This is a genomic window from Nocardioides sp. HB32 (assembly GCF_054058995.1).
The window spans coordinates 1,893,503-2,341,583 of record NZ_JBSSBS010000001.1 but is presented as its reverse complement, the minus strand read 5'-3'; the positions used below and the strand labels follow the sequence as shown (position 1 = coordinate 2,341,583).

Below are 448,081 nucleotides of genomic sequence, written 5' to 3'. Positions count from 1 at the left end.
CGCCGGTCACCGGCGAGCGTCCCTTGCGGGCCGTCGCCACAGGGGTGTCGGCGGTGCGGAGTGCCTGGAGGGCCCGGTCGATGCCCGCCTGGTCGAGGTGGACGTCGGCCTGCAGGGACCGCCAGAACCGCTCGAACGCCTGCAGCCGCTCGACGAGGACCGCCGGCGCGAACGGCTTGAGCACGTAGTTCACCGCTCCCCTGGCGATGGCCGCCCGGACCGTGGCGGCGTCCTCGGCGGCGCTCACCACGATGACGGCGGCGTCGATCCGCCACAGCACGCTGGTCCCGAGCGCGTCGGGAAGGTACTCGTCGAGCAGGACGAGGTCGGGGGCGACCTCGCCGGCCAGCCGCACCGCGTCAGCAGCGTCGTGGGCGATCCCCACGACCTCGAAGCCCGGGACCGAGGCGACGTACGCCGCATGCAGCTGCGCCACCCGGAAGTCGTCGTCCACCACGAGCACCCTGATCACCGGCTACCTCCGGGTTCGTCGGCCGTGCCCACCCCGAGGCGGGCGACCAGCGCGCGCGCGATCCGGGCCTCGAACACGGCGCCGTGGTCGGCGCCGCCGGGGTCGGCGAGCCGGACGTCGCCACCGGTCCCACGGGCGACGTGGCGGGCGAGCGCCAGGCCGAGGCCGTGGCCGGCCGCGTCGTCCTTGGTCGTGAAGCCGTGGGCGAAGACCCGGTCCCCTGCCTCGGCGGGCACGCCGGCTCCGCTGTCGGCGACCTGCACCACCAGGTCGTCCCCGTCGCTCACCAGCGTCACCTCGACCAGCGCCGGCCGCCGGGCGCCGTCCGCGGCGGCGCGCACCGCGTTGTCGAGCAGGTTGGCGAGGACCGTCACGGTGTCCAGGGGCTGGGTGAGCCGCCCCTCGACCCAGGACGTGTCCGTGACCTCGAGCCGCACCCCGGCCTCCGTCGCCGCCGCCGACTTCGCGGCCAGGAGCCCGGCCAGGTAGGGATCGTCCACGCCCGTGACCCAGGTCTGGCTCTCGCTGAGCGAGGCCAGGTAGCGCCCGGCCTCCTCGACGTCACCGTGGTGCAGCATCCCGGTCAGGACGTGCAGCCGGTTGCTGTGCTCATGGGCCTGGGCGCGCAGCGCGTCGGTGAGGGCGCGCGTCGACTCCAGCTCGCGCGCCAGCTGGTCGAGGTCGGAGCGGTCGCGGAGGATCAGCACGGTCCCGAGGTCGCGCTGGTCCCGTTGGACCGGCACCCGGGTGACCAGCACGGCGCGCCCGCCGACGAGCCGGAGCGCACCGGCCGGCGCGGGCTCCTCGATCAGGAGCATGCGCACGTCGTCCCCCACCCCGGTCTCCGCGAGCGGGACCCCGCGCGGCAGGGGACAGCCGACGAGCCGGGCGGCCTCGGCGTTGCTGACGCTCACGCGCCCGCGCGGGTCGACCGCGAGCACGCCGTCGCGCACGCCTCCGAGGACGGCGGCGTGCTCGCGCACCAGGTCGGCCATCTCCTCCGGCTCCAGGCCCAGCGTGCTGCGCCGCAGCCGGCGCGACAGCAGTACGGCCCCGACCAGGCCGAGGGCCAGCGGGGCCAGGGCGACGAAGGCCAGCAGGGTCGCCAGCCTGTGGGACGCCGCGTCGATCTCGGCGATGTCGATGCCGACGCTGACCTCACCGACGACGTCGCCGGTGTCGTCGCGCAGCGGCACCTTGCCCCGTGCCGAGCGTCCGAGCGTGCCCTGCTCCACGGTGACCACTTCACGACCGGACAGCGCGGCATCGGGGCTGGTGCTGACCCGCTGGCCGATCTCACCGGGCGTCGGGTGGCTGTAGCGGATGCCGCGGTCGTCGGTCACCACGACGTACAGCGCCCCGGTGGCGCGACGTACCCGTTCGGCGTCCCGCTGGACGGGCCCTGAGGCGCGGGGCTGCGACCGGGCGACCTGCTGGGCCAGGCCCGGCTCGGCGGCCACGCTCCGCGCGATCGCGAGCGCGCGCTGCTCGTACTCGGACTCGAGGTCCCGCCGGAGCACCGCGGCGGTCGCCGCCCAGGCGGCGACGAGGACCAGCACCAGCAGCACCCCGAACGCCACCAGCGCCTGGGTGCTCAGCGCCAGGCGACGTCCCGGCAACGGCGTTCGCACCCGGAGAGAGTACGGCGCGGTGGCTTCCGGAGCGCCGTGAGAAGAATGCGCAGAACGTTGTTTGTGTCGGGTTCGACGACAACGATCGCAAGGCTGGTGACGGCCGTCACGCGACGCCTACGGTCCCCGGCCATGACCGACATCACATCTCGCCGCGATCCCCACGCCCCCGGCGTCCCGGGCGTCCCGGCGATCTCATTGCGCGGGGCGACCAAGCGCTTCGCCACCAAGGACGGCAGCGCGTTCACCGCCATCCGGGACGTGACACTCGACGTGGCCCCGGGCGAGTTCGTCGCCGTCGTCGGGCCCACCGGGTGCGGCAAGTCCACGACCCTGTCCCTCGTCTCCGGCCTCGAGCCGGCCTCGGTCGGCACCGTCGAGGTCGCGGGGCAGCCGGTCGAGGGGATCCCGGACGGCGTGGGCTACATGTTCCAGGCAGACGCGGTGCTGCCGTGGAAGAACGTGCTCGACAACGTCGCGCTCGGCCTGCGGTACCGCGGCCTGCGACGTGCCGACGCCGAGGCCCGCGCCCGTGACTGGATCAACCGCGTCGGGCTCGGCGGCTTCGAGGACCGCTACCCGCACCAGCTCTCCGGCGGGATGCGGAAGCGGGTCGCGATGGCGCAGACCCTCATCACGGAGCCGACCGTGCTGCTGCTCGACGAGCCGTTCGGGGCGCTCGACGTCCAGACCCGCGAGCTCATGCAGGACGAGCTCCTCACCCTCTGGTCGGGGTCCGGCGCCGCGTGCGTGTTCGTGACCCACGACCTGACCGAGGCCATCAGCCTCGCGGACCGCGTGGTCGTGATGACCGCCGGGCCGGCGACCGTCAAGGACGTCGTGACCGTCGACCTCCCCCGTCCGCGCCGGGTCGAGGAGATCCGGCTCACCCCCGAGTTCATCCAGCTCTACAAGCGCATCTGGGACAGCTTGCGCGAGGAAGTGGAGATCACCCGTGCGAGAGGAGCCTCCCGTGTCGCTTGACACCCAGACCCGACCAACAGCCGAGCCCCAGCAGGTGCCGGCGCCGAGCCCGACCTTCCGACTCTTCCGCAGCCGCGCGTCGCGGCGCCGGTCGACGGTGGCGCTCGTGCGGGTGCTGCTCATCGTCGTGTGGCTCGCCTCGTGGGAGCTCGCGGCTCGCACGGTGATCGACCCGTTCTACTACTCGATGCCGAGCCAGATCTGGGACCGCCTGGTCGACTGGTTCACCGAGGGCACCTCGATGGGCTCGATCTGGTCGAACATGGCGGTCACCCTCGAGGAGGCGGTGCTCGGCTTCGTGATCGGCACGTTCGCCGGCGTCGTCCTGGGCATCGTCCTCGGCCGGGCGCGCTTCCTCTCCGACGTGCTCGCGCCGTTCATCAAGGGTGCCAACGCCATCCCACGCATCGTGCTGGCGTCGCTGTTCGTCATCTGGTTCGGCCTCGGCATGAGCTCGAAGGTCGCGACGGCGTTCGTGCTGGTCTTCTTCGCGGTGTTCTTCAACTCGTTCCAGGGAGCGCGCGAGGTCGACAAGGTGCTCGTCGACAACGCCCGGATCCTGGGCGCGAGCCGCTGGGCGATGATGCGCACCGTCATCCTGCCGAGCGCGACCTCCTGGATCCTCGCCAGCATGCACGTCGCCTTCGGCTTCGCGCTGATCGGCGCGATCGTCGGCGAGTTCACCGGGGCCGACCAGGGCCTCGGCCTCCTCATCAACCACGCGCAGGGCAACTTCGACGCCGCAGGCATCTACGCCGGCATGTTGATCGTCACCGTCCTCGCCCTCGGCGCCGAGTGGCTCATCACCCGCCTCGAGCAGCGCCTCACCTCGTGGCGCCCGCCGTCCGGCTCCGAGCTCGCCCGCGACCTCTGACCTCACCCCATTTCCGTCCCACCCCAAGGAGTACTCCCATGCCCACCACCCCTCGCCGCGTCCTCGCCGCCTCGATCGCCACCGCCTCGGTCGCGGCCGCCCTGACGGGCTGTCGCGGCGCCGCGGCCGACGACGACGCGGCGGCCACCCCGAACGTCTCGATCATGGTCGGCGGCATCGACAAGGTGATCTACCTGCCGGCCATGCTCACCGAGCGGCTCGGCTACTTCGACGACGCCGGCGTCGACGTCGACCTCAAGACCGAGCCCTCGGGCGCGAGCGCCGAGAACGTCATGCTCGCCGGCAAGGTGGACGGCGTCGTCGGCTTCTACGACCACACGATCGCCCTCCAGGCGCAGGACAAGTGCGTGGAGAGCGTGGTCCAGCTGGCCAAGGTGCCCGGCGAGGCGGAGGTGGTCGCCACCTCGTCCGACAGCGTCGGGAGCGCCGCCGACTTCGGAGGCAAGAAGCTCGGCGTGACGTCCCCGGGCTCGTCCACCGACTACCTGACGCAGTACCTCGCCACGAAGAACGGCGTGGACACGTCGGACTACTCGACCGTCACCGCCGGCGCCGGCTCGACGTTCATCGCCGCACTCCAGAACGGCGGGATCGACGCGGGCATGACCACGGACCCGACCATCGCGACCGCGGTCGACAAGGGCCTCGGCAAGGTCCTCATCGACATGCGCACGGAGGAGGGCACCAAGGCCGCGCTCGGCGGGCTCTATCCCGCGGCGTCGCTCTACATGACCTGCGACTACGTCGAGCAGAACCCGAAGACCGTGCAGAAGCTGGCCGACGCGTTCGTGCGGACCATGCAGTGGATCAGCACCCACGACGCCGCCGAGATCGCCGCCGAGATGCCGGCGGACTACGCCGGCGGCGACCCGGAGCTCTACGTGCAGTCGATCAAGGACTCCTCGCCGATGTTCACGACCGACGGCCGGATGCCCGAGGGCGGACCGGAGACCGTCCTCGACGTCCTCGGCACGTTCTCCGACACGGTGAAGGCCAAGAAGGACGACATCGACCTGTCGAAGACCTACACCACGGAGTTCGTCGACAACGCCGGCTGACCCGGAACGCGGCCGAGTCGGCGCAGTCTCAGCTGAGACTGCGCCGACTCGGCGTTCACGGCAGGGCGACCACGCCGAGCTCGGCGGGCGAGGCCAGGAGATCGTTGCGCGGGATGACGCGGACCGTGTAGCCGAACGAGCCGGAGTGGTCGAGGACGTGCTCGCCGTCGAACCGGTGCCGCCCGCCCTCGTAGGACTCGGCGACGTGGAGCGACTCGATCGCGGCGTCGAGCAGGTCGTCATCGCCGTTGCTGCGGCCGTGGACGAGCTGCACCTCCACGTCGTCGGGCGACAGGGAGCCGAGCGCGACGAACGCGCGGACGCTCATGATGTCGCCGACCTCGGGGGCGTCGCCGACGCCGCTGCTCTCGACGTGCTCGACGCGGACACCCGGCCAGCCCGAGCGCACCTTCTTCTTCCAGGCCGCGAGCTCGGTGGCGCCGGCGTAGTCGGAGTTGAGGCGGTGCGCGGTGGTCGCAGCCGGGGCGTAGAGCTTCCGCACGTAGTCGCGGACCATGCGGGTCGCGAGCACCTTCGGGCCGAGCGACTTCAGCGTGTGCCGGGTCATCTCCAGCCAGCGGGTAGGTACGCCGTCGGCGTCGAGGTCGTAGAAGCGCGGGGCGACGTCGTTCTCGATCAGGTCGTAGAGCGCGTGCGCCTCGAGGTCGTCACGGTGGTCGGCGTCCTCGACGCCGTCGGCGGTGGGGATCGCCCAGCCGTTGTCCCCGTCGTACCACTCGTCCCACCAGCCGTCGAGCACCGACAGGTTCAGGCCGCCGTTCAGCGCGGCCTTCATGCCCGACGTGCCGCAGGCCTCGTACGGCCGCAGCGGGTTGTTGAGCCACACGTCGCAGCCGGGGTAGAGCGGCTGCGCCATCGCGATGTCGTAGTTGGGCAGGAAGACGATGCGGTGCCGGATCTCGGGGTCGTCGGAGAGCCGCACGATGTCCTGGATCAGCTTCTTGCCGCCGTCGTCGGCCGGGTGCGCCTTGCCGGCGATCACCAGCTGGATCGGGCGCTCGGGGTGCAGCAGCAGGCTCTTGAGCCGCGCCGGGTCGCGCATCATCAGCGTCAGTCGCTTGTACGACGCGGCCCGTCGCGCGAAGCCGATCGTGAGCACGTCGGGGTCGAGCGCGTTGTCGGTCCACGCGAGCTCGGCCGTGGCCGCGCCGCGCTCCTCCCACGAGCGGCGCAGCCGCTTCCGCGCGTCGGCGACGAGGCGCCCGCGCAGCACCCGCTTGGTCGCCCACACCTGGTCGCCCGGGACCTTGTCCACGGCCGCCCAGAACGCGTCGACGTCGTCGGAGTCGCGCTCGGCACCCTGGCCGGCCGCGAGGTCGAACATCTCGCGTGCCACCCAGGTCGGGGCGTGCACGCCGTTCGTGATCGACCCGATCGGCACCTCGGCCTCGTCGAAGGCCGGCCACAGGCCGCTGAACATGCCGCGGCTGACGTGGCCGTGCAGCCGGGAGACGCCGTTCGCACGCTGGGCGAGCCGGAAGCCCATCACCGCCATGTTGAAGACCGAGGTGTCACCGCCCTCGTAGTCCTCGGCGCCGAGGGCGAGGATCCGCTCCACGGGTACGCCGGGCACCGGTCCCGCGTCGCTGAAGTACTGCTCGACCAGGGTCCGCGGGAACCGGTCGATGCCGGCCGGCACCGGGGTGTGCGTGGTGAAGACGGTCGACGCGCGGCCGACCTCGAGCGCGGTGTCGAGGTCGAGCTTCGGGCCGCCCTCGGCGACCGTCAGCTCGCGGATCCGCTCCAGCCCGAGGAAGCCGGCGTGGCCCTCGTTGGTGTGGAACACCTCCGGCGCAGGGTGGCCGGTGATCCGGCAGTACGCGCGGATCGCCCGCACCCCGCCGATGCCGAGCAGCAGCTCCTGGCGCAGCCGGTGCTCGCTGGTGCCGCCGTAGAGCCGGTCGGTCACCTCGCGGTAGTGGTCGGGGTTGGCCTCGACGTCGGTGTCGAGCATCAGCAGCGGGACCCGCCCGACGCTGGCGACCCAGATCCGCGCCTGCAGGTCGGGGCCGCCCGGGAGCGCCAGCGAGATCATCGCCCGCTCGCCGTTCTCCTCGCGGAGCAGCGAGATCGGCAGCCCGTCGGGGTCCAGGACCGGATAGGTCTCCTGCTGCCAGCCCTCGCGGGAGAGCGCCTGCTTGAAGTAGCCGTGCCGGTAGAGCAGACCGACGCCGAGGATCGGTACGCCGAGGTCGCTGGCCGCCTTCAGATGGTCACCGGCCAGGATGCCGAGGCCGCCGGAGTACTGCGGCAGCACCGCGGTGATGCCGAATTCCGGCGAGAAGTAGGCGATCGCGCGCGGCACGTCCTCGCCGGCCGCCTGGCGGCGCTGGTACCAGCGCTCGCCGGTCAGGTAGCGGCTCAGGCTGTCGCGCGCGGCAGCGAGCATCGACAGGAACTCCTCGGACCGGGCCAGGTCGTTGAGCCGCTGGGGGCCGACCGCGCCGAGGAGCCGCACCGGGTCACGCCCGGTGGACTCCCACAGGTCGGGGTCGACGTACTCGAACACGTCCTGCGACTCGGGGTGCCACGACCAGCGCAGGTTGCCGGCGAGATCGCCCAGCGCGGCGAGCGCCGGGGGCAGGACGGGACGGACGGTGAATCGACGAATGGCACGCACGGAGCGGACGCTACCCCGCTTGCCTTGGAACGATCAAAGTGTGGGCCGCGGAGCGGTTCACATAACGAACCCCCCTGTCCGGCGTTGCCCCGGGCATGACCCGCTACCGCGTCGCCGCGCTGGGCCTCCTGACCGTCACCCTGGTCCCGGGCCTCGCGCAGCTCCCCGCCGCCCTCGCCACGAGCGCCACCGCCGCCACCGCCGCCACCGCCACCCAACAGACCCACGCGACCCCCCGGCCACTGGGGAGCCTCGCCGACCCGGTCGCCGGCCTCACCGACCTCGACGCGCGCGGCACCGTCCTTCCGACGGCGACCCAGCGCTCCGCCGCCGCGGCGCTCGGCGCCGTTGACCTGCGGTGGAACCAGTTCGGCACGCCGGCCTCGATCCTCCCTGCCGACGGCGTGCTCGCCCGCGCGACGTCCGCCGACCCGGTCGCCGCGGCGCGCGCCTGGCTGCACGACAACGCGGCCGTGTTCGGCCTCACCGCCGCGCAGGCGGACGGGCTCGAGCTCGTCAACAGCCAGCAGCTCGCGCAGAGCCCCGCCCGCGCGGTGCTGTTCCGCCAGCGGTTCGGCGATCTGACGCCCGCCCTCGACAGCATGGTCAACGTCGGCGTCGCGCACGGGGAGATCGCCTATGCCTCCTCGTCGATCGCCAAGGCGGACGGCGCTCCCCCGGCGGCCACGCTGACCCCGGTGCAGGCCTTCGTGAAGGCAGCCGCGAACGTCGGCCGCGACCTCGACGCCGGCACCATCGCCGACATCACCAGCAAGGTCACCGGGGGCTGGACCCGGCTGACCGTCCCGGGCTTCGCCCAGCAGCAGCTGGTCCGTGAGCGCGCGCTCGCGATGGCGGACGGCACCGTGCGCCCGGTGTTCGAGACCGACGTGCTGGACGTCGCCAGGGGCTCCGCCTTCGCCTACACCCTGATGGTCGACGGCGTCACCGGCGCGATCCTGCACCGGCAGAACCAGGCCGAGAGCAACAACGACGTCTACCCGTTCCAGGGCGAGGTGACCGCGACCGAGTGCGGACCCAAGCACGAGTTCGAGCTCACCGACGACAACACCAGGCAGATCGTCGCGGTCGCGGCGATGGCGAACACTGCCGACGACATCGAGGTCAAGATCTTCTCCCCCGGCGGCGACCTGCTCGTCTCCGGCGACCTGGGCACCAGCCCCGAGACCGCGACGTACGCCGCGGACTCGATCCCGAAGGGCATCTACACGATGCAGGTGTGCCCCTTCGCCGACCCGACGGTGCCCTTCCTGCCGCCGGGCAACTACGTCGCGAGCGTCACCTCGAGCGACACGGCGGGCCCGTCGACCGGCGACACCGGGTTCGACCCGAAGTGGCGCTACTTCACCGCCAACCCGACCCTCGACTACTCCCCCGACACCACGCCGAAGAACACCGTCATCGGCTGCTGGGTCCCCGGTGGCGGCTGCACCACGCCCACCGGCCCGTTCCGCAACGTCGCCGCGCCCGGGCCGTGGGACACCCTCGCCGGCAGCGGGATCGGCACCATGACCACGGTCGGCAACAACGCCGACACCCACGAGGCCTGGGCGAATCCCCTCGCCCCGGGCGGGACCGCGCAGGCGCCGGTCTCTCCGACCCGTGAGTACACGACCGAGTTCACGGACGCCTGGAACAACTCCCGGTGCGACCCCACCCAGCTGCACCCCGGCGGCAACGACATCGACGCCACCGTGACGAACCTGTTCGTCGCGCACAACCGGATGCACGACTTCTCGTACTACCTCGGCTTCACGGAGGCGAACTACAACCTCCAGGCCAGCAACCTCGGCCGGGGTGGCGTCGAGGGCGACCAGGAGACCGGCAACGCCCAGGCCGGCGCGCTCACCGGCGGCACCCCGTCGTACCTCGGCCGGGACAACGCGAACCAGATCACGCTGCAGGACGGCGTGCCCGGCATCACGAACCAGTACCTCTTCCAGCCGATCGCCGGCGCGTTCTACGCCCCCTGCGTCGACGGCGCCCTCGACATGGGCATCGTCGGCCACGAGTACACCCATGCGATCAGCAACCGGATGATCGGCGGCCCCGACGAGAGCATCACGTCCGCCCAGGGCGGCGCGATGGGCGAGTCGTGGGGCGACCTGACCGCCGGCGAGTACATGTTCAGCCACGGCTACCGCAACGGCGGCAACCCCTGGGCCGTCGGCGTCTACGCCACCGGCAACAAGTCGGTCGCCATCCGCGACTACGCCATCAATCACAACCCGCTGAACTACTCCGACGTCGGCTACGACGTCACGGGCGACGAGGTGCACGCGGACGGCGAGATCTGGAACGGCACCAACTGGACCGTCCGCCAGGCCCTGGTCAAGAAGTACGACGCGAGGTTCCCGTACGACGACCGGGCGCTCCAGCTCCGCTGCGCCCAGGCCAAGGCGGACCAGACGCCGCTGCCCGCCAACCAGTGCCCGGGCAACCGCCGCTGGATCCAGCTGGTCTTCGATGCGTTCCTGCTCCAGCAGGGCGCGACCTCGATGCTGGACGCCCGTGACGCCATGATCGCGGCCGACCAGATGCGCTTCGGCGGCAAGGACAAGAAGGTCCTCTGGGATGCATTCGCCCGGCGCGGCATGGGCAAGGGCGCCTCGACGCCGACCGCCGACTCGGGCAACACGAACCCGAGCTTCAGGTCGCCGACGTCGACGAACGCCGTCGTGAGGTTCGCCGGCAACCGGGCCGGGAAGATCTACGTCGGCCACTTCGAGGCCCGCGCGACGCCGGTCGCCGACACCTCGGCGAAGACCAGGAAGCTGGGCAACACGCTGACCCTCGCTCCGGGCCGCTACGAGATGCTCGCCGTCTCGAAGTCGCGGGGCTTCAAGCGGTTCCACCTCACGGTGAGGGCCGGCCAGCACAGGACCATCCACCTGAGGACGCCGAGGAACCTGGCCTCGCAGAAGAACGGAGCCGAGGTCCTCGGCACCACCGACGGCTCGCTCAACGCCGGGTCGCTCATCGACGGCACCGAGCGCACCGCCTGGGGCGGCGTCACCGCCGACAACGTGGACGCGACGCACCCGTACGTCGCGGTCGACCTGGCCGGCGGTGTCCACACGGTCCGCCGGGTGCAGGTCAGCGCGATGCTCACCCCGGCCCCGGCAGACGGCACGGAGGTGCCGCTCGCGAAGGACCCCGACCCCGACTCGGGCTCACGGTTCACGGCGCTGCGGAAGTTCGCGCTCGAGGCCTGCGTCAAGAGCTGCGGTGGCGCGCACGCGACGTGGAAGCGGTTCTACGTCTCCCCCGGCAACGCGTTCCCTGCGGTCCGGCCGCGGCCGGTCGCCCCGAACCTGACCCTCCGCTCGTTCGCCGTCCCGGCGACGAGGGCGGCCGCGATCCGGTTCGTGGTGCTCGAGAACCAGTGCACGGGGTTCGCCGGGTACGCCGGTGAACAGGACAACGACCCGACCGCCCCGACCGACTGCAAGGCCGGGTCGGACCGCGGCACGATCGTGCACGCAGCCGAGCTGCAGGTGTTCTGAGCTGCCTTCGTCGCCCGAGCGTGCTCGGGCGACGAAGTGCCAGCAGCAGGTCGAGTAGCCGCGCGACCGACGAAGGAGGTCGCGACCGGCGTATCGAGACCGCGACAGGTGACGGGGGTCGAGTAGCCGCGCGACCGACGAAGGAGGTCGCGACCGGCGTATCGAGACCGCGACAGGTGACGGGGGTCGAGTAGCCGCGCGACCGACGAAGGAGGTCGCGACCGGCGTATCGAGACCGCGACAGGTGACGGGGGTCTCGATACGCCGCCTCGTCCCTCGGCGGCTACTCGACCACCGACCGTGCCGCCGCGCGACCGACGAAGGAGGTCGCGACCGGCGTATCGAGACCGCGACAGGTGACGGGGGCCTCGATACGCCGCCTCGTCCCTCGGCGGCTACTCGACCACCGACCGTGCCGCCGCGCGACCGACGAAGGAGGTCGCGACCGGCGTATCGAGACCGCGACAGGTGACGGGGGTCTCGATACGCCGCCTCGTCCCTCGGCGGCCACTCGACCACCGATCACCGTCCGCACGCAGACCGCCGCCTCGTCCCTCGGCGGCCACTCGACCACCGACCGGGCTGCCGCCGCGTCCCCCGGGGCTCGACCACCGATCACCAGTCGGACAGACCGGTTTCCGACCAGCGCCGACGGGTACGCGGTACCCGTTGCCCACGCACGCTCGCTAGGTTGGAGATCATGGTCGGACGCATCCCCATCATGAACGTCGCGCCGTTGGTGGACCTGGGGCGACAGCCCGCGAAGGCGACCGTCGGCGAGCCGTTCCCGGTGACCGCGACGGTGTTCCGCGAGGGCCACGACTTGCTCGGCGCCGAGGTCGTGCTCATCGGCCCCGGCGGGCAACGTCGCCCCCCGGTGCGGATGACCAAGCACGCCGAGGTCCCGGACCTGTACGAGGCCTGGGTGACGCCCGACGCCGAGGGCCCGTGGACCTTCGAGGTCGTCGCCTGGTCCGACCCGCTGTCCACCTGGCAGCACCACGCGGCGCTCAAGGTGCCCGCCGGCGTGGACGTCGAGCTGATGTTCCTCGAGGGCACGCTGCTGCTCGATCGGGTGCTCGCCTCGCTGGACCCGCGCGACCCGTCCTCGGCCGACGCCGCCCAGGTCCTGCAGGGCGCGATCGACGCGGCCCGGGACACCGAGCGGCCGGCCGCGGCCCGGCTCGCGGTCCTCGAGTCGCCCGAGGTGACCGGCATCCTGCGCACCCACCCGATCCGGGAGCTCCTGACCGTCGAGGGCCCGTACCCGGCGTACGCCGACCGGGCGCGCGCGCTGTTCAGCAGCTGGTACGAGTTCTTCCCCCGCTCCGAGGGCGCCGTCAAGGACCCGAAGACAGGGGCGGTCACCAGCGGCAGCTTCCAGACCGCCGCCAAGCGCCTCGACGCGGTCGCCTCGATGGGCTTCGACGTCATCTACCTCCCGCCGATCCACCCGATCGGCGAGGTGAACCGGAAGGGCCGCAACAACACTCTTCATCCCGAGCCCCAGGACACCGGCTCGCCGTGGGCGATCGGCTCGAAGGATGGCGGTCACGACGCGATCCACCCCGACCTCGGGACCTTCGAGGACTTCGACGCCTTCGTCGCCCGGGCCCGCGACCTCGGCCTGGAGGTGGCGATCGACCTGGCGCTCCAGGCCGCGCCGGACCACCCCTGGGTGACCAGCCACCCCGAGTGGTTCACCACCCGGGCGGACGGCACCATCGCGTACGCCGAGAACCCGCCCAAGAAGTACCAGGACATCTACCCGGTCAACTTCGACAACGACCCCAGCGGCATCTGCCAGGAGGTGCTGAGGATCGTCCGGCTCTGGATGTCGCACGGCGTCCGGATCTTCCGCGTCGACAACCCGCACACGAAGCCGGTGGCGTTCTGGGAGTGGTTGCTGAAGGAGGTCCGGCGCACCGACCCCGACGTGCTCTTCCTGTCCGAGGCCTTCACCCGGCCGGCGATGATGCGGGCGCTCGGGGCGGTCGGCTTCCACCAGAGCTACACCTACTTCACCTGGCGGACCGCGAAGTGGGAGCTCGAGGAGTACCTCCGCGAGGTGTCCCACGAGTCCGACCACCTGATGCGGCCGAACTTCTTCGTCAACACCCCGGACATCCTCCACGCGTTCCTGCAGTACGGCGGGCCGGCCGCGTTCAAGATCCGCGCCACGATCGCCGCGACGGGGTCACCGAGCTGGGGCGTGTACGCCGGCTACGAGCTGTACGAGCACGTGGCGGTCCGGCCGGGGAGCGAGGAGTACCTCGACTCGGAGAAGTACCAGATCCGGATCCGCGACTGGGACGCGGCTGACCGCGAGGGTCGCACGCTCGCGCCGTACCTCACCCGGCTCAACGAGATCCGCCGCGCCCACCCGGCGCTCCAGCTGCTGCGCAACGTCAGCATCCACTGGAGCGACGACGAGAACGTGCTGGTGTTCTCGAAGCGACACACGCTGCCCGGCGGGGCGGACGACGTCGTCATCGTGGTGGTGAACGTCGACCCGCACGCCACCCGCGAGACGACGGTGCACCTGGACATGACCGCGCTCGGCCTGACCGAGCACGAGTCGTTCATCGCGCACGACGAGATCACCGGCAGCGAGTGGAACTGGGGCGCGCACAACTACGTGCGCCTCGACCCGTTCCACGAGCCGGCCCACATCCTCAGCGTGAGGAGGCCCCGATGACCGGAGCGGACACGGTGAAGCCCCTGAACAGCACGCCGGAGTGGTTCAAGACCGCGGTCTTCTACGAGGTCCTGGTCCGTGCGTTCCGCGACTCGAACGCCGACGGCACCGGCGACTTCCGCGGGCTGGTCGAGAAGCTCGACTACCTGGAGTGGCTCGGCGTCGACTGCCTCTGGATCCCGCCGTTCTTCCCGAGCCCGCTGCGCGACGACGGGTACGACGTCGCGGACTTCACCGGCGTGCACCCGGAGATCGGGACCATCGACGACTTCCGCTACTTCCTGGGCGAGGCGCACAAGCGCGGCATCCGGGTGATCATCGACTTCGTCATGAACCACACGAGCGACCAGCACGAGTGGTTCCAGCAGTCGCGGTCGGACCCGGAGGGGCCGTACGGCGACTTCTACGTCTGGTCCGACACCGACGAGCTCTACCAGGAGGCGCGGATCATCTTCGTCGACACCGAGCCGTCGAACTGGACGTGGGACCCGGTCCGCCAGCAGTACTTCTGGCACCGGTTCTTCTCCCACCAGCCCGACCTCAACTTCGACAACCCGAAGGTGCACGAGGCGATCCTCGACGCGATCCGCTTCTGGCTCGACATGGGCATGGACGGGTTCCGGCTCGACGCGGTGCCGTACCTCTACGAGCGGCCGGGCACCAACGGCGAGAACCTCCCCGAGACCCACGACTTCCTGCGCAAGGTGCGCAAGGTCGTCGACGACGAGTACCCCGGCCGGGTCCTGCTCTGCGAGGCCAACCAGTGGCCCGAGGACGTCGTGGAGTACTTCGGCGACTTCGAGGCCGGCGGTGACGAGTGCCACATGGCCTTCCACTTCCCGGTGATGCCGCGCATCTTCATGTCGGTGCGGCGGGAGTCGCGGTTCCCGATCTCGGAGATCCTCGAGCAGACACCGCCGATCCCCGACTCCTGCCAGTGGGGCATCTTCCTGCGCAACCACGACGAGCTCACCCTCGAGATGGTGACCGACGAGGACCGCGACTACATGTGGGGCGAGTACGCCAAGGACCCGCGCATGAAGGCCAACATCGGCATCCGCCGGCGGCTCGCCCCGCTGCTGGACAACGACATGAACCAGATGGAGCTCTTCAACGCGCTCCTGCTCTCGCTGCCCGGGTCACCGGTCCTCTACTACGGCGACGAGATCGGGATGGGCGACAACATCTGGCTCGGTGACCGCGACGGCGTGCGCACCCCGATGCAGTGGACGGCCGACCGCAACGCCGGCTTCTCGTCCGCGACCCCGGGCAAGCTGGACCGACCAGTGATCCAGGACCCGGTTTTCGGGTACCAGTCGGTCAATGTCGAGGCCCAGCTGGAGAACTCCTCGTCGCTCCTGCACTGGACGCGGCGGATGATCCACACGCGCCGCAACCACCCAGCCTTCGGCCTGGGCGAGTTCCACGACCTCGGCGGGTCGAACCCGTCGGTCCTGTCCTACGTGCGCGAGCACGTCACCGAGGACGGCCAGGAGGACCTCATCCTCTGCGTCAACAACCTGTCCCGGTTCCCGCAGCCGGTCGAGCTCGACCTGCGCAGGTACGAGGGGCGGCGCCCGGTCGAGCTCCTCGGCGGCGTGCCGTTCCCCGAGATCGGCGAGCTGCCGTACCTCCTGACCCTGGCCGGCTACGGGTTCTACTGGTTCCGGCTGACCGCCGCTCCTGCGACCACCGAAGAGGGGCTGCTGCTGTGACGGCACAGACGGTCAGGCCCGACCCCGACGTGTTCGAGCGATACCTGGAGCGCACGCGCTGGTTCGGCGGCAAGGGCCGACCGTTCCGGATCGCCGGCGTACGCCGCATCGGCGAGGTGCCGTGCGCGGGCGAGAAGGACCCGAGCGTGGTCATCGACCTGGTCGAGGTCGCCTACGAGGACGCGGAGGGCGGCTCGGAGGTCTACCAGGTCCCGATCGCGTTCTACGAGAACCCCGAGACCCGCCTGGACCATGCGTTCATCGGCTGGTGGGAGGAGCCGTCGTACGGCTGGGTGCACGCCTACGACGCGCTCCACGACCGCGAGGCGATGGGCTGCTGGCTGCGTTCGTTCGCCCAGGCCGCCGGCGAGCCCGGTGGCAACCTGAACGACGAGAGCGGCCTGCGGTTCCACCGGCTGCCCGGCTACGAGCTCGACCTCGAGACGCACTCGACGCTCTTCTCCGGCGAGCAGTCCAACTCCTCGGTGGCGTACGGCGACGACGCCCTGATGAAGGTGTTCCGCAAGATCACCCCGGGCGTGAACCCGGACATCAGCGTCCACGAGGTGCTGACCCGAGCCGGCTCCGACCACATCGCCGCGCTCTACGGCTGGCTGGACTGGGTCGACGGGGACCCGACGAGCCAGGGCGCGGGCGGCTCCGGCACCACCGTGCAGCTCGCGATGCTGCAGCAGTTCCTCCGCACCGCCAGCGACGGGTGGGACCTGGCGCTGGCCAGCGCCCGCAACCTGTTCGCCGAGGGCGACCTGCACGCCAACGAGGCCGGCGGCGACTTCGCCGCCGAGGCCGAGCGGCTCGGCGTCGCGCTGCGCGAGGTGCACACGGTGCTCGCCGAGCACTTCCCGGTCGAGCGCCTGGACGCCGCCGCCGTCGGCGAGCTCGCCGACGGCATGGACGCGCGGCTCGACAACGCCCTCACCGTCGTGGCGGGGCTCGCGCCGTACGAAGCGGGGCTGCGCGCGGCGTACTCCCGGCTCCGCGAGATCGACGGCATGGAGGTCCAGCAGATCCACGGGGACCTGCACCTCGGCCAGACCCTGCGCACCAGCCTCGGCTGGAAGATCGTCGACTTCGAGGGCGAGCCCGCGAAGCCGCTCGCCGAGCGGCTGCGGCCCGACTCCACGTGGCGCGACGTCGCCGGGATGCTGCGCTCCTTCGACTACGTGCCGCACGTGGTGGAGCGGCAGTTCGCCGAGGACCAGCCCGAGGGCGTCGACCAGCGCGCCTACCGGGCCGAGGAGTGGGCGCACCGCAACCGCAACCACTTCCTCACGGCGTACGCCGAGGGCGGGCTGGACGACGAGGAGCGCGTGCTCCTCGACGCCTACGTCGCCGACAAGGCCGTGTACGAGACCGTGTACGAGACCCGCAACCGTCCGACCTGGGTGGGCATCCCGCTCGAGGCCGTGGCGAGGATCGGAGCCTGATGACCGCGAAGCTCCTGGACGTGTCCCCAGCCGAGCTCACGCAGGTGGTGCGCGGCGAGCACGGCAACCCGCACGGAGTCCTCGGCCCGCACCCGCACGACGGCGGGGTGACGGTCCGGGTGCTCAGGCCGCTCGCCTCCCGGGTCGTGGTGCGCTGGGACGGCGGAGAGGCGGAGCTGACCCACGAGCACGAAGGCATCTGGTCCGGCGTGCTGCCGGTCCCGGACGTGCCGGACTACCGGCTCGCGGTCAGCTACGGACCCGACGAGCACGTCACCGACGACCCGTACCGCTTCCTCCCGACCCTCGGCGAGGTGGACCTGCACCTGATCAACGAGGGCCGGCACGAGCAGCTGTGGGACGTCCTCGGCGCCCGCGTGCACCACTACCCCGGGGCCCTCGAGCCGGTGACCGGCACGTCGTTCGCCGTCTGGGCGCCGAACGCCCGGGCGATCCGGCTCAAGGCCGACTTCAACAGCTGGGACGGCCGCGAGCACCCGATGCGCCAGCTCGGCACCTCCGGGGTGTGGGAGCTCTTCGTGCCGGGCGTCGGCACCGGTGCGGCGTACAAGTACGTCATCCTCGGCCCCGACGGCGAGTGGCGCGAGAAGGCCGACCCGATGGCGTTCTGGGCCGAGCAGCCCGCCGACACCGCGTCCAGGATCTTCGAGTCCTCCTACTCCTGGGGCGACGACGCGTGGCTGCGCGAGCGTGCGTCGAGGCAGCCGGTCGCCGAGCCGATGAGCGTCTACGAGATGCACCTCGGGTCCTGGAAGAAGCACCCCGACGGCCGCTACTGGTCGTGGGCCGAGCTCGCCGACGACCTCCCGGCGTACGTCGCCGGCCTGGGCTTCACCCACGTCGAGCTGATGCCGGTGATGCAGCACCCGTTCGGCGGGTCGTGGGGCTATCACGTGACGTCGTACTTCGCGCCGGACTCGCGGTTCGGCGACCCCGACGGCTTCCGGCTCCTCGTCGACCGCCTGCACCAGGCCGGGGTCGGCGTGATCCTGGACTGGGTGCCCGGCCACTTCGCGACCGACGAGTGGGCGCTGGCCCGGTTCGACGGCACGCCGCTCTACGAGGACCCGAACCCGCAGCGCGGCTGGCACAAGGAGTGGGGCTCGCACATCTTCAACTTCGGCCGGCCCGAGGTGCGCAACTTCCTGTACGCCAACGCGCTCTACTGGCTCGAGGAGTTCCACGCGGACGGGCTCCGGGTCGACGGCGTCGCGTCGATGCTCTACCTGGACTACGCGCGGGAGGAGGGCGAGTGGTCGCCGAACATCCACGGGGGCCACGAGAACCTCGAGGCCGTGCAGTTCCTCCAGGAGATGAACGCGACCGTCTACAAGCGGGTCCCCGGCGTCACCACCATCGCCGAGGAGTCGACGTCCTGGCCGGGCGTCACCCGCTCGACCGACAGCGACGGCCTCGGCTTCGGCTTCAAGTGGAACATGGGCTGGATGCACGACTCGCTGGACTACCTGTCGCACGAGCCGATCTACCGCGCCTATCACCACGGCGAGCTGACGTTCTCGCTGGTCTACGCATTCTCCGAGAACTTCGTGCTCCCGCTCAGCCACGACGAGGTCGTGCACGGGAAGGGCTCGCTGCTGCGCAAGATGCCCGGTGACCGCTGGCAGCAGCTCGCGAACGTGCGCGCCTACCTGGCCTACATGTGGGCGCACCCGGGCAAGCAGCTGACGTTCATGGGCATCGAGCTCGGCCAGGAGTCCGAGTGGGCGGAGTCGCGCGAGCTCGACTGGTGGCTGCTGGACCACCCCGAGCACCGCGGCGTGCAGTCGCTCGTGCGCGACCTGAACGCGGCGTACGTCGCCTCCCCGGCGCTGTGGAGCCGGGACGGTGACCCCGGCGGCTTCCAGTGGATCGACGCCAACGACGCCGGGCGGAACCTCTTCACCTGGGTGCGCCACGGCCGCGACGGGGAGCCCGACGTGGCGTGCGTCGCGAACTTCGCCGCGGTGCCGCACGACGACTACCGGCTCGGCCTGCCCGCGGCCGGCGAGTGGGAGGAGATCGTGAACACCGACGCCGAGGCGTACTCCGGCTCGGGCGTCGGCAACTTCGGCGCGATCACGGCCGTCCCCGGCGAGTGGTCCGGCCAGCCCGCACACGCGACCATCGTCGTACCCCCGCTGGCGACGGTGTGGTTCCGGCGGCGGGTGTGAACGCGGCGGGTTTCTCCGGCTGACCGGAGAAACCCGCTCGACACGCCGGCACCGTACGGCGTGTCGGTCGGGTTTCGGCGGACAACCCCGAGCCGGACAGGCTCGGCCGGCCGAGCCGCGATCGTTAGAGTTCTGTCCGTGACCCAGCCGACCACCACCGTGACGACCGTCGCGGAGGGAATCGCCCGGATCAGCTGGACCGCCGACGACCCGGTCGACGTCGTACGCCACGAGGTCGCAGCCGCGCTCGTCGACCACGCGCGCGTCGAGGCCCTGGTCGATCCGGAGGACGAGGCCGCGCAGCGCACCGCCACCTGGTCGGGCCTGCGCCGCGAGGGCGTGATGCGCGGCGTCACGGTCGCGGGCGAGACGGTGGACCGGATCGTGTACGCGCGGCTGGCCACCGACGTACCGGTGCACGAGCCGGAGGGGTTCCGGGCGCTGCTGAACTCGTTCCTCCCGCGCAAGCGCGCGATCAGCCAGCTGCTGCTTCGCACGCCGGACGCCCGGGTGCTGCTCTGCCAGCTCACCTACAAGCAAGACTGGGACCTCCCCGGCGGCGTCGTCGAGGTCGGCGAGTCCCCCCACGTCGCCGTCGCCCGCGAGGTCGAGGAGGAGCTGGGACTGACCCTGCCCGCCGGACGCCTGCTGCTCACCGACTGGCTGCCGCCGTGGAGCGGCTGGGACGACGCGCTGTGCCTGGTCTTCGACGGCGGCGTCCACGACCCCGCTCTCCTGGACTCCGTGGTGCGGCAGACCCGCGAGATCCGGTCCGCGGAGTTCTGCACCGCCGAGCAGGTCGCCGAGCGGTGCGCGGACTTCACCGCGCGACGGGTCGCGGCCGCCATGGCGAACGTCGACGGCGCCGGCCCGGCGTACACGGAGTCCGGCCGCCCCTGACGCCGAGTCGGCGCAATCTCAGTGCCGAGTCGGCGCAATCTCAGCTGAGACAGCGCCGACTCGGCATGGACTTGACCCCGCGTGCAACGATGATTACATGATTACTGAAGAGATGAAGGAGCGCGTGACGGGCTGGTTCGCCGGCCGGCTCCCGGCGGACTGGCAGCCCGCCGACGTCATGGTCGACCGTGAGGAGATCACGGTCGTGCTGACGATCGCCGACGCCGAGCCCCAGGGCTCGGACGCGGCACTGGCCGAGGCGCGCTCGGGTCGCGCGTCGGCGTTCCGGGAGGACACCCGCGAGCAGCGGATGGAGATCGCACAGGAGGCGCAGCACCGGTTCGAGCGCAAGGTCTCGTGGGGCGTGGCCGTCGGCGAGCACCGCGAGCTGTGGACCCACGTCTCCGCACCGGTGATGACCCGGCTGCGCCAGCCCCAGCGACTGGTGCTCGACACCCTGGTCGACGCCGGGGTGGCGCGGTCACGCTCCGATGCGCTCGCCTGGTGCGTCCGGCTCGTCGGGCAGCACGAGGGCGACTGGCTGGCCGAGCTCCGGCAGGCCATGGGCGCCGTCGCCGACGTCCGCGCCAAGGGGCCGGCGGCCTAGCCCCCACCGACGAGGCCGCATCGCGACGAGCACGCCGGCGACCAGCACCAGGCCGCCGGCGAGCTCGGCGCCGTTCGGCCGCTGGTCGAGCAGCGTCCAGGCCGAGGCCATCGCGACGACCGGGGCCAGCAGCACCCACGGCACCACCGAGGACGACGGGTTGCGCGACAGCAGCGTGTTGAACACGCCGTACCCGACCAGCGAGGCGAGCCCGGCGGTGTAGAGCGTCGAGAGGGCGGCCTGCCAGGAGAACGACGCCAGCGCGTCGCCCACCGCCGCCGGCCCGTCGACCGCGAGCGAGAGCGCGAGCAGCGGAACCGGCACCACGACCGCCGACCAGACGGTCAGCGACAGCCCTCCGCGTACGCCGGAAGAGCGGCTGATCACGTTGCCGATCCCCCACGACAGCGCGGCGAGCACGCAGAGCGCGAGGGCGGTCGCGGTGATGTTCCCGCCCCGCCCGACCGCGACGACGGCGAGGCCGACCGTGCCGATCAGCACACCGGCGACCTGCGCGGGGGTCGGCAGCTCGCGCAGCACCCCAGCGGCGATGAGGATCGTGAAGATCACCTGGGCCTGGAGCACCAGCGCGGCCAGGCCGGGCGGCATGCCGGCGTCCATCGAGACGTACAGGAAGCCGAACTGGCCCAGCGACATGAACACCCCGACCGCGGCGACCACCCGCCACGGGGCGTCCGGTCGCGCGACGAAGAAGACGGCCGGCACGACCACGAACGTGAACCGGATCGCCGCGAACAGCAGCGGCGGGATGCCCGCCATGCCCCAGTCGATCACGACGAAGTTGAAGCCCCAGATCGAGGCGACCAGAGCGGCCAGGAGGGAGTCGCGGCGGTTCACGGGTCCACGGTGCCGGGAACGACCGTGAAGCACCAGCGAATGATCCTGCACGGATCGATGTAGCATCGCTGCATGATCGACCTCGCGGCCCTGGCCAGCCTCCGGGCCGTCGACACCCACGGCTCGGTCGTCGCGGCGGCCGACGCGCTCGGCTTCACGCCCAGCGCGGTATCGCAGCAGGTGAAGCGGCTGGAGAAGCAGACCGGCGTCCCGTTGCTGGAGCGGGTGGGCCGCGGCGTGATGCTCACCGACCACGGTCGCCATCTCGTCGACGCCGGCGGCCGGCTGCTCGCCGATCTCGAGGAGGTCGAGTCGACGCTGCACCGGCGAGCCGGCGCCGTGGCCGGCCGGCTGCGGCTGACGGCGTTCTCGACCGCGATGCGCGGGCTGGTCGCACCCGTCGTGCGCGCGCTGCGCGATGCCCACCCCGACCTCGCCCTGTCGCTGACCGAGCGGGAGCCCTGGGACACCGTCGACCTGGTCGGGTCCGGCCAGAGCGACCTCGGCGTCGTGCACCGATGGGGAGACGTGCCGATCGCGATCCCCGACCACCTGCTGGCGACCGTGGTCGCCCGCGACGTCGCGGACGTGGTCGTGCACCGCACCCACCGACTGGCCGACCGGTCGTCGGTGACCCCGCACGACCTCGTCGACGAGGACTGGATCGCCACCCCGGAGGGCACGATCTGCCGCCAGTGGCTGACCCGGATGTACGCCGGCACCGGCCGGCTCCCCCGCATCGCCCACACCGCGATGGAGTTCGACTCCCACCTCGCGCTCGTGCGCGCGGGGCTCGGCATCGCACTGGTGCCCCGGCTGGGCCGCCAGCCGCTCGGCGTCGAGCTGGTCGGCGTACCGGCGCACGACCCCGAGCCGACCCGCGACGTGATCGCCGTCCACCGGCGCAGCATGGCGGACTCCCCCGCGGTGCTCGCCGTGCTCGACGCCCTCAGAAGAGAGCAGACGCCAGGTTCTGCCGGCCCTTGAGCACCCGCGGGTCGTCGTTCCCGACGGCCGCGAACAGCCCGAGCAGGTGCTCACGCGCCCTGTCCCGGTCGTCGCCGGCGGTACGACGGACCAGCCCGACCAGCCGGTCGAACGCGTCCTCGACGTGGCCGCCGAGCAGGTCCAGGTCCGCGACCATCGTCTGGGCGTCGACGTCGTCGGGGCTCGCGGCCGCGGCCTCCCGTGCGGCGTCGAGGTCGACGCCCTGGGTGCGCTGCAGCACCTTCGCCATCGCCAGGCCGGCGGCGGCCTCGGCGTCGGCCGGGTTGGCGTCCACGAGCTTCTGGTACTCCGCGACCGCCCGGTCGACGTCACCGTCGCCGAGCGCGTCCTGCGCCGCGGCGTACCGCGGGTCGACCAGCTCCTCGCCGTCGTCGCCCGCGGCGCCGCCGACGTGCCGCGGCTGGTGCCGGCCGGCGACGCCGTTGACCGTGAGCTGCTGCATCACCTGGGTGAGCTGGGCCCGCAGCTGGTCGAGCGGCAGCACCTCCTGGAACAGCGGCGCCGGACGGCCGTCGAGGACCGCGACGACCAGCGGGATCGACGGGATCTGCATGGCCTGGGCGATCTGCGGGGTCTCGTCGATGTCCACGCGGCCGACGAGGAAGCGGCCCTCGAACTCGCCGGACAGCGTCTCCAGGTCGCGCGCGAGGTCGGCGCTCTCGGCCATCCGCGTCGGCGAGTAGAACACCAGGAACACCGGCGCCGTCGTGGAGGCCTCGATCGTCGACTGGAAGTTCTCCTCCGTCACGACGACGGCGTACGACGAGCCCGCGGAGGCCGCGGCGGGCGCGGCGCCCGGCGCGGCGCCGGACAGGCCCGAGAGGTCGACGGCGCCGGGGCGGGAGAACGGCTGCTGGCTCATGCGACCAATCCTAGGGAGGTCCGGTCGGGTCCTCACATCAGACCCAGCGCCACGGCCTCCTCGCGCAGCTCCTCGCGGACGCTGGGGTGGGCGGCATGCTCGATGAGCTGCCTGGCCTGCTCCCGCTGGTCGCGGCCGTAGAGCTCGGCCACCCCCTGCTCGGTGACCACTGCCGTCATCTGGAACGACGTCACGGGCTCGTCGACCAGCGGCACGATCGTCGAGCAGTCGGCCTTGGGGTGCCACGAGCGCATCGCGATGAAGGCCTGTCCGCCCTCGCTGTGCATCGCGCCGACGAAGAAGTCGGTCTGACCCCCGAAGCCGGAGTGGATCCGAGCGCTGATCCGGGAGGCGTTGGCCTGGCCGAAGAGGTCCACCTGGAGGGCGGTGTTGACGCTGACCATGCGCTGGTTCCGGGCGATCCTGGCCGGGCTGTTGGTGACCTCCGTGCGGCGCATCAGGATCCGCTCGTTGTCGTCCGCCCACGCCAGCAGCTCGGGTGAGCCGAAGAGGAAGGACGCCGCGATCGGCACGGTCCGGTCCAGGGCGCCGACCTTCTCGAGCGCGAGGACGCTGTCGGAGAACATCTCGGTCCAGACCCGTAGCCCGCTGCGGCTGGTCAGTCCGTGCAACGTCGCGTCGGGTACGGCGCCGATACCGGCCTGCAGCGTCGACCCGTCACTCACGCGTTCGGCGACCAGGGCGCCGATGCGGGCGGAGTGCTCGTCGATGACGCTCGCCGGCGCGCTCGGGAGTGGGGCGTCCGCCTCCACCAGCACGTCGACGAGGTCGAGGTCGAGCAGCGCATCGCCGTACGTCCACGGCATCTGGTCGTTCACCTGGGCGACCACCAGTCCGCCCCTCCGCCTGGCGGCCTCGATCGCGGCCGGCAGCACGTTCACCTCCACCCCGAGCGACACCTGGCCGTCGCGCGGCCGGCTGGTGTGCAGCACGACCAGGTCCGGAGGGAGCGCGGTGCCGAACAGCTTCGGCACCATCGAGAGCCGGGATGGCAGGTACGACAGCCGCTCGCTGCGGCGCTGGCCCGGCCCGACGAACGACGTCTCGAGCACCACGCCGTCGCGGTCGGGCAGGCCGGGCTGCCCGTTGAGCGCCCAGAGCCGGTAGGAGTCGAGGGCCTCGTCGACGAGACCGAGGGTGTGCCACGGGGTCGCGTGGTTCCCGGTCACGACCACTCGGGGGTCGGCGGGCAGGGCGGCCAGGGCGTGCGCGAGGTCCACGCCCCGATTCCACCAGACCCGCCGTCAGCCGGTCATGGGCCGGAAGTCCCCATCACGGTGACCTTCACCGTGCTCCCGGACTCGACCGGGGCACCGAGCGCGGGCTGGACCTCCAGCAGCGAGCCCGGGGCGAGGTCGGCGACGTCGCCGTTCGGGTCCGGGTCCAGGACCTGGACCTCGACCTCGAGCCCGGCCGCCTCGATCGCCCTCCGCAGGTCGCGGACCACCGTGGGCTCCGCGCCCCAGGTCGGCGTCCAGCCGCCGGCGCCGCCGATCGCGAGCGGGACGGTCGTGACGCGGTCAGGCAGGGCGCGCGCCGAGTCGCGGATCTCCTCGAAGTCGCCGTCCCCCTCCTCGTCGATCGTCACCGCGAAGACGGCGTCCGAGCCCGGGACGGCGAACATCCGCCGGCAGACGCCCCGGAACCACTCCTGGCAGCTGCCGTCGAGGTCGTCCTCGTCGATCCCGCCGTCGTGGTGGAGCACGGCGAGGCTGGACACCTCGTCGACGGTGGCGTCGTAGTCGGGGTCGGCGCAGTCGACGACCGCACCGGAGTCGAAGTAGACGGTGTCCTCGACCGGCGCGCCGCACGTCGTCTCACCGGTCGTCCACCAGTCGGGTACGGCGACGACCGCGCCGTCGTACCCCACCCAGCGCGTGCCGTCGGGAGGGGACGACCACCAGTCACCGTCGTCGGTGCAGGCGGTCAGTGACAGCAGGAGCACGAGCGTCAGCAGGAACCTCATGCCACATGGACGTGCTCAGAAGCGCGCCGGCTCCCGGTACTCGCCCCACTCGGCGCGCAGCGCGTCGCAGATCTCGCCGAGGGTGGCCTCGGCCCGGCAGGCGTCCAGCATGCTCTCGATCATGTTCTCGTCGGCCCTGGCCGCGTCGACCATCCGGCCGATCGCGGACCGGACGGCGGCCTCGTCGCGACCCTGCCGGCGGGCGGACAGGGCTCGGACCTGCTCGACCTCGACCTCGTGCGAGACGCGCAGGATCTCGAGGTCGTGGGTGACGGACTCCTCGTGGCAGTTCACGCCGACGATCCGCTTCTCGCCCTTCTCGAGCGCGACCTGGTACTGGAACGCCGCCTCGGCGATCTCGGACATGAACCAGCCCTCCTCGATGCCGCGCAGCAGGCCGCGGGTGACGACCCAGTCGCCGTTCCGGACCGCCTCGGCGATCTTCTCGGGCTGGGCGGAGGTGAGCGTCGAGCCGCCCATCGCGAGGATCTTGTCGAAGATCGCGGTCGCCTCGGCCTCGATCCGGTCGGTGAGCGCCTCGACGTACCACGACCCACCGAGCGGGTCCGCGACGTTCACGACGCCGGTCTCCTCCATGATCACCTGCTGGGTCCGCAGGGCGATCTCGGCGGCCTGCTCGGACGGCAGCGCGAGCGTCTCGTCGAGCGCGTTGGTGTGCAGCGAGTTCGTGCCGCCGAGCACGGCCGAGAGCGCCTCGATGCCGGTGCGGACCACGTTGTTGTACGGCTGCTGGGCGGTCAGCGAGACACCCGCGGTCTGGGTGTGGAACCGCAGCCACTGCGCCTTCTCGCTCTTGGCGCCGTAGACGTCACGCATCCAGCGCGCCCAGATCCGGCGGGCGGCGCGGAACTTCGCGATCTCCTCGAAGAAGTCCACGTGCGCGTCGAAGAAGAAGGACAGGCCCGGGGCGAACACGTCGACGTCGAGGCCGCGCGAGAGACCCAGCTCGACGTACCCGAAGCCGTCGGCCAGCGTGAACGCCAGCTCCTGCGCGGCGGTCGAGCCGGCCTCGCGGATGTGGTACCCGGAGACCGACAGCGGCTTGTACGCCGGGATGTTCGCCGCGCAGTACTCCATCAGGTCGCCGATCAGCCGCAGGTGCGGCTCGGGCGTGAAGAGCCACTCCTTCTGCGCGATGTACTCCTTGAAGATGTCGGTCTGGAGCGTGCCGTTGAGGGTCCCGGTGTCGACACCGGCGCGCTCCGCGGCGACCAGCATCATGCAGAACACGGGAACGGCGGGGCCGCTGATCGTCATCGAGGTCGTGACGTCGCCGAGGTCGATGCCGTCGAAGAGGATCTCCATGTCCGCGACGGAGTCGATCGCGACACCGCAGTGGCCGACCTCGCCGAGCGACTTCGGGTCGTCGGAGTCGCGGCCCATCAGCGTCGGCATGTCGAACGCGACCGAGAGCCCGCCCCCACCGCGGCCGAGGATCATCCGGTACCGCTCGTTGGTCTGCTGGGCGTTGCCGAAGCCGGCGAACTGCCGGATCGTCCAGGTCCGCCCGCGGTAGCCGGTCGGGTAGAGCCCCCGCGTGAACGGGAACTCGCCGGGCCACTCCGAGTCCTCGGCGCCGTACGCCGGCTCGACGGGGACTCCGCTCAGGGTGGTGAAGTCGGCCTCCCGGACGCGGGACTTCTCGTAGCGGGCCTGCCAGCGGTCGCGTGCGCTCATGAGAGAAATAGTAGGACATCCAACTATCCGTTCCACACGGCCAGGTCGACGTAGGGTGCTCGCGGCTGCAGGTGTTAGCCACATCACGTAAACGGGAGGCATCTCGATGAGAACACGTAGATCCCTGGCGGTGGCGGCTTCGGTCGCTGTCGTCTGCGGACTCACCCTGCTGAACCCGGCCGAAGGGTCGGCGCCGCCGGACGCGCGTCCCACGGCCAACGGGTTCGGCAAGTCGGTCGACCGCTCGCTCGGCAACGGGCTCGGGCGGTTGGTCGCCAGCAGTGGCTCGGGCAAGGCACGGGTAGGTAGCAGCGGCCTTCGGGTCGACCAGGGCTCGCTGTCCATCCGGGACGACCAGGGCCGGGTCATGGTCAACCTGACCCCGCAGGCCGGGACGGACCGCGCGGTGTTCCGCAACCAGGCCGAGAAGCTCGGCCTCGTGGTCACCTCGACCAACAAGCAGGTCGGCACCCTCGAGGGCTTCGCGCCGCTGTCGGCGATGAAGGCCCTCGCGGCGCTCGACGACACCGGCACCCTGGTCCAGGAGCTGAGGCCGATCACCCATGTGGGCTCGACGACCTCGCAGGGCGTGAAGTTCCAGCGCATCGACAAGGTGCTGGCCAAGGGCGTGCGCGGCCAGGGCATGACGGTCGGTGTGCTCTCGGACTCCTACGACAGCGCGAACAACGACGTCTTCGGTGACCCGCTGACGATCCACGCGGACGACGACATCGCGTCGGGCGACCTGCCCGGCACCGGGAACCCGCAGAACTCGCAGCCCGTCGTCGTCATCCAGGACGGCGACAGCCCCGACACCGACACCGACGAGGGTCGCGGCATGCTGCAGATCGTCCACGACGTCGCGCCGGACGCGAAGCTCTGCTTCGCCACGGCCTTCAGCGGGGACCAGGGCTTCGCGGACAACATCCGCGCACTCGCCGATCCGGCCGGCCCGTGTGGGGCCGACGTGATCGTCGACGACGTCAGCTACTTCGACGAGCCGTTCTTCTCAGACGGCCTGATCGGCGACGCTGTCGACGACGTCGCGGCGCAGGGCGTCAGCTACTTCTCGTCCTCGGGCAACGCGGGCGACCACGGTGCGTGGGACGGCAAGGTCAACCTGGTCTCCAAGGCCAAGGGCCTCAAGAACACCAACCTGGACTTCAGCGGCGTCGACCCGGCCCTGTACGCCGGCGGCCTCCAGGACATGGACCCCGGCGCCGGCACGGACATCGCGCAGGACTTCGCCCTCGGTGCGGCCGGCGGCCTGTACGACCTCCAGTGGAACGACCCGGTCGACGCCGACGGCGCGGACCTGGGCGATCCCTACTTCGAGGGCACCGGCGAGCTGACCTCGCCCGACGACGTCGAGGTGTTCCACTTCACCCCGACCGCCGACCAGCTCGGCAAGCAGGTGCTGGTCACGACCGACGCCATCCCGTCGGGCACCACCGACCTGATCCTCGACCTGGTCAAGCCGGACGGCACCGAGGTGGGCCCGATCGACACCGGCTCGTCGCCCGAGAAGCTGTCGACGACGCTGGACCAGGCCGGCGAGTACACGATCAAGATCTCCGGGTTCAGCGGCGACGAGGGCGACTTCACCGTCAAGGTGCAGCCGATCCTGGCCCCGTCGAACGTGACGACCGACTTCAACGTCCTCGCCTTCGCGCCCGACGGCACCTACTACGGCGTGCTCGGCGACGACAACACGCTCACCGGGCAGCCGGCCGAGGTGCTGCCGATCAGCGGCGTCCCGGACCTCCAGCTCGTGATCGCCGACGCGACCCCGGGCCCGGCCCAGGTGTCGCACCTGCGCCTGATCCTGAACGGCGACATCTATGTGTCGGAGTACTTCGACCCGTCCGCTCCGGCGACCTTCGGCCACCCGACGGCGGCCGGCGCGATCGGCGTGGGCGCCTATGACCCGTTCAAGGCGTTCCTGCCCGAGCCGTACACCTCGCCCGGCGGCAAGCTGAAGATGTACTTCGACTCGCAGGGCAACCGGTACGACACCCCGAAGACGCGGACGAAGCCGGAGATCTCGGCGACCGACCGAGGCAACACGACGTTCTTCGTGGCCGACGACGCACGGGACAGCGACGCCTTCCCGAACTTCGGCGGCACGAGCGCCTCGGCCCCGCACGCGGCTGCCATCGCGGCGCTGATGATCCAGAAGGCCGGTGGTCCGGGGTCGATGACCCCCGACCAGGTCCGGAACCGCCTGGAGCGCAGCACGTTCGGCCACGACCTCGACCCGTTCCGGTCGAGCGGCTCCGCGCACGGCCTGAAGATCATGGCCGTCGGCAGCTCCAGTGACGAACGGAACGCGACGCCCGGCTCACTGGCCGACCGGAACTTCTTCCGGGTCAGCTACTCGGGCAAGCAGCCGATCGCGTCGATCCGGTTCCTCGGCGAGACGGCCAGCCCGACCTCGCTCAAGGGCATCGTGTTCGACCCGCGGCACCTCGGCCAGCCGGAGCTGTTCCGGGACGGCGGCTTCCCGTTCACGGTCGGTCAGGCACACGGCATCCAGCGGGGCAGCATCAAGGCCTCGTTCTCGGGCCGGTTCAAGGGCCTGACCAAGGGCGTCTTCCAGAACATGACGGTCAAGTTCGGGAAGCAGCTCAGGAAGGGCCAGTCCTTCGGCTTCGGCGTCGACCGTGACGCCGCGCTGTGGGCGCCGGACCTGCCGGCGATCGAGGGCAACAACGCCGACGAGCTGGGCGGCGCGTTCTCGATCCCGAGCGGCAAGAAGGAGACCCGCGGCATGGTCTTCAAGGTGACGCTCGTGAACGGCAAGACCTTCACGGGCCGGTTCGTGAACAAGCTCGGTCAGGGCTGGTCCGCCGTCGACGGCTACGGGGTGGTCAACGCCCAGGAGGCCGTCCTCGGTCACTGACCGAACCAGCGGTACACCTGTCCCTCCCGGACCTCGGTCCGGGAGGGCGGGCGCGGGACGGGGTGCTCGCGCAGATGCGCGAGCACCTTCGTCCTGCCGCGCAGGACGACGTCTCCGTCCGCGAAGTGCAGGTACGGATGGAGCAGCTCGCGCAGCCCGCCCCAGTCGCCCGAGTCCATCGCGTTCCACGCGGCCGCCGTCGGCGGTGACATCTCGGGCAGGTCGTGGAGCATCTTCGGCGTGCACATCCGCCACGCGTCGGTGACCAGCTCGCGCATCTCCTCGGCGTGCAGGCGGTCCAGGTGGGCGCACACCCACTGGTAGCGCAGGTCGCGCGCCGGCGGCAGGAAGAACGTCTCGGGGTCGGACGCGACCAGCCCGTCGCGGGCGTCCTTCGGGTAGCCGAACCCCATGTCGGCCTCGTCCTGGGAGAACCCGACGAACACGATCTGGCGGACCTTGAGCTTGGCGCGGCCGCCGGTGAAGAACTCGTAGGTCCGGGGCAGGGCGAGGCCGACCCGGCGTACGTCGTCGGCGGTGGTCACGGCTAGTAGTCCCCGGCGGCCTTGCGGATGGGGCGGAGCAGGTCGGAGAGCGACCGGAGGTCGCGGTCGGTCAGCGAGCCGAGGGCGAAGTCGGCGGCGACCAGGTCCTTCGTCGCCGCCTCCACCAGCTCGCGGCCGCGGTCGGTGATCTCGGCGAGCACCGCGCGGCCGTCGTCGGGGTGCGCCCGCCGCTCGACCAGCCCGGCGGCCTCGAGGCGCCGGATGATCGAGGTGATCGACGTGGGGTGCACCTGCAGCCGCTCCCCCATCTTCCCGAGCGGCAACGACCCGCGCGACGAGAAGACCAGCAGCACCAGCGCCTCGTAGCGCGCGAACGTCAGGCCATGCGGCCTGAGGATCGCATCGAGGCGGCCGATGACGAGCTGCTGCACGCGCATGAGCGACGTGACGGCGTGCATGGCCGGCACCCGGTCCCAGTGGGTGCCCCACTGACGTGCGGCTTCGTCGATGGGGTCGAACGGCAGGGTCACGTCAGGAGGCTAGCCGTCCACGCCGACGTCTCGTCCCAGAGCTTCGCGGCGACGGCGGCGTCCTGCGCGTCAGCGGACGGCTCGGCCGGGGCCTCGCGCCGGTGGTATCCCCCGGGCCGCGCGTCCGGCGACGTGGCGCAGAAGACCGTGGTGCGGGCTCCGACCTCCGGAGTGAGCAGGGTGCGGCGCTCGATCGGAGCCGCGAGCCTGCGCAGCCTCCCCAGCACCGGCGCGGTCTCGAGGCCACGGTCCGCGATCCGGGTGTAGACCGAGCCGGGATGCAGCGAGTAGCCATGCACCCCGACACCGCCGTACCTCCGCTCGATCTCGGCGGCCTCGTGGACGAGCGCGAGCTTGGAGGTGCCGTACGCCGCCCACGAGTCGTACGGCGCCACCGGGGCGACCAGCCACTCGTTGCGGCCGCGGTCGTGCAGCTGAGAGACCACGTTGACGACCCGCGCGTCGCCGGACTCGAGGAGGTTGTCGAGGAGCAGGCGGGTGAGCTGGGCGGTGCCGAGGTAGTTGGTGCGCCAGTGCACCTCGTGGCCGTCGACGAGCTGGGGCTCGGTCCACCTCGAGCGCAGGTCGAGGTGGATGCCCGCGTTGTTGACCAGGAGGTCCAGCCGCTCGGGGACCCAGGCGGCGAGCCGTGCCACGGACCCGGCGTCGGCCAGGTCGAGCGGGTGGTGGTCGGCCGTGATCGGGCAGGAGCGGGTGGTGGTAAGGACGCGGAACCCGCGGGCCCGCAGCGCGCCTGCGGTCGCGGCGCCGATCGAGCGGTCGCCGGCTCCGGTGACCAGCGCGACCTTCACCCGGCGCTCCTGATCGCGTCGTAGAACGCCCGCATCTGCGTGCCGATCCGGGCCAGCTCGACGTACGGCGCCCCGCCGGCGGAGCCGTCGACGTACGCGAACTCGATCTCGCCGTCCAACATCGAGCCGCGCATCAGCACCGGGACGCCCGCGGCGTCGGCGGCCGCGCACGCGGCCGGGACGTCGTCGACCTCGAAGCAGACGTGGTGCAGGCCGGGGCCGTGGGCGTCGAGGAACTCACGGTGGATGCCGGGCCCGCTGACCGGCTGGATCAGCTCGAGCTGGAGGTCACCGGCGTACCCGAGCGACACGTGCAGCACCATCTCGACGGGCTCCCCCCGCAGCGTCGTGGTGTCCGGCCCGAAGACGACGTCCGGGACCCGGGTCCATGCGCCGACCCCGAACTGCTCCGAGAGCAGCCGCTCGGTCGCGTGGAGGTCGTCGGTCACCCACGCGACCTGGCTGATCGGACCGCTGGCGATGCCCATCCCCGAAGACTAGGGACAAACCGGCCAGCAGACCTCCGTCACGTGGTTGATGAGATCATCCTCGTCGCCGAGCGGCAGGTACCGCTCCACGACCGGCCCGTCCGCGGACAGCGCCTCCTCGGTCACCCTGCGACCGACCGCGGAGTACGCGCCGTCGAGGTCCACCATCGGTCCGTCGTACGTCGCCACGGCGTACCGTCCTGCCGGCCTCCGGATCGCCTCCACCCGCCCGGGCAGCGGCGGCACGGAGGCGACCGGGACGAACGCGACCAGCTCGGAGACGCCGTCGGTGAAGAACTCCGTCGGGAAGGTCGCGCCGTCCGGGCCGGTCCGCCCCACGCCCGACGCGCGCAGCAGCCGATGCAGCTCGGTGAACGCCTCCATCCACCAGGTGATGACCGTGCCCCCGTCGACGTGGCCGCGGATCGCGAGCACCGTCGTCGCCGACTCGTCGCGGTAGGAGACGGGGATCTCGTCGTCCGCGGACAGCATCCGGCGAAGCGAGTCGACGGTGTCCTGGGTCTCGCGCAGCTGGCGGCTCATCCGGTCCAGGTGGGCGACGATCACCGCGTTCCGCGAGGTCTCGTCGGGCGCCGCGAGCACCAGGCGCACGTCGTCGACGGGCAGGTCGAGGTCGCGCAGCCGACGGATCAGCCGGGCCGGCGCGACCTGCTCGGCCCGGTAGAAGCGGTAGCCGGTGTGCGCATCGATCCGCGCGGGCTCGAGCAGCCCTACGTCGTGGTAGTGGCGCAGCGCCTTCACGGTCAGGAACGTCATCCGCGAGAAGTCGCCGATGCTCAGCAGGCCGTCCATGGCGGACAGCCTGCACCCTCCCCCCGGGGGAGAGTCCAGCGCTTGACCCTCCCGCTACGGGAGGCCGGAGAACGGTCCCATGACTGACACCGCATTCCGGCGCGGGCCGCTCGCCGTCCTGCTGACCGGCACCTTCCTGATCGTCCTCGACTTCTTCGTCGTGAACGTCGCGCTTCCGTCGGTGCAGCGTGACCTGCACGCCGACAACACGGCCCTCGAGTGGCTGGTCGCCGGCTACGGACTCACCTTCGGCGGCCTCCTGCTGGTCGCGAGCCGGGTCGCCGACCGCTGGGGACGCCGGCGGATGTTCGTGCTCGGCGTCGCGCTCTTCGTCGCCAGCTCGGCGCTCTGCGGGTTCGCCCCGGACGCGACCACGCTGCTCGTCGCCCGCCTCGTGCAGGGTGCCGCGGCCGCCGCCATCGGCCCGGCCGTCCTCTCCCTGATCGGCGACGTGTACGCCGGCCCGCAGCGGGTCCGCGCGCTCGGCGCGTACGCGACCGTGATGGGGGTGGCGGCCGCGTCCGGGCAGCTGGTCGGCGGCCTGCTGATCCACCTCGACGTCGCCGGCAGCGGCTGGCGCTCGATCTTCCTGGTCAACGTCCCGATCGGGCTGGCCGCCCTGGCGGCCGCGCCCCGGCTGCTCCCGGACACCCGCGTGGCCGGCAGTGCTCGGGTCGACCCGCTGGAGGCGGCGCTGGTCGTCGGCGCGCTGACGGCGCTCGTGCTGCCGCTGGTCGAGGGGCAGCGCCACGGCTGGCCTCTGTGGACCTGGGCTCTCCTCGCGGCAGCGGTGGCGCTGGGCGACCTGGCCTGGCTGCGCGGACGACTCCTGCGCCGCCGCGGTGTCCCGCCGCTGGTCGATCCCTACCCGCTGCGGAGCCGGCCGGTGGGCGTCGGGATCCTCGGCCAGGCGCTGCTGTTCAGCGGCATGGCGGCGTACTTCCTGGTGCTCGCGCTGTACCTGCAGGACGGTCGCGGCCTCGGACCACTCGCCTCCGGCGCCGTGTTCACGGTCGTCGCGGCGCCGTACATGATCGGCACCCGTCGGGCGGCTGCGCTGCTCGGCCGGTACGGCGCCCGCGCCACCGTCGCCGGAGGCGCGCTCGCCTTCGGAGCGGGCCACCTCCTGCTGTTCGCAGCCGTCGAGCAGGCCGGCGTCGCGGGCAGCTGGCTGTGGCTGGCTCCCGGGCTGGCCGTGGGCGGGCTCGGGATGGGCGTCGTGCTCTCGGCCTCGGTCGGCACCGTGATGGGCTCGGTCGAGTCCCGGCACGCCGGCACCGTCTCCGGAACCTCCTCGACGGTGCAGCAGGTCGGCAACGCCCTCGGCGTGGCGCTGGTCGGCATCGTGTTCTTCGGCCGGGTCGACGAGGGCATGGTCGACGCCTTCGGCGCCAGCCTGCTCTACCTGGCCGCGACCACCGTCGCTGTCGCAGCGGCCGCGGCATTCCTGCCCGGCCGCCCGCGACCGGCTCAGTCGGTGAACGTCGCCAGCAGCTCGTCGGCCGCGGCGTAGGGATCGGTCCGGCCCGCCACCACGGCCGTTGCGAGCTCGTCCAGTTCGGAGCGGCCGTGGACGTCGCCCCACCGCGACCGCAGGGCGGTCACGGCGATCGCCTCGATCTCGTCGCGGGCCCGGCGGCTGCGCCGGCGCGCGAGCTCGCCGCTGGAGTCGAGCCAGGACCGGTGGTCGTCGATCGCTGCGACGACCTCGGGCAGCCCCTCGCCCTTCTGGGCGACGGTCATCAGGATCGGCGGCCTCCAGGCGCCCTCGGGCCGCTCGGCGAGGGCGAGCATCGAGCGGAGGTCGCGGCGCACCTGCTCCGCGCCGTCCCGGTCCGCCTTGTTCACGACGTAGAGGTCGCCGATCTCGAGGATGCCCGCCTTCGCGGCCTGGATGCCGTCACCCATGCCGGGTGCCAGCAGCACCATCGTGGTGTCGGCCAGCCCGGCGATCTCGACCTCGCTCTGCCCCACGCCGACCGTCTCGACGAGGATGACGTCGCAGCCCGCGGCGTCGAGGACCCGCAGCGCCTGCGGCGTCGTCCACGCCAGGCCGCCGAGGTGGCCGCGCGAGGCCATCGACCGGATGTAGACGTCGCGGTCCAGCGCGTGGTCCTGCATCCGCACCCGGTCGCCGAGCAGCGCACCTCCGGAGAACGGGGACGACGGGTCCACGGCCAGCACGCCGACCCGCTTGCCGCTCGCGCGCAGCTCGCTCACGAGCGCGTTGGTCGACGTCGACTTGCCGACGCCGGGCGAGCCGGTGATGCCGATGACCTGGGCGTTGCCCGTGTGCGGCGCGAGCGCCGCCATCACCTCGCGCAGCAGCGGCGACTCGTCCTCGACGAGCGAGATCAGACGAGCGACGGCCCGGGCCTCACCGGCGCGGGCGCGCTCGACGAGACCCGGGACGTCCTGCTCAGCCCTTCGGGACACGCACGATCAGGGCATCGCCCTGGCCACCGCCGCCGCACAGCGCGGCGGCACCGACGCCGCCGCCCCGGCGCTTGAGCTCGAGCGCGAGATGCAGCACCACGCGCGCGCCGGACATCCCCACCGGGTGGCCCAGCGCGATGGCGCCGCCGTTCACGTTGACCTTCGCGTTGTCCAGGCCCAGCTCGCGGGCCGACGAGATGCCGACGGCGGCGAACGCCTCGTTGAACTCGACGAGGTCGAGGTCGGTCGGCGCGATGCCCTCCTTGTCACAGGCCTTCGCGGTCGCGGCCGCGGGCTGGAGCTGGAGCGTCGAGTCGGGCCCGGCGACCTGGGCGTGGGCACCGATCTCGGCGAGCCACTCGAGGCCGAGCTCCTCGGCCTTCTCCTTGCTCATCACGACGACGGCCGCGGCGCCGTCGGAGATCTGCGAGGACGAGCCGGCGGTGATGGTCCCCTCCTTCGAGAACGCGGGGCGCAGCTTGCCGAGCGACTCGGCGGTGGTGTCGCCGCGGACGCCCTCGTCGGTGGTGAACTGGATCGGGTCGCCCTTGCGCTGCGGGATCTCGACCGGGACGACCTCGTCGTCGAACACACCGTTCTTCCAGGCGACCGCGGCCTTCTGGTGCGACTGGGCGGCGAACTCGTCCTGCTCCTCGCGGGTCAGGTTCGCGGCCGCGGCGTTGCACTCCTCGGTGAGCAGGCCCATCGCCTGGGAGGTGAACTGGTCGTACAGCGCGTCGTACGACATCGAGTCCACGAGCTTCACGTCACCGAACTTGATGCCCTCGCGGGACTTCGGCAGGAAGTGGGGGGCGTTGGTCATCGACTCCATGCCACCGGCGACGACGATGTCGACCTCGCCGGCGCGGATCAGCTGGTCCGCTAGCGCGATCGCGTTCAGCCCCGACAGACACACCTTGTTGATGGTGATCGACGGGACGTTCATGGGCACTCCGCCCTTGACCGCCGCCGTGCGGGCGGGGTTCTGGCCGGCGCCGGCCAGGATCACCTGGCCCATGATCACGTAGTCGACCTGGTCGCCCGAGACGCCTGCCTTCGCCAGGGCGCCCTGGATCGCGACACCGCCCAGGTCCGCGGCGGAGAAGTCCTTGAGGCTGCCGGACAGGCGGCCGATCGGGGTGCGCGCACCGGCGACGATGACGGACGTACCGGACATGGGGTGGCCTCCAGAGACTCGTGAGTGGTTCTGCTGTCGACCCTACCCACGCGTCCGGGACGCGGCGAGGGTGGAACATGTCACACCCCCTCGCCGCGCCCCCGTCGTCGTACGACGATGTGCCGCATGAGCTCGCCGAACGACATCGCCGCCGCCAGCCACCTGTTCACCGCGATCGACCACGTCGGCATCGCCGTCCCCGACCTCGACGCCGCGATCGCCTTCTACGAGGAGGCGTACGGCATGCGCCTCGCGCACCAGGAGGTCAACGAGGAGCAGGGCGTCCGCGAGGCGATGATGGCCGTCGGCGACTCCGGCTCCCACATCCAGCTGCTCGCCCCGCTGAACGAGCACTCCACGATCGCGAAGTTCCTCGGCAGCAAGGGCCCGGGCATCCAGCAGCTGGCCTACCGGGTGACCGACGTGGCTGCGGTCAGCGCGATCCTGCGCGAGCGCGGCCTGCGGCTGCTGTACGACGAGCCGCGCCGCGGTACGTCGGACTCGCGCGTGAACTTCATCCACCCGAAGGACGCCGGCGGGGTGCTCGTGGAGCTGGTGCAGCCCGCCACCGCCTCCGCGACGTAGGTCACACCGGGGTGTCAGCCCCGGTTACCGATGGGTAATGTCCCGTCCAGACGACCGACCCCGACAGCAGGAGCCGACGTGCAGCACATCCTCGACGCGATCATGGCCAGCCAGCAAGACTCGCGGAGCACCACGGCCGAGGACTTCGCGAACCTGGCGATCCCGGACCACTACCGCGCGGCGACCGTCCACAAGGACGAGGTCGACATGTTCGAGGGCATCGCCAGCAAGGACAAGGACCCGCGCAAGTCGATCCACGTCGAGGACGTCGCGCTGCCCGAGCTCGGCCCCGGCGAGGCACTGGTCGCCGTGATGGCCTCGGCCATCAACTACAACACCGTGTGGACCTCGATCTTCGAGCCGGTCTCGACGTTCGGCTTCCTGGAGCGGTACGGCCGGCTCTCGCCGCTCACCGCCCGCCACGACCTGCCGTACCACGTCGTCGGCTCGGACCTGGCCGGAGTCGTGCTGCGCACCGGCCCTGGCGTCACCAAGTGGAAGCCCGGCACCGAGGTCGTCGCGCACTGCCTCTCGGTCGAGCTCGAGGACCCCGACGGCCACGACGACACGATGCTCGACCCGCAGCAGCGGATCTGGGGCTTCGAGACCAACTTCGGCGGCCTGGCGCACGTCGCGCTGGTCAAGGCGAACCAGCTGATGCCCAAGCCCGCCCACCTGACCTGGGAGGAGGCCGCCTCCCCCGGCCTGGTCAACTGCACGGCGTACCGCCAGCTGGTGTCGAAGAACGGCGGCGACATGAAGCAGGGCGACAACGTCCTGATCTGGGGCGCCTCGGGCGGTCTGGGCGGATTCGCGACGCAGTACGCGCTCAACGGCGGGGCCACCCCCGTGTGCGTGGTCTCCAACGAGGAGAAGGCGAACATCGCGCGGTCCATGGGCGCGGAGCTCATCATCAACCGGTCCGAGGAGGGCTACCGGTTCTGGAAGGACGAGCACACCCAGGACCCGAAGGAGTGGAAGCGCTTCGGGGCCAAGATCCGCGAGCTGACCGGCGGCGAGGACATCGACATCGTCTTCGAGCACCCCGGTCGCGAGACGTTCGGGGCGTCGGTCTACGTCACCCGGAAGGGCGGCACGATCACCACGTGCGCCTCCACCAGCGGCTACATGCACGAGTACGACAACCGCTACCTCTGGATGAACCTCAAGCGGATCATCTCCTCGCACTTCGCGAACTACCGCGAGTCGTGGGAGGCCAACCGGCTGATCGCCAAGGGCAAGATCCACCCGACCCTGTCTCGCACCTACTCGCTCGACGACGTCGGACAGGCCGCGCTCGACGTCCACCAGAACGCCCACCAGGGCAAGGTGGGCGTGCTCTGCCTGGCTCCCGAGGAAGGTCTCGGCGTCCGCGACGAGGAGATGCGGAGCACGCATCTCGACGCGATCAACCGGTTCCGCGGGGTGTAGCAGCAACCGGACGCAAATTGTCGCGGCCCGGGCTGGGATCGCCCGACCCGATCGGCAAGACTGGCCCTGCACTGCAACCTGCCGAGAAGGGGTACGCCGCCGTGACGAGCGACCAGGGACTGTCCATCTTCGACGACAACGAGCCGGAGGAGGACGCGACCGGGGCCGCCCCCGACGAGGCGACCCAGGTGCTGCCGACGGTGCCCGCGCGCGAGCCCCGGGCCAAGGCGCCGGCGCAGCCGCGCGCGGAGCAGACCCAGCAGGCGCCGGCGGTGCCGCGCGAACAGCCGTCGCGCCCCGTCGTACCGCCGGCGGCCCCCCGCGCGGCCGGGGGCCCGACCACCTCGCCCGGCGGTTTCCCGGTCGTGCGCCGCGGTGGCTACGACAAGGACGCCGTCGACGCACGCGTGCGCCAGCTGGCGAGCGAGAAGTCGGGGCTGAGCGCGAGCCTGTCCGAGTCCGAGCGCCGGGTGCTGGAGCTCGAGGATCAGGTCGGGCAGCTGCGGGAGCAGGTCAAGGAGAGCGAGACGCCGTCGTACGCCGGCCTCGGCGGGCGCGCGAGCGCCATGCTGCGCCTGGCCGAGGAGGAGGCGGCGGAGGTCCGGGAGACCGCGCAGCGCGACGCGGCCGAGATCCGCGAGCAGGCGACCCGCGACGCCAAGGCGGTCCGCGCCGACGCCTCGCGGGAGGCCGAGGACATGCGCCTGGTGCAGCTCAAGGAGCTCGACGAGCACCGGAGCCGGCTGATGGCCGACGCCGAGCAGGAGCGCGCGCTGGCGAAGGCCGAGGCCGAGGACCTGGTGGCGTCCGCCCAGCGCCAGGCCGACCAGATCCGGCTCGCCGCCGAGCAGGAGACCAACGAGCAGCGCACCGCTGCCAAGCGCGAGGCCGAGCAGGCCCGGGCCGCCGCGGACCGGGAGGTGCAGGAGGCCCGCCGGACGCTCGCTGTCGAGAAGGAGCGGCTCGCCCGGGAGGCGACCGACCACCACGCCAGCGCGACCGCCGAGACCAAGCGCCTCGTCGAGGAGGCCGAGTCCCGCGCCGCGGCCGCCGAGGAGCGCGCCCGGGCAGCGCTCGCGCAGGCGACCGAGAACCGCGCCCAGGCCGCCACCGAGGCCGAAGCGCTGCTCTCCCGCGCCCGGCGGGAGGCCGAGCAGATCGTCAGCTCGGCCCGCACCCAGGCCGAGTCGATCGCCGCCACCGGCACCGCCGATGCCGAGCGCGAGCTCGCCGTCGTCCGCGCCGAGGTGGAGCGGATCAGCAAGCGCCGCGACGCGATCACCGCGCAGCTGGCGTCGCTGCACGACGTCGTCGCCGGCTTCGGCAAGGACGAGGAGTGACCGACACTTCCCAGCCCGCGGAGGCCACCGACGAGGAGGACTCCGCGGGCGTCCCGGTCGAGCACGAGGACCTCGGCGTACCAGGCCCTCCGCTCGACCACCGGGCGCCGTTCTACGTCGGCTTCATCGGCGGGCTCGGCGCCCTGCTCGCGCTGTGGCTGGCGCTGAACGTGCAGGCCATCGGCTCCACGCTGATGCTGGTGGTCGTCTCCCTCTTCCTCGCCGCCGGGCTCAACCCCGCGGTCGAGTTCTTCGAGCGCCACGGGATGCGCCGCTCGTACGCCGTCCTGACGGTGATCCTGCTGTTCCTGCTCGCGCTCGCGCTCTTCCTCGTCGCGATCGTGCCGGTGATCGCCGACCAGGTCCACGCACTGACGAACAACGTGCCGCAGTGGTTGGACGACGTCCAGCGCAACCGGCAGGTCCAGCGGCTCGACGAGGAGTACGACATCGTCGAGAAGGTCCAGAAGTACGTCACCGACGGCAGCTTCGTCGGCGCGCTCTTCGGTGGGGCCGTCGGGATCGGGCTCGCGGTACTCGGGGCGCTGTTCAACGGCTTCATCGTGGTCGTGCTGACGCTGTACTTCCTCGCGTCCCTGGAGAACACCAGGAGCGCGATCTACCGGCTCGCGCCGGCGTCCCGCCGGGACCGGGTCTCGAAGCTCGGGGACCGGATCGTGCGCAGCGTCGGGGGCTACGTCTCCGGGGCGTTCATCGTCGCGATGTGCGCCGGCATCTCGTCGCTGGTATTCCTGTTCGTCGCGGGTCTCGGGCAGTACGCCGTGGCGCTTGCCTTCGTGGTCGCCCTGCTCGACGTGATCCCGATGATCGGCGCGACCATCGGCGCCGTGATCGTGACCGCGATCGCCTTCGCGACCGACTGGAAGATCGGCGTCGCGTGCGTGGTCTTCTACATCGTCTACCAGCAGGTCGAGAACTACGTGATCTACCCGCGGGTGATGTCGAAGTCCGTCGACGTACCCGGCGCGGTCACCGTCATCGCGGCGCTCATCGGCGCCGCCCTGTTCGGGGTGATCGGGGCACTGCTCGCGATCCCGACCGCGGCGTCGATCCTGATGCTGGTGCGCGAGGTGTGGGTCAGGCGGCAGGACGAGCGCTAGCGTCGGCGGTGTCCTTCTCGCCGAGCTTCACGAACACCACGCCGGCGAGGATCAGCAGGCCGCCCGCGAGCTGCACGGGGCGCGGCAGCTCGTCGAGGAGCAGCCACGCGAACAGGACCCCCGCGAGGACCTCGGTGAGCGCCACGAACGACGCCAGCCGCGACCCCAGCCGCCGGCTCGCCGCGATCCCGCTGGTGTACGGGACGGCAGCCGTCACCACGCCCAGCACGAGCAGCGGCACCCACCACGCGACCGTCGTACCGGCGTACGTGACGGCGGCGGACGACGCGTGCATGGGCAGCAGCCCGACCAGGCCGAGCACCGCGAGGGCCACCGCCCCGGCGACGAGGCCGCCGGACGCCAGCACCATCGGGGGCAGGCCGTTGCCCTCGTCGGCCGCGACCACGAAGTACGTCGCCGCGCCGACCATCGCGCCGAGCGCCCACAGCACGCCCGGCAGGCTGATGGCCGCGCCGGACAGCAGGTCGAGCACCAGCACCAGTCCGAGGGCGGCCAGTCCGGCGCCGACCAGCGTGACCGGACCCGGCCGTTGGCCGTGCCGCAGCCAGAGCCAGACCACGACGGTCGCCGGCGCGGTGTACTCGATGAGCAGCGCCGGCCCCACCTGCATGTGCGCCACGGCCGAGAAGTAGCAGAACTGCGCGCCGGCGACCGCGATGAGGCCGAAGACCGCGATCAGGCGGGCGTTGCGGCGGACCAGGTGCCACCGGCCACGCAGTGACACCAGGCCGAACGGCAGCACCACCAGGGCGGCGATGCTCACCCGGATCAGCACGATCGCGCCCGCGCTCCAGCCCGCGCCGAGCAGCTGCCGGGCGAGCGCTCCGGCCATGCCGAAGGAGGCCGCCGAGAGCAGCGCGAAGCCGAGACCGCTCGCCAGCCGGGAGCCGGAGGCCACCATCGCGTCGTCATCGGTCAATGCGGTCATGGCACATGACGCTACGCCGGCATTGTGTAACCTGTCAACGTGGTATTCGCACATGACACCGAGGTGGCGCTGCAGTCCGCGGTGACCCTCGCCAACTCCGCCCTCGAGCCGGACACGCTCCAGACGATCGAGCAGCTCGACGCGTTCTTCGCGGAGTTCGAGTACACCGGCCGCCGGGACCACGACCGCGCCGAGCTCGCGGCGGTGCGGGCGATCCGTCCGCAGCTCCTCACCCTGCTCACCGCCGAACGCGACGAGGCGGTCGCGCTCGTGAACGAGATGCTCGCGTCCGCCGGCGCGGTCCCCCAGCTGGTCCGCCACGACGTCTGGGACTGGCACCTCCACGCGGTCGGCCCGGAGCGCGACCTGCCGACCCGCATCCTCGTCGAGACCGCGATGGCGATGATCGACGTGATCCGCTCCGACGAGATGTCCCGGCTCGGTCGCTGCGCCGACCCCGAGTGCGGCGGCGTGGTCCTCGACCTCTCCCGCAACCGCTCGAAGCGCTTCTGCTCGACCACCTGCGGCAACCGCAACGCCGTCGCGGCGTACCGCGCCCGCCGCGCCGCCGACCGTTGAGTCGGGAGTTCCGACTCAAGTGGCGGCGAGGAACTGCCGGAGCACGTCGGTGAACACCTCGGGTTGCTCGGAGTGCACCCAGTGGCCGGCGCCCTTGATCGTCACCCTGCGGTTGCGCGGGAACCAGCGGTCCATCTCGGCGGCGTACTCGTCCCCGACGTAGGCGGACTTCGCGCCCGCGATCCACAGCGTCCGTCCCTGGTACGGCGGGTGGCCCGCGAGTGCCTCCTCCGGCCAGCCGCCGAGGGTGGCGAGGTCGCGGCCGAGCAGCTCGAGGTTCGGCTGCCAGGACCAGCCGTCGTCGTCGCGCCGCAGGTTCTGGAGCAGGAAGCTGCGCACCGTCGGGTTCGGCACCGCGTCGACGAGCGCGGCGTCGGCGTCGCGACGGTGCCGGAGCGTCCCGAGGTCGAGCGCCTGCATCGCCGCGATGTAGCCGGCGAACTCGCTGCCCGACTCATAGTCCACCGGGGAGACGTCGACGACGCAGAGCCGATCGACGAGCTCGGGGTGCCGCAGCGCGAGGACCATCGCGGCCTTGCCGCCCATCGAGTGGCCGACCAGCGCGACCGGGTCGTCGGCGGAGAACAACGACGCGACCCGGTCCGCGGTGTCGACGTAGTCGAAGCGGTCGGTCCACTGCGAACGGCCGTGGTTGGGCATGTCGACCAGCAGCACCCGGTGGTCCTCGGCGACCGCCTTCGCGATCGTCCTCCAGTTCTTGCCCTGCCCGAACAACCCGTGGCAGAACGCCACCAGCGGGCCGCTCTCCCCCAGCGTCGTCGTGTGCAGCCCGTCCACGTGCCTCAGCACCACTCGTGCACCCCTCCCGGTGTCAGGTCCCGGTCGCGGAGCACGACCGCGAGCCGGTCACCGACGTGCCGGCAGGTCCACCGGAAGTCCGGGCGCCGGTACTCGATGGCCAGCACGCGGTCGCCGTACACGTGGGTGTAGGCGCTGCACTCCCGGTATCGGCCACACTCCTCCGCGATCGCGAAGTCGTAGCCGATGGTGGTGCCGTCAAAGCCGGCGAGGTTCTTCTGGCCGGCCTCGAGGCCGGCGTCGTGGGCACGCCCGACCAGCAGCGCGGCGAACGCCACGGCCTGCCGACGGCTGAGCAGGTGGTGGCTGCGGGTGAACGAGTCGAGGTTGTCGTACTCGACGGCGTCGAAGCCGTCGTCCGCGCACCCCTGCGTCCACCGGCCGACGATCCGCGCCAGCGCCGCGCGCTTCGCGGGCGTGCGTACGTCGAGCAGCCACTCGCCCCACGCCTCGTCGGTGACCGGCCGGCCACCGTCCTTCAGCACCAGGCGCCAGTGCTCACGCCAGAAGGGGCGCTGGTCCGGCTGGGCCTGGAAGCCGTTGACGTAGCAGACGTTGTACGTGCCCTCCAGCGGCTGCGCGGCGCGGTCCCGGACCACGATGCCGACGTGGTCGGGCACGTCGGCGGCGCCGCCGAGCTGGTAGTCGACGTCGGTGCCCGTGGGCAGCGCGGCCAGCAGGACGGGGAGCAGGAGCGCGTAACCCCACGCGGCAGGACCGCGTTGTTTCGGCACCGCTGCTCTCCACCTTGATGCTCGAGATCGGATCATCCATGCCATCCTCCCGCACCCGGCTGCTCGCACTCACCGGCGCCCTCGCCGTGACGTTCTCGCTGGCCGGTGCCACCCGGGCCGCGGCCACGCCCCAGGCGCCGGTCGTCTCCGGTGTCCATGCCGGTCTCGACCGGTTGCTCGCCGACGGGACTCCCGACCACCGGGCGATCGTCCGGTTCGATGACGTGCCCGACACCACGCAGGTCGCCGCGCTCTCCGCACTCGGGCTCACGGTCCAGCCGATGAAGCACCTCCCGCTGGCGCTCGTCCAGGGCCCGGTCGGCGCGATGGTCGCCGCGGTCTCAAGCGGCATCGGCCTCGACGTCTACCCCGACGAGCACCTCGGGCTCCTCGACACCGCGTCCAGCGACGCGATGTCGTCCTCGCCGTCCGCGGCCAGGGCCCTGCGTGCGCGCGGGCTCACCGGCAAGGGCGTGACCGTCGGCATCGTCGACTCCGGCTGCGACGCGACGCACGCCGACCTCGCGGACCGGGTCGTCCACAACGTCAAGCTCTACAGCCCGGAGTACGCCAACGCGGGCACCCAACCCACCCTCGTCGTCCCGGTCGACCAGGGCCCGGTCAGCAACACCGACCTCGGCAGCGGCCACGGCACGCACGTCGCCGGCATCATCGCCGCCGACTCGAAGTCCGTCGACGACGGGAGTCGCTTCGGCGTCGCGCCGGACGCGGACCTGGCCTGCTTCTCGATCGGCGAGGTGTTGTTCACGACGGCCGTCGTCACCGCCTACGACTACATCCTCGACCAGCCCGGCCTGATGGGCATCGACGTCATCAACAACTCGTGGGGCAACAGCTACCGCCAGTTCGACCCGAACGACCCGGTCGCCGTCGCGACCAAGGCCGTCGTGGACAAGGGCGTCACGGTCGTGTTCGCTGCCGGCAACTCCGGAGCCGGGGACGTCCCGATGAGCCTGAACCCGTTCTCGCAGTCCCCGTGGGTGATCTCGGTGGCGGCCGGCACCATCGACCGGGTCCGGGGCGACTTCTCGTCCAACGGACTGGTGAACGACAACTCCCGGGCGACCCCGATCGGTGCGCACGACCACACGTCGTACGCCGGCGACCGGATCGGCCTCGTGCACCCCGACGTGACCGCGCCCGGCGTCGACATCAGCTCGACGTGCGACAGCGCCGGCACCCTGATCGGCCCCTGTGGCCCGAACGAGAACGCCAGCGCCTCCGGCACCTCGATGGCCTCACCGCACATCGCCGGCGCGGCCGCCGTCCTCCTGCAGGCACAGCCGCGGCTCACCCCCGACCAGGTGCGACTGGCGCTCCAGGCGACGGCCACCGCCGTGAAGGCCACGGGCGGCACGGGCTCGGCACCCTTCTGGGAGGTCGGCTACGGGTTCGTGAACCTCGACCGGGCCGTGCACCTGGTCACCGGCAAGGGCTGGGCCGGACACCTGGCCGCGGCCGCGGCCAGGGCCGACCGTCGGGTCCGGGCCGCGGACGGCGTCCGCGTGCTGCGCTCGGACTTCTTCGTGCACGCCGCACCGCCGGGGACCGCAGGCGGCAGCGACGCGGCGTCGTACGACGTGAAGGTGGGCAGCGCGACGCGCACGCTGGCCGTCAGCCTGGCGTTCCCGTCCGGCGGCGCCGTCGGCGCGAGCCTGTTCAGCTACACCGTCACGGTGCTCGACCCGGCCGGGGAGACGATCGCGACCACGACGACGGACCCGGTCGCCGGCTCCGGCACCGCGCTGGCGACGGTGCCGGTGAGGAAGGCGGGGACCTACACGTTCCAGGTCTCCGGCGACTACGCGGCCTCCGACCCGGACACCATCGACAGCGACTCGGCGCTCGGCCGGTTCGTCACGCTGCACGTGGCCCAGCTGCGGAGGGGCTGAGCGAGAGCGCACGGCGGGCGGCGAAACGGCAGCGGATCGCTCGCCACCCGCGGCGCGGACGCACGCATCGCGCGGCGCCCGTCCTCGAGGAGCCCGGTGACGAACTCCATGACTCCAGCGTACGTCGGGCTCAAACGGCGGTCCGCTGCTCCGTGTCCTCCGCGGTGAGCGGCTTGGCGATGCTCTCCAGCGACCGGCCCTCGGCGTGCACGCCGAGGAACGCCTCGACGATCCCGGCACCGATCATCAGCACCGCGCCGATGAAGTAGCCGATGGCGATGCCCGTGATGTCCTTGTCCGCGGAGGCCTGGTCGATCAGGTAGCCGAACAGCAGCGGACCGCTGATCCCGCCGGCGGCCGTGCCGATGGCGTAGAAGAACGCGATGCACAGCGCGCGGGTCTCCATCGGGAACACCTCGCTCGCGGTGAGGTACGCCGCGCTGGCGCCGGCCGAGGCGAAGAAGAAGATGATCACGCCGAGGAGCGTGAGCGAGAACGCCGTCACGCTGCCGAGGAGGAGGCCGGTCACGCCGAGAAGGGCACCGGAGAAGACATAGGTGAAGGTGATCATCCGGACCCGGCCGATCTTGTCGAACAGCGGCCCCAGGATCAGGGCGCCGGCGAAGTTGCTGACCGCGAACACGGCGAGGTACCAGCCGGTCTGCTTCACCCCGAGGAACGTCGTGAGCGTGTCGCCGTAGGTGAAGAAGAACGCGTTGTAGAGGAATGCCTGACCGACGAACAGCGAGAAGCAGACGACGGTGCGCTTCGGGTACATGGTGAAGACGGTCTTGGCGATCAGCGTGAGCGGGATCGTCGTGCGCTGGCGCACCGTGATCGTCTCGTCGACCTGCTCGAGCTCGCCGGCCGTCTCGTCGGAGACGGTCCGCTCGATGTCCGTGACGATCCGCTCCGCCTCCTGCTCGCGGCCGTGGATGAAGAGCCAGCGCGGGCTCTCCGGCACGTTGCGGCGGACGAGAAGGATGCCCACGGCGAGGATGGCACCGAGGCCGAACGCCAGCCGCCAGCCCCACTCGGGGTTGATGACGGTCGGGTCGAGCAGCGGGATCGTCAGCAGCGAGCCCAGCGCGGCGCCGACCCAGAACGAGCCGTTGATCGAGACGTCGACGCGACCGCGGTACTTGGCCGGGATCAGCTCGTCGATGGCGGAGTTGATCGCGGCGTACTCGCCACCGATGCCGAACCCGGTGAAGAACCGGGCGGCGAAGTACCAGGCCGGCGTCATCGAGAACGCCGTCGCGACCGTCGCGAGCATGTAGACGGCCAGCGTCAGGAGGAACAGCTTCTTCCGGCCGAACCGGTCGGTGAGCTGGCCGAAGAACAGCGCGCCGACGCAGGCGCCCGCGACGTAGATCGCACCGGCGAAGCCGATGTCGGAGCTGGTCATGCCGAGCCCCGTGGTCGGGTCCTTCAGCGCGTCGGACATCGACCCGACGATCGTGACCTCGAGCCCGTCGAGGATCCAGACGGTGCCCAGCCCGATGACGACCAGCCAGTGCCACTTGGCCCACGGCAGCCGGTCCAGTCGTGCGGGGATGTCGGTGGTGATGCGCCCGGTCTCAACTCCCATGACCGGGCGGGTACCCCATCAGCGCGAGCTGTAGTCCCGGAAGCCGCGCTTGGTCTTGCGGCCCAGGTAGCCGGCCGTCACCAGGTGCTCCAGCAGCGGTGCCGGGGCGAAGCCCGGCTCGCGGAACTCGAGGTAGAGCTCGCGCTGGATCGCCAGAGACACGTCGTTGCCGACCACGTCGAGGAGCTCGAAGGGCCCCATCGGCAGCGCACAGCCCTGCTTCATGGCCAGGTCGATGTCGTCGGCGGTCGCGTAGTGCGCCTCGAGCATCCGCACCGCGTCGTTCAGGTACGGGAACAGCAGCGCGTTGACGATGAAGCCCGCCCGGTCACCGCAGGACACCGCGACCTTGCCGATCCGGTCGCACAGCGCACGGGTGGTCTCGGTGACGTCCTCGGACGTGACGACCGTCGAGACGACCTCGACCAGCTTCATGACCGGCGCCGGGTTGAAGAAGTGCATCCCGATGACGTCCTGCGGCCGCGACGTCGCCTGGGCGCAGGCGATGATCGGCAGGCTCGAGGTGGTCGTCGCCAGGATCGCGCCGGGCTTGCAGATCTCGTCCAGGTTCTCGAACAGCGTGGTCTTGATCGCGAGGTCCTCGGCGATCGCCTCCACCACGATGTCCGCCGCTGCGAGGTCGTCGAGCGACGTGCTGCCCGTGATCCGGGCCAGCACCTCGGCCTTCGCCTCCTCGGTCGCACGGCCGCGCTGGATCTGCTTGTCGAAGTTGCGGGTGACGGTCGCGACGACCCCGTCGACCTTGTCCTGGCCGCGGCCGACCACCAGCACGTCGTACCCGCTCCTCGCGAACACCTCGACGATGCCGCTCGCCATGGTGCCGGTGCCCACGACGCCGACCTGCTTGATGTCGTGCCGCAGCTCGGGCCTCGCGTCGGCGGACGGCGTCCGGTCGTCCGCGACGACGACCGGGCTGTCCGGCGCCTCGTAGGTGTAGAAGCCGCGACCGGTCTTCCGGCCGAGCCAGCCGGCGGTGACCATCTGCTTGAGGATCGGGGACGGCGCGTGCAGTCGGTCGCGGCCCTGGCGGTACATCGTCTCGAGGATCTCGTACGCCGTGTCGAGCCCGATCAGGTCGAGCAGCGCCAGCGGGCCCATCGGGTAGCCGCAGCCGAACCGCATCGCAGCGTCGATGTCCTCGCGGCTGGCGTAGCGGCCCTCGTACATCGACACCGCGTGGTTGAGGTAGCCGAACAGCAGCGTGTTCGCGATGAAGCCGGCCTTGTCGCCGCAGACGACCGGGTTCTTGCCGAGCGCCTCCACGAGCGCCTTGGTGTCGGCCAGCACCTGGTCCTCGGTGACGACCGTGCGCACGATCTCGACCAGGTCCTGCACCGGCGCCGGGTTGAAGAAGTGCACGCCGATTACCCGGCCCGGGCGCGAGTTGGCGGTCGAGATCTCGGTGACCGAGAGGCTCGAGGTGTTGGTGGCGAGGACGGCCTCCTGCGAGACGATCGCGTCGAGGTCGCGGAAGAGTGCCTTCTTGGTCTCCAGGGACTCCACGACCGCCTCGACCACCAGGTCGGCGTCGGTGAGGTCCTTGAGCGAGGTGGTGAACGTGATCCGCCCGAGCAGCTCGGCCTGCTCGGCCTCGGTCATCTTCTCCCGCTTCACGGCGCGGGCCGTGGAGTGCTCGAGGTACTGGCGACCGCGGGCGAGGCCCTCGTCGTCCTTCTCGACCCCGACGACGGCGTACCCGTTGCGGGCGAACACCTCGGCGATGCCGGCGCCCATGGTGCCGAGGCCGATGACGCCGATGGTCGAGAAGGAGCGCGCTTCCGGGGCCTGAGAGGTCATGCCGCGCATGGTTGCACGGGGCAACCCGCTGTGGCAGTGGCGTAGTTCACTCGCGAGTAACTTGGAACGTTCATGTTGCTGTGGGAGCGCTCATCACGAGGCGACGGCCGTACGCCGGGAGGCCGAGCAGCTCCTCCTTCTCCTGCATCGCCCGGTGCACCGGGGTCAGCACGGTGACCTCCTCGAAGCCGAGCGACCGATAGAACGGCGCGTTCCACGGCACGTCGGCGAACGTGCAGAGCGAGAGGGCGTCGTACCCGCGCCGGCCGGCCTCGGCGAGCGAGGCGCGGACCAGGGCGCCGCCGGTGCCGTGCCGCTGGTGGCCCGGGCGTACGGCGAGCTGCTCGAGGTGGGCGATGCCCTCGAGCTCCAGGACGTGCGCGAACCCGACCGGCGGCTCGCCCGCGACCCGGAGGAAGCCGGCCACGCCGTACCGCCAGGTGCCGGGCGTCGGCCGCCACGGCAGGGGCCCGAGCAGCGGGACGAACAGCTGGTCCGCCTCGCACTCGATCTCGGTGAGCGCGTCGAGGTCCTCGCGCGTGGCGGCCCTGATCTCCAGCACGGAGGCCACTGTAGATTCGTCGCCCGTGAGACTCGTCGTAGCCAGGTGCCAGGTCGACTACGCGGGGCGCCTGACCGCCCATCTCCCGATGGCGACCCGGGTGCTGATGATCAAGGCGGACGGATCCGTGCTCGTGCACGCCGACGGCGGCTCGTACAAGCCGCTGAACTGGATGTCGCCGCCGTGCTCGTTCCGGGAGGGCACCACCGAGGACGGCCAGGTCGAGTGGACCGTGACCAACCCCAAGAGCGACGACACCCTGCGGATCCTCATCGAGGAGGTCCTCCACGAGTCGACCCACGAGCTCGGGATCGACCCGGGCCTGCAGAAGGACGGGGTCGAGAAGCACCTCCAGGAGCTGCTGGCCGACCACCCCGCGACCCTCTCCCCCGGCCTCACGCTGGTCCGTCGGGAGTACCCCACCGCCATCGGCCCGGTCGACCTGATGTGCCGCGACTCCGACGGGCACTCCGTCGCGGTCGAGATCAAGCGCCGTGGCGAGATCGACGGCGTCGAGCAGCTCACGCGCTACCTCGAGCTCCTCAACCGCGACCCTCTCATCTCCCCCGTGCGGGGCATCTTCGCCGCGCAGGAGATCAAGCCGCAGGCGCGCGTCCTCGCATCGGACCGCGGCATCGCCTGCGCGGTCGTCGACTACGACGCCCTGCGCGGCCTGGACGACCCCTCCCACCGGCTGTTCTGACCGGGTCGTCCGCCTCTCGCGCGGTCATACGCCGCCCTCGGGCGGACGACCCGAAACTCGGTCGCGCCCCAGCGGTCACCCGACCACGATGGCCGGATGCGTGAGAACCACTTCGACACCGAGATCGCCGAGCGGTACGACGAGGGCTCGGCCGAGATGTTCGCCCCCGAGGTGCTCGGGCCGACCGTCGACCTGCTGGCCGAGCTCGCCGGCGGCCGGCCGGCGCTGGAGCTGGCGGTCGGCACCGGCCGGGTCGCGATCCCGCTGGCGCAGCGTGGCGTCCACGTGCACGGCATCGAGCTGTCGGAGGCGATGGTCGCGCAACTGCGGGCGAAGCCCGGCGGCGACCTGATCGACGTGACGATCGGTGACATGACCGAGGCGACCGCCGAGGGCCGCTTCCGGCTCGCGTACCTGGTCTTCAACACGATCGGGAACGTCACCACGCAGGACGACCAGGTCGCGGTGTTCGAGAACGCCGCGCGGCACCTCGAGCCCGGCGGCTGCTTCGTGGTCGAGAACGGCGTGCCGATCCTCCGGCGGCTGCCGCGCGGCGAGCGCTTCGCGGTCTTCGACCACACCGACGGCCACGTCGGGATCGACGAGTACGACACCGCCACCCAGCTGATGTGGTCGCACCACTACTCGTCCACGGACGGCACGACGTACCGCCGCAGCAGCGTGCCCTTCCGGTACGTCTGGCCCGCCGAGCTCGACCTGATGGCCCGGATCGCCGGGATGCGGCTCGTGCACCGGTGGGCCGACTGGGACCGCTCGGAGTTCACCGGAGCGTCGACCAGGCACGTCAGCGTGTGGCGGAAGGGCTGAGGTCGCAGCCCAGCGCCTGCATCCCGGCGCGGCCGGCGTCGGTGAGGCGGAGCGCGCGGGAGTCGGCGGAGCGGCGCACGAACCACCCGCGCTCCACCAGTCCGTCGGTGATCCCGGCGGCGAGCGACCCCGCCAGGTGCGGGCGGCGCTCGGTCCAGTCCAGGCACGGCCTCGCGAACGAACGGCGCCGAGCACGGGCCGCGCCGACGTCCACACCCCAGCCGGCCAGTCCGGCGTGGCCGGCCGGCGTGACGTCGTACGCGCGGGGTCAGCCAGCCGCGGTCGATCATCGCGTCGTGCAGTGCCACGCCGCAGGCCCCGGCGAGGTGGTCGTAGCAGGTGCGCGCGAAGCCGAGCGCCTGGGCGTGGCCGGACTGGCGCAGCGACCGGACCGGCTGGGCCGGGGCGACCTGCGACAGCGCCTCGAGGGCGGCGCCGACGTCAGGCCCCGCGATCCGGTAGTACCGGTGCCGGCCCTGGGCCACGACCTCGACCAGGCCGCCGTCCCGGAGCCGGCCGAGGTGCTCGCTCGCGGTCGAGGCGCCGACGCCGGCGATCCGCGCGAGCTCCCCGGCCGCGAGTGCGCGACCGCCCATCAGCGCGTCGAGCATCCGGGCCCGGCTCGGGTCCCCGATCAGCGCGCCGGTCGCGGCGAGGTCGGTGTCGTGCACCCCGCGAGGCTACGCCGCGCACGCTTCGTCCCCGACCGAAGCGTCCGGGCCCTACGGTCGCCGGCATGGAGAACCCCGGGACGCAGGTCGAGGACGCCGTCGAGCACTGCCTGGAGGTGGCGGCGACCTGGCTCGCCTGGGACGGCCGGCCAGCGGTGAGCGAGGACGGCGACCGGGTCTACACGCCGCACAAGGCCGTCCGCCGGATCGCCGACCACCTGATCGACCACCTCGCCGAGGTCGAGGCGCTGCTGGCCGGCGTCCCGACCGAGCCGGACCACTGGCACGCCAGCCTGGTGACCGTCGAGGCGGACTGGGCGCGGTTCACCGAGATCGACCTCGACGAGGCGCGCCAGCGGCTGCGGCGGCTCGGCCGCACCTTCGCGCTGCGCATCGCCGCCGCGGGCCCGGCCGAGTGGGACGCTCCCCGCGGCGACAGCTGGACGCTGCGCGAGATCGCCGTGCACCTCACCGGCATCCGCTGGTACGCCGACCAGGTCGGCGTACTGAGACGATGAGCGCATGCGGATCTTCCACATCGCGACGCGTGCCGACTGGGAGCAGGCGCAGCGCGAGGGCGCCTACACGACCTCGACCCGCGGCGTGACGCTCGCGGAGGAGGGCTACATCCACGCGAGCCGCGCCGACCAGTGGGAGGGCGTGCGCGCGGCGTTCTACGCCGACGTCACCGAGCCGCTGGTGCTGCTCGAGATCGAGACCGACCGGCTCGGCGTACCCGTCCTGGAGGAGCCGCCGGCGCCCGGCGTGGACGAGACCTTCCCGCACGTGTACGGCGCCATCTCCCCCCGCGCGGTCGTCGGGGTCGCCGACATCTAGGACGTGGCGGCCCGGACGTTCAGCCGTCGGCGGGCCGCTCGCGGGGGATCGACACACGCACGACCGTGCCGACGCCGACCTCGCTCTCGACGTCGACGGTGCCGTCGTGCGCCTCGACGATCGCGCGCACGATCGGCAGGCCCAGGCCCGCACCCTGCACCTGCCCGCGGATCGCGGAGGGCGCCCGGTAGAGCCGATCGAACACCTTCTCCTTCTCCTCCGCGCTGACGCCGACGCCGGTGTCCCGCACCTCGAGGACCCCCATCGGCCCGTCGTTCCGCACGGCCACGTCGATCCGGCCGCCGGGCGCGGTGAACTTCAGGGCGTTGGTGAGCAGGTTCTCCAGCACCTGCACGAGGCGGTAGAAGTCGCCGTAGGCCTGGACGGAGTCGGCCGCGACCAGCGTGAGCTCGAGGCCGCGCTCGCGGGCGCGGAGGTTCGCGTCGCCGGCGACCTGGCGGGCGAGCGGGACCAGGTCGATGGCACGCCGGTCGATGCGGAGCCGGTTGTCGTCCAGGTAGGCCATCGTGAGCAGGTCGTCGACGAGCTGCAGCTCGCGCTCGGCGTTCCGCTCGATCACGCCCAGCAGCTTGCGGGCGCGGCGGCTGAGGTCGCCGTCGTCGAGGTCTCCCATCAGCTCGGAGTAGCCGATGATCGAGGTGAGCGGGGTGCGCAGCTCGTGCGACACGGTCGCGATCAGCTCGTCGCGCAGCTGCTGCGACTCGACCTCGAGCCGGCGGCGCTCGGACACGTCGCGCACCGCGATCGACACGAGGACGCCCTCGTCGGTGTGCAGCGGCGACAGGCCGATCTCCACCGGCACCTCGTGCCCGGCGTGGTGCAGGATCCGGAACTCCTGCGTGTACCCCATCGGCACCAGGTCGGGCTCGACGAGGTAGCGGCCGATGCGCTCGCGCACCTCGGCCGGCCCCGGTGTGGAGGCGAGGATGTCGACCGGCCGGCCGACCAGCTCGGCCCGCGGGTAGCCGAACACGTCCTGCATCTGGTTGTTGGCCAGCACGATCGTCGCGTCGCGGTCCACGATCACCGTCGGGTCGGGCGCCGCCTCGAGCAGGCTGCGGAACCGCTCCTCGTCCCGGACCCGGGCGGTGACGTCACGGACGATCGCCGAGACGTACGACGTGCCGTCGACCTGGATGGGCGCGAGCGAGATCTCGGCCGAGAACTCCGTCCCGTCCGCACGGCGTGCCGGCAGGCGGACCAGCCCCGTGGAGCGCAACGGCTCCGGGACCAGCACCTCGATCGGCTCACCGATGAGCGCGGCGGCATCACGACCGAACACCGCACCGCACCGCGCGTTGGCGAGCACGATGGCGCCGTTCCCGTCGACGACGACGACGGCGTCCGGGACGGCTTCGAACACCCCCCGGAGCAGTGCCTCCGGGTGCGGCTCCTCCACCCGCCGACCCTAGCCGCTGGGACGAGCACTCGCCGGGCGACGCTCCACGAGCGCGACCACCTCGTCCGCGACACCCCAGCTGAGGGTGACTCCCGCGCCACCGTGCCCGTAGCAGTGCACGACGTCCCCGGCCCGCTCCAGGCGCACCGCCGGCCGCACCGGTCGCAGCCCGACCTTGTGCCGCAGCACCCGGGCGCCGCGCACCGCCGGCACCAGGCGCGCCGCCCGCTCCAGGATGTCCTCGGTCGCCACCGGGTCCGGCGTCCGGCTCCACTCGCCCTCGACGTCGCTGCTGCCGACGACGACGTCGTGCGCGCGGGGGACGACGTACGTCGGGCCCGCCTCGTCGAGCCACCACCGGTCGAGGCCGAACTGCTCGACGTGCACGACCTGGCCGCGCACCGGAACGACCGTGCGGTCGGACCCGAGCAGCCGGGCGCCCAGGCCCGAGCAGTTCAGGACCAGTCCCTCCGTCGGCAGGCCGCCGAGGTTGAGCCGGGTGATCGTGCCTCCGGCCGCTTCCACCCGCCCCGCCAGCCAGTCGAGGTAGCGGCTGGTGTCGGCGACCGGCGTGGTGAACCGCAGCCCCTCGCCCCAACCCGCCGGCACGTCGCGGGTCCGCTCGAGCGCCGGCACCGCCCCCGCCCACCAGGGCTCCGGCGCGGCCCCCGCGAACACCTGGGTCCCCGGCACCATGCGCACGCCGGACTCCGGGTCCGTGTCGGCGATCGCGTCGAACACGGCGTACGACGTGGCGGCCCAGGCGGTGACCCGGTCCTGCGGGAGTGCGCGGTACGGGTACCAGAAGGCCGCTCCCACGGCGGAGGAAGTCTCCCGCGGCAGGTCCCGGGCCACGACGTCGACGCGGTGACCGGCCTCGAGCAGGCGCACCGCGCAGGTCAGCCCCACCACGCCCGCACCGACCACGAGGACTCGTCCCGCCATGGATGCAGTCTGGCGCGAACAACATCACATTTCGCCCCGGCCGCCTATTGACGTAGGTTCAACAGCGTGAGGCCGACCCTTCTCGGAGTCCTGACCGCCCTCGTCGCCACGCTGCTCGCGGCCCCGGCCGCGACCGCCGCCTCCCCGCAGGTGGAGTCGCGCGTGGGGTCGCGGGGAGTGGTCTTCGACGTCGAGAACACCAACGCCACCTCGGTCCTCTGTGCACCGGACAACCGGTCGTACCACCTGCGCGGCCGACTCGTCGGTCCCGCGCAGGACCTCGACGGCATCGGCGGTGCGCTGCGGGTCAACGTGCTGGTGCACGACTTCGGCACCGGCGGCTGGTTCTGGAACCTGGCCGGCCACCCGGCGTACGACTACGCGACCCGGCTCGCCGAGCACGGCGAGACGTCGCTGGTCCTCGACCGGCTCGGGTACGGCACCAGCCGGCTCCCCGATGGCGACGCGACCTGCCTCGGCGCCCAGGCCGACATGCTGCACCAGGTCGTCCAGCACCTGGCCTCCGGCCAGTACCGGTTCACCAACCCCGACCTCGGTTCGACGCCCGCCGCCGCGCACGTCGTCACCCAGGGCCACGGCGTCGGCGCGGCGATCGCCCAGGTCGAGGCCGGGACGTTCAACGACGTGGACGGGCTGGTGCTGATGTCGTGGACCGACCGGGGTGCGACCGCGCTCGCCACCCGGACCGCGGCCCGGCAGAGCCGGGACTGCGCCGGCACCGACTACGCGCCGTTCGCGGCCACCAGGGCGGACTTCCGGAGCCTGATGTTCGCGACCGCCCCGGCCGCGGTGCAGCGTGCCGCCGCCAGTCGCCGGAGCGAGGACCCGTGCGGCGACGTCGGCAGCCTCAGCCCGTTCCTGCTCGCGTCGAACCTCGCGGCGGGCAAGGTCGACGCACCGGTCCTCCTGCTGTACGGCGGCCACGACAAGCTCAACCGCGCGTCGGCACGCGACGCCCAGGCGTCGTCGTACCCGGCGAAGGTGACGACGAAGATCTTCCGCGGCGCCGGCAGCGCGCTGCCGCTGGAGAGGTCCGCCGACCGGGTGCGGGCCGCCGTGCTGCGCTGGCTGGGTTGACGTAACCCGGGTCACACCGGCCTCGTTGGGGCGGCATGTCCCGACGCGCCCTCGCCCTCGTGGTCCTGATGCTCTCGGTGGCCTGGGCCGCTCCCGCCGCCGCCCACGAGGAGCGGCCCGCCCAGTTCCCCGACGGCACCGGGCACCGGCCCCACTTCCTCGGCTGGGACAACACCCGGCAGCGCGTGGTCTGCCACGGCGACAGCGCCGCTGCGGTCGCTGCGCTCCCCGCCGGCGCCGCGAAGCAGCGCAGCGAGCGGCTGCTCCGGGCCTGCCGGTTCCACTCCATCCAGGACGCCGTGACCTCGATCAGGCACCGCAGGACGTCGATCTACGTGTTGCCGGGCGTCTACCACGAGTCGAAGTACGCCGACGCGAAGCGCAGCTACTACTGCTCGCACCTCAAGACGGAGTCCACCTCGCCGCTGCTGTCCTCGGAGTACATCGGCAGCATCTCCTCCCCCGACCCCGGCGCCGAGAAGGAGGCCGCGGCCTCCGGGGAGACCAACCCGATCGCCCTGTCGTACGCCGACCAGCGCACGTGCGCCCACAACCTCAACCTGATCGCCCTGTTCGGCGACCGGACGCCGAACGACGACAGCATCCGCTGCAACAGCAGGTTCTGCGGCACCCAGCTGATCGGCACCGGCGCGAAGCCGACCGACGTCATCGTCGACAACCGGTTCACGAAGCTGAACGCGATCCGCGCCGACCGGATGGGGGGCTTCTACCTGAGCAACATGACCTTCCAGCAGTCGGAGTTCAACTCGATCTACGTGATGGAGACCGACGGGTTCGTGCTCGACCGGGTCGTCGCGCGGGGCAACGACGAGTACGGCGTCCTCGCCTTCGCCAGCGACCACGGCCTGATCCAGGACTCGGAGGCCTACTACAACGGCGACTCCGGCTTCTACCCCGGCTCCGGCTCGGACCTCAACGCCGACAACCCCGACTTCAAGGCCACCCGTTACGCCATCGAGATCCGTGGCAACTCCAGCCACGACAACACGCTCGGCTACTCGGGGACGGCCGGCAACTCGATCTGGGCGCACGACAACCAGTTCTTCGACAACGCCACCGGCATCGCCACCGACTCGCTGTTCCCCGGCCACCCCGGCCTGCCGCAGGACCACGCCCGCTGGAGCCACAACGACATCCACTCCAACAACTCGAACTGGTACGCCAGGTTCGTCGACACCGGCGTCTGCGCGGAGCCGATGGAGGACCGCGACTACCTCCACGGCACGGTGTGCCCGGTCGTCCCGACCCCCGTCGGCACCGGTGTCCTGATCGCCGGCGGCAACTTCGACTCCACCGACCACAACTGGATCTACGACAACTGGCGGTACGGCACCATGCAGTTCTGGGTCCCTGCCGTGCTGCGGGACGACTACGACCCGTCACACCTCTACGACACCTCGAACGACAACCACACCTTCGAGAACCAGATGGGCATCGACCCCCACGGCGCCGAGCGGCCCAACGGCATGGACCACTGGTGGGACGACCAGGGCACCGGCAACTGCTGGGAGGACAACCACTACGGCTCGGCCGGCCGGACCGACAACTTCACCGTCGACCCGGCCTCGTGTGCCGACGGGGGCTCGGTGTTCCTGCCCGGTGCGGCGGTCAAGGACGCGGGGTTCCTCAGCTGCAGCCAGTACGACCGCAACGACCCCACCTGGAACCACCCCGCGGGCTGCACGTGGTTCGACGACCCGGCCAGGCCCGGCGCCCGCCCGGCCGACCGGCCCGACTCGTCGGCGGTCCTGGTCGCACCTCTGGCGCTGACCGGCGCGGCGCTGGCGCTGGGGATCGGCGTCGTACGCCGGCGGTGGACCCGTGCTGCGTAGGTTCGCCCTGGTCGGCGTCCTGCTGCTGCTGGTGCTCGCCGGCGGCGGTGTCGCGCTGGCGCGCACGTCACCGTCGCTGACGGCATCCGGGCCGACGTCGGTGTCCGGCACCGAGGCGTCCGCCGTGTTCACCATCGCCGACCGCACCGTCCGTCAGGTCCGGTACGCCGACGGCGGGACGCTGCGCTACACGTTCCGGCTCAGGAACGACGAGCGGGTGCCGGTCGAGGTGCGCGGGCTGTCCGACCAGCAGCCGCCGTCCCGCCTGTTCCACCCGACCGGCCTCACGCCGGTCCAGCTCGGCCCGGGCGAGTCCGCGGACGTCACGCTCGCGCTGCACATGAGCGGCTGCGAGACGCTGTCCGCGCGGGCGGGCGCGTTCGTGACCGAGGTGTTGCTGCGCGTCGAGCGCGGCGGCGTGCTGACCGACGACGTGACGGTCTCGCTCCCCGAGGAGCTGCACACCGGCTCGCCGCGCGAGGCGTTCTGCCCGAACTCCACGGCGACCTCGCGGCCGCCGGGCTGAGCGGATCCGCTGGTGGTGGGCGGGCGAGCCGCGTGCCGACGTACGGTCAGGCGCCGGCCTGGCGCGGCGCGGTCGGGTCGGTGCCCTCCACGCCCTGCTCGCGCGCGACGTACTCCTCGATGTCCTCGATGTCGTCGCGGTTGCGGGTGGTGACCGCGAGCAGGTCGCTCATCGTCGCGACCTCCTCGACCTGCTCCTTGATGAACCACTGCATGAACTGCTCGGAGGCGAAGTCGCCCTCCTCGCGGGCGACCCGCAGCAGCCCGTTGACCTGCTCGGTGACCCGCTTCTCCTGGTCGAGTGCCAGGTTCACGGGTGCGACGACGTCGTCGAACGCGCTCACCGGCGCCGGGACGGCCGGGATCACGACCTCGCTGTCGGTGTCGAGGAGGTACTGGATCATCATCGCGGCGTGCGCTCGCTCCTCGAGAGCCTGGCCGTAGAAGAACGCCGCCATCCGCGGCATCGTCAGGGCGTCGAAGTAGACGGCGCAGGCGAGGTACTGGTTGTGCGCAGCCAGCTCGTTGCCGATCTGGACGTTCAGCTGGTCCGCGAAGCGGGCAGCGACCACGGGGGCTCCTCGGGTGGGGGTCAGGCGGCCTTGGCGAGCTTCTTCTTGGAGACCTTCTTGCCGTCCAGACGGACCAGCTCGCGCTTCCTGACCGTATACCCCTCGGGCAGCGTGCCGTTCTTGAGCATGCGCAGCGGGCAGCGTCCGCACTTCGACGCGGAGACGCAGCACTTCGTCTTGGGCAGCTTCGCCTTCTTCGCCCGGGACTTCTTCGCCACGGACGAGATCGTAACACGCGAACTTAGGCGAGGCTAACCTCGCACGGACGGCTGATACCCGGGGGTTGCCGGGGGAAACCCGACGACACGCCGGGCCTGCGTCGGCGTGTCCGCGGGTTTCTCCGGTCAGCCGGAGAAACCCGCCCCCCGCCGCCGCACCCTCAGTCCAGCCCGTGCGCCCGGCGGATCACGTCGACGATGCCGTCCATGATCTCGGTCAGGCCGAAGTCCTTGGGGGTGTAGACGGCGGCGACGCCCAGCTCGAGCAGCCGGCGACCGTCGGAGTCGGGGATGATCCCGCCGACGATCACCGGCACGTCGCGGAGGCCGGCCGCCTCGAGGCCGTCGAGCACGGCGGGCACCAGCTCCATGTGCGAGCCCGAGAGGATCGACAGGCCGACGCAGTGCACGTCCTCGGCGACCGCGCCGGCGACGATCTGCTCGGGGGTGAGCCGGATGCCCTGGTAGACGACCTCGAAGCCCGCGTCGCGGGCGCGTACGGCGACCTGCTCGGCGCCGTTCGAGTGACCGTCGAGCCCGGGCTTGCCGACCAGCAGCCGGAGCCGGCCGCCCCTGCCGCCGCTCAGCTCGTCGCCGGTCTCCTTCACCCGGGCGCGTACGGCGGCGAGCTCGTCGCCCCCGTCGGAGACGCCGATCGCGCCGCTGACGCCGGTCGGCCCGCGGTACTCGCCGAACACCTCGCGCAGCGTCCCGGCCCACTCCCCCGTGGTCGCGCCCGCGCGTGCCGCCACCAGGGTCGGCCCCATCAGGTTCGTCTCGGTCTTGGCGGCCCCGGCGAGCGCGGCGAGCGCGGCGGCGACCGCGGCCTCGTCGCGCTGCGCCTTCCACTCCTCGACACTGGCCAGCGCGGCCTTCTCGGCATCCGGGTCCGCGGCCATGATCGCGGCGTCGAGGTCGGCGGTCAGCGGCGAGGGCTCGGTCGTCTCGAACCTGTTGACGCCGACGATGACCTCCTCACCGGACTCGATCCGGGCTCGCCGGACCGCGTGCGAGGAGACCAGCTCCTGCTTCATGTACTCGACCGCGGCGATCGCGCCGCCCATCGCCTGGACGCGGTCGATCTCGGCGCGCGCGCCCTCGACCAGCTCCGCGACCTTGGCCTCGATGACGTGCGAGCCCTCGAAGATGTCGTCGTACTCGAGCAGGTCGGACTCGAAGGCGAGCACCTGCTGCAACCGCAGCGACCACTGTTGGTCCCAGGGTCGCGGCAGGCCGAGCGCCTCGTTCCACGCCGGCAGCTGGAGCGCCCGGGCGCGCGCGTCCTTGGAGAGCGTCACACCGAGCATCTCCAGCACGATCCGCTGGACGTTGTTCTCGGGCTGGGCCTCGGTGAGGCCGAGCGAGTTGACCTGCACGCCGTACCGGAACCGGCGCATCTTGGCGTCCTGCACGCCGTACCGCTCACGCGTGATGTCGTCCCAGAGCCGTCCGAAGGCCCGCATCTTGCAGGTCTCCTCGATGAACCGGACGCCGGCGTTGACGAAGAACGAGATCCGGCCGACGACCTTCTCGAAGTCGTCGGCGTCGACCTGGCCGGCGTCCTTCACCGTGTCGAGGACCGCGATCGCCGTGCACAGCGCGTACGCCAGCTCCTGCGTCGGCGTGGCCCCGGCCTCCTGCAGGTGGTAGCTGCAGATGTTGATCGGGTTCCACTTCGGGATCTGGTGGACGGTGTAGGCGATCATGTCGGCGATGAGCCGCATCGAGGCCTCGGGCGGGAACGCGTAGGTCCCGCGGGAGAGGTACTCCTTGATGATGTCGTTCTGCGTGGTGCCGGCCAGCTGGGCGGCGACGTCCTCGGGCGACAGCTCGGGGTTCTGCTCCTCGGCGACCACCTGGTACATCGCGAGCATCCACATCGCGACCGCGTTGATGGTCATCGACGTGTTCATCCCCGTGAGCGGGATGTCCGCGAACAGCCGGCGCATCTCACCGAGGTGCGGGACCGGTACGCCGACCTTGCCGACCTCGCCGCGCGCGAGCGGCGAGTCGGGGTCGTACCCGGTCTGGGTCGGGAGGTCGAAGGCGACCGACAGGCCGGTCTGGCCCTTGGCGAGGTTGGTCCGGTACAGCGCGTTGGACGCGGCGGCCGTCGAGTGCCCGGCGTAGGTCCGCATCACCCACGGCCGGTCCTTCTCGGGCCTGTCCTTCTCGGTCATGGCACCGAGGGTAGGACGGCAGCTACCGATTGGTAACCGCGTGTGGGGTATCCGACACGACGGTGGCGACCGTGGCGTGGCTCACGCGGTCGCGGCGGCCCGCTCCACTGCCACGAAGCGGCTGAGCCGGGACAGGTGCAGCATCCTGCGGACCGCGGAGTTGCAGCCTCTCAGCGTGAGGTGGTGGCCCCTGCGGGTGGCCTGGCGGGTGGCGACCGCGAGCACCTTGAGCGCGGTCATGTCGATGGTGGTCACGCCGGTGAGGTCGACGACGACGTCCTGGTCGTGGCCCTCGAGAAGGTCGTAGATCGCGGTGCGGACCTCCCACGTGCTGCGCACGTCGAAGTCGCCGTCGAGCAGGAGGATCGGTCCGTCGGTGATGATCTCCATGGCTGCTGCCCCCGTCCTCCGGGGCCCTGAGACGCCCCGGTCGCTCCATCTGCCGATGGTTGCCTGTCAACCACTATGACGCCGTGGACCTCCGATCGGTTGCGTCGCCCGATCGGGAAATCCGCCGTGTCGCGTCCGGTGGCGCCGGCGTACCCGCCGGGATGGGCGGTCCGGACCCGGCTACGCTCCCGTCATGGTCAACCTCACCCGGATCTACACGCGCACCGGCGACGGCGGGGAGACCCGGCTGGGCGACATGAGCGTGACCCGCAAGACCGACCTGCGGCTCGCGGCGTACGCCGACGTCGACGAGGCGAACGCGCAGATCGGGCTGGCGCTGGCGAGCGGCGGGCTGGCCGAGGACGTGGTGCGGGTGCTCACCACCGTGCAGAACGACCTGTTCGACGTCGGCGCCGACTTCTGCACCCCGGTCGCCCCCGACCCGGAGTACCCGCCCCTGCGGATCGAGCAGGCGTACGTCGACCGGCTCGAGGGCTGGTGCGACGAGTACAACGAGCACCTGCCGACGCTGCGCTCCTTCATCCTCAACGGGGGTACGCCGGGCGCCGCCCTGCTGCACGTCGCGCGCACGGTCGTCCGGCGGGCCGAGCGCTCGGCCTGGGCGGCCTTCGAGGTGTACGGGTCCTCGATGAACCCCCTGGCGATCACCTACCTGAACCGGCTCTCCGACCTGCTCTTCATCCTGGCCCGGCACGCGAATCGCGAGAACGGCGACGTGCTGTGGGTGCCGGGAGGCGAACGCTAGGAGCGGACCACGGCCCTCAGCGGGACACTCGCTGCCGCTCCCGCGCCGCGAAGACGGTGACCGCGGCGGGGACCATCAGGGCGGCGATGACCAGCAGGGTCCGCAGTGTCCCGACGTGGTCGGCGAGCAGACCGAGGAAGGGCGGGCCGGCGAGGAACGCCGAGTAGCCGATCGTGGACACCACGCTGACCCGTCGGGCCGCGCGGAGCGGGTCGTCGGCGGCGGCGCTCATGCCGACCGGGAAGCCCAGGGACGCCCCCAGGCCCCACACGACGATGCCGATCGCGACCGGGACCACGGCGCCGCCGAAGACGACGAGCAGGATGCCCGCGAAGGCCGCGGCCGAGCAGCCCCACAGCACCGGTGCCCGGCCGAACCGGTCGAGCACGACCGGCCCGTAGAGCCGGCCGGCCATCATCGAGCTGACGAACAGCGCGAAGCCGGCGACGCCGACCCAGTGGCGTACGTCGTACCCGTCGATGAGCGCGAGCGAGAGCCAGTCGTTGGCGGCTCCCTCCGAGAGCGCGAACGCGAGCACCATGACGCCGATGGCCAGCGTGCGGGGCTCCCGCCACGGGGAGCACGCGACGGCCTGCCGCTCCTCGTGGGTGGCGACCGGCGGGAGATAGGTGCCGGCAGCCCGCCAGGTCGCGGCCGCGGCGAGCACCGCGAACGCCGGGATGTGGAGGAGCAGCGGGGCGTGCACGGCAGCCATCGGCACGCCGATCGCCGCGCCGGTGAACGTGCCGAGGCTCCAGCCCGCGTGGAACCGCGGCATGATCGTGCGCCCCAGCTGCCGCTCGACCTCCGCGGCCTCGACGTTCATCGACACATCCCAGACGGCCGTGCCCACACCGTCGACGAGCAAACCGAGCGCGGTGAGCAGCACGAGGTCGCTGACGACGCCGACGGCCGCGACCGTCAGCCCGCCCGCGACCAGGATCGCGCCGAGGCGGGTCACCGCGGTCGCACCGAGCCGGTCGATGAGCCGCCCGCTCAGGGGCAGCGCGACGACGGAGCCGAGGGAGATCGAGAGCAGGAGCAGGCCGAGGGCGCCGTTGTCGAGGTCCAGGCCGCTGCGGATGTCGGGCAGCCGGGAGACCAGGGTGGCGAAGCAGAACCCGTTCAGCGCGAAGCTCGCGGCAACGGCGTTGCGGGTGTGGAGCAGGGACGGCACCGCCCCAGCCTCGCCGATCACGGGCCTCCCTCCAAACCCGCTCTTGACCGGTCCAGATGGTGGGCCCGGACCTAGAAGCCGTGCTCCTCGCGCAGGCCCCGGAGCCACGCCGCCACGAGCGGGACGTCCCACGCGTCGGCGAGCGCGAGCGCGTCCTCGGCGTGCTTCGCCGCGAGCTCGCGCTCCCCCGTCGCGGCCGCGGCCAGGGCCAGGTAGGAGTCCACCGGACCCAGGGCGAGCGAGGAGCCGGCGCAGGTGTTGAGTCCCGCGAGGGGGGCGAGCCTCGCGTACGCCCCCGCGGCGAGGGCGGGATCGCCGAGGTAGAGCGACAGCTCCGCAGCGTGCGCCCACGCGAGCAGCGAGATGTCGTTGTCGTGGTCGAGGGGCGCACCGCGCTCGGCGTACACCTGGCGTGCGTTGTCGTGCTCACCGGCCCGCCAGAGGTACACCGCGACGCTCGCGCCGAAGGGGTACGGCGTGGCGTCGAACCCGTCCAGCACCGGCACCATCTCGCCGGGTCGGCCCTGCCACAGCCGGATCGCGAGCAGGGCGGCGGCCATGCTCTCGTCGACGTTGTGGTGCGAGAGCCGGCTGCCCAGCTCCTTCAGCTCACCGAGCAACCGCTCGCACTCCTCGAACCGGCCGGCCATCGCGTGCCACGGGATCTCCAGCCCACCGAGGACCAGCTCGCCGAACGCGATCCGCTGCTGCTGCGCCGCCGACCGGGCCTCCTCGATCGCCCGCCACATCTCCTCGGTCCGCCCGACCTCGCTGAGCACGGCGGCGTGCAGGGTCGCACAGACGACGTACGCGCGCTCGTTCCGCGTCGACCGGGCCAGGTCCCGGGCCTCCCGGACCAGCGCGACGCGCTCGACCGCGGTGTCGGCCGTCCACAGCGCGACGAACACGACCTGGCAGGCGAACATCAGGAGCAGCGGGTCGTCGAGGCGTCGGGCCATCGCCAGGCCCTCGTCGCAGAGCGCGCGGCGCTCCTCCCAGGAGACCGTGTCGTAGAGCTCGTTGGCCAGCGCCAGCATGGTGCGACAGCGCAGGTCGCTGTCGTCCGCGGGCAGCCGGTCCAGGCTGCCGCGCAGGGCGCCGACGACCTCCTCGTTGACGTCGCCCGGCGGACCGGAGCGCCACAGCACGCCCTCGGTCGTCGCGATCGCGGCACGGGCGACGGCCTCGGGGTCGCGCAGCTGCTTGCCGACCTCGATCGCCTGCTCCACCGTCGCGACCAGGTCGGGCAGCTGCGCCGCCCAGCGGTACGCCTCGATCAGCGCCATCAGCACGTCGTACCGGTCGCGCAGGGTCGCCTGCCCGTCGGTGTCCAGCGACACGAGCGCGCCCTCCAGCAGCTCGGCCGCCTGGTCGTAGGCGTAGAACCGGCGCGCCACCGCTGCGGCCTCCACGGCGGAGCGCCAGGCCCGGTCGCCGTACGACGGGCCGGCCTCGTGCCAGTGCCGCGCCACCTCGGTCTCGCGACCCGGCACGCCGGTGAGCGCGTCGGCGACCCGGGCGTGCAACCGGGCGCGACGACTCGCGCTCATCCCGGAGCGGAGGGTGTCGCGGACCAGGGCGTGCGCGAACAGGTACCGGTCGATGCCGTCCTCGCGCACCAGCCCCGCGGCCTGGGCGGGCTCGATCACGTCCAGCAGGTCGTCCTCGTCGATGCCGGTGACGGTCGCCAGGGTCGGGGTGTCGAACTGCCGGCCGATGACCGCCGCAGCCCGGAGCGCAGCCACGGTCTGCTCCGGCAGCCGCAGCAATCGGCGGTTGATCACGTCGGCGACCGCGGTCGGCAGCTCGTCGCCGGGCGCTCCCCGCTCCGCCGCCAGCCGGGCCAGCTCGACCAGGAAGAACGGGTTGCCGTCGGTACGGTCGCGCAGCGCGGCAGCCTCGGCGGCGTCGAGCCCACGGCTCGTGACACTCTCGAAGACCGACGCCGCGTCGGTCGGCGGCAGGCCCGAGAGCTGGAGCCGCAGCGCGTGCATCCGGGCCAGCGTCTCGGCTACGTCCGCGAGCGCGCCGGACGGCTCGGGGTGCGCGCGCCACGTGGTCACCAGCATCAGGCGGGCCTGGTCGGTGGTCTCCACGAGCAGCCGGAGGACGCGCAGCGACGAGGTCTCGGCCCAGTGCAGGTCGTCGAGGACGACCACCGTGGGCTGCTCCTGCGCGGCGGCACGGATCGTGTCCGCGATCCGCTCCCAGGCGCGGAACTGGCCACCCTCGCCCTCGTCGGCCGGCGCCTCGTCGAGCAGGCTCGCGCCGAGCCCGTCGAGCACCGTCTTCCAGGGCCACAGCGGCGGGGCGCCGTCGTCCTGGGAGCAGCGTCCGACCAGCACGCGGAGTCCCCGGTGCCGGGCGCGGACCACCAGCTCGGCCGCCAGCCGTGACTTGCCGATGCCCGGGTCGCCGGTGATGACGGCGTACGCCGGCGCGCCCCGCTCGGCCGCCCCGACCAGCTCGAGGAGGGACGCCAGCTCGGCGTCCCGGCCGAGCATCGGCCACGGCGCGACCTGCTCGGCCGCGGGGTGGACGGCCGGGGCGGGCGCCGCGGGAACGGCCACCGTCGGCGTGCTGCCGGCGTCGGGCGCCACCCAGTCGAGACCGGGGTCCTGGCGCAGCACCGCTGTCTGGAGATCGCGCAGCTCGGCCGACAGTTCCAGGCCGAGCTCCTCGTCGAGCACCTCGCGCACCCGGCGCAGCACGTCCAGCGCGTCGGCCTGCCTGCCCGAGCGGGTCAGGGCGAGGGCCCGGAGCGCCCACAGCCGCTCCCGCAGCGGATGCGCGGCGGTCAGCGCCTCGAGCTCCGCGGCGACGGTGGCGTGGCGGCCGAGGGCAAGCCCGCCCACGGCCCGGTCCTCCAGGCCGATCAGGCGCAGCTCCTCGAGCCGCGCCCGCTCGGCCACCGCGCTGTCGGCGTCCCCGAGCTCGCCGTACGGCGTGCCCCGCCAGCTCGCCAGCGCCTCGTCGAGGGCAGCGACCACCGCGGTCAGCCGTCCCTCGTCGAGCGGCGAGCGGCCCCACCCGAGCGGCTGGAGGGTGCGGTGCGCGGTGGTCACGGCCTGCTCGAAGCGGTGGGCGTCGACGCTCTCGTCGGGCACACGCAGCGCATACCCGGGAGCCACGGTGACCAGCACGGTCGCGGGCGCCCGCCGCTGCCGGTCCGGCTCGAGCACGCGGCGCAGCTGGGACACGTAGGCCTGCAGCGTCGCCGTCACCCCCGGTGGCGGCGAGTCGTCCCACAGCAGGTCCACGATCGCGTCGACCGACACCGGCCACCCCCGCGACAGCGCGAGCGCGGCGACCAGCGCCCGCTGCTTCGGCGTACCGAGATCGACGGGCGCTCCCGCCAGGCTGACCTCGATCGGACCGAGGACGGACACCTCCACGGGCACAGCGTAGGGAGCCGCGGCCTCCTCCGCTCCCGAACCGGCTCCAAGTCGGCTCGAAGCCGACTCCAAGTCGTGACCTGCATGGTCATCCCACCGACCAGACCCAACGAGTCACACCGAACCAGGAGTCACCACATGACCATCGACCTCGACACCCAGAGGACCGCCACCGCCGCCGACACCTTCCGCGGCCTGCTCGACGGCCGCGTGCACGTCCCCGGCGACCCCGGCTACGACGCCGCTCGCGTCGCGTGGAACTTCGCGGTCGACCAGCGCCCGGCCGCCGTCGCGGTTCCGCGCACCGCCGCCGAGGTCGCCACCGTCGTCCGCCTCGCCGCCGAGTGCGGCCTCCGGGTCGCCCCGCAGAGCACCGGCCACAACGCCGGCCCGCTGGCCGCCCAGGGCCTCGCCGACGTGGTCATCGTGCGCACGAGCGAGATGTCCTCCGCCATCGCCGACCCGGTCCGCGGCATCGTGCGGGTCGAGGGCGGCACCATCTGGGAGCCCGCCGTCGACGCGGCCGCCGCCCACGGACGCGCCGTCCTGCACGGCTCCTCCCCCGACGTCGGCATCGCCGGCTACTCGCTCGGCGGCGGCATCGGCTGGTACGCCCGCCGGCTCGGCCTGGCCACCAACAGCCTGACCGCGGTCGAGATCGTGATCGCCGACGGCACCCTGGTCCGCGCGGACGCCGAGAACAACCGCGAGCTGTTCTGGGCGGTCCGTGGCGGCGGCGGAAACTTCGGGGTCGTCACGGCTCTCGAGTTCAAGATGTTCGACATCCAGACGGCGTACGCCGGCATGCTGATGTGGAACCTGAAGGACATCGAGCCGGTGCTGCGCGAGTGGGCCGCCTGGGCGCCAGGCGCGCCGGACGAGGTCACCACCTCCTTCCGCGCGATGCGGCTCCCGGAGATGCCGGACCTGCCGGAGTTCCTGCGCGGCCAGGAGCTGGTCGTCATCGACGGCGCGGTGCTCGGCTCGGACGAGCGCGGCGAGGAGCTGCTCGCCGGCCTGCGTGCACTGCACCCGTTCATGGACACCTTCGCCCGGGTGCCCGCCAAGTCGCTGGTCCGGCTGCACATGGACCCGGAGCGCGGGGCGCCGTTCGCCTCGGACTCGGTCATGCTCGGGTCCTTCCCGGACGCCGCCGTGGACGCGTTCATCGGCGCCGTCGGCCCGGACGCGACCACCTCGCTGCTGATGGCCGAGCTGCGCCAGCTCGGTGGGGCGCTCGGCCGTCCCCACGAGGGTGGCGGCGTGCTGAACCGGCTCGACGCGCAGTTCCTCAGCTTCGGCGGCGGCATCGCGGCCACCCCGGAGATGGGCGCCCAGGCGCACGCCGACGCGGTGCGGCTGAGCGAGGCGCTCGCGCCGTTCGACAACGGCCGCCAGTACGCCAACTTCGCCGAGAACCCGGTCGACGCCCGGTCGATCTACGGCGCGGACGTGTGGACCCAGCTCACCGGGATCCGCAGCGCCGTCGACCCGCACGGCCTCTTCGCGGCGAACCACCGGGTCCCCCGGCTCCACGAGGACGGCGCGACCACTGCCTGACGCGTGCCCCGACGCCGAGTCGGCGCAGTCTCAGCTGAGACTGCGCCGACTCGGCGTCAGCGGGGGCCGCGGGTCCAGTCGGTCCCGGGCGGCCCGGCCTCGAGCCACGACTGGAAGCCCATCAGCGACCCCTCCGACATGGCCAGCTCCACGGGACCGGCCGGCGTCGTGCACGAGATGACGACGTGGTCGGGGTAGAGCGACATCTGCTCCGGCCCCTCGGGGTCCCGGCGTCCGGCGAACGTCAGCCGCGAGCGCTGCAGCACCCGCTTCGGCCGCGGCCAGAGCGAGAAGTAGCGGAACCACTCCAGGGACTCCCCGGAGTAGCGGCCGAGGCCGAGAAGCCAACCGCGCCCGGTCTTGACAGACCGGACGCGGTAGCTGAGCTCGAAGGTGCCGCCGTGGCGGGACAGCAGGCGGCGGCGGACGATCAGGCCCAGGCCGAAGAGCAGGACGACACCGAGCAGCACGCCGGCCGCGTCGAGCAGCCACTGCCACACCGGCATCCATGCCTCCATCCAGCCCGGGGTGCACACCTTAGCGGCACCCCGGCGCCGGACGGACGACGGGTCAGCGGTGGATCAGCGGCGGATCAGCGGTGGATCAGGACGCGCGCTCGACCGCCCGGATCCGGGCGTCGGCGCGCCGGGCGCGGACCGCGGCGTCCTCGTCGTCGGAGTCGGACCCGGCCGACTCCAGCTCCGAGCGCGCTGCGTCGACGTCGATCTCCGCGGAGAGGACCGCGTGCTGCGACAGCACCGAGACGCGGTTGTGCGCGACCGACAGGAAGCCGCCGTCGACGGCGGCGAACAGCTTGTCGCCGTCGACCGGCGTGATCTCGACGACCCCGTCGACGAGCAGGGAGAGCACCGGCATGTGGTTGCGCAGTACGCCGATGTCACCGTCCGCCGTCTTGGCGACGACCATCGTGGCCTGACCGGACCACACGGTCCGGTCGGCCGCGACGAGCTCGACCTGCAGCTGGTCGTTGTCAGCCATCAGAGGGTCTTCTGGATCTCGGCCCACTTCTTCTCGACGTCGTCCAGACCGCCGCACATGAAGAAGGCCTGCTCGGCCACGTGGTCGTAGTCGCCGTCCGCGATCTTGTTGAACGCCTCGATCGTGTCGCCGACGGGGACCGTCGAGCCCTCGATGCCGGTGAACTGCTTGGCGACGTAGGTGTTCTGCGACAGGAACCGCTGGATGCGGCGAGCGCGGGACACGATGATCTTGTCCTCTTCGGAGAGCTCGTCGACACCGAGGATCGCGATGATGTCCTGGAGCTCCTTGTTGCGCTGCAGGATCTGCTTGATCCGGATCGCGCAGTCGTAGTGCGCCTGGCCGATGTACTCGGCCGACAGGATCCGCGACGTCGAGGTCAGCGGGTCCACGGCCGGGTAGATGCCGAGCGACGCGATCTCGCGCGAGAGCTCGGTGGTCGCGTCCAGGTGCGCGAACGTGGTCGCCGGCGCCGGGTCGGTGTAGTCGTCGGCGGGCACGTAGATCGCCTGCATCGAGGTGATCGAGTGGCCGCGCGTCGACGTGATCCGCTCCTGGAGCGTGCCCATCTCGTCGGCGAGGTTGGGCTGGTAGCCCACCGCGGACGGCATCCGGCCGAGCAGCGTGGAGACCTCGGAGCCGGCCTGGGTGAACCGGAAGATGTTGTCGATGAACAGCAGCACGTCCTGGCTCTGCACGTCACGGAAGTACTCCGCCATCGTCAGGGCGGACAGCGCGACCCGCAGGCGGGTGCCCGGCGGCTCGTCCATCTGGCCGAAGACGAGGGCGGTCTGGCCGATGACGCCGGCCTCCTCCATCTCGACGATCAGGTCGTTGCCCTCACGGGTGCGCTCGCCGACACCGGCGAACACCGACACACCACCGTGGTCCTTCGCGACGCGCGCGATCATCTCCTGGATGAGCACGGTCTTGCCGACGCCGGCACCACCGAACAGGCCGATCTTGCCGCCCTGCACGTACGGCGTCAGCAGGTCGATGACCTTGATGCCGGTCTCGAACATCTGCGTCTTCGACTCGAGCTGGTCGAACGCCGGCGCCTTGCGGTGGATGCCCCACCGCTCCTTGACGTCGAGCGTCTCGCCCTCCTCGAGGTTGAGGCAGTCGCCGAGGGTGTTGAACACGTGGCCGAGCGTCGCGTCGCCGACCGGCACGGTGATCGGGCCACCGGTGTCGGTCACCTGCGCGCCGCGGACCAGGCCGTCGGTCGGGCGCAGCGAGATGGCGCGGACCATGCCGTCGCCGATGTGCTGCGCGACCTCGAGGGCCAGGACGGACTTCTCGCCGCCCAGCTCCAGCTCGGTCTCGAGCTTGTTGTACATCTCCGGCATCGAGTCCAGGGGGAACTCGATGTCGACGACCGGGCCGATGACCCGGGCGATCCGGCCGACTCCAGCCGCGCCGGTCTCCGTGGTCTCTTCAACAGTGGCAGTCATGTCTCTCACTCATTCCCGGCGTTGGCGTCGGCCAGCGCGTTGACGCCACCGACGATCTCGCTGATTTCCTGGGTAATGCCGGCCTGGCGGGCCTGGTTGGCAATACGGGTGTACTTCTTGATGAGCTCGTCGGCGTTGTCCGTGGCGGACTTCATCGCCTTCTGACGGGCGGCGAGCTCGGAGGCCGCGGCCTGCAGCAGCGCGAAGAAGATCCGGCTCTGGACGTACTGCGGGAGCAGCCCGTCCAGGACCGCCTCCGGCGACGGCTCGAACTCGTAGAGCGGCAGCACCTCGGCCGAGTCGGGTCGCTCCTCGCCCTCCACGACCTCCAGCGGCAGCAGCCGCACGTCGGTCGGCTCCTGCACCAGCATGGAGCGGAAGCGCGTGAAGACGACGTGGACCTCGTCCACCGCGTGCTCGCCGTCCTCGGCGAGGAACGCCTCGATCAGGGCCTTGCCGATCTCGTGGGCCGCGTCGTACGACGGCTGGTCGGAGAACCCGGTCCACGTCTGCACGACGGGGCGACCACGGAACTTGTAGTACGCCTCGCCCTTGCGGCCGCAGATGTAGGTGTCGATCTCCTTGCCCTCGCTCCGGAGCTTCTCCGCGAGCCGCTCCGCCTCCTTGAGCACGCTCGAGGAGTAGGCGCCGGCCAGGCCGCGGTCGCTGGTCACGATGAGCACGGCGGCCCGCTTGGGGTCCTCCGGCTCCCGCGTCAGCGGGTGGTCGACGTTGGAGTACGTCGCCACGGCCGAGACCGCACGGGTCAGCTCGCGGGCGTACGGCGCTGCCGACTGCGCCCGCTGCTGCGCCTTGATGATCCGGGACGCGGCGATGAGCTCCATGGCACGGGTGATCTTCTTCATCGACTCCGTCGACCTGATCCGCGCCCGGTACTCGCGCACCGAGAGAGCCATGGTTCAGGACCTCTTCTGCTTGACGATCTGCTCCTGCTCGACGTCCTCGTCCTCCAGCGCCTCGGCCTGGGGCTCGTTGCCGACCTTGATCGAGCCACCCTCGGAGGTCTCGAACTGGTCGAGGAAGGAGTCGTAGGCACCCGCGAGCGACTGCTCCGTGTCGTCCTCGAACTTCTGGGACTCGCGGATCGTCGAGAGGATGCCGTCGTGGGAGCGGCGCAGGTAGTCGAGGAACTCGCGCTCGAACCGCAGCACGTCCTCGGTCGGCACGCGGTCGAGCCGGCCGCTGGTGCCGATCCAGAGCGAGACGGTCATCTCCTCGAGCGGGTACGGCGAGTACGCCGGCTGCTTCAGCAGCGCCATCAGGCGCTGGCCGCGGTCCAGCTGCTGGCGCGAGGCGGCGTCGAGGTCGGACGCGAACATCGCGAAGGCCTCCATCGCGCGGTACTGCGCGAGGTCGACCTTGAGCGAGCCGGTCACGGCCTTCATCGCCTTGGTCATCGCCGCACCACCCACGCGGGACACCGACACACCGACGTCGATCGCCGGGCGCTGGTTGGCCGCGAACAGGTCCGACTGCAGGAAGATCTGGCCGTCGGTGATCGAGATGACGTTGGTCGGGATGTACGCCGACACGTCGTTCGCCTTGGTCTCGATGATCGGCAGGCCGGTCATCGAACCCGCACCGAGGGCGTCGGAGAGCTTCGCGCAGCGCTCGAGCAGCCGGCTGTGCAGGTAGAAGACGTCGCCCGGGTAGGCCTCGCGGCCCGGCGGGCGGCGCAGCAGCAGCGACACGGCGCGGTAGGCCTCGGCCTGCTTGGTCAGGTCGTCGAAGATGATCAGGACGTGCTTGCCGTCGTACATCCACTGCTGGCCGATGGCCGAGCCGGTGTACGGCGCGAGGTACTTGAAGCCCGCGCTGTCCGACGCCGGCGAGGCGACGATGGTGGTGTACTCGAGCGCGCCGGCCTCCTCGAGGGCGCCACGCACCGAGGCGATGGTCGAGCCCTTCTGACCGATCGCGACGTAGATGCAGCGGACCTGCTTGGTCGGGTCGCCCGACTCCCAGTTCTGCTTCTGGTTGATGATCGTGTCGATGGCGATCGTGGTCTTGCCGGTCGCACGGTCACCGATGATCAGCTGGCGCTGGCCGCGGCCGATCGGGGTCATCGAGTCGATCGCCTTGATGCCGGTCGCGAGCGGCTCGTGCACCGACTTGCGCTGCATCACCGTCGGAGCCTGGATCTCCAGGGCACGACGGGTGTCGGACTGGATCTCGCCGAGGCCGTCGATCGGGGTCCCGAGCGGGTCGATGACGCGACCCATGAAGTTGTCACCCACGGGGACCGAGAGGATCTCGCCGGTACGGCGGACCGCCTGGCCCTCCTCGATCTTGTCGAAGTCGCCGAGGACGACGACACCGATCTCGCGGGTGTCGAGGTTCAGGGCGATGCCGAGCGTGCCGTCCTCGAACTCCAGGAGCTCGTTGGCCATCGCCGACGGCAGGCCACTGACGCGCGCGATGCCGTCCGCCGTCTGGGCGACGGTGCCGACCTCTTCCTTGCTGGCCGCCTCGGGCTGGTAGTCCGCGACGTACTTCTGGAGTGCGTCGCGGATCTCCTCCGGACGGATCGAAAGCTCCGTCATCGTTGTCCCTACTCTCTTGTCTCTTCTGAAGTCTGAATCGGTGGTCGAGCTCGTCGGGACCGCGGTCAGCCGACCAGCTTGCGCCGGGCGTCGTCGAGGCGGCTGGACACGGTGCCGTCGATCACGTCGTCACCGATCTCGACGCGGATGCCGCCGAGGACCGTCGGGTCGACGATCTCGTTGACGTGGATCTCGCGGCCGTACTGCTGGCCGAGCGCCCGGGTCAGGCGCTTGCGGTCGTCGTCGCTGAGCGGGGCGACGACGCGCACCGTGGCGACGTACTCGCCCTTGGCGTCCGCCGCCACCTTGCGGTAGTTCTCGAGCGCCGCGGTCACGGTCCGGTAGGTGCCGGCCAGCGACTGCTTCGCCAGCGCGAGCGTCGCCGGGAGGACCTTGCCGCCGAGCACGTCGTCGAGCAGCGCCTCCTTGTCCGCTCGGTCGCGGGCCGGGTTCGAGAGCGCGTCGCGCAGCTCGGGGTGGCCCGTGACCATGCCGCTGAGGGCGAAGATCTCGTCGGCGAGCTTGTCGGCGTCGCTGCCGACCGACATGACGACCGTCAGCTCGCCGAGGCGCTCCAGGGCGTCCGCGAGATCCCGGCTCGAGGTCCACCGCAGGCCGGCCGCCTTCACGACCACTCCCAGGGTGAGAGCGTCGACCTTGCCGTCGAGGACCTGGGTGACCAGGCCCTGCTTGGGCTCCGCCGGCAGCGAGGCGTCGCTGGCGACGCGGCGCAGCGCCGGCTCGTCGCGCAGCAGCTGGGCGACGGTGAACAGCTCACCGGCCACCTGGTCCGCGTGCGAACCCGCCCGGAGGGCGCTGTCGAGCTCGGTGCTGAGCTCCCGGAGGGAGTCGGCCGATGCTCCTCGCAGATCCATCAGCTGGCGCCTTCCAGCTCCGTCAGGAACCGGTCGACCACCCGGGTCTGGCGGACGTCGTCGTCGAGGGACTCCCCGACGATCCGGCCGGCGAGCGTGGTCGCGAGCATGCCGACCTCGCTGCGCAGCTGCGCCATCGCGGCCTTGCGGTCCGCCTCGATCTGCGCGTGGGCGTGCTCGACGATCCGAGCGGCCTCGGTGTTCGCCTGCTCCCGCATCTCCGCGATGATCTGGGCGCCCTGCTCGCGCGCCTCCTCGCGGATCCGCGCGGCCTCGTGGCGCGCGTCGGCGATCTGCGACTTGAACTCCTCCTCGGCCGCGTGGGCCTCGGACTTGGCCTCGTCGAGCTCGGCGAACTCTGCGCGGATCGCCTCCTGGCGAGCCGTCATCGCGCGGTTGATCGGCGGGATGACGTACTTGGCCAGCAGGAACAGCAGCAGCAAGAACGCCGCCAGCTCCACGAAGAACGTGGCGTTCGGTACGAGGAAGTTGCTCTCCATGGGAGTGATCGCAACGCTTGCCATCGTTGGGTTCCTTTGTTTCTTCGTAACGGACGGGGCGGGGGCCCCAGGTCAGCCGAGGACGAAGACGAAGAGCGCCATGAACGCGAGGTTGATGAAGAACATCGCCTCGACCAGACCCACCGTCAGGAAGAAGATCGTCTGCAGGCGGCCCTGGGCCTCCGGCTGACGGGCGACACCCTCGATGTACGACGAACCGGCCAGGCCGTCACCGATACCGGCACCGATCGCGCCACCGGCGAGGGCGATGCCACCACCGATGAAGGCACCGGCGAGGGTGATGTCGGATCCCTGAACTGCTGCCATTGAACTTCTCTCCTTGATTTCGCGCCGGGGAGTGGCGCATCGGTTACCTCTGTGAACGCCCGACCACCTGGGTCAGTGCGCTGGTGCGGGGGCGGCCTCGCGGGCCTGCTTCTCGCGCTGCTCGTCCTCGTACTTCTCGTGGATCTCGTGCTCCTCGTGGCCGGCACCGGCCATCGCGAAGTAGAGCACGGTCAGGAGCGCGAAGATGAAGGCCTGGATGACGCCGATGACGCCGTCGAACGCCTTCCAGAGCAGGTTCGGCGCCCAGAGCGCGTAGATCGGGATCAGGCCGATCAGCGCGAGCATGATGCCGCCGGCGAAGATGTTGCCGAAGAGCCGGAGCGCGAGGGTGATCGGCTTGATCAGCTCCTCGAGGATGTTGAGCGGCAGCAGCACGGGGAACGGCTCGGCGAAGTGCCGGAAGTAGCCCTTCCAGCCCTTCTGGCGGATGCCGTAGGTCCACACGCTGAGCATCGTGACCGCGGCGAGGGCGTAGGTCAGGTTCGTGTCCGCGGTCGGTGCCGGGAGCAGGTGCGTGTCGTGGTTGAGCTCGGTCGGGAGCAGCTCGAGCCAGTTCGCGAACAGGATGAAGAAGAACAGCGAGATCGCGAGCGGTGCGACGAACGGGTGCACCTTGCCGAGGTTGTCCTCGACCTGCTTGTTCACCTCGCCGACGACCGCCTCCCACAGCATCTGGGTCTTGGTGGGGACGTGGTCCTCGGTGGTCCTCTTCATCTGCCGGACCACCCAGAAGCCGAGCAGCAGCACGAGGCCGCCCGCCACGAGCGTCGAGATGATCGTGTCGATGTTGAACGTCATCCCGAGCCACACGACGGTCTTGTGCTCGCCGATCGTGATGTCCGACGACGACAGCGGCAGCAGGCCGGTCATGGATTCTTCAGCTCCTTCAGCAGCGGGATCGTGGTCATCACCAGGGCGATGAGCCGGAAGATGGCGAGGCCGAGCAGCAGGCCGATGCCGTCGGGCCAGAACACCACGGCGACGCCGACGGCGACCACCGTGAGGACCGTCAGCCGGACCACCGTGGACATCACCATCTGGTTGCGCGTGGGCTGCTCACCGGACGTGATCGTCTTCAGCAGCCAGTACTCGGTGGCCAGGTGGTTGACCAGGCCGAAGAGGACGCCGCCGGCGATGCAGCCGGCCAGCCGCCACTCGCCGAGCTGGCCGACGATCCAGAAGCTGGCGACCATCAGGCCGACTGCGACGCCACCGATCTTGCGCTGGTCCCTGACCACGCGCCAGACCGACGCCGTGCCCGGCTGGGTGGGCTCGCTCATCTCGGTGCTCATCTCGGTGCTCGTCTCCGTGCTCGTCTCGATCGTGCTCACCGGGGCTCACCCCCGAAGGGCGGCACGGACCTTGACGACGAAGCCGGCGCAGCCGGCGAGGATGCCCAGGCCGATGCCGACCAGGACGAAGACGGGCGAGGTGCCGGCCGCCTGGTCGACGAGGTAGCCGATGACGAGACCGGCGATGACGGCACCGGCGAGCAGGCCCCCGAGGCCGACGAGGTCACGGCCTCGCAGACCGGCATCGGAGCGCTCATCGGCCATCCACCCAGGTCCCATTCTTCGGAAGCGTCATCGGCACATTTGTTGGCAGGGAAGAACACGCCGGGGAGGCGGGCACGGGAAGTGGCCCACCTGTCGTCAACCGGCGACTGCGCGAAACTACCACAGCCCGACGCGCCCCTGACCAGGGGCGGGACCGGGGTCCGGATCGTCGCGGTCGTCATGGTCGGCGGCCGTTCTGTCGTCGTGTCGGGCGGTGCTTGTGAAAGTTAGCACAAGCGTTCGGGACCCTCGAAACCGGGGTGTGCTCACTCCTCCGCGAGCGCCGCCCTCGGACGGTGCAGCTTGGGCAGCAGGAACGTCGCGCCGATGGTGAGCGCGGCGAGCACCGCCAGCGCGAGCCACATCGACGCCTCGTCGCTGTAGAGACTGATCAGCACCGTTCCGAAGGCGACCAGGGCGGCCCACATCCACATGATCAGCACGGCGCGGCGATGGGAGTGGCCGATCTCGAGGAGCCGGTGGTGCAGGTGCTGCTTGTCCGGGGCGAACGGCGAGCGGCCGGCCCGGGTGCGGCGCACGACCGCGAGCATCAGGTCGAGGATCGGGACGACGAGGATCGAGATCGGCAGCAGCAGAGGCAGCAGCGTGGGCAGCAGGCTCGCCTGGGAGCCTGCCGCGCCCTCGGTGATCTGGCTCGGCGAGAACTGGCCGGTGAGCGTGACCGAGCTGGCCGAGAGCACCAGGCCGATCAGCATCGACCCGCTGTCCCCCATGAACAACCGCGCTTGATGGAAGTTGTGGGGCAGGAAGCCCGCGCACGCGCCGGCGAGCGCTGCGCTCAGCAGGGCTCCGGTGGTCGCCAGGGAGAGGTTGTTGAAGCTGGAGAGCTGGTAGCAGTAGACGAAGAACGCCGCGGCGCCGATGCCGACCACGCCGGCCGCCAGGCCGTCGAGCCCGTCGACGAAGTTCACGGCGTTCACGGTCGCCACGACGATGAAGCCGGTGAGCAGCGCGCGCTGCGCCGGGTCGATCGTGTACTGCACGTCGCCGGGGCCGGGGAAGAAGTAGTACTGGATGCCGAAGGCGATGAGGAAGCCCGCGGCCAGCACCTGGCCCCCGAGCTTGGTGAACGCGTCCAGCTCGAAGAGGTCGTCGAGCACCCCGACCGCACAGATCAGCGCACCGGCCACGAGCACGATCCCGGCGTCGCGGAAGACCAGGGGGCCGCTCTGGGACAGGAACGGCAGCTGCCGGGCGACGACGTACGCCGCGACCAGGCCGCCGAGCATGGCCAGTCCGCCGAGGTAGGGGATCGGCACCGCGTGGACGTCGCGGTCGCGCACCTTCGCCACCGCGCCGGTGCGCAGCGCGATCTCCCGCGCGATCACCGTGAGCAGGTAGGTCGCCGCTGCGGCGACGAGGAAGACGAGGAGGTACTCCCGCAACGCCTCAGCCCTCGTCCGTGAGGGCGGCGCCCAGCGGCTCGAGCACCACGTTCAGCTGCTCGAGGGACAGCGCACCGCGGCGGAGGACCCGGCCCTCGGTGCCGGTGCAGTCGACGATGGTGGAGGCCTGGCCGCCCGCGGACTCCCCGGCGTCGACGATGACCGCGACCGAGTCACCGAGCATCTCCTCGGCCTGGTCGGCGTCGGTGGCGGCCGGCATGCCGGTCCGGTTCGCGGAGCTCACCGCCAGCGGGCCGGTGCGCTCGAGGATCTCGCGGGCGACCTCGTGGTCGGGCATCCGGACGGCGACGGTGCCGCGGGTGTCCCCGAGGTCCCACTGCAGCGAGGTCTGCTGGTGGCACACGACGGTGAGCGGACCGGGCCAGAACGCCTCGACCAGGGCGCGGGCGTAGCCCGGCACCCGGGTGGCGAGGGCGTCGAGCGTGGTGACCGCGCTGACCAGCACCGGCGGCGGCATCTCGCGGCCGCGCCCCTTGGCCGCCAGCAGGCCCCGAACGGCGGCCGGGTCGAAGGCGTCGGCACCGATGCCGTACACGGTGTCGGTCGGGAGCACCACGAGATCGCCGCGCTGCACGGCGAGGCTGGCGGCCTCGACGGCCTCCTCGCGCTCCTCCGCGGTGCCGGTGGGGTATCGGTCACTCACAGAGGTCATCGTGCCAGTCGCGCGGTCGTGTGGCGTGGCCGACCTGCCAGGTCGCGGTGGTCGCGTACGTCGACCCACCGGCCGCTCCCGGCGAACACCGCCGGGGCGGACTCGCCCTGCACGTCGGCGTGCTCGAAGCCGACCACTCCCCCGGGCCTCAGCAGCACCCCGGCCCGGTGCTCGAGGACCCGGATCGCGTCGAGGCCGTCGGCGCCGGAGAACAGGGCGAGGTGCGGGTCGTGGTCGCGCGCCTCGGGCGCCACCGACTCCCACGCCTCGAGGGGGACGTACGGCGGGTTGCAGGTGATCACGTCCACCGTGCCGGCCAGGTCGTCGAACGCCGTCGCGAAGTCGCCCTGGCGCAGGTCGACGCCGGTGCCGGCCAGGTTGCGCTCGGCCCAGGCGTACGCCGACTCGTCCAGCTCGACCGCGTGGACCTCGGCGCCCGGCACCTCGTCCTTCACCGCCTTCGCGATCGCACCGGAGCCGGTGCAGAGGTCCACGACGACCGACCCCTCGGCCGCCCGCTCGATCGCCCACCCTGCCAGCAGCTCGGTCTCCGGCCGGGGCACGAACACCCCGGGACCGACCGCGAGCTCGACGTGGCGGAACCAGGCGACCCCGGTCAGGTGCTGGAGCGGCTCCCGGCGCGCGCGGCGGTCCACCAGGACGGCGTACTCCTCCGCGGTCGAGGGCGCGACGACGTCGACCAGCGCCAGGTGGCCGCGGCTGGTGCCGAGCACGTGCGCGAGCAGCTCCGCCGCGTCGTGCTCGGGGCTCGCGACCCCGGCCGCTCGCAGCTGCGCAGTGGCGGCGGCGAGCAGCTCGCGGCGCTCGGTCACTGCTCGAGGGCGCCGAGCCGGGCAGCCAGGTCGGCCTCGACGCACGAGTCGAGCACCGGCTGGAGGTCGCCGTCCAGGACCTGGTCGAGGTTGTAGGCCTTGTAGCCGGTCCGGTGGTCGGAGATCCGGTTCTCGGGGAAGTTGTAGGTGCGGATCCGCTCGGACCGGTCGACGGTGCGAACCTGGCTGCGGCGGGCCTCGCCGGCCTCGGCGTCGGCGGTCTCCTGGGCTGCCTGGAGCAGCCGTGAGCGCAGGATCCGGAGTGCCTGCTCCTTGTTCTGCAGCTGCGACTTCTCGTTCTGGCAGCTCACGACGATGCCGGTCGGCAGGTGCGTGATCCGAACCGCGGAGTCCGTCGTGTTGACGCTCTGACCGCCGGGGCCGCTGGAGCGGAAGACGTCGATCCGGAGGTCGTTCTCGTCGAGCTGGACGTCGACCTGCTCGGCCTCGGGCAGCACGAGCACGCCGGCGGCGCTGGTGTGCACCCGGCCCTGCGACTCGGTGACCGGCACCCGCTGCACGCGGTGCACGCCGCCCTCGAACTTGAGCAGTGCGTACGGCGCCTCGCCGGGCGGCGGGGTGCCCTTGGCCTTCACCGCGACGGTGACCGACTTGTAGCCGCCCAGGTCGGACTCCGCGGCGTCCAAGATCTCCACCTTCCAGCCGCGCGCCTCGGCGTACCGGGTGTACATGCGCAGCAGGTCGCCCGCGAACAGCGCGGACTCCTCCCCGCCCTCCCCGGACTTCACCTCGAGGATCGCGTCCTTGTCGTCGGTCGGGTCGCGCGGGACCAGCAGCCGGCGCAAGCGCTCCTCGGCGCCGTGACGGCGCCGCTCCAGCGCCTCCGCCTCGTCGGCGAACGACGGGTCCTCGGCGGCGAGCTCGCGGGCCGCCTCGGCGTCGTCGACCAGCCCGGTCAGCTCGCGCCAAGCGCCGATGATCGACGAGAGCGCGGCGTACCGCTGGTTCAGCTGCTTGGCCAGCCGGGCGTCCGCGTGCGTCTCGGGAGCGCCGAGGCGCTGCTCGAGCTCGGCGTGCTCGACGAGCATGCCCTCGACGGCTTCGAACATCGAGACCCTCCTGCTGGCGACTGCGGACAGAAGACGAGCGCCGGCCCTGCCCCGTGGGCAGGAACCGGCGCTCGGAGACAGCTACTTCTTGGCGTCAGCAGCCTTCTTGGCGTAGCGGGCCTCGAAGCGGGCGACGCGGCCGCCGGTGTCGAGGATCTTCTGCTTGCCGGTGTAGAACGGGTGGCACTGCGAGCAGACGTCGGCGTGGATCGAGCCCGACGTGGCCGTGCTGCGGGTGGTGAACTGAGCGCCGCAGGTGCAGGTCACCTGGGTCTCGACGTACTCCGGGTGGATGTCCTTCTTCATGCTGTCCTCTCCTCGGCCGCCGGGTCGCCCCTCCCTACGAGGTGGCGTGAACCGGAGCCAGCACACGATTGTGTCATGGGTGAGAACGCCGGGGTAATCGGCGTTGTTCCTCGGGCCCGGTCGGTGGGGTGCGCTCCGGGGTCGGTGGCTCCGCGCAGCCACTTCAGCCACTCTTGCCACAGGTTCACCATGGTCCGTGGGCGAGCCTGCACTCCCCACGGTGTGCACGCCCGGGGAAGTGACGGCTTTCCTGCATCCCCTGGTGGACCAGCGGCACCCGACAACGACGGTCACGCCCGGAGGCGGGTCAGACCCGGCGCGTGAACGCCGGCACGATCCGCGGCACGGAGGGGTCGATCTCGGGCTCGGGAGCGTGCGCGGCGGCGGCCGCGGCCTCCTCGGCGGCGAGCAGCTCGTGCGGCAGCGGGGCGGGCATCCGGTCGGGGTGCAGGGTGAGGCGTACCGCGACGGTGGTCCCCTGGCCCTCCACGGAGTCGATGACGACGTCCCCGTCGTGCTTGTCGATGATCGTCTGCATGATGCGCAGGCCCAGGCCGGTGCCGGCGATCTCGTTGAAGACGGCGTTCGAGGCGCGGAAGAAGCGGGTGCCCAGCCGGTCGATCTCGGCGGCCGGGATGCCGATCCCGTGGTCGGCGATGGTCACCTCGACGGTCGCGCCGGAGCGCTGCAGCCCCACCTCGACGGTGCCGCCGTCGTGGCTGAACTTCACCGCGTTGGTGAGCAGGTTGAGGAACGCCCGGTGCAGCATCGCGCGGTCGGCCAGCACCGGTACGACGTCCTCGGGGGTGTCCACGTCGACGTGGATGTTGCGCCGGGCCGCGGTGATCCGGATGTCGGTGACGACCTCGCGCACCAGCAGCGCCAGGTCGACGGGCTCCATCTCGGAGGCTCGACCCTCGGCGCGAGAGAGCGCGAGCAGGTCGTCGATGAGGGTCTTGAGGCGGGTGACGTTGCGGCGGGTGGCCTCGAGCATCCGCTCGTGACGCGGCTGCAGGTCGTCCTCGAACTCCTCGGCGACCAGCTCCAGGTAGCCGGCGATGGTGGTGAGCGGCGTGCGCAGCTCGTGCGACACGTTCGAGACGAAGTCGTCCCGCGCGGTGTCCAGGCTGCGCAGCTCGCTCTGGATCCGTCCCTCGACGGCTCGAGCCCGACCCTGCGCGTCGGCGAACTCGTTGAGCGCGGACGCGACCGCCTGCACCTCCTTCGGCCCGGCCAGCCGGGCCCGCACCTCGTGGTCGTGCTTCGCCATCTGCTGCACGACCTTCTCGAGGTCCAGCAGCGGCTGCGACAGCTCGGACATCAGCTTCCGTCGCGACCGCGAGAGCAGCCACCAGGCGACAGCCGCCAGCAGCACCACCGCCAGGATCGTGCCCTTCAGGCGGTACGACGCCGCGGTGCTCGACTCCCGGACCCGGCTGTCGAAGGCCTCGGTCGTGGCCTGGTGCGCGCTGCGGATCGAGTCGAACAGCTGGCTCCCGGTCTTCACCTGCTGGGGCGGGGCGGCCTCCCCTCCGTCGGTCTTCATCCGCGGGGCGGCGTACGTCGAGATCCACTCCTCCGCGGCCCGCTCCTGGCGCACCATCAGCAGCTCCAGCTCGCTGTCGCCCTGGGCGAACCGCCGCGCCGCCTGCTCGTCCGCCGGCAGCCGGACCAGCGCCTGCTCGTAGTCGTCGGCGGCGGCCCTGGTGCCGGTGCCGCCCCACGACTCGACGGCGGCCGACATGTCGGTGAGGTCCTGGTAGACGCTCTGGTTCGCCGCGGCGGCCGGCTGGAGCTCCCGGGTCAGGTCGTCGACCGCGGTCGTCGACAGCACGACTCCGAGCACGGCGATGAGGGCCATCACCGCCGCCATCGCCCCCAGACGGACGATGACGGGCGAGACCAGCCGCGCGACCGGACGCCCTCCACCCATGACGCCATACCCCCCTCAGCGGCAGGGTACCGCCGGAGGACTCCCCGGATCTCGGGAATGCGCCAGTCGCTCAGCCGGACCGGGTGAGCAGTGCCTGCACCCGCGAGGCGAGCTCGCGGGGGCTGAACGGCTTGGTGATGTAGTCGTCCGCACCGGAGTCGAAGCCCGTCTCCACGTCGGACTCCTGGGCCCGGGCGGTGAGCAGGATGACGGGGAGGTCGGCCAGCGCCGGGTCCGCCCGGATCGCGCGGATCGCATCGAGCCCGGACACACCCGGCATCATGACGTCCAGCACCGCGAGGTCGGGCCGCTCGGCCTGGCAGGCGTCGATCGCCGCCGCCCCGTCGGACACCGCCACGACGTCGTGCCCGAGCGTGGACAGCTTGAACTCCACGAGCTCGCGGATGTCGACGTCGTCGTCCGCGACCAGGATCCGGGCCACTCGTCCCCCTTCGATCGGTGTGCGTCGCAGCCTAGCCCCGATCGGCTCCCCGCGAAGCAGAAGGGCCGCTCCCCCGGGGAACGGCCCTTCCGGCGTATCTGTCAGTCCTCGCGCCCACCGCTCGGGGTCGGCGTGGTCTTCTGCACCTGCATGAGGAACTCGATGTTGGTCTGCGACTTCTTCAGGCGCTCGAGCAGCAGCTCGAGCGCCTGCTGCCCGTCGAGCCCGGAGAGCACCCGGCGCAGCTTCCAGACGATCTGGAGCTCCTCCTTGCTCATCAGCAGCTCCTCGCGCCGGGTACCGGACTGGACGGCGTCGATCGCCGGGAACAGCCGCTTGTCGGCGAAGTCGCGCCGCAGCCGGATCTCCATGTTCCCGGTGCCCTTGAACTCCTCGAAGATCACCTCGTCCATCTTCGAGCCGCTCTCGATCAGCGCGGTCGCGAGGATGGTCAGGGAGCCGCCGTTCTCGATGTTGCGGGCCGCACCGAAGAACTTCTTCGGTGGGTAGAGCGCCGCGGAGTCGACGCCGCCCGACAGGATCCGCCCGCTCGCGGGCGCCGCCAGGTTGTAGGCCCGACCGAGGCGGGTGATGCCGTCGAGCAGCACGACCACGTCGTGGCCGAGCTCGACCAGCCGCTTCGCGCGCTCGATGGCGAGCTCGGCGACCATCGTGTGGTCGCTCGCCGGGCGGTCGAAGGTCGAGGAGATGACCTCTCCCTTGACCGAGCGCTCGAAGTCGGTGACCTCCTCGGGGCGCTCGTCGACGAGCACCACCATCAGGTGGACCTCGGGGTTGTTCGTCGTGATCGAGTTCGCGATCGACTGCATGATGATCGTCTTGCCGGCCTTGGCGGGCGACACGATCAGGCCGCGCTGGCCCTTGCCGATGGGGGCGGCGATGTCGATGACCCGCCCGATCAGGTTGTCCGGCGTCGTCTCGAGGCGCAGCCGGTCCGAGGGGTACAGCGGGACCAGCTTGGCGAAGTCCACGCGGTTCTTCGCCGCCTCCGGGTCCGCGCCGTTGACGCTGTCGATGCGGACCATCGGGTTGAACTTCTCCTTGCGCTCGCCCTCGCGGGGCTGACGCACCTGGCCGACCAGCGCGTCACCGCGGCGCAGGCCGTACTTGCGGACCATCGAGAGCGAGACGTAGACGTCATCGCTGCCGGGCAGGTAGCCGCTGGTGCGCACGAACGCGTAGTTGTCGAGCACGTCGAGAATGCCCGCGGCCGGCACCAGGACGTCGTCGTCGAGGATCGTGGTGTCGGGCTCGTTGCGCCCGCTCCCCGCCGGCCGCTCCCGGTCGCGGCCCCGGCGCCGTCGGTTCCGGCGGCTGCCCTGGCCGTCCTCGCCGAGGTCGGCCTGGCCCTGGCCGCCCTGGTCCTGGTTCCGGTCCTGGTTCCGGTCCTGGTTCCGGTCCTGGTTGCGGTCCTGGTTCCGGTCCTGGCCGCTACGGTCCTGGCCGCCGCGGTCCTGGCTGCGGTCCTGGCCCCCGCGGTCCTGGCTGCGGTCCTGGTTCCGGCCCTGCTGACCGCCACGGTCCTGGCTGCGGTCCTGGCCGCGGTCCTGGCCGCGGTCCTGGCTGCGGTCCTGGCTGCGGGCCTGCTGGCCGCCCTGGTTCTTCTCCTGCTGGTCCTGCTTGTCCGGCCGCCGGTCCTGCTGGGACCGGTCCTGCAGGGGCGCCTCCTGCTTCTGGCGGTCGCGCTGGTCCTGCCGCTGGTCCTGCCGGGGCTCGGACGTCGGCTCGGACTCCGGCTCGGACCTCGGCCGGCGCTGCCGGTCCTGCTTCGCCTCCGGGCGCTGCTCGGACTTCGGCTCGCGCTCCTGCTCGGAGGGCCGGCCGCCCCCCGACTGGTGGGCCTTGATCGCCTCGACCAGCTGGGCCTTCTTCATCGATCCCGCACCGGGGATCCCCATGCCTCCGGCCATCGACTTGAGGTCGGCCAGCAGCATGGAGTTGAGCCCCCCACCGCGCTTCTTCGCCGGCTTCTCGTCGCCGGGGGCGGTGGTGGATTCGACGGTCTCCGTCACGTGAGGTCCTTCCCACGTATCTCGCCGTCCCGGCTCCGGGGCGGCGGCATCGGTCGCTGCCTCCACATCCGCCGGGCTGCGATCAGAAGGCAGTCGCGGGTGCGCGACAGCGAGGTCGCACGTGGACGAGGAGGAGGTCGCACCGAGAGCTCGGGCGCTCCACCAAGATACACCGGGCCGGCCGCGACGCCGGTATCAACCCAGCCGCGCGCCGTCCCGGTCGATCCGCAGGTGGTGCGCCGCCCAGCCGTCTGGACAGCGCGCCAGCAGCCTCGGGGCGCCGCCCGCGTCGGTGAACGCCAGCACCGTGGGTCCGGCCCCCGACACGATGGCCGGTACGCCGTCCGCCCGGAGCGCGTCGACCAGGGCCAGCGACTCCGGCATCGCGGGGCGGCGGTGGTCCTGGTGCAGGTAGTCGCGGGTCCCGCGCAACAGGTGCTCCGGCTGGCCGGCGAGCGCCGCGACGAGCAGCGCCGCGCGGCCCGCGTCGGCCGCGGCATCCGCGTGCGGCACCTCGGCGGGCAGCAGGCCGCGGGCGACCTCGGTCGAGACCGGGGTCGGGGGGACCAGGACGACCGCCTCGATCCGCGGGTCGACGGATGAGCGGACCGCGTAGAAGTCTCCGTCGGCCAGCCCGTCCCGGCCGGAGATGACGAAGCCGCCGTACAGCGCCGGTGCCACGTTGTCGGGATGACCCTCGAGGGTGGCGGCGAGCCGGAACAGCGCGTCGTCGTCCACGAGCAGCGACCCGCCCGCGACGAGCCCGCGCGCGAGCACGACGCCCGCGACGATCGCGGCCGACGAGGATCCCAGGCCGCGCGCGTGGGGGATCACGTTCGTGCAGGACAGCCGCAGCCCCGGCGGCTGCACGCCGGCCAGGTCGAACGCCGCCCGCATCGACCGCACCACGAGGTGCGACTCGTCCAACGGGACGTCGCCCGCTCCCGTGCCGGACACGGTGACCTCGAGCCCGGAGCCCGTCACCTCGGCCTCGAGGTCGTCGCGCAGGTCGAGCGCGAGCCCGAGGGAGTCGAAGCCGGGACCGAGGTTGGCGGACGTCGCCGGGACCGAGACGCGGACCGGGCCCTCGAGGAACCTGGTCATCCTCACGCCAGCCCGGCGGCCTCGGCCGCGGCGGCCACGTCGACGTCGACGACCGTGTCGACGATGGTGCCGCCGCTCTCGGTGAAGCCCTCGAGGGCCGTGGCGGTGTCCTTGAGGCCGTGCCCGGTGACGGTGATCGCGACCGTCGCGCCCCGGTAGGACTCGCCACCGGCCAGCTCCTGGAGCAGGCCCGCGACGCCGGCCGCGGACGCCGGCTCGACGAAGACGCCGTCGTGCGCGGCGAGCTCGCGCTGCGCCGCGAGGATCTGCCCGTCGCTGACGGCCGCGAACCGGCCGCCGGACTCGTCCCGGGCGGCCTCGGCGAGCTTCCAGGACGCCGGGTTGCCGATCCGGATCGCGGTCGCCCGGGTCTCCGGGTCCGGGAACGGCTCGCCGGTCACCAGCGGGGCCGCGCCCTCGGCCTGGAAGCCGCGCATCACGGGGGTCCTGGTGGCCAGGCCGGCGCCGGCGTACTGCGTGTAGCCGAGCCAGTACGCCGAGATGTTGCCGGCGTTCCCGACCGGGAGCAGGTGGTAGTCGGGTGCGTCACCGAGGAAGTCGACGATCTCGAAGGCAGCCGTCTTCTGGCCCTCGAGCCGGATCGGGTTGACCGAGTTCACGAGCGCGACCGGGTAGTCCCACGCCAGCCCCTTGGCCATCGCCAGGCAGTCGTCGAAGTTGCCGCGGACCATGATCACCTGGGCGCCGTGCAGGATCGCCTGCGCCATCTTGCCGGCGGCGATCTTGCCCTCGGGCACCAGCACGAGCGGCTTGAGCCCGGCCTTCGCGGCGTACGCCGCCATCGAGGCCGAGGTGTTGCCCGTCGAAGCGCACACGACCGCGGCGGCGCCGTCGTGCCTGGCGACCGAGATCGCCGCGGTCATGCCGCGGTCCTTGAACGAGCCGGTCGGGTTGTCGCCCTCGACCTTGAGCCAGACCTCGGCGCCGGTCAGGCCGGACAGCCACTCCGAGAACACCAGCGGCGTGCCGCCCTCGCGGAGCGTGACCGCCGTGGTGCCCTCGGGGATCTGGAGGAGGTCGCGGTACTCCTCGATGACCCCGCGCCACTGGTGGGTCCGACTCATTCCGATGCTCCTTCGACCCGCATCACCGAGGTGACCTCCCGGACGATGTCCATGCTGCGCAGGTGCTCGACGGTCGCGCCGAGCTGCGCGTCGGTCGACTCGTGCGAGACCACGACGAGCTGGGCGTCCAGGCCGCGGCCCTCCTGGCGCACCGTCTGGATCGAGACGCCGTTCTCGGCGAAGGCGGTCGCGACCGCGGCCAGCACGCCCGCGCGGTCGTCGACGTCGATCGCGACGTGGTAGCGGGTGATCGTCTCCCCCATCGGCAGCACCGCCCGGTCGGCGTACGCCGACTCGCCGGCGCCGCGAGTGCCCGCGAGGCGGTTGCGGGCGATCGTGACGAGGTCGCCGAGGACCGCCGAGGCGGTCGGCGCGCCACCGGCGCCCGGGCCGTAGAACATCAGCTGGCCGGCCGCCTCGGACTCCACGAAGACCGCGTTGTACGCCTCGCGCACCGACGCGAGCGGGTGCGACCTCGGGATCATCGCCGGGTGCACGCGGACGGCGACCGCGTCCTCTCCCCCGGACCCGGCCCGGAGCTCCGCGATCGCGAGCAGCTTGACCACGCTGTTCATCTCCACGGCCGACTGCACGTCGGCGGCCGTGACCTCCGTGATGCCCTCGCGGTAGACGTCCGCGGCGGTGACGCGCGAGTGGAACGCCAGCGACGCGAGGATCGCGGCCTTGGCGGCGGCGTCGAACCCCTCGACGTCGGCGGTCGGGTCGGCCTCGGCGTAGCCGAGGTCCTGGGCCTCCTCGAGCGCCTCCGCGAAGCCGGCCCCCGAGGAGTCCATCTTGTCGAGGATGAAGTTGGTGGTGCCGTTGACGATGCCGAGCACGCGGGTCACGCGGTCACCGGCCAGGGACTCCCGCAACGGACGCAGGATCGGGATCGCGCCGGCGACGGCGGCCTCGTAGTAGAGGTCGCGGCCGGCCTTCTCCGCGGCCTCGAACAGCGTCGGGCCGTCCTCGGCGAGCAGCGCCTTGTTGGCCGTGACGACCGAGGCCCCGCTCTCCAGCGCGGCGAGGATCAGGGACCGGGCCGGCTCGATGCCGCCGATCACCTCGACGACCAGGTCGACGTCCTCGCGCGTGACGAGGCCGATCGCGTCCGTGGTCAGCAGGCCCTCGGGGACCTCGACGTCGCGGGCGGCGTCCAGCCGCCGTACGGCGACGCCGACCAGCTCGACCGGGGCGCCGACGCGCGCGGCGAGGTCGCCCGCCTGCTCGCCGAGCAGCCGCACCACCTGGGAGCCGACCGAGCCACAGCCCAGCACGGCCACCTTGAGCGGCTTGTCACTCTCCTTCACGACGCATCACCCATGTCCGTTGCCAACAGGTCGTCCTCAGTCTCGCGGCGGACCACGACGCGCGCGACCCCGTCCCGCACCGCGACCACCGGCGGCCGCAGGGCGTGGTTGTAGTTGGAGGCCATCGAGCGGCAGTACGCCCCGGTGCCCGGCACCGCCAGCAGGTCGCCCGGCGCGAGGTCGCCGGGGAGGAACTCGTCCTTCACCACGACGTCACCCGCCTCGCAGTGCTTGCCGACCACCCTCGACAGCACCGGCGGCGCGTCCGACACCCGGTTGACGAGCGTGCAGGAGTAGTCGGCGTCGTACAGCGCGGTGCGGATGTTGTCGCTCATCCCGCCGTCGACGGAGACATAGCTGCGGACGGCGCCGCCGTCGAGCTGCACCGCCTTGACCGTGCCGATGGTGTAGACGGTGCACATCGCCGGGCCGACGATCGCCCGGCCGGGCTCGACGGAGAGCCGCGGCTCGGGGATGCCCAGCGCCCGGCATTCGTGCTCGACGATCTTGGTCATCTCGGTCGCGAGCTGCGCCGGGTCGGAGGGGTCGTCCTGGGTGGTGTACGCGATGCCGAAGCCGCCGCCGAGGTCCAGCTCGGGCAGCGTGACCCCGAGCTCGTCGGAGATGCGCGCCTGGAGCGCGAGCACGCGCCGGGCGGCGACCTCGAAGCCGGAGGAGTCGAAGATCTGGCTGCCGATGTGCGAGTGCAGGCCGAGCAGCTCGATGCCCGGCGCGGCCTCGACCCGTCGTACCGCCTCGAGGGCATCTCCCGAGGTGATCGAGAAGCCGAACTTCTGGTCCTCGTGCGCGGTCGCGATGTACTCGTGGGTGTGCGCCTCGACGCCGGCCGTCACGCGGACCATGACGCGAGCGGTCATCCCAGCCTCGGCGGTGATCGTCTCGAGCCGGGAGATCTCGTCGAACGAGTCGACGACGATCCGGCCGACGCCGGCGGCGACCGCGCGGCGCAGCTCCACCAGCGACTTGTTGTTGCCGTGGTAGCCGATCCGAGCCGGGTCGAAGCCCGCCCGCAGCGCCACCGTGAGCTCGCCGTCCGAGCACACGTCCAGGCTGAGTCCCTCCTCCTGCACCCACTGCGCGACCGCGGTGCAGAGGAACGCCTTGCCTGCGTAGAAGACGTCGTACGCCGCGAACGCGTCGCGGAAGGCCCGCGCCCTGGCGCGGAAGTCAGCCTCGTCGAGGACGTACGCCGGGGTGTTGACGTTCGCGACGAGCTCGGGGACCGACAGCCCACCGACGTGCAGCTCGCCGCCGGCCTTGTGCGCGGTCATCGACCAGAGCTGCGGGACCAGCGCGTTGGGGTCGACGGGCTGGCGCAGCCAGGCCGGGCCGCGCAGGGCTCCGGACGCGTGCGCCCAACCGGCCTCGTGGGTCGTGCTCATGCGGTTCTCACATCCGCTCGGGCGCGGAGACCCCGAGCAGGCCCAGCCCGTTGGCGAGCACCGTCCGGGTGGCGGCGACCAGGACCAGGCGGGCCCGGTGCAGGTCGCTCGTCTCCTCGTCGCCCATCGGCAGCACCCGGCAGTTGTCGTAGAACCGGTGGTAGACCCCCGCCATGTCCTCGAGGTACCGCGCGACCCGATGCGGCTCGCGCAGCTCCGCGGCAGCCGAGACGACCCGCGGGAACTCGGCCAGCGACCGCAGCAGGTCGCCCTCGCGCTCGTGCGAGAGGAGGCTCGGGTCGAAGTCGGCCGTGGACCAGGCGATGCCGAGGTCGCCGGCGTTGCGCAGGATCCCCGACACCCGGGCGTGGGCGTACTGCACGTAGAACACCGGGTTGTCGTTCGACGCCTTCGCCCAGAGGTCGAGGTCGATGTCGATGTTGGAGTCGCTGCTGTAACGCGCCATCGCGTACCGGGTCGCATCGACGCCGATCGCGCCGACGATGTCGTCGATGCTGATCACGTTGCCGGCGCGCTTCGACATCCGCAGCGGCTCACCGTCGCGGACCAGGTTGACCAGCTGGCCGATCAGGATCTCGAGGTTCACGTGGGGGGTATCGCCGAACGCGGCGCACATCGCCATCATCCGGCCGACGTAGCCGTGGTGGTCCGCGCCGAGCATGATGAAGCAGCGGTCGAAGCCGCGCTCCCGCTTGTCCAGGTAGTACGCCAGGTCTCCGGACAGGTAGGCGCCCTGCCCGTCGGACTTGATGATCACCCGGTCCTTGTCGTCACCGAACTTCTCGGTCGCGAGCCAGAGGGCGCCGTCCTTCTCGTAGGTGTTGCCGAGCTCGGTCAGCCGGTCCACGGCCCGATGCACGGCCCCGCTCCGGTGCAGGTCGTCCTCGTGGAAGTAGACGTCGAAGTCCACACCGAAGTCGTGGAGGCTCTGCTTCACCTCGGCGAACATCATCTCGACGCCCTCGGCCCGGAACACCTCCTGGGCCTGGTCGTCCGGCAGGTCCTTGACCTCGGGGCGCTTGGCGACCACGGCGTTCGCGATCTCGTGGATGTAGTCGCCGCCGTACCCGTCCTCGGGTGCCGGCTCCCCCTTGGCGCTGGCCAGCAGCGACCGGCTGAACCGGTCGATCTGCGCGCCGTGGTCGTTGAAGTAGTACTCCCGGGTCACGTCCGCCCCGGCCATCTCGAAGACCCGGCCGAGGGCGTCGCCCACCGCGGCCCACCGCACCCCGCCGAGGTGCAGTGGACCGGTGGGGTTCGCGGACACGAACTCGAGGTTGATCTTCTCCCCCGCGAGGAGGTCGCTCGCGCCGTACGACGCGCCGGCGTCGACGATCTGCGCCGCCACGATGCCCTGGGCGCCGGCCGCGACGGTGATGTTGAGGAAGCCCGGGCCGGCGATGTCGACCCCGGCGATCCCGTCGGTCCGCTCCAGGCGCTCCCGGACCAGGGCCGCGAGGTCGCGCGGGTTCATGCCCGCCCGCTTGCCGAGCTGGAGGGCGACGTTGGTGGCGTAGTCGCCGTGTCCCTTCTGTCGCGGCCGCTCCACCGTCACGCTCGTCAGGGCGCCGTCCGGCAGGGTGATGGCACCCTCGTCGGACAGCGTCGTCAGCACGTCGGCGATCGCGGTGGAGAGCTGCTCGGGAGTCACCGGCCAAGGGTATCGGCGCACCGGCCGCGGACCCGCACCGATATCGGCGGTGGGACGAGCGGCAACGGGCTCTCGGTCCGATGCAGACCCGATGGCAGATCCGATTGCAGCGTGGCCGCGGGTCGGCTGTAGGGTTCTGCCAGTCCCGCACCGCGGGGCGATGCCTCCGTAGCTCAGGGGATAGAGCACTGGTTTCCGGTACCAGGTGCCGCAGGTTCGAATCCTGCCGGGGGCGCCCTTCATCTCCACCTGGAACACGTTCCAGAATTCAGGGAAAACGCCTGTTCAGACCGGAAGTTACGCCGGTCCGAGAAATGGGCATCAGCGGTCAAGACCGGCTCGGGTTTTCTCGGGCCCACCTCTCCCCAAACCGCCGGTTCGATGCCCACAATCGACGCCAGCATGGGATCCAGCAGCAGCCGCAGCTGACGGGGAGGGACGCAGCGGCTCCGGCATCTGAGAGAGCAGGAAACCGCCTTGAACACCTCGCCCCTCCGCAGGGCTGTCGCGACCGTCTCGGTCTGCGCCGCCGGCTTCGCCGGTGCCCTTGCCACCACTCCGGCCGCCGACGCGGCGCACCACACCGGCCGCCACGCGGAGCGTGGTGCCGGCACCCCGGTGAAGACCGACCTCGGCTACAAGGGCACCGTCTACGGCACCAAGCTGCTGCTCGACGGTGTCGAGGTCCGCAACGCCAAGACCGCGTTCGCCCAGCAGCGCTGCACCCGGTACGCCGGCCGCGAGGTCACCAAGGGCGCCGAGATCAGCGACCTGGGGATCCCGCTGGTCGCGGGCGGCCTGTCGACGTCGTACACCCAGACCTACCGCAAGGACGGGGTGCACGGCGTCCGCGGTGTCAGCACCATCGGCGACCTCTCGCTCGGCGGAGAGTTCCAGGGCCAGCAGACCCCGACGCTCGACCTCACGGGCCTCGTCTCGACCGCGGACGCGTTCCAGAAGGCCGACGGCACCTTCGGGCACACCGAGGCCTTCTCGTTCGGCGGGCTCTCCATCGGCAACCTGCCCGACCAGGTCCCGCAGGAGCTCCAGGACCTCCTCGACGTCCTCGGCCAGACCACCGGTGACATCGTCGGCCAGGTGATCGACGTGCTCCACCAGGCCGGCGACACCATCGACATCCCCGGCCTGGGCAGCATCGGCCTGGCCGGCGTGAAGTCCGGCAAGACCACCGACCACTCCGCGTCCTCGCAGAGCTACGCGCTGCGGCTCACCGTCACCGCCACCGGCCACCCGACCGAGATCACCCTCGGCCGCGCGCGCACCGCGATCTACGAGCCGGTGCCGGCGGGTGTCTTCCAGTCCCGTGCGATGGGCCTCGCCCTGCTGGGCAGCAACGACCTGGTCAGCCTCGGCGGGCTCGAGGAGCAGTCGCTCCCCTGCTCGGGCAGCAACGGCAAGGTGCAGAAGCACAGCATCGCCGACGTCCGTGTGCTCGGCGGCCTGGTCGGCATGACCGGCGTCCAGTACGACCTGATGGGCGACCAGAGCCCGAACGGCGCCGCCCGCGGCTTCGTGCGGACCACGATCGGCTCGCTGAACGTGCCGAGCATCGGCCTGGTCATCGACGGCATCACCTCGAAGGTCAACCTCCGCAAGGCCGCGGACACCACCAAGGTCCAGCGCACCGTCCAGACCTCGATCGCGAAGATCACGCTGAACGGCGAGGAGATCGCGGTCCCGACCCGGGCCGGGCAGATCGTCGACCTCGGCAGCGGGAACTTCCTGGAGTACCGCGTGATCAGCCGCAACAGCTGGACCGGCGTCGAGACGCGGGCGCTCACGCTGACCCTGCCCGACCTGATCCCCGACGGGGCGATCCTCGACCTCGCCTGGGCGGGCGCGCACATCAGCCCGAACTGAACTCGGGTCACCACCAGCAGCAACCGCGACGATCGGGCACCGCCGCCCTCGGACAGCTCCGGGTCAGCAGTGCTCGATCGTCGCGTCGGTGCGCGCCTCGTCGCCGAGCCGGCGCGCCATGTCGGTGGACGGCAGCACGACGCTGGCCCCGCCGATGTCGCCGATGCCGCCCTGGACCACGCAGCTGGTGATCTTCCGCGGCTCCACCTGCGCCATCGCCTCGGCGAGCCTGAACAGCTCGGCGGGCGGCAGGTTCGTGTAGAGGTGCGCCATCACCGACAGCACGCCCTTCTCGATGAAGCCGGGGACGTCGGCCTTCGCGCGCACCTTCGCCTGGATGCCGCGCAGCACGCGCTGCTGGTTGGCGGACCGGTCGAAGTCGCCGCGGAGCAGGTTGTGCCGGATGCGGGAGAACGCCATCGCGTCGTACCCACCGAGGTGGATCCGGCCCTTCGGGAAGCCCTGCGGCTTGAGGTAGGTGTCGTCGAAGGCGATCGGATTGTCGACGTCGATGCCGCCGATGTCCTTGATCATCGCCTGGAAGAACTTGAACCGGGTGATGAAGACGTAGTCGGGCTGGATGCCGACCAGGTTGCCGACCGTCTGGCCGAGCAGCTGCGCACCGCCGTAGTAGAGGGACGCGTTGATCTTGTCGAAGCCGTGGCCCGGGATCTCGACCCACGAGTCGCGGGGGACGCCGATGGCCGTGGCCGCGCCGGTCCTCGTGTCCATGCCGACCAGCTGGAGCGCATCACCGCGGGTGTGCGTCATGTCCTCGCCGGGGCGGGCGTCCGAGCCGACCGCCAGGATCCAGATGACGTCGGGGCTGAGGTCGACGCCGTTCGCCTGGTCGACCTTCACCAGGGCGACCTCGGTGGTCTTCACCGCGGAGTCCGGCACGACGAGCGCCGCGATCGCCAGCACCAGCCCGACCGTGACCAGCCGGAGCGTCCTCCGCCAGCGGCTCATCACACCGCCCCCTTCGTCATGTCGTAGCCGAAGACCCGCCAGCCGTCGTCGGTGTGCGTGAGGAACAGTCGCCCCTTGACCCGCACCTCCCGCTCGAGGTCACCCGTGGTGCCGAAGCCGAGGAACACGTGGGCGGTCACGCCGACGGGGTGCTGCTTCACGGCGAGCACGTCGATGCGGACCACGCTCCGGTGCGGCGTGACGCCGTCGATCCGGTCGCCGATGTCCTCGTTGCTCATCAGCGCCCGGTCGCCGTGCGCCTCCTCCTGTGCGCCGAGCGTGAACCCCGGCCATGCGTCGGCGAAGTCCCGGCGGGGGTAGCCGCCCCCGAGGTACGCCGCCTCGGTCCAGCCGTCGACCACGTCGCCGACCTGCTGCGCGAGGCGCTGCCGGACCTCGGGCGTGAGCCTCCCGGTGATCGTCCCGAACGACACCTGGGAGTCGACGGCGTGGTCGACCGACGCGCCCGGGGACCCGGGAGCGCCGGTGAAGCCGCCGTCGTCGTCGGAGCCGGCGCTGCAGCCCGTGGCCCCGAGGGTGAGGATGAGCGCCGCCACGGTCGCGCGGCCGGCTCGTCGTACTGGTCTCGTCATGCTCCGGGACTCCCCTGTTCGAGCGCTCTTCCGGTGGGTCTGCCCGGCAGTGTGAGCGACGCGGATGTGGCTCGGGGCACACCACGCCGAAATGCCACCCCGGCAGTCTGCATTTGCTGGGGCGGGGGTCTAGCCTTGACGACTGAACTACCCCCGTGCACGTTCCGGAAGAGGCGAATCAAACCGTGCCGCAGTCCCCAGGCAACAAGTCCGCCGTCCCCAGCCATTTCGAGGGGGCCGACTTCGGCGCCAACGAGTGGCTCGTGGAGGAGATGTACGACCAGTACCAGCGGGACCCCGGCAGCGTCGATCCCACGTGGGTGAAGTACTTCCAGGGCAACGGCAAGCCTGGCGCGCCGTCCAACGGCACGTCGCACGCGGCCCCGGCCGCGAAGCCGGCACCGGCCTCGACCTCGACCTCGACCTCGACCTCGTCCTCTGCGCCGGCCCCGACCAAGGCTCCGGAGCCGAAGCAGGTCGAGCACAAGGACCCGACCCCGACCCCCGCCCCGGTCGCGAAGCCGCGCCCGCAGACCAAGGCCGCCGAGCCGGCCAAGGGCACCTCGAACCCGGTCCCGAAGGAGTCCCGTCCCCCGGCCCCGCCGGCGGCCAGCGACGAGCCGACGTACACCGTCCTCCGCGGTGCCCCGGCCCGCACGGTGCAGAACATGGACGCCTCGCTCTCGGTCCCGACCGCGACCTCGGTCCGCTCGGTGCCGGTCAAGCTGCTCTGGGACAACCGCACCGTCATCAACAACCACCTGGCCCGGGCCCGCGGCGGCAAGGTGTCCTTCACGCACCTGATCGGCTACGCGCTGGTCAAGGCGCTGACGTCGATGCCGGAGATGAACGTCGGCTTCGACGTCGTCGACGGCAAGCCGAACCTGATCACGCCCGCGCACATCAACCTCGGCCTCGCGATCGACGTGAAGAAGCCGGACGGCACGCGCCAGCTCCTCGTCCCGAGCATCAAGGCCGCCGAGTCGATGGACTTCGCGGCGTTCTGGACGGCGTACGAGGAGATCGTGCGCGAGACCCGGGACAGCAAGCTGACGATCGAGGACTTCCAGGGCACGACGATCTCGCTGACCAACCCGGGCGGCATCGGCACGGTGCACTCGGTGCCGCGCCTGATGAAGGGCCAGGGCGCGATCATCGGCGTCGGCGCGATGGAGTACCCCCCCGAGTGGCAGGGCGCGTCCGAGGACGCGATCGCCCGCAACGCGATCAGCAAGGTCATGACGCTGACCTCGACGTACGACCACCGGGTCATCCAGGGCGCGCAGTCGGGTGAGTTCCTCAAGCGGATGCACCAGCTGCTGCTGGGCCAGGACGAGTTCTACGACGAGATCTTCCGCTCGCTGCGGATCCCGTACGAGCCGATCCGCTGGGCCAACGACATCTCGACGTCCCACGACGACGAGATCAGCAAGCAGGCCCGGATCCTCGAGCTGATCCACGCCTACCGGGTGCGCGGCCACATGATGGCCGACACCGACCCCCTCGAGTACCGGCAGCGCAGCCACCCCGACCTCGAGGTGGAGTCGCACGGCCTGACCCTGTGGGACCTCGACCGCGAGTTCGCCACCGGGTCGTTCGGCGGCGAGGGCCGGCGGTTCATGAAGCTGCGCCACATCCTGGGCATCCTGCGCGACTCGTACTGCCGCACCACGGGCATCGAGTACATGCACATCATGGACCCCGAGCAGCGTCGCTGGATCCAGGAGCGGGTCGAGCAGCCGCACACCAAGCCGCCCCGCGAGGAGCAGCTGCGGATCCTGCTCAAGCTGAACCAGGCCGAGGCCTTCGAGACCTTCCTCCAGACCAAGTTCGTCGGCCAGAAGCGGTTCTCCCTCGAGGGCGGCGAGACGACGGTCCCGGTCCTCGACGAGATCTGCGAGGCGGCGGCCGAGGCCGGGCTCGACGAGGTCACGATGGGCATGGCGCACCGTGGCCGGCTGAACGTGCTCGCGAACATCGTCGGCAAGAAGTACAGCCAGATCTTCCGCGAGTTCGAGGGCAACATCGACCCGCGCACCGTCCAGGGCTCCGGCGACGTGAAGTACCACCTCGGCGCCGAGGGCGAGTTCGTCGCCGGCTCCGGTGCCGAGATCAAGGTCTCGGTCGCCGCGAACCCCTCGCACCTCGAGGCCGTCGACCCGGTGCTCGAGGGCATCGCCCGAGCCAAGCAGGACGTGCTCGACCGTGGCCGGGAGTACCCCGTCCTGCCGCTGCTCGTGCACGGCGACGCGGCGTTCGCCGGCCAGGGCGTGGTCGCGGAGACGCTGAACCTCTCGCAGCTGCGCGGCTACCGCACCGGCGGCACCATCCACGTGGTCGTCAACAACCAGGTCGGCTTCACCACCTCCCCCGGCTCATCGCGCTCGTCGCTGTACTGCACCGACGTCGCGCGGATGGTCCAGGCGCCGATCTTCCACGTGAACGGCGACGACCCGGAGGCGTGCATCCGGGTCGCGCGGCTGGCGTTCGAGTACCGCCAGGCGTTCAACAAGGACGTCGTCATCGACCTGGTCTGCTACCGGCGGCGGGGTCACAACGAGGGCGACGACCCGTCGTACACCCAGCCGCTGATGTACGACCTGATCGAGCAGAAGCGCTCGGTCCGCAAGCTCTACACCGAGTCCCTCATCGGTCGTGGCGACATCACGATCGAGGAGGCCGAGCAGGTCCTGCGCGACTACCAGCAGCAGCTGGAGCGGGTCTTCACCGAGGTGCGCGAGGCGAGCAGCCAGCCCGCGGAGTGGACGACGGTGCCGGACTACCCGGACAAGCCGAGCGGCGAGACCCGGACCGCGGTCTCCACCGAGGTGATGAAGCGGATCGCGGACGCCTACGTGACGCCGCCGGACGGCTTCACCGTGCACCCGAAGGTGATGCCGCAGCTCCAGCGCCGCTCGGCCGCGATCGCGGCCGGCCCGATCGACTGGGGCACCGGCGAGATCCTGGCGCTCGGCTCGCTGCTGATGGACGGCCGCCCGGTCCGCCTGGCCGGCCAGGACTCGCGCCGCGGCACCTTCGTCTCCCGGTTCGCGACGATCATCGACCGCCACAACGCCGACGAGTGGACGCCGCTGGCCAACCTCACCGAGGACCAGGCCAAGTTCTACATCTACGACTCGCTGCTCTCGGAGTACGCCGCGCTCGGGTTCGAGTACGGCTACTCGGTCGCCCGTCCCGAGGCACTCGTGCTCTGGGAGGCCCAGTTCGGCGACTTCGTCAACGGCGCCCAGACGGTGATCGACGAGTTCATCACCTCAGGTGAGACCAAGTGGCGCCAGCAGTCGGGCGTCGTGCTGCTGCTGCCGCACGGCTACGAGGGCCAGGGACCGGACCACTCGTCCGCGCGGATCGAGCGGTTCATGACCATGGCCGCCGACGACGCGTTCGTGATCGCCCAGCCGTCGACGCCCGCGTCGTACTTCCACCTGCTGCGCAAGCACTCGCTCGGTGAGGACCACCAGCCGCTGATCGTCTTCACGCCCAAGTCGATGCTGAAGCGCAAGGAGGCGGCCTCCACCCCGGACGAGTTCACGACCGGCACCTTCCGGCCGTTCATCACCGACGCGCAGGCCGACCCCGACCAGGTCGACACGCTGCTGCTGTGCTCGGGCCGGGTCACCTGGGACCTGATGGTCGAGCGCGCCAAGCGCGAGGACGCCGGCCGGTTCGCGATCGCCCGGGTGGAGCAGCTCTACCCGCGGCCCGAGGCCGAGATCCGCGACGAGATCGCGCGCTTCCCGAAGCTCAAGGCCGTGCGCTGGGTGCAGGACGAGCCCGCCAACATGGGCGCGTGGCCGCACTACGCGCTCAACGTCTGGGCGCACGTCGATGCCCAGGTCGAGCTCGTCTCGCGCACCGAGTCCTCCTCCCCCTCCGTCGGCACCGTGAAGCGGCACGCCGAGGAGCAGAAGGACCTCGTCGCCCGCGCGTTCAGCTGACGAGGGTCACCGTGGTTTGTCGTCGAGTGACGCGAACTGGCTGTCTTTCGGCCCGATTCGCAGCCACTTCGCGTCACTCGACGGTCCCGGCCCCGGCCGGGGAGGCCTGATGTACTTCACCGACCGCGGCATCGAGGAGCTCGAGAAGCGCCGGGGTGACGAGGAGGTCACCCTGGCCTGGCTCGCCGAGCGGCTCCAGGAGTTCACCGACACGCACCCGGAGTTCGAGACCGCCGTCGAGCGGTTCGCGACGTGGCTCGCGCGGCTGGACGACCCGGAGGACTGAACGGGGCGGGTTTCTCCGGCTGACCGGAGAAACCCGACCGACACGCCGCAGGAGGACCGGCGTGTCGTCGGGTTTCACACGACAACCCCTAGCTCGGGGCCAGGTCGGGGAGGTCAGCCAGGTGTCGAAGAACCGGGTGGGGTTCATCCCGGCCAGCTGCTCGACGAACGCCTGGAAGCCGGCCCGGTCGACGTTGCCTTGGATCCCCCGAGACGTGGCGAGCACCGATTCTCACACGAGCGCATCGAATCCCCGGTCGACGAGCCTGCCGAGGTCACCACCGTCGCGGAGCCAGGCCGCGGTGGCCGCGCGGAAGACGGCGATGCCCACCCCCGCGAGGGTCTCGGCGTCCGCCTCGCCACGCGCGACCAGCGCCGCGGCCAGGGCGTGCTCCCACGAGGCGAAGGTGTCGAAGAGCCGACCCCGCAGCGCCGGCGACGTCGCGGCCGCCCGCTGGCGCAGCGCGACCCGCTCCCGGTCGTCGCCGAAGCCGTCGGCGACCCGTACGACGGCCGCGCGGACCACCGCCAGGCCGCGACCCTCGGCACCGGCGACCAGCTCGCGCAGCTCGGCCTGCCGCTCGGTGCGGCCCATGTCGAGGACCTCGTCCTTGCCGGCGAAGTAGCGGAAGAAGGTGCGCGCCGAGACACCGGCGTCCGCCGCGATCGCCTCGACCGAGGTGGCGTCGTACCCGTCCGCCGCGAAGCGGCGCAGCGCGGCGTCCTCGAGTGCTCGCCGGGTGTCGGCCTTGTGCTGCTCGCGGCGGCCCGCCGACGGCTCAGTCACTCGCGACGGCCGCCTTCAGCTCGGTGCCGCGCTCGGGCCGGGCGTCCGGCCGGCCGCTGCGGAGCTCCACGCGGTCGAGGACGCCGCTGAACGTGAACGGCGGCCGGTAGTCGCGGCTCACCGCGACGCCGCGATCGCGGCCGACCAGCAGGCCGGCCCCGGCGGTCGAGAGGTTCGGGAAGAACATCAGGCCGGGCAGCGGCGCCTCCGCGACGTCGGCGCCGTCGACGGCGAGCACCACCTGCGCCGAGCGGCCCGGCTCGTAGCGCAGCTCCAGCACGTGCGCTCCCGGAGCGAGCGGGTCGGTCGCCGCGACCCGCACCGGGCCGTCGAGGAGAGCGAACGTCGCGGTCGGACGGCCGTTGAGCAGGTAGCACGCCCAGCCGCCGTGGCGGTCCCCGAGCGCGGCGACGATCCCTTCCCCGCCGGTGGCCGGGACCTCGAGGTACGCCGTCAGCACGAAGCCGCCCATCGCGGCCGGGAGCTGGCTCTCCTGGACCGGGCCGCCGCCCGGGCGGTACGTCGCGGACTCCGGCGGCGGGAACTCGCCGGGGTGCAGGTGGGCCATCGAGGCCGGGAACTCGAACAGCGGGAGCACCTGGTTGCGGCCGGCCTCGGCCCACCACAGCCCCTCCAGGCGGCGTACGACGTCCGGGTGCTCGTCGGCGACGTCCGCGGACTCTGAGAAGTCCTCGGAGAGCCGGTACAGCGACCAGCGGTCGGTGTCGAAGTCGTGGCTGCCGATCACGTGCTCGCGCTCGCCGAACTGGTTCGCGACGTGGTCGGTCACGGCCTTCCAGCCGTCGTGGTAGATGCCGCGCGAGCCCATCATCTCGAAGTACTGGAGCCGACGGTGCTCGGCCGCGTCCGGGTCGGCGAAGCTCGCGAGCATCGACGCGCCGTCGATCGGCTGCTGGGTGACGCCGTCGACCGTCTCGGGCATCTCGACGCCGGCCGCGTCGAGCACGGTGGCGTACAGGTCGACGGCGTGGCAGAACTGCGGCCGCACTCCCCCGCGCTCGGCCAGCCGGTCGCCCCACCGCACGACGAGCGGCGTCCGCACGCCGCCGAGCCAGGCGTACCGCTTCCAGAGGCGCAGCGGCGCGTTGCCCGCCCACGCCCAGCCCCACGGGTAGTGGTTGTTCGCGTCGGGCCCGCCGATCTCGTCGATGTGCTCGAGCGCAGTGCCGACGTCCTCGGTGAGCCCGAGCCAGCCGGCCGCCTCGTTCAAGGTGCCGGTGGGGCCGCCCTCGGCGCTCGCGCCGTTGTCCGACAGCACCATCACCAGCGTCTCGTCCGCGATGCCCTGCTCGTCGAGGAAGTCGAAGAGCCGCCCGAGGTGGTGGTCGGTGTGGGTCACGAACCCGGCGAACACCTCCATGTAGCGCGCGAACAGCCGACGCTCCTCGGCCGGGAGGCTCTCCCACTCCGGCACCCACGGCGGGCGCTCGGTCAGCACGGTGTCCGGCGGTACGACGCCCTCGGCGACCTGCCGGTCGTAGGCGCGCTGCCGCCAGGCCTCCCAGCCGTCGTCGAACTGGCCCCGGTACGGCGCCACCCACTCCTCGGTCACCTGGTGCGGCGCGTGCGCGGCGCCGGTGGCGAGGTAGCAGAGGAACGGCTTGCGGGCGGCGGCCTGCTGCTGGTCCCGGATCATCCGGATCGTCTGGTCGACCAGGTCCTCGGTGAGGTGATAGCCCTCCTCGGGTGTCCGGGGCGGCTCGATGTGGGTGTTGTCGCGGACCAGCTCGGGCGCCCACTGGTTCGTCTCCGCGCCCAGGAACCCGTAGTAGCGCTCGAAGCCCAGTCCCAGCGGCCAGCGCTCGAACGGGCCGGCGGCGGAGTACTCGCCCTTCGGTGTCAGGTGCCACTTGCCGACCGCCATCGTGTTGTAGCCGTGGTCGCGCAGCACCCGCGCCATCGTGGCGGCGCTCGGCGGGATCCGTCCGTGGTAGCCGGGGAAGCCCAGTGCGGCCTCCTGGGTGACGCCCATGCCGACCGCGTGGTGGTTGCGACCGGTGAGCAGCGCGGCCCGGCTCGCCGAGCAGACCGCGGTGACGTGGAACCGGTTGTACCGGAGACCCTGCGCCGCCACCCGGTCGATGTTCGGCGTCCGGAAGCCGGCTCCGAAGCAGCCGAGCTGCGCGAAGCCGATGTCGTCGAGCACGACGATCAGCACGTTCGGGGCATCCGGCGCGGGTGCCGGGTACCCGACGAAGCGTGGCTCGGAGCTGTCGACGCGGGTGGTGATGCGTGGGGTCTGCACCGGGCAATTCTGTCACTCGACTGACACTTTTGTCGCGGGTCCGGGTGCGGCAGGATGCGGGCATGGCCGAGCAGACGAGCGAGCACACCTCCGACTCCCCGACCGCCTACCCGCCGGCGCCGTGGCGGATGGTCGGCCAGCTCTGGCTCTCGCTGTTCAGGCTCGGTGAGGACGTCGACGACCTCCGGCCCGCCGGCGTGTACGGCGCGGCGTTCGTCAGCTACGAGCCCGGGTCGCCGCTGACCTACTCCGAGCTGCTGGTCGCGCGGCCGGTCCCGGTCGAGGGCCAGCGTGGCCGCCGGGTGTCGATCACCGACATCTGGGTGGACTCCCCCGCCTCGGTCGCCGGCGGCCGCGAGCTGTGGGCGATCCCCAAGGGGCTGTGCGACTTCGAGCTCGACACCGAGCACCGCGGACCGCTCTCGACCGCGGACTGGTCGGCTTCGTTCGGTCGCCGGCCGATCGCGTCCGCGACGTTCTCCGACGTGTCCCGGGCGATGGTCCGAGTGCCGTTCAGGGGCAGCACGTGGCAGCCCGGCATCGAGGACACCGACGGCGAGGAGCGCTCGGCGGTCCTGCAGGGGTCGTCGAAGGCGCTGCCCTGCCGGGGCCACTGGGACTTCGCTGCGGACGGGCCGCTGGGCTGGCTGCGGCCCGCGCGGCAGCTGGGGTCCTTCCGGATGGCTGACTTCCGGATGTCGTTCGGCTGAGGTGGTCGCCAGGATCGAGCCCGCCGAGGACGTCGTCCTCCGGCTCCGGACGGTTGCGATGTCGCTGCCCGAGGCCCGCGAGGAGGACGCCTGGACCGGCGTCCGCTGGCGCATCAGGACGACGACGTTCGCCCACGTGATGGTCGCGCAGCCGGGGTTCGAGTCGGCGTACCGCGAGATCACCGGCGACGACTCGACCAGGACCGTCCTGACCTTCCGGGCCACCGGCGACGAGCTGCTCGCCCTCACCCACGCCGGGCTGCCGTTCTACAAGCCGCCCTGGTCGCCGACGATCGTGGGCATGGTGCTCGACGACGACACCGACTGGGCCGAGGTCGCGGAGCTGGTCACCGAGTCGTACCGCTGCTGCGCGCCGCAGAAGCTGGTGCGGATCCTCGACGCCCCCGGACCCGCCGCGGGGACGGACGGCGGGCGCGGTCCAGCCGGACGCCCGGGGGGTACGCTCCACTGACCAACCATCCGCGGGGGAGGCCCTCATGGTCGTCTGGATCGTCATCGCCGCCGTCGTGGTCGCGCTCGCCGTGTTCGCGTTCTGGCCGCGGCAGCGCGGCATCGTGGACGACGACGTCCGCCGCCTCAAGCGCGACGCCGCCGCGGGTGGGCAGAACGGGAGCAACCGCTCGAACCCGCAGTTCAACGGTCCGCTCTAGGAGCCCGGGATGCTCTGGATCGTCGTCGCCGTCGTCGTGGTCGCGCTCGCGGCGTTCGCGTTCTGGCCGCGCGCGTCACGCGGCTACTCCGACAAGAGCGTCCGCGACGCCAAGGGCAGGGGCGACACCGACCTGTACGACGGACGCTGACCGGCTACCGGTCGTTGCTGCCGGGCAGCTCGTGCTCCGCGGCCGCCCGGCGGGCGGAGTCGCGGATCTCGAAGATCTCGGTCGCGAAGCCACCGATCGCCCCGGCGATGTCGCGGACGGCGCCGGTGAGGATCGTGGCCACCTGGCCGACCATCCCGGCGGCGGCCTCGACCGAGTCCTGAACGGCGTCCTTGCGGATCTCGTTGCGACTGAGGTGGTCCTTCATGTGGCCATCCTCAGGCGGCGACGGGCTCGGCCACAACGTGCTCCTGCCCACGCGGCCGGCCCGGCAGCGCCATCCGGCAGATCTTCCGCGCCACGCTCCCGAGCTGCCGGTGCAACGGACCGGTGTGGTAGGGCAGGCCGTACCGCTCGCAGATGTCGCGGATCTCGGCCGCGATCTCGGGGTACCGGCGGGCCGGCAGGTCCGGGAACAGGTGGTGCTCGATCTGGTGCGACAGGTTGCCGGTCAGCACGTGGAAGAGCTTGCCGCCGGTGATGTTCGCGGAGCCGAGCAGCTGCCGGTAGTACCACTGGCCCCGCGTCTCGTCCTCGCACTCCTCCTGGCTGAAGGTGGCGACGCCGGCCGGGAAGTGGCCGCAGAAGATGATGTTGAACGCCCAGATGTTGCGCACCAGGTTGGCGGTCGCGTTGCCGGCCAGCGTGAGCGGGAACAGCGGCCCCGTGAAGGCCGGGAACAGCACGTAGTCCTTGAGCGCCTGGCGCTTCACCTTGCGCATGATCCCGGCGTGCAGGGCCTTGTTCTCCGACATCTTCCGACGCCCGGCGACGATGTTCTCGACCTCGAGGTCGTGCATCGCGACACCCCACTCGAAGAAGACCATCAGCAGGAACGCGTACAGCGGGTTGCCCAGGTAGTAGGGGTGCCAGGGCTGGTCCTCGTCCATCCGCAGGATGCCGTACCCGATGTCGCGGTCCTTCCCGAGAATGTTGGTGTAGGTGTGGTGGATGTAGTTGTGGCTGTACTTCCACTGCTCGCTCGGGCAGACGTTGTCCCACTCGTACATCCGCGAGCTCAGCGCGGGGTCGCCCATCCAGTCGTACTGGCCGTGCATCACGTTGTGCCCGATCTCCATGTTGTCGAGGATCTTGGAGACCGAGAGGGCCGCGACCGCGAGCGGCCAGGCCGGCGGCAGGTAGAACAGGGCGCGACCGGCGACCTCGAGGCCGCGCTGGGTCTTGACGACGTTGCGGATGTACGCCGCGTCCTCCTCACCGAGGTCGTCGAGGATGCGGCGGCGTACGGCGTCGAGCTCCTCGCCGAACGCGTCGAGCTCGTCCTTGGTCAGCTTCGGCTCGGTCATGGCTGTCCTCCTCAGAGGTCGACGACGCAGTCGCCGACGGGGGCGTTCACACAGATCTGGATGTCCTCGTCGGGCAGCGAGGACTCGACACCGGTGAGCACGTTGCGCACGGTGCCCTCGGTCTTGCGGGTGGTGCACGACAGGCAGATGCCCATCCGGCAGCCGGACTCCGGCGTGAGGCCCGCGGCCTCGGCCTGCTCGAGCAGCGGTGCGCCCGATCCGGCGACGGTCCGCCCGGACCGCTCGAACACGACGTCGCCGCCCTCGGCGCCGGCGCGCACCCGCGGCGGGCGGAAGTACTCGACCCGGAGCGCGTCCGACCCGTCGTACGCCGCCCGGACGGCCTCGATCATCGGCGCCGGACCGCAGGCCCAGGTGGGCACCTCGCGGTATCCCGGGACGAGGCGCTCGAGGTAGGCCGGCGACAGGTTCGGGTCACCGAGCTCGGGGTGCAGGAGGCGGACGTCGATGCCGTGGCCGGACCGCCGTACCTCGTCGAGCTCGGCCGCGAAGATCTGGTGGTCGGGGCTCTGTGCGTAGTGCAGGAACGTGATCCGGCCCCGGTGCGTGCGGCGCTGCAGGGTGCGCAGCATCGACATCAGCGGGGTGATGCCGGAGCCGCCGCTGATCATCAGCACGTGCTCGGGGACCCGGGCCGGCAGCACGAACTCGCCCCGCGCCTGCGAGAGGTGCACCATCGTGCCCGCCGCCGCGCGCTCGACCAGGTAGCGGCTCACCACCCCGCCGGGGTTGGCGCGAACGGTGATCGTGAACCGGTCGCCCGGTCCGGACTCGGGGCTGGAGATCGAGAACACCCGCGTCGTACGGCGGGCGCCGTCGACCTCGACGCCGACCTGCACGTGCTGGCCGGCGCGGTGTCCCGCCCAGGTCGAGGTGGGCTGGAGGGTGACCGTGGCGACGGGCGGGTGACCAGGGACGTCGACCTCGCGGTGGACGGAGACGATCCGGGCACGCACCTCGTGCGCGGCCCACATCGGGTTCAGCTGCTCGAGGTAGCGGTCCACGCCGTGCGGCGACGTGAGGGCCGCCAGCGCCCGGGACCGGAGGATCCGGTTCACGTCCGCTCCTTCCTCTCAGTGAACATCCGTACACTGAAAGTGTCGGCGCATACCGCGAGTACGGTCAAGGGCCGCGGCGGTGACCCCCGCCACGCCGCCCCGAGCGGGAGCACGGGCGTGCACCGGGGTCTAGCCTGAGCGCATGACCGAGCCGGTCTCCCGGGTGGAGCGCAAGGAGCGCACGCGGCGCGCGATCCTCGACGCGGCGCTGGAGCTCTCCGACGAGAGCACCCTCGCGGCCATCTCGCTGCGCCAGGTGGCCAAGCAGGTCGGCATCGTGCCCACCGCGTTCTACCGGCACTTCGACTCGATCGACGCGCTCGGCCTGGCGCTCGTCGACGAGGCGTTCGCCTCGCTGCGCACGATGATGCGCGACATCCGTCGCGGTGACCCGGCGCTGGCGGACATCGTGGACCGCTCGGTGTCGGTGCTGGTCGACCACGTGCACGGCCACCGGGCGCACTTCCTGTTCATCGCCCGCGAGCGGGCAGCCGGGCCGCCCGGCGTCCGCGACGAGATCCGGCACCAGATCGAGCTCTTCGAGCGCGAGCTCTCCACCGACCTGGCCAGGTTGCCGGGCACCGACACCTGGTCCCCCGAGGACCTCGGGGTGCTGTCGAACCTGATCGTCACCGCGATGGTGTCCACCGCCGAGTCCATCCTCAGCGCTGCCGGCCGTCCCGACGTCGAGAAGCAGCTGGTCGAGCAGGCCCGCACCCAGCTCCGGATGGTGCTCGTCGGCGCCCTGAACTGGCGCTCGAAGCCCTGACGGCGCCGTAGTCCCTGGCGAAAATGCTCTCCGGACGGCGTGTCGAGAGCATTTTCGTCAGGGACTACCCCGGACGGACGGTGAGGTCGGGGATGGTCGCGTCGCGGGGCAGGTCGAGCACGTGCAGGATGGCGTCGGCGACGGTCTCGGGCCGGATCCACGCGCCCGCGTCGTACTCCTTGCCCTCCTGGCGGTGCACCTCCTCCTGCATCGGCGTCGCGGTCCGGCCCGGGTAGACCGTCGACACCCGCAGGTCCGGCTCCTCGCCCCGCAGCGCGTCGGCGAGCGCGCGCAGGCCGTGCTTGGAGGCGGCGTACGCCGACCAGCCGGGGTGCGCGGCGAGGCCGGCGCCGGAGTTCACGAAGACGACGGTGCCGCGGGCCGCGCGGAGTGCCGGGAGCGCGACCCGGGTGAGCGCGGCCGGCGCGACCAGGTTGACCCGCAGCTGCGTGGCCCAGTCGTCGACGGAGAGCTCGCCGACCGGACCGAGCTCGACGACCCCGGCGGCGTGCACCACCGAGTCGAGCCGGTCCGGGAGCCGCAGCGACTCGACCGTCTCCGGCCAGGCGAGGTCGGCGACCTGCACGTCGGCGCCGTCGTACGACGAGCGCAGCTCCTCGGCCCGCTCCTCCGAGCGGGCGACCAGCACGAGCGCGTCGCCACGCTCGAGCAGCCGGCGCGCGAGGACCGCGCCGATACCGGAGCCCGCTCCGGTGACGAGGTGCGTCATCGGGTGAACACGATCTTGCCGAACTGCTCCCCGTCGAGCATGGCGGCGAACCCCTCGCGCGCCTCGACCATCGGCAGCACCCGGTCGATCAGTGGCCGCGCGCCCGTCGCGTCGAGCATCGAGACCAGGGATGCCAGCTCGTCGCGGGTCCCCATCGTCGAGCCGATGACGCTGAGCTGGAGGAAGAAGATGCGGGTCAGCTCGGCGTCGTCGAGGTCCGGCCCGGACGTCGTGCCGGAGGTGACGATCCGGCCGCCGGGGCGCAGCGAGCGGATGGAGTGCGACCAGGTCGCCCGGCCGACGGTCTCCATCACCGCGTCGACCTTCATCGGCAGCCGCGCGCCGGACTCGAACACCTCGTGCGCGCCGAGGTCCGCCGCCCGCTGCCGCTTCGCCTCGTCGCGGCTGGTCGCGACGACCCGCAGCCCGGCCGCGCGCGCGAGCGTGATGACGGCCGTGGCGACCCCGCCGCCGGCACCCTGCACCAGCACGGTCTCGCCGGCCCTCAGCTGACCGCGCGTGAACAGCATCCGGTACGCCGTGAGCCACGCCGTCGGGAGGCAGGCGGCCTCCTCGAAGGACAGCGACGCCGGCTTCGGCACCACGTTGCGCCGCGGCACCGCGACCTTGTCGGCGAGGGCGCCCTGGTAGCGCTCGGAGAGCAGCGACCGCTTCGGGTCGAAGGTCTCGTCGCCGGTCCACGACGGGTCGCTGATGACCGCGTGCACGACGACCTCGTTGCCCTCCTCGTCGTATCCGGCGGCGTCACAGCCGAGGATCATCGGCAGCGCCTCCTCGCGGAGGCCGACGCCGCGCAGCGAGAACAGGTCGTGGTGGTTGAGCGAGGCGGCCTTGACGGTCACCGTGGTCCACCCGTCGGGGACCTCCGGGTCCGGCCGCTCCCCCACCTGCAGTGCCGAGATCGGGTCGTCCTTCGAGAACTTGTCGGCGTAGACGGCGAACATGCTCCCAACCTATCGAGGGCTCGCCTACCGGCGCGCCACGCCGTCCCGCCGTGCGGCGGCCGCCACGGCCGTCGCGACCGCAGGCCCGACCCGCGGGTCGAAGGGCGACGGGATCACGTAGTCCTCGGCGCGCCCGTCGCCGACGAGGTCGGCGAGCGCCTGTGCGGCCGCGAGCTTCATGCCCTCGGTGATCGCGGTGGCGTGCACGTCGAAGGCGCCCCGGAAGATGCCGGGGAACGCCAGCACGTTGTTGATCTGGTTCGGGAAGTCCGATCGACCGGTGGCGACCACGCGAGCGTGCCGGTGGGCGACGTCGGGGTGGACCTCGGGGTTGGGGTTCGCCATCGCGAAGATGATCGAGTCCGCGGCCATCCGCGCGACGTCCTCCTCGGGCACGGTGCCGCCGGAGACGCCGAGGTAGACGTCGGCGCCGTCCAGCGCCTCGGCGAGGGTGCCGGTGCGGCCGGTCTTGTCGGCGGTCATCTCGGCGAGCTCCCGCTTGACCGGCGTCAGGTCGCTGCGCCCGGAGTGCACGACCCCCTTCCGGTCGGTGACCGCGAGGTCCTTGATGCCGGCCTCGAGCAGGATCTTCGCGATCGCGACGCCCGCGGCGCCCGCGCCCGAGATCACCACCCGCGTGGTCGCCGCGTCACGACCGGTCAGCGTCAGCGCGTTCCACAGGGCGGCCAGCGCGACCACCGCCGTACCGTGCTGGTCGTCGTGGAAGACCGGGATGTCCAGCATGGCCTTGAGCCGCGTCTCGATCTCGAAGCACCGCGGCGCCGAGATGTCCTCGAGGTTGATGCCCCCGAAGCTCGGCGCCAGCCGCGCGACCGTCTCGATGATCTCCTCGACATCCGTGGTGTCCAGGCAGATCGGTACGCCGTCGACGTTCCCGAACTGCTTGAACAGCACCGCCTTGCCCTCCATCACCGGCATGGCCGCGGCCGGTCCGATGTCGCCGAGACCGAGCACGGCGGTGCCGTCGGTGACGACCGCGACGGTGTTGGGCACCCAGGTGTAGTGCTGGGTCAGCGACGGGTCGCCCGCGATCGCCTCGCAGACGCGGGCGACGCCGGGCGTGTAGGCCAGCGACAGGTCGTCGCGACCCTCGAGCGGGACCGTGGCGCGGACCGCCATCTTGCCGCCGACGTGCAGGTCGAAGACCGGGTCGCCGGCGTGCGGGTGCGGAGCAGACATGGGGATGCTTTCCGTCGGGACGTGCGGACGCTCTCTGAGGAGGTGGCGGCTCGACGCGCGAGGGGTGGTGCGCGGAACCGTCGGACCTCGGGGTTCTCCCGCTCAGCAGTCTGGCACAGCGTCAGAACCGCCGTGGCCGGGGCCAGATCCTGGCGACGGTGACAGCGATCACGTCCGGGTCGGGCACCGGCCCCCGGTGTCGCGAGTCGACGCCTTCGGCGGGGTTGTCCGACAGCAGCCACCAGGCCGGCTCGCCCGACGCGGTGACCCGTCGTCCGACCGCGCGCTTGACCGCGATCGTCCCGTCGGCGAGGCGGGCCACGACGAGGTCGCCCGCGTGGACGGGGCGCCGGTAGGACACCAGCAACCGGTCCCCGGGCCGGAGCGCCGGCAGCATCGACCGGCCCCTGACCACCGCGAAGCCCCACGTCCACACGCGGAGTAGTGTCGCAGCGTTAGACCAGGACAACCGAAGACGAGAGGACCCGCATGTTTGCGCGACTGTTCGCCCCCACCCTCGAGGTTTCCGCCCACTGCGACCTTCCCTGCGGTGTCTACGACCCCGCGCAGGCCCGCATCGAGGCGGAGTCGATCAAGGCCATCATCGCCAAGGTCGCGGACAACGACGACCCGGACTTCCGCACCCGCGCCATCCTGATCAAGGAGCAGCGCTCCGAGCTGGTCAAGCACCACCTCTGGGTGCTGTGGACCGACTACTTCAAGCCGCCGCACTTCGAGAAGTACCCCCAGCTGCACACCCTCGTGAACGAGGCCACCAAGCTCGCGGGTGCCGCCGGCACCAAGGGTGAGCTGGACGCCGGCAAGGCCGACGAGCTGCTCGCGAAGATCGACGAGATCGCCGAGATCTTCTGGGAGACCAAGAAGGCTTGAGCTTCGCTCAAGCCTTCTTGGTCTCAAGCGCGACTGAGCGAAGCGAAGTCTCGACCGTCGACGGTGACCACAGCGGACGTGGAAGGAAGGCCTGAGCCTGCGAAGGCCTTCCGCTCCCGAGGCTCGACCGGGCGGAGCGAAGTCGCGACCGTCCACCGTCACCACAGCGGACGGTCCCGAGGCTCGACCGCTGGTGACTCAGCCAGAGCTCCGTCACCGCGAGCTCCAGGACGCCCCTCTAGTTAGCGGGGACCGCGCCCCGGGTACGACACCCGGGGGACGGTCCCCGCTACTCTTCGCGGCAGGGGCTCGGCCCTCCCACCCCACGACCACAGGCCCGGAGGGCGACATGGCTTCGATCGGCGCAAGGACCGCGACGACCGGGCAGGCGGGCCGACGGGCCGACGTCGAGCTGCGACTGCCCGCGGACAGTGCGTTCGCGTCCGTGCTCCGGACCACCACGGCCGGGCTCGCGGCCCGGCTGGACTTCCCGATCGACGACATCGAGGACCTGCGGATCGCCGTCGGCGAGGCGAGCGCGATGGTGCTCCCGCAGGCCGGGATCGGCTCGGACCTCACCTGCCGCTTCTACATGGCACCCGGCGAGCTCACGGTGAGCATCGCGGTGGGCGCCGACGGTCCCGTCTCGCCCGACTACGACAGCTTCGCGTGGCAGGTGCTCACCACCCTCGCCTCGCACGCGACCGCCCACAACGAGGGCGACACGTTCGTCATCACGCTCACCATGGAGTCGGGCCACCCCGAGATCGGGTCGTGATGACAACGCCCGCCGGTTCGGTCGCCCCGGACCCCGATGCGACGACGGGTGTGGAGGTCACCCGGAGGCGCAGCGCGGAGCTGTTCCTGGTCTTCCGGGACGAGGACGCCTCCCCGGCGACCCGGGACGCCGCGCGCGACGCGCTGGTGCACCTGCACCTGCCGTTGGTCGAGCACTGTGCCCGCCGGTTCCGCAACCGCGGCGAGCCGCTGGAGGACCTGGTCCAGGTCGGGACGATCGGGCTGATCAAGTCCATCGACCGCTTCGACTCCGACCGGGGCGTCGAGTTCTCGACGTACGCGACCCCGACGATCATCGGTGAGATCAAGCGGTACTTCCGCGACAAGGGCTGGGCGATCCGGGTGCCCCGCCGGCTCCAGGAGCTGCGCATGCAGATCGGCGCCGCCACCGCCGAGCTCACCCAGAGCCTGGGCCGGTCCCCGACACCGCGCGAGCTCGCGGAGGCGATCGGCTGCACGGTCGAGGAGATCGTCGAGGGCATCGAGTCGAGCAACGCCTACTCGACCCTCTCACTGGACGCCAGCGACGACAGCGACGACGGCGCCGCGACCATGCTCGACGCGATCGGCGTCGACGACGAGGGCCTCGAGCACGTCGAGATCCGCGAGTCGATCAAGCCGCTGCTGGACCGGCTCGAGCCGCGGGAGAAGAAGATCCTCCTGCTGCGGTTCTTCAGGAACATGACGCAGTCGCAGATCGCCGACGAGATCGGCGTCTCCCAGATGCACGTGTCCCGGCTGTTGAACCGCACGCTGGAGCAGCTGCGGACCTCCCTGGAGGAGTCGAGCTAGTCCTCGCTGTCGGCGAGCGCGTCGATGCTGCTGGGGAGCAGCAGCCCGAGGAGCACGATGACGGCCACGACGGCCATCGCGACCGCGGCCACCGTGGTGTCACCACCCCGGAAGCTCCAGGCCACGCCGAGCTGGATCAGCTGGGCCAGCACGATCGGGCTCCGGGCCCAGGAGCGCCCGTGGGTGATCGCCCACGCGGCCGCCAGCAGCAGCCCGCCGTACGCCGCGAAGAACACCGCGGTGGTCAGCGCGACCGCGGCCCGGTCCGAGGAGATGCTGGCCAGCTCCAGCACGGCGTACCCGAGCAGGAACAGGCCCTCGATCGCCACCAGGGAGGCCGCGACGACGAGCGGTGCCGGGTTGGGGGCGCTGCGTAGACTCACACCCGGAGCCTAGAAGAACCCTGTTCCGCCCCGGAAACACGGGCGTGACGGCTGTGACGAAACGAACCACCCGCAGGGGTTGTTTAACGGTCCAACAGTTGCCAGTCTTGTGGGTGCGCTCGTGAATGCGTTCACTTCGCCGTGCCCCGAGGGCACCCGCAGGTCTTGTCCGCTCCTGACCTGCACGCTGAGCTTAGGAAAGAGGGATCCCCCAGCCATGGATTGGCGCCACCGTTCCGCCTGCCTCGACGAGGACCCTGAGCTGTTCTTCCCGATCGGCAACACCGGTCCGGCCATCCTCCAGATCGAGGAGGCCAAGCAGGTGTGCCGACGCTGCGAGGTGCGCGAGCAGTGCCTCGCGTGGGCGCTCGAGGCCGGCCAGGATCACGGCGTCTGGGGCGGCCTGAGCGAGGACGAGCGTCGCGCGCTCAAGCGCCGCAGCGCCCGGTCCCGGGTGCGCACGGCCTGATCACCGGCTGATCACTCCAGGGGTACGTCGAGCGCCGCGCGGGTGCCCGTCCCTTCGGGCCGCGGACCCAGCGTCAGCTGACCGCCGAGCTCGGACTCGACGAGCGTCCGCACGATCGACAGCCCCAGGCTCGTCGACCCGTCCAGGTCGAACCCCTCGGGGAGTCCGCGGCCGTCGTCGTCAACGGTGACGTGCAGCCGGCCGACCAGCCGGCCCGCGGTGAGCACGATCTCCCCGGCGGTGTCCGGCGCGTCCGGGTCGTACCCGTGCTCGACGGCGTTCTGCAGCACCTCCGTGAGCACCATCGCCAGGGCGGTCGCCGACTCCGACGAGAGCACGCCGAAGCTCCCCTCGCGCCGGACCCGGACCCGGCTGCCGACCGCGCTGACCTCGGTCACCATCCGCGCCAGCGGGTCCACGAGGTCGTCGAAGTCGACCTGCTCCTCGACCGCCTGGCTGAGCGTCTCGTGCACGATCGCGATCGACCCGACCCGGCGCACCGCCTCCTCCAGCGCCAGCCGCGCCGACTCGGAGTCCATCCGGCGCGCCTGGAGCCGCAGCAGCGCAGCGACGGTCTGGAGGTTGTTCTTCACCCGGTGGTGGATCTCGCGGATCGTCGCGTCCTTGGTCACCAGCTCGCGGTCCCGGCGGCGCAGGTCGGTGACGTCGCGGACCAGCACCAGCGCGCCGATGTGGTCGCCCTGCGGCCGCAGCGGGATCGAGCGCACGATCAGCGCGACGCCCTCGGTGCCGATCTCGGTGTCCCGGTGCGCCCGGCCGCCCAGCACGGCGCTCAACGTCTCCTCGTCCGGCCGGCGCCGTGGCGGCACCAGGTCGCGCGTGGTCTCGGCCAGGGACAGCCCGGTCAGGTCGCCCGAGAGGCCCAGCCGGCGGAACACCGACAGCGCGTTCGGGCTCGCGTAGACGACCTTGCCGGCCGCGTCCACCCGCAGGAACCCGTCGCCCACCCGCGGGGTGTCGGCGTGGTCGCTGCGCTGCCCGGCGGCCGGGAAGTACCCGTTCGCGATCATCTGCGTCAGGTCCGCCGCCGCCTGGAGGTAGGACAACTCGAGCCGGCTCGGCGTGCGGACGCCGAGCAGGTTGGTGTTCCGGGCGACGACGGCGATCACCCGGCCGGCCCTGCGCACCGGGATGGTCTCGACCCGCACCGGCACGTCGTCGCGCCACTCGGGGTCGCCCTCGCGGACCAGCCGCCCCTGTCCGTACGCCGCGTCGATGAGCGGCCGGCGGCCCACCGGGACGAACGTGCCGATCACGTCGTCGACGTACGCCGTCGGGCCGGTCGTCGGCCGCATCTGGCCGGCCGCCCAGAAGCCCTTGCCCTCCCGGTCGGGCAGCCACAGCACCAGGTCGGCGAACGACAGGTCGGCGATGATCTGCCAGTCCGCCTGCAGCAGCTGCAGCCACGCGACGTCGTCGACGTCGAGATCCGTGTGGCTGCGCACCAGCTCGGTGAGGGACGGCACGCTGGCAAGGGTAGGGGCGCCGCGGAAGGTTCCGGCATCGGGTGGACCCCCGCTGGACGTCTGGACCACCTCTGCGAAGATGGCTCCCATGTCGGGGTCGTACTGGAAGCAGGTTCACGCGACCGGCCTGGCGGTCCCGCAGGACCGGCCGCTGGACGACCTCACGGCCGAGCTGACCCGGATGCTCGGCGACCCGGACCCGGCTCTGCGCGACGGCACGGCCTACCCGACGCTGACCACGTGGGTCGACCGCGGCGTGTACGACGACCTGCTCGGCGGCCTCGGCGACGGGATGGCGATCGGTCTGCGGGTGGGGCTGGGCGAGCAGGACACCGACAGCGTGTTCCGGCGCAGCTTCTCGGCGCTCGTCCTGGGCGAGTGCATCGCCCGCGACAACCAGCGCCCGCTGCTGCCCGGCGGCAAGATCCTCGAGTGGGGCGACCGGATCGCGGCCTGGCTGCTGCGCGAACGCGACCTGCGCGCCTTCGTCCCCGGCAAGGGGTGGGCGCACGCCGTCGCGCACGGCGCGGACACGCTCGCGACCCTCGCCAACTCGCCGCACCTCGCGCAGCCCGAGCTCACCGTGCTGCTCGACGTGATCGCGGACCGGGTGCTGCTGCCCGTGGAGCGCCTGTTCACCAACGGCGAGCCGGACCGGCTGGCGTTCGCGACCATGAACGTCCTGCGCCGCAACGTGGTGCCGCTGCGCGTTCTCGAGCCGTGGATCCGCCGGCTCGCGATCGCGGCCGGCACCCGGGCGTCGTACGACGGGCGCGACCCGTACCTGCTCGGCGGCAACGCCGAGGCGTTCCTCCGGGCGCTGTACCTGCAGCTCGCGATGGGCACCCGCCCGCCCCAGGTGCGCTCCGACCTGCTGCTCGTCGTGGTCGACGCGCTGAAGGCGACGAACTCGGCGTTCCTCTCTGCTACGGGTGAGTAACATTCGGGCATGCCCACGGAACTGACCGGCCACGCGGGCGAGCTCGCGGTGGCCGTCGCCCAGGCGCACGGCGTCGAGACCATGTTCACGCTGTCCGGGGCGCACGTCTTCCCGCTGTACGACGGCGCCGTGAAGTCCGCCTCCCCGCTCCGGCTCCTCGACGTGCGGCACGAGCAGACCGCGGCGTTCGCGGCGGAGGCGACCGGCAAGCTGACCCGGGTGCCCGGCCTCGCCGTGCTGACCGCCGGGCCGGGTGTCACGAACGGCCTCAGCGCGGTCGCGCAGGCCCAGTTCGCGGGCTCGCCGATGGTCGTCGTCGGCGGTCGCGCGCCGCAGGGTCGCTGGGGCACCGGCGCGCTGCAGGAGCTCGACCAGCCGCCGATCTTCGCGCCGGTCTCGAAGCTGGCGCGCACCATCCCGACCGCCGCCGACGTGGCGGACGGCATCCACGACGCGTTCCTCACCGCCGGCTCACCGCACCGCGGCCCCGTGTTCGTGGACGTGCCGATGGACGAGCTCTTCAACAGCGCCACCTGCGAGCTGCCCGACCTCACCGCTCCGCGTGGCGCCGTGCCGGACCCGGAGGCCCTCACGGAGGTCGCGGAGCTGCTGGCCGGTGCCACCCGGCCGGTGCTGATCGTCGGCACGGACGTGTGGGCCGATCGCGCCGAGGAGGCCGCGCTTCGGTTCGTCGAGAGCGCCGGCGTACCGGCGATCACCAACGGCATGGGCCGCGGCGTCGTCCCCGGCGGCCACCCGCTGCTGGTCACCAAGGCGCGGAGCCAGGCGCTCAAGGGCGCCGACCTCGTGGTCGTCGTCGGCACTCCCCTGGACTTCCGGCTCGGGTACGGCGTCTTCGGCGACGCCCAGGTCGTGCACGTCGCGGACTCCCCCGGCCAGGTGTCCGGCCACGCCCCGCTCGCGGCGTCGGTCTCCGGCGACCTGACCACGGTGTTCGACGGGCTGCTGGCCGAGCTGGAGCAGGTCGTCCGGCGGCCCGACTGGTCCGCGTGGGTCGCGGACCTGCAGGCCGGTGTCGCCGCCGGGGTCGAGCGGGACGCCGCCCTGCTCGGCGCCGAGGCCGACCCGATCCACCCGGCGCGCATCTATGGCGAGCTGGTGCCGCGGTTGGCCGACGACGCGGTCGTCATCGGCGACGGCGGCGACTTCGTCAGCTTCGCCGGCAAGTTCGTCGAACCGAAGCGGCCCGGCGGGTGGCTCGACCCCGGCCCCTACGGCTGCCTCGGTGCCGGCCTCGGCGCGGCGATCGCCGCCCGGCTGGCGCGGCCGTCGGCGCAGGTGGTGCTGCTGCTCGGCGACGGGGCCGCGGGCTTCTCGCTCATGGACGTCGACACGCTGGTGCGCCACGGCCTGCCGGTCGTGATGGTGATGGGCAACAACTCCGCCTGGGGCCTGGAGAAGGGCCCGATGCAGATGCTCTACGGGTACGACGTGATCGCCGACCTCGCCCCGCGCACGGCGTACGACCAGGTGGTCCGCGCCCTCGGCGGCGCCGGCGAGACCGTCACCGATCCGCGGGAGGTCGGCCCCGCGATCGACCGCGCGTTCGCCTCCGGCGTGCCGTACCTGGTCAACGTGATCACGGACGTGGCCGCGACCTACCCGAGGACCAGCTTCGGTGTCTGATCTCGTCGTCCGCCGGGCGCACCCCGAGGACCTCGCGGCGGCGGGCGAGGTGACCGTCGCGGCGTACGCCGAGTTCACCGAGGGCCCCGACGACCACTACATCGCCCTGTTGCGGGACGCGGCGAAGCGCGACCGCGAGGCCGAGCTGTGGGTCGCCGAGCGCGACGGCGACGTGCTGGGGACCGTGACGATCGCGCTGCCCGGGTCGCCGTGGCGCGAGATCGGCGCCGAGGACGAGGGCGAGTTCCGGATGCTCGCGGTGTCGCCGACCGCGCGCCGGCAGGGTGTCGGCGAGGTGCTGACCCGGCTGGTGATGGAGCGGTTCCGCGAGCTGGGCTTCCGCGGGGTGGTGCTGTCCAGCCTCGCCGAGATGACCTCGGCGCACCGGGTCTACGAGCGGCACGGCTTCCGGCGCGCGCCCGATCGGGACTGGTCACCGATGCCGGGCGTGGACCTGATCGCGTTCGTGGCCGACCTCTGATGGACGCCACGCTCAGCTTCACCGTCACCGACGCGGACACCGCCGCCGCCGTCGGCTCCGGCAGCCTCCCCGTCCTCGGCACGCCCCGGCTGCTCGCCTGGTGCGAGGCCGCGACCTGCGCGGCGATCGACCCGACGCTCGCCCCGGGCGAGACCAGCGTCGGCACCCGCGTCGAGCTGGAGCACCTGGGCGCGAGCGCGGTCGGCCAGCGGGTCGAGGTGAGCGCGTCCGCGTCGTACGTCGACGGTCGGCTGCACCGCTTCACCGTCGCCGCGCGCCACGTCGGAGGCTCCGCGGTCGGCAAGGTCGTGGGCACCGGCGAGATCACCCGCGTCGTCGTCGACGCGGAGCGGTTCCTGGGCCGGCTCTGACGATTCGTCCGAACGCAGAGGTGACCGGCCGCAGGACCCGATTTCGCGCTCGCGCGCGAGTTTGAGAGACTGGACGTCGGCCCTCGGGCCAGACACGTCCGATCAGGAGGAACATCATGGGCAAGACCGGCCGCAAGCGCCGCGCTCGCAAGAAGAAGGGCGCGAACCACGGCAAGCGCCCCAACGCCTGAGCGCGAAAGAGACAGAACCCCCGAGCCTTCCGGTTCGGGGGTTCTCGTTCGTCCGGGGGTCGGTCAGGGGGTCTCGCGGATCTCCACCTGGACCTGGCGGATCCGCAGCAGCACCCGCTGGCGCAGCTCGTCGGGCGCGGCCTCCGCGCAGGAGCGGGCCACGACCGACTTCACGGTCCGCTGGAGGTCGTACTTCTCCAGGCACGGGTTGCACTGGTCGAGGTGGATACGCACGGCCGAGCAGTCGGCCGCGTCCAACTCGTTGTCGAGGAAGTAGACGATCTGCTCGAGGAAGTCGGCGCACTCGGCGAGCGAGGGGTCCGAGCCCATGTGGTGATCGGCCTCGTGGGTCATGACGCGCCTCCGTCCCGGCCGACCGTGAGCAGGTCGTTGTCGCGCACGTAGTCCGAGAGCATGTCGCGCAGCTGGCGCCGGCCCCGGTGCAACCGGGACATGACCGTGCCGATCGGGGTGTCCATGATCTCGGCGATCTCCTTGTAGGCGAAGCCCTCGACGTCGGCGAGGTACACCGCGAGCCGGAACTCCTCCGGAAGGCGCTGGAGCGCGTCCTTCACCTGGGAGTCGGGCAGGTGCTCGAGCGCCTCCATCTCGGCCGACCGTAGCCCGCTCGAGGAGTGCGACTCCGCGCGGTGCAGCTGCCAGTCCTCGACGTCCTCGGACATCGACTGCTGCGGCTGGCGCTGCTTCTTGCGGTAGGTGTTGATGAAGGTGTTCGTCAGGATGCGGTACAGCCACGCCTTGAGGTTGGTGCCCGGCCGGAACTGGTGGAAGGAGGAGTACGCCTTGGCGAAGGTCTCCTGCACCAGGTCCTCGGCGTCCGCGGGGTTGCGCGTCATCCGCATCGCGGCGGAGTAGAGCTGGTCCAGGAACGGCAGCGCGTCGCGCTCGAAGCGCGCGGTGCGCTCCGCCTCCGACTCGGTGGCGACGTCGACATCCTCGGGGGTGGGGTCAGTGGGGTCTGTCATCGTCTCCCAGACTAGCCCGGTCGTGGGGCGTTCGAGCACTGCCAGCATGTTCACGGAACGCCTCAGACCGGGCGCTCATTCCCCGCGACCTCGCGGATCACCCACTCGAGCGTGGACTCCACGATGATCTCGAGGGCCTCCGCCTGGGAGCAGTCGCCGCTCCTCGGCACCCGGAACGAGTGGTCCGCGCCCGGTACGACGGCGAGGTCGATCTCCGGCGGGAACTCGTCGGGCCGGCCCATGGTGTCCCGCTCGCCCTGGATCACCAGCGTCGGCACCCGGGCCCCGAGGAGCTCGGGGAGCCGGGACTTCTCCGACTTCCCGGGCGGATGGAGCGGGAAGGCGAGCGCGAGGCACCCGCTCGCCCCCAGGCTCCGTGCACACCGAGCCGCGGACCGGGCGCCGGCGCTCCGGCCGCCGACCACCAGGGGCGTCCGGGTGCGCAGGTGGTCGGCCGCCGCGGTCAGTCCGGCGTCGAGCGTCGGCGGCGGGGTGGCGACCTTGCGGCCGGCGACCCGCCACGGCTGCTCCAGGCGGACGACGGTGATGCCGTTGCGAGGGAGGTTGGTCGCGAGCGCCTCGAGGTCCGCGGTGTCGATGCCGACGCCGGCCCCGTGGCTGAGCAGCAGGGTCGCGTACGGCGTCCGCGCCCGGTCGGTCACCAGGCGGGCCTCGCCGTGCGGCGTGTCGATCCGGCGCTCGGTCATGGCGCGGTCACGACCCCTCCAGCGGGAGCGGCTCGAGCAGCTCGGGACCGTTGTTCCGGACGTTGCTGACGAGCGGGGAGACCGGGTAGGCCTCCAGCGCCCCGGGCGCGGCCGGGACCAGCAGGTCCAGCAGTCCGTCCTTCGGCCGCCGCGGGTCGAGCCAGTCCGACCAGCGGTCCCGCTCCACCATGAGCGGCATCCGGTCGTGGATGTGGCCGAGGTCGTCCTCGGCGTCGGTCGTGATCACCGTGCAGGTCCAGCGGAACCGGTCCTCGGCGTCGTCCGCCTTCGTCGGGTCGCGCCAGATCTCGTACAGCCCCGCCATCGCGAGCACGCCGTGGTCCTTGGGACGGATGAAGAACGGCTGCTTGCGAGGCTTGCCGGCCGGGGTCAGCTCCTCGGTGGGGTACCACTCGAAGTAGCCGTCCGCGGGCAGCAGGCAGCGCCGGGCCGCGAACGCCCGCTTGTACGCCGGCTTCTCGGCGACGGTCTCCATCCGGGCGTTGATCATCCGGTTGCCGATCGAGGGGTCCTTCGCCCAAGAGGGGACGAGCCCCCAGGTCAGCACCCGCAGCTGGCGGGCCGGCGGCTCCTCGGACTCCTTCGACGGCGGCCGCTCGACGACCGCGTAGACCTCCTTGGTCGGCGCGACGTTGTAGTCGGCCTCCAACGGGGCGGGGATCCGCACGTCGGCGATGTCGAACTCCTCGACGAGGTCCTCGGGGCGCCGGCTGGACGCGTAGCGACCGCACATACCCGCAACCCTAGAGGGCGGGACCGTCAGGCGCGGGTGAGCTCGTCCAGGAGCCGGCCCGCCGCCGCGTCGGAAGCGGGGAGGCCCTCGATCCAGACCCGGGTGCGCGGGACCGAGCCGCTGTCGAGCATCTGGCGGAGCAGGCCGACCCGGCGGGCGATCCGGTCGTCGCGATCGGCGAGCACGACGACCCGCCCGGGGCCGACGTGGCCGATGGTCTCGGGCCCGCGGAAGACGGTGCGCGCCGTGTCGCCGAGCTGGGCGACATGCATGGCCCGGGCCAACACGTCGTCACGGCCGGACGCGGCCTCCGGGTACGGCGGCGCCGCGACGACCACCAGCGCGTGGTCCCCGTCGTGATCCGCGCGGTAGACGTCGGAGATCCGGCTGCGCAGGTGGGCCAGCGTCGAGAGGCCGGTCAGCGGGTCGTTGCAGGACAGGTCGTTGAGGTAGCCGAGCATCGCGTCGCTCCAGGCCACCGCGAGCGCCCGTGTGTACGCGTGCGCCGGCTCGGCGCCGAGCACGAGGCGGGTGGTGGTGGCGAGGCCGTCGAGGGACTCCGCCAGAGAGACGCCGTCCCGGGCGAGGGCGGCCCCGGCGACCTCGCAGGCGACCGTGCCCGACCCCGAAGCAAGAGCCTCCCCGACCGCACCGAAGCGGGGCGGCAGGGCCGCGCGTCGCTCCGATGACAGTTCCCGCTCCGCTTCGGGGTCGCCCGTGGCCCCACGTCGCCAGTGCGTCGTGAACCTTCCCACGGTGGCTCCCCCTCGTTTGGTCTGCCGCGGATGAAACGGGCCCGCTCCGGGTCCATGACGCGAAAGCCGAAAGATTTCCGTGATCTTTCGGCGGCTCGCGCGTTGTAGGTACGTGGCCAGCCACCTCGTGACCGTCGACGGTCCTCCGAGCGACGGTGAGTTGATCTCGCTGGTGCGCGCCGGGGAGACCGACGCGTACGGCGAGCTCTTCTCGCGCCACGTGCTCGCCGCACGCCGGCTCGCACGCCAGCTCGTGTCCGCGGGCGAGGTCGACGACCTGGTCTCCGAGGCGTTCGCGAAGGTGTTGGTGGTCCTCCAGCGCGGCGGCGGACCGGACCTCGCGTTCCGCGCCTACCTCCTCACCGCCGTACGCCGCCTGCACGTCGACCGGATCCGGGTCGGCGCGCGCCTGCACACGACCGCGGACCTCACGCCCTTCGATCCCGGCGTGCCGTTCCGCGACACGGCGGTCGAGGGGTTCGAGAACGCCGCGGCCGCCCGGGCGTTCGGGTCGCTCCCCGAGCGCTGGCAGCTCGTGCTCTGGCACACCGAGGTCGAGGGGCAGAAGCCGGCCGAGGTGGCGACCCTGCTCGGCATGTCGCCGAACTCCGTCTCGGCGCTCGCCTACCGGGCCCGCGAGGGCCTCCGCCAGGCCTATCTCTCCATGCACGCCCAAGACGTCGACGACGACGCCTGCGCGCGGACCAGGGCGAACCTCGGCGCCTACGTCCGCGGCGGCCTCTCCCGCCGCGACTCGGCGCGGGTCGAGGAGCACCTCGAGGAGTGCCGCCAGTGCGCTGCGATCTACCTGGAGCTCACCGAGGTGAACTCCCGCCTCGGCGCCCTGCTCGCGCCGCTGCTGCTGGGCGCCGCCGCGAGCGCGTACGTCGCCTCGGCCGCCGGTGGTGGCACGGCCGTGGCCGGCGGCGGCGTGGTGGCCCTGCTGGACCGGGCCCGGGACGCCGTGATGGCGCACGGGCCGACCGCGGCGATCGCCGGCGCCGCGGCCTCGGCCGTGGCAGCCGGGCTCCTGCTCACCCTGCACCAGGGCGCCGGGAACGTGCCGGCCGCCGAGGACCTGCCCTCGGCGCAGGCGTCGCCGTCGCTGGGCGCCTCCACCGCGCCGGTCCACCGCGACCGGTCCGGTCCCGGCCCAGCCGGCTCCCAGGACCGCTCCGTCACTGCCGACGAGCCGGGTCCGGGGGCGGGCTACGCCGCTCTCACGGCTGGGCCGAGCGGTCCCCCGACCGCTCCCCCGACGGCGCCGCCCTCCGGCTCGCCCAGCGCTCCGCCGCCGACGTCGCCGCCGCCCACGCACCCGCCGTCAGCGCCACCGCAGTCGCCGCTGGTCCAGCTCGACGTGGACGTCTCGGTCGGCCCGGGTGGGATCGGCGCCTCGGTCGGCGGTGGGGTGCTCGGCCAGCAGCTGCCCACGATCGGGGCGACGGTCCCCGTCCCCTGACCGCCGTGCGACTGCCGTCAGGGGCGTCGGGGTACACAGGAGACCATGACCGTCAGCAGACTGATCGCCCGCCCGATGCTCGCGTCCATCTTCCTGGTCGGCGCCGCTGGCGCCCTGAGGAACAGCTCAGCACCCGCCGCGAAGGCCGACGCGGTCACCTCCCGGCTGGTGCCCCTGGCGCGTAAGGCCGGCATCCCGCTGCCGGAGGACCCCGAGACGCTCGTGAAGCTGAACGCCGGTGTCCAGATCGGCGCGGCGCTCGCACTCGCCATGGGCCGTGCGCCGCGGCTCTCGTCCGCGGTCCTCGCCGGCTCGCTGATACCGACCACCGCCGCCGGCCACCGGTACTGGGAGGCCGACGACAACGCGACGCGCAGCCAGCAGCAGCTGCACTTCTTCAAGAACGTCGCGATCATCGGCGGCCTGATCATCGCCGCCGGCGACACCGAGGGCCGGCCCGGCGTGGCCTGGCGGACCCGGCACGCCGCGAAGGACGCCCGTCGCGAGGCCAAGCTCCTCAAGGCGAAGGTCACCTCCTGACGCCTCGGTAGGCTGCGGCTCGTGACCGAGCCCTGGCCCGCACCCCGCGCCCGACACCCCGTCGACGCGGTCGTCACGCTGCCCGGGAGCAAGTCGCTCACCAACCGCGCGCTGGTGCTGGCCGCGATCGCCGACGGCCCGTCGGTCGTCCGCCGGGCGCTGCGCTCGCGCGACACCACCCTGATGGCGACCGCGCTGACCTCGCTCGGCGCGGAGGTCGACACCTCGGGCGTGGACTGGCGCGTGACGCCCCGCGCCCTCACCACCGACGCGGCCGTCGACTGCGGGCTGGCCGGGACCGTGATGCGGTTCGTGCCACCGGTGGCGGGGCTCTCGACCGGCACCGTCTCCTTCGACGGCGACGAGCACATGCGGCAGCGACCCGTGGGCGAGATCCTCGGCGCGCTGCGCACCCTGGGCGTCGACGCACGCGGGGAGTCGCTGCCGTTCACTGTGCACGGGACCGGGTCGGTGCGCGGCGGCACGGTCGTGGTGGACGCGTCCGCGTCGTCGCAGTTCATCTCCGCGCTGCTGCTGGCGGGCGCGCGGTACGACGAGGGCGTCGACGTGCGCCACGACGGCAAGCCCGTGCCGTCGCTCCCCCACATCGACATGACCGTCGCGATGCTGCGCGAGCACGGCGTCGAGGTTGACGACGCCGACGCTAACCGCTGGCGGGTCGCGCCGGGCCCGGTCCGAGCCGTCGACCACGTGATCGAGCCGGACCTCTCGAACGCCGCCCCGTTCCTCGCCCTCGCGGCCGTGTCCGGCGGCACGGTCGTGGTGCGCGACTGGCCGCGGCAGACGACCCAGGCCGGCGACGCGCTCCGGGACATCCTCACGGCGATGGGCTGTGAGGTGTCGTTCGTCGACGAGGGGCTCCGGGTCACCGGCAGCGGCACGCTGCTCGGCATCGACGTCGACCTGCACGACGTCGGCGAGCTCACCCCCGCCGTCGCGGCCCTGTGCGCGCTCGCGGAGGCGCCGTCCCACCTGCGCGGCATCGGGCATATCCGCGGCCACGAGACCGACCGCCTCGCGGCGCTCGCGACCGAGCTCGGCGGACTGGGCGCCGCCGTCACCGAGCACCCGGACGGGCTCAGCATCGAGCCCGCCCCCCTGCACGGCGGGGTGTTCCACACCTATGCCGACCACCGGATGGCGCACGCCGGCGTGATCGTCGGTGCGGCGGTCGAGGACGTGCTGGTCGAGGACATCGCGACGACCGGCAAGACGTTCCCGGACTTCGCGGACCTCTGGTCGGGGCTGATCCCCGCATGACGGGGCGCTACTCCGACCAGGACGTCGAGCACTACGACCGCCCGCGTCGGCACACGCGCCCCCGCACCAAGGAGCGACCGACGTACGACGACGCGGTGGACGGCGTCGTCGTGACCGTCGACCGCGGCCGGTTCACGCTGCTCGTCGACGACCACGTCGTGCTGGCGATGAAGGCTCGGCCGCTGGGTCGCAAGGGCGTGGTCGTCGGCGACCGGGTCCGGGTCGTCGGCGACACCTCCGGGCAGGACGGCAGCCTGGCGCGGATCGTGGAGGTCGTGGAGCGCACCACCGTGCTCCGGCGCACGGCGGACGACGACGACCCGGTCGAGCGGGTGATCGTCGCGAACGCCGACCAGCTCGTCGTGGTGACCGCGCTCGCCGACCCCGACCCGCAGCCGCGGCTGATCGACCGGGCGCTGGTCGCGGCGTACGACGCGCGGATGCAGCCGCTGCTGTGCCTGACCAAGTCCGACCTGGCCGACCCCGAGACCCTGCTCGTCACGTACCGCTCGCTCGGGGTCCCCTGGGTCGTCACCCGGCGCGGCGGCGACCTGGCCGAGCTGCGCGACCGGCTGCGCGGGCGGACCAGCGTGCTCATCGGCTCCAGCGGGGTCGGCAAGTCCACGCTGGTGAACGCGCTGGTGCCGGACGCCGGGCGCGACGTCGGCCACGTGAACGCCGTGACCGGGCGCGGCCGCCACACCTCGACCTCGGCGTACCTCCTGGAGCTGCCCGGCGGGGCCGGATGGATCGTGGACACGCCGGGCATCCGGTCCTTCGGCCTCGCGCACGTGCAGCCCGAGCACCTCATCGAGGCGTTCCCGGACCTCGACGAGATGACCGAGGACTGCCCACGCGGGTGCACGCACGGCACCGACGAGCCCGAGTGCGGGCTGGACGAGGCCGTGCGGAACGGCACCGCCGACCCGGTCCGGGTGGAGTCGTTCCGCCGGCTGCTGGCCGCGCGGAGCGAGCCGGCGTACTAGCCGGATCGGCCCCACACGGCTCGGGCGCCCGCCTCCCCGGTGAGGAAGACCCAGACCAGCAGCGCGACCGCGGCCACGGCGAGCAGCACGTCGAGGACGACGCGCGGCGCCCCGCTGCGGGCGTGCACGGAGCCCGCGGCGATCGCGACGGCGCCGAACCCGAGGCTCACCCGGAGCAGCTGCCGGCCGCGGTGCTCGTGCACCGCGACCTGCGGGCTGGACCGCAGCTCCGGCTTGCTGTCCAGGAAGGTGCCGCCGGTGAGGTACGCCACCACGATGGCGCCGGTGGCGACGCCCGCGAGCGCGAGCATCGGCCACCACAGCCGGTCCCGCCAGCGGGGCACCGCGACGTACAGCCCGGCCGCGACCGCGGCGAGGGGTCCGAACACGACGGCCGCGTGCACGACGAGCGGGTGCAGCGGGAGTCCGTTGATCTCCATGCCGGGCCACACGGTCCACCACCCCGGGGCGTTCAGTCACTAGTGTGAGGAGGTGCCCAAGACGGACTACACCGACGACCTGCGCCTCGCGCACGTCCTGGCCGATGACGCCGACTCGATCACCGAGAGCCGGTTCCGGGCGCTCGACCTCCACGTGATGAGCAAGCCGGACCTGTCGCCCGTCACCGACGCCGACCAGGCCGTCGAGGAGTCGATCCGGCGCACGCTCTCGCGGGTCCGCTCGCGGGACGCGGTCACCGGCGAGGAGCACGGGTCCACGGGCCACAGCCAACGCCGCTGGGTGATCGACCCGATCGACGGCACCAAGAACTTCGTCCGCGGCGTGCCGGTCTGGGCGACCCTGATCTCGCTGGTGGTCGACGAGGAGGTCGTGCTCGGCGTGGTGTCCGCGCCGCTGCTCCAGCGCCGCTGGTGGGCCTCGAACGGCAACGGCGCCTGGACCGGGCGGTCGCTGCTCAAGGCGATCCGCTGCCAGGTGTCCGACGTCCGGCGGCTCGAGGACGCCTCGCTCTCCTTCGCCTCCCTGTCCGGGTGGGACGAGCGGGACCGCCTCGACGACTTCCTGTCGCTGATGCGGCGGTGCTGGCGGACCCGGGCGTACGGCGACTTCTGGTCCTACATGCTGCTCGCGGAGGGCGCGGTCGACATCGCCGCGGAACCCGAGCTCGAGGTCTACGACATGGCGGCCCTGGACGTCATCGTCCGCGAGGCGGGCGGCCGGTTCACCTCGCTGGACGGGAGCGACGGCCCGTTCGGCGGCAACGCGCTGGCCACGAACGGCCACCTGCACGAGGCCGCGCTGTCGTTCCTGGGCACGTTGCCCGACGACGACGACGACCCCGACGTGCGCCGGACCGGGCCCGGCTCGGTCTCCGACCTGCGTGACCGCCGCCGCGACTGAGGGGTGACGCCGACCGTCCGGGGGGACTACCGTCGAGGCATGCGCATCGGCGACGTTCTCCAGGCCAAGCCCAGTCGCGAGGTCGTCACGATCCGGCCGGACACCGGCGTGCGCGAGCTCCTCGCCCAGCTCGCCGAGCACAACATCGGAGCCCTGATCGTCAGCTCCGACGGCACCTCGGTCGAGGGCATCGTGAGCGAGCGGGACGTCGTGCGTCACCTGCACAGCGACGGCACCGTCATCAACAACACCGTCCGCGCGATCATGACCGACGTCGTCGAGACCTGCGACGAGGACACCCCCGTCGACGAGCTGATGAAGGTGATGACCGATCGCCGGATCCGGCACGTCCCGGTGGTGCACGACGGCCGGCTGACGGGGATCATCAGCATCGGCGACGTGGTGAAGCACCGCATCGTCCAGCTGGAGTTCGAGCGCGACCAGCTGGACAGCTACGTCCACCAGACCTGACCCAGCAGGCTAGTGGGACTCGCTCTCGGCGAGGACCAGGGCGAGGTCGTCGTTCATCTTGTTGCCGGCGTACGCCAGCAGGTGCTCGACGAGGCGGTCCAGCGCCTCCTCGACGGTGCCCTCGCCGATCTCGGGGGCGTAGTCGTCGAGCGGGAAGAACTCACCAGACTTGTCCCGAGCCTCGACCAGGCCGTCGGTGTAGAAGAGCATCCGCGCGCCGGCGGGCCACGGGTGCTCGGTGAGGCCCGGGTCGGAGCCCATGCCGAGCGGTACGGTCGGCTCGCCGGTGTCGACCTCGGAGACCTGCTCGTCGTGGACCAGCAGCGGCGGGTGGTGGCCGCAGTTGGCCAGCGTGACCATGTTGCCGTGGAACTCGCCCACGATCGCGGTCACGAACTCCTCCTCGCCCACGAAGCGGGTGAGCGTCTCGTCGATGTTGCGCGCCAGCGCCGCCAGGTCCGGCTCGGTGAACGCCGCCGCGCGGAAGGCACCGAGCACCGCGGCCGCGGTCTGCACGGCGGCCAGGCCCTTGCCGCGCACGTCGCCGACGATCACACGCACGCCGTACGGCGTCGCAGCGACCTCGTAGAGGTCTCCGCCGACCAGCGCCTCGGCGGTCGCCGAGACGTAGCGGGCGGACAGGCCGACCGAGCCGATCGCGGTGGGGATGGAGCGCAGCACCGCGCGCTGGGCGGTCTCCGCGATGACGGTCATCCGCTCGAGGCGGCCCTCCCGGCGCTCGCGCAGGGCCGCGCCCTGGATCCCGACCAGGCCGAGCAGGGCGCACAGGAACACCCGGGCGAGCCAGTCGACGATGCCCGTGTCGTCGTGCCACAGGTGGGCGAGCAGTCCGCAGACGACCGCGGCGCCCGCGACGTACGCCGTCCGCCGCGCCGTCGTCATCAGGCTGGCCACGATGGCGCCGCTCGCGAAGACGGCGATCAGCTGCACCGGCGTGGTCATCGACAGCGCCACCAGGACCGCCAGCACACCGAAGCCCGCCACGAGCCCGGGGTCGAGGCGTCTCCAGATCGCGCGCACGGAGGTCACCCGCGCATGATGTCAGGCTCCGTCCGCCCCCGATGTCGAACACGACGAGATCCGACCGGAAGGATCCGGAATTCACCCGTCCGGGTCACGTCCTAGGCTGGGGTCATGGACAAGCCCGAGATCGACTTCCCCGACTTCGACCCGCCGACCGACCTGGTCGTCACCGAGATCAGCGAGGGCAGCGGCGCGGAGGCGTCCGCCGGTTCGACCGTGTCGGTCCACTACGTCGGCGTCGCGCACTCGACCGGTGAGGAGTTCGACGCGTCGTACAACCGCGGCGAGCCGCTGAGCTTCCGGCTCGGTGTCGGTCAGGTCATCTCCGGCTGGGACCAGGGCGTGCAGGGCATGAAGGTCGGCGGTCGCCGCCAGCTCGTGATCCCGCCGCACCTCGGGTACGGCGACCGTGGCGCCGGGGCCGTGATCAAGCCCGGGGAGACGCTGATCTTCGTGGTGGACCTGCTCGACGTCCGCTGACCGGCCCGCCGGTCACCAGGGCAGGTTGTCGGTCGCCTCGCCGTCGGACACCCGTGCCGACTGGGCGGCCAGCGACACCACGTCACCCTTGACGAGCTGACGACCCCGCCGCGTCTCCACCTCGTCGTTGACGCGCACCATCCCGGCCGCGATCAGCGGCTTCGCCTCCGACCCGCTCTCGACCAGGTTCGCCAGCTTCAGGAACTGCCCGAGCCGGATCGACTCGTCGCTGATCGGGACGTCGTACGGCTCGGCCATGGGTCCAGTGTCTCAGCATCCGGGTGCGCTCGGCGCTCGAGGCCCCGGAGCGCCGTTCCACCAGGGGATGCAGGGAAGCCTCCAACATCCCCCGCCGTGCAGACCATGGGAAGTGCCGGTTCGACCGGAGACCATGGTGAACCTGCGACCGGTGGGACGAGGGCCAGCACCGGCACCGGGACCGTCAGCGGAGGACCACCGACACCGCGTGGATGAGGACGCCGACGAGGCCGCCGACGATGGTGCCGTTGATGCGGATGAACTGGAGGTCGCGGCCGACGTGCAGCTCGATCCGGCGGGCGGCCTCCTTGCCGTCCCAGCGCTCGATGGTGTGCGTGATGACCGTGGTGACCTCGGCGCCGTACCGGTCGACGGCGAAGACCGCGGCGTCGGCGGCGAGGGTGTCGAGGCGGGCACGGAACACGTCGTCGGTGAGCAGCCGGGAGGAGAACGACGAGACCTCGGCCAGCAGCCGGGCGCGCACCGCGCCGGACGGGTCCTGGAGCGAGGCGAGCAGCGAGCGGCGCAGGGCGTTCCAGAGCGAGACGGACGAGGCGAGCACCTGGGGGTGGTCGAGGATGCGCTCCTTCAGCCGCTCGGTGCGCTCTTGGGCCGACGGGTCGTGCTGCAGGTCCTCGGCGAGCTGGGCCAGCATCGAGTCCAGCGCCTGGCGGGCGTGGTGGCGCGGGTCGTCGCGGATGTCGCCGACCCAGCGGACCAGCTCGCGGTGGACGCGAGAGGTGACCGCCTCGTTCAGCCGGGTCGGTGCCCACCAGGGCGCGCGCTCGCCGAGCACCTCCGCGACCGTGTCCGGGTTCGCGACCAGCCACCGGTGCAGCTCGTCGAACCCGAGGTCGACCAGGCCGTGGTGCAGGTCGTCGCGGATCGTCTCCTCCAGGAGCGAGCCGAGCAGCGGCGCGATCGGCTCCTCGCGGAACCGCGGGACCAGCGCGTCGCGGAACAGCTCCTCGATGTGCGAGTCCTGCACCCGGTTCAGGGCGATCACGGCGAGGTCGGCCACCTCGTCGACCGCGCGCCTCGCGTTCGCGGGCTCCGAGAGCCACCGGCCCAGGCGCAGCGAGACCGTCGCCGCGGCCACCCGCTCGCGGATGATCCCCTCCTGGAGGAAGTTCTCCCCCACGAACTCCTCGAGACCGCGGCCGAGCTCGTCCTTGCGCTTCGGGATCAGCGCCGTGTGCGGGATCGGGAGCCCGAGCGGGTGCTTGAACAGCGCGGTGACCGCGAACCAGTCCGCGATCGCGCCGACCATGGACGCCTCGGCGCCGGCGTTCACGAAGCCCGGGAAGCCGTCCTGGTCGAGCGTGGCGACGTAGACGACGGCCGCGAGCAGCAGCAGCGACACGGCGAGCGTGCGCATCCGGCGCAACCCCTGGCGGCGTACGGCGTCGGCGGCGGGGTTCGGGGTGATCATCGCGATGGAGGTCATTGCCCGCCATCCTCGCGCACCGGCCCACATGCCAGAATGCGCCGCATGCCTCGCACGGTCATCACCTTCGGCACGTTCGACGTCTTCCACGTCGGGCACTTGCGGGTCATCGAGCGCGCCGCCGCGCTCGGCGACCGGCTGGTCGTCGGGGTCTCCGCCGACGAGCTCAACCTGCGCAAGAAGGGCCGCGAGCCGGTCTTCAGCGAGGCCGAGCGGCTCGCGATCGTCGCCGCGCTCAAGCCGGTCGACGAGGTCTTCGTCGAGGAGAGCCTCGAGCTCAAGCGCGAGTACATCCAGAAGTACGGCGCCGACGTGCTCGTGATGGGTGACGACTGGGCCGGGAGGTTCGACGAGTTCGAGGACATCTGCGAGGTCGTCTACCTGCCCCGCACGCCCGCCATCTCGACGACGGCCCTCATCGAGAAGATCTCCGGCGGCAGCTGACCCGCGCGGCGGGTTTGCCCGTGGCCACCTGTCGGGCAGGCTCGTAGGGCCGTAGCCACCTTTCGTTCTCGAGGAGAAAGATGCGTCGACCGATCGTCGCCGTCGCCGTCGCGATGGGCCTGCTGGTCACCGTTCCCGCACCGGCGCCGGCCGGCGCCCCGGAGCCGGGCCCGACCTCGGCCCAGCAGGCGCTCGCCACGGTCCAGCACCTGCTCGACCCGGCCACCTCGCTCGCCCGCCGTTCCGCGACCGGCCGGCCCGAGGTGTCCCTGGCGATGCGGGACCTGTTCGCGGCGCTGCCGCGGCTCGACGCCGGCGACCGGCGTACGGCGCACGGCCTGTTCGCCCGCCCGACGGACGGCGCCTCAGACCGGCTCGGCGACGGGTACACCGTCGCCGCACACAGGAAGTGCCGCAATCACCTGTGCATCCACTGGGTGCCCACCACCGCCGACGCACCGCCGAGCAAGGCGTGGGTCGACACGAACCTGACGTTCATGAACAAGGTCTGGCGCACCGAGATCCGCAAACTCGGCTACCGCAAGCCGATCCCGGACAAGCACCGCGGCGGCAACGCCAAGTTCGACGTCTACCTCAAGGAGCTCGGCTCCCGCGGGATCTACGGGTACTGCACTCCCGAGCGCCGGGCCCCGGGTCAGAAGTGGCTGGCCTCCGGGTACTGCGTGCTCGACAATGACTTCGCCGAGGCCCAGTACGGCGCCCCGCCGAAGCAGAGCCTGCGGGTGACCGCCGCCCACGAGTTCTTCCACGCGATCCAGTTCGCCTACGACTACGGCGAGGACCCGTGGCTGATGGAGAGCACCGCGACGTGGATGGAGGAGCGGGTCGCCGACGACGTCAACGACAACCGCCAGTACCTGCCCTACGGCCAGGTCGGCGCGCCCGGCCGGCCGCTGGACCTGTTCAACCGGCAGGGCTTCAACCAGTACGGCAACTGGACCTTCTTCGAGTACCTCAGCACCCGCTTCGGAACCGGTGTCGTGAAGCAGGTCTGGACCCGGGCCGGCGCCTATCCCGGCGCCGGCCACCAGTACTCCACGACCGCGGTCAAGGGCATCCTCGAGCACCACGGCGGGTTCGAGAGCGTCTACCGCAGCTTCGCGGCCGCGAACACCACGCCCGGCCACGTCTACCCCGAGGGCAACGCGTGGCCGACCGCCCCGGTCGCCGCGACCTGGACGCTCACCAAGGACGCCCCGCGCCAGGAAAGCCGGATCGCCATCGACCACCTGTCGTCGCGCAACATCGAGGTGAAGCCGGACCCCGGCCTCCAGGACAAGCGCTGGAAGCTGCGCGTGGTCGTCGACGGGCCGCGCGGCCGGACCGAGCCCGCGGCGTACGTCGTGTCGAGGACGAAGCACGGCGTCGACCACACCCCGGTGCGGTTGAACCGGGAGGGCGAGGGCCGCGCGCTGGTGGGCTTCAGCACCAGGCGGGTCTCCTGGACGAAGGTGGTGCTGGTGAACGCGTCGACCCGCTTCTCGTGCTGGCACCGGACCTCGTGGTCGTGCCAGGGCCGGGCGCGCGACGACGACCAGAAGTTCGCCCTGACTGTCGTGGCGGTGCGGCCGAAGTAGGGAGCCGGCCCGGGGCCGATTGGCCCTGACAGGCTGCGCGGTATTGGCACTGCGTCGGGACCTTTCCCACCCCTAGATTGAGCGCGTGACGCGCGCCCTGACCCCTGATCCGATCCCCGCCGACGACCCGGTCGCGGCCGGCGGGCTCGGCGTACCCCAGGGCGCGGCCCTCACGCTCGGCGCGGTGCTCGGCACCGGCGTCATCTCGTTGCCCGCCCTGGCGGTGTACGAGGCCGGACCCGCCTCGCTCGTCGCGTGGCTCGCCCTGGTCCTGCTGTCGGTCCCGCTCGCGACCACGTTCGCCGCCCTCGGCGCGCGGTACCCGGACGGCGGCGGCGTGTCGACGTACGCCCGCCGGGCGTTCGGGGCCCGGGTCGCCACCGTGATCGGCTGGTGCTTCTACTTCGCGATCCCGCTCGGCGCGCCCGCCGCCGCCGGGTTCGCCGGCGCGTACGTCGCGGACAGCACCGGCGGTGGCCGACCCACCCAGCTGCTGTCGGCCGGCGTGCTCATCGGCGTGGTCGCAGTGATGAACTGGTTCGGCATCCGGGTCTCCGGCCGGGTCCAGCTCGTGATCGCCGGCGCCCTGGCGGTGCTGCTGATGGTCGCCACGCTGGTGTCCCTGCCGCACGCGAGCACCGCGAACCTGACGCCGTTCGCACCGCACGGGTACGCCGCGATCGGCACCGCCGCGGCGCTGCTGATCTGGGCGTTCGCGGGCTGGGAGGTCGTGACCTCGTTGTCCTCGGAGTACCGCGACCCGGCCCGCGACATCGGGCGGGCGACGGTGATCGCCCTGGTCGTCATGGGCGTGATGTACCTCGGCGTCGCATTCGCCACCGTCGCCGTGCTCGGCCCGAACCCCGGGAAGGCGCCGCTGTCCGACATGCTCGTGCTCGGCTTCGGCGAGCCGGCCCGCCCCGTCACGACGGTCGTCGCGGTCCTGCTCTCGGTCGGCGCGATGAACGCCTACTTCGCCGGCAGCGCCCGGCTCGGCGGCGCACTCGGGCGGGACGGCTCGCTGCCGGCGTGGTTCGCGCAGGGCTCGACGGTCGGACAGGTGCCCCGCCGCTCGCTGGCCGTGGTGACGATCGGGGCGCTCGGCACGCTGCTCGCCGTCGCGATCTCCGGCGTGGCCGTGGAGCGGACCATGCTGCTGGTGACCGGCGCGTTCTCGATCGTCTACCTGGTCGGCACCGCGGCCGCGATCCGGCTGCTCCCGCGCGGCACCTGGGTGTGGCGCGGCAGCGTCGTCGCGTTCGTCTCGTCGCTCGGGCTGCTCGGCCTGACCGGCCGGTACCTGCTCCCGCAGGTCATCGTCGGGCTCGCAGCGGTCGTGTGGCTGGCCCGGTCGAGAGCAGCCGTGCCAGCCGCTCCAGACCCGGTGTGACCGCCTGCGTCGCGGTCGCGCCGTAGCCGAAGACCAGCCCCGAGACCGGGGCGCTGACCGCGTACGAGGAGAGCGCCTCCACGGCGATGCCGTGCTCGAGGGCGGTGGCCGCGACCGCCGCGTCGTCCGCGGGCGTGGTGAACAGCGCGGCCACGTGCAACCCGGCCGCGGACGGCACCACCTCGAGCTGCGGCAGCAGCCGGGCGATCCCGTCGAGCACGAGCTCGCGGCGCTCGGCGTACGCCCTGAGGGCACGGCGCAGGTGTCGGCCGAGCATCCCGTCGGCGACGAACCGGGCGAGCGCCACCTGCTCGGCCGGGGCGCCGTACCCGTCGGCGAGCTGGCGGGCGCCGAGCAGGGCGTCCCGCAGGCTGCGCGGCGCGACCAGGTACCCGGACCGCAGCGCCGGGATCAGCGACTTCGAGAACGTGCCGACGTAGACCACCCGGCCGTGCCGGTCCAGGGCGTGCAGGGTCTCCATCGGTCGCTCGGTGAACCGGAACTCGCTGTCGTAGTCGTCCTCGACGACCGCGACCCGGTGCCGGTTCGCGAACTCCAGCAGCGCCTGGCGGCGCGCGAGCGAGAGCGGCGGCCCGGTCGGGAACTGGTGCGAGGGCGTCGTGAAGACCAGCCGCGCACGGTCCGGCACCGCGTCGACGACGAGCCCGTCGCCGTCCACGGGGACCGGCACCACGCGGGCGCCGTACGACGCGAACAGCTCCCGGGCGAACGGGTATCCGGGGTCCTCGACCGCCACGACGTCGCCGGGCTCGATGAGCACCCGCGCGATCAGGTCGAGCGCCTGCTGGGTGCCGTGGGTCACCAGCACGTCGTCGGGCTCCGCCGCGACGCCGCGGCCCAGCGAGAGGTAGCGCGCGATGGCGCCGCGCAGCTGGGGGTGGCCGGCGGGGTGCGCGTACGTGCCGGGATGGTGCGCCCCACCACGGAGCTCGGCGGCGACCAGCCGCCGCCAGGTGTCGAACGGGAAGAGGCTCGCGTCCGGGATGCCGACGCGGAAGTCGTACGGCGGCGGCTCGGTCTCGCCGCTCACCGGCAGCGGGCGGAACGTCCATCCCGGGCGTGGGTCGAGGGCGCCGGGGTGGCGCGGCGCGGGCGCGGGCGCCGCCAGCTCGGCGACGTAGGTGCCGTCGCCCACGCGCGCCTCGAGGAAGCCCTCCGCGACCAGCCGCTCGTACGCCGTGGCGACGGTGTTGCGGGCGACGGCGAGGTCGCGGGCGAGCGACCGGCTCGGTGGCAGGCGGTCGCCCACAGCGAGCCGGCCGGAGCGGATCGCGCCGAGCAGGGCCCGGTAGATCGCGCCGGTCCGGTCACCGCGCGCGTCGAGGTCGACCGGGAGGTCCATGCCGACAGACTAGGGACGTGGACCCCCGCAGCCTGCGACCGCTCGCCCGGGCGACGCTGGTCGCGGTCCTGTCGACGGGACTGCTGGTGGTCGCCGTCGGCGCGGGCTGGCTCGGGCCGGACGTGGGGCGCGGCGACAACTTCTGTGAGGCCGCGCGGGACGCGTGGGTGAAGCAGCCGGCCAACACGTTCTCGAACCTCGGGTTCGTGCTCGCGGGCCTCGCCATCGCCTGGCACGCCGGGAAGGTCGCCCTGGGCGGCCTCGCGACGCCGTACGCCTGCCTGGTGGCGTTCCTCGGGCCGGCGAGCGCCGCGATGCACGCCACCCAGTCGTCGCTCGGCGGCCGCCTCGACCTGCTGAGCATGTACCTCGTGGCCTCGTTCGCGGCGGCGTACGCCCTGATGCGGTGGGTGCGCCAGGGCGCGACGTTCTTCTGGCAGCTGTTCCTGCTCCTCGTCGCGGCCTGCGAGCTCGTCGGCCTGTACGACGGGGAGGTGCCGGTCGTGACCTACAGCGGGAACGTCGCGTTCGCGGCGCTGCTGCTCGTGGCGATCACGACCGAGGTGCGGCTGTGGCGGCGCGCGGCGTCGTCGGGCGGCCCGCGCACCGACCTGCGGTGGGGTGCCGGTGCGGTGGGCGCGATCCTGGTGGCGTTCGCGATCTGGAACGCCACCAGGTCGGCCTGGTGCGACCCGCACTCGCTGCTGCAGGGCCACGCCGCGTGGCACCTGCTGGACGCGGTGTCGGCGTACCTGCTGTTCCGGCTCTGGATGTCGGAGGTCGCTGGACGCGAGCGGTGAGCTGGCGCTCGACGGTGCCCCGGAGCTACCCCGCGTCGCTCAGCAGCGTGTGCCCGCCGCGGGCCTTGGTGGCGAGGTAGCGCGCGTTGGCCGAGGACAGGTGGACCGCGGTGGGGACCAGGTCGACGTCGAGTCCGCGCGCCGCCAGCTGGGAGGCCTTGTCGGGGTTGTTGCTCAGCAGCGACAGCCGGGACACACCGAGCGCCGAGAGCATCTGGGCGGCGGCGGTGTAGTCGCGGGCGTCGGCGGCGTACCCGAGGGCGAGGTTGGCCTCGTAGGTGTCGAGGCCGCCGTCCTGGAGCGCGTAGGCGTCGAGCTTGGCGTAGAGACCGATGCCGCGGCCCTCCTGACGCAGGTACAGGAGGTACCCGCCGGAGGCGGAGACGCGGCGGACGGCCTCGTGCAGCTGCGGCCCGCAGTCGCAGCGCTCCGAGCCGAGCACGTCGCCGGTGAGGCACTCGCTGTGCACGCGGACCAGGGGTACGGCGCCGGGCGAGCCCAGCCGGATCGCGAGGTGCTCGCCGCCGTCGGCCAGCCCGTCGAAGGTGTGGACCTCGGCGATTCCGCTCCACCCGCAGAGCCGGAGCGGGAGCGTCAGGGAGGTGCGGACCGTGGTGCTCATGCGGACTCCTCGAAGCGCTCCGAGAGCGCGTAGCGCAGCAGGACGACCTCGCCGATGCGACGGACCTCGGCGAGCGTGGCCGGACGGCCGGGGCGGAACGGGAACGGGCCGTCGCCGACGAAGCGCCGGGCCCGCGAGTCGCCGACGAAGAACGGGGCGACGACCAGCTGGAGCTCGTCGGCGGCGTCCTCGGCGAGGAACTGGGTGTGGATGGTGCCGCCGCCCTCGACCATCAGCCGTTCGACGCCCCGCGCGGCCAGGTCAGTGGCGACGGCGGTCATCGAGACCCGCGGCCCACCGTCGACGACGGTCGCGCTGGCCCCCAGCCGGGAGCGGGCGCGGGCGAGCACCGGCGTCGGGCAGTACACGAGCTTCTCCGCCTCCCCGGTGGTGAAGAACCGCGACGCCGGGTCGAGATCGGCACCGCAGGTGACGGTGACCTTGACCGGCGACGGCTCCAGCCCGCGGGTGACCCGGTGGAGCCGCCGCTCGGGGCAGCGCACCAGCAGCCGCGGATTGTCGTTGCGGACCGTGGTCGCCCCGACGAGGATGGCGTCGCAGCCGGCCCGCACCTCGTCGACACGGTCGAGGTCGGCGTCGTTCGAGAGCATCAGCCGCTCGTCGCCGGAGCTGTCGAGGTAGCCGTCGATCGACATGCCACAGCTGAGCAGGGTGTACGGACGGTCAGCCACGGACCACTCCCCTCGTCAGCAGTACGGCGCCGGGCAGCGTGGCCACCAGCGCGAGGACGCCGTAGAGCACCGCGACCGTCGCGCCCTGCCCCGCACCGAGCCCGGCGGCCGCGAACGCCCACGCCGCCACGCCCTCCCGCGGTCCCCAGCCCGCGACGTTGAGCGGGATCGCGGCCGCGAGCATCACCAGCAACGCGAGCGGCAGCAGGTCGGCGAGGGACGCCGAGGTGCCCGCCGCGTCCGCCGCCACCAGGAACACGACGACGTGCCCGGCAGCCGAGACCAGCGAGGTCGCGACGACGGCAGGCCAGCGGACCAGCGCCACGACCACCACGACGGCGAGCAGCGCGGATGCCCAGGGCGCGGGCCCGACCAGCAGCACGGCACCGGCCGCGACCACCTGCACGACCTGGCCGGCCCCGCGGTCGGCGACCACCGGCAGGGCGCCGTGCCGCACCGCGCGGTGCACGTCACCGACCAGGCCGCCCGGCAGGGTCGCGTTCAGGAACTGCGAGCGGTAGTAGGCGCCGACCGCCTCGCGCAGGGGCACCTCGACCCCGAGGCCGCGGGCGAGTACCTGCCACCGGACCGCGCACGCGAGGGTGGTCACGGCGGTGATCCCCAGCGCGACCACCAGCGCGACGGGGCCCGCCGAACGGAGCGCGTCCACGAACGGCTGCGGACCGACCCGCCACCCGACGACCGCGAGGATGGCCGCGCCCCCGAGGACCTTGACCCACCGCGTCATCCGACCGCCTCCAACGCCGCGCGCACCAGGTCCGCGGTGTGGTCCCACCCCGTCAGCTCGGCGCGCCGGGCGCGCGCGGCCGCCCGCAGCGACTCCCGGTGCGGGGCCGACGTCAGCCAGGTCCGCAACGCGTCCGCCAGCGCGTCCGCGTCTCCGGGCGGCACCAGCACGCCACCGTCGCCCAGCGCCTCGCGCACCCCGCCGACATCGGAGGCAACCACCGGCACACCGCGCGCGAGGGCCTCGGTGACGACCATGCCGTACGTCTCGGCGCGGGAGGCGAGCACCAGCAGGTCGGCCTCGGCGTACGTCGCGTCCAGCTCGGCGCGGGTCATCGCGCCGGTCAGCCGCACGGTCGGCGGCAGCGCGGCGGCGAACTCCGGCTCGATCGCCGTCGACCCGACCCCGCGGCAGGACCACTCGAGGCCGGCGATCCTCCGCAGGGCGGCGGCCAGCACGTCGTACCCCTTGAGCGGCGTCACCGCGCCGACGCTGAGCAGGGCGCCGCCGGACGGGGAGCCTGGGGCGACCGGGGCAGGGTCGACGCCGGGCTCGGCCACGAAGACGCGGCCGAGGCCGTACCGCTCGACGAGCCGGTCCCGGGTCCACCGGCTCGTGGTGACCACGCCCGCGGCCGCCTCGAGCACCGGGCCCTCCCACCACGTCCAGCGCGGCGTGTGCACCAGGACGACGAAGCGGACGCGCGCGGACTCCGGCACCAGGGCCGGCGAGGCGAGCAGCCCGTCGACGAGCGCCAGCTCGCCGGACGGCACGGTGGCGACGGACGTGTGCTCGACGGCTCCGAGGGCGGAGGCGATGCGCCGGTCGTAGACGTTCCCGCCCGACGGCCGCTCCGGGTCGTCGACGCCCACGGGGCGCACCAGGTGGATCACAGCTGCCTCTCGTAGCTCGCCCAGGCGACGTGCGACTCGTGCAGTGTCACCACCAGACGGGCCACCGGCCCCCACCCGTCGACCAGCCCGCCGGCCGCCTCGGCGAGCCGGTCGGCGACGACCCGGGCGAGCACCTCGGTCGAGGTGTTCGTGCCCGCGAACGACGGCTCGTCGTCCAGGTTGCGGTAGGTCAGCCCGCCGAGCACCTCGTGCAGCAAAACGGTCGCGGCGCCGATGTCGAGGAGGATCCCGTCCGGCCCGAGCTCGGGCCCGGAGAACGCCGCGTCCACGACGTACGTCGCGCCGTGCAGGCGCTGGGCCGGCCCGAAGACCTCGCCGCGGAAGCTGTGGGCGATCATCATGTGGTCGCGCACGGTCACCGTGTACACGGGTCCTCCGGGTAGGCGATCGTGTGGCACAGGGCGGCCAGCCGCCCGGCCTCGAGCCGGGCCATCACGTCCGGCAGGTCGGCGAACGGCGACTCCCCGGTCAGGAGGACGTCGAACGCGGGGTCGCGCAGCAGCCGGAGGGCGAGCGCGAGCCGGTCGGCGTGGGTGCGCCGCGAGCGGCCCGCGACGACGCCCACCTGGCTGGCCCGGATGCCGAGCCGCTGCGAGTGGAACGCGCCGCCGAGCGAGAGGTGCACGCGCTGGTCGCCGTACCAGCTGAGGTCGAGGACGGTGCCCTCGGGCGCGAGCAGGTCGAGCGCGAGCTGGAGACCGGACGCCGTCGCGCTGGTGTGCACGACGGCGTCCCGCCGGCCGACCGCGTCCTCGGGGGTGGCGAACGCGACGCCCAGCCGCTCCGCGACGCCGGCCCGCCCGGGGTCGACGTCGACGAGGGTGACGTCGGCCTCGGGGATGCCGGCCAGCAGCCGGGCGACGCAGCACCCGACCATGCCGGCGCCCACGACCGTGACGCGGTCGCCCACCAGCGGCCGAAGGTCCCACAGCGCGTTGAGGGCGGTCTCGACCGTGCCGGCGAGCACGGCCCGCCGCGCGGGGACGTCCTCGGGGACGGGGACCACCGACGACGCGGGGACGACGTACGCCGTCTGGTGCGGGTGAAGGCAGAAGACCGTCCGGCCGACCAGGCCGGCGGGACCCTGCGCGACGACGCCGACGTTCAGGTAGCCGTACTTGACCGGGCCCGGGAACGCGCCGTCCTGGAACGGCGCTCGCATCTCCTCCCGCTGGCTCTCGGGGACGCCGCCGCGGAACACCAGCGTCTCGGTGCCGCGGCTGACCCCCGAGTGCAGCGTGCGCACCAGGACCTCGCCGGGGCCCGGCTCGGCGATCGCGACGGGGCGGATCTCCCCGTGCCCAGGCTCGCGGACCCAGAACGCTGAGGCCGTGAACCCCGACGGCGCCGTCTCCGTACGACTGGTCACACCTCACACACGGAGGCATTGTGCCCCTGGTTCAACGTCGGGCAGGACGACCCGCCCATGTCGTCACCGGCGTCCGCGCCGCCCTCGCGCTCACGGTCGCGGTCCTCGGACCCCACGGCTGGGGGCTCCTGCTCGTGGTGGTGGCGCTCGCGCTCGACTGGGTCGACGGGCAGGTCGCCCGGCGCACCGGCACCACGTCCCGCTTCGGCGCGCGCTTCGACATGGAGACCGACGCGTTCCTGATCCTCGTGCTCAGCGCGTACGCCGCTCCGGCGTACGGCTGGTGGGTGCTGCTGATCGGTGCCGCGCGCTACCTGCTCTGGCTCGCCGAGCGCGGCCTTCCCTGGCTGCGCCGCCCGGTGCCACCACGCCACTGGCGCAAGACGGTCGCCGCCATCCAGGGCATCGTGCTCGCCGTCGCGGTGTCCGGCCTCCTCCCCGACGCGCTCACCGAGGCGCTGCTGCTGGTCGCGCTGGCGCTGCTGGCCGAGTCGTTCGGCCGCGACGTGTGGTGGCTGTGGCGGACCCGCCACGCGGACGCGCCGTACCCCACCGGCGGCGGGCTCACCCTGGTGGCCATCGGTGCGGTGTGGGTCGCGCTCGTGCTGCCCGACCACCCCGGTGACCTGGTGCGGCTGCCCGCCGAGGCGCTGCTGGTGGTGGCGGTCGCGCTGCTCCCCTGGCGGCGGGTACGCCGCACCGCCGCGGTCGTCGTGGGCCTGGTGCTCGCCGCGCTGGTGGTGTTCAAGGCGTTCGACCTCGGCTTCGAGAAGATCCTCGACCGGCCGTTCGACCCGACCATCGACTGGGTGTACCTCGGTCCCGGCGTCGGCGTGCTCGGCGACTCGATCGGCGTGACCGCCGCCCGCGCGACCGCTGTCGCCGCCGTCGTCCTGGTCGTCGCCGTCCTGGTCGCGATCCCGCTCGCGACCCTGCGGGTCGCCGGCACGGTCGCGGGCCACCGCCGGGCGGCCGTCGGTGTCGCCGCCGTCGCCGTGCTCGCCTCGCTGGCGCAGGTCGGGTCGACCAACGCCTCCGTGCTGGCCTACGACGAGGTCGTGCAGGTGCGCGCCGACCTCGCGGACCGGCAGACGTTCGGCCGCGAGATCGACGCCGACGCGTACGCCGCGACGCCGGGACCCCACTTGCTGAAGGGCCTGCGCGGCAAGGACGTGCTGGTCGTGTTCGTCGAGTCGTACGGCCGGGTGGCCGTGCAGGACACCACTTTCTCCCCCGGCGTCGACGCGGTGCTCGACGACGGCAGCCGGCGCCTGGAGGCGGCCGGCTACCGGTCGCGGAGCGCCTTCCTGACCTCGCCGACGTTCGGCGCCGCGAGCTGGCTGGCACACTCGACCCTCCAGTCGGGCCTCTGGGTCGACAGCCAGCGCCGCTACGAGCAGCTGCTGGGCGCGGACCGGCTGACGCTCACCTCCGCGTTCGAGAAGGCCGGCTGGCGCACCGTCTTCGACGTACCCGCGGACACCAGGGACTGGCCCGAGGGCGAGGACTTCTACGGCTTCGACCAGATCTACGACTCGCGCAACGTGGGCTACCAGGGGCCACAGTTCGGCTACGCCCCGATGCCCGACCAGTTCAACCTCAAGCGGTTCCAGGAGCTCGAGCTCGACCCCACCGACCGGGATCCGGTCATGGGCGAGATCGACCTCGTCTCCAGCCACCACCCGTGGGCGCCGTCACCGCTGCGGGTGCCGTGGGACCAGGTCGGCGACGGCTCGGTCTTCGACGACGCGCCCACCCAGCCGGGCTCCTCGGACGTGCAGACGCTCTACGGCCAGTCGATCGAGTACACGATGGGCACCCTCGTCTCCTGGCTCGAGCAGCACCCGGACCCGAACCTCGTGCTGCTCGTGCTCGGCGACCACCAGCCGCACTCGTACGTCACCGGCCCCGACCCGGGTCACGACGTCCCGGTCTCGGTGATCGCCCAGGACCCGTCCGTCGTGCGCCGGATCGCGAGCTGGGACTGGCAGCCGGGCATCCACCCGTCGCCGGACGCGCCGGTGTGGCCGATGAGCACGGTGCGGGACCGGTTCCTGCAGGCTTTCAGCTCGTGAGCTCCAGCAGGGTGTCCCCCGCGGCGTCCTGCACCTCGACGGTCCGGATCTGGTCGGTCGTCAGCGCGGTCGCGCCGGTGACGTGCATGGTCCGGCCGGGCAGGCCGTTCCACGTCGCGACCTGCTCGGTGCCGCCGTCCCTCGTGTGCACGACGAGCGCGTAGGTGTGCCCGCCGTCCGGGTAGGCGCTGGCCGGCTCCTCGTAGCTGCAGGTCAGGTCCAAGCGGGTCCCCCAGAGGACCGACGTCAGCGCCACCTTGCCCCACACGCCCGTCTGGTCGACCTGCTCCATCTGGTGGGCGGTGGCGAGCGTCGACACGGCCTGCGGCGGGGCGCCGTCGTCACCGTTGGTCACGGCGAGCACGGTGCCGGCCCCGAGGACGAGCACCGCGGCGGCCGCGACCAGTCCTCCCACCCAGCGCCGGCGGTGCTGCGAGCGGCGTACCTCCCGGACCAGGTTGGGCAGGAGGGAGCTCGGGAGCGGCTCCGGCTCCTGAGGGGACTCGACCACCTCCGGCGAGACCTGGGCGAGCAGCCCCGGCAGTCCGGCGACGTCCCGGACCGCGGCGGAGCAGGTCGGGCAGGTCGCAAGGTGCCGCTCGAAGACCAGCCGCTCGTCGGGCGTGAGCGCGCCGAGGACGTAGGCGGCGTCGTTCTGTGCGAGCTCGCAGCTCATGCGACCACCCCCATCTCCTCGAGTGCCAGCCGGAGCGCGCGCAGCGCGTAGTGGGTGCGGGACTTGACGGTGCCCTCGGGCACGCCGAGCCTGCGGGACGCCTCCGCCACGGACTGCCCGCGGTAGTAGCACTCCAGCAGCACCGCCCGGTGCTCCGGCGACAGCCGGGTGAGCGCGTCGGACACCACCCAGGACAGCAGCAGCTGGTCGGTGCGGTCCGCGTCGACGGGGGCCTCGGGCACGTCGGCGACGGTCAGCTCGCTCTGCGAGCGCTTCGTGCGCCACTCGTCGATCACGATGTTCCGCGCGACCGTGAACAGCCAGGCCCGCACCGAGCCGGACGCGGGGTCCAGGCTGGGGAAGCTGCGCCACGCGCGCAGCATCGTCTCCTGCACCACGTCCTGCGCACGCGCGTGGTCATTGCCTGTCAGGCGCAGGCAGTAGCCCCACAGCGCGGCGGCATGCTCGTCGTGCAGCTGGGTCATCAACGCGACCGGGCTCTCGGCCATCACACCTCCAACCCCTGTCACGGGCTGCGGGCCCGCGCGGTTCAATCGGCCGGTCCGGTCGCGAGCCGGCGTGCCCGGCTGCCTACGCGGCCTTCTCCTCCAGCGCCCGGGTGAGCAGCGCGACCAGGGCCTCGAGCTGGATGTCGACCGACGAGCCGACCTCCTCGTCGGACCCGTCGAGTGCGACCGCAGCCAGGCCGGCCTTGCTGTCGATGAGCTCGGCGATCCTGGTGTCGATCGTCTGCGAGGCGATGATCCGCCAGGCGGTGACGGGCTCCTCCTGGCCGATGCGGTGCACCCGGTCGATCGCCTGGGTCTGCTCGGCGTCGGTCCAGGAGAGCTCGGCGAGCACGACGTTGGAGGCGACCTGGAGGTTCACGCCGACGCCGGCCGCGGTGAGCGAGCAGACGATGACCTGGACCTCGGGGTCGTTGACGAAGGCGTCGATGTTCCGCTGCCGGACGGTGGTGGTCTGGTCGCCGCGGATCGAGGAGTACTTCATGCCGCGGGACGCGAACGTCTCCTCGGCGGCGTCCATGACCTCGATGTGCTTGGCGAAGAACACGACCTTGCCGACGCTGCGGGCCAGCTGGGCGGCGTAGTCGGAGGCGAGCCCGGCCTTCGCCTTGCCGATCCGGCGCATCATGCTGAACACGTTCTCGCCGGTCGAAGTGTCCATGTCCTCGCGCTCCCACGTCGCGACGCGCCGGACCAGCTCGTGGTCGATGCCCTCGACGGTGCTGCCGGACTTGCGGGTGGCGAGCGCGACCTCGTAGCGCTCGACCAGCCGGCGGGCCAGCTCGCGCTCGGCCTCGCGGATCGAGCGGCCGGCCTCGTCGTCCAGCTCGACCGGCAGGTCCGCGATCCGGCGGGCCGGGATGTCGGCGGCGACGTCGATCTTGCGGCGGCGCACGATGCCCATGTCGACGACGGCGCGGCGCGCGTTGGGGTAGAAGCCCGGGTCCGCCGGCGTGAGCCCGGTGTCCTCGAGGGCGTCCATGAGGGCGCCGAGAGGCTTCTTCTCGTCGATCCAGCCGAGGAACTCCCAGATCGCCTGGAAGTCCTCGATGTCGTTGATCAGCGGCGTCCCGGTCAGCGCCATCAGCAGCGGCCGGCCGTACCGCGACCGGATCCGATCGGAGAGGTGCAGCACGTGCTGCGAGCGCTGCGAGGACTTGTTCTTGATGAAGTGGGCCTCGTCCACGACCATGCCGCGCATGCCGTGGGTGCCGAGCCAGCCGACGTGGCGGTCGAGGATCTCGTAGTTGACCACGAAGATGTCGGCGTACCCGTCGACGTCGGCGCCGTCGCCGTGGATGACCGTCACGGTCCTCTCCGGCGTCCAGAGACCGACCTCGCGGGCCCAGTTCATCTTGACGACGTTCGGGACGACGACCAGGAGCGGGTAGGAGTCCGTGGCCTGCGCGGCGAGCAGCGCCTGTGCCGTCTTCCCGAGGCCGGGCTCGTCGGCGAGGAGGAAGGTGCGGTGGCCGTCCGCGGCCGCCGCCACCAGCTGTGCCTGGTGTCGCATCAGCTCGCGACCGTCGGGCACCCGGACGTTCGCCGGCTCCGGCAGGGGCATGCAGGAGACGCCGTTGCTGGCGTACTCGAAGGAGCGGAACAGCGGGCCGAGCAGCTCCCAGCCGGCCAGCCGGCGGGCCTGGCCGCTGCTCTGCACGGCGGAGAAGTCAGGCACGAGGAACGGGTTGGCCAGCTGCCGGGAGATGACCGACTGCGGGACGACCCGGCGGCTCGTGACCGCCGGCGTCTCGTTCGGACCGGGCTCGATGGCCTCCTCCTCGGGCACCTCGAGCCCGGCCTGCTGGAGCATCCGGCGGCGCAGGTCGCGGGCGTCGCCGGACACCTCGCTGTCCTCGGCCAGGAGCGCGAGCAGCGAGGGGTGCACCGCTGCGGTCTTGGCGAGGATCGTCGCGATCCCGTCGAGCCGCTTCAGCTGGTCGGCGCGATGCGCCTCGGTGGCCTCGGTGTCCCCCTTCAGGCTGGCCCGCTCCTCACGGACGAGCAGGGCGACGACCTGGAACTTGGTGCGCGTCGAGCCGTTGACGGCGCCGCGCTGGACCGCGGTCTCCACCTCGCGCACGGCGCGGGCGAGCACCGGGATGATGCCCTCGTTGTCGAGAGCACGACCCCGGCGCTGGTTGCGCGCCGGTGTACGACGGTTCGCCGACTGGCGTTGGCCCTGTCGAGCCAAGGACCCCTCCTCCGGAGTGCCCGGGAAAACAGGAACTGCCCTCGAAGGGTCGGCCCGGGCAAGCCACCCTCGAGCGATCGAACGGGACGACCGGTCAGACGGTCGGTCCTGGTGTGTCACACCGCACCGGCGTTCACATCGTGAACGTCGGCGCGCCGCCATGCTACCAGCAGGGCGGCCGTCGGTGAGCATCCTTACGGTGTCGGCATGACCGACTCCTCGCCTGCATCCTCCCCCACGTCCCCTCCCACCGCCCATCCGATCGTGCTGGTGCCCGGCTGGTGGCTCGGCGCCTGGGCCTGGGACACGGTGGCCGACGCCCTCCGTCAGGAGGGCCTCGACGTGACCGCGCTGACCCTGCCGGGTCTGGAGCCCGACCACCCCGACCGCGGGGCGGTGTCACTCTCCGACCAGGCCGACGCCATCGTCGCCGCGATCGAGGCCCACGACCGGCCGGTGGTGCTCGCCGTGCACAGCGGCGCCAGCCAACCGGGCTACGTCGCCACCGACCGCGTGCCCGACCGGATCGCGACGATGGTCTACGTCGACACCGCGCCGGGGACGGGTCCCATCAAGGACGACGCGACCGGGCCGGAGTTCCCGCTCCCGGCGACCTGGGAGGAGCTGGGCGAGAACCTCGACGGCATCCCCGAGGAGCGGCTCGCGGAGTTCCGCGCCCGCGCGGTCCCGGAGCCCGTGGGACCCATGCGCGACGCGCCCGAGCTCTCCGACGACGCCCGCCTGGACGTGTCGTCCCTGGTCATCGCCACGGCGTTCCCGGCGTCGGAGTACCAGGAGGCGGCGGCCGCGGGGGCGCCGTGGCTCGCGGGGCTCACCGAGCTACGCGACGTTCGGTACACCGACCTGCCGACCTCCCACTGGCCGATGTGGTCGCGTCCGGCGGAGCTCGCGCGACTGATCGCGGACGTGGCGCAGGACACAGCGCGTTCCCACACGACGGGTTAGTTGCTCCCGGCAAGCATATGTAAGATGCACGCGTGGCTACCTCCCCCCGCTCCGCGACCGGCGCCGTCACCGGGAATCCGCTCCTCGCGGTCGTCGTCCTCTGCTTCGGCGGGCTGTGCGCCGCGCTGACCCAGACCCTCGTCATCCCGATCCAGAGCGAGCTGCCGACGCTGCTCGGCACCTCGGCCGCCAACGCCGCCTGGGTCGTCACGGTGACGCTGCTGGCCGGCGCCGTCGCGATGCCGGTGGCGGGCCGGCTGGCCGACCTGTTCGGCAAGCAGCGCGTCCTGGTGGTCAGCTCGCTGATCCTGCTGGCCGGCTCGCTGGTCTGTGCGCTGTCCAGCTCCCTGGTGCCGGTGCTCGCCGGCCGCGCGCTGCAGGGCCTGGCGATGGGCTTCATCCCGGTCGGCATCTCGCTGATGCGCGAGATCACGCCGCCGAGCCTCACCTCGACGGGCATCGCCGCGATGAGCGCGACCCTGGGCGTCGGCGGTGCGATCGGTCTCCCGCTCTCGGCGTGGATCGTCGAGGCCGGCGACTGGCACGCGCTGTTCTGGGTGGCCACCGGGCTCTCGGCGGTCGTGGCGCTGCTGACCTGGTTCGCGGTGCCGCACGTGCACGACGCACAGCCCGGCCGGCTCGACGTGGTCGGCGGCATCGGCCTGGCCGTCGGCCTGGTCGCGGTGCTCGTCGGCATCTCGAAGGCGACCACCTGGGGCTGGGGCGACGCCCGGACCCTGGGCACGATCGCGTTCGGAGTGGTGGTGCTCCTCGCCTGGGGCGCCTTCGAGCTGCGGCAGGCCGACCCCCTCGTCGACCTGCGCACCTCTGGCCAGCGGCCGGTGCTGATGACCAACGTCACCGCGATCGCGATCGGCTTCGGGATGATGGCCCAGTCGATCGTCGTGCCCCAGCTCCTCCAGCTGCCCGAGGCGACCGGCTACGGCCTCGGCCAGTCGATCCTGCACGCCGGCCTCTGGCTCGCTCCCGGCGGCCTGATGATGCTCGTCTTCGCACCGGTGTCGAGCCGGCTCATCGGCAGCGTCGGAGCCCGGATCACGCTGATGATCGGTGCGGCCGTCCTCGGCGGCGGCTACCTGGTCGCGCTGTTCCTGATGGACGCACCGTGGCAGCTGCTGGTGGCGTCCTGCGTCGCCTGCGCGGGCGTCGGCATCGGGTACGCCGCGATGCCCACGCTGATCCTGGACGCGGTGCCGATGCGCGAGGCGGCCTCCGCGGTCGGCCTGAACGCCTTGATGCGCTCCGTCGGCACGACCCTGGCGGCCGCGGTGATGGGCACCCTGCTCACCAGCCGCACCCGGTCCGTCGGCGGTCTCGAGATCCCGACCCTGGGTGCCTTCCAGCTCTGCTTCGTCGCCGGCGCGGTCGCGGCCTTCCTCGGCGTCGCCATCACGGCGGCCATCCCGCGTCGTCAGGTCGTCGAGCCGGAGCCCGAGCTGTCGGAGGCGCGCACCGCGGCGTGAGCCCGGTCCAGGGCCTCGTTCAGCTCGTGCAGCGAGGCGACCAGGTCGGCGCCCCGGTCCGGGCCGAGCTCGGCGACCGCGCGGCTCCACACCTCGCCGCGGAGCCGGCCGTCGTGGAGGTACGCCTCCCGCCCCGCACCGGTCGCGCGCACGAGTCGCGGCGAGCCGCCGTACCGCTCGACGAGGCCGTGGGTCACCGCCGCGCTGACCTGCCGGCTGATCGTCGACTGCTCGAGCTGCAGCTCGTCGGCGAGCTCACGCAGCGACCGCGGCCCCTCCTCGACCAGCACCAGCAGGATGCGGAACGCCGAGTCCTCGAGCACCGAACCGGGGTACGACGTCGCCCGCCTCCGGGTGAGCCGCATGACCTCGGCGCCGAGCGCGCGCATCCGGGCCTCGTCCACGCGGCGGACTCTACTGTCCGGCGGGCAGGAACACGGTCGCGGTCATCCGGTCCGGGTCGTGCCGGCAGGGCAGGTCGACGTGCATCCCGAAGCGCCGGTGCTCGCCGCGGCAGCACAGCCGCAGCTGCCCGCCCGCGGACTCCACCAGAGACCGGACGATGGCCAGGCCGAGACCGGAGCCCGGCCGCGAGCGTGCGTCGTCCGCACGGGCGAACCGGTCGGTGGCCCGGTCCAGCATCGCGGCGTCCATGCCCGGGCCGCCGTCCTCGACGGTGAGGAGGTGCCACTCGCCGGCTCGGACCAGGTCGACCCGGACCGGTGGCCCGCCGTGCAGGTGCGCGTTCGCGACCAGGTTCGCGGTGATCCGGTCCAGGGGGTCCTCGGTCACCTCGGGGCGCAGCTCGAGGAGCTGCTCGGCGAGCCGGGCCAGCCGCTCCACGTCCACGAGCAGCTCACCGAGGATCTCCTCGTGCTCCTCGACGGTGCGGGTCCGGCGCTGCGCGGCGGCCTGCACCCGGCTCTTGAGCACCGTCAGTGGTGTGCGCAGCTCGTGGCTCGCGTCGTCGACGAAGTGCCGCTCGGCGTCCATGGCCCGCTCCAGCGCGGTGAGCATGTCGTTGAGGGTGTTGCCGAGCCGGACCACCTCGTCGTCCCCCGAGTCCGGCACGTCGAGGCGGACACCGGTGGCGCCCGCCGAGATCTCCTCCGCCTGGCGCCGGTAGGCCTCGACGGGTCGCAACGCGGAACGGGCGAGCACGTAGCCGACCGCTGAGGTGACCACCAGCGCACCGACGACAGCGATGCCGAGCTGGAGCACCAGCTCACGCAGGGCCTCGTCGCGGTGGTCGCGCCGCACCCCGACCACGAGGTACGCCGGCGCGCCGTCGACCCGCGTCGGCGTGACCAGTACCCGGAGCGGCCGGTCGGAGATCGGCAGCAGCCGCCCGATGTCGAACGTCTCCGCGTGGTCCAGCCCGTCCGGATCGATGATCGGCTGCGCTCCGGCCGAGGCGCTGTGGGCGAGGACCTCGCCGTCGTCGTCGAGCAGCTGGTAGACCGCCCCGGTGGCGGTGACCGCGCCGTCGTCCTCGATCGCGCCGTCCGGCGCGACCTCCTGCTGGAGTGCCGTCGTGGCCCGGTCCAGGTCACCGTCGAGGCCCCGGTCGAGTGCGTACTCGACCCGCCAGTACACGAACACCGCCGTGGCGATGAGCACGACCAGCATCGCCGCGGAGAAGCCCGCGACCAGGCGCACCCGGATCGGCCAGCGGGTCACGTGCGGTCGACCCGATAGCCGGCGCCTCGCAAGGTGGTGATCGTGGAGGTACCGAACGGCCTGTCGATCTTCGCGCGGATCGAGGCGAGGTAGACGTCGATGACGTTGCTGCGCAGGTCGGTCTCCCCGTCCCACACCTCGTCGAGGATCGTGAACCGGGACACCGCCTCGCCGGCGCGGGAGACGAGCAGCTCGAGGATGTCGAACTCGCGGGCGGTCAGCTCGATCTCGGTGCCGCCGCGGGTGACCCGGCGCGCGGCGGCGTCGACGACGAGGCTCCCGACCGTGATCGGACCGGACCCGGACGCCCTCCGCCGGGTCAGCGCCCGCAGCCGGGCCAGCAGCTCGTCGACGTCGAACGGCTTGGGCAGGTAGTCGTCCGCGCCCGCGTCGAGGCCTTCGATCCGCGCCGCGACCTGGCCGCGCGCGGTGAGCATCAGCACCGGGACCTCGACGCCGGCGGCCCGCAGTCGACGGCACACCGAGACACCGTCGAGACCGGGCAGCATCACGTCCAGCAGCACGACGTCGTACCCGCCCCCGAGAGCCGCGCCGAACCCGGTACGTCCGTCGGATGCCTCGTCGACCTCCCAACCCGCCTCGGCGAGCGTGGCCGACAGGAGTGCCCGCAGCCGGTCGTCGTCCTCGACGATCAGGGTGCGCATCACCCGAATGTAACGGGCAGCACCACCGCCGAGCTCGGCCGCCCGACGCCATGGGCCTTGTGCACGGGGAGCGAGACGTCCTTCGCGCCGTGCGGGACGGGGGTCGGGAACGACAGTGCGCCGGTCGCCTCCTCCACCAGGTCGAAGGGGACGCTGCCGAGGGTCTTCCCGCCGGCCGTCGCCACGACGGTGCCGGCGCAGCCCTCCGCTCCGGTCCCCGAATCCCAGGCCCACCCCCACGGTCCCGTCCCGCTTCGGCGTCAGCGTCGTGCTGGTGACCGACAGCAGGGAGAAGGGACGATGAAGCTACCTGAACGACCTCAGCCGCAGGCTGTTGGCGACCACGAACACCGAGGAGAACGCCATCGCGGCGCCCGCGATCATCGGGTTGAGCAGGCCTGCCGCGGCCAGCGGCAGCGCGGCGACGTTGTACCCGAACGCCCAGACCAGGTTGCCCTGGATGGTCCGCAGGGTGCGTCGGGACAGCCGGATCGCGGCCGCCGCGACCCGCAGGTCACCGCGCACGAGCGTCAGGTCGCTGGCCTCGATCGCCACGTCGGTGCCCGTGCCCATGGCGATCCCGAGGTCGGCCTGCGCGAGCGCGGCCGCGTCGTTCACCCCGTCACCGACCATGGCGACCGCGCGGCCCTCGGCCTGCAGCCGTTTCACGACCGCGACCTTGTCGGCAGGCAGCACGTCGGCGACCACCTCGTCGATGCCGACCTCGTCGGCCACGGCGCGCGCCACGGTGGCGTGGTCGCCGGTCAGCAGGATCGGACGCAGCCCGAGGTCCCGGAGCATCCGGACCGCCTCGGCGGAGGTGGGCTTGACCGAGTCGGCGACACGCAACCAGCCGCGGACGACGCCGTCCCACTCCACCTGCACACCATCGGGCGAGCGTCCGACGCCCACGGCGTGCCCGTCGACCGTGCCCTCGACCCCGTGGCCGGCGGTGGCGTGGAATCCGGTGACGGCCGGCAGGTCGCCGTACCGCTCGCGCGCCGCGGCCGCGACCGCGCGGCCGATCGGGTGCTCGGACGCGTCCTCGACGGCGCCCGCCAGTCGCAGCACCGTGTCCTGGTCCTCGCCCTCGGCGACGACCACGTCGACCAGCGACATCCGGCCGGTGGTGACCGTGCCGGTCTTGTCGAGCACGATCGTGTCCACCCGGCGGGTCTGCTCGAGCACCTCGGGACCCTTGATCAGGATGCCGAGCTGCGCACCCCGCCCGGTGCCGACCATGAGCGCCGTCGGCGTGGCCAGGCCGAGGGCGCACGGGCAGGCGATGATCAGCACCGCGACGGCGGCGGTGAAGGCCGCCGACGGACCGGCGCCGGTGCCGAGCCAGAAGCCGAGCGTGCCGACGGCCAGCGCGATCACGATCGGCACGAAGACGCCGGAGATCCGGTCGGCCAGGCGCTGTGCGGAGGCCTTGCCGTTCTGGGCCTCCTCGACCAGCCGCGCCATCTGGGCGAGCTGGGTCTCGGCCCCCACCCGGGTGGCGCGGACGACCAGGCGGCCGCCGGCGTTCACGGTCGCGCCGGCCACGGTGTCGCCCGGGCCGACCTCGACCGGCACCGACTCGCCGGTCAGCATCGAGGCGTCGACCGCCGACGACCCGTCCTCGACGACCCCGTCGGTCGCGACCTTCTCACCGGGCCGGACGACGAACAGGTCGCCGACCGCGAGCTGGTCGACGGGCATCCGGCGCTCGACGCCGTCGCTCAGCACGGCCACGTCGCGAGCCCCGAGGTCCAGCAGCGCGCGCAGGGCGGCGCCGGCCCTGCGCTTCGATCGGGCCTCGAAGAAGCGGCCGGCCAGGATGAACGTCGTGACGCCCGCCGCGGCCTCGAGGTAGATGTTGCCGGCGCCGCTGGTCCGCTCGATGGTCAGCTCGAACGCATGCGTCATCCCGGGCTGCCCGGCATCCCCGAGGAACAGGGCGTAGAGCGACCAGCCGAAGGCCGCGAGCACGCCCATCGACACCAGCGTGTCCATCGTCGAGGTGGCGTGCCGGAAGTTGGTCCAGGCTGCCCGGTGGAAGGGGTACGCGCCCCAGACCACGACCGGTGCGGCCAGCGTCAGCGAGGCCCACTGCCAGTACGTGAACTGCCACGCGGGGACCATCGCCAGGACGACGACCGGCACCGACAGCACGGCGGAGACCAGCAGCCGCTGGCGCAGTGAGCGGACCTCGGGGTCCTCGCCCTCCGCCGCCTCCGGAGGGCCGGTCGCGGGCAGCCGTGCGCCGTACCCGGCGGCCTCGACCGCGGCGATCAGGTCGTCGGTGCTGACCGGCCCCTCGAACCTGACCTTCGCCTTCTCGGTCGCGTAGTTGACAGTCGCGCTGACTCCCTCGACCCTGTTGAGCTTGCGCTCGATCCGGTTCGCGCACGACGCGCACGTCATGCCCGTGAGCAGCAGCTCGGTCTCGCCGCTCATGACGCCGCCAGGAGGAACTGCGCCGTCCGCACCACGCCGCCGACCTTGAAGTCGAGGTACAGGTAGTAGCGCCCGGGACTGGGGACCTCCGCGCCGAACTCCAGGCCGTCGGCCCCGGGGTGGACGTGGAGGTAGGCGAGGTCGCCCTCGCGCAGCGCCACCAGGTGGCCCGCGGCACCGAGGTAGGGCTGCAGGTCCGTGACCGGCCGCCCGTCCTGCGAGACCGCCATCGTGAGCATCGAGTGCTCGCCTGCGACGAGGTCACCGTCGACGGTCACGGTGTAGCCGTCCACGGTGTCGGTGCGCGTGACCGGGAGCGCGGGCGGCGCGTCGACGTTGCCCGGCACCAGCAGGTCACTGCCGAGGGTCAGGTCCTCCCCGCCGCTCGGCACGAAGTCCGCGAGCACCCGCCAGCCGCCCGGTGTCAGGCGCGCGTCGGTCGTCCACTCGCCCGTCTCCTCGTCGAGGACGGGGTGGAGGTGCTGGTAGCCCTCGAAGTCACGGCGCACGAGGATGAGGTGCAGCTGCTTCTCGTGCTCGACGTCGTACGCCGTGACCGGCAGTCCGTCGGGGCCGAGGACGGAGAACGTGAGCCGGCGCGTGCCGGGCGCCAGCACCTCCTCGGCGAGGACCAGTCGATAGCCGTCCTGCGCGACCGCGAGCCCGCCGGGCAGGTGCTCCCCGGACCCGTGGCTCCCGTCCGCACCGTGGACCATCGGCTCCGGCTCGTCGACGACGGGTCCGACGGCGGCGCCCGCCGCCCAGGCGACACCCAGCACGACGGCCAGGCCGGCGGCGAAGCCCGAGACCTTCAGCGCGGCATTCATGCCAGCTGGTAACCGGCCTCGTCGACAGCAGCGCGCACGGCGCCGTCGTCGATCGGCCGGCTGCTCGTGATCGCCAGCGCCCCGCTGGCCAGGTCCACGCTCACGTCGGTGACGCCGGGGATCTCGCGCACCTCCTCGGTGACGGACGCGACGCAGTGGGCGCAGGTCATGCCGGTGACGGTGTAGGAAGCGGTGTGGAGGTCGGACATGGTTCGTACCATACCCCCCTAGGGTATCTAGGCCAAGGCCTCGGCGACCGCCACCACCAAGCCGCCGAGCAGGAACGCGACGATCACCGCGACCAGCGAGCCGGTCGGGATCGACGGTACCCACGGCCGCGCCGGTGGCCCACCGTGGTCGTAGTGGTGCTCGTGGGTCAGCGCGTGCCCCTTCCCCCGCCGCAGCAGGGCTCTGTTGACCGGGTACGCCGCGGCGAACGCGACGACCAGCGAGATCATCAGGCTCACCCAGAACACGACGTTGACGAGCCCGGCGTCGATCGCGCCCGGGATGACCAGCATCACGAGGTTGTCGACCACCTCCATCGTGAGGATCGAGAGCGTGTCGGCGGCGAGCACCAGCCGGAGCGCACCGCCGACCGGCATCCCGCTGCGCAGCAACGGCAGCGTCGACAGCGAGTAGCCGAAGCAGAAGGCCAGCACGATCGAGATCGCCACGGTGGCGCCGTTCGCCAGCCCGGCGGCGGTGCCGACGAGCATGCCGACGATCTCTCCGATGGCGCAGCCGGTCAGGCAGTGCAGCGTCGCGCTGACCGCCATCCGGTCGAGCGTCACCGCCACCCGAGCTCCGGGGCGAGGTGGCGCAGCACGCTGTCGAGCACATGGACGTTGTAGTCGACGCCGAGCTGGTTGGGGATCGTCAGCAGCAGCGTGTCCGCGGCGGCGACCGCCTCGTCCTCCGCGAGGTCCTTGACCAGCTGGTCTGGCTCGCCGGCGTACGTCTTGCCGAAGCGCGCGATGCCGCCGTCGATGTGGCCGACCTGGTCCTGGCTGCGCGACTCGCCGCCGAAGTAGGCACGGTCCGTGTCGCTGACGACCGGGAAGATGCTGCGGCTGACCGACACCCGCGGCTCACGCTCGTGTCCGGCGGCCTGCCACGCGTCGCGGAAGCGCTGGATCTGCTCGGCCTGGAGCTGGTGGAACGGGACGCCGGTGTCCTCGGTGAGCAAGGTCGAGCTCATCAGGTTCAGGCCCTGCTCGGCCGTCCACTCCGCCGTGGCGCGGGTGCCGGCACCCCACCAGATCCGGTCGCGGAGGCCCTCGGAGTACGGCTCGATCGGGAGCAGGCCGGGCGGGTTGGGGAACATCGGCCGCGGGTTGGGCTGGGCGAAGCCCTTGCCCTGGATCACCTCGAGGAAGACCCGCGCGTGCTCGCGTGCCATCTGGCCGTGGTCCTCACCCTCGGCCGGCTCGTAGCCGAAGTAGCGGAACCCGTCGACCACCTGCTCCGGTGAGCCGCGGCTGATGCCGAGCTGGAGTCGGCCGCCCGCGATCAGGTCGGCCGCACCGGCGTCCTCGGCCATGTAGAGCGGGTTCTCGTAGCGCATGTCGATCACGCCCGTGCCGATCTCGATCCGGCTGGTGCGGGCGCCGACCGCCGCGAGCAGCGGGAACGGCGAGGCGAGCTGCCGGGCGAAGTGGTGGACGCGGTAGTACGCGCCGTCGACGCCGATCTCCTCGGCCGCGACGGCGAGGTCGATCGACTGGAGCAGCGCATCGGACGCGGTCCGGGTCTGCGACTGCGGCGAGGGCGTCCAGTGCCCGAACGAGAGGAACCCGATCTTCTTCATGTCTCCCCCAACGCGGTTGAAGGGTCAATCATGCCCCGGATCGAGGTGGAAGACGTGCCAGTCGCCGACGACCGTGCGCAGCTCGTAGCGGCGGTCGAGGACGGGCTGGGCGGCCGCCTCGTCGACACCCCAGGTGGCGAGGGTCGCGCCGTCCACCACGACCCAGGTCGGCCGGTCGGGGCCGGCCAGGAGGCGGGCGAGCTGCGTGAGCTGCGGGTCGCGCACCCGGACCGGCAGGCTCCACAGCAGCGGGTACGGGCTGCTCAGGCCGGCGCCCTGCAGGATGGCCGGGTCCCCGAACGCGACCACGCCGGTGTCGCCGGGCTGCTCGTGCCCGGTCAGGTACTGCTCGACCGCGACGTCGCTCGACGACCTGGGGCCGGTCACGGCGAGGGCCACAACGGCCGCGGCGGCTGTGACGCCGGCGTACCCGAGGACGGCGGCGGTCCAGCGCCACCGCTGCGGGCGGTAGCGCACCGTCACGATCACCAGGAGGACCAGGCCGGGCACGGTCGCGAGCAGGTAGTGCAGCCAGTAGCTCCCGCCGGCCAGCACGACCATGACCTCCCACGCCAGCACGGCCCCGGCCAGGAGGCGTACGTCGACCGGCGCGGCCGTGGCCGGACGGTGCCGACGGCGCCCGGGCACGAGCGCCACCAGGAGCAGGCCGGCGGCGCCGCTGACCACGAACGACGTGGCCACGCCGTGCGCACGCTGGTCGGTCGCCTCGGACGCCGAGGAGGAGATCACCTCCGCGGCCTGGCCGCGGAAGGTCACGACGGCGTCCCAGAGGCCGGCCGGGTCGGTGCCGTGGACCGCGGCCCACCAGAGCACCAGGGCCAGGGCGGAGACGGCGCCGGCCGAGAACGCGGCAACGGCGCGCAGGCAGTCCGCGGGCCGCCGCTGCCAGAGCAGCTGCGCCGCGACGACGAGCGCTGCGACGACCACGTCGGCCTCGCTCTGCTTCACGGCCGCGGCGGCGACGGCCAGGACGCCGGCCGGCCACCACCAGCCGCGGACGAGCGCGACCAGTCCGGCGAGCACGAACGGGACGGCGAGCAGCTCGCCGTCGACCTCGGTGGTGCCGAAGAACGGCGTCGCGAGGAACACCGCAGCGGTGGCCGCCGCCGCAACCGGCGCACTCCGCTGTCCCGGTGCGAGCAGGCGGCCGAGCGACGCGGCGAGCAGCACCGACGCCACGGCAGCCACGATCCCGAGGAGGCGCAGCGGCACGGCTCCGCCGGCGAGGTCGGCGATCTGGAAGAGCGTGATCAGCAGCGGCGGCCGGTCCACCCAGTAGTCGCCGTACAGGGAGGAGCCGGGAGCCCACTGCCCGGCGACCATGAGGAAGCCGCCCTCGTCGGGGCTCAGCGGCAGCGTCAGGAACGGCAGCCAGGCCGCGGCCACACCAGCAGCGAGCGCCCCGACGGCGACTGCGCGCCCGGCCCCGAGGTGCGACGACTTCCGTGCGGCGTCCAGCACACGATCGACGCTAGTCGCGGCACCTGAAAGGACGATGAAGCGCGGCTTACGGGAAGGACGGGCAGGACGTGCCGCGGGGGAGCTTGTACGGCGCCGCGATCCGGTACGTCCCCGCCGCGGGCGCGTGCAGCACCAGCCAGTCGTCGCGTGGCCCCGCGGTCCCGTCGTCCGGGTGCTCGGCGTCGAGGTGGGTCAGGCAGGCCGGACCGCCGGCGCCGAGCGCCTGGGCCCCGTCGGTGACGTCCGGGTCCGGAAGCGGGTTCCCGTCGGCGTCGACCAGGCTGAGCCAGGGCGAGTCGGCGATCCGGATCACGATGCGACCGGCCACCGGCGTGGTGATGGTGAGCTCGGCGGCGTCGTACGCGACCACCTTCGCCGGCGGCGAGACCAGGGGCGTGGGGTGCCGGACCTCGTAGAGCGCCCACTGGTCGTCGGACCAGACCCGGTCCAGGTACGGAAGCCCACCGGCGACCAGCCGGGCCTCGTCGGCGGCGGCCGGGTCGGGCTCGGCGGCCGTCGAGAGCACCACGAAGCGGACCGCCCAGCGGCGCAGCCAGCGCTCGTAGGCGTCGGGGCGGAGCTCGTGCTCGCGGTAGAAGACCGGGTTCCGGTCCGCGTCGGCCTGCCGGTTCCAGCCACGGGCGAGCGGGACGTGCGGGGCGATCGCCGCGGCCTCGCGGTGGCTCTTGGTCGGGACCACCTCGACCCGGCCGAGGTCCGCCTGGCGCGCCTCGAGCTGGCGCAGCAGCGGGTCGATGTCAGAGGTGAACGAAGCGGGCGGCGTCGAGCCGACCGCGTCCCGCACGGCGTACGCGACCTGCCAGATGGTCGAGGTGATCAGCCCCATCGCGAGGAGCACGGCAGCGGCGCGGGCGCCGTACCGTCGTCCGATGATCGAGGTCCGCCAAGGACCGATGGCGATGGTCGCGACGAGCACCACGCCGCCGAACAGCAGCCCGAGCCGCGAGACGTTGGTGCCGACCGGCGACGGGATCAACCACGCACCGATCACGGAGAGCACGTAGAGGACGGCGCCGGCCCGCACCAGCCGCCAGCTCCGCGGGGTCAGGATCACCACCGCGACGCCGATCGCGACCGGCAGGATCATGGAGTACCACGCCATCGGCTGCCGGCCCGAGAACGGGAACAGCGCCGCGGACAACGCGACGACGAGGATCGGCGGGATGCCGAGGGCGTACGCCGCGGACCGGCGGTGACGCACCCACAGCGCGACCGCGACGAGTCCGAGGAACGCCCCGGCCACGGGGCTGGACGCGGTCGCGAGCGCGCTGGCCAGCACGGCCAGGACGCCCCGCACGACCTGCTCGACGCGGCTGCCGGACCGCACCGGCCAGGCGAACACGACGCAGAGCGCGGCCAGCGCGAACAGCGTGCCGAGCGCGAAGGTCACGCGGCCCGAGACGGCATTGCCGGCGAGCGCGACCGCGCCGTACAGGGCGACCTGCCAGCGCCCGGGCCCCTCCCGGTGACCGACGGCCAGCCAGGCCAGCAGGCCCGCAGAGAGCGTGCCCGCCAGCATCATCGTCGGGCGTACGCCGATCGCCGCCATGATGTACGGCGACACGACGCTGTACGAGACCGGGTGCATGCCGCCGTACCAGCCGAGGTTGTAGGCGCTGCCCGGATGCAGGCGGGCGAACTCGGCCCACGCGTCCTGCGCCGCGATGTCGCCGCCGGACGTGGCGACGAACTGCCACCAGAGCAGGTGCAGCACCCCCGCCACGAGCACCGCGGCCAGCACCGGTGGTATCGACCTGGCCCGGTCAGGCACCACCATCGCGGGACGGTCGACGAGCGTCATCCCTCGTCCCGGAAGTCCAACCGTGGCCAGTGGACGGTCAGGCGGGCGAGGGTCACCGCGGCGAGGGCGATCACCACCCCGGCCACGTCGTCGATGACGAAGTGCATGCCGAAGTAGATCGTCGCGACCATCACGAGGACGAGGTAGACGGCCATCACGATGCTCAGCAGGCGCATCCGCAGGTACAGCGCGACCAGCAGGATCACGCACGTGAACGCGGTGTGCAGGCTGGCGAACGCCGAGATGCTCGCGAACGCGTCCGGCGAGCCCGGGCTGGCGAGCAGGTGTGCACGGTCGACGAGGTACTCGGCCTGCGACGCGGTGACGCCGGTCGCGCGCAGCTTCACGAACTCTTGGGGCGCCGAGGCGAACGGGCCGAGGCTCGGCACCAGGTAGTACGACGCGACGCCGAGGATCCAGACCCAGACACCGGCGAACAGCATCACGTAGAAGTCCTTGACCCGGGGCAGCAGCGCGACGGAGCCGACGACCGCCGCGACCACGACGTACACGAACGACTCGTAGCAGGACGCGAGCACGCTGGCGGCGCCGCCGGTGCCGAGGAGGGAGTGCAGCAGCTCGGCGGGGCTGTGCCCGAGGAAGAGCGTGCGGTCGAAGTCGAGCAGCTGCCGGTCGCGGTCGGTGTTGAACGCGTCCCAGCTCTTGAGGTTGCGGTAGCAGACGTACACGACGTGGTAGCCGACCAGCCCCGAGACCGCGAGCGCCGTACGCCGCAGGGTCCACCGCTCGCGCAGGGTGCGCAGCGCCCCCGGGAAGAAGCCCCGGGCCGTACGGTCGCGCCACAGCGTGCGGACGACGGCGTCGGCCGCGACCAGCGCGAGCCCGAGGAGGAACGCGCTCTGGAGGCGGCCGCTGAACATCCGGCCGTCCGGGTCGCGCAACGGGATGTCGACCTGCTGGGACCGTGCGAAGGTGATCAGGGCGAAGACCGCCGCGATCGACCACAGCACGACGGTGAGCCGCACGGCATCGCGGCGCGACAGCTCCTCGGACGGGGTACGCCGTACGCCCGTCCGATCCTGCCGCTCCGGGAAGGGGCGGACCTGCTCGTCCGCGCTCATGCCGCCCGACCTGCCATTGCCACGCTGTGACTTTACCGTTACCAACCGGCCGACCCCGCATCAGTGATGGCGGTAGGTTCGAAGCCGTGATCGAGCTGACCCGCGACCAGGAGCTGGCCCTCGCGACCGAGGACGGCGCGCCCGTCACCCGGATCCGGATGGGCCTGGGATGGGACAAGTCCCGGACCGCCGGTGCGGCCGGCAGCGGGCTGCCGGACATCGATCTGGACGCCTCGGCGGTCCAGTTCGCCGGAGACCAGCTGTTCGACCTGGCGTTCTACAACAACCTGACGACGCGGGACGGGTCGGTCGTGCACCTCGGAGACAACCAGACCGGCCGCGGCGAGGGCGACGACGAGGCGATCACCGTCGACCTCGCCCGCGTGCACGGCCCGGTCGACACCGTGTTCTTCATGGTGAGCAGCTACCAGGGCCACACCCTGGAGTGGATCCACCGTGCCTACTGCCGGATCGTGGACGAGGAGCGCGACGTGGAGCTGGCCCGGTTCACGATCACCAACGGGGTGCCGGAGACCGGGCTGGCGATGGCCAAGCTGGTCCGCGACGGGTCCGGCTGGAAGCTCGTCACCATCGGCCGGGGCATCGCGGTCAAGGTCCCCTCCGAGTCGACGGCGAAGCTGCGGCCGTTCCTCTGACCGCTCGCGCGGGGAAGGAACGGGGCGCCCCCACGACGTTGAGTCAGAACTCCCGCTTCGACGTGGGGGTGGGGGTGCATCATGCGGGCGGGGAGGGGTACTTCGGAGGTATGGCGTCCCCGTCCCCCGACCCCATGGCGGACCGGACCAGCTTCGTGCTCGTGGTCGTGGTCATCGGCACGCTGCTCGTGTGGGCGACCACCGCGAACGTCCTGGGCGGCGCGATCGGGTTCACGACCGCCGTGCTGGTCGGAGCCGGGACCGCGTGCTGCGTCTGGCACGACCGGATCAGCTACGACCTGGTCTCCAACGTGGCCCTGGTCGGCATCCCGGTCCTCGTGGTGGGGCTGTCACTGTCCTGACCGGCGCTGCGCCTGGGCGATCGTCTCCTCGACGACCTGGTTGACCCGCGAGCCGCTGGGCCAGCCGGCGTAGTGGCAGAGCAGGATGACGATCTCCCGGAGCTGCTGCTCGTCGAGCTCGCCGGCGGCGTACGCCGCGGGGATCTGGATGGTCAGTACGTCGTGCTGGTTCGACCCGGTGAGCAGCCCGATCAGCAGCAGCCGGCGGTCCCTGTCGGTGAGCCCGGGCCGGTTCCAGATGTCGGCGAAGAGGTGGTCCGCGGTGTACCGGAAGAAGTCGCCGGCGCCGTCGGTCATCTCGAAGCCGTACACCTCCTCCATCCGCTCGAGGCCGCGGCGGCGGACCTCCGGGAGGTCGTCGAACCTGCCCTTCCCTGGATCGCTCACAGTCCCAGTCCCTTCCCGAGGCGCGGCAGTGCCTCGCGTGCCAGAGGTACGTCGACGCCCAGCTCGTCGGCGAGCGCGATCGCGAACGCCAGGTCCTTCTCCCCCAGCGCTTGCACGTGCCCGAACACGTCGTACCAGAAGTCGTCCGGGGCGATCGGCGCCGTGGTGTCGCGGTACATGATCGCGCCGGGGCCGCCGGTGATCGCGTCGGTGTGCCGCACCACCTCGCCCAGCGCCATCAGGTCGAGGCCGGCGGCCTCGGCGAGCCGCTGGGCCTCGGTGACGGCGGTGAACGCGATGAAGTGGATCAGGTTCCGGGCCAGCTTCATCCGGGTGCCGGCGCCGAGCGACCCGGCGTGCACCACCTTCGAGCCCATCGCCTCCAGGGCGGGCCGGGCGGCGGAGAACGCCTCGTCGGACCCGCCCACCATGATCGCCAGCGAGCCGTCGGCGGCACCCATCGGCCCGCCGCTGACCGGGGCGTCGAGCACGGTCAGTCCCTGCGCCTCGAGCTCCGCCGGGGTGCCCGGCCCGACGGTGGAGTGGATGACCAGCACCGTGCCGGGACCGACGGCACCGGCGACCGCGCGGACCTGGTCGTCGTCGCGCACCATGACGCAGATGACGTCGGCGTCGATGTCCTCGACGCTCCAGGCCGCCGTCGCCCCCGCGGCGAGCAGCTCCGCGACCGGCTCCGCCACCACGTCGTACACCGTGAGGTCGATGCCGTCCGCCGCCGCGAGGCGCAGCGCCATCGGCCTCCCGATGTTGCCGAGCCCGACGAACCCGACCCTCATGGCCGGAACGTCTGTCCGCCGTCGACGGCGATGATCTGCCCGGTCACCCACGAGGACTCGTCGGAGAGCAGGAACAGGCAGGCGCCGACCATGTCCTCCGGCTGGCCCATCCGCTTGAGCGCGAGACCCTTCACCAGCTCCTTGGCGGCGTCGCCGGCCTGCGTGCGGGTGGCGGCGGTGTCGGTCGGGCCGGGCGCGATCGCGTTGACACGGATCCGCATCCCACCGAGCTCGTGCGCGAGCTGCTGGGTCAGCCCGTTCACGCCGACCTTGGCGAGGCCGTAGAAGCCGGAGTAGAGGTACGCAGCGGTGCTCGACTGGTTGACGATCGAGCCGCCCCCGCGCTTCTGCAGCTCGGGGTGGACCGCCCGGGTCATCACCAGCGCGCCGTCCATGTTCACCGACATGAACCTGCGGTAGTAGTCCCAGTCGACCGAGATCAGCAGGTCGAACTGCATCTCGCCGTAGATCGCCGCGTTGTTGACCAACCCGTCGATGCCGCCGTAGCGGTCGACGGTCGCCTCGACCAGCGCCGCGGCCGACTCGTGCGAGGACACGTCGGTGCGCACGAACAGGCCGCCGATGTCCCCGGCCACCTGCTCCCCCGCCTCGGCGTTGAGGTCGGCCACGACGACCGACGCGCCCTCGGCCGCCAGCGCACGCGCGTACGCCTCGCCGATGCCCTGCGCCGCGCCCGTGACGACGACGACCTTGTCCTGGAAACGCATCTCGCTCCTCATGCCGGCTCTGCGACGGTCTTGGTCTCCAGGTACTCCTCGAAGCCCGCGACACCCATCTCCCGGCCGATGCCGGACTGCTTGTAGCCACCGAACGGCGCGTCCGGGCTGAACCACACGCCGCCGTTGACCGCGACCGTGCCCGTGCGGATCCGCGCTGCCACCGCCTTCGCCCGCACCAGGTCGCCGGACTCGACCGAGCCGGAGAGGCCGTACGCCGAGTCGTTGGCGATCCGCACCGCGTCGTCGTCGCCGTCGTGCGGGATGACGACCAGCACCGGCCCGAAGATCTCCTCCTGCGCCAGCCGGCTGGAGTTGTCCAGGCCGGCCACGACCGTCGGCTCGATCCAGTAGCCGTCCCGCTCGATCACGTGGCCGCCGGTGGCGAACGTGCCGCCGTCCTCCTCGGCGAGCCGGAGGTACTCCTCGACCCGGTCGCGCTGCGCCCGGGAGATCACCGGGCCGCAGATCGCGGCCGGGTCGGCCGGGTCCTTCGCGCCGATCGACTCCATGGTCGCGGCGGCGACCCGCACGGCCTCGTCGTACCTCTCGCGGGGTACGACGAGGCGCGTGGTGATCGCGCAGCCCTGGCCGGCGTGGATGCACGCCGTGAACGCCGTGGCCCCGGCGGCGGACGCGATGTCGGCGTCGTCGAGCACGATCGCCGCGGACTTGCCGCCGAGCTCGAGGAACACCTTCTTCAGCGTCGGCGCGGCCGCGGCCATGATCGCCCTGCCGGTCGCGGTCGAGCCGGTGAACGAGACCATGTCGACGCGCGGATCGGTGGTGAGCTGCGCGGCGACCTCGTTCGCGCGCGGGGTGACCACGTTGAGCACGCCGGGCGGGATGTCGGTGTGCTCGGCGACCAGCCGGCCGAGCTCGCAGCCGACCCACGGGGTGTCCGGCGCGGGCTTGAGCACGACCGTGCAGCCGGCCGCCAGCGCCGGGCCGACCTTCGCCAGGTTGATCTGGGTCGGCACGTTCCACGGCGTGATCGCCGCGACCACACCCACGGGCTCGCGACGCACCGTCCGCCGCGACGGGATGCCCATCGGCCTCGCGATGCCGAGATCGGTCTCGAACTCGTAGTTCTCCAGCAGGTCCGTGACCCACGTGAGCCCCTCGACGGGCACGTCGAACCCGGCCGCGCCCATCATGAAGCCGGGCATGCCTACTTCGACGGTGGTCAGCTCCTTGAACACGTCCGCCTCCTCGAGCAGGGCGGCGTGCAGCTGGCGCAGGCAGCGCACGCGCAGCCCGACGTCCGTCGACCAGTCGGTCTCGTCGAACGCCCGCCGGGCGGCGGCGATCGCGGCGTCGACGTCGGCCGCCGTGCCGTCCGGCGCCACGCCGATCTCCTGGCCCGTGGCGGGGTTGAGGATCGGGTACGACGTGGCCGCACCCACCAGCTTGCCGTCGATGAGCTGCTGAGCAGCGGGAGGAAGTGTCACTGCGCAGGCTCCTGGGTGAGGTGCTCGCCGCGCTCGACCGGCGGCGGCCACACGGTCGAGGGCAGGTCCTCGGGGCGGTAGTGGCCCGGCACCTCGAGGCCGAAGACCTTCAGCCGCTCCATCAGCGTGTCCGGCGCCTTGCCCGACTTCACGACGCGACCCATGGTGTGGGCCATCGCGCCGAAGTCGAACCAGTCCCGCTGCCAGGCGAACCTCAGCTCGCCGTCGGCCTGCCGCTCGACGCCGAACCAGGAGCCCCCGAGGCCGGGGATCTCGAACTCGCGACCGGTTGCGTCGTCGACGATGCCGGCGCGCTGCTTCCAGAAGCCGACGACCATGCCGTTCTTCTCGTCGATGACCGTCGCCTGGTAGTCGTAGTGCCAGCCGTCGAACCCGTCCATCTCGATGCCGATGGCCCAGTCCCGGATCTGGTCGCGCCCCACCGCCATGAAGTGCTCGTCGGGCGTCAGCATCCAGCCGTACGTCGCGTCCTCGGCGTACCAGTCCGCCATCTGCCGCCAGTCCCCCGACTGCTCGGCCTGCCGGTTGATGTCGAGCCAGGTCTCCCAGAACGCCTCGATCTCGGCGCGGGTCGGTGCAGTCACGTCATTCCTCCTCGAGGGCCAGCGCCATCGCTGGGCAGTACTGGACGGCGGCCTTCACGTCGCGCCGCCGGGACTCGTCGGGGTGCTCGTCGAGCACGACCACCCGATCGGTGGCGTCGTCGAAGCCGAAGACGTCGGGCGCCTCGCCCTGGCACATCTGGTGCGCCTGGCAGAGGCCGAGGTCGGCGCTCACCCGCACCGCGTCCCCCGGTTGTCGAGTAGCGGGCGCCCGCGCGCGTACCGAGACATCATGTCTGCCGCCTCCGGTAGCGGACCCGGCACGGCTGCGCGAGCTGGATCACCATCTTCGAGACGTCGTCGCGGTAGGTCTCCGGGGGCTGCGCCATCTCGAACTCGTAGTCGCGCAGGATCACCGAGAAGATCGCCTTCATCTGCATCATCGCGAACGCATTTCCGACGCAGCGGTGCTTGCCGGCGCCGAACGGGATCCACGTCCAGCGGTTCTGGAGGTCCTCCTGGCGCGGGTCGAGGTACCGGCCGGGGTCGAACAGGTCGGGTTCCGGGAAGTCCTCGGCGATCCGGTTCGACACGCGCGGCGACGCGGCGACGACCGTGCCGGGCTGGACCCGGTGGCCCGCCAGCTCGATCTCCTCCTGCACGACGCGCATCAGGATGATCAGCGGCGGGTGGAGGCGCAGCGTCTCCTTGAGCGCCGCCTCCAGCCGCGGGATGGAGCGCAGCGCCTGGAACGAGACCTCCGATCCGTCCGCGTACAGGTCGTCGAGCTCGGCGACGACGTCCTTCATCACGTCCGGGTTCCGCATCAGCTCGATCAGCGCCCACGACGCCGTGCCGGACGAGGTGTGGTGGCCCGCGAACATCATCGAGATGAAGATGCCGGTGATGTGGTCGGCGGTCATGTCGATGGAGATCAGCACGTCGAGCAGGTCGCGGTCCTCGCGCGCGACCGGTCCCCGCTGCTGGCGGCGCTCGATGATCCCCTGCACCAGGCCGACCAGCTTCTCCCGGGCCGCGTCGCGGATCCGGAACGACTCGATGTCGGCGTACGGGTCGACGTACGCGATCGCGTCGGTGCCCCGCTCGAGCTCGTGGTAGTGCCGGGCGAACGACGAGTCGAGCTCCTCGCGGAACGGCTTCCCGATCAGGCAGGCGGAGGTCGTGTAGATCGTCAGCTCGGCGAACCAGTCGAGCAGGTCGATCTCGCCCTCGTCGCCCCAGTCCGCGACCATCCGGCGGATCTCGGCCTCGATCGTCGAGGCGTGCCCGCGCATCAGGTCGCCGCGCAGCGCCTGGTTCTTCAGCATCTGCTGGCGCTCCTCCGGCGAGGCGTCGAAGACCACGCCCTTGCCGAAGATCGGCGTCATGAAGGGGTACGCCGCCGCTTGGTCGAGCGTCGACTCCGGAGCCCGGAAGAACTGCTCCTGGGCGTCGGCGCCGTAGACGAGGACGACGTCCTTGCCGGCCAGCCGGAAGCGGCCGATGTCGCCGCACTCGTCGTACACCCGCTGGAAGAGGCCGATCGGGTCGACGCGCATCTCGGCGAGGTGGCCCCAGTCGTGCGCGGGGTCCTCGTCCGGGACGGCATAGGAGACTTCGCGGATCTGCTCGGTCATCGGTCCTCCAGGGGGGCCTCGGGGTTCACCTCGATGAGGCTGAGGTGCACGCCACGCGGCGCGCTGACGACGGTGGTGATCGCATCGGCGATCGCCGCGGGCTTGAGGAAGTGGGGGTGCCGGGCCTGCCCGAACCGCACCCACTGGTTGAGCACGAACGCCGCCTCGTCCACGTCCCAGTCGGAGCCCATCTCGCTCCACGTCGGGCCGGGTCGGACGATCGACGCGCGGACGCCGGTGCCCTCGAGCTCCATCTGCATCGCGTGCGCCAGGCCCTCGAGCCCCCACTTGCCGGCGGCGTACGACGACATGAAGGGCCGCGCCCGCACGGCGACGTCGGAGGAGATGAAGACGACGTCGCCGCGGCGGCGCTCGACCAGGCCGGGGACGAAGGCTCGGACCAGTCGGTGGGCGCCGACGATGTTGAGGTCCAGCTCCCGCGCGAACCGCTCGCTGTCGACCTCGTGGACGGTGCCGGGCGCGACCGCGCCGGCGTTCGAGACCACGACCTCGATCTCGCCCAGGTCGGCGACGACCTTCTCGGCGAACGTCCCCACCGAGGTCTCGTCGGTGAGGTCGAGCGCGTGCACGACGGCCTCGCCTCCGGCCTCGCGGACCTGCGCCGCGACGTCCTCGCAGCGGTCGGTACGCCGGGCGCCGAGCGCGACCGGGAAGCCGGCCGCCGCGAGAGCGAGCGCGGTCGCGGCGCCGATCCCCGAGGAGGCGCCGGTGACGACCGCCGGCCGGCGGGAGGGCTGCTCGTACCTGCTCATCGCGGCACCACCGTCATGGGCGCGACCGCGAACCCGCGGACGTTGACCGAGTGCACGCGGCGACAGGCTTCGTGGTCGACCTCGATGGATCCGGCTCGCTCGACGAGCGCGGTCAGGGCCACCCGGGCCTCGAGACGGGCGAGGTTGGCGCCCAGGCAGAAGTGCCGGCCGCTGCCGAAGGAGAGGATCCTGGCCAGCTCGTCCGCGTCGCGGGTGATGTCGTACTCGTCCGGTCGGCCGAACACCGCCTCGTCGCGGTTGGCCGAGCCCAGGCAGAGCAGCAGCTTGGCGCCCTGCGGCGCGACCCGGCCGTGGAGCTCGACGTCCCGGAGCAGGTAGCGGGCGAGGAGCTGGCTGGAGGTGTCGTACCGCAGCGTCTCCTCCACCCAGGGCGCCACCAGGTCGGTGTCCCCCGCGCCGCCGAAGACCAGGTCGTGCTGGTCAGGGTGCCGGGTGAGGTGGAAGGCCGCGTGGCCCAGCAGCTTCGTCGTCGTCTCGTTGCCGGCGACGACCATGAGGAACAGGAAGGCGATCACGTCGTCGTCGGTCAGCCGCTCACCGTCGATCTCCGCCTCGATGAGGGCACTGGTCAGGTCGTCGGTGGGCTTGCGCCGCCGCTCGGCGACCATGTCCAGGTAGTAACCGACCAGCCAGAGCGAGGCCTCGGCGCCGGCCGGCGGCACGTCGTACACCCCGTCCTCGCGGTGCACGACGACGTCGGCCTGGCGACGGACCTCGGCGCGGTCCTCCTCCGGGACGCCCATCATCTCGGAGATGACGTCCATGGGGAGCCGCCCTGCGAAGTCGGCGATCCAGTCGAAGCTGCCCATCTCGAGGCACTCGCCGAGGTAGCGGTCGGTGAGCTCCTGGATGCGTGGGAGGAGGTCGTGGACGCGTCGGGGGGTGAAGCCGCGCGACACCAGCGAGCGCAGGCGCTTCTGGCGAGGCGGGTCCATCCCGAGGATCGACATCACCTTGTGGGCTTCCGGACCCCAGGCACTCCGCTCGATCGCGACACCGTAGGAGTTGGAGTAGGTGCCCTCCGTGCGGAGCGCCTCCGCGATGTCCGCGTGCCGGGTCAGCGCCCACAGGTCCAGGACCGGGTTGTGGTGCAGCGGCTCGTTCGCGCGCAGCCAGGCGTAGACCGGATAGGGGTCGTCCTGGAACCCGTAGTCGTACGGGTCGAGGACCGGGCTGTCCTGCACCACGCTCATGCGTTGCCCCTCATGATCACTCCGACGACGGCGTCCAGCCGCTCGCCCATCTCCGTGTAGGACATCAGCCCCATGCCCGCCTGCAGCAGCGCGCCGGAGAACGCCAGGCCGAGCGCCTCGACCAGTGCCTCGACCATGGCCGGGTCGCCGTCGCCGACGGCCGTGCGGAACCGCCGGACCAGCTCGGCGCCGATCCGCAGCCGCAGCTCGTCCACCTCGGGGTCGGTGCCGAGGAGCGCGGGCGTCACGGCCGCGGCCAGCTCGGGCGCGGAGGCCAGCCGGTGCGAGAGGTTCCTCGTCACGGAGCGGACCCGCTCGACCGGCTCAACCCCCTCCGGCGCGCGGTCGGAGTCCTCGACGAGGAAGCGCCAGAACAGCTCGGCGTACAGCCGGTTCTTGGACGCCAGGTAGGTGTACGCCGTCGCCGACGAGACGCCCGCGCGCTGGGCCACCGTCCGGATCGTCAGGGCCTCCGGGCCGACGGCGCGCAGCTCCTCACGGCCGGCGGCGAGCAGGTGCTCGGCGGTGGAACTGGACACCTGTCCAAACTAGAACGTGTTGCGCTTTCCTGCAATCCCCCACCCGGTGCACACTTTCTGCCATCCTGCGACACAACCCGGACCCGTCCGTCCCCCGTCGAGGAGGCTGTTCATGCTCAAGCGGCACACCCTGGTGGCAGCGACCACCCTGCTCACCGCCCTGGTCCTCGCGGGCTGCGGCAGCTCCGACGGCGGCGGCGCCGACGCGGACGCTCCGGCGGCCGGCAGCGGCCTCTGCGGCGAGGGCACCCCGGACGGCCTGCTCAAGGAGGTCTGCGACAAGGGCACGATCACGGTGTCGACGGACCCGGCGTACCCGCCGCAGTCCTCGCTGGACCCGAAGACGAACACCTACGTCGGCTTCGACATCGACGTGGCGACCGAGATCGCTCACCGGCTGGGCGTGAAGATCGGCTGGGAGACACCCTCGTGGGACGTCATCACCGCGGGCGGCTGGAACGACCGCTGGCAGATGAGCGTCGGCTCGATGACCCCGACGAACGCCCGCCAGAAGGTCCTCGACTTCACCCAGCCGTACTACTACACGCCGGCCGTGGTGGCCGTGAACACCGACAACACCACGATCTCGGACGTCTCCACGGACCTGGACGGCAAGAAGATCGGCGTCTGCTCCGGCTGCACGTACGAGGCCTTCCTCGACAAGACCCTGGCGATCAACGGCTTCACCTTCGACTTCGTCATCGACGACGCCGACATCCACGGCTACGACACCGACACGACCGCCCTGCAGGACCTGGCGCTCGGTGACGGCACCCGCCTGGACGCGGTGATCACCTCGCTCACCACGGCGCAGGGCTACGCCGACGCCGGCAACCCGGTCAAGATCGTGGGCGACCCGGTGTTCTACGAGCCGCTCGCGGTCGCCATCGACAAGTCCGCGGAGCAGGACCCGACGAGCCTGGCCGAGGCGATCGACAAGATCGTCGGCGAGATGCACGACGACGGCACCCTGACCGAGCTCTCCAAGAAGTGGTACGACGGCGTCGACCTCTCCGTGTCGCAGCAGTGACCGATCCCGCCGCCCCCGCAGAGTCGCGGATCGAGCGGCTCGCGCTCGCCAGTGCGCGCGTCCCGTTCCGGCTGAAGGTGGCCGCCGTCTGGGTGGTCATCTTCGTGCTGCTCGCGCTGTTCGTGCTCGCTGCCGGCTTCGATCGTGACTGGATCCGCGACAACATCCGGTACATCGCGGGCGGCCTGCGCTACACGCTCATCATGGCGGTCGGCGGCATCGGCATCGCGATCGTGCTGGCCACGTTCGGGGCGCTCGCCCGGCTGTCGCGGAACCCGATCGCGTACGGCGTGGCGGGGTTCTACGTCTCGTTCTTCCGGGGCACGCCGCTGATCGTGCAGATGTTCCTGATCTACCTCGCGCTACCGCCGGTCGGCCGCAACCTGGCCGATCGCTACACCTGGCTGCCCCCGGACTTCGACTCCGTGTTCGTGCTGTCCGCGGCGATGGCCGGCACGTTGGCCCTCGGCCTCAACTACGGCGCGTACATGACCGAGATCTTCCGGGCCGGCATCCAGGCGGTCGCGCTCGGCCAGTCCGAGGCGGCCGACGCGCTCGGCATGACGCACGCCCAGAAGATGCGCAAGGTGATCCTGCCGCAGGCGTTCCGCGTGATCATCCCCCCGACCGGCAACGAGTTCATCGCGATGATGAAGGACACGGCCCTGGTCTCGTTCCTCGGTGTGACGATCGCCAGCGCGGAGATCTTCCGGCGGGCCCAGCTGCTCGGGAAGGCCGACTTCAAGAACCTCGAGGCCTACCTGGCAGCGGCGATCATCTACTGGGCACTCACGGGCATCTTCTCGTTCTTCCAGCGCCGCCTGGAGTCCCGGCTGGCGCGCGGCTACGTGCGCACGCCGATGAAGGCGATCCCCGTCCAGCCGCACGGCGGCGGAGGAGGAGTCGTATGACCGACCCGATCGTCCGCATCGAAGGGCTGCACAAGCGCTTCGGCCACCTCGAGGTCGTCCGGGGCGTGGACCTGGAGGTCCAGCGCGGCGAGGTCGTGGTCATCTTCGGCCGGTCCGGGTCGGGCAAGTCCACGCTGCTGCGCTGCGTGAACATGATCGAGGACCCGACCGAGGGCACGATCGAGGTGTCCGGGGTCCGTCTCTCCGGCGGCCACCGGACCCGTCGCAAGCGCCGGCAGATCCGGCAGCTGCGGCTGAAGACCGGGATGGTGTTCCAGCAGTTCAACCTGTTCCCGAACATGACGGTCCTCGACAACGTGATGTGCGGGCCGGTGAGCGCCGGGCACGGCAAGGACGCGGTGATCAAGCAGCGGGCCCTGGAGCTGCTCGACCGGGTCGGCCTGGCCGACAAGGCGGGCGAGCACCCGATCCGGCTGTCGGGCGGGCAGCAGCAGCGGGTCGCGATCGCCCGGGCGCTCGCGATGCAGCCGGACGTGATGCTCTTCGACGAGCCGACGTCCTCGCTCGACCCGGAGCTGACCGGCGAGGTGCTGGCGGTGATGACCTCGCTGGCCACCGACCTGCACATGACGATGATGGTCGTGACCCACGAGATGGGCTTCGCCCGCGAGGTCGCGGACCGGATGTGCTTCTTCCACGAGGGCCGGATCCTCGAGGAGGGGCCGCCGTCGCAGATCGTCTCGACGCCGACCTGCCCGGAGACGAAGACGTTCCTGGACGCCGTGCTCTGACCTCTGAATATGCTGGCCCACCGGGCCCAGGGAGGGAACCCATGATCAGGACGACGCCGTTCCATGCGCGGCTCAGCGAGCTCAACGACCAACAGCTCTACACGCACTGGCAGGGCACGCTCTCGCCGATGCGCTACAGCCACGCGCCGAAGCACGAGTACTTCGCGGTCCGCAACAGCGTGGGCGTCTTCGACACCTCGCCGCTGTACAAGTACGCCGTGACCGGTCCGGACGCGGAGCGGCTGCTCTCGGGTGCGCTGGTCCGCGACATCCGGACCTGCCGGCCGGGGCAGGCGCAGTACACCGCCTGGTGCGATGACCGCGGCTTCGTCATGCACGACGGCGTGGCGTTCCGGCACTCGACGGACGACTTCCTGCTCACGGCCGGCCGACCCGCGCTCTCGTGGTTCCAGGAGCTCGCGGCCGGTCTCCGCGTCGAGCTCGAGGACGTCACCGACGACTACGGGATGCTCGCCGTGCAGGGGCCGCGCTCGCGCGCCGTACTGGCCGAGCTGATGCCCGAGGCGGAGAAGCTCGGCTACTTCGATCACGTGCCAGCGAAGGTCGCGGATGCCGGTGTCACGCTCTCGCGCACCGGCTACACCGGCGACCTCGGCTTCGAGATCACCGTCCCCGCCGACGACGCGCTCGCCGTGCTGGACGCGGTGCTGGAGGCCGGCCGGCCGCACAGCATCCGACCGTTCGGCGAGGAGGCGCTGATGACGCTGCGCATCGAGGCCGGGCTGCCTCTCGTGGACGTCGAGTGGCACGACGCGCGGCTCGCCTTCAGCGACGCCGACTGCGTGACCCCCAAGGAGCTCGGCTTCGGGTGGATGCTCCGCGGAGTCCGCGACGGCTCCCGCCGGTTCGTCGGGTCGGACGCGATCCGCCGCGAGCTCGTCGACGGCACCTCGCGCTGGGCGACGACCGGCATCGTCGTCGACCCCGAGGACTGGGACCGGCTGTACCGGGAGGCGGACCTGTTCCCGCCGAAGTCCGAGCACCCGTGGCCGTACGAGTCCATGGTCCTCGACGAGGACCGGGTGGAGGTCGGCTACTGCACGAGCTTCGTCTACTCCCCCGTGCTCCAGCGCCACATCGGGATCGCCCGGGTCCGGCCCGACCTCGCCGCCGCCGGCACCGCCCTGCGGCTCGAGCTCGCCATCAACCACCACAACACCACGGTGCGGGTCACGACGACCTCGATGTCGTTCTTCGACCCCGAGAGGAAGAAGGCATGAGCCACGAGTACGACGCGATCGTCGTCGGCGGAGGCCACAACGGGCTCACCCACCGCGGCGTACCTCGCCAAGGCGGGGCTGCGCACGCTGGTGCTCGAGAAGAACGACCTCGTGGGCGGTGCGGCCATCACCGAGGAGCTGCTGCCGGGGTTCAACTTCACGACGTTCTCGTACGCGCTGAGCCTGCTCCGCCCGGAGATCATCCACGAGCTCAACCTGGTCGAGCACGGGTTCCTCCCGCTGATGATGCCGTCGTCGTTCCACCCGACCGGCGACGGCGACTACCTGCTCTTCGGCGACGACCACGCCCAGAACCTCCAGGAGGTACGCCGGCACTCGCCGCGCGACGCGGACGCCTACGAGCGCTACCACCGCGACCTGGACCGGGTCTGCCAGGCGATCCGGCCGCTCTTCGACAACGCACCGCCGAACGTCTTCGGCAACGACCCCGACGACGCGGCCGACGTGAAGTGGCTGATGGACCACCTCGGCGGCATCGACCGCAAGACGATGCACGACGTCGTGCGGCTGCTGACCGGCAGCGCCAAGGACTGGCTCGACGACTACTTCGAGCACGAGGCGATCAAGGGCTACCACGCCTCCTCGTCGATCATCGGCTCGAAGGTCGGCCCGATGTCGCCGGGCTCCGGCCTGGTGCTGCTGTTCCACAAGATGGGCGAGCACGACGGCCACCTCGGCTCGTGGGCGTTCCACAAGGGTGGCAACGGCGGCTTCACGCAGGTGCTGGCCCGCGCGGCGCAGGCGTACGGCGCCGAGATCCGGCTGGGCGCGCCCGTGACGTCCGTGCTCACCGACGGCGGCCGCGCCGTCGGCGTCGCGCTCGAGGACGGCACCGAGTTCCGCGCTCAGGTCGTCGTGTCCGCGCTCGACCCCCGGCGTACCTTCCTGGAGCTCGTCGAGCCCCGCGAGCTGCCGCTCGACCTCGTCGACAACATCCGCCGGATGAAGTTCCGCGGGGTGTCGGCGAAGGTGAACTTCGCCCTCGACGGGCTGCCGGTCTTCCCGGCCCTGCCGGACACGGTCGACCACTACGGCGGGTTCCTGAACATCGGCCCGACGATCGAGTACGTCGAGCGGGCCTTCGACGCCGCGAAGTACGGCTGGTACAGCGAGCAGCCGTTCATCGACGCCGCGATCCAGTCCGTCGTCGACCCGGACATGGCGCCGCCGGGCAAGCACGTGATGTCCTGCTTCGTCCAGTACGCGCCGTACGAGCTGCGCGGCAGCGACTGGGAGACCGAGCGGCAGGCCTTCGGCGACAAGGCACAGGCCGTGCTCGAGTCGCACTTCCCCGGCTTCGGTGACCTGGTGCTGCACCGGGAGGTCGTGACGCCGGTCGACATCGAGACCCGCACCGGCCTGACCGAGGGCAACATCTTCGCCGGCGAGTTCCTCGCCCCGCAGATGTACTTCTTCCGGCCGGCACCCGGCTGGAGCCAGTACGCCACGCCGATCGAGGGCTACTACCAGTGCGGCTCCGGCACCCACCCGGGCGGCTGCGTCATCGGCTCGCCCGGCAGGCTCGCGAGCGCGCGCGTCCTGAAGGACCTCAAGCGGTGACCAACCACGAGGCCCGACCGATCCGGGTGGCCCTGTCCAACGACTACGAGATCGCGCTGCTGGGGATCGCGCAGATGCTCGCGCGGCACCCCAGCCAGGTCCAGGTCGTCGACCTGACCACGAACACCGAGATGCAGCACCGCCCCGACGTGATCCTGTTCGACACGTTCGGCCGGCTGCCCGACGACGACCGCAAGCTGCGCGCCGTCATCGACCAGAACCCCGCGAAGGTGGTCGTCTACAGCTGGGACGACTACCCCGAGGAGGCGGCCCGCCGGGCCGGTGCGGCGGGGTATGTCAGCAAGCGGCTGAGCGCGAACGAGCTGGTCGCCGCCATCGCCGCGATCCACGACCGGACGACGGTGGAATCCGTCGAGCCGGACGGCGAACCCGTCATCACCTGGCCGGGGCAGGTGATCGGGCTCTCGCAGCGAGAGTCGGAGATGCTGGGCTTCATCACGCGCGGCCTCACGAACGCCGAGATCGCCCGCCGGGCCTACCTCAGCATCAACACCGTGAAGACCTACATCCGCACCGCCTACGCCAAGATCGGCGCGCGCAACCGCGCGGAGGCGGTCGCGTGGGGGATCCGCAACGGCTTCGAGTCCACGGACGACACGGGCATCTGAGGCGGTGTCCGTGGCTTTCTGGCCGCGGGTGGTGGCGACCGAAAGGCAGCAAACGGAACGGCGGGCGGGTGGTCGTCGCCGGTTCCCGGCTTGCGGATCCGAGGGCCGCACTGCGTGTGGAAACGCGCTCGGAATCGTAACCTGTTCGTGACCCAGAACCCTGTGGAACAACGGGTTCTGGGCCTCTCGATGTCGGTGGCCGGTGCTTGAGTAGCACCATGACAGCGATGGCCACACCCAGGCACCGGGTCTCGGTCGCGGTCGCGCAGATGCGCGACCTGGCCGGCTCGGTGACCGATGCGTCGGTGTGGTCCATGGACGCCGCCGAGACCACCGCGACCCTCGTGGAGATCACCCGGCTGAAGGCGCAGGTCGCCGAGCTCGAGGCCCGGGTCGCCGAGCACGCCGACGACGAGACCGTCGACGCCTGGGCGCACCGGACCCGGCAGACCAAGCCCGCGGTGCTGGGCCAGGTCAAGCTCGGCCAGGCCCTGGTCACCCGGGGCCATGTCCGCGACGCGCTGGCGGCCGGTGACCTGGTGGTCGAGCAGGCGCGGGTGATCGTCACCGCGCTGGACCAGTTGCCCGGCGACCTCGACACCGCCCTGGTCGACCGGGCGGAGCGGCACCTGGTCGCCGCCGGACGCGAGCACACCGCCCCGACCCTGCGGATCCTGGGCAAGCGACTGATGGACGTGGTCGCCCCCGACCTGGCCGACGCCTACGAGGCCCGCCAGCTCGCCCGCGAAGAAGCCGACGCGCTACTGGCCACCACGTTCACGATGGTCGACGACGGCCACGGCAAGTGCCTCGGGAAGTTCACCGTCCCGTCCTTGCACGGTGCCGCGCTGAAGAAGATGCTGCTCGCGATCGCCGCGCCCAAGCACCGCACCGCCACCGACGGCCCCGCCGCCCCCGGCGCCGGGGTGGTGCCCCGGCCCGGCCGGGAACGCCTGGGGCGGGCGTTCTGCGAGCTGATCGAGCGCTACCCCGCCCACCTCCTCCCCCAGACCGGCGGGGTGTCCGCGACGATCGTGGTGACGATGACCCTGGAGGCCCTCGAGGGCCGGCTCAAGCAGGCCGCCCTGCTGGACACCGGGGAGAAGATCACCGCGGAGACGGCCCGCCGGCTGGCCTGCGAGGCCGGGATCATCCCCGCCGTGCTCGGCGGCAACTCCGAGGTCCTCGACCTCGGCCGGACCCGCCGGTTCCACACCAAGGCCCAACGGACCGCGATCGGGATCCGGGACCAGGGCTGCACCGAACCCGGGTGCGATTGGCCGCCGGCGATGTGTCACGTCCATCACGACATCCCGTGGAGCCGCGGCGGACCCACCGACGTGCAACACGGCAGGCTCCTCTGCCCGAAACACCACACCAGATTCCACCGACGAACCTAGGCCGACGCTGACGAGGCCGCGCTCGGTCACGATTGCGCATCCATCGGCGAACGGTTCCGCACCAGTTCCCCGCCGGGACGTGTGCTGCCTACGTCTGGCGGATAAGAAGAAAGGGTCGCCCCGCCTCGACTGACCGCCGGCTGCTGTGGGACGGGCGACGCCGAACGTGCACGGTGGTCGCAGGACGAGGGCCGGTGCCGTGTGCACCGCGCCCTGGTCGGTGCCTGCGCGCGCGCAGGCCGTACGAGCGTGACCTTCTTCCAGGAGTTGGCCCATGAGTCTTCGCAAGCGCATGGTCGCGGTAGGTGCCGCGGCCGCCCTCGCAGCCGGCCTCGCCGCATGTGGCGGCGGTGGCTCCAGCGGCAACAACGGTTCCCCCCAGTCCGACAAGTCCGGCGGGGACCTCCTCTACTACATCTACACGCCGATCGAGCACCTCGATCCCCAGCGCGTGTACGTCGGTCGCGACATCTCCAACCTGACCCGGACCGTCTACCGCTCGCTCGTGGCGTTCCCCGTCTCCGAGGACCCGGACGTGGCCAACAAGCCGGTCCCCGACCTCGCAACCGACACCGGCACGTCCACCGCGGGCGGCAAGGTCTGGTCGTTCACGGTCAAGGACGGGGTGACGTGGGAGGACGGGCAGCCCATCACCTGCGAGGACTTCAAGTACGGCGCCTCCCGGGTGTTCGCGACCGACGTGATCACCGGTGGCCCCAACTACCTGCTCAGCTACCTGGACATCCCGACCGACCCGAAGACCGGGCTGCCGGCGTACGACGGTCCCTACAAGAAGGACGGCCAGCAGTACTTCGACAAGGCCGTCACGTGCGACGGCAACACCATCACCTACCACTTCAACAAGCCGTGGCCGGACTTCCCGCTGGCGATCGCTGGCCTGCACATGATGGACCCGTACCGGCAGGACAAGGACCAGGGCGAGCGCTCGAACTACCAGATCTTCTCCAACGGCCCGTACAAGCTCGAGGGCACCTGGAGCAAGAACAAGGGCGGCACGCTGGTACGCAACACCAACTACGACCCGTCCACGGACACGCCGGACCTGCGCAAGGCCCTGCCGGACTCGATCGAGTTCCAGGTCGGTCTGACGGCGGAGAACCAGTACGACCGGCTGATCGCCGACACCGACCCCAATGCGGTCACGGGAACGTCCGCGCCACCGGCGTACTACAGCCAGATCGAGGGCGCGGTCGCAGACCGCTCGGTGCTGGTCGACTCGCCGTACGTCTACTACCTGGTGCCGTACTTCCGCAGCGCCGAGATGAAGAACCTCAAGGTGCGTCAGGCGCTCGCGCTCGCGACGAACGCCGACGCGTACAACGTGGCACTCGGGGGCGACAAGGCCGGCAAGGTGGCCGAGTCGGTCGTGAACCCCTCCGTGGTCGGCTACCAGGCGAACCCCGCTTTCGACGGGTCGAACTCGGGTGACACCGCGGCCGCGAAGAAGCTGCTCGAGCAGGCCGGCGTCCCGATGCCGGTGCCGATCAAGTTCACCTATCCCTCCAGCGAGACCGCCGACAAGTGGGCGGCCGCGCTGAAGGACACGTGGGACCAGGCCGGCTTCGACACGACGCTCGACGGCCTCGGTGACACCTATTACGACGTCATCCAGAAGCCCGACAAGGACTCCGACGTGATGTGGGGCGGCTGGGGCGCCGACTGGCCCTCGGCGATCACGGTGACGCCTCCCCTGTTCGACAGCCGCCCGAACCTGACATCGGCCTCCGACGGACAGGACTACGGCGCCTACGACAGCCCGGCGTTCAACAAGCTGGTCGACGAGGCCCAGCACGCGGCCGACCTGGACACGCAGACCGCCGCCCTGCAGAAGGCCGACATCCAGCTCGGCAAGGACGTCGCCTACATCCCGCTCAGCGTCGCGCGGTTCTACATGCTGCACGGCTCCAAGGTGACGAACTTCGTCGCCACCCCGGCGTCGAACGGCTATCCCGACCTCGGCGCCATCGGCGTCCAGAGCTGACCGCCCCCGACGGACAGCTGCCTCCGGTCCCCCCGGGTCGTCGCCTCCCGACCGTGATCGGGAGGCGGCGACCTGTGCGGGCGATCGCGTCGCCAGAGGCTGCGCGGGTCGCGGTCGCCCGGTCATCGGCGCCACCGCAGCGACTGGACGAGGACGCCGGCCACGACCAGGGCGCAGCCGAGCACCTGGAGCACCGTCGGCACCTGGTCCAGCAGGACGACCGACAGCAGCAGCGCTCCTACCGGCGTGAGCAGCAGCAGGGCCGCCGCGTGGGCCGTCGTGAGCCGGGGAGAGCCCACGGCGACCAGCGCCCAACCCGGCGCCTGGCCGACGGCGGCCACCAGCACCAGCCAACCGAACGCCGTCCACCCCGGGCTCAGGGTCAAGCCACCCGCGAGCGCCCCGACGGCCGCGGACACCACGGCAGCCGTGACCAGGGTGTCCCGGTAGCTGCGCAGCGCGGTCTGGTTCCCCAGTCGGCGCAGCAGGAACAGGAATCCCGAGTACGCGCCCGCGGCCAGCAGTGCGTGGAGTGTCCCGATGCCCGCCTGTGAGCCGGCACTCGCACCTCCGGCCAGGCCGCCCGCCAGCACCACCCCGCACGCCATCACCGGAAGTGCGACGAGGTACCGACCCGGCGGTCGCTCCCGGTCGACGGCCCACGCCAGGCCGGGCACGATGACGATCTGGGCGTTGACCAGGACCGTCGACAGTCCCGCGCCGAGCTCCGCGATCGACTGCGCCCACCAGATCATGTCTCCGGCGAAGAGGGCCCCGCACAGCGAAGCCAGCGCGATCCGTCGGCCAGGTGAGCGAGCCGCGTCCGCCGTGCGTGGCTCCCAGCGTGCCGCCAGCGCGACGAACGGCGCCGCCAGCAGGCAGCGCCAGACCGACGACGTGGCCGACGACGCACCCGAGAGATCGATGAAGATCGCCGTCGTCGACACGGCCAAGGCGCCGACGGCGACGGCAACCGCCGCCGACCGGTTCGACCGCCGGAGGTGGCGCAGCGGGCCGGCGTACTCGAGACCAGGTCGAGCCGTGCCGGGAGAGCTGGCCATCTAACGACTGAAACCGCTTTGACCCGTTACTGTCAAGGTGTGGAAACGGCACCGGTGCTCGGCTTCGCCGACGGCGGCTCGCTGCAGGCGACCGCCAACCACCCGGCACTCGAGCTGCTCAACACCGTGGCCTGGCGCCTCGACCGCGACCGGACGGTCGACCGTATCGAGGAGGCGTCCGAGCTGGTGCGGTGGGCGGCCTTCGTCGGCATCCTCGACCCGGGGCAGCGGGAATGGTTCACCGCCGAGGCGCACCAGGACCGCGCGGGCGCCCGCGAGGTGGTCACCCGCTGCCGGGACCTGCGCGATGCTCTGTACGCCGTCGTACAGCCGCTGGCGACGGACGGACGATCCGACCCGGCGCCGCGAGCCCGCCTGGTGGCCCGCCTCCTGCGGGACCTCGGCCACAGCGAGATCGTGACCGTGATGCCGTTGCGATGGGACAGCCGCCCGCGAGGACTGCGCGACCTGCCGGAGGCGCTCGGCATCCACGCCTGGGACCTGCTCGCCCACGAGGACCCCACCCGGCTCCGGCAGTGCCGGGACGACGCCTGCGGCTGGCTCTTCCTCGACCGCTCGAGGAACGGGTCGCGGAGGTGGTGCAGCTCTGCCGACTGCGGCAACAGGAGCCGCGCCCGGCGACACCGGTCCAGGACCAGCGCGACGACCGCGCCCCGGACCCCGAGCTGAAGAACCAAGCCACGTACCGCACAGGAGGCTCGAATCCGCCGAACCTTGCGGTCAGGGCCGGTGGGGTGGTGGGGCGTCGTCGCCCGCGGTGGCCTCGAACGTGCCGTCGATGACCTGTTGGGCCAGGAGGCGCACCTTGATGTTGCGGGTCTGGGAGTTCCGGGTCAGGAACGCGAACGCCTGGTGGCGGTCGATGCGGTAGCGCTCCATCAGGATCCCGATGGCGGTGCCGATGTCGGTGCGGGTGTGGAGCGCCTCGCTCAGCTGCTCCACCTGGGAGGCGTAGCCGAGCAGCGCGCCGGCCTGGGTGGCGAAGAGCTCGGCGATCTGGACGGTGTCACGGTCGAAGGCCCCGGCGTGCCTGGCGTACAGGTTGAGGGCTGCCGTCTCTCCGTCGTGGAGCAGCTGGATGGCTGCCTGCGCACCGATGCCCAGGTCCACCGCCCTGGGGCCGTAGCGCGGGAACTCGCTGGTGGCGGCCATGTCGTTGACCAGCACGAACCGGTCGTCGGTGACCGCGGCGTAACAGGGACCTTCGTGAAGGTCGTACTGCACGTGGTCGGCCTTCTCGGCCACGGGGTCAGTGGCACTCAGGGTGCGCAGTGGTTCGTTCCCGCTGCGCACCGTGACGCTCACGAAGTCGGCGCCCGGAATGTTACGGGCAGCCGACTGGGCCAGGGACTCCAGCGCGACATGGCGTGCGGGCGGCACTGGTCCGTCCCGCCGGACGTCGCTGGCGCGACCCCGTGTCTCCCTTGTGCCGTCCATGACATCCCTCCCCGGATCGCATGTTGCCGAGCTCCCCGCCTGGTCAGCCCACCGAGCTCAGAGCGTGGTGCGGTGCTGTCGGATGATCCGCTGCGCGATGTGGAGGATCGTCTGTTCGTCGTCCAGGGCTGCTCGTCGCAGCAGGCCGGCGGCCTGCTCAGCGCTCACCGTCTGGCTTGCCATGAGCAGCCCCGTGGCAACGCTGATGTCGGCCTGGTCGTCGGCGTCCCGCTGGGCTTGCTCCACAACGCCGCGGGCAGCCGCGAACTCCGGAGAGCGGCTCACAGCGATCGTGACCTGCGTGGCCAGCACAGCAGCCACGGCCTCCGCCGTCTCGTCGAAGACGCCACTGCGACTGTAGAGGTTGAGCGTGGCGACGGGCTCCTCGCCCCAGATCGCCGGGGTCGACAGGACACTGGTGACGCCCAGCTTGCGCGCGGCGACGGCGAAGTGCGGCAGCACCTCCTCCAGGCCCACCAGGTCCAGCCGCAGCCCTTCCATGGTTCGGAAGGTCTTCAGGCAGGGTCCGTCATGGAGGTCGTACTGCACCATGTCGAGCTCGAGAGCCACCCGTGCAGTCGCCGACGCCGTCGTCGGACGACCGTTGACCGCCAGCGCGACGCTGGCCGCGTCGCAGCGGGGCACCGAGGTGGTGGCCAGTTCGGCGATGTCGGCCAGCACGCCCCCCAGGGTGCCCCGGGTCTGGATCACCTCGGCGAGCTCACCCAATGAGGAGAGAAGATCATCACTGATCGCCGGACGGCTCCCACGCTGATCAGCGCACATGTGCGTCTCCTCAATCCCCGGGTCGTGACGACATCCGCTGTTGCTCAGGGGACCCGAGCGAGCCCTGTCAGGATACTGGACCGCTCCTGCTCGAGGCAGAGACCGGGACGCCGCCGATCGGGTACCCGGTCGTCGAGATGTCCATGCCGCTCGAGGCCATCTTCCCAGGCATGCCCGCCCCGAGCAGAGGGAACCGGATCGCGTCAGCACACGACGAGGAGGATCATCATGGCCACCGGCGAAACCGGCTTCGACGACGTCACCTACGACCTGATCTCGGTGCAGTACCACTCCCTCAAGGCAGGCCACGACTACGGCCAGTACGTCCGGGACGCAGAGAACGCCGGCCAGGCCGACATCGCCGCGTTCTTCCGGCAGGTCATGGAGGAGGACTCCACCCGCGCCCATCGCTGCCACGAGTTCCTGCGGAACCTGGGCGGTACCGACAACACCAGCCCACAGCAAGGTACCGAGTGACGCCGCGGGACCCGGCCCGTCTCCGAGCGTGAGGGGGTGACGATGTCCGACGACACTCTGTCGCTGCTCAGGGACCCGTACGGGTTCATCGGCCGGCGCGCTCGGCTCACCGGCCGAGACGCCTTCGAGACCCGCCTCCTGGGCAGGCGAGCGGTGTGCGTGACCGGGCCCAGGGCGGCCGAGCTGTTCTATGACGAGGCCCGGTTCACCAGGGTCGGAGCGGCGCCCCTGCCGCTGCAGCTGACACTCTTCGGTCGCGGCGGGGTCCAGGGCCTCGACGGGCCGGATCATCGACACCGCAAGGCTCTGTTCAGCCATTTCATGGAGCGCGAGCAGGTCGAGGGGCTGGTCGCAGCCTTCACCAAGCACCTGGAGCAACAGATCCAGGGATGGACCACGCGCGACACGGTCGCGCTCTACCCCGAGTTCCAACGGGTGCTGGTCCTGGCTGTGTGCGAATGGGCTGGCATTCCCCTCTCCGAGGCCGAGCTGGGCCCGCGGACGCGTCAGCTGGTGTCGCTCTTCGACGATGCCGGCGCGCTCGCCCCTCGCCACCTACGCTCCGTGGTGGCCCGCCGGCTCGCCGACCGCTGGGCGGAGGACCTGATCAACGATGCCCGGGCACCTGGTGCACCACTGGTTCCCGACTCGCCGGTGGCGCTGGTCGCGACGTACCGGACACCGGCCGGTGACCTGCTGCCCGCCCGCATCGCCGGTGTCGAGCTGCTCAACCTGCTCCGTCCGACGGTGGCGGTCTCGGTGTTCCTCACCCTGGTCGGGCAGGCGTTGCGTGACCATCCCGAGTGGCGCGACCGCCTGCGAGCAGACAACAGCCTCGACGACGCGTTCGTGCAGGAGGTACGGCGGTTCTACCCCTTCTTCCCTGCGGCGATCACCCGGGTGCGCCGGGACTTCGAGTGGCACGGCGTCCACTTCGGCAAGGGCCAACGGGTGCTTCTCGACCTCTACGGCACCGACCACGACGATCGCACCTGGGAGGACCCGCACCGGTTCGACCCGATGCGGTTCCATGGCGACCCGCCCGGGCCGTTCGCCTTCGTCCCGCAGGGAGGCGGCGAGCCGCAGACCCACCACCGCTGCCCGGGCGAACCGATCACCGTCGCCCTGATGAAAGCAGGCACCGAGCTGCTCGCACGCAGACTCGACTACGGGTACGGCGACCCTGCCGAGCAGCTGGACACGACCCGGGCACCAGCGCTTCCCCGTCACGGGTTGTTGCTCCACCGACCGCGCGAGCGCACGACGGTCTGACCTCGACGGCAAGGTGAGGGCAACGGATCCCGGCAGCTCCGGCGACCGACACCCGGATCGCCGTCCGGGCCGGGTCGACGCGCCGCCGGACGCCGCGTGCGTGCCGGACGAACGGGTACCGGTCGTGGATGAACACGTCCTACCCCTACGACCCCGAGCTTCACCCGGCCGGCTCCAGCGCCGCTGACGGACAGTGCTCGTGGCACGGCGCCGAGGGCTCCCAGGAGGCCGGCTGCGAGGGTGAGCCGGTCGTGTCCTTCCAGGACGACCAGGGACGCTGGCAGTCGGGATGCCAGCGGGCTCTCGAGGAGCTCGTCGAGCGCGGGCAGATCGAGCCACTGGGTCAAGGCGCATGAGCGAGTCCGGGACGACTGCTCCCGAGCCGGACGAGCTGGAGATCTTCGACGTCCTGCCGGAAGGATCGGCGACCAGCCTCCTGGCCTGTCGGGTGTGCGGCGCCCTCGTGCCCTCGGAGCGCGGCTGTCCCCGCGTTCACTGGGACTGGCACGAGGCGACCAACGGGGCCTGAGCTCCCCCGGCTGGACCGCGACACCTCACACGGACCCGGCGCCCGACCGCCCGGATCTGCGGAGACGGGCAGCACGCTCAGGCGGACGCTGTCGTGTCGTATCCGGTGGCGCGAATGGTCCTGGCGGGCACACCCGCGACGACGGTGTCCGCGGGCACGTCCTTGGTGACGACGGAGCCGGCGCCGACGATGGCGCCGTCGCCGATCGAGACGCCGGGCAGCACGGTGACCCCGGCGCCGAGCCACACGTGGCGTCCGATGAGCACCGGGCTCGGGCTCATGTCGGCGCGGCGGTCAGGATCGATGGCGTGGTTGAGCGTGGTCAACGTGGTGCCGTGCCCGATGAGGGTGCCGTCGCCGATGGTGATGCCGCCGGTGTCCTGGAAGCGACAGCCCAGGTTGATGAACACGTCCTTGCCGAGGTGCAGGTTCTTGCCGAACTCGCTGTGGAAGGGCGGGAAGACGGTGACCGAGTCGTCGACCGGCCGGCCGGTGAGCCGGCCGAGGAGGTCGCGTACCTCGTCCGGGTCGTGGTACCCGGAGTTGAGCTCCGCCGTGATCTGGAACGCCTCCTGTGCGGCATCATGCATGAATTCGTGGTGGGCGGACCCGCCCTCGATGAGCGCGCCGCTGTTCACGTGCTGGAGAAACTCCCGGAGCTGCATCGAAGTCACCTGGCCTCGAGGGTGGCGGTGACCGCACCGTCCAGCGCCGCGATGCGCTCCGCGGCGATGTCGTCGAGACGGCCCAGGACGACGATGCCCGGGAAGTAGGACTGGTCGCCGTAGTAGAGGACGAGGTCGTTGCCCGGCGCGTAGTAGCCGAGGTCGCCGATCTCGGGGTCCGCACCCTCGGGCTGGCCCTCGAGGGACAGCGGCCCGGGCAGCGGTCCGGTCTTCTCCACCCCGCCGTGGTCGATCATCTCGATGGTGACGGGCAGCTGGGCGAGCAGGTCCACGCTGGCGGCGCTGTGATCGAGCGTGGCGGTGAACTGCTGGTCGCCGATCCTGATGCCGATCCGCATGATGGTCTCTTCTCCGGCCGGGGCGGCCTCGGGGCTGTCGGTCCGGTCGCCGGTTGTCGGATTCCCGGTGGGGCTCGGAGCCTCAGGGCTTGCGGACGCACAGGCACCGAGGGTGATCGGCACCGCGAGAGCCAGTCCGGTCGCCGTCGGACGTGCGCGGGCGGTGACGGTCATGGCAGGAGGAGCACCTTGGTGGCGGTGCGCTGGTCCATGGCCTGGTAGCCCTCGGCGGCGCGGTCGAGCGGGAGGGTGAGGTCGAAGACCTTGCCCGGGTCGATGGCGCGGTCCCAGATGAGCTTGATGAGCTCGGGCAGGTACTGCCGGACCGGCGCGGGTCCGCCGTGGAGGTGGACGCCGGCCATGAACAGCTCGTCGCCGGGGATCGCGACGTCGTGGGAGACGCCGACGAACCCGACGTGCCCGCCGGGGCGGGTGGAGTGGATGGCCTGCATCATGGCTTCCTGGGTGCCGACGGCCTCGATGACCGAGTGTGCGCCGAGACCGTCGGTGAGCTCCTTGACCTTCGCGACGCCGTTCTCGCCGCGCTCCTCGACGATGTCGGTGGCGCCGAACTCCCTCGCCAGCGTCTGACGGTCGGCATGCCGGCTGAAGGCGATGATCCGCTCAGCGCCGAGCTGCTTGGCCGCCAGGATGCCGAGCAGGCCGACCGCGCCGTCACCCACGACGGCGACGGTCTTGCCGGGCCCGGCCTCGGCCGCGACGGCTGCGAACCAGCCCGTGCCGAGCACGTCGGACGCCGCCATGAGCGACGGGATCAGGTCGGGTTCGGGCATGCCCGGCGTCGCGACCAGGGTGCCGTCGGCGAGCGGGATCCGGGCCAGCTCGGACTGGGTGCCGATGGTGCCCATGAGCACGCGGTGCACGCAGTAGGCCTGGTAGCCGGCGCGGCAGATCTCGCAGGTGTTGTCGGAGGCCCAGAACGAGCCCACGACGAAGTCGCCGACCTCGATGGTGCGGACCTCGTCGCCGATCGCCTCGACCACGCCGACGTACTCGTGGCCCATCACCTGGTGCTCGACCGGTTCAGCGCCCCGGTAGGGCCACAGGTCGCTGCCGCAGATGCAGGTGGCGCTCAGCCTGATGATCGCGTCGGTGGGCTCGATGATGACGGGGTCCGCGCGGTCCTCGACCCGCACGTCCCCGGGTGCGTGCATGACTACCTGGCGCATGGCGTTGGTCTCCTCTTCTCGGTGCTGGTCCTACTGCTGGTTCGGCGGCCTCCGCCGCACCCCGACGAGTGAACACGCTCCTCCGCGCGTGTAGGAGTCACTGTCGAGGGGTGCATTGGCAGGGCACCCCTCGAGGCCGTGATCGCGGCGTCGAGCGGCTTAGGCTCGACGACGTGGACAACCGACAAGAGGTGCGCGAGTTCCTCACCACCCGGCGCGCGCGCATCACGCCGGACCAGGTCGGCCTCGCGACCACCGGCAGCCGCCGCGTGCCGGGCCTGCGGCGCAGCGAGGTCGCGACGCTGGCCGGCCTGAGCGTGGAGTACTACGCCCGGCTCGAGCGCGGGCAGATCGCCGGCGCCTCCGCAAGCGTCCTGGAGGCGCTGGCCCGCGCACTCCAGCTCGACGAGACCGAGCGCGCCCACCTCTACGACCTCGCCCGCGCCGCCGACGGGATCCCCACCAGCGGCCGGCCACGGCGTCGTACGCCGACCAAGGCCGCGTCGCGGCTCAGCCTGCAGTGGGCGCTGGAGGCCATCACCGACGGCGTGGCGTTCGTCCGGGACCCGCACCAGAGTCTGCTCGCGACCAACACCCTGGGCCGGGCGTTCTACTCGCCTGTCATCGGCGACGGTGGCAGGACCCCGAACCTGGCCCGGTTCCAGTTCCTCGACCCCGCCTCGCGCGAGTTCTACCCCGACTGGGAGCTCTTCGCCGAGATGTGCGTCGGCATCATGCGCTCCGAGGCCGGCCGCGACCCACACGACCGGGGTCTGCAGGACCTCGTCGGCGAGCTCTCCACCCGCAGCGACACGTTCCGCCGCCTGTGGGCGGCCCATGACGTCCGCACCCACGGCACCGGCACCAAACGATTCCAGCACCCCATCGTGGGCGAGCTCAGCCTCGCCTACGAGGAGCTCGCCATCACCGCCGAGCCCGGACTCGTCCTCCTCGTCTACACCGCCGAACCCGGATCACCCTCCGCCGAACGCCTCCGGCTGCTCGCCTCCTGGGCGGCATCGGAGCACGCGTCCATCCCCAGCGACCACTCCTAGGGAGGAGTTCCACCACCACCATGAAGCTCACCCGCAGCTCCACCGACACCGCGACCGGTCCCGCCGACTGGTTCACCGGCGACGTCTACATCGACGGCATCCGCAACCCCGACGACCAGTCCGCGGTCGGCTGCGCCCACGTCCGCTTCACACCCGGCGCCCGCACCGCATGGCACCACCACCCCAAGGGACAGACCCTCTACGTCACCGACGGCATCGGGTACGTCGCTCGCCGCGGCAGCCGGCCACAGGAGATCCGCCCCGGCGACGTGGTCTACATCGAGCCCGGCGAGGAGCACTGGCACGGCGCCACCCCCGGCCGCTTCATGGCACACGTCGCCATCCAGGAAGCCGACGACCACGGCGACGTGGTGACCTGGCTCGAGCACGTCACCGAGGACGAGTACACCCAGCGCGATCAGCACTGATCGGGCTACCTGGACGTCATGCTGACGGGCTCCGGCTCTTGACGATCCGGCTGGGAGCGTACGGCTGGCGGCGGAGTGTTCCGCCCGTGCGAAGGGCCCTCACAGTCAGCGTCTGAGTGCCCTTCTGCCTGTGTGGCAGCAGGAGCTCGCCGGTGTTCGCTCACGACGTCGAACGTCGCTCCTCCCCAGCCTCACAAGGCGAATGGCGGCGCAGGTGCCGCCCGTTGCTCATGGCGGTCCGGTGCCAGGTCACCGCGATCCGTGCCCGCCGGTGGTCGAGCGGTGCTCCAGGGCGGTGACGAGGCGCGCGGCGACGTGGGCCGCTTGACGTAGGTCGTCCTCGGACCAGTCGGAGAGGAACTCCTCGTAGACGGCTCGCGCGGTCTGCTTCGTCCGTCGGTGGCGGGCTGCCCCAGGACGAGTGGCCTTGACCAGGACGGCGCGGCCGTCGAGCGGGTCGGTGGCTCTCGCGACCAGGCCCATCGACTCGAGCCGGCGCACCTGGGTCGTCATGGTCGACCGGTCGACCTCCTGCCAGTCGGCGAGCGCGGAGAGGCGCACCGGTCCGGTGTCGGTGATGCGGCCCAGGAGCCACGCGTCCGTGGCCGACAGGGCGGGCTCGGCGTCCGCCAGCATGGCCCGTCGGACATCGCTTCGCGTGAACCAGCGCACCACCATCGGCACGGCCCGCTCCATGACGGCCGCCGCGGCGACCACCGCCTCTGCTCGGCTCTCATCACTCATGTAGTGAGACTAGCCCAACCATTTTGGTTTGATGAGTCCAACTGTTATGGTTGAAACATCAACCGCTAGTGCAGAAGGAGTCCCGATGACGACAGGCACAGTCGCCCCGACCGAGTTCGCGGCCGAGACCGCCATCGACATCGGGACCCTCGTCAGCGACGTCGCTGAAGACGACGTGGTCGACATCTGGGGTCATGGCTCGTTCCCGGCCAGCGACCCGCCGGCCAACTGGTGACCGGCGCAACACCGCGCCGGGCTCGCAGTCGAAGACGAACACGAAGAGGAAGACGAAGGAGGACAAGATGAGCAGCAGTTCCGTCAAGCACCGTGGCTCCATCGGGCCGGTGGCCCGCGAGGGCATCCCCAGCGAGGTCGACGTGGTGATCGTCGGCTCCGGCGGGGCCGGCCTCATCGCCGCGCTGACCGCCGCGAAGGAGGGCGCCCAGGTCGTGGTCGTGGAGTCCCGTGAGGTCGTCGGCGGCGCCACCGGCATCTCCGCCGGTGCGGCTTGGATCCCCAACCACGGCTTCTCCACCGAGGCGCTGAACGTCGACGACGACCTGGACCAGGCCCGCCGCTACATCTACGGACAGGGCCGCGGAGAGGTCCTCGACCACGCGCTGGTCGAGCAGTTCCTGCAAACCGGACCCGAGGTCGCCCGCTACATCGAGGAGCACACCGCCTTCGGATGGATCCCGACCATCTGGCCGGACTACCGCTCCGACATCGACGGCGCTTCCGTGGGGCGCGCGCTGTTCCCCGGCCCGTACTCACCCGCCGGCTTGGGCGAGGCCGCGAAGTACGTGCGACCGGCTCTGACGACCGGCATGGCCAAGAACCCGCTGCCGTTCTGGCTGCTCGCCGGCATCGGCGTCAAGGACGCGTGGCTCGCGGGTCCGGCACTCGTGGGGGCCCTGCTCGAGGCCGGGCTCCGCAACGGGGTCGACGTGCGCGTGGAGGCACCGGCGGTCCGGCTGGTCACCGACGAGGCAGGGGTGCACGGTGTCGTCGTCCGCGCCGAGGGCGTCGAGCACGAGGTCCGGGCCCGCCGGGGCGTCGTGCTGGCCAGCGGTGGTTTCGAGAGCTCGGACGAGAAGACCACCACCTACCTGGACGCACCGTTCGGTGTGCAGGTCTCCCCGAAGGGCCACGACGGCATCGCGGTCCAGCTCGCGCAGGAGATCGGTGCCGACCTGACCGGCATGGAGGACGCCTGGTGGATGCCCGGCGTGCAACTGCCTGGCGAGGAGCTGGAGGGACAGCCGCTCAGCCGCGTGTTCCTGGGCGAGCGGGCGCTGCCGCACAGCATCATGGTCAACGCCGACGGCGAGCGATTCGCCAACGAGGCGCTCGCCTACGACCAGTTCGGCCGGATCATGCGTGAGGTCGACCCGCGGACAGGGTTGATGCCGAACGCGACGGCCTGGCTGGTCTTCGACCACACCTACTGGAAGAAGTTCGGCATCTTCGGAGTCACTCCCGGCGGCGAGGTCCCGGACTACCTGCACCGGGCCAACACTCTCGCGGAGCTCGCGAGCCAGATCGGCGTCGACCCTGATGGCCTGCAGCGCACTGTCGAACGGTTCAACCCCGACGCCCGGCGCGGCCGGGACTTGCAGTTCGGTCGCGGCGAGACCCTCTTCGACCGGTACTTCGGCGACTTCCACCCCCGGCTGGGCAAGTACTCGCCCGACGCGATGTTCCCCGCCGCGACCGCGAAGGTCCGCGGGCTGGTGGCCGCGGCGATCGGGCCGCTGGTGAGCAGGCTCGCCGGCCGGGTCGCGAAGGCCGACGACCCCGAGCGGGTCCGCTCGTTGGTGGTCGGTCCGCTGGCGAAGATCATCCGGCCGGTGTTGAAGAGCCCGCGGTCGAGCGTGCTCGGTCCGGTCGAGACCGCGCCGTTCTACGCGCTCAAGGTCGAGGCCAGCGCGCTGGGCACCGTCGGAGGTCCGCGCACCGACGCCCTGGGCAGGGCGCTCGACACCGACGGCAAACCGATTCCCGGCCTGTACGCCGCTGGCAACGCCGGCGGCGCACCGACCAAGGGGTTCTACGGAGGCGCTGGCGGAACCATCTCCCTCGGCCTGGTCTTCGGCCACCTCGCCGGGCGTGAGGCCGCCAACCACACCGGCTCTGACACCGGCCTTGACGCCGCGCGCGAGGCTGTTCCTGAAGTCGCCAACGACGCGGCGCGCGCACCGGTCGACGCCTGAACCACCCGGCGTTGCCCTCGACAGCCGCGACTCGCACAGCGGCCGAGGGCAACGCCGGCACCGACCGTGCCCGCACCCTGAACCCCACCTCCCGGCACCCTAGGTGCCCCGAGGTCTCCCTACCCACTGGCAGAACGGAGGAGGACTCACCATGTCCGACAACGGCTACATGATCTGGTTCGTAGCGACCGCGGCGATGATCATCGCCGTCCTCACCATCGGCACACTCGCCGCAGCCGGCCTCATCGGCGACGACAACAGCCCGACCCGGCCAGCGCCCGATGCCCGCGCCAGCGATCACCGCGATGACCGCGGCCCCGAGAGGACCCGGGACGACGACGCCGCAGCGGCGGCCGCCGCCGGCGAGCGACGGCTCGAGGCTGAACCCACTGACGCGGACCCCACCGTTCACGCGGCCCGCGCGTACGCGAACGCTGGCAGGCAGCGATGAAGACCTACCGGCTCATCTGGACCGCCGCCGTCTCCATCCTGGTGGCCCGCGGCCTCGTGCTTGGCATCGAGCACACCCGGGTCCCGACCACCGTGATGTTCCTGCTCGGCGCCGTCGCCGGTGCCGTCTGGACGCTGCGCCGCCGCGGCCGCCGCGCCGGTCTGACCGCGGTCGCCGCAGGTGCCGTCTCGGCGGCGGTGGTCGGGCACGCCGAGGCCCTGGGCGCGGGCCTCCTGCTGATCGTGATCATGGCGGTCGGGAGCGCACCCGGCGTTCTGACAGCACGCGACCGCATGGCCGCCGTGCCGTCGCGTACGGCGCGGACGTTGGACGCGCTGACGCGTGGGCTCGCCCCATGGCTCCGGGATACGTGCCGGCATCACCGTTGAGCCAGCTCACCGACGAGCAGCTGTGGGACGCGTGGCGCGAGACCGAGGCCGCGCTCCACGCGCTCCACGCGCGCCGCGCGCTCCCCGGATCGGTCCCGACGGCCGACGTCCTCGAGCTCGTCGACCGGCGCCAGGCCTACCTCGAGGAGCTCGAGCAGCGGGACCCGGCACACGTCACCGGCCTGCTCGCCCCCGGGGCGCCGGTCGACTGGGACGACGCCGTACGGCGGCTCGCCTCATGACCGTCCAGAGCGCCGGGTACCGCTGCGGCGAGCTGAGGATCGGAGTGCCATGAGCGTGCCGGCCTGGGTGTGGGGCCTGACCGTTGCAGCGATCGTCGCGCTCCTCGCCTTCGACTATGTCTTCCACGTGCGCAAGGCTCACGTGCCCTCGCTGCGCGAGGCTGCGACCTGGTCGGCGCTCTACGTGGGGATCGCGCTGGTCTTCGGGTTCGGAGTGCTCGTGTTCGGCGGAGGCACGGCCGGGTCGGAGTACTTCGCCGGCTACGTCACCGAGAAGGCCCTGTCGGTCGACAACCTGTTCGTGTTCCTGATCATCATGGCCAGCTTCCGGGTGCCTCGCGAGGATCAGCAGAAGGCGCTGCTGTTCGGCATCACCTTTGCGCTCATCGCCCGCACCGGCTTCATCTTCCTCGGCGCGGCGCTGATCAACTCCTTCGCCTGGGTCTTCTACCTCTTCGGCCTCATCCTGATCCTCACGGCGGGCAACATGGTCAAGCCCGACGGGGAGGAGTCGCACGCCGGTGACAACATCGTCGTGCGGCTGGCGCGCAGGTTCATCCACACCACGGACCACTACGACGGCGACCGACTTGTCACCGTTCACCAGGGCAGGCGTGCGATGACCCCGATGCTGCTCGTCATGGTGGCCATCGGCGGCACCGACATCCTCTTCGCGCTCGATTCCATCCCGGCGATCTTCGGACTCACCCAGAGCAGCTACCTGGTGTTCACCGCCACCGCCTTCTCGCTGCTCGGTCTGCGCCAGCTGTTCTTCCTCATCGAGGGCCTGCTGGATCGGTTGATCTACCTCTCCTACGGCCTGGCCGCCATCCTGGGGTTCATCGGCATCAAGCTGATCCTCCATGCGCTACACGAGAACGACCTGGCGCCCATCAACGACGGCCGCCCGGTGCCCGTCGTGGAGATCACCACCGCGGTGTCGCTGAGCGTGATCATCGGCGTGCTGGCCGTGACCGTCGCCGCGTCCCTGCTCAGTCCGGCCGGCCGTGCGCAGACCGCCATCGGCAACGCCCGCCGGCACGCGACGGCGTACCTGGACTCCGAATACACCACCGACCCCGCCGAGCGGGAGCGGATCTTTCGACTCCTCCTCGCCGAGCGCGACCAGCTCCTCGCCCTCGGACCCGAGTACCGGGACACGGTCCGCCAGGAACCAGAGCTCATGGCGCTCCTCGAGCGCGCCCGCGACAGCCACGACGAGGCGGTCGAGCGCGGCGAGGCATCACCCGTCGGGCCGACCAGGATCATCGGCTCGGCGACATGACCGACCACCGCCCGAAGCCCGCCATGGCCAGGGCGAACGTCGACAACACGGAACGGAGGACCCACCGTGCACGGATTCCTTGAAATGATGGCGCTAGTGGTGTTCGTGGTGACCGTGACCGGTCTGCTGCTCACCGGGGTCGTCTCCACCGCCCTCGCCGCAGACCGCCGTGCTGCAGACCGCCGTGCCGCAGACGGCGGTGCCGCTGACCGCCGCGGCGCGGACAGCGGGACGACTTCGGGGAACGCACGTGTGGGCGGACCCGCCGGCGCACGCGCGGCCGGACTCAGCGCTGAGGGGCGGCCCGAGCGCCGGCCGGAGCAGGCGGCCCGCACATGATCCGGGGCGGAACCGGCCAGCACGAGACGCCGGCCGTCCGGCGCTCCCTGTTGGTCCAGCTCGCGGCACCCGTGCGGCAGTTCCTGAGCACGGAGGCCGGCAGCGCGGGACTGCTGCTCGCCGCGACCGCGCTTGCGCTGGTCTGGGCGAACTCGCCGTGGTCGGAGTCGTACGTCTCGCTGTGGTCGGCCACTGCCTCGATCTCGGTGGCGGACTGGAACCTGTCGATGGACCTAGCCCACTGGGTGAACGACGGCCTGATGGCGGTCTTCTTCTTCGTGGTCGGCCTGGAGGTGCGCCGCGAGTTCTCCGTCGGCGCGCTGACCGACCCTCGGCGGGCCGCGATCCCGGTGATCGCCGCGATCGGCGGCCTGGCCATCCCGGCTCTGGGATACCTCCTGCTCGCGCCGAGCGACGCGAACGGCGCGTGGGGCGTGGTCATCGGGACCGACACCGCGTTCATGCTGGGCGCTCTCGCCGTAGTCGGGCCACGCCTGGCCACGCAGCTACGGGTCTTCCTCCTGACCCTCACGGTCATCGACGACATCGTGGCGGTCAGCGTGATCGGTGTGTTCTACAGCGACTCCCTGCGCCTCTCGGGGCTGGTGCTCATGGCGGTGTTCGCGGCGGTGATGGCGTTGATGAGCCGCTACGGCGTCTGGCCCGCGATGCCCTACCTGCTGGCCGGCCTCGGGCTGTGGCTGGCGACGCTGCACGCGGGCCTGCATGCCTCCATCGCCGGCATGCTCGGCGGCCTGCTGATCGCTGCCCATCTCCCGCGCCGCGATGCCGTCGAACGCGCGGTCAGGCGCTTCCGCGCGTTTCGCCAGTCGCCGGGCGTCGAGGCCGGCAGAACCGCTCACCGTGAGCTGGTGCGTGCGGTGTCGGTCAACGAACGCCTGCAGATCCGGCTGCATCCGTGGGCCAGCTTCGTCGTCGTCCCCCTCTTCGCCCTGGCGAACGCCGGGGTCGACCTGCGCGACGGCGTCCTGACCGACGCGCTGACCTCACGCCTGACCTGGGCCGTGGCGATTGCTCTGGTCGTCGGCAAGCTCGTCGGCATCACGCTGGCGTCCTGGGCAGGGGTGCGCGCTGGGCTCGGCAAGCTGCCGCAGGGCGTCGGGTTCGGTCACGTGACGGGAGGCGCCGCGCTGTCGGGGATCGGGTTCACGGTGTCCCTGCTGATCGCCGGCCTCGCGTTCCCCGATCCCATGAACCACGGCCGGGCCGTGGTCGGCATCCTGGTCGCGGCGGTGCTCGCGACCGCCGCCGGCTGGGTCGCCTTCCGCGCCGCGGCGGTCCTGCGCGGCCAGACCGACGCCGACCTACCCCGGCGCCTGGACCCGCCGGTGGACCCCGACCGCGACCCGATCCGCGGCTCGGCCGAGGCCCCCATCACCCTCGTCGAGTACGGCGACTACGAGTGCCCCTTCTGCGCGGCCGTCACCGGCGTGGCCGACGAGCTGCGCGCCCGGTTCGGCGACGGCATCCGCTACGTGTTCCGCCATCTCCCATTGGCCGACGTGCACCCGCACGCCGAGCTCGCCGCCCGAGCCGCCGTCGCAGCCCAGGCCCAAGGACGCTTCTGGGACATGCACGAGACACTGTTCGCCCACGCAGCCGACCTGGACTACGAGGACCTGGCTGGCTACGCCGGGCAACTCGGACTCGACGTCGAACGGTTCCTCCGCGATCTCGAGGCCGACCACACCGCCTCCCGGGTGCGCGAGGACATCGCAAGCGCCGAGGCCAGCGGGGCCCGAGGAACCCCGACGTTCTTCATCAACGGCGTGCGGCACACCGGCCCACACGACGCCGAAACGATCACGCGCGCACTCTGGGCGACCCGGAACTCCGCCGGTGCTGGAACGGGGCCCGTCGAGAGCCGGTGAACCGGTAGCCCGGCGCCCACACCGGGCGGTGCCGAGCCTCGTCGGCGTACACATGGCATTCCCAGACCTGTCCGGCGCGCGGCAGACTGGCACGGGTAACCACCGTGGGAGGCCTCGCGACAACGCGCACGGGCCGTGGTTCCGGAGGACGCGTGATGGCATCGAGAGGCGGGATCCGAGCGTGAGCGACCAGAGCACGAACGTCCAGGCAGCCGGGGGGCCGTCGATCATGCCGGCGGCGTTCTTCGGACACGGCAACCCGATGAACGCCCTGTCGGACAACCGCTACACCGCCGCGTGGAGGGCGTTCGGCCAGTCCGTCCCGCGGCCCCGCGCGATCCTGGTGGTCAGTGCGCACTGGTACATCAACGCGACCGCGGTGACCGCGATGCCGCGGCCCCGCACGATCCACGACTTCTACGGGTTCCCGCAGGAGCTGTTCGACGTCGACTACCCCGCCCCGGGGATGCCCGAGCTCGCCGCCGAGATCAGCGACGTCGTGCACCCCACCTGGGTCGGGGCTGACGTCGACAGCTGGGGCATCGACCACGGCACCTGGTCGGTGCTCGTGCACGCGTTCCCCGACGCCTCCATCCCCGTGGTGCAGCTGAGCATCAACGCGGACAAGCCCCTGGACTACCACCTCGACCTGGGTGCGAAGCTCCATACCCTGCGGTCACGCGGGGTCCTGGTCGTGACGAGCGGCAACGTGGTCCACAACCTGCGCGGCATGGACTGGAACCTCGCCGACGACGGCTACGACTGGGCGCAGCGCTTCGACGAGGCCGCCAAGGAGCAGATGCTCAACGACCCCACGGGGTTCGCGGCGCTCGACGCGCACCGCGACTACGCCCACGCCGTCCCCACCCCGGACCACTTCATCCCCGCGCTCTACCTCGCCGGGCTCGCCGACGCCGCCGGCCAGTCCAGCGACACCCGGGTGCTCGTCGACGGATACGCCTACGGGTCCCTGTCGATGACCGCCTACACGATCGGAATGTCCTCCCCGGCGACCTCGCCGGCCGGTGGATCCCCACAGCCGCCTCTTGACGTACCGCCCGACGGGTCGAACATCTAGGCGAGCCCCTCTGCTTGGTTTCCTGAGCGCCGGGTAGGGGGACGAGGTGGACACGTCGTCGCCGCTGTTCTTGGTGCTGGACCTGACCGGCGTGTTCGCGTTCGCGCTGAACGGCGCGCTGACCGCCATCCGGGTCGCCCGGTTGGACATCGTCGGCGTGCTGACCCTGGGCATGTTCACGGCGCTGGGTGGGGGCATGGTCCGCGACATCCTGCTCGGCGCCCTGCCCCCGGCGACCTTCCGCGACTGGCGCTACCTCGCGGTCGCCGCGACCGGCAGCCTGGTCGCGTTCGCCTTCGGCCGCGGCCTCGACCGCATCTCCAACGCGATCGTGATCCTGGACGCGGCCGGTCTGAGCCTGTTCGCGGTCAGCGGCGCACTCAAGGGGATGGACTTCGACGTAGGTGTCGCCCAGGCCACCATCCTCGGGGCGATCACTGCGGTGGGCGGCGGCACGATGCGTGACGTCCTCATCCGGGAGGTCCCGGCCGTCCTCACCAGCGGTCTCTACGCGATCCCGGCCCTGGTCGGCGCGTTCATCGCCGCCGGAGGTGCACAGCTGGGAACCCCAGCGCTCCCGACCGCGCTCGTCGCAGCCGGGACCTGCTTCGCCATCCGCATGCTCGGCGTCGTCCTGGGCCTCGACGCCCCCGGACCCCCGAGGACCAGGCGCGGCGCATGATGGACTCATGACCGACGCCCCAGTGACCGCCGTCCTGGACGGTCTCGCGACCGTGCGCGGCTGGCAGGAGGACTTCTACCGCGACCTGCATGCACATCCCGAGCTGCCGCACGCGGAGCGTCGGACCGCCGGTCAGGTCGCCGGGCGGATGCGAGACGCCGGGTACGAGGTGCACGAGCAGGTCGGAGGCACCGGCGTGGTCGGCATCCTCCGCAACGGCGAAGGTCCGGTCGTGCTGCTGCGCGCCGACATGGACGCACTCCCCGTGCGCGAGGACACGGGCCTCCCCTATGCGAGCACCCAGGTCACCGACGACGGGACGCCGACGATGCACGCGTGCGGTCACGACGTACACGTCACCTGCCTCCTCGGTGCCGCCACGCTGCTCAGCGACGCCCCCGAGCAGTGGTCCGGCACGGTCGTCGCGCTCTTCCAGCCCGCCGAGGAGGCCGCCGACGGCGCCCGTGGCATGGTCGCCGACGGCCTCGTCGAGCTCGTCGGCAGTGTCGACGTTGCGATGGCCCAGCACGTGCTCCCGTTCCCCGCCGGGACCCTCGGCACCCGGCCCGGGCCCGCGCTCTCCGCGGCGGACAGCATGCGGGTCACGGTCCACGGTCGTGGCGCGCACGGGTCCATGCCCCAAGCGGCCGTCGACCCCGTCGTGCTCGCCGCGATGATCGTCGTCCGGCTCCAAAGCATCGTCGCCCGCGAAGTAGCCCCCACCGACACCGCAGTGCTCACCGTCGGCAGCATCCAAGCCGGAACCAAGAGCAACGTCATCCCGGACCGCGCCGTGCTGCAGCTCAACGTCCGCACCTACGACGAGCAGACGCGCACCAAGGTGCTCGAAGCCATCGAGCGGATCGTGCGCGCGGAGTGCACGGCGTCCGGCTCGCCGGCGGACCCCGAGTTCGAGCTGTTCGACCGCTACCCGCTGACCCGCAACGATCCCGAGGTGACCGGCCGGGTCGCCGCCGCCTTCGCGGACTTCTTCGGCCACCGCGCCCGCGAGCTGCCTGCACAGAGCGCCAGCGAAGACTTCAGCGACATCCCGGCCGCCCTCGGCGCGCCGTACACCTACTGGTTCTTCGGCGGCACCGACCCCGATGCCTACCGTGCCGCGGAGGAGGCCGGCCGCATCACCGACGACATCCCCGTCAACCACTCCGCCACCTTCGCTCCGGTCCTCCAGCCGACCCTGGACACCGGGACGCAAGCGCTTGTCGTCGCCGCCATGGCCTGGCTGCAGCACAGTCCGTCGGCAGACTGACCCAGGAAGTGGTTCGCTGGATGGGCCCTGTCGAGGCGCACCCTCGCCGGAACAGGTCGTCTCGGGGTCGTAGGTAGCCCCAGCACCTGGGCAGCGGCGGGCGGACCGCCCAGGTACGGCGGCCCGGGATGCACCACCACATCAGGCCTGGTCCACCTCCGCCACTGCAAGGAGCGAAGCCTGCTTCTCGGATGTGACTGGTCGGGCGCCAAACCGTGTGGATGGTCGCACAAACAGAAGTGGCCCTCACCATCAATGGTGAGGGCCACTCCATCGCGTAGCGGGGGCAGGATTTGAACCTGCGACCTCTGGGTTATGAGCCCGCTGACTCCATGTTCCTCGTGTCGCACCCTGTTGCCGCGTGATCACCCTTTGCCCAGCCAGGGCCCGTCAGTGGGGCGCAGTCCAGGCGCACCTGGTTGCCAAGTGTTTCGCGACGTTTCGGCGTCTTTGGTAGTCAGATCGGTAGTGAGGACGTCGCGTCCGCCTGCTGCGGCGGCTGCCCTGGCCACCTGCTGGCTGCGACGCTTCGGGCGATTGCCTGCGCGAGTGCGGCAGCGTCGGGGTGTCACCAGTCGCTGGTACGCAGCAACACGAGCGGAAGCCTCGCGAAAGGCCCGACCCGACGCGTCGTGTCACTTCGAGAGCAAGGTCTATGCTTGCCAACGCGGATGGGCTGGCCGGGCGACCGCGTGGCCTTCCTTCGGGAAGGCTTCGAGGAAAGTCCGGGCTCCACAGGGCAGGGTGGTGGCTAACGGCCACCCGGGGAAACTCGCGGGACAGTGCCACAGAAAGCAAACCGCCTCTTCTCGCTCCCGCGGGGAGAGGTAAGGGTGAAACGGCGGTGTAAGAGACCACCAGCGGACTGGGCGACCGGTCCGGCTAGGTAAACCCCACCCGGAGCAAGGTCAAGAAGTTCGGAGCCCTCGGGCACTGGACGCGCGTGCGTTCGAGGGCGGCCCGCCCGAGTACGCGGGTAGACCGCTAGAGACGACGGGCAACCGGCGTCGAAGATGGATGGTCGCCACTCCTTCGGGAGTACAGAACCCGGCTTACGCGCCAGCCCATCCGCACCAACCCGCCTCACGCGGCGTTGAATGTCCTCAACGCCGTCCCAACTCGGCATCGATCGCCAACCTCGTGCGGTCGTCCGAGTCATGCCACAGGTGCGCGTAGGTCTCCAACGTCTCACTCGGGGACGCATGCCCCAAACGGGCCTGCACCGTCCTCGCCGACTCGCCGTAGCGGATCAGCAGTGACGCGTAGTAGTGCCGCAGGGCGTGCATGCCCGTTCCCGTCAACTCGCTCAGCCCCGCCGACTTCGCGGCTGGCCGCCACACATGACCGAACGCCGAGCGCACGATCGGCTCGCCAGCGAGCGTGAACGCCAGGCCATCTTCGGCAACCTCGCGGGCGCGCAGATGCTGGTCCAGCGCCTCGACCACCACCTGCGGCAGTGGGATGATTCTGCGGCTCGCCGCCGTCTTCAATGGCCCGAACGCTGTCGTCGGACCAGGCAGGGTGCGGAGTTGACGGTCCACGATCACCACCGGATCGGTCGTGTCGAGCCGCAGCCGGTCACGGGTCACCCCGAACACCTCGCCCTGGCGCATCCCGGTACCGGCTGTGAAGGTTACGAGTGCTCGAAGTTCGCGGGGAACTTCGTTTCGGAGCCGGGCGACCTGCTCGGTCCGAAGCGGCACCACCAGTCGCCGCTCCCGCTGACGAAGGCGCGTGCCCTCGCACGGATTCGTCGCCAGCCTTCGGTCCCGGATCGCCGCGAGGAAGATAGACGAGACGATTCCGTGGATGACCCGCACGGTCGATGGTGCCAGCCCGTTGGTGACACTGAGCGTCTGCACCCACGCCTGAATGTCGGAGTGCACGATCGTATCGAGCCGTCGGCTGCCGAGCGTCGGGTAGACGTGACGTCGCAGCACCGTCTCCACGTGCGCGGTGCTACTCGGGCGGTGAAGCCGCATCGACCGCCACTCCTCGGCGTAAGCACGCAACGTGATCCGGCCTATGCCGGTGTGGAGGTGTCGCCGACCATTAATCGAAGCGGTCATCTCGTCCAGCCACCGCCGGGCATCCTCTTTCTCGATGAAGTGTCGAGCGTGTTCGAGTCCGTCCGAGTCCCGATACCGTGCCCGCCAACGTCCGTTCGGACGCCTGTTCACACTCGCCATCGGCCCTCAAATCCCATGATCGTATTTGGGGTGCGGGAGTGTCTCAGCAGTGGCTGACCCACGGGCGCGTGGGGCGCGTGGGCGAACGGCGACCGTGGCGGTAGGGCGCAACGACAGGAAGGGGCCTACTAGGCTTCTGGGTCACCAGGAGCCGTCAAGGCTCTTTTAGAGACCCCATGCCGACCCGTTGGAACCACCTCGTCGCCGATACTCAGTTCGCGAGCGAGCTGGTGGTCGCGGGCATTCGTAAGCTCTGCACCCGTTTCGCCCGGGGGTTGCCGCGCTGGCATACGCCACACTGGCGTCACGATGACGACCTGGACTATCGCACTCACAGCCGCTGGCGCTGTCGGCACCTTCGCTCTGGGCATGTTCGCCGACGCGTGGCGGACGCGCTTGGGAATCAAAGCTGCAAAGAACGAACGAGACGACCTCCGAGCAATCGCACGGCAAGACCGACGCGACGAGTTTGAGGTTGCCGCCCTGCTCGAGCTTCAAGACGTGATCGTGATGATGGCTCGACAAGTCGGGATCGGGCACAACTCGGATGAGATGCATTACCGAGCCACCGGGTCTTGGAAAGCGGGGGCGCCTCTTCTTCCGGACGAAGCGGGAGGCGAGAAGAGTCTTGAAGTTGGTCGTTCCTTCTTGCGCCTCAAACCCCGGGTTCCGTCAGCTGACCTCAGACGAGTCCTCGACGACTTCCACCGCTCATGCAAATCTGCCCAGTTGACTCCGGATGGCGACGGCACGAACGACGCCTCCATGCGGAGCGAGGCCATCCGTCGATTCGAGTCGATGGCTGACCATCTTGAAGTAGCGCAAGACGCCATTGGAGCTCGGATCAGAGAGCTGTACGCGTACTGACGAACCTACGATACTGAGGGGCCGTCAGGTTTCACGTCGCCTCGACCGAGGGTGCCGCGCTGGTCTCGGCCGCGTTTGGCTCGGTTGCGTCGAGGCGAGCACATGAGCGCGCCAGGCGGTCGTTCGCTCCATCACATCTGCTCCGAAAGCTTGCGAGAACCCAGCGCCTGGCTCGCGGCCCTCATCCGAGCGCTGTCACTGCAGTCCTGCTGGCGCGACGGGATGTCACGAGTCAAATAGTCAGCCCGCTGACTTTCGCCACTAGGGCACTGATTTCCCGTTCCAGCTCACCCGCCGGGCGAAGTCCCTGGTCCTTCATGTGCTGCGCCACAGCGGCAACATGCCGAGTCGTCGTCAGGTCAAGGCCGTACCGATGCTTCAGCCACGGTTTAAACGTGTGTGGCTTGTTGGGGCGCGTGGCGAGGACTTGACGCCAGCCAGGGAAGCCAGGGGCTCCCAGACGGATGGCCGTCTCGCTGAGGTAGCAAACGATGTCGGGTCGCTCCAGCGGGATCTCGGCGAACGTTCGGCCCCGTCGACGCGCCTCCCTGCGGAGGTAACGCAACTTCTTCTCTTCTGGCGTCGCGTCGTTCGTATCCATCCGCCCGAGACGGACGTTGTCGAGCATCACAGTCAGATCGACGTCCACGTACCGCTCGACGAAGTCGAGATCCGCCATTGAACCGATGTTGTGAGTTCCTGACATGCGAATGATCGCGATTCCTGCGGCCCTCAGCGACGGACCGAAGAGGGTCTCCAACACCACCTGGTCGTGCTCGCCCTCGACGACCAAAATGTGCGCGATGCCGGCCAACAACTCACCTCGGGTGATGCCGAGGTCACGTGCTAACTCGCTTCGCACGACAGCCGTCGCGTCATCGACAACGTGGACCCGCCCGTCACGCACGTGAACTGTGCGCCAGTCCGGGCGGTCAACGAAAGCGGCGCTGTGCGAAGCGATCACGATGTCCTCGCCTGAGTTTCGCAGAGTCTCCAACGCGGCAGCGACAGACCGCTCAGCTTTCGGGTGGAGGTGCGCCTCGGGCTCGTCAATGACCCGCACCACAAGCTGTGAGTCCAAGGCTGTGAAGTAGGGCATCAGCACTCTGGTCAGCTGCTGGCTCATCGGGTCGGTTTTGTATGTCGTCGCGGCCTTCTCAACCAGCGCAGGCTCGAGCGCGCCCAACAGCGCGTCGAAGGTTTGCCTGTCCCAAAATTCGTCACGAACGATTTGCAGGTCCGCCTCTGGATGATCCAAGACTGCTCGTTCTAGCAGGTCATCAGGGAGTTTCCCCACGAATGTTGCGAAGAGCTCGGCACGTGAGGTCAGCGCATTCAGCTCGCGAGACATGCTGGCCAACGCCTCGTCTACCCACCGACGCTGGCCAGCAGAAAGTCGGTCCAGCACTGTGCCGGCCCCCACAAGCCCGAGGTCGACGACTCGGCCGCCCATCCGCACTCCGATGCGCCAGTCTGCGTCATTGCTGCCCTCGCTCTCGAGGATCACGTCTGGCGCAGTAGCTGCCAACTCCGTCGCCCCTGCTCTGGCTGCCAGCTCATGGAGCAGCCAGTGGGCTGACCCGCTCGGGTCCTCCGGCGTGGCAGCCACCGGCAGTACCTCGTCGAGGCTCTTCACCAACAGCTCCAACTTCGGCAGGGCGCGGATGAATTGGTCGTGAAGCTCGTTGTGGACCTCCTCCTCAGAGCGGCCAGCGGGGAGCCACTGCAGGGAGGCCGGTGGGCGCATCGTCGGGGACAACGTCAAGACGCCAGGGTCGGTAGCCATCGCTAGTGACGTGTCCAACGTGGCGGACAGCAGGGTGCGCGCGAAGACCCGCCTGAAGTTCTGCTCATCGATGCTTTGAAGCGTGTAGCGAACCGTGGCTGCGGCCCAATCTGTCGAATTTGGATCGAATTCTGTCGCCTTGCACCACTCGGTGTCGGCCCTGAGCTGTTCGTAGTCCGTACCCGGCCAGTCCTCGGGGTCGAATAGGAGCGCGCGCTCATCATGCAGGGGCATGCGGTGGTGGTCCTCTGCCAGCACGAGGGAGATGCCTGGGGCGGCCGAGAAGTCCATTCGGGCTGCGCCCCGTCGCAGGGTCGCCTCAGTGCCGATCAGGAGCGCTAGCGCTTCGAGGATGTTGGTCTTTCCGCTGCCGTTCGCCCCTACCAGTGCGAGACCTGAGCGCCAAGGGATCCAGACGTCTCGCAGGTTCTTGTACGCAGGGATGTGCACGCCCAAGATGCGTGGGTCGACCCGATTAGCTGGCTTAATATGGTCCATCAGTTCCCCTTGCGCCGTTAGGCCGATCAGTTCGCCCGGAGTCACCTGCACCTGTCGACTGGCTCAGGAACAATGTTATTGGCGGTTACGGCGACACCTTACGTTCGACGACGCGGTGGGGACCGCACATCCGAGTACGCTGCTGGGCCGTACGTCGGCCGCTGCCAGCGAGTTCGGAGCCCCGGATTCCGATGTCTCGGTCCGATTACTCTGGGAGCGTGCGACCTGCGGTTTCTGGGCATTGGGCCCGCCGACTCCGCGTTCAGGACGTTTCGCGGCGTTCCCGGCGGGCCGCTGTCCGCCCTGGTCAGTCCGCATTGCGGCCTGATCTTGTTTCCTGACGACGCCAGCTGTTTCAGCGGTTTCGCGGTCGCTGGTAGTCAGGTTGGTAGTCATGGCGTGCGCCGACCGGACTAGGTCACCAGTCGTTGTTGCGGTCGCGGACGTCCCTGATGACGCGTACGACGTCCAGGGGGTGTTCGCGTCGCCAGGCGGCCAGGTGACGGCATGCACGTGTGGCTAGCGGCGGGGGCGTGTGGGTGCGGGCCAGGTGCCAGGTCAGCGCCTGTTCGGCGTACCAGGCGTTCGCGATCGGGCGGGCGGACCGGATGGCGGTCATGGCGTCCACGGGCTGCCATCCCAGGGTCAGTAGCGCGGCGAAGGCGACGCTGGGGCTTCGGTTGATGCCCATGTGGCAGTGCACCAGGACCCGACGCCGGACGTGATGGCTTGGACAACCCAGTCGGTAGTGCGTTCCCACCACGCGCCGGACACGGTCTGTCCGGCGTCGTCCTGGCCGTCCCACAGGTAGTGGACGTCGGGCATATGGCCCCACAGATAGCTGTCGTTGGCTTCCAGACGGACGTCCAGAACGTGGGTAACCCTTGCGACGTCGACAAGTTCCACCGCCTGCTGGATGGCCTGCTGGTTATCCACGTCTAGGTCACCCCCGACGGCCAGGAAGTCGGTGATGAAGTCGGCGTTGGCGGTTTTGAATTTGTAGGTCACGTCGTGCCCCCGGTGCGTCGCTGCCCGCCACCGGTTGGCGGGGTCAAAAGTACCGACGCGGAACCGGAACGGGATCTGACAGACGCGCAGTATGGGGTTGCCAACCTTCCTATGCTGTCTGCGATGGACCACGCCGATCTGATGACGCTGGCCCAGCAGATCGTCCGCGCACAGGCCGGTCGGGCTGGGCTGGATGCCCATGCCACCGACGACCTGACGCAAGACGTGCTGTTCAAGTACCTGCGCGCCTGGCCCGGCACCGACGAACCCGACAACCCCGCGGCGTGGCTGCAGCGCGCGGCCGGGAACGCGGTGATCGACCACCTGCGGCAGGGCATACGAAAGCCCGCCGACAACTTCGGCGAAGGCGGGGACGATCCAGTCGCGTTGTTGATGGCGACGCTGCGGGCCGCGGGAACGCCTTCGCTTGCGGTCGTTGGCGATGGCGTCTGCAAGGCGGCGCTGGACCTAGTGCCAGCGGCGGATGCCGATGTGCTGCGGCGACGCTTCGTGGATGGGGTGTCGGCCGCTGACCTGGCCACCGAATACGGCGTCAGCCGCGCCGCGATCGACCAGCGGGTGGCACGGGCGAAGGCGCGGATGCGCGACGCGTTGGCGGATCGTCCCGACCTGGTGGCGGCCCTGCAGTCCGGTCACCAGCACGTCTACCTGTCGGATCATCGGTTTCGTTGACCGTCCAGTGAGCACACGCCCAGGCGCCCTCCGCAACGATGTCGCGCGGGGTGCTGGCAGCCTTTCCAGCGCCACCCCCTAGCCCACGATCGACAGGGCCTCGCCCTCGGCTGTGTCCTCGTCGATGCCGGCCTCGTAGTCTTCGCTGTCGGCCTCCGTCCCAACAGGCACCACAGAGTCGCCCTTGGACTCCGACCACTCCAGACCCAACCAGTCCTTCAGGCGCCCGTACGCCAGCCGAAGCAGGACGTCGGCGCGCTGATCCATGAAGGGTGGGTCCCACTCTTCCGAGCGCTGGCCAAGTGCCCGCAGGTGCGGTAGATGGTGCGACATCTGCGCTAGCTCGGCCGTGGATTGGGCGAACGTCAGCCCCGAACCGTCCAGGATGGACTTCGCCTCGTCATGGCTCGGAGCGCCGAGTGCGGCGTATAGGACCTTCTTCTCTGTCCAAGGCCGGGAGCTGAGCGAGCTGTTCGCGTCGCCCGGAGCCAGTACCAGGTTGCCTAGCCGGTGCACGATTTCCTTGCTGCTGTAGAACTCCTTGTCCCACCCGCCCGTCTCCTGTTTCGGAGCGACGTGCTCGATCGTGAAGTTGCGTTCATCAGACCAGCCATCCGAAGTGAGGCAGGACGCAACGCCGACCTTCCCCGGGATGATCAGGCCGGCGTTGCCCGGATCTTCGATCGTGTCGTGGTAAGCGGCGAGCAGCAGAAAACGGGTCAGTGGGCGACTGATCGTGTACAGCGGCAGGTCGGACGCCGCTGCCAGGAACGAAGCCAGATTTGCGATACCGCCGTGCGCTGGGTCGGACAGGCGGGTCGCGAGTTCCTTCTTCAGCGCTGCGGCGTCGACGACCGGATCAGGTTTCGACGCATCGACCGCTGCCCACTGGCGGGCCAACGGACCCATGCCAGTGAGCGAGTCGCCAGACATGACCGCCCGGTACTGGCTGTCGATATTCCCGGTGCCTCGACGCGTTGCCCGCCAGAAAACCGTGAAGGCGGTGATCGCCTTAATCGCGGTCTCGAACTCAGCGATGCGCTTGTCCCGCGCCTCACCTTCCTCCGCGAGGACCGCCTCCGCATAGAAGCGCACGAGCGGTGCGATGGCGATCGTGTGGTTGAGGTCCTTCAGGAATGCTAGGCATAGCTTGACCGTGTCGGTCATCGCTGACGTAGGCAACCCCGCCAGTTGTCGAGTTGCCCCCGCCGCGGGATCCCATGTGGCGCCGACGAATGTCGCTGTGTCGCTCAGGTGCCGTAGATAGGCGTTCCGAGCGTCGTCGTCATCCTTGTGACGATCGAAAGTGTCCTTCATGTAGACGCGCTGGTCGGAGAGCCGCTTGGAGAGCTTCTTGCCAGTCTCGGCCAGGGCGAAGGTCACGAGCAACTCGCGGGTGGCGTTCTGGAGCTTGTCCCCGACGTCGTAGCGGTTGAGGTAGTTCTGAACAGACGCCATGTACTCGTGAGCGTCCGAGTCCTGGTAGTCCTGGATCTTCTCCGCCATGACGACTCGTGGAAGGAACGTCTCGAAGGCAGTCAGCGGCTCGCCGGTAGTGTTCAACGACTCGAAGATGGTGAAGGCGTAGTCCTCGTCCTTCCCCTGCACGACCGTGAGCGCGATGCGGTTGAGGACGTAGGCAGCGAACATCACGAGGCGCATCAATTCTGCCTCGGGCTCGTCCTCGAGCGTCTGCAGCCAAGCACACAGCTGGGGATCGAGTTCGTGGTTGAAGAGCGCCCGTTGGAACTCGATGTCGGTCGCCAGCGTCGAGAGCGGTGGCAGATCCTCAAGCTCCTCAATCGGCTTGCGCTGCGCAAGCTTGGTGAGTGCCGTCCGGATCTCGCTGAACCGCTTGATGAGGTCGCTCTCCCCCTCACCAACTCCCGGACGCGCCTTGGGCCTGAAGTCAGTTGGTTTCTGCGTCGCGGGCTCCGCATCGGCTAGCACCGAGTACAGATATTGCAGGTTGGCGATCGGGGACTGGTACTGCTTCAGCTTGTCGATCTTCGCCCACTGGTCCAAGAAGGCGCGGATGAGACGCGGATAGATCGGAGCGTCTCCGAAGTTCTTCTTCTCGTAGAAGGCGGTGCCCAGCATCTGCAGAATCGTGATCGTCTCTGCGTACAAGTGCGTAAGCGCGACCTGTTCAGGGTCGGGCGTCTTGCCCTTGAACACCTTCCAGGAGCGTTGACGAAGCAAGTTGTGGATGCTGACGAGGAGCAGCAGCAGGCTGGACAGGCGCTGCTGGCCGTCGATCACCGTCAGCACCTTCGAGGGCACCTCTGGCTTCACGATCGGCTGCACCGTGACGTGGTTGACGTCGTGAATCGTGATAACCGTGCCGAGAAAGGTAAAGCTGTCGGGCGCCTCTCCGAGGTTCTTTAGCCCGTGGAGCGTGTCATCGAGTAGCTTCTCAACCTTGTCCTTACCCCACCCGTACGGTCGCTGGTAAGGAGGTAGGTATAGGCCCAGACCATTGTCCGACAACAGTTCGCGCAGGCTCTTGCTCTGCGCTTCGAAAATCTCTTTAGCCTGCGTGGGCATGGGATGTCCTTCGTCGCTCTTTCGGGTGGGGCAGGTCAGATGTGGCACACCATGCAGGCGTCATCGCCACCGTCCTCGGCAAGGACATCGTCGAGGACGTCGACGAGCGGAAGGTTGATCCGCTTGCTCGCAGCCCGTTCCATCGCGACAGCGTGCTTCGCCTTGATCTCGTCAGCGCGGGCCTGCATCTCGCGCAGGGTCTCGCCGGGCGACCATGTGTACTGCCGATCCTTCATGGCGGTGTCCTCGAAGCCCTGCTTTTCTTCGTACGCGATCGCCTCCTCGAACAGCTCGGGGTGGCGCTCGGATAGCCCAATCCATTCGGCCTTGCGTTGGAAGAAGCAAAAGGAGCAGCCGCTGCGCGTCCGCCACTCGTAGTACTCAGGTAGGCCTACGCCGGCGTCGTCGAGGATCTTGAAGACCTGATCCTTGTTGATGCCGTCCTCCTTGAAAGGGAAGACCGGCCTGATCGTGGGCTTAGTGCTGATGTACCCGCTGCGGTTCTCGTCCGCCCGGATGCCAATGTAGGTATAGGTCTTGGCGTCACCGAGCCAGGCTTCGAGCGGCTTAATTTTCAACTGCTTGGTGCACCAGCGCATCTGCGCGCTTGGCAGCGTTCCGCCGTAGACCTGCAGCCAGTGATCGAAGCCCCGCTCTGCGTTGAGGCGCACGATGCGCTTGCCGACCACCGCTTCGAGGTTGGACAGGTATTCGTAGGTCTCCGGCAGCTCGGCACCGGTGTCGGTGAAGAAGTACTCCAGGTTTGGGATGCGGTCCTTGAGGTAGATGGCCAAGGCCGCGCTGTCCTTCCCGCCGCTGATCCCTAGCACGTGGCGCGCGCCGACGTCGGCAATGGCCTCATCGACCGTCGCACTCGTCATGTTCAACAGTTCACTTGCCACTGCGGGCCTTCCTTATCTGCGCCTTCTCGGCACCAGGTTCCAAGCCGATTTCTTGATGGATGGTTGGACGAACCATCCGTTCCACTAGCAGCGCCGTGAGGGCCTCACGTCCATGTGGACCGCCGACTAACTCCTCGGCGCTGGTCAGGACGTCGTCGACGAGGCTCTGCAGGCTCTCCGCTGCACCGTCGTCGTAGTAGATGACGCGGCTTTGTTCCGTCCCCTCGGGTGTGGTGAACGTCAGTTTGCGGGCCGTGAACGGCTCTGCCAGCGAGCGTGATTTGGCCTCGAAGTGCAGGGCCTGCACTCGCAGGAACGCCGCGACTCGCTCAGCCAGGATCGAGCGGAAGGCCGCACGATCCTCGTCGAGCCAGCGTTCCACCGACTTGTTCGTGACGACCATGCCGATGCCCTCCAGCCAGCTCTGGGGATCGCTGGAGTCGTTGCCGAGATTAAAAACGAAGGCACGTAGCTTCTCGTCGAGCACCTTCCCTTCCAGGTCGGCAGCCCGAGGCGTGATCCATTCCCGGATGGTCGCAACGTCCGCCGGCAGTCCGAGCGCCGTCGCCAGCAGGTCACGAATCTCGTAAAGCTGGGCCTCGTAGGCACCACTCAACTCATCCAGGGCGGCGCGCAGAACTTCGCCGAACTGTTGAATCGTGGCGTGCCCCGGACTCGTCCACGCCGGTCCCTCGAACCCACAGGCGGCCGGCAGATCGACGAGCAGCAAGCGGTCCGGCTCGCGGGCTTCACGCAGGGCGTTGCGCACCGCGAGCGTGCGCTCTGTCAACAGACTCGTCTGGCGCGTGTACGTCGGCATACGACGCACCAGGTTTAGGAGTGGCGCTGCCACAGCGAGCACCGTCTCGTTGCGAAGCCGGTCCTGTGACAGCGGCTTCAACCCACCAACGCCCAGCGAGGCGGTTGCCTTCGAGATCTCGGCCAGGATCTTCACCCGGCTGCCGCCGATGCCGAACGACTTAAGTGCAAACCGCCGCGGCGCCTTGACGAGTCGCTCGATGAGGTCGGCCGTCAGGTTCGGCTGGAAGGTGCCGTCCTCGTAGATGGCAACGTCGTCTGTTCGCTGCAGCAGATAGGCAACAAGCAAGACGGGGATGGGGCCTTCCTTCAAGCCGATCGGCGGAGCCATCAGGCGGTCATAAAGCCGATCGACCGTCGCAGGCTTCTCGCTGGCAGCGTTCACGAAGCCCTCGATGGCGCCCCAGACCGAGACCAGGTTCGACGCCTTGGGTCCGCGGAAGGTCCACGTGTCGCCGTCCTGAATGTGTAGGCCGGTGTGCTTGAGGACGGCCTCGTACATAGCTCGATCCGGGCCATAGCCCTGGATGCCCAGCCTGTCCTCGTTGGGGTGCTCGATCATGGCCTCGATGAGCTCCCGACGCGCCTTGGCGCCCTGGCTGGTCAGCTCGCGTCGACCAAGCATTTCGTTGCGGATGACTGGGCTCTCGGCGTACGCCTGATCACAGACGGCCGACAACAGGCTGGAGAGCCCCTTCATCCCCGAGAGCGGCGTGCTCCGGTCTTCACACGTGACCTGTCGGAACTCCACACCCTGCGAACCGGCGCGGAAGGCGCTGGCGAGCGCCTGAGCCAGTCGGTTGCGAGCGTCGGCAACCCGGTCCTGCAGCTCGCGCCGCGCGACTCGGTCCTCCAAGACCTCCGGCTGGTCAAGTACCCGCAGCGCCGCCGCCACCTCGATCGCGGCATCGCGCACGTGCCGAGCACGGTCGCTCGTCACCACGACGGTCGGTCGTCGATCTGAGCCAACTTCAAGCTGCGCCGCCGACTCCGCCGAGCCGAGGTGGTACACCAGCATGCCATCAGCTGGATCGTCCTTGCCGAGTTCCGGCAGTGTCCGCGAACCGTCGTCCGTGTAGGCCACCGAAAAGTAGCGCAGCATGCCGATCTCTTGGCTGTGGCGCGCGGCGATGACGGGCGTGTCGGAGTGCAGCATCGCGAGTAGGTCAGCGGCGTTGGTGCTGCGCAGCTGCTCCCGAGCATCGGCCACGCGACCACGCAGGTCAACATCGCTGCCCTGCCACAACCGATACTCGTCCGCGAACGATCGGAACGTCAGAAAGCCCCGGCTTTCCAGATCCTCCAAACGTGCACGCCAAACCGGGTCGGTAGCCCCCGCCGGATCGCTGAGCGCGAAGGAAACCAGGTCAGACGACGCCCGCATACCGAGTGCGTTGCCCATGAGGTTGAGCAGACCGACAGTCTTCAGAACTGCCAGGTCCTGCAGGTCGAGGGTGGCGGCTTCGCGCACCCTCTCGTGAATCTCGCGCCAGCGGCTGCCTCCGATGCTCAGCGCCATGGCTTGGCCGGCACCTGCGAAGAAGTCGAACAGGTCGCTCAGTGCTATGGCCGGAAGCGGCTGCGCGGCCTTAGGCACAGGCGTCGACTCCAGGAATGTACGCGCGGTTCCCGGCTCCGCACTAGCCAGGAAGGTGAAGAGCGTCCGGCCGTGCTGGCCAAGCTGCCCGCACAGCTCCGGCAACGCCAGGAGTGCGATTGGGTGCAGCGGGTAGCAGTGCATGACCGTGTCAGCCCCGCCCGGCAGGTGATTCGCGATACCAAACTCACGGGCGGTTGCGAAGGCAGAGTTGGCCCACTCGCGGCGACGCTTCCTGAAGGCCGGCGAGGTCGCTGTGTCGTTGAGCGCGCCGGCCACGAGGCGAAGTGACTGCTCGGCGGACTCTAAGAACGAGACGTCCTCGAAGCGACCCTGAATCTTGCCCCACTCCCGTCGCTGCTGGGCCGACGCCTGACGCACGTAGTCGTCGAACGCCAAATGTTGCAACGTGAAGGTGAAGATAGGTGCTGCCTGGGCTCCGGTCGCCTGCTCCGCCAGTTCCTGCAGCACGAAGAGATCAGCCGAGACGTCCGCGCGCTCGGTGGCACGAGCCGCGAAGTGCTCCAGGGTCTTGCCGAACTCATCCAGGATGAGCAGGACCGGTACCTGCTTGGCGATGGCACGTACGGCTGTCGCCATGGACCGCGCGGACCGAGTCGAACGGGCCGACTTAAGCGCCTCCGTGACGGCGCTCGGCTTGCGCTTCGGCCACTGTGCCTCGACTCCCTTGGTCAATGCTCGCAGCAGGCTGTCCGCCAGCGGCTCCTGCTGACAGGTGGTCGTGGCCAGCACGAAGCCAGAGTCGGCGCCCATGGAGGCGCGCGCCTCGACGAGAGTCTCGAATAGCGCCTCGTCTGCCTCGCGCAGCGCCCGCTCGGCGAGCTCTCGTCGCTCACCCGCCGGGCCGAGGAGGGTGCGTAGGAAGAGGGCGAACGAGCTCTTGCCTGCCCCATAAGGACCTGTAAGGGACCACGAGCGACCGGCGGTGGAATCACCCATCGAATGCGCAAGGCGACGCAGCACTTCAAGCGCCCGACTCGTCGGGATGTAGTGGTCCGCCTGCTCCTGGTGGGCTTCGAGGTTGGCAGCTCGCAGGTACCGCTCCTTCGGCTGGATCTGTGCTGCCAGCATCGTGGGGGCGGTCATGCTGCGTGCTCCTTGCTCACTCCGTAGTAGTCGTTGATGATCTGGTCCCTCAACGCCTTGACATCGCCGTCAACGATTAGTTGTCGCAGCCCGGCGGGCTCGGCGACGCGCAATTGCCGCACCGACTTCGCGGCCTCCGTCAGGATGTCGTAGAGGTTGCTCTCCGTCAGGCGGAAGGCACGTCCAGGAGCACCTGGGTCGCCGGCCAGTCTCGCCACGCTGATCGTGCGCTCGTTTCCATCGAGCGAGGCGAGAAAATCCAAGCAGGCGTAGGCGGTGATCGCTGCCGGAAGGGAGGGCTTCGGGCCGGTGACGAACCGCCAACTCTTCTCTTCCCCCACAGCGGGCGCGATAAGACCGAGCTGACGGGTCGGGCAGTCGAGCAGGTCGTCCATCGTCTGGCGGCCGGTCTTGCGCGCCGCGAAGGTACGGATCAGGCAGTCGACGTCCTTCTTGACCGAGGACTCCGTGACGTTCCAGCTCGCCGCCGAGGCAAGTTCCATGACGTGATTGGTCAACTGATAGTCCTCGAACTGCTCCGGCGGGAACAGATTGAAGGCCGTCCACCAAACCGGGGCCAAACATCCTGGTCCGAGCAGGAGCTTCCAGTGCAGCAGCCAGAGGCTGGCCGGGTCCTCCAGCCAGGGATCCCACCCACCCTCATCGAGGAGGGCGCGACCGAACTCCGTCGGCACGAGGTGCGGCATCCGCGGGCGCTCCTCGTTGTGCTTCGTCTCCAGAATCTTGTACGCCTGGCACCAGTAGCGAATGGCGTTGACCATGTTCTTGCCTACGCCCAGCTCGACCGTGGCATTCGGCTTGCTGAAGACCTCAGGGTTCGCGGCTGCCGCGAATCCCTTGCGCAACCACCCAAACCTCAAGTGGAAGGTCTCGTGCCGCGCGAACGTTGGCTCGGCCGCAGCCTTCAGCAGTGGCCCACTCATGATCCGTACCTCTCTTCTGCATTCCGTCCACCAAGCAGGCGGACGAGCTCGGCGTACCCACGCCCCAGCTCACGAATCGCGTCGTCGATATCTGCGTCGGTCGTGTACCGGCTCAAGCTCAGACGAACCGAGCGAGCGGCTTCCCACTCCGAGATACCCATGGCGAGCAGCACCGGCGACGGTTCCGGTGCTCCCCCATGGCAGGCACTTCCGGTAGATGCAGCCAGGCTAGGCAACCGTGCCAGCAGCGCCTCGGATTCGACACTGTTCTGCCAGTTCGTCCCCAGCGCCACGTTGAGCACTCCTGGGAGCTTTCGTGCTGCAGAAGCGCCGTGCTCGATTACGTCGTCGATGACGCTGACGAGTCCGGTGAGTAGCTGCGTGCGCTGCGCGCGCACTCGCTCGGCTGCACTCTGCCCCGACGTGTTCGCGAGCTCCACAGCCGCACCGAATCCTGCTATGGCGGCGACGTTGACGGTGCCGCTCCGGAGACCCCGCTCCTGACCACCTCCCGTGACTTGGGGACGGAGGCGGTCGCGAGCAGACGAGCGGACGATGAGCGCAGCTGCGCCCTGTGGTCCATGCATCTTGTGAGCGCTGACGGTGATGAGATCGCATTCGTCGAGAAGCGGTGTGGGACCCCACGCCATCAGTTGACTAGCGTCCGTGTGCACGAGCGCTCCGACCGCGTGGGCGCGCTCGACGACGGCTTCCAGCGGTTGAATCACGCCCGTCTCGTTATTGGCGGCGTGGATGGAGACGAGAGCGGTCGCCGGCGAGAGAACCGCTTCAAGCTGTTCTAGGTCGGTCTCGCCGCTCAACCCGACCGGCAGCAGGTGCGCGCTGCCGTAGGTCGTGGTCGTCAGATGGGCCACCGTCGCGAGCACCGAGGGGTGCTCCGCAGTCGTGGTGACCACGTCACCACGGTCACCACTGCGGACAAGACCACGCAGGGCGAGGTTGTTAGCCTCCGTAGCGCTCGCGACAAACGTCACGCCAGCCGGCCCGACGTTGAGCAGCTCCGCCAGAGTGTTCCGGGTGGACTCGACGCGCGTGGCAGCCGCGCGCCCGGCGACGTGTGCCGCTCCGGGGTTGCCAGCCAGCTGCAGCACCTCAACGGTGGCGGCGAGCGCCTCGGGAGCCACCGGGGTCGACGCGGCAGCATCGAGGTAGATCAAGTCAGCCATGTCGCCTCCTCACAACACGAGCCCGATGGCTCACAGATCGAAACTACGTTCGAGCACCGACAGACGGATAGGCGGACCGCTCAGCCTGCCTTCACTCGACGACTGCTCAGCCGTCGGGCAGCTCCCACGTAGCGATTCATGGCGGCCCGGAACTCGTCAGCATGCGCCATCGTCAGGTCGATCTCGTACTCTGCCCCGTCGAGGGCGAAGCGCACCGTCTCGTCAGCGGGACTTGCCCCGTCAAGGTCGTCCACGAGGGTGGTCAGCACGCGCTTCGCCATGTGCCCGAGTATCCCAAGCTTCTCTCCTGGAACCGGCCCAACACGCGGTGACCCCTCCATCCAGGAGGTACGGATGTTGCCGAGCGGGCATGACGTTGCGGACAACATCACAAAGCTCGAGTCGGGCCCCGTCGCTACTGCGCGTCAGGAACCTGTTCCTTTAACTCTTTGAGTCGGTTCTTGATCTTCGAGATGCCATTGTTAATATCTTCGTCGAATACTTCCCCAGCGAAAGGTAGCCTGTTCTTGGGATCTTGGTTGATTCCCAGGTCCCAATGAAGCCGCAACATCGACGAGTGAGCCAACGCCAAGCTAAAACTTTCAGGCGGCGGCATTTCGACGCACAATCCTGCCTGGTCGACGAGAAGTGTGTCTACCTTGGTCCATACGGCGAGGATGCGCGTGACCGCGGCGAACTCAGCGGACTTCGGATCTTGCTTGACGTCAGCGATATGGTCAACCAGCCGCCATGATCCAGCCGGCCCCCCTGCCTCCGCGGACGGCAGCATCTTTCGCAGTTGCCGGCTCTCTTCCCGGAGCATCTTCAACGGCCCGTACAGCGAGTTCAGTTGGGCCCTAATTTGCTGGACCTCGTTAAGCCGCCTATTTCGAACTCGTTCTCGCCATGCGCTTATGAGAACTGTCGCCGCAGCCATGAGAGAAACGATGGGCGCTGCCGCTGTCTTCCAAAAATCGGCATCTCCGAGCGTGCCGAGCGATTGCGCGTCGAGACATGCAGTGACCATCAAACCCGAATGCAAATGAGTCAACTCTTTCTAGCGATTGCATTAACCCAGCTTCCAGCGACGACGCCCGGTTCGGTCCCGATAGACAAGACCGAAAAGCCAGCCAGCTCGATCATTCCTGCGACTGAGTCCTGATCGTAGAGATGATAGAGCCTGTGCGTGTCCCCGACTCGTCGCCACTCGCGCCCGCGCCCTGCGCGGGTCGACAAGAACAGCGCGCCGTCGTGGCACGTAACCCGGTAGAACTCCTCGAGCGCCTCGTGGAAGCTTTCGGCGTCCAGATGAACCAACGAGGCGCAGGCCCACACCCCTGCGAACCGCGCCTCGGGGAAAGGCATCTGTCGCATGTCCGCCTGAACGAGCGAGGCTCCGGTGATTCCGGCCGCCTCACGGAGTAGACCGCTGGAGAGGTCCAACCCGACCACTGACACACCGCAAGCCTCAAATGCTGAACAGTCTCGCCCGTGTCCACAGCCGGCATCAAGAACCGTTCGACGCTGTCCGCGACCGGGTAACTGTGCGAGAAAGGACTCCCGGTAGGGGCTCATCGCGACGTCCGTGAAACGCCGCGCATACGTAGGCGCATCCTGATCGTACGAGCGGATCGTTCGCATCAGATCGTGGTCAGTCGAAGTCAAAGGGCCCGTACGCGCGTTCCTTAGCGCCACCGACTGGTCCACCATGAGTGTTGCGTTCATGTTCCGCTCCCATCTTGCTGCGTCAAGAGGACCGTAGAGGGCTCCACCGACACTCCCGTCTGCTCGGCTGTTCCGGCCTCCCCAGACGAGCGCGGTCCCGCATCTCTGAACCGCAGCACGTACCCGGGTGCTACAGAGACAGCCCTCGTAACGAGCGGACGTCGGCCAGGGCGTTGATGGGTCTCAGCAACCCGCGTCAGGCGTGGTTGTGTCGAGCGCAAAGTGCAGATTCCGCTGCGCGTCCTTGAGTCGTCCCGATCGAATGGAAACGGGCAGACGGGGGCCTTGATCAGGTCCCCGTACGTCCCTTTCGATGTGGTAATCCGGCTCCTGATGAGGAGGACGTGGGCCTGGGGCACTACTCCCAGGCAGCGCGGCCAACCCCGTCAGGATCGTGCTTCTGCAGGACTGGCGCTCCGATTGGCCCTGCTGCCCTGACGGTCTCGACTCTGCCTTCATAGAGTCTTCTTTTTCGGCGAGCACCTTCGGGGTGCCAGTCCTTCGAGCCTTGCTTAGTCCGCTCAGCGACTCCCCGTTTCGCAGGGGTCCGGGTTCCCCGTGGCCTCTTCTGCGGGAGGCTTTCCGCGATGGTGACGTACCATCGGACTGTTGAATTAGCGCACTCAACAACGTAGCACCCCCGGAGCGAGGTGAGCAGTTCTCCTCCGGGGGTGCTACTTGCTTGGGTCCTCTGGAGGTCCAGATGCCGAGGACTTGAGTCCTGGTCCCTGTCCTATCCCTCCACTCGCTCCCGCTCCCTCTCCCTGACTTAATGCGGCTTAGCTGACGACCCGGCCGGATCAATCTGCTTGCCGATGGGAAGGGCGAGAAGGACCTAGCCGGGTTGATCGGACCGCTTGCCACCGCCCGCCCAGCCGCCGTGCCCGTATCCCGGCGTCAGGCACGGTGCCGTCTCCACCGGCGTTACTCCTCGGCTTTGGTGCCGCTGTCGATGATCCGGCGTAGTTCGCTGCGCGGGATCAGGGTGCGGCTGCCGATCCGGACGGTCCGGATGTCACCCCGTTTGGCCAGCCGCCAGATGGTGGTGCGGCTGACGTTCAAGCGGCGGGCGACTTCTGCTTGGTCCAGCAGGTCCGGTTCGATCGGTGGGCGGGGTATGCCCGTGGTCATGGTCATGACTGGCGCACGCGAACCGACATGGCGGTTGGCAGCTGGGTTGTGTCGCATGGGCGGGCTTCTTTCTATTGCTGTCAGAGGCCGAGGGCTTTGGCCACGGCTGCGGCGGCTGCTTGGGCGGCGTCGTCGGTGACGTGGCCGTAGATATCGCCCTGTCACTTGGATCGACGCGTGGCCCAGGTTGGAACTGACAACTTTCAGCGGGATGCCGTTCAGTAGGGCCGTGGTGGCGTAGGTGTGCCGCAGGGCGTGAACGGACACGCCGTCCAGCGATGCGGCGCTCGCGGCGGTCCGAACGGTGCGCAGGATGTTCTGGGGTTCGACGGGCAGGCCCAGCGCGGTGGCGAAGACGAAGTCAGGGGCCGTCGCCTTTCCACAGGTTCCCCGCTGCTTCGCGCTCGGCTGCCTGCGTGGACTGCCAGCTTCGCAGCAGGGCGACCATGGCTGGGCTTAGCGCCACCGTGCGGCGGCTTGTGGCCGTCTTGGTGGCGGACACGACCAGCTGGCCGTCGCGGCGGATCAGGGACCCGCTGACGCGGGCCGTCCCATGGTTCAGGTCGATATGGCGCCATCGCAGGGCAAGGGCTTCGCCGCGTCGTAGCCCGGTGCCCACGATGAAGGCCAGGACAGGTCCGTAGCGCAGCCCGGTGGCTCCGCTCAGCAGGGCGGTGACTTCGTCTGGGCGAAGGAATCGGGCGTCGCGTCTGGTGACCTTGGGCTGCCGGACCTGATGAACGGGGTTGGTGGCCAACAGCCCGTTGGTGACGGCGTCGTCCAGGGCGACGCGCAGGGTGGTGTAGCAGTTGCGACGGGTGGCGTCGGCGCGCCCATCGGCCTTCATAGCCAGCATCAGCCGGTTGACGTCGTTAGCGTTCAACTGGTCCAGCCGGACGTCGCCCAGGACCGGGATGATCCATACGCGGACGTACCCGGCGTGCATCGTCTTGGTGGATTGGGCGCGGTCGCTTGCCTGAAGGAAGGTGCCGGTCCATTCGGCCAGCCACTGCGCGACCGTGCGGGATGAATCACGGATCGGGGCGTCGCGGCGCAGCCGTTCACGGGCCTCGTCCGCGTTCGCCCGCGCTTCGGCTTGGGTGGCGCCGTAGAAGAACAGGCGGCGCCCTTCGTGGCGGAACGTGACGGTGTAGCGACCGTCAGATCGCTTCTTCTGTCGTGGCACCGCCTGGCCACCCCCCTTCTGCATCTGATCGACGCCAGGCGGAACTGGGATCTGACAGCCGCGAAGATCGGGCTTCGACATGGGGGCGGCGGGGCCAACGGCGCAGCGCGGCGGCCGAACATGCGACAGACGGGCGTCAGGACGCGTCGGCGAGGCTAGGTTGCCCCCATGGCAGCCGACTGGTCAGCACTGGCGGATTACCTGCGCGGCAGCGCCGACACCGTCACGATCAGCTGGTCCGAACTGGACACCATCGTTGGCGGCATGCCGCAATCATCGCTTGAGCATCCGGCGTGGTGGGGCGGCGATCGGCCGCATATCCGCGCGTGGAGGTCGGCTGGGTTCACTGTCACCTCGAGGCAACCAGGCGTGTCGGTGACGTTTCGGAGGGCCCGGGCTAATCAGGAGCGCTCAGTGATGCCGGTCGTCGAAGCAACGGGTCTGACCGAAGGCCCAACCCAACAAGCGGCCGCGACATCCCCTCGGGTGGGTCGGTTGCTGCTTATCGCGTGCGGCAAGGCGAAGACGCCCCGGCCAACTGCCGCGAAGGACCTGTACGTCTCTGCGCGGTTCCGCAAGGCGCGCGCCTACGCGGAGCGGTCCGGGGTCCCGTGGTTCATCCTGTCGGCCGAACACGGCCTCGTCGGACCGGATGAATGGCTGGCGCCATATGAGCGATACCTGCCGACCACGCCGCGCGACTACCGCACGGCCTGGGGTGAATGGGTCGCGGCCCGGTTGGATCTGCTGGCGGGGCCGCTGGACGGCCGGATCGTCGAGGTCCACGCCGGTGAGGACTACCTCCAGCCGCTGACCGCTCCGCTGACCCGTCGCGGCGCCCGGGTCGACCAGCCACTCCAGGGGCTGACCGCCGTCCGCTGGCAAGGCTGGTACGACGCTCACCCAGGGCATCACGCAGCGGTCCACCAAGACGCCCAACCAGACGCGGGTGCGGCCCGGCCAGCGATACGGAAGGCCACCATGCAGAGCAACCGGTTAGTTGCCTTCGGCGGCGATCCCCGTGACTGGATCACGCGGCTGGGCGACGAGGCGAACGCGGTCCACCCCGCCGACCTGCCCGCGCTGGAGCGGGAGGTGATGGACAGGCCCGGCCTGTACAGCTGGTTCGTCGATCAGGCCGGGGCCGAGGACCTGGGCGTCGGTCTGGGAGTGGACGTCTCGCCGGGTCTGATCTACGTCGGCCAGACCGGTGCCACCAAGTGGCCGTCGGGCAAGCCCAGCAACGGCACGCTGATCAACCGGATCAGACGCCAGCACCTGGGCGGACGGCGCAGCAGTTCGACCCTGCGCCGAACCCTGGGCGCGATCCTGGACGCGGCGACCGACCACGCGGTGTCCAGGGATGACCTGACCGCGTGGATGTTCGCGCACCTGCGGGTGGTCCCGGCCGTCACGTCCGACGCTGCGTCGCTGGGCGACCTGGAACGCCAAGTCGTCCAGGCGCTGGAACCACCCCTGAACCTGGACCACGTCGGTCCTACCCCGGCACGTGTCCGCCTGAAGCAGCTTCGGGCTGGCGCCGACGACACCATCCCCTGACGTTTGACGGTCGCCTCGGGGTCGACGCCACCAGGAGGTTCGCTGCCGCGACGGGCGTCCTGCTGCGAATGCCCGACGCTTGGTAGTCAGATTGGTAGTCAAAGCCGCTGCAACATGCAGAAAGCCGTTCCCGGCTTGCACCAGGAACGGCTTCTGACCTGCGGTTCTACTTTGTAGCGGGGGCAGGATTTGAACCTGCGACCTCTGGGTTATGAGCCCAGCGAGCTACCGAGCTGCTCCACCCCGCGTCGGTGATCACAACCTTAGGGGATGGCGTCCGCCAACCCAAATCGGAATGGCGTGGCTCCGGTCACCCGCCGGACGACGAGGCCGAGGGCGACTCCGACGGGGACGCCGAGGGCGAGGTGGACGGGGACCCCGACGAGGATTTGCCGCCCTGGCTGTCCGGGAGCTGGCTGGACAGGTCGAAGGCCCGGTTCACCAGGTCCTTGCCGAGCTTCATCTCGCGGGCCCAGGTGACGGTGTCGCCGCTCTTCAGCGCCTCGTCCGCATTCACGAAGTGCGCCTGCGCCTGGTCGATGAGGCTGCGGATCTGGCTCACCAGCGAGCCGGTCGGCTTGCCGCCGCCCGGGTTGCCTCCGCCACCGGACGGGCTCGTCGGCAGGGTGCGGTCGAGGGCGTCGGCGAGCGCGGCGGGCAGCGACGTGCCGATGCCGACCTCGTCGTTGTACGACACCAGGACGTAGGCGAGGCTCGGGTAGCTCACCGACGAGCCGGCGCGCACGGCGTACACCGGCTCGACGTACACGAAACCGCCGTTGACCGGCAGCGTGAGGAGGTTGCCGTTGATGACCTGGCCGCCACTGCGGTTGAACTGCGCGAGCCGGTCCGCCACCTCGGTGTCGGAGTTGAAGTCGTTGGCCACCTGCCCGGGACCCTTGGCGTTCTGGTCCTTCAGCTGGAGCACCTCGATCTTGCCGTAGTCCGCCGACGCGGCGTCGGAGTTGACCGAGACGAACCCCGCCAGGTTGTTCTTGTTGTAGGGGACGAACGTCGAGGTCAGCGAGTAGACGTCCTGACCGGAGGAGTCGTCGAAGAGGCGGTACGGCGGCTGCAGCCGACTCGGTGAGTTCGGGTCGCTCGGGACCTGCCAGCGGTTGTTGCCGCTGTAGAACTGGATCGGGTCCTGCACGTGGTAGCGCGCGAACTGGTAGCGCTGCACCTTGAACATGTCCTCGGGGTAGCGCAGGTGGTCACGCACCTCGTCGGGGATCTCGGAGTTCGGCTTCACGGTGCCCGGGAAGACCTTCTCCCAGGTCTGCAGGATCGGGTCGTCCTCGTTCCAGGCGTACAGCGTGACCGTGCCGTCGTACGCGTCGACCGTGGCCTTGACCGAGTTGCGCATGTAGTTGATCTCGTCGGTCGGGACCGTGCGCAGGGTGTCGTTCGTCTGGAGCGAGTCGGTGGTCATCGTGTCGAACGACTCGCGCTCGGCGTTGGGGTAGCGGTCCGTCGTCGTGTAGCCGTCGAGCACCCACAGGATGTGGCCGTTGGCGACGATGGGGTACGGGTCGCTGTCGACCGTGAGCCACGGCGCGAACTTCTCGACCCGCTCGCTCGGGTCGCGGTTGTAGAGCACCTCGCTGTCGCCGGTGACCCGGCCGGAGAGCAGGAAGTTGGTGTCGCCGAACTTCACCGCGTACATCAGCTGGCGGAACGAGCTGCCGATCGGCACCCCGCCGCTGCCGTCGTACGTCGTGGTCGTGAGCTGGCCGGAGTCGTCCGCGCCGCCGGTGGCCAGGTCCTGCTCCACGTCCTTGGCGCCGGGGGCCTTGCCGACGATCGAGTAGTCGGGACTCTGCTCGCCGAAGTAGACGCGCGACTCGAAGCCACCGGTCGCCTGCGACAGCGCATCCTGGCCCGGAGCCGTGCCCTCGGCCCACTGCGTCTTGTCGTCCGAGCTGTCGACCGGCAGGTCGTCGTTCGTGGTGCGCTGGTTGCCGTACGCCGCGATGATCCCGGAGCCGTGGGTGTAGACGGTGTGCAGGTTGGACCAGTTGCGGTCCCCGTCCGGGATGCCGGACTGGTTCAGCTCCCGGACGCCGAGCACGAGGGCGCGGTCCGCTCCCGCGATGTCGTAGCGGTCGACGTCAAGCACGTCCGCGACCGAGTAGAAGGCGCGCGCCTGCTGCACCTGCTCGAAGGTCGGGCTCACCAGCTTCGGGTCGACGAGCGGCACCGACTCGGTCTCGCGGTCGAGTACCGACTGGTCGGGGTTGTCCACGGTGGCGTCGATGATGTCCTTGACCTCGATGCCGTCGAGGTCGTACGCCGACCGCGTGGCGTCGATGTTCGCCTTGATGTACGGCTGCTCCTTGTCCGCCTCGGACGGCTTCACCTGGAACTGCTGCACGATGCCCGGCCAGATCAGGCCGAGCAGGATCGCCGACACCGCGAGCAGCGCCAGGCCGACCGACGGCAGCAGCCAGGTGCGCCGCCAGACATTGACGAAGAACAGCACCGCGCAGATGACCGAGATGCCCAGCAGGATGTTCTTCGCCGGCAGCACGGCGTGGTCGTCGGTGTAGTTCATGCCCGTGATCAGCGTGCCGCCCTGGTTGACCAGGTCGTAGCGGTCCAACCAGTAGTCCGCGGCCTTCACGAGCACGAACAGTCCGAGCAGCAGCGACAGCTGCACCTGCGCGGCGCCGGAGAACCGGTCCCGCGGGGTCTGCAGCCGGATGCCGCCGTACAGGTAGTGCACCACCGCCGACGCGATGATCGAGATCACCAGCGTGGCCATCGCGAAGTCGACCAGGTAGTGCAGCCACGGCAGGTCGAAGACGTAGAAGCCGATGTCCTTGTGGAACCAGGTGTCCTGCTGGTGGAACGGCACGCCGTTGCGCCACAGGAGGTAGTTGCGCCACTCCCCGATCGCGGAGCTGCCGGCGAACGCGCCGAGCACCACGGCGACGCCGACCAGCAGCCAGGTGCGGATCGGGGTCACCGCGTCGCGGTAGCGGTCCAGGCCGTTCTGCTCGCTCGAGCTCGGCCGGAAGAACGGGCGGAACCGGTAGGCGAGGTAGATGTTCAGGCCGACAACACCGGCCATCAGCAGGCCGAAGACCAGGAACAGCACGGTCTTGGTCCAGAACAGCGTGGTGAAGACCTCGGAGTAGCCGGCGTCCTGGTACCAGAGCCGGTCGGTGTAGAGGTTGGCGAACGTGCTGAGGCCGAGGAAGCCGAGCACCAGCACCACCGCGGTGATGATCAAAGCGCGTGAGCGCCGTGACCCGGTCCGCGCCGGCGGCCGGTTGTCCCCCGCACCCTCGTCGAACAGCTCGCTCATCCCTGGTTCTCCTCCTCCAGCGTGGCGACGAGGAGCTGCAGCAGCCCGGGCACCAGGTCGGCGCCTCCGACCACGGACTGGTCGTCGTCGTGGGCGCGCAGTCGCAGCGCGCAGTACGTCGCTCCGGCGCGGGTCGCGCCCGCCACGATCCGCACCTCCTGCCGGTCCGGGTGCTCGCGGGCGAACTCCTCCGCGGAGGCCGGGTCGTCGGGGATGAGCGGGTCGGCGTCCGGGGGCAGCACGAGCCGCTCCACCACCGCCGCACACCCGGTGACCTCCGGTGGCCAGGCGATCGACTCGAGCGCGACCTCGAGCGGCTGGTCGGGCACCAGCAGCTCCTGCTCGACGGGCGTGAACGAACCCTCGGCCGAGGCCGAGTCCAGGCCCATCGCGGCGGCCAGGGCCGGCTCCCGCTCGACCAGCTGGGCGGTGTCGACGAGCGCGTAGAGCCGGGCGGGCCGGTCCCAGCCCTCTCCGGCGGCGTGGTGCTCGATCTCGAGCACCACCGCGGCCAGGGCCGGGTCGACGTCGAGATCGGCGTCGAAGTCGGTCACGAGCTCCCCTCCTCGCAGCTGGGCAGGTCGGCGTTCGGGTCCTTGACCCACGCGTCGATCGCCAGGCGCGCGTCGTGCATGGTGTCCGCCTTCACCAGGCGCATGTCGCCGTTCGGCGCGCCGAGCGCATCCTCGCAGTTGTCGGGGGGCACGAGGAACAGCTGCGCCCCGGCGTCACGGGCGCCCACGATCTTCTGCTGGATGCCGCCGATCGGGCCGACCGTGCCGGTGGCGTCCATGGTGCCGGTGCCGGCGACGGTCTCGCCGCCGGTCAGCGAGCCGGGCGTCAGGGTGTCGTAGATGCCCAGGGAGAACATCAGCCCCGCGCTCGGGCCGCCGATGCCCGGGTTGATGTTGATGGTCACGTCGACCGGAAGGTCCGGCTTGGCCTCCGTGCCGACCTGGATGCCGACCTGCGGCTTGCCGTCGACGGTGTCCGGCGTGACCTGCACGGTCGTGCGCTCGTCGTCACGGCGTACGACGAAGTCGACCGGCGCGCCGGCGGGTGCAGCCGTCACCGCATCCACGACGTCGTCGGAGGACGAGACGTCGGTGCCGTCGACGGCGAGGATGACGTCGCCGGACTCGAGGTTCCCGTCGGCCGGCGCACCCTTCGTCACGCCCGCGACGACCGGCTCGGTGACGTCGTAGCCGAGCTCCTCCAGGGCGACCGCGGTCGCGGCGTCCTGCGAGGACGTCATCTGGGCGGCACCCTCCTGGCGGTTCTGCTCGACGGTCTCGTCCTGGCGGTACACCGCGTCGTAGGGGTAGACGGCGTCCTCGTCGCTGATCCAGTCGTGCATCAGCTCGAACAGGTTGTTCCGGCCGTTGGGCTTGGGCTGCGAGACGTAGACCGTGGTCATCCGCAGCTGCCCGTCGTCGGGATAGGACTTGCGTCCCTCGACCTGGATGATCTGCTTGCCGTCGTCGTTCTTGCCGAGCACGTTGACGGTCAGCCCGGGCTCGTAGGTGACGTAGGGCAGGGGTACCAGGGCGGCGGTCACCCACAGGGCGATCAGCAGCGGCACGGCCAGGATGCCGGCGAGGGTGCGCTGCGTCATGCGGCCAAGACTGTCAGATCAGCCCTAGGACACGCGTCGTGAGGGCCGCACCGCGATGCCGGTGGACCGGTCGGGGGCGGGTTGCTCGACGGCGTACCCCGGCGTGGGGCGGTGACGTCGCCGCGGCTCGCCCTCCAGCGCGGTGGCGAGCCGGCGGACGGCGACCTCGCGGTCCACCTCACCGCGACCCTCGCGGCCGAGCCAGGCGACCCACAGCATCGCCACGATCGTGACCACGACCGACGGCACCAGCCAGAGCAGGATCTCCACACCGTGAGGGTAGGTGGGTGGGGTGGCTGCGGGCGGGAGGCTCGCGCGCGCCTGTCGGGATCCCCGGCTCACCGGGGATCCCGGCACTTACCGGGCAGTGCAACGCCCCAAAAGCGACAGGAGTGCCTGTGGAGCAGGACCGCCACGGGCCGCGCCGGGGGCTACGGCGTGCCTACCCACTCGTCCGAGCCGTCGGCGAAGCGCTGGTGCTTCCAGATCGGCACCTCGGCCTTGATGGTGTCGATCAGCGCACGGGACGCGGCGAACGCGTCGCCCCGGTGGGGGGCGGTGGTCGCGACGACGACCGCGATGTCGCCGATCGCGAGCGTGCCGACCCGGTGGACGGCGGCGACGCCCTGCACCTCGTGCTCCTCCGCGACCCGCTCGCAGACCGCGCGCATCGTCTCCAGGGCGCTGGGGTGGGCGGAGTAGTCGAGCCCGTCGACGCCCTTGCCACCGTCGTGGTCACGCACCCGGCCGACGAAAAGCGTGAGGCCGCCGGAGGCGTCGTCGTCGAGCGCGGCGACCACCTCGGCGACGTCAAGCGGGGTCTCGCGCAGGTCCACGAGTCGTACGGCGGAGCTCACGGGATGACCCTAGGCCAGGCGCGTACGGTTGAGCCATGAACGACAGTCCGGACGAGACGCCCGACGACGGCCAGAACCCCTTCAAGGGCACGCCGTTCGAGCAGATCTTCGGCGCCATGGGTGGCGCCGTGGGCGGTGGACTGGGTGGCGCGGCGGGCGGGATGCCCGACCTCAACCAGCTGTTCAGCCAGATCCAGTTCCTCATGCAGCCGTACGACGGCCCGCTCAACTGGGACTTCGCCCTGGACATGGCGCGCAAGGCCGCCGCCCAGGAGCCGGACCCGACGCCCAGCCAGAAGCAGAAGGACGCGGTGGCGGACGCCGTCCGCCTCGCCGACCACTGGCTCGACGACACCACGGCGTTCCCCTCGGGCGTCAGCTCGACTGCTGCCTGGAGCCGCGCCGAGTGGATCGTCGGCACCACCGACGTCTGGAAGGTGCTCGTCGAGCCGATCGCGGAGTCCTCGGTGAACGCGCTCTCGGGCGCCCTGCCCGCGGAGGCCCAGGCGATGTCCGGGCCGCTGCTCGGCATCCTGGGCAAGGCGATCGGCGGCATGCTCGCCCAGCAGGTCGGCTCTGGCCTCGGCGCGCTCGCCGCCGAGGTGCTCAGCGTCTCCGACATCGGGCTGCCGCTCGCGGCGGCCGGGAAGGCTGCGATCCTGCCCGTCAACGTCGCGGCGTTCGCTGCCGGGCTGGACGTGACCGAGGACGACGTCCTCCTCTACCTCGCCCTGCGCGAGGCCGCGCACCAGCGGCTGTTCGCGCACGTGCCGTGGCTGCGCGACCACCTGATCGGCGCGGTCGCCGACTACGCCCGTGGCATCGAGATCAACGCCGAGGGCATCCAGTCGCGCATCGAGGAGCAGATGCGCGGGATCGACCCGTCGAACCCGGACTCGATGCAGGAGCTGCTCGAGGGCGGCCTGTTCGACATGCCGCGCTCCCCCGCCCAGGACGCCGCGCTCCAGCGGCTCGAGGTCACCCTCGCGCTGGTGGAGGGCTGGGTCGACGAGGTCGTCGGCCAGGCGACCGCGGAGCGGATGCCCTCCGCCGGGAAGCTGCAGGAGGCGTTCCGGCGCCGCCGCGCGGCCGGCGGCCCGGCCGAGCAGACGTTCGCGACGCTGGTCGGCCTCGAGCTGCGCCCGCGCCGGCTGCGGGACGCCTCCACGCTGTGGGGCTCGCTGCGGACCCGGCAAGGCACCGAGGCCCGCGACGGCGTCTGGATGCATCCCGACCTGCTGCCGACCGCGGCGGACCTCGACGACCCGCTCGGATTCCGCGAGGACGCGACCGCGCCGCCCGAGCTCAGCGACGCGGACTTCGACACGGAGCTGCAGAAGCTGCTGGACCCCGGCCAGCCCGACGAGTGACGCTCCACGCCGATGCGCTGGCCCTCCTCGAGGGCTGGCGCGCTCCGAACGACGGCCAGGAAGCACTGCGCCGGCGGTACGTCGATCACCTCCGCTCGCACCCGGACGGGCTGTCCCGCGGCTGCCGACCCGACCACGTCACGGCCAGCACCCTGGTCCTGAACGAGGCCGGCGACGCCGTGCTGCTGACGCTGCACGCCAAGGCCGGGCAGTGGTTCCAGCTCGGCGGTCACTGCGAGCCGGCTGACGAGACGCTCGCCGGCGCCGCGCTGCGCGAGGCGGCCGAGGAGTCCGGGCTCGCCGGGCTCGCGCTCGACCCGGAGCCGGTGCAGCTGAGCGAGCACGCCGTACCGTTCTGCAGCCCGGAAGCGCCCGGATGTCCCGTCCACCACCTCGACGTGCGCTTCCTCGCGGTGGCGCCGGACGGTGCCGGGCACGCGGTCAGCGAGGAGTCGCTGGACGTGCGCTGGTGGCCGGCGGACGCGCTGCCGGATCCCGAGGGGGACCTGGTCGAGCTGGTCGCGCTCAGTCGAGCTCGTCGCCGGGCGGCAGGTCGAGGTGTGCCGCCGTCGACCAGCCGATGAGGTACCCCTTCGCGCGCTCGGCCTGCGGGTAGCGGTCCACCCACGCCCAGAACTTCGCGTCGTGGCCCGACTCGAGCAGGTGCGCGAGCTCGTGCACCAGCACGTAGTCGACGACCCACTGCGGCATCCCCTGCAGGCGCGCGGAGAGCCGGATCGTGCGGTCGCCCGGAGTGCACGAGCCCCACCGGGACTGCTGGTTGTCGACCCAGCGGACCGACTCGGGGGTCGCCAGGCCGCCGAGGTACTTGTTGCTGAGCTCGCGGGCCCGCCGGAGCAGGTCCCCGTCGCTCGGCTTGCGCCGGCGCTCGGAGCGCTCCAGCCGGGCCAGCATCTTCTCGACCCACTCCGCCTCCTCCTTGCGGGAGAGCGAGGCGGGGATCATCACGACCACGCGGTCGCCGTCGCGGTAGGCGGAGACGGTACGCCGGCGGCGCTTGGACCGCCGCACCTCCACCTCCGGCCGCGACATGAGCCGAACCTACCCGTTCGCCCAGGTCAGCAGCCGGTCCCGCGGCCAGGTGTTGACGATGCGATCCGGGTGGATCCCGGCCGCCTCGGCGCGCTCGCAGCCGTACACCTGGAAGTCCAGCTGGCCGGGCGCGTGCGCGTCGCTGTCGATCGAGAACAGGCAGCCGGTGTCGCGGGCCAGCTCCAACAGCTTCGTGGGGGGGTCCCGGCGCTCGGGGCGGCTGTTGATCTCGACCGCGACGTCGTGCTCGGCACAGGCCTCGAACACCGCCTTCGCGTCGAACTGCGACCCGGGCCGGGTCCCCCGGCCGCCGGTGACCAGCCGGCCGGTGCAGTGACCGAGGACGTTGGTGCGGGGGTTCCGGATCGCGCCGATCATCCGCCTGGTCATGTCCTTCGCGTCCATCTTGAGCTTCGAGTGGACGCTCGCGACCCGCACGTCGAGCCGCGCGAGCAGGTCGTCCTCCTGGTCCAGGGAGCCGTCGTCGAGGATGTCGACCTCGATGCCCGTGAGCAGCGTGAAGCCGTCGCCTCCCCGGGCGGCGAGGTGCTCGTTGACGGCCGCGACGACGCCGAGCTGGCGCCGCAGCCGCTCGGGGCTCAGCCCGTGGGCGATCGTGAGCCGCGGCGAGTGGTCGGTGAGCACGAGGTACTCGTGGCCCAGCTCGAGCGCGGTGAACGCCATCTCCTCGATGGGCGAGCCGCCGTCGGACCAGTCCGAGTGGGAGTGCAGGTCACCGCGCAGCTCGGCCCGCAGCCCGTCGCCGCCCTCGGTGAGCGGAGCGCCGTGCTCACGCTCGAGAGCGGCAAGCCGCTCCGGCATCTCTCCGCGCACGGCCGCGGCGATCACCTTCGCGGTGCTGGCGCCGACGCCGGGCAGGTCGGTGATGCTGCCGTCCTCGACCGCCGCGGCCACCTGGTCCGGCGGCAGCGGGAGGATCGTCGCGGCAGCGTTCCGGTACGCCTTGACCTTGTAGGTCTCCTCCCGCCCGCGCTCGAGCAGGAACGCGATCCGGCGCAGGGCGGCCACCGGACCGCCGTCGTACGGCTCCGACACGCCGACCTCCTCGCGATTTCGCGGTCTCGTCACCCGTTTTTCTTTCGTCCACACCCGGTGGAGGGCCATTTGTCGCTGGTCAGCCGCCGGTACGCCGCACCGGACTCCGCGTCGTCCACAACGGCATCCCGGGCTCGTCCACCGGCCCGGGCCACTCGTCCACAGCTTTATCCACAGCTCTGTCCACAGGCGGGGACGGTCCCGCGTTGACCCCCGTCGGCGGCGGCTCCTAGCGTGTGCGGCAGATGGGGCCCTCGGCCCACCAACGGACGCTCGCAAGGGGAAGGCAAGCGTCCACGCGGTGGCCGGGGGCCCTCTCACGTCCCCGGTCACCTGCCCGGACCTCAGACGCCCCGGAAGGTCGGGGGCCGCTTCTCCTGCGCGGCGCGGATCCCCTCCTGGAGGTCCGCCGTCGCCAGCGTGATCGGCTGGGCCATCGCCTCCCACTGCAGGCAGCTCTCGAGGTCGGCGTGCCCGCCGTCGCGGAGCGCCAGCGTCGTCAGCTTGCTCGGGATCGGGGCGGTCGCCGCGATCCCGGCCGCCGTCCCGAGCACGTCGTCGAGGAACGACGCCGGGTCGAGGACCCGCGAGACCAGGCCGAGGCGGCGCGCCTCGTCCGCGTCGACGACCCGGCCGGTGAGCAGCAGGTCCCGCGCGTGCGCCGCGCCCACGACGTTCGGGAGCAGGAAGGTCGCGGCCATGCCGGGGTGCATGCCGAGCTTGACGAATGGCGCGCCGAGGCGAGCCCCGGTGGCGGCGTACCGGAGGTCGCAGGCCAGCGCCAGGCAGAGGCCGGCGCCGATCGCCGGCCCGTTGACGGCCGCGATGGTCGGGACCTCCAGCTTCCGGATCGACAGCCAGGCCCGGTAGAACGCGATCATCCGGGTGCGCAGCTGGTCCACGGTCGCGTCCGGTTCGCTGGCGATCCACGACGTGTTGCCCCCGGAGCAGAACGCCGAGCCCTCGCCGGTCACCACGACGACGCGCACGGACCGGTCCGCGGCCAGCTCGTCGACCGCCGCCACCCAGGACGCGGTCATCTGGTCGGACATCGCGTTGCGCTGGTCGGGGTTGTCGAGGGTGAGGACGGCGACGCCGTCGGAGGGGCGCTCGAGGCGCAGGTGCGAGTGCTCGGACATGGGCTCAAGGTACTGATCGGCGGCGCGACACGCCGTGACCGGTTTCACCGCTCACGGTGTGCCTGCGCGGGTTGTGTGCACCCGTGTCGTAGGGTCGAGGCGGTCCGGCGGCACATGCGTCGGACTCCGGCGGGTCTTCCCTTCGTTACCCCGTCGCGACGACCGAGAGATGAACTAGGCAAGGAGGCCGTCATGGCGGAGACCTGGAGCGGCGAGTTCTACTGCGTGAAGTGCAAGGAGAAGCGCGAGGCCGAGGGCGAGGTCAAGGTCAACGACAAGGGCACCCGGATGGCGAAGGCCGTCTGCCCTGTCTGTGGCACGAACCTCAACCGGATCCTCGGCAAGGCCTGACCTCAGCGCAGCGCCCCACGAGTTGATACGGCACCCGCCCGGTCCGCGTGACCGGGCGGGTGTCGTCTTGTCCGGGCTGTCGAGCCGGGCTCGTAGCCGGCCTGTGGAGAGGCGCCACCGCGTGGCGCCGACGGGGTAGATGCCCTGCATGACCTTCCTGCGACCGGGGCTGCACGTCGTCCGTCGCGACGACCGCCACCTGCAGGTCGGGGTCGACCCGCCGTGGCGGGTGGTGGTGCCGGACCACCCCGGCGTACGCCGGCTGCTCGGTGAGCTGGCCGCGGGCGTCGCCCCCGAGCCGGCCGGCGAGGCGGAGCACCGGACGCTGCTGGCGCTGGGCCGGGCGGGGATGCTCGTCGAGCGGGCCCGGCCGGCACGGCGGACCGTGACGGTCCAGGCCGACGACGAGATCGGCGACGAGGTCGCCCGGGCGCTCCACGCGTCCGGCTGCGAGCTCGGGGACGGCTCGGTGGCCCTGCTCGCGGCCGCCGGCGAGATCGCCCGCACCGACGCCGACGCGCACGTCCGGGACGGTCGTGCGCACCTCGTCCTCGCGGCCGGCGTGGCCGGCTGGACGGTCGGGCCGTTCGTGGTGCCGGGCGCCAACGCCTGCCTGCGGTGCGTCGACGCGCACCGCGGCGAGGGCGATCCCCGGCGCGCGCTGGTGGTCGAGCAGCTGGCGGGGCTGCCCGCGGCGCCCGACGACCCCGCACTGGCGACGCTGGCGGCCGCCTGGGCGGTGCGTGACGTGCTCACCCACCTCGACGGCGGGCGGCCCTCCACGTGGTCCGCGACGGTCGAGCTCGGGTCCGACCTGCGCCCGCGCCGGCGTACCTGGTCGCGGCACCCGCACTGCGGTTGCTCCTGGGGCTAGCCGGGACTGCGCTCGATGCGCCCGGGCTCACCAGAACTCGGAGTCGAGCTTCCCCTCCATCGAGCGCAGGTGCGCGCGGGAGCACTCGTCGCAGTACGTCTTCCGGCGACCGTTCTCGACCGCGACCGTCCAGGACAGGGTCGTCGCGTCATCGGTCTCGGTGCGTCCGCAGAAGTCGCAGGTCGCCATGGCTCCAACCTAGCCCGGACGTGCAGGAGGGGCCGGTACGACGTCCTGTCGTACCGGCCCCTCCGTGTGACACCCGCGACCAGGTCAGTCCTGAGGTGTCGTCACAGCGCTCGGGCGAGGGCCAGTCGAGCCTGCTGGGCTGCCTGCTCGGCCTTGCGGCTGAGCCGGCGGGCGCGGACCATCTGGGCCCCACGCCGGAGCTGCTGCGCCTCTCCCAGGCGCGCGGACATTTGTGCGCGGGCCAGATTTTCGTGCATGAGATTCATGTCGTGCCGTCCGTTCGGGTTGAAGTTCGCGTTCATCGGTGGTGGTTGCTTTCTTGGTGTGTCCGGCGCGCTCAGAGCGACCGGGCGAGTGCGAGCCGGGCCTGCTGGGCGATCTCCTCGGCGCGGCGGCCGGATCGGAGCACTCGGGTCAGCTGGCGACCCGGTCGGCACTGCTGTGCCTCACCCAGGCGGGCGCTCACGTGAGCGCGGGCCAGGTTCTCGTGGCTGAGATTCATCTCGGTGTCCTTGACGTCGTTGTCGGAAGGGTGGTGGTGCTGGACGCTGCCGGTGCTGACTAGGCGGCGACTTCGTTCTTGCGGGGCCGGCCGCGGGGCCGCTTGCGCGGGATCACCACGCCCTGGAGGAAGAGCTGCCCTCCCCAGACGCCCCACGGCTCGCGGCGCTCGAGGGCACCGTCGAGGCAGAGGGACCGCACGGGGCACTCCTGGCAGAGGGCCTTCGCGGACTCCACGTCGACGGGCGACTCGGCGAACCACAGCTCGGGGTTGTTGACCCGGCAGGGCAGCAGCTCGTCGTCGACCTGGCTGGCCTGGTCGTGCAGCTGTCCCAGGCTGACCGCTTCGAACGACTCCGTCATCGGCAGCGCCCCATCGGTGCGGACGAGTTCACTGATGGTCATGTTTCACCTCCTTCTGACCTGATCGCGTTGGGTGGTGCGGTTCGTGGTCGAGATCCAGCTCTGTGAGAAACAGAAAGGCCGCGGATCCCGGTTCGGGTTCCGCGGCCTGGAGGCTGCCGATGCTGTTGGTTCTCAACAGGTCGGTGGTCTCCAGGCACTGGTCCCCGGGAAGTAGGACTGGGCAAGGCCCATGTCTCCCTTGGTGGCGCCCGTCGTGACGGCGATGCCGGCGCGCTCGCGCACGACGACCGTCGCCGCAGCGGTGCAGACATCCGTGCTCACGCCGAAGGCGTGGCCGCCGGAAATGGGCATGCCGAAGCCGGACGGGGTCTGAGCCGTCATCCAGAGCTTGGTGCTGTTCACGAGGCCACCTCCTTCGGTTCTTCGGGCGCCGATCCTGCCAAAGATCGTGGTGCGCGTCTGATTGCTTGTCCGGAAACCTATCGTCAGGTGCGTGTAATGGGCAAACGATTTAGTGGGTATTTCCCCATTTTTTTCGCTTTGTTCCGGTGCAGGCGCTCAGCCGACCACCGACAGCACGTCCTCGCCGTACCGCTCGAGCTTGGACCGGCCGATACCGCTGATCCGCAGCAGCGCCTCGGGGGTGCGCGGCTTCTGCTCGGCGATCAGCTGGAGGGTGGCGTCGGTGAAGACGACGAACGCCGGCACGCTCTCCTCGCCCGCCCGCTCCTTGCGCCAGTCGCGGAGCCGTTCGAACAGCTCCTCGTCGTACGACGCCGGGCAGTCCGCGCAACGGCCGCGCTTCTTCTCGGCACCGGTGGCGAGCGGCCGGCCACACTCGCGGCAGCTCGCGACCTTGCGGTGCCGCGGCTGGTCGGTGCGGGCGCGTACCTCGTCGGGCAGCAGCGGGTCGAGGAACCGGGACGGCTTGCGGGACGCGCGGCCACCGGGGTTGCGCGACAGCGCCCACGACAGATGCAGGTCGAGGCGGGCGCGGGTCATGCCGACGTAGAGGAGCCGGCGCTCCTCCTCGATCGCGAGGGGGGTGTCGGCGTAGGTGATCGGGAGCGTGCCGTCCTGGAGGCCGCAGAGGAAGACGGCATCCCACTCCAGGCCCTTGGCGGCGTGGAACGTCGCGAGCGTGACGCCGTCGGCGACCGGGGCGTGCTGCTCGGCGGCCCGGCGGTCGAGGTCGTCGACGAACGCGTTCAGCTCCGCGTCGGGGTGGCTGGTCGCGAACTCCGCGGCCTGGTCGACCAGCGCCTGCCAGGACTCCCAGCGGTCGCGGGTCTGGCCGCGGGCGGTGGGGGCGTCCGGCGTCCAGCCCATGCCGGCCAGTGTCGCGCGGACCACGTCGACCCAGTCGTCGGCGGTCGCGGACTCGCCCGACCGGGCCGACCCGCGCAGTCGGGTCACCGCCTCCCGGACCTCCGGGCGCTCGAAGAACCGGGCGGCGCCGCGGACGACGTACGGCAGGCCGCGCGCGGCGAGCGCCTCCTCGAACGCCTCCGACTGGGCGTTGATCCGGAACAGGATCGCCACCTCGCCGAGGGACCGGCCGGCGTCGCGCATCCGCAGCACCTGCGCCGCAACTGCCTCCGCCTCGGCGACCTCGTCGGGGCGGGGGGTGTAGCTGACCGACGGGCCGGACGGCCGCTGCGCGCGCAGCTCGACGCCCTGGCTGGGCGAGCCCGCGAGCAGGGTGTTCGCGGCGTCGACGACCTCGGGGGTGGACCGGTAGTTGCGGACCAGCTCGACCGAGGTGGTGCCGGCGTACTTCTGCGGGAAGTCGCGGAGGTACGCCGCGTTGGCGCCCGCGAAGGAGTAGATCGTCTGGGCGGGATCGCCGACGACGCAGAGCTCGTCGCGACCGCCCAGCCAGAGGTCGAGCAGGGCGGACTGGAGCGGCGAGACGTCCTGGAACTCGTCGACGACGAACCACTTGTACTGGCGGCGTACCTGGGCGGCGACGCGCTCGTCCTCGGCCAGCAGGCCCGCGGTCAGCAGCAGCACGTCCTCCATGTCCATCCGGCCCTGGCCGCGCTTGACCTCCTCGTAGGAGCCGAAGACGTGCGCGACCGTCTCGGGAGGCTGCCCGGACACGCTGCGGCCGCGCTCGGCGGCGATCCGGGCGTAGTCGTCGGGGTGGACGTTGCTGACCTTGGCCCACTCGATCTCGGAGGCCAGGTCGCGCAGCAGCGCCTGGTCGGCGTGCAGCCGCTGCCGGCGGACGGCGGTGGCGAGCAGTCCGATCTTGGACTCGATCAGCGTGGGCAGCTCGGTGCCCTGCACGTGCGGCCAGAAGTACCGCAGCTGGCGGAGCGCAGCCGAGTGGAACGTGCGGGCCTGGACGCCGGAGGCGCCGAGCACCCGCAGCCGGCCGCGCATCTCGCCGGCGGCACGCGTGGTGAACGTGACCGCGAGGACCTCGGTGGGCGCGTAGACGCCCGTCGCGACGCCGTACGCGATCCGGTGCGTGATCGCCCGGGTCTTGCCCGTGCCGGCTCCCGCGAGCACCCGGACCGGCCCCCGCAGCGCCTCCGCGACCCGCCGCTGCTCGGGGTCCAGCGCGGCGAGCAGGTCGTCGGGCGAGGGCATGCGGGGGAACAACTCCTCGGGCTCGATGGTTGGATCCGGTGGACAGATCCACACCCTAGACGTCGGAGGCGACAGTCCCAGATGAGCAGTTCCTTCACGATGTACACGACCCCTTGGTGCGGCTACTGCCACCGCCTGAAGAGCCAGCTCGACCGTGAGGGCATCGCCTACGACATCGTCGACATCGAGCAGGTGCCGAGCGCCGCGGAGATCGTGGAGTCGGCCAACAACGGCAACCAGACCGTCCCCACGCTGGTGTTCACCGACGGCACCGCGCAGACCAACCCGTCGCTCGCGCAGGTCAAGGACAAGCTCGCCGCGCTGGCCAGCTGACGGTTGACGGCTGAAGCGGGCGGGTTTCTCCGGCTGACCGGAGAAACCCGACGACACGCCGAGGCGGGTACGGCGTGTCGGGCGGGTTTCCCCGGCTGACCGGAGAAACCCGACGATTCGGGTACGGCGTGTCGGGGGTGGGCAGCGGGACGCGCTCCGGGTGGAGCGGTCACCACTGGCCTGGCAGCGGCCCGCCGTACCAGTGCTCGACGAGCGAGCGGCTGATCGAGACGCCGCCCGGGAGCACCAGGGTGCCCGCCTCGGCGAGCGCCTTCATCTCCGCGCGGGTGAACCAGCGCGCGTCCTCGATCTCGCGCCGGTCGACGGTCACGTCGGTGGTGTCGGCGTGCGCGACGAAGCCGAGCATCAGGCTGGCCGGGAGCGGCCACGGCTGGTTGCCGAAGTACTCGACCTCGCCGACCGTGACACCGACCTCCTCGCGAACTTCGCGGCGTACGGCGTCCTCGAGGGTCTCCCCCGGCTCGCAGAAGCCCGCCAGCGTGGAGTAGCGGCCGTCGGGCCAGACCGCCTGGCGGCCCAGCAGGCAGCGCTCGTCCTCGGAGCCGGGTTCGCCCGAGATGACGACCATGATCACCGCCGGGTCGGTGCGCGGGAACTGCGTGTGGCCGTTCGCGCACACCAGCTCGTGGCCGGCCGCGCGGGGCTCGAGCGGCTCGCCGCAGCGGGGGCAGTACCGGGTGACGAAGAGCCACTCCGCCAGGCCGAGGGCGTGGAAGACCAGCGGCGCCCCGGCCACCGCGTCGTCGGCCAGGCGCGGCAGCAGTCCGCGCAGCGGCGTCCACTCCCCCTCCTCGGCGGTTTTAGAGCCCTCGGTGTCGACCACCACCGCGAACCAGGCCCGGCCGTCGTGCTCGCCGAGCAGCACCCGCAGCCCGTCCGGCGCGTCCGCCGGCGAGATCCAGTCGATGTGCCCGTCCCGGGGGCGGATCCGGGTGCCGGACACGACGAGCACCCGGGTGTCGGGGTCGGCCCACCTGGCCGCGAGCCACTCGTCGTCCGCGCGGTGCTCGGCGATCCGGTCATGGGGGTTCGCGGCCAGCCGTTCGTGCGGATAGGTCACTCCTCCGACCCTAGCCCTAGGCTTCCTGCCCGTGATCTCACCCCAGTCGACCACTCGCTTCGCTCGCGCTCTCGCGGGGACCCCGGAATGAGCACCCACATCGGCGCCCGGGCCGGCGACATCGCACCCCTCGTCCTGATGCCCGGGGACCCGCTGCGCGCGAAGTGGATCGCCGAGACGTTCCTCGAGGACGCGCGGCTCTACACCGAGGTGCGCGGCATGTACGGCTTCACCGGCACCTGGCAGGGCCACCCCGTCTCCGTGCAGGGCTCGGGCATGGGGCAGCCGTCGCTGGCGATCTACGTCAACGAGCTGTTCCGCGAGTACGACGTGCAGTCGATCATCCGGGTCGGCTCCTGCGGCGGGATGTCACCGAAGGTGGCGATCCGCGACGTCGTCATCGCCTCCGGCGCCTGCACCGACTCCTCGATGAACCGGATCGCGTTCGAGGGCCTCGACTACGCACCGGTCGCCGACTTCTCGCTGCTGCAGGCGGCGTACTCCGCCGCAGCCGGCCGGTCCGGCGTGCACGTCGGCCTGATCTACAGCAGCGACTCGTTCTACCCCGCGCGGCCCGAGCTGTCGGCGCGGATGGTCCAGTACGGCGTGCTCGCCGTCGAGATGGAGGCCAGCGCGCTGTACACACTGGCCGCGAAGCACGCCCGCCGGGCGCTCGCCATCTGCACGGTCTCGGACCACCTGGACACCGGCGAGGAGACCACGTCGCACGAGCGGGAGCAGACGTTCGGCGACATGGTCGAGATCGCGCTCGCGGCGGGGACGGCTACCGCCTGACACCGGGTCGTCCGCCTGAGGGCGGCGTATTGGCGCGCGAGAGGCGGACGACCCGAAATACGGGGGGCTCCGGGAGCGTTGCACCGGGCGTGGAGATCCTCGACGCGGTGGTCATCGGAGCCGGCCAGGCCGGGCTGTCGGCGTCGTACCACCTGAAGCGGCGCGGCATCTCGCACGTCGTGCTCGACGCGGCCGACGCACCGGGTGGCGCGTGGCAGCACCGCTGGGACTCGCTGACCATGCGCGACGTGCACGGCATCGCGGCGCTCCCGGACTCGGCGTCGCCGGCGGACGAGGCCGGCCGGGCGAACGTCGTCGTGCCGGGTTACTTCGGCGGCTACGAGCGCGAGCACGACCTGCCCGTCGTCCGTCCGGTGCGGGTGGACCGGGTGACGAGCGAGGGCGACCTCCTGGTCGTGCGCGCGGGCGACCGCAGCTGGACGGCGCGGACGATCGTCAACGCGACCGGCACCTGGTCGCAGCCGCACCTGCCGTACTACCCCGGCATCGAGACGTTCCGCGGCGAGCACCTGCACACGCACCGCTACCCCGGTCCCGGCCACTTCCGCGCCAGGCGGGTGGTCGTCGTCGGCGGGGGTGCCTCGGCGGTCCAGCTGCTCGGCGAGATCGCGCCGGTCGCGGCGGACACGCTCTGGGTGACCCGGCGCGAGCCGGTGTGGCGCACCGACGACTTCACGCCCGAGGTCGGCCGGGCCGCCGTCGCGCTGGTCGAGGAGCGGGTACGCCGTGGTCTCCCGCCGGCCAGCGTGGTCAGTGTGACCGGGCTGGTCCTGCGCGAGCAGGAGCGCGCGGCCGAGCGGCTGGGTGCCTACGCGCGGCACCCGATGTTCACGGCGATCGAGCCGGACGGCGTACGCATGCCGGACGGGTCGCTGTGGGAGGCCGACGTGATCCTCTGGGCGACCGGGTTCCGCCCGGCGATCGCCCACCTGGCCCCCCTCCACCTGCGCTCCGAGCACGGCGGCATCCGTCTCGACGGCACGACCGCGGTGCAGGACCGGCGCGTGCAGCTGGTCGGGTACGGCCCGTCGGCCAGCACGATCGGCGCCAACCGCGCCGGCCGGGTCGCCGCCCGCGGTGTCGCCGCGTGGCTGGCTCAGATTGAGAGCAGCGCCTCGAGCGCCTGACGGCCCGGGAGGTCGCCGGGCTCGACGACCTGGCCCGTGCGGACGTAGTAGAACGCCGCGCGGACGTGCTCCAGCGGTACGCCGTGCAGCTCGGCCCACGCGAGCCGGTACAGCGCGAGCTGGAGCGGGTCGGCGGTGGCCGAGCGGTTGGTCTTCCAATCGACGACCAGGTAGCCGTCGCCCTCGGCGTAGACGGCGTCGATCCGTCCGCGGACGACCTGGCCGGCGAGGACCAGCGCGAACGGCGCCTCGACCTGGTGCGGGACGCGGGTCGCGAACGGCCCGGCCTCGAAGGTCGCGACGAGGTCCTTGAGGTCGGAGTCGTCGTCGATGCCGGCATCGGCCCGGCCGGGCAGGTCACCGTAGTCGAAGAGGTCCTGCTGGCCGAACCTGGCCTCGACCCAGGCGTGGAAACGGGTGCCGAACCGCGCCGCGCTCGAGGGCGGTCGCGGCATCGGCCGGGCGAGCTCGCGCGCGAACGTCTCGGGGTCGTCGCGGAGCCGGCTCAGCGCCGTGGCGGACAGGCTCGACGGGAGGGGTACGGCGAGGTCGGTGCCGCGGTCCCGGCGCGCCTCGGCGAGCAGCCGCTCGAGCTCGGCGTCCCACTCCGCGACCCGGGCGGCCTCGATCGTGTCCAGCCCGGCGTCCTCGGCCTCCGGGTCGGCCTCGCGCACCCGGCGCGCCGCCTCGATCCGGAGCGCCGCCTCGCGTCCGGTGCCGGTCGCCGGCCACGGCCGCGAGGGGTCGACGGCGTCGTACGGGTTCGGGTCGCCCTTCTGCGGCTTCTCGAGCCACTCCGCGGGCTCTCCCCAGGCGTCGAGCTGGTCGCGGACGACCTGCTGGTACGCCGACGGTCCGAACGGCGTCGCGCGCGGGCTCCAGAGGTACGACGACACGAACAGCCGGCGGGCGGCGCGGGTGAAGGCGACGTACCCGAGCCGGAGCTCCTCCTCGGCGTCGTGGTCGCGGGTGGTCGCGCGGTAGGCGTCGAGCGCGGCCTTGTCGTGGCCCTCGAGCTGCGGCAGGTCCCGCGCGTCGCCGCGCAGCGGGGCCGGGAGGATCGCGGGCGACGAGGTCCACAGCGTGCGGGACCGGTTCGACGGGAACCGCGTCTCGCACACGCCGACCAGGAACACGGAGTCCCACTCCAGCCCCTTGGAGCGGTGGACGGTCAGCAGCTTGACCGAGTCGGCCTCCGTGGGCGTCGCGACGTCCAGGCCGTTGCCCTGGTCGTCCTCGGCGGTGAGGTACGCGAGCAGGGCCGGCAGCGTGACGTCGCCGTCGACGGCCTGGAACTCCGCGACGGCCTTCACGAACAGGTCGAGGTTGTCGCGCCGCGCGGACGCCGCCGGGGACACCGCTGAGGCGAGCTCGACGTCGGTGCCGCTGGTGTCGATGATCCGCCGCACGATGTCGAGCAGCGGCTCGCCGACGTACGTCCGGAGCATCCGGAGCTCGGCGGCCAGCAGCGCGAACCGCTCGAGGGCCTCGGGCGAGTAGGGGTGCTCCCCCGGGTCGGCCAGGGCGTCGTCGAGCGCAGGGAGCTCGGCCGGGTCGATGCCGTCGGCGATCTCGAGGAGGCTGTCGGTGACCGACGCCGCCGAGGCGGACCGGCGCTGGCGGCCGGCGATCTCGTGGGCCCGCTGGCTGAGCAGCCGCAGGTCGCGCGGCCCGATCGCCCAGCGCGGGCCGGTCAGCAGCGTCAGGAGCGAGGCGTTGGCGGTGACGTCGTGCAGCAGGTGCAGGGTCGCGACGATCTCGGCGACCTCGGGCAGCCGGAGCAGGCCGGACAGGCCGACGATCTCGACCGGGACGCCGGCGCCGGTGAGCGCGTCGAAGACGTCCTCGGCGTGGCTGTTGTCGCGGGTCAGGACGCCGATCTTCGCCCAGCCCCCCGGATCCGGCAGCGCCTCGTGGGCGTCCCGGACCGCCGAGACCAGCCAGTCGAGCTCGTCGGCGTGCGTCGGGAACACCCTGGTCGTCACCGAGCCCTGCTCGGCCTCGGGCTTCGCGACCAGCGGCTCGACCTGGCCGTACTTGTCGTGGAGCGGCGCGGCCAGCCGGTTCGCGACCTCGAGGATGCGGGCGTCGGAGCGGCGGTTGACCGTGAGCGGGTAGGTCGGGACCGCGCCGCTCGCGGCGGGGAACGTGTCGGCGAAGTTGAGGATGTTCGACACCGAGGCGCCGCGCCAGCCGTAGATCGCCTGGTTGGGGTCCCCGACCGCGGTGACCGGGTGCCCCCCGGAGAACAGCCGGGACAGCATCACGGCCTGGGCGACGGAGGTGTCCTGGTACTCGTCGAGGAGCACCACCTTGAAGCGCGACCGCTCCAGCTCCCCGACGTCGGGCTGCTCCTCGGCCAGCCGGGCGCCGAGCTCGATCTGGTCGGAGAAGTCCATCAGCCCGAGGTCGGCCTTGAGCCGCCGGTACGCCGCCACCAGGTCGAGCAGCTCGGTCCGCCGGTCGATCGCGAAGATCGCCTTCTCCATCGCCTCGCGGTAGGTGACGCGGTTCTTGCCCGCCACCTCCTCGGCGAGCGCCCGGTCGAAGCCTGCCCTGGCCTGCGCGTCCAGCGCCCGGACGGCGTCCGGCCCGGCGAGGTGCTCGCTCATCGCGCTGTCGAGGGCGAGGAGGTTCTGGATCACCGTCGCCGGGTGGTCCGAGAGGTGCCGGACGTCGCCGGTGAACCGGTCGATCGCGCGGGCGCCGAGCTGGTAGCGCGCCGCGTCGGTGATGACGCGGGTGTCCGGCTCGTGGCCGATCCGGAGGCCGTGGTCGGTGAGCAGGCCGGCGGCGTAGGCGTTGTACGTCGCGACCGTCGGCTCCAGCACGTCGCCGGACCCGTCCTCGGCGTCCTCGGGCTCCTCGAGCGCGCCGGCGTCGCGGAGCGAGTCGCGGATCCGGCGGCGCAGCTCGCTGGCGGCCTTGGTCGTGAACGTCAGACCGAGCACCTCCTCGGGCCGGACCTGCCCGGTGACCACGAGGTAGACGACGCGGGCGGCCATCAGCGTGGTCTTGCCCGAGCCCGCACCGGCGATCACGACGGCCGGCGAGAGCGGCGCCGAGATGGCCGCCCACTGCTGGTCGCTGGGGGCGTACGGCGTGCGCATCACCTCGGCCAGCGCCTCCGGGCTGTCGATCCTCACTGGTCGGTCACCGACCCGGCGCTCTTGATCGGGCAGATCGGCACGAAGGTGCAGTCGCGGCAGTGCTGCCCGGCTACCGCCGGGAACGACTCGGCGCGCAGCAGGCCCGCGGCGTGCCGGAGCCGCAGGCGCAGCGCGTCGCGCTCGGCACCGTCCTCGGGCTGCACGGCCTGGGCCTGGACGACCGCGGTCTCGCCGCCGTCAATGAGGCCGAGCTGGACCAGCTCGGCGCCGCCGGCGCGGGCACCGGGCGCCTGCTCGGCGACGGCGCCGTGGTCGACGGCGTACTGGTAGAGACCGAGCTGGACGTGGCTCTCGACGGCCTTGTTGCTCGGCTTGGAGCGTCCTGACTTGAGGTCGACCACCACGACGTGGCCGTCGGCATCGAGCTCGAGGCGGTCGGCGTACCCGCTGATCGTGACGCGCTCACCGTCGTCGAGCGCGACGACGGTCGTGAACTTCGCCTCGGTGCCGATCAGCTCGCGCGGGTTGGCGAGGTGCCACTGCAGGAACCGGCCGACCGCCGCGCGCACCCGCTCGTGCTCGCGGAGCTTCGACCACGGGGTGCGGAAGTCGAGCCGGTCCCAGACCTGGTCGACGTGCTCCATCAGGACGTCGACCGACGGCTCGAGCTCGCCGGTCGCGACCCGCTGGGCGAGCTCGTGGAGGATCTCGCCGAGGTTCGCGGACTGGTGGGCGCGGGCGATGCCACCCGCCTCGCGCTCGAGGAACCACTGCGTCGGGCAGAGGGCGACCGACTCGAGCAGCGTCGCCGAGACCGGCACCGGCTGGTCGGGGTCGCGGACCGGTTGCGCCGAGCGGGTGGCCGACCGGGTGCCCCACCAGGTCGACGGGTCGGCGATGCGGACCTCGGGCGCGAGCCGGGCCAGCCGGCGGGCCGCGGCCTCGCGCAGCGGCTCGGCGGTGGCGGGGTCGGCGAGGGTACGCCGGAGCTCCGCCACCAGCCCCGGCAGCGACAGGGGCCGTGGCGGCCGCCCCACGACCCGCTCGACCTTGACGCCGAGCTCGTCGAGGAAGCGGGACGGCTGCTCGCCGTCGTCCTCGCCCGAGGCCACCGCGGTGACGACCAGCCGCTGTCGCGCGCGCGTGCACGCGACGTAGAACAGTCGGCGCTCCTCCATCAGCAGCTCGCGCGACGACACCGGCGGCACCACGCCGTGCTCGCCGATCCGGTCGGCCTGCAGCAGCGTGGACCGGCGGCGGAGGTCGGGCCAGCCCTCCTGCTGGACGTGCGCGACCACGACCAGCCGCCACTCGAGGCCCTTCGCGCGGTGCGCGGTGAGCAGGCGGACGGCGGCGCCGCGCGCTCCGCGGTCGGCGAGCGTGTCGGCCGGGATCTGCTGCTGCACGAGGGTCGCCAGGAACGCGCGGACGCCGACGTGGTCGCGCTGCTCCTCGGACCGGGCCGCGACGTCGAACAGGGCACAGATGGAGTCGAGGTCGCGGTGCGCGCGGCGTGCGGCTCCCCCGCCGAGGTCGACGGAGCGGCGCAGCCGGGCCGGCCAGCTCGTGCGCGACCACAGCATCCACAGCAGCTCCTCCGCGGAGGCTCCACCGCGCATCTCCTCGCGCGCGTCGAGCAGCAGCTGCGTGAGCGCCCGGGCCCGCACCACCTCCGGACCGTCCAGCCCGTCGAGGAACCCCGGCTCGACGACGACCCGGCGCACCAGGTCGCGGGACGTGCGCGGGGTGCGGCCCTCGGCCTTGCTCTGCTCCTTCTCGCGCGTCCGGAGGCGGCGGGCGAGGCGGCGTACGTCGCCCGCGTCGAGCCCGCCGAGCGGGCCGAGCAGCAGGGCCTCCGTCCGGGCCGGGTCCAGGAAGTCGAGGTGGTCGACGTCCTCGTTGTCGAGGTTGACGACGGCGCGCAGCGCCTCCAGCAGCGGGAGCACGGCGGGGTCACGCACCAACGGGACCTCGTCGCTGGCCACCTCGACCGGCACACCGGCCGCGCCGAGCGCCCGGCGCAGCGGCGGGATCGAGGTGCGGCCGGAGCGGACCAGCACCGCCATCTCGTCCCAGGGGATGCCGTCCTCGAGGTGCGCGCGGCGCAACAGGTCCGCGAGGTGCTCGGCCTCGGCGCGTTCGGTGTCGAAGGTGCGCACCAGGACCCGGCCGTCGCCGTGGGGGTTCGGTGCGGCCTCGGGGGCGAGGAACGCGGTCCGCGCCTCCTCGGGGATGCTGCCGGCCAGCGCGAGCCGGCCGGCGACCCGCTGGGAGGCGACCAGCAGCCGGGGTCCGAACCGGCGGGTCGTCCGCAGCGCGACGACGTCGGCGGGCGCGCCGTCGGCGCGCGGGAACGCGGCCGGGAAGTCGAGGATGCCGCGGACCTCCGCACCGCGGAACCCGTAGATCGACTGGTGCGGGTCGCCGACGACGACCAGGTCGCGGCCGTCGCCCGCGAGCGCGCGCAGCAGCGCGACCTGGCCGGGGTCGGTGTCCTGGTACTCGTCGACGAACACGGCGCCGATCCGCGCCCGGAGCTCCTCGCGGTGTGCCTCGGCCTCGATCGTGGCGCGGCGGATCAGGTCGGCGTAGTCGGTCGCACCCTGGGAGTCGAGGTTGGTGAGGTACTGGTCGAGGAAGAGGCCGGCGGCCACGAGCTCCGGCAGCCGCTCGGCCTCGCCGAGCTCCCGGAGCGCGACCCCGTCAAGGCCCTTCTCGCGCGCGCGGGACAGGACGGCGTGCACCTCGCGCGCGAAGCCGCGGGTGCCGAGCGCCCGGGCCAGCGACTCCGGCCAGGTGACCGACTCGGGGTGGTCGGTGAGCAGCTCGCGCAGCACGACGTCCTGCTCGGGCGCGGACAGCAGCCGCAGCGGCGCCTCGTAGAGCTCGGCCGGCGAGTAGCGCCGGATCAGGGCGTAGGCGAACGAGTGGAACGTCGAGCTCAGCGTGGTCGACATGGTCCGGCCGAGCCGCGCGGTGACCCGGTCGCGGAGCTGCTCGGCGGCCTTGCGGGAGAACGTCAGCGCGAGCACCTCGTCGGGCTTCGCACCGCGGTTGTCGATGCGGTCGACGATCGCCTCGACCAGCGTCGTCGTCTTGCCGGTGCCCGGGCCCGCCAGCACCAGCAGCGGCCCGCCGGGGTGGTCGACGACGCGCCGCTGGTGCTCGTCGAGCTCGGGGGTCGCGACGACGTGCTCGGGACGCACCAAGTGGTACGTCGTCGGGGTGGCCGTCATGTGGCCATTCGACCACCTGGCGCCGACAAGGCTCGACAATGGGCCGGTGAGTCAGCGGACTGTGGCGATCCTCGCCTTCGACGACATGGAGGTGCTCGACTTCGCCGGGCCCTACGAGGTGTTCAACGTGGCCGGCGAGCTCGGGGACGGCCATCCGTTCTCGGTGTTCTCCGTCGGCCTCACCGGCGCCCCGGCCGTCGGCCGAGGCGGGTTCACCGTGCAGCCGACGTACTCCCTCGACGACGCCCCGCCGCCGGACCTGCTGGTGATCCCCGGCGGCGCCGGCACCCGGCCGCTGACCAAGGACGACCGGCTGCTCGACTGGATCCGGGAGCGCGCCGCCGAGGTCGAGCTGCTGATGTCGGTCTGCACCGGTGCGCTGGTGCTCGGCGCTGCCGGGCTGCTCGAGCGGAAGCCGGCCACCACCCACCACGACGCGTACGACGAGCTCGAGGCCATCTCGCCGACGACCAAGGTCGTGCGCGGGCAGCGCTTCGTCCGCAGCAGCGAGACGACCCTGACCTCGGCCGGCGTGTCGGCCGGCGTCGACCTCGCACTGCACGTCGTGCAGCTGCTCGCCGGACAGCAGACGAGGGAGCGCGCGGTCACCGAGATGGAGTGGATGTGGCAGTCGTGAGGTCTCGATACGCTCGCTGACGCTCGCTACTCGACCAACGACAGGCCGCCCTCGCGGACGCTCGCTACTCGACCAACGACAGGCCGCCCTCGCGGACGCTCGCTACTCGACCAACGACAGGCCGCCCTCGCGGACGCTCGCTACTCGACCAACGACAGGCCGCGCTCGCTGCCCGAACATCGGATCGTTGGTCGAGTAGCCGTCGCGAGGGACGAGCGACGGCGTATCGAGACCATCAGCAGACCGACGTGTTGGCACCTCTCGCCGTAGGACGCCCCGACGCGCCTCAGTAGCGTGCCCCCATGACTGAAGGACCGCTCTCCGACCTGGTCGTCCTGGACCTGACCCGGGCGCTCGCCGGACCGCACGCCGCGATGATGCTCGGCGACATGGGGGCGCGGGTCATCAAGGTCGAGCCGCCGACCGGCGACGACACCCGCTCCTGGGGGCCGCCGTTCATCGGCGAGGAGGACGAGCGCGAGTCGACGTATTTCCTCTCGGCCAACCGCAACAAGGAGTCGCTCGTCCTCGACCTCAAGGACGAGGACGACAAGGAGGTGCTCGCCAGGCTGGTCGCGCGCGCCGACGTGCTGATGGAGAACTACCGGGTCGGCGTCCTCGATCGGCTCGGCTTCCCCGTCTCCCGGCTGCACGAGCTCAACCCGGGGCTCATCGTCTTGTCGATCACGGGCTTCGGGCACGACGGACCGGAGGCGAAGCGAGCGGGCTACGACCAGATCGCCCAGGGCGAGGGCGGGCTGATGTCGATCACCGGCACCCAGCAGCCGACCAAGGTGGGTGTCCCGATCGCCGACCTGATCGCGGGGATGAACGGCGCCTTCGGCGTGCTCGCCGCCCTCCACGAGCGCGAACGCACCGGCCGCGGCCGCGTCGTACGTACGTCGCTGCTCGCCGGGATGATCGGCGTGCACGCGTTCCAGGGCACCCGATGGACCGTCGCCGGCGAGGTCCCGGGCCTCGCGGGCGACCACCACCCGTCGATCGCGCCGTACGGCATGTTCGCGACGAGCACCGCGCCGGTGCAGATCGCCTGCGGGTCCGAGAACCTCTGGCGCGCGCTGTGCGGCGCCTTCGGGTGGGACCCCGCCGAGCCGGACTTCGCGACCAACCCGCTGCGCGTGGCGAACCGCGACCGGCTGGTCGAGCGGATCGAGGCGCTGTTCGCCGACCGGCCCGCCGAGCACTGGCTCGCGCTGCTCGCGGAGGCGGGCGTGCCGTCCGGCAAGGTGCGGTCGATGGACGACGTCTACACCTGGGAGCAGACGCTCTCGCAGGGCCTCCTGCTCTCGGTCGAGCACGCGACCCAGGGCACCTTGAACCTGCCCGGCTCACCCGTGCGCTTCGACGACCAGCCGTTCTCCGGCGGGCGGTCGGAGCACCAGGCGCCCCCGACGCTGGGCCAGCACGACGAGTCGATCCGGGAGTGGCTCGATTCCTAGGCTGTAGCGGGACCTAGAAGGGGTACGGCGCCACGTCGGGCCGCATCGTCAACCACTGGATCTCGGTGAAGGACTCGAGGTTCGCCTGCGCGCCACCGATCCGGGAGCCGTTGCCGGAGGACTTAAAGCCGCCGAAGGGCGCCTGCGCCTCGTCGGACACGGTCTGCTCGTTGATGTGCACCTTGCCGGAGGTGACGCGGTCCGCGAGCCGCATGGCCTCGCCGACGTCGCCGAGGATGCCGACCGAGAGCGCGTAGTCCGTGCCGTCCACGAGCTCGACGGCCTCGTCCAGGGTCGAGAAGCTCACGACCGGCGCGACGGGGCCGAAGATCTCCTCGGTCCAGGCCGGGTTGTCGAGCGCCACGTCGGCCAGCACGGTGGGCTGGTAGAACGGCCCGTCGTTGGTGCCGCCGGCGAGCAGCCGGGCGCCGTGCTGGACGGCGTCCTGCACGATCGAGTCGACGCGCTTGAGCTGCTTCTCGTCGATGATCGGGCCGAGCGCGACCGTGCCGGACTTCGGATCGCCCACCGGCAGGTGCTGGGCCTTCTCGGCCAGCGCGGCGACGTACTCCTCGTAGAGCGACTCGTGCACGATGTGGCGGCCCGCGGTCATGCAGATCTGGCCCTGGTGCAGGAACGCGCCGAACGCGCCGGCGCTGGCGGCCTTCGCGACGTCGGTGCCGGGCAGGACCACGAGGGCGTTGTTGCCCCCGAGCTCGAGGTGGGCGCGCTTGAGCAGCCGGGACGCGCTCTCGCCGACCTTCCGGCCCGCGGCGGTCGAGCCGGTGAACGCGATGACGCCGACCTGGGGCGCCTCGACGACCGCGGCGCCGATCTCTCCGTCACCGGGGAGCAGCGCGAGCAGCCCGTCGGGCAGTCCGGCCTCCTGGAAGACCCGGACCACGACGACGCCGCCGCAGACCGCCGTGCGCGGGTCGGGCTTGAGCAGGACGGCGTTGCCGAGCGCGAGGGCCGGGGCGACCGCGCGGACGCTGAGGATGAGCGGGAAGTTGAACGGCGCGATCACGCTCACGACACCGACCGGCCGCCGGCGCGCGAACGACCAGCGGTCGTCGTTCGTCGCGAGGACGTCGCCGGCCGGGTGGGTCGGGAGTCCCGCCGCCTCGAAGCACTCGCTCGCGGCGACGTGGGTCTCGAGACCCGCCTTCGGCGGGATGCCGCCGGACTCGCGGACGATCCAGCCCTGGATCTCCTCGGCGTGCTGCTCGAAGAGGTCCCCGGCCCTGCGCAGCACCGCCGCACGCTCCTCGGGCCTGCGCGCCGCCCACTCCTTCTGGGCGTCCGCCGCGCGGCTGGCCGCCCGGCGTACGTCCTCGACGCTCGCCACGCCGTAGCTCCCGAGGGTCTCGCCGGTCGCCGGCTCGATGCTGGCGGCGGTCCCCCCGCCGCCGTCGGTCCACCCGTCGATGAAGAGCTTGCCGGTCCAGGTCTGCGGGTCGAGGAGCGTCATCCTCCGAGTGTGACCCGCGGTCGGCGGCTCCGGAAGCGCGTCTTCTGCTCAGCGGAACTCAGTCGCGGTTGGCGAGGTCGAGCAGCACGTCGGCGTGGCAGGGCAGCTCCGGCCGGCACCAGCAGGCGAGGTCCTTGCCGGCCAGTGCCCGGCGTACGTCGTCGGCGGTGTAGGGCAGCGCGCCCCCGAGCAGGTCGCGGCGGAACGCCTCGACCGACGCGCGGTGCGCCTCGACGGTGTGCTCGCCGATCGGGTGCGGGTTGCCCCAGCAGGTCGGGCGCGCCACGACGACGGCGTGCTCGGGCTTGCGCCAGCCCGCCGTCCGCCTCAGCTGGATGCGCTGCGGCACTGCTGCCTTCCTCTCCCCGGAACTTCCCGGGCACTGCTGTCGCTTCCCGGGCATTGCAACGCCCGCCAAGTGCCGGGATCCCCGGTGAGCCGGGGATCCCGCCCCCGCTCAGCCGAGGTCGACGATCGCGGCGACCGGGCCGCCGCCGTCCGGGCCCTGGTGGGCGGCGGAGACGGAGACGAAGACCGCCGGATCCCCGGTGACGGCCGCGGTGACACCGCCGACGCAGGCCTTGATCTGGCGGTGCCAGTGCACGTCGGAGTCGTCGAGCATCGCGTTGCGCCGGCCGCGGACCTCGCCGTCCTGCGACGCCTCGCACTTGAGGAACACGTTGACGAGCCGGCCGTCGAGGTCGGAGGTGCGCGGCCGCTCGGGCAGGTCGAGCCCGGCGGAGCGGATCGCCTCCCAGATGCCGTCCTGGTCGAGGGCGTCCTCCATCACGGAGTGCCCGATGCGGTACCGGCCGCCCACACCGGTCGCGTTGCCGACCACGACGACCTGGGCCTGGTCGAGCTCGACGCCGGAGGAGCAGGACGCGACCGAGGAGTACAGGGACCGGTCGTGCATGACGTCCGCGTCGGTCGGCATCTCGATCTCGCCCAGCGCGACCGCGATGCCGAGCGCCGTACAGCCGTTGGAGAGGTCCATCGACTCGTGGGTGTGCTCGGTCCACACCGCCTTGCCGCGCGACTTGGCGTCGCGGATGGTGTGGATAGTCAGCAGCGGCGTCTTGGTCTGGACGTAGTGCACGTCGGCCGGGTCGGTGATGCCGGCCCGCTCCATCGCGACCTTCACGGCGTCCGCGACCTTGGTGATCATCGGCGTGCGCCCGATGTCCTCGGGCAGCAGCTGCTCGCTCATCGCGAACCCGACGGTCAGCCGCGGGTCCTCGGTCGGCTCGGCGTCGGTGGTGGCGAAGATCGTGGCGTGCGGGCTGATCACGCCGTCCGTGCCGCCCGACCAGACGATCGGGACCTGCCTGACCTGGTCCGCGGGGGCGCCCTTGGCGACCAGGACCTCACGGAACGCCCGGTCGGCGATGATCCGCGTGTAGTCGTTCACGCCGCCGTTGCCCTCGGTCTTGCCGATGATCGCGATCACCCGGCCGGCCTCCATGACCCCGTCGTCGATGAGCTTCGCGAGCTCGCTGGCGTCGGCGACCGAGTGGATCGGGACCTTGCGTACTTCGATGGCGCTGGGCATGGGGTTCCTTCTCCTGGGGGTCAGTTCGGTACGACGACCGTGCCGGCGTCGCCCGTGATGGCTGAGGTGATGTGGTCGAGGTCGGTGATCACGGCCCGCGCGCCGCCCTGCTCGACGAACCGGCACGCGGCGTCGACCTTGGGGCCCATCGAGCCGCTGGCGAAGTGGCCCGCCGCGGCGTACTCCCGCATCTGCGCGACGGTGACCGTGCCGAGTGCCTCCGCGTCCGGCGTACCGAAGCGGAGGACGGCGTTCGGGACGTCGGTGCCGATCACGAGCACGTCGGCGTCGACGGTCCGCCCGAGCAGTGCCGCGCCGAGGTCCTTGTCGATGACCGCCTCGACCCCGCGCAGCGAGCCGTCGGGGTCCCGGACCGTGGGGATGCCGCCGCCGCCGTTCGCGACGACGACGAAGCCCGCCTCGACCAGCGCCCGGACGGCCGGCGCGTCCAGGATCTCGAGCGGCGCGGGCGAGGCGACGACGCGCCGCCAGCCCTTCTCACCGCGGTCCTCCCAGGTCTCGCCGTGCTCGACCAGCAGCGCCGCCTCGGCAGCCGGCAGGAACCGGCCGATCGGCTTGGTCGGGTGCGTGAACCCGGAGTCGTCCGCGTCCACGAGAGTGCGGGTCACGAGAGCGGCGGCCCGCCGGTCGACGCCGCGGTTGGCCATCGCCCCCTCGAGCGCGTTCATGAGCACGAAGCCGAGCGTCGCCTGGGTCTGCGCGCCGCACCAGTCCAGCGGGACCGGGGGGACGACCGCCGCGGCCAGCTCGTTCTTGACCAGGAGGTTGCCGACCTGGGGGCCGTTGCCGTGGGTGATCACCACCTCGACGTCCCGGCGCAGCAGCTCCGCAACCGCGGCCATCGCGACCTGCGCGGCGGAGATCTGGTCCTCCGGACGGGCCCGGCCGTCGGCGTTCGTCATGGCGTTGCCGCCGAGCGCGAGCAGGACCCTCATGCGACGAACCTAGTGACCGCGGGGGCGCCGGGCACCGTCGCCGCTCCACGAGTCCGAAGCGGTTTCGCTGGCAACTGTTGCCAGCGCTGGCGGGGTGGGGCCGGTGGGGGTCGCGCCGTCACCGTCGGAGGAGTCGGGGGGCCGGAGCCCGACAACTGTCCACGGGGCGACGCGGCGGGCCCGGTGTGCGTCCCCAGCCCCGCGGTTGGTGACCAAACCGCAGCATTTCCGGCGCCGGACGTGCGGTTGGTGACCAATCCGCGAACGCCGACACGCCGGGGCGGACGACCTAGCGACCGCCGGCGACCCGCAGCGTCGTGCCGGTGACGTACGACGCCTCGTCGCTCATCAGCCACGCGATCGCGTCCGCGACCTCGTGCGGCTCGCCGGCACGGCCGAGCGGGACCAACGGGCCGACCCGGTCGAGGCGGCCGGGCTCGCCGGCGTCGGCGTGGATGGTGGTGCGCACGATGCCGGGCGCGACGCCGACCACGCGGACGCCCTCGCCCGCGACCTCCTGGGCGAGCCCGACGGTCAGCGTGTCGACTCCGGCCTTCGCGGCGGCGTACTGGACGTACTCCCCCGGCGAGCCCAGCGTCGCCGCGCCCGAGCTGACGTTGACGAGCACGCCCCCGGAGCCGCCGTACGACGTGCCCATGGCGCGGACGGCGGCCCTGGCGACGTAGAGCGCCGAGGTGAGGTTGAGGTCGACGGTCGCGGCGATCACGTCGACGGGGGTCTCGGCGAGCGGTCCGATGTGCAGGGTGGCGCCGGCGTTGTTCACGACACCGGTGACGGCGCCCGCCTCCTCGAAGAGGCTGTCTACGGCCGACGGATCGGTGAGGTCCACGCGGACCACCTCGCAGTGGGCACCGGCGTCCTCGACGGCCAGCCGGGTCTCCTCGGCCGCCCGGTCGTCGCGGGCGTACCCGAGCACCAGGTCGTGCCCGTCACGCGCGAGACGGAGCGCGGTGGCGGCGCCGATGCCGCGGGTGCCTCCCGTGATCAGGGTCCTCATGCGAGCTCGAAGTCCTCGAAGTCGAAGCCGGGCGAGACCAGGCAGCTGACCAGGGCGTCGGCTGCGCGCGGGACCGTGCGCTGCCAGGTCCCGCCCGGCACCAGCGCCTGCGGGTGCCCGGCGTCGATCTCGACGACCGCGCCCGTCTCCGGCGTGCCACCCGCGCCGCCGAGCTCGAGCGTCACGGCGCCCCGGTGCGCGAGCCAGACCTCGTCGGAGGTCACCCGGTGCCACGCGGAAGAGTCCCCTGCCGGCAGCAGGAAGTGGATGAGCGTCGCGGCCGGCCGCGCCCGGCCGTCGGGCAGCGTGACGGTCTCGGGCGAGACCCAGGTCTGGCGGTACCACCCGCCCTCCGGGTGGGGCTCGTGGTCGAGCGCCTCGGCGAGAGCGGGGCGGGTCACGGTGCGACCCCGTGCAGCCGCGCGTGCAGCGCCCTGACCTCGGCCTCGAGCTCCCGCGCCGGCCCGTCCACGGGTACGCCGGGGGCGACGTCGTTCACGGCCAGCGGTCGCACGGGTCCGGGTGCCACGCCCCAGGCGGTCAGCCAGCCGACGAGCTGCTCGGTCGAGACGGCATACACGATCCGGCCGAGCCCGACCCACGCGTGGGCGGCCGAGCACATCGCGCAGTGCTCGCCGGACGTGTAGACGGTGCACGCGGCGCGGTCGGCGGCCGGGACGTTCTCGCCCGCCCAGCGGGCGATGTCGAACTCGGGGTGCCGGGTCTGGTCGCCGTCCTTGACCCGGTTGCGGTCGGCGTACAGGACCTCGCCGGCGCCCGAGACGAGCACCGAGCCGAACGGCTCGTCCCCGTTGTCGAGGGCCTCGCGGGCCAGGTCCACGCAGCGGCGCAGGTGCTGGAGGTCGGTCTCGCTCACGCTCACGCACCCGAGTCTCTCAGCCCGCGCGGCGCGGCGTGGCATGGTGGGGAGGTGCTCCGCGACACGCCGCCGTTCCGGGCCGACCACGTCGGCAGCCTGCTCCGCCCGCGGCACCTGCTGCGGGCCCGGGAGGACCACGCCGCCGGGACGATCGACGCCGACCGCCTCCGCGCGATCGAGGACGAGGCGATCGTCGAGGTCATCGAGCTGCAACGCGCGGCCGGGCTGCGGTCGGCGACCGACGGCGAGTTCCGCCGCGGGTCGTGGCACATGGACTTCATCTACAGCCTCGACGGCGTCAGCAAGGCCCAGGACAACCTCACCGTGCACTTCAAGAACGCCGCGGGCGAGATCGACTTCACCCCGGCAGCGCTGCGGGTCGACGGGAAGCTCGGCGTCTCCGAGACCATCTTCGGCGACGCGTTCACCTTCCTCCGCGACCACGTCGCCGAAGGCGTCACCCCGAAGCTCACGATCCCGTCCCCGAGCATGGTCCACTACCGCGGCGGCGCGGCGGCCATCGATCCGGCGGTCTACCCCGGCATCGAGGACTTCTGGATCGACCTGACCGCGGCGTACCGCGAGCAGGTGCGCCGCGTCCACGACCTCGGCTGCACCTACCTCCAGCTCGACGACACCTCTCTCGCGTACCTCAACGACCCGGAGCAGCGGCGCGCGATGGCCGACCGCGGCGAGGACTCCGAGCACCTCCACGAGGCCTACATCCGGCACCTCAACGAGGCGCTCGACGGTCGGCCCGAGGGGCTCACCGTCACCACGCACATGTGCCGCGGCAACTTCCGCGACTCGTGGGTCGCCGAGGGCGGCTACGACTTCGTCGCCGAGGCGCTGTTCACCCAGCTCGGCGTCGACGGCTTCTTCCTCGAGTACGACGACGAGCGGTCCGGCTCGTTCGAGCCGCTGCGGCACGTGCCCGCCGGCAAGCTCGTCGTGCTCGGCATCGTCACGACCAAGCACGGCGAGCTCGAGTCCAGGGACGTGCTCAGGCGCCGGCTCGACGAGGCCTCGCAGTACGTCGACCTCGAGCAGGTCTGCATCTCCCCGCAGTGCGGCTTCTCCTCGACGTCCGAGGGCAACTCCCTCAGCGTCGACCAGGAGAGGGCCAAGCTCGCCCTGCTGGTCGAGCTCGCGGACGAGGTCTGGGGCTGACCGCGGGCGGGGAGCGGTCGCTACGCTCGCCGCACACCCATCCGGCTCGGGACCGCTCAGGAGAGCTCGCAATGCAGACTGAAGTGCTCTACAGCCCCGCGTACGCCGCCGCCAAGCTCACCCTCGCCCAGGGCGAGACCGTGCGTGCCGAGGCCGGCGCGATGCTCGCCATGTCCCCCGGCATCACCCTCGAGACGTCCACGCAAGGTGGGCTCCTCAAGGGCCTGAAGCGCTCCGTGCTCGGGGGCGAGTCGTTCTTCATGAACACCTTCACCGCCCAGGTCGACGGCGCTGAGCTGTTCGTCGCGCCCTCCCTACCCGGCGACATGGTCGCGTGGCCGCACCAGGGCACGCTCTACGTGCAGTCGGGCTCGTTCGTCGCGAGCTCCGCCGGCGTCCAGGTCGACACCGACTGGGGCGGGGCCAAGACGTTCTTCTCCCGCGAGGGCCTGTTCATGCTGCGGGTCTCCGGCCAGGGCGAGCTGGTGCTCTCGAGCTACGGCGCGATCCACGCCGTCGACCTGCAGGCCGGCCAGACCTACACGGTCGACACCGGCCACATGGTCGCGTGGACCGAGGGCATCCAGTACGCCGTGCGCAAGGTCGGCGGCTGGAAGTCCACCTTCTTCTCCGGCGAGGGCCTGGTCTGCGACCTCACCGGACCCGGCCGGATCTATCTCCAGACGCGCAGCCAGGACGCGTTCCTCGACTGGCTGATCCCGCGACTGCCCACGCAGAACAACAGCTGACCGGCCGACGTTCCGGTCAGCCGGACGTCAGCACCAGCTTCACGTCGTCGTCGTTCGTCAGCGTGAGGGTGCCACCGTCCAGTGATGCGTCCATGCCGTCGGTGAAGACGCCGGCCAGCCACTGGTCCTGGTCGGCCAGGTCCGAGGTGGGGCACGCCATCGTCGTGGACGCGGCCGGAGCGGTCCACTTCAGCACGCCGTCGACGACGTCGTACCTGCCGGTCTGGGTGTTGCAGCCGGCCTTGACCGCCATCGTCTGGTCCTGGAAGGACAGCGTGAGCGTCGTGCCCTCCACGAGGTCGTGACCACTCACGTCGGTCGAGGAGTACGTCGAGGCCTCGAGGTCGGACGTGTCCGGCGCAGCGGCACCGTCCTGGTCGTCAGAGCCACAGGCAGTCAGCAGCGTGAGGGCGACGAGGCCCAGCAGCATGCGCATTCGGATCAGCTCCCCGAGAAGGTCGTCCTCCCACCTGACCACGAGATCGGCCCGGCGGCAAGCCGCGCCGATGGCGCTGCTCAGAACTGCACGGGGTCCCGGACGATCGGGCAGGTCATGCAGTGGCCGCCCCCGCGGCCCCGGCCCAGCTCGGCGCCGACGATCGTGATCACCTCGACGCCGGCCTTGCGCAGCAGCGTGTTCGTCAGCGTGTTGCGGTCGTAGGTGAACACCACGCCCGGCTCCACGGCCACGGCGTTGTTGCCGCTGTCCCACTGCTGCCGCTCGGACTGGTAGACGTCGCCGCCGGTGTCGATGACCCGGATCGACGGCAGCCCGAGCTCGCGGGCCACCACGTCGACGAACGGCGTCGTCCCCTCGTCGCGGACCTCCACGCCCGGCCCCGCGTCGGACGGCGTCAGCGTGAAGGTGTGCACCGCGTCCATGATCGTCGGGTAGAGCGTGACGATGTCGCGGTCCACGAACGTGAAGACGGTGTCGAGGTGCATCGCCGCCCGCAGCTTGGGCATGCCGGCGACGACCACACGGGTCGCCGCACCCTGCTCGAAGAGAGCCCGGGCGACCTGCGTGATCGCCTGCCGGGAGGTCCGCTCGCTCATGCCCACCAGCACCACGCCGTTCCCGACCGGCATCACGTCGCCGCCCTCGAACGTCGCCTGGCCCCACTCGACCTCGGGGTCGCCCCACCAGACGGTCGAGCCGACGTAGTCGGGGTGGAACTGGTAGATGGTCTTGTAGATGAGCGTCTCGTCCTTGCGGGCCGGCCAGTACAGCGGGTTCATCGTGAGGCCGCCGTACAGCCAGCAGGTCGTGTCCCGCGTGTAGAGCGTGTTGGGCAGCGGCGGCATCAGGTACTCCCGCGCGCCGGTCGACTCCCGCACGAGCGCGAGGTACGGCGTCCGGTGCTCGTCGGGGAGGTCCTGGGTCGCGAGCCCGCCGATCAAGGAACTCCGCCAGCTGGCGCGAGCCGAGCGACTCCAGGTAGGAGCTCGTCAGGTCGACCAGGCCCAGGCCGACCCGGTTCGCGACGATCTTGCGATCCAGCAGCCAGTCCCTGGCGCCCGGCACGTCCATCGTCTGGGCCAGCAGGTCGTGCAGCTCCACCACCTCGACGCCCCGCTGCGTGAGCTTGTTCACGAAGTCCGCGTGGTCGCGTTGGGCGTTCTCGACCCACATCACGTCGTCGAAGAGGAGCTCATCGTTGTTGGTCGGCGTCAGCCGGCGGTGGGCGAGCCCCGGCGCACACACGAGCACCTTGCGGAGCCGGCCCACCTCGGAGTGGACGCCGTACGTCGATGAGGTGCTCATGGATATTTCCTTCCTGTCATCGGTCTCAGATGGTGATGCGGCCGGTCCAGAGCCCGACCGCCCCGATCACGCCGCCGACCACGATGAGTGCGAACAGCCCGATCTCGGCCGGACTGAACAGCCGTCGCCCGTGCTCGCTGCGCGCCTTGACGAGAGCAGCGACGCCGGCGCGAGCAGCACGGTCATCAGCAGCACGAACTTCATGCCGGCCGCGTCGAAGAGGAAGACCGTGTACGCCGTCGCCGCGCCGGCGACGATCGTCTCCTTGCGCCTGACACGCCGGGTGACGCCCTCGTACGCCTCGCCGGTCAACCCGAGCTTGAGGGCGTACGCCGCCGCCAGCAGGTACGGCAGCAGCGCGAGGCTGGTGGACAGGTCGAGCATGAAGTTGAGCGCGTCGGTGACGAACAGCGTCAGCGCGAGCAGGCCCTGGACCGCGAGCGACATCACCACCAGCGCGGTGATCGGCGTGCCGCTCTCGTTCTCCTGGCCGAGGAACTCGGGGAAGTCGTCCTGCCGGGCCGGGATGTACATGACCTCGGCGGCCATCAGCGTCCACGCCAGGTAGGCCCCGAGCACCGACACGATCACCGCGAGGCTGATGAACCACTCGCCCCAGTCCCCGACCACGGACTGGAAGACGCCGACCATCGACGGCTGCCGGGTGTCGGCGAGCTCGGGCTGCGGGACGACGGAGTAGCTGGACAGCGTGACCAGCGCGAAGATCGAGAGCACGCTGAGGAAGCCCATCACCGTGGCCCGGCCGACGTCCTCGCGGCGCCTCGCGTAGCGGGAGTAGACGCTGGCGCCCTCGATCCCGATGAAGACGAACGTCGTGATCAGCATCGTGTTGCGGACCTGCTCGTTGAGGGAGCCGAGCTCGCCGTACCCGGTGGCGGTCCAGTTGTCGGCGAAGACGCCGGCGTCGAAGTTCACGAACAGCACGACGATGAAGACCAGGATCGGCAGGACCTTGAAGACCGTGACGATCCGGTTGATCACGGCGGCGTCGCGCACTCCCCGGGCGATCAGGTAGTGGAACGTCCAGACGCCCACGGTTCCCAGCGCCACGGCGAGCACGGTGTCGCCGTCGCCGAAGCTGTCGAAGAACGCGCCGAGCGTCGACCCGATGAACACCCAGTAGAAGGTGTTCCCGGCCACCGTGCTGGCCCAGAAGCCGATCGCGGAGTTGAAGCCGGCGTAGTCGCCGAAGCCGGCCTTGGCGTAGATGAAGACACCGGAGTCGAGCTCGGGCCTGCGGATCGCGAGGTTCTGGAAGACGAACGCCAGCATCAGCATGCCCGTGCCCGCGACCGCCCAGGCGATCAGCGAGCCGAGGATCCCGGTGGCGACGCCGAAGCGGGCCGGCAGCGAGAACACGCCTGCCCCCACCATGCCGCCGACCACCATCGCGGTCAGCGTCGTGACGCTCATCTTCGCGACGGCACCGGCGGGAGCCGTCGCCTCTTCGGTCCGGGTCATGCCTCCTCCTCCAGCCGGGTGGGCTCGGTCCGCTCGACCCGGAACCCGGTGAAGCCGTACAGCACGCTGAGCACAGGACGTGCGTGGCAGGAGACGGCGTGCGGCAGGTAGAGCAGCGTCGAGACGCCGATGAGGGCGGCAAGCGTCCCCAGCGGGATCAGCGCATCCGCGAGAGTCGGATCCCGCTCCAGCGCGGCCTCGGCATCCTTCATGGCGACAAGGAGGATGCTCCTCGAGGCGCCTGGCCGCCTCCCCCGAACCGGACTAGTCGAGCCCGTTCAGCTCGTCGACCACGGAGAGCAGGTCGCCGCGGTCGTAGTAGTCGACAGCGACGTAGTTCGGCAGCCGGCCGCGCTCCTGCTCGCACTCCTCGAGCCGCGGCAGGAGCACGTCGCGAGCGTTCACGAGCGCCGCGTTCTGCGGGACCCGTCCGTTCTCGTCGATCCAGTGGTTGACGAGGAACAGCGACGCGTCGGGGTCCCCTCGGTTGGACGCGCAGCTGAAGTCCGCCGGGCTCTTGAACAGGAACGGCGTGTCCTGGACGACGTCGAAGCCGGGGACGAGCCACGGCCAGCGTTCCCCGCCGCCGCGGTTCTCCATCAGCACCACCAGCCGGGTGCCGGCGTCGATCATCTGCCCCAGCGTCGGCCAGCTGCCGTCGGTCGCGGGTGTGTAGACGTACGGCTCGAGCCCGGCGGCCTCGACGACGCCAGCGGTGTCGGCCGGGGTGACCTCGTCCTGCACGAACAGCGTGACGACGTCCCGGGGGTGCCCGTCCAGCCAGGCCTTGATGTCGCGGAGGTTCTGCAACCAGGGCGTCGAGCCGAGCTCGCACATCGAGTGGCACAGGTACGGGCGCACCTCGCCGCGCGGCGCGAGCCCGGCGGCGCGGCGGAGCCGGAGCGCAGCCCGGACCGGCGTCGCGCCGAAGTCGGCCTTCGCCTGCTCGAACGCCTCCCGGCGCTGCTGGTCGGCGGTGGCGACGATGCCCCGGCGCTCCGTGGCCTGGCCGTACCAGCTGTCGACCAGCAGCACCCGGATCCCGTGGTCGAGCTGCGCGATGATCCCGTCCGGCTGCTCGGCGAAGAGCCATCCTCGCTCGGACGCCGCGGACATCGAGTTGTGCGTGGCGGCGTACGCGACCTCGTCGTACCCGCGGGCGCACAGCTCGACGTGGCCGTTGCAGGGCGGGGGCGAATCCTCCGGCGGCGGATCTCCCGAGCAGCCGGCGAGCAGCAGCACGCCGAGGAGCACGAGGGCCGCCGCGCGGGTCATGCCAGCAGCGCCTGCAGGGTCAGGGTGCCGACCGGCAGCCCGTGCTCGTCGTAGTAGTCGAACATCGCCGAGAGCCACGGGTGCGTGCGCGGGTCCGCGACCTTCTCGGCGGCGAAGCCGGCCTCGCCGGCGAGCCGGCGCACCGTCGCGTGCCGGCTGGCCAGCTCGTACGTCGCACCGGCGTGGCCGTCCTCGAGCAGCACGCGCGCCGCCGCAGCGCCGAGGTCGGCCAGGTGCAGGAAGCCGAACGGCGCGTCCACGTCGTACGGCACCCGGACCACCGGCCCGGAGAGGTCGAGGTTCTGCAGGTAGGCGCCCGGCTGGAGGATCGTCCAGGCGAGCCCCGAGCGCCGGACCAGGTCCTCCGAGACGGCCTTGCCGACGTGGTGCGGCATCGCGGGGACGTACGGCGACGCGACCGAGTGGTAGACGACCCGCTCGACGCCCGCCGCGGTCAGCGCCGCGAGCGCGTCCCCGACGTACGTCGGCTCGTCGGGATGCAGGTTCGGCGCGATCAGGTACGCGGTGTCGCAGCCCGCCAGCGCGCCGGGAAGGTCGTCCCAGTCGGCGCGGCCCAGCGGTATGGCGTCCGGGAGCGCGGCGGTGACCGCGCGGCCTGTCTTGCCGTGGCCTCCGACCACCGCGACTCGGGTCATGGGCCGAGCCTAGGGCGCCGGAGTCTGCTCCTCCTCGTCGAAGCGCGGGTCGGCCAGGAAGTACTGGGCGATCCGGCCGGGCGGCTTCTTCGGCTCCGGCCGCGGCACCGGCACCATCCGTCCCTCGACGGTGTCCCAGAAGGAGTCCGCCGTGTGCATCACCTTCCGAGCGACCAGGCCGAGGAGCCCGGTGTGCGGGGTGTAGGGGTGCGGACGGCTCGGGGCGACCAGCTCGGCGTGGTACAGCCGCTGCGTCAGCCGGTCGAGCTCCTCGTCGGCGAGCACCGCGGTGAGCCGGACGCCGAGCGCCTGCTCCTGGCGGTGGTGGTCGGCGAGCGCCGTGTCGACGTCCGACCACACCCGGGGCCAGGCGAACGAGGTCTCGTACACCGAGCCGTACTCGTGCGCCTTCACGTGCGCGAGCACGATCTCCAGCTCCTTCACGGTGCGGACGTAGTCGTGCACGACCGTGGAGCCGTCCGGCACCTGCTTGCGGACCGGCGGGAGCAGCACCGCGTCGACGGCGTGCAGGTGCTTGCTGGTGGTGGCGAGGAAGGCGTCGATCCGCTCGTAGCCGTCCCGGGGACGACTGGCCGGCGCCTCCATCGCCCGCGCGGCCTCGAGCCGCTCCGCCATCCGCGAGTGCGTGTGCTGGAGGGAACTGCGAAGGACATCGGTCGTGCCCATCGTCATCACCAACTTCCGGGCGCCGTACTCCTCATGGTGCGCCCGGAACATGAGACCGGCAAGGGCGCCCGTGATCGGGCAGATCGTGCTGAGCGAGGTGCGCGGATCAGCCGAGGTCGAGTGCCGTCGGGTGCCGGGGCTCGTACAGTCCGACCTCGCTGCCACCGGGCAGCCGGAACCTGGTGAGCCGTCCCCAGCGCTCGTCGGTGACGTCGGCCGTCAGCTGGACGCCGCGGGCGCCGAGCTCCGCGACGGTGGCCTCGAGGTCGTCGCACATGAGATAGAGCTCGTGCCCGGTCGGACCGTCGGACGGGTGCACCGCGAGCTCGGCCGGCAGCAGCCGGAAGATCAGCCAGTCGTGGCCGGCATCCACGTACGGCCAGTCGAGGACGTCGCGGAAGAAGGCCCGGTCCGCCGCGGGGTCGCGGCTGAAGAGGATGACGTGGCTGCCGGTGATCACGCGATCACCCCTGCCGCGGCGGCGCGGCCGGCATGAACAGCTCCCGGTCCGGCTTGAGGTCGAGCAGCGGGGTGCCGTCCTGGCAGTCCAGGCCGCGCACGACGAGGGTGCCGCCCTCGATGCGGTCCACGGTCACGATCGAGGTCGCGATCGGGTTCGGGCGCACCGGCGAGCGGAGCGCGAAGGTGCCCCGGGTGCTGCCGTCGTTCCGCGGGCTCTGCCGGACCAGGTCGCGGCGTGAGAGGTGCAGCCAGTAGAGGACCTCGAGGCGTTCGTACCGGTCGATCCCGTCGAGCGCGGCGACCCAGGGCTCGAACACCTCGATCCGGCACTCGGGCCCGTCCGCGCGGCCCTGGCGCGGCGTCTCGAGCGTCGAGCTCCAGGGCGTGCGGATCGTGCCGATGAACACCAGGCCGGCGTCCGCGGCCACGGGTGGGTCGACCGCGACCTCGGCATCGCGGAGCTCGTCCTCGCGGGGCACCGACCCCACCTCCTCAGACCAGGTCGACGGCTGCGTACGCCGCGCCCTCGGCGAGCCGAGCGTAGCCCGGGCCGCGGTCGAAGAACGCCTCGCTCGGCTCCGGGCGGCTCGCGCGCTCGGCGACGGTCGCCGCGTCGTCGTACGACAGGGAGCCGTCCTCGAGGGAGCCGCTGAGCACCACGCCGTACGACGCCAGCGCGGCCTCCGGGGAGACCTTGCGCCACACGACGTCGCGGACGACGAGGGCGGGGTCGCGCTGGAGCGGGTCGCCCCAACCGCCGCCGCCGGTGGTCCGGATCCGGATCACCTCGCCCGCCGCGACCGGCTCGGCGTCGGCGAGGGCGTCGACCTCGCGCTCGTGCGGGCCGCCGGGGTCGATGACGACCTCGAACGGCTTGCCGGCGAGGCCGCCCCTGACCCCCCAACACGCCAGGATCGACCGGTCCGCGATCGACATGAAGTGACCGTCCTTGAGCATCCGGATGTGCTTCTCGTAGCCGAGACCCCCGCGGAACCGGCCCGCTCCCCCGCTGTCCGTCGCCAGCGACAGCGACTCGACGCGGAACGGGAAGCGCGCCTCGGTGAACTCGGTCGGCAGGTTCCGGGAGTCCGGCACCACGTGGATCGTGTCCTCGCCGTCGGCGTAGTAGCGGCCGCCGGAGCCGCCGCCCAGCACCTCGCGCATCAGGTACGGCCGGCCCTCGAGGTCCTCGCCGTACACGCCGGTGTAGCGGATCGTCTCCTGGTCGGCGGGCATCTTGCCGTCGACCGCCTTGGCGACGACGCCCGCGAGGACGCCGAGCAGCCGGAGGATCACGAAGGTGCGCGCGTTCGTCGGTGCCGGGAACACCGGCGTCAGCAGGGTCCCGGGCTCCGGGAAGCGCATCTCGATGAGCGGCACGATGCCCTCGTTGACGTCGAGCTCCGCCATCCGCTCGGGGGTGTCGGCGAGGTTGCGCAGGATCGGCGCGAGCCACTTCTTGAGGAACACGCCGTCGCTGTAGTCGCCGCAGTGGTTGATCGGGCCCTTCGCCTGCGGGCTGGTGCCGTCGAAGTCGAGGACCAGCCGCTCGCCCTCGGGGTCGTCGGCGGGCGTCCGGGTCAGCGTGACCCGCTGGGTGTGCAGCATCGGCTCGTCGACGCCGTCGTGCTCGGCGTAGTCCTCCCAGACCCAGGTGCCGACCGGGATCTTGCCGAGGATCTCGCGCCGGTAGGTCTCGGTGGTCCGGCTGATGATCGCGTCGAAGCAGGCCTCGACGGTCTCCACGCCGTACCGGTCGAAGAGCTCGCCGAGCCGGCGGGCGCCCATCAGGCAGGCCGAGCACTCGGCGTCCAGGTCGGCGGCGAGCGACTCGGGCATCCGCGAGTTGCGGGTCATGATGCTGAGCGCCGCACGGTTCGGCACGCCGGCGTCCCAGAGCCGGATCGGGGGGACCATCAGGCCCTCCTCGAAGACGCTAGTGGCGTTGGAGGGCATCGAGCCCGGTACGGCGCCGCCGATGTCGTCGTGGTGGCCGAAGGCCTGGACGAACGCGACGACCCTGCCGTCGCTGAAGACCGGCACCGTGACGCAGAGGTCCGGCAGGTGACCGATGCCTCCCTCGGAGCGGTAGACGTCGTTGTGGAAGAAGACGTCGCCCTCCTGCATCTCCGCGATCGGGAAGTCCCGGGCGACCGGGTGCACGAGCGCGGAGTACGACCGGCCGGTGAGCTTGCGCAGCAGCCGGTCGTGGATGCCGGCGCGGAAGTCGTGCGCGTCCCGGATCATCGGGCTGCGGCTGGTGCGCCCGATGGCGGTCTCGACCTCCATCTCGACCGAGGCCAGCGAGCCCTGCACGATCTCGACCAGCACCGGGTCCGCGCTCGCGCCGGCGTCGTCGGTCAGGTGGCCGAACGGGAACTGGGTGGGGGCGCGGCGGCTCATCGGTCGCTCCTCGTCACGATGATGTTCAGGTACTCGTCGATGCGGGCGGTGAGCCCCGGGTGGAGCGGAACGGTCGAGCCGAACTCCTCGACGATCGCCGGCCCCTCGACGATGCTGCCGGGGGCGAGGTCGGGGCGCCACAGCACGGGCGTGTCGACGTACCCCTGACCGGCGTCGAAGCAGACCTGCCTGACCGGGTCGTCCGCCTCTCGGCTGCCTATAGGCGAGCCTGGGGCGGACGACCCGACTCGCTTGATCTCGGGCCGGCGGATCGGGCCGATGCCGGACACGCGGAGGTTCACCCACTCGACCTGCTGGGAGTCGTCCGCGGAGAAGTCGTAGCCGTACAGCGCCCGGTGCTCGGCGTGGAACGCCTCGGCGACCGCGCCCGGGTCGAGGACGCCGGTCCCGACCGGCACCCGCACCTCGAACGCCTGACCGAAGTAGCGCAGGTCGGCGGTGCGGACGAACCGGTGCTCGGTGGGCTCGAAGCCCTCCTTGGCGAGGGCCTCGGCCGCCTGCGCGGTCAGCGCGTCGTAGATGCCGGTGACCGTGGCCGGGTCCAGGTGCTCCGCCAGCGTCACGTGGGTCTGCACGTAGTCGTTCTTGACGTCGACGGTGAGCAGGCCGAACGCAGAGACGTTGCCGGGGTTGGGCGGCACCAGCACCGTCGACAGCCCGAGCACGTCCATCAGCCGGCACAGCAGCAGCGAACCGGAGCCGCCGAACGTCGTGAGCGTGAAGTCGCGGACGTCGAGGCCGCGCTTGACGGTGACCTGGCGCAGCGCGTTCGCCTGGTTCCACGCGGAGATCTCCAGGATGCCGGTGGCACAGGCCTCGGGGCTCAGCCCGAGCTTGGACGCGAGCTGCTCGATGCCGTCGCGGGCCGCGTCGACGTCGAGCGGGATCTCACCGCCGAGCAGGTGCGGGGGGATCCGGCCGAGGAAGACGTGGGCGTCGGTGATCGTGACCTCGGTGCCGCCCTTGCCGTAGCAGAGCGGGCCCGGGTCCGCGCCCGCCGACTGCGGGCCGACCTTGAGCGTGCCCTCGGGGCTCAGCCAGGCGATCGAGCCGCCGCCGGCGCCGACGGTGACCACGTCGATCATCGGGATCTTGGACGGGAACGCGCCGACCGACCCCTCCGTGGTGAGCGTCGGCTGGCCGTCGATCACGACGCTGACGTCGGTCGACGTACCGCCGCCGTCGGAGGTCAGCACCCGGTCGAAGCCGGCGACCTTCGCGATCAGCGCCGCGCCCAGGGCGCCCGCCGCCGGGCCGGAGAGCACGGTGGTGATCGGCTGGTGCACGACCTCGTCGGCCGACAGGACGCCGCCGTTGGACTTCATCACGTAGAACGGGATGACCCGGTCGTCGTACGACGTCAGCCGCGACTTGATGTTGTTGACGTACGCCGAGAGCCGCGGCTTGACCGCCGCGTCGACCAGCGTCGTCATCGCCCGCTCGTACTCGCGGTACTCGCGGAGCACCTCGCTGGACAGCGACACGACCGCGTCGGGGTGCTCCTCGGCGAGGATCGCGCGCATCCGGTCCTCGTGCACGGGGTTGGCGTAGGCGTGCAGGAAGCAGACGCCGAGGGTGCTGATGTCCTGTGCCCTGAACCAGCGCGCGACCGCCCGGGCGCCCGCCTCGTCGAAGGGACGCACCTCCTCGCCGTTCACGTCGAGGCGGCCCTCGACGCCCTGGACCCGGTCGCGCGGGACGATCCGTTCCGGCTTGACCCAGAAGTAGCTGTTGCCGTACCCGTCGGGCACCGACTGGCGGGCGATCTCGAGCATCGCCTCGTAGCCGGTGTTCGTGATGAACCCGAGCCGGTCGACCTTGCCCTCGAGCAGCTGGTTCGTCGCGACCGTGGTCCCGTGGCTGACCGCGTCGATGTCCGCGCCGGTCGCGCCGAGCAGCCCGAGCAGCCCGAGCACCTTGTCGATGCCGGCGAGGAAGCCGTCGGCCGGGTTGCCCGGCGTCGAGGGCGTCTTGGTGGTGACGAGCTCGCCCGAGTCCTCGTCGAAGGCGACGACGTCGGTGAACGTCCCGCCGGTGTCGATGCCGATCCGGATCCGCCGGGCCATGGCTCAGTGTCCTTCCAGGTGGAACGTCGTGGTGGAGGTCGAGCTCGCGACCAGCCTGCCCGACGCGACGACGTACGCCGGCGCGTCGTGGTGGCCGACGACCTCGCGGAGCGTCGGGTGCGGGTGGACGACGAGATCCGCGTTGCCGCCCTCGGCGAGCCGGTGGCCGGCCACGCCGAGGACGTCGGCGGCGGTCGTGGTGACGGCGTCGTACACCAGGTCGATGCCGGCGCTGTCGACCGCCTCGAGGGCGTGCGCGGCCAGGAACGCGACCTCGACCATGTTGTGCCGGCCGAACGGGTAGTACGCGTCCTCGATGTCGTCCTGGCCGAGCGCGACCGGCACCCCCATCGCCGTGAGCTCGCGGACCGGGAGGTGCAGCGGGCCGGTGTGCGGGTCGCTGACGAAGCCGAGGCCGGCGCGCTTCACGAGGCCGGCGAGGCGCTCGAGGGTCGGCCGGGCGTAGAGGCCGACGGCGCGCGCGTGGTTCGCGACGCCGCGGCCCTCGAGGCCGTGCTCGAGCATCGCGGTCGCGAGCATCTCGGTGGTGCGCAGGCTCGCGTCACCGGCGTCGTCGACCAGCATCGCGACCCGGCGGCCGTGCGCCGCGGCGAGCTCGCACATCCGGCGGACGTGCTCACGGGCCTCGGCGTCGGTGTGCTCGATCCACGGGATGCCGCCGACCACGTCCGCACCGAGGTCGATCGCCTCGCGCACCAGCTCCTCCGCACCGGGGTCGCGCACCAGGCCGTCCTGGGGGAACGCGACCACCTGGAGGTCGACCACGCCGCGGAACTCCTCGCGCAGCGCGAGCAGCGGGACGACGCCCTCGAGCCGCGCCCTGGTGTCGACGTCGGCGAAGGCGAGCACGTGGCGGACGCCGTACCGAACCGCCTCGAGCACCGCCGCGCGGGCGTTCGGCTCGATCCAGCTGCGGTCGTAGTCGGCCTTGACGGCCGAGGCGAGCTCGATGGAGTGGAGCGCGGAGCCCATCTCCCCGGACGTGTACGCCGTCAGCGCGGCGTCGCCGATCCGGTCCAGCGTGTGCACCTTGTCCAGGTGCAGGTGGCCGTTCGCGAAGCTCTCGGTGACCAGGCCGCCGGCGGCGTCGATCTCCTCGGCGCCGGTCAGGGGGTCCCGCGTGACGGCCGCGATCCGGCCCTCGTCGATGCCGATCTGGAAGCGCCCGTCCCGACCGCGCAGCGTCGCGTCCGCGACGACGAGCTGGTGGGTGGGCACGCGTCGATTCAACCGGTCCGGCTCCGCAGCGGGCCACGGCATCGATTGCCGACGAAGGGCCCGTTCTCCGGCAACATCTGCCAGCAGACGTCCTAGGCGTCCGGGGCCCGGTCGTTGTAGACGCCGGCCTCCTCCTGGCCGGACAGGGCCTGGATGGCGCGCATGATCTCGTCGGTGACCTCGCGCCGCGCCCGGCCCAGCGGCACGCCGTCGTACCGGCCCGCGACCTGGATCGGGTCGCCGAAGGTGACCGAGATCGGCACGACGCGCGGGAACCGGGCGCCGACCGGCTGGAGCCGCTCCGTGCCGGTGATGCCCACGGGGACGACGGGGACGCTCGCGGTCAGCGCGAGGTGCGCGACGCCGGTGCGGCCGCGGTAGAGGCGGCCGTCACGCGAGCGGGTGCCCTCGGGGTAGAGGCCGAACGCCCCGCCGTCGGCGAGCACCGCGAGTGCGGTGTCCAGGCTGGCGATCGCCGCCCGCGGATCGTCGCGGTCGACGGGCAGCATGCCCATCCCCTCGAACCACGCCTTCTGCAGCGTGCCCTTCACCCCGCCGCCGCGGAAGTAGTCGGACTTCGCCAGGAAGTGCACCTTGCGGGGCGCCACGATCGGGATCACCAGCGAGTCGGCGAAGCTCAGGTGGTTGCTGGCCAGGATCACCGCCCCGGTGCGCGGCACGTTCTCGAGGCCGGTCACCGTCGGGCGCCAGACCACCTTGGCGAGGGGCGGGACCACCGTGTGCAGGACCGAGTACATGACCACCGCCCCAGTGTCGCGGTTACCCGTCGGTCTATCGACTCGGTGCCACACTGGCGAGATGGCCGACGTCGACATCCAGCAGCACATCCAGTCGCTCATCGAAGAGGAGCACCGCCTGCGCGACTCGCTCGCGGACGGCGACATCTCCCCGGGTGAGGAGCACGAGAAGCTCCGCGGCATCGAGGTGGAGCTCGACCAGTGCTGGGACCTCCTCCGCCAGCGGCGGGCCCGGCGGGCCGCCGGCCAGGACCCGGCCGACACCGCCGTACGTCCGCCGGGCACGGTGGAGAACTACCGCCAGTAGCGGAGCCGGGGCGAAATAGGTGAAGGGCCCTCGGAAGTATGAGTTCCAAGGGCCCTTCGTTGACCGGTACTGGTGACGCTCCCGGTCGACTGCTCTTCCACTCCGGTCCCGGCGGCCTCATCACCCAGCCACCGCGGCGGCCCACCGGCAAGCCGGCGAACCTCCGTCTGGACCCTCGTCTCCGAGCTGTCCCGCCTTCCCTTGCGGGAGGACGTGGGAGAAGTTCTATGCCCTCGGGGAACAGCTGCGCAAGGGCTTTCGCCGACATTCCCTCGGTTCCACCGAAAGTCACCCACTGCTCCACAGATCGACGCCTCTTCGTCCACAGGAAGTGCTCGGATTCCCACAGTTGAGCGGGATTCCTGTGGAGAGCCATCGTCGGCGAGGCCGCCGGCGCATGATGACGGCGATCCGCGGGCACCCGGGCCCGGACACAAGAGAAGGGCCCTTGCGAGTATGAGTCGCAAGGGCCCTTCGGGTGACCGGTACCGGTGACGCTTCCGGTCGACAGCTCATCCACTCCGGTCCCAGCGACCTCGTCACCCAGCCGCTGCGCCGCGCTCCGGCAAGCCGGCTCGCGTCGTTCGGACCCTCGTCTCCGAGCTGTCCCGCTCTCCGTTGCCGGACGGCGTGGGAGAAGTTCTATGCCCGTCGCGAACCGGTGCGCAAGGGCTTTCGCCCACAAACTTCGGGTCCCACAGGAACTGGCCGGTCGCCCACAGGTACGACCCCGGTACTCCACAGCCGACCGGGCCATTGTCCCCAGGTTTTCCACCGGAGGCTGTGGAAAAGAATCGCGTTGCGTCGGCGTTCGCCGGCCGCCTAGCGTCGCGCCGGGTGGCCTCCGACCTCGCCGCCCTCTGCTTCGACGCCCACGACCCCACCGCGCTCGCGCGGTTCTGGTCCGAGCTGCTGGGGTGGGAGATGGTGACGGACGCCGCGGACCGCGTCGCCCTCGTGCCCCGCGACGACACCGGCTACCGGCTGCGGTTCCTCCCGGCCACCGCCGGCAAGGCCGGTCCGAACCGCGTCCATCTCGACCTGACCAGCTCGACCTGGGACGAGCAGCGCGCCACCGTCGAGCTGGTCCTCGCCCGCGGCGGCCGGCACCTCGACTTCGTGCTCAGCCCGGACGAGCACCATGTCCCGCTCGCCGATCCCGAGGGCAACGAGCTCTGCGTGATCGAGCCCGGGAACCGGTTCCTCGACGGCTGCGGACGCATCGGCGCCATCAACTGCGAGGGCACCCGCGGGGTCGGCCACTTCTGGAGCGAGGCGCTCGGCTGGCCACTGGTCTGGGACCAGGACGAGGAGACTGCGATCCAGTCGCCGCGAGGCGGCTCCAAGATCACCTGGAGCGGTCCCCCGGTGGCCCCGAAGACCGGCAAGGGCCGCCAGCACCTCGACCTCGTGCCCTCCGCCGGCACCGACCGGGCAGCCGAGGTCGCGCGTCTGGTCGCCCTCGGCGCCACCCGGCTCGACCAGGCGCAGCTGGCCGACCCCGACGGCAACGAGTTCTGCCTCGCTCATGGGTGACTTCCTGGCCGAGTGGCAGACCTGGCGGACCGCCCGTGAGGCGCGCCTGCGGGACCCGCACGGGTGGCTGGCGATCACCGCCATCCACTGGCTGACCGCCGAGCCGCAGCGCTTCGACGACCTGCCCGGCGAGTGGCGCAGCGAGCAGGACGGCCCCGTCGTCACCCTCGACGACGGCGAGCGCCGGCTGGGGCCGGTCGACGAGGACGGCCTGACCCTTGCTTTCGAGGGCGTCACCGCGGAGGTGGCTGACCGCGACGGCCGGGTGATCGTGCGGCCCCGCCGTCCCGACTCGGCGAACCTGCGCACCTACCGGGGCACGCCCTGCTACCCGCCCGACCCCGCGTGGGTCGTCGCGGGCCGCCTCCGACGCTCCGGGGCTGTCGTGTTCGAGCGCGACGGTGCCGAGCACCGGCTGGTCGCGTGGCCGGAGGACGACGGCCGCCTGTGGATCCTGTTCCGCGACGCGACCTCTGGCGTCACGACGTACGCCGCCATGCGCCAGCTGCTCACCTCTCCCCCGGCAGCCGACGGGACGGTCGAGCTCGACTTCAACCGAGCACACAACATGCCGTGCGCTTACACCGACTTCGCCACGTGTCCCGTACCGCCGGCGGAGAACACGCTGCCGTTCGCGGTGGACGCGGGCGAGCAGGTGCCCCTGATGTCCTAGCCGGGCTCGGTTAGCGTGGCCGCATGGCTGTGACGGTGCGGAGGACGACCTCCCACCTCGATGCCTGGGAGACGATCCGCGGCGAGACGCGGTGGATCGACTACTCATGCCAGGAGGTCCACGGCGTCCTGACGGTCTACGCGCACCTGTTCCGCCGGGTCCGGGACCGCCTCGACGACAGCCGCGACGTCCTCTTCTGGAAACCCGCGACCACGAAGGTCGCCCAGCAGTACCCCGCCGGCGAGTGGGCGGAGGTCGTGCACGACGAACGAGCATGGCCGCCGGTCGGGGTCGAGCCGGTCCCGCGTCGATCCCGGCACCGCGCTACTGGATGAGGCCGGGATCGGCCTAGTTCCGACGGTGGAACCTGGTGTGGTGCTTGGGGCAGAGGAGTCGGCCGTGGTCGACGTCGGTGGGTCCGCCGCGGCTCCACGGGATGTCGTGATGGACGTGGCACATCGCCGGCGGCCAATCGCAGCCGGGCTCGGTGCAGTGCTGGTCCCGGATCCCGATCGCGATGCGCTGGCCCTTGGTGTGGAACCGGCGGGTGCGGCCGAGGTCGAGGACCTCCGAGGGTCCGCCGAGCACGGCGGGGATGATCCCGGCCTCGCAGGCCAGCCGGCGGGCGGTGGCGGCGGTGATCTTCTCTCCGGTGTCGAGGAGTGCGGCCTGCTCGAGCCGGCCCTCGAGAGCCTCCAGGGTCATGGTGACCACCACGGTCGCGGACACCCCGCCGGTCTGCGGGAGCTGGTGGGCGGGGTAGCGCTCGATGAGCTCGCAGAACGCCCGGCCCCTCCGTTCGGGTCCGGGCCGCAGCGGAACGCTGGGTTCCTGCGGGTCCTGCCGCCTGGGGGCGGCGATCGCGAGCAGCATCTTCTTCAGCGCGGCGCCGTGGAAGGACGGGACCGTGAACTTCCCGTGGCACTTGCCGTGGCCGTCGTCGACCATCGTGAAGGTGGTGGCCAGCAGCGCGTCGGCCTCTTCGCGGGCGAGCTGCCGCGCCTCGTACTCATCCGCCAGGTCGGGGGCGACCACGTCCATCAGCCGCTTGCCCAGGATCCGCAACGTCGGCGCGGTGTGCTCGCGGCCGGCCGCGACCAGATGCCGCTCGGCCTTCTCCACCAAGGCCGTGTCGAGATCGCCGGGCAGCTGGTCCAGCGCGGTGACGATGACCTTGGCCTGCTCGACCACCAGGTCACCGGCGGCCAGCGCGTCCCGCACATGGCCGCGGGTGACCAGCGCCTGGCCGAGCCGCACCTGGCCGAGCACCACGGGCTTGGTCTGCCGGGTCCGGTGCGCCCACGCATCCACCGCCTCCTCGTCGGCGTGCTCGGCGACCCGCGCCTCGAGCTCGGCCACGCGTGCCTTCAGCCGGGTCAGCTGGATCAGCGTCGCGGTGGTCTCCGCGGCGTCCATGGACCACACCGACGCATCCGCGACCGCATCGATCTCCGCGTGCGCGTGCGCGACGGCCACCGAGACCCGGTGTCGAGGTGTGGCCATCGCTGTCATGGGTCCACTCAAGCATCGAGCACCGACAGTGAGAGGCCCAGAACCCCTTGCTCCACAGGGTCCTGGGTAACGAACAGGTCACGATTCCGAGACGCTTTCCACAGGCATCGCGCCCCGAAGAACCCGAAAGCCGGGAACCGGCGACGACCACCCACCCACCGCTCCCGTAGCTGCCTTTTCCGTCGCCACCACCACCCCACGGCCCGAGAGCCGCGGACATCACCCCGCAACCGCCGCCTCGAACGCCGCGGCCACCTCGAGGAGGAACCGGTCGCGGCCGTGGGCGGCGACGATCTGGATCCCCACCGGGAGGCCGGAGGCGGTGTGGCCGAACGGGACCGAGATCGCGGGGCAGCCGGTGACGGTGACGAAGTACGCCGCACGCATCCAGTCGAGGTAGGTCGCCATCGGCTGACCGTTGATGGAGGTCGGGAACTCCTGGTCGGCCGGGAACGGCGGCACCTGGGAAACCGGCAGCACGAGCACGTCGTACGACGAGAAGAACTCCCGCATCCGCTCCGACAGCGTGGTGCGCTGGGCGTACGCGCGGGCGACGTCGGCACCGGTCAGCGCCTCGCCGAGCCGGATGTTGTCGGCGAGCGACTGCTTGAAGGCGTCCGGGTGCTCGGCCAGGAGCGCGCCGAACCGCGCCTGGAAGTGCCAGGCCCGCAGGGTGCGGAACGTGTCGTCGGCCTCGGAGAGGTCCGGGTGGGCGGAGTCGACGCTCCCGAACACCGATGCCGACGAGGACACGATCGCGGCCACCTCATCGTCCACCTCGAAGGCTCCGCCCAGGTCGACCGACAGCGCCACGCGCAGCCCGGACAGCGAGCCGGACAGGGGCGGTGCGAACGAGGAGCCCGAGTCGCCCAGTGCCAGCGGCGCACGGGGGTCGGGTCCGGCGAGCACCGACAGCAGCAACGCCAGGTCACCGACGTTGCGGGCCATCGGGCCGCCCACCGAGGTGGTCTCCCACTGGTTGGACTGCGGCCACTCCGGCACCCGCCCGAGCGACGGCCGCAGCCCGACCACGCCGCAGAACGACGCCGGGTTGCGCAGCGAGCCGCCCATGTCCGAGCCGTCCGCGAGCGGGACCATGCCGGACGCCAGCGCGCACGCCGCACCGCCGGACGAGCCGCCGGCCGACCGGCTCGGGTCGACCGGGTTCAACGTCGTGCCGAAGAGCGTGTTGAACGTGTGCGAGCCGGCCGCGAACTCCGGCACGTTGGTCTTGCCGATCACCACCACACCGGCGCGGCGTACCCGCTCGACGAGCAGCTCGTCCCGGTCCGGGACGTGGTCGGCGAACAGCGGCGAGCCGTACGTCGTCCGCCACCCCGCGACCGCGTGGGTGTCCTTGAACGCGAACGGCAGCCCGTGCAGCGGCCCGACCTCGACGCCGGACGCGAGCGCCTCATCGGCCGCCAGCGCGCCCTCGCGAGCCCGCTCCTCGTCGAGCGAGACGATGGCGTTCAGCAGGGGGTTGCGCTTCGCGATCCGCGCCAGGTGCAGCTCGAGGAGCTCACGCGCGGAGATCTCGCGCCGGCGTACGGCGGCCGCCTGGTCGCGTGCGGTCGACTCGACCGTCAGCGTCATCGGCGGCCGAACAATCGCCCGACCACGACCCCGAGCACGACCAGCCCGGCCCCGACGGCGATGCCCTTCGCGAAGTCGCCCTGCGACGAGACGGCGGAGCGAGGCGGCGCGGAGAAGACCGCGGCCCCGGCCGGGGTCTCGCCGACGGCGACCTGCTCCGACGCACCGGCCGCGGCCGTCACCGGGGCGGAGAGCGTCCGGCCGACGTTGCCGAAGAACTCACCGGCCATCCGCCTGGACACCGAGGTGAGCATCCGCTGGCCGACGCCGCCGACCATGCCGCCGACGACCGCGTCCGCCTCGTAGGAGATGGCCGTGGTGTCCGCTGTCGGCGAGGCGAACGACACCTGCACGGTGGCGTCGATGGTGCCGGGCGCACCCGCACCCGAGAGTCGCATGGTCATGCCCTCGTGCTCCACGAGGTCCGAGAGGGTGCACTGGCCCTGGTACGTGCCCTTGATCGCGGCCACGCCCGCCGTCACGGTCATGTCGTAGGCGTGATCACCGGGGCCGCCGGTCGCGACCAGCCGCTCGCAGCCCGGGATGGTCGCGACCAGCACGCGCGGGTCGAGCAACGCCTCCCAGACCTTCTCGACGGGCTGCTCGACGACGTTCGATCCAGCGATCTTCATGAGTGCTCCTGGCGCAGGGTGTACAGCTCGGACGGCGAGATCGGCATCGCCGTGATGGTCAGGCCCTCGGCGTCCTCGATGGCGGCGGCGAACACGGCGGCGGACGGGATCACGCCGGCCTCGCCCGCGCCCTTGATGCCGAGCGGGTTCAGGGGGGACGGCGTCTCGAGGTGGTCGATGTCGATGCCGTCCGGGATCTCGGTGACGTAGGGCATCAGGAAGTCCATGAACGACGCGTTGAGCAGCTGCCCGGACTCGTCGTACGCCATCCGCTCGTAGAGCGCTCCCCCGACGCCCTGGGCCACGCCGCCGTGGATCTGGCCCTCCACGATCATCGGGTTGATCAGGTGGCCGCAGTCGTGGACGACGGCGTACTTGAGGATCGTGATCTCGGCGGTCAGCGGATCGGTCTCGACGATCACCGCGTGCATGCCGGAGGCGAACGTCGCCCGCTCGGGCGAGTAGAAGTCCTTGCCCTCTAGGCCCGGCTCCTCGTCCTCCGCGACCGGGGGCTTGCCGGGGTCGCCGATCGAGAACTGCGTGGCCGCCCTGGACTTCTCGTCGAAGGCGTAGCGCAGCGGGTTGGACAGCACCGACACGGTGCCGAGGTCGATGGAGTTGCCGGGCGAGCCCTTCACCGACACCACGCCGTCCACGATCTCGAGGTCGTTCTCGTCGGCCTCGAGCGCCTCGGCGGCGATCTTGAGCACCTTCTCCCTGGTCCGCTTCGCGGCGAGGTGGATCGCCGAGCCGCTCATCACGGCGGCGCGTGAGGCGAACGTGCCCACGGCGTACGGCATCCGGCGGGTGTCGCCGGTGACGACCTCGACGTCCTCGAACTTCACGCCGAGCTCGTCGGCCACCAGCTGCGCGAACACCGTCGCGTGTCCCTGTCCCTGCGTCGTGAGCCCGGTCGCGACCTTGACCTTGCCGGAGGTCTCGACGTGCACGTGGGCGCCTTCGTACGGACCGACGCCGGTGCCCTCGACGTAGCAGGCGAGGCCGATGCCGACCTGCCGTCCCTGGGCCGCCATCTCCGCCTTGAACGCCGGGAACTCGTCCCAGCCGACCAGCTCCTTGAGCTTCTCCAACGACGCCGGGTAGTCACCAGAGTCGTACTCCAGCTCGCGGCCGTCCTGGAAGATCAGCCCCTGGTCGAAGGGGAACTCGTCGGGCTGGATGAAGTTCAGCGCACGCACGTCGGCGCGGTCCTTGCCGAGGTACGCCGCGATCGCATCCATCGTCCGCTCCATGGCGAAGCAGCCCTGTGGCCGGCCGGCTCCGCGGTACGGCGTCACCATCACGGTGTTGGTGTACAGGGACTCGAACACGACCCGGTAGTTCTGCGGCTTGTAGGGGCCGAGCAGCTGGGTCGAGGTGATGATCGGGACGATCAGGCCGTACGGCGTGAACGCGCCGTGGTCGTGCCAGAACTCGACGTCCAGCCCGTGCAGCCGGCCGTCGTCGTCGAACCCGACCTCGATGTGCTGCACCTGGCCGCGCTCGTGCGCAGAGGAGATGAAGTGCTCGCGGCGGTCCTCGGTGAACTTCACCGTGCGGCCGAGCGCCCGGGCCGCCAGCGGCACCAGCAGCTCCTCGGGCCACGGGTGGTTGATCTTCACCCCGAAGCCGCCGCCGACGTCCGGCGTGATCACGTCGACCTGGCCGAGGTCGAGGCCCATCTTGACCGCGACCGCGGCACGGACCCCGGTCGAGCTCTGGGTGGACGTCCAGACCTGGAGCCGGTTGATGTCGGGATCCCAGCGGGCGACGGTGCCGCGGCCCTCCATCGGCATGCACGCACTGCGCTCGATCGTCAGGTCGAGCTCGAGCCGGTGCGGGGCGTTCGCGATAGCGGTGACCGCGTCGCCGACGCTCTGCTCCAGCCGGGCACCGACGTTGCCGGGCACGTCCTCGTGCACTAGCGCGGTCGCGGCGCGCGCGGCGTCGACGCCGACGACCGGCGTCAGGAACTCGTAGTCGACGCGGATCCGCGAGACGGCGTCCTCGGCGACGTACCGGTCCTCGGCGACGACGAACGCGATCGCCTCGCCGACGTAGTTGACCTCGTCCTTCGCCAGTGCGTACTGCGTGCGCCCGTGCGTGAGCGCCGGGTGCGGGATCAGCAGCGGCAACGGCTCGGCCATCGGGCCGGTGAGGTCGTCGTAGGTGTAGACCGCGTGCACGCCCTCGACGTCGAGGACGTCGGCCACGTCGATGTCGAGGATCCGGGCGTGGGCGTGCGGGGACCGGAGCACGGCGGCATGCAGCGTGTCGGCGCCGATCGCGACATCGTCGACGTACCGGCCCTGGCCGCGCAGGAAGCGCTGGTCCTCGACCCGCTTGACGCCCTGGCCCATCAGCTTCGTCGTCATGCGGGGTCCCCTCGGAAGTGCGGGGTGGCGGAGCGAAGCGGGGGAAGCCCGCAGTTCCGTGGGGTGCTCATGCGGGGTCCCCTCGGAAGTGCGGGGTGGCGGAGCGAAGCGGGGGAAGCCCGCAGTTCCGTGGGGTGCTCATGCGGGGTCCCCTCGGAAGTGCGGGGTGGCGGAGCGAAGCGGGGGAAGCCCGCAGTTCCGTGGGGTGCTCATGCACCCAGTCCCGTCGACGCGGTGTCCTCGTCCCGGTCCTCGGACGGCAGCTGCGCCGACCCGGGGCGCGGCGGCTCCGGCGGCGACTCACCCGCTGCCGTGCCCGCCAGCTCCGCGGCTCGCTCGACCGCCTTGACGATGTTCTGGTAGCCGGTGCAGCGGCACAGGTTGCCCGCGATCATGTCGCGCGCCTCGTCGTGCGTGGGGTGCGGGTTCTGCCGCAGCCCGGCCGTGATCGTGGTCAGGAAGCCCGGCGTGCAGAAGCCGCACTGCAGCCCGTGGCAGTCCATGAACGCCTGCTGGACCGGGCCGAGCGAGCCGTCGTCGTTCGCCAGGCCCTCGACGGTCGTGAGCTCGTGGTCCGCCGCGGAGACCGCGAACATCAGGCAGGACCGCATCGGGGCGCCGTCGACGAGGATCGTGCAGGCGCCGCAGACGCCGTGCTCACAACCGACGTGGGTGCCGGTGAGGCCGAGGTCGTGGCGCAGCGCGTCCGACAGCAGCCGGCGCGCGGGGACCCGGACCTCGCGGGTCGTCCCGTTCACCGTCAGCCGTACGTCGTGCAGCTCCTCGCTCACATGCCCTCCCGAGCCATCTCCTGTGCAGATCGAACCACCCGCGTGGTGAGCACCCGCACGAGCTGCGAGCGGTACGCCGCGGTGGCGTGGATGTCGTCCATCGGCTCGAGCTGCGCGAGGGCCGCGTCGCCCAGCTCGTCGTCGGCGACACCGGACAGGTCGACGACCGTCGGCACGTCGCTGACGGACAGGAACCCGACCCGGACCGACTCCCCCTCGACCAGCGCTGCCGCACCGACGAGGGCGTAGTCGCCGTGCCGCCGGGCGATCTCCTCGAACCCCACCCCGGCACCGGGCCGCAGGGCCGGGAAGAACGCGGAGACCGCGATCTCGTCGTGCCCCACCGAGGACTCGAGCGGGCCGACGTAGAGCTCGTCGGCGGGGATCGTCCGGCGACCCGACGGTCCCTCGACCTCGACCGAGCCGCCGAGCAGCGTGAGCACCACCGGCATCTCCGCGGCCGCGTCGGCGTGCACGATCGACCCGACGGTGGTGCCGCGGTTGCGGATCGTGGCGTGGGCGACGTCGGCGAGCGCGAGCGGGACGAGTGGCTGCACCCGGCGTACGTCGTCCGAGGCCAGGACGGCAGCGTGCCGGGCGAGCGCCCCCACGCGCACGCCCGGCTCGTCGCCCTCGTCCGTGACCTCGATGGTGTCCAGGCCCGGGAGCCCGTTGATGTCCACCAGCAGCGACGGTGCTGCGAGACGCATGGACAGCAGCGGGACCAGGCTCTGGCCACCCGCCAGCACCTTGGCGTCCGGCTCGCCGGCCAGGGCCGCGATCGCTTCCGAGAGCGTCCCCGGCCGGCGGTAGTCGAAGGGTGCTGGCTTCACTCAGTCATTCCTCTGGTCGGTCCTCAGTGCTTGTGGTCGCCGTGGTCGTGGTGGTGCGGAGCCGCGTGGTCCTCCACGTGCGCACCAGTCTGGCCGACCGCGATCACCGCCCCGTCGTCGTCGCCCTTCGGCGCCACCCAGCGGGCCAGGTGGTAGCCGGCGATGACGACGATCGTGCCGAGCGCGATGCCACCGAGCACGAAGTCGTCGGTGATCTTGAAGAACGCGCTCGAGTCACCGGCGTCGAGGCCGATGCCCAGGATCAGGCCGGCGGCCACCGGGACCAGGTTGACCGGGTTCGCGAAGTTCACCCGGTTCTCGACCCAGATCTTCGCGCCGAGCAGGCCGATCATGCCGTAGAGCACGATCGTGATGCCGGCGAGGACGCCGCCCGGGGTCGCCGCGACGACCTGGCCGAACTTCGGGATGAAGCCCAGCAGGATCGCGACGATGGCCGCGACGAAGTACGCCGCCGTCGAGTAGACCCGGGTGGCCGCCATGACGCCGATGTTCTCGGCGTACGTCGTGGTCGGAGAGCCGCCGACGGCCGAGGCGATCACGGTGCCGACACCGTCCGCGGCGATGGCGCGGCCCATGACCGGGTCGAGGTCGCGACCGGTCATGCCGGCGACGGCCTTGACGTGGCCCATGTTCTCCGCGATCAGTGCGATCACGGCGGGGAGCGCCAGCAGCGTGAAGGTCAGCGAGAAGCTCGGCAGGTGCCAGCCGACCTCGGCCATGTTGTTGGCGCCGCCGAAAGGCGACTGGTTGCCGACCAGGCCGTCGGCGGTGTGCGGCGGGAAGCCGAACCAGTCCGCGGCCTTGACGTTGTCCCAGCTCACGCGGTCGCCCGTGACCCCGCCGACGCCGAGCACGTCGAAGAGCCAGGAGAGCAGGTAGCCGAACACCAGGCCGAGGAAGATCGCGATCCGGCCGAAGAAGCCGCGCAGGCCCACCGCCATCAGGATCACCGCGGTCATGGTGATGATCGCCATCCAGCGGTCGGCCGGCATGTAGACCTTGGTCGCGACCGTGGCCAGGTTGAAGCCGATGATCATCACGACCGCGCCGGTGACGACCGGCGGCAGCACGGCGTTGACGACGTCCGCACCCAGGTAGTGGACGATGACGCCGACGATCGCGAGCACGACGCCCGAGACCAGGATCGCGCCCGTGACGTCCGCGGGCCCACCGTCCTGGGCATAGATGGCGGCGGCGCCACCGACGAACGATGCCGAGGTACCGAGGTAGCTCGGGACGACGCCCTTGACGATCAGCAGGAAGCAGATCGTGGCGATACCGCTCATCAGGATCGCGAGGTTCGGGTTGAGACCCATGACGAGCGGGAACACGAAGGTCGCACCGAACATCGCGATCACGTGCTGGGCGCCCAGGCCCACCGTCTTGCCCCAGGCCAGACGCTGGTCGGGGGCTACCGCCTCACCGGGTTTGGGATCGACGACTTGCCACTTGAACATCGACATGACAGCACCCTTTCGCTGTGTGGGGGCCCGAGTTCCCGCACAAACTAGTGATGTTCATGACACACCCACGACGGCGAGAAATGCCGAAGGAACGCCGTAGCCGCTGGCACCTGTTGTGGGCGCGGCGGGGTGGTACGGACCGGCCGGACGGCAGGTCAGCCGGTGATCTCGTGCACGCGCAGCGCCACGGCCACGTCGAGCCGCAGGTGCGGGTCGGTGGACAGCGGGCCGAGCAGCCGCTCCAGCTTGGAGACCCGGTAGCGCATCGTGTTGTAGTGGAAGAACTGCACGCGGGCCGCCTCGGCGACGTTGAAGTTCGTGTCCAGCAGCACCTGCAGCGTCTCGCGCAGGTCCGCGGCCTCCGTGGTGTCCGCGGCGAGCGGGCCGAGGACGTCGCGGACGAACGAACGCAGCTCCCCGTTCCCCTCCGGCCCGTCCGGGATCAGCGCGATCAGCCGGTGCAGCCCCAGCTGGTCGAAGAACGTCGTCGACCCGCCGCCGCGGACCCGGCGGCCGACCTCGACCGCGCGCCGGGCCTGCGCGTACGCCTCCGGCAACCGGTCCAGGCTGGGCGCGACCCGGCTGACGCCGACGGAGAACGGCCGGCGACCCCCGCCCTTGTCCCCGGCGACGGCCAGCACCGCCCGGCGTACGACGTCATGGCCGACCTCGTCGGACTCGCCGACCGGCAGCAGCGCCACCACCTCGGAGGAGAAGTCGACCGCGGGGATCCCGCGCCCCACCGTGTCGGTCACCTGCCGCCAGGCCGCCGAGAACCGCTCCTGCCACTGCCGGCGCTGGGCGCTGGAGGCCGGCTCGTCGGCCGGGTCGATCTCCGCGGCGACCACGACCACGGGCCGGTCCAGCTCCCAGCCGAAGGTCGCGGCGTGCTCGGCGACGTACGCCGGATCGGCCGCCCGCCGCAGCAGCAGGTCGCGCAGGAAGTCGCCCTGGTACTTGTTCTCGACAGCGTTGACCGCCTCCTCGCGGGTGATCAGCAGCGCCGCGACCGCCGCGGCCCGCTCGAGCGCGTGCACGTCGTCGTCGGCCAGCGGGCGTCCGAGCCGGACGCACACCAGCCGGGCCAGGTCCGTTCCCCCGGCGGCCACCCGGAGCGCGCGCACGGTGCCGTCCACGTCCATCCGCTCGACGCGCAGCCGCCCGGTGGGGTCGACGAGGCCCGCGTCCACGAGCGCGGCGCGCACGTCGGCGGACATCGATCCCGCGCGCTCGCGACCGTCGGTCGAGGTGAACGCGACGCCGGCGTCGAGGACGCTGGCGACCTCCGCCGCGATGCCGTCCAGGTTGCCGCCCTCGAGGACGATCCGGGTCAGCGCCGTGTGCAGCGCGTCGACCCGGGCGAGGGCCGCGCTCGCGCGCTCTTCCGGGTCACCGGTTATCAACTCTTGCACTCCCCTGACCGTTCCGTTGGCACAACCTCACATCGGCAAACGGTAACCCGCCCCGATAGCGTCGGCGAGGTGATCCCCGTGAGTGCGCCGCCGCGAGTGCGGTCGCAGCTGCGGGACGCACCCGACGGCCCCGTGCCGATCGTGCACCGCGGCGCGGACGCCGTGTACGTCGACGTCGGCGGCCGGATCGTCGGCGTCGTCGGCCGCCGTGCGGTCGCCGTGCCCTGTGCGTTGCGCTCGGCGGTCGACCGGTTCGACGTGACCGAGGCGGCGCTCCTCGGCGGCGAGCTCCGCCTCGACGGCGAACCCCTCCGGGTGGGCCGGCTGGTCGACGTGACCGTGCCCCGGCTGGCGGTCCGGTGGACGCACCCCGCGTCACCACCCGGCGACATCGGCCGGATGGTCGGCCGCGGCGACGGGTTGACGCCGTACGACGACGACGTGCTCTGCGGCTGGTTCGCCGTGCACCGGGCGGCCGGCGTCGCCACGCCCGAGGTGGACGCCGCGGTGCGGGCCCGGCTCGGGAGCACCACGCTGCTGTCCGCGACGCTCCTGGACTGCGCCATGCACGGCGAGGTGATCCCCGAGTTCGCCGCCTGGCTGGCCGCACCGGACGACCCGGCCCGCGCCGCGGCCCTGGCGGCCGTCGGCCACTCCTCCGGGCGCGGCCTGCTGCAAGGCGGCCGCGCCGTACTCGACCAGCTGAGAGGTGCCGCATGACCAGCCCCGGACCGACCCACGTCGAGCTCCGGCCCGGCGCGTACGCCGACTCCGTCACCCTGCTGCAGGTCTCCCGGACCGTGCAGGGCCTGGACGGCGTGGTCGCGGCGCAGGTCGCGATGGCCACCACGCTCAACATCGAGGTGCTGACCGGCATGGGCTTCGACGTCCCCGCCGCGGCCACGCCCAACGACCTCGTCGTGGCGCTCCGCCTCGATGACGCCGACCGGCTGGCCACGGCTCTGGCCGGGGTCGACCAGGCGCTGCGGGACGCGAACCGCCGCGAGAGCGGACCCGCCCAGGAGGCGCCGCCGCGCACCACCGGCAGCGCCTTCCGGCGCACTGCTGGGACCTCGGGCCACGAGGCGATCGCGCTGGTGTCGGTGCCGGGCGCGAGCGCGTTCGTCGAGGCGATGGACGCACTCGAGGCGGGCCAGGACGTGATGGTGTTCAGCGACAACGTGCCGCTGGAGCAGGAGGTCGCGCTGAAGCGGGTCGCCGCCGAGCACGGCCTGCTCGTGATGGGCCCGGACTGCGGCACCGCGGTGGTCGGTGGGCTCGGGCTCGGCTTCGCGAACACCGTCTCCCCCGGGCCGGTCGGCATCGTCGCGGCGTCCGGGACCGGCTGCCAGCAGGTCCTCGCGCTCCTCGACCACGCCGGCGTCGGTGTCTCGTCGGCGCTGGGCGTGGGCGGCCGCGACCTGTCCGCCGAGGTCCGTGGCCTCGCCACCCGCGAGGCCATGCGCCGGCTGGACGAGGATCCCTCGGTCGAGCTGATCGTGCTGGTCTCCAAGCCGCCGGCCGAGGACGTCGCCGCGGAGGTCGAGGAGTACGCCGGCACGCTCGCGACGCCCGTCGAGTACGCGCTGCTCGGTCCCGGGCGTCCCGACCTGACCGCCGCGACCGAGTCGGTGCTGCGCCGCCTGGGCCGGGAGGTTCCCGCCTGGCCGGTCTCGGGCTCGGCCCCGGCCGGCGCCGGTGCCGTCCGCGGGCTGTTCGTCGGCGGCACCCTGGCCAGCGAGGCCCGGCTGATCACGGAGCTGGTCGCGGGGACGCAGGGCGGCCACACGTTCGTGGACTTCGGCGACGACGAGTACACCGCCGGTCGCGCGCACCCGATGATCGACCCCTCGATCCGCCTCGAGCACCTCGCCCGCGCCGCGGCCGACCCGGCCACCGGCGTACTGCTGCTGGACGTGGTGCTCGGCCACGGCGCCGAGCCCGACCCGGCCGCGTCCCTCGCGCCCGCGCTCGCCGGGATCGGCAAGCCGGTCGTGGTCGCGGTCGTCGGCACCGACGCCGACCCGCAGGGCCTCGCCGGCCAGGTCCGTGCGCTCGCGGATGCCGGGGCCGAGGTGCACCTGTCCAACGCCGGCGCCACCCGCCGCGCGATCGAGCTGGCCGGAGGTCACCAGTGAACGAGCGGAGCGAGCTCACCATTCGAAGCTGCGCGCCATGTGCCTCATGCGCGCACGGAGCGAAGCGAGTACGTGCATGAGCACGCCCACCGCCGTCGTCAACGTCGGCGCCGACCTGTTCGCCGACGCCGTCGAGGACCAGGCCGTCCCGGTGACCCGGGTCGACTGGCGCCCGCCGATGGAGGGCACCGAGGCCGACCTCGCCGCGGTCGCGGCCGACCCGCTGCGGCGTACGGCGAACGAGCGCGCCCTCGCGGCGATGCTCGACGTCACCGCGACCCTGGTCGACGTCGCCCCCGCGGCGGAGCTGCTCGGCCTGGAGCGCGGCGAGTTCCTGCACGCCGGCCCGCCGATCACCTGGGACCGGGCGTCCGGCCCGCTGCGCGGCGCGCTGATGGGCGGTGCCGCGCTCGAGGGACTCGTCGAGGACCCCGAGGCCGCCGTCCCGCTGTTCGAGTCCGGCTCCTCGGTATCGCTGGAGCCCTGCCACCACCGCTCCGCGGTCGGCCCGATGGCTGGCGTCGTCACCCCGAGCATGTGGATGTTCGTGCTCGAGGACGCCGCGACGGGCCGGCGCACCTACTGCTCGCTGAACGAGGGCCTCGGCAAGGTGCTCCGGTACGGCGCCTACTCCCCCGACGTGCTGACCCGGCTGCGCTGGATGGGGGACGTGCTCGGCCCGCTGCTGCAGGCCGCCGTGCGCGCCCAGGTGGACTCCGGAGCAGGCCCGGTCGACGTGACCGGCATCCTCACCCAGATGCTCCAGATGGGCGACGAGGCCCACAACCGGAACCGGGCCGGCACGCTGATGCTGCTGCGCGACCTCTCCCCCGCGATGGTGCTCTGCAGTGAGGGGGCCGGCTTCGACAGCGCGGACGTCGCCGGGTCCCTGAGGTTCATCGGCGGCAACGACCACTTCTTCCTCAACCTCGCGATGCCCGCGTGCAAGCTGGCGCTGGACGCCGCCCGCGGCATCGAGGGCTCGACGATGGTCGTCGCGATGGCCCGCAACGGCACCGACTTCGGCATCCAGGTCGCCGGCACCGGCGACGAGTGGTTCACCGGACCGGCGCAGCTCGCGGACGGACTGTTCCTCGGTGACTACGGCCCCGACGACGCGAACCCGGACATCGGCGACAGCGCGATCACCGAGACCGCCGGCATCGGCGGCTTCGCGATGGCGACCGCTCCCGCGATCGTGCGGTTCGTCGGCGGCTCGGTGCCCGACGCGCTCGCGACGACCCGCCGGATGCACGAGATCACGCTGGGGGAGAACCCGCGCTGGTCGGTGCCGGTCCTGGAGTTCCAGGGCACGCCCACCGGCATCGACGTGACCAAGGTGTGCCGGACCGGGATCCTGCCGCAGATCAACACCGGCATGGCCGGCAAGGTCGCGGGCGTCGGCCAGGTCGGCGCCGGGCTCGTCACTCCTCCCGCGGAGATCTTCCCGAAGGCGCTGGCGCGGCTCGCAGCGCGGGCGGTCGCCAGAACGCCTTCTTGATGTCGACGTTGCCGGTCGGCCGCAACGGGGTCCCCTCCTCGAGGTAGTGCTGTCGCGCCTCGCCCTCGTGGCACTGCGGCAGCGACCCGTCCGACCGCACCACCCGCCACCAGGTCACCGCACCGCCGTGCCTCGCCATCGTCGAGCCGACCAGCCGCGGGCCACCACCGCCGAGCAGCGCGCCGACGACCTCGGCGATGGCGCCGTACGTCGACACCCGGCCGCGCGGGATCGCCTCCACGCACTGCAGCACCCGCTCGACGTACTCCTCGTGGTCCAGGCTCACGAGTCGGTCCTCCGCACCTCGACCGCCGCGGTGGCCGCGACGGTGGCGACGCAGGCGGCGGCGACGCCGAGCACCCAGATGCCCGGCTGCTCCGGCTCACCGTGCAGCGCCCGGACCGCCGCCCAGGCAGCGGGCACGGTCAACGCCACGAGGGCACCGCGCCGCAGCCAGAGCAGCACCGTGGCGCGGTCGAGCGGCTGCTGCCGCGGTCCGTACGCCGCCAGGAGCCCCGCCAGGTGCCCGGCCAGCAGTGCGACGGCCGCGACCAGGACCCAGGCCGGCACCCCGTCACCGAGGGAGACCGTCCACCAGGCCAGCACGACCAGCCCGGCGCCCGCGGCCACCGGGGAGTCCGGGGCAGCGGCCGCGGTGGCGCCCAGGCCGGCCACGGGCAGCACGATCCACAACGGGGGCCAGTGCCCGGCAGGCCCGGTCATCAGCAGCGCGATCACCGGGCCGAGCAGCACGATCGCCCGGAGCACGAGCTGCGAGCGCGGGGTCACCGGCTCACCACCCGGGGCAGCTGCGCCCGCCGGGCCAGCCGGCGCATCACGTCGTCGAGGGTGCCCGGGCCACGCCACGCGACGACCGGGCAGCCGAGCGCGGTCAGCCGGTCGAGCACGACGGTCCGCTCCACCCGGCGCATCCGCCACGCCAGCGAGGCCAGGGCGGGGTCGACACCCTCGGCGACCGCGGGCTCGGCGTCGGGTGGCAGCGTGTCGACCACCAGCACCGCGACGCCGCGCCGGGTCAGGGTGGCGGCGACCGTCCCGATCGACTCCGCGAGCATCGGCGACAGGACGATGACCACGGCGCCGCCGGTCACGCCGAGCTGCAGTGACCCCTCGCCGGCCTCGCCGACCCGCACGGTCGCGAGCTGGTCCTGGATCCGGCGCAGGTGCCGGACGCCGGCGCCGTACCCGACCTGCTCCCGGCCGCGGCCCACCACGCGCAGCGCGACCCGGTCGCCGGCGCGGACGTGGTGCTCGGCGATCGCCGCGGCGGCACGGACGGTGAGGTCCATGCTGCTGGCGGCGCCGTCGACGCCCTCCGAGACACCGTGGTCGGCGAGCGCGTCGACGACGAGGAGCACGCCGGTGTCCTCCTCGGCTCGGCTCGTGACGACGTGCAGCGCTCCGGTGCGCAGCGAGACCCGCCAGTTGACCCGGCGCAGCCGGTCGCCCGCGAGGAACGGACGGATGCCCAACAGCTCGGACCCGCTACCGGCGCGGCGCGAGCGGTTCGAGCCCACCAGGCCCAGCGGCTGCGGGGCCTCCGCACGGGAGTCGTACGGCGCGGTGGTGGGCAGCACCCGCACCGGCTGGCCGCCGCGCGCGACCGGTCCGAACCGGAAGCCGGCCCACGGGGTGTAGAGGGCGACGTTCTCCTCCCCCAGCAGCCGGCGGCCCCAGCGCCGCGGGCTCAGCTCGAGGACGGGCGTGCCGTGCCCGAGCAGGCCACCGACCCGGCCGCCGTGCGGTCGCTGGACGACGTACGGCGGCCGGCCGGCCGCGCGGGTGACGTACTCGACGTCGTCGGCGCCCGTCAGCGTGAGCCGCGACGTGGTCCCCAGCCCCTCCTGGAGCACCGCGTGGTCGAGGCGCGAGTCGATCCGCGGCTCGCGGGTGGGCCGGTGCACCAGGGTGACCGCCGCGAGCACGACGAACGGCGCCGCCAGCACGAGCACCGCGGGCTTGCCCGCGACCAGCGCCAGCGCGAGTCCGACCCCGGCGAGCACCAGGGCCCGGCCGAGGGACGCGGTCGCGCGCCACCCGCTCACGGATGACCGATCGTGGACGGGGTGGGGACCTGCTGGAGCACCGCGTCGACGACCGACCGGCCACTCGCGTCGGTCATCCAGAGCTCGGGCTTCACCGTGATCCGGTGTGCGAGGACGGACCGCGCGATCGCCTTCACGTCCTCGGGCACCACGTAGTCGCGGCCGCGCAGCAGGGCGAACGACCGGGCGGCGAGCACCAGGCCGAGGGAGCCACGGGGCGAGGCCCCGGTGAGGACGTCGGGGTGGGTGCGGGTGGCGACCGCGAGGTCGACGCAGTACCTGCCGACGCTCTCGTCGACGGTCACGGTCTCGACGGCCCCCTGCATCGCGAGCAAGCCGGCGCCGTCGGTGACCGCGTCGAGGTCGACCTCCTCCTGACGGCGCTGCATCCGGCGGGCGAGCACGGCGTACTCCTCGTTGCGCGCCGGGTAGCCGAAGCTGACCCGCAGCAGGAACCGGTCCAGCTGCGCCTCGGGCAGCGGGAAGGTGCCTTCGTACTCGATCGGGTTCGCGGTCGCGAGCACGTGGAACGGCGCGGGCAGGAGGAACGTCTCGCCCTCGACGGTCACCTGGCGCTCCTGCATCGCCTCGAGCAGCGCCGCCTGGGTCTTCGGCGGCGTGCGGTTGATCTCGTCCGCGAGCAGCAGGTTCGTGAACAGAGGGCCGCGGCGGAAGTCGAACTCGCCGCGCCGTTGGTCGTAGACGAAGGACCCCGTGAGGTCGGCCGGCAGCAGGTCGGGAGTGAACTGCGCGCGGGTGAAGTCGATGCCGAGGGCCCGGGCGAAGGACCGCGCCGCGAGCGTCTTGCCGAGGCCCGGGAAGTCCTCGAGCAGCACGTGCCCCTTCGCGAGCACGGCGGCGAGCACCTGCATCAGGGCGTCACGCTTCCCGACGACCGCCTTCTCGACCTCGTCGACGACGCGGGCGGCGAGCGCGGCGGCGTCCTGCACGGACAGGTCCCTGGTGTCTCCTGAGGTGGTCACAGCTCCTCGATCCTGGTCAGGCAGCGGTCGATGTCGGCCGGCGAGAGCCGGCGGACGGGTCCGGAGATCACGGCGGCCAGCTCGGGCCCGATCAGCGCGTCCGCGCGCGGGTCGCCGCGGCCCACGGCGTACCGCTGGCGCAGCACCTGGTCGGTGAGCGTCGCGAGCCGGTCGCGGAGCGCGGCGTCGTCGCTGCGGGCCGTGAGGTGGGCCTCGATCAGGTTGACGTAGCGGGAGAGCCGCGGGTCGCCGCCCTCCCGCACGGACGGGCGCTCGACCTCGACGGTCCAGGTCGGGCTCGCGTCCGAGAGGGTGTCGAGCACGAGGCCGAGCACGCCGACGCAGGTCGCCACCAGCAGGGCGAGGCGTACGGCGTCGGGGCCGGCGTGGGCGAGCTCCAGGACGACCTCCAGGACCGCGAACACGACCACGCCCGCGGCCGCGCGGCGCCACCATCGACGACGGTTCATGCCGGGAGCCCGACGGTCCGGTGGATCGTGTCGAGGGCCGCGAGCGCCTCTTGGCGGTGGGCCTCGGTGACCTCGTGCTCGGAGAACCGCGCCTCGCGGTAGAGCGACCCGAGCCGGGACACCGCGGGCTGGTGGGCGTCGACGAGGTCGAGCACGCGCATCGTGTACTCCGAGGACGTCTCCCACGGATGGCGCTCGACCCCGGCTGCCGCGGCCTGGGCCTCGAACCGGTGCCAGCAGGCGACCACCGCGTTGCGGGGGGTGTCCGCCTCGATGAGCGCACGCCGCTGCTGCTCGGCGTCCTCGAGCATCGCCCGGGCGATCGCCGCGGGCGGTTCGAGCACCGCGAAGTCGGCCTCGTCCCCGTCACCGCGCCGCCCCGAGCGCAGCCGCCGCCGACGGGTCCTGCTCCAGGACAGCAGCGGCTTCCCGACGTACCGGAGCAGCAGGTAGCCGACGAGCAGGGCGGCGGCGACGTCGACGAGGAACGCCACGGTGCGCACCCAGCCGGGTGTGCCCTGGCTGTCCTCCTTCTCGCCGGTCCGCAGCGCGCCGGCGTCGCGGCTCGGCGCGTCGTCGACGGTCGGAGTCCCGGCCCTGGACGGGCCCGGGCCGGTGAGCACCTCGCTCGGGCCGATCGAGGAGGCCCACGCGCCGAGCACGATGACGAGCAGCGCAGTCGCCACGACGGCCGCGACCGCGGTCGTCCCTGCCCGCCGAGCTGTCATGACGGCAAACTAGCCGACGTGGCCGACGGCCCCGTCCACGTGGGACGGGGCCGTCGGGAGCTCCCTCGCAGGATCGCTCAGGGGTTGGGGCTCAGGGGCTTGCTCAGAGGATCGGCGAGAACGGCTCCGTGCCGTTGACCAGCTGCAGGCCGGACACGCCGTGCGAGCTGGCGTACGCGATCTCCTTGGCGATGTCGCCGATGTTGTTCGACGCCGGGAGCGGGGCGAGGCCCAGGGTCGACAGCACGCCGATCGCCTTGCCGTCCGCGCTCACGAAGCCGGAGCCGGAGTCACCGGGGATGCCCGGGGTGACGGTGTACAGCGGGTGCGACCAGCCGCCGTCGGCGGCCTGGTCGCCGAGGCTGATGCCGGTGTGCGGCGACAGGGCGGCGATGCCGGCACGGAGGCTGGAGTTGCCGTAGGTGTAGACGCGGTCACCGGCGGCCGTGCCGTTGGTGTCGATGCCGGTCGGCCCGCCCCAGAACGGGATGGACGGGTTGACCTTCGAGACGTCCGCGGCGTCGACCTTGACCAGGGCCAGGTCGTTGTAGGCGCAGGTGTTCGGGTCGGTCTCACCGGCCTTCTTCATCGCGTCCCAGGAGGAGTACGCCAAGGTGCCGGTCCCCACCTGGGTGCCCTCATCGATCAGGCTGCCGCCCTCATTGAAGGTGATTTTGGTGCCCAGCGGCAGCGACTGGGTCGTGCAGCCGTTCGTGTCGGTCGAGGATCCGGTGCCGGCACAGTGCGCGGCGTACCCGACGTAGACCGTGCCTGCGCCATCGGTGTAGACGAAGTTCGCGGTGCACTGGGCACCCTCCGTGTACATCATCGTGCCGGGGTGGATCTGGGCGGTGTCAGCCGGTGCCCAGGTCGGGGCGGCGGACGCCGGTGCGGCGGCGGACAGGGCGGCGGCGAGGACACCGCTGCTGAGCAGGGCTGCCGAGGCCACGGCGTGCTTGGCGGAGAAGCGCATGGGGGTGATTGACCTCCCGATCGGGGCGCCGGGCTGGCCCGGCAGCCGGAGTCTGACGGAGGGCCCAACGAGCACTGGTCCAGATGGGTTACGCCCGGGTAGTCATTCGTGACTACGCCCGGAAGGGTGGTCTGGACCGGCCGGGCCGGGTGTGGGGCGCCGTCGTCGGCGGGTGCGGGGGGTCGCGGCACCGGCCCAGGAAACGCCGAGCCGGCGCAGACTCAGCTGAGTCTGCGCCGGCTCGGCCTCAAGGAGAATGGCTCTAGTACGACGGCTGCGACGGATCGATCTGGTTGACCCAGGCGACTACGCCACCACCGACGTGCACGGCATCGGCGTAGCCGGCGCCCTTCACGATGGCCAGCGTCTCGGCGGAGCGGACCCCGGACTTGCAGTGCATGACGATCTGCTTGTCCGCGGGCAGCTGCTCGAGGGCCGAGCCGTTCAGGAAGTCGCCCTTCGGAATGAGCACCGAGCCGGGGATCCGGTTGATCTCGTACTCGTTCGGCTCGCGGACGTCGACGAGCACGAAGTCGCGGGTGCCCTCGCTGCGCTCCTTGAGCATGTGCTCGAGCTGGGTGACCGAGATCGTCGAGCCGGCGGCGGCGTCGGCGGCCTCGTCGGAGATGGCGCGCCGCAGAACGCGTCGTAGTCGATGAGGCCGGTGACGGTCGGGTTGTCGCCGCAGAGCGCGCAGTTCGGGTCCTTGCGGACGCGCAGCTTGCGGTACTCCATCTCCAGGGCGTCGTAGATCATCAGCTTGCCGACCAGCGGCTCGCCGATGCCGGTCAGCAGCTTGATCGCCTCGTTGACCTGGATCGATCCGATCGAGGCGCACAGCACGCCCAGCACGCCGCCCTCGGCGCAGCTCGGGACCATGCCCGGCGGCGGCGGCTCGGGGTACAGGCAGCGGTAGCACGGCGCGTCGTCGGCGAGCGTCGGCGCGAAGACCGAGGCCTGGCCGTCGAAGCGGTAGATCGAGCCCCAGACGTACGGGATGCCCAGGAAGTACGCCGCGTCGTTGACCATGTAGCGGGTCGCGAAGTTGTCGGTGCCGTCGACGATCAGGTCGTAGCCCCGGAACACGTCCATGACGTTGTCGTTGTCGAGGCGCTGCTCGTGCAGGATCACCTCGACGTACGGGTTCGTCTCGGCGATCGACTCCTTCGCCGACTGGGCCTTCGACTTCCCGATGTCGGACTGCCCGTGGATGATCTGGCGCTGCAGGTTGGACTCGTCGACCTCGTCGAACTCCGCGATGCCCAGCGTGTGCACGCCGGCCGCGGCCAGGTAGAGCAGCGCCGGGCTGCCGAGGCCGCCGGCGCCGATCACGAGGACCTTGGCGTTCTTGAGGCGCTTCTGCCCGCTCATCCCGACGTCGGGGATGATCAGGTGCCGGCTGTAGCGGCGCACCTCGTCGATGGTCAGCTCGTCCGCGGGCTCCACGAGCGCGGGAAAGGACACGGCGTACTCCTCGATCACGTTGGGTTCGCTTCTCCCAACAAGCTGCGTTCCCGCCATGTTCCCCGCCGGACCCCGGGGCGGATCGCCGCGTCCCGTCATCCGGACGGCTCCGTGTTCCCGGTAGGGTTCGCGGAGTGACGGCAGAGCAGTACGACGCACCCGCGGCCCGCCCGCGCGGCGCCCGCATGCCGCGGCGCGAGCGCCGGGCGCAGCTGATGGACTCCGCGCTCGAGGTCTTCGTGGCGCAGGGCTACCACGCGGCGGCGATGGACGACATCGCCGAGCGCGCCGGTGTGTCCAAGCCGGTGCTCTACCAGCACTTCCCCGGCAAGCTCGATCTCTACCTCGCGCTGCTCGAGCAGTCGTGCGACACGATCATCGAGAACACCCGCCGGGCCCTGGACTCCACCGACGACAACAAGCAGCGCGTCGCGGCGACCATGGAGGTCTTCTACGAGTACGTCGCCAGCGACAGCGGCGCGTTCCGGCTGGTCTTCGAGTCCGACCTCACCAACGAGCCCGCCGTGCGCGAGCAGGTCGACCGGGTGACGACCGAGTGCGCGGCGACGATCGCGCACGTGATCCACGACGACACCGGCCTGCCCGACGACGCCTCCCGCCTGCTCGCGGTGTCGCTCGTGGGAATGGCGCAGGTCAGCGCCCGGTTCTGGCTGTCGGACCCCGGTGCGATCAGCAAGTCCGACGCCGGCGCCCTCGTGGCCGGTCTCGCCTGGCGCGGCATCCGGGGCTACCCCCGGGCCGACTGACAGGTCGCCGACCGTCCACCGGATCCACCACCGCTCGACCCACTGACAGATGTACTGAAGGAGGACCTCGTGGAGGTCAAGATCGGCGTCCAGAACGCCGCCCGCGAGCTGCACATCGACACCGACGAGTCCGGGGAGGCCGTCGAGAAGCAGATCGCCGACGCCCTGGCGTCCGGCGGCGTGCTGACGCTCACCGACAACAAGGGCCGCAAGGTGGTCGTGCCGGTCGAGAAGCTCGCCTACGTGGAGATCGGGCACGGCACGCTGGGCCAGGTCGGCTTCCGGAGCTAGCTGGCCAGCCCGAGCTCGCTCATCCGCTCGGTGTGCCGCTCGGTGATCCGGGTGAACATCCGGCCGATCGCGGCGAGGTCGATGCCGGGCCGGTCGACGCCGCCCGCGAGCAGCGCGGAGAGCGGCTCGCGGTCCACGATCACGCGCTGCGCCTGGGTGAGCGCCTCCCCCATCAGCCGCCGGCCCCACAGCGCGAGCCGGCCACCGAGCCGCGGGTCGGCGGCGATCGCCGAGCGCACCCGGTCGACCGCGAACGCCGCGTGCCCGGAGTCCTCCAGCGAGGCGAGGACCAGGTCGCGGGTGTCCGTGTCGAGGTACGCCGCGATCTCGCGGTAGAAGTCGTTCGCGAGCCCGTCCCCGACGTACGCCTTGACCAGCCCCTCGTACCAGTCGTCCGGCGCGGTGTACTCGTGGAAGCGGTCGATCGGCCCCTGGAACGGCGCCATCGCCGCGAACGGGTCCGCGCCGAGCTCGGTGAGCCGCTCGTTGAGCCGCGCCACGTGCCCGAACTCCGCGGTCGCCATCGACGCGATCGCGACCTTGTCCTGCAGGGTCGGCGCCAGCTTGGCGTCCTCGGCCAGCCGCTCGAACGCGGAGATCTCGCCGTACGCGATCGCGCCCAGCAGGTCCACGATCGCCTCTCGGTACTGCGGGTCCTCGAACGCGACGGGCGTGGATGCGGTCACGTGCGCACCCTACCGATAGACTGCCTGCGTTCGAGGTCCCGCCCAACCCGGGCAGACCCGCGTATGTGCGCGGCAGACGGTTCCGAAGATTCGTGGACGAGTCAGCCGCAATCCGACGGCAGTGACTCAAGAAAGCGACAGAACCCTGACCACGTTCCGAGAGCTCGGGGTGCTCCCCGAGATTTGTGACGCGCTCGAGCGCGCCGGCATCACCACCCCGTTCGCCATCCAGGAGATGACCCTCTCCGTCGCGCTGCTGGGCACCGACCTGATCGGCCAGGCCCGCACCGGCACCGGCAAGACGCTGGCGTTCGGCATCCCCGTCATGCAGCGCAGCGTCGCCCCCAAGGACCCGGCCTACGCCGACATGCCGCAGGGCAAGCCGCAGGCGCTGATCGTGGCCCCGACCCGTGAGCTCGCGCTCCAGGTCTCCAACGACCTCCACCTCGCCAGCAAGGACCTCGGCCTCCGGGTCCTCACCGTGTACGGCGGGGTCGGCTACGACACCCAGCTCGACGCGCTGAAGAGCGGCGTCGACATCGTCGTGGGCACTCCCGGCCGCCTGATCGACCTGGCCAACCGCCGTGCCCTCGACCTCTCCCACGTGCACGCGCTCGTGCTCGACGAGGCCGACGAGATGCTGGACCTCGGCTTCCTGCCGGACGTCGAGCGGATCCTGCGGATGACGCCGGAGACCCGCCAGACGATGCTGTTCTCGGCCACGATGCCGTCCGCGATCGTCTCGCTGGCCCGCATCCACATGCGCCACCCGATGAACATCCGGGCGGAGTCGTCGTACGAGAACGCCACCGTGCCCGCGACCGCGCAGTTCATCTACCAGGTCCACGACCTCGACAAGCCGGAGATCATCGGCCGGCTGCTCCAGGCCGAGGACGCCGACAAGTTCATCGTGTTCACCCGCACCAAGCGCCAGGCGCAGCGGGTGGCCGACGACCTCGCCGAGCGCGGCTTCAGCACGAGCCCGCTGCACGGCGACATGGCGCAGGTCGCGCGCGAGAAGGCGCTGACCCGGTTCCGCGAGGACAAGCTCCGCGTCCTGGTCGCCACCGACGTCGCCGCCCGCGGCATCGACGTCGCCGGCGTCTCGCACGTCATCAACTACAGCTGCCCCGAGGACGACAAGACCTACGTCCACCGGATCGGACGCACCGGCCGCGCCGGCGCGACGGGCACCGCGATCACCTTCGTCGACTGGGCGGACCTGCACCGCTGGAAGATGATCAACAAGACGCTGGACCTGCCGTTCGACGAGCCGCTCGAGACGTACTCGACCTCCGAGCACCTGTTCCACGACCAGGGCATCGCCCCGGGCACCCGTGGCCGGATCGTCGACGCGAAGCCGGCGGAGAAGCGCGAGCCCCGCGAGGACCGCGCCCCCCGCGAGCGGAACGCGAACCGCAACCGGAGCCGCACCCGCACGCGTAGTGGCGAGACGGTCACGGCGGACGAGGGCGGCGAGCAGCAGGCCCCGTCCGGGGACGGCGCGAGCCCGAGCAGCAACCGGAACCGCAACCGGCGGCGCCGCCGCTCCAGCGGCAGCAAGCCCGCGGCCGCCGAGTAGCCGAGTCGGCCGTCGCTCAGGCGACGACGACGACGGTCGTGCCGATCGGCGCGAAGGCCCACAGGGCCTTCGCGTCGGACTCCTGCTGACGGATGCACCCGTGCGACTGCGGCGTGCCGAGCTGGGCCTGCGTCTGGACCGGCTTCCCGTCGTCGATCGGGATGTCGTGGAAGCCGATCGCGGCACCGGTGTCGCCCTGGGTGAACCGCACGAACCAGCGCATCGTGCCGGAGTCGTCGATCCCCCACGCCTGCTCGGACCTCGAGTACACCGAGTAGGTGCCGGGGTCGAGGTTGTCGGTCAGGCTGCCGGACACCAGGTAGGTGCGCTCGACGTGCTTCGCCTTGCTGACCAGCCACACGCGCTGCCGGCTCTGGCTGAACACGACCCGCTTCGCGGTGCCGGTCCCGGCCGGCAGCGCAACGTCCAGGGTCGGGTCCCCAGCGGCGTCCGTGGGGCTGTCGGTGGGGCTGTCGGTGCTGCTGTCGACGCTGGTCCGGGCACTGCTGGACGGGGTGGGCTCGACGCCGGGCTCGGGCGCGCCCGTGGTGTCGGCGACCGAGGCCGCCACGGCCGGCTGGCCGCCGTTGCCGCCCGTGGGAGCGGGGAGCACCCCGGTGCCGCCGAGCACCGCGACCAGGGTGACCGCCAGCGACGACCCGAGGGCCGCCATCCGGCCGTAGCGGGGCCGCACCGGTGCGCCGCGGTGCCGGCTCACCGCTTCGACCTCGCGACGAGGTTCTCGGCCACCTCGCGGTAGGCCTTGGCTCCCTTGCTGCTGCGGCTGGTCGAGAGGATCGAGCGGCCGGCTGCCGGCGCCTCGGCGAACTTGATGGTCTTCGGGATCGGCGGCTCGATCACCTCGAGGTCGTAGGTCTCCGAGATCGTCTCGAGCACGGTGCGCGCGTGGTTGGTCCGCCCGTCGTACAGCGTGGGCAGCACGCCCCACACCTCCAGGCCGCGGTTGGTGAACCGGCGTACGTCGTGGACGGTGTCGAGCAGCTGGCCGACGCCCCGGTGCGAGAGCGTCTCGCACTGGAGCGGGATCAGCACCCCGTCGGCCGCCGTGAGCGCGGCGACGGTGAGGACGCCGAGCGACGGCGGGCAGTCGAGCAGCACCCAGTCGTACTCGACGTCGGCCTCCTCGAGCGCCTCGATCATCGACTTCAGCACGTGCTCGCGGCCGGTGCGGGTCAACAGCTCCGCCTCGGCGCGGGCCAGCTCGATCGTCGCCGGCACCAGGTCGACGCCGTCCTCGGTCTCGATCAGGACCTCGGTCGGGTCCAGCCCCTTGGTGAGCACGTGGTGGACCGACAGCTCGAGGTCCTCGGGGTCGATGCCGAGGGAGAAGGTGAGGCACGCCTGCGGGTCGAGGTCGACCAGCAGCACCGACTGGCCGAGCTCGGCGAGCGCGGCACCCAGGGAGGCGACGGTCGTCGTCTTGGCGACCCCGCCCTTCTGGTTCGCGATCGCGAGCGTCGTGGTCACGCGGCCCATCATGCCCGACCACCCTGCCCGGATCGCGCAGCGACCTGTTTGACTTCGCTCATGTCTGTCGCGCTCGTCACCGGCCCCACCGCGGGCATCGGCCGTTCCTTCGCCCACCAGCTCGCCGAGCAGGGCTACGACCTGGTCCTCGTCGCCCGCGACAAGGAGCGCCTTGAGGCCGAGGCGGCCGAGCTGCGGACGGCGTACGGCGTCGCGGTGGAGGTGCTCCCCGCCGACCTGGTCGACCGCGCCGAGCTCGCCACCGTCGCGGCGCGGCTGTCCGACCCGGCCCGGCCGGTCGACCTGCTGGTCAACAACGCCGGGTTCGGGTTGAAGAAGCGCTTCCTCGACAACACCGTCGACGAGGAGCAGGCGATGCTCGACGTGCTGGTGACCGCGGTGATGCGGCTCAGCCACGCCGCCCTGGGCGCGATGTCCGAGCGCGGCAGCGGCGGCATCATCAACGTCTCGAGCGTGGCGGCGTTCCTGCCGCGCGGCTCCTACTCGGCGGCCAAGGCCTACGTGAACAGCTTCTCGGAGTGGGCGTCGCGCGAGTACGCCCCACGTGGCGTGACCGTCACCTGTCTGTGCCCGGGCTTCACGAAGACCGAGTTCCACGAGCGCATGCAGGTCGGACGCGGCTCGGCGCCCGACTTCATGTGGCTGGACGCCGACGAGCTCGTCCGCACCGCGCTCAAGGACCATGCCAGGGGCAAGGTGTTCTCGATCCCGAGCCCGCAGTACAAGGCGATCTCGACCGCCGCCCGGCTCATCCCCGGCGGCGTGCTCCAGAGGTTCCAGGGCCTCGGGCGGAAGTGACGCTCACCTGAGGTCGAGCAACCGCGCGTACTCCTCCGGATCGGTGGTGTTGCAGCCGAGGTCGTGGTCGGCCTTGCCGGCGCCGTGGTAGTCGCTCGAGCCCGTGGCGACCAGGTCGAGGTTGCGGGCGATCGACCGCAGCCGGCCGCGGGCCCTCTCGTCATGGTCCTGGTGGTCGACCTCGATGCCGGCCAGGCCGAGGCCACGGAGCTCGGCGAACGTCGCCTCGTCCGGACGCCCCAGGCCGCCGCGGCCCCACGGGTGCGCGACCACGGTGACGCCACCGGACTGCCGCACCAGGGCGAGCGCGGTCTCGAGCGGGACGGCGTAGCGGTCCACGTGCGCCGGCCTCCCCCAGCCCAGGTAGCGGTCGAAGGCGGCGGTCCGGTCGGGCACGACGCCCAACGTGACCAGCGCGTCCGCCACGTGCGGGCGGCCGGACGCGACGGCGCCGTGCGAGGCGTGGCGTACGTCGTCCTCGGTGATCGCGATGCCGAGGGCGTTGAGCCGCTCGATCATGACCGGCACCCGCGAGGCTCGGCCGCGCAGCACCTTGGCCAGCTCGGCGTCGAGCGGTGCGTAGCCGGGGTCGGGCCAGTAGGCCAGGAGGTGCACGCCGCGCCCGTGGTGGCGGGTGCTGATCTCCATCCCCGGGACCACCGTCAGGCCGGTCTCCTCGGCCGCCTTGGTCGCCTCGTCCCAGCCGTCCGACGTGTCGTGGTCGGTGAGGGCGATGACGTCGAGCCCGGCGTCGACGGCCGCCCGGACGAGGCCCGCAGGCGTGTCCGTCCCGTCGCTGGCGCGGGAGTGCGTGTGGAGGTCGATGCGCACCGGTGCAGCCTAGTGACCGTCACCAGACCGGCCGCGGGCCCCCGAAGGGGATCTCCAGCAGCTGCGGGCCGAGACGGGAGACGTCGCGCAGGATCCACTCGTCGCGGAGCAGCAGCAGCGCGGACGCCGGCCGCAGCACCAGCCACAGCCAGCGGCCGCCGGCCTCACCGGCCAGCACGGAGCGGTCGAACTCGCCGTCCGCGGTGCTCGTCGAGATGTCCCAGAGGCTGACCGGCTGGCTCCCGATCCGCACCCGCGCGGTCGGCGTCCGGTAGCTGATCTCGGCGCCGGGGTCGTCGTACCGGGTGCCGGCGCAGCGGCCGCCCAGGCCGGTCCCGGGCTCCTCGGCGATCACCATCACGTCGACGGGACCGTCCAGCTCGCTCGTCCCGGACGCGCACGTCAGCGTCGCCCGCGCCCGCTCGACGCCGTCGCCGACCGACGCGAAGTCCGTGACGCTCCACCCCGGGCCCATCGGCCATGGCAGGTACGTCGGGAACTGCGGGGTCGCCGCGAGGTGCTCCGCGAACGCGTCGTACGACGGCTCCTCCGGGCGCCACAGCGGCGCCAGCCCCCCGTGGTCGGGGCACGGCACCGGGGCCGGGCACCGCACGCAGCTCGCCGCCAGCGACATGGGCTTACGGTGCGGAATCCGACCGCGGTGAGTCAAGGGGCGGGGTGTCAGCCGACAGGTCCTGGGCTGGGTCAAGGCGATGCTCAGGATGATGTCGGTGGACAGCACGGCAAGCCCCAGCCAGGGCTGGACGTACGACAGGGCGAATCCGAGCGCCGCGGGACCTGCGGCCAGCAGCACCGCCCGTTGCCATGGCGCGTGTCTGACAGGTGCGGGGACCCCGGCACCAGCCCGTTAAGGTCCCCGGGTGACTCGTTCCGACCTCGTTCCGGGGTGCTTCCCGTGCGACCAGCATGCTCAGCTGCCCGACCTGCCGCCCCGTGAGGACGTGGTCCACACCGAGCACTGGCGCGTGGCGCACGCGTTCGACAGCAGCCTCGCGGGATGGCTGGTGGTGCTGCCGACGCGCCACGTCACGTCGTTCACCGAGTTGACGGAGGAAGCTGCCGCCGAGCTCGGCGGGCTCGTGCGGCGCCTGGGCCTCGCGCTCGAGAGGGTGACCGGGTGCGCGAAGACGTACCTCATGCAGTTCTCCGAGGCGGAGGGGTTCTCGCACCTGCACCTGCACGTGGTGCCGCGGATGGCCGATCAGCCCGAGACCGCACGCGGACCGAGAGTGTTCGCCTATCTCGGCGCCGACCAGGAGCAGCGGGTCTCGGACACGGATCGCGACGGCATCGCGCTGCGGCTCCGGGACGCACTCCTGTAGGCGCGGCGAGGCCGCACGCCAGGTCGATGTCGTGGTCCCCGGCCACGGCGCCGTCGCCACGGGTCCCGACGTGGCGGCCCGCTTCGCCGCCGATCGTGCCTACATCGACGCACTGCGGCACGGACAGACCCGGTCGACGCGCGCATGGAGCACGACCGGGTCGCCGGGCTCCCCAGTCGGACCTGGAGCGGGCCCGCGACCCGAGCAGATGAGCTCGTTGTCGTCGCGTCACCGGCGGCACCGTCGAACGATGATGCGGACATGACGGTGACCCCGCCGGCCCTGGTCGGCGGGGTGGGGGTCAGCCGATATGTCGGTGGCCGAGGGGGCTGGTCCAGACGAACCCGGTGCCGGGGGCGTGGTGGTAGGTCCAGTCGGTGAAGGTCTTGAGCCGGTGGTGTCCTCGGCACAGGGGCGCGAGGTTCGAGGTGGTGGTCGCACCGAGCGGCCATTCGGTGATGTGGTCGGTGTCGGCGTGCTGTCCCTGGCGCCAGGAGGGCCGGTGGCAGAGCGGGAAAGGGCACTGGGGGTGGCGCAGCCGGACCTGCTCCCTCATCACCGGCGTGGGCCGGTAGGAGTCGGTGGAGAGTTCCTCGTCGAGGTCGATCACCGGCCGGATCGTGACCGTGGTGCCGGCCGCCTGGCACCAGTCCCGGAGGTGCTCGGGGGTGATGGTCGAGCGGGTGTTGTCGAGGTCGACCATGGCCTGGCCGGGGCGGGTGTGGGCGTAGATCACCACCTCGCACTGGGCCACCGGGGCGTCGGTGTTCTCGGGCCGGTTGCCGAGCATGCCCAGGACCATCGAGCGGCGGACCTGGAGCGCGATGGCGTGGTCGAGCTTGTCGGCCTCGGAGGCCACGTAGGCCTCGAAGGAGACCGCGTCCGCGACGTCGAGCAGCCCGGAGATCGGCACCAGCCCGTCGTGGGTCATGAACCCCAGGTGCGTCTTCACGTGCCGCTGCTCGGCGGCGGCGAGGCGGCGGCGTTCGGTCTCGGCGGGGTCGAACTCGGCGCGGGCCTTCTCGACCTGCCGGTCGATCTCGGCGAACGTGCACCGGTGGGCCACGAAGTACAGCGCCCGGTCCACGAACCCGGCCCCCTCGGCGGGCAGGGAGTGGGTGGCCTGGGCGATCTTGCGGGCCTTCCACACCGGCAGCCGGCCGTCCAGGACACGGGTCCAGGTCCGCGGGAGCCGGTAGGCCAGCTCGACCGCGTCCCCGAGGTAGCTGCGGCCCGCATCGGTGGACAGCCCGACCGCGAGCGCGAACTCCGCCACCGCGCCCTCATCGACCGTGGGGGCGCCCTCCCCAGCGATCTGCAGGTCCCGCATCGACCAGTCCACGCTCTCCTCGACCCCGTCCCCGACCTCGTCCCCGGGATGCAGCAGCACCCACTCGACGGCGAGCTGGAGCTTGTCGACCTCCGCTCGCATCGCCGCGGCGTGGCGGTCGCGGGCAGCGTCGATCACCTGCGCTTCGCGGGAGATCGTGGTGGCTGCCATGACCCCTACTCAAGCACTGGCCACCGACATCGAGAGCCCCGGAATCCCTTTGTCCACAAGGGATCTGGGCGTTTCAAGGTAAAGCTTTTCGGCAGGGCCGGGCCTCGAGGCTCGCTCCCGCTCGCACCTCAAGGACCGGGCGGGTCGCGGACCCCAGAGCCGGGAGCCGACAGCAACCCACCGCCCACGCTCCCCGTCGCTGCCATGTCGGCCGGAAACCACCAGCGACCCGCAGCCGACCGGCAGTCACCGGGGAAGGTGACGTCGAGGCTCGACGCCGACGCGCTTCACACGTCAACGCCGCGCCTCAGCTGTTCCAGCACAGCACCACCGGCGCCTCGTGCTCCCAGCCGAGGACCGAGACGGTGGCGGTGTCGAGGCGGAGGTGCTGTCCGAAGGCGACGGGCTGGCGCAGCCAGCGGGCGGCGAGCGCGCGCAACGCGTGGCCGTGGCCGAAGACCAGGGTGGGGCCGTCGGCCGCCAGGGCGCGGGACACGACCCGGTCGAGTCGGGTCGAGACGTCGGCGGCGGTCTCGCCGCCGGGGACCGGGTCGGTCCAGACCGTCCAGCCGGGGGCCTGCGAGCGGATGTCGGCGGTGGTCACGCCCTCGTAGTCGCCGTAGTCCCACTCGACCAGGTCGTCGTCGATCTCGGCGGACGGGAACCCGGCCAGCGCGGCGGTACGCCGGGCACGCTCGCGCGGGCTCGTCAGCACCTGTTCGAACGAGACCGACGCCAGGCGAGGCACCAGGGACCGCGCGACCTCCTCGCCCTCGGGCAGGAGCGGCAGGTCGGTCGTCGACGTGTGCCGACCCTGCGCGCTCCACTCGGTCTGTCCGTGCCGCACCAGCCAGAGCTCGTTCACGAGCCCCATTGAACAGTCAGTCGTCGGCGAGCACGACCACCCGGTCGCCGGCGAGGACACGGAAGGTCTCCGACTTCCCCGGGTTCACCCGGACCCCGAACGACGCGTCGCCGTCGGCGAGCGCCTCCGACTTGTAGCCGATCGCCGTCTCGTTGCGCCGCGCGGCGCCGGCGATGATCGTCGCGTAGGAGACCTCGGCGCCCGGCGCGACGTACCACTCGGCCGGGCGCAGGTAGATCTCGCTGCCCTCGTCACCGAGCAGCTGGTCGAACACCGCCTCCAGTCGGTGGTCCTCGGACAGCTGGGTGACCAGCAGGCTGACGATCTCGCCGCTGACGACGACGTCGTCGACGTGCGCGACCTGGGCGAGCACCCGGTTCCGGTCGTCGAGCATCTCGCTGACCACCGGGGTCGCGGCGTCGTCGTACCGTCCCAGGATGTCGCGCACGTGCAGGAGCGTGACCAGCGTGCGCGCGTCGGCCGCCTGCGGCTCGAGGTGGTCGGAGTAGCAGAGCACCAGCACCTGGTCGAGGTCCGGCCGGACGTACTGCTCGAGGGTGCCCCGGTCCGTCGTGGGGCCGGGCACGACCGTCACCAGGAGGTTCTCCAGGCGCGGGACGTCGCGCACGTCGAACGACGTGAGCACGGTCAGCGTCGATCCCACCGGCGCGTAGTGGTCGAGCTCGCGCAGCACGATCGGGGCGCGCTCGTTCCAGCCGATCAGCAGCGCCTGCGTCGGGTGGTCGTCGTGGCCGCTGCCGGTGCCCAGCCGACCGAGGTCGGGCCGCGCCGTCGAGTCCGGGTCGCCCCTGAGCACGGAGTCGTCCTCGGCGACCACGATGAGCGTGTGTCCGGCGATCACGGTCTCCGGTGGCGGGTTCAGCTTCGGTACGCCGTCCGCGATGACGCCGATCACCGTCGCCTCCTCGAAGGCGAGCTGGACCTCGGCGTACGTCGAGCCGTCGAGGCTGTGCTCCTCCAGGAAGTAGATCTCGTCGCCGCCGTAGTCGAACAGCTCGGTGTAGACGGCCGCGGCTCCGGACTGGCGCGAGGTCTGCACGACCAGCTTCGCCACGGTCTCCCGGATGTCGAGCAGCACCGTACGCTCGGCGCCGACCAGCCGGGCGGCCTCGAGGTTCGAGGGGTTGCGGATCTCGGCGACGATCCGTGGCCCGTCCGGTCCCGCGTGGGTGAGCGCCAGCAGGGTCTTGATGACCTCGCTGTCCGGGTCCTCGGAGTCCTCCGGCGCGAGCAGGATCACGGACCGCGCGGTGACGTGGCTGCTGAGCCGCAGGTCGTCGATGTCCATCGGCGAGCCGTTGCGGCAGACGACCCGCGTGCCACGGAGGTCGGCGACCTTCGCCCGGAGCTCGTCCTCCATCTCGACCTTGTCCCGGTCGGCGAGGATCACGATCACCGGCTTCCGGCGGCTCTCGTTGGCGATGGTGAGCTCGCGGACGATCGTGAAGATCGAGTCCGACCAGCCCAGGATCACCGTGTGGTCCTTCTCGAGCACGATCGAGCGGCCGCGGCGCAGGTCGGCGAGCTTGGTGTCGATGCCGGCGGCGATCACGCCGATCAGGGCGCTCACGATGAACAGCCCGGCGATGGTGAGCAGCAGCATCGTGAGCAGGAACCGCCACGGGCTGTCCGCGTCGCCCGCCACCGTGCCCGGGTCGAGAGCGTGGAACAGGGTCTGCACCATCTCGCGGAAGAAGCCGTCGCTGCCGCCCCGGCGCAGCCGCAGGGCGGTGACGACGACGGTGAACAGCAGGATCAGCACGAGAGTGGCCACCGAGAGCCACGCGATCAGCGCCGGCGTGCCTCGCGACATGCTGTTGTCGAAGCGGTAGCGCATCCGGTCGCCGAGGCTGGACCTCGGCTCCCTCACCGGACGCGCGCCGGCCGGGGCCGCGGCGCCCTTCGGCTGGGCCATCGCCTTCGCCGTCCGCTGCCGCAGCTGCTGGCCGGTCCGTGCCATCTCGTCTCCCCATCGGCTGAGTGCTCGGGAGATCGTCGCGCACCGGCGCGGGGCTGACACCGCTTTTGCGGCAACCCGTGCCACGATGCCGCCCATGGACATCACCCGGGCCCGCGTGGCCGTGGCCGCCGGCTTCCTCTCGCAGGGCCTGATCCTGCTGAGCCTGACCACGCGGCTGCCGGACTTCCAGGACAAGTGGGGGCTCTCGGACGTCACGCTGTCGGTGCTGCTGCTGATGATGATCCTGCTGGCCGGCGGCGGCTCGGTGACCGCGGAGGCGCTCGCGAAGCGCAAGGACAGCGCGCTGCTGCTGCGGGTCGGCCTGGTGACGGTCGCGATCGGCGTCCCCGTCCTCTGCACCGCCCAGGCGTCGGCGTTCTTCGTGGCCGGCCTCGCGGTCTACGGCTTCGGCCTGGGCATGGTCGACGCCTGCACCAACATGCAGGCGGTCGCGCTCGAGCACCGCTACGACCGGCCGATCCTGCCGTCCTTCCACGGTGCGTGGACGCTCGGCGGCGTGATCGGCGCCGCCGTCACCCTCGCCACCGCCGACCTGCCGCTCGAGGCGAGCGCCGCGCTCGCGGTCATCCCGCTGGTCGTCGCGTTCGGCCGGTTCCTCCCCCGGGACCACGGCCCCACCGAGCTCGCCACCCGGGTCGCCGTGCCGTGGCGCCCGATCCTGCTGGTGGGCACGGCGATGGTGCTCTTCTACATGGTCGACACGGCCGTGCAGACGTGGGGACCGCTGTTCGTGGACCACACCTTCACGACCCCTGAGCGGTACGTCGCCCTTCCGGCGCTCTGCTACCTGCTGGCCAGCGGCGCGGTGCGACTGGCCGGCGACCGGCTGGTGGCCCGGTTCGGTCCGGTGCCGGTGCTGCGGGTCGGGGCGGTCATCGGTGCGGCCGCGCTGGCGGTCGTGGTGTTCTCCCCCACCTGGCAGGTCGCGGTCCTCGGCTTCGCGATCCTCGGCGCCGGCGTCGCGGTCGTCGCGCCGCTCAGCTTCTCGGCCGCGGCGAAGATCGCCGGCGGCGAGGGCTTCGAGCCGGCGGTCCGGCAGGCCCGCGTGGACGCCGTGATCGCACGCTTCAACCAGTTCAACTACCTCGGCGCCATCCTCGGGTCGGTGATGACCGGCCTGGTCGGCAAGGACTCGCTGCGGATCGGCTTCGCGGTGCCGATGGTGCTGGTGCTCGGCATCGTCCCGCTGGCGCCTGCCTTCGTGCCGCGCATCGTCGCCGCGGTCGGTGCACCCCGGCCATCGGCTTCCTGAGCGCGAGCAGCAGGGAACCCGCTCATCCGGCGCGGGGCGCCTCGACCACCGACGCGCGCTACTCCGCCGCCGGCCCCGGCCAGAACTTGTCGGGCTGCGGCACCGGGCGGCCGGGCTGCTCGCCGCCACGGGCCTCGAGGTAGCTCTGCTTCGGCACCATCACCTTACGGCGGAAGATGCAGACGACCTTGCCGTCCTGGTTGTAGCCGATGGTCTCGACGTGGACGACGCCGCGGTCGTCCTTGGAGGTGCTCTCCCACTTGTCGAGCACGGTGGTCTCGCCGTACAGCGTGTCGCCGTGGAACGTCGGGGCGACGTGCCGCAGCGACTCGATCTCGAGGTTGGCGATCGCCTTGCCCGAGATGTCCGGGACGCTCATGCCGAGCAGGATCGAGTAGACGTAGTTGCCGACCACCACGTTCCTCCCGAACTGCGTGGTCTCCTCGGCGTAGTGGGTGTCGAGGTGCAGCGGGTGGTGGTTCATGGTGAGCAGGCAGAACAGGTGGTCGTCGTACTCGGTCACCGTCTTGCCGGGCCAGTGCCGGTAGGTCGCGCCGACCTCGAACTCCTCGTAGCTGCGTCCGAACTGCATGCGCCCACTCTGCCCGGCCGGCCCATGGGGCGCACCAGCCGGACGCGTGGGCTATCCCACAGTCAGCTGCCGCCGCCGCCCGCCTTGCGCCGGTGCATCTTCGGTCCCGCTCCCCCGGTCACCTCGGAGCCGTGCGCCTTCTCGCGCACCGGGCCGTCCTGGTGGACGCCCTTCTCCTTCTGGTTCTTCCGATCCAGCGCCTCGCGCATCTTGGCCTTCAGGTCGTCGTTCTGCTGCGAGTCGGTCATGGCCTCACCATCGCACGCGGCGCCGTCCGGACGCTACGGCCTCACGACGACGGCGAGGGCACGTTCGGCGACGGCGACCCGGTCGGTCTCGGGGTCGGCGACGTCGTCGGCGTGGGGGTGACCGTGGTGGTCGGTGCCGGCGAGGTGGTCGGGCAGTCCGTCGGCAGCACCGGCGGCAGCTCCGCCTCCGTGACGATCATCGGGTGGTCCGTCGACTTCCGGACCTTGGGCCCGCGGTTCGCGTGGTAGTTCGTGAACGTCGTCTCCGGGGAGCCGAAGATCCAGTCGATGTACGTCGGCCGCGTCGGTGAGCAGCCGCCGAGGCCGCCGTTCCCGGTGTTGACGCCGCCGTTCGCCGCGATCATGTCGGTGCCCGCCGTCATCCGGCAGAAGTAGATGTCCCGCTCGTTCATGTCCCCGGTGACGAACACCGGCAGCCCGGTGTCGGCGCGCAGCCGGTTCACCATCGCGATCTCGATGTCGGTGGCCTGCTTGCGCCACTTCGCGGCCGGGCCGCGGGCGTCGGCGGGGTTGTGGAACGACGACACGTAGACCTGCTGCCCCGTGGCGATGTTCTGGAGCAGCACGACCGGCATCCGCAGGATGGTGCCGTGGAAGTACGGGATCTTCTCCCAGCTGGCGCTGACCATCGACCACTGGTCGGAGCGCCACGCGACCGAGTTGCGCATGCCCTTGCGGCCCCAGGCCGTGCCGGGGTAGGTGTCCCAGCTGGTGCCCATCTCCTGCTCCCAGACCTGGTACTGCGGGAACTGGAACTCCTGGAGCCCGATCACCTCGACGCCCTCGGCATTGATCACCTGGGTCAGCCACTTCATCCGCTCCGGACCGGGCGCCCAGCCGTGCTTGTTGCCGCCGGACGCGGTGTGGTCCGCACCGAGGGCGTTCAGCGAGCTGATCGTGAGCTGGGTCGGGCCGGTCACCTCGCCGTCGGCGAGGCGGGCGGAGTCGTCGCCGGACCCGCCCATCCCGGAGATGCGCAGGGCACCGGCGCCGAGCACCATCCCGAGGAGCAGGGCGGCGACGACCGTGAGTCGCTGGCGGGAGCGAGCGTCGGACAGCATGGGTCCTCCTGAGAGATCAGGAGTACTCTAACGTCACTCCCGTCACAGAAGCCCCATTACGGCCGCGTCAGCCCTTCAGCTTGTAGTCCTTGAGCAGGCTGCGGCCGATGATCATCTTCTGGATGTCGGAGGTGCCCTCGCCGATCAGCATGAACGCCGCCTCGCGGTAGAGCCGCTCGATCTCGTACTCCTTGGAGTACCCGTAGCCGCCGTGGATCCGGAAGGAGTCCTGGACGACCTCGTTGCAGTACTCCGCGGCGAGCATCTTGGCCATGCCGGCCTCGACGTCGTTGCGCTCGCCCGTGTCCTTCTGGCGGGCGGCGCGGACCATCATCGCGTGCGCGGCCTCGACCTTGGTCGCCATCTCCGCCAGCCGGAACATGATCGCCTGGTGCTCGGCGATCGGCTTGCCGAACGTCTCCCGCTGCTGCGCGTAGGCGATGGCCAGCTCGAAGGCCCGCAGGCCGATGCCGCAGGCGCGGGCCGCGACGTTCACGCGGCCGACCTCGACGCCGTCCATCATCTGGTAGAAGCCCTTGCCCGGCTCGCCCCCCAGGAGCTGGGCCGCGGAGACCCGGTGGCCCTCGAAGACCGCCTCGGTGGTGTCGACGCCCTTGTAGCCCATCTTGTCGATCTTGCCGGGGATGGTCAGGCCCGGCGCGACCTCGCCGAAGCCGGTCTCCTTCTCCACCAGGAACGTCGACATGTTGCGGTACACCGAGTCCGCACCCTCGTCGGTGCGCACCAGCAGCGCGATCAGGTTCGACGAGCCGCCGTTGGTCAGCCACATCTTCTGGCCGTCGATGACGTAGTCGTCACCGTCCCTGACGGCCTTGGTCTTGATCGCCGCCACGTCCGAGCCCAGCCCCGGCTCCGACATCGAGAACGCGCCGCGGACCTCGCCCGCCGCCATCGCCGGCAGGTACTTCTTCTTCTGCTCCTCGGTGCCGTGCTGCATGATCATGTACGCCACGATGAAGTGGGTGTTGATCACGCCCGAGACGCTCATCCAGCCGCGGGCGATCTCCTCGACGCACAGCGCGTAGGTCAGCAGCGACTCGCCCAGGCCGTCGTACTCCTCGGGGATCATCAGCCCGAAGATGCCCAGCTCCTTGAGCCCGTCGACGATCTCCTGCGGGTACTCGTCGGCGTGCTCGAGCTCGGTCGCGACCGGGAGGATCTTCTCCTCCACGAACGTGCGCACCGCCTTGAGGATCTCGCGCTGGTCGTCGGTCAGTCCGTCGGTCTCGCACAGCCGGCCCATCGGCGTCCTTCCGTCGTGGCGTACAGGTGACTCGCCGGTAACTTACTTCCTCTTGCCGCCCCTGGCCCATGTGAGATCGCGCACCGCGTGAGCCAGGCCACGCACGGCGGCCTCGAGTTGCTGCTCGACCGGCACGTCGGAGGGCTGCACGCCGGGGACCGGGTACGACGTCAGCTCGGCCAGGTCGCCCACGACCGGGCAGCCGACCTCGCGCAGCGCCGCGATCTCCTTCTCCGAGCGCGCGTAGACCCACGCCTCGTCCAGGCCGAGCGTCGGCTCGTCGCGACGGTGCCGGGCCATCCCCTGCTTCGCGAGCACCCGCTTGACCCGGGAGTGGTAGGCGTTGCGCGACAGCGGGTCGTCGGCGAGCGCCTCGTTGAGGTCACGGAGCACCAGCGTCGAGGCGAGGCCGAGCGACGGGTTGGTGGTGACCTCGAGGCTGCACGAGGCGGGATCGATGCCCGCGACCCCGGCGTACCGGTCCCACAGCAGGTTGCTCGGCGCGCCCTTCGGCGGCGCGGTCACGAGCACGACGTTCTCGGTGCCGACCACGCCCGACCAGCGCCTGGCCCAGGTCGCGACGCCCTGCTGGCGCCAGAACGGGTTGCCCCGGCGCTCCTCGCGGACCGCCTCCAGGTAGTCCGGCCAGGTCGCCCGGCCGCCGTTCTGGACCGACTCCTGCCACATGCTCGGGATCTGGCGGGCCAGATCGCGGGCCGTGATGACGACGGTCAGCGGGGTGTCACCGAACGCCGCGACGACCTGCTCGATCTTGGCGGTCTTGCGGGCACCGAAGAACTCCACCGAGAACAGCGCCGTTCCCGGCCACTCCTCGATCTCGCGGACGATCCGCGCCCACGGCCCGTCGGCCGCGATCGGCTTCTGCTCCTCGCCGCCGCGCTCGATGACGTCCTGGGCGGCCTTGATCTGGTCACGCCACTTGCGACCGACGAAGCTAACCCCCTGCTCGCGCAGGGCGTCGCCGTTGTTCGACAGGACGTTCTGCAGGAACGTCGTGCCGGACTTCATCGTCCCGACGTGCAGGACCACGCGCTCGGCCACGCGTCAGTCGCCCTCCCAGAAGCGTCCCGAGTACGCCAGCCCCTCGGCGCCCGCGGACCGCTTCGCGGGCGTGGTCGGGCACACCGGCGGCGGCGGGTCGAAGCTCGGGCCGGGGCTGCCGCCGACCGGACGGGAGCGGTGGTCCCAGATGAAGTCGAAGTTCCGGTTCCACTGGGTGACCAGGTGGGAGCCCGTGGCCCGCAGGATGAGCTCGTCACCGACGAGCCCGGAGTGGGTGTAGTTGCTGGACCCGGTGAAGATGTCCGACGTGCTCGTGTTGCCGCCGTAGTGGCCGGAGATCGTCAGGTACTTCTGGTGGCTGTACATGTCGACCTCCTGCAGCTCGTCGCAGTCGGTGTTGTAGCTGTCGGTGTGCCGCGGCACGGTGCCTCGCGGCGTCTGCATGCCGATGACCCTCTTCATCTCCGCGCCGCCGAGCGCCCAGAGCACCTTGACGTCGCACCCCTGCGCGTAGAGGTTGCGGAGCCGGCGGGCGATGTAGGTGCCGCGCGCGCCGTTCCAGGCGTGCATCGAGACCCGGATCTTCGTCCTGCCGGCGGTCCCGGTCCCGTCGGTCGCCCCCTGGCACTGGACCGGGCGCAGGATCTGCATGACCGGGTCGTTCGCCTCGGTGGTGTGCGGGTGCGGCATCACCCACGTCTCGAACGCGCCGAGGTCGTCGTGCTCGTAGAGCGGCTTCGCGGTCCTGTCCTTCTTCAGCTCGCGGAACAGCGAGAAGAGTCGGTCGTAGAGCCGCGGGACGTCGTTCTTGATGAGCAGGTCGTTGAACTGGTGCTGGGTCGCGTTGCCGGTGAGGTTGGCCGATCCCGTCATCACGACGTCCCGGGCAGCACCGGTCTGCTCGAACAGGTAGATCTTGTCGTGCAGCACGCCCTGCTCGCTGCGGCAGCCGGTCTTGCAGGTGTAGTCCCAGCTCTTCTTGCCGCGGTTGGTGCCGAGGTCGTGCTTCAGCATCTTCATCGCGGTCGTGTACTGGTGGTCGTTGTGCAGGACCTGCACGTGGACGCCACGGTGGTGGGCGTTGATCAGCAGCTTCGCCATGTTCACGCGGTCGAAGGAGTACACCGCGATCCGGATGAAGGAGCCCTTGCGGGCGTGCCGGATCGCGTCCGCGATCTGCCGCTCGATCCGGAACTGCGACGCGGAGTCGCCCCAGGGATCGTTGAACCATCCACCGGTGGTCGGCTTCCAGGGCTTCGTCCCGCCGGTCCGCGTGGTCGTCCCGCCACCGCCACCAGCGTGCGCCGCCGGGATCGCCATCAACGGGGCCGCCAGCGCGATCACGCCGGCCGCCACGAGAAGCCTCGACCTCACACCCACATCCGAACCCTTCTCCCGTGTCCGGAAGGGACGTCGTGCCGGCACACCCGGGAACGCAGCCGCTCAGGCGGTGGGTGCTGTCCTCGCCGAACGACGCGCACGACGACGGGTCGTGCCCCCAGACAACTCGCGAACGTCGGCGAGCATAACAGCGACCAGGTCCCCGGCCGCATCGACGAGCTCGGAGTCGGTGACCGACGAGACGGGACGCTGGGCGGGCAGGTCGTCGGGCACCAGGAGGGACTCGACGTCGCCCACGACGTGGAAGCCCTTCCGGCGGATCATCCGAACCGCCCCCTCGCTGCGGCGGCGGCAGTCCGCGAGCAGGTCGTCGGTGAGCCCGAACCGCTCCCCCTGCTGCGCGACCAGGTGCTTCTCGGCGAGGTAGCCACGGATCCACCGGCCGCGGTCGGTGGGGTTCTCGAAGCCCTTCAGGTGCGCGTTCACCCGTCGCAGCAGCTCGACCTGGACGACGCCCAGGGACTGGTTCGCCGCCCGGTCCGGCAGCGGGTAGTCCGAGGCCAGGCCGACCACGCCGGCGAAGTTGCGCCAGTGCCGGTCCGGCGGCTCGCCCTTGCCGGGCATCGGCAGGACGTGGACCCGCTCCGGCGGCACGGTCCCGGTCCAGCGCTTGAGGACACCGTGCAGGTCCCAGGTGCGCCAGCTGAACTCCGAGCCGCGGCCCTTCCGGTGCGGGATGTCCTCGAGCGGCTCCGTGCCGCCGTTCTTGACCATCTCCTGCCAGCCGGCGGCGAGCATCCCGGCGGTGTGCCGGGCGGTCACGACCAGGTGCACCTCGGCCGGCGCGAGCTCGGCGACGGCCCGCTCGGCCTGCTCGCGAGACGCGCCGCAGAAGAACTCGTGGGTGACCAGGCCGGTGCCGTCGTACGCCGCCAGCTCGTCGCGGAGCCGGCCCCAGGCGCCCTTGGCGCGCGGGCCGCGCCGGTCGAGCTTCTTGCGGCCCTGGAGGTCGAGGGCTGCCCAGAGGTGCTCGCGGTGCCCGTCGCCGGGCAGCAGCACGCCGTCGCGGCGGACCAGGTCGCGGTTGTCCCACAGCACGCCCTGGAGGTACGTCGTGCCGGTCTTGGGCAGACCGATGTGGAGGTACACCCGCTCCGCCACGGGCGTCAGATGCTCCCTTGGTACTTCGCGAGCACCTCGCGCATGCCCGCCTCGTCACTCCGGGCGAGCGGGACGAGCAGGTCCGTCACCAGGTCGGTGAGCTCGGCCAGCCGCAGGTTCAGCTGGCGGCACTCCTGCACCTCGGCCTCGAGGGCCGCCACCCGCTTGCGGAGGTCGTGGGTCGCCGATGCCCTGAACCGCCCGGCCACGCCCAACGCCTTGTCCTTCACTCCCATGTCGCCACCATTCGGCAGATCTTGGTGGGCGAACCGCCAGAGCGGCCTGCCCTCGGAATCTTCACTGTCTCCCGCTCGACGATCCTGGCACCGACGGAGCGGAGCTCCCGCGCCACGATCGCCGGCCTGCGGATCTTCGCCCGCTCGCGGCGGGCGAGGACGCCGTCCCCGCGCTGCACGAGGAACTCGACGTACAGCCGGCCGCCGTCGTGCAACATCATCCGCGCCGCACGCCAGGCGTTCCTCCGGGCCCGCCGGTCGACGTTGTCGGCGAGGTGCCGGGCGAGCACGACCCGCGGGCCCGTCTCGGCGCCGACCAGCCCGCCGGTGGCGAGCGCGGACCGGGCCTCGAGGAAGTTGCAGGTGAGGAACCTCGCCGCGAGGTCCTCCACGCCCGCCTCCTCCTCCGCCGCCTCGAACGCCCGCCGCACGAAGTCCAGGCCCGTCGCCGGCGTACCTCGCCGGGCGAACCAGAGGACATCCGTGCCCGTGCCGCAGCCCAGGTCCACGACGGGGGTCGCGGGGTCCTCGCGCTGCGCGGCGTAGCGGGCCAGCTCCGACGGCTCCGCACCGGGGACCCGGCGCCTGGAGTAGAAGCGGTCCCACTGCGGCCGGCCGGTGCGGATGCCGCGGAACCAGCCGTCGAAGCGGCGGTGCGTGGACGCCGGGGTCGCGAAGTGGAAGGCCGGGTCGGGCACCCGCCAGCTCTTGCCGTACGTCGCTGCGAGGAACCGATCGGTGTCCGCCGGCACCGGGAACTCCCGGCCCTCCAGCGTCGCGCGGCCGAGGGGGGTCACCCACTCGCGCCGGAACGGCGTGCGGATCTCGCCCATCAGGTGCAGGAGGCCGTCGCGCATGAAGCCGCCGAACACGTCGAGGCCGCGCACGTGGCCGTCGCTCTCCACGACGTCGACCTTGAACGCCAGCGCGGAGTAGCGCGTGATCCGGTAGCCCGCCCCGACCAGGGCCCGCTGCACCCGGAACGACTCCCGGATCGCGTCGACCGGGTGCTCGTGCGCGCTGACGTACCCGAGGTCGGCGTCGCTGTCGTGGCCGATCAGCTTGCCGTTGCGGACCGCGCCGAGCAGCGTGCCGTAGGCCAGGAACGGCTCGAGGCCGGCGGCCTGCAGCCCGGCGAGCACGTGGTCGATCGCGTCGAGCAGCGGGCGGACGTTCTCCTCGCTGCGGTTGTCGAAGGTCTGCACCAGGCGCAGCGACTTGTCCAGGCTGAGCGGCTGGCCGTCCTTGTTCACCACCGCGATCCGGCCGGCGCCCCCTGCTGCACCGTCCTGGCCGAGGCGCACCTCGGCGTCGTGCACGACCTGACCGGTCTCGTGGACGGTCAGCGTGAGGCGGGTGGTGCCGTCGAGGAACTTGCGGATGGCGTGCGGCCACGGCACCAGGCGGGTGCCGTCGGGACGGCGGGTCCCGTCGCGGTGCAGCCAGAACGAGTAGATCCGGCGGTCGTCGAACGCGACGTCGAGCACGACCTCACGTCGCGAACGGGCGGCGATCCCCTCGGCCGTGACCGAGACGGAGGAGACGCGGGCTCGGCTGAACGGTCTCCTCATGGGGCGAGATCGTAACCGGGTCTATCCGTGGTCCCACATCCACAGGAACCGCTTCTCGTACGTCGTCGCCTCGGCCTGGTCGTCGATGCGCACGATCAGATCGTCGCGGTGGGTGGCCCGGGTGCTCCAGTTCTGTGAGCCGGTCCAGGCGCGCACGGTGGACGTCTCGCCGTCGTACCCGCCCGAGACGATCATCACCTTCTGGTGGGTGCGGATGCCCTGGTGGCCGCCCTTGCGCATCGCGACGTCGTGGTTCTCGAGGATCGACCGCACCGCGGCGCCCATGCCGGTGCCGTAGAACACCTTCGCGTCGCAGCCCTCACCGCGCAGCGCCGCGACCTTCCAGGCGATCGCCTTGCCGCGGTCCTCGTTCCACGCGTGGGTGCTGATGTAGACGCCGGTGTGGACGTCCCCGCCGTTCGTCGTCACCACGCACTGGACGTCGTCGAGCGCGGCGAGGATCGGGTCGGTGTCCGCGCGCAGGTCGACGGGCATGATTCGGATGTCGGTGTCGCTGACGGCCTTGTGGAGGTACGGCTTCGCGACCGGCTGGTCCGCCTTGAGCTGGCCGAACCAGTGGCCGTAGGCCCGGAAGTACGGCCGGTCGTCGACGCGGGTGTAGAGGTCGTTCCACTGGTCCTGGGCGTTGTGCTGGGTGAGGTTCACCGAGCCGACCATCGTGATCCACCTCGCGGTGCCGGCCCTGCTGAACGAGAAGTACTTCGCGTGCATCTGGCCCGCGTCCCCGCGGCAGCTGTTCTGGCAGATCCGCACGAACGACGGCGCGTTCGTGTCGGTGCCGATGGCCGAGCGCAGCCGCGCCATCGCCGGGTAGACGTTCTCCCCCGCGAACACCAGCTTCACGTTCACACCGCGGTCGTGGGCCGCGATCAGCGCGTCCGCGGTCGGCCCGTCCCCGAACGAGAAGACGGCCATCCGGATGGTCGACCCGGCCGGCGCGCTGTTCACCGTCCGGATCACCTGCTGGAGCAGCTTGCGCTGCTGGGTCGGCGTGCCGAGCGGGTTGTTGAAGTTGCCGCCCGCGGGCGGCACGTAGTGGCCGACCCGCTGGGTGGCCGGCCCGGCGTCCGCCGGCGCGGACAGGGCGAGGGCGCCGGCGACCAGGGCGGCGGAGACGACAGCGGTGCGGAGGAGTCCGAGAGTGCTCACGGGCACCTATTGTCACATCTGTCCCGTGGGTGACAACCCCCGCGCGGGTGCGACGCAGCCGTAACGCGGGGGTCAGCGGTCGCTGAGCGGCGGGATGGTCGCCGTGGTGACGACGAACGGGTGGTCGGTGGCGCGCTGCACGAGGCCGTTCCGCTCGGCGAGGTAGTCGCTGAACCGGATCACGCTGGAGCCGAAGATCCAGTCCACGCCCATGCCCGAGGGCGGCACGCAGCTCCCGCCGGACGCGACACCGCCGCTCGCGGAGACCATCGCCCCGGAGCCGGTGACCTTGCAGAAGACCTCGTCCCGCTCGTTGAAGTCCCCGGTGAGCACGACCGGGAAGTCCTGCGCGTGCAGCTGGTTGATCAGCGCGATCTCGCGGGCGGTCGCCGCGTCCCGCCAGCGCTCGTTGTTGCCCCAGCGGCCGGTGGTCGCCGGATTGTGCACGTTGATGAAGTACACGTCCTGGTCGGACTCGATGTTGTGCAGCCGCACGTACGGCATCTGGACGGTCTGGCCGTGGAAGTACGGGATCGGCACCGTCGCGCTCGAGACCAGCTCCCAGACGCTCGTGCGCCAGGCGATGGAGTTGCGCGGGTCGCCGGCGTTGCCCGGGAAGACCGCCCAGGCACCGGCGGTCCGTGCGAGGAACGTGCTGACCTGGGGACTCTCGAACTCCTGGAAGCCGATCACGTCCGCGTCGGACGCCTGGACGATCGAGGTCGCCCAGGACATCCGGGTCGGAGCCGGGGCCCAGCCCTTCTTGTTGCCGCCGGCCTTGGTGTGCGACGCGCCGAGCACGTTGAACGTGCCGATGCGGAACGTCGTGGGCTTCCGGGCCGCGACCTTCTGCGTCTTGCGGCGCAGCTCCTTGCCGACCTTCCCGACCCGCTGCGGCTTGACCGTCGGCGCCGCGTGGATGCGCTGCCCGGCGCTGACCGACTGCGTGGGCGCCCGGGTCGCGACCGCGACGTCCGCGGCGCTCGGGCCGGGGTCCTCGGCTCCGCCACCGGGCCGGAAGATCGCGAGCACGGCGATGACCAGCCCGAGCACGCCCACGACAGCGATCGTCGCGACCGCGGCGCCGGTCGTCTCGGCGGGGTCGGAGGGACCGACGTGCTTGGTCATGCGTCCCGATCCTCCCGTGTGCCCAGGTGGTCGTGAGCGTACCCGAGCCAGGGCGCGCTCAACCGCGCGACAGGAGGGTCTGGACCACCTGGGCGGGATCCTCGGCCGGCGTGGCGTCGTCCGGCCCCGGATCCTCCGGAGCACCGACCACCGGGGCGAGGTCCGCCGGGTCACCGTGCACCGGGTGCCCGGCCGCCCGCACCTCGTCCAGCCACCGCGCCGTCACCGCGCGCAGCAGGCCGCCCAGCTCGTACGGCGCGCGCGGCCGCGGACCCGGCCGCGCGGCGAGCTCGCCCTCGGCGTACCCCCGCTTCACGACGCGCAGGTACGTCGCCCGGTCGACCCGGTCGGCGAGCGCCGCGTTGACGGCGCGGAGCAGGGCCACCTCGGCGGTACCGAGTGACGGGTTGACCGGGGCCGTGCGTCCGTCGAGGACGTCGGGGTCGAAGCCGCACGCCTCCGCGAACCGCTGCCACAGCACCTCGGGCCCGGCGCCGGGCGCCGGCCCGACGGCGAGGTGCGCCCGGTCGGCCGGCACCGCCACCGACCACCGCCGCAGGCAGTCGGCGAAGTCCTGGGCGTGCCAGAAGTGCGGCCGGACGCCCCCGGCGTCCGGTCCCTCGTCGGGGCCGGTGTCGGCGCGCAGCTGGTCCCGCTCGAAGTCGGCGAACGACCAGGTTGCGCCGAGCTTCACCTCCTCCTGCCAGTGCGCGGTCGCCTGCCGGCCGAGGTCGCGAGCGGTGACGACCACGTGGACCTCGGCGCCGGCCAGCGGCGCGAGCGCGGTACGCACCTGCTCGGTCGTCGCGCCGGCCAGGACTTCATGGCTGATGACGGCGACGCCGTCGTACGCCAGCGCCCGGTCGCAGACCGCGGCCCACTTGCCGGCGACCTCGCCGGCGGTGAGGCCGAACTTCGCGTGACTGCCCCGCACCTCGACGGCGCCACGGAACATCGCGCCCGGCTCGACGAACGGGTAGAGGACGCCCGCGTCGCGCAGCCGGTCGCGGTGGTCGGCGAGCAGTCCCTGGAGGTACGTCGTGCCGGTCTTGGGCAGTCCGACGTGGAGCACGACGCGTGGCACGAAGGACATGGTGCCACCGGCCGGTAGCGTGTGCAGACGTGAGCCGCACCCCACGGAAGCGAGGAGCTCCCCCGCTTCGGTCCTCCACCCCACGCTTCCGGCGGGACCCCGGATGAGCACCACGCCCGTCCGCGTCTTCGCGGCCCGTCTCGTCGGGCTGCCCATCTTCGACCCCCAGGGCGACCAGGTCGGCAAGGTGCGGGACGTCGTCGCGGCGGTCCGGTCCGAGGTCCACCAGCCCCGGGTGCTCGGCCTGGTGGCCGAGGTGTTCGGCCGGCGCCGGATCTTCGTGCCGATGACCAGGGTGACCAACATCGACAGCGGGCACGTGTACACCACCGGGCTGCTCAACATGCGCCGCTTCGAGCAGCGGCCCACCGAGACGCTGGTGATGAGCCAGATGCTCGACCGCTCGGTGCGGGTCCCGATCACCGGCGTGAGCGGCACGGTGTACGACGTCGCGATGGAGCAGGCCCGCAACCGCGACTGGGTGCTGAGCCGGGTCGCGATCCAGGAGCCCACGAAGGGGCTGCGCCGCCGCGGCCAGACGCACGTCGTCGAGTGGCGCGACGTCGAGGGCCTCACCGCCCGCGACGAGTCGCAGGGCGCCACCCACCTGATCGCCGCGCTCAACGAGATGCGTCCGGCGGACGCCGCGAACATGATCCACGACCTGCCGCTCGAGCGGCGCTCGGCCGTCGTGGCCGCGCTCGACGACGAGCGCCTGGCCGACGTGCTCGAGGAGCTCCCCGAGGAGGACCAGGTCGACATCCTGGAGCACCTCGACAACGAGCGCGCCGCCGACATCCTCGAGGAGATGTCGCCGGACGACGCCGCCGACCTGATCGCGGACCTGCCACCGGAGACCGCCGAGGCGCTGCTCGAGCTGATGGAGCCGGAGGAGGCCGAGGACGTCCGCCGGCTGATGTCGTACGCCGAGGAGACGGCCGGCGGCATGATGACGCCGGAGCCGGTGATCCTGGGGCCGGACGCCACCATCGCCGACGCGCTCGCCCACGTGCGGAACCCCGAGCTCACGCCGGCGCTCGCCGCGCTCGTCTACGTGTGCCGGCAGCCGCTGGAGCCGCCGACCGGCAAGTTCCTCGGCGTCGCGCACATCCAGCGGCTGCTCCGCGAGCCACCGTCGACCCTGGTCGCCGGCGCCCTGGACGACTCGATGGAGTCGCTGCGCCCCGAGGCCACCATCGACGAGGTGGCGGCCCACCTGGCGACGTACAACCTGGTGGCCGCGCCCGTGGTCGACGACACCGGCCACCTCCTCGGCGCGGTCACCGTCGACGACCTGCTCGACCACATGCTGCCCGAGGGCTGGCGGGACCGGGCCGTGCGGCAGGGGGTCGAGGGATGAGCGACCGCACGCCGCGCCTCGACACCCCAAAGGACCTGCGCCGTCCCCCGCTGGTCCGGCGGCCGTCGTACAACTCCGACACCTTCGGGGTCTTCGCCGAGCAGTTCGCCCGCTTCATGGGCACCGCGCAGTTCCTCATCTACATGACGCTCTTCGTCGTGTTCTGGGTGGTCTGGAACTTCACGGCGCCCGACCACCTCCGGTTCGACGACTACCCGTTCATCTTCCTGACCCTGATGCTCAGCCTCCAGGCGTCGTACGCCGCGCCGCTGATCCTGCTGGCGCAGAACCGGCAGGAGGCGCGCGACCGGGTGATCGCCGAGCAGGACCGGCAGGCCGACGCCCGCGCGCACGCCGACATGGAGTTCCTGGCCCGCGAGGTCGCGTCGCTGCGGATGGCGGTCGGCGAGGTCGCGACCCGCGACTTCCTGCGGTCCGAGCTGCGGAGCCTGCTGGCCGACCTGGACGAGCGCACCGAGGACCGTGGCCAGTCTCACCCGGCCGACGCCGATCCGGAGAACACGCCCACGTAGACTCGGGGATCATGAGCACCCCCCTTCTCGAGCGGGTCAACGCCGCGCTGGCGACCGTCAACGACCCCGAGATCAAGCGCCCGATCACCGAGCTCGGCATGGTCGAGTCGGTCGAGATCGACGACGCCGGCATCGCGCACCTGACCGTGCTGCTGACCGTGGCGGGGTGCCCGCTCAAGGACACCATCAACCGCGACGTGTCGGCGGCCGTCGGCGGGGTCGACGGCATCACCGGCGTCGACCTCAGCCTCGGCGTGATGACCGCCGAGCAGCGCGCCGGGTTGAAGGACATCCTCAGCAACGGCCAGGCGCAGCGCGAGATCACGTTCGCCCAGCCGGGTTCGCTCACCAAGGTGTTCGCGATCGCCAGCGGCAAGGGCGGGGTCGGGAAGTCGTCGGTCACCGTGAACCTCGCGCTCGCGATGGCCAAGCAGGGGCTCAAGGTCGGCATCGTCGACGCGGACATCTACGGCCACTCGGTCCCGGCGATGCTCGGCGTCGCCGACCACCGTCCGACCCAGGTGGACGACCTGATCATGCCGGTGCCGACGCCGTCCGGCGTCTCGGTCATCTCGATCGGGATGCTGAAGCCGCGTCGCGACCAGGTCGTCGCCTGGCGCGGCCCGATGCTCGATCGTGCCCTGGTGCAGATGCTCGCGGACGTCTACTGGGGTGACCTCGACGTGCTCCTCCTCGACCTGCCGCCGGGCACCGGCGACGTCGCGATCTCGCTGGGCCAGCACCTCCCCGGCGCGGAGGTGGTCGTCGTGACCACGCCGCAGGAGGCTGCGGCGGAGGTCGCCGAGCGCGCCGGCACGATGGCCTCGATGATGCACCAGCGCGTGGTGGGCGTCGTCGAGAACATGAGCTACCTGCCCTGCCCGCACTGCACCGCCGAGGGCACCGACCACCGCCTGGAGATCTTCGGCGCCGGCGGCGGCGAGCGGGTGGCCGGGACGCTGTCGACGCGGTTCGGGTACGACGTACCCGTGCTCGGCCAGATCCCGATCGACACCTCGCTCCGCGAGGGTGGCGACTCCGGCAAGCCGATCGTGGACTCCGACCCCACCGCACCGGGAGCGCAGGTGCTGACGGCGATCGCCGAGAAGCTCGCCGGCCGCGGCCGCGGCCTCGCCGGACTCCAGCTCGGGTTGACGCCGACCAGTAAGTTCTAGCCCGTGTTCGGAGTCGGGCTGACGGAGCTGGCCGTCATCGCCTTCGTCGCGATCTTCGTCTTCGGCCCGGACCGACTCCCCGACCTGGCCCGGCAGGCCGGCCAGATCGTCCGCCAGGTCCGCAGGATGGCGGACAACGCGCGCGACGAGCTGCGCGCGGAGCTCGGGCCCGAGTACGCCGACCTCGAGCTGCGTGACCTCGACCCGCGCGAGATCGTCAAGCGGCACATCGCCGAGGTCCTCCAGGAGGAGGACGAGGACGAGGCACCGAGGCCGACCCGCCGGGGCCAGCGTCCGCTCGACGCCGGCGAGGCCCCGCCGTACGACGCCGACGCGACCTGAGCGGGACCAACCCGTCAGTCCCGCGACTGCACCGCCGCCAGCCCGCCGAACGCGACCAGCACGGTGCGACCGGCCAAGGCCACCTCGGCGAAGTCGGCGCCTATCCGGCGCAGCGGTCCGTCGTACGTCGTCCCGTCGCGCAGGTGGACCACGCACCGCTCGCCGGTGTCCGCGATCCGACGCAGCGCCGAGCCGAGGCCCAGCCTCGCGACCGGCGACCACGCGACCTCGGGCACCGAGCGCTCGGCGGCGCCGGCCACGGCACCGACGGCAGGGAGGCTGACGACCCAGTCCTGGGCGGTCCCCTTGACCAGGCACCAGCCGTCGCCCACCCGCTCGAGCACGCCGGTGACCGCACCGACCCCGGCCACGTCGAGGCGGAGCTCGTCGCCGATCGTCGACATCAGCCGGGACGCCAGCGTCACCTCGCGGTACGCCGACCGGCTCCGGTCGGCCAGGTCCGCGTCGCGCTCGGCGGCGTAGAGCGCCTCCGCCTGCTGCTCGAGGTCGTCGAGGAGGGCGAAGACCTCCTCCTCCCAGGACATGCGGGCAGCCTGCCCCGTCAGCGCATCGTCAACCGCTCGCGGAGCGGCAGGTCGCGCGAGGAGGAGCCGACCCCGACTCCGTAGTCGCCCGGCGTGACGACCCAGCCCTCACGCCAGTGCGCGAACGCACGCCGGTCGAGGTGGATCGTGACCCGCCGGGTCGCGCCGGGCTCGAGGGTGAGCTTGTCGAAGCCCTTCAGCTGCTTCGGCGGCTCGCCCGCGGACCGGGGGAACGAGACGTACACCTGCGGCACCGCCGCACCGGTCCGGTCGCCGGTGTTGCGCACCGTGAACGTCACCTCGGCGCCCTCCCCGGCGCGGCGCACCGACAGGTCGCGGAAGGCGAAGGTCGTGTAGCCGAGCCCGTAGCCGAAGGGGAACAGCGGTCGCTGCCCCCGGGCGTCGTACCCGCGGTAGCCGACCAGCAACCCCTCGTCGTAGGTCTCCTTGCCGTCGACGCCGGGGTACGCCGCCGGCTCGAAGCTCGCCTGCTGCTCGGACCTCGGGAAGGTCTGCGGGAGCCGGCCGCCGGGCTCGGCGTCGCCGTACAGGACGTCGGCCAGGGCGTTGCCGTGCTGGAGGCCGCCGTACCAGGGCAGCAGGACCGCTCCCGCATCGCCCAGCCACGGCATCCGCACCGGCGCGCCGACGTCGAGCACGACCACCGTGCGCGGGTTGGCGGCGGTCGCGGCAGCGATCATGCCCTCCTGGTCGAGCGGGATGCTCGAGCAGCCCACCGACACGCACACCTCCGGGCGGAAGCCCAGGTCCGGACGGTCGCTGCCCTCGGTGGAGCCGTCGGTCGCGACCACGACCACCTCGTCTGCGGCCGCGGCCGCGGCCCGCGCGTCGGCGACGTTCGAGCCCTCGACGTACACGACGCGGTCGCCGTGGGCGAGCGCGGCGCTCGTGATGCCCTCGAGCGGGGAGACCAGCCGCGCGACGCCCGAGCCGTGCGACGAGCCGCCGCCGGACGTCGAGCTCGTGGCGCCGACCGGGTTCGCGGCCCAGCCGATGACCGCGATCGTGTGCCCGCCGCCCGTGCCGAACGGCAGCAGGTCGTCACGGTTCTTCAGCAGCACGGTGGCCTCGGCGGCGGCCCGGCGCGCGAGCTCGGTGTGCGGCGTCGACACGTCGCTGAGGTACGGCGCGGCGCCGGGAGCGACCGGGTGGTCGAAGAGGCCGTGCTCGAACATCGGCCGCACGATGTCGCGGACCATGTCGTCCACGCGGGCCTGCGTCATCGACCCGTCGGCCAGGGCCGCCCGCACGCTGTCCGCGGAGAAGTACTGCTGCGGCAGCGGCGACGCATGCATCTCGAGGTCCATGCCCGCCATCGCGGCCGGCGCCGTCGAGTGCGTGGCGCCCCAGTCGGACTCGACGAACCCGTCGAAGCCCCAGTCCTTGCGCAGGTAGCCGGTCAGCATCCGCGGGTTCTCGCAGGCGTAGGTCCCACCGATCCGGTTGTACGAGCACATCACGGACCCGACGTCGGCCTTCTTCACGGCGGCCTCGAACGCCGGCAGGTAGATCTCCCGACGCGTCCGCTCGTCCACCCGGACGTCGACGGTCATCCGGTCGGTCTCCTGGTTGTTGAACGCGTAGTGCTTGGCACTGGCCAGCACGGGGTTGTCCTGGATGCCGCGGATGAACGCCGTGGCGGAGCTGGCGGCGAGGTAGGGGTCCTCCCCGAAGTACTCGAAGTTACGGCCGTTGTACGGCGTCCGCGCGATGTTCATGCCCGGGCCGAGCATCACGTTGATGCCCTTGGCGTAGGCCTCCTCGCCGATCGCACGGCCCAGGCGGCGCTGGGTCGTGGGGTCCCACGTCGACGCCTGCGCGACACCGGAGGGGAAGACCGTGGTCGCGACCTGGAGCCCGGCCACCCCGGATCCGGCGTCGCTGAGGACGAGGTCCGGCACGCACAGCGCCGGGATCCCGTCGACGTGCCCGGCAGTGCCGTAGAACGCGAACCAGGGCGGGTTGCTGAACGTCAGCATCCCGAGCTTCTGGTCCTGCGTCATCGCCGCGACCAGGGCGTTCGCCCGGTGGTCCGCCGAGTCGTGCGGGTCCATCCACGCGGCGCACGGATCGGCCGCCTGCGCGGCCGGGGCCACGGGGACCAGGTTCACCAGCGCCAGCCCGACGGCGGCGATCAGGACACGTCTCATGCCCCAGCAACGGCGGAACCGGTGCGCGGCTACGGCGTCGTACCCCCGTGCGCGCGTCGCCGGCTGGGTTGTGGAGAAACGGTTGACGGCCCGAGTAAAGAAGCGCAGTCTGACGCAAACGGAAGCAAACGCATAGATTGGCTCTCGGGATGCACGCTCCGGTCCACCGCTGTCTCGCGGTGGCGCTCACCGCCACCGGGGCCGCCGTCGCGCTGGTCGGCTGGCTGGCGCCGGTGGCGCTCGCCCCCGCGTCCGGGTTCGACGGCGCGCTGGTGCGCCTGTGCGCGACCGTCGGCTCGGCCGCGACGGCCTGGCTCTGGTGCGTCACCGGCCTGGTCGTGCTGGAGGCACTGCGTGGGGGCAGCTGGGAGGCGCGCGGCGTCCCCGCGGGGGTACGGCGAGCCCTGCTGGCCGCCTGCGGCCTCGCCGTCGTGGCCGGGCTGGCCGCTCCTGCCGGCGCCACCAGCGGCCGGCACGACCAGCCTCAGACAGCAGCCTCGGTGGTGGCGACCGCGATCGCCGGGCTGCCGCTGCCCGACCGCCCGCACGGGCCGGCGCATGACCGGCGCGCGCAGCGCCTCCAGCATCCCCGACCCGCCCCGGTCGTCACGGTTCGACGCGGCGACTCGCTGTGGTCGATCGCCGACGAGCACCTCGGCACCGGGGACCGCTGGCCCGAGATCTACGCGCTCAACCGCGCCGTCGTCGGCGCCGACCCCGACCTGATCCAGCCGGCCCAACGGCTCCGGATCCCCCTTCGACCCCAGGAGAACCGATGAGCGACAACGTCGTCCCCCTCCACCACGCCGCACCCGTCGCCACCGTGCAGGGCACGCTGGCCCTGGACCTGCAGCCGCGCTTCGACCCGCCCGAGACGACGGCGTACGGCCGCCACCCGGTCGCCGACGTGATCGCGATCGAGGCGCCGCTGCGCCACGGCCTCGAGCAGTGGGCGGGCCGGTACGTGCAGGCGGCCGTCGAGATCGTCGGGGGCGACCGGCCGGTGAGCCAGCTGCTGCGCTGGAGCTCGCGCGAGGTGTTCCAGGACCTCGACCGTCGCGCCCAGCTCGTCGCCCGCGCCGGCCGGCACCAGGCCGGTCAGGGCCGCGTGCAGCCCGTCCGGCCCCGGGTCGTCGGCGTGCACGCCTGCTTCCTGGCCCGAGGCCGGGTCGAGGTCAGCGCGCACGTCCGGTACGGCGACCGCTCGCGCGCGGTGGCCGCCCGGTTCGTCCGGACCGCCGACGAGCGGTGGTGCTGCACCGCACTGGAGTTTGCGTGAGCAGCGGAGCTCGACGAAGTCGAGATCCGCGTCGCTCACGCAGGTCGAGTAGCGCCCGCGACCGACGAAGGAGGTCGCGACGGCGCGTATCGAGACCCGGTGAGCAGCGGCGCCGGCAGAGCCCGCCGCCGCGTCGCTCACGCAGGCCGAGTAGCGCCCGCGACCGACGAAGGAGGTCGCGACGGCGCGTATCGAGACCCGGTCGACATCGCTGACGACGGGATCTCGATACGCTCGCTGGCGCTCGCTACTCGATCAACGAACGGCTACGACACGCGCGCCGTCAGGCCGGTCGGTCCGCCGGGGCGGCCGTGGCACTGCTTGAACTTCTTGCCGGAGCCGCAGGGGCACTTGTCGTTGCGACCGACGCCGGCGAACTCGTCGTCCTCCGTGGAGACGCCACCCCGGACCTCGGCCTCGCCGTCCTCGCTGGGCGCGGAGTAGGAGAGGTTCTGAGGAGCCGCCGGCCGCGAGAGGCCCTTGGCCTTGATCTGCACACCGTCGCGCGGCTGGTCGCCGGACGGCACCGGCTGCCGCATCGGCTCGAGGACCTCGACCTCCTCCTCGACCTCTTCCTCCTCCGCCTCGACCTGGACGTCGAGGTTGAACAGGAAGCCGACCGACTCCTCCTTGATGCCTTCCATCATGGAGGCGAACATGTCGAAGCCCTCGCGCTGGTACTCGACCAGCGGGTCGCGCTGCGAGTACGCCCGCAGGTAGATGCCCTCGCGCAGGTAGTCCATCTCGTAGAGGTGCTCGCGCCACTTGCGGTCGAGCACCGAGAGGACGACGCGACGCTCCAGCTCGCGCATCACCGTATCGCCGATCTCGGCCTCACGGCGGGCGTAGGCCTCCAGCGCGTCCTGCTGGAGCAGCTCGATCAGCTCGCCGCGGTCGAGGTTCGCACGACCGCCGGCCTCCTTCTCGAGCACGCGCCAGTCGTGACCCACGGGGTAGATCTGGCCCAGTGCGGTCCAGAGCGCGTCGAGGTCCCACTGCTCGGGGAACTCCTCGGTGGCCGCGGTGACGTACGACGCCACCGTGTCCGCGATGAACCCGTGGATCTGGTCCTGGAGGTCCTTGCCCTCGAGGACCTCCCGGCGCTCGGCGTAGATCACCTTGCGCTGGCGGTCCATCACGTCGTCGTACTTGAGGACGTTCTTGCGGGACTCGAAGTTCTGCGACTCGACCTGGCCCTGGGCGTTGGCGATCGCGCTGGTGACCCGCTTGTTCTCGATCGGGACGTCGTCCGGGATCTTGAGGACCTGGAGCACCCGGTCGACCCAGTCGGACTTGAACAGTCGCATCAGCTCGTCCTGAAGCGACAGGTAGAACCGGGACTCGCCCGGGTCACCCTGGCGGCCGGAACGACCACGGAGCTGGTTGTCGATGCGGCGCGACTCGTGCCGCTCGGTGCCGACCACGTACAGGCCGCCGAACTCGCGGACCTCGTCGTGCTCGTTCGCGACCTGCGCCTTGAGCCGCTCGACCGCGGCGGGCCACTCGGCCTCGTACTCCTCGGCGGTCTCACCGGCCGGCTCGAGGCCGCGCTTGCGCAGCTCGAGGTCGGCGAGGAACTCCACCGAGCCACCGAGCATGATGTCGGTGCCTCGACCGGCCATGTTCGTGGCGACCGTGACCGCGCCCCGGTGGCCGGCCATCGCGACGATCTTCGCCTCGTCGGCGTGCACCTTGGCGTTGAGGACCGTGTGCGGGATGCCGCGCTTCTTCAGCTTGCCGGAGAGGTGCTCGGACTTCTCGACGGACACGGTGCCGACCAGCACCGGCTGGCCCTTCTCGTGCCGCTCGGCGATGTCCTCGACGACCGCTTCGTACTTCGCCTCCTCGGTCCGGTAGACGAGGTCGGGCTGGTCCATGCGGGCCATCGGCTTGTTGGTCGGGATCGGGACCACGCCGAGCTCGTAGATCTTGTCGAACTCCGAGGCCTCGGTCATGGCCGTACCGGTCATGCCCGAGAGCTTGTCGTACATGCGGAAGTAGTTCTGGAGCGTGATCGTGGCGAGGGTCTGGTACTCCTCGCGGACCTCCACGCCCTCCTTGGCCTCGATCGCCTGGTGCAGGCCGTCGTTGTAGCGGCGCCCGGCCAGCATCCGGCCGGTGTGCTCGTCCACGATCAGGACCTCGCCGTCGATGACGACGTACTCCTTGTCGTTGTGGAAAAGCTCCTTGGCCTTGATGGAGTTGTGCATGAACGAGATCAGCGGGGTGTTCACCGAGTCGTAGAGGTTCTCGATGCCGAGGTGGTCCTCCACCTTGGTGATGCCGGGCTCGAGGACGGAGATCGTCCGCTTCTTCTCGTCGACCTCGTAGTCCTCGTCACGGACCAGGGTCCGCGAGATCCGCGCGAACTCGTCGTACCACTTGACCTCGTCCTGGGTCGGGCCGCTGATGATGAGCGGGGTCCGCGCCTCGTCGATCAGGATCGAGTCGACCTCGTCCACGATCGCGAAGCTGTGGCCGCGCTGGACGCACTCCTCGATGGAGCCGGCCATGTTGTCGCGCAGGTAGTCGAAGCCGAGCTCGTTGTTGGTCCCGTAGGTGATGTCGCAGCCGTAGGCGACGCGCCGCTCATCGGGGCGCATCTCGGGCAGGATCACGCCGACCGTCAGCCCCAGGAAGTGGTGGATCCGGCCCATCATCTCGGACTGGAACTTGGCCAAGTAGTCGTTGACCGTGACCACGTGGACGCCCTTGCCCTCGAGGGCGTTGAGGTACGCCGGCATCGTGGACACCAGCGTCTTGCCCTCACCGGTCTTCATCTCGGCGATGTTGCCGAGGTGCAGGGCGGCACCACCCATCACCTGGACGTCGAAGTGGCGCTGGCCGATCACCCGGCGGGCGGCCTCGCGGACGGTGGCGAAGGCCTCCGGCATGATGTCGTCGAGGGACTCGCCGTTCGCGAGACGCTCCTTGAACTCCGCGGTCATCGCCTGGAGCTCGGCGTCGCTCATCGCGACGAAGTCGTCCTCGATGGCGTTGACCGCCTGTGCGATGGCCTCGAGCTGGCGCAGGATCTTGCCCTCGCCGATGCGGAGGATTCTGTCGAGAATGGCAGGCACGTGAGTCGGACTCCCTGAAGTGGTTGGCGCCGCCACTCTACCGAGCGGCGGAAGCCTCCCCTAACCGCGGCGCCAGGCCGCCCCGCGGCTCGACCGTGACCGAGGCGAGACCGAGCCAGCCCGCGAGCTGGCGCAGCTCGGCCCCGAGCTCCTCGGCGGTGTCCTCGGGGGCACCGGTCTCGGCGTACGCCGCCTTGACGACCAGCCGCCCGGCGCCGCCGTCGAACTGCCGGTCGGCCTTGAGGTCGACCCGCGCGACGATGGCGTCGCGGAGCAGGAACGGGAGCACGTAGTAGCCGTGCACGCGCTTCTCCGCCGGCACGTAGATCTCGATCCGGTAGTGGAAGTCGAACAACGCCTCGGTGCGCGCCCGCTCCCAGACGACCGGGTCGAACGGGCTGAGCAGGGCGCGGGCGTCGATCCGCCGCGGCAGGCGGGCGTCCGCGTGCAGGTAGGCGGGGCGCTTCCAGCCGTCGACCGTCACCGGCACCAGCTCGCCCTCCTCCACGAGCTCCGCGACGGCGGCCGCGGTGTCCGCCACCGACATCCGGTAGTAGTCGCGCAGGTCCTGGACGGTCGCGACACCGTGCGACCGGGCCGCCCGGCGCACCAGCTCCCGGTTGGCGTCGGCGAGGCTCGGGGTGGGCTGCGCGAGGACGTCGGCCGGGATCACCCGCTCGGGGAGGTCGTAGCGGATCTCGAACTGCCCGTTGCGGCCGGCGATGGCGACGTCGCCGGTCATGTAGAGGTAGTCGAGCGCCTTCCGCGTCCCGGACCAGTTCCAGCCCCAGTTGCCCTTGTCCCGGGGGGTGCCGTCGTCGAGGTCGCGAGCGGTGGTCGCGCCCCGGGCGGCCACCTCGGCGAGCACCCGGGCGGCGAGCACCTCGTCGACGTCGCGCCACCACTTGCCCTTGCGCTCGCGGTACGACGCCATCCGGTGCTGCATGACCGGCCACAGCTCGACCGGCATGTACGCCTGCACGTGCGCCCAGTACTCGACGATCCGGCGCGGCCGCCGCTCCGCGGCGCGGCGCAGCATGTCCACGTCGTACGGCCCCATCCGCGAGTACAGCGGCATGTAGTGGGCGCGCTGCAGCACGTTGACGGAGTCCACCTGCAGGACGCCGGTGCGCTCGAGGGTCCGCTGGAACGTGCGCATGGTCGGCACCGTGTGCCGCGGGTCGAGGAAGCCCTGGGCGGCGAGCGCGACCCGGCGCGCCTGGGCGTTCGAGAGGCGATCAAGCACGGCCGAACTCAACCACGAGTCGCCGACACCCGTGCTGTCAGGGAGACCAGGGGGCGACCCCGTGCAACCCTGCTCCCGCCCCCTAGGGCAGCTCGAGCAGCTTCTCGCGGACGGCGTACATGACGGCCTCCATGCGGGAGTGGAGCTGGAGCTTCTCGAGGATGTTGCGCACGTGGTTCTTGACCGTGTTCTCGCTGATGTAGAGCTCTTTGGCGATCTCGCGGTTGTTCATGCCCTTGGCGACCAGCCGGAGCACCTCGAGCTCACGGTCGGTGAGCCGCAGGCCGGGCACGTGGTCGCGCTCGGGGCGCGACATCTGCTTGAACTCGTCGATCAGCTTGACGGCCATCGACGGGCTGATCAGCGACTGGCCGTCGGCCACCACCCGGACGGCCTGCGCGACCTCCTCGATCGAGGAGTCCTTGAGCAGGTAGCCGGACGCCCCGCTCTTCACGGCCTCGTAGAGGTCGGCCTCCTCGTCGGAGACGGTCAGCATGATGATCTTGGTGGTCGGGACGGCGTCCTTGATGGCCAGGCAGGCCTCGATGCCCGAGCGCTTCGGCATCCGGATGTCGAGGAGCACGACGTCCGGCGCCGCGCTGGACGCGAGGGACGTCCCCTCGATCCCGTCGCCGGCCTCCCCGACGACCTCGATGCCGGGCTCGATCGCCAGCAGCATCGTCAGGCCGCGCCGGAACAGCTCCTGGTCGTCGACGACGAGGACCCGGATGGGCTCTCGCTCGGCGTCGGTCGTCTGGTCGGCCACGAGAGGCATCATGACACGATCGGGCCGCCAAAGGGTGCTGCGCGGGTGGTGGAAAACACCGGTGGGATGGCCCGAAGGGGCCATCCCACCAGCGAGGTCGAGCGCGGAGTGCGGTCAGTCGGCGTCGCCGAGGTCCAGCGAGATCACGCCGTAGTCGTAGCCGCGCCGCCGGTAGACGACCGACGGGCGCTCGTTCTCCTTGTCCACGAACAGGTAGAAGTCGTGGCCGACGAGCTCCATCTCGTACAACGCCTGGTCGAGCGTCATCGGCGCTGCGGCGTGGGTCTTCTCGCGCACCACGAGCGGTCCGTCCCCGGTGACGTCGATCGGCCCGACCTGGCGCTCGGTCGTCACCGGCTCCGCCTCGTCGACGACCTCGTCCGCCGTGGGGGCGAGGGCCTGGCCCACCGAGACGGGCGTGCGGCGGCCCCGGTGCACCCGGCGCCGGTCGGCGGCTCGGCGCATCTGCTCCGCCATCTTGTCCACCGCGAGGTCGAGCGCCGCCATCTTGTCGGCGGCACACGCCTCGGCACGGATCACCGGTCCCTTGGAGAGCGCGGTCAGCTCGAGGCGTACGGCGCGGTCGGCCTGACGGGGGTTCTTCTCGCACTCGACCTCCACGTTCACGCGGATGATCCGATGGTCGTGCTTCTCCAGCCTCGTCAGCTTGTCCTCCACATGGCCGCGGAACCTGTCCGACAGCTCGCAGTGACGTCCGGTGACCACAACTTCCATGTGAACCTCCAGTTGCACGGTTGGTCTCGCGTGTTCAGCTGCTGCTCAGGGCAGGCAGAGGAGTCCGTCCGGCCGACCTGGTCTTCGACCCCACAATCGCCTGCTGAGGCTTCCGCGGCTTCTCTGCCACTACTGGCCTTCTCCCGGACGACGCCGCATCTGACGGCGTGGACGGGGCAGGACTTACCACTAAGCCGCACCGTGATCCCGCGCTCAGAGCGCGGTTACGTGGACCGTTTCGCCTGCGACTGGCATCGGCTTGCCGACGCGGGACCGGGGCTTGCCCAGATCCCTCGACGACGCAACCACGGACCCGGACGGACTCCATACAAAGACGTTAGTCGCTCGCCGGGGCGGGCGAAAGGGCGGGTCCCGCCGAGATCCTCCGGGTGGCCGCGACAGCTGCGATCGCGCCCACCGACAGCCCGACGGACTCCAGCGCGCGCTGCGCCTCCCGCGCGGTGGCACCACTGGTGATCACGTCGTCGCACACGATCAGCCGGGCTCGCGGGCGGGTGCGGGCCAGGCGGCGCAGCCCGGCCGACGGGACGTGCAGCGAGCCCGCGAGGTTGGCCGCGCGCTGCCCGGCGTCCAGGCCGGCCTGGTCGACCAGGCCCGCCCGCGTGCGCAGCAGGGGTACGGCGGGGGCGTGCAGGAGCCGGGCCGCCCGCGCGGTCACGGACCGGGTCGGGTCGTGACCGCGCGCCCGCACGACCGCCGGTCGCGACGGGACCGGCACGAGCACGATCGGGCCGTCGAGCCCGGCCGTCTCGACGGCCGTGGCCAGCAGCCGCGCGAGCGGCCGGGCGAGGGCCAGGACCCGGTGCTCCTTGTGCGCGAGGACCATCGCACGGACGGTCCCGGTGTACTCGTCCGCCGCCCACGGGGGCGCCAGGCCGGCCGGGGTCGGCGTCGGCCACGCCGGGCGACCGGTCGTCGGCAGCGCGGCGGCACAGCGGGCGCAGAGCACCCGCCCGGGCCGCTCGCAGCCGACGCAGTGGCCGCCGAGCAGGAGGTCGAGGGCCCCGTCGAGGACGTCGAGCAGCACCCGCCGATGCCAGCACCCCGGGAGCCCCGGTTCAACCGCCCGGGACCGCCCTGTGGATCAGCCGACGTAGACGATGGCCCGGATCGGGTCGTCGAACGTGATCGAGTGGGGGTCCGCGCTGACGACGACCAGCCCGCGGCGGGTGGTGCCGTAGATCGGCTCGTCGCCCACCGGTGAGCCTGCCAGGCCGAGCACCCGGCCCTCGACGTCGGTGGCGGTGGCGTCGGGTCCGATCGGCGCGCCGTCGACGGAGGCGGGCGCGACCTCGGATCGGGTCGGCGTGAGCGGGTTGAGCACCGCCAGGCTGGCGCTGGTGCGCCAGGAGATGTCGCGGACCGGCAGGCTCACGTCGTCTCCGACCGTGATCGGCTGGGCCGGCAGGGCCCCGAGCACGTCGCCCGCCCCGTTGTGCTCGATCCGGCTCATCATCAGCACGTCCCGGCCCGCGCGACGCACCACCGCGACGAGGCGGGTGCTGTCGCGCGAGACGAGGAACATCCGCACCCGCTCGCCGGTGAGGCCCGGGATCCGCAACGGGACGGCGCCGGCCGCGCCGGGGTCGACGTGGAAGACGCGGGCGCCGCGCGCGGTGCGGTCCACCAGCCACATCCGGTCGGAGAAGTCCCAGGCCGGGCGCAGGAAGTCGGTCCCGGTGGCGACCGTGCGCACCTTGCCCGCGCCGGCGTCCGCCAGGGGCGCGGCGAGCACCGTCGTACCGCCCTCGGTCACGCCGGCCGAACGGTTCGCCCCGAGGTCGACGCCGACCGACCGGAGGTCGTAGGACCGGTTCCCGAACGGTCCGTCCACCCGGCCCAGCGCGGCCGGGGTGCCGGACACGAGCCGTCCCGCACGACTGAGGCCGTAGAGCAGCGGGCTCGACTGGAAGCCGGCCGGGTCGTACTCGGCGCCACCGTCGACCCGGTAGGAGCTCACCCCGCCGGGCAACGGCACGGGAGCGCCACCCACCGAGAGGCGGATGCTCTTCACCTTCGGCTCCTGGCGCAGGGTCCAGGCGAACTGCGCCATCATCAGGTCGACGGTGTTCGCCGACAGCTGCCCGGCGTCACCGGTGAGGAGCACGTCGGCGACGCCTTCGTCTGAGACCGTCACGCCGACGGCCACGTCCAGACCGCGCGGGATGAAGGTCTGGGCGACCCGCTGCAGGCCGGACCCCGGCCCCATCAGCAACGCCTCGGTCAGGCTGGTGGCCAGCTGGTCGCCGGTCGGCACGAAGACCGGCTCGGGCTCGAGGATCGAGGCGGTCGGGTCGAAGAAGTAGAGCGAGACCGGCCGGTAGCGGTCGGCGAACCAGTTCTCGGGCACGATCAGGGCGTTCGGCGCGTCGTCGATGCGCCACTCGCCGTCGGCGCGCACCATCGACAGCGTGACCGTGCGCTGCCGCGGCGGGAGCGCCCCCTGCCAGGCACCCCGGGCGTCCAGGTGGTTCGCAGTGGTGAGCCGCACGGTGACCTCACCACCGACGTCGCGAGGCGTCGGCGGCGCGCCGTACGTGATGGTCTGGTGCTGCGGGTTCCAGGCCGCGGCCGCGTCGGTCGTCAGGTACTCCTTGGCGGTCGCCAGGTCCAACGGCCACTTCTGCATCGCGTTGACGAAGCCCCGCGCGACCTCGGTGCGCGACCAGCCCGGCTGCGGCGGCAGCGGGTCGATGAACGCCGCACCCTGCGCGGAGACCGGGTCACCCTGGGCCCGCGTCGTCACGACCGGACCGTCGTTCGGCATGCCGACGCAGCCGACCAGCGCGAGACTGGTCACGAGCACGAGCAACGCGGCGAGCGGGCGCCTCACGAGACCGGCTCCGCGATGTCGGTCGGGACGAGCGGCAGCGGGCTGTGCCGCAGCACACCGCCGACCCGGCGCGGGAGCGTGAGGCGGAACTGCGCCCCCTCCCCCGGCCGGCCCCATGCCTGGAGCCAGCCACCGTGGAGGTGGGTGTCCTCGAGCGCGATCGAGAGGCCGAGCCCGGTGCCGCCGCTGGTGCGGGCGCGCGCCGGGTCGGCGCGCCAGAACCGGTTGAACACCATCGACGCCTCGCCGGGAGCCAGCCCGACGCCGTTGTCGCGGACCGCGATCGCCGCGGCGTGCTCGTCGCCCGCGACGTGCACGACGATCGCGTCGGGGCCGTCCGCGGCGGCGTGGTCGATCGCGTTGGTGACGAGGTTGCGGACGATCCGCTCCACCCGGCGTACGTCGGCCTGGGCCAGGCAGGCGTGGTCGGGTGCCTGCACCACCACCTGCACGCCGCGCTGCTGCGCGAGGGGTCGGGTGGCATCGACGATGCGATGGGCGACGTCGACCAGGTTCACGTCGTCCAGCTCGAGCACGGCGGCGCCCGCGTCGAAGCGGCTGATCTCGAGCAGGTCCGCGAGCAGCGTCTCGAACCGGTCGAGCTCGGTCTGCAGGAGCTCCGCCGCGCGCGCGGTGGCGGGATCGAAGTCGTCGCGGGCGTCGTGCAGGACGTCGCCGGCCATCCGCACCGTCGTCAGCGGCGTGCGCAGCTCGTGGGAGACGTCGGAGACGAAGCGGCGCTGCACCCGGCTGAGCTCCTCGAGCTGGCGGATCTGGCGCTGCAGGTTGCTGGCCATCTGGTTGAAGGAGGTGGCCAGACGGGCGAGGTCGTCCTCGCCGGACACCTTGAGGCGCTCCTGGAGCTGGCCGGCCGCGAGCCGCTCGGCGACCCGGCGGGCCATCCGGATCGGCGTCACCACCTGCCGGGTCACCAGCCAGGTCATGCCCGCGACCAGCACGAGCAGCAGCGTGGCCGCGGCCAGCAGGGCCCGGGTGACCAGTGCCAGCGTCTCCTCCTGCTCGTCGAGCGGGAAGAGGTAGTAGAGCGTGTAGGTCTCGGCGTCGGCGGGGAGCTGCACCTGGGAGCCGACCACGATGCCGGGCTTCTCGGTGGTGACGCCGTCCTCGGTGCTGTGGATGGTCGTGTACGTCCACGCCGTGCTCGACGCGTCCTCGTCGAAGTGCCGCTCCAGTGACACCGGCACGCTCGAGGTGTCCAGGCCGGGCGTGAAGTTCGCGCCACCGTCGGAGATCCGGCTGCCCGGCAGCGCCGGGCCGACCAGCACGACCGAGAAGCCGCGGGTCTCGCCGCGCTGGATCAGGATGCCGGCCAGTCCCTGCTGCTGCTGCACGGCGTCGTTGCCGGTCTGCCGCGACGCCTCGAGCAGGTCACGCGCACCGGCGGTCTCGTCGTTCGCCTCCGCGACGACCGCGTCGACCCGGTGGTCGAGCAGGCCCTCCCGGGTCTGCTGGAGCAGGAACCAGCCGACCACGCTGATCACCACGGCGCTCAGCACCACGGTGCTGGCCACGACGCGCGCCTGGATGGAGCGGCGCCAGAAGGTCAGTCCCCGTCGGAGGGCCTGCGGGAGCCTGCGCGAGCCGACCGGGGATCGAAGGTGCAGCATCGGCTCGGCCTACGACGTCCCGGCCTTGTATCCCACGCCCCGGACCGTCACGACGATCTCCGGGTTCTCCGGGTCGTGCTCCACCTTGGAGCGCAGCCGCTGCACGTGCACGTTCACCAGCCGCGTGTCGGCGGCGTGCCGGTAGCCCCACACCTGCTCGAGCAGCACCTCGCGGGTGAAGACCTGCCAGGGCTTGCGGGCCAGGCAGACGAGCAGGTCGAACTCGAGGGGCGTCAGGCTGATGGCGGCGCCGTTCCGCGTGACCCCGTGGCCGGCCACGTCGATGGTGAGGTCGCCGATGGTGAGCGTCTCCGGCGTCGGCGCGTCGAACCGGCGGATCCGGGCCCGGATCCGGGCCACGAGCTCCTTGGGCTTGAACGGCTTCACGACGTAGTCGTCGGCGCCGGACTCGAGCCCGACGACCACGTCGACGGTGTCGCCCTTCGCGGTCAGCATCACGATCGGGACCCCGGACTCGGCCCGGATCTCCTTGCAGACGTCGATGCCGTCCTTGCCGGGCAGCATCAGGTCGAGCAGGACCAGATCCGGGCGGTAGTCGCGGAACTCTTCGATCGCGTGGTCACCGCGCGTGACCATCCGGCTGTCGAAGCCCTCCTGGCGCAGCACGATCGTCAGCATCTCCGCCAGGGACGCGTCGTCGTCGACCACCAGGATGCGGCCCTTGGTCCCCGGGTCGCTGGGTGGCCCCGACGGGGCGCCGACGGACTCGCTCATGTCGTCAATAGTGCCAGCCCGGGGGCGTGGAACCGGTCAGTAGCGGTACTGCTCCGGCTTGTACGGCCCCGCGACGTCGACGCCGAGGTACTTCGCCTGGTCGTCGGTGAGGGTCGTGAGCCGCACGCCGAGGGCGTCGAGGTGCAGGCGGGCGACCTCCTCGTCGAGGTGCTTCGGGAGCACGTAGACGCCGACCGGGTACTCCTCGGGCTTGGTGAAGATCTCCACCTGCGCGAGGACCTGGTTGGTGAAGGAGTTCGACATCACGAACGACGGGTGGCCGGTCGCGTTGCCGAGGTTCATCAGCCGGCCCTCGGAGAGCACGATGATCGAGTTGCCGGCCGGGAAGGTCCAGACGTCGACCTGCGGCTTGACGTTCTTGCGGACCACGCCGTCGTACGACTCGAGGCCGGCCATGTCGATCTCGTTGTCGAAGTGGCCGATGTTGCCGACGATCGCCTGGTGCTTCATCCGGGTCATCTGGTCGACGGTGACGACGTCCTTGTTGCCGGTCGCGGTGATGATGATGTCCGCGGTCGGGAGCACCTCGTCGAGGGTCGAGACCTGGTAGCCGTCCATGGCCGCCTGGAGCGCGCAGATCGGGTCGATCTCGGTGACGATGACGCGGGCGCCCTGGCCGCGCAGCGACTCCGCGCAGCCCTTGCCGACGTCGCCGTAGCCGCACACGACCGCGACCTTGCCGCCGATGAGGACGTCGGTGGCGCGGTTGATGCCGTCGATCAGCGAGTGGCGGCAGCCGTACTTGTTGTCGAACTTCGACTTGGTGACCGAGTCGTTGACGTTGATGGCCGGGAAGAGCAGCGAGCCCTCCTTCATCATCTCGTAGAGACGGTGGACACCGGTCGTGGTCTCCTCGGTGACGCCCTTGATGGAGTTCGCCTTCGGGGTCCAGTACGACGCGTTGGCCGCGAGCTGGTCGTTGAGCACCTCGAAGACGACCTTCTGCTCGTGGCTCGTGGCGGTGGCCGGGTCCGGTGCGGAGCCCGACTTCTCGGCCTGGACGCCGAGGTGCACGAGCATGGTGGCGTCGCCGCCGTCGTCGAGGATCATGTTCGGCTGGTCGTCGCCCCAGTCGAGGATCTGGCGGGTGCACCACCAGTACTCCTCCAGCGACTCGCCCTTCCACGCGAACACCGGGACGCCCTGGGGGTCCTCGACGGTGCCGTGGGGGCCGACCACGATCGCGGCGGCCGCGTGGTCCTGGGTCGAGAAGATGTTGCAGGAGGCCCAGCGCACCTGGGCGCCGAGCGCGACCAGCGTCTCGATGAGGACGGCGGTCTGGATCGTCATGTGCAGCGAGCCCACGATCTTCGCGCCCGCCAGCGGCTTCGCGTCGCCGTACCTCTCGCGCATCGCCATCAGGCCGGGCATCTCGTGCTCGGCGAGCTGGATCTCGGTGCGGCCGTAGTCGGCCAGGGTGAGGTCGGCGACCTTGAAGTCCATGTCTGCTCCTGGTCCAGAGGGGCTGGTGCTGCCTGGAATCCGAGACTAGATCGACCTAGGAGTTTCCGAAGAATCGTCGGCGCACCCTGCCGACGAGCGGCGACACCACGTTGACGACGGGGATCAGCAGCAGCCCGAGCAGGAGTCCGAACGCCGCCGAGAGAGCGGTGTTGACGAGCCACCCCTGGACGCCGTGGTGGACGGCCTGCTCGGCGTGGTGCACGAGGTCGTAGAGCGGGTGCCACCCGAGCTCGTCGAGGCCGTTGAGGACGATGTGTCCACCCACCCAGAGCATCGCGGCGACGCCCACCACCGAGATGACCGAGAGCAGCCTCGGGGTCCCGACCACCAGGCCCCGCCCGACCTTCTGCGCGACCGACGACGACCGCTGCGCCAGCGAGAGACCGACGTCGTCGAGCTTCACGATGATCGCGACGACGCCGTACACCGCGATCGTGATGACGACCGCGACGACGACGAGGATCGCGAGCCGGGCGAGGAACGCCTGGTCGGCGACCTCGTTGAGCGCGATCACCATGATCTCGGCGGACAGGATCAGGTCGGTGCGGATCGCGCTGGCGACCATCGTCCTCTCGGCGTCCGGGCCGTCCTCGGCGACCGGGTGGTCGTGGTGGTCGTGGCCACGGAGCCGGCCCCACACCTTCTCGGCGCCCTCGAAGCAGAGGTAGGATCCGCCGACCATCAGGATCGGCGTCAGCAGGCCCGGCAGGAACTGGCTGAGCACCAGTGCCACCGGGAGGATGATCAGCAGCTTGTTGCGCAGCGACCCCACCGTGATCTTGCGGATCATCGGCAGCTCGCGGTCGGCGGTCACGCCGTGGACGTACTGCGGCGTCACCGCGGTGTCGTCGACCACCACGCCGGCGGCCTTGGTGGTCGCGCGGCCCGCCGCGGCACCGACGTCGTCGATCGATGCGGCGGCCATCCGCGCCAGTGCTGCGACGTCGTCGAGCAGCGCGAAGAGCCCACCAGCCATGGGGTCGAGCCTATCGGGAGCTCACGGGCTCCTCGGCGGCGGACGACTCGAGCTCGGCCTGCACCTCGGGCTGCACCTGGTCCTTGGCGGCGCTGAGGTCGACGGCCTGCTCGACGTGGCGTTCGGCGTAGCCGAGCGGGTCGACCAGGTCCTTGAGCCGGCGGGCGACGGGGGCGCTCGCGAGCAGCAGCGCCAGTGCGACCGCACCGGCCGTCGTGATGCCGAAGGAGAGGATCGCGTGGTCGTCGGACCAGTTGTCGAACCCCGCGTAGTCGGCGCCCTTCACCGCGAAGCCGTGGAACAGGTAGACGACCAGCGTGTAGGCGCCCATGGCGGTGAACCAGCCCCGGATCCGCGGCACGAGAGCGAGGAACGCCCACGCGCCGAGGCAGCCGATCGCGAGCACCAGGCTGCGGGTGAGCAGCGCGTGCAGGTCGTCGGCGTACCCCATCTCGTCGTACCTGGACCGGTAGTAGAGCCACTCGGTGCTGGCCCAGCCGTCGGTCCAGGTCGTCGCGATCCAGATGCCGACCAGCACGGCCACCGCGGCGACCCTGGCCGGTCGCTTGCGCAGCAGCTCGAGCCGCTCGGGAGTCGCCTTGAGACCCATCACGAAGAACGGCAGGAGGCCGAGCACGCGTGCCAGGTCGAGGGTGTCGCCGGCGTACATGCCCGCGACCAGGCTGACCGCCACGGCGGCCACCATGCCGAACGGCAGCGGCTTGAAGACCGGCGTCACCAGCCGCCACAGGAACAGCGCCGAGAGGTACCACATCGGCCAGTGCGGGTCGCGGAACAGGTCGGCGAGCTCCTCGCCGCCGACGTAGATGCGGAACAGCGCGAGCGCGGACTCGAAGAGGAGGTACGGGACGACCACCGTGCGGAACAGCTGCCACATCCGCATCCGGGTCCAGGCGAAGCGCTGGGACAGATAGCCGGTCACGAAGACGAACGCCGGCACGTGCCAGGCGTACAGGAAGTCGTAGAGGTGCTCGTTGACCGCGGTGTCGGGCAGCAGCACCCAGGCGTGCCCGACGACGACCAAGGTCACCAACGCCATCTTGGCGTTGTCGAACCAGGGGTCCCGGGGGGTGGCGGCCACGTCCTCCGGTTACCCGCTGGGCGGTGGGTTCAGTCCTCGACGAAGCCGATCCGGAGATACTCCGCGGCGTAGGTCCCGCTCAGCAGCAGCGAGGCGTACCTGGCCACTTCGGAGGGCGCCTCGGTGGTCACCGTCTCGACCCGTACGCCGTGTGCGACGGCGGCCGCCTGCAGCCGGCCGCGGTGCTCGCGCACGACGGGGTCCTCGGCTCCGTCATCGAGCACGAGCAGCATCGGGCGCAGGTCTCCTGCCGGGTCGGCGAACGGGTCGTCGAAGACGTCGCGGGGGCGGGTGGCCTCGAGGACGGGCAGCAGGTGCTCGGCGTCGCCGGCGAGCGCGGTCCGGCCGCTGGCGCGCCGGATCGACTCGGCGACCCGGCGCGCGGCACGCGCCGCCAGCACCGAGCCGCCCCAGACGAGGGGGTTGGCGTCCGCCAGCGCGATGGCCAGCATCTTCGCCGGGTTGACGGCGAGGTCGCGGTGCGGCGAGCACTCGATCGCGACCTGGTCGAGGGCGTCGGCGACCTGCTCGGCGTCCGCCTCGGGGCCGAGCGAGACGCGGTGCAGGTAGTCCAGGACGATCACCGCCGTCGCGAGCTGGTCCCGCGTGGTGGTCGGGAGGATCGTGCTCCAGCGGCCGGCGGCGTGGTCGGCGACCAGGGACGCGGGCGGGCAGGCCACGATGACCTGGCAGCCGCGGCGGACCGCCTCCGCGACGGCCGAGGCCGTCCCGGTGTCGGCGCCGTCGGGAGCGAGCACCACGACCAGGTCGAGGCTGCCGGCCCAGCCCGGCAGCGCGGGGCCGGGCCAGGCCACGAACGGCACCGGGCACCACGGCTCGAGCACGGCTCGGAGCAGGCGGGAGTCCGGACCCGCGGCGACGACCGCACGTGGCCGGGCGAGCTCCTCGCCGCGGCGTACCGCCTCCGCGGTGGCCTCGCTGGCGTCGCCCGCGTCGCGGCGCACCCGGGCACCGGTCTCCGCGAGCAGCCGGAGCCCGCCGCCGGCGGACTCGAGCACGGCGGCGTCGTCCAGACGGGACTCGTCGAACCAGGTGGCCATGGTCAGGCGGGCTTGCGGGCCTCGTCGACCAGCAGCACCGGGATGTCGTCGCGGACCGGGTAGGCCAGCCCGCACCCGGTGCAGACGAGCTCCTCACCCTCCACGGCGAGGTCCGAGCGGCAGGCCGGGCAGACGATGATCTCCAAAAGCGCGGGGTTGATGTTCATCGGTCACTCCTGATCTCGGCGAGGACGCCGTCTCGGACGCGGGTCATGGTCTGCTCGTCGCGGCCCTCGGCGTTGAGGCGGAGCAGCGGCTCGGTGTTGGACGGTCGGACGTTGAAGGTCCAGTCGGCGTGGCTGACGGTGAGGCCGTCCAGCCGGTCGGTGGTGACGCCGTCGCGGCCGGCGTACGACGCCTCGAGGGCGTCCATGACCGCGGTCTGGTCGGTGACCTCGCTGTTGATCTCGCCCGAGAGCACGTAGCGCTCGAACTCGGCGAGGAGCCCGGACAGCGGGACGTCGGTCTCGGCGAGTGCCGCGAGCGCGTGCAGCGCGGCGAGCATGCCGGAGTCGGCGCGCCAGAAGTCGCGGAAGTAGAAGTGGCCGCTGTGCTCCCCTCCGAAGATCGCCCCGGTCTCGGCCATCGTCGCCTTGATGTAGGAGTGGCCGACGCGGGTGCGGACCGGGTTGCCGCCGAGCTCCGCGACGATCTCCGGCACCGCCCTGCTCGTGATGAGGTTGTGGATCACGGTGGCGCCCGGCTCCTTGCGGAGCTCCCGGGTCGCGATCAGGGCGGTGAGCGTGGACGGCGAGACCAACCCGCCGCGCTCGTCGACGAGGAAGCAGCGGTCGGCGTCGCCGTCGAAGGCCAGGCCGATGTCGGCGCCCTCGGCGAGCACCCGGGCCTGGAGGTCGCGGAGGTTCTCCGGCTCGATCGGGTTGGCCTCGTGGTTCGGGAACGTGCCGTCCAGGTCGAAGTACATCGGCACCAGCTCGACGTCCGGCCCGAGGCGTTCGAACACGGCGGGTCCGGTGTGGCCGGCCATGCCGTTGCCGGCGTCCACCACGACCTTGAGCGGCCGGCCCTTGACGGGCGCGAGCGCGAGCAGGTGTGCGGCGTACGCCTCCAGGACGTCGTGCTCGGAGATGTCGCCGGGGACAGAGGCGATCGGGACCGGGCCGGGCACCAGGTCGCGGATGTCGGCGAGGCCGGTCTCCACGCCGATCGGCTGGGCGTGGCTGCGGCACATCTTGATGCCGTTGTACTGCGCCGGGTTGTGGCTCGCGGTGAACATCGCGCCGGGGTGACCGAGGTGGCCGGAGGCGAAGTAGAGCTGGTCGGTCGACGCGAGGCCGATCAGGACGACGTCCGCGCCCGCTCCGCTCGCGCCCTCGGCGAACGCGCCGGCCATGCCGGGCGAGCTCGGCCGCATGTCGTGGCCGACCACGACCGTCGCGGCGCCGGTGACCCGGACGAACGCCGCGCCCGTCGCCCGGGCCAGGTCCTCGTCGACCTGGTCGGGAACGATGCCGCGGACGTCGTACGCCTTGAAGACCGCGCGCAGGTTCGCCGGGTCGAGGGTGTCGGCCATGGCGCGAGGATAGTGCCGGTGGCTCAGTCGGTGGTGAGGACCCGGAGGTGACCCCGGCGGGCGGTCTCGCGACCGGTCTCCTCGGCGGGGGCGATCCGTGCCTGCGGCGCCGGGCGCCCGGCCTCGCGGACGGCGTCGGCCAGCGCCAGCAGGTCGTCGCTGGAGGGTCCCGGGGCCGCCGTGTCCGTGGCGAGGCGGAGCACCTCCCACCCACGCGGTGCGCTGAGTCGCTCGCTGTGCACCTCGCAGAGGTCGTAGGCGTGCGGCTCCGCGTAGGTCGCCAGCGGTCCGAGGACCGCGGTCTGGTCCGCGTACACGTAGGTCAGCGTGCAGATCGCGGCGCGGCCGCAGGCCGTGCGCGAACAGCGGCGGGCAGGACTCACGCGGCAGACGGTACCCGCCTCCCCCACCGGTCCCCATTAGGCTCGCGGCGTGGATCGGAAGCGGCCTTCTCGTGACCGGCGCGGGCGCGGGATGCGTGGCCCGGCCGTCCTCCCCCGGGTTCCCGGGCAGCCCGAGCTGCCCACGGCCCGCGAGCGGTTCGACGACCTCGCGCTCGGCATCGTCACCGACATCGACGCGCGCTGGCAGGACCGGCTCGGCCTGGTCGAGTACGCCGTCGAGGACGCGCCGCAGATCCCCGACGACTGGGCGTCCGGGACGGTGCCGCTCTCCTCGCTCGTGCGCGGCTCCGGCACCACCCCCACCCGGCTGGTGCTGTTCCGGCGTCCGATCGAGCACCGCTGCGAGACCCGCGAGGACCTCGAGGCGATGGTGCTGACCGTGGTCGTCGAGCAGGTGGCCGAGCTGCTGGGCATCGACGCCGACCAGGTCGACCCGAGGTACGAGAGCGACTGACCGATTCAACGGCGGGGTGGGTGGGCACCGGGTGGCATGCGGATCGCGGTCACGGGAGCAAGCGGGAACGTCGGGTCGGCGCTGGTGGACCGGCTGGTCGACGACGGCCACGAGGTGGTCGGGATCGTACGGCGACCGCCCGACGACGACCGTCTCGACTGGCACCGGGTCGACCTGACGGACGAGGCGCAGGTGCCGGACCTCGAGCGCGCGGTGCAGGGTGCCGATGCCGTCGTGCACCTGGCCTGGGGGTTCCAGCCCTCGCACCGGATCGACCACCTCCGTGCCCTCGGGGTGGACGGCACGAGGCGGGTGGCGGAGGCCGCCGTGCGCGCCGGCGTACCGCACCTGGTGCACCAGTCCTCGGTCGGCGCCTACTCCCCGCGGCGCGACCTGAGCCCGGTGCGGGAGGACCACCCGACGGACGGGGTCGAGTCCTCGCCGTACTCCCGGCACAAGGCCGCCGCCGAGAAGCTCCTCGACGAGTACGACGGCCGCCTGACGGTCACCCGGATGCGGCCGGGCATCATCGGGCAGCGACGCGCCGCCGGCGGCCTGCTCCGGTACGCCGTGCCGCTGCTCGTGCCGGGACGGCTGCTGACCTGGCTGCCGGTGCTGCCCCTCGACGACGTCGTGCAGCTGTCGATGGTGCACGCCGACGACGTGGCGGACGCGATCGCGCGGGTGCTGGACCGGAAGACGGGCGGCGCCTTCAACCTCACGGCCGGCTCCGTCGACGCCGACGAGATCGCCGACGTGCTCGGCGCGCGGCGGGTCGCGGTGCCGATGCCGGTGCTCCGCGCGGCCGCCAGCGCGACCTGGCACCTGCGGCTCCAGCAGGTCGACCCCGGCTGGGTCGACCTGGCCCGCCACGCCCCGGTCCTCGACGCGTCAAGGGCCGGGCAGGAGCTCGGCTGGACGCCCCGGAGGTCCGCACGCGAGGTGCTCGAGGAGGTCGTCGACAGCATGGTCCACGGCGACGCCGGCGACAGCGCCGCGCTCCGTCGCCGCACGGTCCCGCGCGAGATCGGCAGCCTGCTCCGCCGCGGTCCGGTCAGCCGCCGGGTCCGCCCGTAGGGTGTCCTACGGCAGGCCGGGGCGCACGGCCGGCACCAGCCCGTTCATGGCGGGCACGGTGAGCGGGACGGCCGCAGCGCCGTCGTCGGTGATCAGCACGGCGCCGCTGATCGTGGTCCCCGTCGGCGTGACGGTCACCAGCTCGGCCCCGGCCGGGAGCGCGACCGTGATGCCGTGGTCGGGGCTGACGTCCACCTTCACGTCGTGCAGCTCCTCACCGGAGGCGGTGCGGGCGACGACGTCGACGGTCCCGGCGCCGGCGGCACCCGCGAGCAGCAGGCTGCGCTCCTCCCCCTTGGTCCCCGCCGGCAGCAGGACGGTCGACGGGCCGTCGACGACCGGGCCCGGTACGGCGTGCGAGAGGTCGCCCTCGGCGTATGAGCGCAGCGAGGCGGTGACCGGCTCGTTGGCGGTGATCAGCAGCCCGGTGACGTCGCCCTTCTTCACGATGTCCGCGAGCGCGGCGGACAGGTTGAGCTTGCCCGCGCTCTCCGGGGGGATGCGCAGGTCGGGCACGCCCTTGGGCGTGAAGACCGACTCCTCCGTCACGACCTGGATCGTGGCGCGGACCTCGTCGGAGCCGCCGTTGGCGACCACGAGGGCACGCCGCGCGTCGGATCCCGGAGCGATGCCGAGGAGCAGGTTCGCGGTCGCGGGATCGGCCTGCGCGGACAGCCAGTCCTGCGTGGTCCGCCCGCGGCCGAGCGGGTCGTACCGGTCCAGGATCGTGGCGCCGACCCGGCCGCGGGCGGCGACCACCTCGAGCGCGAGCTCGTCGCGCCGCGGGACGATCGAGGAGAGGTCGAGCCGGACACTGCTGCCGCCGGTCACGGAGATGCCGCGCAGCCGCGGCGCGTCGACAACGCCGTGCCGGCCGTAGACCGTGACGTCGGCGACCGCGGTGCCGGAGTCGGGGTTCGTGAGCTCGAGGATCGAGGTGTGGGCGGCTCCCGCGCCGACCCCGGTGAACCAGGAGTGCGCCGCCGGCGGGACACAGCTCGCGACCGCGGGCTGGTCGGTGCCGAACCGTGCCGCGACCAGGCCGGGTGCGGTGTCGTCCTCGCCGTACACCGCGACCGGCCCGTCGCCGGCGTCGAGCGACGTCGTCCTGCCGGAGGCGACCTGGGCCTCCTTCTTGTCCGAGCCGAGGCCGACCTGGACCGGCCCGTCGACGCCCTCGGCGGCACTGGAGATCGACACCGCCGAGGAGCCCGACGGGCACACCACGGTCGAGCGGGTGAGCGCGGTCAGCGCCGGCGCCGCCGCGGTGTCAGCGGGCTCGGACGGGCGGACGAGCAGCAGCGCGAGGGCGCAGACGACCGGCAGCACGACCGCCAGCAGCGTCGTCAGGTTCAGCCTGGAGGTGGCCCGGCGACCTGCGGGTGCGGAGTGGCTCATGACGACCGCCTCCGGTTCGCGGTGGGCAGGCAGAGGACCAGCACCACGAGGATCGCGACGCCCTGGACGATGAGCAGCGCGACCCGCAGCCACGACGTCGGCCCGTTGAGGCCGGACGCGTCGAGCCGCCGGTCCACCTGCCAGGCCCGGGTCGACCGGTCGGCCGCGCTCGCCTGCACGAGACCTGCGGCGGCGTCGAGGACCGCGGCCACGTCGCCGTCGGCGGGCGACGGGAGCACGACGTACTCGATGCCGTTCCTGCCGAGCTCGTCGACGACCGCGGGGGTGGGCCGCGAGACCAGCTCGCGCACGGTGCCGGTGAACGCGGTGTCCTCGGCGGTCAGGTTGAGGACCTCGTCCTCGCCGAGCGTCACGCCGTCACCGCGGCGCACGGTGTAGCTGAGGCCGTCGTCGACGCTGCCGCGGACGACGAGGATGCCGTGCTCGGGGCCCTCCTCCGAGCTCTGCACCATGTAGACCGGGATGTCGCTGTCGATGCCCTCGTCGATGGCGTTGTCCGACCCGACGACCCACCACCCCAGCGTGCCGAGGGGTACGGCGGCCGCGCCGACGGCCACGACCGCGGCGACCACCCGCCGCCAGGAGAGCAGCTCGCGCGTCGCCCCGACGGCGCCGAGGACGGCCGCGACCAGGAACGCCCCCTGCAGCACCACGACCAGGGCGCCGAGCCCGGTCTCGGCGGTCGTCGCGGCGAGGTCGAGCGAGAACGCGCCCAGCAGCACAGCCACGAGCGCCGCGACCAGGGCGACCACCCAGCAGACCAGCACCGGGATCCGGGTCGCGCGCGGCAGCAGTGCGAGGAGGGCGAAGAGGGCGAGGACGGCGCCGAGCCACCACGGTGCGCCCAGGTCGCCGAGCCGGCCGGTGGCCAGGTCGAGCCCGTCGATGCTGGGCGCCGGCAGCCGCCCGATGTCGAGCAGCAGCGCGGCACCCGCCCGGCGCTGGAGGGCGGGGACCCACCACGGCGCCAGCAGCAGCGGCACCAGGCCGACGGCCGCGGCGGGCGGACCCCACACGGACCGGTCCCGGCCCGCGCCGCGGACGATGAGGAAGGCCGCCACGACCACGACCAGCCCGAGGACGACCGCGAACAGCCACAGCACCGGCGCGAAGGCCGTCGCGAGGGCGAGCAGCAGCCCGGTCCGCCACGCGGCCCGCCACCGCCGGTCCGCGTCCGGGTCGGCGAAGCCGAGCGCCGCGTGGGCGAGCCACGGCAGCAGCGCCGCGACGACCACCACGCCCAGCCGGCCGTCCCCCCAGGCCCCGCACGCGACCGGCACCAGCGCCCAGGTCGTCGCGCCCCAGAGCAGCACCCAGCGCGGCGCACCGGCCGAGGTCACCAGGCGGCCGACGACGCGCAGGAACCGCCAGGCACCCCACACGCCCAGTGGCACCGCGAGCAGGAGGACGACCGAGACCGCGGCGCCGGGACTGCCGCCGAGCAGCGTCGCCAGCAGCGCGAGCGGGAGGAGGTACGCCGGGGCAGGGACCGCGGTGCCCGTGCCCAGCGGGTGCCAGGTCTCGCCGTACAGGCGCCACCAGTCCGAGACGACCGACGGTGCCGGCGACAGGCCGCCGCCGGCCACCGAGTCGAGCACGCCGCGGGCACCGACCAGCGCGACCACGACGAACAGCGTGATCGCGAGAGCGATCGGGTTCGTCACGAACCGGACCACCCAGCCGGTGTCCTCGAGGAGGTCGTCCTCGTCGGTGCGCGGGCGGGTGAGCGTGCTGGCGGGGGCGTGCTCGGCGGCGGCGATGCGACGCCGCTCCGCCACGTCCTGCGCCTGGTTGGTCGCGGCCGCGACGAGGTCGCCGAGGAAGTCGAGCCCGTGCCGGTACGGCACCCACCACGGCGCCAGCAGCGACCGCGCGTGCTCCTCCGCCACCGCGCCCTTCTCCCGACGCGCACGGCGCGCGGCCCGGATCTCGCCGGGGTGGGCGTAGATGTTGAGCAGCGCCGCGAGGTCGTCGAGTGCCTCGCCGACCGAGCGGACGACGAGGAACCCGACCATCCGCAGGAGGGTGCCGAAGAAGAGGCGCACCGCCAGCCACGGCAGCGACCGCCGCCGGGCGTTGGCGAGCAGGGTGAACAGCGCGGCCCGGCGCTCCTGGTAGTGGGTGTGCCGGCCGGTCAGCGGGGTACGCCGGACTCCGCGGTGCGCGGCCTCGGCGTGGAACACGACCGCCTGCGGTACGACGAGGGTGCGGTGCCCGGCGGCCGCCGCGCGCCAGCCGAAGTCCAGGTCGTTGCCGAACATCGGCAGCTGCCGGTCGAAGCCACCGAGCTCCTCGAGGACCGTGCGGCGCACCAGCATGCCCGCGGTGTTCACCGCGAGCACCTCGCGGACCTCGTCGTGCTGGCCCTGGTCGTACTCGCCGCGCTCGAGACCGGTCTCGCGCCGGCCGGTGCCGGAGATGGTGACGCCGAGCTCGAGCAGTCGCTTCAGCGAGGGCCACTCGCGCAGCTTCGGGCCCAGCACGTCGGCGGCAGGGTCGGCCGCGGCGGCCTCGAGCAGCGCGGCGAGCGCATCCGGCGCGGGGTTGGCGTCGTCGTGCAGGAGCCAGATCCACTCGCTGGTGGACCCCTGCTCACGCAGCCGCTCGAGGCCCAGGTCCACGGCGGCCGGGAAGGAGGTGGAGCTCGGCGCGCTGAGCACGGCGCCGAAGGCGCGCTCGACGAGCTCGGCGCTCTCGTCCTTGCTGCCGGTGTCGATCCCGAGGACCGCATCGACCGGCGTGGTCTGGGCGGTCAGGCCGTCGATGACGGCGGGCAGCCAGCGACTGCCGTCGTGACTGACGAGCAGCGCCGTGACCGAGGAAACCACGGGCCAGACCCTAACGGCCGGGCCCTGAGCAGGATCCGGGGGAGCAGGATCCGGGGGAGCAGGATCCGGGGAGCCGTCTCGGCGGGGTGCCCCTCCCCCGGGGCACCCCCACCGCGTCAGACGAGTCGGACCGAGGTCAGACGGCGCGCTTCTTCAGCTTGCGGCGCTCTCGCTCGGAGAGACCGCCCCAGATGCCGAAGCGCTCGTCGTTGCCCAGCGCGTACTCGAGGCAGTCGTCTCGCACCTCGCACGTCAGGCAGACCTTCTTGGCCTCCCGCGTCGATCCTCCCTTCTCAGGGAAGAACGCCTCGGGATCGGTCTGTGCGCAGAGCGCACGTTCCTGCCAACCCGCTTCCTCGGCGTCCCCGTCGAGGAGAAATAGTTCTCTCACGGCTTTGCCCTTTCGACCCGGTACTGCTCCCACATCCCCGTTCCCCCCGCGGCCCCGTCGGCGACGGGTCCGGATCCCGCGAAGGAATCGCGAACGACACTGTGGGAATTACATGCCTGTCGTACCCCGAAAGTCAACCCCGGATCTGCTATGGCGAAGACCGGCGAAACGCTGCGCGGACCCCGTGCGGCAAGGTATCCGCATGCGAAACCTCACGGTGCTCTCCGGTGGGATGGGTGGCGCCCGGTTCCTCCAGGGTCTCCTGCACGGCATCGAGCGCGGTCTGCTGCCCGGGGTCGAGCGCGACGCGACGGTCACCGTGGTCGCGAACACCGCGGACGACCTGTGGGTCCACGGACTCAAGGTGTGCCCCGATCTCGACACGGTGATGTACACCCTCGGCGACGGCATCGATGCCGAGCGCGGGTGGGGCCGCCGCGACGAGACATGGAGCGTCAAGGAGGACCTGGCGGCGTACGGCGTGGAGCCGTCGTGGTTCGGCCTGGGCGACCGGGACATCGCGACCCACCTGGTGCGCACCCAGATGCTGGACGCCGGCTACGCGCTCTCCGAGGTGACCGCCGCCCTCTGCCGGCGCTGGCAGCCGGGCGTCCGGCTGCTGCCGATGACCGACGACCGGGTCGAGACCCACGTCGCGATCGCCGACGCGGACTCGCCCAGCGGGCGCCGGGTCGTGCACTTCCAGGAGTACTGGGTGCGGCTGCGCGCCGCGGTGCCGGCCGAGGCCGTGGTGTTCGTCGGGCTGGACGACGCCACGCCGGCGCCGGGGGTCATCGACGCGATCACGGACGCCGACCTCGTCGTCCTTCCGCCGTCGAACCCGGTCGTCTCGATCGGCACCATCCTCGGCGTGCCGCGGGTCCGCGAGGCGCTGGTCGCCACGTCCGCGCCCGTCGTCGGCCTCTCCCCCATCGTCGGCGGCACCCACGTGCGCGGGATGGCCGAGCAGATGCTGAACGCGATCGAGGTCGAGGTCAGCGCCGCCGGCGTGGGCCTGCACTACGGCAGCCGGGCGGACGGCGGGGTCCTGGACGGCTGGCTGGTCGACGAGACCGACCGGGACCAGGTCGACCGGGTGGTCGCGGGTGGGCTGCCGTGCCGCGCCGTCCCGCTGATGATGACCGACGTCGGCGCCACCGCCGCGATGGCCGCCGCCGCCGTGGAGCTGGTCGCTCGATGAACCGCGTCGAGGTGCTCGCACCCGACGGCGTCGGCGAGGTGCGGCCCGGCACCGACCTGGTCGAGCTGCTGGTCCCCCTGCTCGCGCTGGTCGACGGCGACGTCCTGGTGATCACCAGCAAGGTGGTCAGCAAGGCCGAGCGCCGGGTGGTCCGCGGCACCCGTGAGGAGGCGCTGGCGGGTGAGACCGTGCGCGTGGTCGCCCGCCGCGGTCCCACGACGATCGTGCGCAACCGGCTCGGCCTGACCATGGCCGCGGCCGGCATCGACAACTCGAACGTGCCCGCCGGCTCGATCGCGCTGCTGCCGGTCGACCCCGACGCCTCCGCGCGCCGGATCCGCACCGACGTACGGCGCCGCACCGGCCGCAACGTGGCCGTGGTCGTGACCGACACGGCCGGACGGGCGTGGCGGGAGGGCCAGACGGACATCGCGATCGGCGCCGCCGGGCTCGTCGTCGCCCAGGAGTACGCCGGCCGCACGGATGCGCACGGCAACGAGCTGGCGGTGACGCTGCCGGCCGTCGCGGACGAGATCGCCGGCATGGCGGACCTCGCCCAGGGCAAGCTCGCCGGACGCCCGTTCGCGGTCGTCCGCGGCCGGGCCGACCTGGTGCTGCCGGCCGACCAGGACGGCCCCGGCGCCGCGGCGCTGGTCCGCGCCGAGGGCGGCGACCTGTTCGGGTACGGCGCCCGCGAGGCCGTCGTCCGCGCCCTCAAGGGTGTCGCCGCGGACCGGGCGCCGTTCGGCGCCCCCGCCCCGGCCGACGAGTTCGCCGCGGCGATCAGCGACGTCCTCGGCCTGGTCCCGTCGCACTCGACGGGCGACGGCGGAACGCTGCTGGTGACGGTCCCGAAGGGCCTGGCGCGCCCGCTGGGTGCCCTCGCGTTCGCGCACGGCTGGGAGCTCGTGCAGTCGGATTCGCCGAGCGATGCCCGGTTGCGACCGGTCCGCCCGTAGACTCTGCCGTCGTCGTCCAGCCGTAGAGGGAATCGAGCCGTGGCCAAGACCACCAAGTCCGACAAGATCGACCGCAAGGCGGTCGTCGAGCAGATGCGGAAGAAGCAGAAGGGTGCCGACCGCCGGCGCAACTTCGCCATCGTCGGCGTCTGCGTCCTGATCGCCGTCGGCATCCTCGCGGCCGCCATCGTGCCGATCGTCAAGGACAAGCTCGACGCGCGGAAGTACGACAACACCGCGCTCTCCGACATCGGCGCACCGGCCTCGTCCTGCCAGGACATCACCACCAAGAAGGCCGACGGCAACCAGAACCACGTCCCGATCGGCACGCCGGTCGACTACACGACTGCACCGCCGGCGTTCGGTGCCCACTGGAACGAGGCCGGCGTCGCTCCCGCGCCGTTCGCGAAGAAGTTCTACACCGCGGACGAGCGCCCGGAACTCGAGGCGCTGGTGCACAACCTCGAGCACGGCTACACGATCCTCTGGTACGACTCCACCATCGCCGACGACTCCACGGCGCTCGACGAGGTCAAGGCGATCGCCGACAAGTTCTCCGGCTCCTCGGACGACATGCGCGACAAGTTCATCGCCGCCCCGTGGAAGTCCACCGACGAGGACGGCGCGAAGTTCCCCGACGGCCAGCACGTCGCGTTCACGCACTGGTCGGCCGGCGGCCAGGGCGAGACCGACCCCTCGAAGCAGGTCGGCGCGTTCCAGTACTGCTCCGCGGTGAGCGGTGCCGCCCTGGAGGACTTCATGAAGAAGTACCCGTACTTCGACTCCCCCGAGCCCGGCGCCATGTGATGAGTCGTCTCCCGGGCTTGCTCGGGAGACGACTACGTCAGCTCAGCTCGTCCTGACTCCTTCAGCCGCTGCACGACCTGCTTGACGTCCTGGGCCCGGGCCCGGGTCGTCACCAGGAGCGCGTCCGGGGTGTCCACCACCACGACGTCGTCGAGGCCGATGACCGCCACCAGGCGCCCGGCAGCAGGTACGACGAGCCCGCTCGCGTCGATCGCGCGGACCAGGTCGTCGTCGCCGAGGACCGTGGGCCGGCCGGCGTCACCGACGAGCCCGGCCAGCGCGTCGAAGTCGCCGATGTCCTCCCAGCGGAAGGCCGAGGGCACGCAGACGACGCGACCCGCGTCCGCCGCGGGCTCGGCGACCGCGTGGTCGAGGGCGATCCCCGGCAGGTCGGTCCACAGCTCGTCGAGCCTCGAGGGGTCGGCCGCGATCGCGCGGAGCGAGGCGGCGAACGCGGGGTGCCAGCGGCCGAGCAGGTCCAGCAGCACGGTCGGGCGGACGATGAACATGCCCGCGTTCCAGCGGTAGTCACCGGTCGCGAGGTACTCCGCCGCCGTGCGGACCGAGGGCTTCTCGACGAACTCGCGGACGGCGAACGCGCCCGGGTGGCCCGCCAGCGGGTCACCGAGGTGGACGTAGCCGAAGGCCGAGGACGGGAATGCCGGCTCGATGCCGAGCGTGACCAGCCAGTCGTCTCTGGCCACGTCGGCCGCGATCCGCACGCAGTCCGCGAAGACCTCGGGGTCGGGGATCACGTGGTCGGCGGCGAACGAGCCCATCACCGCCTCGGGGTCCTCGCGCTCGAGCACGGCCGCCGCGAGCCCGATCGCCGCCATCGAGTCGCGCGGCGACGGCTCGGCGAGGACCCGCTCCGGGGCGACCCCGGGGAGCTGCCCCAGCACCGCGTCCCGGTGCGGTCGCCCGGTGACGACCAGGAACCGGTCCTCCGCGACGGTCGAGAGCCGGTCGACCGTCCCCTGCAGCAGGGTGCGACCGCTGCCGGTGAGGTCGTGGAGGAACTTCGGCACCGACGAGCGCGACAGCGGCCACAGCCGGGTCCCGGCGCCGCCGGCGGGGATCACGGCCCAGAAGTGGTCGATCGAGGACATGCTGAGAGGCTAGCGAGGTGACCACCTTCGCCGACGTGCTGGCGCGCCAGGTGCGCGGTGACTCCTCGCGCCCGCTCGTGACGTTCTACGACGACGCGACCGGCGAGCGGGTCGAGCTGTCCGTGACGACGTACGCGAACTGGGTCGCGAAGACCGCGTCCCTGCTCGCCGAGGAGCACGGCCTCGAGCGCGGCCAGTCGCTGTGCGTCGACCTCCCCGCACACTGGCTCGGGCCGGTGTTCCTCGGCGCGGCCTGGGCGGTCGGGCTGGTCGTGACCGGTCCGGAGGACGCTCACCCGGACGCCGTCGTGTGCGGTCCCGACGCCGTGGAGCGCTGGGCCGGACTCGCCGCCGATCTCCCGGTGCTGGCCTGCTCGCTGCTGCCGCTGGGGGTGCGCTTCGCCGACCCGCTCCCGGCGGGCGTGCACGACGTCGGCCTCGAGGTGTGGTCGCAGCCGGACGCCTTCACCGCGTGGGACCCGCCGACCGGGGACGACCCGGCCACTGGCCCGTCGTACGGCGGCGCGACCCAGGACGAGACGTGGAGAGCGGCCGCCGCCGGGAGCCTCCTCACCGACGGCGGCCGCCTCCTCACGGAGGCGAACCCGGCTTCCCCACCAGGACTCGCCACCTTCACCGAGCCGCTCGTCAGAGACGGCTCACTGGTACTGGTCACCCACGCCGGACCGGGACGACTCGAGACGACGTACGCCGCCGAGCGCGCCACGGCCCGCTTCCCTTGATCGCGGGTCAACCAGCCAGGTCGTACACCCCCATCCCCCCACCGAGGTAGCGCCGGGTCTTGAACCCGGCCGCCGTGCCCTGGAGGAGCCACAGGTCGCCGGTGGCCTTCTCGCGGACGACCAGGTCCGCGTGGCCGGTGAGCTGGATGTCGCTGATGCCGACCACCCAGTCGTACGGCGAGAGGTCAAGCCCGAGCGGCTTTCCGCCGGTCAGGCCGCCGGGGCCGTTGCCCGGGAACAGCGTGAGCCTGTTGCCCTGGCGGAACAGCGAGTCGGGGGCGCCGTCGCCGTCCCAGCGACCGACCGGGACCTGGCGTCCCGCGTCGATCCGGCCGTGCGCGACGTAGCTCGGGTGCAGCCCGTCGAGGCCCGCGCCCGGGTAGATCCGGATCGCGCCCCCGGCCGGCTGGCCCATCAGGTCCGGCCAGCCGTCGCCGGTCATGTCGCCGACCGCGCCGAGCAGCCCCACCCCGGAGAAGCCGTCGGCCAGCTTCACCGGTTTGGCGAAGTGGCCCTTGCCGTCACCGCGGCGCAGTAACAGCGCGCCGGTCTTCGTGTTGCGGTTGATCACGTCCGCGAACCCGTCCCGGTCCCAGTCGCCGGCGTTCATCACGAGGTTCGCGTTCGAGAGGTCCATGCCGGTCGCGATCGGGGCGCGGAGCTCGGTGGTGCCGCTGTTGGGGAACACGGTGAGCCCGGCGCCGGTGCGCGCGACCAGGTCCGGCGTACCGTCCCCGAGCAGCTGGGCGGCGCCGACCAGGGAGCCGACGCTCGCGATCCGGAGGATCGGGCCGAGCGGGTGGCTGAACGTGCCGTCGCCGTTCGACGGCAGCACGAAGCCGTTCTTGGTGTCGGCGTCGCGCGCGAACAGGTCGGTGTCCCCGTCCCCGTCGAAGTCACCGAGGCCGGTGACGGCGGTCCACCGGTCCCAGCTCCCGACGCTCGACTTCTTCGCGAAGCCCTTGCCGGTGCCGGGGTGCAGCCAGACGGTCCCGTCCTTGGCCCGACCGAGCAGGTCGGCCTTGCCGTCCCCGGTGACGTCACCGGCGCCCACGAGGGCGGTGTAGCCGCCCCAGACCGTGCCGAGGCGCTGCACGCGGAACCGCCCGTCTCCGCGGCCGTAGAGCGCGTCCAGCCGCCCGGTGTCCGGCCAGCGGGCGACCAGGTCGTTCCGGCCGTCTCCGTTCAGGTCGCCGGCCGCGGTGACCAGGTCGTGCCCGGCCAGCTGCCTGATCGTGCTGACGGCGGCACCGAAGGCGCCCTTGCCGTTGCCCGGGCGGACCTCCGCGGTGCCGTCGCCGTCCACGACCACGAGGTCGCCGACGCCGTCGCCGGTGACGTCCGGCGTGGTGATGACCGTCTGGTCCGAGGTGAGTCCGGACGCCGCGGGTACGCCGGTGCCGAACGCCGTGAGCCCGCCGGTCGGGATCACGAAGCCCTGGCCGTCGCTGGCGCGCCGGACCACCAGGTCGGGGTGCGACGAGCCGGCGAGGTTCGACTCCAGCTCGCGCCCGGACCAGCCGCGCTGCGCCTCGGCGGCGAGCCGGCGGATCTGCGGGATCTTGGCGTAGAGGTACCGGCCGGGACAGGCCGTCGAGGCCGCGTCGCGGTGGCCGTTGATCGCCTCGAAGTAGCGCGAGCCAACCCACTGCTTGGTCGAGGACGCGTCCACGCCGTGGAGGGACAGCTTCCACGCGAACAGCGCGCCGTACGCCTGCACCATCGCCTGGCTGGGCTGCTTGATGTCGTAGTTGCCGATCGCCGACATCGCGAACGCGTAGTCGTTGTAGTTCAGGGTGTGCGCACCGACCACCGGGCGGTCGATGCCGCCGTACCGGCCCTCCCAGATGCGGCCGAAGCGGTCGACCAGGAAGTTGTAGCCGATGTCGGACCAGCCGCGGGACTGGGTGTGGTAGGCGTAGATGCTGCGCAGGATCGCGGGCACCTCATCCCGGGTGTAGTCGTTGGCGTTCACCGTGTGGTGGACGAAGCCGGCGTGCACCTCGAAGTAGTGCAGCGAGCTCTTGTCGCGCATGCGCTCGTCCGCGCCCCACTGGGCCCGGGAGAAGATCTGCGGCTTCGGGGTGAACGTCGCAGCGGACAGGTCGATCCGGTCCGAGCCGCCGGTGCCCTCGCCGTCGTTGGTGGCGATGGTGGTGCTCGTGCTCGGTACGGCGTCGCCCGGCGTACCGTCCATCGACGTCGTGTCGAGCGCGGGCTTCTCCATGGCCGAGCGCGCGGCCCGGCCCGGGTCGACCACGGCCAGCTTCAGGTCGGCCGGGAGCGCGTTGCGGGTGGTCGCGACCTTCACCTGGACCTGGTCGACGTCGCCGACCAGCAGCTCGTCGGTGCCGGGGCGCGCGTGCCGCGCCTCCTCCGAGCCCGGGTCCGGACCGTGGTCGTCGTGGTACTCGAGGTCCAGCCAGCCCGACCAGCTGTCGCCGGTGCGGGTCCGGACCTGCAGCGTGATGTCGCCTTCGGGCAGCTGGGTGCCGTGCGCCCAGGTCACGCCGACGGTGCCGTAGCCGGAGACCGGCTCGGGGAGGCTGGTCAGCGTCGGCTGCCCACCGAGGGCGCCGGCCTTGCCGCGGGCCAGCGGCGCCCGCTCGACCTCGAGGCGGGCGTGCGGCTGCCCGGGCGGCGCGGTGAGCTGGTGCTCGTCGACCGTCGGGTCGACGACCGCGGTCGGGACCTTGGCCGGCCGCTCGGCGGCGCGCGTGTACGCCGCGAGGTCGCCCTGCAGCGGCGCCTGGCCGTACTGGCCGCTCGGGCTCTCGCGGACCACGTCGAGGCTCACGACGCTGGCCGCCGGGGTGAGGGCGGCGATGACGACACCGAGCGCCAGGAACTGCTGGCAGGCGGTGACGAAGCTGGACTTGCTGGGAGGCATTCGGGTACTCCAGTGTGCGCGGGGAAGTTCACACGAGACGCAACTTTCACACGCGCAACACTGGGCACGGAAGGGAAACTGAGTAACTACAAACGTGTAATTTCCACTCGACACGCCGATGATTCCTGGATTTGTCAAGAAATCTCAGGTGTGTAATTCGCCGGGTCCGGGTGCCGAAATGCCGGTAGTCCCTGGCGAAAATGTCGTCGGACGACCCGATCCGGGACATTTCGGGCAGGGACTACCTCGACGGGACGGGTGATCGCCGGGACCGGCAGCGCGAACCACCGGTCTCGATACGCGGGTCGCGAGCTCGTTCCTCGCTCGCGCCGCTACTCGACCGGCGCCTGGTCAGGTCCCGAGCAAGCTCGGGACCTGGGCGCTCAGATGTCGGCGCCGAGCTCCTCGTCGGCGTCCTCGGAGCCGAGCTCCTCCTCGGTCTCGCCGCCGTCGTACTTGACGAACTTGATGCCCGCGTCGACGCCGCCGTCGAAGGCGAGGCGGCCCTGCTCGAGGACGATCACCCGGTCGCACATCTTGCGGACCGAGCCGGCCGCGTGGCTGACGTAGAAGAGGGTGCGGCCGCCGTCGCGGACCTCCTGCATCTTCTCCAGGCACTTCTGCTTGAAGGGCCGGTCCCCTACCGCGAGCACCTCGTCGGCGAGGAAGATGTCGGAGTCGACGTGGATGGCCACCGCGAAGCCGAGGCGGGCGAACATGCCCGAGGAGTAGTGGCCGACCGGGGAGTCCAGGAACTTGCCGATGTCGGCGAACGCGACGATGTCGTCGAACTTGCGGCTCGTCTCCGCCTCGCTCATGCCGAGCACGGCGGCGTTCAGGTAGATGTTCTCCCGGCCGGTGAGCTGCGGGTGGAAGCCGGCGCCGGTCGCGATCAGCCCGGAGATCCGCCCGCGGGTGAGCACCCGGCCGCTGTCGGGCCGCATGATGCCGTTGATCAGCTTGAGCAGCGTGCTCTTGCCGGACCCGTTGAGGCCCATCAGCCCGATGGACTCACCCTGCTCGACCGTGAAGGACACGTCGTCCACGGCCTTGAACGTGTCACTGATGTCCTGGCGGCGCAGCGCGGCCACGGTCATCTGTTTGAACGTGCGGTGGTAGCGCAGCGTGAACGACTTCGTCGCGTTCTCGACGACGATCGACTGGGTGCCCATCAGAGCCGCTCCGGGATCTTGTTCTCGAGCCGCGAGAAGACCAGCTGGCCGACGCCCAGGACGACCAGGCTGATCCCGAGACCGATGATGCTGCGGGTGAAGAGGTGGTCGGGCAGGTGCGCGGCGATCGTGGCCTGGGGATCGTCCGTCGAGCCGACCCAGAACGCACGCTGCACGAGCAGCACGGCCTCGGCGATCGGGTTCGCGAGGTAGAACTCGGTGTGGCCGTGGAAGCGCTCGGCGACCAGGCTGTAGGGGTAGATCATCGGGACGCCGAAGCGGACCAGGTTCGTCATGATCGACGCGACGTTCGAGACGTCGCGGAAGAACACGTTGGCGGCGCTGAAGAGCAGCGCCATCGCCGTGCCCAAGGTCATGATGATCGCCAGCGCGAGCACCAGGGCCACGACGCCGGCGAGCTCGGGAGTCCAGCCGGTGATCACGCAGACGGCGGTGAGGATCACGAACTGCGGCAGCATGTGGTACGCCGACACCAGCATCGAGGCGACCGGGAACATCTCCCGCGGCACCGCCATCTTCTGGACGAGCGTCTTGTTGCGGACGATCGAGCGGGTGCCGGCGTTGAACGTCTCGTTGAAGAAGTGGACCAGGATGATCCCGCAGAACATGTGGATCGCGAAGTTCGGCACGTCCTGGTGGAGCTGGAACAGCACCCCCATCACGAAGTAGTAGATGAAGAACTGCGTGAGCGGGTTGACGTAGGACCACAGCAGGCCGAGGAGCGAGCCCTGGTAGCGCGCGCTGATCTCCCGGCGGACCAGCAGCCGCAGCAGGTAGCGCCGCCGGAAGACCTCGAACAGGCCCGTCGACGCCGACGGGGGGCTCAGCGGGGCGTCGACGTGGTGCACCGGCCGGGCCGGGGTGTCGCCGAGCGGCTGGACGACGTCAGTCATCCGCGCGCTGCCCGGTCCAGGGCCGGAACGTCTCGTCCCAGGCCTCGGGCGAGGTCACCTCACCGAGCTTGGCGCGGTACTCGTCGGCCAGCCGCGGCCACTCCCGCTTGAGCCGCTCGTGGATCTCGATCGTCTTCAGCATCAGCTCGCGGAACTTCTCCGGGTCACGCCGGTAGAACGCCGCCGAGGCGCCGTCGTTCATCGACACGATCGCCGAGTCGTACGACGCGAGGCGGTACCACTTGGCGTCCATCGCGCGGATCTCCGCCTCGGGGTAGTCCTGCGCGAGCTCCCGCGGCGGCTTGAGCTGGCGCAGCGGCTGGAGGCCGGCACTGACGAGCTGCGCGAGGCGGCCCGGGATCTCGGTCCCATCCCTGCCCTTGCGCGGCGGCTTCTTGCGGCGCACCGGCGGGAACGCGTCCGGGTCGGACTCGAGCTGGGCGTCGGTGAACTGCTTGCGCAGCGCGTTGATCTCCCCCAGCCGGGTCGGGAGCATCTCGTGGAGGTGGTCCGGTCCGGCCAGCACGTCGAGCAGCGCCTGGTGGCGGATCTCGGCCGTCGAGTACTGCATGGACACCAGGTGGGAGATCTGGTGGTTGCGGCTCTCCCGCACCATCCGGCCGCCCTTGGGGTACGGCGAGTGCAGCAGCGCGGCCACGAACCGGTTCCGCTGGTGGAAGTAGGCCTGCCAGTCGAGGCCGTCGTTCTTGTCGGTCCACGGCACGTGCCACACCGCGGCACCCGGGAACGTGACGGTCGGGTAGCCGGCCGCCTTGGCGCGCAGGCCGAACTCGGAGTCGTCCCACTTGATGAACAGCGGCAGCGACAGGCCGATCTCCTCGAGGACCTGGCGTGGCACCAGGCACATGAACCAGCCGTTGAAGTCCACGTCGATGCGCTTGTGCAGCCAGCGGCTCGACCGGAGGTTGCGGCCGGCGAGGTCCCAGTCGCTGTAGGTGTCGAACGGCGACTGCCACCAGAACCGCCACGGCTGCACGATCTCGCCGAAGCTGTGCAGCCGGGAGCGCGAGTAGATGTTGAACATGTGGCCGCCCACGATCGTGGGCCGGCGGGCGAGGTCCGCGAACGTGATCGCGCGGATGATGCCCTCGGGCTCGCAGACGACGTCGTCGTCCATCATCATCGTGTACGTCGCGGTGCCCTTGCGGACCGACTCGAGCTGGCCGCGGGCGTAGCCGCCCGAGCCGCCGAGATTGCCCTGCACGATCATCCGCAGCGTCTCGCCCAACTCCGACTGGGCCTTGGCGAAGTCGGGCGAGTCGACGACCTTGTCGGTGCCCTGCTCCATCACGAAGACGGTGTCGAGGTACGGCGCCAGGTCGGCGTCCTCGCCGATCTGGGTGAGCAGCTTCGCGCAGAAGTCCGGCCGGTTCATCGTGGTGATCGCGATGTCGACGGTGCCGTGCTGGGCCCGGTCCTCGGGCACGTCAGCGGACCACTCGGCGGACTCGACGACGACGTCCTCGTCGCCCGCGATCACGTCGTACCAGTACCAGCCGCCGTCCACGAACGGCTTGAGCGACAGCTCGAACGTGAAGGTGCTCGTCTCCTCCGCGCCGGTGTCGGCCGCGCCGACGCGCTGCGAGTGGCCTCGGGCCATCGACTTGTAGACGATCACCGTCGCGCCCTTGCCGGATACGCGGACGGTCAGCGTGACGTCGGTGACGACGGACCAGCGGCGCCAGTAGCTGGCCGGGAACGCGTTGAAGTAGGTGCCGAAGGACAGGCGCTCGCCCGCGCGGACGCGCAGCGCGGTGCGGGACTCGATCTGATCCAGGTGCACCCCGCGGCCGGTCGCGGTCGACTGCCGGATCGCGGCGTGGTTCAGGTCCTTCGCCGCCCGACTGCCGCCGACCTCGTACTTGTCGGCGTCGAGCCTGGCGTCCTCGGGGTCGACGTACAGGGCGAGTACGTCGAGGTCGCGGTCCAGCGGGAGGATCTGGCGCTGGAGCAGGCGGGTCGTGGTCGGCGTGCTCATGCGTCGACACCTCCGCTGGTCAGCGGCGCACCTTCGGCGAAGTGCGGCCGGAGCTTGTTCTCGAACATCGACAGCGCTGAGCCGATCGCCATGTGCATGTCGAGGTACTTGTAGGTCCCGAGCCGGCCGCCGAAGAGCACCATCTGCTCCTTCTTCGCCAACTCGCGGTACTGCAGCAGCTTCTCGCGGTCCTCGGCGGTGTTGATCGGGTAGTAGGGCTCGTCACCCTCCTCGGCGAACCGCGAGTACTCGTGCACGACGATCGTCTTGCCGGGCAGGTAGGTCCGCTCGGGGTGGAGGTGCTTGAACTCCAGCGTACGGGTGAACGGAAGGTCCTCGTCGTTCGCGTTGACGACGCCCGTGCCCTGGTAGTCGTCGACGTCCACCGTCTCCCGCTCGAGGTCGATGGTCCGCCAGGACAGCCGGCCCGCCGAGTTGCCGAAGTACTCGTCGACCGGTCCCGTGTAGACGATCGGGACCTTGCCCCTGAACTCGTCGGCGACGTCGAAGAAGTCGGTGTCGAGCCGCACCTCGATGTTCGGGTGGTCGGCCATCTTCTCCAGCCAGGCGGTGTAGCCGTCGACCGGGAGGCCCTCGTAGGTGTCGTTGAAGTACCGGTTGTCGAAGTTGTAGCGGACCGGGAGCCTCGTGATGATGTCCGGGCTCAGCTCCTTGGGGTCGGTCTGCCACTGCTTGGCGGTGTACCCCTTCACGAACGCCTCGTAGAGCGGGCGGCCGATCAGGCTGATCGCCTTCTCCTCGAGGTTCTGCGCGTCCTCGGTGGCGATCTCGCTGGCCTGCTCGGCAATCAGCGCCCGCGCCTCGTCGGGGGTGTGGCTCCTGCCGAAGAACTGGTTGATGAGCCCCAGGTTCATCGGGAACGAGTAGACCTGCCCCTGGTACTTCGCGAAGACGCGGTGCTGGTAGCCGGTGAAGGCGGTGAACCGGTTCACGTAGTCCCACACCTTCTTGTTCGAGGTGTGGAACAGGTGCGTCCCGTAGACGTGCACCTCGATGCCGGTCTCCGCGTCGAACTCGCTGTAGGCGTTCCCACCGAGGTGGGAGCGGCGCTCGAGCACGAGCACGTTCAGGCCGAGCTCCGTCGCACAGCGCTCAGCGATGGTGAGGCCGAAGAAACCGGAGCCGACGACGACGAGGTCAGGGCGGTGCTCAGGGGATGACACGGTTGGTCAGTCTACGGATCGGGACGGCACGACCCGCATTCCCCGCGCGTCGCGCATGGCGCGGATCACATTGCGCGCCTCGGCCCGCCCGCCGCGCACCGGGCTGAGCGCGACGACCGCGGCGGTGATCAGCCAGGGCTTGGCCCGCACCAGCGCGTTCTCGCCGTACCGCAGGTGCACCGCGAACAGGTTGCGGTACATGAAGTACCCCTTCCAGCCGCTGAGGTCGTGCTGCTGGTCGAAGTCGAGCTGGCGGACCAGGACCGCGTCGCGGACCGCCCAGATCCGGTGGCCGGCGCGCCGGGCGCGGAGCGCGTAGTCGACGTCGTCGTAGAAGATGAAGAACGACGGGTCGGGCAGCCCGATCTCGTCGATGACCCGGCGCCGCACCATGAAGCCCTCGAACGCCACGTTGTGCACCTCGACCCGGTGCGGCATCAGGTGGCGGTGGGCGTACTCCGTCTCGACCATCGCGGTCTTCGGCCGGATCGCGAGCGGGTTCGCGAGGTCGAACCTGACCGCGGCCTTCTCGACCAGGGCTCCCGCGGTGTCCTCGCGGACCGCCATCAGGCAGGACTCGTCCTGGGCGAGCAGGACGCCCAGGCAGTCGGGCGCGGGGATGACGTCGTCGTCCATCAGCCAGATCCGGTCGAAGCCCTGCTCGTACGCCGCCGCCACCCCCCGGTGGAAGCCGCCAGCGCCGCCGAGGTTCGACTCCGGCCGGATCACCTGGAGGCCGGGGTTGGTCGCCGCCGAGAGCACGTGCGGCGTGTGGTCCGTACTGGCGTTGTCCACGACGAGCACGGCGTCGGGCAGCGGGTCGAGCGCGCCCAGGCCGGCGAGCATCGGGGCCAGCAGGTCGGCCCGGTTGTACGTGACGACCACGATCGCGACGGACTCGCGCGGCTCGCTCACAGGTATCTCCGGTGCCCGGTGAAGTCGCCGCGGAGAGCGGCCGTCATGGCGCGCAGGCTGAGCAGGATCCGGTGCGGGCTCGGCCGGGTGAAGGCGTAGAACCACACGGTCTTGCCGACGAAGGCCAGCGCGTACGGCCAGCCGCGGTACTCGCGCAGGTTGAGCAGGTTGTTGCGGGCCATGCAGTAGTGCTTGAGGTCGCTCGGGCTGTGGTTGTACGTCGTCCGCCCGAACATCATCGGCGTTCCCAGGCTGCCGACCGCCGGGTGCCGCACCTGCGCGCCGACCACGGTGGCGATCCGGGCGCCGGCCTTCTCGGCGCGCAGCCGGTACTCGTGGTCGTCGCCCCAGATGAAGTACTCGGACCGAGGCAGCCCGATCCGCTCGACGAGGGCACGGGTGACGAGCACGCCGTTGAACGGGATCACGATGCCGTCGATGCGGCCGTTCCGCGCGGCCGCCTCGACGTCGGCCAGTCGGTGCACCACCCGGGTGCCGCCCGGCAGCCGGATCGGGAACACCAGCCGGCCCGGCTCCGCCTCGTCGACGACCAACGGTCCCCAGAAGTCCAGGTCGGTCTCGCCGAGCAGGGTCTCGAGGCAGCCGGGGTCGGGCAGGCCGTCGTCGTCCATCAGCCAGACCAGGTCGGCGCCGCGCTCCACCGCCCACTCCAGGCCGTCGTGGAACCCCCGCGCACCCCCGCCGTTCTCGACCAGGGTGCGGCCGAGGACCGGCACCGTCGGGTGCTCGTCGCCGGGGTCGCGGTCGGCCAGCGTCGAGAGCCACTCCCCCGTGCCGTCGGTCGAGGCGTTGTCGACCACCAGGACCTCGGCCAGCCCACGTTCCCCCTCCAGCCGCTCGAGCAGCCGCTGCAGCAGGTCGAGCCGGTTGAACGTGACCACCACCGCCGCGATGCGGGGCTGCGCTGGCTGCGCGGGCTGCTCGGTCACGGCGACCACCCTAGGGGGCGGCCTGCGCGCGCTCGTCGGGGGCGAGCCGGCGGCGGGGCGTGGGTCACTGTGGTCACCCGCCGGCACCGACCGCCGGCCGCCGACCGGTCAGGGCCCTCAGCAGGCGGTGTCGAGGTCGTCGGCCTCGTTGGCGGCGTACCCGTCGCCGAGCGAGCCGATCGAGCCGCCGGTGACGGTGGCGTCCTTGTGCTGCTTCGACTTCGCCGGCGGCGGTGCGGTGCCCTCGGCCCTGTCGATCGCGCCGGCGACCTTGTGCCTGATCAGCTTGATGTCGGGGTCGGCCGTGTTGATCATCGGCGGCACGAGCGACAGCGTCGAGACCTGCTGGCCGCGTGCCTTCAGGGCGAGCTGGATGAACCGGTCGACCTCGCTGGCCGGGATGTTCGTGGAGATCATCGCGGAGCTGGCCTGCGCGATCGACTCGAAGTTGCGGACGGCGACCTGCGGGCTGATCTGCTGCAGCATCGCGTTCATCACGCACTTCTGGCGGGCCATCCGCGAGTAGTCGTCGGAGTCGTCGCGGGCGCGGGCGAACCAGAGCGTGTCGTGGCCGTCCAGCTTCCGGACCCCGGGCTGGATGTAGCCGGTCACGTCGTCGCCGAGGCCGCCGACCGGGATCGGCTGGCGCACGTTCAGGGTCACGCCGCCGACGGCGTCCACGAGGTCCTTGAAGCCCTCGAGGTTGACCATCGCCCAGTAGTTGATCTTCAGGCCGGTGATGCCCTCGATCGCCATGATCGTGGCGTCGACGCCCGGGTTGTCGGAGTGCGGGAACAGCTCGGTGTTGTCGCCGGCCCAGGTGCTCACGCCGTTGAGGTAGTCCGCGTCGAAGCCGTGCGGGAACTGCTGGTGCATCACCGAGCCCTTCGCGAACGGGAAGTTCTGCATGTTGCGGGGCAGCGAGATCAGCACCGTGCGGCCGGTGTCGGCGTCGATGCTGGCGACCGTCATCGAGTCGGGGCGCAGGCCCCAGCGGCCGGCGCCCGAGTCACCGCCGAGCAGCAGCACGTTGTAGCGGCCGTCGTGCGCACCGGTGACGGTGTCGCCGCCGAACATGGTGAGGATGAAGTCGCGCTGCACGCCGACCAGGTGGGCGCCGAAGAGCAGGGTGCCGGCGACGGTCAGGCACAGGACGCCGTTGACGCCCACCACCGCGCGGCGGTGCCCCATCGAGAGCTTGAGCGGCTGGCCGATCCGCCAGGCGTCGAAGAACAGCAGCGCCCAGCCGGTCGCGAGCGCCATCAGGACCAGGCGCAGCCAGAAGAGGAAGAACGGTGTGGAGGCGAACCAGAAGAACAGCTCGTGCCAGAGGACGCCGACCAGCAGGGTGCCGAGGAAGACCGCCCAGCCCGCCACCCAGATGTAGAGCGCGGTGAGGCCGACCCGGCGGTTGCCGGCGACGATCTGCGCCGAGCCCGGCAGGACGAGCGTCATCAGCATCAGGGCCATGGCCCTGCGGAAGCGCACCCGAGCGGCACGGTCGAGCGCGGAGGACCCGGGGGAAGAGACGGGTGGCATCGAGATGCCTCTCTGCGACAGGTGGAGCGGGGAAGTGGTGGTGCTGACCGCCAGTATCACCAGTCACACCCGTCACACGCGGTCGCGACGCGCCGGGACGCCTCAGTCGGTACGACGGCCCGAGTCGATCTCGACCTTCCGCGCCAGCCGGTGCGCGCGACGGATCTCGGCCTCGCGGAGGCGGCGCGCCTCGTCGGGCGTCTCGGGGACGACGCCGGGGACCGGGCGCGGCCGGCCGGCCCCGTCGACGGCGACGAACACGAAGTAGGCCGACGCCACGTGCAGCGAGGTGGTCGACGGGTCGTTCCAGGGCTGTGCCTCGACGCGCACCCCGATCTCCATCGAGGACCTCCCCGCCCAGTTCACCTGGGAGAACGTCCGGACGATGTCACCGACGTGCACCGGCTGCAGGAACGCCACCTCGTCGACGGCGGCGGTGACGGCCGGGCCGCCGCTGTGCCGGGCCGCGACGGCCCCCGCGGTGGAGTCGGCGAGCTTCATGATCTCGCCACCGTGGATGTTGCCGAGGAGGTTCGCCTCCCGCCCGGAGGTGACCACCGCCAGCGAGACCCGGGCGTACGACGGAGCGAGCCCGTGCCGCTCCCCATCCCCTGGGGCAGTCATGCCTGCACGGTAGCGTCAGCGACATGAACGACCGTCCTCGGCAGGATGGTGCACCCGAGGACGGGGCTCCTGACTTCCACTGGCTGTACGGCGAGAACGCCCACCCGGGCGAGGAGGCACGCCCCGACGAGACCCGGGTGATGCCCACGATGTCGCGCCCCTCCGACGCGCCGCCGCCGTCTCCCCCGCTCCCGCCCTCGACCGCTCCGGGCAACCGCTCCACGCCGCCCTCGCCGCCCCCGGTCGCGCCCGCACCCCGCACGCAGCGCGGCGGCCGCCGTCGCGGACCGAAGTTCTGGATCGGCATCGTCCTGGTCCTGCTGCTGCTCTGGGTCGTCTACCTCGTGGCGGTCCCGTTCTACTCGTGGACGAAGGTCGACAAGGTCGCCTTCGAGCCGAGCGGCAAGCGTCCCGGCGACCAGTCCGGGACGACGTACCTGATGGTCGGCAGCGACTCCCGCGGCGACCTCACGAAGGATCAGCGGAAGCAGTTCCACACCGGCGACGCCTCGGGCCAGCGCACGGACACGATCATGCTGCTGCACACCGGCAGCGGACCGAACCTGCTGATGTCGATCCCGCGCGACTCGCTGGTCGACATCCCGGGCCACGGCACCAGCAAGATCAACGCCGCCTACGCGTACGGCTACGCGAACGGCGGTGGCGCCGACGGCGGCGCGCAGCTGCTGGTCAAGACGATCGAGCAGAACACCGGGATCCGCGTCGACGACTACGTCGAGATCGGTCTCGGCGGGCTGGCCGGTGTCGTCGACGCGGTCGGCGGGATCCAGATCTGCCCGACGTTCGACATGAAGGACAAGCTGGCGGGGCTGGACATCAAGAAGGGCTGCCAGCAGGCGGACGGCACCACCGCGCTCGGCTACGCGCGCTCCCGTCACACCGACCCGCGGTACGGCGACATCACGCGTGTGAAGCACCAGCGCGAGGTCGTCGCCGCCGTCGGTGACAAGGTGATGTCGCCCTGGACGTTCATCAACCCGTTCCGCTACTGGAACCTCAACATGGCGATCCCCGACTTCTTCGCCTTCGGCGAGGGTGCGAGCCCGATCACGGCCGCCAAGTGGGCGACGGCGATGACGAACGTCGACCTGAGCTGCGTCGTGCCGATCTCAGACCTCGCGGTCCACTGGGACCCGGACCGGTCCCGGCAGATGTTCGACTACATCAAGCAGGACAAGACCGACGACATCCCGAAGGGCCTCTGCACCGCGACGGGCCTGCCGAAGAGCGTCACCGGATGATCGACCGATGAGCTTCGAGACCCTCGGCTGGGAGGTCGACGGGGACGGCATCGCGACCGTCACCCTCGACCGACCCGACCAGCTCAACGCCTTCGACCTGACGATGGCGCGCGAGCTCGAGCAGGTCTTCCGGGAGGACGCCTGGAACGACGAGGTCCGCGCGGTGGTGGTGACCGGAGCGGGGCGGGCGTTCTGCGCCGGCATGGACCTCTCCGCCGAGGGCAACGTCTTCGGCCTGGACGAGTCGCTGCGCCCGAGCGTGGCGGAGTTCCGGGCCCGGTACGCCGAGGCGCCGTACGACGACGGCGTCCGCGACACCGGCGGCAAGGTGACCCTCGCGATCCACGCGCTGCCGAAGCCGGTGATCGCCGCGATCAACGGCCCCGCCGTCGGCATCGGCGCCACGATGACCCTGGCGATGGACCTGCGGCTGGCCTCGACGAGGGCGCGGATCGGGTTCGTGTTCGGCCGGCTCGGGATCGTGCCGGAGGCGGCATCGACCTGGTTCCTGCCGCGCATCGTCGGCATCCAGCAGGCGCTCGAGTGGGTCTACTCCGCCGACATCCTGAGCGCGGACGCGGCGCTCACCGGACGGCTGGTCCGCAGCGTGCACGATCCCGACGACCTGCTGCCGGCGGCGTACGACCTGGCCCGCTCGTTCGTGGTGGGCCGCTCGCCCGCCGCCCTGGGCCTCGCGAAGCGGCTGCTCTACCGCAACAGCGCCGCCGCGGAGCCGCTCGAGGCGCACCTGTCGGACTCGCTGGCGATGTACTGGCAGTCGATCGGCGACGGCAAGGAGGGCGTCGCGGCGTTCCTGGAGAAGCGCGCGCCGGAGTTCGCCGGCCGGGCCTCCGACCTGCCCGAGGTCTACTGACGCCGATCGCTGATCCGCTTGGCCTTGCCGAGCGAGCGCTCCAGGGCGTAGGGCGCCAGCACCTCGACCCGCGCGGTCACGCCGATCCGCTGCTTGATCCGCTCGGCGAGGACGCCACCGAGGCCCGGGTCGGGAGGGCCGGCGGCCTCGACCTGCACGGTCAGCTCGTCGAGCGTCCCGGGCCGGGTGAGCACGCAGAGGTAGTGCGGGGTGAGTCCCTCCACGCCGAGGATCTGCTCCTCGACCTGGCTCGGGAAGACGTTCACCCCACGCACGATCATCATGTCGTCGGTCCGGCCCGTGACCTTCTCCATCCGCCGGAACGCCGGGTACGCCGTCCCCGGCAGCAGTCGGCTGAGGTCTCGGGTGCGGTAGCGGATGACCGGCATCGCCTGCTTGGTGAGCGAGGTGAACACCAGCTCCCCCGGCTCACCGTCGGGCACCGGCTGCAGCGTCACCGGGTCCACGATCTCGGGCAGGAAGTGGTCCTCCCACACGTGCAGCCCGTCCTGGGTCTCGCCGGACTCCTGCGAGACGCCCGGCCCCATCACCTCCGACAGCCCGTAGATGTCGACGGCGCGGACGCCGGAGCGCTCCTGCACGGCTCGGCGCATCTGGTCGGTCCAGGGCTCCGCGCCGAAGATGCCGACCTCGAGGGCGGTGCTCCGCGGGTCCACGCCCTGGCGGTCCATCTCGTCCAGGATCGCGAGGAAGTACGACGGGGTCACCATGATCACCCGTGGCGCGAAGTCCACGATGAGCTGCACCTGCCGCTCGGTCATGCCGCCGCTGACCGGCACCACCGTGCAGCCGAGCCGCTCGGCGCCGTAGTGGGCACCGAGACCGCCGGTGAACAGGCCGTAGCCGTACGCCACGTGCACGACGTCCCCCGGCCGGCCGCCGGCCGCGCGGATCGAGCGCGCCATCAGGTCCGCCCAGGTGTCGACGTCTGTCTGGGTGTAGCCGACCACGGTGGGCTTGCCGGTCGTGCCGCTGCTCGCGTGGACGCGGACGACCTGCTCGCGGGGTACAGCGAACATGCCGAACGGGTAGTTCGCGCGGAGGTCGGCCTTGGTCGTGAACGGGAACCGCGCCAGGTCCGCCAGCGAGCCGAGGTCGTCCGGTCGGACGCCGGCCTCGTCGAACGCCCTGCGGTAGTGGGGCACGTGCTCATACGCCGCGCGCAGCGTGGCGCGCAGCCGCTCCAGCTGGAGCGCCTCCAGCTCGGGGCGACCGAGGTCCGGCGGGACGGTCACCAGAGCTGCCCGCCGATCTCGCGGGACCGGCCGACGAAGGTGGCGACCACCTCGTCGCCGACGGTCACCGTGACGTCGTACGTGCCGTCGCGGCCGGCGCGCTCGCGCTCGACCGCCGTCGCGACCAGCACGTCCCCGGCGTGCGTCGGCCGGCGGAACCGGATCTCGGCCCCGGCGGCGACCGTGCGCCTGTTGTAGGAGTTGCAGGCGAAGGCGAAGGCCGAGTCGGCGACCGTGAACGTCAGCCCGCCGTGGCCGAGGTCGTGGCCGTTGACCATGTCGTCGCGGACCGTCATCCGCAGCGTGGCCGTGCCCGGGCCGACCGCCTCGAGCGACATGCCGAGGGCCTGGCTGGCGTGGTCGTCGGCCCACATGGCCGCGGCGCTGCGCTCGGCGACGTCGCGGGCGGCCTCCTCCGGTGTCACGCCGACAGGCTAGGACCTGTCTCGACGAGCCGCTCGCGGAGGCGGGTCAGGATCCGGTTCAGCAGCCGCGAGACCTGCATCTGGGTGACCCCGATGTCCGCGCCGATCTCCGCCTGGGTGTAGCCGCCGAAGAACCGGAGCTCCAGGATCCGGCGCTCGCGCGGAGTCAGGCCCCTGAGCACGGCGTGCAGCGTGACCCGCGCCTCGGCCTCGGCGAAGTCCGGGTCGAGCGAGCCCAGGCGGGCACCGAGCGCGTCCTCGCCCTCGGGCACGGGTGCGTCAAGGGACGCGGGGCTGAAGCACCCGGTCGCGCCGAGCGCGTCGAGCACCCGCTCCAGGTCGACGTCGAGGTGCCGCGCCAGGTCCGAGGGCCGCGGGGACCGGCCGAGCTCCTGGGTCAGCTCGCCCTCGGCGGCCAGGATCCGGGTCTGCATCTCCTGGATCGAGCGCGGCGGGCGCAGCGCCCAGCCGTGGTCGCGGAAGTGGCGGCGCAGCTCGCCGCGGATGGTCGGCACCGCGAACGAGAGGAAGTCGCTGCCGCGATCGGCGTCGAAGCCCTGAACGGCCTTCACCAGGCCGAGGTAGGCGACCTGCTCGAGGTCCTCGGTGGCGACGCCCCGGCCGTGGTACCGGCGGGCGCAGTCGCTCGCGACGACCATGTTGAGCCGGATGACCTCGTCCTGGATGGCCCGGCGGTCGCCGGGAGGCGCGTCCCGCGCCTCGGCCAGGAGGCGCGCGGTTGCCGCTCGCCGGTCTTCCATTCCTCGACGATGGCAGCCTGGTCTAGACCGCACACCACCCTTTCGGGCGGCAGTGCCGAGGGTTCAACGACCGACGGCCTTCTCGAGCTCGGCCTTGGTCATCGAGGAGCGGCCCTTGATGTTCTTCCGCTTCGCCTCGGCGTAGAGCTGGTCCCGGGTGCGACCGCCGGCCCCGGCGTGCGAGCGCAGCCCGCCGCGCCGGGACGAGGAGATGTCCTCGGTCGACGTCCGGCTCGCCTGTTTCGCCTCGCCGTGCCGGGCCCGCTCCTTGTTGACCGTCCGGGCGGCGATCTCCTCCGCCTTGGCCTCGCCGCGACCCCGATCCTCGAGGCCCTCCTTGATGTGCTCGTACTGCCGCTCGCGCTTCTTGCTCCATTGCTCCTGAGGCATGTCCCGGAGTACCCCCGCCGTACCGGCGGCATGTACGCCGCCGGGTCACAGGGTGCGGGCGAACAGCCCCTGCAGCACGCGGTAGTGGCGCTCGGCCGCGGCCTCGTCGTACACCGACGTGTCGGCCATCGTGTAGCCGTGGGCGGCGCCTGTGTAGACCTCGTTGAGGTGCGGCCGGCCCGCCTCCTGGAGCACCTGCTCGAGCGCCTCGACCTGCTCGAGCGGCATCGAGGCGTCCTGGTCGGCATGGCCGAAGACGTAATCCGCGGTCGAGGCCGCGATCGCGTGGTGCGGGCTGTCGTCGGCGTCGGTCACCAGGCGGCCGCCGTGGAAGCCGCCGACCGCCGCCACGGTGCCCGGGAACTGGCCGGCGGTGCGGACGGCGAGCCGCGCGCCCATGCAGTAGCCGGTGACGCCGATCGGCCCGTCGCCCGCGTGCTGCTCCAGGGCGCGCACCCATGCCTCGGCGTCCGGTCCCGAACGGTCGGGGGTCAGCGCGGCAACCCGGTCACCGACCCCCGAGGCGAAGAACTCCTCGCGGGCACCCGGGTCGCGCAGGTCGGCCGTCGGGGCGAGGTCGGCGGCTCGGCCGTCGCGGTAGAACACGTGCGGGACGAGCACGACGTACCCCACGACGCGATCCGGTCCGCCATCTCCTCCACCTGCGGCCGGAGCCCGATCGCGTCGACGTAGAACAGCACGCCGGGCCTGCCGGCCTCGCCCGTCAGATACGCCTCCGCGGTCCCGTCGGCTGCCTGGACCTCGATCGTGGTTCCCATGCCCGCGACCGTAGTTGCCCTGCACAACCGGCGCGGTCCTCAGAGCTGCGACTGCACCCCGGCGAGGAGCTGGCGCGCCATCACGATGCGCTGCACCTGGTTGGTGCCCTCGTAGATCTGGGTGATCTTGGCGTCGCGCATCATCCGCTCGACGGGGTAGTCGCGGGTGTAGCCGTAGCCGCCGAGCACCTGCACGGCGTTCGTGGTGACCTCCATGGCGACATCGCTGGCGAAGCACTTCGCGGCGGCGCCGAAGAACGCGAGGTCGGCGTCACCCCGCTCGGACTTCCCGGCCGCGGCGTAGGTCATCTGCCGGGCCGCCTCGACCTTCATGCCCATGTCGGCCAACAGGAACTGCATCCCCTGGAAGTCGCTGATCGACCTGCCGAACTGCTTGCGCTCCTGGGCGTAGCCGAGCGCGTAGTCCAGAGCGCCCTGCGCGATGCCCACCGCCTGCGCGGCGATCGTGACCCGGGTGTGGTCCAGGGTCTTCATCGCGGTCTCGAAGCCGGTGCCCTCGGCGCCGATCATCCGGTCCGCCGGGATCCGCACGTTGTCCAGGTAGACCTCGCGGGTCGGCGAGCCCTTGATGCCCAGCTTCTTCTCCGGGGCACCGAAGGAGACACCCGGGTCGGACTTCTCCACCACGAACGCCGAGATGCCCCGGCCGCGCTTCTCGGGGTCGGTGACGGCCATGACCGTGTAGTACTCACTGACCCCGGCGTTGGTGATCCAGCGCTTCACGCCGTTGAGCACCCAGAAGTCACCGTCGCGGACCGCGCGGGCCTTCATGCCCACCGCGTCCGAGCCGGCGTCCGGCTCGGAGAGGCAGTAGGAGAAGCCGCCCTCCCCCGCCGCCAGCTTCCCGAGGTAGTGCTTCTTGAGCTCCTCGGACCCGGCGATCTGCACCGGCAGCGAGCCGAGCTTGTTGACCGCCGGGATCAGGCTGCTGGACGCGCAGGCCCGGGCGACCTCCTCGATCACGATCACGGTCGCGAGGGCGTCCGCCCCGGCGCCGCCGTACTCCTCCGGGACGTGCGGTGCGTGGAAGTCCGCCGCCAGCAGCGCTGCCGCCGCCTCGTCGGGGTAGCGCGCGTGCTCGTCGACGTCGGCGGCGAACGGCGCGACCTTCGCATCACAGACCGCGCGGACGGCCTCGCGGATCGCCTGGTGCTCCTCGGAGAGGGCGAAGAGGGGGAACTCGGAGCTCATGCCATGAATTCTACTTGCGGGTAACCCGGCGCCGGCGCCGGGCATGCGAACGCCCGGCCGGGGCAGAACCCGGCCGGGCGTCAGCGATGAAGCGGTCTCAGATCACTTGGGGACGGTCACGGACGCCTTCGCCGGCGCGCTGTAGGCGTCACCCTTGTACTTCAGGGTCAGCTTCTTGCCCTTGGCGGTCTTCGGAAGGGCGATGATCGCCTTGCCGTTCTTGATCGGAGCGGAGAACGACTTGGTCCCGAGCTTCGTGGTGACCTTGCCGGTCGGCGTGCCGTACTCGTTCTTGACGATCGCGATGACCTTGTAGCCCTTGCCGGCCTTCGCCGCCTTGCCGGTCATGGTGCTGACCTGCTTGGTCAGCGTGACGCTGCCGAGCGTGCCCGGGGCGGCGCTGGTGCAGGCCACGTTGACCGGCTGGCCACCGATCATGAGCGGATCGCCGCCCTCGGTGGTGGGTGAGAAGGTGAACGCCGAGGGCAGCGTCACCGCGTAGGTGCCGGCACCCGGGAGGCTGAAGGCGTCGTTGGCGCCGGTGCCCTGCATCGTGACCGAGCCGTCCGCGGCCGGCGCGTCGCCGACGTAGGTGCCCGGGGCGTGGACTGCCTTGGAGCCGACGTTCATCGTGTAGTCGTCGATGGTGCCGCCGGTGACGCCGAAGCTCGCGAGCGGGCCGGCCGCCGAGGCGGGGATCGTCACGGTCGAGGTGTAGCTGAGCAGACCCTGGTCCACCGGGAAGCCGGCGGGAGCGGTCGGCGGCAGCAGCGGGACGCTGACCGTCATCGGGAACGTCGTGGGCCCGAGGATCGGAACCGCGCAGGTGTAGTCGCCGGACGCGTCGGCGGCCTGGGCGGAGGAGTTGGTGGCGGCGACGAGGCCACCGGCGATCAGGGCAGTGGTGGCGCCGGCAACCGCGGCACGCGCGGTGATGCTGCGAAACTTCATGGAAGTGCTCCCTCCCGAGCAACTGGATGTGCTACCAGGAGGTAGCAAGACGGACGCACGCTATCCCGACAGGCCGAGCACCGTGGGCGGAACCCCCGAAGTCGTCGAATTCCTGAGGCGAGGGCTCCGGTTCCCGCGACGGCCTAGGCTCGTGACATGGCGGACTGGCAGGACCCGGAGTGGGTCCGGATGATGCTGGATGACTGCGAGACCTGGGCCGTGGTCGGGCTCTCGGGTGACCCGACCCGGACGGCGTACGAGATCGCCGCGCTCCTGCAGCGCCGGGGCAAGCGGATCGTCCCGATCCATCCGTCGGCGCCGGTGGTGCTCGGCGAGCAGGGCTACGCCACGCTGGCCGACGTGCCGTTCCCGGTCGACGTCGTCGACGTGTTCCGGCGGTCGGAGTCGGCAGGCGAGTTCGCCGACCAGGCGGTCGCGGTCGGGGCGCGGGGCGTCTGGTTCCAGCTCGGGGTGGTCGACCAGGACGCCTTCGAGCGCACCGTGGCAGCAGGCGTGCCGATGGTCATGGACACCTGCCCGGCGATCGAGTGGCGCCGGCGGCGGTGAGGGACCTCGTCGTCCCGGCCGGCCCGGGCGTTCCGGACGGCCTGACGATCCCCGCAGCCGAGCTGGTCGAGCGGTTCTCGCGGTCCCCCGGGCCGGGCGGGCAGTCGGTGAACACCGCCGACAGCCGGGTCGAGCTGGAGTACGACGTCGCGGCGTCGCCCGTCCTCGACGACGCCCAGCGGGCCAGGCTCGTCGGCCGGCTGGGTTCGCCGGTGCGGGTGGTGGCCTCCGAGCACCGCTCGCAGCACCGCAACCGGGTCGCCGCCCGCGAGCGGCTGGCCGAGCGGCTCCGCGCCGCGCTCGCTCCCCCGCCCCCCGCCCGGCGGCCGACGAAGCCGACCCGTGGCTCGCAGCGCCGGCGGCTCGACGAGAAGAAGGCGCGCGGCGAGACGAAGGCGCTGCGCGGGAGGGTCAGGGACGAGTGACCCGGGCGCGCACCACGTGCGCGTCGCCGTCGGCGTCACCCGGCGACAGGCCCAGGTAGCGCGAGCGGATCTCGCGGCGACCGATGTCCTCGATCTCGTCGAAGCCGGCCTCGCGCAGCATCGCGTGCACGGTCGCCGTGTCGCGGCCGGGCTTGAGCGGCTCGCCGACCTCGGCGACGTGCGCCTCGAGCGTCGCCCGGTCGGAGCGCGCGAGCGTCGGCGCGGCCGCGACGGACCTGAGGTAGTCGAGCACGACCTCCCCGTCGGGGACCGCCGCGACCACGGACAGCGTGGCGCGGACGGCGTCGTCGGAGAGGTAGGGCACGACACCGAGCCAGAGGAAGAACGCCGGCTGCCCCGCGTCGAAGCCCGCGTCGGCCAGCCGCTCGGCGAGCGAGTCGTGCTCGAAGTCGACGCCGACGTACGTGACGTTGTCGGGCACTGCGATCCCGGCGGCGGCGAGCCGCTCGCGCTTCCACGCCCCGGTGGCCGGGAAGTCGACCTCGAAGACCCGGGTGCCGGGGAACGGGTTGCGGTAGGGGAACGTGTCGAGCCCGGCGCCGAGCACGACCAGCTGGCGGGTGCCGCGGGCGACCGCAGCGGCGAGCGAGTCCTCCGCGAAGCGGTGCCGCACCGCGATGAACAGCCGGAGCCGCGGCTGTGACCAGGCGCGGTCCGGCAGCTCGTGCTCGCCCAGGATCCGCAGCGCGAGAGGGTCGGTGAAGACCCGAGGCTCCTCGGCCTCCTGGTGCGCGGCACGCAGCGCCGCGGCCCCGAACGCGGTCCGGCTGGGCTCCCCGTCACGCACGGACCCAGCCTGCCGCATCCGCGGGGTCGGCGATACGGGGCGAGTCGTTCCCGCCGAACGAAGCGCCCGCGGGTGCGAACTTGTCCGGCAGAACCCGACCGACACGCCGACCCGGTCCGGCGTGTCGGTCGGGTTTCACCGGCTGACCGGAGAAACCCGCCGGCGTGTCGCGTCAGCCCTCGAGGCGGGCGAGCTCCTCGTCCACGATCGCCGGATCCAGCTTGGTGAAGATCGGGGTCGGCTTCGCGACCGGGGTGCCGGGCACGATCGGCCGGCGCTCCCAGGCCGGGAACCCGGAGTACTCCCCCGTGATGATCGGGTACGGCGCGCCGCCGTCGAGGTCGTCGACCTCCTCGATCCTGGGCATCGGCGCGACGTCGCCCGCACCGCCGAGCGCCCGGTCGACCTCGTTGGCGGAGAACGGCAGGAACGGCGACAGGATCAGGTTGAGGTCCGCGACGCACTGGGCGACCACGTGGAGGATGGTGCCGAGCCGCTCCGGGTCGTCCTTGATCTTCCAGGGCTCGGTGTCGGAGACGTACTTGTTGACCTCGGCGACCGCGCGCATCGCCTCGCCGATCGCCTGCTTCTGCCGGTGCCGGCCGATCAGGTCGCCGACCGTGCCGAACGCCGTCTCGACGCCGGCGAGCAGCGCCTCGTCCTCCGCGGTCAGCTCGCCGGCCTTCGGGAGCTCGGCGAAGTTCTTCGCGATCAGGTTGGCCGTGCGGTTGACGAGGTTCCCCCACCCGGCGACCAGCTCGTCGTTGGTGCGGCGCACGAACTCCGCCCAGGTGAAGTCGGAGTCCTGGCTCTCCGGGCCGGCCGCGGCCACGAAGTACCGGAACGCGTCGGGCTGGTAGCGGCTGAGCAGGTCGCGGACGTAGATCACCACCCGCTTGGAGGAGGAGAACTTCCGCCCCTCCATGGTCAGGAACTCCGAGCTGACGACCTCGGTGGGCAGGTTGAGCTCGCCGAGCTCGCGCGGCGTACCGCCCTTGCTGCCCTTGCCGGAGTAGGCCAGCAGCTCGGCCGGCCAGATCTGGCTGTGGAAGGTGATGTTGTCCTTGCCCATGAAGTAGTACGACAGCGCCTCGGGGTCGTTCCACCAGTCGCGCCAGCGGTCCGGCTCCCCCAGGCGGCGTGCCCACTCGACCGACGCCGACAGGTAGCCGATGACCGCGTCGAACCAGACGTAGAACCTCTTCGTCGGGTTCTCCCGCCAGCCCTCGAGGGGTACGGCGATGCCCCAGTCGATGTCGCGGGTCATCGAGCGCGGCCGGATCTCCTTCAAGATGTTCTGGCTGAACCGGATCACGTTCGGGCGCCAGAGTCCGGTCGCCTCGCGGCCGTCCAGCCACTCCGCGAGCGCGTCGGCCAGCGCCGGCAGGTCGAGGAAGAAGTGCTGGGTCTCGATGAACTCCGGCGTCTCGCCGTTGATCTTCGAGCGTGGGTCGATCAGGTCGTGCGGGTCGAGCTGGTTGCCACAGTTGTCGCACTGGTCGCCGCGGGCGCCGTCGTACCCGCAGATCGGGCAGGTGCCCTCGATGTAGCGGTCGGGCAGCGTGCGGCCGGTGGACGGCGAGATCGCGCCGTACGTCGTCTCCTCGACGAAGTAGCCGTTCTCGTACACGCCGAGGAACAGCTCCTGCACCACGGCGTGGTGGTTGCGGGTGGTGGTGCGCGTGTAGAGGTCGTAGGTGAGGCCCAGGCTGGTGAGGTCCTCGGCGATGATCCGGTGGTTCTGGTCGGCGAGCTCCTGCGGTGTCATCCCGGCCTCGTCCGCGGCGATCAGGATCGGCGTGCCGTGCTCGTCGGAGCCGGAGACCATGAGCACGTCGTGGCCCGCCATCCGCATGTACCGACTGAAGACGTCGGAGGGCACGCCGAAACCGGCGACGTGGCCGATGTGGCGCGGGCCGTTGGCGTACGGCCAGGCGACTGCGGACAGGACTCTGCTCATGGGGCAATCCTAGGGATCGGCCGCCACCCGGTTTCGGCTGGTGTCAGGCCACGGTCCGGCCCGCGAACGCCGCGAGTCGCTCGTAGGGCCCGGCTCCCTCGGGAACGGGCGCCTCGGCCGCGAACGCCGGCCCCCGGTTCTCGGCTGTCAGGTTCGCCTGCATGAACGCGAGTCCGTGCTCGGCCACCTCGGGATCGAGGCGGTCCGGCGGGAAGTCGATCGCCGTGGCCAGGTCCCACGTGTGGACGGCGAGCTCGGCGATCTGCCAGTCGGCCGGCACCGGCGCGTCACCCTCGTGCTGGTGCCACGCGTGCACCAGGTCGTCGCCGTGGGCGCGGAACGCCGGGCCCCAGGACTCCGCGACGTGCGGGTCGCTGGACCAGTCCGGCTCCTCGCCGCGCATCATCGTCAGGAACCGCCCCGGCGCCGCGACCAGGTGGTCGACCAGCCCCGCCACGGTCCAGTCGGCGCACGGCGTACCGCGATCGAGATGGTCGGCGTGGACGTGGTCGAGCACGTCGCCGGCCTGGTCGATCGCGTGGGACAGGACCGTCACCTCGTCGCCCATGGAGCCACCGTAGGCCGTCGCGGCGACGTCGGCGAGTGTCGCGCCGGCGGGATCAGCTGAAGTCGAGCGCCTCGGTGCGGCTGCGCTTGAGCTCGTAGAAGTGCTCGAACTTCGAGAGCGTCACGAAGGCGTCCCACATCCGGCCGGCGTCCTCGCCGCGGGGCGCCTTGCTGATGACCGGACCGAAGAACGCGCGGCCCTCGAAGGCGATCGTCGGCGTCCCGACCTCGTTGCCGACCTGGCTCATCCCGCGCTCGTGGGAGGCGGCGATGGCCTCGTCGTACGACGGGTCGTCCATGGCGTCGGCGAGCGAGGTGTCGAGGCCGGCCTCCTCCAGGGCGGCCTCGATCATCGCCCGGTCCCTGTCCTGCTTCTCGACGTGGATGCGCGTGCCCATCGCGGTGTACAGCGGCAGCAGCACCTCCTTGCCGTACTTCTGCTCGGCGGCCATCAGCACCCGGACCGGCTGCCAGGCGGTCGCGAGGAACTCGCGGTACTCGTCGGAGATGTCCTTGTCCTGGTTGAGGTAGGCAAGGCTCATGATGTGCCAGGTGACCTCGATGTCACGGACCTTCTCGACCTCGAGGATCCAGCGAGACGTGATCCAGGCGAAGGGACAGGCGGGGTCGAACCAGAAGTCAGCGTTGGTCATGTCATTCGCAACGACCCGGACCGCGGTCCGCATTCCCCGTCAGGTGAGGATCGCGACGGCCAGCCCCGCCAGCCCGCAGACCCCCAGGGTGCGGAGCACCGGCCAGCGCAGGCCGAAGATCAGCACGGTCCCGAGTGCGCCCAGCACCGCCGGCTGCCACTGGAACGACGACCACACCGGCACCAGGAGCCCGAAGTGGTCCCAGCCAGCGCGCTCGGCCTCCGCGAACAGGGTGTGGACGGTGAAGTAGAGGGCGAGGTTCGCGATCACCCCCACGACCGCCGCGGTGACCCCGGTCAGTGCGGACGAGAGCGTGTCGTTGCCGCGCAGCCGCTCCACGTACGGCGCGCCGAGGAAGATAAAGAGGAAGCACGGGACGAACGTCACCCACACGACCAGCAGCGACGCGAGCACCGCCGCCGCCCACGGGTCCAGCCCGGCAGGATCGCGGAACGCGCCGAGGAACGCGACGAACTGGACGACCATGATCAGCGGCCCGGGTGTCGTCTCGGCGAGGGCGAGCCCCCGCACCATCTCCTGCGCGGTCAGCCACCCGTAGTGCTCGACCGCTGCCTGGGCGACGTACGAGAGCACGGCGTACGCGCCGCCGAACGTCACCAGCGCCATTCCGCCGAAGAACAGGCCCTGGTCGGTGAACACGGTCGGGCGGCCGCCGGCGAGGGCGTACGCCGCCGCGACCGGCGCGACCCAGAGGAGCAGCCCGACGGCGAGGATGAGGAGGGAACGACGCCCCGACCGGACTCCGGTGTGCAGCGCGTCGTCCGGGATCAGCGGCGGGACCTCCTCCGGCTGGGTCGTGGGCTCGGGCACCCGGACCAGGTCCGGACGGCGCCGGCCGATCAGCCAGCCGACTAGCCCGGCCACGAGCACGACGAGCGGGAACGGCACGGCGAGGACGGCGAGCGCCAGGAACGCGGCCACCGCGAGCACCAGCAGCACCCGGTTGCGCACCGCGCGGCCGCCGAGCCGGAGCACGGCCTGGACGACGATCGGGATGACTGCGGCGGCGAGGCCGAGCAGCAGTCCGGTGACGAGCGTGGAGTCGCCGTGCGCGACGTACACCCACGACAGCGCGAGGATCGTGAGCAGGCCCGGCAGCACGAAGAGCACCCCGGCGATCACGCCTCCGGCCCAGCCGTTGAGCAGCCACCCGCTGTAGACCGCGAGCTGCTGGGCCTCCGGCCCGGGGAGCAGCATGCAGAAGCTCATGGCGTGCAGGAACCGACGCTCGCCGATCCAGCGGCGTTCGACCACGAGCTCGCGGTGCATCACCGCGATCTGGCCCGCCGGGCCGCCGAAGGTCTGCCACGAGATGAGGAACCACGCACGGAACGCCTCCCGCAGCGGGACGACGTGCCTGCCGGGGTCGCTCACGCGGACATCATGCCGGTCGATCTGCTTTTCGCGACCGAAGGACCGAGTGGCAGGATGATTCGCATGCCTGGAACCAACCTCACCCGGGACGAGGCCGCGACCCGCGCCGCGCTCCTGGACGTCACGTCGTACGCCATCGACCTGGACCTCACCACCGGCGACAAGACCTTCGGATCGACCACGACGATCCGGTTCACCTGCTCCGAGCCCGGTGCCGAGACCTTCGCCGACCTCGTCGACGCGACCGTCCACGAGATCACGCTGAACGGCGAGCCCGTCGACCCGGCCACGGCGTACGCCGACAGCCGGATCACGCTCACCGGCCTGGCCGCGGAGAACGAGCTCGTCGTGCGCGCGGACTGCACCTATTCCCGCACGGGCGAGGGCCTGCACCGCTTCGTCGACCCAGCCGACGACCGGGTCTACACCTACACGCAGTTCGAGGTGCCGGACGCCCGGCGCGTCTACACCACCTTCGAGCAGCCCGACCTCAAGGCGCCGTTCCAGTTCACGGTGACGGCACCCGAGGGCTGGAAGGTCGTCTCGAACTCCCCCACCCCGACCCCGGAGCCGAGCGCCGGTGATGGGCAGGGTGGCGCAGCGGTCTGGCGGTTCGAGCCGACCAAGCCGCTGTCGACGTACGTCACGGCGGTCGTCGCGGGCGAGTACCACGAGGTGCTGGACGTCCACCACGGCAAGCACGGCGACATCCCGCTCGGCCACTACTGCCGCCAGTCGCTGGTCGAGCACCTCGACGTCGAGGAGCTCGTCAAGCTGACCCGCCAGGGCTTCGAGTTCTTCGAGGAGGCCTTCGCCTACCCGTACCCCTTCGGCAAGTACGACCAGCTCTACGTGCCGGAGTACAACATGGGCGCGATGGAGAACGCCGGCTGCATCACGCTGCGCGACGAGTACCTCCCGCGCAGCCGCCAGGACCGCTCGTTCTACGAGTTCCGCAACGAGGTCATCCTCCACGAGATGGCGCACATGTGGTTCGGCGACCTGGTCACCATGAAGTGGTGGGACGACCTCTGGCTGAACGAGTCGTTCGCCGAGTGGGCCTGCTACCACGCCGCCGTCGAGGCCTCGGAGTTCACCGAGTCGTGGACCGGCTTCACCAACGCGCGGAAGAACTGGGCGTACCGCCAGGACCAGCTGCCCAGCACCCATCCGATCGCGGCCGACAACGTCGACCTGCGCGCGGTCGAGGTCAACTTCGACGGCATCACCTACGCCAAGGGCGCCTCGGTGCTCAAGCAGCTCGTCGCGTGGGTCGGGCTGGAGAACTTCCTCGTGGGCGTGCGCGCGTACTTCCAGGAGCACGAGTTCGGCAACACCGAGTTCAAGGACCTGCTCGCCGCGCTCGAGAAGTCCTCCGGCCGTGACCTCGAGTCGTGGGCGCAGGAGTGGCTGCAGACGGCGGGCGTCAACACCCTCGCTCCCGAGTTCGAGCTCGCCGAGGACGGCACCTACGCGTCGTTCGGCGTGCGCCAGACCGCCGACCCGGACCACCCGACGCTGCGCCGGCACCGCCTCGGCATCGGCCTGTACGACGAGGCCGGCGGCCGGCTGGTCCGGCGTACCTCGATCGAGATCGACGTGCACGGCGACCGCACCGACGTCGCCGAGCTGGTCGGCCAGCAGCAGCCGGACCTGCTGCTGCTCAACGACGGCGACCTGGCGTACGCCAAGATCCGCCTCGACGAGCGCTCGCTCGCGACCGTGGTGGGCGGCCTCGCCACCCTCGACGACTCCCTGGCCCGGGCGCTGTGCTGGGGCGCGGCGTGGGACATGACCCGCGACGCCGAGATGAGCGCCACCGACTTCGTGGCGCTGGTGCTCAGCGGGATCGGCAGCGAGACCGACGCGTTCGGCGTGGCCAGGATCCCCGGGTACGCCGCGCTCGCCGCGACGCTCTACTCCGCACCGGAGAACAGGGCGGCGCTGCGCTCGACGTGGGAGCAGGGCCTGCGCAAGCTGCTCGAGAACGCCGAGCCGGGCAGCGACCACCAGCTGTCGTTCGCGCGGGCGTACGCCGGCGCCGCGCACAGTGACGCGGCGCTGACCGACCTGGAGCGGGTGCTCGACGGCACGCTCACCTTCGACGGGCTGGCGGTCGACACCGACCTGCGCTGGACGCTGCTCAAGGGCCTGGCCCGCAACGGCCGCGCGGACGCGGACCGGATCGCCGAGGAGCTCGAGCGCGACAACACGATCTCCGGCCAGGAGCACGCCGCCGCCGCGCGGGCGATGCGTCCGACCGCCGAGGCGAAGGCCGAGGCGTGGGAGATCGCGATGGTCCGCGACGACGTACCGAACGAGACCCAGCGCAGCGTGGTGCTCGCCTTCCAGCAGCACGGCCAGGACGAGGTGCTGGCGCCGTACGTCGAGAAGTACCTCGCCGAGGCCGACACGCTGTGGGAGAGGAAGGGCACCCAGCGCGCGTCCACCGCGCTGGAGTTCATCTTCCCCAAGCAGCTGGCCAGCCAGGAGCTGCTCGACCGCGTCGACGCGTGGCTCGACTCGTCGGAGGCCAACCCGGCAGCGAAGCGGTACGTCCGTGAGGGCCGCGCCGACGTCGCCCGGGCGCTGGCCGCCCAGGCCAAGGACGCGCAGGGCTGATCCGCCCCGCCGAGTCGGCGCAGTCTCAGCCAAGCCCTCGCCGAGTCGGCGCAGTCTCAGCTGAGACTGCGCCGACTCGGCGTTCGGGGATGCGCGGCGGTCAGGGCTGCTCGGCGTGCAGGGTCTCGGGCTGGTTGGCGTGGTCGGCCAGCTCCTGGATCCCCCGGCGCAGGCCGCCGACCAGGTCGCCGGACGCGAACATGCTCTGCATCTGCAAGGAGACGAGCTCGACCTCGCGGTCGGTGATGTTGCGGCGGACGACGCCGCCGGTGACGATCTCGAGCACCCGCGCGGCGGGGTCGAGCAGGATCAGGATGCTGCGCGGCGGGGCGACCAGCCGGTTGTGCAGCTGGGTCGCGAACGCGCGCGGCTCACCGTCCACGCGGCCGACGAAGACGCTGAACTCGAAGCGCGAGACCAGCTCCGCGCGGCGGATCGCCTCGTCGATCTGGAAACGCTCGGCGGAGTTGAACTCACCAACGCCCACTTGCGCCACCCGCCTGGGACTCGTCGGTGTCGGGCGCCGGCAGCTCGGCGGTGCCGGAGCTGGGGCCGCCGAACCACTGGTCGGCGGTCGCCTGGCCACCCGGGGTGAACCGCTCGCCCTTGACGACACCGGGGATCACGACCAGGGCCGTGATCACCAGGAACAGCAGCAGCGGGACACCGGCGAGCAGCAGCAGCGCGTGCCAGGGGTCGACCGGGTCGGCGGCCGGCCAGAACTCGGGGACGTCCGCACCGGCCGGACCGCCGGCCCCGAGGACGAGGCCGCCCGCGAGCAGGACGACGGAGGTACGGCGAGCGAGGTGCGCGAGCTTGGTGGTCACACAGCGATCGTATCGAGGATCGTGGCCCGTCTCACCGTCGGGATGGTCGTGGGCGGTTGTCAGGTGCGGTAGACATGGGGGCCATGTTCGGCTTCGACGACAGCTCCTGCGACGACGGTCACCACATCTGCCAGTGGACCCTCGACGCCACGAACAACCAGGGGGTCGCGAACGCCGCCGACGTGCTGGTGGGCCGGCCGCTGACGATCGTCGGCCTGCTGCTCCTGCTGGCGATCACCCGGTGGATCCTGCACCGGCTGGTCGACCGGCTGGTGGCCTCCGCCGAGGACGGCGTGCTCCCGGACCGGATGAGCCGCCTCGGCATCCGCGGCCGGGCCGCCCAGCAGGCATCGGCGCGGGACCTGGCCACCCAGACCCGGCGGGTCCAGCGGGCGAAGACGATGGGCGACCTGCTCAAGAGCGTCATCACCGGCCTGCTGGTGGCCGTCATCGGCACCATGATCCTCAGCGAGCTCGGGGTGAACATCGCCCCGATCATCGCCAGCGCCGGCATCATCGGCATCGCGCTCGGCTTCGGCGCGCAGTCACTGGTGAAGGACTTCCTGTCCGGCGTCTTCATGATCTTCGAGGACCAGTACGGCGTCGGCGACGTCGTCGACGTCGGCGAGGCCAGCGGGACGGTGGAGGCGGTCAGCCTCCGGGTCACCCGGCTCCGGGACCTCAACGGCACGGTCTGGTACGTCCCCAACGGCGCGATCCTGCGGGTCGGCAACATGAGCCAGAACTGGTCCCGCGCGGTCGTCGACGTGAACGTCGCCTACCGCGAGGACCTGGTCCGGGTGCAGCGCGTGCTCCGTGAGGTCGCCCACGACCTCTGGGAGGACGACGACTTCCACGACGTGATCATCGAGGAGCCGGAGGTCACCGGGGTCGAGGTGTTCGGGCCCGAGTCGGTCACCGTCCGGGTCCTGCTGAAGACCGCACCGATGGAGCAGTGGGGCGTCGCCCGGGCGCTGCGGCAGCGGCTCAAGGCCCGGTTCGACCACGAGGGCATCGAGATCCCGCTCCCCCAGCGCGTCGTCTGGCACCGGGAGGAGCCGAAGCCGTCCGCCGACACGGCGGACTCCTAGGAGAGCCGCTGCGGGGTCACGACGACGGAGCGATGGGCGCGCTCAGGCGAGCGACGCCTCCAGCTTGATCGGGACGGCGGCCAGCGCCTGGCTGACGGGGCAGCCCTCCTTGGCAGCGGTGGCCGCGGCCACGAAGTCGTCCTCGCTGATGCCCTCGACGACGCCCGTGACGCTCAGCCGGATCTCGGTGATGCCGGTGCCGGGGACGAAGTCCACGGCGGCACTGGTGTCCAGCGAGGTCGCTGGCGTACCGGCCTTGGCCAGGCCGTTGGAGAGGGCCATCGAGAAGCACGACGAGTGCGCGGCCGCGATCAGCTCCTCAGGGCTGGTTTGGCCGTTCGCATCCTCGGCGCGAGAGGCCCACGAGACGTCGTAGGTGCCGATGCCGGAGGACTCCAGCGTGACCTTGCCGGCGCCCTCGAACAGGGTGCCCTCCCAGTGGGTGCTGGCGTTGCGCGTCGTAGCCATGTGCAGATCACTCCTCGTGCGTTGCTCGACAGGACTCGGTGCTCGCGAGTCTGGCACGCCGGTGTCCGGGCCCTGACGGCTCCCTTGCAGAATGGACGCGTGACGACGTTCTACGAGGAGATCGGCGGCTTCGAGACCTTCCGGAGGATCGTCGCGAGGTTCTACGAGGGTGTCGCGGAGGATCCGGTCCTCCGGCCCCTCTATCCCGAGGAGGACCTCGGGCCGGCGGAGGAGCGCTTCCTGTACTTCCTGATCCAGTACTGGGGCGGGCCGACCACCTACTCCGAGACCCGCGGCCACCCCCGGCTGCGGATGCGGCACGCGCCGTTCGCGGTGACCCCGGAGGCGAAGGACCACTGGCTGATGCACTTCCGCGCGGGGCTCGACGAGGTGCGGCTGACCCCCGAGCAGCACGCCCAGTTCTGGGACTACGTCACGCACGCCGCGCAGTTCATGGTGAACACCGTCGGGTGATGTAACGGACGGATCCCGTCGTGACAGGTGAGGCGTGTGACGGCGGACCCCCCGCCACCCAGCACCCAGGAGGTTCCTCATGCGCAGGATCACCACGGCCGCGGCTGCGACCGCGGCCCTCGCCACGGCCCTGACGGTCGGTACGGCGTACGCGAACCAGCCGTCGACCGACAGCGGCACCGTTGTCAACAAGAACGGTCACGCGGTGAATGCCCACGCGGCCAAGGGCCAGGCCCGGGCCGCCGAGGCACGCGCCGCCCACGGGTCCGACGACCCGACCACGGAGCCCACCGAGGACCCGATCGACGACGCCACCACGGAGCCAGCCGAGGACCCGACCGAGGCGCCGGCCGACCACGCGCCGAACGAGCATGCCGGCACCCACCCGGACACGCACGCGCTCCCGAGCGGCACCGACCACGGCCAGGACGGTCTGGAGCACGGCAGCCACGACGCCCAGCACAGCGGCAACGGTCCCGACGAGCACGCCGGCGACCACCCGAACGAGCACGCCACCGGCACGTCGACCGAGGGCTGACCCCGGATCGGTGGTCCCGATGCGTGCCCCCCGACGCGCGTCGGGACCACCTCCGAGGGGTAGGAGAACACCATGACCGACCGCCCGTTCCGCGACGAGCTCCGTGCGGTCCTGCCGACCCTCGAGCCCGACGACGTGTTCCTGGCGCAGCTGAGCGCTCGCGCCGCCGCCGGGGCGCGCCCCACCGGCCCTGGACCAGTGACCGGCGGGTGGCGCGTCGTGCTGGTCCCGGTCGCCGTCGCGGCGCTGCTGATCGGCGTCGCCTGGCTGAGCGGACTGCGGCCGGGAGGCCTGGCGGAGCCGTCACCAGCCCCGGCGCCCGCCGACTCGACCAGGACCTCGGCTCCCGGCACGACGACGACCACGACGACGGACCCGGCGAGCAGTCCGCTCCGGTCGCTGCCGGCAGGAGCCCCCGGCGCGGAGCCGGGCCCGCGTGTCGCGGCCGGGAGTGCACCTCCCGCCCACCAGACGGGCGCGAGCGGGGGACCGGCTCAGGGTGTCGGCGATCCGGGTGCCCAGGGGCAGGCTCATGCGCACGGCCAGACGTCGCCTCCACACTCCGCGCATGCCGGTGGCTACCCGCACGATCCCCCGAAGCACTCCCCGAAGCACCCCGCGCAACACCCGCACGGCCCCGACGAGCACGCCGGTGACCACCCCGCTCCTCAGGCGCACCAGGACCGACGCAGGCGGTGACGAGCAGCGACGACCAGCTGGTGGCGCGCGCCAAGACGGGCGACGCCGAGGCCTGGCGCGCGCTCTACCTGGACCACGCCGGCCGCCTGGTCGTCTGGTTGAGCACCCGTCCGCAGGCTGACGCGGCGATCGCCGCGGAGGACCTGGCGGCGGAGACGTGGCTGACCGCGGCTGAGAAGATCCACGCGTTCCACGGAACCTCCTCGGAGTTCGCGGGCTGGCTGTTCGGGATCGCCCGCAAGCTCGGCGGCAACGTCCACCGCCGCAGCCAGCGCCGCCGGACCGACCCCGTCGACCTGCAGACGCTGGACCGGCACCCGGTGGTGGTCGGTCCGGAACCGGCGTACGCCGTCAAGGAGTGGGTGCTCCACGCCCTGGCGAGCCTGCCGCCTCGCGAACGGGACGTCGTCGGCTGCCGCGAGGTCGTCGGGCTGGACGTCGAGTCGACGGCCGCGGCCCTGGGCATCTCGTCCGTCGCCGTCCGGGTGGCCCACCACCGCGGCCTGCGCCGCTTGGCCGAGCGGCTCCCCGAACGAGTCCCCTTCGACGTGTAACGCCGCGCCGTCCTCGCGACAGGTGTGTTCCGACCCGTGGGGACCGGATGGTCTTGCTACCCGGGGTCACGTCGGCGACCCCGGCCTCGACCGTCCCCCGTATTGGGTCGGGGTCGTCGACTCAGTCGGCGAGCAGCGAGCGCAGTCCCGCCAGGTAGGCCTCCGGGGGCGTCATCGACCGCTGGGTCTCCCCGTCGAAGAACACGATCGTGACCCTGGCCCGGGCGAAGACGGTGTCACCGTCGGCGATGAGCGAGTCGATGCTCGCGGACCGGCTGCCGACCCGCGAGACCCACGACCAGGCGTCGTACGTCTCGGCCCGGAAGAGAATCGGCTGGCGGTAGTCGACCTCGGTCTGCGCGACCACGATCGAGACCGGGTCGAGGTCGCGCCAGATCCGCGCGGTCATGGCGATCCGCGCCTCCTGGAGGTACTCGAAGTACTTCACGTTGTTGACGTGGCCGTACACGTCGACGTCGGAGAAGCGAACCTGGACGGGGTACTGCGAGACGGTCCCGGGCGCGACCCGCGGCATCGGCACGCGCGGCGCCGGGTCGTCCGGCTCGAAGAAGGCTGCCAGCGTCTCCCGCTCCACGTCGGTGAGCCGGCGGGGCCGCTCGTCGGCGAAGACGTACGGCGTGAGCACGGTCTTGGCGCGGGCATACACGTGCCGGACCCCGTCGCGCTCGTGGAAGACCTCGTAGGCGATGGTGAAGGTCGCCGCCCGGACCTCCGTCACCCAGGAATCGATGGTGACCGGCTCGAAGCCGAAGGGCAGCGGCGCGAGGTAGCTCACCTCGTGGCGGACCACCACCACGCCCTCGGCCAGCTCGCCGGTGCGGGCGGCGGGGCCGTGGGTGCGCAGCATGTCGACGCGGGCCTCCTGGAGGTAGTCCACGTAGACGACGTTGTTGACGTGCCCGAGCAGGTCCAGGTCGGCCCAGCGCATCGGGCACCGGTAGGTGTGCCGCACGCTGCCGATGCTGCCAGAACCGGCCGGGGGGCGGTCGATCAGTGGCTGAGGGCGAGACCGCGGTAGTACGTGCCGATCGACTCGTGGCGAGCCAGGCGGGTGCGGCGGTTGCGGACGACGACGTCAGCGACCAGGCCGAGCGCCACCACGGAGGCGACCGCGGCGAGGACGACGAAGACGACGGCGAAGGGGATGAGACCGGTGTAGAGGTCCATGAGAGCGAGCCTTTCTACAACTGTAGATTCTACTTGTGTAGAAAGATATCCGGCGAACCCGGACGACACAAACCGCGGAGTAGTGTCACGCCTCACGACCCCCGCCGGTGCCCACCTCGAGAGGACCCGATGGCCGAGAGCCCGCGCCGCCGCCAGCTGCTCGACGCGGCCGTGCACGTGATCGCCGACGAGGGGCTCAAGGGCCTCACCCACCGCGCGGTGGATCGCCGGGCCGGGCTGCCCGAGGGCAGCTGCTCGGCGTACCTGCGGACCCGCCGCGCCCTCCAGGCGGCACTGGCAGAGGACGTCGCCGAGCGGCTGCTCGCGGACGTGGACCGGCTCGCCGACGAGCTCGGTGCGTCCGCGCACCCCGACGGCGTGCATGCCGCGCTCGAGCTGTTCCAGCGCTGGCTCGACCAGCGCGAGCTGCTGGTCGCGCGCCTGGAGCTGACCCTCGCGGCGAGCCGCGACCAGGAGCTCGCCCGGGTGCTGGCGGCCCACCGGTCCCGCCTCATCGAGCTGGTCGAGCGGATCATGACGGCCACCGGCAAGGAGCACGGCAACGCTCGCGCCGAGGCCCTGGTGGCGTCGTACGACGGCATCCTGCTGGCCGCGCTGCTCAAGCCCGCCCGGGAGCGGCGCGCGTTCCTGGCCCGGTCGCTCGAGCTGCTCGGGACGGGCCTCGCGGGGCCGGGCGGAGCGTGACGAACGCCTCGGCCCGACAACGAGAACACGGTCTAGTCTGAGCCTGCGGAGAACACCCTCACCGAAACGGAGTCCTCATGCCCGAGGCAGTCATCGTCAGCGCCGCCCGCTCCCCCATCGGGCGGGCCAACAAGGGATCGCTCAAGGACTTCCGTCCCGACGACCTCAGCGCGCTGATCATCAAGACGGCGCTCGACAAGGTGGAGGGCCTCGACCCGAACACCGTCGACGACGTCTACCTCGGCTGCGGCCTCCCCGGCGGAGAGTCCGGCAACAACATGGCGCGCATCGTCAACGTCCTCAACGGCATGGACCTGGTGCCGGGCGCGACGATCACCCGCTACTGCGCGTCCTCGGTCCAGACGACCCGGATGGCATTCCACGCGATCAAGGCCGGCGAGGGCGACATCTTCGTCTCGGCCGGCGTCGAGACCGTGTCCCGGTTCGCCAAGGGCACGTCCGACCACTGGCCGGACACCAAGAACCACCTCTACGACGACGCCATGGCGCGCACCGACAAGATGGCCGAGGGCGGCATCGACTGGCACGACCCGCGCGAGGACGGCCTGCTGCCCGACGCCTACATCGCGATGGGCCAGACGGCCGAGAACGTCGCCCGCCTGCGCGGCCTGTCCCGGCAGGAGCTCGACGAGTTCGGCGTCCGGTCGCAGAACCTCGCCGAGAAGGCGATCAACGACGGCTTCTGGGCCCGCGAGATCACCCCGCTCACCCTGGAGGACGGCACCGTCGTGTCCGCCGACGACGGCCCCCGCGCCGGGGTCACCTACGACGGCATCAAGGATCTCAAGCCGGTCTTCCGCCCCGACGGCGTCGTCACTGCCGGCAACTGCTGCCCGCTGAACGACGGCGCTGCCGCGGTCGTGATCATGTCCGACACCAAGGCCGCCGAGCTCGGCGCGAAGCCGCTGGCGAGGATCGTGGCCACCGGTGTCTCCGGCCTGTCGCCCGAGATCATGGGCCTCGGCCCGGTCGAGGCGACCAAGCGCGCGCTCGCGCACGCGAAGATGAGCATCGGGGACATCGACCTGGTCGAGATCAACGAGGCGTTCGCCGCCCAGGTGGTGCCGTCCTACCAGGACCTCGGCATCGACCTCGACCGCCTCAACGTGAACGGCGGTGCGATCGCGGTCGGCCACCCCTTCGGGATGACCGGCGCCCGGCTCCAGAACACGATGATCAACTCGCTGGACTGGCACGACAAGTCCACCGGCCTCATCACCATGTGCGTGGGCGGCGGCCAGGGCATGGCGCTCATCCTCGAGCGGGTCTAGCCGGCGGTGGGCCCCCGCGGGCACTCGGGGCCGAAGGCCGTCTGGTCAACGCGGGGTCCGCTCTGCTTACACTGCCGGGGATGACGGACGACGGGGGCACCGAGACGGTCTGGCTTGACGAGGACGAGCAGCGCTCCTGGCGAGCGCTGCTCATGGGCATGACCCTGCTCCTCGACCGGCTGGACGACGACCTGCACCGGGCCTGCGATCTCTCGCTCGTCGAGTACGAGATCCTGGTCCGCCTGTCCGAGCGCGAGGGCCGTCAGATGCGGATGGCGCAGCTCGCCGACGCGCTCGCGCACAGCCGCAGCCGCGTCACGCACACCATCACCCGGATGGAACGCGCGGGCCTGGTGGCCCGTACCTCCTCACCGGAGGACGGCCGGGGCGTGATCGCGGCGATGACCGAGGCCGGCTACGACCTGCTGGTGCGCGTGGCACCGATGCACGTCGGCGGCGTCCGCGCGCACCTCGTCGACCTGGCCAGCCGGGAGGACTTCCGGGCCGTCGGCCGCGTCATGAACGCCGTGTCGGACCACCTGGTCGCCGCCCACCCCGAGATGGAGATGCGCAGGGCGTGACCGGCCGCGGCCGCCGACGTCAGTCGCGGGTCAGGCGGCGGTGGGTGACCCGGTGCGGTCGGGCCGCCTCCATGCCGAGGCGCTCGATCTTGTTCTCCTCGTAGGACGCGAAGTTCCCCTCGAACCAGAACCACCTGGCGGAGTCCTCGTCGTCGCCCTCCCAGGCCAGGATGTGGGTGGCTACCCGGTCCAGGAACCACCGGTCGTGGGAGGTCACCACGGCGCAGCCCGGGAAGTCGAGGATCGCGTCCTCGAGCGACGACAGCGTCTCGACGTCGAGGTCGTTGGTCGGCTCGTCGAGCAGCAGCACGTTGCCGCCCATCTTCAGGGTGAGCGCGAGGTTCAGCCGGTTGCGCTCACCACCGGAGAGGACGCCGGCCTTCTTCTGCTGGTCCGGGCCCTTGAAGCCGAACGACGCGACATAGGCGCGGGAGTTCATCTCGAAGTTCGCGACCTTGATGAAGTCGAGACCGTCGGACACGACCTCCCACACGTTCTTGTTCGGGTCGATGCCCCCGCGGCTCTGGTCGACGTACGACAGCTTCACGGTGGTGCCGACCCGAAGCTCACCCTCGTCGGGTGTCTCGCTGCCGGTGATCATCCGGAACAGGGTCGTCTTGCCGACGCCGTTCGGCCCGATCACGCCCACGATGCCGGCTCGCGGCAGCGAGAAGGACAGGTCGCGCATCAGCGTGCGGCCCTCGAACCCCTTGGTGAGCCCGTGCGCCTCGAGGACGACGTCACCGAGACGCGGACCGGCCGGGATGTTGATCTCCGAGGTGTCGATCTTGCGCATCCGGTCGGCCTCGGCCGCCATCTCCTCGTAGCGCGCGAGCCGGGAGCGGCTCTTGGTCTGCCGCGCCTTGGCGTTGGAGCGGACCCACTCGAGCTCCTTCTCCAGCATCTTGGCGCGCTTGGCGTCCTTCTGGCCCTCGATCTTCAGGCGATCCTTCTTCGTCTCCAGGTACGTCGAGTAGTTGCCCTCGTAGGGGTGGGTCTGGCCGCGGTCGAGCTCGAGGATCCACTCGGCGACGTTGTCCAGGAAGTACCGGTCGTGCGTGATGGCGAGGACCGCACCCGGGTAGCTCTTCAGGTGTCCCTCGAGCCACTGGACCGACTCGGCGTCGAGGTGGTTGGTGGGCTCGTCGAGGAGCAGCAGGTCCGGCTGCTGGAGCAGCAGCTTGCAGAGTGCGACCCGGCGGCGCTCACCGCCGGAGAGGTTGTCCACGATCGCGTCCGGCGGCGGGCAGCGCAAGGCGTCCATCGCCTGGTCGAGGCGGCTGTCGAGGTCCCAGGCGTTCGCGTGGTCGAGCTCGGTCTGGAGGTTGCCGGCCTCCTCGTTCAGCTTGTCGAGGTCGGCATCCGGCTCACCCATGGACATGTAGAGCTCGTCGAGCCGGGCCATCTTGGCCTTGAGCTCGCCGACGGCCTCCTCGACGTTCTCCTGGACGGTCTTGCCCTCGGTGAGCGGCGGCTCCTGCTGGAGCATGCCGACCGTGGCGTCGGGGTCCAGGATCGCGTCGCCGTTGTTGGCGTGGTCCAGGCCCGCCATGATCTTCAGCAGCGAGGACTTGCCGGTGCCGTTGGGCCCGACGACGCCGATCTTCGCGCCGTGCAGGAACGACAGGGTCACGTTGTCGAGGACGACCTTGTCGCCGTGGGCCTTGCGCACATTGCGCAGGGTGAACACATACTCCGCCATGGTCCACAACCCTAGTTACCCCGGCGGCATGAGACCTCATCGGGGCCGGTCGGCGTCTGTAGGGGTGACGGCCTCCACGGCGGAGGCGCGACGCGAGGGACGGAGGGCCCGTGGGCCGATCGAGGCACCTGGACACTGAGTTCGCGGAGTTCGTCGCCGCGCGCTCACCCCAGCTGTACCGGAGCGCCTATCTCCTGACCACCTCCTCGCACGCCGCGGAGGACCTGGTGCAGACCGCCCTGGCCAAGGCGTACGCCGCCTGGTGGCGGGTCCGCTCCGCCGACGACCCGGTCGCCTACGTGCACGGGGTGCTGGTCAAGTCGTTCCTCTCCGACCGGCGGCGGCGCAGCTCGACCGAGCTGCCGACCGCCGACCTGCCCGACCGGGTGACCACGGACACCGACCCGGCCGAACGGCTCGCGCTGCTGTCGGCTCTCGCGGAGCTGGCGCCGCTGGACCGGGCCGTGGTCGTGCTGCGCTTCTGGGAGGACCACAGCGTTGCCGACACGGCCGCCGAGCTGGATCTCAGCGAGGCGGCCGTCAAGAACCGCAGCCTGCGCGCGCTCCGGGCGCTGCGCGGTCTGCTCACCGAGCCGCAGACGAACGGGAGCACCCGATGACCGATCTGGACACCGACACCACCGCCGCCGAGCTGCACGCCCTCCTCGGCCGGGCGGTCGCCGACCTCGACGTCCCGACCACGCGCCTGCACGACGCCTCGGTCCGGCGCGGCCGGGCGGTGCGCCGGCGCCGGCGCACCGGCGTCGTCCTCGGTGGCCTCGCCGCCGGCGCCGCGGTGGCGGCGCTCGCCGTGCCGCTGCTGGCGGTCGGCACCTCGACGGGGGGCCAGGTCGCGCACGAGGGGCGGGCGCTCCCGCCGCCCGACGTCGACGAGCCGGCGCCCGGGTGGTGGGACATGCCGGGCCTCGAGATGGACCACCGGCTGGGCTTCCTGCTGCCCGACCGGCTGTCGATCAGCATGACGATGTCGGCGGTCGACGACGGCTGGCTCCAGGTCGACGTGACCGACGACGACGGGGACGCGGGCGGCGTGAACGTCGTCCTCTACCCGCCCGCGGACGACGGCGGCGCGTTCGTCACCGACCTCACCACCTGCCCCGGCAACCTCTCGGCGCCCGACTCGTGCACCGAGGTGCGCAACGCGGCGGGCGACGTGGTCGGCCGGGAGTCGCGCACCGCCACCAGCGGGGTCGTCGTGGTCGAGGCGACCCACCTCACCCCGGACGGCGGCGTTGTGTACGCGGCCGCGTCCAACAGCTCCGACGCGAAGTGGGGTCGCGGCTCCTCCACCGACACCGACCACCCGCCGATGACGCTCGCCGAGCTCCGCGCGGTCGTCGAGGCGCGGAGCTGGCAGCAGGACTGGGGCAGCTGACGCTCACGCGGCCGGCGTCTCGGCCACCGGCCGATCGGGCTGGCCGGGCTGCTCGGTCGGCTCGGTCGGCTCCGGCTGCTGCTTCGGCGTCCGGGTGAACTGGCTGGTGCCCCGGCTCAGGTCGTGACCGACGGCGGAGGCCTCGATCTCCAGCGCCTCCACCTCGACGTTGTTGCCGTTGACGTAGGTGCGCAGCTCCAGCCGGCCGTGGACCACGACCGGGTCGCCGCGCCGCAGCGAGTGGGCGGCGTTCTGTCCCAGGCCGCGCCAGCAGGTCACGGTGTACCACTGGGTGCCGCTCTCGGACCAGGTCTCGGTGCGGGGGTTGAACCGCCGCGGCGTGCAGGCGAGCCGGAAGCTCGCGACCGGCACCTCGCCGGCCTTGCGCAGGTCCACGTCGCCACCGATCCAGCCGCGCACGGTGATGGTGCTGTCGTTCATCGGGTCTCCTTGCCTCGGTTCGGGGTGTGGTCCGAGGCTCGGCGGGAGAGCCGACAGGTTCGAGGAGCCCCGGAGCGACCTGGGGAGAACCCGGGCGGGAGTGACGCGGTGGAGAGGAAGGGGGCTACCCGAGCACGCGGTCGAGTGCCGACCGCACCGAGGTGTACGCCGTCAGCTCCGCGTCCACCGGGACGACCACGAGCTCGCGCGACACCTCGGAGACCGCCGTGCGCAGCCGCTGGTCGGCGAGCTCGCCGCGCCTGCGGCCGACCCCCGCTGCTCCCAGACGGCAGACGAGGCCGAGCAGGATGCCGAGCACCAGCCCGCCGACCAGCAGCACCAGCGCGAGCGCGACACCGGCCACCTGCGGCGTGTCGGGATCGGAGAGCTTCCCGGTGCCGAGGAGACCCCCGGTCCACACCAGCCCCACGACGGCCGCCGCGAGCAGCAGCCACTGCACGACGCGCACCAGCCACGCCCAGGCCGGCGTCCGGCTGGCGCCGACCTCGGTCGCCGCGAGCGCCGCGTCGAGCCGGTCACCGAGCTCGTCGAGCCGGGAGACCGACGCCCGGTGGACCGCGTCGACCCACGGTCGGTTCAGGCCGGCGGACACCTCGTCGGCGAGCGCGCGGACCTCGGTGTCGACGCGGGCGCGCTGCACCTGGGTCGCCTCCGGTACGGCGGAGCGCGCGCGACCGCTCAGCTGGCGGGCGTCGTCCCCCAGGTCGAGGTCGAGCCTGCGGGACGGGTCCGGCCTGATGCCGCCGAGCCAGCCGACGATCGGCCAGCCCGTGGCCCGGCCGACCTTCGCACGGGTCGCTCGCTCGACCGCGTCCACGACGACCGGTACGCCCGCCGCCTCCGCGAACGCCTCGTCGAGAGCCGCCACGCGTCCCTCGGACAGCGCGCGGGTCGGTGCACTGCCGGACTCCTCGGCGAGCCGGGCCGCCACGGCACGCACGTCGGCGTCGATCCGGGCGCTGGTCGCCTGCTTGTCGGCGGCGCGCCGGGCGATCTCGGCGCGCAGCTCGTCGATGCCGGTGCCCTGACGGGCGCTCACGGCGAGCACCGGCACCCGGTCGAGACCGTCCGCGTCGAGCAGCCGGCGGATGTCGTCGAGCATCGACTGGCGCCGCTCCTCGGGCACGGTGTCGATGTGGTTGAGCACGACGACCATCACGTCCTGGTGACCCGCGGAGGGCGCCAGGTAGCGGTCGTGGATCGCCGCGTCGGCGTACTTCTGCGGGTCCAGCACCCACACCAGCAGGTCCGCGAGGGCGACCAGCCGGTCCACCTCGAGGTGGTGGGCGACCTCGGTCGAGTCGTGGTCCGGCAGGTCGAGGAGCACGACCCCGTCCAGGTCGGACTGCGCGTTGCGCCGGCCCGAGTCGAGCATCGAGTCGCGGGTGGTCTGGTGCCGGGGCGGGATGCCGAGCCACTCGAGCAGCTCGTCGGCGCCGTCGGTGCCCCAGACGCACGCGGACGCCCACGACGTCGTCGGCCGGCGGACGCCGACCGCGGACAGCTCGAGGCCGGTCAGTGCGTTGAACGTCGAGGACTTGCCGGAGCCGGTCGCGCCGGCGATCGCGACCACCGTGTGCCGCGCGGAGAGCCGGAGCCGTCCGGCGGCGCGGTCGATGACCTCCTGGGCCTCGCCGACGAGGTCGTCGTCGAGGCGGCCGCGCGCAGCCTGGGTGGCGTCGTCGAGGCCCTCGATGCGGGCACCGAGGTCGGTACCGCGGGTCACCAGTTGCCTGGCCCCCTCGAGCGTGGACGTCATGTTCTCCCTCGGCGGCGGTGTTGCTGTCCCCAGACTAGGGGTTCACGTCGTGGATCGCCGTGTCGGCTCCGCCACGGGCCTGCTCGAACCGCCGGTCGTCGACCCGCCTGGACGCGGCCCGCAGGGGCTCGGCGCCGTCCGTCGGCAGGTCGAGCCCCGCGAGCACGCCGTGGAAGCGCCGACGGTCCTCGACCAGCAGTCCGGCCATCCGGCGGTCGAGCGAGGCCGCCGCTCGCTCGACGAGATCCGCCACGGCCTCGGCACCGAGCACGGCGTCCAGCAGCGTGCGGCCCGGCCGGGCCGCCTCCGCCGCCCGGCCCTCGGCCGAGCTCGTGAGCGCCAGGACCATCAGCGCCGTGCCGAGGCCCTGCGCACCGTAGGCGAGGAACGTCGCGCTCGCCCTCTTCTCGGACGCCTCCGAGCGCACCAGCTCCACGACCTCCTGCTGCCAGCCGCGGATCTCGGCCTCCGCCCGGCGGCGGAGGTCCTCGGTGGCCCGCTCGAGGCCGGGCGCCAGCAACCCCCGTCCGGCGTCGGACCCGGCCCACTCGGCGTGCACGCGCTCGGCGGCGGACTCGGCGTGGTCGAGCACCAGCGACTCGGCGCCGGCCTCGATCGCGTGGGCGACCCGGTCGGCAGCCTGGGGGGTGCCCTTCACGGCGTTGACGACCCTGTCGCGCAGGCGTCCGACCCGCTGGTCCAGGGAGCGGAGCAGCTCGCCGGTGCCGACCAGGTCCTGCCAGCGGGCGAGCACCTCGCCGCGCAGCAGGGTGCCGTCGGTGGCCTCGGCCGCCAGTGACGCGGAGGCGTCGTCGTACGCCGCGTCGGCGGCGGCCCTCAGCTCGTCCGCAGCCCCGAGCTGGGCCTCGACCGCGTCCGCGATCGTGTGCGACTGGCGCGCCAGCGTGCGGACGCTGCCGTCCAGGGTCCGCCGGACCACGCCCTCCCGGGCATCCGTGTCGGCCGCGAGGGCGACCAGCCAGGCGCGGATGTCGGCGACCTCGGCCGGCGGGAGCAGGCCGTCGTCGGAGACCGGTGCCTCGTTGACGGTGAACAGCGGTGAGTCCTTGAGGCCGCGGCTGGCCATCATCCGCGCCAGGTGCGCGGCCACGGTCTGGACCGCGTCGGCCGGGGTCCGGTCGAGCACGAGGGCGACGGCGGTCGACCGCTCGGCGGCCTGCTTGAGGTGCTGCCACGGCACCTGGTCGGAGTAGCGCGCCGCCGAGGTCACGAACAGCCACAGGTCGGCCGCGGCCAGCAGCTGCCCCGCCAGCACCCGGTTGTGCTCCTCCACCGAGTCGACGTCCGGAGCGTCCAGCACCGCGAGCCCCGCGGGCACCGTGTCCGCCGCCACCAGCTGCAGCGAGTGCGGGTCGTCGGTGCTGTGCTGGACGCGGACCAGGTCGGGCAGCAGCCGGTCCTGGCCGAACCAGTGCGCCTCGTCCGGGTGGTGCACCAGCACCGGCGACCGCGTGGTCGGGCGGAGCAGGCCGGAGGCGGTGACCCGGCGCCCGACGAGGGAGTTCACCAGCGTGGACTTGCCGGCGCCGGTCGAGCCGCCGACCACGACGAGCAGGGGCGCGTCCACGCTCATCTGCCGCGGGATGGCGTAGTCCTCGAGCTGGTCGATCATCTGCTGCCGCGCGGCGCGCAGCTCGACGACGCCGGGGAGCTCGAGCGGGAGCCGGGCGGCCTGCAGCGCACCACGAAGCTGCACCAGGGCGGTGAGCATCCGGGTGTTCTGGTCGCGAGACACGCTCATCGAGTGGGTACCACCTGTCCGGGGAAAGCGATCGAGGGGCGCAGCCGGTCGATCCTCTGCAGGAACCGCTGGCCACGCGCCACGTAGTCGGGCGGAGGTGTCCCCCGCAGAAGACGGTAGTGCAAGAACCCGAGCTCGATGGCCGCCTGCTGGTACTCCTGCATGGCGCGCTCCGCTGGCCTCCCCCCGGAACGGCGTGCGTAGGCCCGCGCCGTACGCCGGGCGCCGAGGTCCACGACCCAGCCGATGTCGGTGGCCGGGATCAGCCCGCGCCGGGCCGCATCCGCGAGCGCGGCGGCGAGCATCCGGCGCTCGGAGCTGCGGGACCAGATCGCGAGCCCCAGCACCGCCAGGAACGCGGGTGCCATCAGCACGACGTACAGGACCGCGAAGTTGTCGAAGCCGTAGACGGTCGAGGTGTTCCAGATCGCGTGCGCTGCCACGGCGCACCCGTAGCCCAGGACCGGCCACAGGAAACGCGCGGTGCCGCTGCGGGCGTTGACCGCGAGACCGACGCCGATGCCGGTGAAGGTCGTGAAGAGGGGGTGCGCGAACGGGCTGACGAGGCAGCGGACGACGAACGTGGTCGTGAGCGCGTCCGTCCCGCCGGGCCCGGAGCCGTCAGTGCCGTTGTAGGCGGCGGCCAGGTAGAGGATGTTCTCGGTGAAGGCGAATCCGATGCCGACCATGCCGGCGTACACGATGCCGTCGAGGACGCCGTCCAGCTCACCCCGCCGCCACCAGAGCAGGAGGAAGAGGAAGAGCCCCTTGCTCGCCTCCTCCGAGAGCGGGGCGACCACCTCGAGGCTCTGCCGGTCGGTGAACGTGACGACGAACCCGCCCACGCCCTGCACCAGCAGCGCGACCGCCGTCGCCACGAAGCAGCCCCACAGCAGCCCGGCGGCGAGCAGCGTGCGCGGCTCGGGCTCGTAGCGGTCCAGCCACAGGTAGCAGCCCACCAGCGGGCCCACCGGTACGGCGGCGAGCACGGTGGCCAGCAGCAGTGTCCGCGGTGCGCCCGAGAGCGCCAGGACGGCCAGCATCGCGAGAGCCCCGAGGGCCACCAGCACGGTCACGACGACCGTGAAGGCAACGCTCTCGCGGCGGGCTCCTCGCATGCCGCGCAGCCTATCGGTGGGTGTCCGGGCCCCTCCGGCCCCGGCGTACGATGGCGCCGTGAGCGAGCAGAGCACGCCGGAGACCGTCGAGCCCAGGACAGAGTCCCACGACCCCGCCGTACCCGCCGCGTACGCCGCGTTCATGCGGGAGGGCTGGGGAGACCGCGAGCTCGACCTGGCCGTGGAGCCGGTCGCGGCCCGTGCCGCGGAGCGCCGCTCGAAGCTGGCCGCGACGTTCCCGGGCGACCGCCTGGTGCTGCCGGCCGGCACCTTCAAGGTGCGCTCGTACGACACCGACTACCGGTTCCGCCCCGACACCGCCCACACCTACTTCTCGGGCAACCAGACCAGCGACGCGGTGCTGGTCGTGGACGACGGGGAGTCGGTCCTGTACGCCCGGCCGCGCTCGTCGCGCGACACCGACGAGTTCTTCCGCGACCGACAGTACGGCGAGCTGTGGGTGGGCCGCCGCCCGTCGCTGAAGGAGATGTCCGACGCGCTCGGGCTCGAGGTCCGCCACATCGAGGACCTCCCGTCGTTCGACGACGACCGCAAGACCCGCGACATCACCACCGACGACGACCTGGCCCGGGTCGCGTCCGAGCTCCGGCTCGTCAAGGACGCCTGGGAGGTCGAGCAGCTCCAGGAGGCCTGCGACATCACCACGCTCGGCTTCGAGGACTCGGTCCGCGAGTGGGACGAGGTGCTGAGGTACGGCGAGCGCTGGATCGAGGGCACCTTCTTCCGCCGCGCCCGCGCGATGGGCAACGACATCGGCTACGACTCGATCGTCGGCGGCGGCTCCCACGCGACCACGCTGCACTGGATCGACAACACCGGCCCGATCACGCCCGGCACGCTGGTGCTGCTCGACATGGGCGTCGAGAACCGCTCGCTCTACACCGCCGACGTCACGCGGACGCTGCCCGTGGACGGGCGTTTCACCAGCCTGCAGTGCGAGCTCTACGACCTCGTCCACGCCGCCCAGCAGGCCGGCATCGAGGCGATCCGCCCGGGTGAGCCGTTCAAGGTCGCGCACAACGCGGCGATGGAGGTGCTCGCCCACGCGCTGGCGGACATGAAGCTGCTGCCGGTGTCCGCCGAGGAGGCGCTCGACCCGGACAGCCGCGTGTACGCCCGCTGGACCCTGCACGGCACCAGCCACATGCTCGGCATGGACGTGCACGACTGCGGCCAGGCCGCGCCCGCGGCGTACGCCGAGGGAACCCTGGCCGAGGGCATGGTGCTGACCGTCGAGCCCGGGCTCTACTTCCAGGAGGACGACCTGCTCGTCCCGGAGGAGCTGCGCGGGATCGGCATCCGCATCGAGGACGACATCCTCGTGACCGCGAGTGGGTACGACAACCTCTCCAGCGCTCTTCCGCGCACCTCGGCCGAGGTCGAGGCGTGGATGGACGAGCACCGCCGCTGACGCCCGGAGGCTTCCCCATCCCCTCTCGACCGCCACCACCGCCACGACGCCTGCGTGGATGGCAGGCGTCGGTGGCCGTGCTGTGCCTCTCCCTGGCCGCAGCCGGCTGCCTGGCACGGGACCCGCTCTCGACGACGGCCCGGGAGGATCCCCGGCCCGACGTCGTGCACGCGTGGAACCCGCCGGCCGGCGCGGACATGACACCGAACTACGAGTTCGTGGCCGCCCCGGACTTCCTCAACCAGGACGTGGGGGACGTCCGGAAGCTGCCCACGTGGAAGCCCGGTGACCCCAACTCCTGGACGCGCCAGCTCCAGCACTACATCGACGCCTTCCTCGACGACATCGCCGCCACCCATCCCGGCTCGGTGCTCGTCGCCGGTGACCTGGTCGAGGGCCGCTGGGGCCGCGACTACGGCGACACGGGCCTCTTCGGGCCCGTCGACACCGACGCCGAGCGTGCCGCCGCCGTACGGCGTGCCGCGCGCTTCTACTACGCGGCCTACGTGAAGCGGTTCGAGGAGCGCGGGCTGACGGTGCACGCCGCGCTCGGCGACCACGACATCGGCGACAACCCGTGGGACGACACCAGCCCCTGGACGTCGTTCAAGCGCCACCACGTCGCGCTGTTCAAGCGGATGTTCGCGAAGTACCTGACCCGGAAGCCGTCGGGCGAGCCGCGCTACTCCGACCGGCCCTTCCGCACGTCGTTCGCGCACACGTCGTACGCCACCCACCTCTCCCCCGACGTCCTGCTGGTCTCGCTCGACGAGTTCCACCGCCGCGACGGCAACGTGCACCTCGAGGTGACCGGCGGTCAGCTCGCGTGGCTTCGCCACACCTTGGAGAGGGCGCGCGAGCAGCACGTCCCGTGGGTGATCGTGCAGGGCCACAACCCGGTGCTCTACCCGGTCCGCGAGGTGTCCTCCTCCGGCGGGCACATCGAGGGCGGCGAGGACTCGCCGCTGTGGCGCACGATGGCCCGGTACGGCGTCGACCTCTACATCAACGGCGAGGTGCACGCGACCACGATGCGCCAGGCTGACGGCCTCACCCAGGTGTCGACCGGCGGCCTGCTCTACCGCGGCCAGGCGACGTACATGCTCGCCCGCGTGTACGACGACCGGATCGACCTCGACGTCCGCCAGCTGCCCGGCACCGAGGCCGGTGCGAAGCTCTGGCAGACGACCGGGCTGCGGACCCGCGCGGGCACCGAGTGGCAAGGCGGCCCGAGCATCTCGATCGGCTCGATGACGCTCACGTCGGACGACCGCCCGGTGAACCAGGCCGGCCTGCTGCAGGAGTACGTGCCCTAGGTTCACCCGTTTCGTCCGAGACGGCCGGGGCCGGGGGGCCCGTACCGTCGGGCCGTGGAGCCTGTCTTCAACCGCCGTCTGGCGATCCTGCTCGCCATGGCGATGTTCGTGCTCGTCGTCGACACGTCCCTGATGAACGTGTCGATCTCGGCAGTCGTCCAGGACATCGACGCGACGGTGAGCGGCGTGCAGTCCGCGATCGCGCTCGAGGCGCTCGTGTCGGCGGCGTTCATCCTGATCGGCGGCAAGGTCGCCGACTTGATCGGCCGCAAGCTCGCCTACACCCTCGGCCTCTGCGCCTACGGCGTCGGCGCGGTGGCGATGACGCTCGCGCAGAGCATCCTGCCGATCATCGTGTTCTGGGCGGTCATCGGCGGCATCGGTGCGGCGCTGCTGCTGCCCGGCATGCAGGCGCTGATCCACGGCAACTTCGAGGGAGCGGCGCAGAAGCGCGTCTACGCCCTTGTCGGCGCCTCTGCGGCGATCGCGGCAGCCGTCGGCCCGCTGATCGGCGGCTTCCTCACGACCGCGCTCTCCTGGCGGGTCGGCTTCCTGATGGAGGCGCTGATCATCCTCGTCGTCCTGTCCGGCCTCGGCCTGGTGAAGGACGTGCCCTACGCCGGTCCCCGGCGCATCGACCTCGTGGGAGCGTTGCTCTCGGTGCTCGGCATGGGCGGCCTGGTGCTCGGGATCCTGGTCTGGCAGGAGGGCGGCGAGGCCGTCGGCGCGCTCATCGCCGTCGGGCTCGTCGGGCTGGGCTCCCTGGCGTACTGGCTGGTGCGCCGCAAGCGCTCCGGCCGCCCCGCACTGGTCGACCCCGTGCTCTTCGAGTCGCCGCACTTCAGGCTCGGCATCTCCAGCCAGATGCTCCAGCAGATCGCCCTCGGCGGCGCGATGATCACGCTCCCGATCTATCTCCAGATGGTCCTGGAGTACAACGCCCTGGAGGCCGGCCTCTCCCTCGCGCCGCTCTCGCTGTCGATGTTCGCGGTCTCCATGCTGGCCGGCCGCCGGGCCGCGCACCGGCGGGCCCCGACGATCGTCCGCCTGGGCTTCGCGCTGCTGATCGTCGGCATCGCCGTCGTGCTCGTGGTGGTGCCGCGGGCCGACTCCGGCTGGGCGCTCGCGCCCGCGCTGGTCGTTACCGGGTCCGGGCTCGGCCTGCTCGTCTCGCAGCTGAACAACTACACGCTCGCGCCGATCGAGGAGGAGCGGGTCAGCGAGGCCGCGGCCGTGAACTCGGCCGCCGGCTCCTTCGGCCTGTCCTTCGGCCTGGCGTTCGCCGGTGCGATCATGCTGGCCGCCCTGTCGGCAACGTTCACCTCGATGGCGAACGACAGCACGGTCCTCCCGCCCGACGACAAGGCACAGGTCGCCGAGGCGCTCGAGGACGACGCCCAGGTCATGAGCAACACACAGCTGGAGCAACAGCTCGCCGGCGAGCCGGCGGCGGTGCAGGACGAGATCGTCCGGATCAACACCGACGCGCGGCCGCGCGCCCTGCAGATCGGTCTGCTGGTGCCGCTGCTCGCCGCCCTGGCCGGTCTGGTGACGTCCTTCCGCATGGTCCGACTGCCCGATCTCGAGGCGAAGTCGCACGCCGAGGGGCTAGAGCTGTAGCGCGCTCGCCGTCACGTCCGCCGGTGGAAGGTGACGTCGCCGTTGGGGTGGTGGGTGGTCCGGTAGTTGGTGTCGTGGGCGCGGGCGTGGTGCCAGGGACAGAGTGAGATGCCGTCGGCGAGGTCGGTGTGGCCGCCGTCGGTCCAGCGGGTCTTGTGGTGGGCGTGCAGGCCGGTGGCGCGGTCGCAGCCCTGGGCGCGGCAGCCGCGGTCGCGGACCAGCATCGCGGTCCGTTGGGCCTCGGTGAACAGCCGGCGCTTGCGGCCCACGTCGAGGGGCTGGGAGTCGCCGTCCAGGACCACGGGGATGATCCCGGCCTGGCAGGCGAGCCGGCGGGCCATGCCCGGGGAGATCTTCTCCCCGGTGTCCAACACACACGCCTTCTCGAGCCGGCCGAGCAGCACGTCGAGGTCGATCAGCACCACCGCAGTGGCCGAGACGCCGCCGGCGGTGGGGAGCTGGTCGGCGGGGTACCGCTCGATCAGCTCGCACAACGCGCGCCCCAGCGCTTCGGGGGTGTCCGGCCGCTCCACCCCGGGCCCTTGGGTGGCGGCCACGTGTCGGGGTGCGGCCAGGGCGCCGAGCATCTTCCGGAGTGCGGCCCAGTGGTAGCTGGGCAGGGTGCCCCGGAAGTGGGCCTTGCCGTGGCCGTCGTCGTAGCCGGTGAGCCGGCAGGCCTTGGCGGCGGCGGCCTCCTCCTTGGCCAGGAGCGCGGCTTCGCGGGCGTCGGCCTCCTCGGGGGCGACCACCTCGAACAGGTGCTTCCCGAGCCGGTTCAACGCCTGGGCGTCGTGGTGCCGGGCGAGGGCCAGCAGGTGCGCCTCGGCCGCGGCGACCTTCCCGGCCGGGACCGTGGAGGGCAGGTCCTCGACCCACCGGATCACCACCCGCGCCTGATCCGCCAACACCCGCCCGGCCGCCAACGCCTCCCGGGTCAGCGAGTGACCCTCGAGGTCACGCCCCAACCGGACCGCGGCATACGCGGCCGACCGGGTCGCCCTGGTCTCGTGGGCCAGCCAGTTCGCCGCCGACGAGGCGCCGACCTCCCGGCCCACCCCGATGTCCTCGGCGTGCGCCGCCACCCGGGCCTTCAGCTCGCAGACCTGCGCCTCCAACCGGGTCAGCTCGATCAGCGTCCCCGCCGTCTCGATGGCATCCATCGACCACACCGACGCATCCGTCACGGCGTCGGCCGCACCCCGCATCCGCGCGACCGCGACCGACACCCGGTGCCGAGGTGTGGTCATCGCTGTCATGGTTCAACTCAAGCACCGGCCACCGACACTGAGACCCTCAGAACCCTTGTTTTGACCAGCATTCGGACAATCCACGAAGATTCCTCAGCAGAAATTTCCCAGCAGCTACCGCGGACCTGGAAGCCGGCAGATCGCGCCGCCCCGAGCACCCGTGCAGGGACGACTGATCTCCCGGCGCGGACCCGCAAGCCGGGAAGCCACGGCGACCACCCGCGCGCCGTACCCGCGTCGGTGCGTGTCGGTCGCCACCACCCAGGACCCGCAGCCAGCTGCGAGTCCAAGCGGCCCGCAAGCCGGGAAGCCTCAACGACCCGAGCCCGCCGTACCCGCTTCGCTGCCTGTCGGTCCGCACCCAAGCCAGCCCGCAAGCCGTCGACAGTCACCGCGTTCGAGCAGCTCGACCATCTCCAGCCTGCCGGCAGCACTCAGTGCAGCGCCACCTTGAGCAGCACGACCACCAGGCCCAGCCCGAAGCCGGCCGCCGCGCTGGCGACGCAACCCCAGGTGTCGAGCCCGCCGCGCCGACCGGCGACCCAGCTGTAGCGGGTGAGGAGTGCGATCGAGACGAGCAGCGCGATCCAACCCGCAGTCTTGATCTCCGCGCCGAACAGCCTGCTCCCGAGCAGCACGACGAGCGGCACCACGGAGGCGCCGAGGATCGGCCACGTCTCGTGGAGCCCGTGGCGGAGCGCCGCCAGCGGATGGTGTCCCCGGGTCAGCGAGCTGCCCACGGTGACGGCGTGCAGGTGCGCGAGCCAGTAGACGAACACCGTGCCGAGGATCGCGGCGGACACCTGCCAGATCGTGTCGCTGTGACCGGCCGTGTACGCGATCGCCGCGGCGCAGACGACCGTGCCGGTGATGGTGCCCTCCCCGCCGGCGACCAACCCGAGCGGGTCCCGGCGGGGGGCGTCCTCAGCCACCGCCGAACGTCTCCAGGAGCGTCTCGCGCTCGCCCTCGGTGAGGTTCGTGCTGATCAGGGTGGCGTCGCGACCGTGGAACCGCTCCCCGAGCCGGTCCAGGTTCGCGTTCTCGGTGACCATGAAGAGTGCGGACGTGCCCTCGGTGACCTCGGTGCGGATCCGCTCGAGGTCGCCCTTCGTGATGCCGGTGCCGTCGGTCGCCTTCACGAGGGCGCCGATGCCCGCGCCGACGACGACGCCGGCGACCGGGACCATGAACAGCGCGCCGCCCAGGATGCCCCAGAGCGCGCCCCAGCCGGCACCGCGCTTCGAGTCGTCGTGCTGGTGGCGCACCTCGGGCTTGTCGGCGCCCGACGGCCAGGACATCACGGCGTGGTCGACGATCGTCACCACGCCGTCGGTCTGGGCGCTCCGCAGCGCGGTCTCGGCGTTCGCGGCGCCGTCGGGGTCGTTGAACTTCCAGACCGTGAAGGTGGTCACGTCGCTACTCCTTCTGGTGGGCCGCGGCGAGCGCGGCGAGAGCGGATCGGGTCTTCATCTCCTGAGGGGCGCCGAGCTCGAGCCCGTGCCCGGCCAGGAAGATCTTGGTCTCGGCGGCGGCCTGGAACGCCTCCTGCGGGCTGCACTTCGCGGACAGCTCCATGATCCGGGAGCCGTCCGGGAGGAACCACATCTCGGCGACCAGGCGCCGGGGGTACGACGGGTGCTCGAACTTCGCCTTGAGCAGCGTCAGCGGTCCCAGGACGACGAGGTCCGCGAGGCCGATCCCGTCGGGCAGCCGTTCGAGCAGCACGCCCCGCTGATCGTCGGAGAGCACGTCGGCGAGCTCCCGCTCCCCCGCCATCAGGGCCTTCACACGCTTGTCCGGGACCTCGGACGTCAGCGAGCACGAGCACGTGTAGCCCTGCGGTGAGGCGTCCACCTCGACCTTGAAGCCGGCCAGCCGCCGCAGCCCCTCCGGTACGTCGGCCGGCAGCATCGGCCGCAGCTTCACGGTCGTGTCACCGGGCTTGCCCTGGGTCCGACGCGCCCGCACGACCAGCCCCGCGCCGAACAGCCGCAGGTCCGGTGTCTCGACGAACGCCACCTGCCGGACCTGGGCATCCAGCGAGTCGATCCCGAGCGACCGCAGGGCCGACCGGTGGTCGGAGTCCGGGACGCTGAGCTTCAGCTCGACGGCGTCCACGTCGGGCAGGATCGCGAGCAGGCCGGCGAGCTGGTCGGCCTCGTACGTCGGCAGTGCGCTCATGCGGGCACCACCTCTGCCCGGCGCACGAACACCTTGATCAGCTCCTCGACGAGGATGATCGAGGCGGCGATGCCGACGGCGATGCACCACTGGTTGAAGCTCAGCCCCGTGGTGTCGAAGATGCGCTCGAGGAAGTCGAGGCCGGTGATCGCGACGATCGCGAGCAGCGAGATGCCGTAGCGCCGGAGCTGCATCACGCCCGGGAACGTCTCTCGGTCGAACACGGTGTTGGTCTGGTCGCGGCACAGCAGCGCGGCGAAGAGATGGAACAGCGACAGCGTCGTCAACAGCATGGTCGCGGCCAGGACGGGGCTGCCCTCGTGGTCACCGATCTGGTACGCCGCCAGCGAGCCGACGGTCATGACGGCGCCCTGCACGCAGAGCCGGATCCAGTTGTTGCGCGACAGGACCGGGGCGCCGACGGGGCGCGGAGGACGCGACATCAGGCCCCGGGCCGGCTGGTCGAAGCCCAGCGCGATCGCCAGGGGAATGTCGACGACCATGTTCAGCCAGAGGATCTGGAGCGGGTTGAGCGGGGCGCCGTTCGCGATGCCGATGATGCCCGCGCCGATGAAGATCGCGATGTAGGCGACCAGCGTCGACATCTGGAAGCGGAGGTACTTCAGCAGGTTGTCGTAGAGGGTCCGCCCGTACGACACGGCCCCGACGATCGTCGCGAAGTTGTCGTCGGTGAGGATCATGACCGCGGCCTCCTTGGAGACCTCGGTGCCGGTGATGCCCATCGCGACGCCGATGTCGGCGGTCTTGAGGGCCGGCGCGTCGTTCACGCCGTCCCCCGTCATCGCGACGACGTTCCCCTTCTCCTTGAGCAGCCGGACCAGCCGCACCTTGTCCTCGGGCGCCACGCGGGCCACGACACCGATCTCGTCGAGCTCGGTGTGCAGCTGCTCGTCGCTCATCGCCGCGAACTGGGTGCCGGTGACGGCCCGGCCCTCGATGCCCAGCTCCCCGGCGATCGCGGCCGCGGTGGTGGCGTGGTCGCCGGTGATCATCCGGACCCGGATGCCGGCGTCGCGACACTCCGCGATCGCCGTCCTGGCCTCGGGCCGCGGCGGGTCGACGATGCCGACCATCGCGAGGAGCGTCAGCTGCCGGACCAGCCCGATCAGGTCGCTGCCCGCCTGGACGGTGCCCGGCTCGAAGTCGCGCTGCGCGACGACCATGACCCGCTCACCGGCGTTCGCGATGGCGTCGTTGGCCTCGAGCGCCAGGTGCCGGTTGTCGTCGGTGATCGGCACGATGCTGCCGTCGGGATCACGCAGCGTGGTGGCCCGGGCGATGAGCACGTCGGGCGCGCCCTTGACGTAGCAGCGCACCACCGGCCGGCCGTCGTCCGCGGTCATCTCGTGGAACGTGGCCATGAACTTGTAGTCGGAGTCGAACGGCACCTCCGCCACCCGGGGCAGCGCGGCCCGGGTCTCGGTGATGTCGAGACCGCCCTTGGCGCCGAGCACGATGAGGGCACCCTCGGTCGGGTCGCCGATCAGGCTCTCCCCGTCGAGGACGGCGTCCGCGCACAGCACCATGGGCAGCAGGTAGGGGTCGAGGTCGTAGTGCTCGCCGCCGACGTGGTTGATCTGGCCGCGGGTGCTGTAGCCCTCCCCCGAGACGGTGTAGCGGTTCCGGCCGGGGATCACCAGCTCGCGCGCGGTCATCTTGTTGAGGGTGAGGGTCCCCGTCTTGTCCGAGCAGATCGCCGATGTCGAGCCGAGGGTCTCCACCGCAGGGAGCCGCTTGACGATCGCGTTGCGGCGGGCGATCTCACGGGTGCCCATCGAGAGCAGCGCCGTGACGACGGCCGGCAGCCCGGTCGGGATCGCGGCGACCGCCAGCGCGACACCGGTGACGAACAGCGTGTCGAAGGACTCCCCGCGGGCCAGGCCGAGCAGCACGACGAGCACCAGGGCGACGGCCGCGATCGAGGCGATGATCTTCGACAGCGAGTCCAGCTGCTTCTGCAGGGGAGTCTTGCCGGCCTCCGTGTTCGCCAGCATGTCGGCGATGTGGCCGATCTCGGTGCCCATCCCCGTCGACGTCACGATCAGCTCGCCGCGGCCGCGGGTCACCGAGGTGTTCATGTACGCCATGCAGGTGCGGTCGCCCAGGGGTACGTCGTCGCCGGGCACCGGGTCGGTCGACTTGCTGACCGGCAGGCTCTCGCCGGTGAGCGCGGCCTCCTCGATCTCGAGGGTCGCCGCGAGCGCGACGCGGGCGTCGGCGGGCACCAGGTTCCCGGCCTCCACCAGCACGACGTCCCCGGGCACCAGCTCCTGGGCGTCGATCTCCAGCGCCTGCCCGTCCCTGCGCACCCGGGCGATGGTCTTCATCATCTGGGAGAGCGCCTTGACGCTCTCCTCGGCCTTGGCTTCCTGACGGAGCCCGATCACGGCGTTGAAGACGGTCAGGCCGGCGAGCACGACCGTCGTACCGGCGTCGCCGGTGACGACCTGGTTCACGAGCGCCGCGGCCAGCAGGATGATCTGCATGAAGTCCTGGTACTGACGCAGGAAGGCGCGCCAGGCCGGCTCCTTCTTGCCGGCGGCCAGCCGGTTCGGGCCGTGCGACGCGAGCCGCGAGCGTGCCTCCTCGGCGGAGAGCCCGACGGCCGGGTCGACGCCCAGGTCCCGCGCGACCTGGACGACGTCGGCGGCGACCGGCGAGGCGATGACGTCCACGGATGTCATGAGCCGATCGTGCTGACCACCTGGGTGGTGACGCCTCACCCCCGGCGGGGTGGGCCGGGACAAGCCACCCGAAGCGGGTGAACCGCCGTACTCCGGCGAGTGGCACCGTCGAGACATCCTGATCCCTGAGGAGGGACTGATGACCCAATCCACCCTCGACGTCGGACCCGTCGACTACCTGGCCGTCGAGTTCCCGGGAGCCAAGCTCACCGGTGAGGCGTTCGCTGCGCTCGTCGACCTCGTCGACCGCGGCATCATCCGCGTGCTCGACCTGCGCGTCGCCGTCGTGAGCGCCGACGGCCAGTTCGCGGCCGTAGCCCTGACCGACCTCGACGGCGACGGCGAGCTCGACCTCGCGGTCTTCACCGGCGTGGAGTCGGGCCTGCTCGACGACGAGGACCTCGCCGCGAGCGCGGCCCTCGTGGGTGAGGGTGACGCGGTGGCGGTGCTGCTCTACGAGAACACCTGGGCCGGCCCCTTCGTCTCGGCGCTCCGCCGCCAGGGTGCCGACGTCATCGCGAGCGGGCGCATCCCGGCCGACGAGGTCATGGCCGCGCTCGACTCGCTCGAACAGGAAGGCTGATCCATGGGACTCATCGGTGGCATGGCGCGCACCGCGGTGGTCGCCGGTACGGCGACGGCGGTCTCGAACCGCGTCTCCCGGAGGCAGGCCGGGCGCTGGCAGCAGCAGTCGGACGCGCAGGCGTACCAGGAGCAGCAGTACGCCCAGCCGGCCTACGCGGCTCCCCCGCCGCCCGCTCCGGTCGCCGCGCAGGACGACGACGACCTGATCGCGCAGCTGGAGAAGCTGGGCGGGCTGCGGGACAAGGGCATCCTCACCGACGAGGAGTTCGCGGCGCAGAAGGCGAAGCTGCTGGCGGGCTGACGTGCTGGTCCAGCGCGGCAGGTTCGACTCGCCGTTCTTCCGCTCGAAGCTCCGTGTGCCGGGTGCTCCGGAGCACTTCGTGCACCGGAGCCGCCTGACCGCACTGCTGGACGACCTCGCGACGTACCCGGTCACGGCGATCGTCGCTCCGGCCGGATCCGGGAAGACGGCCGCGGCCGCCGACTGGGTACGCCGTACCGACCGCCCGACCGCGTGGCTGACGCTGAACGACTCCGACCGCGACCCCGCGCAGTTCTGGGCGGCGACGGCCGCGGCGCTCGAGAGGCTGGCCGAGGGGCCCGCAAGCGTCCTGGTCGTCGACGACGTGCACCGGATCGACGACCTGCCCGAGTCCCGGGCGGCGCTCGAGGAGTTCGTCGAGCGGCGCCCCGAGTGGCTGCACGTCCTGCTGCTGGGTCGCCGCCGGCCGCCGCTGCCCGTCGACCGGCTGCGCGCGAACGGCGCGCTCGCCGACATCGACTTCGACATGCTGCGGTTCTCCGACGAGGAGGCGCTGGCGATGCTGACCGGGCTCTGCCCCGACGCCGCCGCCGACGACCTGGTGGGCATCGCCGGGTGGGCGGACGGGTGGGCGGCCGCGCTCCAGCTCGCGGCGCTCGCCGTCCGCTCCCGTCGGGAGCTGCCGTCCGGGCCGGACCGGCTGGTCGACAGCTACGTGTGGCACGAGGTGCTGCGAGCCGAGCGCTCCGAGCTGGTCGGCCTGATGCTGTCGACCGCGGTCGTGGACCGGATGAACTACGGGCTCGCGGAGACGCTCACCGGGCGTCCCGACGCCGGCGACCTCCTGCTGGAGGCCGAGGAGCGGGGGCTGTTCGTGACCAGCCTCGCCCCGGGCGGATGGTTCGAGGTGCACGGGCTGGTGCGGGAGATGCTGCTCGCCGAGCTCCAGCGACGCTGGCCCGAGCGGTTGTGCGACCAGCACCTGCGCGCCGCCCAGTGGTTCGAGGGCATGGGCGACGGCGCCGCCGCCCTCGAGCACTGGCTGGACGCCGGCGAGCCCGCGGAGGCGCTGCGGCTGCTGGCGGCGATCGTCGTGAGCCTGGTGGACAGCGGCCGTACGGCGCTGGTCGAGCGGGTCCTGGAGCGGATCCCGCCGGAGGTGAGCGGCGCCGACGACACCACCCGGATGAGGGACTCCTGGTGCCGCCTGCTGATCGGAGCCCCGGGTGGCGACCCGGTGACGACGGCCGACTGCGACGTGCTGCAGGCGCTGGCGGCGTACGTCGCCGGCGACTGGCCGGCGGCGATCGCCCACGGACGGGGCGGGTCGATGGACGACCCCCTCGGCAGGTTCGGCTGGAGCATCGCGGCGCACTCGATCGCGGCGCGCGAGTCCTGGGACGACGCGGACCCGCTCGTCGAGGAGGCGCGACTCGCGGTCGGCGCCACCAGCGACCGCCGGCTCGCCCACGAGACCGCCCGGGCCGTCGGCCTCGCCCTGGCCGGGCACCCGCTCGACGCGATCCGGGTCGCCGCCGGAGTGCGCCCCGTCGTCGCGGACGCCGAGTTGGCCACCCTGCTGGAGATGCTGGACCTGGCCGGAGCGGTCGCGACGCGGGAGCTCGGCGATCGGGAGGACGCGGAGGCGGCGCTGCGTCGACTGGCCGCCGACGAGACCCACGCCAGCACCTACGTCGACGTCCTGGCCGGCCTCGAGCTGGTCGAGGCACGACTCGCCGAGGGCGACGTGGCGGAGGCCGAGCGGCTGCTGCGGGACGCCGACCGACCGGGCCCGCACCGGGGCCGGGTCGCGCGGGTCGCCGTCCTGGTGGCGCTGGCACAGCACGAAGTCGCCGCCGCCGAACGGTGCGTCGCGGAGCTCGACGACCCGTTCTGGGGCCCCCTCTCCGAGGCGCGGGTGCACCTCGCCCGCGGCCTCCGTGCCGAGGCCGCCGAGGCAGTGCAGCGCGCGACGCCGCGCTGCACGCGCCATGAGGTGGTGCGCGGGCTCGTCCTGGCGCGGGCGCTCCTGGGCGAGGACAGGGAGGCCGCCGCGAAGTCGGTGGCGTTCGCCGCCGAGCTGGCCGCGGAGCACGGGATGCTCCAGTCGATCGCGGCGGAGGGTCCGACGGTCCTCGAGCTGGTCGAGCTGGCGGCGTGGCGGGTTCCCGACGCCTGGCTGGACCGGCTGCGCCGGGCGCTCACCACCGAGGCGGCGCCGGTCCTGCCGACCGCGCAGCTGGTGGAGCCGCTGACCGAGCGGGAGCGCGACGTGCTGCGGCTGTTGCCCAGCCGGCTCACCCTCCGCGAGATCGCAGGCGAGCTGTTCGTCTCGCAGAACACGTTGAAGTTCCACCTGCGGGTGATCTACCGCAAGCTCGGCGCGAACTCGCGCGCCGACGCGGTCGCGACGGCGCGGGCGCTGCGCCTGCTGGCCAGGGGCTAGGACACTAGGGGCGGTAGACCTTCCGCTCCTGGCGCTCGAACTCCTCCGCGGACAGCACGCCCCGATCCACCAGCTGCAGGAGCGCGCGCAGCTGGTCGACCCGGCGCACCGCGCCGGGTCGCTCGACCGGGACCGGGTCGAGGGTCGGTCGCCGGCGCAGCAGGTCCAGGTGCTGCCGACGCGAGGCCGCAACGCGCCTCACGGTGCACCGTCCGCCGGCCGCGAGCGCCGCGCCTGCTCGAGCCGGTGCCGCGGGATCCGCTCACCGCCGACGATCCGGCCGCCGCTCGTGCGAGCGGCATCGGCCAGCAGCTGGGCCCACCGGTCCTCGACGACCAGGATCAGCGCCGAGGTGCCGGGCTGGAGGGCACCCGACGCGAGGGCGATGTCGTCCTCGCTCAGCAGCCCCCCGACCTCGCCCTCCACGTCGCGGAGGTCGGCGAGGCCGGAGAGCTGCTCGGGCTCGACGACGGTGCCCCGGCCGTCCGCGCCCGTGGTCACCCCGACCAGGTCGAGGATCCGGATCCGGGCGGACTCGACGAGCTCCCGCAGGGCAGCCGCCACGGCGACGGTCGAGGACAGCTCCGGCACCGCGATGACGACGTACTCGACCAGGTCGAGGTCGGTGTCAGGCTGAGACATGGCTGGTCCCCGTCCGCCGTACCGATGTCAGACGAGCAGCTTGGCCTTGGCCGCCTGGAACTCGTCGTCGGTGATCGCGCCCTGGTTCTTGAGCTGGTGCAGCCGCTCGATCTCCTGGGCCGCGCTGGAGCCGCCACCGCCGCTGCCGGCGACGCTCTGCACGTACTCGCGCATGTGCTGCTCCTGGCGTGCGTGCTCCCGGACCGCGTGCTCGCCCATCTTCTTGCCGCGCGCGATCAGGTAGACGAAGACACCGAGGTAGGGCAGGAAGATCACGAAGACGGTCCACAGGGCCTTGCCCCAGCCGCCCAGGTCGTCGCTGCGGAAGATGTCGCTGAAGACCGAGATCAGCAGCCAGATCCAGATGAAGAACAGGAAGAACCAGAGCATCGTCAGAAATGCGTCCCCGACGGTGTACTCGAACACGGTTGTCACGATGAGCCTCCTGGCTGGTCAGATGTGAGCACATGCTCGGGACGGCGCGGGTGGTCCCGCACCACCCCCGACGGGGTAGACGTCTCAGCGGTAGTTCTTCATCTGGACGCTCAGCGACCACATCACGAGCGCGTAGAACGCGATGACGATCACGGACCAGATGGGGTAGTGCGGGAGCGCGGCGAAGTTCGTCAGGATCCCGAGGCCGGCGACGATCATGCCGCCCAGCTGACCCCAGCCGACGCGCCTGATGATGCCCACTGCGACCGCGATCGAGATGACCCCGAGGACGACGTGGACCCAGCCCCACACGTCCATGTCGAACTTGTAGAGGTAGTCGCTGCCCTGCGAGTACAGGTCGTCGTTCGCGATGGCGGAGGCGCCCTGGAGGATGTCCAGCAGCGCCACCACGATCAGCAGGACGCCGGCGAACGTGGCCGTGACGTCCGCGACCGCACCCTTCGTCGAGTAGTCGATCTCGTACCTGGACTCAGAGCTCATGCGTGGCCTCCTCGACACCCTTTCGGGAATGGTCCGCGCGTCCGGGGTGGCGCGGCATCACCCCACCGGGGGTGGGGTCTTGCGCCGGTGCCGGCGGGCGACGAGGACACCGACCAGGACCGCGCCGGCGAGCACCAGGCCGCCGACCAGCCACCACCAGCCGGTCGAGTCCTCCTCAGTGGCCTCGGTCGACTCCTCCGGGCTCGGGGACGCGCTCGCCGTGGGCGTCGTGGTCCCGGTCGCGACGGGCGTGGGCGTGACCGTCTCGGTGACGGTCGCGGTTCGTGTCGGCTCTGGAGTCGTGGTCCTCGTGGACGACTCGCTCGCCGTCGGCGTCTCGCTGTCGGTCGGCGGTGCCGACGTCGGACCGACGGTGCTGCTGCTGTCGGTCTCGCTGGGCTCGTCGCTGGGCTCGTCGGTGGGTGCCAGCGTCCGCGTCGGGCTCGGCAGGGTCCGGCTGGGCGACAGCGTCGGCGAGATAGAGGGGCTCGGCCGGTCCGCGGGCGACCCGTCGCTGCCGCAGCCGGTGAGCAGGGCGAGCGCCAGCGCGCCGAGGGCGAGGCGAACCCCGGTCACGACCGTCGGTACCTCTGGAGGAACATCGCCTCGGCCGTGGCCAGCCGCTCGATCTCGCCGGGGTCGACACTCTCGTTGGGGGCGTGGATCAGCGCCAACGGCTCCTCGACCCCCATCAGGACGATCTCGGCGCCGGGGTAGGTGTCGGCGAACACGTTGCACAGCGGGATCGAGCCGCCCTGGCCGAGCAGCACCGCGCCGACTCCGTATGCGTCGCGCATCGCCCCGAGCATCGCGTCGTACGCTGGGCCATCCGTCGCGGCCCGGAACGGGCTGCCGGTGGCCTCGGTCTCGACGGTCACGGTGACGCCCCACGGGGCGGCGGTGGTCAGGTGGTCCGTGAGTGCGGCGAGCGCCTCCTCCGGCCCGGTGCCGGGTGGGATCCGCAGGTTGAGCCGGGCGCTGGCGCGGGGCACGATCGCCGCGGTCGAGCCGACGACGGGCGGGCAGTCGATGCCCAGGATCGTCAGCGCTGGGCGGGCCCAGAGCATGTCCGAGACCGACCCGGAGCCGAGCAGCGACTCGCCCTCGGCGAGCAGCGCGTCGGACCGGAAGGACGCCGGGTCGTACGGCGCGCCCTCCCACGTCTGCGCGTGGTCGAGCCCGGTGACCGTGGTGTTGCCGCCGGCGTCGCGCAGCGACGCGAGCATCTGCACCAGCGCGGCGAGCCCGTCGGGAGTCGGCCCGCCGAACATGCCGGAGTGCAGCTCGGTCGGCAGCGCCTCGACGTGCACCACCACGTTGACCATGCCGCGCAGGCTGACGGTGACGGCCGGGGCACCCACGGCGGCGTTGCCCGTGTCGCAGACCAGGATCGTGTCGGCCTGCAGCAGGTCGGCGTGCCTCGGCACGAAGTCCTCCAGGCCGCCGGTGCCCTGCTCCTCGGAGCCCTCGACGACCAGCTTGAGGTGGACCGGCACGTCGTCGCCGAGCGCTCGCAGCGAGGTGAGGTGCATGAGGATGTTGCCCTTGCAGTCGGCGGCGCCGCGACCGAACCAGCGACCGTCGACCTCGGTGAGCTCGAACGGTGGGGTGCGCCAGGCGTCGTCGTCGAGCGGCGGCTGGACGTCGTAGTGGGCGTACAGCAGGACGGTCGGCGCGTCCGGGTCGGTGGCGGCGCGCGACCCGACGACGGCGTTGCTGCCGTCGGCCGTCTCGTGCAGGCCGATGTCGTCGAAGCCGAGCTCACGGAACGCCTCGACCACCCACTTCGCGGCGCGCGCGCACTCTTCTGGTGGGAACTGCCGGGGATCGGCGACCGACGGGATCGCGACCAGGTCGGCGAGCTCCCCGCGGACCCGCGGCATCAGCTCCGAGACGCGGGCCCGCAGGTCGTCGTCGGTCATCCCCGGATCACGTCCCCGAAGTCGAGGTCCTGGACGGTGTCCTTGAAGTCTGCGAGCTCGTCGGGGCAGTAGACCTGCAGCGCGATCAGCTGGCCCTGAACGACGCGGTTGTCCGCGATGATCGGCCGCTGGCCGGGTCCGGTGGCCCCGTTGACGAGCTGGCCGAACAGGATCGCCTTGCGCAGGGCGCTGCCGGGGTCCTCGCACAGTGCGCCGCCGTCGTCGCCGAGGACGCGCACGATCTGGTCGTGCGACGGTGCGCCGAGCCCCGCGTCCTGCAGGGCCGCGGTCAGCTGGTCTGCCTTGTCCTCGGCCTGCTGGCTGGAGCGGGCCGAGCTGAACGTGAACAGACCGATGACCATCGCCACGACGAGGAGCCCGATCGCGACCCAGTAGATCCAGGTCCGCTTCGGGTCCTCGACCTCGTACCCGCTCACGACGCCACCCCCTCGGCAGTCTCGGGCTGCTTCCAGCCGGGCTTGCGGAAGCGGTAGAAGAGGAACGGCACCAGCAGCCCGAGACCGAGCGCGCCGCCACCGACGATCAGGAAGTACGTCGCGTTGCTGCCGCCGCCGAACTGCGAGGGCGGCACGAAGCCGATCAGCAGCGCCGCCAGCGACGCGGCGAAGCCGACGCCGCACAGCCCGATCAGCATCGGCGCTCGGAAGCCGCGTGGATGGTCCGGGTCCTTGCGGCGCAGCTGGACCGCCGCCACGAACATGAGCAGGTACATGATCAGGTACACCTGCGTCGTGATCACCGAGAAGATCCAGTACGCGCTCGACACGTCCGGGATCAGCGCGTAGCCCAGCGCGATGACGGTGGTGACCGCGCCCTGCGCGACCAGGATGTTCTGCTGGACACCGTGCTTGTTCAGCCGCTGCAGCCATGGCGGGAGGTAGCCCTCCTCGCGGGAGATCAGCAGCAGACCCTTGCTGGGCCCGGCGAGCCAGGTGAGCATGCCGCCGAGCGAGGCGGCGACCAGCATGATGCCGAAGATCGGCGTCAGCCACTGGGTCCCGAACTCCGCGAACACGGCGTCGAACGCCTGCATCACACCGGCGGTGAGCGAAAGGTCCTCGGCCGGCACGATCCAGCTGATCGCGAGCGCCGGGAAGATGAAGATGAGGAGCACCATGCCCATGGCGAGGAACATCGCCTTCGGGAACTCCTTGTCCGGCTTCTTCAGCGAGCCGACGTGCACGGCGTTCATCTCCATGCCGGAGTACGACAGGAAGTTGTTGACGATCAGGACCAGGCTGGAGAGCCCCGCCCAGGCGGGCAGCAGGTGCGCGGAGTCCATCGGCGCCGCGGACTCGTTCCCTTGGCCGAGGAACACCACGCCCAGCAGCACGAGCACCACGCCCGGGATCAGGGTGCCGATGATGAGGCCACCGCTGGCGAGCCCGGCGACGCCCGCCGTACCGCGAGCCGAGACCCACACGCCGCTCCAGTAGACGATCACGATCACGCAGGCCGTCCACACCCCGCTCGACGCGAGCGAGGGGTTGATGACGTAGGCCAGGGTGCTGGCGACGAAGCCCAGCAGGCTCGGGTAGTAGAAGATGGTCATCGCGAACTGGCACCAGACGGCGAGGAAGCCCATCGGCTTGGAGATGCCGCGCGACACCCAGTTGTAGATGCCGCCCTCGTACCCGGACGCGAGCTCGGCCGAGACCAGCGAGGTCGGCAGCAGGAACACGATCGCCGGGACGATGTAGAGGAACACACAGGCCAGGCCGTAGACCGCCATCGTCGGCGCGGCCCGCAGGCTCGCCACCGAGCTGGTCGTCATCATGGCCAGGGCGACCCACGAGATCCAGTGGGTGGCGGGCGTCGCCCGCGTTCGCGCGACCACCGGCTCGTCGGCCGGCACGTCCATCGCAGTCATCGATGCCTCCTGAGACGGGTCTGGTCGTGCTCACTCTGACGCCCGTGAACCGCGGTGGGGGTCACCTGCAACGGGTGATCACGCGACGACCTGCAGCGCGCGGTCGGTGTTGTTGAAGCGTCGCCCGCCGCCGGCGGTGACGGTGACGATGTCCTCGATCCGCACGCCGAAGCGGCCGGTGAGGTAGACCCCGGGCTCGACCGAGAAGCACATGCCGGGCACCAGCGGCAGCTCCTCGCCCTCGATCATGTACGGCGGCTCGTGCGTCGTCGTCCCGATCCCGTGCCCGGTCCGGTGGATGAACTGCTCGCCGTACCCCGCGTCGGTGATGACCCTGCGGGCGGCGCGGTCGACCTCCTGGCACGCGATCCCGGGGCGGACGGCGTCGACGCCGGCCTGTTGCGCCAGGCGGACGACCTCGTGCACCTCACGGATCTCGGCGGTCGGCTCGCCGACGCAGACGGTGCGGCTGGTGTCGGAGCCGTAGCCGTCGCGCAGCCCGCCGAAGTCGAGCACCACGCAGTCGCCGACCTCGATGACCCGGTCCCCCGCCTCGTGGTGGGGGTCCGCGCCGTTCGGGCCGGAGCCGACGACGGTGAAGTCGACCTGCTCGTGGCCGAACCTCCGCAGCAGCTCGGCGAGGTCACCTGCCACGTCGGTCTCCTTGCGCCCGGAGAACCGGAAGCCCAGGATCTCGCCGTACGCCGCGTCCGCGGCCGCACCGGCCGCCTCCAGACGAGCCAGCTCGTTGCCGTCCTTGACCGCGCGCAGCATCGGCAGCCGGTGGGTGAGCGAGTGGTACGCCGTGCCCGGCAGCGCGGCCTGCAGTCCGAGCAGGTGCAGCGCCCAGGCGTTGTCGGAGATGCCGTAGGTGCCGTCCGGGCGGAGCATGGTGCCGGCCGCGGCGAAGGGGTCGGCGCCGTCGGTCCAGTCGGCGAGCGTGGTCGCGCCGGCCCCGACGGCCGCCTCGGCGTCCGGCCGCTCGAGGGTCGGCACGAGCAGCGTCGGCTCCCGGTCTGTGGTCAGGAACAGCATCGTGAGGCGCTCGGTGATCGCGGTCGGCTGGTAGCCGGTGACCCAGTACAGGTCGGGGCCGGGCGTGATCAGCACGCCGTCCAGCCCGGCCGCGCGGCCCTCCTCGACGACGCGGGCCATCCGCGCCGCGTAGTCGTGGCGGGTGAACGGCACGGCACTCACGAGGCACTCCCTGCGGCCGAGGTCGGGATGGTGTGGAGGTGGGCCGCTGCCGAGGCCGCCGCGTCCTGGATGGTGCCCTGCGCCGCCCGATGCCGCCGGATGGCGACGAGCGCGAGCAGGATGCCGAGGGCGCTGATCACGGCCATCAGCCAGGACGCGGCGGCGAGGCCGGACGCCAGGGCGTCGGAGGCGCTGGCGCCGTCGTCGAGGTGGTTGGCCTGGACGCCGCCGTAGATGCTGGCCGCGAGCGCGGTCGCGACCGCCGCCCCGACGTACCGCGCCATGTTGGAGACGCCGGAGGCCTCACCCACCTGCTCCTGCCGGACGCACGAGGTCGCGGCGGACGACGACGGGCCGTTGGAGAGGCCCATCCCGACCGCGATCGCGAGGATCGGCAGCAGGAACGCGGCGTACTGCCACCCGGCGTCGACGAGGCCGATGCCCACGAACCCGGCGGCCATCAGGATGAAGCCGACGCCGATCACCTGGCGGCCGCCGAGCCCGTTCGACAGCCTCGGGACGAACGGCGCGACCACGACGAGCCCGACGGTGGCGGGCAGCGTCGCGAGGCCCGCCTCGAGCGGGCTGAAGCCGAGCGCCGCCGGGTTCTGGAAGTAGAGGCTGAGCAGGTACATCAGGCCGTTGATGGTGCCGGCGCCGATCAGGATCGCCAGGGTGGAGCCGACGAGGATCCGGTTGCGCAGCAGCGCCAGGTCCAGGAGGGGTACGGCGACCCTCTTCTCGGTCAACACGAAGAGGAACCCGGCCACGACCGAACCCGCGAAGCAGCCCAGCGTGGCCGCGGACAGCCAGCCCCAGTCGCCGCTCTTGGTGAACCCGTAGATCAGCGGCGCCAGGGTGAGCGCGATCAGGACGGTGCCGAGATAGTCGATCGCGCCCGTGCGGTTCTCGTCGCGCGACTCCTGGACGGTCGCGTAGGTGAGCAGCATGCAGACCACGGCGACGCCCGCGTCGATCCAGAACAGGCCCTGCCAGCCGGTGAGGTCGACGAGGAGACCGCCGAGCAGCGGCCCGGCGGCGGCGCCGACCGCGGCCGCGGCCCCCCAGAGCGACACGAACTTCAGCTGCTGGTCGCCCGAGGTCGCCACCGTGAGCAGGCTCAGGCCGCAGGCCAGGATGGTCGCACCCGCAGCGCCCTGGATGAGGCGTCCGGCGATGACCATGCCGCCGCTCTGCGCCACGGCGATGAGCACGCACGAGACCACGAACAGGAGCAGGCCGATCTGGAAGATGCGCTTGCGGCCGAACACGTCGCCGAGCGAGCCCGAGGTGATGATCACGGCCGCGCCGACCAGCGAGTAGCCGGTCACCGCCCACTGCAGCGTGTCGACCGACATGCCGGTGTCCTCGCTGATCGCCGGGAGCAGGATGCTCACCGCCGAGGTGTTGGCGTTGACGACGAGCGTCGAGAGGCAGGTGGCCGCGAGCACACCGCTGGTTCGTCCGGGCACGGCCACGACGCTAGGTCGGCCCCACGGGCGGACATTCACCCGATCCGGGCGAGTCGGAGCGGTGCGCTCCGCCGCCACGCTGTCCGGGTGGCGGGCGGTGCCGGACCTGCTGACGATGGCCACGATCGAGCTCTCGGCGGGCTCCATCATCCCGGCGTCCTGGTCGGCACCGGCCTCTCCGCACGCGTCGGCCGGGTCACCGGCGGGTGGCGCGGGCTCTAGGAGGCAGCGACCGGCGGCAGCGTGACGACCTGCGAGGCGTAGCTGAGGCCGGCGCCGAACGCGATCAGCAGGGCGGTGTCCCCGACGCTCGCCTCGCCGCCGCGCAGCATCGCCTCGATGGCCAGCGGCACCGATGCGGCGGACGTGTTGCCCGAGTCCTGGACGTCGCGCGCGACCGCGATCTCGGGCGGGAGCTTGAGGTTGCGGGCCAGGGTCTCGGTGATCCGCAGGTTCGCCTGGTGCGGGATGAACGCGTCGAGGTCCGACATCGCGAGCCCGGCCTCGTCGACGGCCACGCGGGCGACGTCCGCCATCGCGAACGGCGCCCAGCGGAAGACCGCCGTGCCCTCCATCTGCACGACGAGCGGATGCTCCGCGTCGAGCTCGTCGCAGGGCAGCGACTGCGTGATCACGTGGGACTGCGAGCCGTCCGAGCCCCAGGCCACCGGTCCGATGCCGGGCTCGTCGGCAGGGCCCACCACGACGGCGCCCGCACCGTCGGCGAAGATGAACGCGGTGCCGCGGTCGGTGGGGTCCATGAAGGTGCTGAGCCGCTCGACCCCGACGACCAGCACGTAGCGGGAGTTGCCGCCGCGGACCAGGTCGGAGCCGACGGACAGGGCATGGCAGAAGCCCGCACAACCCGCTGAGACGTCGAACGCCGCGGCCCGCGAGCCGAGCCGGTTCGCCAGCACCGGCGCCGCGGCCGGGGTGTGCTGGACGTGGGTCGACGTCGCGACGATCACCGTGCCGAGGTCGCCGGCGGCGACACCGGCCGCGGCCAGCGCCCGCTCGGCCGCGATAGCCGCCATGTCGAGGAGCGACTCGTCCGCCGCGGCATACCTCCGGGTCCGGATGCCGGACCGCGTCCGGATCCACTCGTCGCTGGAGTCGAGCACCTCGCAGATCTCATCGTTGGTGACGAGGCGCTCGGGTCGGTAGACCCCGAGCCCGAGCATGGCGGTCGCCGCCGCTCCGGTCCGCTGGCTGATCGTCGCCATCACTGCTCCTGACTCCCGACGGTGTGGTCGAGCGAAGGCTAGACCCACCTGCCGTGAGCCGAGCCCTCGGCTGGGCACACTGTCCCCGGTCGAGGTCGGTCCTACTCGCCCTCGCGTCCGCGGCGGGTAGGAGATGGAGCTCCGACCGGGCCACTCGTGCGCTGGCCTGCGGGAACGACCCACCCGCCGAGCGGCTCAGCACCCAGGTCCAGGACACGGTCACCTAGTGCATCGCCGTGGTGGTCTGCAGCGGGTCGACCTGCGCGGCGAGGCATGGGGAGTTCGCGGACAGCCCCGCGGCGATCAGGTCGGCGTGGAGCGCAGCGTTGCTGTCGGCGCGATCCTGCTCTGCCGCGGCGAACGCGTCGGCGTCCCGGGCTCGAGCCTGGCGCACCTCCTCCTGCACGAGTCGTTGCCCGTCACCGAGATCAGCGACGGCCGTCGTCCAAGCGGTACCGCCGGTCGATGGGTCGCCGAGACCTTCCAGCTTCGACACGAGCGTGTGGTAGGCCGGGTTGCGGTCGAGGAAGGCGGCGACCTTCGGCAACTGGTCCGGGTCCGGCGCGAACCTGCTGAATCCTGGTAGCCGGAGCAAGTGTTCGGCGTTGTAGTCCGCGTACGACGTGCAGACGGCCTCGGCGCGGTCGACGAATGCAGGGTCGACGGTCATGGATTGGTCCGAGGTGTCCACCGCCGCCGACCCGCCGTCGCTGTCGCTGCTTCCGCAGCCGGAGACGCCGAGCAGCACCACGAACATGGCGGCGCAGGTCCTGCTCAGCCTTCCCTCGACCCGGGGCGCCGGCCGGTGACGGCGGAGAGGGGTCGGACTCGGGTTCGTGCCCGGGCTCGCAGCCGGGGTCGTGGCCAGCTCTTCGTGGTCGTCCGGGGAAGCCATGGCCGTCAGCCCTGGTGCCGATCGCTGCGCAGACAGATCGACCAGATGTCGCCGTCCAGGTCGACCACGTACGCCCGCCGACCGACGATCTCCATCGAGGTCGGCCGGTCCAGGCCGGATGCCACGCTGGTCAAGGTGCCGTCGCGACGGACCCGCATCAGCGCCCCGGTGTCGGGGTCCGCGGGCGAGCCCTCGGGATTGCCGGGGGTGAACTCGCCCTGCGAGAGGACGTACAACCCACGGGCGCCGCTCTCGACGTCCACGGCGAGCCGGGCGCCGGCCGCGACCTCGCGGACGGTCGTGCCGCCGGGGCGGAAGGCGACGACCTTCCCGTTCTCGGGCAGGTGAGGCACCGGGCCGGCCTCAGCCATCAGCACCGTGTGGCCACGGCGCTCGAGACCGGTGGGGACGATGTCGTCGAAGGCGATCACCTCGGAGACATTGGCACCCTCGGCGCCGTCGAGGTCGACGCGCAGCACCCTGTTGTGGTGCCCGTCGGTGACCAGCAGGTCGCCGCGCCAAGGCAGCAGCGCGAACTGGACCCCGCTCGGCACGAAGAACGCCGGCGCAGGCGGGTTCGCGATCGCCCAGCTGCCGATGTCGGCCACCGGTGTCACCGTCGTCGGACCGTCCACCCGGTAGATCCCCACGACACTGTCACCGCCGACATCCGATCCGACGAGCGAGACCAGCACGTAGGCAACGCCGCGGACGAAGGCGATGTCCATGGCTCCGCCGGGGCCCTCGAGCACCCGCGTCGGCAGCCCCGATGCCCACGTGGAGACCGCTCCGGAACACCGGTCGATCCGAGCCACCTCGCCGGCGATGCCCTCGACGGCGTACAGCGCGCCGTCTGGACCGATGGTGCTGCCGAGCGCGCCTTCCAGCCCCGAAGCGAGCAACCGCGGCGCCGACCCGGCAGCGCGAAGACGGTCGTGACTGCACGACGACGTGCCGGAGGCCTGCCGCGTCGGCGCCGCCGCACCGGACGTCGAGCTGACCGACGCTGCGGTGGCCGGGGCCGCGAGGACGGCGGCGGGCGCAGACGCCAGCAGCAGCGGGACCGCTGCGGCCAGGCTGAGCATCACGCGCTTGGAGATGTACGACATGGCAGCCTCCAGGGGCTGGGCGAGGTGCCTCACTCGGGAGAGCGGGGTCCGTGGCGCGCAAGGCGTCCCGGCTCCAGGCATTGGAGCCCGGACGGCTTGGAAAGACCTTGCATCCGGGTCGCACGAGCCACGACAACCCGCCCGAGAAGCCTCGTGGAGCGATCCGGAACGGGTCTACGCTGTGGTGACACCACCAGGATCGACGTGCGCATGAGGGATTCGGACACGGCCGTCGCGTCACTCGCCTTCGGGGTGCTGGGTCCGCTCGAGGCGACGTACGCCGGGAAGCGTGTGCCGCTGGGAGGACGCCAGCAGCGGGTCGTGCTCGCCTTGCTCGTCTGTGAGCTCGGCAGGGTCGTCAGCATCGAGCGCCTGATGCACGAGGTGTGGCGCACCGCCCCGCCCCCGGGCGCGGTCACGAGCCTGCAGACCTACGTGTTCCGCCTTCGCCGGCTGCTGGAGCCGACGCGCGCCCACGGCACCCCCGGACGCGTCCTGGTGACCGTGCCGGGCGGCTACCTGCTCGACATCGACCCGTCATGGGTCGACATGACCCGGTTCGAGCAGGACGTGGCTGCCGGAGACCTCGCGATGCACCTGGGCGCGCTGAATCCTGCGGTCACCGCGTACGGTTCCGCACTCGCGCGATGGCGCGGCGATGTCCTCGCCGACCTCGCCGACCTCGACTTCGTCTTGCCACTGCGGGCACGGCTGGACGAGATGCGCACCTCTGCGCAGCAGTCCCGCGTCCAGGCGCGGCTCGAGCTGGGAGACCACCTCGACGTCCTCGGAGAGCTGGAGGCGCTCGTCGCCGAGCACCCACTGCGCGAGGCCCTGCACGCCCAAAGGATGCTTGCGCTGTACCGATCCGGCCGCCAGTCCGACGCCCTGGCCGCCTACCGGGAGCTGCGGGCGCTGCTGGGGACCGAGCTCGGGATCGACCCCAGCCCGCCGTTGCAGGAGCTCAACAGCAGGATCCTGTCGCAAGACCCGACACTGGCGTGCCGAGGACCACGAGCGGGCCTGCCTGCAACGTCCGGCTCTGCCACCACTCCCGCCCAGACGCCTGCGGCGTCCGCGGAGCGAGCACACGCACCTGCGCCGCGGCCGGGCGGCCGGACGCGTAGCCGCCGGCGGCGGCTGGGCGGGGTCGTCGCCGGCATCGCCACCGTGGCGCTCCTGACGGTCGGAGCGACCATGGCGGGCCGGGACGACCCAGCGGGGCCCCGGTCCCAGCGCGGGGTGCCGGCCAACGCCGCGAGCCAGGTCGACGGGTCCGGATCGATCGTCACCTCGGTGGCTGTCGGAGCGAACCCGATCGCGCTTGCCCTGGCGCGGGACCGGGTGTGGGTCGTCAGCGCCGGCGAAGACACGGTGTCCGAGATCGATCCGTCGACGAGTGCGATCCAGCAGGTGACCAGCGTCGGTCACGATCCACGCGCCGTAGCCGTCACCGGCGACGACCTGTGGGTCACCAACTTCGCCGACGGGACGGTCTCGCGGATCGACGGACCCACCGGCAGGGTGGTCGACACCATCGACGTCGGCAGCGGGCCTGACGCCATCGCTGCGGGCCCGGCCGGATTGTGGGTCGCCAACAGCGGTGACAACACGATCCAGCGGATCAATCCGGTCAGCGGGGTCCCCGCCGTCCCGATCCCGGTCGGCGACGGTCCCGACGGCCTGGCCGTCGACGGCACCTCGGTGTGGGTGGCGAATGGTCGGTCCGGCAGCGTCATGCGGATCGACGGCCGCACCGGGCAGCAGATGACGCCACCGGTCCAGGTCGGCACCGGGCCACGCGGCCTGGCCCGGGCCGGACCCGACGTGTGGGTCGCCGACGAGCTCTCCCAGAGCGTCACCCGGATCGACGTCGCCACCGGGCACACCGACACGATCAGCGTGCCAGACGGACCCACCGCTGTCGCCGCTCTCGGCGACTCGATCTGGGTGGCGGCGAAGTACTCGGGGGCACTAGTCCGCATCGACCCGGACACCGGGCGATCTCACATCATCGACGCCGGCGCGCCCGTCGCGGCCCTGACCGTCGTCGGCGACCACCTGTGGGTCGCGTCTGGTGCCTTCCCGTCCAGCGGCCACCGTGGCGGAACGCTGCGGATCGCCGCAGCGCTGCTGCCGGGCGACATCGCGGGTATCGACCCCGCGGGCATCTACGAGCGCACCACCCTGCACGCCGTCCGCGGTGTCTACGACGGGTTGCTGGCCTACAACTACTCCACCGCGGATCCGCAGGTCCTCGTGCCCGACCTCGCGACCACGGTCCCCGAGCCCACCGATGGCGGCCGGACCTACACCTTCAACCTCCGTCGCGGCATCAGGTACTCGACCGGTGCCGAGATCAAGGCGTCCGACCTGGTGCGCGGCGTGCATCGAGCGCTGCTGTCACGGTCAGGCCGTCCCGACTTCTACGCCGGCGTCGTGGGAGCCCAGGCGTGCATCGAGCACCCGACCCGGCCGGCGTCGTGCGACCTGGGTCGCGGCGTGGTCGCGGACGACGACGACGGCCGCGTGACCTTCCACCTCACCGCACCCGACCCCCTCTTCCCCTACAAGCTGACCCTCCTGGTCGTCCCGACACCCGCGGGCACACCACTGCGCGACCTGGGATCGGCGCTGCCCGGCACCGGCCCCTACCGGGTCACCGGCTATCGGCCGCACCGGACATTCGACCTCGACCGCAACCCCTACTTCCGACAGTGGTCCGCTCCGGCGCAGCCCGACGGCTTCGCCGACCGCATCACCTGGACACACGTCACCGACGTCCGGGCGGCCGTGGCCGCGGTACGGCAAGGGGACGCCGACCTGGCCGAGCTGACCCCCTTGGGCGAGACCGGCCGGGAGGCGGGTTCGATCGTGGACCGGCTCTCCGTCTCGCTGCCCAGCCGCCTGCACAGCAGCATCGTCCAGGGGATCTACTTCGCAGTGCTGAACTCATCGATCGCCCCCTTCGACGACGTCCGGGTCCGCAGGGCCGTCAACTACGCGGTCGACCGGGAGGAGGTCGTCGACCTCCTGGGCGGGGCCCGCGGTCGCGGCCACCACCTGCCAGCTGCTGCCGCCGAGCATGCCGGGCTACACCCGGTACTGCCCGTTCACGACCGACGCGGCCCTCAACGGCTACCGAGGCCCCGTGCCGGATCGGGCGGCGCGCCTGGTGACCGAGTCAGGGACGCGCGGGATGGAGGTCGCGGTGACGGACATCGTCGACGACCCCGAACCCCCACTGAGTGCGTACCTGGCCGGCGTTCTGCGGGACCTCGGGTACCGGGCGAGGATCCGCCACCTCCCGAACACCCAGCACAGCGTCGACACCTACTACGGCAACGACAGCGGCATCCAGGTCGAGGCCGGCGGCTGGTTCGCGGACTTCCCCGCTCCGTCGAACTTCTTCGACCTCGTCGGGTGCGGCGCAACCGGCGGGTACCCGTTCAACTACTGCAACCGAGGCCTCGACCGACGGACGGCTGCCGCCGATGCGGCCTTCCGCACCGACCCGACCACCGCGCTGGCCACCTGGGCCGACGTCGACCGCGCTGTCACGGACCACGCGGCGCTCGTGCCGCTCGCCAACCCCGTCAACTGGTGGCTCAACGCCAGACGCGTCGGCAACTACCAGAACGACAGCCGCGACATCGGGCCCCTCCTCAGCCAACTCTGGGTCCGCTGACCGCCGCCCCCGTGCTGTCGCATCGTCGAGGCGACGCCGCCGCACCTGGTAGCGGACACGGCTGCATGGACTCGGCCGACCCTCGAGGGAGATGCGTCGAGGCGATCCCACTGACTCGGGAGCAATGTGGGACTCGTTTGGGACTGCAGGTCCCATGACACGGGCAGGTCGCGCCTTGCAGGCTGTGGCCATACCCCGGCGCTGGGCCGGGACCTCTCGAAGGAGGAGCCATGCTCCGTCAACACCCCGTCCGAGTCCTGTCGGTCGTCGCCCTCGTCACCCTGGGTCTCTTCCTGCTCTCCGCGCCCGGAGCCGACGACTCGAGCGGCGCGTGGTACTACATCAGCGCCTTCGGCTGGTTCGGGTTCCTGATCGGGTTCCTGATCCTCGTGGTCCTGGCCGTCGTCGTCACCGTCCAGAAGGTCCGCGCTCGCGGGCAGCAGGCGTGATCGAGCGATCCCCCTGACGGGCGCCTCTCCCCCATGCGACGCTGTTCGCCATGACCGCTACCGACGGAGCGGTCCCGCGGGCCCGGCGGGTCTCGGCCCGGACGCTGTGGGACCGCTCGGTACACCGAGTGCTCTACACCCTGTTGTTCATGTTCGTGGCCGTCATCATGGCGACACTGGTCGTGCCGCCACTACGGCTGTACTCCGGCGTCCACGAGCAGATCATCGCCTTGGCCGTCATCCTGGTGGTCGCCATCGAGCTGCTCAGCACCCGCCTGCACCGCTTCGTCGACTGGCTCCTCTACGGACAGCGCAGCGACCCGGCGGCAGCGACCGCACGACTGGCCCGTCCGATCGCCAACAGCGACGACGCACACACCTTGGAGGAGCTGCTCGCCGCACTGGCCGAGACGCTGAGACTCTCGTACGTCGGCGTGCGCATCAACCAGCCGGCGAGCATCACCGAGGCGGGGGTGGACGCCGGGTCGGCGACGCTCGCGGTCCCGATCCGTCGTGCCGGTCGCGAGCTCGGTGCGCTGCGTGCGGGACGACGCGGCCAGCCGCTCGACCGCCGCGACGAGCGGCTGCTGGAGGCCGCAGCCGCCCAGATCGGGCTCGTCCTGCACGCCCGCTCGCTCACCGAGGAGCTGCGCACGGCCCGCGAGGAGCTGATCTCCGGTGTCGAGGAGGAACGACGCCGGCTGCGTCGCGACATCCACGACGGCGTGGGTCCCACGCTCGCCGGCATCGCCCTCGGCGCCGAGTCCGCCGACCGAGCGGTGGATCAGAACCCCGCCCGGGCCCACCAGCTGCTGTCCTGCCTCTGCACTGACGTGGCCGGCCTGGTGGCGGAGGTACGCCGCGTCGTTGACGGCCTGCGCCCCGCTCTGCTCGACGAGCTGGGCCTGGTCGGCTCTCTCCAGCAGCTCGGTCGGTCGATCGAGGAACGCACTGGCGTGGCAGTCACCGTCGACGCCTCCGACCAGGTGTCGCTACCCGCGGCCGTGGAGGTCGCGGCGTACCGCATCGCTGCCGAGGCACTCACCAATCTCGCGCGCCACGCCACGCCCCAGCGAGCCTGGGTGCGCGTCCAGGCCGTCGACCAGAACCTGCTGCTCGAGATCTCCGACGACGGCTGCGGCGGCGCCGGTGACCGGCCGGGCGGGATCGGCATGGGCTCGATGCGCCAACGAGCCGAGGACGTCGGCGGAACCCTCGAGGTCACGAGCGGCGTGGCAGGAACCGTCGTCCGGGCACGGCTCCCGCTCCAGACGGCGGTGTCGGCATGACCGTGCTCCGCGTCGTCGCCGTCGACGACCACCCGGTCTTCCTGCGGGGTCTGGTGGCCTGTCTCGAGGACGCGCCCGACGTCGAGATCGCGGGACTCGCAGCCGACGGCGAGTCCGCGCTCGAGGTCATCGCAGCGACCGGCCCCGACGTCGTGCTGCTCGACCTCAACCTGCCGCGCCTCGACGGCGTCGGGGTGCTCGAACGGCTCCGGTCGTCCGGGGCGGACGTCCCGGTCCTGATGCTGACGATGTACGAGGACGAGCGCGCCCTTCGCGCCGCCTTCGATGCGGGTGCCCGGGGCTACCTCCTCAAGGGATCTGACCAGGCGGCGGTCCTGGCTGCCCTGCGCACCGTCGCCGGCGGCGGAGTGGTCGTCGGACGGGAGCTCGCCGACCGACTCACCAGCCTGATGAGCGCACCTCCGGCCCACGCCGCGCCACGTCGGGTCGCCGACCTGAGCGAGCGCGAGACCGAGGTCCTGGCGCTGATCGCAGCCGGGCGCAGCAACACCGAGATCGTCCAGGAGCTGGTGGTCAGCGCCAAGACCGTCCGCAACCACATCACCCGCATCTTCACGAAGCTCGGCGCAGCAAACCGCGTCGAGGCGATCGCGCGGGCCCGGGAGCTCGGGCTGTGACCCTGAGAGCTCCGCTGACGGAGGAGCAGGACTCAGCGGCTCGACTGCCCAGTCGCAGCGCGTCGGGACCTGCTTCGGCATACTGCCGGCGGATCGGCGAGGCCGCTCGAACTGCACCGGGGTCGTCCCGTGCTTTCTCCGACGGCATCCCCGATCCTCCGCCTCCGTGGGGGATAGGAAATTCAGTCCTGACCAGCGCTCTTGAACGCTTACCCGCGCAAACAGCCCGCCAGTCCAGAACGCAATCCAGTTCCGCACGTGGCCAACGCAACCAGCGGCCACCGCGACGGCGAACTGAACTCGTTTCGAGTTCGGCGGCAGAGCGTTGGTCCGATGTAGGCAAGTCGCGTAGGCGGACTCCAGGTGAGCACGGGAGCGTCATCCGTCCTGGTCCGGGCAGACTGATCGGTAGGGCTGGGCGGGGAGGAAGTCTTCCCACTCGCGGTCGGTCAGGTTCCGTCCGGCCATCTGGCACGCGTAGTCGAGTGCCCGGTCGGGGTCGGTCTCCCAGCGGTAGACCGCGCCGTCGTACGACGCGATGGCGACGTCGTGGCTGTCGCCGATGAACTGCGCGCTGGCCGGGACCGGGTCTTCCAGGCGAGGTGAGTGCACGGTGCCGAGCAGATCGAGTGTCGTGGCGTCCCACAGGCTGACTCCGCCGTCGTCGGCGCCGGAGACCAGGAGCTCGCCGTCGGCGGAGTAGTCGAGCCAGAGCATCTCGGCATCGAGGCTGGTGGATCGCCGTTCGTCCCCGGTCGAGACATCGATGGTGGTGAGGTCCCCGGTGCCTCCGGCCACCGCGACCGTCGAGCCGTCCGGAGAGGCAGCCGAGGCGATCGGACGCATGCCGAGGTCCCCCTCGGACAAGACCTCGCCCGTTCGGACGTCGATCACCCGCCAGTGCAGCGAGGTCAGGTCGGCGGACACCTCCTGAACCATCGCGGTGCTTCCGTCCCCGATCGGGATGACTCTCTGGGCCGGGCCCTCGTGCGCGCCTCCCCGTGGTCGAAGCGTCTCGGCGTCAAGGACGAAGGTCCGTTCGGGGGTGGCCATGAGCAGGTCGCGGCCCCCGTCGACGTACGCCAGCCCCAGGACGGGGCCGCCCGCCAGAGGCCGGTGCCGGATGAGCTCGCCCGTCGCGGAGTCGAGTAAGGTCACGATGCCCTCGGAGCAGGGGCCGTCGGTGCACGAGTAAGTGACGTAGTTCGCGCCGTCGGGATGCCAGCTACTCCGAGCCGCGGAGTCCTCCGCAACCGGGAGGCGCGTCGGCGCGCTCCGTTCTCCCGTGGCTGTGTCGACGAATCTGATCCATCCTGCGCCCGTTTCGTCGAGCCAGCGGTAGGCCATCTGCTGTCCGTCCGGGGAGAAGTCGGCCTGCGCGAACACGTCGGCGTCGCGGAGGTGGGTGGTCCGCTGCAGGTAGGTGTCCTCCATCGACAGGTCCCGGGTGCGCAGCATCGAGTCGCCGCCGCCTTCGTAGACCACGTCGCCGTCGGGGCTGAAGCCCACGCCCCACTGATCGGGCGTGTCCCACCGTTCGAGAGGCCGGCCGGTGGCGGTGTTCCAGACGATGATCTCGCCGTCGCGGGAGTGCGATCCCAGCAGCGAGCCGTCGGGTGAGAACCGGAGGTCGCGGACCCAGTCCCGGTGTCCACGCAGGGTGTGGACCGTCGCTCCCGTGGCCGCACTGACCAGGAGCGCCTTCTTTCCCGTGAACGACTGACCCGTGGCCCCGACTGCCAGCAGTGTCCCGTCGGGGCTCGCCTCGAGAACGAGATACGACCAGACGTGCGCGCGCCGCCAGATCGCCTTGCCGGTCGCCACGTCCCACGCCGTCAGCGGCCAGCTGGTGTAGAGGGTATGGCCGTCACGGCTGAGGACGACCCCTTGGTCATCGGTTCCGATGGGCACCCGGATCGGCGGCGCCGGCGGGGAGTGGAGGTCCCAGACCACCGCATACCCTGGGTAGCTGCCTGCCTCGGTCGTCCCTCGGGGCTGCCGCTTCACAGTAGCGGCGAGGTAGCGGCCGTCGCCGCTGAAGGAGGGTGGGGCGTAGGAGTCCCACAGCGGCTCGTGGCCGAGGATGCCAAGCTTCCGCGTCGGCTGCATGTTGTTTGGGTCCAGCAGGCGGACGGGCTCCCTGGAGCGCTGGTCTTCCAGGACGACCGCGAGCTGTGTGCTGTCGGGGCTGAACGCCGAGAGGAGCGATCCCGACGTGCCTGTGGGCCGATGGGCGTCGTAGCTGCGCAGCAGCCGGCTGGTGGACGCGTCGTAGAGGTGCATCTGATTCTGCTCGTCCGAGGACGCGATCCACCGGCCGTCTGGACTCACGGCCAAAGACTCGAGGAAGCCGCCCGCGGGTGGCTCCGAGCGGACCAGGTTCGGTCTCTTGTCGAGAGCGGCCACCAGATTGGCCAGGGTCTCCGGCGAGTGGTCCAGTCGCGCGCCTGCGGCGGCGAGCAGCAGCGAGAGGCTGATGTCGTCGACGACCTGGGATCGGGTCCCGATGCGTCGTGCGTCTGCGGAGAGGGCCGCCTGTTCCGCGTGTGCGGCGTTCTCGTTCGCTCGCTCGGACTGGACCACCGCCAGCATCCCGGCGACCAGCGCGATCACGAGGAGTGCGGCGGCGCCGCCCAGGACGAGCCGGAGTCGACGGATCATCCGAGCCTGAGTACGTGCGCGTTCGATGATGCTGTGCTGCTCGGCCTCGGCGTGGTGGGAGGACGCCTCGAGGAACTGTTCCTCGGCCTCGGTGAGGGCGGTGCCCTCCTGGGCGCTCCAGTCGAGCGCCCGGCTCAGCCGGATGCCGCGGTAGAGCTCGCTGTCTGGACGGCCGAGCGCCTTCCAGGCGTCGGCGGCGGCCGAGAGGTGGTGGCGGATCCGCTGGCCCTCGATGTCGTCGTCGAGCCACCCGCGGAGCCGGGGCCAGGCTCGGGTGAGGGCCTCGTGGGTGATCTCGAGGGCGCCGTCGTCGCTGGTGACCAACCGGGCGGTGACCAGCATCTCGATGAGTTGTTCGTGCTCGGCGTCCGTGCCGACCAGGCGCCGCGGCACCCGGGTGCGGACCGGTTCGCCCTCGGGGCCGGGGGAGACCAGGCGTAGGACGAGGTCGCGCAGGAGGTGTCTCTGCTCCACCGTGACTCGGGAGTAGAGACCCTCGGCCGACTGGGCCACGGCTCCGTTGATGCCGCCGCTCGCTCGGTAGCCGGCCACCGTGAGCGTGCTGCCCTCGCGGCGCTTCCAGGTCTCCAGCAGCGCGTGCGACATCAGGGGCAGCGCCCCGGGGTCGTTCCTGACCTCGCGGACGAGGAGGTCGACCAGGCCCGGCTCGATCAGCAGCCCCGCCTGACGGGCCGGGGTCTCCACCGCGCTGCGCAGGCCCTCCTCGTCCAGCCCGCCGACCAGGTACATGCCGCGTTCGACGAGCCGGCTGAAGCCCGGGTGGGTGGCGAGGTCGGCCAGGTGGTCGGCGCGCAGGGCGACGACCACGGTCCGGCTCGCGGCCTCAGCGGTCAGCGTGCGGAGGAACTCCCGCTGCTCCTCGGGGGTCTTGCACAGCGAGAACAGCTCCTCGCACTGGTCGACGAGCAGGGCCGCCCCGCGTGGGGCGTGCGCGAGCGCGGTCAGCGACTCCATCGGGTGGGCGCCGGGCGTGATCGTCTCGCTGGGTTGCCCGCTACGTCGCAGGGCCGCCGCGACTCCGGCCCGCAGCAGCGAGGACTTGCCCGAGCCCGAGGGACCCACCATGGCGAGCACCGGGGTCCGGGCCAGGATCTCCAGGCAGGCGGCGACGTCGGCGTCCCGCCCGAAGAACCAGTCGGCGTCCTCGACGCCGTACGGCCGCAGGCCCAGCCACGGGCAGCTCGCCGACGGGGCGGGCGCATCGGCGACCAGCAACGAGGAGTCCTGCCGCAGGATCGAGGTCTCGAGCGCGACCACGTCGGGGCCAGGGTCGATGCCCAGATGCTGGGTCAGGACCCCTTTGAGCTGGTGGATCGTGCGCAGCGCCTCGCCCTGCTGCCCGGACTGGTACTGGGCGCGGGCCAGCAACACCCAGCGATGCTCACGCAGCGGCGCGGCGCGGACCAGAACGTGCGCATCGGAGAGGACCTCGCGGTACCGCCCGGCCCGCAGCAGAGCGTCGACCCGGAGCTCCTCGGCCTCCAGGCGCAGCTCGGACAGCCGGGTGCCGGCCGCAACCGCCGGCTCCCAGCTCTCCAGGTCGGCGAAGGCCTCCCCGTGCCACAGGGCCAGCGCGTCGGTCAGCAGGTACGCCGCCCGGTCGGCCTCCCCGAGGGTGAGCAGCTCCCGGGCCCGGCCGACCTGGTCCTCGAACCGCAGCGAGTCCACCTCCTCGGTGGACAGGTGCAACACGTAGCCGTGCGGTGACGTCTGGACCGCGTCCCGCCCCAGCACCTTGCGGATCCGGACCACGCAACCCTGCAGGATCTTGCCGGCCGACGCCGGAGGGCGCTCCCCCCAAAGCGCGTCGAAGAGCTGGTCGGCGCTCACCGGGTGTCCGGGATTGGTCGCCAGCGATGCAAGAACCACGCGGTCCCGCCGACCCAGCGTTCCCGAGCCATCCACCGTCAGCGGGCCGAGCACCGTGATGCCCATCCACTCACAGTCCTCCCGGGCACAGGCGCAGTCAACGGGGCCGATACCGAGGCGATACCGCTCCCGCACCACCGCGATACCGCCCGATGTCACAACAGAGACCCAAACCGGGGACACCAGCCCCGACCACCCGAGGAGACACATCATGAACACCACCAACGCCCGCCTCGCCGCGGCCACCGCCACTGCCGCCACCGCGGCCGTGGTGGCCCTTGGACCCGTGAGTGCGTCGCCTGCCAACGCCAACCGCCCTGCCCCGAGCGAGGGTTGTTCGACCACCCCGAGAGCCAGCACCGCGTCCATGGACATCGACCAGATCGTCACCATGCTGAAAGTGCAGAGGGCGCAGTACCTGATCGACCACCCGCGCCTGCTGCGCTGAACGGCCCGGACACAGCGAGACCGGCGCCGGGCCAGCCCGAGCTCGACGCCGAGCACGTCGCGCTGGTCCGGCAGGGTGGTACCAGCATCCCTCGATGGCTGACACACAGCGCTATCGGGATGGCGAGAGATGGACGGATCACATCGCTCCAGGCGTGCCCGCTTCCCATCAGCCGGTGCTGGCCAGGCACCAGCCCGACGACCACAGCGGGCTGGTGACGGCAGGGATCCTTACGGCGATATTTCTGCCTCTGATCGGCTTCATCATCGGCATCGTCTTGGTCGCCAAGAACAAGGTCGGGATCGGAATCGGCTGCATGATCTTGGCGATCTTGGCGTTTGCCTTCTGGTACAACGTGCTCGCACCCGACCCCGCGCCGACCTACTACTACGGCAACTGAAGTCCGCGGACCTGGGAAGTTACGCGGATACGCTTCCACGAGCGGTGTCTGCGAGCTCGGCGGTCACGACCATCGGGTCGGTTCCCGGTTCCAGATGGATCCGTTCGGCTCCGACGGCGACAAGCACGTTCTCGATCGAAGTCAGCAGCTGGCGAGGAAGTGGCGGGTACTGCCGTCGGCGGGCAGTCGTTGTCGACGACGCCACCGGCACGGAACCGGAAGGCACCGGCGGCGGCTGTTGCGCGCGCACGGTCATCGGGTTCCTTCGGGCGAAGTGATGGGTCGACATGCGCCCCGACCGGGAGGACCATCGGGTCAAGACGATGGAGGGTGTCATGTTCTGGGTCATCGCTCTGGTTTGTGCGGCGGTTCTGTGTCTGGGCGCCTACTTGTACGACCGGCGGAACCGTCGACGGGGTAAAGCGCCTGGAACAGGTGAACCGACCTATCCGGACGACGACCTCGGCCGCCGCTCGCCGTGGCAGGACTTCGGGGGTGGCGGGGGCTCGTAGACCGCGCGCCCAAGCCTCTGCGCTTTCCCGGCCTAGTGCGCACATCGCGGCGTGAGCGTGCGTTTCGTACTTGGCCGTCTGTCGGTCAGGACCATTCGCGGCCGTAGAAAGGGGCCACTTCGGGGCGTACGGTCGCCTTGGCACGGCACACCTAAGGGGAATCGGATGAAACGATCCATCGCCATACTGGCAGCGGTCGTGACCGCATCGAGCGTGCTCCTTGCCGCCGCACCGGCCCACGCTACGGCCCACGGGAAGAACGGACGGATCGCGTTCCGGCGGTACGCCAACGCCGACCAGACGCGGGGCGACATCTTCACGAGCACGGCTCACGGCACCCGCGAACGGCAGGTGACCCACACGAAGCGGACACGGCTGGCCACCGAGCCGGACTGGTCGCCGAACGGTCGTTGGATTGAGTATCAGGTGGCCCGGCACGGGGACATCGACCACTCCCGTCTGTACAAGATTCATCCCAACGGCAGGCATCGGACATTCATCAGTGCCTCCTGCCAGGCGCCTTGCCTGTCGGATGGCTTCGCCCAGTGGTCGCCGCACGGCAGAAGGATCGCGTTCCAGCGCCAGTTCGGACCTGTCAGCGACCCGACGTTCTTGTTCGCCCTGTTCGTGATGCGGGCCAACGGGACCCATGCCCGGCAGATCACGCATCGCGGCGCCGACCCACTGGTCGACCATCGTTTCCAGGACCACGCGCCCACGTGGTCCCCCACTGCCAAGCGCCTTGCCTTCGAGCGTACGGACGGCAAGACCGACCTCCGCGCCATCTGCACGGTTCGACTGGACGGCACTCACCGCAAGCGGATGACTCGCTGGAAGTTGGATGCATCGCAGCCCGACTGGTCGCCTAACGGTCGGTGGATCATGTTCCGGTCGAAGGAGGGCTCAGACGACTCGGGGAACGTGTGGTTGGTGCACCCCAACGGGACCAACCTTCACCGCGTGACGCACACGGCTCCCGGAACCGGCAAGTGGGCCTCGGGCTCGTTCTCGCCCAGCGGCCGATCGATTGTCGCCGGGAAGTCCCCCGGGGTAGGCAACGCCGGCAACGCCGATGTCTATGTCATGAGGCTGAACGGCAGCCACTTGCGGAACATCACGACCTCCGCCGCCTGGGAGAGCGCCCCCGATTGGGGACCCCGGCGGCGATAGGAGCCGCCACCTGAACGAGCGGAGTGTCGCTGGCACCGGCCGCGCCTGATGAAGCGCAGCGGTGCGACGGGCATCGAGATGAGCGCGCCGTCATGACGAGAGATCCGAGGGAGTCCGCTCGCACTTCTGGGACTGAACGTCCTTGTCATCGGCATGCGCGCGCGGATCGCGGCAGGTCCGGGCGACCGTAGCCGCCCTCAACGCAGGGGCGCTCTCAATGAGTCATCGCAACACTTCCTGATTGAAGGAGGTCGCGATGGCGCGTCAGAGCTATCAGCGGTTGTCGCCTGCAGACATCGACGAGATCTGGAGGCGGTTGCGGTCCGGGCACTCGGTCAAGCCGACTGCTCGGGCTCTGGGTCTGCCGACCAGCACGGTGCGGACCTACCTGATTCGGTGCGGTGGGATCAGACCTGATCCACGACATCGAGCAGTCGGTCGATTGAGCCTCGAAGAGCGCGAAGAGATCTCGCGTGGTCTGGCCGCCGGGTTGTCGCTTCGGGCGATCGCGGCAGGTCTGGGTCGGTCGCCGTCGACGATCAGCCGTGAGGTCAGCGGCAACGGCGGCCGGCGCCGGTACCGGGCCACGGTCGCTGACCAAGCCGCGTGGGCCAGGTCGACCCGTCCAAAGACGTGCAAGTTGGCCGGCAACCCGGTGCTGGCTGGCATCGTGACCGAGAAGCTTCAATGCCGGTGGTCGCCCCAACAGATCGCCGGTTGGTTGAAGCTGACCTATCCCGACGACCCAGGGATGCACGTGTCGCACGAGAGCATCTACCGCACCCTGTTCGTGCAGTCCCGCGGTGCCCTGCGCAAGGAGCTGACCGCCTACCTGCGCACCGGCCGGGTCATCCGACGCTCGCACGGGATGCGGCTGCCTGATGGTCGAGGTTCCCGGCCGGGGATCGTCAACATCAGCGAACGCCCAGCTGAAGCCGAGGACCGTGCCGTGCCCGGTCACTGGGAAGGCGACCTGGTCTTCGGCCGGGGCATGAGTCCGGTCGCCACCCTGGTCGAACGGTCCACCCGCTACCTGCTGCTGGTCGGGTTGCCGGCCGGCAACCACAAGGCCGACGCCGTCGCCGACGCCCTGGCCGCAGCAGTGCAGCACCTGCCCAAGCACCTGGCGAAGTCGCTGACCTGGGACCAGGGCCACGAGATGGCCGAGCACAAGCGGTTCACCAACCAGACCGGCATCGACGTCTACTTCTGCGACCCGAAGTCGCCCTGGCAGCGCGGCAGCAACGAGAACACCAACGGGCTGCTGCGCCAGTACATGCCCCGACGACTCGACTTCCGCACTCTCACACAAGACGACCTCGACGCCATCGCACTCGAGCTCAACGACCGTCCTCGACAGACCCTCGCCTTCAAGACACCATCACAAGCACTAGCCGAGGTGTTGCGTTGACCGCCTGAGCCCGCAGGCATGTCCGGACGGTCGGGTCGGCTACAGGTTCTGTGGAAACCAGATACCCGCAAGTCCGCAACGGTCCGCAGTGCGCTCGTCATCAGACACGACCGCGAGTCGGCTGATCCACACGAGATAGCGATCAGGCCCCCGAGAGCCGCGACCGCCTTCGTACGGGTAGATCTCCACGTACTCGTCGTAGTCGTCGTCGGAGTTGCTCACAAGGCACAACAGATGTCCGCCGCCGAGGTCAGCGTCCGGGGTGCCCTCGCTCCAGCCTTCCGATGACGGGAACTTCTCGCGGTAGTAGTCGACCAGCGCGTCCGGCCCGGTGCCCGCCATGTCGATCACGGCTTCTCGTCCACGCATGGGGTCGTCGTCATCCCAGCCCTTCGTCTTGGCGACCACGGATGCATCCGGTGGCACGGGCGGCTCGTCTGGGTAATCGAAACTGGCACCGTAGACCAGGCCACACGCGGTCAGACACATGGCGAAGGCAACCAAGACGAGCGCTCGGACAGGGTGGCGGCGCATCACGGTGGTGATCCAAGCACCTGGATCCTGCGCACGCACATCGGCAGGTGCGGATACTCGACTCGCGGCATGAGCGTGCGGTTCCGACCAAGCCCCGATCCCCGGCACCGCGCCGGGGCGTCATGATGTCGTCGCTAGACGACGACGGCATCCCGTTGCATCCTCTGACTGGAGCGACATTCGATGGCCAAGGGTTTGCGGTGCTTGATCGGGCGTCACGACTGGACGAAGTTCGAGTCGGCCAGCGGTGAGAAAGGTGCGAAGTGCGGCCGGTGCGGGAAGGTCGACTGGCACCATTCCGACCCGCCGCACATGGACAGTAAGTGGCGTGCGGGTGGTCCTGGTGGACCTACCAGTTTCTAGCCCGCGCACGCTCATCGGTGCGGGCTCAGGCGGTCAACGCAACACCTCGGCTAGTGCTTGTGATGGTGTCTTGAAGGCGAGGGTCTGTCGAGGACGGTCGTTGAGCTCGAGTGCGATGGCGTCGAGGTCGTCTTGTGTGAGAGTGCGGAAGTCGAGTCGTCGGGGCATGTACTGGCGCAGCAGCCCGTTGGTGTTCTCGTTGCTGCCGCGCTGCCAGGGCGACTTCGGGTCGCAGAAGTAGACGTCGATGCCGGTCTGGTTGGTGAACCGCTTGTGCTCGGCCATCTCGTGGCCCTGGTCCCAGGTCAGCGACTTCGCCAGGTGCTTGGGCAGGTGCTGCACTGCTGCGGCCAGGGCGTCGGCGACGGCGTCGGCCTTGTGGTTGCCGGCCGGCAACCCGACCAGCAGCAGGTAGCGGGTGGACCGTTCGACCAGGGTGGCGACCGGACTCATGCCCCGGCCGAAGACCAGGTCGCCTTCCCAGTGACCGGGCACGGCACGGTCCTCGGCTTCAGCTGGGCGTTCGCTGATGTTGACGATCCCCGGCCGGGAACCTCGACCATCAGGCAGCCGCATCCCGTGCGAGCGTCGGATGACCCGGCCGGTGCGCAGGTAGGCGGTCAGCTCCTTGCGCAGGGCACCGCGGGACTGCACGAACAGGGTGCGGTAGATGCTCTCGTGCGACACGTGCATCCCTGGGTCGTCGGGATAGGTCAGCTTCAACCAACCGGCGATCTGTTGGGGCGACCACCGGCATTGAAGCTTCTCGGTCACGATGCCAGCCAGCACCGGGTTGCCGGCCAACTTGCACGTCTTTGGACGGGTCGACCTGGCCCACGCGGCTTGGTCAGCGACCGTGGCCCGGTACCGGCGCCGGCCGCCGTTGCCGCTGACCTCACGGCTGATCGTCGACGGCGACCGACCCAGACCTGCCGCGATCGCCCGAAGCGACAACCCGGCGGCCAGACCACGCGAGATCTCTTCGCGCTCTTCGAGTCTCAATCGACCGACTGCTCGATGTCGTGGATCAGGTCTGATCCCACCGCACCGAATCAGGTAGGTCCGCACCGTGCTGGTCGGCAGACCCAGAGCCCGAGCAGTCGGCTTGACCGAGTGCCCGGACCGCAACCGCCTCCAGATCTCGTCGATGTCTGCAGGCGACAACCGCTGATAGCTCTGACGCGCCATCGCGACCTCCTTCAATCAGGAAGTGTTGCGATGACTCATTGAGGCGCCGGCATGAGCGCACGGATCGCGGCTTGTGAGTGCGTTCAGCGATTCACGCTGACGGCGTGTGCGGGCACGCGCGACTCGCCGCCTGAGGCCTCGCAGCTGTGGGCGCACGCGGTTTCGCCAACCGGGGTGGCTACCCCTCGCACCCGTCCGTTGTTTCCCCACCGGTGCAACTGTCGGTACCGTTTCCGCCGATCACATAGTCGCCCACTGGCCATGGCGCTGTCCCACTGGGCAGCCCGCCATCAACGATGTCGTCCCCGTCTGCTCCGTCCACGATGTCGCCCCCGTCACCTCCCTGCAGGACGTCGTTGCCCACGTCACCGAACAGGTGGTTGGACCCAGCATTACCGGTTAGTTCGTCGGCGTACCAGGAGCCGTAGACTCCCTCGACGTCAACAAGCTGATCGTATTTCGTCCCGCTGATGAGCTGCCCGCGGCCGGTCTCCAGCGACACGCGCACGGCGCCTGGCGCCTGGCCATACATCGCGAGGTCTTCCTTGGGGCCGCCATAGTAGGTGTCACCCTCGCCGCTGAGGTCATCAACCTGGCTACTACCGGTGCCCCCGTATGCGACGTCCCGCCCGGTGCCGGTGACCATCTGGGCATAACCTTCCCGGCCACGCAACACATCCCTACCTGGCCCGCCGTCGAGATAGGTCTCGGCGCCACCGCCGCCGACAATTTCATCGCGGCCGTACCCGCCCCGGATCAAGGCGTAGTCGGAGTCGGCCATCCCGTTGGCGTGCACGATGTCGCTGCCAGTTCCGGCCCAGACCGTCATCCTTCCGCCGCCCGGGTCTGCGATGTGGTCGGCTCCAGGTCCGCCGTAGATGACATCTGCGCCATGGCCTGTGTTAATCACATCGGGACCGTCAGCGCCGCACACGATGTCGTTTCCTCCACGTCCACGGATGACGTCGCGGCCAAGCCCTCCCCAGATGACATCCGCGCCGGAGGTGCCCACGAGCCGATCCGGACCCGTTGTGCCGACCAGCGTCGCCGTTTCGCCGGCGCATCGATGACCGCGGCTCGCTGCGGATGCTTGAACGTTTGAGCTCAGAAGAGAGGCGCTGGAACTGAAGATGACTGGTGACAGGAGGACGACAGTCGCGCTGAGCGCTCTTAAGATGGACGGAATCATTCGGACCCCTTGTCTGGCACAAGAACGGCGGCGAGCGCCGCACCATGCCTCCAGCATTGACACCGTCGAAGTCGGTGTCAACGCCCCTGCTGCCGATCGCCGGCTCGGACTCAGGAAGCACAAGCGGCTCGTGGCCTGATCACATCCTGGGCGGGACCGGCAGGCTCCAAGCGGCCGCTCATCGGCATGTGCGTGAGCTCAACGCGGCATGAGCGGACACGTCGCCGGAGAGTGCGTGGTGCCGGGCACAACCGCGGCAGAGCATCCTGCAGGAGGCCTACATCAGGAAACGGGCACGAGCGGGTGGATCCCGATCTCGCCAACGATGTTGCCCTCGGCTGCGGCCACCGCCTCGCCCAGGTGCCGTGTTTGCAGGTGCTCCTCGAAAGCAGACCGGTCGCGCCACCGCTCCACGGTGTAAAAGACGCCAGCCGCCGAGGCCGACTCGAACAAGTCGAAGGACAGGCAGCCTTCCTCGGCCCGTCCTTAGCTGGCTCGACCGCCGATTGGCCGCTCAGAAGGCGGAGATCAGCCGCGGCTCGACAACCGAGGCCCACGTCGACGGTCAGTCGAGCAGGTCGGTTCCGTGAATCCGTTGCCAAATCTTTGCGCGGCGCTTGTCGAGGATGGTGGCCGTCACGTGGTCGGGGTCCTTCCACACGACGGTGGTGCCGATCACCGGAGCGCACAGCGGCGGGGCCGGACAGATCACCGGGTTCAGGTCAAGGGTCGCGATGCGGTCGTCCATGGCGGCATAGGCTTCGTAGAGCCCGTCCACGGCCGGCCGCTCCAGGGGAGCAAACACGGCACATTCCGCGAGCGACGCTGCCCGGGCCAGGCACTCGAGTGGGTCCCAACCACCGCGGTCGAACCCCTGGGTACCCATCACGCTCTTCACGATCACCAGGTTGGCACCGGCCGCCTCGATAGCCGCCACCGTGTCCCTACCGGTGCGGTCCTGCCGCTCGATCAGGGACTCGCCCCGTGGACCCCCAGGGGCGGTCAGGTCGCGCTCCCATCGCTTCGAGGAGTGGGACATCGAGATGGCCACGACCAGATCGGCGTCCATCTTCGGCAGCGCCTCGGTGTAGAAGTCCTCGCGCGCCGTCCGGCACCTCTCCTGCTCGACGTCGGGCGAGAGCTCGTTGAGGAGCCCCATCTGCCACGAGCATCCGGCGAGTACGCTCATCGAGAGCGTCCAACCTCGCTCCTTGGCGATCGACTCGAAGGCTGTCTGAAACATCTGCGCCTGGCTGTCGCCGACGAGCACGACGTGCTGCCGATTACCAGCGACCACTCGGCACGAATCGAGGTCATCCGCGGTGCACACCGGCACGCGCTTCGGTACGTCGCGGCGAGCGGCGAGCAGGTCGACTGCTTCCGGGACCGGGCGCCGAAGAGCCCTGGCCTGCTCCGATGCCGCCAACGCCGACCCGCGCTCGCTGCTCGTGGCCACCGCCGGACGGCGCGGGCTGTCCAAGACCTGCGGCACGATCACCAACGCAGCCGTGACACTCAGCGCAAGACCACCGGCGACGACCGGCCACCCATAGGCCGCCAACTTCGGCGACCGCCGGAGGGGGCGCTCGAGGATCTCGGCCGACAACGCGGCCAACCCAGTCGCGACCCCTCCGGCGAGGAGAGCGAGCACCAGAGGCCGCACGGCGAAGACCTCGCCCACGACGAGGATGACCGGCCAGTGCCAGAGGTACGTGCCGTAGGAGATTTGACCCAGGTATCGCGGAACGTGCATCGACAACACGCGCGACGGCCAGCCGTGGGGTGACAGGTAGAGGCCACCGATCGCGACGACTGAGCCCACGGTGGCTCCGATGCCTCTCCACGAGGGCCCCATCTCCAGCAGCCCGGAGCCCAGGACAGCCAGGCTCGTCAGCCCGGCGATCGCGGCCGCTAATGCCAAGCGAGCGCCGTTCGGGGGAGCAGTTGCCGATCGCCGGCCGCGCTCGCCATGGGCCAAGCGGCGCATGACCAGGGCAAGGAGCACGCCGGCGGTCAACTGATAGATGCGGGTGTCAGTGGCGTAGTAGGCGTAGGTCGCGTCATTCTCACCGCGGTACAACTGCAGGCTGACCGACAGTGCCGTGACCACCACCAGCGTCCAGACGAGGGTCCGCGCGGGCCGTCGCGAGAGCTTCCAGACCGCGGCCACTAGCAGCGGGAAAACGATGTAGAACTGTTCCTCGATCGACAGCGACCAGAAGTGGACGAACGGACTTTGATCTGCCGTCGCGGAGGCGAAGTAGTCCTGTGCGTCGGAAATGAAGTGCCAGTTGGCGACGTAGAGCAGCGCGGCCTGGGCGTCGCCGATCATATCGGCACGCCGTACTTGGGAGGCCACGAGCAGCTGGACAAATGCTGTGACTATGACGACTACGACGGCGGCCGGCAGCAACCGGCGTACCCGGCGGGCGTAGAAACTCCCGACACCGAAGCGGCCGTGCTCGTCGATCTCTGCGAGAACCACGCTCGAGACAAGGAACCCGGAGAGCACGAAGAATAGGTCGACGCCGATGAAGCCGCCCTCAAGCCAGGTCATGCCCGCGTGAAAGAACAGGACGAGATAGACGGCGACGGACCGAAGCCCGTCGAGCTCGGGACGATAGGACCAGCTGGGCACCAAGGAACCCTAGACGGCAGCGATTGCTTCTATCCCATCCTGGACGTCGCAGCGTCGAGGGATATGGCGCGTCTGGCGACCGCGCACTTAGGCCCCGGATGCGTCCACACGTCTAGCAGACATCGAACGCGACATTGTGGGGCAGCAGCCCGCGCCGCGCCCGCTCATCGGCAGATCCGGTAAGGGCGGCCCGTCGGCACGCGGCATCCGAGTAGGGATACACCTAGTTGATGGCGCGGGCGGTCGACGAGTTCACCTCGACGAGCTCACTGGCCCCGGACCTGCCCGTGGTGTGCCACCACGACTTGCGCCTCACCGAGCACGGTTGCACCTGCTGCGGCATACTGACCGCGGGTCGGTAGTACCGTCGAACTACACCGGGGTTGTACCCATGTTTGTCCCGACTGTATTTCCGATCCTCCGCCTCCGTAGCTCAGCTGGATAGAGCAGCGGCCTTCTAATCCGCTGGTCGCAGGTTCGAGTCCTGCCGGGGGCACTCAGCTCATGTTTGCCTTCGGCTGATCGGTGCCGTTCGGGCTTCGGCTGAGGCGTTACACGTCTTCGGCTGACGGGTGACACCTGCTTCGGCTGATTGGTGACACTCCCGAGGTATGCGGGAGTTGAGTGTGGCTGAGCAGCGGTATCAGGCCGTGCTGGCGGTGGTCAGCGACGGCGAGACGGTCACGGACGTGGCGGCCCGGTTCGGGGTCGCCCGCAAGACCGTGCACCAGTGGCTGGCGCGGTACGAGGCCGGTGGGCTCGAGGGGCTGGCCGATCGCTCGCACCGGCCGAGGTCGTGTCCGCACCAGATGGATCCTGGTGTCGAGGTCGAGCTCGCGGTGCTGCGGCGTCGACATCCCTCGTGGGGTCCGCGGCGGCTGGTCTTCGAGCTGGCCAAGCAGGACATCGCCGTCAGCGAGTCGGGGGTCTACCGGGCGCTGGTCCGGCTGCACCTGATCGATCCCGCGGCCCGTCGGCGGCGGGACCGGAAGTGGAAACGCTGGGAGCGCGGCGCCCCGATGGAGCTGTGGCAGATGGACGTGGTCGGCGGATTCGTGCTGGCGGACGGCCGCCGGGTCAAGGCGCTGACCGGGGTCGATGACCACTCCCGGTACTGCGTGTGCGCCCACCTGATGCTGCGCGAGTCCGCGCGCGAGGTGTGCGAAGGGCTCGCCGTGGCGTTGCGGACCCACGGCGTGCCGGGCCAGATCCTGACCGACAACGGCAAGGTGTTCACCGGCCGGTTCAACACCCCGCCGGTCGAGGTGCTCTTCGACCGGGTGTGCCGGGAGAACGGGATCGAACACCTGCACACCCAGCCACGCTCACCCACGACCACCGGGAAGATCGAGCGGTTCCACCGCGCGATCCGTACCGAGTTCCGCACCGACCGGGTCTTCGCCGACCTCGCCACCGCGCAGGCCGAGCTCGACGAGTGGGTGGTCGACTACAACACGAACCGGCCCCACCAGGCACTGGGAATGGCCACCCCCGCCAGCCGGTTCCTGCACCCCGAACCGAGCCGGGTGAGGGTGCTGAGGACCGTCACCGGCCCCGGCCGACCCGAGCACGACCACCGCGACGGGACCTGGGTCACGCGCCGTGCCAGCGCCGTCGGGGTGGTGTGCGTGTCCTGGCAACAGGTCTGCCTCGGCGCCGCGGCCGCCGGCCACCCCATCGACGTGTGGGTCACCGATCAGGTCCTGCAGTTCTACGACGGCGACCACCTGCTGCGCACCGAGAAACGCACCAGCACCGGGGAGGTGAGAGTCAAGCGCTCCACAGCGCCCCAACGACGTTCTAGAGTCCAACCGAGTCTCACCAATCAACCGGAGTAGATCCGACACCCATCAACCGAAGGCGTTCAGGGGCACTCAGCTCACCACGGACACTCTGCTCGCCGGGACGTCACCCGAGCTGGGCGCCCCGACAGCCGGGGGATGACGTCCCGCACCGGGACCGGGAGCGACTACGCCTGGTCCTCGGTCGGCAGCGTGGTGTCCGGGTCGTCGAACGGCTCGCGCTCGGCGGGGTCGAAGTCCGGCTGCTCGGGACGGTTGAGGTG

Annotated in this window: 429 protein-coding genes, 3 tRNA genes, 1 other RNA gene and 9 pseudogenes (2 of these 442 cut by a window edge); 160 read left to right on the top strand and 282 right to left on the bottom strand. The window is 71.5% G+C overall.

Translation table 11 applies throughout. From position 1 onward, the window contains the following. Both ACVW2K_RS11890 and ACVW2K_RS11885 read right to left on the bottom strand, forming a co-directional pair. Nucleotides 1-454, bottom strand: partial view of a response regulator gene (locus tag ACVW2K_RS11890; RefSeq protein ID WP_457202648.1) — the 5' portion only. Its footprint begins 197 nt before the window's first position; only the first 454 of its 651 coding nucleotides appear in the window; it begins with the start codon at nucleotides 452-454; the stop codon falls past the left edge of the window. 14 nt (nucleotides 455-468) lie between these two features. Then, nucleotides 469-2,103 (bottom strand): ATP-binding protein, encoded by a 1,635-nt coding sequence (locus ACVW2K_RS11885; protein ID WP_457202647.1) that lies wholly within the window; start codon nucleotides 2,101-2,103, stop codon nucleotides 469-471. Nucleotides 2,104-2,235: 132 nt separating this feature from the next. Here ACVW2K_RS11885 and ACVW2K_RS11880 point away from each other — a divergent pair, with 132 nt between their 5' ends. Genes ACVW2K_RS11880 through ACVW2K_RS11870 form a run of 3 tightly spaced genes read left to right on the top strand, consistent with a single transcriptional unit; the run spans nucleotide 2,236 to nucleotide 5,040 of the window. Beyond that, complete coding sequence (locus tag ACVW2K_RS11880; protein WP_051549241.1) at nucleotides 2,236-3,087, top strand: ABC transporter ATP-binding protein; 852 nt, start codon at nucleotides 2,236-2,238, stop codon at nucleotides 3,085-3,087. Next, complete coding sequence (locus ACVW2K_RS11875) at nucleotides 3,077-3,961, top strand: ABC transporter permease (RefSeq protein WP_028637606.1); 885 nt, start codon at nucleotides 3,077-3,079, stop codon at nucleotides 3,959-3,961. The genes ACVW2K_RS11880 and ACVW2K_RS11875 overlap by 11 nt, the downstream gene beginning before the upstream one ends. 38 nt (nucleotides 3,962-3,999) lie before the next feature. Then, a complete protein-coding gene (locus tag ACVW2K_RS11870) occupies nucleotides 4,000-5,040 on the top strand; it encodes an ABC transporter substrate-binding protein (protein ID WP_457202646.1) in 1,041 nt (346 codons plus the stop codon). Between the two features lie 55 nt (nucleotides 5,041-5,095). On the opposite strand, the gene glgP is transcribed toward ACVW2K_RS11870, so the two are convergent. Beyond that, nucleotides 5,096-7,681, bottom strand: coding sequence for an alpha-glucan family phosphorylase (gene glgP, locus ACVW2K_RS11865; protein ID WP_457202645.1), 2,586 nt, complete (start codon nucleotides 7,679-7,681; stop codon nucleotides 5,096-5,098). 95 nt (nucleotides 7,682-7,776) lie between these two features. Here glgP and ACVW2K_RS11860 point away from each other — a divergent pair, with 95 nt between their 5' ends. From ACVW2K_RS11860 to ACVW2K_RS11830, 7 genes are all read left to right on the top strand, one after another. Continuing rightward, complete coding sequence (locus ACVW2K_RS11860) at nucleotides 7,777-11,208, top strand: M36 family metallopeptidase (RefSeq protein ID WP_457202644.1); 3,432 nt, start codon at nucleotides 7,777-7,779, stop codon at nucleotides 11,206-11,208. A 700-nt stretch (nucleotides 11,209-11,908) separates the two neighbouring features. After that, a complete protein-coding gene (locus ACVW2K_RS11855) occupies nucleotides 11,909-13,906 on the top strand; it encodes an alpha-1,4-glucan--maltose-1-phosphate maltosyltransferase (protein WP_028637602.1) in 1,998 nt (665 codons plus the stop codon). Continuing rightward, nucleotides 13,903-15,621, top strand: coding sequence for a maltose alpha-D-glucosyltransferase (treS, locus tag ACVW2K_RS11850; protein ID WP_457202643.1), 1,719 nt, complete (start codon nucleotides 13,903-13,905; stop codon nucleotides 15,619-15,621). The genes ACVW2K_RS11855 and treS overlap by 4 nt, the downstream gene beginning before the upstream one ends. Continuing rightward, nucleotides 15,618-17,069 (top strand): maltokinase N-terminal cap-like domain-containing protein, encoded by a 1,452-nt coding sequence (locus tag ACVW2K_RS11845; RefSeq protein ID WP_457202642.1) that lies wholly within the window; start codon nucleotides 15,618-15,620, stop codon nucleotides 17,067-17,069. The genes treS and ACVW2K_RS11845 overlap by 4 nt, the downstream gene beginning before the upstream one ends. Continuing rightward, on the top strand, nucleotides 17,069-19,261 hold the full coding sequence (gene glgB / locus ACVW2K_RS11840) for a 1,4-alpha-glucan branching protein GlgB (protein WP_457202641.1): 2,193 nt from the start codon (nucleotides 17,069-17,071) through the stop codon (nucleotides 19,259-19,261). Before ACVW2K_RS11845 ends, glgB begins: the two co-directional genes overlap by 1 nt. 138 nt (nucleotides 19,262-19,399) lie before the next feature. Continuing rightward, on the top strand, nucleotides 19,400-20,161 hold the full coding sequence (locus ACVW2K_RS11835) for an NUDIX hydrolase (RefSeq protein ID WP_028637598.1): 762 nt from the start codon (nucleotides 19,400-19,402) through the stop codon (nucleotides 20,159-20,161). A gap of 97 nt (nucleotides 20,162-20,258) precedes the next feature. Continuing rightward, nucleotides 20,259-20,768, top strand: coding sequence for a hypothetical protein (locus ACVW2K_RS11830; RefSeq protein ID WP_457202640.1), 510 nt, complete (start codon nucleotides 20,259-20,261; stop codon nucleotides 20,766-20,768). A gap of 33 nt (nucleotides 20,769-20,801) precedes the next feature. Here ACVW2K_RS11830 and ACVW2K_RS11825 read toward each other — a convergent pair. Beyond that, nucleotides 20,802-21,692 (bottom strand): annotated as a pseudogene (locus ACVW2K_RS11825) (EamA family transporter); the annotation flags it as partial. A gap of 6 nt (nucleotides 21,693-21,698) precedes the next feature. Between ACVW2K_RS11825 and ACVW2K_RS11820 the strand changes: the two are divergent. Then, complete coding sequence (locus ACVW2K_RS11820; RefSeq protein WP_457202639.1) at nucleotides 21,699-22,613, top strand: LysR family transcriptional regulator; 915 nt, start codon at nucleotides 21,699-21,701, stop codon at nucleotides 22,611-22,613. Here the strand turns inward: ACVW2K_RS11820 and ACVW2K_RS11815 are convergent. From ACVW2K_RS11815 to ACVW2K_RS11800, 4 genes are read right to left on the bottom strand one after another with little or no spacing between them, the layout of a single operon-like run. Beyond that, nucleotides 22,576-23,496, bottom strand: a complete 921-nt coding sequence (locus tag ACVW2K_RS11815) for a co-chaperone YbbN (RefSeq protein WP_457202638.1) — start codon at nucleotides 23,494-23,496, stop codon at nucleotides 22,576-22,578. The two genes, ACVW2K_RS11820 and ACVW2K_RS11815, sit on opposite strands and share 38 nt — an antisense overlap. A 32-nt stretch (nucleotides 23,497-23,528) precedes the next feature. Next, nucleotides 23,529-24,737 carry an acetyl-CoA hydrolase/transferase family protein gene (locus tag ACVW2K_RS11810; RefSeq protein ID WP_457202637.1) on the bottom strand — a complete coding sequence of 403 codons (1,209 nt, stop codon included), beginning with the start codon at nucleotides 24,735-24,737 and terminating at the stop codon, nucleotides 23,529-23,531. A 32-nt stretch (nucleotides 24,738-24,769) separates the two neighbouring features. Continuing rightward, the gene (locus tag ACVW2K_RS11805; protein WP_028637593.1) at nucleotides 24,770-25,483 is read right to left on the bottom strand and encodes a PASTA domain-containing protein; all 714 of its coding nucleotides are present in this window, start codon (nucleotides 25,481-25,483) and stop codon (nucleotides 24,770-24,772) included. A 15-nt stretch (nucleotides 25,484-25,498) separates the two neighbouring features. Then, the gene (locus tag ACVW2K_RS11800) at nucleotides 25,499-27,181 is read right to left on the bottom strand and encodes an acyl-CoA mutase large subunit family protein (RefSeq protein WP_036570395.1); all 1,683 of its coding nucleotides are present in this window, start codon (nucleotides 27,179-27,181) and stop codon (nucleotides 25,499-25,501) included. Nucleotides 27,182-27,287: 106 nt separating this feature from the next. Between ACVW2K_RS11800 and ACVW2K_RS11795 the strand changes: the two genes are divergently transcribed. Next, nucleotides 27,288-30,083, top strand: a complete 2,796-nt coding sequence (locus ACVW2K_RS11795; RefSeq protein WP_457202636.1) for a S8 family serine peptidase — start codon at nucleotides 27,288-27,290, stop codon at nucleotides 30,081-30,083. On the opposite strand, the gene ACVW2K_RS11790 is transcribed toward ACVW2K_RS11795, so the two are convergent. From ACVW2K_RS11790 to ACVW2K_RS11770, 5 genes are read right to left on the bottom strand one after another with little or no spacing between them, the layout of a single operon-like run. Next, the gene (locus tag ACVW2K_RS11790) at nucleotides 30,077-30,628 is read right to left on the bottom strand and encodes an MmcQ/YjbR family DNA-binding protein (RefSeq protein WP_197025330.1); all 552 of its coding nucleotides are present in this window, start codon (nucleotides 30,626-30,628) and stop codon (nucleotides 30,077-30,079) included. The two genes, ACVW2K_RS11795 and ACVW2K_RS11790, sit on opposite strands and share 7 nt — an antisense overlap. 2 nt (nucleotides 30,629-30,630) lie before the next feature. After that, on the bottom strand, nucleotides 30,631-31,119 hold the full coding sequence (locus tag ACVW2K_RS11785) for a MarR family winged helix-turn-helix transcriptional regulator (protein WP_028637590.1): 489 nt from the start codon (nucleotides 31,117-31,119) through the stop codon (nucleotides 30,631-30,633). After that, nucleotides 31,116-31,931, bottom strand: coding sequence for an SDR family NAD(P)-dependent oxidoreductase (locus tag ACVW2K_RS11780; protein WP_457202635.1), 816 nt, complete (start codon nucleotides 31,929-31,931; stop codon nucleotides 31,116-31,118). Before ACVW2K_RS11780 ends, ACVW2K_RS11785 begins: the two co-directional genes overlap by 4 nt. Continuing rightward, nucleotides 31,928-32,419: a VOC family protein gene (locus tag ACVW2K_RS11775; protein ID WP_457202634.1), complete on the bottom strand. Its 492-nt coding sequence runs from the start codon at nucleotides 32,417-32,419 to the stop codon at nucleotides 31,928-31,930. Before ACVW2K_RS11775 ends, ACVW2K_RS11780 begins: the two co-directional genes overlap by 4 nt. Nucleotides 32,420-32,428: 9 nt before the next feature. Then, the gene (locus tag ACVW2K_RS11770) at nucleotides 32,429-33,232 is read right to left on the bottom strand and encodes a MerR family transcriptional regulator (RefSeq protein ID WP_457202633.1); all 804 of its coding nucleotides are present in this window, start codon (nucleotides 33,230-33,232) and stop codon (nucleotides 32,429-32,431) included. A 73-nt stretch (nucleotides 33,233-33,305) separates the two neighbouring features. On the opposite strand from ACVW2K_RS11770, the pseudogene ACVW2K_RS11765 reads away from it, so the two are divergent. Both ACVW2K_RS11765 and ACVW2K_RS11760 read left to right on the top strand, forming a co-directional pair. Then, a pseudogene (locus tag ACVW2K_RS11765) lies at nucleotides 33,306-34,022 on the top strand (MFS transporter); the annotation flags it as partial. Between the two features lie 138 nt (nucleotides 34,023-34,160). Beyond that, nucleotides 34,161-34,745 carry an MFS transporter gene (locus tag ACVW2K_RS11760; RefSeq protein ID WP_331279524.1) on the top strand — a complete coding sequence of 195 codons (585 nt, stop codon included), beginning with the start codon at nucleotides 34,161-34,163 and terminating at the stop codon, nucleotides 34,743-34,745. Here ACVW2K_RS11760 and meaB read toward each other — a convergent pair. Next, nucleotides 34,703-35,668 carry a methylmalonyl Co-A mutase-associated GTPase MeaB gene (gene meaB / locus ACVW2K_RS11755; RefSeq protein WP_028637586.1) on the bottom strand — a complete coding sequence of 322 codons (966 nt, stop codon included), beginning with the start codon at nucleotides 35,666-35,668 and terminating at the stop codon, nucleotides 34,703-34,705. The two genes, ACVW2K_RS11760 and meaB, sit on opposite strands and share 43 nt — an antisense overlap. Beyond that, a complete protein-coding gene (locus ACVW2K_RS11750; RefSeq protein ID WP_457202632.1) occupies nucleotides 35,652-36,845 on the bottom strand; it encodes an acetyl-CoA C-acetyltransferase in 1,194 nt (397 codons plus the stop codon). The genes meaB and ACVW2K_RS11750 overlap by 17 nt, the downstream gene beginning before the upstream one ends. A 126-nt stretch (nucleotides 36,846-36,971) precedes the next feature. On the opposite strand from ACVW2K_RS11750, the gene mce reads away from it, so the two are divergent. From mce to ACVW2K_RS11730, 4 genes are all read left to right on the top strand, one after another. Then, a complete protein-coding gene (mce, locus tag ACVW2K_RS11745) occupies nucleotides 36,972-37,430 on the top strand; it encodes a methylmalonyl-CoA epimerase (RefSeq protein WP_036570392.1) in 459 nt (152 codons plus the stop codon). A gap of 78 nt (nucleotides 37,431-37,508) precedes the next feature. After that, a complete protein-coding gene (gene ccrA, locus ACVW2K_RS11740) occupies nucleotides 37,509-38,861 on the top strand; it encodes a crotonyl-CoA carboxylase/reductase (protein WP_457202631.1) in 1,353 nt (450 codons plus the stop codon). A gap of 101 nt (nucleotides 38,862-38,962) precedes the next feature. Continuing rightward, nucleotides 38,963-40,201, top strand: a complete 1,239-nt coding sequence (locus ACVW2K_RS11735; RefSeq protein ID WP_036570478.1) for a coiled-coil domain-containing protein — start codon at nucleotides 38,963-38,965, stop codon at nucleotides 40,199-40,201. Then, a complete protein-coding gene (locus ACVW2K_RS11730) occupies nucleotides 40,198-41,322 on the top strand; it encodes an AI-2E family transporter (RefSeq protein ID WP_028637582.1) in 1,125 nt (374 codons plus the stop codon). The genes ACVW2K_RS11735 and ACVW2K_RS11730 overlap by 4 nt, the downstream gene beginning before the upstream one ends. On the opposite strand, the gene ACVW2K_RS11725 is transcribed toward ACVW2K_RS11730, so the two are convergent. Beyond that, on the bottom strand, nucleotides 41,300-42,271 hold the full coding sequence (locus tag ACVW2K_RS11725) for an EamA family transporter (protein ID WP_457202630.1): 972 nt from the start codon (nucleotides 42,269-42,271) through the stop codon (nucleotides 41,300-41,302). The genes ACVW2K_RS11730 and ACVW2K_RS11725 overlap by 23 nt on opposite strands. A gap of 39 nt (nucleotides 42,272-42,310) precedes the next feature. Here ACVW2K_RS11725 and ACVW2K_RS11720 point away from each other — a divergent pair, with 39 nt between their 5' ends. Beyond that, nucleotides 42,311-42,850 carry a CGNR zinc finger domain-containing protein gene (locus ACVW2K_RS11720; RefSeq protein WP_457202629.1) on the top strand — a complete coding sequence of 180 codons (540 nt, stop codon included), beginning with the start codon at nucleotides 42,311-42,313 and terminating at the stop codon, nucleotides 42,848-42,850. Between the two features lie 15 nt (nucleotides 42,851-42,865). Here ACVW2K_RS11720 and ACVW2K_RS11715 read toward each other — a convergent pair whose 3' ends face one another. Together ACVW2K_RS11715 and ACVW2K_RS11710 are read right to left on the bottom strand one after the other, a co-directional pair. Further along, complete coding sequence (locus ACVW2K_RS11715; protein ID WP_457202628.1) at nucleotides 42,866-43,663, bottom strand: alpha/beta fold hydrolase; 798 nt, start codon at nucleotides 43,661-43,663, stop codon at nucleotides 42,866-42,868. Then, complete coding sequence (locus tag ACVW2K_RS11710; protein WP_457202627.1) at nucleotides 43,654-44,403, bottom strand: endo alpha-1,4 polygalactosaminidase; 750 nt, start codon at nucleotides 44,401-44,403, stop codon at nucleotides 43,654-43,656. The genes ACVW2K_RS11715 and ACVW2K_RS11710 overlap by 10 nt, the downstream gene beginning before the upstream one ends. 38 nt (nucleotides 44,404-44,441) lie before the next feature. Here ACVW2K_RS11710 and ACVW2K_RS11705 point away from each other — a divergent pair, with 38 nt between their 5' ends. Then, on the top strand, nucleotides 44,442-46,316 hold the full coding sequence (locus ACVW2K_RS11705) for a S8 family serine peptidase (protein ID WP_457202626.1): 1,875 nt from the start codon (nucleotides 44,442-44,444) through the stop codon (nucleotides 46,314-46,316). 130 nt (nucleotides 46,317-46,446) lie between these two features. Here the strand turns inward: ACVW2K_RS11705 and ACVW2K_RS11700 are convergent, their stop codons facing one another. The 3 genes from ACVW2K_RS11700 to ACVW2K_RS11690 all read right to left on the bottom strand — a co-directional run bounded on the left by ACVW2K_RS11700 (nucleotide 46,447) and on the right by ACVW2K_RS11690 (nucleotide 50,287). Next, entirely contained in the window at nucleotides 46,447-47,907 is a 1,461-nt protein-coding gene (locus ACVW2K_RS11700) for an MFS transporter (protein ID WP_457202625.1), read from the bottom strand. Nucleotides 47,908-47,925: 18 nt separating this feature from the next. After that, nucleotides 47,926-49,725 (bottom strand): 3-hydroxyacyl-CoA dehydrogenase family protein, encoded by a 1,800-nt coding sequence (locus ACVW2K_RS11695; protein WP_457202624.1) that lies wholly within the window; start codon nucleotides 49,723-49,725, stop codon nucleotides 47,926-47,928. 70 nt (nucleotides 49,726-49,795) lie between these two features. Further along, the gene (locus ACVW2K_RS11690) at nucleotides 49,796-50,287 is read right to left on the bottom strand and encodes a GNAT family N-acetyltransferase (protein WP_457202623.1); all 492 of its coding nucleotides are present in this window, start codon (nucleotides 50,285-50,287) and stop codon (nucleotides 49,796-49,798) included. Between ACVW2K_RS11690 and nucS the strand changes: the two genes are divergently transcribed. After that, complete coding sequence (gene nucS / locus ACVW2K_RS11685; RefSeq protein WP_457204060.1) at nucleotides 50,277-50,990, top strand: endonuclease NucS; 714 nt, start codon at nucleotides 50,277-50,279, stop codon at nucleotides 50,988-50,990. The two genes, ACVW2K_RS11690 and nucS, sit on opposite strands and share 11 nt — an antisense overlap. A 96-nt stretch (nucleotides 50,991-51,086) precedes the next feature. Next, nucleotides 51,087-51,818, top strand: a complete 732-nt coding sequence (locus ACVW2K_RS11680) for a class I SAM-dependent DNA methyltransferase (protein ID WP_457202622.1) — start codon at nucleotides 51,087-51,089, stop codon at nucleotides 51,816-51,818. On the opposite strand, the gene ACVW2K_RS11675 is transcribed toward ACVW2K_RS11680, so the two are convergent. Together ACVW2K_RS11675 and ACVW2K_RS11670 are read right to left on the bottom strand one after the other, a co-directional pair. After that, a complete protein-coding gene (locus tag ACVW2K_RS11675; protein WP_457204105.1) occupies nucleotides 51,796-52,032 on the bottom strand; it encodes a hypothetical protein in 237 nt (78 codons plus the stop codon). The two genes, ACVW2K_RS11680 and ACVW2K_RS11675, sit on opposite strands and share 23 nt — an antisense overlap. 229 nt (nucleotides 52,033-52,261) lie before the next feature. After that, a pseudogene (locus tag ACVW2K_RS11670) lies at nucleotides 52,262-52,489 on the bottom strand (ArsR/SmtB family transcription factor); the annotation flags it as partial. 65 nt (nucleotides 52,490-52,554) lie between these two features. On the opposite strand from ACVW2K_RS11670, the gene ACVW2K_RS11665 reads away from it, so the two are divergent. Continuing rightward, complete coding sequence (locus ACVW2K_RS11665) at nucleotides 52,555-53,007, top strand: hypothetical protein (protein WP_457202621.1); 453 nt, start codon at nucleotides 52,555-52,557, stop codon at nucleotides 53,005-53,007. Nucleotides 53,008-53,011: 4 nt separating this feature from the next. Next, a complete protein-coding gene (locus tag ACVW2K_RS11660) occupies nucleotides 53,012-53,326 on the top strand; it encodes a DUF952 domain-containing protein (protein ID WP_457202620.1) in 315 nt (104 codons plus the stop codon). Nucleotides 53,327-53,345: 19 nt separating this feature from the next. On the opposite strand, the gene ACVW2K_RS11655 is transcribed toward ACVW2K_RS11660, so the two are convergent. Next, entirely contained in the window at nucleotides 53,346-54,746 is a 1,401-nt protein-coding gene (locus tag ACVW2K_RS11655) for a PAS domain S-box protein (protein ID WP_457202619.1), read from the bottom strand. A 9-nt stretch (nucleotides 54,747-54,755) separates the two neighbouring features. Further along, entirely contained in the window at nucleotides 54,756-55,691 is a 936-nt protein-coding gene (locus ACVW2K_RS11650; RefSeq protein ID WP_457202618.1) for an FAD-dependent oxidoreductase, read from the bottom strand. Nucleotides 55,692-55,757: 66 nt separating this feature from the next. On the opposite strand from ACVW2K_RS11650, the gene ACVW2K_RS11645 reads away from it, so the two are divergent. From ACVW2K_RS11645 to ACVW2K_RS11635, 3 genes are read left to right on the top strand one after another with little or no spacing between them, the layout of a single operon-like run. After that, a complete protein-coding gene (locus tag ACVW2K_RS11645) occupies nucleotides 55,758-56,789 on the top strand; it encodes an alpha/beta hydrolase (RefSeq protein WP_457202617.1) in 1,032 nt (343 codons plus the stop codon). Nucleotides 56,790-56,824: 35 nt separating this feature from the next. Continuing rightward, entirely contained in the window at nucleotides 56,825-58,642 is a 1,818-nt protein-coding gene (locus tag ACVW2K_RS11640; protein WP_457202616.1) for a right-handed parallel beta-helix repeat-containing protein, read from the top strand. Further along, nucleotides 58,632-59,168, top strand: a complete 537-nt coding sequence (locus ACVW2K_RS11635; RefSeq protein WP_457202615.1) for a hypothetical protein — start codon at nucleotides 58,632-58,634, stop codon at nucleotides 59,166-59,168. Before ACVW2K_RS11640 ends, ACVW2K_RS11635 begins: the two co-directional genes overlap by 11 nt. A 46-nt stretch (nucleotides 59,169-59,214) precedes the next feature. Here the strand turns inward: ACVW2K_RS11635 and ACVW2K_RS11630 are convergent, their stop codons facing one another. From ACVW2K_RS11630 to ACVW2K_RS11615, 4 genes are all read right to left on the bottom strand, one after another. Next, the gene (locus ACVW2K_RS11630; RefSeq protein WP_028637566.1) at nucleotides 59,215-59,739 is read right to left on the bottom strand and encodes a ferritin; all 525 of its coding nucleotides are present in this window, start codon (nucleotides 59,737-59,739) and stop codon (nucleotides 59,215-59,217) included. A gap of 20 nt (nucleotides 59,740-59,759) precedes the next feature. After that, nucleotides 59,760-59,957: a hypothetical protein gene (locus ACVW2K_RS11625; protein WP_028637565.1), complete on the bottom strand. Its 198-nt coding sequence runs from the start codon at nucleotides 59,955-59,957 to the stop codon at nucleotides 59,760-59,762. 161 nt (nucleotides 59,958-60,118) lie between these two features. Beyond that, nucleotides 60,119-62,137, bottom strand: a complete 2,019-nt coding sequence (locus ACVW2K_RS11620) for a protein meaA (protein ID WP_457202614.1) — start codon at nucleotides 62,135-62,137, stop codon at nucleotides 60,119-60,121. Nucleotides 62,138-62,218: 81 nt separating this feature from the next. Then, nucleotides 62,219-62,527, bottom strand: a complete 309-nt coding sequence (locus ACVW2K_RS11615) for an STAS domain-containing protein (protein WP_457202613.1) — start codon at nucleotides 62,525-62,527, stop codon at nucleotides 62,219-62,221. Between the two features lie 193 nt (nucleotides 62,528-62,720). On the opposite strand from ACVW2K_RS11615, the gene ACVW2K_RS11610 reads away from it, so the two are divergent. Further along, nucleotides 62,721-63,293: a cob(I)yrinic acid a,c-diamide adenosyltransferase gene (locus ACVW2K_RS11610; protein WP_457202612.1), complete on the top strand. Its 573-nt coding sequence runs from the start codon at nucleotides 62,721-62,723 to the stop codon at nucleotides 63,291-63,293. A 16-nt stretch (nucleotides 63,294-63,309) separates the two neighbouring features. Here ACVW2K_RS11610 and ACVW2K_RS11605 read toward each other — a convergent pair whose 3' ends face one another. After that, entirely contained in the window at nucleotides 63,310-64,470 is a 1,161-nt protein-coding gene (locus ACVW2K_RS11605) for an MFS transporter (RefSeq protein WP_028637561.1), read from the bottom strand. A 71-nt stretch (nucleotides 64,471-64,541) separates the two neighbouring features. Beyond that, on the bottom strand, nucleotides 64,542-67,865 hold the full coding sequence (locus tag ACVW2K_RS11600; protein WP_457202611.1) for a BTAD domain-containing putative transcriptional regulator: 3,324 nt from the start codon (nucleotides 67,863-67,865) through the stop codon (nucleotides 64,542-64,544). Nucleotides 67,866-68,003: 138 nt separating this feature from the next. Between ACVW2K_RS11600 and ACVW2K_RS11595 the strand changes: the two genes are divergently transcribed. Beyond that, nucleotides 68,004-69,425 carry an FAD-binding oxidoreductase gene (locus ACVW2K_RS11595; RefSeq protein ID WP_457202610.1) on the top strand — a complete coding sequence of 474 codons (1,422 nt, stop codon included), beginning with the start codon at nucleotides 68,004-68,006 and terminating at the stop codon, nucleotides 69,423-69,425. A 56-nt stretch (nucleotides 69,426-69,481) separates the two neighbouring features. Here ACVW2K_RS11595 and ACVW2K_RS11590 read toward each other — a convergent pair whose 3' ends face one another. From ACVW2K_RS11590 to argS, 24 genes are all read right to left on the bottom strand, one after another. Then, nucleotides 69,482-69,931: a DUF2550 domain-containing protein gene (locus ACVW2K_RS11590; protein ID WP_028637558.1), complete on the bottom strand. Its 450-nt coding sequence runs from the start codon at nucleotides 69,929-69,931 to the stop codon at nucleotides 69,482-69,484. A 97-nt stretch (nucleotides 69,932-70,028) separates the two neighbouring features. Then, nucleotides 70,029-70,424 (bottom strand): F0F1 ATP synthase subunit epsilon, encoded by a 396-nt coding sequence (locus ACVW2K_RS11585; protein WP_028637557.1) that lies wholly within the window; start codon nucleotides 70,422-70,424, stop codon nucleotides 70,029-70,031. Continuing rightward, nucleotides 70,424-71,878, bottom strand: coding sequence for a F0F1 ATP synthase subunit beta (atpD, locus tag ACVW2K_RS11580; RefSeq protein WP_028637556.1), 1,455 nt, complete (start codon nucleotides 71,876-71,878; stop codon nucleotides 70,424-70,426). The genes ACVW2K_RS11585 and atpD overlap by 1 nt, the downstream gene beginning before the upstream one ends. A 5-nt stretch (nucleotides 71,879-71,883) precedes the next feature. Continuing rightward, nucleotides 71,884-72,795 (bottom strand): F0F1 ATP synthase subunit gamma, encoded by a 912-nt coding sequence (locus tag ACVW2K_RS11575; RefSeq protein ID WP_028637555.1) that lies wholly within the window; start codon nucleotides 72,793-72,795, stop codon nucleotides 71,884-71,886. Nucleotides 72,796-72,798: 3 nt separating this feature from the next. Beyond that, entirely contained in the window at nucleotides 72,799-74,442 is a 1,644-nt protein-coding gene (gene atpA, locus ACVW2K_RS11570; protein WP_457202609.1) for a F0F1 ATP synthase subunit alpha, read from the bottom strand. Between the two features lie 65 nt (nucleotides 74,443-74,507). Then, complete coding sequence (locus ACVW2K_RS11565; RefSeq protein ID WP_051549234.1) at nucleotides 74,508-75,317, bottom strand: F0F1 ATP synthase subunit delta; 810 nt, start codon at nucleotides 75,315-75,317, stop codon at nucleotides 74,508-74,510. Further along, entirely contained in the window at nucleotides 75,317-75,817 is a 501-nt protein-coding gene (locus tag ACVW2K_RS11560; protein ID WP_231496207.1) for a F0F1 ATP synthase subunit B, read from the bottom strand. The genes ACVW2K_RS11565 and ACVW2K_RS11560 overlap by 1 nt, the downstream gene beginning before the upstream one ends. 72 nt (nucleotides 75,818-75,889) lie before the next feature. Further along, the gene (locus ACVW2K_RS11555; protein ID WP_028637551.1) at nucleotides 75,890-76,144 is read right to left on the bottom strand and encodes a F0F1 ATP synthase subunit C; all 255 of its coding nucleotides are present in this window, start codon (nucleotides 76,142-76,144) and stop codon (nucleotides 75,890-75,892) included. Nucleotides 76,145-76,216: 72 nt separating this feature from the next. After that, entirely contained in the window at nucleotides 76,217-77,035 is an 819-nt protein-coding gene (atpB, locus tag ACVW2K_RS11550; RefSeq protein ID WP_036570382.1) for a F0F1 ATP synthase subunit A, read from the bottom strand. Beyond that, nucleotides 77,032-77,496 (bottom strand): ATP synthase subunit I, encoded by a 465-nt coding sequence (locus ACVW2K_RS11545; protein WP_028637550.1) that lies wholly within the window; start codon nucleotides 77,494-77,496, stop codon nucleotides 77,032-77,034. Before ACVW2K_RS11545 ends, atpB begins: the two co-directional genes overlap by 4 nt. Nucleotides 77,497-77,502: 6 nt before the next feature. Beyond that, nucleotides 77,503-77,721, bottom strand: coding sequence for an AtpZ/AtpI family protein (locus ACVW2K_RS11540; protein WP_036570380.1), 219 nt, complete (start codon nucleotides 77,719-77,721; stop codon nucleotides 77,503-77,505). A gap of 266 nt (nucleotides 77,722-77,987) precedes the next feature. Beyond that, on the bottom strand, nucleotides 77,988-79,127 hold the full coding sequence (locus tag ACVW2K_RS11535) for a glycosyltransferase family 4 protein (RefSeq protein ID WP_028637549.1): 1,140 nt from the start codon (nucleotides 79,125-79,127) through the stop codon (nucleotides 77,988-77,990). A gap of 4 nt (nucleotides 79,128-79,131) precedes the next feature. Continuing rightward, complete coding sequence (locus tag ACVW2K_RS11530) at nucleotides 79,132-79,800, bottom strand: L-threonylcarbamoyladenylate synthase (RefSeq protein WP_457202608.1); 669 nt, start codon at nucleotides 79,798-79,800, stop codon at nucleotides 79,132-79,134. Continuing rightward, entirely contained in the window at nucleotides 79,797-80,633 is an 837-nt protein-coding gene (gene prmC / locus ACVW2K_RS11525; RefSeq protein ID WP_457202607.1) for a peptide chain release factor N(5)-glutamine methyltransferase, read from the bottom strand. Before prmC ends, ACVW2K_RS11530 begins: the two co-directional genes overlap by 4 nt. Continuing rightward, on the bottom strand, nucleotides 80,630-81,703 hold the full coding sequence (prfA, locus tag ACVW2K_RS11520; protein ID WP_457202606.1) for a peptide chain release factor 1: 1,074 nt from the start codon (nucleotides 81,701-81,703) through the stop codon (nucleotides 80,630-80,632). The genes prmC and prfA overlap by 4 nt, the downstream gene beginning before the upstream one ends. A gap of 81 nt (nucleotides 81,704-81,784) precedes the next feature. Beyond that, the gene (rpmE, locus tag ACVW2K_RS11515) at nucleotides 81,785-82,009 is read right to left on the bottom strand and encodes a 50S ribosomal protein L31 (RefSeq protein ID WP_028637546.1); all 225 of its coding nucleotides are present in this window, start codon (nucleotides 82,007-82,009) and stop codon (nucleotides 81,785-81,787) included. Between the two features lie 307 nt (nucleotides 82,010-82,316). Next, entirely contained in the window at nucleotides 82,317-83,942 is a 1,626-nt protein-coding gene (locus ACVW2K_RS11510; RefSeq protein ID WP_457202605.1) for a HAMP domain-containing sensor histidine kinase, read from the bottom strand. A 70-nt stretch (nucleotides 83,943-84,012) separates the two neighbouring features. After that, nucleotides 84,013-84,384: a response regulator transcription factor gene (locus tag ACVW2K_RS11505; protein ID WP_028637545.1), complete on the bottom strand. Its 372-nt coding sequence runs from the start codon at nucleotides 84,382-84,384 to the stop codon at nucleotides 84,013-84,015. Between the two features lie 101 nt (nucleotides 84,385-84,485). Beyond that, nucleotides 84,486-86,417 carry a transcription termination factor Rho gene (gene rho / locus ACVW2K_RS11500; RefSeq protein ID WP_457202604.1) on the bottom strand — a complete coding sequence of 644 codons (1,932 nt, stop codon included), beginning with the start codon at nucleotides 86,415-86,417 and terminating at the stop codon, nucleotides 84,486-84,488. A gap of 195 nt (nucleotides 86,418-86,612) precedes the next feature. Continuing rightward, nucleotides 86,613-87,521 (bottom strand): homoserine kinase, encoded by a 909-nt coding sequence (gene thrB / locus ACVW2K_RS11495; protein ID WP_457202603.1) that lies wholly within the window; start codon nucleotides 87,519-87,521, stop codon nucleotides 86,613-86,615. A 2-nt stretch (nucleotides 87,522-87,523) separates the two neighbouring features. Then, nucleotides 87,524-88,612, bottom strand: a complete 1,089-nt coding sequence (gene thrC / locus ACVW2K_RS11490) for a threonine synthase (protein WP_231496214.1) — start codon at nucleotides 88,610-88,612, stop codon at nucleotides 87,524-87,526. Then, on the bottom strand, nucleotides 88,603-89,916 hold the full coding sequence (locus tag ACVW2K_RS11485; RefSeq protein WP_457202602.1) for a homoserine dehydrogenase: 1,314 nt from the start codon (nucleotides 89,914-89,916) through the stop codon (nucleotides 88,603-88,605). The genes thrC and ACVW2K_RS11485 overlap by 10 nt, the downstream gene beginning before the upstream one ends. Continuing rightward, nucleotides 89,913-91,319, bottom strand: coding sequence for a diaminopimelate decarboxylase (lysA, locus tag ACVW2K_RS11480; protein WP_457202601.1), 1,407 nt, complete (start codon nucleotides 91,317-91,319; stop codon nucleotides 89,913-89,915). The genes ACVW2K_RS11485 and lysA overlap by 4 nt, the downstream gene beginning before the upstream one ends. A 7-nt stretch (nucleotides 91,320-91,326) precedes the next feature. After that, a complete protein-coding gene (gene argS, locus ACVW2K_RS11475) occupies nucleotides 91,327-92,991 on the bottom strand; it encodes an arginine--tRNA ligase (RefSeq protein WP_457202600.1) in 1,665 nt (554 codons plus the stop codon). Nucleotides 92,992-93,153: 162 nt separating this feature from the next. Here argS and ACVW2K_RS11470 point away from each other — a divergent pair. Beyond that, a tRNA-Arg gene (locus ACVW2K_RS11470) sits at nucleotides 93,154-93,226 on the top strand. 242 nt (nucleotides 93,227-93,468) lie between these two features. After that, nucleotides 93,469-94,872, top strand: a complete 1,404-nt coding sequence (locus tag ACVW2K_RS11465) for a choice-of-anchor P family protein (RefSeq protein ID WP_457202599.1) — start codon at nucleotides 93,469-93,471, stop codon at nucleotides 94,870-94,872. A gap of 63 nt (nucleotides 94,873-94,935) precedes the next feature. On the opposite strand, the gene ACVW2K_RS11460 is transcribed toward ACVW2K_RS11465, so the two are convergent. Both ACVW2K_RS11460 and ACVW2K_RS11455 read right to left on the bottom strand, forming a co-directional pair. Continuing rightward, on the bottom strand, nucleotides 94,936-95,841 hold the full coding sequence (locus ACVW2K_RS11460) for an LCP family protein (protein ID WP_457202598.1): 906 nt from the start codon (nucleotides 95,839-95,841) through the stop codon (nucleotides 94,936-94,938). Continuing rightward, nucleotides 95,841-96,434 (bottom strand): hypothetical protein, encoded by a 594-nt coding sequence (locus ACVW2K_RS11455; protein ID WP_457202597.1) that lies wholly within the window; start codon nucleotides 96,432-96,434, stop codon nucleotides 95,841-95,843. The genes ACVW2K_RS11460 and ACVW2K_RS11455 overlap by 1 nt, the downstream gene beginning before the upstream one ends. A 185-nt stretch (nucleotides 96,435-96,619) precedes the next feature. On the opposite strand from ACVW2K_RS11455, the gene ACVW2K_RS11450 reads away from it, so the two are divergent. Together ACVW2K_RS11450 and ACVW2K_RS11445 are read left to right on the top strand one after the other, a co-directional pair. Then, nucleotides 96,620-100,393 (top strand): multifunctional oxoglutarate decarboxylase/oxoglutarate dehydrogenase thiamine pyrophosphate-binding subunit/dihydrolipoyllysine-residue succinyltransferase subunit, encoded by a 3,774-nt coding sequence (locus ACVW2K_RS11450; protein ID WP_457202596.1) that lies wholly within the window; start codon nucleotides 96,620-96,622, stop codon nucleotides 100,391-100,393. Nucleotides 100,394-100,502: 109 nt separating this feature from the next. Then, nucleotides 100,503-100,679: a DUF6104 family protein gene (locus ACVW2K_RS11445; RefSeq protein WP_180936248.1), complete on the top strand. Its 177-nt coding sequence runs from the start codon at nucleotides 100,503-100,505 to the stop codon at nucleotides 100,677-100,679. A gap of 231 nt (nucleotides 100,680-100,910) precedes the next feature. On the opposite strand, the gene ACVW2K_RS11440 is transcribed toward ACVW2K_RS11445, so the two are convergent. Next, complete coding sequence (locus ACVW2K_RS11440) at nucleotides 100,911-101,465, bottom strand: TetR family transcriptional regulator (RefSeq protein ID WP_457202595.1); 555 nt, start codon at nucleotides 101,463-101,465, stop codon at nucleotides 100,911-100,913. Continuing rightward, the gene (locus ACVW2K_RS11435) at nucleotides 101,458-103,731 is read right to left on the bottom strand and encodes an arylsulfatase (protein ID WP_457202594.1); all 2,274 of its coding nucleotides are present in this window, start codon (nucleotides 103,729-103,731) and stop codon (nucleotides 101,458-101,460) included. Before ACVW2K_RS11435 ends, ACVW2K_RS11440 begins: the two co-directional genes overlap by 8 nt. Before the next feature lie 62 nt (nucleotides 103,732-103,793). Here ACVW2K_RS11435 and ACVW2K_RS11430 point away from each other — a divergent pair, with 62 nt between their 5' ends. Genes ACVW2K_RS11430 through ACVW2K_RS11415 form a run of 4 tightly spaced genes read left to right on the top strand, consistent with a single transcriptional unit; the run spans nucleotide 103,794 to nucleotide 105,262 of the window. Then, nucleotides 103,794-104,441, top strand: a complete 648-nt coding sequence (locus tag ACVW2K_RS11430) for an acetoacetate decarboxylase family protein (protein WP_457202593.1) — start codon at nucleotides 103,794-103,796, stop codon at nucleotides 104,439-104,441. Between the two features lies 1 nt (nucleotide 104,442). Continuing rightward, nucleotides 104,443-104,913: an MmcQ/YjbR family DNA-binding protein gene (locus ACVW2K_RS11425; RefSeq protein ID WP_457202592.1), complete on the top strand. Its 471-nt coding sequence runs from the start codon at nucleotides 104,443-104,445 to the stop codon at nucleotides 104,911-104,913. 25 nt (nucleotides 104,914-104,938) lie between these two features. After that, the gene (locus tag ACVW2K_RS11420) at nucleotides 104,939-105,112 is read left to right on the top strand and encodes a hypothetical protein (RefSeq protein WP_155992078.1); all 174 of its coding nucleotides are present in this window, start codon (nucleotides 104,939-104,941) and stop codon (nucleotides 105,110-105,112) included. Between the two features lie 9 nt (nucleotides 105,113-105,121). After that, nucleotides 105,122-105,262 (top strand): hypothetical protein, encoded by a 141-nt coding sequence (locus ACVW2K_RS11415; RefSeq protein ID WP_155992077.1) that lies wholly within the window; start codon nucleotides 105,122-105,124, stop codon nucleotides 105,260-105,262. A 4-nt stretch (nucleotides 105,263-105,266) separates the two neighbouring features. Here ACVW2K_RS11415 and ACVW2K_RS11410 read toward each other — a convergent pair whose 3' ends face one another. Genes ACVW2K_RS11410 through ACVW2K_RS11400 form a run of 3 tightly spaced genes read right to left on the bottom strand, consistent with a single transcriptional unit; the run spans nucleotide 105,267 to nucleotide 107,666 of the window. Beyond that, a complete protein-coding gene (locus ACVW2K_RS11410; protein WP_457202591.1) occupies nucleotides 105,267-105,488 on the bottom strand; it encodes a hypothetical protein in 222 nt (73 codons plus the stop codon). 10 nt (nucleotides 105,489-105,498) lie between these two features. Continuing rightward, nucleotides 105,499-106,587, bottom strand: coding sequence for a fatty acid desaturase family protein (locus tag ACVW2K_RS11405; RefSeq protein ID WP_457202590.1), 1,089 nt, complete (start codon nucleotides 106,585-106,587; stop codon nucleotides 105,499-105,501). A gap of 11 nt (nucleotides 106,588-106,598) precedes the next feature. Further along, entirely contained in the window at nucleotides 106,599-107,666 is a 1,068-nt protein-coding gene (locus ACVW2K_RS11400) for a ferredoxin reductase (RefSeq protein WP_457202589.1), read from the bottom strand. Between the two features lie 142 nt (nucleotides 107,667-107,808). On the opposite strand from ACVW2K_RS11400, the gene ACVW2K_RS11395 reads away from it, so the two are divergent. Then, nucleotides 107,809-108,435: a TetR family transcriptional regulator gene (locus ACVW2K_RS11395; RefSeq protein ID WP_028637532.1), complete on the top strand. Its 627-nt coding sequence runs from the start codon at nucleotides 107,809-107,811 to the stop codon at nucleotides 108,433-108,435. A 64-nt stretch (nucleotides 108,436-108,499) separates the two neighbouring features. Here the strand turns inward: ACVW2K_RS11395 and ACVW2K_RS11390 are convergent, their stop codons facing one another. The 4 genes from ACVW2K_RS11390 to ACVW2K_RS11375 form a co-directional block, all read right to left on the bottom strand. Beyond that, nucleotides 108,500-109,165 (bottom strand): SDR family oxidoreductase, encoded by a 666-nt coding sequence (locus ACVW2K_RS11390; protein WP_028637531.1) that lies wholly within the window; start codon nucleotides 109,163-109,165, stop codon nucleotides 108,500-108,502. Beyond that, nucleotides 109,162-110,130, bottom strand: coding sequence for a zinc-binding dehydrogenase (locus ACVW2K_RS11385; protein ID WP_457202588.1), 969 nt, complete (start codon nucleotides 110,128-110,130; stop codon nucleotides 109,162-109,164). Before ACVW2K_RS11385 ends, ACVW2K_RS11390 begins: the two co-directional genes overlap by 4 nt. A gap of 24 nt (nucleotides 110,131-110,154) precedes the next feature. Then, entirely contained in the window at nucleotides 110,155-111,330 is a 1,176-nt protein-coding gene (locus ACVW2K_RS11380) for an NAD(P)-dependent malic enzyme (protein WP_457202587.1), read from the bottom strand. A 121-nt stretch (nucleotides 111,331-111,451) separates the two neighbouring features. Further along, nucleotides 111,452-111,766, bottom strand: a complete 315-nt coding sequence (locus ACVW2K_RS11375; protein ID WP_457202586.1) for a S24/S26 family peptidase — start codon at nucleotides 111,764-111,766, stop codon at nucleotides 111,452-111,454. Between the two features lie 53 nt (nucleotides 111,767-111,819). Between ACVW2K_RS11375 and sodN the strand changes: the two genes are divergently transcribed. From sodN to ACVW2K_RS11360, 3 genes are all read left to right on the top strand, one after another. Next, nucleotides 111,820-112,221: a superoxide dismutase, Ni gene (sodN, locus tag ACVW2K_RS11370; RefSeq protein ID WP_028637527.1), complete on the top strand. Its 402-nt coding sequence runs from the start codon at nucleotides 111,820-111,822 to the stop codon at nucleotides 112,219-112,221. A gap of 349 nt (nucleotides 112,222-112,570) precedes the next feature. Then, nucleotides 112,571-112,999 (top strand): ATP-binding protein, encoded by a 429-nt coding sequence (locus ACVW2K_RS11365; protein WP_028636987.1) that lies wholly within the window; start codon nucleotides 112,571-112,573, stop codon nucleotides 112,997-112,999. Further along, the gene (locus ACVW2K_RS11360; protein WP_028636988.1) at nucleotides 112,999-113,811 is read left to right on the top strand and encodes an RNA polymerase sigma factor SigF; all 813 of its coding nucleotides are present in this window, start codon (nucleotides 112,999-113,001) and stop codon (nucleotides 113,809-113,811) included. Before ACVW2K_RS11365 ends, ACVW2K_RS11360 begins: the two co-directional genes overlap by 1 nt. Here ACVW2K_RS11360 and ACVW2K_RS11355 read toward each other — a convergent pair. After that, a complete protein-coding gene (locus ACVW2K_RS11355) occupies nucleotides 113,808-114,194 on the bottom strand; it encodes a hypothetical protein (protein WP_457202585.1) in 387 nt (128 codons plus the stop codon). The two genes, ACVW2K_RS11360 and ACVW2K_RS11355, sit on opposite strands and share 4 nt — an antisense overlap. A gap of 217 nt (nucleotides 114,195-114,411) precedes the next feature. Here ACVW2K_RS11355 and ACVW2K_RS11350 point away from each other — a divergent pair, with 217 nt between their 5' ends. Further along, on the top strand, nucleotides 114,412-114,663 hold the full coding sequence (locus tag ACVW2K_RS11350; protein ID WP_028636990.1) for a WhiB family transcriptional regulator: 252 nt from the start codon (nucleotides 114,412-114,414) through the stop codon (nucleotides 114,661-114,663). A gap of 11 nt (nucleotides 114,664-114,674) precedes the next feature. Here the strand turns inward: ACVW2K_RS11350 and ACVW2K_RS11345 are convergent, their stop codons facing one another. Beyond that, nucleotides 114,675-116,150, bottom strand: coding sequence for a sensor histidine kinase (locus ACVW2K_RS11345; protein ID WP_028636991.1), 1,476 nt, complete (start codon nucleotides 116,148-116,150; stop codon nucleotides 114,675-114,677). Between the two features lie 88 nt (nucleotides 116,151-116,238). Between ACVW2K_RS11345 and ACVW2K_RS11340 the strand changes: the two genes are divergently transcribed. From ACVW2K_RS11340 to ACVW2K_RS11320, 5 genes are all read left to right on the top strand, one after another. Beyond that, on the top strand, nucleotides 116,239-117,090 hold the full coding sequence (locus ACVW2K_RS11340) for a DUF2785 domain-containing protein (RefSeq protein WP_028636992.1): 852 nt from the start codon (nucleotides 116,239-116,241) through the stop codon (nucleotides 117,088-117,090). A 9-nt stretch (nucleotides 117,091-117,099) separates the two neighbouring features. Then, nucleotides 117,100-118,737, top strand: coding sequence for an acetolactate synthase (locus ACVW2K_RS11335; protein WP_457202584.1), 1,638 nt, complete (start codon nucleotides 117,100-117,102; stop codon nucleotides 118,735-118,737). Next, a complete protein-coding gene (locus tag ACVW2K_RS11330; RefSeq protein ID WP_457202583.1) occupies nucleotides 118,730-119,218 on the top strand; it encodes a GNAT family N-acetyltransferase in 489 nt (162 codons plus the stop codon). The genes ACVW2K_RS11335 and ACVW2K_RS11330 overlap by 8 nt, the downstream gene beginning before the upstream one ends. Continuing rightward, nucleotides 119,218-119,589, top strand: a complete 372-nt coding sequence (locus tag ACVW2K_RS11325) for a thioesterase family protein (protein WP_028636995.1) — start codon at nucleotides 119,218-119,220, stop codon at nucleotides 119,587-119,589. The genes ACVW2K_RS11330 and ACVW2K_RS11325 overlap by 1 nt, the downstream gene beginning before the upstream one ends. Before the next feature lie 116 nt (nucleotides 119,590-119,705). Next, nucleotides 119,706-119,780, top strand: a complete 75-nt coding sequence (locus ACVW2K_RS11320; RefSeq protein ID WP_369759046.1) for a 50S ribosomal protein bL37 — start codon at nucleotides 119,706-119,708, stop codon at nucleotides 119,778-119,780. Between the two features lie 63 nt (nucleotides 119,781-119,843). Here ACVW2K_RS11320 and rsrA read toward each other — a convergent pair whose 3' ends face one another. From rsrA to ACVW2K_RS11295, 5 genes are all read right to left on the bottom strand, one after another. Next, nucleotides 119,844-120,134 (bottom strand): mycothiol system anti-sigma-R factor, encoded by a 291-nt coding sequence (gene rsrA, locus ACVW2K_RS11315; RefSeq protein ID WP_028636996.1) that lies wholly within the window; start codon nucleotides 120,132-120,134, stop codon nucleotides 119,844-119,846. Continuing rightward, entirely contained in the window at nucleotides 120,131-120,766 is a 636-nt protein-coding gene (locus tag ACVW2K_RS11310; RefSeq protein ID WP_036569966.1) for a sigma-70 family RNA polymerase sigma factor, read from the bottom strand. Before ACVW2K_RS11310 ends, rsrA begins: the two co-directional genes overlap by 4 nt. A 62-nt stretch (nucleotides 120,767-120,828) precedes the next feature. Next, nucleotides 120,829-121,473: an alpha/beta hydrolase family protein gene (locus ACVW2K_RS11305; protein WP_457202582.1), complete on the bottom strand. Its 645-nt coding sequence runs from the start codon at nucleotides 121,471-121,473 to the stop codon at nucleotides 120,829-120,831. A 7-nt stretch (nucleotides 121,474-121,480) separates the two neighbouring features. Further along, entirely contained in the window at nucleotides 121,481-122,227 is a 747-nt protein-coding gene (locus ACVW2K_RS11300; RefSeq protein WP_028636999.1) for an SOS response-associated peptidase, read from the bottom strand. A 26-nt stretch (nucleotides 122,228-122,253) separates the two neighbouring features. Next, complete coding sequence (locus ACVW2K_RS11295; RefSeq protein WP_028637000.1) at nucleotides 122,254-122,982, bottom strand: hypothetical protein; 729 nt, start codon at nucleotides 122,980-122,982, stop codon at nucleotides 122,254-122,256. A 112-nt stretch (nucleotides 122,983-123,094) separates the two neighbouring features. Here ACVW2K_RS11295 and ACVW2K_RS11290 point away from each other — a divergent pair, with 112 nt between their 5' ends. Genes ACVW2K_RS11290 through rsgA form a run of 4 tightly spaced genes read left to right on the top strand, consistent with a single transcriptional unit; the run spans nucleotide 123,095 to nucleotide 127,251 of the window. Continuing rightward, a complete protein-coding gene (locus ACVW2K_RS11290; RefSeq protein WP_457202581.1) occupies nucleotides 123,095-124,444 on the top strand; it encodes a sigma-70 family RNA polymerase sigma factor in 1,350 nt (449 codons plus the stop codon). A gap of 45 nt (nucleotides 124,445-124,489) precedes the next feature. After that, the gene (locus tag ACVW2K_RS11285; protein WP_457202580.1) at nucleotides 124,490-124,984 is read left to right on the top strand and encodes a DoxX family protein; all 495 of its coding nucleotides are present in this window, start codon (nucleotides 124,490-124,492) and stop codon (nucleotides 124,982-124,984) included. Nucleotides 124,985-125,005: 21 nt separating this feature from the next. After that, entirely contained in the window at nucleotides 125,006-126,265 is a 1,260-nt protein-coding gene (gene aroA / locus ACVW2K_RS11280; RefSeq protein ID WP_457202579.1) for a 3-phosphoshikimate 1-carboxyvinyltransferase, read from the top strand. After that, a complete protein-coding gene (rsgA, locus tag ACVW2K_RS11275; RefSeq protein ID WP_028637002.1) occupies nucleotides 126,262-127,251 on the top strand; it encodes a ribosome small subunit-dependent GTPase A in 990 nt (329 codons plus the stop codon). The genes aroA and rsgA overlap by 4 nt, the downstream gene beginning before the upstream one ends. Here the strand turns inward: rsgA and ACVW2K_RS11270 are convergent. Then, a complete protein-coding gene (locus tag ACVW2K_RS11270) occupies nucleotides 127,248-127,691 on the bottom strand; it encodes a DUF2231 domain-containing protein (RefSeq protein WP_457202578.1) in 444 nt (147 codons plus the stop codon). The genes rsgA and ACVW2K_RS11270 overlap by 4 nt on opposite strands. Nucleotides 127,692-127,743: 52 nt before the next feature. Here ACVW2K_RS11270 and hisN point away from each other — a divergent pair, with 52 nt between their 5' ends. Continuing rightward, the gene (gene hisN / locus ACVW2K_RS11265) at nucleotides 127,744-128,613 is read left to right on the top strand and encodes a histidinol-phosphatase (protein WP_457202577.1); all 870 of its coding nucleotides are present in this window, start codon (nucleotides 127,744-127,746) and stop codon (nucleotides 128,611-128,613) included. Between the two features lie 39 nt (nucleotides 128,614-128,652). Continuing rightward, a complete protein-coding gene (locus ACVW2K_RS11260) occupies nucleotides 128,653-129,084 on the top strand; it encodes a CBS domain-containing protein (protein WP_028637005.1) in 432 nt (143 codons plus the stop codon). A 9-nt stretch (nucleotides 129,085-129,093) separates the two neighbouring features. Here ACVW2K_RS11260 and ACVW2K_RS11255 read toward each other — a convergent pair whose 3' ends face one another. After that, nucleotides 129,094-130,134, bottom strand: a complete 1,041-nt coding sequence (locus ACVW2K_RS11255) for a PP2C family protein-serine/threonine phosphatase (RefSeq protein ID WP_457202576.1) — start codon at nucleotides 130,132-130,134, stop codon at nucleotides 129,094-129,096. Nucleotides 130,135-130,239: 105 nt separating this feature from the next. Here ACVW2K_RS11255 and ACVW2K_RS11250 point away from each other — a divergent pair, with 105 nt between their 5' ends. Next, a complete protein-coding gene (locus ACVW2K_RS11250) occupies nucleotides 130,240-130,608 on the top strand; it encodes an FKBP-type peptidyl-prolyl cis-trans isomerase (RefSeq protein WP_028637007.1) in 369 nt (122 codons plus the stop codon). Nucleotides 130,609-130,620: 12 nt separating this feature from the next. Here ACVW2K_RS11250 and ACVW2K_RS11245 read toward each other — a convergent pair whose 3' ends face one another. Together ACVW2K_RS11245 and ACVW2K_RS11240 are read right to left on the bottom strand one after the other, a co-directional pair. Beyond that, entirely contained in the window at nucleotides 130,621-130,866 is a 246-nt protein-coding gene (locus tag ACVW2K_RS11245; protein WP_457202575.1) for an RNA-binding S4 domain-containing protein, read from the bottom strand. 184 nt (nucleotides 130,867-131,050) lie between these two features. After that, nucleotides 131,051-132,313, bottom strand: a complete 1,263-nt coding sequence (locus ACVW2K_RS11240) for a DUF445 domain-containing protein (protein ID WP_457202574.1) — start codon at nucleotides 132,311-132,313, stop codon at nucleotides 131,051-131,053. Between the two features lie 45 nt (nucleotides 132,314-132,358). Here ACVW2K_RS11240 and ACVW2K_RS11235 point away from each other — a divergent pair, with 45 nt between their 5' ends. From ACVW2K_RS11235 to ACVW2K_RS11225, 3 genes are all read left to right on the top strand, one after another. Further along, complete coding sequence (locus tag ACVW2K_RS11235; RefSeq protein WP_028637010.1) at nucleotides 132,359-132,757, top strand: adenylyltransferase/cytidyltransferase family protein; 399 nt, start codon at nucleotides 132,359-132,361, stop codon at nucleotides 132,755-132,757. A gap of 80 nt (nucleotides 132,758-132,837) precedes the next feature. Then, nucleotides 132,838-134,355 carry an MXAN_6640 family putative metalloprotease gene (locus ACVW2K_RS11230; protein WP_457202573.1) on the top strand — a complete coding sequence of 506 codons (1,518 nt, stop codon included), beginning with the start codon at nucleotides 132,838-132,840 and terminating at the stop codon, nucleotides 134,353-134,355. An 85-nt stretch (nucleotides 134,356-134,440) separates the two neighbouring features. After that, on the top strand, nucleotides 134,441-135,745 hold the full coding sequence (locus ACVW2K_RS11225; protein ID WP_457202572.1) for an APC family permease: 1,305 nt from the start codon (nucleotides 134,441-134,443) through the stop codon (nucleotides 135,743-135,745). Here the strand turns inward: ACVW2K_RS11225 and pdxR are convergent. Then, nucleotides 135,669-137,108: a MocR-like pyridoxine biosynthesis transcription factor PdxR gene (gene pdxR / locus ACVW2K_RS11220; protein ID WP_457202571.1), complete on the bottom strand. Its 1,440-nt coding sequence runs from the start codon at nucleotides 137,106-137,108 to the stop codon at nucleotides 135,669-135,671. The genes ACVW2K_RS11225 and pdxR overlap by 77 nt on opposite strands. Nucleotides 137,109-137,125: 17 nt before the next feature. On the opposite strand from pdxR, the gene ACVW2K_RS11215 reads away from it, so the two are divergent. Further along, nucleotides 137,126-137,908, top strand: a complete 783-nt coding sequence (locus tag ACVW2K_RS11215; protein WP_457202570.1) for a ceramidase domain-containing protein — start codon at nucleotides 137,126-137,128, stop codon at nucleotides 137,906-137,908. A gap of 25 nt (nucleotides 137,909-137,933) precedes the next feature. Here the strand turns inward: ACVW2K_RS11215 and ACVW2K_RS11210 are convergent, their stop codons facing one another. Genes ACVW2K_RS11210 through ACVW2K_RS11185 form a run of 6 tightly spaced genes read right to left on the bottom strand, consistent with a single transcriptional unit; the run spans nucleotide 137,934 to nucleotide 142,253 of the window. Beyond that, the gene (locus ACVW2K_RS11210; protein ID WP_457202569.1) at nucleotides 137,934-138,530 is read right to left on the bottom strand and encodes a GTP cyclohydrolase II; all 597 of its coding nucleotides are present in this window, start codon (nucleotides 138,528-138,530) and stop codon (nucleotides 137,934-137,936) included. Further along, nucleotides 138,527-139,222, bottom strand: coding sequence for a RibD family protein (locus ACVW2K_RS11205; RefSeq protein WP_028637015.1), 696 nt, complete (start codon nucleotides 139,220-139,222; stop codon nucleotides 138,527-138,529). Before ACVW2K_RS11205 ends, ACVW2K_RS11210 begins: the two co-directional genes overlap by 4 nt. Beyond that, entirely contained in the window at nucleotides 139,215-139,970 is a 756-nt protein-coding gene (locus ACVW2K_RS11200) for a lysylphosphatidylglycerol synthase domain-containing protein (protein WP_457202568.1), read from the bottom strand. Before ACVW2K_RS11200 ends, ACVW2K_RS11205 begins: the two co-directional genes overlap by 8 nt. Beyond that, nucleotides 139,967-140,863: a glycosyltransferase family 4 protein gene (locus ACVW2K_RS11195; RefSeq protein ID WP_457202567.1), complete on the bottom strand. Its 897-nt coding sequence runs from the start codon at nucleotides 140,861-140,863 to the stop codon at nucleotides 139,967-139,969. The genes ACVW2K_RS11200 and ACVW2K_RS11195 overlap by 4 nt, the downstream gene beginning before the upstream one ends. Continuing rightward, nucleotides 140,860-141,237 (bottom strand): 6-pyruvoyl trahydropterin synthase family protein, encoded by a 378-nt coding sequence (locus ACVW2K_RS11190; RefSeq protein ID WP_231496175.1) that lies wholly within the window; start codon nucleotides 141,235-141,237, stop codon nucleotides 140,860-140,862. Before ACVW2K_RS11190 ends, ACVW2K_RS11195 begins: the two co-directional genes overlap by 4 nt. 2 nt (nucleotides 141,238-141,239) lie before the next feature. Continuing rightward, nucleotides 141,240-142,253: a dehydrogenase gene (locus tag ACVW2K_RS11185; RefSeq protein WP_457202566.1), complete on the bottom strand. Its 1,014-nt coding sequence runs from the start codon at nucleotides 142,251-142,253 to the stop codon at nucleotides 141,240-141,242. A gap of 20 nt (nucleotides 142,254-142,273) precedes the next feature. On the opposite strand from ACVW2K_RS11185, the gene ACVW2K_RS11180 reads away from it, so the two are divergent. After that, nucleotides 142,274-144,328 (top strand): CDP-alcohol phosphatidyltransferase family protein, encoded by a 2,055-nt coding sequence (locus tag ACVW2K_RS11180; RefSeq protein WP_457202565.1) that lies wholly within the window; start codon nucleotides 142,274-142,276, stop codon nucleotides 144,326-144,328. Here ACVW2K_RS11180 and ACVW2K_RS11175 read toward each other — a convergent pair. The 3 genes from ACVW2K_RS11175 to ACVW2K_RS11165 all read right to left on the bottom strand — a co-directional run bounded on the left by ACVW2K_RS11175 (nucleotide 144,318) and on the right by ACVW2K_RS11165 (nucleotide 147,725). Next, complete coding sequence (locus tag ACVW2K_RS11175) at nucleotides 144,318-145,004, bottom strand: anti-sigma factor family protein (protein WP_457202564.1); 687 nt, start codon at nucleotides 145,002-145,004, stop codon at nucleotides 144,318-144,320. The two genes, ACVW2K_RS11180 and ACVW2K_RS11175, sit on opposite strands and share 11 nt — an antisense overlap. Next, nucleotides 145,001-145,513 (bottom strand): sigma-70 family RNA polymerase sigma factor, encoded by a 513-nt coding sequence (locus tag ACVW2K_RS11170; protein ID WP_028637020.1) that lies wholly within the window; start codon nucleotides 145,511-145,513, stop codon nucleotides 145,001-145,003. Before ACVW2K_RS11170 ends, ACVW2K_RS11175 begins: the two co-directional genes overlap by 4 nt. A gap of 82 nt (nucleotides 145,514-145,595) precedes the next feature. After that, the gene (locus ACVW2K_RS11165; RefSeq protein ID WP_457202563.1) at nucleotides 145,596-147,725 is read right to left on the bottom strand and encodes a DEAD/DEAH box helicase; all 2,130 of its coding nucleotides are present in this window, start codon (nucleotides 147,723-147,725) and stop codon (nucleotides 145,596-145,598) included. Between the two features lie 207 nt (nucleotides 147,726-147,932). On the opposite strand from ACVW2K_RS11165, the gene ACVW2K_RS11160 reads away from it, so the two are divergent. Both ACVW2K_RS11160 and ACVW2K_RS11155 read left to right on the top strand, forming a co-directional pair. Then, nucleotides 147,933-148,691, top strand: a complete 759-nt coding sequence (locus tag ACVW2K_RS11160) for an alpha/beta fold hydrolase (RefSeq protein WP_457202562.1) — start codon at nucleotides 147,933-147,935, stop codon at nucleotides 148,689-148,691. A gap of 32 nt (nucleotides 148,692-148,723) precedes the next feature. Then, nucleotides 148,724-150,175, top strand: a complete 1,452-nt coding sequence (locus ACVW2K_RS11155) for an MFS transporter (RefSeq protein WP_457202561.1) — start codon at nucleotides 148,724-148,726, stop codon at nucleotides 150,173-150,175. Here the strand turns inward: ACVW2K_RS11155 and ACVW2K_RS11150 are convergent. From ACVW2K_RS11150 to ACVW2K_RS11095, 12 genes are all read right to left on the bottom strand, one after another. Then, the gene (locus tag ACVW2K_RS11150) at nucleotides 150,124-150,579 is read right to left on the bottom strand and encodes a MarR family winged helix-turn-helix transcriptional regulator (protein ID WP_457202560.1); all 456 of its coding nucleotides are present in this window, start codon (nucleotides 150,577-150,579) and stop codon (nucleotides 150,124-150,126) included. The genes ACVW2K_RS11155 and ACVW2K_RS11150 overlap by 52 nt on opposite strands. A 10-nt stretch (nucleotides 150,580-150,589) precedes the next feature. Next, a complete protein-coding gene (locus tag ACVW2K_RS11145) occupies nucleotides 150,590-151,855 on the bottom strand; it encodes an ATP-binding protein (RefSeq protein ID WP_457202559.1) in 1,266 nt (421 codons plus the stop codon). Beyond that, the gene (locus tag ACVW2K_RS11140) at nucleotides 151,852-152,520 is read right to left on the bottom strand and encodes a response regulator transcription factor (protein ID WP_457202558.1); all 669 of its coding nucleotides are present in this window, start codon (nucleotides 152,518-152,520) and stop codon (nucleotides 151,852-151,854) included. The genes ACVW2K_RS11145 and ACVW2K_RS11140 overlap by 4 nt, the downstream gene beginning before the upstream one ends. Next, on the bottom strand, nucleotides 152,520-152,705 hold the full coding sequence (locus ACVW2K_RS11135) for a hypothetical protein (RefSeq protein ID WP_457202557.1): 186 nt from the start codon (nucleotides 152,703-152,705) through the stop codon (nucleotides 152,520-152,522). The genes ACVW2K_RS11140 and ACVW2K_RS11135 overlap by 1 nt, the downstream gene beginning before the upstream one ends. Before the next feature lie 121 nt (nucleotides 152,706-152,826). After that, nucleotides 152,827-154,962, bottom strand: coding sequence for a heavy metal translocating P-type ATPase (locus ACVW2K_RS11130; RefSeq protein ID WP_457202556.1), 2,136 nt, complete (start codon nucleotides 154,960-154,962; stop codon nucleotides 152,827-152,829). After that, a complete protein-coding gene (locus tag ACVW2K_RS11125; protein WP_457202555.1) occupies nucleotides 154,959-155,789 on the bottom strand; it encodes a hypothetical protein in 831 nt (276 codons plus the stop codon). The genes ACVW2K_RS11130 and ACVW2K_RS11125 overlap by 4 nt, the downstream gene beginning before the upstream one ends. Continuing rightward, nucleotides 155,786-155,998 carry a heavy-metal-associated domain-containing protein gene (locus tag ACVW2K_RS11120; protein WP_028637028.1) on the bottom strand — a complete coding sequence of 71 codons (213 nt, stop codon included), beginning with the start codon at nucleotides 155,996-155,998 and terminating at the stop codon, nucleotides 155,786-155,788. The genes ACVW2K_RS11125 and ACVW2K_RS11120 overlap by 4 nt, the downstream gene beginning before the upstream one ends. Nucleotides 155,999-156,025: 27 nt before the next feature. Beyond that, the gene (locus tag ACVW2K_RS11115) at nucleotides 156,026-156,589 is read right to left on the bottom strand and encodes a DUF4396 domain-containing protein (RefSeq protein ID WP_457202554.1); all 564 of its coding nucleotides are present in this window, start codon (nucleotides 156,587-156,589) and stop codon (nucleotides 156,026-156,028) included. Continuing rightward, nucleotides 156,580-157,599, bottom strand: coding sequence for an LLM class flavin-dependent oxidoreductase (locus ACVW2K_RS11110; protein ID WP_457202553.1), 1,020 nt, complete (start codon nucleotides 157,597-157,599; stop codon nucleotides 156,580-156,582). Before ACVW2K_RS11110 ends, ACVW2K_RS11115 begins: the two co-directional genes overlap by 10 nt. A 24-nt stretch (nucleotides 157,600-157,623) precedes the next feature. Next, nucleotides 157,624-159,081 (bottom strand): hypothetical protein, encoded by a 1,458-nt coding sequence (locus tag ACVW2K_RS11105; protein ID WP_457202552.1) that lies wholly within the window; start codon nucleotides 159,079-159,081, stop codon nucleotides 157,624-157,626. Between the two features lie 46 nt (nucleotides 159,082-159,127). Beyond that, the gene (locus ACVW2K_RS11100) at nucleotides 159,128-160,903 is read right to left on the bottom strand and encodes an MFS transporter (protein WP_197025286.1); all 1,776 of its coding nucleotides are present in this window, start codon (nucleotides 160,901-160,903) and stop codon (nucleotides 159,128-159,130) included. Next, nucleotides 160,900-161,985 (bottom strand): phosphatase PAP2 family protein, encoded by a 1,086-nt coding sequence (locus ACVW2K_RS11095; protein WP_457202551.1) that lies wholly within the window; start codon nucleotides 161,983-161,985, stop codon nucleotides 160,900-160,902. Before ACVW2K_RS11095 ends, ACVW2K_RS11100 begins: the two co-directional genes overlap by 4 nt. Before the next feature lie 86 nt (nucleotides 161,986-162,071). Here ACVW2K_RS11095 and ACVW2K_RS11090 point away from each other — a divergent pair, with 86 nt between their 5' ends. Together ACVW2K_RS11090 and ACVW2K_RS11085 are read left to right on the top strand one after the other, a co-directional pair. Beyond that, complete coding sequence (locus ACVW2K_RS11090; RefSeq protein ID WP_457202550.1) at nucleotides 162,072-162,641, top strand: TerD family protein; 570 nt, start codon at nucleotides 162,072-162,074, stop codon at nucleotides 162,639-162,641. A 110-nt stretch (nucleotides 162,642-162,751) separates the two neighbouring features. Next, entirely contained in the window at nucleotides 162,752-163,003 is a 252-nt protein-coding gene (locus tag ACVW2K_RS11085) for a hypothetical protein (protein ID WP_155992021.1), read from the top strand. Here ACVW2K_RS11085 and ACVW2K_RS11080 read toward each other — a convergent pair. Genes ACVW2K_RS11080 through ACVW2K_RS11035 form a run of 10 tightly spaced genes read right to left on the bottom strand, consistent with a single transcriptional unit; the run spans nucleotide 162,992 to nucleotide 171,101 of the window. Next, the gene (locus ACVW2K_RS11080) at nucleotides 162,992-163,390 is read right to left on the bottom strand and encodes a carboxymuconolactone decarboxylase family protein (protein ID WP_457202549.1); all 399 of its coding nucleotides are present in this window, start codon (nucleotides 163,388-163,390) and stop codon (nucleotides 162,992-162,994) included. The genes ACVW2K_RS11085 and ACVW2K_RS11080 overlap by 12 nt on opposite strands. After that, nucleotides 163,387-164,187: an NAD(P)-dependent oxidoreductase gene (locus ACVW2K_RS11075; protein ID WP_457202548.1), complete on the bottom strand. Its 801-nt coding sequence runs from the start codon at nucleotides 164,185-164,187 to the stop codon at nucleotides 163,387-163,389. The genes ACVW2K_RS11080 and ACVW2K_RS11075 overlap by 4 nt, the downstream gene beginning before the upstream one ends. Further along, nucleotides 164,184-164,915 carry an SDR family oxidoreductase gene (locus tag ACVW2K_RS11070; RefSeq protein ID WP_457202547.1) on the bottom strand — a complete coding sequence of 244 codons (732 nt, stop codon included), beginning with the start codon at nucleotides 164,913-164,915 and terminating at the stop codon, nucleotides 164,184-164,186. The genes ACVW2K_RS11075 and ACVW2K_RS11070 overlap by 4 nt, the downstream gene beginning before the upstream one ends. 8 nt (nucleotides 164,916-164,923) lie before the next feature. Next, nucleotides 164,924-166,375: an aldehyde dehydrogenase gene (locus ACVW2K_RS11065; RefSeq protein ID WP_457202546.1), complete on the bottom strand. Its 1,452-nt coding sequence runs from the start codon at nucleotides 166,373-166,375 to the stop codon at nucleotides 164,924-164,926. Beyond that, complete coding sequence (locus ACVW2K_RS11060) at nucleotides 166,372-166,980, bottom strand: hypothetical protein (RefSeq protein WP_457202545.1); 609 nt, start codon at nucleotides 166,978-166,980, stop codon at nucleotides 166,372-166,374. The genes ACVW2K_RS11065 and ACVW2K_RS11060 overlap by 4 nt, the downstream gene beginning before the upstream one ends. Before the next feature lies 1 nt (nucleotide 166,981). Continuing rightward, nucleotides 166,982-167,179: a ferredoxin gene (locus ACVW2K_RS11055; RefSeq protein WP_457202544.1), complete on the bottom strand. Its 198-nt coding sequence runs from the start codon at nucleotides 167,177-167,179 to the stop codon at nucleotides 166,982-166,984. A 49-nt stretch (nucleotides 167,180-167,228) separates the two neighbouring features. Then, the gene (locus ACVW2K_RS11050; RefSeq protein ID WP_457202543.1) at nucleotides 167,229-168,575 is read right to left on the bottom strand and encodes a cytochrome P450; all 1,347 of its coding nucleotides are present in this window, start codon (nucleotides 168,573-168,575) and stop codon (nucleotides 167,229-167,231) included. Then, nucleotides 168,572-169,348 (bottom strand): SDR family oxidoreductase, encoded by a 777-nt coding sequence (locus ACVW2K_RS11045; protein WP_457202542.1) that lies wholly within the window; start codon nucleotides 169,346-169,348, stop codon nucleotides 168,572-168,574. The genes ACVW2K_RS11050 and ACVW2K_RS11045 overlap by 4 nt, the downstream gene beginning before the upstream one ends. Then, on the bottom strand, nucleotides 169,345-170,562 hold the full coding sequence (locus ACVW2K_RS11040) for a cytochrome P450 (protein WP_457202541.1): 1,218 nt from the start codon (nucleotides 170,560-170,562) through the stop codon (nucleotides 169,345-169,347). The genes ACVW2K_RS11045 and ACVW2K_RS11040 overlap by 4 nt, the downstream gene beginning before the upstream one ends. Beyond that, nucleotides 170,559-171,101 (bottom strand): TetR/AcrR family transcriptional regulator, encoded by a 543-nt coding sequence (locus ACVW2K_RS11035; RefSeq protein ID WP_051549062.1) that lies wholly within the window; start codon nucleotides 171,099-171,101, stop codon nucleotides 170,559-170,561. The genes ACVW2K_RS11040 and ACVW2K_RS11035 overlap by 4 nt, the downstream gene beginning before the upstream one ends. Nucleotides 171,102-171,213: 112 nt before the next feature. Between ACVW2K_RS11035 and ACVW2K_RS11030 the strand changes: the two genes are divergently transcribed. The 8 genes and pseudogenes from ACVW2K_RS11030 to ACVW2K_RS10995 all read left to right on the top strand — a co-directional run bounded on the left by ACVW2K_RS11030 (nucleotide 171,214) and on the right by ACVW2K_RS10995 (nucleotide 180,647). Further along, nucleotides 171,214-172,131 (top strand): transporter substrate-binding domain-containing protein, encoded by a 918-nt coding sequence (locus tag ACVW2K_RS11030; RefSeq protein WP_457202540.1) that lies wholly within the window; start codon nucleotides 171,214-171,216, stop codon nucleotides 172,129-172,131. Then, entirely contained in the window at nucleotides 172,128-173,042 is a 915-nt protein-coding gene (locus ACVW2K_RS11025; RefSeq protein ID WP_051549065.1) for an amino acid ABC transporter permease, read from the top strand. Before ACVW2K_RS11030 ends, ACVW2K_RS11025 begins: the two co-directional genes overlap by 4 nt. 8 nt (nucleotides 173,043-173,050) lie before the next feature. Further along, nucleotides 173,051-173,794, top strand: a complete 744-nt coding sequence (locus tag ACVW2K_RS11020; protein ID WP_457204059.1) for an amino acid ABC transporter ATP-binding protein — start codon at nucleotides 173,051-173,053, stop codon at nucleotides 173,792-173,794. A 41-nt stretch (nucleotides 173,795-173,835) separates the two neighbouring features. Then, the gene (locus ACVW2K_RS11015) at nucleotides 173,836-175,035 is read left to right on the top strand and encodes an aminomethyltransferase family protein (protein ID WP_457202539.1); all 1,200 of its coding nucleotides are present in this window, start codon (nucleotides 173,836-173,838) and stop codon (nucleotides 175,033-175,035) included. A 51-nt stretch (nucleotides 175,036-175,086) separates the two neighbouring features. After that, a pseudogene (locus ACVW2K_RS11010) lies at nucleotides 175,087-176,616 on the top strand (phytoene desaturase family protein); the annotation flags it as partial. Next, the gene (locus ACVW2K_RS11005) at nucleotides 176,613-177,245 is read left to right on the top strand and encodes a response regulator transcription factor (protein WP_457202538.1); all 633 of its coding nucleotides are present in this window, start codon (nucleotides 176,613-176,615) and stop codon (nucleotides 177,243-177,245) included. The pseudogene ACVW2K_RS11010 and the gene ACVW2K_RS11005, both read left to right, overlap by 4 nt. Before the next feature lie 227 nt (nucleotides 177,246-177,472). Beyond that, nucleotides 177,473-178,645, top strand: coding sequence for a DUF222 domain-containing protein (locus ACVW2K_RS11000; RefSeq protein ID WP_457202537.1), 1,173 nt, complete (start codon nucleotides 177,473-177,475; stop codon nucleotides 178,643-178,645). A 274-nt stretch (nucleotides 178,646-178,919) separates the two neighbouring features. After that, a complete protein-coding gene (locus tag ACVW2K_RS10995) occupies nucleotides 178,920-180,647 on the top strand; it encodes an ABC transporter substrate-binding protein (protein WP_028637045.1) in 1,728 nt (575 codons plus the stop codon). 122 nt (nucleotides 180,648-180,769) lie between these two features. Here ACVW2K_RS10995 and ACVW2K_RS10990 read toward each other — a convergent pair whose 3' ends face one another. Beyond that, nucleotides 180,770-181,708: a DMT family transporter gene (locus tag ACVW2K_RS10990; RefSeq protein ID WP_457202536.1), complete on the bottom strand. Its 939-nt coding sequence runs from the start codon at nucleotides 181,706-181,708 to the stop codon at nucleotides 180,770-180,772. Nucleotides 181,709-181,747: 39 nt separating this feature from the next. Here ACVW2K_RS10990 and ACVW2K_RS10985 point away from each other — a divergent pair, with 39 nt between their 5' ends. Continuing rightward, the gene (locus tag ACVW2K_RS10985; RefSeq protein ID WP_457202535.1) at nucleotides 181,748-182,398 is read left to right on the top strand and encodes a CGNR zinc finger domain-containing protein; all 651 of its coding nucleotides are present in this window, start codon (nucleotides 181,748-181,750) and stop codon (nucleotides 182,396-182,398) included. A 51-nt stretch (nucleotides 182,399-182,449) separates the two neighbouring features. On the opposite strand, the gene ACVW2K_RS10980 is transcribed toward ACVW2K_RS10985, so the two are convergent. Further along, nucleotides 182,450-183,166, bottom strand: a complete 717-nt coding sequence (locus ACVW2K_RS10980) for a GAF and ANTAR domain-containing protein (RefSeq protein WP_081790380.1) — start codon at nucleotides 183,164-183,166, stop codon at nucleotides 182,450-182,452. Nucleotides 183,167-183,223: 57 nt separating this feature from the next. Then, on the bottom strand, nucleotides 183,224-183,952 hold the full coding sequence (locus ACVW2K_RS10975) for an ANTAR domain-containing protein (RefSeq protein ID WP_028637047.1): 729 nt from the start codon (nucleotides 183,950-183,952) through the stop codon (nucleotides 183,224-183,226). A gap of 228 nt (nucleotides 183,953-184,180) precedes the next feature. On the opposite strand from ACVW2K_RS10975, the gene ACVW2K_RS10970 reads away from it, so the two are divergent. From ACVW2K_RS10970 to ACVW2K_RS10955, 4 genes are all read left to right on the top strand, one after another. After that, a complete protein-coding gene (locus ACVW2K_RS10970; RefSeq protein ID WP_028637048.1) occupies nucleotides 184,181-184,429 on the top strand; it encodes a hypothetical protein in 249 nt (82 codons plus the stop codon). Between the two features lie 42 nt (nucleotides 184,430-184,471). Then, nucleotides 184,472-185,701 (top strand): cytochrome P450, encoded by a 1,230-nt coding sequence (locus ACVW2K_RS10965; RefSeq protein WP_457202534.1) that lies wholly within the window; start codon nucleotides 184,472-184,474, stop codon nucleotides 185,699-185,701. Nucleotides 185,702-185,829: 128 nt separating this feature from the next. Further along, nucleotides 185,830-186,057, top strand: coding sequence for a hypothetical protein (locus ACVW2K_RS10960; protein ID WP_028637049.1), 228 nt, complete (start codon nucleotides 185,830-185,832; stop codon nucleotides 186,055-186,057). Beyond that, entirely contained in the window at nucleotides 186,054-186,230 is a 177-nt protein-coding gene (locus tag ACVW2K_RS10955) for a hypothetical protein (protein WP_155992022.1), read from the top strand. Before ACVW2K_RS10960 ends, ACVW2K_RS10955 begins: the two co-directional genes overlap by 4 nt. A 77-nt stretch (nucleotides 186,231-186,307) precedes the next feature. On the opposite strand, the gene ACVW2K_RS10950 is transcribed toward ACVW2K_RS10955, so the two are convergent. From ACVW2K_RS10950 to ACVW2K_RS10940, 3 genes are all read right to left on the bottom strand, one after another. Then, nucleotides 186,308-186,895, bottom strand: a complete 588-nt coding sequence (locus tag ACVW2K_RS10950) for a sugar O-acetyltransferase (RefSeq protein ID WP_457202533.1) — start codon at nucleotides 186,893-186,895, stop codon at nucleotides 186,308-186,310. 5 nt (nucleotides 186,896-186,900) lie between these two features. Further along, nucleotides 186,901-187,254, bottom strand: a complete 354-nt coding sequence (locus tag ACVW2K_RS10945) for a cyclophilin-like fold protein (RefSeq protein ID WP_457202532.1) — start codon at nucleotides 187,252-187,254, stop codon at nucleotides 186,901-186,903. Between the two features lie 170 nt (nucleotides 187,255-187,424). Then, nucleotides 187,425-188,444 (bottom strand): zinc-dependent alcohol dehydrogenase family protein, encoded by a 1,020-nt coding sequence (locus ACVW2K_RS10940; protein ID WP_457202531.1) that lies wholly within the window; start codon nucleotides 188,442-188,444, stop codon nucleotides 187,425-187,427. 173 nt (nucleotides 188,445-188,617) lie between these two features. Between ACVW2K_RS10940 and ACVW2K_RS10935 the strand changes: the two genes are divergently transcribed. Continuing rightward, nucleotides 188,618-189,499, top strand: coding sequence for a helix-turn-helix transcriptional regulator (locus ACVW2K_RS10935; protein WP_457202530.1), 882 nt, complete (start codon nucleotides 188,618-188,620; stop codon nucleotides 189,497-189,499). Between the two features lie 20 nt (nucleotides 189,500-189,519). Continuing rightward, nucleotides 189,520-189,927 (top strand): (R)-mandelonitrile lyase, encoded by a 408-nt coding sequence (locus ACVW2K_RS10930; RefSeq protein ID WP_457202529.1) that lies wholly within the window; start codon nucleotides 189,520-189,522, stop codon nucleotides 189,925-189,927. A 249-nt stretch (nucleotides 189,928-190,176) separates the two neighbouring features. On the opposite strand, the gene ACVW2K_RS10925 is transcribed toward ACVW2K_RS10930, so the two are convergent. Then, entirely contained in the window at nucleotides 190,177-190,671 is a 495-nt protein-coding gene (locus ACVW2K_RS10925) for a MarR family winged helix-turn-helix transcriptional regulator (RefSeq protein ID WP_457202528.1), read from the bottom strand. Between the two features lie 85 nt (nucleotides 190,672-190,756). On the opposite strand from ACVW2K_RS10925, the gene ACVW2K_RS10920 reads away from it, so the two are divergent. From ACVW2K_RS10920 to rnpB, 11 genes are all read left to right on the top strand, one after another. After that, nucleotides 190,757-190,906 (top strand): hypothetical protein, encoded by a 150-nt coding sequence (locus ACVW2K_RS10920; RefSeq protein ID WP_155992023.1) that lies wholly within the window; start codon nucleotides 190,757-190,759, stop codon nucleotides 190,904-190,906. 67 nt (nucleotides 190,907-190,973) lie between these two features. Continuing rightward, nucleotides 190,974-192,884: an FAD-dependent oxidoreductase gene (locus ACVW2K_RS10915; RefSeq protein ID WP_457202527.1), complete on the top strand. Its 1,911-nt coding sequence runs from the start codon at nucleotides 190,974-190,976 to the stop codon at nucleotides 192,882-192,884. Between the two features lie 151 nt (nucleotides 192,885-193,035). After that, a complete protein-coding gene (locus tag ACVW2K_RS10910) occupies nucleotides 193,036-193,335 on the top strand; it encodes a hypothetical protein (protein WP_457202526.1) in 300 nt (99 codons plus the stop codon). Next, nucleotides 193,332-193,724: a hypothetical protein gene (locus ACVW2K_RS10905; protein WP_457202525.1), complete on the top strand. Its 393-nt coding sequence runs from the start codon at nucleotides 193,332-193,334 to the stop codon at nucleotides 193,722-193,724. The genes ACVW2K_RS10910 and ACVW2K_RS10905 overlap by 4 nt, the downstream gene beginning before the upstream one ends. Next, nucleotides 193,721-193,966: a hypothetical protein gene (locus tag ACVW2K_RS10900; protein WP_457202524.1), complete on the top strand. Its 246-nt coding sequence runs from the start codon at nucleotides 193,721-193,723 to the stop codon at nucleotides 193,964-193,966. The genes ACVW2K_RS10905 and ACVW2K_RS10900 overlap by 4 nt, the downstream gene beginning before the upstream one ends. A gap of 49 nt (nucleotides 193,967-194,015) precedes the next feature. Next, nucleotides 194,016-195,251: a TerC family protein gene (locus tag ACVW2K_RS10895; RefSeq protein ID WP_457202523.1), complete on the top strand. Its 1,236-nt coding sequence runs from the start codon at nucleotides 194,016-194,018 to the stop codon at nucleotides 195,249-195,251. Between the two features lie 335 nt (nucleotides 195,252-195,586). After that, a complete protein-coding gene (gene nhaA / locus ACVW2K_RS10890) occupies nucleotides 195,587-197,482 on the top strand; it encodes a Na+/H+ antiporter NhaA (RefSeq protein WP_457202522.1) in 1,896 nt (631 codons plus the stop codon). Nucleotides 197,483-197,663: 181 nt separating this feature from the next. Beyond that, nucleotides 197,664-198,560, top strand: coding sequence for a 4,5-DOPA-extradiol-dioxygenase (ygiD, locus tag ACVW2K_RS10885; protein WP_231496181.1), 897 nt, complete (start codon nucleotides 197,664-197,666; stop codon nucleotides 198,558-198,560). 46 nt (nucleotides 198,561-198,606) lie between these two features. Continuing rightward, nucleotides 198,607-199,242, top strand: coding sequence for a trimeric intracellular cation channel family protein (locus ACVW2K_RS10880; RefSeq protein WP_028637061.1), 636 nt, complete (start codon nucleotides 198,607-198,609; stop codon nucleotides 199,240-199,242). Nucleotides 199,243-199,249: 7 nt separating this feature from the next. Then, on the top strand, nucleotides 199,250-200,512 hold the full coding sequence (locus ACVW2K_RS10875) for an amidohydrolase (protein ID WP_457202521.1): 1,263 nt from the start codon (nucleotides 199,250-199,252) through the stop codon (nucleotides 200,510-200,512). A 672-nt stretch (nucleotides 200,513-201,184) separates the two neighbouring features. Beyond that, nucleotides 201,185-201,583, top strand: an RNA gene (gene rnpB, locus ACVW2K_RS10870) — RNase P RNA component class A. Between the two features lie 32 nt (nucleotides 201,584-201,615). Here rnpB and ACVW2K_RS10865 read toward each other — a convergent pair. Next, nucleotides 201,616-202,581, bottom strand: a complete 966-nt coding sequence (locus tag ACVW2K_RS10865; RefSeq protein ID WP_457202520.1) for a tyrosine-type recombinase/integrase — start codon at nucleotides 202,579-202,581, stop codon at nucleotides 201,616-201,618. A 429-nt stretch (nucleotides 202,582-203,010) separates the two neighbouring features. On the opposite strand from ACVW2K_RS10865, the gene ACVW2K_RS10860 reads away from it, so the two are divergent. Beyond that, complete coding sequence (locus ACVW2K_RS10860; RefSeq protein WP_457202519.1) at nucleotides 203,011-203,568, top strand: hypothetical protein; 558 nt, start codon at nucleotides 203,011-203,013, stop codon at nucleotides 203,566-203,568. A 232-nt stretch (nucleotides 203,569-203,800) separates the two neighbouring features. Here ACVW2K_RS10860 and ACVW2K_RS10855 read toward each other — a convergent pair whose 3' ends face one another. From ACVW2K_RS10855 to ACVW2K_RS10845, 3 genes are all read right to left on the bottom strand, one after another. Continuing rightward, nucleotides 203,801-205,903 (bottom strand): AAA family ATPase, encoded by a 2,103-nt coding sequence (locus ACVW2K_RS10855; protein ID WP_457202518.1) that lies wholly within the window; start codon nucleotides 205,901-205,903, stop codon nucleotides 203,801-203,803. Nucleotides 205,904-206,270: 367 nt separating this feature from the next. After that, entirely contained in the window at nucleotides 206,271-206,480 is a 210-nt protein-coding gene (locus ACVW2K_RS10850) for a hypothetical protein (protein ID WP_457202517.1), read from the bottom strand. A 17-nt stretch (nucleotides 206,481-206,497) separates the two neighbouring features. After that, the gene (locus ACVW2K_RS10845; RefSeq protein ID WP_457202516.1) at nucleotides 206,498-206,860 is read right to left on the bottom strand and encodes a hypothetical protein; all 363 of its coding nucleotides are present in this window, start codon (nucleotides 206,858-206,860) and stop codon (nucleotides 206,498-206,500) included. A 123-nt stretch (nucleotides 206,861-206,983) separates the two neighbouring features. Between ACVW2K_RS10845 and ACVW2K_RS10840 the strand changes: the two genes are divergently transcribed. Beyond that, nucleotides 206,984-207,553: an RNA polymerase sigma factor gene (locus tag ACVW2K_RS10840; protein WP_457202515.1), complete on the top strand. Its 570-nt coding sequence runs from the start codon at nucleotides 206,984-206,986 to the stop codon at nucleotides 207,551-207,553. A 78-nt stretch (nucleotides 207,554-207,631) separates the two neighbouring features. Here ACVW2K_RS10840 and ACVW2K_RS10835 read toward each other — a convergent pair whose 3' ends face one another. From ACVW2K_RS10835 to ACVW2K_RS10785, 11 genes and pseudogenes are all read right to left on the bottom strand, one after another. Then, on the bottom strand, nucleotides 207,632-210,100 hold the full coding sequence (locus ACVW2K_RS10835; RefSeq protein ID WP_457202514.1) for a DUF262 domain-containing protein: 2,469 nt from the start codon (nucleotides 210,098-210,100) through the stop codon (nucleotides 207,632-207,634). A 35-nt stretch (nucleotides 210,101-210,135) separates the two neighbouring features. Further along, nucleotides 210,136-211,002, bottom strand: a complete 867-nt coding sequence (locus tag ACVW2K_RS10830; RefSeq protein WP_457202513.1) for a phosphoadenosine phosphosulfate reductase family protein — start codon at nucleotides 211,000-211,002, stop codon at nucleotides 210,136-210,138. After that, nucleotides 210,992-214,525, bottom strand: a complete 3,534-nt coding sequence (locus ACVW2K_RS10825) for a hypothetical protein (protein WP_457202512.1) — start codon at nucleotides 214,523-214,525, stop codon at nucleotides 210,992-210,994. Before ACVW2K_RS10825 ends, ACVW2K_RS10830 begins: the two co-directional genes overlap by 11 nt. Then, entirely contained in the window at nucleotides 214,522-215,469 is a 948-nt protein-coding gene (locus ACVW2K_RS10820; protein ID WP_457202511.1) for a DUF4007 family protein, read from the bottom strand. The genes ACVW2K_RS10825 and ACVW2K_RS10820 overlap by 4 nt, the downstream gene beginning before the upstream one ends. Next, nucleotides 215,466-216,656, bottom strand: a complete 1,191-nt coding sequence (locus ACVW2K_RS10815) for a cysteine desulfurase family protein (RefSeq protein WP_457202510.1) — start codon at nucleotides 216,654-216,656, stop codon at nucleotides 215,466-215,468. Before ACVW2K_RS10815 ends, ACVW2K_RS10820 begins: the two co-directional genes overlap by 4 nt. 80 nt (nucleotides 216,657-216,736) lie before the next feature. Beyond that, nucleotides 216,737-216,937 carry a histone-like nucleoid-structuring protein Lsr2 gene (locus ACVW2K_RS10810; RefSeq protein WP_457202509.1) on the bottom strand — a complete coding sequence of 67 codons (201 nt, stop codon included), beginning with the start codon at nucleotides 216,935-216,937 and terminating at the stop codon, nucleotides 216,737-216,739. A gap of 134 nt (nucleotides 216,938-217,071) precedes the next feature. Beyond that, nucleotides 217,072-217,686 (bottom strand): hypothetical protein, encoded by a 615-nt coding sequence (locus ACVW2K_RS10805; RefSeq protein WP_457202508.1) that lies wholly within the window; start codon nucleotides 217,684-217,686, stop codon nucleotides 217,072-217,074. A 17-nt stretch (nucleotides 217,687-217,703) separates the two neighbouring features. Then, nucleotides 217,704-218,231, bottom strand: coding sequence for a class I SAM-dependent methyltransferase (locus ACVW2K_RS10800; RefSeq protein ID WP_457204058.1), 528 nt, complete (start codon nucleotides 218,229-218,231; stop codon nucleotides 217,704-217,706). Between the two features lie 1,074 nt (nucleotides 218,232-219,305). Beyond that, nucleotides 219,306-219,518, bottom strand: a complete 213-nt coding sequence (locus ACVW2K_RS10795) for a helix-turn-helix domain-containing protein (protein ID WP_457202507.1) — start codon at nucleotides 219,516-219,518, stop codon at nucleotides 219,306-219,308. 192 nt (nucleotides 219,519-219,710) lie between these two features. Then, nucleotides 219,711-219,848: pseudogene (locus ACVW2K_RS10790) on the bottom strand (hypothetical protein); the annotation flags it as partial. 25 nt (nucleotides 219,849-219,873) lie between these two features. Beyond that, nucleotides 219,874-220,722 carry a tyrosine-type recombinase/integrase gene (locus ACVW2K_RS10785; RefSeq protein ID WP_457202506.1) on the bottom strand — a complete coding sequence of 283 codons (849 nt, stop codon included), beginning with the start codon at nucleotides 220,720-220,722 and terminating at the stop codon, nucleotides 219,874-219,876. A gap of 144 nt (nucleotides 220,723-220,866) precedes the next feature. On the opposite strand from ACVW2K_RS10785, the gene ACVW2K_RS10780 reads away from it, so the two are divergent. Continuing rightward, a complete protein-coding gene (locus ACVW2K_RS10780) occupies nucleotides 220,867-222,258 on the top strand; it encodes a DUF6884 domain-containing protein (protein WP_457202505.1) in 1,392 nt (463 codons plus the stop codon). A 174-nt stretch (nucleotides 222,259-222,432) separates the two neighbouring features. Here ACVW2K_RS10780 and ACVW2K_RS10775 read toward each other — a convergent pair. From ACVW2K_RS10775 to ACVW2K_RS10750, 6 genes are all read right to left on the bottom strand, one after another. Then, nucleotides 222,433-222,506 (bottom strand) — tRNA-Met (locus ACVW2K_RS10775). Nucleotides 222,507-222,568: 62 nt separating this feature from the next. Then, nucleotides 222,569-225,568, bottom strand: coding sequence for a UPF0182 family membrane protein (locus ACVW2K_RS10770; protein ID WP_457202504.1), 3,000 nt, complete (start codon nucleotides 225,566-225,568; stop codon nucleotides 222,569-222,571). Continuing rightward, entirely contained in the window at nucleotides 225,565-226,122 is a 558-nt protein-coding gene (locus tag ACVW2K_RS10765) for a PPA1309 family protein (RefSeq protein WP_028637086.1), read from the bottom strand. Before ACVW2K_RS10765 ends, ACVW2K_RS10770 begins: the two co-directional genes overlap by 4 nt. Then, nucleotides 226,119-227,183 (bottom strand): YlbL family protein, encoded by a 1,065-nt coding sequence (locus ACVW2K_RS10760; RefSeq protein ID WP_457202503.1) that lies wholly within the window; start codon nucleotides 227,181-227,183, stop codon nucleotides 226,119-226,121. The genes ACVW2K_RS10765 and ACVW2K_RS10760 overlap by 4 nt, the downstream gene beginning before the upstream one ends. A 24-nt stretch (nucleotides 227,184-227,207) precedes the next feature. Next, nucleotides 227,208-227,453 carry a hypothetical protein gene (locus ACVW2K_RS10755; RefSeq protein WP_457202502.1) on the bottom strand — a complete coding sequence of 82 codons (246 nt, stop codon included), beginning with the start codon at nucleotides 227,451-227,453 and terminating at the stop codon, nucleotides 227,208-227,210. A 161-nt stretch (nucleotides 227,454-227,614) separates the two neighbouring features. Then, on the bottom strand, nucleotides 227,615-228,040 hold the full coding sequence (locus ACVW2K_RS10750; RefSeq protein ID WP_457202501.1) for a molybdenum cofactor biosynthesis protein MoaE: 426 nt from the start codon (nucleotides 228,038-228,040) through the stop codon (nucleotides 227,615-227,617). A gap of 35 nt (nucleotides 228,041-228,075) precedes the next feature. On the opposite strand from ACVW2K_RS10750, the gene ACVW2K_RS10745 reads away from it, so the two are divergent. Both ACVW2K_RS10745 and ACVW2K_RS10740 read left to right on the top strand, forming a co-directional pair. Further along, a complete protein-coding gene (locus ACVW2K_RS10745) occupies nucleotides 228,076-229,410 on the top strand; it encodes a zinc-dependent metalloprotease (RefSeq protein WP_457202500.1) in 1,335 nt (444 codons plus the stop codon). Next, nucleotides 229,407-229,994: an NUDIX hydrolase gene (locus tag ACVW2K_RS10740; RefSeq protein WP_457202499.1), complete on the top strand. Its 588-nt coding sequence runs from the start codon at nucleotides 229,407-229,409 to the stop codon at nucleotides 229,992-229,994. Before ACVW2K_RS10745 ends, ACVW2K_RS10740 begins: the two co-directional genes overlap by 4 nt. Here ACVW2K_RS10740 and ACVW2K_RS10735 read toward each other — a convergent pair. The 3 genes from ACVW2K_RS10735 to ACVW2K_RS10725 form a co-directional block, all read right to left on the bottom strand. Then, on the bottom strand, nucleotides 229,936-230,463 hold the full coding sequence (locus ACVW2K_RS10735) for a M48 metallopeptidase family protein (protein ID WP_036569988.1): 528 nt from the start codon (nucleotides 230,461-230,463) through the stop codon (nucleotides 229,936-229,938). The genes ACVW2K_RS10740 and ACVW2K_RS10735 overlap by 59 nt on opposite strands. Before the next feature lie 9 nt (nucleotides 230,464-230,472). Continuing rightward, the gene (locus ACVW2K_RS10730) at nucleotides 230,473-231,519 is read right to left on the bottom strand and encodes a PHP domain-containing protein (protein WP_457202498.1); all 1,047 of its coding nucleotides are present in this window, start codon (nucleotides 231,517-231,519) and stop codon (nucleotides 230,473-230,475) included. A gap of 344 nt (nucleotides 231,520-231,863) precedes the next feature. After that, a complete protein-coding gene (locus ACVW2K_RS10725; RefSeq protein WP_457202497.1) occupies nucleotides 231,864-232,658 on the bottom strand; it encodes an enoyl-CoA hydratase/isomerase family protein in 795 nt (264 codons plus the stop codon). Between the two features lie 192 nt (nucleotides 232,659-232,850). Here ACVW2K_RS10725 and ACVW2K_RS10720 point away from each other — a divergent pair, with 192 nt between their 5' ends. Further along, nucleotides 232,851-233,009 (top strand): DUF5679 domain-containing protein, encoded by a 159-nt coding sequence (locus ACVW2K_RS10720; RefSeq protein WP_011754982.1) that lies wholly within the window; start codon nucleotides 232,851-232,853, stop codon nucleotides 233,007-233,009. 148 nt (nucleotides 233,010-233,157) lie between these two features. Beyond that, the gene (locus tag ACVW2K_RS10715; protein WP_457202496.1) at nucleotides 233,158-233,883 is read left to right on the top strand and encodes a hypothetical protein; all 726 of its coding nucleotides are present in this window, start codon (nucleotides 233,158-233,160) and stop codon (nucleotides 233,881-233,883) included. Nucleotides 233,884-233,910: 27 nt separating this feature from the next. Here ACVW2K_RS10715 and ACVW2K_RS10710 read toward each other — a convergent pair whose 3' ends face one another. From ACVW2K_RS10710 to ACVW2K_RS10685, 6 genes are all read right to left on the bottom strand, one after another. Continuing rightward, nucleotides 233,911-234,072: a hypothetical protein gene (locus tag ACVW2K_RS10710; RefSeq protein ID WP_457202495.1), complete on the bottom strand. Its 162-nt coding sequence runs from the start codon at nucleotides 234,070-234,072 to the stop codon at nucleotides 233,911-233,913. A gap of 101 nt (nucleotides 234,073-234,173) precedes the next feature. After that, nucleotides 234,174-234,374 (bottom strand): hypothetical protein, encoded by a 201-nt coding sequence (locus ACVW2K_RS10705; protein WP_457202494.1) that lies wholly within the window; start codon nucleotides 234,372-234,374, stop codon nucleotides 234,174-234,176. 35 nt (nucleotides 234,375-234,409) lie between these two features. After that, entirely contained in the window at nucleotides 234,410-234,574 is a 165-nt protein-coding gene (locus ACVW2K_RS10700) for a hypothetical protein (protein WP_457202493.1), read from the bottom strand. Nucleotides 234,575-234,633: 59 nt separating this feature from the next. Beyond that, nucleotides 234,634-234,978 (bottom strand): WhiB family transcriptional regulator, encoded by a 345-nt coding sequence (locus ACVW2K_RS10695; protein WP_457202492.1) that lies wholly within the window; start codon nucleotides 234,976-234,978, stop codon nucleotides 234,634-234,636. 132 nt (nucleotides 234,979-235,110) lie between these two features. Then, on the bottom strand, nucleotides 235,111-235,341 hold the full coding sequence (locus tag ACVW2K_RS10690) for a hypothetical protein (protein ID WP_457202491.1): 231 nt from the start codon (nucleotides 235,339-235,341) through the stop codon (nucleotides 235,111-235,113). Between the two features lie 156 nt (nucleotides 235,342-235,497). Further along, complete coding sequence (locus tag ACVW2K_RS10685) at nucleotides 235,498-237,537, bottom strand: ATP-dependent DNA helicase UvrD2 (RefSeq protein WP_457202490.1); 2,040 nt, start codon at nucleotides 237,535-237,537, stop codon at nucleotides 235,498-235,500. Nucleotides 237,538-237,618: 81 nt separating this feature from the next. Here ACVW2K_RS10685 and ACVW2K_RS10680 point away from each other — a divergent pair, with 81 nt between their 5' ends. Then, on the top strand, nucleotides 237,619-237,870 hold the full coding sequence (locus ACVW2K_RS10680) for a mycoredoxin (RefSeq protein ID WP_028637099.1): 252 nt from the start codon (nucleotides 237,619-237,621) through the stop codon (nucleotides 237,868-237,870). Between the two features lie 169 nt (nucleotides 237,871-238,039). Here the strand turns inward: ACVW2K_RS10680 and nudC are convergent, their stop codons facing one another. Then, nucleotides 238,040-238,951 (bottom strand): NAD(+) diphosphatase, encoded by a 912-nt coding sequence (gene nudC / locus ACVW2K_RS10675; RefSeq protein ID WP_457202489.1) that lies wholly within the window; start codon nucleotides 238,949-238,951, stop codon nucleotides 238,040-238,042. An 87-nt stretch (nucleotides 238,952-239,038) separates the two neighbouring features. Between nudC and deoD the strand changes: the two genes are divergently transcribed. After that, nucleotides 239,039-239,746 (top strand): purine-nucleoside phosphorylase, encoded by a 708-nt coding sequence (gene deoD, locus ACVW2K_RS10670; protein ID WP_457202488.1) that lies wholly within the window; start codon nucleotides 239,039-239,041, stop codon nucleotides 239,744-239,746. Nucleotides 239,747-239,835: 89 nt separating this feature from the next. Further along, the gene (locus tag ACVW2K_RS10665) at nucleotides 239,836-240,894 is read left to right on the top strand and encodes an FAD-dependent oxidoreductase (protein WP_457202487.1); all 1,059 of its coding nucleotides are present in this window, start codon (nucleotides 239,836-239,838) and stop codon (nucleotides 240,892-240,894) included. On the opposite strand, the gene ACVW2K_RS10660 is transcribed toward ACVW2K_RS10665, so the two are convergent. Both ACVW2K_RS10660 and ACVW2K_RS10655 read right to left on the bottom strand, forming a co-directional pair. Continuing rightward, complete coding sequence (locus ACVW2K_RS10660) at nucleotides 240,864-244,040, bottom strand: UvrD-helicase domain-containing protein (protein ID WP_457202486.1); 3,177 nt, start codon at nucleotides 244,038-244,040, stop codon at nucleotides 240,864-240,866. The genes ACVW2K_RS10665 and ACVW2K_RS10660 overlap by 31 nt on opposite strands. Next, the gene (locus tag ACVW2K_RS10655) at nucleotides 244,037-247,240 is read right to left on the bottom strand and encodes an ATP-dependent helicase (protein WP_457202485.1); all 3,204 of its coding nucleotides are present in this window, start codon (nucleotides 247,238-247,240) and stop codon (nucleotides 244,037-244,039) included. Before ACVW2K_RS10655 ends, ACVW2K_RS10660 begins: the two co-directional genes overlap by 4 nt. A 46-nt stretch (nucleotides 247,241-247,286) precedes the next feature. On the opposite strand from ACVW2K_RS10655, the gene ACVW2K_RS10650 reads away from it, so the two are divergent. Both ACVW2K_RS10650 and ACVW2K_RS10645 read left to right on the top strand, forming a co-directional pair. After that, nucleotides 247,287-247,877, top strand: coding sequence for a DJ-1/PfpI family protein (locus ACVW2K_RS10650; RefSeq protein WP_457202484.1), 591 nt, complete (start codon nucleotides 247,287-247,289; stop codon nucleotides 247,875-247,877). Nucleotides 247,878-248,179: 302 nt separating this feature from the next. Next, nucleotides 248,180-249,337, top strand: coding sequence for a CaiB/BaiF CoA transferase family protein (locus ACVW2K_RS10645; RefSeq protein WP_457202483.1), 1,158 nt, complete (start codon nucleotides 248,180-248,182; stop codon nucleotides 249,335-249,337). 13 nt (nucleotides 249,338-249,350) lie between these two features. Here ACVW2K_RS10645 and ACVW2K_RS10640 read toward each other — a convergent pair whose 3' ends face one another. From ACVW2K_RS10640 to ACVW2K_RS10610, 7 genes are all read right to left on the bottom strand, one after another. After that, a complete protein-coding gene (locus tag ACVW2K_RS10640) occupies nucleotides 249,351-250,808 on the bottom strand; it encodes a benzaldehyde dehydrogenase (protein WP_457202482.1) in 1,458 nt (485 codons plus the stop codon). Between the two features lie 58 nt (nucleotides 250,809-250,866). Continuing rightward, nucleotides 250,867-251,157 (bottom strand): DUF4326 domain-containing protein, encoded by a 291-nt coding sequence (locus tag ACVW2K_RS10635; RefSeq protein ID WP_028637108.1) that lies wholly within the window; start codon nucleotides 251,155-251,157, stop codon nucleotides 250,867-250,869. Nucleotides 251,158-251,265: 108 nt separating this feature from the next. Continuing rightward, nucleotides 251,266-252,360, bottom strand: coding sequence for a barbiturase (gene bar / locus ACVW2K_RS10630; protein WP_457202481.1), 1,095 nt, complete (start codon nucleotides 252,358-252,360; stop codon nucleotides 251,266-251,268). A 20-nt stretch (nucleotides 252,361-252,380) separates the two neighbouring features. After that, complete coding sequence (locus tag ACVW2K_RS10625; RefSeq protein WP_457202480.1) at nucleotides 252,381-253,316, bottom strand: carbamate kinase; 936 nt, start codon at nucleotides 253,314-253,316, stop codon at nucleotides 252,381-252,383. Nucleotides 253,317-253,605: 289 nt separating this feature from the next. After that, a complete protein-coding gene (locus tag ACVW2K_RS10620; RefSeq protein ID WP_457202479.1) occupies nucleotides 253,606-254,334 on the bottom strand; it encodes an SDR family oxidoreductase in 729 nt (242 codons plus the stop codon). Then, nucleotides 254,331-254,735: a cupin domain-containing protein gene (locus ACVW2K_RS10615; RefSeq protein WP_457202478.1), complete on the bottom strand. Its 405-nt coding sequence runs from the start codon at nucleotides 254,733-254,735 to the stop codon at nucleotides 254,331-254,333. The genes ACVW2K_RS10620 and ACVW2K_RS10615 overlap by 4 nt, the downstream gene beginning before the upstream one ends. Continuing rightward, nucleotides 254,732-255,217 carry a nucleoside deaminase gene (locus ACVW2K_RS10610; protein WP_457202477.1) on the bottom strand — a complete coding sequence of 162 codons (486 nt, stop codon included), beginning with the start codon at nucleotides 255,215-255,217 and terminating at the stop codon, nucleotides 254,732-254,734. Before ACVW2K_RS10610 ends, ACVW2K_RS10615 begins: the two co-directional genes overlap by 4 nt. Before the next feature lie 48 nt (nucleotides 255,218-255,265). Here ACVW2K_RS10610 and ACVW2K_RS10605 point away from each other — a divergent pair, with 48 nt between their 5' ends. Together ACVW2K_RS10605 and ACVW2K_RS10600 are read left to right on the top strand one after the other, a co-directional pair. Then, entirely contained in the window at nucleotides 255,266-256,384 is a 1,119-nt protein-coding gene (locus tag ACVW2K_RS10605; RefSeq protein WP_457202476.1) for a 5-methyltetrahydropteroyltriglutamate--homocysteine S-methyltransferase, read from the top strand. A gap of 71 nt (nucleotides 256,385-256,455) precedes the next feature. Continuing rightward, nucleotides 256,456-257,133, top strand: a complete 678-nt coding sequence (locus ACVW2K_RS10600) for a TIGR00266 family protein (RefSeq protein WP_028637115.1) — start codon at nucleotides 256,456-256,458, stop codon at nucleotides 257,131-257,133. 16 nt (nucleotides 257,134-257,149) lie between these two features. Here ACVW2K_RS10600 and ACVW2K_RS10595 read toward each other — a convergent pair whose 3' ends face one another. The 13 genes and pseudogenes from ACVW2K_RS10595 to ACVW2K_RS10535 all read right to left on the bottom strand — a co-directional run bounded on the left by ACVW2K_RS10595 (nucleotide 257,150) and on the right by ACVW2K_RS10535 (nucleotide 269,947). Next, nucleotides 257,150-257,569 (bottom strand): META domain-containing protein, encoded by a 420-nt coding sequence (locus ACVW2K_RS10595; protein WP_457202475.1) that lies wholly within the window; start codon nucleotides 257,567-257,569, stop codon nucleotides 257,150-257,152. Nucleotides 257,570-257,649: 80 nt separating this feature from the next. After that, a pseudogene (locus ACVW2K_RS10590) lies at nucleotides 257,650-258,766 on the bottom strand (arginine deiminase). 198 nt (nucleotides 258,767-258,964) lie between these two features. Next, the gene (locus tag ACVW2K_RS10585; protein ID WP_457202474.1) at nucleotides 258,965-260,380 is read right to left on the bottom strand and encodes a basic amino acid/polyamine antiporter; all 1,416 of its coding nucleotides are present in this window, start codon (nucleotides 260,378-260,380) and stop codon (nucleotides 258,965-258,967) included. After that, a complete protein-coding gene (locus tag ACVW2K_RS10580) occupies nucleotides 260,377-260,592 on the bottom strand; it encodes a hypothetical protein (protein ID WP_457202473.1) in 216 nt (71 codons plus the stop codon). Before ACVW2K_RS10580 ends, ACVW2K_RS10585 begins: the two co-directional genes overlap by 4 nt. 52 nt (nucleotides 260,593-260,644) lie before the next feature. Further along, complete coding sequence (locus ACVW2K_RS10575; RefSeq protein ID WP_457202472.1) at nucleotides 260,645-261,655, bottom strand: hypothetical protein; 1,011 nt, start codon at nucleotides 261,653-261,655, stop codon at nucleotides 260,645-260,647. Continuing rightward, the gene (locus ACVW2K_RS10570; RefSeq protein WP_457202471.1) at nucleotides 261,652-262,311 is read right to left on the bottom strand and encodes an SDR family oxidoreductase; all 660 of its coding nucleotides are present in this window, start codon (nucleotides 262,309-262,311) and stop codon (nucleotides 261,652-261,654) included. The genes ACVW2K_RS10575 and ACVW2K_RS10570 overlap by 4 nt, the downstream gene beginning before the upstream one ends. Before the next feature lie 9 nt (nucleotides 262,312-262,320). Further along, a complete protein-coding gene (locus tag ACVW2K_RS10565; RefSeq protein ID WP_457202470.1) occupies nucleotides 262,321-262,998 on the bottom strand; it encodes a hypothetical protein in 678 nt (225 codons plus the stop codon). Between the two features lie 106 nt (nucleotides 262,999-263,104). After that, entirely contained in the window at nucleotides 263,105-263,458 is a 354-nt protein-coding gene (locus ACVW2K_RS10560) for a VOC family protein (RefSeq protein ID WP_457202469.1), read from the bottom strand. A gap of 4 nt (nucleotides 263,459-263,462) precedes the next feature. Further along, complete coding sequence (gene tsaA / locus ACVW2K_RS10555) at nucleotides 263,463-263,939, bottom strand: tRNA (N6-threonylcarbamoyladenosine(37)-N6)-methyltransferase TrmO (RefSeq protein ID WP_028637122.1); 477 nt, start codon at nucleotides 263,937-263,939, stop codon at nucleotides 263,463-263,465. 13 nt (nucleotides 263,940-263,952) lie between these two features. Further along, on the bottom strand, nucleotides 263,953-265,863 hold the full coding sequence (locus ACVW2K_RS10550; RefSeq protein ID WP_457202468.1) for a hydantoinase B/oxoprolinase family protein: 1,911 nt from the start codon (nucleotides 265,861-265,863) through the stop codon (nucleotides 263,953-263,955). Further along, nucleotides 265,860-267,950, bottom strand: coding sequence for a hydantoinase/oxoprolinase family protein (locus ACVW2K_RS10545; protein WP_457202467.1), 2,091 nt, complete (start codon nucleotides 267,948-267,950; stop codon nucleotides 265,860-265,862). Before ACVW2K_RS10545 ends, ACVW2K_RS10550 begins: the two co-directional genes overlap by 4 nt. 3 nt (nucleotides 267,951-267,953) lie before the next feature. After that, nucleotides 267,954-269,189, bottom strand: a complete 1,236-nt coding sequence (locus ACVW2K_RS10540; RefSeq protein ID WP_457202466.1) for an amidohydrolase family protein — start codon at nucleotides 269,187-269,189, stop codon at nucleotides 267,954-267,956. A 92-nt stretch (nucleotides 269,190-269,281) separates the two neighbouring features. Next, nucleotides 269,282-269,947: a lysophospholipid acyltransferase family protein gene (locus tag ACVW2K_RS10535; protein WP_028637126.1), complete on the bottom strand. Its 666-nt coding sequence runs from the start codon at nucleotides 269,945-269,947 to the stop codon at nucleotides 269,282-269,284. Between the two features lie 61 nt (nucleotides 269,948-270,008). Between ACVW2K_RS10535 and ACVW2K_RS10530 the strand changes: the two genes are divergently transcribed. From ACVW2K_RS10530 to ACVW2K_RS10515, 4 genes are all read left to right on the top strand, one after another. Beyond that, nucleotides 270,009-270,254 (top strand): DUF2630 family protein, encoded by a 246-nt coding sequence (locus tag ACVW2K_RS10530; protein ID WP_028637127.1) that lies wholly within the window; start codon nucleotides 270,009-270,011, stop codon nucleotides 270,252-270,254. An 837-nt stretch (nucleotides 270,255-271,091) separates the two neighbouring features. Next, entirely contained in the window at nucleotides 271,092-271,790 is a 699-nt protein-coding gene (locus ACVW2K_RS10525; protein WP_457202465.1) for a VOC family protein, read from the top strand. After that, nucleotides 271,783-272,463: a DUF1684 domain-containing protein gene (locus tag ACVW2K_RS10520; RefSeq protein ID WP_457202464.1), complete on the top strand. Its 681-nt coding sequence runs from the start codon at nucleotides 271,783-271,785 to the stop codon at nucleotides 272,461-272,463. Before ACVW2K_RS10525 ends, ACVW2K_RS10520 begins: the two co-directional genes overlap by 8 nt. Nucleotides 272,464-272,486: 23 nt before the next feature. Beyond that, the gene (locus ACVW2K_RS10515; RefSeq protein ID WP_155992028.1) at nucleotides 272,487-272,798 is read left to right on the top strand and encodes a hypothetical protein; all 312 of its coding nucleotides are present in this window, start codon (nucleotides 272,487-272,489) and stop codon (nucleotides 272,796-272,798) included. A gap of 13 nt (nucleotides 272,799-272,811) precedes the next feature. On the opposite strand, the gene ACVW2K_RS10510 is transcribed toward ACVW2K_RS10515, so the two are convergent. From ACVW2K_RS10510 to ACVW2K_RS10475, 8 genes are all read right to left on the bottom strand, one after another. After that, the gene (locus ACVW2K_RS10510; protein ID WP_457202463.1) at nucleotides 272,812-273,975 is read right to left on the bottom strand and encodes a DUF222 domain-containing protein; all 1,164 of its coding nucleotides are present in this window, start codon (nucleotides 273,973-273,975) and stop codon (nucleotides 272,812-272,814) included. 219 nt (nucleotides 273,976-274,194) lie between these two features. Beyond that, nucleotides 274,195-275,571 (bottom strand): amidase, encoded by a 1,377-nt coding sequence (locus ACVW2K_RS10505; RefSeq protein WP_457202462.1) that lies wholly within the window; start codon nucleotides 275,569-275,571, stop codon nucleotides 274,195-274,197. Continuing rightward, on the bottom strand, nucleotides 275,568-276,203 hold the full coding sequence (locus ACVW2K_RS10500; RefSeq protein ID WP_028637134.1) for an SRPBCC family protein: 636 nt from the start codon (nucleotides 276,201-276,203) through the stop codon (nucleotides 275,568-275,570). Before ACVW2K_RS10500 ends, ACVW2K_RS10505 begins: the two co-directional genes overlap by 4 nt. Then, nucleotides 276,200-278,578 carry an aerobic carbon-monoxide dehydrogenase large subunit gene (gene cutA / locus ACVW2K_RS10495; RefSeq protein WP_457202461.1) on the bottom strand — a complete coding sequence of 793 codons (2,379 nt, stop codon included), beginning with the start codon at nucleotides 278,576-278,578 and terminating at the stop codon, nucleotides 276,200-276,202. The genes ACVW2K_RS10500 and cutA overlap by 4 nt, the downstream gene beginning before the upstream one ends. Nucleotides 278,579-278,787: 209 nt before the next feature. After that, nucleotides 278,788-279,369, bottom strand: a complete 582-nt coding sequence (locus ACVW2K_RS10490; RefSeq protein WP_457202460.1) for a (2Fe-2S)-binding protein — start codon at nucleotides 279,367-279,369, stop codon at nucleotides 278,788-278,790. Then, nucleotides 279,366-280,202, bottom strand: coding sequence for an FAD binding domain-containing protein (locus ACVW2K_RS10485; RefSeq protein ID WP_457202459.1), 837 nt, complete (start codon nucleotides 280,200-280,202; stop codon nucleotides 279,366-279,368). The genes ACVW2K_RS10490 and ACVW2K_RS10485 overlap by 4 nt, the downstream gene beginning before the upstream one ends. 23 nt (nucleotides 280,203-280,225) lie before the next feature. After that, a complete protein-coding gene (locus ACVW2K_RS10480) occupies nucleotides 280,226-281,686 on the bottom strand; it encodes a uracil-xanthine permease family protein (RefSeq protein ID WP_028637137.1) in 1,461 nt (486 codons plus the stop codon). A gap of 155 nt (nucleotides 281,687-281,841) precedes the next feature. Further along, a complete protein-coding gene (locus ACVW2K_RS10475; RefSeq protein WP_155992029.1) occupies nucleotides 281,842-283,098 on the bottom strand; it encodes a PucR family transcriptional regulator in 1,257 nt (418 codons plus the stop codon). A gap of 69 nt (nucleotides 283,099-283,167) precedes the next feature. On the opposite strand from ACVW2K_RS10475, the gene ACVW2K_RS10470 reads away from it, so the two are divergent. From ACVW2K_RS10470 to ACVW2K_RS10460, 3 genes are all read left to right on the top strand, one after another. Beyond that, a complete protein-coding gene (locus tag ACVW2K_RS10470; RefSeq protein ID WP_457202458.1) occupies nucleotides 283,168-283,818 on the top strand; it encodes an oxamate carbamoyltransferase subunit AllH family protein in 651 nt (216 codons plus the stop codon). After that, nucleotides 283,815-285,236 (top strand): FdrA family protein, encoded by a 1,422-nt coding sequence (locus tag ACVW2K_RS10465; RefSeq protein ID WP_028637138.1) that lies wholly within the window; start codon nucleotides 283,815-283,817, stop codon nucleotides 285,234-285,236. The genes ACVW2K_RS10470 and ACVW2K_RS10465 overlap by 4 nt, the downstream gene beginning before the upstream one ends. A 76-nt stretch (nucleotides 285,237-285,312) precedes the next feature. Then, nucleotides 285,313-286,737: a DUF1116 domain-containing protein gene (locus tag ACVW2K_RS10460; protein WP_457202457.1), complete on the top strand. Its 1,425-nt coding sequence runs from the start codon at nucleotides 285,313-285,315 to the stop codon at nucleotides 286,735-286,737. Here ACVW2K_RS10460 and ACVW2K_RS10455 read toward each other — a convergent pair. The 8 genes and pseudogenes from ACVW2K_RS10455 to moeZ form a co-directional block, all read right to left on the bottom strand. Next, nucleotides 286,661-287,023: an MGMT family protein gene (locus ACVW2K_RS10455; protein WP_197025295.1), complete on the bottom strand. Its 363-nt coding sequence runs from the start codon at nucleotides 287,021-287,023 to the stop codon at nucleotides 286,661-286,663. The two genes, ACVW2K_RS10460 and ACVW2K_RS10455, sit on opposite strands and share 77 nt — an antisense overlap. Next, nucleotides 287,020-287,526, bottom strand: coding sequence for a hypothetical protein (locus tag ACVW2K_RS10450; protein ID WP_457202456.1), 507 nt, complete (start codon nucleotides 287,524-287,526; stop codon nucleotides 287,020-287,022). The genes ACVW2K_RS10455 and ACVW2K_RS10450 overlap by 4 nt, the downstream gene beginning before the upstream one ends. Then, a complete protein-coding gene (locus tag ACVW2K_RS10445) occupies nucleotides 287,523-288,803 on the bottom strand; it encodes a DUF58 domain-containing protein (RefSeq protein ID WP_457202455.1) in 1,281 nt (426 codons plus the stop codon). Before ACVW2K_RS10445 ends, ACVW2K_RS10450 begins: the two co-directional genes overlap by 4 nt. After that, nucleotides 288,800-289,786 carry an AAA family ATPase gene (locus ACVW2K_RS10440; protein WP_457202454.1) on the bottom strand — a complete coding sequence of 329 codons (987 nt, stop codon included), beginning with the start codon at nucleotides 289,784-289,786 and terminating at the stop codon, nucleotides 288,800-288,802. Before ACVW2K_RS10440 ends, ACVW2K_RS10445 begins: the two co-directional genes overlap by 4 nt. Next, a complete protein-coding gene (locus tag ACVW2K_RS10435) occupies nucleotides 289,783-290,256 on the bottom strand; it encodes a hypothetical protein (protein ID WP_457202453.1) in 474 nt (157 codons plus the stop codon). Before ACVW2K_RS10435 ends, ACVW2K_RS10440 begins: the two co-directional genes overlap by 4 nt. Beyond that, nucleotides 290,253-290,984, bottom strand: coding sequence for a DUF4129 domain-containing protein (locus ACVW2K_RS10430; RefSeq protein WP_457202452.1), 732 nt, complete (start codon nucleotides 290,982-290,984; stop codon nucleotides 290,253-290,255). The genes ACVW2K_RS10435 and ACVW2K_RS10430 overlap by 4 nt, the downstream gene beginning before the upstream one ends. A gap of 103 nt (nucleotides 290,985-291,087) precedes the next feature. Continuing rightward, nucleotides 291,088-291,957 (bottom strand): hypothetical protein, encoded by an 870-nt coding sequence (locus ACVW2K_RS10425; protein ID WP_457202451.1) that lies wholly within the window; start codon nucleotides 291,955-291,957, stop codon nucleotides 291,088-291,090. Between the two features lie 262 nt (nucleotides 291,958-292,219). After that, a pseudogene (moeZ, locus tag ACVW2K_RS10420) lies at nucleotides 292,220-293,421 on the bottom strand (adenylyltransferase/sulfurtransferase MoeZ). 185 nt (nucleotides 293,422-293,606) lie between these two features. Here moeZ and ACVW2K_RS10415 point away from each other — a divergent pair. Both ACVW2K_RS10415 and ACVW2K_RS10410 read left to right on the top strand, forming a co-directional pair. Then, nucleotides 293,607-294,188 (top strand): TetR/AcrR family transcriptional regulator, encoded by a 582-nt coding sequence (locus ACVW2K_RS10415; protein ID WP_051549148.1) that lies wholly within the window; start codon nucleotides 293,607-293,609, stop codon nucleotides 294,186-294,188. 69 nt (nucleotides 294,189-294,257) lie between these two features. Continuing rightward, nucleotides 294,258-294,479 carry a DUF3107 domain-containing protein gene (locus ACVW2K_RS10410; RefSeq protein ID WP_028637147.1) on the top strand — a complete coding sequence of 74 codons (222 nt, stop codon included), beginning with the start codon at nucleotides 294,258-294,260 and terminating at the stop codon, nucleotides 294,477-294,479. Here ACVW2K_RS10410 and ACVW2K_RS10405 read toward each other — a convergent pair. Next, on the bottom strand, nucleotides 294,476-295,165 hold the full coding sequence (locus ACVW2K_RS10405) for a ferritin-like fold-containing protein (RefSeq protein ID WP_028637148.1): 690 nt from the start codon (nucleotides 295,163-295,165) through the stop codon (nucleotides 294,476-294,478). The genes ACVW2K_RS10410 and ACVW2K_RS10405 overlap by 4 nt on opposite strands. Before the next feature lie 169 nt (nucleotides 295,166-295,334). Here ACVW2K_RS10405 and ACVW2K_RS10400 point away from each other — a divergent pair, with 169 nt between their 5' ends. Continuing rightward, nucleotides 295,335-296,747, top strand: coding sequence for a DEAD/DEAH box helicase (locus ACVW2K_RS10400; protein ID WP_457202450.1), 1,413 nt, complete (start codon nucleotides 295,335-295,337; stop codon nucleotides 296,745-296,747). Between the two features lie 16 nt (nucleotides 296,748-296,763). Here ACVW2K_RS10400 and ACVW2K_RS10395 read toward each other — a convergent pair whose 3' ends face one another. Beyond that, complete coding sequence (locus tag ACVW2K_RS10395; RefSeq protein WP_457202449.1) at nucleotides 296,764-297,465, bottom strand: L,D-transpeptidase family protein; 702 nt, start codon at nucleotides 297,463-297,465, stop codon at nucleotides 296,764-296,766. After that, on the bottom strand, nucleotides 297,462-298,235 hold the full coding sequence (locus ACVW2K_RS10390) for a ParA family protein (protein WP_081790392.1): 774 nt from the start codon (nucleotides 298,233-298,235) through the stop codon (nucleotides 297,462-297,464). Before ACVW2K_RS10390 ends, ACVW2K_RS10395 begins: the two co-directional genes overlap by 4 nt. 60 nt (nucleotides 298,236-298,295) lie before the next feature. Between ACVW2K_RS10390 and ACVW2K_RS10385 the strand changes: the two genes are divergently transcribed. After that, the gene (locus ACVW2K_RS10385) at nucleotides 298,296-299,054 is read left to right on the top strand and encodes an SDR family NAD(P)-dependent oxidoreductase (protein ID WP_457202448.1); all 759 of its coding nucleotides are present in this window, start codon (nucleotides 298,296-298,298) and stop codon (nucleotides 299,052-299,054) included. Nucleotides 299,055-299,057: 3 nt separating this feature from the next. Here the strand turns inward: ACVW2K_RS10385 and ACVW2K_RS10380 are convergent, their stop codons facing one another. Both ACVW2K_RS10380 and ACVW2K_RS10375 read right to left on the bottom strand, forming a co-directional pair. Further along, complete coding sequence (locus tag ACVW2K_RS10380) at nucleotides 299,058-299,885, bottom strand: PHP domain-containing protein (RefSeq protein ID WP_028637152.1); 828 nt, start codon at nucleotides 299,883-299,885, stop codon at nucleotides 299,058-299,060. Nucleotides 299,886-299,904: 19 nt separating this feature from the next. Continuing rightward, nucleotides 299,905-300,519 carry a DUF6758 family protein gene (locus ACVW2K_RS10375; RefSeq protein ID WP_457202447.1) on the bottom strand — a complete coding sequence of 205 codons (615 nt, stop codon included), beginning with the start codon at nucleotides 300,517-300,519 and terminating at the stop codon, nucleotides 299,905-299,907. Nucleotides 300,520-300,766: 247 nt separating this feature from the next. On the opposite strand from ACVW2K_RS10375, the gene ACVW2K_RS10370 reads away from it, so the two are divergent. After that, nucleotides 300,767-301,228 carry an HIT family protein gene (locus ACVW2K_RS10370; RefSeq protein WP_457202446.1) on the top strand — a complete coding sequence of 154 codons (462 nt, stop codon included), beginning with the start codon at nucleotides 300,767-300,769 and terminating at the stop codon, nucleotides 301,226-301,228. A 301-nt stretch (nucleotides 301,229-301,529) separates the two neighbouring features. Here the strand turns inward: ACVW2K_RS10370 and ACVW2K_RS10365 are convergent, their stop codons facing one another. From ACVW2K_RS10365 to ACVW2K_RS10355, 3 genes are all read right to left on the bottom strand, one after another. Then, nucleotides 301,530-302,729 carry a DUF222 domain-containing protein gene (locus ACVW2K_RS10365; RefSeq protein ID WP_457202445.1) on the bottom strand — a complete coding sequence of 400 codons (1,200 nt, stop codon included), beginning with the start codon at nucleotides 302,727-302,729 and terminating at the stop codon, nucleotides 301,530-301,532. 307 nt (nucleotides 302,730-303,036) lie between these two features. Then, nucleotides 303,037-303,603: a histidine phosphatase family protein gene (locus ACVW2K_RS10360; protein WP_155992033.1), complete on the bottom strand. Its 567-nt coding sequence runs from the start codon at nucleotides 303,601-303,603 to the stop codon at nucleotides 303,037-303,039. A gap of 7 nt (nucleotides 303,604-303,610) precedes the next feature. Beyond that, nucleotides 303,611-305,575 carry a CASTOR/POLLUX-related putative ion channel gene (locus ACVW2K_RS10355; protein WP_457202444.1) on the bottom strand — a complete coding sequence of 655 codons (1,965 nt, stop codon included), beginning with the start codon at nucleotides 305,573-305,575 and terminating at the stop codon, nucleotides 303,611-303,613. Between the two features lie 94 nt (nucleotides 305,576-305,669). Between ACVW2K_RS10355 and ACVW2K_RS10350 the strand changes: the two genes are divergently transcribed. Beyond that, nucleotides 305,670-306,848: an MFS transporter gene (locus ACVW2K_RS10350; RefSeq protein WP_457202443.1), complete on the top strand. Its 1,179-nt coding sequence runs from the start codon at nucleotides 305,670-305,672 to the stop codon at nucleotides 306,846-306,848. A 58-nt stretch (nucleotides 306,849-306,906) separates the two neighbouring features. Here the strand turns inward: ACVW2K_RS10350 and ACVW2K_RS10345 are convergent, their stop codons facing one another. The 12 genes from ACVW2K_RS10345 to ACVW2K_RS10290 form a co-directional block, all read right to left on the bottom strand. Beyond that, a complete protein-coding gene (locus ACVW2K_RS10345; RefSeq protein ID WP_028637157.1) occupies nucleotides 306,907-307,440 on the bottom strand; it encodes a MaoC family dehydratase in 534 nt (177 codons plus the stop codon). A gap of 62 nt (nucleotides 307,441-307,502) precedes the next feature. Further along, the gene (locus ACVW2K_RS10340; protein WP_028637158.1) at nucleotides 307,503-307,688 is read right to left on the bottom strand and encodes a DUF5302 domain-containing protein; all 186 of its coding nucleotides are present in this window, start codon (nucleotides 307,686-307,688) and stop codon (nucleotides 307,503-307,505) included. 41 nt (nucleotides 307,689-307,729) lie between these two features. Beyond that, nucleotides 307,730-308,770, bottom strand: a complete 1,041-nt coding sequence (locus ACVW2K_RS10335; RefSeq protein WP_457202442.1) for an endonuclease/exonuclease/phosphatase family protein — start codon at nucleotides 308,768-308,770, stop codon at nucleotides 307,730-307,732. Nucleotides 308,771-308,837: 67 nt separating this feature from the next. Then, nucleotides 308,838-310,034, bottom strand: coding sequence for an acyl-CoA dehydrogenase family protein (locus ACVW2K_RS10330; protein WP_457202441.1), 1,197 nt, complete (start codon nucleotides 310,032-310,034; stop codon nucleotides 308,838-308,840). A gap of 42 nt (nucleotides 310,035-310,076) precedes the next feature. Further along, on the bottom strand, nucleotides 310,077-311,096 hold the full coding sequence (locus ACVW2K_RS10325) for a hypothetical protein (protein WP_457202440.1): 1,020 nt from the start codon (nucleotides 311,094-311,096) through the stop codon (nucleotides 310,077-310,079). Between the two features lie 3 nt (nucleotides 311,097-311,099). Beyond that, nucleotides 311,100-312,431: a phospholipase D-like domain-containing protein gene (locus tag ACVW2K_RS10320; protein ID WP_457202439.1), complete on the bottom strand. Its 1,332-nt coding sequence runs from the start codon at nucleotides 312,429-312,431 to the stop codon at nucleotides 311,100-311,102. A gap of 69 nt (nucleotides 312,432-312,500) precedes the next feature. After that, entirely contained in the window at nucleotides 312,501-313,559 is a 1,059-nt protein-coding gene (locus ACVW2K_RS10315; RefSeq protein ID WP_457202438.1) for a hypothetical protein, read from the bottom strand. 5 nt (nucleotides 313,560-313,564) lie between these two features. Continuing rightward, entirely contained in the window at nucleotides 313,565-313,795 is a 231-nt protein-coding gene (locus tag ACVW2K_RS10310; RefSeq protein WP_457202437.1) for a DUF6752 domain-containing protein, read from the bottom strand. Continuing rightward, entirely contained in the window at nucleotides 313,786-315,366 is a 1,581-nt protein-coding gene (locus ACVW2K_RS10305; protein WP_457202436.1) for a LicD family protein, read from the bottom strand. The genes ACVW2K_RS10310 and ACVW2K_RS10305 overlap by 10 nt, the downstream gene beginning before the upstream one ends. Nucleotides 315,367-315,387: 21 nt before the next feature. Beyond that, the gene (locus ACVW2K_RS10300; protein WP_457202435.1) at nucleotides 315,388-316,536 is read right to left on the bottom strand and encodes a phospholipase D-like domain-containing protein; all 1,149 of its coding nucleotides are present in this window, start codon (nucleotides 316,534-316,536) and stop codon (nucleotides 315,388-315,390) included. A 72-nt stretch (nucleotides 316,537-316,608) separates the two neighbouring features. Continuing rightward, nucleotides 316,609-317,664: an endonuclease/exonuclease/phosphatase family protein gene (locus ACVW2K_RS10295; RefSeq protein ID WP_457202434.1), complete on the bottom strand. Its 1,056-nt coding sequence runs from the start codon at nucleotides 317,662-317,664 to the stop codon at nucleotides 316,609-316,611. Nucleotides 317,665-317,722: 58 nt separating this feature from the next. Then, nucleotides 317,723-318,748 carry a hypothetical protein gene (locus ACVW2K_RS10290; protein WP_457202433.1) on the bottom strand — a complete coding sequence of 342 codons (1,026 nt, stop codon included), beginning with the start codon at nucleotides 318,746-318,748 and terminating at the stop codon, nucleotides 317,723-317,725. A gap of 112 nt (nucleotides 318,749-318,860) precedes the next feature. Between ACVW2K_RS10290 and ACVW2K_RS10285 the strand changes: the two genes are divergently transcribed. Genes ACVW2K_RS10285 through ACVW2K_RS10270 form a run of 4 tightly spaced genes read left to right on the top strand, consistent with a single transcriptional unit; the run spans nucleotide 318,861 to nucleotide 322,167 of the window. Next, nucleotides 318,861-320,117 (top strand): magnesium transporter MgtE N-terminal domain-containing protein, encoded by a 1,257-nt coding sequence (locus ACVW2K_RS10285; RefSeq protein WP_028637166.1) that lies wholly within the window; start codon nucleotides 318,861-318,863, stop codon nucleotides 320,115-320,117. Further along, nucleotides 320,114-320,650, top strand: a complete 537-nt coding sequence (locus ACVW2K_RS10280) for a DUF1003 domain-containing protein (RefSeq protein WP_036570006.1) — start codon at nucleotides 320,114-320,116, stop codon at nucleotides 320,648-320,650. The genes ACVW2K_RS10285 and ACVW2K_RS10280 overlap by 4 nt, the downstream gene beginning before the upstream one ends. Nucleotides 320,651-320,661: 11 nt before the next feature. Next, nucleotides 320,662-321,825, top strand: a complete 1,164-nt coding sequence (locus ACVW2K_RS10275; RefSeq protein ID WP_028637167.1) for an Mrp/NBP35 family ATP-binding protein — start codon at nucleotides 320,662-320,664, stop codon at nucleotides 321,823-321,825. A 3-nt stretch (nucleotides 321,826-321,828) separates the two neighbouring features. Next, nucleotides 321,829-322,167: a sec-independent translocase gene (locus tag ACVW2K_RS10270; protein ID WP_028637168.1), complete on the top strand. Its 339-nt coding sequence runs from the start codon at nucleotides 321,829-321,831 to the stop codon at nucleotides 322,165-322,167. A 14-nt stretch (nucleotides 322,168-322,181) separates the two neighbouring features. Here the strand turns inward: ACVW2K_RS10270 and ACVW2K_RS10265 are convergent, their stop codons facing one another. After that, entirely contained in the window at nucleotides 322,182-322,712 is a 531-nt protein-coding gene (locus tag ACVW2K_RS10265; protein ID WP_457202432.1) for a hypothetical protein, read from the bottom strand. Nucleotides 322,713-322,729: 17 nt separating this feature from the next. Continuing rightward, nucleotides 322,730-324,883, bottom strand: a complete 2,154-nt coding sequence (locus ACVW2K_RS10260) for a glycoside hydrolase family 3 C-terminal domain-containing protein (protein WP_457202431.1) — start codon at nucleotides 324,881-324,883, stop codon at nucleotides 322,730-322,732. A 149-nt stretch (nucleotides 324,884-325,032) separates the two neighbouring features. Here ACVW2K_RS10260 and ACVW2K_RS10255 point away from each other — a divergent pair, with 149 nt between their 5' ends. Further along, a complete protein-coding gene (locus tag ACVW2K_RS10255) occupies nucleotides 325,033-325,662 on the top strand; it encodes a LysM peptidoglycan-binding domain-containing protein (protein WP_457202430.1) in 630 nt (209 codons plus the stop codon). Continuing rightward, nucleotides 325,659-326,162 carry an Rv3235 family protein gene (locus tag ACVW2K_RS10250; RefSeq protein ID WP_051549106.1) on the top strand — a complete coding sequence of 168 codons (504 nt, stop codon included), beginning with the start codon at nucleotides 325,659-325,661 and terminating at the stop codon, nucleotides 326,160-326,162. The genes ACVW2K_RS10255 and ACVW2K_RS10250 overlap by 4 nt, the downstream gene beginning before the upstream one ends. Before the next feature lie 266 nt (nucleotides 326,163-326,428). Here ACVW2K_RS10250 and secA read toward each other — a convergent pair whose 3' ends face one another. The 15 genes from secA to ACVW2K_RS10175 all read right to left on the bottom strand — a co-directional run bounded on the left by secA (nucleotide 326,429) and on the right by ACVW2K_RS10175 (nucleotide 343,747). After that, nucleotides 326,429-329,242, bottom strand: coding sequence for a preprotein translocase subunit SecA (secA, locus tag ACVW2K_RS10245; protein WP_028637172.1), 2,814 nt, complete (start codon nucleotides 329,240-329,242; stop codon nucleotides 326,429-326,431). A gap of 37 nt (nucleotides 329,243-329,279) precedes the next feature. Then, nucleotides 329,280-330,488, bottom strand: coding sequence for a winged helix-turn-helix domain-containing protein (locus tag ACVW2K_RS10240; protein WP_457202429.1), 1,209 nt, complete (start codon nucleotides 330,486-330,488; stop codon nucleotides 329,280-329,282). An 82-nt stretch (nucleotides 330,489-330,570) separates the two neighbouring features. Beyond that, entirely contained in the window at nucleotides 330,571-331,254 is a 684-nt protein-coding gene (locus ACVW2K_RS10235; RefSeq protein ID WP_231496187.1) for a response regulator, read from the bottom strand. Between the two features lie 114 nt (nucleotides 331,255-331,368). Then, nucleotides 331,369-331,989, bottom strand: coding sequence for a ribosome hibernation-promoting factor, HPF/YfiA family (gene hpf / locus ACVW2K_RS10230; protein WP_457202428.1), 621 nt, complete (start codon nucleotides 331,987-331,989; stop codon nucleotides 331,369-331,371). 337 nt (nucleotides 331,990-332,326) lie between these two features. Then, a complete protein-coding gene (locus tag ACVW2K_RS10225; protein ID WP_457202427.1) occupies nucleotides 332,327-333,037 on the bottom strand; it encodes a ComF family protein in 711 nt (236 codons plus the stop codon). Nucleotides 333,038-333,094: 57 nt separating this feature from the next. After that, nucleotides 333,095-334,843, bottom strand: a complete 1,749-nt coding sequence (locus ACVW2K_RS10220) for an LpqB family beta-propeller domain-containing protein (protein WP_457202426.1) — start codon at nucleotides 334,841-334,843, stop codon at nucleotides 333,095-333,097. After that, a complete protein-coding gene (gene mtrB / locus ACVW2K_RS10215) occupies nucleotides 334,840-336,471 on the bottom strand; it encodes an MtrAB system histidine kinase MtrB (protein WP_457202425.1) in 1,632 nt (543 codons plus the stop codon). Before mtrB ends, ACVW2K_RS10220 begins: the two co-directional genes overlap by 4 nt. A 9-nt stretch (nucleotides 336,472-336,480) precedes the next feature. Then, complete coding sequence (mtrA, locus tag ACVW2K_RS10210) at nucleotides 336,481-337,206, bottom strand: MtrAB system response regulator MtrA (protein WP_051549113.1); 726 nt, start codon at nucleotides 337,204-337,206, stop codon at nucleotides 336,481-336,483. Nucleotides 337,207-337,242: 36 nt separating this feature from the next. Further along, nucleotides 337,243-338,670 carry an adenosylhomocysteinase gene (gene ahcY / locus ACVW2K_RS10205; RefSeq protein ID WP_457202424.1) on the bottom strand — a complete coding sequence of 476 codons (1,428 nt, stop codon included), beginning with the start codon at nucleotides 338,668-338,670 and terminating at the stop codon, nucleotides 337,243-337,245. Between the two features lie 55 nt (nucleotides 338,671-338,725). Then, complete coding sequence (locus tag ACVW2K_RS10200) at nucleotides 338,726-339,667, bottom strand: DUF808 domain-containing protein (RefSeq protein ID WP_457202423.1); 942 nt, start codon at nucleotides 339,665-339,667, stop codon at nucleotides 338,726-338,728. A gap of 10 nt (nucleotides 339,668-339,677) precedes the next feature. Next, a complete protein-coding gene (locus ACVW2K_RS10195) occupies nucleotides 339,678-340,769 on the bottom strand; it encodes an acyltransferase family protein (RefSeq protein WP_457202422.1) in 1,092 nt (363 codons plus the stop codon). Nucleotides 340,770-340,798: 29 nt separating this feature from the next. Then, nucleotides 340,799-341,830 (bottom strand): SIS domain-containing protein, encoded by a 1,032-nt coding sequence (locus ACVW2K_RS10190; RefSeq protein WP_028637182.1) that lies wholly within the window; start codon nucleotides 341,828-341,830, stop codon nucleotides 340,799-340,801. A 2-nt stretch (nucleotides 341,831-341,832) separates the two neighbouring features. Beyond that, nucleotides 341,833-341,997: a Trm112 family protein gene (locus tag ACVW2K_RS10185; RefSeq protein WP_457202421.1), complete on the bottom strand. Its 165-nt coding sequence runs from the start codon at nucleotides 341,995-341,997 to the stop codon at nucleotides 341,833-341,835. Beyond that, nucleotides 341,994-343,364, bottom strand: a complete 1,371-nt coding sequence (locus tag ACVW2K_RS10180) for a phosphomannomutase/phosphoglucomutase (protein ID WP_028637183.1) — start codon at nucleotides 343,362-343,364, stop codon at nucleotides 341,994-341,996. Before ACVW2K_RS10180 ends, ACVW2K_RS10185 begins: the two co-directional genes overlap by 4 nt. 23 nt (nucleotides 343,365-343,387) lie before the next feature. Further along, nucleotides 343,388-343,747, bottom strand: coding sequence for a DUF3499 domain-containing protein (locus ACVW2K_RS10175; protein ID WP_028637184.1), 360 nt, complete (start codon nucleotides 343,745-343,747; stop codon nucleotides 343,388-343,390). Nucleotides 343,748-343,796: 49 nt separating this feature from the next. On the opposite strand from ACVW2K_RS10175, the gene ACVW2K_RS10170 reads away from it, so the two are divergent. Together ACVW2K_RS10170 and ACVW2K_RS10165 are read left to right on the top strand one after the other, a co-directional pair. Next, nucleotides 343,797-344,222 (top strand): metallopeptidase family protein, encoded by a 426-nt coding sequence (locus ACVW2K_RS10170; RefSeq protein ID WP_028637185.1) that lies wholly within the window; start codon nucleotides 343,797-343,799, stop codon nucleotides 344,220-344,222. Nucleotides 344,223-344,258: 36 nt separating this feature from the next. Next, nucleotides 344,259-345,299, top strand: a complete 1,041-nt coding sequence (locus ACVW2K_RS10165; RefSeq protein ID WP_457202420.1) for an NAD-dependent epimerase/dehydratase family protein — start codon at nucleotides 344,259-344,261, stop codon at nucleotides 345,297-345,299. A gap of 6 nt (nucleotides 345,300-345,305) precedes the next feature. On the opposite strand, the gene ACVW2K_RS10160 is transcribed toward ACVW2K_RS10165, so the two are convergent. From ACVW2K_RS10160 to ACVW2K_RS10150, 3 genes are all read right to left on the bottom strand, one after another. Then, complete coding sequence (locus ACVW2K_RS10160; RefSeq protein ID WP_457202419.1) at nucleotides 345,306-346,697, bottom strand: DUF5719 family protein; 1,392 nt, start codon at nucleotides 346,695-346,697, stop codon at nucleotides 345,306-345,308. Beyond that, nucleotides 346,694-349,546 carry a glycosyltransferase gene (locus ACVW2K_RS10155; RefSeq protein WP_457202418.1) on the bottom strand — a complete coding sequence of 951 codons (2,853 nt, stop codon included), beginning with the start codon at nucleotides 349,544-349,546 and terminating at the stop codon, nucleotides 346,694-346,696. The genes ACVW2K_RS10160 and ACVW2K_RS10155 overlap by 4 nt, the downstream gene beginning before the upstream one ends. Nucleotides 349,547-349,682: 136 nt before the next feature. Continuing rightward, complete coding sequence (locus ACVW2K_RS10150) at nucleotides 349,683-349,937, bottom strand: WhiB family transcriptional regulator (RefSeq protein WP_028637188.1); 255 nt, start codon at nucleotides 349,935-349,937, stop codon at nucleotides 349,683-349,685. A gap of 202 nt (nucleotides 349,938-350,139) precedes the next feature. Here ACVW2K_RS10150 and cofD point away from each other — a divergent pair, with 202 nt between their 5' ends. The 3 genes from cofD to ACVW2K_RS10135 are packed head-to-tail and all read left to right on the top strand — an operon-like array spanning nucleotide 350,140 to nucleotide 352,904. After that, complete coding sequence (gene cofD / locus ACVW2K_RS10145; protein ID WP_457202417.1) at nucleotides 350,140-351,138, top strand: 2-phospho-L-lactate transferase; 999 nt, start codon at nucleotides 350,140-350,142, stop codon at nucleotides 351,136-351,138. Next, entirely contained in the window at nucleotides 351,135-352,097 is a 963-nt protein-coding gene (locus ACVW2K_RS10140) for a coenzyme F420-0:L-glutamate ligase (RefSeq protein ID WP_457202416.1), read from the top strand. Before cofD ends, ACVW2K_RS10140 begins: the two co-directional genes overlap by 4 nt. 39 nt (nucleotides 352,098-352,136) lie before the next feature. Then, nucleotides 352,137-352,904, top strand: coding sequence for a DUF3105 domain-containing protein (locus ACVW2K_RS10135; protein ID WP_028637191.1), 768 nt, complete (start codon nucleotides 352,137-352,139; stop codon nucleotides 352,902-352,904). Nucleotides 352,905-352,936: 32 nt separating this feature from the next. On the opposite strand, the gene ACVW2K_RS10130 is transcribed toward ACVW2K_RS10135, so the two are convergent. Next, nucleotides 352,937-354,013, bottom strand: a complete 1,077-nt coding sequence (locus ACVW2K_RS10130; protein ID WP_457202415.1) for a mannose-1-phosphate guanylyltransferase — start codon at nucleotides 354,011-354,013, stop codon at nucleotides 352,937-352,939. A 17-nt stretch (nucleotides 354,014-354,030) separates the two neighbouring features. Between ACVW2K_RS10130 and ACVW2K_RS10125 the strand changes: the two genes are divergently transcribed. Continuing rightward, nucleotides 354,031-354,756: a TIGR03089 family protein gene (locus tag ACVW2K_RS10125; protein ID WP_457202414.1), complete on the top strand. Its 726-nt coding sequence runs from the start codon at nucleotides 354,031-354,033 to the stop codon at nucleotides 354,754-354,756. Between the two features lie 7 nt (nucleotides 354,757-354,763). On the opposite strand, the gene ACVW2K_RS10120 is transcribed toward ACVW2K_RS10125, so the two are convergent. From ACVW2K_RS10120 to ACVW2K_RS10080, 9 genes are all read right to left on the bottom strand, one after another. Beyond that, on the bottom strand, nucleotides 354,764-357,646 hold the full coding sequence (locus tag ACVW2K_RS10120; protein WP_457202413.1) for an FG-GAP-like repeat-containing protein: 2,883 nt from the start codon (nucleotides 357,644-357,646) through the stop codon (nucleotides 354,764-354,766). 383 nt (nucleotides 357,647-358,029) lie between these two features. Then, nucleotides 358,030-358,818, bottom strand: a complete 789-nt coding sequence (locus ACVW2K_RS10115) for an ABC transporter ATP-binding protein (RefSeq protein WP_028637193.1) — start codon at nucleotides 358,816-358,818, stop codon at nucleotides 358,030-358,032. Then, the gene (locus tag ACVW2K_RS10110) at nucleotides 358,818-359,732 is read right to left on the bottom strand and encodes an ABC transporter permease (RefSeq protein WP_457202412.1); all 915 of its coding nucleotides are present in this window, start codon (nucleotides 359,730-359,732) and stop codon (nucleotides 358,818-358,820) included. Before ACVW2K_RS10110 ends, ACVW2K_RS10115 begins: the two co-directional genes overlap by 1 nt. Beyond that, nucleotides 359,725-361,731 (bottom strand): glycosyltransferase, encoded by a 2,007-nt coding sequence (locus ACVW2K_RS10105; RefSeq protein ID WP_457202411.1) that lies wholly within the window; start codon nucleotides 361,729-361,731, stop codon nucleotides 359,725-359,727. The genes ACVW2K_RS10110 and ACVW2K_RS10105 overlap by 8 nt, the downstream gene beginning before the upstream one ends. After that, the gene (gene glf, locus ACVW2K_RS10100; RefSeq protein ID WP_457202410.1) at nucleotides 361,728-362,915 is read right to left on the bottom strand and encodes a UDP-galactopyranose mutase; all 1,188 of its coding nucleotides are present in this window, start codon (nucleotides 362,913-362,915) and stop codon (nucleotides 361,728-361,730) included. Before glf ends, ACVW2K_RS10105 begins: the two co-directional genes overlap by 4 nt. A 6-nt stretch (nucleotides 362,916-362,921) precedes the next feature. Beyond that, complete coding sequence (locus tag ACVW2K_RS10095; protein ID WP_457202409.1) at nucleotides 362,922-363,830, bottom strand: glycosyltransferase family 2 protein; 909 nt, start codon at nucleotides 363,828-363,830, stop codon at nucleotides 362,922-362,924. Continuing rightward, on the bottom strand, nucleotides 363,827-364,780 hold the full coding sequence (locus tag ACVW2K_RS10090; protein ID WP_457202408.1) for a glycosyltransferase family 2 protein: 954 nt from the start codon (nucleotides 364,778-364,780) through the stop codon (nucleotides 363,827-363,829). Before ACVW2K_RS10090 ends, ACVW2K_RS10095 begins: the two co-directional genes overlap by 4 nt. A 117-nt stretch (nucleotides 364,781-364,897) precedes the next feature. After that, nucleotides 364,898-366,319 carry an LCP family protein gene (locus ACVW2K_RS10085; RefSeq protein WP_457202407.1) on the bottom strand — a complete coding sequence of 474 codons (1,422 nt, stop codon included), beginning with the start codon at nucleotides 366,317-366,319 and terminating at the stop codon, nucleotides 364,898-364,900. Nucleotides 366,320-366,421: 102 nt separating this feature from the next. Further along, complete coding sequence (locus ACVW2K_RS10080; protein ID WP_028637199.1) at nucleotides 366,422-366,943, bottom strand: acyl-CoA thioesterase; 522 nt, start codon at nucleotides 366,941-366,943, stop codon at nucleotides 366,422-366,424. 23 nt (nucleotides 366,944-366,966) lie between these two features. Between ACVW2K_RS10080 and ACVW2K_RS10075 the strand changes: the two genes are divergently transcribed. Beyond that, a complete protein-coding gene (locus ACVW2K_RS10075) occupies nucleotides 366,967-368,205 on the top strand; it encodes an LCP family protein (RefSeq protein WP_457202406.1) in 1,239 nt (412 codons plus the stop codon). A gap of 7 nt (nucleotides 368,206-368,212) precedes the next feature. Then, nucleotides 368,213-369,079, top strand: a complete 867-nt coding sequence (locus ACVW2K_RS10070) for a crotonase/enoyl-CoA hydratase family protein (protein ID WP_457202405.1) — start codon at nucleotides 368,213-368,215, stop codon at nucleotides 369,077-369,079. Here ACVW2K_RS10070 and paaK read toward each other — a convergent pair. The 7 genes from paaK to ACVW2K_RS10035 all read right to left on the bottom strand — a co-directional run bounded on the left by paaK (nucleotide 369,073) and on the right by ACVW2K_RS10035 (nucleotide 374,853). Beyond that, nucleotides 369,073-370,335, bottom strand: coding sequence for a phenylacetate--CoA ligase PaaK (paaK, locus tag ACVW2K_RS10065; RefSeq protein ID WP_457202404.1), 1,263 nt, complete (start codon nucleotides 370,333-370,335; stop codon nucleotides 369,073-369,075). The genes ACVW2K_RS10070 and paaK overlap by 7 nt on opposite strands. Next, the gene (paaI, locus tag ACVW2K_RS10060) at nucleotides 370,332-370,760 is read right to left on the bottom strand and encodes a hydroxyphenylacetyl-CoA thioesterase PaaI (RefSeq protein WP_457202403.1); all 429 of its coding nucleotides are present in this window, start codon (nucleotides 370,758-370,760) and stop codon (nucleotides 370,332-370,334) included. The genes paaK and paaI overlap by 4 nt, the downstream gene beginning before the upstream one ends. Further along, the gene (locus ACVW2K_RS10055) at nucleotides 370,757-371,521 is read right to left on the bottom strand and encodes a sigma-70 family RNA polymerase sigma factor (protein ID WP_457202402.1); all 765 of its coding nucleotides are present in this window, start codon (nucleotides 371,519-371,521) and stop codon (nucleotides 370,757-370,759) included. The genes paaI and ACVW2K_RS10055 overlap by 4 nt, the downstream gene beginning before the upstream one ends. A 63-nt stretch (nucleotides 371,522-371,584) precedes the next feature. After that, the gene (locus tag ACVW2K_RS10050; RefSeq protein ID WP_457202401.1) at nucleotides 371,585-371,911 is read right to left on the bottom strand and encodes a plasmid stabilization protein; all 327 of its coding nucleotides are present in this window, start codon (nucleotides 371,909-371,911) and stop codon (nucleotides 371,585-371,587) included. A gap of 45 nt (nucleotides 371,912-371,956) precedes the next feature. After that, nucleotides 371,957-372,544, bottom strand: a complete 588-nt coding sequence (locus ACVW2K_RS10045; RefSeq protein WP_457202400.1) for a dienelactone hydrolase family protein — start codon at nucleotides 372,542-372,544, stop codon at nucleotides 371,957-371,959. A gap of 185 nt (nucleotides 372,545-372,729) precedes the next feature. Next, complete coding sequence (locus ACVW2K_RS10040; protein WP_457202399.1) at nucleotides 372,730-373,902, bottom strand: acyl-CoA dehydrogenase family protein; 1,173 nt, start codon at nucleotides 373,900-373,902, stop codon at nucleotides 372,730-372,732. Nucleotides 373,903-374,004: 102 nt separating this feature from the next. Continuing rightward, a complete protein-coding gene (locus tag ACVW2K_RS10035) occupies nucleotides 374,005-374,853 on the bottom strand; it encodes a DUF6801 domain-containing protein (protein WP_457202398.1) in 849 nt (282 codons plus the stop codon). Between the two features lie 156 nt (nucleotides 374,854-375,009). On the opposite strand from ACVW2K_RS10035, the gene ACVW2K_RS10030 reads away from it, so the two are divergent. Continuing rightward, nucleotides 375,010-375,420: a CoA-binding protein gene (locus ACVW2K_RS10030; RefSeq protein WP_028637209.1), complete on the top strand. Its 411-nt coding sequence runs from the start codon at nucleotides 375,010-375,012 to the stop codon at nucleotides 375,418-375,420. After that, the gene (arfB, locus tag ACVW2K_RS10025) at nucleotides 375,417-375,845 is read left to right on the top strand and encodes an alternative ribosome rescue aminoacyl-tRNA hydrolase ArfB (protein ID WP_457202397.1); all 429 of its coding nucleotides are present in this window, start codon (nucleotides 375,417-375,419) and stop codon (nucleotides 375,843-375,845) included. The genes ACVW2K_RS10030 and arfB overlap by 4 nt, the downstream gene beginning before the upstream one ends. Here the strand turns inward: arfB and ACVW2K_RS10020 are convergent. The 5 genes from ACVW2K_RS10020 to chrA all read right to left on the bottom strand — a co-directional run bounded on the left by ACVW2K_RS10020 (nucleotide 375,832) and on the right by chrA (nucleotide 381,228). After that, on the bottom strand, nucleotides 375,832-376,653 hold the full coding sequence (locus ACVW2K_RS10020; protein WP_457202396.1) for a class I SAM-dependent methyltransferase: 822 nt from the start codon (nucleotides 376,651-376,653) through the stop codon (nucleotides 375,832-375,834). The two genes, arfB and ACVW2K_RS10020, sit on opposite strands and share 14 nt — an antisense overlap. A gap of 172 nt (nucleotides 376,654-376,825) precedes the next feature. Further along, nucleotides 376,826-378,613 carry a methionine--tRNA ligase gene (metG, locus tag ACVW2K_RS10015; protein ID WP_028637212.1) on the bottom strand — a complete coding sequence of 596 codons (1,788 nt, stop codon included), beginning with the start codon at nucleotides 378,611-378,613 and terminating at the stop codon, nucleotides 376,826-376,828. A gap of 43 nt (nucleotides 378,614-378,656) precedes the next feature. Beyond that, the gene (locus ACVW2K_RS10010) at nucleotides 378,657-379,181 is read right to left on the bottom strand and encodes a TIGR03086 family metal-binding protein (RefSeq protein ID WP_457202395.1); all 525 of its coding nucleotides are present in this window, start codon (nucleotides 379,179-379,181) and stop codon (nucleotides 378,657-378,659) included. A gap of 52 nt (nucleotides 379,182-379,233) precedes the next feature. Next, a complete protein-coding gene (locus ACVW2K_RS10005) occupies nucleotides 379,234-379,833 on the bottom strand; it encodes a mycothiol-dependent nitroreductase Rv2466c family protein (protein WP_457202394.1) in 600 nt (199 codons plus the stop codon). 39 nt (nucleotides 379,834-379,872) lie between these two features. Next, a complete protein-coding gene (gene chrA / locus ACVW2K_RS10000) occupies nucleotides 379,873-381,228 on the bottom strand; it encodes a chromate efflux transporter (protein WP_457202393.1) in 1,356 nt (451 codons plus the stop codon). Nucleotides 381,229-381,291: 63 nt separating this feature from the next. On the opposite strand from chrA, the gene pepN reads away from it, so the two are divergent. Next, on the top strand, nucleotides 381,292-383,850 hold the full coding sequence (pepN, locus tag ACVW2K_RS09995) for an aminopeptidase N (protein ID WP_457202392.1): 2,559 nt from the start codon (nucleotides 381,292-381,294) through the stop codon (nucleotides 383,848-383,850). Nucleotides 383,851-383,950: 100 nt separating this feature from the next. Here pepN and ACVW2K_RS09990 read toward each other — a convergent pair whose 3' ends face one another. Together ACVW2K_RS09990 and ACVW2K_RS09985 are read right to left on the bottom strand one after the other, a co-directional pair. Beyond that, a complete protein-coding gene (locus ACVW2K_RS09990) occupies nucleotides 383,951-384,337 on the bottom strand; it encodes a DUF5130 family protein (RefSeq protein WP_051549126.1) in 387 nt (128 codons plus the stop codon). Beyond that, complete coding sequence (locus tag ACVW2K_RS09985) at nucleotides 384,324-384,677, bottom strand: hypothetical protein (RefSeq protein WP_457202391.1); 354 nt, start codon at nucleotides 384,675-384,677, stop codon at nucleotides 384,324-384,326. Before ACVW2K_RS09985 ends, ACVW2K_RS09990 begins: the two co-directional genes overlap by 14 nt. A gap of 74 nt (nucleotides 384,678-384,751) precedes the next feature. Here ACVW2K_RS09985 and ACVW2K_RS09980 point away from each other — a divergent pair, with 74 nt between their 5' ends. Beyond that, nucleotides 384,752-385,768 (top strand): mechanosensitive ion channel family protein, encoded by a 1,017-nt coding sequence (locus ACVW2K_RS09980; protein WP_028637218.1) that lies wholly within the window; start codon nucleotides 384,752-384,754, stop codon nucleotides 385,766-385,768. Nucleotides 385,769-385,810: 42 nt separating this feature from the next. Here the strand turns inward: ACVW2K_RS09980 and ACVW2K_RS09975 are convergent, their stop codons facing one another. Beyond that, nucleotides 385,811-386,236 carry an OsmC family peroxiredoxin gene (locus ACVW2K_RS09975; RefSeq protein WP_457202390.1) on the bottom strand — a complete coding sequence of 142 codons (426 nt, stop codon included), beginning with the start codon at nucleotides 386,234-386,236 and terminating at the stop codon, nucleotides 385,811-385,813. A gap of 99 nt (nucleotides 386,237-386,335) precedes the next feature. On the opposite strand from ACVW2K_RS09975, the gene ACVW2K_RS09970 reads away from it, so the two are divergent. The 4 genes from ACVW2K_RS09970 (at nucleotide 386,336) to ACVW2K_RS09955 (ending at nucleotide 388,501) form a co-directional block, all read left to right on the top strand. Then, entirely contained in the window at nucleotides 386,336-386,710 is a 375-nt protein-coding gene (locus ACVW2K_RS09970) for a globin (RefSeq protein ID WP_457202389.1), read from the top strand. 79 nt (nucleotides 386,711-386,789) lie between these two features. Beyond that, nucleotides 386,790-387,248: a hypothetical protein gene (locus ACVW2K_RS09965; protein ID WP_457202388.1), complete on the top strand. Its 459-nt coding sequence runs from the start codon at nucleotides 386,790-386,792 to the stop codon at nucleotides 387,246-387,248. 72 nt (nucleotides 387,249-387,320) lie between these two features. Beyond that, nucleotides 387,321-387,947 carry a hypothetical protein gene (locus tag ACVW2K_RS09960; RefSeq protein ID WP_028637222.1) on the top strand — a complete coding sequence of 209 codons (627 nt, stop codon included), beginning with the start codon at nucleotides 387,321-387,323 and terminating at the stop codon, nucleotides 387,945-387,947. Continuing rightward, entirely contained in the window at nucleotides 387,944-388,501 is a 558-nt protein-coding gene (locus ACVW2K_RS09955) for an RNA polymerase sigma factor (RefSeq protein WP_457202387.1), read from the top strand. The genes ACVW2K_RS09960 and ACVW2K_RS09955 overlap by 4 nt, the downstream gene beginning before the upstream one ends. A 121-nt stretch (nucleotides 388,502-388,622) precedes the next feature. On the opposite strand, the gene ACVW2K_RS09950 is transcribed toward ACVW2K_RS09955, so the two are convergent. Both ACVW2K_RS09950 and ACVW2K_RS09945 read right to left on the bottom strand, forming a co-directional pair. Next, nucleotides 388,623-389,474, bottom strand: coding sequence for an acyl-CoA thioesterase (locus tag ACVW2K_RS09950; RefSeq protein WP_028637224.1), 852 nt, complete (start codon nucleotides 389,472-389,474; stop codon nucleotides 388,623-388,625). Nucleotides 389,475-389,512: 38 nt separating this feature from the next. Then, nucleotides 389,513-389,689, bottom strand: a complete 177-nt coding sequence (locus ACVW2K_RS09945) for a hypothetical protein (RefSeq protein ID WP_457202386.1) — start codon at nucleotides 389,687-389,689, stop codon at nucleotides 389,513-389,515. Nucleotides 389,690-389,818: 129 nt separating this feature from the next. On the opposite strand from ACVW2K_RS09945, the gene ACVW2K_RS09940 reads away from it, so the two are divergent. From ACVW2K_RS09940 to ACVW2K_RS09930, 3 genes are all read left to right on the top strand, one after another. Further along, complete coding sequence (locus ACVW2K_RS09940) at nucleotides 389,819-390,394, top strand: TetR/AcrR family transcriptional regulator (RefSeq protein ID WP_457202385.1); 576 nt, start codon at nucleotides 389,819-389,821, stop codon at nucleotides 390,392-390,394. Nucleotides 390,395-390,471: 77 nt separating this feature from the next. Next, on the top strand, nucleotides 390,472-391,686 hold the full coding sequence (locus tag ACVW2K_RS09935) for an acetyl-CoA C-acetyltransferase (protein ID WP_457202384.1): 1,215 nt from the start codon (nucleotides 390,472-390,474) through the stop codon (nucleotides 391,684-391,686). 80 nt (nucleotides 391,687-391,766) lie between these two features. Continuing rightward, nucleotides 391,767-392,267: a MarR family winged helix-turn-helix transcriptional regulator gene (locus ACVW2K_RS09930; protein WP_028637226.1), complete on the top strand. Its 501-nt coding sequence runs from the start codon at nucleotides 391,767-391,769 to the stop codon at nucleotides 392,265-392,267. Between the two features lie 19 nt (nucleotides 392,268-392,286). Here the strand turns inward: ACVW2K_RS09930 and ettA are convergent, their stop codons facing one another. Then, nucleotides 392,287-393,969 (bottom strand): energy-dependent translational throttle protein EttA, encoded by a 1,683-nt coding sequence (gene ettA / locus ACVW2K_RS09925; RefSeq protein ID WP_028637227.1) that lies wholly within the window; start codon nucleotides 393,967-393,969, stop codon nucleotides 392,287-392,289. Nucleotides 393,970-394,079: 110 nt separating this feature from the next. On the opposite strand from ettA, the gene ACVW2K_RS09920 reads away from it, so the two are divergent. Together ACVW2K_RS09920 and ACVW2K_RS09915 are read left to right on the top strand one after the other, a co-directional pair. After that, nucleotides 394,080-394,589: a SigE family RNA polymerase sigma factor gene (locus ACVW2K_RS09920; RefSeq protein ID WP_457202383.1), complete on the top strand. Its 510-nt coding sequence runs from the start codon at nucleotides 394,080-394,082 to the stop codon at nucleotides 394,587-394,589. Then, the gene (locus ACVW2K_RS09915) at nucleotides 394,586-395,365 is read left to right on the top strand and encodes a hypothetical protein (RefSeq protein WP_457202382.1); all 780 of its coding nucleotides are present in this window, start codon (nucleotides 394,586-394,588) and stop codon (nucleotides 395,363-395,365) included. Before ACVW2K_RS09920 ends, ACVW2K_RS09915 begins: the two co-directional genes overlap by 4 nt. A gap of 3 nt (nucleotides 395,366-395,368) precedes the next feature. On the opposite strand, the gene ACVW2K_RS09910 is transcribed toward ACVW2K_RS09915, so the two are convergent. The 4 genes from ACVW2K_RS09910 to ACVW2K_RS09895 form a co-directional block, all read right to left on the bottom strand. After that, nucleotides 395,369-395,806, bottom strand: coding sequence for a single-stranded DNA-binding protein (locus ACVW2K_RS09910; protein WP_457202381.1), 438 nt, complete (start codon nucleotides 395,804-395,806; stop codon nucleotides 395,369-395,371). Between the two features lie 124 nt (nucleotides 395,807-395,930). Then, the gene (locus ACVW2K_RS09905) at nucleotides 395,931-397,586 is read right to left on the bottom strand and encodes a GTPase (protein WP_051549132.1); all 1,656 of its coding nucleotides are present in this window, start codon (nucleotides 397,584-397,586) and stop codon (nucleotides 395,931-395,933) included. Between the two features lie 34 nt (nucleotides 397,587-397,620). Then, a complete protein-coding gene (locus ACVW2K_RS09900) occupies nucleotides 397,621-399,348 on the bottom strand; it encodes a dynamin family protein (RefSeq protein WP_457202380.1) in 1,728 nt (575 codons plus the stop codon). Further along, nucleotides 399,345-400,466 carry a PrsW family intramembrane metalloprotease gene (locus ACVW2K_RS09895; RefSeq protein ID WP_457202379.1) on the bottom strand — a complete coding sequence of 374 codons (1,122 nt, stop codon included), beginning with the start codon at nucleotides 400,464-400,466 and terminating at the stop codon, nucleotides 399,345-399,347. Before ACVW2K_RS09895 ends, ACVW2K_RS09900 begins: the two co-directional genes overlap by 4 nt. Before the next feature lie 58 nt (nucleotides 400,467-400,524). Between ACVW2K_RS09895 and ACVW2K_RS09890 the strand changes: the two genes are divergently transcribed. From ACVW2K_RS09890 to ACVW2K_RS09880, 3 genes are all read left to right on the top strand, one after another. Continuing rightward, the gene (locus ACVW2K_RS09890; protein WP_457202378.1) at nucleotides 400,525-401,898 is read left to right on the top strand and encodes an aminopeptidase P family protein; all 1,374 of its coding nucleotides are present in this window, start codon (nucleotides 400,525-400,527) and stop codon (nucleotides 401,896-401,898) included. 77 nt (nucleotides 401,899-401,975) lie between these two features. Continuing rightward, a complete protein-coding gene (locus ACVW2K_RS09885) occupies nucleotides 401,976-403,214 on the top strand; it encodes a metallophosphoesterase family protein (protein ID WP_457202377.1) in 1,239 nt (412 codons plus the stop codon). Nucleotides 403,215-403,268: 54 nt separating this feature from the next. Further along, nucleotides 403,269-404,834 carry an MFS transporter gene (locus ACVW2K_RS09880; protein WP_457202376.1) on the top strand — a complete coding sequence of 522 codons (1,566 nt, stop codon included), beginning with the start codon at nucleotides 403,269-403,271 and terminating at the stop codon, nucleotides 404,832-404,834. An 11-nt stretch (nucleotides 404,835-404,845) separates the two neighbouring features. On the opposite strand, the gene ACVW2K_RS09875 is transcribed toward ACVW2K_RS09880, so the two are convergent. From ACVW2K_RS09875 to ACVW2K_RS09855, 5 genes are all read right to left on the bottom strand, one after another. Further along, nucleotides 404,846-406,081, bottom strand: a complete 1,236-nt coding sequence (locus ACVW2K_RS09875; protein ID WP_457202375.1) for a DUF222 domain-containing protein — start codon at nucleotides 406,079-406,081, stop codon at nucleotides 404,846-404,848. A 434-nt stretch (nucleotides 406,082-406,515) separates the two neighbouring features. Next, nucleotides 406,516-407,013 (bottom strand): hypothetical protein, encoded by a 498-nt coding sequence (locus ACVW2K_RS09870; RefSeq protein ID WP_051549134.1) that lies wholly within the window; start codon nucleotides 407,011-407,013, stop codon nucleotides 406,516-406,518. Next, the gene (locus ACVW2K_RS09865; RefSeq protein ID WP_457202374.1) at nucleotides 407,006-407,494 is read right to left on the bottom strand and encodes a DUF1269 domain-containing protein; all 489 of its coding nucleotides are present in this window, start codon (nucleotides 407,492-407,494) and stop codon (nucleotides 407,006-407,008) included. The genes ACVW2K_RS09870 and ACVW2K_RS09865 overlap by 8 nt, the downstream gene beginning before the upstream one ends. 4 nt (nucleotides 407,495-407,498) lie before the next feature. Next, nucleotides 407,499-408,263, bottom strand: coding sequence for a hypothetical protein (locus ACVW2K_RS09860; RefSeq protein ID WP_051549135.1), 765 nt, complete (start codon nucleotides 408,261-408,263; stop codon nucleotides 407,499-407,501). After that, on the bottom strand, nucleotides 408,260-410,968 hold the full coding sequence (locus tag ACVW2K_RS09855) for a cation-translocating P-type ATPase (protein WP_028637236.1): 2,709 nt from the start codon (nucleotides 410,966-410,968) through the stop codon (nucleotides 408,260-408,262). The genes ACVW2K_RS09860 and ACVW2K_RS09855 overlap by 4 nt, the downstream gene beginning before the upstream one ends. A 139-nt stretch (nucleotides 410,969-411,107) precedes the next feature. Here ACVW2K_RS09855 and ACVW2K_RS09850 point away from each other — a divergent pair, with 139 nt between their 5' ends. The 3 genes from ACVW2K_RS09850 to ACVW2K_RS09840 are packed head-to-tail and all read left to right on the top strand — an operon-like array spanning nucleotide 411,108 to nucleotide 414,261. Then, a complete protein-coding gene (locus ACVW2K_RS09850; RefSeq protein WP_028637237.1) occupies nucleotides 411,108-411,551 on the top strand; it encodes a DUF6325 family protein in 444 nt (147 codons plus the stop codon). A gap of 3 nt (nucleotides 411,552-411,554) precedes the next feature. Further along, nucleotides 411,555-411,854, top strand: coding sequence for an SHOCT domain-containing protein (locus ACVW2K_RS09845; RefSeq protein ID WP_028637238.1), 300 nt, complete (start codon nucleotides 411,555-411,557; stop codon nucleotides 411,852-411,854). A gap of 1 nt (nucleotide 411,855) precedes the next feature. Further along, on the top strand, nucleotides 411,856-414,261 hold the full coding sequence (locus ACVW2K_RS09840) for a LuxR C-terminal-related transcriptional regulator (protein WP_457202373.1): 2,406 nt from the start codon (nucleotides 411,856-411,858) through the stop codon (nucleotides 414,259-414,261). Between the two features lie 4 nt (nucleotides 414,262-414,265). On the opposite strand, the gene ACVW2K_RS09835 is transcribed toward ACVW2K_RS09840, so the two are convergent. From ACVW2K_RS09835 to ACVW2K_RS09780, 12 genes are all read right to left on the bottom strand, one after another. Beyond that, entirely contained in the window at nucleotides 414,266-414,463 is a 198-nt protein-coding gene (locus ACVW2K_RS09835; RefSeq protein WP_028637240.1) for a hypothetical protein, read from the bottom strand. Then, nucleotides 414,460-414,903, bottom strand: coding sequence for a DUF6325 family protein (locus tag ACVW2K_RS09830; protein ID WP_028637241.1), 444 nt, complete (start codon nucleotides 414,901-414,903; stop codon nucleotides 414,460-414,462). Before ACVW2K_RS09830 ends, ACVW2K_RS09835 begins: the two co-directional genes overlap by 4 nt. A gap of 27 nt (nucleotides 414,904-414,930) precedes the next feature. Continuing rightward, nucleotides 414,931-415,338 carry an SHOCT domain-containing protein gene (locus ACVW2K_RS09825; protein WP_231496191.1) on the bottom strand — a complete coding sequence of 136 codons (408 nt, stop codon included), beginning with the start codon at nucleotides 415,336-415,338 and terminating at the stop codon, nucleotides 414,931-414,933. Nucleotides 415,339-415,422: 84 nt separating this feature from the next. Beyond that, nucleotides 415,423-415,839 (bottom strand): DUF7144 family membrane protein, encoded by a 417-nt coding sequence (locus ACVW2K_RS09820; RefSeq protein WP_028637243.1) that lies wholly within the window; start codon nucleotides 415,837-415,839, stop codon nucleotides 415,423-415,425. Nucleotides 415,840-415,896: 57 nt separating this feature from the next. Continuing rightward, entirely contained in the window at nucleotides 415,897-416,415 is a 519-nt protein-coding gene (locus ACVW2K_RS09815) for a hypothetical protein (RefSeq protein ID WP_457202372.1), read from the bottom strand. Then, entirely contained in the window at nucleotides 416,412-417,761 is a 1,350-nt protein-coding gene (locus ACVW2K_RS09810) for a M20/M25/M40 family metallo-hydrolase (RefSeq protein WP_457202371.1), read from the bottom strand. The genes ACVW2K_RS09815 and ACVW2K_RS09810 overlap by 4 nt, the downstream gene beginning before the upstream one ends. Beyond that, nucleotides 417,758-418,198: a hypothetical protein gene (locus ACVW2K_RS09805; protein ID WP_457202370.1), complete on the bottom strand. Its 441-nt coding sequence runs from the start codon at nucleotides 418,196-418,198 to the stop codon at nucleotides 417,758-417,760. Before ACVW2K_RS09805 ends, ACVW2K_RS09810 begins: the two co-directional genes overlap by 4 nt. Next, on the bottom strand, nucleotides 418,195-419,652 hold the full coding sequence (locus tag ACVW2K_RS09800; RefSeq protein WP_457202369.1) for an APC family permease: 1,458 nt from the start codon (nucleotides 419,650-419,652) through the stop codon (nucleotides 418,195-418,197). The genes ACVW2K_RS09805 and ACVW2K_RS09800 overlap by 4 nt, the downstream gene beginning before the upstream one ends. 78 nt (nucleotides 419,653-419,730) lie before the next feature. Then, nucleotides 419,731-420,849, bottom strand: a complete 1,119-nt coding sequence (locus tag ACVW2K_RS09795; RefSeq protein ID WP_457202368.1) for an aminopeptidase P family protein — start codon at nucleotides 420,847-420,849, stop codon at nucleotides 419,731-419,733. After that, entirely contained in the window at nucleotides 420,846-422,321 is a 1,476-nt protein-coding gene (locus ACVW2K_RS09790; RefSeq protein WP_231496192.1) for an MFS transporter, read from the bottom strand. Before ACVW2K_RS09790 ends, ACVW2K_RS09795 begins: the two co-directional genes overlap by 4 nt. 218 nt (nucleotides 422,322-422,539) lie before the next feature. After that, a complete protein-coding gene (locus ACVW2K_RS09785; RefSeq protein ID WP_051549136.1) occupies nucleotides 422,540-423,544 on the bottom strand; it encodes a beta-ketoacyl-ACP synthase III in 1,005 nt (334 codons plus the stop codon). 223 nt (nucleotides 423,545-423,767) lie between these two features. Then, complete coding sequence (locus ACVW2K_RS09780; protein ID WP_457202367.1) at nucleotides 423,768-424,214, bottom strand: hypothetical protein; 447 nt, start codon at nucleotides 424,212-424,214, stop codon at nucleotides 423,768-423,770. Here ACVW2K_RS09780 and ACVW2K_RS09775 point away from each other — a divergent pair. Continuing rightward, nucleotides 424,213-424,353 carry a hypothetical protein gene (locus tag ACVW2K_RS09775; RefSeq protein ID WP_457202366.1) on the top strand — a complete coding sequence of 47 codons (141 nt, stop codon included), beginning with the start codon at nucleotides 424,213-424,215 and terminating at the stop codon, nucleotides 424,351-424,353. The two genes, ACVW2K_RS09780 and ACVW2K_RS09775, sit on opposite strands and share 2 nt — an antisense overlap. 91 nt (nucleotides 424,354-424,444) lie before the next feature. Here the strand turns inward: ACVW2K_RS09775 and ACVW2K_RS09770 are convergent, their stop codons facing one another. Further along, on the bottom strand, nucleotides 424,445-425,548 hold the full coding sequence (locus ACVW2K_RS09770; RefSeq protein ID WP_457202365.1) for a ScyD/ScyE family protein: 1,104 nt from the start codon (nucleotides 425,546-425,548) through the stop codon (nucleotides 424,445-424,447). 210 nt (nucleotides 425,549-425,758) lie between these two features. On the opposite strand from ACVW2K_RS09770, the gene ACVW2K_RS09765 reads away from it, so the two are divergent. The 4 genes from ACVW2K_RS09765 (at nucleotide 425,759) to ACVW2K_RS09750 (ending at nucleotide 431,612) form a co-directional block, all read left to right on the top strand. Continuing rightward, nucleotides 425,759-429,394, top strand: coding sequence for a BTAD domain-containing putative transcriptional regulator (locus ACVW2K_RS09765; RefSeq protein WP_457202364.1), 3,636 nt, complete (start codon nucleotides 425,759-425,761; stop codon nucleotides 429,392-429,394). A gap of 72 nt (nucleotides 429,395-429,466) precedes the next feature. Beyond that, nucleotides 429,467-429,685: a hypothetical protein gene (locus tag ACVW2K_RS09760; RefSeq protein WP_028637253.1), complete on the top strand. Its 219-nt coding sequence runs from the start codon at nucleotides 429,467-429,469 to the stop codon at nucleotides 429,683-429,685. A 50-nt stretch (nucleotides 429,686-429,735) separates the two neighbouring features. Further along, a complete protein-coding gene (locus ACVW2K_RS09755; RefSeq protein WP_457202363.1) occupies nucleotides 429,736-430,974 on the top strand; it encodes a histidine kinase in 1,239 nt (412 codons plus the stop codon). Next, nucleotides 430,971-431,612, top strand: a complete 642-nt coding sequence (locus ACVW2K_RS09750; protein WP_457202362.1) for a response regulator — start codon at nucleotides 430,971-430,973, stop codon at nucleotides 431,610-431,612. Before ACVW2K_RS09755 ends, ACVW2K_RS09750 begins: the two co-directional genes overlap by 4 nt. A 378-nt stretch (nucleotides 431,613-431,990) precedes the next feature. On the opposite strand, the gene ACVW2K_RS09745 is transcribed toward ACVW2K_RS09750, so the two are convergent. Beyond that, nucleotides 431,991-436,229 carry an nSTAND1 domain-containing NTPase gene (locus tag ACVW2K_RS09745; RefSeq protein WP_457202361.1) on the bottom strand — a complete coding sequence of 1,413 codons (4,239 nt, stop codon included), beginning with the start codon at nucleotides 436,227-436,229 and terminating at the stop codon, nucleotides 431,991-431,993. A gap of 145 nt (nucleotides 436,230-436,374) precedes the next feature. Here ACVW2K_RS09745 and ACVW2K_RS09740 point away from each other — a divergent pair, with 145 nt between their 5' ends. From ACVW2K_RS09740 to ACVW2K_RS09725, 4 genes and pseudogenes are all read left to right on the top strand, one after another. Then, nucleotides 436,375-436,611: a hypothetical protein gene (locus ACVW2K_RS09740; protein ID WP_028637256.1), complete on the top strand. Its 237-nt coding sequence runs from the start codon at nucleotides 436,375-436,377 to the stop codon at nucleotides 436,609-436,611. An 82-nt stretch (nucleotides 436,612-436,693) separates the two neighbouring features. Next, nucleotides 436,694-437,011: pseudogene (locus ACVW2K_RS09735) on the top strand (hypothetical protein); the annotation flags it as partial. A gap of 677 nt (nucleotides 437,012-437,688) precedes the next feature. Beyond that, entirely contained in the window at nucleotides 437,689-438,693 is a 1,005-nt protein-coding gene (locus tag ACVW2K_RS09730; protein WP_081790403.1) for a TolB family protein, read from the top strand. A gap of 256 nt (nucleotides 438,694-438,949) precedes the next feature. Beyond that, nucleotides 438,950-440,104: an IS30 family transposase gene (locus ACVW2K_RS09725; RefSeq protein ID WP_457202360.1), complete on the top strand. Its 1,155-nt coding sequence runs from the start codon at nucleotides 438,950-438,952 to the stop codon at nucleotides 440,102-440,104. A 39-nt stretch (nucleotides 440,105-440,143) separates the two neighbouring features. On the opposite strand, the gene ACVW2K_RS09720 is transcribed toward ACVW2K_RS09725, so the two are convergent. The 5 genes and pseudogenes from ACVW2K_RS09720 to ACVW2K_RS09700 form a co-directional block, all read right to left on the bottom strand. Beyond that, complete coding sequence (locus ACVW2K_RS09720) at nucleotides 440,144-440,641, bottom strand: hypothetical protein (protein WP_155991931.1); 498 nt, start codon at nucleotides 440,639-440,641, stop codon at nucleotides 440,144-440,146. 393 nt (nucleotides 440,642-441,034) lie between these two features. Then, entirely contained in the window at nucleotides 441,035-442,189 is a 1,155-nt protein-coding gene (locus ACVW2K_RS09715; protein WP_457202359.1) for an IS30 family transposase, read from the bottom strand. A gap of 178 nt (nucleotides 442,190-442,367) precedes the next feature. Next, complete coding sequence (locus ACVW2K_RS09710; protein ID WP_269320314.1) at nucleotides 442,368-443,378, bottom strand: calcium-binding protein; 1,011 nt, start codon at nucleotides 443,376-443,378, stop codon at nucleotides 442,368-442,370. A 282-nt stretch (nucleotides 443,379-443,660) separates the two neighbouring features. Then, nucleotides 443,661-443,849, bottom strand: a pseudogene (locus ACVW2K_RS09705) (putative quinol monooxygenase); the annotation flags it as partial. 94 nt (nucleotides 443,850-443,943) lie between these two features. Next, the gene (locus ACVW2K_RS09700; RefSeq protein WP_197025214.1) at nucleotides 443,944-446,016 is read right to left on the bottom strand and encodes an acyltransferase family protein; all 2,073 of its coding nucleotides are present in this window, start codon (nucleotides 446,014-446,016) and stop codon (nucleotides 443,944-443,946) included. A gap of 422 nt (nucleotides 446,017-446,438) precedes the next feature. Between ACVW2K_RS09700 and ACVW2K_RS09695 the strand changes: the two genes are divergently transcribed. Both ACVW2K_RS09695 and ACVW2K_RS09690 read left to right on the top strand, forming a co-directional pair. Then, nucleotides 446,439-446,512: transfer RNA gene (locus ACVW2K_RS09695), tRNA-Arg, on the top strand. Nucleotides 446,513-446,627: 115 nt separating this feature from the next. Then, nucleotides 446,628-447,854: an IS481 family transposase gene (locus ACVW2K_RS09690; protein WP_457202358.1), complete on the top strand. Its 1,227-nt coding sequence runs from the start codon at nucleotides 446,628-446,630 to the stop codon at nucleotides 447,852-447,854. 131 nt (nucleotides 447,855-447,985) lie between these two features. On the opposite strand, the gene ACVW2K_RS09685 is transcribed toward ACVW2K_RS09690, so the two are convergent. Further along, nucleotides 447,986-448,081: the end of a hypothetical protein gene (locus tag ACVW2K_RS09685; protein ID WP_028638919.1), read on the bottom strand. The gene runs 108 nt beyond the window's last position; only the last 96 of its 204 coding nucleotides appear in the window; its start codon lies beyond the right edge, outside the window; it ends in the stop codon at nucleotides 447,986-447,988.

Excerpts from the sequence above, each read along its gene's own strand:
- ACVW2K_RS11880 (WP_051549241.1), top strand. The coding sequence starts at position 2,236 with ATGACCGACATCACATCTCGCCGCGATCCCCACGCCCCCGGCGTCCCG.
- ACVW2K_RS11870 (WP_457202646.1), top strand. The coding sequence starts at position 4,000 with ATGCCCACCACCCCTCGCCGCGTCCTCGCCGCCTCGATCGCCACCGCC.
- ACVW2K_RS11860 (WP_457202644.1), top strand. The coding sequence starts at position 7,777 with ATGACCCGCTACCGCGTCGCCGCGCTGGGCCTCCTGACCGTCACCCTG.
- ACVW2K_RS11855 (WP_028637602.1), top strand. The coding sequence starts at position 11,909 with ATGGTCGGACGCATCCCCATCATGAACGTCGCGCCGTTGGTGGACCTG.
- treS (WP_457202643.1), top strand. The coding sequence starts at position 13,903 with ATGACCGGAGCGGACACGGTGAAGCCCCTGAACAGCACGCCGGAGTGG.
- glgB (WP_457202641.1), top strand. The coding sequence starts at position 17,069 with ATGACCGCGAAGCTCCTGGACGTGTCCCCAGCCGAGCTCACGCAGGTG.
- ACVW2K_RS11830 (WP_457202640.1), top strand. The coding sequence starts at position 20,259 with ATGATTACTGAAGAGATGAAGGAGCGCGTGACGGGCTGGTTCGCCGGC.
- ACVW2K_RS11820 (WP_457202639.1), top strand. The coding sequence starts at position 21,699 with ATGATCGACCTCGCGGCCCTGGCCAGCCTCCGGGCCGTCGACACCCAC.
- ACVW2K_RS11815 (WP_457202638.1), bottom strand. The coding sequence starts at position 23,496 with ATGAGCCAGCAGCCGTTCTCCCGCCCCGGCGCCGTCGACCTCTCGGGC.
- ACVW2K_RS11805 (WP_028637593.1), bottom strand. The coding sequence starts at position 25,483 with ATGAGGTTCCTGCTGACGCTCGTGCTCCTGCTGTCACTGACCGCCTGC.
- ACVW2K_RS11800 (WP_036570395.1), bottom strand. The coding sequence starts at position 27,181 with ATGAGCGCACGCGACCGCTGGCAGGCCCGCTACGAGAAGTCCCGCGTC.
- ACVW2K_RS11795 (WP_457202636.1), top strand. The coding sequence starts at position 27,288 with ATGAGAACACGTAGATCCCTGGCGGTGGCGGCTTCGGTCGCTGTCGTC.
- ACVW2K_RS11775 (WP_457202634.1), bottom strand. The coding sequence starts at position 32,419 with ATGGGCATCGCCAGCGGTCCGATCAGCCAGGTCGCGTGGGTGACCGAC.
- ACVW2K_RS11770 (WP_457202633.1), bottom strand. The coding sequence starts at position 33,232 with ATGGACGGCCTGCTGAGCATCGGCGACTTCTCGCGGATGACGTTCCTG.
- ACVW2K_RS11760 (WP_331279524.1), top strand. The coding sequence starts at position 34,161 with ATGGCGGCGTACTTCCTGGTGCTCGCGCTGTACCTGCAGGACGGTCGC.
- ACVW2K_RS11750 (WP_457202632.1), bottom strand. The coding sequence starts at position 36,845 with ATGTCCGGTACGTCCGTCATCGTCGCCGGTGCGCGCACCCCGATCGGC.
- mce (WP_036570392.1), top strand. The coding sequence starts at position 36,972 with ATGAGCTCGCCGAACGACATCGCCGCCGCCAGCCACCTGTTCACCGCG.
- ACVW2K_RS11725 (WP_457202630.1), bottom strand. The coding sequence starts at position 42,271 with ATGACCGCATTGACCGATGACGACGCGATGGTGGCCTCCGGCTCCCGG.
- ACVW2K_RS11705 (WP_457202626.1), top strand. The coding sequence starts at position 44,442 with ATGCCATCCTCCCGCACCCGGCTGCTCGCACTCACCGGCGCCCTCGCC.
- ACVW2K_RS11700 (WP_457202625.1), bottom strand. The coding sequence starts at position 47,907 with ATGGGAGTTGAGACCGGGCGCATCACCACCGACATCCCCGCACGACTG.
- ACVW2K_RS11695 (WP_457202624.1), bottom strand. The coding sequence starts at position 49,725 with ATGACCTCTCAGGCCCCGGAAGCGCGCTCCTTCTCGACCATCGGCGTC.
- ACVW2K_RS11680 (WP_457202622.1), top strand. The coding sequence starts at position 51,087 with ATGCGTGAGAACCACTTCGACACCGAGATCGCCGAGCGGTACGACGAG.
- ACVW2K_RS11665 (WP_457202621.1), top strand. The coding sequence starts at position 52,555 with ATGGAGAACCCCGGGACGCAGGTCGAGGACGCCGTCGAGCACTGCCTG.
- ACVW2K_RS11660 (WP_457202620.1), top strand. The coding sequence starts at position 53,012 with ATGCGGATCTTCCACATCGCGACGCGTGCCGACTGGGAGCAGGCGCAG.
- ACVW2K_RS11650 (WP_457202618.1), bottom strand. The coding sequence starts at position 55,691 with ATGGCGGGACGAGTCCTCGTGGTCGGTGCGGGCGTGGTGGGGCTGACC.
- ACVW2K_RS11640 (WP_457202616.1), top strand. The coding sequence starts at position 56,825 with ATGTCCCGACGCGCCCTCGCCCTCGTGGTCCTGATGCTCTCGGTGGCC.
- ACVW2K_RS11620 (WP_457202614.1), bottom strand. The coding sequence starts at position 62,137 with ATGACCGAGAAGGACAGGCCCGAGAAGGACCGGCCGTGGGTGATGCGG.
- ACVW2K_RS11615 (WP_457202613.1), bottom strand. The coding sequence starts at position 62,527 with ATGGAGATCATCACCGACGGACCGATCCTCCTGCTCGACGGCGACTTC.
- ACVW2K_RS11610 (WP_457202612.1), top strand. The coding sequence starts at position 62,721 with ATGGTCAACCTCACCCGGATCTACACGCGCACCGGCGACGGCGGGGAG.
- ACVW2K_RS11595 (WP_457202610.1), top strand. The coding sequence starts at position 68,004 with ATGACCATCGACCTCGACACCCAGAGGACCGCCACCGCCGCCGACACC.
- ACVW2K_RS11590 (WP_028637558.1), bottom strand. The coding sequence starts at position 69,931 with ATGCCGGTGTGGCAGTGGCTGCTCGACGCGGCCGGCGTGCTGCTCGGT.
- ACVW2K_RS11585 (WP_028637557.1), bottom strand. The coding sequence starts at position 70,424 with ATGGCTGACAACGACCAGCTGCAGGTCGAGCTCGTCGCGGCCGACCGG.
- atpD (WP_028637556.1), bottom strand. The coding sequence starts at position 71,878 with ATGACTGCCACTGTTGAAGAGACCACGGAGACCGGCGCGGCTGGAGTC.
- ACVW2K_RS11575 (WP_028637555.1), bottom strand. The coding sequence starts at position 72,795 with ATGGCTCTCTCGGTGCGCGAGTACCGGGCGCGGATCAGGTCGACGGAG.
- atpA (WP_457202609.1), bottom strand. The coding sequence starts at position 74,442 with ATGACGGAGCTTTCGATCCGTCCGGAGGAGATCCGCGACGCACTCCAG.
- ACVW2K_RS11565 (WP_051549234.1), bottom strand. The coding sequence starts at position 75,317 with ATGGATCTGCGAGGAGCATCGGCCGACTCCCTCCGGGAGCTCAGCACC.
- ACVW2K_RS11560 (WP_231496207.1), bottom strand. The coding sequence starts at position 75,817 with ATGGAGAGCAACTTCCTCGTACCGAACGCCACGTTCTTCGTGGAGCTG.
- ACVW2K_RS11555 (WP_028637551.1), bottom strand. The coding sequence starts at position 76,144 with ATGGCAGCAGTTCAGGGATCCGACATCACCCTCGCCGGTGCCTTCATC.
- atpB (WP_036570382.1), bottom strand. The coding sequence starts at position 77,035 with ATGACCGGCCTGCTGCCGCTGTCGTCGTCGGACATCACGATCGGCGAG.
- ACVW2K_RS11540 (WP_036570380.1), bottom strand. The coding sequence starts at position 77,721 with ATGGCCGATGAGCGCTCCGATGCCGGTCTGCGAGGCCGTGACCTCGTC.
- ACVW2K_RS11530 (WP_457202608.1), bottom strand. The coding sequence starts at position 79,800 with ATGACCTCTGTGAGTGACCGATACCCCACCGGCACCGCGGAGGAGCGC.
- prfA (WP_457202606.1), bottom strand. The coding sequence starts at position 81,703 with ATGTTCGAAGCCGTCGAGGGCATGCTCGTCGAGCACGCCGAGCTCGAG.
- rpmE (WP_028637546.1), bottom strand. The coding sequence starts at position 82,009 with ATGAAGAAGGACATCCACCCGGAGTACGTCGAGACCCAGGTGACCTGC.
- ACVW2K_RS11510 (WP_457202605.1), bottom strand. The coding sequence starts at position 83,942 with ATGGGTGGAGGGCGTCCGGTCGCGCGGCTGGTCTCGCCCGTCATCGTC.
- thrB (WP_457202603.1), bottom strand. The coding sequence starts at position 87,521 with ATGACCAGGTTCCTCGAGGGCCCGGTCCGCGTCTCGGTCCCGGCGACG.
- lysA (WP_457202601.1), bottom strand. The coding sequence starts at position 91,319 with ATGAGCACGACCCACGAGGCCGGTTGGGCGCACGCGTCCGGAGCCCTG.
- ACVW2K_RS11460 (WP_457202598.1), bottom strand. The coding sequence starts at position 95,841 with ATGAGCCGCTGGCGGAGGACGCTCCGGCTGGTCACGGTCGGGCTGGTG.
- ACVW2K_RS11455 (WP_457202597.1), bottom strand. The coding sequence starts at position 96,434 with ATGACGAGACCAGTACGACGAGCCGGCCGCGCGACCGTGGCGGCGCTC.
- ACVW2K_RS11445 (WP_180936248.1), top strand. The coding sequence starts at position 100,503 with ATGTACTTCACCGACCGCGGCATCGAGGAGCTCGAGAAGCGCCGGGGT.
- ACVW2K_RS11430 (WP_457202593.1), top strand. The coding sequence starts at position 103,794 with ATGGCCGAGCAGACGAGCGAGCACACCTCCGACTCCCCGACCGCCTAC.
- ACVW2K_RS11420 (WP_155992078.1), top strand. The coding sequence starts at position 104,939 with ATGGTCGTCTGGATCGTCATCGCCGCCGTCGTGGTCGCGCTCGCCGTG.
- ACVW2K_RS11415 (WP_155992077.1), top strand. The coding sequence starts at position 105,122 with ATGCTCTGGATCGTCGTCGCCGTCGTCGTGGTCGCGCTCGCGGCGTTC.
- ACVW2K_RS11410 (WP_457202591.1), bottom strand. The coding sequence starts at position 105,488 with ATGAAGGACCACCTCAGTCGCAACGAGATCCGCAAGGACGCCGTTCAG.
- ACVW2K_RS11405 (WP_457202590.1), bottom strand. The coding sequence starts at position 106,587 with ATGACCGAGCCGAAGCTGACCAAGGACGAGCTCGACGCGTTCGGCGAG.
- ACVW2K_RS11395 (WP_028637532.1), top strand. The coding sequence starts at position 107,809 with ATGACCGAGCCGGTCTCCCGGGTGGAGCGCAAGGAGCGCACGCGGCGC.
- ACVW2K_RS11390 (WP_028637531.1), bottom strand. The coding sequence starts at position 109,165 with ATGACGCACCTCGTCACCGGAGCGGGCTCCGGTATCGGCGCGGTCCTC.
- ACVW2K_RS11385 (WP_457202588.1), bottom strand. The coding sequence starts at position 110,130 with ATGTTCGCCGTCTACGCCGACAAGTTCTCGAAGGACGACCCGATCTCG.
- ACVW2K_RS11380 (WP_457202587.1), bottom strand. The coding sequence starts at position 111,330 with ATGTCTGCTCCGCACCCGCACGCCGGCGACCCGGTCTTCGACCTGCAC.
- sodN (WP_028637527.1), top strand. The coding sequence starts at position 111,820 with ATGTTTGCGCGACTGTTCGCCCCCACCCTCGAGGTTTCCGCCCACTGC.
- ACVW2K_RS11365 (WP_028636987.1), top strand. The coding sequence starts at position 112,571 with ATGGCTTCGATCGGCGCAAGGACCGCGACGACCGGGCAGGCGGGCCGA.
- ACVW2K_RS11360 (WP_028636988.1), top strand. The coding sequence starts at position 112,999 with ATGACAACGCCCGCCGGTTCGGTCGCCCCGGACCCCGATGCGACGACG.
- ACVW2K_RS11350 (WP_028636990.1), top strand. The coding sequence starts at position 114,412 with ATGGATTGGCGCCACCGTTCCGCCTGCCTCGACGAGGACCCTGAGCTG.
- ACVW2K_RS11340 (WP_028636992.1), top strand. The coding sequence starts at position 116,239 with ATGTCGGGGTCGTACTGGAAGCAGGTTCACGCGACCGGCCTGGCGGTC.
- ACVW2K_RS11335 (WP_457202584.1), top strand. The coding sequence starts at position 117,100 with ATGCCCACGGAACTGACCGGCCACGCGGGCGAGCTCGCGGTGGCCGTC.
- ACVW2K_RS11325 (WP_028636995.1), top strand. The coding sequence starts at position 119,218 with ATGGACGCCACGCTCAGCTTCACCGTCACCGACGCGGACACCGCCGCC.
- rsrA (WP_028636996.1), bottom strand. The coding sequence starts at position 120,134 with ATGACCCACGAGGCCGATCACCACATGGGCTCGGACCCCTCGCTCGCC.
- ACVW2K_RS11310 (WP_036569966.1), bottom strand. The coding sequence starts at position 120,766 with ATGACAGACCCCACTGACCCCACCCCCGAGGATGTCGACGTCGCCACC.
- ACVW2K_RS11305 (WP_457202582.1), bottom strand. The coding sequence starts at position 121,473 with ATGACCGAGCGCCGGATCGACACGCCGCACGGCGAGGCCCGCCTGGTG.
- ACVW2K_RS11300 (WP_028636999.1), bottom strand. The coding sequence starts at position 122,227 with ATGTGCGGTCGCTACGCGTCCAGCCGGCGCCCCGAGGACCTCGTCGAG.
- ACVW2K_RS11285 (WP_457202580.1), top strand. The coding sequence starts at position 124,490 with ATGACCGTCAGCAGACTGATCGCCCGCCCGATGCTCGCGTCCATCTTC.
- rsgA (WP_028637002.1), top strand. The coding sequence starts at position 126,262 with ATGACGGGGCGCTACTCCGACCAGGACGTCGAGCACTACGACCGCCCG.
- ACVW2K_RS11270 (WP_457202578.1), bottom strand. The coding sequence starts at position 127,691 with ATGGAGATCAACGGACTCCCGCTGCACCCGCTCGTCGTGCACGCGGCC.
- ACVW2K_RS11260 (WP_028637005.1), top strand. The coding sequence starts at position 128,653 with ATGCGCATCGGCGACGTTCTCCAGGCCAAGCCCAGTCGCGAGGTCGTC.
- ACVW2K_RS11250 (WP_028637007.1), top strand. The coding sequence starts at position 130,240 with ATGGACAAGCCCGAGATCGACTTCCCCGACTTCGACCCGCCGACCGAC.
- ACVW2K_RS11245 (WP_457202575.1), bottom strand. The coding sequence starts at position 130,866 with ATGGCCGAGCCGTACGACGTCCCGATCAGCGACGAGTCGATCCGGCTC.
- ACVW2K_RS11240 (WP_457202574.1), bottom strand. The coding sequence starts at position 132,313 with ATGACCTCCATCGCGATGATCACCCCGAACCCCGCCGCCGACGCCGTA.
- ACVW2K_RS11235 (WP_028637010.1), top strand. The coding sequence starts at position 132,359 with ATGCCTCGCACGGTCATCACCTTCGGCACGTTCGACGTCTTCCACGTC.
- ACVW2K_RS11230 (WP_457202573.1), top strand. The coding sequence starts at position 132,838 with ATGCGTCGACCGATCGTCGCCGTCGCCGTCGCGATGGGCCTGCTGGTC.
- pdxR (WP_457202571.1), bottom strand. The coding sequence starts at position 137,108 with ATGGACCTCCCGGTCGACCTCGACGCGCGCGGTGACCGGACCGGCGCG.
- ACVW2K_RS11210 (WP_457202569.1), bottom strand. The coding sequence starts at position 138,530 with ATGAGCACCACGGTCCGCACCTCCCTGACGCTCCCGCTCCGGCTCTGC.
- ACVW2K_RS11200 (WP_457202568.1), bottom strand. The coding sequence starts at position 139,970 with ATGACGCGGTGGGTCAAGGTCCTCGGGGGCGCGGCCATCCTCGCGGTC.
- ACVW2K_RS11175 (WP_457202564.1), bottom strand. The coding sequence starts at position 145,004 with ATGAGCTGCGAGCTCGCACAGAACGACGCCGCCTACGTCCTCGGCGCG.
- ACVW2K_RS11170 (WP_028637020.1), bottom strand. The coding sequence starts at position 145,513 with ATGGCCGAGAGCCCGGTCGCGTTGATGACCCAGCTGCACGACGAGCAT.
- ACVW2K_RS11160 (WP_457202562.1), top strand. The coding sequence starts at position 147,933 with ATGACCGACTCCTCGCCTGCATCCTCCCCCACGTCCCCTCCCACCGCC.
- ACVW2K_RS11140 (WP_457202558.1), bottom strand. The coding sequence starts at position 152,520 with ATGCGCACCCTGATCGTCGAGGACGACGACCGGCTGCGGGCACTCCTG.
- ACVW2K_RS11130 (WP_457202556.1), bottom strand. The coding sequence starts at position 154,962 with ATGAGCGGCGAGACCGAGCTGCTGCTCACGGGCATGACGTGCGCGTCG.
- ACVW2K_RS11125 (WP_457202555.1), bottom strand. The coding sequence starts at position 155,789 with ATGAATGCCGCGCTGAAGGTCTCGGGCTTCGCCGCCGGCCTGGCCGTC.
- ACVW2K_RS11120 (WP_028637028.1), bottom strand. The coding sequence starts at position 155,998 with ATGTCCGACCTCCACACCGCTTCCTACACCGTCACCGGCATGACCTGC.
- ACVW2K_RS11110 (WP_457202553.1), bottom strand. The coding sequence starts at position 157,599 with ATGAAGAAGATCGGGTTCCTCTCGTTCGGGCACTGGACGCCCTCGCCG.
- ACVW2K_RS11100 (WP_197025286.1), bottom strand. The coding sequence starts at position 160,903 with ATGACGCTCGTCGACCGTCCCGCGATGGTGGTGCCTGACCGGGCCAGG.
- ACVW2K_RS11095 (WP_457202551.1), bottom strand. The coding sequence starts at position 161,985 with ATGAGCGCGGACGAGCAGGTCCGCCCCTTCCCGGAGCGGCAGGATCGG.
- ACVW2K_RS11085 (WP_155992021.1), top strand. The coding sequence starts at position 162,752 with ATGGCGTCCCCGTCCCCCGACCCCATGGCGGACCGGACCAGCTTCGTG.
- ACVW2K_RS11075 (WP_457202548.1), bottom strand. The coding sequence starts at position 164,187 with ATGAGGGTCGGGTTCGTCGGGCTCGGCAACATCGGGAGGCCGATGGCG.
- ACVW2K_RS11070 (WP_457202547.1), bottom strand. The coding sequence starts at position 164,915 with ATGCGTTTCCAGGACAAGGTCGTCGTCGTCACGGGCGCGGCGCAGGGC.
- ACVW2K_RS11050 (WP_457202543.1), bottom strand. The coding sequence starts at position 168,575 with ATGACCGAGCAGATCCGCGAAGTCTCCTATGCCGTCCCGGACGAGGAC.
- ACVW2K_RS11045 (WP_457202542.1), bottom strand. The coding sequence starts at position 169,348 with ATGAGCAGGTACGAGCAGCCCTCCCGCCGGCCGGCGGTCGTCACCGGC.
- ACVW2K_RS11040 (WP_457202541.1), bottom strand. The coding sequence starts at position 170,562 with ATGAGCGTGGTGCAGGACAGCCCGGTCCTCGACCCGTACGACTACGGG.
- ACVW2K_RS11030 (WP_457202540.1), top strand. The coding sequence starts at position 171,214 with ATGCTCAAGCGGCACACCCTGGTGGCAGCGACCACCCTGCTCACCGCC.
- ACVW2K_RS11015 (WP_457202539.1), top strand. The coding sequence starts at position 173,836 with ATGATCAGGACGACGCCGTTCCATGCGCGGCTCAGCGAGCTCAACGAC.
- ACVW2K_RS11000 (WP_457202537.1), top strand. The coding sequence starts at position 177,473 with ATGGCCACACCCAGGCACCGGGTCTCGGTCGCGGTCGCGCAGATGCGC.
- ACVW2K_RS10995 (WP_028637045.1), top strand. The coding sequence starts at position 178,920 with ATGAGTCTTCGCAAGCGCATGGTCGCGGTAGGTGCCGCGGCCGCCCTC.
- ACVW2K_RS10990 (WP_457202536.1), bottom strand. The coding sequence starts at position 181,708 with ATGGCCAGCTCTCCCGGCACGGCTCGACCTGGTCTCGAGTACGCCGGC.
- ACVW2K_RS10980 (WP_081790380.1), bottom strand. The coding sequence starts at position 183,166 with ATGGACGGCACAAGGGAGACACGGGGTCGCGCCAGCGACGTCCGGCGG.
- ACVW2K_RS10975 (WP_028637047.1), bottom strand. The coding sequence starts at position 183,952 with ATGTGCGCTGATCAGCGTGGGAGCCGTCCGGCGATCAGTGATGATCTT.
- ACVW2K_RS10970 (WP_028637048.1), top strand. The coding sequence starts at position 184,181 with ATGGCCACCGGCGAAACCGGCTTCGACGACGTCACCTACGACCTGATC.
- ACVW2K_RS10965 (WP_457202534.1), top strand. The coding sequence starts at position 184,472 with ATGTCCGACGACACTCTGTCGCTGCTCAGGGACCCGTACGGGTTCATC.
- ACVW2K_RS10960 (WP_028637049.1), top strand. The coding sequence starts at position 185,830 with ATGAACACGTCCTACCCCTACGACCCCGAGCTTCACCCGGCCGGCTCC.
- ACVW2K_RS10955 (WP_155992022.1), top strand. The coding sequence starts at position 186,054 with ATGAGCGAGTCCGGGACGACTGCTCCCGAGCCGGACGAGCTGGAGATC.
- ACVW2K_RS10950 (WP_457202533.1), bottom strand. The coding sequence starts at position 186,895 with ATGCAGCTCCGGGAGTTTCTCCAGCACGTGAACAGCGGCGCGCTCATC.
- ACVW2K_RS10945 (WP_457202532.1), bottom strand. The coding sequence starts at position 187,254 with ATGCGGATCGGCATCAGGATCGGCGACCAGCAGTTCACCGCCACGCTC.
- ACVW2K_RS10940 (WP_457202531.1), bottom strand. The coding sequence starts at position 188,444 with ATGCGCCAGGTAGTCATGCACGCACCCGGGGACGTGCGGGTCGAGGAC.
- ACVW2K_RS10930 (WP_457202529.1), top strand. The coding sequence starts at position 189,520 with ATGAAGCTCACCCGCAGCTCCACCGACACCGCGACCGGTCCCGCCGAC.
- ACVW2K_RS10925 (WP_457202528.1), bottom strand. The coding sequence starts at position 190,671 with ATGAGTGATGAGAGCCGAGCAGAGGCGGTGGTCGCCGCGGCGGCCGTC.
- ACVW2K_RS10920 (WP_155992023.1), top strand. The coding sequence starts at position 190,757 with ATGACGACAGGCACAGTCGCCCCGACCGAGTTCGCGGCCGAGACCGCC.
- ACVW2K_RS10915 (WP_457202527.1), top strand. The coding sequence starts at position 190,974 with ATGAGCAGCAGTTCCGTCAAGCACCGTGGCTCCATCGGGCCGGTGGCC.
- ACVW2K_RS10910 (WP_457202526.1), top strand. The coding sequence starts at position 193,036 with ATGTCCGACAACGGCTACATGATCTGGTTCGTAGCGACCGCGGCGATG.
- ACVW2K_RS10905 (WP_457202525.1), top strand. The coding sequence starts at position 193,332 with ATGAAGACCTACCGGCTCATCTGGACCGCCGCCGTCTCCATCCTGGTG.
- ACVW2K_RS10895 (WP_457202523.1), top strand. The coding sequence starts at position 194,016 with ATGAGCGTGCCGGCCTGGGTGTGGGGCCTGACCGTTGCAGCGATCGTC.
- nhaA (WP_457202522.1), top strand. The coding sequence starts at position 195,587 with ATGATCCGGGGCGGAACCGGCCAGCACGAGACGCCGGCCGTCCGGCGC.
- ACVW2K_RS10875 (WP_457202521.1), top strand. The coding sequence starts at position 199,250 with ATGACCGACGCCCCAGTGACCGCCGTCCTGGACGGTCTCGCGACCGTG.
- ACVW2K_RS10865 (WP_457202520.1), bottom strand. The coding sequence starts at position 202,581 with ATGACCGCTTCGATTAATGGTCGGCGACACCTCCACACCGGCATAGGC.
- ACVW2K_RS10860 (WP_457202519.1), top strand. The coding sequence starts at position 203,011 with ATGACGACCTGGACTATCGCACTCACAGCCGCTGGCGCTGTCGGCACC.
- ACVW2K_RS10840 (WP_457202515.1), top strand. The coding sequence starts at position 206,984 with ATGGACCACGCCGATCTGATGACGCTGGCCCAGCAGATCGTCCGCGCA.
- ACVW2K_RS10835 (WP_457202514.1), bottom strand. The coding sequence starts at position 210,100 with ATGCCCACGCAGGCTAAAGAGATTTTCGAAGCGCAGAGCAAGAGCCTG.
- ACVW2K_RS10825 (WP_457202512.1), bottom strand. The coding sequence starts at position 214,525 with ATGACCGCCCCCACGATGCTGGCAGCACAGATCCAGCCGAAGGAGCGG.
- ACVW2K_RS10820 (WP_457202511.1), bottom strand. The coding sequence starts at position 215,469 with ATGAGTGGGCCACTGCTGAAGGCTGCGGCCGAGCCAACGTTCGCGCGG.
- ACVW2K_RS10815 (WP_457202510.1), bottom strand. The coding sequence starts at position 216,656 with ATGGCTGACTTGATCTACCTCGATGCTGCCGCGTCGACCCCGGTGGCT.
- ACVW2K_RS10810 (WP_457202509.1), bottom strand. The coding sequence starts at position 216,937 with ATGGCGAAGCGCGTGCTGACCACCCTCGTGGACGACCTTGACGGGGCA.
- ACVW2K_RS10800 (WP_457204058.1), bottom strand. The coding sequence starts at position 218,231 with ATGAGCCCCTACCGGGAGTCCTTTCTCGCACAGTTACCCGGTCGCGGA.
- ACVW2K_RS10795 (WP_457202507.1), bottom strand. The coding sequence starts at position 219,518 with ATGACCATGACCACGGGCATACCCCGCCCACCGATCGAACCGGACCTG.
- ACVW2K_RS10785 (WP_457202506.1), bottom strand. The coding sequence starts at position 220,722 with ATGCAGAAGGGGGGTGGCCAGGCGGTGCCACGACAGAAGAAGCGATCT.
- ACVW2K_RS10780 (WP_457202505.1), top strand. The coding sequence starts at position 220,867 with ATGGCAGCCGACTGGTCAGCACTGGCGGATTACCTGCGCGGCAGCGCC.
- ACVW2K_RS10770 (WP_457202504.1), bottom strand. The coding sequence starts at position 225,568 with ATGAGCGAGCTGTTCGACGAGGGTGCGGGGGACAACCGGCCGCCGGCG.
- ACVW2K_RS10760 (WP_457202503.1), bottom strand. The coding sequence starts at position 227,183 with ATGACGCAGCGCACCCTCGCCGGCATCCTGGCCGTGCCGCTGCTGATC.
- ACVW2K_RS10745 (WP_457202500.1), top strand. The coding sequence starts at position 228,076 with ATGAACGACAGTCCGGACGAGACGCCCGACGACGGCCAGAACCCCTTC.
- ACVW2K_RS10735 (WP_036569988.1), bottom strand. The coding sequence starts at position 230,463 with ATGTCGCGGCCGGAGGTGGAGGTGCGGCGGTCCAAGCGCCGCCGGCGT.
- ACVW2K_RS10725 (WP_457202497.1), bottom strand. The coding sequence starts at position 232,658 with ATGTCCGAGCACTCGCACCTGCGCCTCGAGCGCCCCTCCGACGGCGTC.
- ACVW2K_RS10720 (WP_011754982.1), top strand. The coding sequence starts at position 232,851 with ATGGCGGAGACCTGGAGCGGCGAGTTCTACTGCGTGAAGTGCAAGGAG.
- ACVW2K_RS10715 (WP_457202496.1), top strand. The coding sequence starts at position 233,158 with ATGACCTTCCTGCGACCGGGGCTGCACGTCGTCCGTCGCGACGACCGC.
- ACVW2K_RS10710 (WP_457202495.1), bottom strand. The coding sequence starts at position 234,072 with ATGGCGACCTGCGACTTCTGCGGACGCACCGAGACCGATGACGCGACG.
- ACVW2K_RS10705 (WP_457202494.1), bottom strand. The coding sequence starts at position 234,374 with ATGAACGCGAACTTCAACCCGAACGGACGGCACGACATGAATCTCATG.
- ACVW2K_RS10700 (WP_457202493.1), bottom strand. The coding sequence starts at position 234,574 with ATGAATCTCAGCCACGAGAACCTGGCCCGCGCTCACGTGAGCGCCCGC.
- ACVW2K_RS10695 (WP_457202492.1), bottom strand. The coding sequence starts at position 234,978 with ATGACCATCAGTGAACTCGTCCGCACCGATGGGGCGCTGCCGATGACG.
- ACVW2K_RS10685 (WP_457202490.1), bottom strand. The coding sequence starts at position 237,537 with ATGCCCTCGCCCGACGACCTGCTCGCCGCGCTGGACCCCGAGCAGCGG.
- ACVW2K_RS10680 (WP_028637099.1), top strand. The coding sequence starts at position 237,619 with ATGAGCAGTTCCTTCACGATGTACACGACCCCTTGGTGCGGCTACTGC.
- deoD (WP_457202488.1), top strand. The coding sequence starts at position 239,039 with ATGAGCACCCACATCGGCGCCCGGGCCGGCGACATCGCACCCCTCGTC.
- ACVW2K_RS10655 (WP_457202485.1), bottom strand. The coding sequence starts at position 247,240 with ATGACGGCCACCCCGACGACGTACCACTTGGTGCGTCCCGAGCACGTC.
- ACVW2K_RS10645 (WP_457202483.1), top strand. The coding sequence starts at position 248,180 with ATGACTGAAGGACCGCTCTCCGACCTGGTCGTCCTGGACCTGACCCGG.
- ACVW2K_RS10640 (WP_457202482.1), bottom strand. The coding sequence starts at position 250,808 with ATGACGCTCCTCGACCCGCAGACCTGGACCGGCAAGCTCTTCATCGAC.
- bar (WP_457202481.1), bottom strand. The coding sequence starts at position 252,360 with ATGCCCAGCGCCATCGAAGTACGCAAGGTCCCGATCCACTCGGTCGCC.
- ACVW2K_RS10625 (WP_457202480.1), bottom strand. The coding sequence starts at position 253,316 with ATGAGGGTCCTGCTCGCGCTCGGCGGCAACGCCATGACGAACGCCGAC.
- ACVW2K_RS10620 (WP_457202479.1), bottom strand. The coding sequence starts at position 254,334 with ATGAGGACCCTGATCACGGGAGGCACCCGCGGCATCGGCGCCGCCACC.
- ACVW2K_RS10600 (WP_028637115.1), top strand. The coding sequence starts at position 256,456 with ATGCAGACTGAAGTGCTCTACAGCCCCGCGTACGCCGCCGCCAAGCTC.
- ACVW2K_RS10595 (WP_457202475.1), bottom strand. The coding sequence starts at position 257,569 with ATGCGCATGCTGCTGGGCCTCGTCGCCCTCACGCTGCTGACTGCCTGT.
- ACVW2K_RS10585 (WP_457202474.1), bottom strand. The coding sequence starts at position 260,380 with ATGACCCGGACCGAAGAGGCGACGGCTCCCGCCGGTGCCGTCGCGAAG.
- ACVW2K_RS10580 (WP_457202473.1), bottom strand. The coding sequence starts at position 260,592 with ATGAAGGATGCCGAGGCCGCGCTGGAGCGGGATCCGACTCTCGCGGAT.
- ACVW2K_RS10575 (WP_457202472.1), bottom strand. The coding sequence starts at position 261,655 with ATGACCCGCGCGGCGGCCCTCGTGCTCCTCGGCGTGCTGCTGCTCGCC.
- ACVW2K_RS10570 (WP_457202471.1), bottom strand. The coding sequence starts at position 262,311 with ATGACCCGAGTCGCGGTGGTCGGAGGCCACGGCAAGACAGGCCGCGCG.
- ACVW2K_RS10565 (WP_457202470.1), bottom strand. The coding sequence starts at position 262,998 with ATGGGCACGACCGATGTCCTTCGCAGTTCCCTCCAGCACACGCACTCG.
- ACVW2K_RS10550 (WP_457202468.1), bottom strand. The coding sequence starts at position 265,863 with ATGAGCCGCCGCGCCCCCACCCAGTTCCCGTTCGGCCACCTGACCGAC.
- ACVW2K_RS10545 (WP_457202467.1), bottom strand. The coding sequence starts at position 267,950 with ATGGCCCGGCGGATCCGGATCGGCATCGACACCGGCGGGACGTTCACC.
- ACVW2K_RS10535 (WP_028637126.1), bottom strand. The coding sequence starts at position 269,947 with ATGTACTCGGTCCTGCACACGGTGGTCCCGCCCCTCGCCAAGGTGGTC.
- ACVW2K_RS10530 (WP_028637127.1), top strand. The coding sequence starts at position 270,009 with ATGGCCGACGTCGACATCCAGCAGCACATCCAGTCGCTCATCGAAGAG.
- ACVW2K_RS10520 (WP_457202464.1), top strand. The coding sequence starts at position 271,783 with ATGGGTGACTTCCTGGCCGAGTGGCAGACCTGGCGGACCGCCCGTGAG.
- ACVW2K_RS10515 (WP_155992028.1), top strand. The coding sequence starts at position 272,487 with ATGGCTGTGACGGTGCGGAGGACGACCTCCCACCTCGATGCCTGGGAG.
- ACVW2K_RS10510 (WP_457202463.1), bottom strand. The coding sequence starts at position 273,975 with ATGACAGCGATGGCCACACCTCGACACCGGGTCTCGGTGGCCGTCGCG.
- ACVW2K_RS10505 (WP_457202462.1), bottom strand. The coding sequence starts at position 275,571 with ATGACGCTGACGGTCGAGTCGACCGCACGCGACCAGGCGGCCGCCGTA.
- ACVW2K_RS10500 (WP_028637134.1), bottom strand. The coding sequence starts at position 276,203 with ATGAAGATCGCTGGATCGAACGTCGTCGAGCAGCCCGTCGAGAAGGTC.
- cutA (WP_457202461.1), bottom strand. The coding sequence starts at position 278,578 with ATGACGACGAAGCTGATGGGCCAGGGCGTCAAGCGGGTCGAGGACCAG.
- ACVW2K_RS10480 (WP_028637137.1), bottom strand. The coding sequence starts at position 281,686 with ATGTCGATGTTCAAGTGGCAAGTCGTCGATCCCAAACCCGGTGAGGCG.
- ACVW2K_RS10465 (WP_028637138.1), top strand. The coding sequence starts at position 283,815 with ATGACCAGCCCCGGACCGACCCACGTCGAGCTCCGGCCCGGCGCGTAC.
- ACVW2K_RS10460 (WP_457202457.1), top strand. The coding sequence starts at position 285,313 with ATGAGCACGCCCACCGCCGTCGTCAACGTCGGCGCCGACCTGTTCGCC.
- ACVW2K_RS10435 (WP_457202453.1), bottom strand. The coding sequence starts at position 290,256 with ATGAACCGTCGTCGATGGTGGCGCCGCGCGGCCGCGGGCGTGGTCGTG.
- ACVW2K_RS10430 (WP_457202452.1), bottom strand. The coding sequence starts at position 290,984 with ATGACAGCTCGGCGGGCAGGGACGACCGCGGTCGCGGCCGTCGTGGCG.
- ACVW2K_RS10425 (WP_457202451.1), bottom strand. The coding sequence starts at position 291,957 with ATGCGCTTCTCCGCCAAGCACGCCGTGGCCTCGGCAGCCCTGCTCAGC.
- ACVW2K_RS10415 (WP_051549148.1), top strand. The coding sequence starts at position 293,607 with ATGCCGCGGCGCGAGCGCCGGGCGCAGCTGATGGACTCCGCGCTCGAG.
- ACVW2K_RS10385 (WP_457202448.1), top strand. The coding sequence starts at position 298,296 with ATGTCTGTCGCGCTCGTCACCGGCCCCACCGCGGGCATCGGCCGTTCC.
- ACVW2K_RS10375 (WP_457202447.1), bottom strand. The coding sequence starts at position 300,519 with ATGTCGCTGGCGGCGAGCTGCGTGCGGTGCCCGGCCCCGGTGCCGTGC.
- ACVW2K_RS10365 (WP_457202445.1), bottom strand. The coding sequence starts at position 302,729 with ATGGCAGCCACCACGATCTCCCGCGAAGCGCAGGTGATCGACGCTGCC.
- ACVW2K_RS10360 (WP_155992033.1), bottom strand. The coding sequence starts at position 303,603 with ATGGGGCTCGTGAACGAGCTCTGGCTGGTGCGGCACGGACAGACCGAG.
- ACVW2K_RS10355 (WP_457202444.1), bottom strand. The coding sequence starts at position 305,575 with ATGGCACGGACCGGCCAGCAGCTGCGGCAGCGGACGGCGAAGGCGATG.
- ACVW2K_RS10350 (WP_457202443.1), top strand. The coding sequence starts at position 305,670 with ATGGACATCACCCGGGCCCGCGTGGCCGTGGCCGCCGGCTTCCTCTCG.
- ACVW2K_RS10345 (WP_028637157.1), bottom strand. The coding sequence starts at position 307,440 with ATGCAGTTCGGACGCAGCTACGAGGAGTTCGAGGTCGGCGCGACCTAC.
- ACVW2K_RS10340 (WP_028637158.1), bottom strand. The coding sequence starts at position 307,688 with ATGACCGACTCGCAGCAGAACGACGACCTGAAGGCCAAGATGCGCGAG.
- ACVW2K_RS10335 (WP_457202442.1), bottom strand. The coding sequence starts at position 308,770 with ATGCTGTCCGACGCTCGCTCCCGCCAGCGACTCACGGTCGTCGCCGCC.
- ACVW2K_RS10330 (WP_457202441.1), bottom strand. The coding sequence starts at position 310,034 with ATGGGCCGGCTGTGCGAGACCGACGGACTGACCGACGACCAGCGCGAG.
- ACVW2K_RS10310 (WP_457202437.1), bottom strand. The coding sequence starts at position 313,795 with ATGGGAGTGAAGGACAAGGCGTTGGGCGTGGCCGGGCGGTTCAGGGCA.
- ACVW2K_RS10305 (WP_457202436.1), bottom strand. The coding sequence starts at position 315,366 with ATGAGGAGACCGTTCAGCCGAGCCCGCGTCTCCTCCGTCTCGGTCACG.
- ACVW2K_RS10295 (WP_457202434.1), bottom strand. The coding sequence starts at position 317,664 with ATGACCAAGCACGTCGGTCCCTCCGACCCCGCCGAGACGACCGGCGCC.
- ACVW2K_RS10285 (WP_028637166.1), top strand. The coding sequence starts at position 318,861 with ATGAGCACCACGCCCGTCCGCGTCTTCGCGGCCCGTCTCGTCGGGCTG.
- ACVW2K_RS10280 (WP_036570006.1), top strand. The coding sequence starts at position 320,114 with ATGAGCGACCGCACGCCGCGCCTCGACACCCCAAAGGACCTGCGCCGT.
- ACVW2K_RS10275 (WP_028637167.1), top strand. The coding sequence starts at position 320,662 with ATGAGCACCCCCCTTCTCGAGCGGGTCAACGCCGCGCTGGCGACCGTC.
- ACVW2K_RS10265 (WP_457202432.1), bottom strand. The coding sequence starts at position 322,712 with ATGTCCTGGGAGGAGGAGGTCTTCGCCCTCCTCGACGACCTCGAGCAG.
- ACVW2K_RS10260 (WP_457202431.1), bottom strand. The coding sequence starts at position 324,883 with ATGAGACGTGTCCTGATCGCCGCCGTCGGGCTGGCGCTGGTGAACCTG.
- ACVW2K_RS10255 (WP_457202430.1), top strand. The coding sequence starts at position 325,033 with ATGCACGCTCCGGTCCACCGCTGTCTCGCGGTGGCGCTCACCGCCACC.
- ACVW2K_RS10250 (WP_051549106.1), top strand. The coding sequence starts at position 325,659 with ATGAGCGACAACGTCGTCCCCCTCCACCACGCCGCACCCGTCGCCACC.
- hpf (WP_457202428.1), bottom strand. The coding sequence starts at position 331,989 with ATGGAAGTTGTGGTCACCGGACGTCACTGCGAGCTGTCGGACAGGTTC.
- mtrB (WP_457202425.1), bottom strand. The coding sequence starts at position 336,471 with ATGCTGCACCTTCGATCCCCGGTCGGCTCGCGCAGGCTCCCGCAGGCC.
- mtrA (WP_051549113.1), bottom strand. The coding sequence starts at position 337,206 with ATGAGCGAGTCCGTCGGCGCCCCGTCGGGGCCACCCAGCGACCCGGGG.
- ahcY (WP_457202424.1), bottom strand. The coding sequence starts at position 338,670 with ATGGACTTCAAGGTCGCCGACCTCACCCTGGCCGACTACGGCCGCACC.
- ACVW2K_RS10200 (WP_457202423.1), bottom strand. The coding sequence starts at position 339,667 with ATGGCTGGTGGGCTCTTCGCGCTGCTCGACGACGTCGCAGCACTGGCG.
- ACVW2K_RS10190 (WP_028637182.1), bottom strand. The coding sequence starts at position 341,830 with ATGGCCACCTGGTTCGACGAGTCCCGTCTGGACGACGCCGCCGTGCTC.
- ACVW2K_RS10185 (WP_457202421.1), bottom strand. The coding sequence starts at position 341,997 with ATGAACATCAACCCCGCGCTTTTGGAGATCATCGTCTGCCCGGCCTGC.
- ACVW2K_RS10180 (WP_028637183.1), bottom strand. The coding sequence starts at position 343,364 with ATGGCCGACACCCTCGACCCGGCGAACCTGCGCGCGGTCTTCAAGGCG.
- ACVW2K_RS10165 (WP_457202420.1), top strand. The coding sequence starts at position 344,259 with ATGCGGATCGCGGTCACGGGAGCAAGCGGGAACGTCGGGTCGGCGCTG.
- ACVW2K_RS10160 (WP_457202419.1), bottom strand. The coding sequence starts at position 346,697 with ATGAGCCACTCCGCACCCGCAGGTCGCCGGGCCACCTCCAGGCTGAAC.
- cofD (WP_457202417.1), top strand. The coding sequence starts at position 350,140 with ATGCGAAACCTCACGGTGCTCTCCGGTGGGATGGGTGGCGCCCGGTTC.
- ACVW2K_RS10140 (WP_457202416.1), top strand. The coding sequence starts at position 351,135 with ATGAACCGCGTCGAGGTGCTCGCACCCGACGGCGTCGGCGAGGTGCGG.
- ACVW2K_RS10130 (WP_457202415.1), bottom strand. The coding sequence starts at position 354,013 with ATGTCCTCGATCGACCACTTCTGGGCCGTGATCCCCGCCGGCGGCGCC.
- ACVW2K_RS10120 (WP_457202413.1), bottom strand. The coding sequence starts at position 357,646 with ATGCCTCCCAGCAAGTCCAGCTTCGTCACCGCCTGCCAGCAGTTCCTG.
- ACVW2K_RS10115 (WP_028637193.1), bottom strand. The coding sequence starts at position 358,818 with ATGGGCACCCAGTCGATCGTCGTCGAGAACGCGACGAAGTCGTTCACG.
- ACVW2K_RS10110 (WP_457202412.1), bottom strand. The coding sequence starts at position 359,732 with ATGACTGACGTCGTCCAGCCGCTCGGCGACACCCCGGCCCGGCCGGTG.
- ACVW2K_RS10105 (WP_457202411.1), bottom strand. The coding sequence starts at position 361,731 with ATGAGCACGCCGACCACGACCCGCCTGCTCCAGCGCCAGATCCTCCCG.
- ACVW2K_RS10085 (WP_457202407.1), bottom strand. The coding sequence starts at position 366,319 with ATGCCACCCGTCTCTTCCCCCGGGTCCTCCGCGCTCGACCGTGCCGCT.
- ACVW2K_RS10080 (WP_028637199.1), bottom strand. The coding sequence starts at position 366,943 with ATGACTGCCCCAGGGGATGGGGAGCGGCACGGGCTCGCTCCGTCGTAC.
- ACVW2K_RS10075 (WP_457202406.1), top strand. The coding sequence starts at position 366,967 with ATGAACGACCGTCCTCGGCAGGATGGTGCACCCGAGGACGGGGCTCCT.
- ACVW2K_RS10070 (WP_457202405.1), top strand. The coding sequence starts at position 368,213 with ATGAGCTTCGAGACCCTCGGCTGGGAGGTCGACGGGGACGGCATCGCG.
- ACVW2K_RS10055 (WP_457202402.1), bottom strand. The coding sequence starts at position 371,521 with ATGGAAGACCGGCGAGCGGCAACCGCGCGCCTCCTGGCCGAGGCGCGG.
- ACVW2K_RS10050 (WP_457202401.1), bottom strand. The coding sequence starts at position 371,911 with ATGCCTCAGGAGCAATGGAGCAAGAAGCGCGAGCGGCAGTACGAGCAC.
- ACVW2K_RS10040 (WP_457202399.1), bottom strand. The coding sequence starts at position 373,902 with ATGAGCTCCGAGTTCCCCCTCTTCGCCCTCTCCGAGGAGCACCAGGCG.
- ACVW2K_RS10035 (WP_457202398.1), bottom strand. The coding sequence starts at position 374,853 with ATGAAGTTTCGCAGCATCACCGCGCGTGCCGCGGTTGCCGGCGCCACC.
- ACVW2K_RS10030 (WP_028637209.1), top strand. The coding sequence starts at position 375,010 with ATGGCGGACTGGCAGGACCCGGAGTGGGTCCGGATGATGCTGGATGAC.
- metG (WP_028637212.1), bottom strand. The coding sequence starts at position 378,613 with ATGAGCAGAGTCCTGTCCGCAGTCGCCTGGCCGTACGCCAACGGCCCG.
- ACVW2K_RS10010 (WP_457202395.1), bottom strand. The coding sequence starts at position 379,181 with ATGGGCGACGAGGTGACGGTCCTGTCCCACGCGATCGACCAGGCCGGC.
- ACVW2K_RS10005 (WP_457202394.1), bottom strand. The coding sequence starts at position 379,833 with ATGACCAACGCTGACTTCTGGTTCGACCCCGCCTGTCCCTTCGCCTGG.
- pepN (WP_457202392.1), top strand. The coding sequence starts at position 381,292 with ATGCCTGGAACCAACCTCACCCGGGACGAGGCCGCGACCCGCGCCGCG.
- ACVW2K_RS09980 (WP_028637218.1), top strand. The coding sequence starts at position 384,752 with ATGGGGGCCATGTTCGGCTTCGACGACAGCTCCTGCGACGACGGTCAC.
- ACVW2K_RS09975 (WP_457202390.1), bottom strand. The coding sequence starts at position 386,236 with ATGGCTACGACGCGCAACGCCAGCACCCACTGGGAGGGCACCCTGTTC.
- ACVW2K_RS09965 (WP_457202388.1), top strand. The coding sequence starts at position 386,790 with ATGCGCAGGATCACCACGGCCGCGGCTGCGACCGCGGCCCTCGCCACG.
- ACVW2K_RS09960 (WP_028637222.1), top strand. The coding sequence starts at position 387,321 with ATGACCGACCGCCCGTTCCGCGACGAGCTCCGTGCGGTCCTGCCGACC.
- ACVW2K_RS09945 (WP_457202386.1), bottom strand. The coding sequence starts at position 389,689 with ATGGACCTCTACACCGGTCTCATCCCCTTCGCCGTCGTCTTCGTCGTC.
- ACVW2K_RS09940 (WP_457202385.1), top strand. The coding sequence starts at position 389,819 with ATGGCCGAGAGCCCGCGCCGCCGCCAGCTGCTCGACGCGGCCGTGCAC.
- ACVW2K_RS09935 (WP_457202384.1), top strand. The coding sequence starts at position 390,472 with ATGCCCGAGGCAGTCATCGTCAGCGCCGCCCGCTCCCCCATCGGGCGG.
- ACVW2K_RS09930 (WP_028637226.1), top strand. The coding sequence starts at position 391,767 with ATGACGGACGACGGGGGCACCGAGACGGTCTGGCTTGACGAGGACGAG.
- ettA (WP_028637227.1), bottom strand. The coding sequence starts at position 393,969 with ATGGCGGAGTATGTGTTCACCCTGCGCAATGTGCGCAAGGCCCACGGC.
- ACVW2K_RS09915 (WP_457202382.1), top strand. The coding sequence starts at position 394,586 with ATGACCGATCTGGACACCGACACCACCGCCGCCGAGCTGCACGCCCTC.
- ACVW2K_RS09910 (WP_457202381.1), bottom strand. The coding sequence starts at position 395,806 with ATGAACGACAGCACCATCACCGTGCGCGGCTGGATCGGTGGCGACGTG.
- ACVW2K_RS09905 (WP_051549132.1), bottom strand. The coding sequence starts at position 397,586 with ATGACGTCCACGCTCGAGGGGGCCAGGCAACTGGTGACCCGCGGTACC.
- ACVW2K_RS09900 (WP_457202380.1), bottom strand. The coding sequence starts at position 399,348 with ATGAGCGTGTCTCGCGACCAGAACACCCGGATGCTCACCGCCCTGGTG.
- ACVW2K_RS09895 (WP_457202379.1), bottom strand. The coding sequence starts at position 400,466 with ATGCGAGGAGCCCGCCGCGAGAGCGTTGCCTTCACGGTCGTCGTGACC.
- ACVW2K_RS09875 (WP_457202375.1), bottom strand. The coding sequence starts at position 406,081 with ATGACCACACCTCGGCACCGGGTGTCGGTCGCGGTCGCGCGGATGCGG.
- ACVW2K_RS09860 (WP_051549135.1), bottom strand. The coding sequence starts at position 408,263 with ATGAGCGCACTGCCGACGTACGAGGCCGACCAGCTCGCCGGCCTGCTC.
- ACVW2K_RS09855 (WP_028637236.1), bottom strand. The coding sequence starts at position 410,968 with ATGACATCCGTGGACGTCATCGCCTCGCCGGTCGCCGCCGACGTCGTC.
- ACVW2K_RS09850 (WP_028637237.1), top strand. The coding sequence starts at position 411,108 with ATGACCCAATCCACCCTCGACGTCGGACCCGTCGACTACCTGGCCGTC.
- ACVW2K_RS09845 (WP_028637238.1), top strand. The coding sequence starts at position 411,555 with ATGGGACTCATCGGTGGCATGGCGCGCACCGCGGTGGTCGCCGGTACG.
- ACVW2K_RS09830 (WP_028637241.1), bottom strand. The coding sequence starts at position 414,903 with ATGTCTCAGCCTGACACCGACCTCGACCTGGTCGAGTACGTCGTCATC.
- ACVW2K_RS09820 (WP_028637243.1), bottom strand. The coding sequence starts at position 415,839 with ATGAGCTCTGAGTCCAGGTACGAGATCGACTACTCGACGAAGGGTGCG.
- ACVW2K_RS09810 (WP_457202371.1), bottom strand. The coding sequence starts at position 417,761 with ATGACCGACGACGACCTGCGGGCCCGCGTCTCGGAGCTGATGCCGCGG.
- ACVW2K_RS09800 (WP_457202369.1), bottom strand. The coding sequence starts at position 419,652 with ATGACTGCGATGGACGTGCCGGCCGACGAGCCGGTGGTCGCGCGAACG.
- ACVW2K_RS09785 (WP_051549136.1), bottom strand. The coding sequence starts at position 423,544 with ATGGCGACGATCAGCCAGCGGACCGGAGCGGCGGCGACCGCCATGCTC.
- ACVW2K_RS09775 (WP_457202366.1), top strand. The coding sequence starts at position 424,213 with ATGGATTGGTCCGAGGTGTCCACCGCCGCCGACCCGCCGTCGCTGTCG.
- ACVW2K_RS09780 (WP_457202367.1), bottom strand. The coding sequence starts at position 424,214 with ATGACCGTCGACCCTGCATTCGTCGACCGCGCCGAGGCCGTCTGCACG.
- ACVW2K_RS09770 (WP_457202365.1), bottom strand. The coding sequence starts at position 425,548 with ATGTCGTACATCTCCAAGCGCGTGATGCTCAGCCTGGCCGCAGCGGTC.
- ACVW2K_RS09765 (WP_457202364.1), top strand. The coding sequence starts at position 425,759 with ATGAGGGATTCGGACACGGCCGTCGCGTCACTCGCCTTCGGGGTGCTG.
- ACVW2K_RS09760 (WP_028637253.1), top strand. The coding sequence starts at position 429,467 with ATGCTCCGTCAACACCCCGTCCGAGTCCTGTCGGTCGTCGCCCTCGTC.
- ACVW2K_RS09755 (WP_457202363.1), top strand. The coding sequence starts at position 429,736 with ATGACCGCTACCGACGGAGCGGTCCCGCGGGCCCGGCGGGTCTCGGCC.
- ACVW2K_RS09750 (WP_457202362.1), top strand. The coding sequence starts at position 430,971 with ATGACCGTGCTCCGCGTCGTCGCCGTCGACGACCACCCGGTCTTCCTG.
- ACVW2K_RS09745 (WP_457202361.1), bottom strand. The coding sequence starts at position 436,229 with ATGGGCATCACGGTGCTCGGCCCGCTGACGGTGGATGGCTCGGGAACG.
- ACVW2K_RS09740 (WP_028637256.1), top strand. The coding sequence starts at position 436,375 with ATGAACACCACCAACGCCCGCCTCGCCGCGGCCACCGCCACTGCCGCC.
- ACVW2K_RS09730 (WP_081790403.1), top strand. The coding sequence starts at position 437,689 with ATGAAACGATCCATCGCCATACTGGCAGCGGTCGTGACCGCATCGAGC.
- ACVW2K_RS09725 (WP_457202360.1), top strand. The coding sequence starts at position 438,950 with ATGGCGCGTCAGAGCTATCAGCGGTTGTCGCCTGCAGACATCGACGAG.
- ACVW2K_RS09715 (WP_457202359.1), bottom strand. The coding sequence starts at position 442,189 with ATGGCGCGTCAGAGCTATCAGCGGTTGTCGCCTGCAGACATCGACGAG.
- ACVW2K_RS09710 (WP_269320314.1), bottom strand. The coding sequence starts at position 443,378 with ATGATTCCGTCCATCTTAAGAGCGCTCAGCGCGACTGTCGTCCTCCTG.
- ACVW2K_RS09690 (WP_457202358.1), top strand. The coding sequence starts at position 446,628 with ATGCGGGAGTTGAGTGTGGCTGAGCAGCGGTATCAGGCCGTGCTGGCG.